At 73.5% G+C, this 449,251-nt stretch carries 440 protein-coding genes, 6 tRNA genes, 6 pseudogenes and 2 riboswitches (2 of these 454 cut by a window edge); of the genes and pseudogenes, 265 read left to right on the top strand and 187 right to left on the bottom strand.

What is annotated here, in order from left to right; genetic code table 11:
• From H1D33_RS23230 to H1D33_RS23215, 4 genes are all read right to left on the bottom strand, one after another.
• Positions 1-155 carry the 5' end (the start) of a BUD32 family EKC/KEOPS complex subunit gene (locus H1D33_RS23230; RefSeq protein ID WP_246411915.1) on the bottom strand. Its footprint begins 496 nt before the window's first position, so only the first 155 of its 651 coding nucleotides appear in the window; its start codon is at positions 153-155; its stop codon lies off the left edge, out of view.
• Positions 156-256: 101 nt separating this feature from the next.
• Positions 257-988 carry an NUDIX hydrolase gene (locus H1D33_RS23225; RefSeq protein ID WP_181571143.1) on the bottom strand — a complete coding sequence of 244 codons (732 nt, stop codon included), beginning with the start codon at positions 986-988 and terminating at the stop codon, positions 257-259.
• 84 nt (positions 989-1,072) lie between these two features.
• A complete protein-coding gene (locus H1D33_RS23220) occupies positions 1,073-1,945 on the bottom strand; it encodes a MaoC/PaaZ C-terminal domain-containing protein (protein WP_307755432.1) in 873 nt (290 codons plus the stop codon).
• A gap of 386 nt (positions 1,946-2,331) precedes the next feature.
• The gene (locus H1D33_RS23215; RefSeq protein WP_181571144.1) at positions 2,332-3,687 is read right to left on the bottom strand and encodes a 3-oxoacyl-ACP reductase; all 1,356 of its coding nucleotides are present in this window, start codon (positions 3,685-3,687) and stop codon (positions 2,332-2,334) included.
• Positions 3,688-3,741: 54 nt separating this feature from the next.
• On the opposite strand from H1D33_RS23215, the gene H1D33_RS23210 reads away from it, so the two are divergent.
• Positions 3,742-5,034, top strand: a complete 1,293-nt coding sequence (locus H1D33_RS23210) for an acetyl-CoA C-acetyltransferase (protein WP_181571145.1) — start codon at positions 3,742-3,744, stop codon at positions 5,032-5,034.
• 54 nt (positions 5,035-5,088) lie between these two features.
• Here the strand turns inward: H1D33_RS23210 and H1D33_RS23205 are convergent, their stop codons facing one another.
• Entirely contained in the window at positions 5,089-7,149 is a 2,061-nt protein-coding gene (locus tag H1D33_RS23205) for a PKD domain-containing protein (protein WP_181571146.1), read from the bottom strand.
• 453 nt (positions 7,150-7,602) lie between these two features.
• On the opposite strand from H1D33_RS23205, the gene H1D33_RS23200 reads away from it, so the two are divergent.
• From H1D33_RS23200 to purB, 5 genes and pseudogenes are all read left to right on the top strand, one after another.
• Positions 7,603-8,412, top strand: coding sequence for a TNT domain-containing protein (locus H1D33_RS23200; protein WP_181571147.1), 810 nt, complete (start codon positions 7,603-7,605; stop codon positions 8,410-8,412).
• 18 nt (positions 8,413-8,430) lie between these two features.
• The gene (locus tag H1D33_RS23195; protein ID WP_181571148.1) at positions 8,431-8,676 is read left to right on the top strand and encodes a hypothetical protein; all 246 of its coding nucleotides are present in this window, start codon (positions 8,431-8,433) and stop codon (positions 8,674-8,676) included.
• 98 nt (positions 8,677-8,774) lie between these two features.
• The gene (locus tag H1D33_RS23190; protein ID WP_181571149.1) at positions 8,775-9,287 is read left to right on the top strand and encodes a SigE family RNA polymerase sigma factor; all 513 of its coding nucleotides are present in this window, start codon (positions 8,775-8,777) and stop codon (positions 9,285-9,287) included.
• Between the two features lie 2 nt (positions 9,288-9,289).
• Complete coding sequence (locus H1D33_RS23185; RefSeq protein ID WP_181571150.1) at positions 9,290-10,036, top strand: hypothetical protein; 747 nt, start codon at positions 9,290-9,292, stop codon at positions 10,034-10,036.
• Positions 10,037-10,123: 87 nt separating this feature from the next.
• Positions 10,124-11,539: pseudogene (gene purB / locus H1D33_RS23180) on the top strand (adenylosuccinate lyase); the annotation flags it as partial.
• 113 nt (positions 11,540-11,652) lie between these two features.
• Here purB and H1D33_RS23175 read toward each other — a convergent pair.
• Both H1D33_RS23175 and H1D33_RS23170 read right to left on the bottom strand, forming a co-directional pair.
• Positions 11,653-12,246, bottom strand: a pseudogene (locus H1D33_RS23175) (YbjQ family protein).
• On the bottom strand, positions 12,243-12,926 hold the full coding sequence (locus H1D33_RS23170) for a S1 family peptidase (RefSeq protein ID WP_181571151.1): 684 nt from the start codon (positions 12,924-12,926) through the stop codon (positions 12,243-12,245). The pseudogene H1D33_RS23175 and the gene H1D33_RS23170 overlap by 4 nt, the downstream one beginning before the upstream one ends.
• Positions 12,927-13,394: 468 nt before the next feature.
• On the opposite strand from H1D33_RS23170, the gene purS reads away from it, so the two are divergent.
• The 4 genes from purS to H1D33_RS23150 all read left to right on the top strand — a co-directional run bounded on the left by purS (position 13,395) and on the right by H1D33_RS23150 (position 17,991).
• The gene (gene purS / locus H1D33_RS23165; protein ID WP_181571152.1) at positions 13,395-13,655 is read left to right on the top strand and encodes a phosphoribosylformylglycinamidine synthase subunit PurS; all 261 of its coding nucleotides are present in this window, start codon (positions 13,395-13,397) and stop codon (positions 13,653-13,655) included.
• The gene (gene purQ / locus H1D33_RS23160; protein ID WP_181571153.1) at positions 13,652-14,335 is read left to right on the top strand and encodes a phosphoribosylformylglycinamidine synthase subunit PurQ; all 684 of its coding nucleotides are present in this window, start codon (positions 13,652-13,654) and stop codon (positions 14,333-14,335) included. Before purS ends, purQ begins: the two co-directional genes overlap by 4 nt.
• 64 nt (positions 14,336-14,399) lie before the next feature.
• A complete protein-coding gene (gene purL / locus H1D33_RS23155; RefSeq protein ID WP_414685435.1) occupies positions 14,400-17,231 on the top strand; it encodes a phosphoribosylformylglycinamidine synthase subunit PurL in 2,832 nt (943 codons plus the stop codon).
• A 10-nt stretch (positions 17,232-17,241) separates the two neighbouring features.
• Positions 17,242-17,991: a 2-phosphosulfolactate phosphatase gene (locus tag H1D33_RS23150; RefSeq protein WP_181571154.1), complete on the top strand. Its 750-nt coding sequence runs from the start codon at positions 17,242-17,244 to the stop codon at positions 17,989-17,991.
• A gap of 267 nt (positions 17,992-18,258) precedes the next feature.
• Here H1D33_RS23150 and H1D33_RS23145 read toward each other — a convergent pair whose 3' ends face one another.
• A complete protein-coding gene (locus H1D33_RS23145; RefSeq protein ID WP_181571155.1) occupies positions 18,259-20,511 on the bottom strand; it encodes a carboxypeptidase-like regulatory domain-containing protein in 2,253 nt (750 codons plus the stop codon).
• A gap of 190 nt (positions 20,512-20,701) precedes the next feature.
• On the opposite strand from H1D33_RS23145, the gene H1D33_RS23140 reads away from it, so the two are divergent.
• The 5 genes from H1D33_RS23140 (at position 20,702) to amcA (ending at position 25,331) form a co-directional block, all read left to right on the top strand.
• Positions 20,702-21,025: a sterol carrier family protein gene (locus tag H1D33_RS23140; protein WP_181571156.1), complete on the top strand. Its 324-nt coding sequence runs from the start codon at positions 20,702-20,704 to the stop codon at positions 21,023-21,025.
• A 168-nt stretch (positions 21,026-21,193) separates the two neighbouring features.
• Entirely contained in the window at positions 21,194-22,711 is a 1,518-nt protein-coding gene (purF, locus tag H1D33_RS23135; protein WP_181571157.1) for an amidophosphoribosyltransferase, read from the top strand.
• Positions 22,712-22,767: 56 nt separating this feature from the next.
• Positions 22,768-23,922, top strand: coding sequence for a phosphoribosylformylglycinamidine cyclo-ligase (purM, locus tag H1D33_RS23130; protein ID WP_181571158.1), 1,155 nt, complete (start codon positions 22,768-22,770; stop codon positions 23,920-23,922).
• 124 nt (positions 23,923-24,046) lie between these two features.
• Positions 24,047-25,138 (top strand): cyclophane-forming radical SAM peptide maturase AmcB, encoded by a 1,092-nt coding sequence (amcB, locus tag H1D33_RS23125; protein WP_181572619.1) that lies wholly within the window; start codon positions 24,047-24,049, stop codon positions 25,136-25,138.
• Positions 25,119-25,331 carry a multiple cyclophane-containing RiPP AmcA gene (amcA, locus tag H1D33_RS23120; protein ID WP_181571159.1) on the top strand — a complete coding sequence of 71 codons (213 nt, stop codon included), beginning with the start codon at positions 25,119-25,121 and terminating at the stop codon, positions 25,329-25,331. The genes amcB and amcA overlap by 20 nt, the downstream gene beginning before the upstream one ends.
• A 149-nt stretch (positions 25,332-25,480) precedes the next feature.
• On the opposite strand, the gene H1D33_RS23115 is transcribed toward amcA, so the two are convergent.
• Both H1D33_RS23115 and H1D33_RS23110 read right to left on the bottom strand, forming a co-directional pair.
• Complete coding sequence (locus H1D33_RS23115) at positions 25,481-25,693, bottom strand: DUF3073 domain-containing protein (protein WP_091062223.1); 213 nt, start codon at positions 25,691-25,693, stop codon at positions 25,481-25,483.
• Between the two features lie 321 nt (positions 25,694-26,014).
• Positions 26,015-27,097 (bottom strand): Glu/Leu/Phe/Val family dehydrogenase, encoded by a 1,083-nt coding sequence (locus tag H1D33_RS23110; RefSeq protein WP_181571160.1) that lies wholly within the window; start codon positions 27,095-27,097, stop codon positions 26,015-26,017.
• Between the two features lie 176 nt (positions 27,098-27,273).
• On the opposite strand from H1D33_RS23110, the gene H1D33_RS23105 reads away from it, so the two are divergent.
• The gene (locus H1D33_RS23105) at positions 27,274-28,113 is read left to right on the top strand and encodes a DUF8083 family protein (protein WP_181571161.1); all 840 of its coding nucleotides are present in this window, start codon (positions 27,274-27,276) and stop codon (positions 28,111-28,113) included.
• Positions 28,114-28,369: 256 nt separating this feature from the next.
• On the top strand, positions 28,370-28,579 hold the full coding sequence (locus H1D33_RS23100) for a BldC family transcriptional regulator (protein WP_007073996.1): 210 nt from the start codon (positions 28,370-28,372) through the stop codon (positions 28,577-28,579).
• A gap of 57 nt (positions 28,580-28,636) precedes the next feature.
• Here the strand turns inward: H1D33_RS23100 and H1D33_RS23095 are convergent, their stop codons facing one another.
• Positions 28,637-29,035 (bottom strand): PPOX class F420-dependent oxidoreductase, encoded by a 399-nt coding sequence (locus tag H1D33_RS23095; protein WP_181571162.1) that lies wholly within the window; start codon positions 29,033-29,035, stop codon positions 28,637-28,639.
• Positions 29,036-29,088: 53 nt separating this feature from the next.
• Here H1D33_RS23095 and H1D33_RS23090 point away from each other — a divergent pair, with 53 nt between their 5' ends.
• The gene (locus H1D33_RS23090) at positions 29,089-29,868 is read left to right on the top strand and encodes a class I SAM-dependent methyltransferase (protein WP_181571163.1); all 780 of its coding nucleotides are present in this window, start codon (positions 29,089-29,091) and stop codon (positions 29,866-29,868) included.
• A gap of 51 nt (positions 29,869-29,919) precedes the next feature.
• On the opposite strand, the gene H1D33_RS23085 is transcribed toward H1D33_RS23090, so the two are convergent.
• Positions 29,920-30,207, bottom strand: coding sequence for a hypothetical protein (locus H1D33_RS23085; protein WP_181571164.1), 288 nt, complete (start codon positions 30,205-30,207; stop codon positions 29,920-29,922).
• Between the two features lie 164 nt (positions 30,208-30,371).
• On the opposite strand from H1D33_RS23085, the gene H1D33_RS23080 reads away from it, so the two are divergent.
• Positions 30,372-31,229: a 3-hydroxyacyl-CoA dehydrogenase family protein gene (locus H1D33_RS23080; RefSeq protein ID WP_181571165.1), complete on the top strand. Its 858-nt coding sequence runs from the start codon at positions 30,372-30,374 to the stop codon at positions 31,227-31,229.
• Positions 31,226-31,969: an enoyl-CoA hydratase/isomerase family protein gene (locus H1D33_RS23075; protein WP_181571166.1), complete on the top strand. Its 744-nt coding sequence runs from the start codon at positions 31,226-31,228 to the stop codon at positions 31,967-31,969. The genes H1D33_RS23080 and H1D33_RS23075 overlap by 4 nt, the downstream gene beginning before the upstream one ends.
• 57 nt (positions 31,970-32,026) lie before the next feature.
• On the opposite strand, the gene H1D33_RS23070 is transcribed toward H1D33_RS23075, so the two are convergent.
• Positions 32,027-33,361: an ABC transporter substrate-binding protein gene (locus tag H1D33_RS23070; protein ID WP_181571167.1), complete on the bottom strand. Its 1,335-nt coding sequence runs from the start codon at positions 33,359-33,361 to the stop codon at positions 32,027-32,029.
• A 166-nt stretch (positions 33,362-33,527) separates the two neighbouring features.
• Between H1D33_RS23070 and H1D33_RS23065 the strand changes: the two genes are divergently transcribed.
• Positions 33,528-33,917: a hypothetical protein gene (locus tag H1D33_RS23065; RefSeq protein ID WP_091062238.1), complete on the top strand. Its 390-nt coding sequence runs from the start codon at positions 33,528-33,530 to the stop codon at positions 33,915-33,917.
• A gap of 35 nt (positions 33,918-33,952) precedes the next feature.
• Positions 33,953-34,657: a DUF2786 domain-containing protein gene (locus H1D33_RS23060; protein WP_181571168.1), complete on the top strand. Its 705-nt coding sequence runs from the start codon at positions 33,953-33,955 to the stop codon at positions 34,655-34,657.
• A 29-nt stretch (positions 34,658-34,686) separates the two neighbouring features.
• Here H1D33_RS23060 and H1D33_RS23055 read toward each other — a convergent pair whose 3' ends face one another.
• Positions 34,687-35,202, bottom strand: coding sequence for an SRPBCC family protein (locus H1D33_RS23055; RefSeq protein WP_181571169.1), 516 nt, complete (start codon positions 35,200-35,202; stop codon positions 34,687-34,689).
• A 186-nt stretch (positions 35,203-35,388) separates the two neighbouring features.
• On the opposite strand from H1D33_RS23055, the gene H1D33_RS23050 reads away from it, so the two are divergent.
• Positions 35,389-36,447, top strand: coding sequence for a hypothetical protein (locus tag H1D33_RS23050; RefSeq protein WP_181571170.1), 1,059 nt, complete (start codon positions 35,389-35,391; stop codon positions 36,445-36,447).
• 137 nt (positions 36,448-36,584) lie between these two features.
• Here H1D33_RS23050 and H1D33_RS23045 read toward each other — a convergent pair whose 3' ends face one another.
• The 3 genes from H1D33_RS23045 to H1D33_RS23035 are packed head-to-tail and all read right to left on the bottom strand — an operon-like array spanning position 36,585 to position 38,112.
• Positions 36,585-37,028 carry an arsenate reductase ArsC gene (locus tag H1D33_RS23045; protein ID WP_307755239.1) on the bottom strand — a complete coding sequence of 148 codons (444 nt, stop codon included), beginning with the start codon at positions 37,026-37,028 and terminating at the stop codon, positions 36,585-36,587.
• Positions 37,025-37,762 carry an aquaporin gene (locus tag H1D33_RS23040; RefSeq protein WP_181571172.1) on the bottom strand — a complete coding sequence of 246 codons (738 nt, stop codon included), beginning with the start codon at positions 37,760-37,762 and terminating at the stop codon, positions 37,025-37,027. The genes H1D33_RS23045 and H1D33_RS23040 overlap by 4 nt, the downstream gene beginning before the upstream one ends.
• Complete coding sequence (locus H1D33_RS23035; RefSeq protein WP_181571173.1) at positions 37,759-38,112, bottom strand: ArsR/SmtB family transcription factor; 354 nt, start codon at positions 38,110-38,112, stop codon at positions 37,759-37,761. The genes H1D33_RS23040 and H1D33_RS23035 overlap by 4 nt, the downstream gene beginning before the upstream one ends.
• Before the next feature lie 76 nt (positions 38,113-38,188).
• Here H1D33_RS23035 and H1D33_RS23030 point away from each other — a divergent pair, with 76 nt between their 5' ends.
• Positions 38,189-38,596 carry an ArsI/CadI family heavy metal resistance metalloenzyme gene (locus H1D33_RS23030; RefSeq protein WP_181571174.1) on the top strand — a complete coding sequence of 136 codons (408 nt, stop codon included), beginning with the start codon at positions 38,189-38,191 and terminating at the stop codon, positions 38,594-38,596.
• A gap of 69 nt (positions 38,597-38,665) precedes the next feature.
• Here H1D33_RS23030 and H1D33_RS23025 read toward each other — a convergent pair.
• The 8 genes from H1D33_RS23025 to H1D33_RS22990 all read right to left on the bottom strand — a co-directional run bounded on the left by H1D33_RS23025 (position 38,666) and on the right by H1D33_RS22990 (position 44,229).
• Positions 38,666-38,739: transfer RNA gene (locus H1D33_RS23025), tRNA-Phe, on the bottom strand.
• A gap of 77 nt (positions 38,740-38,816) precedes the next feature.
• Positions 38,817-38,890, bottom strand: a tRNA-Asp gene (locus H1D33_RS23020).
• Positions 38,891-38,923: 33 nt separating this feature from the next.
• Positions 38,924-38,996: transfer RNA gene (locus H1D33_RS23015), tRNA-Glu, on the bottom strand.
• Positions 38,997-39,139: 143 nt separating this feature from the next.
• Positions 39,140-39,931 (bottom strand): polysaccharide deacetylase family protein, encoded by a 792-nt coding sequence (locus H1D33_RS23010; protein WP_181571175.1) that lies wholly within the window; start codon positions 39,929-39,931, stop codon positions 39,140-39,142.
• Positions 39,932-40,009: 78 nt separating this feature from the next.
• On the bottom strand, positions 40,010-40,957 hold the full coding sequence (locus H1D33_RS23005) for a MerR family transcriptional regulator (protein WP_181571176.1): 948 nt from the start codon (positions 40,955-40,957) through the stop codon (positions 40,010-40,012).
• On the bottom strand, positions 40,947-41,567 hold the full coding sequence (idi, locus tag H1D33_RS23000; RefSeq protein WP_181571177.1) for an isopentenyl-diphosphate Delta-isomerase: 621 nt from the start codon (positions 41,565-41,567) through the stop codon (positions 40,947-40,949). Before idi ends, H1D33_RS23005 begins: the two co-directional genes overlap by 11 nt.
• Positions 41,564-43,045: a phytoene desaturase family protein gene (gene crtI / locus H1D33_RS22995; RefSeq protein WP_181571178.1), complete on the bottom strand. Its 1,482-nt coding sequence runs from the start codon at positions 43,043-43,045 to the stop codon at positions 41,564-41,566. Before crtI ends, idi begins: the two co-directional genes overlap by 4 nt.
• Positions 43,046-43,074: 29 nt before the next feature.
• Positions 43,075-44,229 carry a polyprenyl synthetase family protein gene (locus H1D33_RS22990; RefSeq protein WP_181571179.1) on the bottom strand — a complete coding sequence of 385 codons (1,155 nt, stop codon included), beginning with the start codon at positions 44,227-44,229 and terminating at the stop codon, positions 43,075-43,077.
• A 66-nt stretch (positions 44,230-44,295) separates the two neighbouring features.
• Between H1D33_RS22990 and H1D33_RS22985 the strand changes: the two genes are divergently transcribed.
• Together H1D33_RS22985 and H1D33_RS22980 are read left to right on the top strand one after the other, a co-directional pair.
• Entirely contained in the window at positions 44,296-45,222 is a 927-nt protein-coding gene (locus tag H1D33_RS22985; RefSeq protein ID WP_181571180.1) for a phytoene/squalene synthase family protein, read from the top strand.
• A complete protein-coding gene (locus H1D33_RS22980) occupies positions 45,219-46,541 on the top strand; it encodes a cryptochrome/photolyase family protein (protein ID WP_181571181.1) in 1,323 nt (440 codons plus the stop codon). The genes H1D33_RS22985 and H1D33_RS22980 overlap by 4 nt, the downstream gene beginning before the upstream one ends.
• A 288-nt stretch (positions 46,542-46,829) precedes the next feature.
• On the opposite strand, the gene H1D33_RS22975 is transcribed toward H1D33_RS22980, so the two are convergent.
• Positions 46,830-46,982, bottom strand: a complete 153-nt coding sequence (locus H1D33_RS22975; RefSeq protein ID WP_246411917.1) for a hypothetical protein — start codon at positions 46,980-46,982, stop codon at positions 46,830-46,832.
• Positions 46,983-47,074: 92 nt separating this feature from the next.
• Between H1D33_RS22975 and H1D33_RS22970 the strand changes: the two genes are divergently transcribed.
• The gene (locus H1D33_RS22970) at positions 47,075-48,559 is read left to right on the top strand and encodes a dihydrolipoyl dehydrogenase family protein (protein ID WP_181571182.1); all 1,485 of its coding nucleotides are present in this window, start codon (positions 47,075-47,077) and stop codon (positions 48,557-48,559) included.
• A gap of 4 nt (positions 48,560-48,563) precedes the next feature.
• Here the strand turns inward: H1D33_RS22970 and H1D33_RS22965 are convergent, their stop codons facing one another.
• The 3 genes from H1D33_RS22965 to H1D33_RS22955 are packed head-to-tail and all read right to left on the bottom strand — an operon-like array spanning position 48,564 to position 50,012.
• Positions 48,564-49,328 carry a crotonase/enoyl-CoA hydratase family protein gene (locus tag H1D33_RS22965; protein ID WP_181571183.1) on the bottom strand — a complete coding sequence of 255 codons (765 nt, stop codon included), beginning with the start codon at positions 49,326-49,328 and terminating at the stop codon, positions 48,564-48,566.
• A 52-nt stretch (positions 49,329-49,380) separates the two neighbouring features.
• Entirely contained in the window at positions 49,381-49,806 is a 426-nt protein-coding gene (locus tag H1D33_RS22960) for a PIN domain nuclease (protein ID WP_181571184.1), read from the bottom strand.
• A complete protein-coding gene (locus tag H1D33_RS22955) occupies positions 49,803-50,012 on the bottom strand; it encodes a type II toxin-antitoxin system VapB family antitoxin (RefSeq protein WP_181571185.1) in 210 nt (69 codons plus the stop codon). The genes H1D33_RS22960 and H1D33_RS22955 overlap by 4 nt, the downstream gene beginning before the upstream one ends.
• A 110-nt stretch (positions 50,013-50,122) precedes the next feature.
• Between H1D33_RS22955 and H1D33_RS22950 the strand changes: the two genes are divergently transcribed.
• Entirely contained in the window at positions 50,123-50,974 is an 852-nt protein-coding gene (locus H1D33_RS22950; protein WP_181571186.1) for a Rieske (2Fe-2S) protein, read from the top strand.
• Positions 50,975-50,986: 12 nt separating this feature from the next.
• Here H1D33_RS22950 and H1D33_RS22945 read toward each other — a convergent pair whose 3' ends face one another.
• The 12 genes from H1D33_RS22945 to H1D33_RS22890 form a co-directional block, all read right to left on the bottom strand.
• Positions 50,987-52,003, bottom strand: a complete 1,017-nt coding sequence (locus H1D33_RS22945; RefSeq protein ID WP_181571187.1) for a LysM peptidoglycan-binding domain-containing protein — start codon at positions 52,001-52,003, stop codon at positions 50,987-50,989.
• Positions 52,004-52,017: 14 nt separating this feature from the next.
• Positions 52,018-52,452: a hypothetical protein gene (locus H1D33_RS22940; protein WP_181571188.1), complete on the bottom strand. Its 435-nt coding sequence runs from the start codon at positions 52,450-52,452 to the stop codon at positions 52,018-52,020.
• The gene (locus tag H1D33_RS22935) at positions 52,449-52,910 is read right to left on the bottom strand and encodes a TadE/TadG family type IV pilus assembly protein (protein WP_181571189.1); all 462 of its coding nucleotides are present in this window, start codon (positions 52,908-52,910) and stop codon (positions 52,449-52,451) included. The genes H1D33_RS22940 and H1D33_RS22935 overlap by 4 nt, the downstream gene beginning before the upstream one ends.
• A 5-nt stretch (positions 52,911-52,915) precedes the next feature.
• Positions 52,916-53,404, bottom strand: a complete 489-nt coding sequence (locus H1D33_RS22930) for a TadE family protein (RefSeq protein WP_181571190.1) — start codon at positions 53,402-53,404, stop codon at positions 52,916-52,918.
• Positions 53,404-53,607 carry a hypothetical protein gene (locus tag H1D33_RS22925; RefSeq protein WP_181571191.1) on the bottom strand — a complete coding sequence of 68 codons (204 nt, stop codon included), beginning with the start codon at positions 53,605-53,607 and terminating at the stop codon, positions 53,404-53,406. The genes H1D33_RS22930 and H1D33_RS22925 overlap by 1 nt, the downstream gene beginning before the upstream one ends.
• A 26-nt stretch (positions 53,608-53,633) precedes the next feature.
• Positions 53,634-54,494, bottom strand: coding sequence for a type II secretion system F family protein (locus tag H1D33_RS22920; protein WP_414685553.1), 861 nt, complete (start codon positions 54,492-54,494; stop codon positions 53,634-53,636).
• Between the two features lie 2 nt (positions 54,495-54,496).
• The gene (locus H1D33_RS22915) at positions 54,497-55,453 is read right to left on the bottom strand and encodes a type II secretion system F family protein (protein WP_414685552.1); all 957 of its coding nucleotides are present in this window, start codon (positions 55,451-55,453) and stop codon (positions 54,497-54,499) included.
• Positions 55,396-56,940: a TadA family conjugal transfer-associated ATPase gene (locus tag H1D33_RS22910; RefSeq protein WP_181571194.1), complete on the bottom strand. Its 1,545-nt coding sequence runs from the start codon at positions 56,938-56,940 to the stop codon at positions 55,396-55,398. The genes H1D33_RS22915 and H1D33_RS22910 overlap by 58 nt, the downstream gene beginning before the upstream one ends.
• Positions 56,930-57,772 carry a CpaE/TadZ family protein gene (locus H1D33_RS22905; RefSeq protein ID WP_181571195.1) on the bottom strand — a complete coding sequence of 281 codons (843 nt, stop codon included), beginning with the start codon at positions 57,770-57,772 and terminating at the stop codon, positions 56,930-56,932. The genes H1D33_RS22910 and H1D33_RS22905 overlap by 11 nt, the downstream gene beginning before the upstream one ends.
• Positions 57,772-58,437, bottom strand: coding sequence for an SAF domain-containing protein (locus tag H1D33_RS22900; protein WP_181571196.1), 666 nt, complete (start codon positions 58,435-58,437; stop codon positions 57,772-57,774). The genes H1D33_RS22905 and H1D33_RS22900 overlap by 1 nt, the downstream gene beginning before the upstream one ends.
• Positions 58,434-59,288: a hypothetical protein gene (locus tag H1D33_RS22895; RefSeq protein WP_246412150.1), complete on the bottom strand. Its 855-nt coding sequence runs from the start codon at positions 59,286-59,288 to the stop codon at positions 58,434-58,436. Before H1D33_RS22895 ends, H1D33_RS22900 begins: the two co-directional genes overlap by 4 nt.
• Before the next feature lie 89 nt (positions 59,289-59,377).
• Positions 59,378-59,944 carry a hypothetical protein gene (locus H1D33_RS22890; RefSeq protein ID WP_181571198.1) on the bottom strand — a complete coding sequence of 189 codons (567 nt, stop codon included), beginning with the start codon at positions 59,942-59,944 and terminating at the stop codon, positions 59,378-59,380.
• Between the two features lie 581 nt (positions 59,945-60,525).
• Between H1D33_RS22890 and H1D33_RS22885 the strand changes: the two genes are divergently transcribed.
• On the top strand, positions 60,526-61,296 hold the full coding sequence (locus H1D33_RS22885) for a prepilin peptidase (RefSeq protein WP_246411919.1): 771 nt from the start codon (positions 60,526-60,528) through the stop codon (positions 61,294-61,296).
• 105 nt (positions 61,297-61,401) lie between these two features.
• Positions 61,402-62,175, top strand: coding sequence for an SAM-dependent methyltransferase (locus H1D33_RS22880; protein ID WP_181571200.1), 774 nt, complete (start codon positions 61,402-61,404; stop codon positions 62,173-62,175).
• A 10-nt stretch (positions 62,176-62,185) separates the two neighbouring features.
• Here the strand turns inward: H1D33_RS22880 and H1D33_RS22875 are convergent, their stop codons facing one another.
• Positions 62,186-62,479, bottom strand: coding sequence for a hypothetical protein (locus H1D33_RS22875; protein ID WP_181571201.1), 294 nt, complete (start codon positions 62,477-62,479; stop codon positions 62,186-62,188).
• Complete coding sequence (locus H1D33_RS22870) at positions 62,476-63,375, bottom strand: RNA polymerase sigma-70 factor (RefSeq protein WP_181571202.1); 900 nt, start codon at positions 63,373-63,375, stop codon at positions 62,476-62,478. The genes H1D33_RS22875 and H1D33_RS22870 overlap by 4 nt, the downstream gene beginning before the upstream one ends.
• A gap of 168 nt (positions 63,376-63,543) precedes the next feature.
• Between H1D33_RS22870 and H1D33_RS22865 the strand changes: the two genes are divergently transcribed.
• Complete coding sequence (locus tag H1D33_RS22865) at positions 63,544-64,029, top strand: carboxymuconolactone decarboxylase family protein (RefSeq protein ID WP_181571203.1); 486 nt, start codon at positions 63,544-63,546, stop codon at positions 64,027-64,029.
• A gap of 39 nt (positions 64,030-64,068) precedes the next feature.
• Here H1D33_RS22865 and H1D33_RS22860 read toward each other — a convergent pair whose 3' ends face one another.
• On the bottom strand, positions 64,069-67,317 hold the full coding sequence (locus H1D33_RS22860; RefSeq protein ID WP_181571204.1) for a helicase HerA domain-containing protein: 3,249 nt from the start codon (positions 67,315-67,317) through the stop codon (positions 64,069-64,071).
• Complete coding sequence (locus H1D33_RS22855) at positions 67,314-67,970, bottom strand: hypothetical protein (protein WP_181571205.1); 657 nt, start codon at positions 67,968-67,970, stop codon at positions 67,314-67,316. The genes H1D33_RS22860 and H1D33_RS22855 overlap by 4 nt, the downstream gene beginning before the upstream one ends.
• Here H1D33_RS22855 and H1D33_RS22850 point away from each other — a divergent pair.
• The 3 genes from H1D33_RS22850 (at position 67,969) to H1D33_RS22840 (ending at position 72,794) form a co-directional block, all read left to right on the top strand.
• Positions 67,969-68,229: a hypothetical protein gene (locus tag H1D33_RS22850; RefSeq protein ID WP_181571206.1), complete on the top strand. Its 261-nt coding sequence runs from the start codon at positions 67,969-67,971 to the stop codon at positions 68,227-68,229. The genes H1D33_RS22855 and H1D33_RS22850 overlap by 2 nt on opposite strands.
• 116 nt (positions 68,230-68,345) lie before the next feature.
• Positions 68,346-68,675, top strand: a complete 330-nt coding sequence (locus tag H1D33_RS22845; protein WP_181571207.1) for a CU044_2847 family protein — start codon at positions 68,346-68,348, stop codon at positions 68,673-68,675.
• Positions 68,676-68,690: 15 nt separating this feature from the next.
• A complete protein-coding gene (locus H1D33_RS22840) occupies positions 68,691-72,794 on the top strand; it encodes a trypsin-like peptidase domain-containing protein (protein WP_181571208.1) in 4,104 nt (1,367 codons plus the stop codon).
• A gap of 2 nt (positions 72,795-72,796) precedes the next feature.
• Here H1D33_RS22840 and H1D33_RS22835 read toward each other — a convergent pair whose 3' ends face one another.
• Positions 72,797-73,888, bottom strand: coding sequence for an epoxide hydrolase family protein (locus tag H1D33_RS22835; RefSeq protein WP_181571209.1), 1,092 nt, complete (start codon positions 73,886-73,888; stop codon positions 72,797-72,799).
• Positions 73,889-73,979: 91 nt separating this feature from the next.
• Between H1D33_RS22835 and H1D33_RS22830 the strand changes: the two genes are divergently transcribed.
• The 6 genes from H1D33_RS22830 to H1D33_RS22805 all read left to right on the top strand — a co-directional run bounded on the left by H1D33_RS22830 (position 73,980) and on the right by H1D33_RS22805 (position 77,417).
• Positions 73,980-74,441, top strand: coding sequence for a MarR family winged helix-turn-helix transcriptional regulator (locus H1D33_RS22830; RefSeq protein ID WP_181571210.1), 462 nt, complete (start codon positions 73,980-73,982; stop codon positions 74,439-74,441).
• Positions 74,442-74,534: 93 nt separating this feature from the next.
• Complete coding sequence (locus H1D33_RS22825; RefSeq protein ID WP_181571211.1) at positions 74,535-74,975, top strand: YbaB/EbfC family nucleoid-associated protein; 441 nt, start codon at positions 74,535-74,537, stop codon at positions 74,973-74,975.
• A gap of 5 nt (positions 74,976-74,980) precedes the next feature.
• Positions 74,981-75,310 carry a type VII secretion target gene (locus tag H1D33_RS22820; RefSeq protein ID WP_181571212.1) on the top strand — a complete coding sequence of 110 codons (330 nt, stop codon included), beginning with the start codon at positions 74,981-74,983 and terminating at the stop codon, positions 75,308-75,310.
• A complete protein-coding gene (locus tag H1D33_RS22815) occupies positions 75,307-76,008 on the top strand; it encodes a WXG100 family type VII secretion target (protein WP_181571213.1) in 702 nt (233 codons plus the stop codon). Before H1D33_RS22820 ends, H1D33_RS22815 begins: the two co-directional genes overlap by 4 nt.
• A gap of 6 nt (positions 76,009-76,014) precedes the next feature.
• A complete protein-coding gene (locus H1D33_RS22810; RefSeq protein ID WP_181571214.1) occupies positions 76,015-76,719 on the top strand; it encodes a hypothetical protein in 705 nt (234 codons plus the stop codon).
• Positions 76,716-77,417: a pentapeptide repeat-containing protein gene (locus H1D33_RS22805; RefSeq protein ID WP_181571215.1), complete on the top strand. Its 702-nt coding sequence runs from the start codon at positions 76,716-76,718 to the stop codon at positions 77,415-77,417. The genes H1D33_RS22810 and H1D33_RS22805 overlap by 4 nt, the downstream gene beginning before the upstream one ends.
• On the opposite strand, the gene H1D33_RS22800 is transcribed toward H1D33_RS22805, so the two are convergent.
• Positions 77,399-78,316: an NADP-dependent oxidoreductase gene (locus H1D33_RS22800; RefSeq protein WP_181571216.1), complete on the bottom strand. Its 918-nt coding sequence runs from the start codon at positions 78,314-78,316 to the stop codon at positions 77,399-77,401. The two genes, H1D33_RS22805 and H1D33_RS22800, sit on opposite strands and share 19 nt — an antisense overlap.
• Positions 78,317-78,431: 115 nt before the next feature.
• Between H1D33_RS22800 and H1D33_RS22795 the strand changes: the two genes are divergently transcribed.
• Both H1D33_RS22795 and H1D33_RS22790 read left to right on the top strand, forming a co-directional pair.
• Positions 78,432-78,854 carry a winged helix-turn-helix transcriptional regulator gene (locus H1D33_RS22795; RefSeq protein ID WP_181571217.1) on the top strand — a complete coding sequence of 141 codons (423 nt, stop codon included), beginning with the start codon at positions 78,432-78,434 and terminating at the stop codon, positions 78,852-78,854.
• Positions 78,855-79,011: 157 nt separating this feature from the next.
• On the top strand, positions 79,012-80,484 hold the full coding sequence (locus H1D33_RS22790; protein ID WP_181571218.1) for an endo-1,4-beta-xylanase: 1,473 nt from the start codon (positions 79,012-79,014) through the stop codon (positions 80,482-80,484).
• A gap of 103 nt (positions 80,485-80,587) precedes the next feature.
• Here the strand turns inward: H1D33_RS22790 and H1D33_RS22785 are convergent, their stop codons facing one another.
• From H1D33_RS22785 to H1D33_RS22770, 4 genes are all read right to left on the bottom strand, one after another.
• Positions 80,588-82,171, bottom strand: coding sequence for an Ig-like domain repeat protein (locus tag H1D33_RS22785; RefSeq protein ID WP_181571219.1), 1,584 nt, complete (start codon positions 82,169-82,171; stop codon positions 80,588-80,590).
• A gap of 293 nt (positions 82,172-82,464) precedes the next feature.
• Complete coding sequence (locus H1D33_RS22780) at positions 82,465-82,722, bottom strand: Txe/YoeB family addiction module toxin (RefSeq protein ID WP_181571220.1); 258 nt, start codon at positions 82,720-82,722, stop codon at positions 82,465-82,467.
• Complete coding sequence (locus H1D33_RS22775; RefSeq protein WP_181571221.1) at positions 82,719-82,994, bottom strand: type II toxin-antitoxin system Phd/YefM family antitoxin; 276 nt, start codon at positions 82,992-82,994, stop codon at positions 82,719-82,721. Before H1D33_RS22775 ends, H1D33_RS22780 begins: the two co-directional genes overlap by 4 nt.
• Before the next feature lie 82 nt (positions 82,995-83,076).
• Positions 83,077-83,148 (bottom strand) — tRNA-Lys (locus H1D33_RS22770).
• Positions 83,149-83,341: 193 nt separating this feature from the next.
• Between H1D33_RS22770 and H1D33_RS22765 the strand changes: the two genes are divergently transcribed.
• Genes H1D33_RS22765 through H1D33_RS22730 form a run of 8 tightly spaced genes read left to right on the top strand, consistent with a single transcriptional unit; the run spans position 83,342 to position 92,504 of the window.
• Positions 83,342-84,415, top strand: coding sequence for a LacI family DNA-binding transcriptional regulator (locus H1D33_RS22765; RefSeq protein ID WP_181571222.1), 1,074 nt, complete (start codon positions 83,342-83,344; stop codon positions 84,413-84,415).
• On the top strand, positions 84,412-85,704 hold the full coding sequence (locus tag H1D33_RS22760) for an extracellular solute-binding protein (RefSeq protein WP_181571223.1): 1,293 nt from the start codon (positions 84,412-84,414) through the stop codon (positions 85,702-85,704). Before H1D33_RS22765 ends, H1D33_RS22760 begins: the two co-directional genes overlap by 4 nt.
• On the top strand, positions 85,704-86,657 hold the full coding sequence (locus H1D33_RS22755) for a carbohydrate ABC transporter permease (RefSeq protein ID WP_181571224.1): 954 nt from the start codon (positions 85,704-85,706) through the stop codon (positions 86,655-86,657). Before H1D33_RS22760 ends, H1D33_RS22755 begins: the two co-directional genes overlap by 1 nt.
• Position 86,658: 1 nt before the next feature.
• Positions 86,659-87,504, top strand: coding sequence for a carbohydrate ABC transporter permease (locus tag H1D33_RS22750; protein WP_220138745.1), 846 nt, complete (start codon positions 86,659-86,661; stop codon positions 87,502-87,504).
• A gap of 1 nt (position 87,505) precedes the next feature.
• Entirely contained in the window at positions 87,506-88,576 is a 1,071-nt protein-coding gene (locus H1D33_RS22745) for a glycoside hydrolase family 130 protein (protein ID WP_181571225.1), read from the top strand.
• 18 nt (positions 88,577-88,594) lie between these two features.
• Positions 88,595-90,619, top strand: a complete 2,025-nt coding sequence (locus H1D33_RS22740) for a hypothetical protein (RefSeq protein WP_181571226.1) — start codon at positions 88,595-88,597, stop codon at positions 90,617-90,619.
• A 47-nt stretch (positions 90,620-90,666) separates the two neighbouring features.
• On the top strand, positions 90,667-91,845 hold the full coding sequence (locus H1D33_RS22735) for a sensor histidine kinase (RefSeq protein ID WP_181571227.1): 1,179 nt from the start codon (positions 90,667-90,669) through the stop codon (positions 91,843-91,845).
• A complete protein-coding gene (locus H1D33_RS22730) occupies positions 91,842-92,504 on the top strand; it encodes a response regulator transcription factor (RefSeq protein WP_181571228.1) in 663 nt (220 codons plus the stop codon). The genes H1D33_RS22735 and H1D33_RS22730 overlap by 4 nt, the downstream gene beginning before the upstream one ends.
• 11 nt (positions 92,505-92,515) lie before the next feature.
• Here the strand turns inward: H1D33_RS22730 and H1D33_RS22725 are convergent, their stop codons facing one another.
• Positions 92,516-92,872, bottom strand: coding sequence for a DUF6223 family protein (locus H1D33_RS22725; protein WP_181571229.1), 357 nt, complete (start codon positions 92,870-92,872; stop codon positions 92,516-92,518).
• A 168-nt stretch (positions 92,873-93,040) separates the two neighbouring features.
• On the opposite strand from H1D33_RS22725, the gene H1D33_RS22720 reads away from it, so the two are divergent.
• On the top strand, positions 93,041-94,123 hold the full coding sequence (locus H1D33_RS22720) for an NAD-dependent epimerase/dehydratase family protein (protein ID WP_181571230.1): 1,083 nt from the start codon (positions 93,041-93,043) through the stop codon (positions 94,121-94,123).
• A 53-nt stretch (positions 94,124-94,176) separates the two neighbouring features.
• Here the strand turns inward: H1D33_RS22720 and H1D33_RS22715 are convergent, their stop codons facing one another.
• From H1D33_RS22715 to H1D33_RS22695, 5 genes are all read right to left on the bottom strand, one after another.
• Entirely contained in the window at positions 94,177-95,355 is a 1,179-nt protein-coding gene (locus tag H1D33_RS22715) for a hypothetical protein (protein ID WP_181572621.1), read from the bottom strand.
• 88 nt (positions 95,356-95,443) lie between these two features.
• A complete protein-coding gene (locus H1D33_RS22710) occupies positions 95,444-96,193 on the bottom strand; it encodes a ZIP family metal transporter (RefSeq protein WP_181571231.1) in 750 nt (249 codons plus the stop codon).
• A gap of 38 nt (positions 96,194-96,231) precedes the next feature.
• The gene (locus tag H1D33_RS22705; RefSeq protein WP_181571232.1) at positions 96,232-97,431 is read right to left on the bottom strand and encodes a GNAT family N-acetyltransferase; all 1,200 of its coding nucleotides are present in this window, start codon (positions 97,429-97,431) and stop codon (positions 96,232-96,234) included.
• A 52-nt stretch (positions 97,432-97,483) separates the two neighbouring features.
• Positions 97,484-98,203: a PP2C family protein-serine/threonine phosphatase gene (locus H1D33_RS22700; RefSeq protein WP_181571233.1), complete on the bottom strand. Its 720-nt coding sequence runs from the start codon at positions 98,201-98,203 to the stop codon at positions 97,484-97,486.
• A 93-nt stretch (positions 98,204-98,296) separates the two neighbouring features.
• Positions 98,297-98,824 carry a helix-turn-helix domain-containing protein gene (locus H1D33_RS22695; RefSeq protein WP_181571234.1) on the bottom strand — a complete coding sequence of 176 codons (528 nt, stop codon included), beginning with the start codon at positions 98,822-98,824 and terminating at the stop codon, positions 98,297-98,299.
• 55 nt (positions 98,825-98,879) lie between these two features.
• Between H1D33_RS22695 and H1D33_RS22690 the strand changes: the two genes are divergently transcribed.
• Entirely contained in the window at positions 98,880-100,115 is a 1,236-nt protein-coding gene (locus H1D33_RS22690) for a benzoate/H(+) symporter BenE family transporter (RefSeq protein ID WP_181571235.1), read from the top strand.
• Between the two features lie 49 nt (positions 100,116-100,164).
• On the opposite strand, the gene H1D33_RS22685 is transcribed toward H1D33_RS22690, so the two are convergent.
• The 4 genes from H1D33_RS22685 to H1D33_RS22670 all read right to left on the bottom strand — a co-directional run bounded on the left by H1D33_RS22685 (position 100,165) and on the right by H1D33_RS22670 (position 102,070).
• Positions 100,165-100,530, bottom strand: a complete 366-nt coding sequence (locus H1D33_RS22685; protein ID WP_181571236.1) for a hypothetical protein — start codon at positions 100,528-100,530, stop codon at positions 100,165-100,167.
• Between the two features lie 29 nt (positions 100,531-100,559).
• On the bottom strand, positions 100,560-100,808 hold the full coding sequence (locus H1D33_RS22680; protein WP_181571237.1) for a hypothetical protein: 249 nt from the start codon (positions 100,806-100,808) through the stop codon (positions 100,560-100,562).
• 77 nt (positions 100,809-100,885) lie between these two features.
• A complete protein-coding gene (gene mscL / locus H1D33_RS22675) occupies positions 100,886-101,356 on the bottom strand; it encodes a large conductance mechanosensitive channel protein MscL (RefSeq protein ID WP_181571238.1) in 471 nt (156 codons plus the stop codon).
• A gap of 39 nt (positions 101,357-101,395) precedes the next feature.
• A complete protein-coding gene (locus H1D33_RS22670) occupies positions 101,396-102,070 on the bottom strand; it encodes a FadR/GntR family transcriptional regulator (protein WP_414685551.1) in 675 nt (224 codons plus the stop codon).
• A 199-nt stretch (positions 102,071-102,269) separates the two neighbouring features.
• On the opposite strand from H1D33_RS22670, the gene H1D33_RS22665 reads away from it, so the two are divergent.
• Complete coding sequence (locus H1D33_RS22665) at positions 102,270-103,436, top strand: MFS transporter (protein ID WP_246412154.1); 1,167 nt, start codon at positions 102,270-102,272, stop codon at positions 103,434-103,436.
• Positions 103,437-103,446: 10 nt separating this feature from the next.
• On the opposite strand, the gene H1D33_RS22660 is transcribed toward H1D33_RS22665, so the two are convergent.
• Positions 103,447-103,803 (bottom strand): STAS domain-containing protein, encoded by a 357-nt coding sequence (locus tag H1D33_RS22660; RefSeq protein WP_067310147.1) that lies wholly within the window; start codon positions 103,801-103,803, stop codon positions 103,447-103,449.
• A gap of 159 nt (positions 103,804-103,962) precedes the next feature.
• Between H1D33_RS22660 and H1D33_RS22655 the strand changes: the two genes are divergently transcribed.
• The 6 genes from H1D33_RS22655 to H1D33_RS22630 are packed head-to-tail and all read left to right on the top strand — an operon-like array spanning position 103,963 to position 109,546.
• On the top strand, positions 103,963-104,823 hold the full coding sequence (locus H1D33_RS22655; protein WP_181571240.1) for an STAS domain-containing protein: 861 nt from the start codon (positions 103,963-103,965) through the stop codon (positions 104,821-104,823).
• A complete protein-coding gene (locus H1D33_RS22650) occupies positions 104,823-105,236 on the top strand; it encodes an STAS domain-containing protein (protein ID WP_181571241.1) in 414 nt (137 codons plus the stop codon). The genes H1D33_RS22655 and H1D33_RS22650 overlap by 1 nt, the downstream gene beginning before the upstream one ends.
• Positions 105,233-105,652, top strand: a complete 420-nt coding sequence (locus H1D33_RS22645; RefSeq protein WP_181571242.1) for an ATP-binding protein — start codon at positions 105,233-105,235, stop codon at positions 105,650-105,652. The genes H1D33_RS22650 and H1D33_RS22645 overlap by 4 nt, the downstream gene beginning before the upstream one ends.
• Positions 105,649-106,662 carry a SpoIIE family protein phosphatase gene (locus H1D33_RS22640; RefSeq protein ID WP_181572623.1) on the top strand — a complete coding sequence of 338 codons (1,014 nt, stop codon included), beginning with the start codon at positions 105,649-105,651 and terminating at the stop codon, positions 106,660-106,662. Before H1D33_RS22645 ends, H1D33_RS22640 begins: the two co-directional genes overlap by 4 nt.
• Positions 106,659-108,005 (top strand): sensor histidine kinase, encoded by a 1,347-nt coding sequence (locus H1D33_RS22635; RefSeq protein ID WP_181571243.1) that lies wholly within the window; start codon positions 106,659-106,661, stop codon positions 108,003-108,005. Before H1D33_RS22640 ends, H1D33_RS22635 begins: the two co-directional genes overlap by 4 nt.
• A 2-nt stretch (positions 108,006-108,007) precedes the next feature.
• Positions 108,008-109,546 (top strand): SpoIIE family protein phosphatase, encoded by a 1,539-nt coding sequence (locus tag H1D33_RS22630; protein WP_181571244.1) that lies wholly within the window; start codon positions 108,008-108,010, stop codon positions 109,544-109,546.
• Positions 109,547-109,894: 348 nt separating this feature from the next.
• On the opposite strand, the gene H1D33_RS22625 is transcribed toward H1D33_RS22630, so the two are convergent.
• The gene (locus H1D33_RS22625; protein ID WP_181571245.1) at positions 109,895-110,710 is read right to left on the bottom strand and encodes a helix-turn-helix domain-containing protein; all 816 of its coding nucleotides are present in this window, start codon (positions 110,708-110,710) and stop codon (positions 109,895-109,897) included.
• 31 nt (positions 110,711-110,741) lie between these two features.
• On the opposite strand from H1D33_RS22625, the gene H1D33_RS22620 reads away from it, so the two are divergent.
• Genes H1D33_RS22620 through H1D33_RS22600 form a run of 5 tightly spaced genes read left to right on the top strand, consistent with a single transcriptional unit; the run spans position 110,742 to position 115,067 of the window.
• Positions 110,742-111,308: a TIGR03086 family metal-binding protein gene (locus tag H1D33_RS22620; RefSeq protein ID WP_181571246.1), complete on the top strand. Its 567-nt coding sequence runs from the start codon at positions 110,742-110,744 to the stop codon at positions 111,306-111,308.
• Between the two features lie 42 nt (positions 111,309-111,350).
• Positions 111,351-111,887, top strand: a complete 537-nt coding sequence (locus H1D33_RS22615) for a PadR family transcriptional regulator (RefSeq protein ID WP_181571247.1) — start codon at positions 111,351-111,353, stop codon at positions 111,885-111,887.
• Positions 111,884-112,585: an ABC transporter ATP-binding protein gene (locus H1D33_RS22610; RefSeq protein WP_181571248.1), complete on the top strand. Its 702-nt coding sequence runs from the start codon at positions 111,884-111,886 to the stop codon at positions 112,583-112,585. The genes H1D33_RS22615 and H1D33_RS22610 overlap by 4 nt, the downstream gene beginning before the upstream one ends.
• Complete coding sequence (locus tag H1D33_RS22605) at positions 112,582-114,084, top strand: FtsX-like permease family protein (protein ID WP_181571249.1); 1,503 nt, start codon at positions 112,582-112,584, stop codon at positions 114,082-114,084. Before H1D33_RS22610 ends, H1D33_RS22605 begins: the two co-directional genes overlap by 4 nt.
• Positions 114,085-114,122: 38 nt before the next feature.
• A complete protein-coding gene (locus H1D33_RS22600) occupies positions 114,123-115,067 on the top strand; it encodes a threonine ammonia-lyase (RefSeq protein ID WP_181571250.1) in 945 nt (314 codons plus the stop codon).
• Positions 115,068-115,119: 52 nt separating this feature from the next.
• On the opposite strand, the gene H1D33_RS22595 is transcribed toward H1D33_RS22600, so the two are convergent.
• Positions 115,120-117,213 (bottom strand): S9 family peptidase, encoded by a 2,094-nt coding sequence (locus tag H1D33_RS22595; protein WP_181571251.1) that lies wholly within the window; start codon positions 117,211-117,213, stop codon positions 115,120-115,122.
• 100 nt (positions 117,214-117,313) lie between these two features.
• Between H1D33_RS22595 and H1D33_RS22590 the strand changes: the two genes are divergently transcribed.
• Positions 117,314-118,900 carry an FAD-binding oxidoreductase gene (locus tag H1D33_RS22590; RefSeq protein ID WP_246411923.1) on the top strand — a complete coding sequence of 529 codons (1,587 nt, stop codon included), beginning with the start codon at positions 117,314-117,316 and terminating at the stop codon, positions 118,898-118,900.
• 121 nt (positions 118,901-119,021) lie between these two features.
• Here the strand turns inward: H1D33_RS22590 and H1D33_RS22585 are convergent, their stop codons facing one another.
• Positions 119,022-121,070, bottom strand: a complete 2,049-nt coding sequence (locus H1D33_RS22585) for a SpoIIE family protein phosphatase (protein ID WP_181571253.1) — start codon at positions 121,068-121,070, stop codon at positions 119,022-119,024.
• Positions 121,071-121,251: 181 nt separating this feature from the next.
• Here H1D33_RS22585 and H1D33_RS22580 point away from each other — a divergent pair, with 181 nt between their 5' ends.
• Positions 121,252-125,616, top strand: a complete 4,365-nt coding sequence (locus H1D33_RS22580; RefSeq protein ID WP_181571254.1) for a HAMP domain-containing protein — start codon at positions 121,252-121,254, stop codon at positions 125,614-125,616.
• A complete protein-coding gene (locus H1D33_RS22575) occupies positions 125,613-126,170 on the top strand; it encodes a response regulator (RefSeq protein WP_181571255.1) in 558 nt (185 codons plus the stop codon). The genes H1D33_RS22580 and H1D33_RS22575 overlap by 4 nt, the downstream gene beginning before the upstream one ends.
• 3 nt (positions 126,171-126,173) lie before the next feature.
• Here the strand turns inward: H1D33_RS22575 and H1D33_RS22570 are convergent, their stop codons facing one another.
• Positions 126,174-126,698: a GbsR/MarR family transcriptional regulator gene (locus H1D33_RS22570; RefSeq protein ID WP_246411925.1), complete on the bottom strand. Its 525-nt coding sequence runs from the start codon at positions 126,696-126,698 to the stop codon at positions 126,174-126,176.
• Positions 126,699-126,764: 66 nt separating this feature from the next.
• Between H1D33_RS22570 and H1D33_RS22565 the strand changes: the two genes are divergently transcribed.
• Both H1D33_RS22565 and H1D33_RS22560 read left to right on the top strand, forming a co-directional pair.
• Complete coding sequence (locus tag H1D33_RS22565) at positions 126,765-127,667, top strand: ABC transporter ATP-binding protein (RefSeq protein WP_181571256.1); 903 nt, start codon at positions 126,765-126,767, stop codon at positions 127,665-127,667.
• A complete protein-coding gene (locus H1D33_RS22560; protein ID WP_181571257.1) occupies positions 127,664-129,256 on the top strand; it encodes an ABC transporter permease in 1,593 nt (530 codons plus the stop codon). The genes H1D33_RS22565 and H1D33_RS22560 overlap by 4 nt, the downstream gene beginning before the upstream one ends.
• 110 nt (positions 129,257-129,366) lie before the next feature.
• Here H1D33_RS22560 and H1D33_RS22555 read toward each other — a convergent pair whose 3' ends face one another.
• Complete coding sequence (locus H1D33_RS22555; RefSeq protein WP_181571258.1) at positions 129,367-129,684, bottom strand: STAS domain-containing protein; 318 nt, start codon at positions 129,682-129,684, stop codon at positions 129,367-129,369.
• A 148-nt stretch (positions 129,685-129,832) separates the two neighbouring features.
• Here H1D33_RS22555 and hemL point away from each other — a divergent pair, with 148 nt between their 5' ends.
• From hemL to ccsB, 6 genes are read left to right on the top strand one after another with little or no spacing between them, the layout of a single operon-like run.
• Positions 129,833-131,170 carry a glutamate-1-semialdehyde 2,1-aminomutase gene (gene hemL, locus H1D33_RS22550; RefSeq protein ID WP_181571259.1) on the top strand — a complete coding sequence of 446 codons (1,338 nt, stop codon included), beginning with the start codon at positions 129,833-129,835 and terminating at the stop codon, positions 131,168-131,170.
• A 2-nt stretch (positions 131,171-131,172) separates the two neighbouring features.
• On the top strand, positions 131,173-131,820 hold the full coding sequence (locus H1D33_RS22545) for a histidine phosphatase family protein (RefSeq protein WP_181571260.1): 648 nt from the start codon (positions 131,173-131,175) through the stop codon (positions 131,818-131,820).
• On the top strand, positions 131,820-132,398 hold the full coding sequence (locus H1D33_RS22540) for a TlpA family protein disulfide reductase (protein WP_181571261.1): 579 nt from the start codon (positions 131,820-131,822) through the stop codon (positions 132,396-132,398). Before H1D33_RS22545 ends, H1D33_RS22540 begins: the two co-directional genes overlap by 1 nt.
• Positions 132,398-133,252, top strand: coding sequence for a cytochrome c biogenesis CcdA family protein (locus H1D33_RS22535; RefSeq protein ID WP_181571262.1), 855 nt, complete (start codon positions 132,398-132,400; stop codon positions 133,250-133,252). Before H1D33_RS22540 ends, H1D33_RS22535 begins: the two co-directional genes overlap by 1 nt.
• Positions 133,252-134,871 carry a cytochrome c biogenesis protein ResB gene (gene resB, locus H1D33_RS22530; protein WP_181571263.1) on the top strand — a complete coding sequence of 540 codons (1,620 nt, stop codon included), beginning with the start codon at positions 133,252-133,254 and terminating at the stop codon, positions 134,869-134,871. The genes H1D33_RS22535 and resB overlap by 1 nt, the downstream gene beginning before the upstream one ends.
• On the top strand, positions 134,871-135,845 hold the full coding sequence (gene ccsB, locus H1D33_RS22525) for a c-type cytochrome biogenesis protein CcsB (protein ID WP_181571264.1): 975 nt from the start codon (positions 134,871-134,873) through the stop codon (positions 135,843-135,845). The genes resB and ccsB overlap by 1 nt, the downstream gene beginning before the upstream one ends.
• Before the next feature lie 48 nt (positions 135,846-135,893).
• Here ccsB and H1D33_RS22520 read toward each other — a convergent pair whose 3' ends face one another.
• The gene (locus tag H1D33_RS22520; protein WP_181571265.1) at positions 135,894-137,255 is read right to left on the bottom strand and encodes a CBM96 family carbohydrate-binding protein; all 1,362 of its coding nucleotides are present in this window, start codon (positions 137,253-137,255) and stop codon (positions 135,894-135,896) included.
• A 156-nt stretch (positions 137,256-137,411) separates the two neighbouring features.
• Positions 137,412-137,627 carry a hypothetical protein gene (locus tag H1D33_RS22515; protein WP_246411927.1) on the bottom strand — a complete coding sequence of 72 codons (216 nt, stop codon included), beginning with the start codon at positions 137,625-137,627 and terminating at the stop codon, positions 137,412-137,414.
• Positions 137,628-137,694: 67 nt separating this feature from the next.
• Here H1D33_RS22515 and H1D33_RS22510 point away from each other — a divergent pair, with 67 nt between their 5' ends.
• Positions 137,695-138,906 (top strand): pectate lyase, encoded by a 1,212-nt coding sequence (locus tag H1D33_RS22510; protein ID WP_181571266.1) that lies wholly within the window; start codon positions 137,695-137,697, stop codon positions 138,904-138,906.
• A 57-nt stretch (positions 138,907-138,963) separates the two neighbouring features.
• Here H1D33_RS22510 and H1D33_RS22505 read toward each other — a convergent pair whose 3' ends face one another.
• The gene (locus H1D33_RS22505) at positions 138,964-139,434 is read right to left on the bottom strand and encodes a MarR family winged helix-turn-helix transcriptional regulator (protein ID WP_181571267.1); all 471 of its coding nucleotides are present in this window, start codon (positions 139,432-139,434) and stop codon (positions 138,964-138,966) included.
• A gap of 63 nt (positions 139,435-139,497) precedes the next feature.
• On the opposite strand from H1D33_RS22505, the gene H1D33_RS22500 reads away from it, so the two are divergent.
• Positions 139,498-140,052, top strand: a complete 555-nt coding sequence (locus H1D33_RS22500) for a carboxymuconolactone decarboxylase family protein (protein ID WP_181571268.1) — start codon at positions 139,498-139,500, stop codon at positions 140,050-140,052.
• Positions 140,053-140,060: 8 nt separating this feature from the next.
• Here the strand turns inward: H1D33_RS22500 and H1D33_RS22495 are convergent, their stop codons facing one another.
• The gene (locus tag H1D33_RS22495; protein WP_181571269.1) at positions 140,061-140,930 is read right to left on the bottom strand and encodes an alpha/beta fold hydrolase; all 870 of its coding nucleotides are present in this window, start codon (positions 140,928-140,930) and stop codon (positions 140,061-140,063) included.
• Between the two features lie 109 nt (positions 140,931-141,039).
• On the opposite strand from H1D33_RS22495, the gene H1D33_RS22490 reads away from it, so the two are divergent.
• Complete coding sequence (locus H1D33_RS22490) at positions 141,040-142,497, top strand: menaquinone biosynthesis decarboxylase (protein ID WP_181571270.1); 1,458 nt, start codon at positions 141,040-141,042, stop codon at positions 142,495-142,497.
• Complete coding sequence (mqnP, locus tag H1D33_RS22485; protein ID WP_181571271.1) at positions 142,494-143,396, top strand: menaquinone biosynthesis prenyltransferase MqnP; 903 nt, start codon at positions 142,494-142,496, stop codon at positions 143,394-143,396. Before H1D33_RS22490 ends, mqnP begins: the two co-directional genes overlap by 4 nt.
• Positions 143,397-143,432: 36 nt before the next feature.
• Here the strand turns inward: mqnP and H1D33_RS22480 are convergent, their stop codons facing one another.
• Complete coding sequence (locus tag H1D33_RS22480) at positions 143,433-144,398, bottom strand: terpene synthase family protein (RefSeq protein WP_181571272.1); 966 nt, start codon at positions 144,396-144,398, stop codon at positions 143,433-143,435.
• Between the two features lie 102 nt (positions 144,399-144,500).
• Between H1D33_RS22480 and H1D33_RS22475 the strand changes: the two genes are divergently transcribed.
• Positions 144,501-145,145: a UbiX family flavin prenyltransferase gene (locus tag H1D33_RS22475; protein ID WP_181571273.1), complete on the top strand. Its 645-nt coding sequence runs from the start codon at positions 144,501-144,503 to the stop codon at positions 145,143-145,145.
• 62 nt (positions 145,146-145,207) lie between these two features.
• On the opposite strand, the gene H1D33_RS22470 is transcribed toward H1D33_RS22475, so the two are convergent.
• Positions 145,208-145,474 (bottom strand): BldC family transcriptional regulator, encoded by a 267-nt coding sequence (locus tag H1D33_RS22470; protein ID WP_013473529.1) that lies wholly within the window; start codon positions 145,472-145,474, stop codon positions 145,208-145,210.
• 269 nt (positions 145,475-145,743) lie between these two features.
• On the opposite strand from H1D33_RS22470, the gene H1D33_RS22465 reads away from it, so the two are divergent.
• The 3 genes from H1D33_RS22465 to cds1 are packed head-to-tail and all read left to right on the top strand — an operon-like array spanning position 145,744 to position 148,186.
• Positions 145,744-146,202, top strand: coding sequence for an Lrp/AsnC family transcriptional regulator (locus H1D33_RS22465; RefSeq protein ID WP_181571274.1), 459 nt, complete (start codon positions 145,744-145,746; stop codon positions 146,200-146,202).
• A gap of 39 nt (positions 146,203-146,241) precedes the next feature.
• Positions 146,242-147,084, top strand: coding sequence for an SDR family NAD(P)-dependent oxidoreductase (locus H1D33_RS22460; protein WP_181571275.1), 843 nt, complete (start codon positions 146,242-146,244; stop codon positions 147,082-147,084).
• Between the two features lie 10 nt (positions 147,085-147,094).
• Positions 147,095-148,186 carry an L-cysteine desulfhydrase Cds1 gene (cds1, locus tag H1D33_RS22455; protein ID WP_181571276.1) on the top strand — a complete coding sequence of 364 codons (1,092 nt, stop codon included), beginning with the start codon at positions 147,095-147,097 and terminating at the stop codon, positions 148,184-148,186.
• Positions 148,187-148,190: 4 nt separating this feature from the next.
• Here the strand turns inward: cds1 and H1D33_RS22450 are convergent, their stop codons facing one another.
• From H1D33_RS22450 to H1D33_RS22435, 4 genes are all read right to left on the bottom strand, one after another.
• Positions 148,191-148,811, bottom strand: coding sequence for a putative glycolipid-binding domain-containing protein (locus H1D33_RS22450; RefSeq protein WP_181571277.1), 621 nt, complete (start codon positions 148,809-148,811; stop codon positions 148,191-148,193).
• Positions 148,812-148,909: 98 nt separating this feature from the next.
• Positions 148,910-150,952: a DEAD/DEAH box helicase gene (locus tag H1D33_RS22445; protein ID WP_181571278.1), complete on the bottom strand. Its 2,043-nt coding sequence runs from the start codon at positions 150,950-150,952 to the stop codon at positions 148,910-148,912.
• 189 nt (positions 150,953-151,141) lie between these two features.
• Positions 151,142-153,028: a hypothetical protein gene (locus tag H1D33_RS22440; protein WP_181571279.1), complete on the bottom strand. Its 1,887-nt coding sequence runs from the start codon at positions 153,026-153,028 to the stop codon at positions 151,142-151,144.
• A gap of 109 nt (positions 153,029-153,137) precedes the next feature.
• Positions 153,138-154,730, bottom strand: coding sequence for a C40 family peptidase (locus H1D33_RS22435; RefSeq protein WP_181571280.1), 1,593 nt, complete (start codon positions 154,728-154,730; stop codon positions 153,138-153,140).
• A 230-nt stretch (positions 154,731-154,960) separates the two neighbouring features.
• On the opposite strand from H1D33_RS22435, the gene mqnE reads away from it, so the two are divergent.
• From mqnE to H1D33_RS22415, 4 genes are read left to right on the top strand one after another with little or no spacing between them, the layout of a single operon-like run.
• Positions 154,961-156,130 carry an aminofutalosine synthase MqnE gene (mqnE, locus tag H1D33_RS22430; RefSeq protein ID WP_181571281.1) on the top strand — a complete coding sequence of 390 codons (1,170 nt, stop codon included), beginning with the start codon at positions 154,961-154,963 and terminating at the stop codon, positions 156,128-156,130.
• A gap of 8 nt (positions 156,131-156,138) precedes the next feature.
• The gene (locus H1D33_RS22425) at positions 156,139-156,567 is read left to right on the top strand and encodes a hypothetical protein (RefSeq protein ID WP_181571282.1); all 429 of its coding nucleotides are present in this window, start codon (positions 156,139-156,141) and stop codon (positions 156,565-156,567) included.
• A 26-nt stretch (positions 156,568-156,593) separates the two neighbouring features.
• Positions 156,594-156,869 (top strand): DUF4229 domain-containing protein, encoded by a 276-nt coding sequence (locus tag H1D33_RS22420; RefSeq protein ID WP_181571283.1) that lies wholly within the window; start codon positions 156,594-156,596, stop codon positions 156,867-156,869.
• A gap of 45 nt (positions 156,870-156,914) precedes the next feature.
• Positions 156,915-157,391, top strand: coding sequence for a hypothetical protein (locus H1D33_RS22415; RefSeq protein ID WP_181571284.1), 477 nt, complete (start codon positions 156,915-156,917; stop codon positions 157,389-157,391).
• A 16-nt stretch (positions 157,392-157,407) separates the two neighbouring features.
• Here the strand turns inward: H1D33_RS22415 and H1D33_RS22410 are convergent, their stop codons facing one another.
• The gene (locus H1D33_RS22410) at positions 157,408-158,733 is read right to left on the bottom strand and encodes a C39 family peptidase (protein ID WP_181571285.1); all 1,326 of its coding nucleotides are present in this window, start codon (positions 158,731-158,733) and stop codon (positions 157,408-157,410) included.
• A gap of 206 nt (positions 158,734-158,939) precedes the next feature.
• On the opposite strand from H1D33_RS22410, the pseudogene H1D33_RS22405 reads away from it, so the two are divergent.
• The 4 genes and pseudogenes from H1D33_RS22405 to H1D33_RS22390 form a co-directional block, all read left to right on the top strand.
• Positions 158,940-160,250 (top strand): annotated as a pseudogene (locus H1D33_RS22405) (M14 family metallopeptidase); the annotation flags it as partial.
• A 119-nt stretch (positions 160,251-160,369) separates the two neighbouring features.
• Positions 160,370-160,463: riboswitch (cobalamin riboswitch) on the top strand.
• A 106-nt stretch (positions 160,464-160,569) separates the two neighbouring features.
• Entirely contained in the window at positions 160,570-161,502 is a 933-nt protein-coding gene (locus H1D33_RS22400) for an ABC transporter substrate-binding protein (protein ID WP_181571287.1), read from the top strand.
• Between the two features lie 68 nt (positions 161,503-161,570).
• Positions 161,571-162,659 carry a FecCD family ABC transporter permease gene (locus tag H1D33_RS22395; RefSeq protein WP_181572626.1) on the top strand — a complete coding sequence of 363 codons (1,089 nt, stop codon included), beginning with the start codon at positions 161,571-161,573 and terminating at the stop codon, positions 162,657-162,659.
• A 114-nt stretch (positions 162,660-162,773) separates the two neighbouring features.
• Complete coding sequence (locus H1D33_RS22390) at positions 162,774-163,550, top strand: ABC transporter ATP-binding protein (protein ID WP_181571288.1); 777 nt, start codon at positions 162,774-162,776, stop codon at positions 163,548-163,550.
• A gap of 63 nt (positions 163,551-163,613) precedes the next feature.
• Here H1D33_RS22390 and H1D33_RS22385 read toward each other — a convergent pair whose 3' ends face one another.
• The 3 genes from H1D33_RS22385 to H1D33_RS22375 all read right to left on the bottom strand — a co-directional run bounded on the left by H1D33_RS22385 (position 163,614) and on the right by H1D33_RS22375 (position 166,101).
• Entirely contained in the window at positions 163,614-164,372 is a 759-nt protein-coding gene (locus H1D33_RS22385; protein WP_181571289.1) for a VOC family protein, read from the bottom strand.
• 94 nt (positions 164,373-164,466) lie between these two features.
• Positions 164,467-165,204 carry an ABC transporter permease gene (locus H1D33_RS22380; protein ID WP_181571290.1) on the bottom strand — a complete coding sequence of 246 codons (738 nt, stop codon included), beginning with the start codon at positions 165,202-165,204 and terminating at the stop codon, positions 164,467-164,469.
• Positions 165,205-165,213: 9 nt separating this feature from the next.
• Positions 165,214-166,101, bottom strand: a complete 888-nt coding sequence (locus H1D33_RS22375; RefSeq protein WP_181571291.1) for an ABC transporter ATP-binding protein — start codon at positions 166,099-166,101, stop codon at positions 165,214-165,216.
• A 149-nt stretch (positions 166,102-166,250) separates the two neighbouring features.
• Between H1D33_RS22375 and H1D33_RS22370 the strand changes: the two genes are divergently transcribed.
• Genes H1D33_RS22370 through H1D33_RS22355 form a run of 4 tightly spaced genes read left to right on the top strand, consistent with a single transcriptional unit; the run spans position 166,251 to position 168,474 of the window.
• Positions 166,251-166,571, top strand: a complete 321-nt coding sequence (locus H1D33_RS22370; RefSeq protein ID WP_181571292.1) for a type VII secretion target — start codon at positions 166,251-166,253, stop codon at positions 166,569-166,571.
• Positions 166,572-166,580: 9 nt separating this feature from the next.
• On the top strand, positions 166,581-167,507 hold the full coding sequence (locus tag H1D33_RS22365; protein WP_181571293.1) for a WXG100 family type VII secretion target: 927 nt from the start codon (positions 166,581-166,583) through the stop codon (positions 167,505-167,507).
• A gap of 9 nt (positions 167,508-167,516) precedes the next feature.
• Positions 167,517-167,870 (top strand): YbaB/EbfC family nucleoid-associated protein, encoded by a 354-nt coding sequence (locus tag H1D33_RS22360; protein WP_091062885.1) that lies wholly within the window; start codon positions 167,517-167,519, stop codon positions 167,868-167,870.
• Between the two features lie 4 nt (positions 167,871-167,874).
• Positions 167,875-168,474 (top strand): hypothetical protein, encoded by a 600-nt coding sequence (locus H1D33_RS22355; protein ID WP_181571294.1) that lies wholly within the window; start codon positions 167,875-167,877, stop codon positions 168,472-168,474.
• An 11-nt stretch (positions 168,475-168,485) separates the two neighbouring features.
• Here H1D33_RS22355 and H1D33_RS22350 read toward each other — a convergent pair whose 3' ends face one another.
• Positions 168,486-170,558 carry a HelD family protein gene (locus tag H1D33_RS22350; protein ID WP_181571295.1) on the bottom strand — a complete coding sequence of 691 codons (2,073 nt, stop codon included), beginning with the start codon at positions 170,556-170,558 and terminating at the stop codon, positions 168,486-168,488.
• A gap of 207 nt (positions 170,559-170,765) precedes the next feature.
• Between H1D33_RS22350 and H1D33_RS22345 the strand changes: the two genes are divergently transcribed.
• The 3 genes from H1D33_RS22345 to H1D33_RS22335 all read left to right on the top strand — a co-directional run bounded on the left by H1D33_RS22345 (position 170,766) and on the right by H1D33_RS22335 (position 173,614).
• Positions 170,766-171,347, top strand: coding sequence for an ArsR/SmtB family transcription factor (locus H1D33_RS22345; protein ID WP_181571296.1), 582 nt, complete (start codon positions 170,766-170,768; stop codon positions 171,345-171,347).
• Between the two features lie 45 nt (positions 171,348-171,392).
• Complete coding sequence (locus tag H1D33_RS22340; RefSeq protein ID WP_181571297.1) at positions 171,393-172,640, top strand: MFS transporter; 1,248 nt, start codon at positions 171,393-171,395, stop codon at positions 172,638-172,640.
• 122 nt (positions 172,641-172,762) lie between these two features.
• Positions 172,763-173,614, top strand: coding sequence for a menaquinone biosynthetic enzyme MqnA/MqnD family protein (locus H1D33_RS22335; RefSeq protein WP_181571298.1), 852 nt, complete (start codon positions 172,763-172,765; stop codon positions 173,612-173,614).
• Positions 173,615-173,630: 16 nt separating this feature from the next.
• Here the strand turns inward: H1D33_RS22335 and H1D33_RS22330 are convergent, their stop codons facing one another.
• Together H1D33_RS22330 and H1D33_RS22325 are read right to left on the bottom strand one after the other, a co-directional pair.
• Positions 173,631-174,560 (bottom strand): serine hydrolase, encoded by a 930-nt coding sequence (locus H1D33_RS22330; protein WP_181571299.1) that lies wholly within the window; start codon positions 174,558-174,560, stop codon positions 173,631-173,633.
• Entirely contained in the window at positions 174,560-175,552 is a 993-nt protein-coding gene (locus H1D33_RS22325; RefSeq protein ID WP_181571300.1) for a hypothetical protein, read from the bottom strand. The genes H1D33_RS22330 and H1D33_RS22325 overlap by 1 nt, the downstream gene beginning before the upstream one ends.
• A gap of 371 nt (positions 175,553-175,923) precedes the next feature.
• Between H1D33_RS22325 and paaA the strand changes: the two genes are divergently transcribed.
• The 28 genes from paaA to H1D33_RS22185 all read left to right on the top strand — a co-directional run bounded on the left by paaA (position 175,924) and on the right by H1D33_RS22185 (position 204,484).
• Positions 175,924-176,991 (top strand): 1,2-phenylacetyl-CoA epoxidase subunit PaaA, encoded by a 1,068-nt coding sequence (gene paaA / locus H1D33_RS22320; protein ID WP_181571301.1) that lies wholly within the window; start codon positions 175,924-175,926, stop codon positions 176,989-176,991.
• Positions 176,988-177,275 carry a 1,2-phenylacetyl-CoA epoxidase subunit PaaB gene (paaB, locus tag H1D33_RS22315; RefSeq protein ID WP_181571302.1) on the top strand — a complete coding sequence of 96 codons (288 nt, stop codon included), beginning with the start codon at positions 176,988-176,990 and terminating at the stop codon, positions 177,273-177,275. The genes paaA and paaB overlap by 4 nt, the downstream gene beginning before the upstream one ends.
• Positions 177,272-177,997, top strand: coding sequence for a 1,2-phenylacetyl-CoA epoxidase subunit PaaC (gene paaC / locus H1D33_RS22310; protein ID WP_181571303.1), 726 nt, complete (start codon positions 177,272-177,274; stop codon positions 177,995-177,997). Before paaB ends, paaC begins: the two co-directional genes overlap by 4 nt.
• Before the next feature lie 5 nt (positions 177,998-178,002).
• A complete protein-coding gene (gene paaD, locus H1D33_RS22305; protein WP_307755238.1) occupies positions 178,003-178,479 on the top strand; it encodes a 1,2-phenylacetyl-CoA epoxidase subunit PaaD in 477 nt (158 codons plus the stop codon).
• A complete protein-coding gene (gene paaE / locus H1D33_RS22300; protein WP_181571305.1) occupies positions 178,476-179,603 on the top strand; it encodes a 1,2-phenylacetyl-CoA epoxidase subunit PaaE in 1,128 nt (375 codons plus the stop codon). Before paaD ends, paaE begins: the two co-directional genes overlap by 4 nt.
• Before the next feature lie 32 nt (positions 179,604-179,635).
• Entirely contained in the window at positions 179,636-179,914 is a 279-nt protein-coding gene (locus tag H1D33_RS22295; RefSeq protein WP_181571306.1) for a type II toxin-antitoxin system Phd/YefM family antitoxin, read from the top strand.
• Positions 179,911-180,321: a PIN domain-containing protein gene (locus tag H1D33_RS22290; RefSeq protein WP_181571307.1), complete on the top strand. Its 411-nt coding sequence runs from the start codon at positions 179,911-179,913 to the stop codon at positions 180,319-180,321. Before H1D33_RS22295 ends, H1D33_RS22290 begins: the two co-directional genes overlap by 4 nt.
• A gap of 77 nt (positions 180,322-180,398) precedes the next feature.
• Entirely contained in the window at positions 180,399-181,589 is a 1,191-nt protein-coding gene (mqnC, locus tag H1D33_RS22285; protein ID WP_091062863.1) for a cyclic dehypoxanthinyl futalosine synthase, read from the top strand.
• Between the two features lie 280 nt (positions 181,590-181,869).
• Positions 181,870-183,042, top strand: coding sequence for a hypothetical protein (locus tag H1D33_RS22280; RefSeq protein ID WP_181571308.1), 1,173 nt, complete (start codon positions 181,870-181,872; stop codon positions 183,040-183,042).
• A 201-nt stretch (positions 183,043-183,243) separates the two neighbouring features.
• Positions 183,244-184,497 carry a COG1361 family protein gene (locus H1D33_RS22275; protein ID WP_181571309.1) on the top strand — a complete coding sequence of 418 codons (1,254 nt, stop codon included), beginning with the start codon at positions 183,244-183,246 and terminating at the stop codon, positions 184,495-184,497.
• A 91-nt stretch (positions 184,498-184,588) separates the two neighbouring features.
• On the top strand, positions 184,589-185,302 hold the full coding sequence (locus tag H1D33_RS22270; protein ID WP_181571310.1) for a demethylmenaquinone methyltransferase: 714 nt from the start codon (positions 184,589-184,591) through the stop codon (positions 185,300-185,302).
• Between the two features lie 65 nt (positions 185,303-185,367).
• Positions 185,368-185,586: a hypothetical protein gene (locus H1D33_RS22265; protein WP_181571311.1), complete on the top strand. Its 219-nt coding sequence runs from the start codon at positions 185,368-185,370 to the stop codon at positions 185,584-185,586.
• A gap of 134 nt (positions 185,587-185,720) precedes the next feature.
• Positions 185,721-186,995 (top strand): geranylgeranyl reductase family protein, encoded by a 1,275-nt coding sequence (locus H1D33_RS22260; protein WP_181571312.1) that lies wholly within the window; start codon positions 185,721-185,723, stop codon positions 186,993-186,995.
• Between the two features lie 133 nt (positions 186,996-187,128).
• Positions 187,129-187,494, top strand: coding sequence for an NADH-quinone oxidoreductase subunit A (locus tag H1D33_RS22255; RefSeq protein WP_089154551.1), 366 nt, complete (start codon positions 187,129-187,131; stop codon positions 187,492-187,494).
• 11 nt (positions 187,495-187,505) lie between these two features.
• Positions 187,506-188,183 (top strand): NuoB/complex I 20 kDa subunit family protein, encoded by a 678-nt coding sequence (locus H1D33_RS22250; RefSeq protein ID WP_091062855.1) that lies wholly within the window; start codon positions 187,506-187,508, stop codon positions 188,181-188,183.
• On the top strand, positions 188,180-188,917 hold the full coding sequence (locus H1D33_RS22245) for an NADH-quinone oxidoreductase subunit C (RefSeq protein WP_181571313.1): 738 nt from the start codon (positions 188,180-188,182) through the stop codon (positions 188,915-188,917). Before H1D33_RS22250 ends, H1D33_RS22245 begins: the two co-directional genes overlap by 4 nt.
• Complete coding sequence (locus tag H1D33_RS22240; RefSeq protein ID WP_181571314.1) at positions 188,914-190,239, top strand: NADH-quinone oxidoreductase subunit D; 1,326 nt, start codon at positions 188,914-188,916, stop codon at positions 190,237-190,239. The genes H1D33_RS22245 and H1D33_RS22240 overlap by 4 nt, the downstream gene beginning before the upstream one ends.
• Positions 190,236-191,417 (top strand): NADH-quinone oxidoreductase subunit NuoE, encoded by a 1,182-nt coding sequence (gene nuoE / locus H1D33_RS22235; RefSeq protein ID WP_181571315.1) that lies wholly within the window; start codon positions 190,236-190,238, stop codon positions 191,415-191,417. The genes H1D33_RS22240 and nuoE overlap by 4 nt, the downstream gene beginning before the upstream one ends.
• Complete coding sequence (gene nuoF, locus H1D33_RS22230; RefSeq protein ID WP_181571316.1) at positions 191,414-192,730, top strand: NADH-quinone oxidoreductase subunit NuoF; 1,317 nt, start codon at positions 191,414-191,416, stop codon at positions 192,728-192,730. Before nuoE ends, nuoF begins: the two co-directional genes overlap by 4 nt.
• Positions 192,730-195,213, top strand: a complete 2,484-nt coding sequence (locus tag H1D33_RS22225; RefSeq protein WP_181571317.1) for an NADH-quinone oxidoreductase subunit G — start codon at positions 192,730-192,732, stop codon at positions 195,211-195,213. The genes nuoF and H1D33_RS22225 overlap by 1 nt, the downstream gene beginning before the upstream one ends.
• Positions 195,210-196,565 carry an NADH-quinone oxidoreductase subunit NuoH gene (gene nuoH / locus H1D33_RS22220; RefSeq protein ID WP_181571318.1) on the top strand — a complete coding sequence of 452 codons (1,356 nt, stop codon included), beginning with the start codon at positions 195,210-195,212 and terminating at the stop codon, positions 196,563-196,565. Before H1D33_RS22225 ends, nuoH begins: the two co-directional genes overlap by 4 nt.
• 1 nt (position 196,566) lies before the next feature.
• Positions 196,567-197,205, top strand: a complete 639-nt coding sequence (nuoI, locus tag H1D33_RS22215; protein WP_181571319.1) for an NADH-quinone oxidoreductase subunit NuoI — start codon at positions 196,567-196,569, stop codon at positions 197,203-197,205.
• The gene (locus H1D33_RS22210) at positions 197,202-197,972 is read left to right on the top strand and encodes an NADH-quinone oxidoreductase subunit J (protein ID WP_181571320.1); all 771 of its coding nucleotides are present in this window, start codon (positions 197,202-197,204) and stop codon (positions 197,970-197,972) included. The genes nuoI and H1D33_RS22210 overlap by 4 nt, the downstream gene beginning before the upstream one ends.
• Positions 197,969-198,268: an NADH-quinone oxidoreductase subunit NuoK gene (gene nuoK / locus H1D33_RS22205; RefSeq protein WP_089154544.1), complete on the top strand. Its 300-nt coding sequence runs from the start codon at positions 197,969-197,971 to the stop codon at positions 198,266-198,268. Before H1D33_RS22210 ends, nuoK begins: the two co-directional genes overlap by 4 nt.
• A gap of 10 nt (positions 198,269-198,278) precedes the next feature.
• Positions 198,279-200,207, top strand: a complete 1,929-nt coding sequence (gene nuoL / locus H1D33_RS22200) for an NADH-quinone oxidoreductase subunit L (RefSeq protein ID WP_181571321.1) — start codon at positions 198,279-198,281, stop codon at positions 200,205-200,207.
• 64 nt (positions 200,208-200,271) lie between these two features.
• Positions 200,272-201,804: an NADH-quinone oxidoreductase subunit M gene (locus tag H1D33_RS22195; protein ID WP_181571322.1), complete on the top strand. Its 1,533-nt coding sequence runs from the start codon at positions 200,272-200,274 to the stop codon at positions 201,802-201,804.
• A complete protein-coding gene (gene nuoN / locus H1D33_RS22190; protein WP_181571323.1) occupies positions 201,801-203,354 on the top strand; it encodes an NADH-quinone oxidoreductase subunit NuoN in 1,554 nt (517 codons plus the stop codon). The genes H1D33_RS22195 and nuoN overlap by 4 nt, the downstream gene beginning before the upstream one ends.
• An 89-nt stretch (positions 203,355-203,443) precedes the next feature.
• A complete protein-coding gene (locus H1D33_RS22185) occupies positions 203,444-204,484 on the top strand; it encodes a polyprenyl synthetase family protein (RefSeq protein ID WP_181571324.1) in 1,041 nt (346 codons plus the stop codon).
• Here H1D33_RS22185 and H1D33_RS22180 read toward each other — a convergent pair.
• Positions 204,460-205,659 (bottom strand): MFS transporter, encoded by a 1,200-nt coding sequence (locus H1D33_RS22180; RefSeq protein WP_181571325.1) that lies wholly within the window; start codon positions 205,657-205,659, stop codon positions 204,460-204,462. The genes H1D33_RS22185 and H1D33_RS22180 overlap by 25 nt on opposite strands.
• 153 nt (positions 205,660-205,812) lie before the next feature.
• Between H1D33_RS22180 and H1D33_RS22175 the strand changes: the two genes are divergently transcribed.
• A complete protein-coding gene (locus H1D33_RS22175) occupies positions 205,813-206,595 on the top strand; it encodes an IclR family transcriptional regulator (protein WP_181571326.1) in 783 nt (260 codons plus the stop codon).
• Positions 206,596-206,666: 71 nt separating this feature from the next.
• Here H1D33_RS22175 and H1D33_RS22170 read toward each other — a convergent pair whose 3' ends face one another.
• Positions 206,667-208,784, bottom strand: coding sequence for a PhoX family protein (locus H1D33_RS22170; protein ID WP_181571327.1), 2,118 nt, complete (start codon positions 208,782-208,784; stop codon positions 206,667-206,669).
• 169 nt (positions 208,785-208,953) lie between these two features.
• Here H1D33_RS22170 and H1D33_RS22165 point away from each other — a divergent pair, with 169 nt between their 5' ends.
• Both H1D33_RS22165 and H1D33_RS22160 read left to right on the top strand, forming a co-directional pair.
• Positions 208,954-209,544 carry a sigma-70 family RNA polymerase sigma factor gene (locus H1D33_RS22165; protein WP_307755237.1) on the top strand — a complete coding sequence of 197 codons (591 nt, stop codon included), beginning with the start codon at positions 208,954-208,956 and terminating at the stop codon, positions 209,542-209,544.
• Positions 209,541-210,230, top strand: a complete 690-nt coding sequence (locus H1D33_RS22160) for an anti-sigma factor family protein (RefSeq protein ID WP_181571328.1) — start codon at positions 209,541-209,543, stop codon at positions 210,228-210,230. Before H1D33_RS22165 ends, H1D33_RS22160 begins: the two co-directional genes overlap by 4 nt.
• On the opposite strand, the gene rarD is transcribed toward H1D33_RS22160, so the two are convergent.
• The 4 genes from rarD to eccE all read right to left on the bottom strand — a co-directional run bounded on the left by rarD (position 210,227) and on the right by eccE (position 214,080).
• Complete coding sequence (rarD, locus tag H1D33_RS22155) at positions 210,227-211,264, bottom strand: EamA family transporter RarD (RefSeq protein ID WP_307755236.1); 1,038 nt, start codon at positions 211,262-211,264, stop codon at positions 210,227-210,229. The two genes, H1D33_RS22160 and rarD, sit on opposite strands and share 4 nt — an antisense overlap.
• Positions 211,261-211,749, bottom strand: coding sequence for a GNAT family N-acetyltransferase (locus H1D33_RS22150; RefSeq protein WP_181571329.1), 489 nt, complete (start codon positions 211,747-211,749; stop codon positions 211,261-211,263). Before H1D33_RS22150 ends, rarD begins: the two co-directional genes overlap by 4 nt.
• A 97-nt stretch (positions 211,750-211,846) precedes the next feature.
• A complete protein-coding gene (locus H1D33_RS22145; RefSeq protein WP_181571330.1) occupies positions 211,847-212,233 on the bottom strand; it encodes a phage holin family protein in 387 nt (128 codons plus the stop codon).
• A gap of 50 nt (positions 212,234-212,283) precedes the next feature.
• Positions 212,284-214,080 (bottom strand): type VII secretion protein EccE, encoded by a 1,797-nt coding sequence (gene eccE, locus H1D33_RS22140; RefSeq protein ID WP_246411929.1) that lies wholly within the window; start codon positions 214,078-214,080, stop codon positions 212,284-212,286.
• A 242-nt stretch (positions 214,081-214,322) separates the two neighbouring features.
• On the opposite strand from eccE, the gene H1D33_RS22135 reads away from it, so the two are divergent.
• A complete protein-coding gene (locus H1D33_RS22135; RefSeq protein ID WP_181571332.1) occupies positions 214,323-214,640 on the top strand; it encodes a WXG100 family type VII secretion target in 318 nt (105 codons plus the stop codon).
• A gap of 21 nt (positions 214,641-214,661) precedes the next feature.
• Entirely contained in the window at positions 214,662-214,955 is a 294-nt protein-coding gene (locus H1D33_RS22130) for a WXG100 family type VII secretion target (RefSeq protein WP_181571333.1), read from the top strand.
• A gap of 43 nt (positions 214,956-214,998) precedes the next feature.
• On the opposite strand, the gene mycP (H1D33_RS22125) is transcribed toward H1D33_RS22130, so the two are convergent.
• Positions 214,999-216,204 carry a type VII secretion-associated serine protease mycosin gene (gene mycP, locus H1D33_RS22125; RefSeq protein ID WP_181571334.1) on the bottom strand — a complete coding sequence of 402 codons (1,206 nt, stop codon included), beginning with the start codon at positions 216,202-216,204 and terminating at the stop codon, positions 214,999-215,001.
• A 152-nt stretch (positions 216,205-216,356) separates the two neighbouring features.
• Between mycP (H1D33_RS22125) and H1D33_RS22120 the strand changes: the two genes are divergently transcribed.
• Complete coding sequence (locus H1D33_RS22120; RefSeq protein WP_246411932.1) at positions 216,357-219,701, top strand: SseB family protein; 3,345 nt, start codon at positions 216,357-216,359, stop codon at positions 219,699-219,701.
• Entirely contained in the window at positions 219,698-220,063 is a 366-nt protein-coding gene (locus H1D33_RS22115; RefSeq protein WP_181571335.1) for a hypothetical protein, read from the top strand. The genes H1D33_RS22120 and H1D33_RS22115 overlap by 4 nt, the downstream gene beginning before the upstream one ends.
• Before the next feature lies 1 nt (position 220,064).
• Here the strand turns inward: H1D33_RS22115 and H1D33_RS22110 are convergent, their stop codons facing one another.
• The 7 genes from H1D33_RS22110 to acs form a co-directional block, all read right to left on the bottom strand.
• Entirely contained in the window at positions 220,065-220,997 is a 933-nt protein-coding gene (locus H1D33_RS22110; RefSeq protein ID WP_181571336.1) for an alpha/beta fold hydrolase, read from the bottom strand.
• A 137-nt stretch (positions 220,998-221,134) separates the two neighbouring features.
• A complete protein-coding gene (locus H1D33_RS22105; protein ID WP_181571337.1) occupies positions 221,135-222,469 on the bottom strand; it encodes a vanadium-dependent haloperoxidase in 1,335 nt (444 codons plus the stop codon).
• A 132-nt stretch (positions 222,470-222,601) separates the two neighbouring features.
• A complete protein-coding gene (locus H1D33_RS22100; RefSeq protein ID WP_181571338.1) occupies positions 222,602-223,456 on the bottom strand; it encodes a helix-turn-helix transcriptional regulator in 855 nt (284 codons plus the stop codon).
• Between the two features lie 151 nt (positions 223,457-223,607).
• Complete coding sequence (locus tag H1D33_RS22095) at positions 223,608-224,015, bottom strand: hypothetical protein (protein ID WP_246411934.1); 408 nt, start codon at positions 224,013-224,015, stop codon at positions 223,608-223,610.
• Positions 224,016-224,200: 185 nt separating this feature from the next.
• Entirely contained in the window at positions 224,201-226,663 is a 2,463-nt protein-coding gene (locus H1D33_RS22090) for an immune inhibitor A domain-containing protein (RefSeq protein WP_181572629.1), read from the bottom strand.
• A gap of 347 nt (positions 226,664-227,010) precedes the next feature.
• Positions 227,011-229,803 carry an immune inhibitor A domain-containing protein gene (locus tag H1D33_RS22085; protein WP_181571339.1) on the bottom strand — a complete coding sequence of 931 codons (2,793 nt, stop codon included), beginning with the start codon at positions 229,801-229,803 and terminating at the stop codon, positions 227,011-227,013.
• A gap of 207 nt (positions 229,804-230,010) precedes the next feature.
• On the bottom strand, positions 230,011-231,999 hold the full coding sequence (acs, locus tag H1D33_RS22080) for an acetate--CoA ligase (protein ID WP_181571340.1): 1,989 nt from the start codon (positions 231,997-231,999) through the stop codon (positions 230,011-230,013).
• Between the two features lie 196 nt (positions 232,000-232,195).
• On the opposite strand from acs, the gene H1D33_RS22075 reads away from it, so the two are divergent.
• Positions 232,196-232,942, top strand: a complete 747-nt coding sequence (locus tag H1D33_RS22075) for a Fic family protein (protein ID WP_181571341.1) — start codon at positions 232,196-232,198, stop codon at positions 232,940-232,942.
• A gap of 6 nt (positions 232,943-232,948) precedes the next feature.
• On the opposite strand, the gene H1D33_RS22070 is transcribed toward H1D33_RS22075, so the two are convergent.
• The 4 genes from H1D33_RS22070 to H1D33_RS22055 all read right to left on the bottom strand — a co-directional run bounded on the left by H1D33_RS22070 (position 232,949) and on the right by H1D33_RS22055 (position 236,681).
• The gene (locus H1D33_RS22070; RefSeq protein WP_181571342.1) at positions 232,949-233,581 is read right to left on the bottom strand and encodes a TetR/AcrR family transcriptional regulator; all 633 of its coding nucleotides are present in this window, start codon (positions 233,579-233,581) and stop codon (positions 232,949-232,951) included.
• Positions 233,476-234,840 carry a methyltransferase family protein gene (locus H1D33_RS22065; RefSeq protein WP_181571343.1) on the bottom strand — a complete coding sequence of 455 codons (1,365 nt, stop codon included), beginning with the start codon at positions 234,838-234,840 and terminating at the stop codon, positions 233,476-233,478. Before H1D33_RS22065 ends, H1D33_RS22070 begins: the two co-directional genes overlap by 106 nt.
• On the bottom strand, positions 234,837-235,733 hold the full coding sequence (locus tag H1D33_RS22060) for a hypothetical protein (protein ID WP_181571344.1): 897 nt from the start codon (positions 235,731-235,733) through the stop codon (positions 234,837-234,839). The genes H1D33_RS22065 and H1D33_RS22060 overlap by 4 nt, the downstream gene beginning before the upstream one ends.
• A 141-nt stretch (positions 235,734-235,874) precedes the next feature.
• Entirely contained in the window at positions 235,875-236,681 is an 807-nt protein-coding gene (locus H1D33_RS22055) for an HAD family hydrolase (protein ID WP_181571345.1), read from the bottom strand.
• A 345-nt stretch (positions 236,682-237,026) separates the two neighbouring features.
• On the opposite strand from H1D33_RS22055, the gene H1D33_RS22050 reads away from it, so the two are divergent.
• Complete coding sequence (locus tag H1D33_RS22050) at positions 237,027-237,347, top strand: CPCC family cysteine-rich protein (protein ID WP_181571346.1); 321 nt, start codon at positions 237,027-237,029, stop codon at positions 237,345-237,347.
• Between the two features lie 78 nt (positions 237,348-237,425).
• Here H1D33_RS22050 and H1D33_RS22045 read toward each other — a convergent pair whose 3' ends face one another.
• Positions 237,426-238,115 (bottom strand): VHL beta domain-containing protein, encoded by a 690-nt coding sequence (locus tag H1D33_RS22045; protein ID WP_181571347.1) that lies wholly within the window; start codon positions 238,113-238,115, stop codon positions 237,426-237,428.
• Between the two features lie 252 nt (positions 238,116-238,367).
• Here H1D33_RS22045 and ssd point away from each other — a divergent pair, with 252 nt between their 5' ends.
• The 7 genes from ssd (at position 238,368) to H1D33_RS22010 (ending at position 243,491) form a co-directional block, all read left to right on the top strand.
• Entirely contained in the window at positions 238,368-239,471 is a 1,104-nt protein-coding gene (gene ssd, locus H1D33_RS22040) for a septum site-determining protein Ssd (protein ID WP_181571348.1), read from the top strand.
• A complete protein-coding gene (locus H1D33_RS22035) occupies positions 239,468-240,673 on the top strand; it encodes a TadA family conjugal transfer-associated ATPase (protein ID WP_181571349.1) in 1,206 nt (401 codons plus the stop codon). The genes ssd and H1D33_RS22035 overlap by 4 nt, the downstream gene beginning before the upstream one ends.
• Entirely contained in the window at positions 240,670-241,731 is a 1,062-nt protein-coding gene (locus H1D33_RS30345) for a type II secretion system F family protein (protein ID WP_414685434.1), read from the top strand. The genes H1D33_RS22035 and H1D33_RS30345 overlap by 4 nt, the downstream gene beginning before the upstream one ends.
• Before the next feature lie 152 nt (positions 241,732-241,883).
• Positions 241,884-242,459: a type II secretion system F family protein gene (locus tag H1D33_RS22025; protein WP_246412159.1), complete on the top strand. Its 576-nt coding sequence runs from the start codon at positions 241,884-241,886 to the stop codon at positions 242,457-242,459.
• Between the two features lie 23 nt (positions 242,460-242,482).
• Positions 242,483-242,650 carry a DUF4244 domain-containing protein gene (locus tag H1D33_RS22020; protein WP_181571351.1) on the top strand — a complete coding sequence of 56 codons (168 nt, stop codon included), beginning with the start codon at positions 242,483-242,485 and terminating at the stop codon, positions 242,648-242,650.
• Positions 242,651-242,712: 62 nt separating this feature from the next.
• Positions 242,713-243,096 (top strand): TadE family type IV pilus minor pilin, encoded by a 384-nt coding sequence (locus H1D33_RS22015; RefSeq protein WP_181572631.1) that lies wholly within the window; start codon positions 242,713-242,715, stop codon positions 243,094-243,096.
• Positions 243,093-243,491: an Rv3654c family TadE-like protein gene (locus tag H1D33_RS22010; RefSeq protein WP_181571352.1), complete on the top strand. Its 399-nt coding sequence runs from the start codon at positions 243,093-243,095 to the stop codon at positions 243,489-243,491. The genes H1D33_RS22015 and H1D33_RS22010 overlap by 4 nt, the downstream gene beginning before the upstream one ends.
• Positions 243,492-243,596: 105 nt before the next feature.
• Here the strand turns inward: H1D33_RS22010 and H1D33_RS22005 are convergent, their stop codons facing one another.
• From H1D33_RS22005 to H1D33_RS21995, 3 genes are all read right to left on the bottom strand, one after another.
• Positions 243,597-244,175, bottom strand: coding sequence for an LURP-one-related family protein (locus H1D33_RS22005; RefSeq protein ID WP_181571353.1), 579 nt, complete (start codon positions 244,173-244,175; stop codon positions 243,597-243,599).
• A 270-nt stretch (positions 244,176-244,445) separates the two neighbouring features.
• The gene (locus H1D33_RS22000; RefSeq protein ID WP_089154522.1) at positions 244,446-244,652 is read right to left on the bottom strand and encodes a hypothetical protein; all 207 of its coding nucleotides are present in this window, start codon (positions 244,650-244,652) and stop codon (positions 244,446-244,448) included.
• Between the two features lie 244 nt (positions 244,653-244,896).
• A complete protein-coding gene (locus H1D33_RS21995; protein WP_181571354.1) occupies positions 244,897-247,428 on the bottom strand; it encodes a DEAD/DEAH box helicase in 2,532 nt (843 codons plus the stop codon).
• 133 nt (positions 247,429-247,561) lie between these two features.
• Here H1D33_RS21995 and H1D33_RS21990 point away from each other — a divergent pair, with 133 nt between their 5' ends.
• From H1D33_RS21990 to H1D33_RS21960, 7 genes and pseudogenes are all read left to right on the top strand, one after another.
• Positions 247,562-247,912 (top strand): STAS domain-containing protein, encoded by a 351-nt coding sequence (locus H1D33_RS21990; RefSeq protein WP_091062772.1) that lies wholly within the window; start codon positions 247,562-247,564, stop codon positions 247,910-247,912.
• Positions 247,912-248,349: an ATP-binding protein gene (locus tag H1D33_RS21985; RefSeq protein WP_181571355.1), complete on the top strand. Its 438-nt coding sequence runs from the start codon at positions 247,912-247,914 to the stop codon at positions 248,347-248,349. Before H1D33_RS21990 ends, H1D33_RS21985 begins: the two co-directional genes overlap by 1 nt.
• A 291-nt stretch (positions 248,350-248,640) precedes the next feature.
• The gene (locus H1D33_RS21980) at positions 248,641-250,989 is read left to right on the top strand and encodes a sodium-translocating pyrophosphatase (RefSeq protein WP_181571356.1); all 2,349 of its coding nucleotides are present in this window, start codon (positions 248,641-248,643) and stop codon (positions 250,987-250,989) included.
• 97 nt (positions 250,990-251,086) lie between these two features.
• Positions 251,087-251,626 carry a hypothetical protein gene (locus tag H1D33_RS21975; RefSeq protein ID WP_181571357.1) on the top strand — a complete coding sequence of 180 codons (540 nt, stop codon included), beginning with the start codon at positions 251,087-251,089 and terminating at the stop codon, positions 251,624-251,626.
• On the top strand, positions 251,617-252,216 hold the full coding sequence (locus H1D33_RS21970) for a hypothetical protein (protein WP_181571358.1): 600 nt from the start codon (positions 251,617-251,619) through the stop codon (positions 252,214-252,216). Before H1D33_RS21975 ends, H1D33_RS21970 begins: the two co-directional genes overlap by 10 nt.
• A gap of 313 nt (positions 252,217-252,529) precedes the next feature.
• A pseudogene (gene topA / locus H1D33_RS21965) lies at positions 252,530-255,351 on the top strand (type I DNA topoisomerase).
• Positions 255,352-255,453: 102 nt separating this feature from the next.
• Entirely contained in the window at positions 255,454-256,407 is a 954-nt protein-coding gene (locus tag H1D33_RS21960; protein ID WP_246411938.1) for a DUF559 domain-containing protein, read from the top strand.
• A gap of 65 nt (positions 256,408-256,472) precedes the next feature.
• Here H1D33_RS21960 and H1D33_RS21955 read toward each other — a convergent pair whose 3' ends face one another.
• The gene (locus H1D33_RS21955; RefSeq protein WP_181571360.1) at positions 256,473-257,780 is read right to left on the bottom strand and encodes a D-arabinono-1,4-lactone oxidase; all 1,308 of its coding nucleotides are present in this window, start codon (positions 257,778-257,780) and stop codon (positions 256,473-256,475) included.
• Positions 257,781-258,008: 228 nt separating this feature from the next.
• On the opposite strand from H1D33_RS21955, the gene H1D33_RS21950 reads away from it, so the two are divergent.
• Positions 258,009-258,584 (top strand): TetR/AcrR family transcriptional regulator, encoded by a 576-nt coding sequence (locus H1D33_RS21950; protein ID WP_181572633.1) that lies wholly within the window; start codon positions 258,009-258,011, stop codon positions 258,582-258,584.
• Positions 258,585-258,638: 54 nt separating this feature from the next.
• Here the strand turns inward: H1D33_RS21950 and H1D33_RS21945 are convergent, their stop codons facing one another.
• The gene (locus H1D33_RS21945) at positions 258,639-259,847 is read right to left on the bottom strand and encodes an amino acid deaminase/aldolase (RefSeq protein ID WP_181571361.1); all 1,209 of its coding nucleotides are present in this window, start codon (positions 259,845-259,847) and stop codon (positions 258,639-258,641) included.
• Between the two features lie 217 nt (positions 259,848-260,064).
• Here H1D33_RS21945 and tmk point away from each other — a divergent pair, with 217 nt between their 5' ends.
• From tmk to H1D33_RS21915, 6 genes are all read left to right on the top strand, one after another.
• A complete protein-coding gene (gene tmk / locus H1D33_RS21940) occupies positions 260,065-262,221 on the top strand; it encodes a dTMP kinase (RefSeq protein WP_307755235.1) in 2,157 nt (718 codons plus the stop codon).
• A complete protein-coding gene (locus H1D33_RS21935; RefSeq protein WP_181571362.1) occupies positions 262,218-263,552 on the top strand; it encodes a DNA polymerase III subunit delta' in 1,335 nt (444 codons plus the stop codon). The genes tmk and H1D33_RS21935 overlap by 4 nt, the downstream gene beginning before the upstream one ends.
• Positions 263,553-263,704: 152 nt before the next feature.
• Positions 263,705-264,034 (top strand): YbaB/EbfC family nucleoid-associated protein, encoded by a 330-nt coding sequence (locus tag H1D33_RS21930; RefSeq protein WP_181571363.1) that lies wholly within the window; start codon positions 263,705-263,707, stop codon positions 264,032-264,034.
• Position 264,035: 1 nt separating this feature from the next.
• A complete protein-coding gene (locus H1D33_RS21925; RefSeq protein ID WP_181571364.1) occupies positions 264,036-264,341 on the top strand; it encodes a hypothetical protein in 306 nt (101 codons plus the stop codon).
• Complete coding sequence (locus H1D33_RS21920; protein WP_181571365.1) at positions 264,341-265,009, top strand: hypothetical protein; 669 nt, start codon at positions 264,341-264,343, stop codon at positions 265,007-265,009. Before H1D33_RS21925 ends, H1D33_RS21920 begins: the two co-directional genes overlap by 1 nt.
• A 261-nt stretch (positions 265,010-265,270) precedes the next feature.
• A complete protein-coding gene (locus tag H1D33_RS21915) occupies positions 265,271-266,113 on the top strand; it encodes a PSP1 domain-containing protein (protein ID WP_181571366.1) in 843 nt (280 codons plus the stop codon).
• An 87-nt stretch (positions 266,114-266,200) separates the two neighbouring features.
• Here H1D33_RS21915 and H1D33_RS21910 read toward each other — a convergent pair whose 3' ends face one another.
• A complete protein-coding gene (locus tag H1D33_RS21910; protein ID WP_414685433.1) occupies positions 266,201-268,054 on the bottom strand; it encodes a metallophosphoesterase family protein in 1,854 nt (617 codons plus the stop codon).
• 12 nt (positions 268,055-268,066) lie between these two features.
• On the opposite strand from H1D33_RS21910, the gene H1D33_RS21905 reads away from it, so the two are divergent.
• From H1D33_RS21905 to H1D33_RS21890, 4 genes are all read left to right on the top strand, one after another.
• A tRNA-Thr gene (locus H1D33_RS21905) sits at positions 268,067-268,140 on the top strand.
• A gap of 153 nt (positions 268,141-268,293) precedes the next feature.
• On the top strand, positions 268,294-268,944 hold the full coding sequence (locus H1D33_RS21900; protein WP_181571367.1) for a Type 1 glutamine amidotransferase-like domain-containing protein: 651 nt from the start codon (positions 268,294-268,296) through the stop codon (positions 268,942-268,944).
• A 123-nt stretch (positions 268,945-269,067) separates the two neighbouring features.
• The gene (locus H1D33_RS21895; RefSeq protein ID WP_181571368.1) at positions 269,068-269,466 is read left to right on the top strand and encodes a VOC family protein; all 399 of its coding nucleotides are present in this window, start codon (positions 269,068-269,070) and stop codon (positions 269,464-269,466) included.
• A 69-nt stretch (positions 269,467-269,535) separates the two neighbouring features.
• A complete protein-coding gene (locus tag H1D33_RS21890) occupies positions 269,536-270,183 on the top strand; it encodes a hypothetical protein (protein WP_181571369.1) in 648 nt (215 codons plus the stop codon).
• A 257-nt stretch (positions 270,184-270,440) separates the two neighbouring features.
• Here the strand turns inward: H1D33_RS21890 and H1D33_RS21885 are convergent.
• Positions 270,441-270,887, bottom strand: a pseudogene (locus tag H1D33_RS21885) (SRPBCC family protein); the annotation flags it as partial.
• A 140-nt stretch (positions 270,888-271,027) separates the two neighbouring features.
• Between H1D33_RS21885 and H1D33_RS21880 the strand changes: the two are divergent.
• Positions 271,028-273,178: an acyltransferase family protein gene (locus tag H1D33_RS21880; RefSeq protein ID WP_181571371.1), complete on the top strand. Its 2,151-nt coding sequence runs from the start codon at positions 271,028-271,030 to the stop codon at positions 273,176-273,178.
• A gap of 4 nt (positions 273,179-273,182) precedes the next feature.
• Here the strand turns inward: H1D33_RS21880 and H1D33_RS21875 are convergent, their stop codons facing one another.
• Entirely contained in the window at positions 273,183-273,803 is a 621-nt protein-coding gene (locus tag H1D33_RS21875) for a pyridoxamine 5'-phosphate oxidase family protein (RefSeq protein WP_181571372.1), read from the bottom strand.
• A gap of 165 nt (positions 273,804-273,968) precedes the next feature.
• Between H1D33_RS21875 and H1D33_RS21870 the strand changes: the two genes are divergently transcribed.
• From H1D33_RS21870 to H1D33_RS21860, 3 genes are read left to right on the top strand one after another with little or no spacing between them, the layout of a single operon-like run.
• On the top strand, positions 273,969-274,469 hold the full coding sequence (locus H1D33_RS21870) for a DUF2231 domain-containing protein (RefSeq protein ID WP_181571373.1): 501 nt from the start codon (positions 273,969-273,971) through the stop codon (positions 274,467-274,469).
• Positions 274,466-274,975: an Hsp20/alpha crystallin family protein gene (locus tag H1D33_RS21865; RefSeq protein WP_181571374.1), complete on the top strand. Its 510-nt coding sequence runs from the start codon at positions 274,466-274,468 to the stop codon at positions 274,973-274,975. Before H1D33_RS21870 ends, H1D33_RS21865 begins: the two co-directional genes overlap by 4 nt.
• A 16-nt stretch (positions 274,976-274,991) precedes the next feature.
• Positions 274,992-276,158 (top strand): glycosyltransferase family 9 protein, encoded by a 1,167-nt coding sequence (locus tag H1D33_RS21860; protein WP_181572635.1) that lies wholly within the window; start codon positions 274,992-274,994, stop codon positions 276,156-276,158.
• Here H1D33_RS21860 and H1D33_RS21855 read toward each other — a convergent pair.
• Together H1D33_RS21855 and rfaE2 are read right to left on the bottom strand one after the other, a co-directional pair.
• Positions 276,133-277,005: a glycosyltransferase family 2 protein gene (locus tag H1D33_RS21855; protein WP_181571375.1), complete on the bottom strand. Its 873-nt coding sequence runs from the start codon at positions 277,003-277,005 to the stop codon at positions 276,133-276,135. The two genes, H1D33_RS21860 and H1D33_RS21855, sit on opposite strands and share 26 nt — an antisense overlap.
• A complete protein-coding gene (gene rfaE2, locus H1D33_RS21850; protein WP_181571376.1) occupies positions 277,002-278,882 on the bottom strand; it encodes a D-glycero-beta-D-manno-heptose 1-phosphate adenylyltransferase in 1,881 nt (626 codons plus the stop codon). Before rfaE2 ends, H1D33_RS21855 begins: the two co-directional genes overlap by 4 nt.
• Positions 278,883-279,020: 138 nt before the next feature.
• On the opposite strand from rfaE2, the gene H1D33_RS21845 reads away from it, so the two are divergent.
• Both H1D33_RS21845 and H1D33_RS21840 read left to right on the top strand, forming a co-directional pair.
• Positions 279,021-279,578 (top strand): type 1 glutamine amidotransferase domain-containing protein, encoded by a 558-nt coding sequence (locus tag H1D33_RS21845; RefSeq protein WP_181571377.1) that lies wholly within the window; start codon positions 279,021-279,023, stop codon positions 279,576-279,578.
• A 54-nt stretch (positions 279,579-279,632) separates the two neighbouring features.
• Positions 279,633-281,306, top strand: coding sequence for an MDR family MFS transporter (locus H1D33_RS21840; protein WP_181571378.1), 1,674 nt, complete (start codon positions 279,633-279,635; stop codon positions 281,304-281,306).
• Positions 281,307-281,341: 35 nt separating this feature from the next.
• On the opposite strand, the gene H1D33_RS21835 is transcribed toward H1D33_RS21840, so the two are convergent.
• A complete protein-coding gene (locus H1D33_RS21835; RefSeq protein WP_181571379.1) occupies positions 281,342-281,833 on the bottom strand; it encodes an NUDIX domain-containing protein in 492 nt (163 codons plus the stop codon).
• A gap of 84 nt (positions 281,834-281,917) precedes the next feature.
• Here H1D33_RS21835 and H1D33_RS21830 point away from each other — a divergent pair, with 84 nt between their 5' ends.
• On the top strand, positions 281,918-283,567 hold the full coding sequence (locus tag H1D33_RS21830) for a fatty acid--CoA ligase (protein ID WP_246411941.1): 1,650 nt from the start codon (positions 281,918-281,920) through the stop codon (positions 283,565-283,567).
• A gap of 175 nt (positions 283,568-283,742) precedes the next feature.
• On the opposite strand, the gene H1D33_RS21825 is transcribed toward H1D33_RS21830, so the two are convergent.
• The 6 genes from H1D33_RS21825 to ku all read right to left on the bottom strand — a co-directional run bounded on the left by H1D33_RS21825 (position 283,743) and on the right by ku (position 289,092).
• Entirely contained in the window at positions 283,743-284,756 is a 1,014-nt protein-coding gene (locus H1D33_RS21825) for an NADPH:quinone reductase (protein WP_181571380.1), read from the bottom strand.
• Between the two features lie 112 nt (positions 284,757-284,868).
• The gene (locus H1D33_RS21820) at positions 284,869-285,525 is read right to left on the bottom strand and encodes an HAD family hydrolase (RefSeq protein WP_181571381.1); all 657 of its coding nucleotides are present in this window, start codon (positions 285,523-285,525) and stop codon (positions 284,869-284,871) included.
• A gap of 31 nt (positions 285,526-285,556) precedes the next feature.
• Positions 285,557-286,405: an SCO6745 family protein gene (locus H1D33_RS21815; RefSeq protein WP_181572637.1), complete on the bottom strand. Its 849-nt coding sequence runs from the start codon at positions 286,403-286,405 to the stop codon at positions 285,557-285,559.
• 175 nt (positions 286,406-286,580) lie between these two features.
• Complete coding sequence (locus H1D33_RS21810) at positions 286,581-287,276, bottom strand: FKBP-type peptidyl-prolyl cis-trans isomerase (protein WP_414685550.1); 696 nt, start codon at positions 287,274-287,276, stop codon at positions 286,581-286,583.
• A gap of 86 nt (positions 287,277-287,362) precedes the next feature.
• Entirely contained in the window at positions 287,363-288,013 is a 651-nt protein-coding gene (locus H1D33_RS21805; protein ID WP_181571383.1) for a DUF4241 domain-containing protein, read from the bottom strand.
• Between the two features lie 134 nt (positions 288,014-288,147).
• Complete coding sequence (gene ku / locus H1D33_RS21800; RefSeq protein WP_181571384.1) at positions 288,148-289,092, bottom strand: non-homologous end joining protein Ku; 945 nt, start codon at positions 289,090-289,092, stop codon at positions 288,148-288,150.
• Between the two features lie 87 nt (positions 289,093-289,179).
• Between ku and ligD (H1D33_RS21795) the strand changes: the two genes are divergently transcribed.
• Both ligD (H1D33_RS21795) and ligD (H1D33_RS21790) read left to right on the top strand, forming a co-directional pair.
• Positions 289,180-290,118 (top strand): non-homologous end-joining DNA ligase, encoded by a 939-nt coding sequence (ligD, locus tag H1D33_RS21795; protein WP_181571385.1) that lies wholly within the window; start codon positions 289,180-289,182, stop codon positions 290,116-290,118.
• On the top strand, positions 290,108-291,019 hold the full coding sequence (gene ligD / locus H1D33_RS21790; protein ID WP_181571386.1) for a non-homologous end-joining DNA ligase: 912 nt from the start codon (positions 290,108-290,110) through the stop codon (positions 291,017-291,019). Before ligD (H1D33_RS21795) ends, ligD (H1D33_RS21790) begins: the two co-directional genes overlap by 11 nt.
• Here the strand turns inward: ligD (H1D33_RS21790) and H1D33_RS21785 are convergent.
• Positions 290,949-292,031 (bottom strand): hypothetical protein, encoded by a 1,083-nt coding sequence (locus tag H1D33_RS21785; RefSeq protein WP_181571387.1) that lies wholly within the window; start codon positions 292,029-292,031, stop codon positions 290,949-290,951. The genes ligD (H1D33_RS21790) and H1D33_RS21785 overlap by 71 nt on opposite strands.
• 101 nt (positions 292,032-292,132) lie before the next feature.
• On the bottom strand, positions 292,133-292,507 hold the full coding sequence (locus H1D33_RS21780; RefSeq protein WP_181571388.1) for a DUF4267 domain-containing protein: 375 nt from the start codon (positions 292,505-292,507) through the stop codon (positions 292,133-292,135).
• Positions 292,508-292,595: 88 nt separating this feature from the next.
• Between H1D33_RS21780 and H1D33_RS21775 the strand changes: the two genes are divergently transcribed.
• The 7 genes from H1D33_RS21775 to H1D33_RS21745 all read left to right on the top strand — a co-directional run bounded on the left by H1D33_RS21775 (position 292,596) and on the right by H1D33_RS21745 (position 298,472).
• A complete protein-coding gene (locus H1D33_RS21775) occupies positions 292,596-293,174 on the top strand; it encodes a TetR/AcrR family transcriptional regulator (RefSeq protein ID WP_181571389.1) in 579 nt (192 codons plus the stop codon).
• A 27-nt stretch (positions 293,175-293,201) separates the two neighbouring features.
• On the top strand, positions 293,202-293,939 hold the full coding sequence (locus H1D33_RS21770; protein WP_181571390.1) for a TIGR03089 family protein: 738 nt from the start codon (positions 293,202-293,204) through the stop codon (positions 293,937-293,939).
• A gap of 55 nt (positions 293,940-293,994) precedes the next feature.
• Positions 293,995-295,077 carry a hypothetical protein gene (locus H1D33_RS21765; RefSeq protein WP_181571391.1) on the top strand — a complete coding sequence of 361 codons (1,083 nt, stop codon included), beginning with the start codon at positions 293,995-293,997 and terminating at the stop codon, positions 295,075-295,077.
• A gap of 20 nt (positions 295,078-295,097) precedes the next feature.
• Positions 295,098-295,502, top strand: coding sequence for a YbaB/EbfC family nucleoid-associated protein (locus H1D33_RS21760; RefSeq protein ID WP_181571392.1), 405 nt, complete (start codon positions 295,098-295,100; stop codon positions 295,500-295,502).
• Positions 295,499-296,137, top strand: coding sequence for a hypothetical protein (locus H1D33_RS21755; protein WP_181571393.1), 639 nt, complete (start codon positions 295,499-295,501; stop codon positions 296,135-296,137). The genes H1D33_RS21760 and H1D33_RS21755 overlap by 4 nt, the downstream gene beginning before the upstream one ends.
• A gap of 63 nt (positions 296,138-296,200) precedes the next feature.
• The gene (locus H1D33_RS21750; RefSeq protein ID WP_181571394.1) at positions 296,201-297,049 is read left to right on the top strand and encodes a GNAT family N-acetyltransferase; all 849 of its coding nucleotides are present in this window, start codon (positions 296,201-296,203) and stop codon (positions 297,047-297,049) included.
• 475 nt (positions 297,050-297,524) lie between these two features.
• The gene (locus tag H1D33_RS21745; protein WP_181571395.1) at positions 297,525-298,472 is read left to right on the top strand and encodes a zinc metalloprotease; all 948 of its coding nucleotides are present in this window, start codon (positions 297,525-297,527) and stop codon (positions 298,470-298,472) included.
• A gap of 52 nt (positions 298,473-298,524) precedes the next feature.
• Here H1D33_RS21745 and H1D33_RS21740 read toward each other — a convergent pair whose 3' ends face one another.
• Positions 298,525-300,204, bottom strand: a complete 1,680-nt coding sequence (locus H1D33_RS21740) for a DNA repair helicase XPB (protein ID WP_181571396.1) — start codon at positions 300,202-300,204, stop codon at positions 298,525-298,527.
• A gap of 172 nt (positions 300,205-300,376) precedes the next feature.
• Between H1D33_RS21740 and H1D33_RS21735 the strand changes: the two genes are divergently transcribed.
• Both H1D33_RS21735 and H1D33_RS21730 read left to right on the top strand, forming a co-directional pair.
• Entirely contained in the window at positions 300,377-301,258 is an 882-nt protein-coding gene (locus H1D33_RS21735) for a L,D-transpeptidase family protein (protein WP_181571397.1), read from the top strand.
• A 134-nt stretch (positions 301,259-301,392) separates the two neighbouring features.
• Positions 301,393-301,629, top strand: a complete 237-nt coding sequence (locus tag H1D33_RS21730) for a hypothetical protein (RefSeq protein WP_181571398.1) — start codon at positions 301,393-301,395, stop codon at positions 301,627-301,629.
• Positions 301,630-301,632: 3 nt separating this feature from the next.
• Here the strand turns inward: H1D33_RS21730 and H1D33_RS21725 are convergent, their stop codons facing one another.
• Positions 301,633-304,098: a helicase-associated domain-containing protein gene (locus tag H1D33_RS21725; protein ID WP_181571399.1), complete on the bottom strand. Its 2,466-nt coding sequence runs from the start codon at positions 304,096-304,098 to the stop codon at positions 301,633-301,635.
• Positions 304,099-304,135: 37 nt separating this feature from the next.
• Here H1D33_RS21725 and H1D33_RS21720 point away from each other — a divergent pair, with 37 nt between their 5' ends.
• Both H1D33_RS21720 and H1D33_RS21715 read left to right on the top strand, forming a co-directional pair.
• Positions 304,136-304,759, top strand: a complete 624-nt coding sequence (locus H1D33_RS21720; RefSeq protein ID WP_181571400.1) for an HAD family hydrolase — start codon at positions 304,136-304,138, stop codon at positions 304,757-304,759.
• A gap of 28 nt (positions 304,760-304,787) precedes the next feature.
• Complete coding sequence (locus H1D33_RS21715; RefSeq protein WP_073826071.1) at positions 304,788-305,174, top strand: cold-shock protein; 387 nt, start codon at positions 304,788-304,790, stop codon at positions 305,172-305,174.
• On the opposite strand, the gene H1D33_RS21710 is transcribed toward H1D33_RS21715, so the two are convergent.
• Entirely contained in the window at positions 305,135-305,965 is an 831-nt protein-coding gene (locus H1D33_RS21710; protein WP_181571401.1) for a 1,4-dihydroxy-6-naphtoate synthase, read from the bottom strand. The genes H1D33_RS21715 and H1D33_RS21710 overlap by 40 nt on opposite strands.
• 443 nt (positions 305,966-306,408) lie before the next feature.
• On the opposite strand from H1D33_RS21710, the gene H1D33_RS21705 reads away from it, so the two are divergent.
• On the top strand, positions 306,409-307,026 hold the full coding sequence (locus tag H1D33_RS21705; protein ID WP_246411943.1) for a helix-turn-helix domain-containing protein: 618 nt from the start codon (positions 306,409-306,411) through the stop codon (positions 307,024-307,026).
• 87 nt (positions 307,027-307,113) lie between these two features.
• On the opposite strand, the gene H1D33_RS21700 is transcribed toward H1D33_RS21705, so the two are convergent.
• Both H1D33_RS21700 and H1D33_RS21695 read right to left on the bottom strand, forming a co-directional pair.
• Positions 307,114-307,764 carry a futalosine hydrolase gene (locus H1D33_RS21700; RefSeq protein WP_181571403.1) on the bottom strand — a complete coding sequence of 217 codons (651 nt, stop codon included), beginning with the start codon at positions 307,762-307,764 and terminating at the stop codon, positions 307,114-307,116.
• The gene (locus tag H1D33_RS21695; protein ID WP_181571404.1) at positions 307,761-309,437 is read right to left on the bottom strand and encodes an MFS transporter; all 1,677 of its coding nucleotides are present in this window, start codon (positions 309,435-309,437) and stop codon (positions 307,761-307,763) included. The genes H1D33_RS21700 and H1D33_RS21695 overlap by 4 nt, the downstream gene beginning before the upstream one ends.
• Before the next feature lie 65 nt (positions 309,438-309,502).
• Between H1D33_RS21695 and H1D33_RS21690 the strand changes: the two genes are divergently transcribed.
• Entirely contained in the window at positions 309,503-310,342 is an 840-nt protein-coding gene (locus tag H1D33_RS21690) for a DUF3027 domain-containing protein (RefSeq protein ID WP_181571405.1), read from the top strand.
• Positions 310,343-310,346: 4 nt separating this feature from the next.
• Here the strand turns inward: H1D33_RS21690 and H1D33_RS21685 are convergent, their stop codons facing one another.
• A complete protein-coding gene (locus H1D33_RS21685; RefSeq protein ID WP_414685549.1) occupies positions 310,347-310,562 on the bottom strand; it encodes a DUF2530 domain-containing protein in 216 nt (71 codons plus the stop codon).
• Positions 310,563-310,700: 138 nt separating this feature from the next.
• Between H1D33_RS21685 and H1D33_RS21680 the strand changes: the two genes are divergently transcribed.
• The 5 genes from H1D33_RS21680 (at position 310,701) to thpR (ending at position 315,229) form a co-directional block, all read left to right on the top strand.
• A complete protein-coding gene (locus tag H1D33_RS21680; protein ID WP_414685431.1) occupies positions 310,701-312,182 on the top strand; it encodes an NCS2 family permease in 1,482 nt (493 codons plus the stop codon).
• Positions 312,183-312,243: 61 nt separating this feature from the next.
• Positions 312,244-312,693 (top strand): MarR family winged helix-turn-helix transcriptional regulator, encoded by a 450-nt coding sequence (locus H1D33_RS21675; protein WP_181571408.1) that lies wholly within the window; start codon positions 312,244-312,246, stop codon positions 312,691-312,693.
• Positions 312,694-312,761: 68 nt separating this feature from the next.
• Entirely contained in the window at positions 312,762-314,048 is a 1,287-nt protein-coding gene (locus tag H1D33_RS21670) for an MFS transporter (RefSeq protein WP_181571409.1), read from the top strand.
• Between the two features lie 112 nt (positions 314,049-314,160).
• Positions 314,161-314,670, top strand: a complete 510-nt coding sequence (locus H1D33_RS21665; protein WP_181571410.1) for a hypothetical protein — start codon at positions 314,161-314,163, stop codon at positions 314,668-314,670.
• Between the two features lie 4 nt (positions 314,671-314,674).
• Positions 314,675-315,229 carry an RNA 2',3'-cyclic phosphodiesterase gene (gene thpR, locus H1D33_RS21660; RefSeq protein ID WP_181571411.1) on the top strand — a complete coding sequence of 185 codons (555 nt, stop codon included), beginning with the start codon at positions 314,675-314,677 and terminating at the stop codon, positions 315,227-315,229.
• A 61-nt stretch (positions 315,230-315,290) separates the two neighbouring features.
• Here thpR and H1D33_RS21655 read toward each other — a convergent pair whose 3' ends face one another.
• The 4 genes from H1D33_RS21655 to H1D33_RS21640 form a co-directional block, all read right to left on the bottom strand.
• Positions 315,291-316,277 (bottom strand): aldo/keto reductase, encoded by a 987-nt coding sequence (locus tag H1D33_RS21655; protein WP_181571412.1) that lies wholly within the window; start codon positions 316,275-316,277, stop codon positions 315,291-315,293.
• A gap of 72 nt (positions 316,278-316,349) precedes the next feature.
• Entirely contained in the window at positions 316,350-317,438 is a 1,089-nt protein-coding gene (gene sepH, locus H1D33_RS21650) for a septation protein SepH (RefSeq protein WP_181571413.1), read from the bottom strand.
• Between the two features lie 191 nt (positions 317,439-317,629).
• Entirely contained in the window at positions 317,630-318,757 is a 1,128-nt protein-coding gene (serC, locus tag H1D33_RS21645) for a phosphoserine transaminase (RefSeq protein ID WP_181571414.1), read from the bottom strand.
• A gap of 261 nt (positions 318,758-319,018) precedes the next feature.
• Positions 319,019-320,125 (bottom strand): citrate synthase 2, encoded by a 1,107-nt coding sequence (locus H1D33_RS21640; protein WP_181571415.1) that lies wholly within the window; start codon positions 320,123-320,125, stop codon positions 319,019-319,021.
• A gap of 273 nt (positions 320,126-320,398) precedes the next feature.
• Between H1D33_RS21640 and pdxH the strand changes: the two genes are divergently transcribed.
• The 7 genes from pdxH (at position 320,399) to H1D33_RS21605 (ending at position 326,283) form a co-directional block, all read left to right on the top strand.
• A complete protein-coding gene (gene pdxH, locus H1D33_RS21635) occupies positions 320,399-321,028 on the top strand; it encodes a pyridoxamine 5'-phosphate oxidase (RefSeq protein WP_181572638.1) in 630 nt (209 codons plus the stop codon).
• A complete protein-coding gene (locus H1D33_RS21630; protein WP_181571416.1) occupies positions 321,025-322,317 on the top strand; it encodes an MFS transporter in 1,293 nt (430 codons plus the stop codon). Before pdxH ends, H1D33_RS21630 begins: the two co-directional genes overlap by 4 nt.
• A 15-nt stretch (positions 322,318-322,332) precedes the next feature.
• A complete protein-coding gene (locus tag H1D33_RS21625) occupies positions 322,333-323,259 on the top strand; it encodes an aldose 1-epimerase family protein (protein ID WP_181571417.1) in 927 nt (308 codons plus the stop codon).
• A 2-nt stretch (positions 323,260-323,261) separates the two neighbouring features.
• Positions 323,262-323,864 carry a nitroreductase family protein gene (locus H1D33_RS21620; protein WP_181571418.1) on the top strand — a complete coding sequence of 201 codons (603 nt, stop codon included), beginning with the start codon at positions 323,262-323,264 and terminating at the stop codon, positions 323,862-323,864.
• A gap of 54 nt (positions 323,865-323,918) precedes the next feature.
• On the top strand, positions 323,919-324,224 hold the full coding sequence (locus H1D33_RS21615; RefSeq protein WP_181571419.1) for a type II toxin-antitoxin system VapB family antitoxin: 306 nt from the start codon (positions 323,919-323,921) through the stop codon (positions 324,222-324,224).
• Positions 324,225-324,255: 31 nt separating this feature from the next.
• Positions 324,256-325,416, top strand: coding sequence for an acyl-CoA dehydrogenase family protein (locus H1D33_RS21610; protein ID WP_181571420.1), 1,161 nt, complete (start codon positions 324,256-324,258; stop codon positions 325,414-325,416).
• A 99-nt stretch (positions 325,417-325,515) separates the two neighbouring features.
• Positions 325,516-326,283, top strand: coding sequence for a DUF4230 domain-containing protein (locus tag H1D33_RS21605; RefSeq protein ID WP_181571421.1), 768 nt, complete (start codon positions 325,516-325,518; stop codon positions 326,281-326,283).
• 53 nt (positions 326,284-326,336) lie between these two features.
• On the opposite strand, the gene H1D33_RS21600 is transcribed toward H1D33_RS21605, so the two are convergent.
• The gene (locus H1D33_RS21600; RefSeq protein WP_181571422.1) at positions 326,337-326,540 is read right to left on the bottom strand and encodes a PspC domain-containing protein; all 204 of its coding nucleotides are present in this window, start codon (positions 326,538-326,540) and stop codon (positions 326,337-326,339) included.
• Between the two features lie 875 nt (positions 326,541-327,415).
• Here H1D33_RS21600 and H1D33_RS21595 point away from each other — a divergent pair.
• The 6 genes from H1D33_RS21595 to H1D33_RS21570 all read left to right on the top strand — a co-directional run bounded on the left by H1D33_RS21595 (position 327,416) and on the right by H1D33_RS21570 (position 336,025).
• Positions 327,416-328,786, top strand: a complete 1,371-nt coding sequence (locus tag H1D33_RS21595) for an L-serine ammonia-lyase (RefSeq protein WP_181571423.1) — start codon at positions 327,416-327,418, stop codon at positions 328,784-328,786.
• Positions 328,787-328,851: 65 nt separating this feature from the next.
• Positions 328,852-329,679, top strand: coding sequence for an ABC transporter permease (locus tag H1D33_RS21590; protein WP_181571424.1), 828 nt, complete (start codon positions 328,852-328,854; stop codon positions 329,677-329,679).
• On the top strand, positions 329,680-330,423 hold the full coding sequence (locus H1D33_RS21585; RefSeq protein WP_181571425.1) for an ABC transporter ATP-binding protein: 744 nt from the start codon (positions 329,680-329,682) through the stop codon (positions 330,421-330,423).
• The gene (locus tag H1D33_RS21580; protein WP_181571426.1) at positions 330,420-332,345 is read left to right on the top strand and encodes a DUF5941 domain-containing protein; all 1,926 of its coding nucleotides are present in this window, start codon (positions 330,420-330,422) and stop codon (positions 332,343-332,345) included. Before H1D33_RS21585 ends, H1D33_RS21580 begins: the two co-directional genes overlap by 4 nt.
• Before the next feature lie 16 nt (positions 332,346-332,361).
• Complete coding sequence (locus H1D33_RS21575; RefSeq protein ID WP_181571427.1) at positions 332,362-334,545, top strand: bifunctional glycosyltransferase/CDP-glycerol:glycerophosphate glycerophosphotransferase; 2,184 nt, start codon at positions 332,362-332,364, stop codon at positions 334,543-334,545.
• A 157-nt stretch (positions 334,546-334,702) separates the two neighbouring features.
• Positions 334,703-336,025 carry an ABC transporter ATP-binding protein gene (locus tag H1D33_RS21570; protein ID WP_181571428.1) on the top strand — a complete coding sequence of 441 codons (1,323 nt, stop codon included), beginning with the start codon at positions 334,703-334,705 and terminating at the stop codon, positions 336,023-336,025.
• 47 nt (positions 336,026-336,072) lie between these two features.
• Here the strand turns inward: H1D33_RS21570 and H1D33_RS21565 are convergent, their stop codons facing one another.
• Entirely contained in the window at positions 336,073-336,402 is a 330-nt protein-coding gene (locus tag H1D33_RS21565; protein ID WP_181571429.1) for a hypothetical protein, read from the bottom strand.
• A 158-nt stretch (positions 336,403-336,560) separates the two neighbouring features.
• On the opposite strand from H1D33_RS21565, the gene H1D33_RS21560 reads away from it, so the two are divergent.
• On the top strand, positions 336,561-337,361 hold the full coding sequence (locus H1D33_RS21560; protein WP_181571430.1) for a helix-turn-helix domain-containing protein: 801 nt from the start codon (positions 336,561-336,563) through the stop codon (positions 337,359-337,361).
• A complete protein-coding gene (locus H1D33_RS21555; RefSeq protein ID WP_181571431.1) occupies positions 337,352-337,540 on the top strand; it encodes a DUF397 domain-containing protein in 189 nt (62 codons plus the stop codon). Before H1D33_RS21560 ends, H1D33_RS21555 begins: the two co-directional genes overlap by 10 nt.
• A gap of 258 nt (positions 337,541-337,798) precedes the next feature.
• Here the strand turns inward: H1D33_RS21555 and H1D33_RS21550 are convergent, their stop codons facing one another.
• A complete protein-coding gene (locus tag H1D33_RS21550; RefSeq protein ID WP_181571432.1) occupies positions 337,799-338,128 on the bottom strand; it encodes a hypothetical protein in 330 nt (109 codons plus the stop codon).
• An 84-nt stretch (positions 338,129-338,212) separates the two neighbouring features.
• Positions 338,213-338,737 carry a hypothetical protein gene (locus tag H1D33_RS21545; protein WP_181571433.1) on the bottom strand — a complete coding sequence of 175 codons (525 nt, stop codon included), beginning with the start codon at positions 338,735-338,737 and terminating at the stop codon, positions 338,213-338,215.
• A gap of 80 nt (positions 338,738-338,817) precedes the next feature.
• Here H1D33_RS21545 and H1D33_RS21540 point away from each other — a divergent pair, with 80 nt between their 5' ends.
• From H1D33_RS21540 to H1D33_RS21530, 3 genes are read left to right on the top strand one after another with little or no spacing between them, the layout of a single operon-like run.
• Entirely contained in the window at positions 338,818-339,285 is a 468-nt protein-coding gene (locus tag H1D33_RS21540) for a DUF4442 domain-containing protein (RefSeq protein ID WP_181571434.1), read from the top strand.
• Positions 339,286-339,332: 47 nt separating this feature from the next.
• Positions 339,333-340,085 carry an HAD family hydrolase gene (locus H1D33_RS21535; RefSeq protein WP_181571435.1) on the top strand — a complete coding sequence of 251 codons (753 nt, stop codon included), beginning with the start codon at positions 339,333-339,335 and terminating at the stop codon, positions 340,083-340,085.
• On the top strand, positions 340,082-342,454 hold the full coding sequence (locus H1D33_RS21530; protein ID WP_181571436.1) for a glycoside hydrolase family 65 protein: 2,373 nt from the start codon (positions 340,082-340,084) through the stop codon (positions 342,452-342,454). Before H1D33_RS21535 ends, H1D33_RS21530 begins: the two co-directional genes overlap by 4 nt.
• Before the next feature lie 48 nt (positions 342,455-342,502).
• On the opposite strand, the gene H1D33_RS21525 is transcribed toward H1D33_RS21530, so the two are convergent.
• From H1D33_RS21525 to H1D33_RS21515, 3 genes are all read right to left on the bottom strand, one after another.
• Positions 342,503-342,682, bottom strand: coding sequence for a hypothetical protein (locus H1D33_RS21525; RefSeq protein WP_181571437.1), 180 nt, complete (start codon positions 342,680-342,682; stop codon positions 342,503-342,505).
• A 64-nt stretch (positions 342,683-342,746) separates the two neighbouring features.
• The gene (gene trxA / locus H1D33_RS21520; protein ID WP_281370421.1) at positions 342,747-343,094 is read right to left on the bottom strand and encodes a thioredoxin; all 348 of its coding nucleotides are present in this window, start codon (positions 343,092-343,094) and stop codon (positions 342,747-342,749) included.
• The gene (locus H1D33_RS21515) at positions 343,064-343,456 is read right to left on the bottom strand and encodes a MerR family transcriptional regulator (protein ID WP_181571438.1); all 393 of its coding nucleotides are present in this window, start codon (positions 343,454-343,456) and stop codon (positions 343,064-343,066) included. The genes trxA and H1D33_RS21515 overlap by 31 nt, the downstream gene beginning before the upstream one ends.
• A gap of 226 nt (positions 343,457-343,682) precedes the next feature.
• Between H1D33_RS21515 and H1D33_RS21510 the strand changes: the two genes are divergently transcribed.
• Positions 343,683-344,336, top strand: coding sequence for a dienelactone hydrolase family protein (locus tag H1D33_RS21510; RefSeq protein WP_307755233.1), 654 nt, complete (start codon positions 343,683-343,685; stop codon positions 344,334-344,336).
• An 11-nt stretch (positions 344,337-344,347) separates the two neighbouring features.
• Here the strand turns inward: H1D33_RS21510 and H1D33_RS21505 are convergent, their stop codons facing one another.
• Entirely contained in the window at positions 344,348-345,577 is a 1,230-nt protein-coding gene (locus H1D33_RS21505; RefSeq protein ID WP_246411946.1) for an AI-2E family transporter, read from the bottom strand.
• 129 nt (positions 345,578-345,706) lie between these two features.
• On the opposite strand from H1D33_RS21505, the gene H1D33_RS21500 reads away from it, so the two are divergent.
• The gene (locus H1D33_RS21500) at positions 345,707-345,889 is read left to right on the top strand and encodes an antitoxin (RefSeq protein ID WP_181571440.1); all 183 of its coding nucleotides are present in this window, start codon (positions 345,707-345,709) and stop codon (positions 345,887-345,889) included.
• Positions 345,890-345,942: 53 nt separating this feature from the next.
• Here H1D33_RS21500 and H1D33_RS21495 read toward each other — a convergent pair whose 3' ends face one another.
• From H1D33_RS21495 to H1D33_RS21475, 5 genes are all read right to left on the bottom strand, one after another.
• Positions 345,943-346,560 (bottom strand): C39 family peptidase, encoded by a 618-nt coding sequence (locus tag H1D33_RS21495; RefSeq protein WP_181571441.1) that lies wholly within the window; start codon positions 346,558-346,560, stop codon positions 345,943-345,945.
• Positions 346,561-346,703: 143 nt separating this feature from the next.
• Positions 346,704-347,117, bottom strand: coding sequence for a pyridoxamine 5'-phosphate oxidase family protein (locus H1D33_RS21490; RefSeq protein ID WP_181571442.1), 414 nt, complete (start codon positions 347,115-347,117; stop codon positions 346,704-346,706).
• A 44-nt stretch (positions 347,118-347,161) separates the two neighbouring features.
• Positions 347,162-347,506, bottom strand: a complete 345-nt coding sequence (locus tag H1D33_RS21485; protein WP_181571443.1) for a YkvA family protein — start codon at positions 347,504-347,506, stop codon at positions 347,162-347,164.
• A 40-nt stretch (positions 347,507-347,546) separates the two neighbouring features.
• The gene (locus H1D33_RS21480; RefSeq protein WP_181571444.1) at positions 347,547-348,371 is read right to left on the bottom strand and encodes a hypothetical protein; all 825 of its coding nucleotides are present in this window, start codon (positions 348,369-348,371) and stop codon (positions 347,547-347,549) included.
• Between the two features lie 139 nt (positions 348,372-348,510).
• The gene (locus H1D33_RS21475; protein WP_181571445.1) at positions 348,511-348,921 is read right to left on the bottom strand and encodes a hypothetical protein; all 411 of its coding nucleotides are present in this window, start codon (positions 348,919-348,921) and stop codon (positions 348,511-348,513) included.
• A 205-nt stretch (positions 348,922-349,126) separates the two neighbouring features.
• Between H1D33_RS21475 and H1D33_RS21470 the strand changes: the two genes are divergently transcribed.
• Positions 349,127-349,729 carry a lipocalin family protein gene (locus H1D33_RS21470; protein WP_181571446.1) on the top strand — a complete coding sequence of 201 codons (603 nt, stop codon included), beginning with the start codon at positions 349,127-349,129 and terminating at the stop codon, positions 349,727-349,729.
• Positions 349,730-349,796: 67 nt separating this feature from the next.
• Here the strand turns inward: H1D33_RS21470 and H1D33_RS21465 are convergent, their stop codons facing one another.
• The 3 genes from H1D33_RS21465 to eccB all read right to left on the bottom strand — a co-directional run bounded on the left by H1D33_RS21465 (position 349,797) and on the right by eccB (position 353,031).
• The gene (locus H1D33_RS21465; RefSeq protein WP_181571447.1) at positions 349,797-351,080 is read right to left on the bottom strand and encodes a WXG100 family type VII secretion target; all 1,284 of its coding nucleotides are present in this window, start codon (positions 351,078-351,080) and stop codon (positions 349,797-349,799) included.
• Positions 351,073-351,444 (bottom strand): hypothetical protein, encoded by a 372-nt coding sequence (locus tag H1D33_RS21460; RefSeq protein WP_181571448.1) that lies wholly within the window; start codon positions 351,442-351,444, stop codon positions 351,073-351,075. Before H1D33_RS21460 ends, H1D33_RS21465 begins: the two co-directional genes overlap by 8 nt.
• A 117-nt stretch (positions 351,445-351,561) precedes the next feature.
• Complete coding sequence (eccB, locus tag H1D33_RS21455) at positions 351,562-353,031, bottom strand: type VII secretion protein EccB (protein ID WP_181571449.1); 1,470 nt, start codon at positions 353,029-353,031, stop codon at positions 351,562-351,564.
• Between the two features lie 161 nt (positions 353,032-353,192).
• Here eccB and H1D33_RS21450 point away from each other — a divergent pair, with 161 nt between their 5' ends.
• On the top strand, positions 353,193-354,368 hold the full coding sequence (locus H1D33_RS21450) for a type VII secretion protein EccE (RefSeq protein ID WP_181571450.1): 1,176 nt from the start codon (positions 353,193-353,195) through the stop codon (positions 354,366-354,368).
• Here H1D33_RS21450 and eccD read toward each other — a convergent pair.
• Positions 354,352-355,749, bottom strand: a complete 1,398-nt coding sequence (gene eccD, locus H1D33_RS21445; RefSeq protein WP_181571451.1) for a type VII secretion integral membrane protein EccD — start codon at positions 355,747-355,749, stop codon at positions 354,352-354,354. The genes H1D33_RS21450 and eccD overlap by 17 nt on opposite strands.
• A gap of 155 nt (positions 355,750-355,904) precedes the next feature.
• On the opposite strand from eccD, the gene eccCa reads away from it, so the two are divergent.
• The 3 genes from eccCa (at position 355,905) to H1D33_RS21430 (ending at position 360,692) form a co-directional block, all read left to right on the top strand.
• Positions 355,905-359,870 carry a type VII secretion protein EccCa gene (gene eccCa / locus H1D33_RS21440; RefSeq protein WP_181571452.1) on the top strand — a complete coding sequence of 1,322 codons (3,966 nt, stop codon included), beginning with the start codon at positions 355,905-355,907 and terminating at the stop codon, positions 359,868-359,870.
• 203 nt (positions 359,871-360,073) lie between these two features.
• Positions 360,074-360,382, top strand: coding sequence for a WXG100 family type VII secretion target (locus tag H1D33_RS21435; protein ID WP_181571453.1), 309 nt, complete (start codon positions 360,074-360,076; stop codon positions 360,380-360,382).
• A gap of 28 nt (positions 360,383-360,410) precedes the next feature.
• Positions 360,411-360,692: a WXG100 family type VII secretion target gene (locus tag H1D33_RS21430; RefSeq protein WP_013283773.1), complete on the top strand. Its 282-nt coding sequence runs from the start codon at positions 360,411-360,413 to the stop codon at positions 360,690-360,692.
• A 94-nt stretch (positions 360,693-360,786) separates the two neighbouring features.
• On the opposite strand, the gene mycP (H1D33_RS21425) is transcribed toward H1D33_RS21430, so the two are convergent.
• Together mycP (H1D33_RS21425) and H1D33_RS21420 are read right to left on the bottom strand one after the other, a co-directional pair.
• Complete coding sequence (mycP, locus tag H1D33_RS21425; protein WP_246411948.1) at positions 360,787-362,025, bottom strand: type VII secretion-associated serine protease mycosin; 1,239 nt, start codon at positions 362,023-362,025, stop codon at positions 360,787-360,789.
• A gap of 59 nt (positions 362,026-362,084) precedes the next feature.
• Positions 362,085-362,426 (bottom strand): helix-turn-helix transcriptional regulator, encoded by a 342-nt coding sequence (locus H1D33_RS21420; RefSeq protein ID WP_181571454.1) that lies wholly within the window; start codon positions 362,424-362,426, stop codon positions 362,085-362,087.
• 171 nt (positions 362,427-362,597) lie between these two features.
• Between H1D33_RS21420 and H1D33_RS21415 the strand changes: the two genes are divergently transcribed.
• Positions 362,598-363,251 carry a carbonic anhydrase gene (locus H1D33_RS21415; RefSeq protein WP_181571455.1) on the top strand — a complete coding sequence of 218 codons (654 nt, stop codon included), beginning with the start codon at positions 362,598-362,600 and terminating at the stop codon, positions 363,249-363,251.
• A 63-nt stretch (positions 363,252-363,314) separates the two neighbouring features.
• Here the strand turns inward: H1D33_RS21415 and H1D33_RS21410 are convergent, their stop codons facing one another.
• From H1D33_RS21410 to H1D33_RS21395, 4 genes are all read right to left on the bottom strand, one after another.
• On the bottom strand, positions 363,315-364,340 hold the full coding sequence (locus H1D33_RS21410) for a coiled-coil domain-containing protein (RefSeq protein ID WP_181571456.1): 1,026 nt from the start codon (positions 364,338-364,340) through the stop codon (positions 363,315-363,317).
• A 4-nt stretch (positions 364,341-364,344) separates the two neighbouring features.
• Positions 364,345-364,475: riboswitch (cyclic di-AMP (ydaO/yuaA leader) on the bottom strand.
• Positions 364,476-364,629: 154 nt separating this feature from the next.
• Complete coding sequence (locus tag H1D33_RS21405; protein ID WP_181571457.1) at positions 364,630-365,898, bottom strand: YibE/F family protein; 1,269 nt, start codon at positions 365,896-365,898, stop codon at positions 364,630-364,632.
• Positions 365,899-366,058: 160 nt separating this feature from the next.
• Complete coding sequence (locus H1D33_RS21400) at positions 366,059-366,238, bottom strand: SHOCT domain-containing protein (protein ID WP_246411950.1); 180 nt, start codon at positions 366,236-366,238, stop codon at positions 366,059-366,061.
• A 154-nt stretch (positions 366,239-366,392) separates the two neighbouring features.
• Entirely contained in the window at positions 366,393-366,692 is a 300-nt protein-coding gene (locus H1D33_RS21395; protein ID WP_091062541.1) for a metal-sensitive transcriptional regulator, read from the bottom strand.
• Positions 366,693-366,771: 79 nt separating this feature from the next.
• On the opposite strand from H1D33_RS21395, the gene H1D33_RS21390 reads away from it, so the two are divergent.
• The 4 genes from H1D33_RS21390 (at position 366,772) to H1D33_RS21375 (ending at position 370,498) form a co-directional block, all read left to right on the top strand.
• On the top strand, positions 366,772-366,978 hold the full coding sequence (locus tag H1D33_RS21390; RefSeq protein WP_181571459.1) for a heavy-metal-associated domain-containing protein: 207 nt from the start codon (positions 366,772-366,774) through the stop codon (positions 366,976-366,978).
• Positions 366,979-367,012: 34 nt separating this feature from the next.
• Positions 367,013-367,984 carry a hypothetical protein gene (locus tag H1D33_RS21385; protein WP_181571460.1) on the top strand — a complete coding sequence of 324 codons (972 nt, stop codon included), beginning with the start codon at positions 367,013-367,015 and terminating at the stop codon, positions 367,982-367,984.
• Between the two features lie 15 nt (positions 367,985-367,999).
• Entirely contained in the window at positions 368,000-370,255 is a 2,256-nt protein-coding gene (locus H1D33_RS21380) for a heavy metal translocating P-type ATPase (protein ID WP_181571461.1), read from the top strand.
• A gap of 69 nt (positions 370,256-370,324) precedes the next feature.
• The gene (locus tag H1D33_RS21375) at positions 370,325-370,498 is read left to right on the top strand and encodes a CsbD family protein (RefSeq protein WP_013283784.1); all 174 of its coding nucleotides are present in this window, start codon (positions 370,325-370,327) and stop codon (positions 370,496-370,498) included.
• Positions 370,499-370,549: 51 nt separating this feature from the next.
• Here H1D33_RS21375 and H1D33_RS21370 read toward each other — a convergent pair whose 3' ends face one another.
• From H1D33_RS21370 to H1D33_RS21360, 3 genes are all read right to left on the bottom strand, one after another.
• Positions 370,550-371,788 carry an RNA polymerase sigma factor gene (locus H1D33_RS21370; RefSeq protein ID WP_181571462.1) on the bottom strand — a complete coding sequence of 413 codons (1,239 nt, stop codon included), beginning with the start codon at positions 371,786-371,788 and terminating at the stop codon, positions 370,550-370,552.
• Positions 371,785-372,144, bottom strand: a complete 360-nt coding sequence (locus H1D33_RS21365; protein WP_246412164.1) for a YciI family protein — start codon at positions 372,142-372,144, stop codon at positions 371,785-371,787. The genes H1D33_RS21370 and H1D33_RS21365 overlap by 4 nt, the downstream gene beginning before the upstream one ends.
• Before the next feature lie 648 nt (positions 372,145-372,792).
• The gene (locus H1D33_RS21360) at positions 372,793-373,983 is read right to left on the bottom strand and encodes a DUF2786 domain-containing protein (RefSeq protein ID WP_307755232.1); all 1,191 of its coding nucleotides are present in this window, start codon (positions 373,981-373,983) and stop codon (positions 372,793-372,795) included.
• Between the two features lie 222 nt (positions 373,984-374,205).
• Here H1D33_RS21360 and H1D33_RS21355 point away from each other — a divergent pair, with 222 nt between their 5' ends.
• The 5 genes from H1D33_RS21355 to H1D33_RS21335 all read left to right on the top strand — a co-directional run bounded on the left by H1D33_RS21355 (position 374,206) and on the right by H1D33_RS21335 (position 378,468).
• Entirely contained in the window at positions 374,206-374,967 is a 762-nt protein-coding gene (locus tag H1D33_RS21355) for a DUF3152 domain-containing protein (protein ID WP_281370424.1), read from the top strand.
• A gap of 31 nt (positions 374,968-374,998) precedes the next feature.
• Positions 374,999-375,661 (top strand): response regulator transcription factor, encoded by a 663-nt coding sequence (locus H1D33_RS21350; protein ID WP_246411954.1) that lies wholly within the window; start codon positions 374,999-375,001, stop codon positions 375,659-375,661.
• A gap of 2 nt (positions 375,662-375,663) precedes the next feature.
• Complete coding sequence (locus tag H1D33_RS21345) at positions 375,664-376,854, top strand: sensor histidine kinase (RefSeq protein WP_181571465.1); 1,191 nt, start codon at positions 375,664-375,666, stop codon at positions 376,852-376,854.
• A 98-nt stretch (positions 376,855-376,952) separates the two neighbouring features.
• Complete coding sequence (locus tag H1D33_RS21340) at positions 376,953-377,444, top strand: DUF2231 domain-containing protein (RefSeq protein WP_246411956.1); 492 nt, start codon at positions 376,953-376,955, stop codon at positions 377,442-377,444.
• Positions 377,445-377,490: 46 nt separating this feature from the next.
• The gene (locus H1D33_RS21335) at positions 377,491-378,468 is read left to right on the top strand and encodes an aldo/keto reductase (protein ID WP_181571466.1); all 978 of its coding nucleotides are present in this window, start codon (positions 377,491-377,493) and stop codon (positions 378,466-378,468) included.
• A gap of 3 nt (positions 378,469-378,471) precedes the next feature.
• Here H1D33_RS21335 and H1D33_RS21330 read toward each other — a convergent pair whose 3' ends face one another.
• Entirely contained in the window at positions 378,472-378,897 is a 426-nt protein-coding gene (locus H1D33_RS21330; RefSeq protein ID WP_181571467.1) for an ATP-binding protein, read from the bottom strand.
• Positions 378,898-379,057: 160 nt separating this feature from the next.
• Between H1D33_RS21330 and H1D33_RS21325 the strand changes: the two genes are divergently transcribed.
• Positions 379,058-380,092, top strand: a complete 1,035-nt coding sequence (locus H1D33_RS21325) for an extracellular catalytic domain type 2 short-chain-length polyhydroxyalkanoate depolymerase (protein WP_181571468.1) — start codon at positions 379,058-379,060, stop codon at positions 380,090-380,092.
• A 67-nt stretch (positions 380,093-380,159) separates the two neighbouring features.
• Positions 380,160-380,378 carry a hypothetical protein gene (locus H1D33_RS21320; protein WP_181571469.1) on the top strand — a complete coding sequence of 73 codons (219 nt, stop codon included), beginning with the start codon at positions 380,160-380,162 and terminating at the stop codon, positions 380,376-380,378.
• A gap of 14 nt (positions 380,379-380,392) precedes the next feature.
• Here H1D33_RS21320 and H1D33_RS21315 read toward each other — a convergent pair whose 3' ends face one another.
• On the bottom strand, positions 380,393-381,103 hold the full coding sequence (locus tag H1D33_RS21315; protein WP_181571470.1) for a GAF and ANTAR domain-containing protein: 711 nt from the start codon (positions 381,101-381,103) through the stop codon (positions 380,393-380,395).
• A 171-nt stretch (positions 381,104-381,274) separates the two neighbouring features.
• A complete protein-coding gene (locus H1D33_RS21310; protein ID WP_181571471.1) occupies positions 381,275-381,721 on the bottom strand; it encodes an STAS domain-containing protein in 447 nt (148 codons plus the stop codon).
• A 210-nt stretch (positions 381,722-381,931) separates the two neighbouring features.
• Here H1D33_RS21310 and H1D33_RS21305 point away from each other — a divergent pair, with 210 nt between their 5' ends.
• The 9 genes from H1D33_RS21305 to H1D33_RS21265 all read left to right on the top strand — a co-directional run bounded on the left by H1D33_RS21305 (position 381,932) and on the right by H1D33_RS21265 (position 393,339).
• Positions 381,932-382,636, top strand: coding sequence for a GAF and ANTAR domain-containing protein (locus H1D33_RS21305; protein ID WP_181571472.1), 705 nt, complete (start codon positions 381,932-381,934; stop codon positions 382,634-382,636).
• A 44-nt stretch (positions 382,637-382,680) separates the two neighbouring features.
• Complete coding sequence (locus H1D33_RS21300; RefSeq protein WP_181571473.1) at positions 382,681-383,829, top strand: FUSC family protein; 1,149 nt, start codon at positions 382,681-382,683, stop codon at positions 383,827-383,829.
• Between the two features lie 217 nt (positions 383,830-384,046).
• Positions 384,047-384,136: a K(+)-transporting ATPase subunit F gene (gene kdpF, locus H1D33_RS21295; protein ID WP_036343797.1), complete on the top strand. Its 90-nt coding sequence runs from the start codon at positions 384,047-384,049 to the stop codon at positions 384,134-384,136.
• Positions 384,136-385,791 carry a potassium-transporting ATPase subunit KdpA gene (gene kdpA, locus H1D33_RS21290; RefSeq protein WP_181571474.1) on the top strand — a complete coding sequence of 552 codons (1,656 nt, stop codon included), beginning with the start codon at positions 384,136-384,138 and terminating at the stop codon, positions 385,789-385,791. Before kdpF ends, kdpA begins: the two co-directional genes overlap by 1 nt.
• A gap of 20 nt (positions 385,792-385,811) precedes the next feature.
• Entirely contained in the window at positions 385,812-387,974 is a 2,163-nt protein-coding gene (gene kdpB / locus H1D33_RS21285) for a potassium-transporting ATPase subunit KdpB (protein ID WP_181571475.1), read from the top strand.
• Positions 387,974-388,855 carry a potassium-transporting ATPase subunit C gene (locus H1D33_RS21280; protein WP_181571476.1) on the top strand — a complete coding sequence of 294 codons (882 nt, stop codon included), beginning with the start codon at positions 387,974-387,976 and terminating at the stop codon, positions 388,853-388,855. The genes kdpB and H1D33_RS21280 overlap by 1 nt, the downstream gene beginning before the upstream one ends.
• Positions 388,856-388,938: 83 nt before the next feature.
• The gene (locus H1D33_RS21275; protein WP_181571477.1) at positions 388,939-391,485 is read left to right on the top strand and encodes a sensor histidine kinase; all 2,547 of its coding nucleotides are present in this window, start codon (positions 388,939-388,941) and stop codon (positions 391,483-391,485) included.
• Positions 391,482-392,162 carry a response regulator gene (locus tag H1D33_RS21270; RefSeq protein ID WP_181571478.1) on the top strand — a complete coding sequence of 227 codons (681 nt, stop codon included), beginning with the start codon at positions 391,482-391,484 and terminating at the stop codon, positions 392,160-392,162. Before H1D33_RS21275 ends, H1D33_RS21270 begins: the two co-directional genes overlap by 4 nt.
• A 58-nt stretch (positions 392,163-392,220) precedes the next feature.
• Positions 392,221-393,339 carry a magnesium and cobalt transport protein CorA gene (locus H1D33_RS21265; protein ID WP_181571479.1) on the top strand — a complete coding sequence of 373 codons (1,119 nt, stop codon included), beginning with the start codon at positions 392,221-392,223 and terminating at the stop codon, positions 393,337-393,339.
• Here the strand turns inward: H1D33_RS21265 and H1D33_RS21260 are convergent.
• Positions 393,317-394,504: an MFS transporter gene (locus tag H1D33_RS21260; RefSeq protein ID WP_181571480.1), complete on the bottom strand. Its 1,188-nt coding sequence runs from the start codon at positions 394,502-394,504 to the stop codon at positions 393,317-393,319. The genes H1D33_RS21265 and H1D33_RS21260 overlap by 23 nt on opposite strands.
• Positions 394,505-394,679: 175 nt before the next feature.
• Between H1D33_RS21260 and H1D33_RS21255 the strand changes: the two genes are divergently transcribed.
• Together H1D33_RS21255 and H1D33_RS21250 are read left to right on the top strand one after the other, a co-directional pair.
• Complete coding sequence (locus tag H1D33_RS21255; protein WP_181571481.1) at positions 394,680-395,615, top strand: ion transporter; 936 nt, start codon at positions 394,680-394,682, stop codon at positions 395,613-395,615.
• A gap of 94 nt (positions 395,616-395,709) precedes the next feature.
• Positions 395,710-395,979, top strand: a complete 270-nt coding sequence (locus H1D33_RS21250; RefSeq protein ID WP_181572644.1) for a GlsB/YeaQ/YmgE family stress response membrane protein — start codon at positions 395,710-395,712, stop codon at positions 395,977-395,979.
• 62 nt (positions 395,980-396,041) lie between these two features.
• On the opposite strand, the gene H1D33_RS21245 is transcribed toward H1D33_RS21250, so the two are convergent.
• Complete coding sequence (locus H1D33_RS21245; RefSeq protein WP_181571482.1) at positions 396,042-397,619, bottom strand: DUF4139 domain-containing protein; 1,578 nt, start codon at positions 397,617-397,619, stop codon at positions 396,042-396,044.
• A gap of 113 nt (positions 397,620-397,732) precedes the next feature.
• Here H1D33_RS21245 and H1D33_RS21240 point away from each other — a divergent pair.
• Positions 397,733-399,126 (top strand): annotated as a pseudogene (locus H1D33_RS21240) (glycoside hydrolase family 6 protein).
• Positions 399,127-399,192: 66 nt separating this feature from the next.
• Here the strand turns inward: H1D33_RS21240 and H1D33_RS21235 are convergent.
• Entirely contained in the window at positions 399,193-399,963 is a 771-nt protein-coding gene (locus H1D33_RS21235) for a L,D-transpeptidase family protein (protein ID WP_181571483.1), read from the bottom strand.
• A 201-nt stretch (positions 399,964-400,164) separates the two neighbouring features.
• Between H1D33_RS21235 and H1D33_RS21230 the strand changes: the two genes are divergently transcribed.
• Complete coding sequence (locus tag H1D33_RS21230; RefSeq protein ID WP_181571484.1) at positions 400,165-401,577, top strand: lasso peptide biosynthesis B2 protein; 1,413 nt, start codon at positions 400,165-400,167, stop codon at positions 401,575-401,577.
• Between the two features lie 75 nt (positions 401,578-401,652).
• Positions 401,653-401,799 carry a hypothetical protein gene (locus H1D33_RS21225; RefSeq protein WP_181571485.1) on the top strand — a complete coding sequence of 49 codons (147 nt, stop codon included), beginning with the start codon at positions 401,653-401,655 and terminating at the stop codon, positions 401,797-401,799.
• 16 nt (positions 401,800-401,815) lie between these two features.
• On the opposite strand, the gene H1D33_RS21220 is transcribed toward H1D33_RS21225, so the two are convergent.
• The gene (locus H1D33_RS21220) at positions 401,816-402,760 is read right to left on the bottom strand and encodes an alpha/beta hydrolase family protein (RefSeq protein ID WP_246411958.1); all 945 of its coding nucleotides are present in this window, start codon (positions 402,758-402,760) and stop codon (positions 401,816-401,818) included.
• A 64-nt stretch (positions 402,761-402,824) separates the two neighbouring features.
• Here H1D33_RS21220 and H1D33_RS21215 point away from each other — a divergent pair, with 64 nt between their 5' ends.
• From H1D33_RS21215 to H1D33_RS21185, 7 genes are all read left to right on the top strand, one after another.
• A complete protein-coding gene (locus tag H1D33_RS21215) occupies positions 402,825-403,394 on the top strand; it encodes a TetR/AcrR family transcriptional regulator (RefSeq protein WP_246411960.1) in 570 nt (189 codons plus the stop codon).
• Positions 403,395-403,419: 25 nt separating this feature from the next.
• On the top strand, positions 403,420-404,010 hold the full coding sequence (locus H1D33_RS21210; RefSeq protein WP_307755231.1) for a SigE family RNA polymerase sigma factor: 591 nt from the start codon (positions 403,420-403,422) through the stop codon (positions 404,008-404,010).
• Positions 403,997-405,229: a hypothetical protein gene (locus H1D33_RS21205; protein WP_181571488.1), complete on the top strand. Its 1,233-nt coding sequence runs from the start codon at positions 403,997-403,999 to the stop codon at positions 405,227-405,229. Before H1D33_RS21210 ends, H1D33_RS21205 begins: the two co-directional genes overlap by 14 nt.
• A 167-nt stretch (positions 405,230-405,396) precedes the next feature.
• Positions 405,397-406,572 (top strand): sensor histidine kinase, encoded by a 1,176-nt coding sequence (locus H1D33_RS21200; RefSeq protein ID WP_181571489.1) that lies wholly within the window; start codon positions 405,397-405,399, stop codon positions 406,570-406,572.
• Positions 406,569-407,276: a response regulator transcription factor gene (locus tag H1D33_RS21195; protein ID WP_281370426.1), complete on the top strand. Its 708-nt coding sequence runs from the start codon at positions 406,569-406,571 to the stop codon at positions 407,274-407,276. The genes H1D33_RS21200 and H1D33_RS21195 overlap by 4 nt, the downstream gene beginning before the upstream one ends.
• Before the next feature lie 109 nt (positions 407,277-407,385).
• Positions 407,386-408,960, top strand: a complete 1,575-nt coding sequence (locus H1D33_RS21190) for an alpha/beta hydrolase (RefSeq protein WP_220138746.1) — start codon at positions 407,386-407,388, stop codon at positions 408,958-408,960.
• 246 nt (positions 408,961-409,206) lie between these two features.
• Positions 409,207-410,910: a tetratricopeptide repeat protein gene (locus tag H1D33_RS21185; RefSeq protein WP_181571491.1), complete on the top strand. Its 1,704-nt coding sequence runs from the start codon at positions 409,207-409,209 to the stop codon at positions 410,908-410,910.
• 166 nt (positions 410,911-411,076) lie between these two features.
• On the opposite strand, the gene H1D33_RS21180 is transcribed toward H1D33_RS21185, so the two are convergent.
• The gene (locus H1D33_RS21180) at positions 411,077-413,158 is read right to left on the bottom strand and encodes a heavy metal translocating P-type ATPase (RefSeq protein ID WP_181571492.1); all 2,082 of its coding nucleotides are present in this window, start codon (positions 413,156-413,158) and stop codon (positions 411,077-411,079) included.
• A gap of 426 nt (positions 413,159-413,584) precedes the next feature.
• On the opposite strand from H1D33_RS21180, the gene H1D33_RS21175 reads away from it, so the two are divergent.
• Positions 413,585-413,657, top strand: a tRNA-Arg gene (locus tag H1D33_RS21175).
• Positions 413,658-413,741: 84 nt separating this feature from the next.
• On the opposite strand, the gene H1D33_RS21170 is transcribed toward H1D33_RS21175, so the two are convergent.
• Complete coding sequence (locus H1D33_RS21170; RefSeq protein ID WP_181571493.1) at positions 413,742-414,986, bottom strand: WD40/YVTN/BNR-like repeat-containing protein; 1,245 nt, start codon at positions 414,984-414,986, stop codon at positions 413,742-413,744.
• Positions 414,973-415,494, bottom strand: a complete 522-nt coding sequence (locus H1D33_RS21165; RefSeq protein ID WP_246411964.1) for a sigma-70 family RNA polymerase sigma factor — start codon at positions 415,492-415,494, stop codon at positions 414,973-414,975. Before H1D33_RS21165 ends, H1D33_RS21170 begins: the two co-directional genes overlap by 14 nt.
• Positions 415,495-415,659: 165 nt before the next feature.
• On the opposite strand from H1D33_RS21165, the gene H1D33_RS21160 reads away from it, so the two are divergent.
• Positions 415,660-416,283: a hypothetical protein gene (locus tag H1D33_RS21160; protein WP_181571495.1), complete on the top strand. Its 624-nt coding sequence runs from the start codon at positions 415,660-415,662 to the stop codon at positions 416,281-416,283.
• Positions 416,284-416,324: 41 nt separating this feature from the next.
• On the opposite strand, the gene H1D33_RS21155 is transcribed toward H1D33_RS21160, so the two are convergent.
• Genes H1D33_RS21155 through H1D33_RS21145 form a run of 3 tightly spaced genes read right to left on the bottom strand, consistent with a single transcriptional unit; the run spans position 416,325 to position 417,738 of the window.
• Positions 416,325-416,522: a VOC family protein gene (locus tag H1D33_RS21155; RefSeq protein WP_181571496.1), complete on the bottom strand. Its 198-nt coding sequence runs from the start codon at positions 416,520-416,522 to the stop codon at positions 416,325-416,327.
• Positions 416,455-416,994, bottom strand: coding sequence for an AAA family ATPase (locus H1D33_RS21150; RefSeq protein WP_181571497.1), 540 nt, complete (start codon positions 416,992-416,994; stop codon positions 416,455-416,457). The genes H1D33_RS21155 and H1D33_RS21150 overlap by 68 nt, the downstream gene beginning before the upstream one ends.
• 9 nt (positions 416,995-417,003) lie before the next feature.
• The gene (locus H1D33_RS21145) at positions 417,004-417,738 is read right to left on the bottom strand and encodes a class I SAM-dependent methyltransferase (protein ID WP_181571498.1); all 735 of its coding nucleotides are present in this window, start codon (positions 417,736-417,738) and stop codon (positions 417,004-417,006) included.
• A 173-nt stretch (positions 417,739-417,911) separates the two neighbouring features.
• Between H1D33_RS21145 and H1D33_RS21140 the strand changes: the two genes are divergently transcribed.
• Entirely contained in the window at positions 417,912-418,688 is a 777-nt protein-coding gene (locus tag H1D33_RS21140; RefSeq protein ID WP_181571499.1) for an HAD-IIB family hydrolase, read from the top strand.
• Between the two features lie 61 nt (positions 418,689-418,749).
• On the opposite strand, the gene H1D33_RS21135 is transcribed toward H1D33_RS21140, so the two are convergent.
• On the bottom strand, positions 418,750-419,595 hold the full coding sequence (locus H1D33_RS21135; RefSeq protein ID WP_181571500.1) for an SDR family oxidoreductase: 846 nt from the start codon (positions 419,593-419,595) through the stop codon (positions 418,750-418,752).
• Positions 419,596-419,757: 162 nt separating this feature from the next.
• Between H1D33_RS21135 and H1D33_RS21130 the strand changes: the two genes are divergently transcribed.
• Positions 419,758-421,542, top strand: a complete 1,785-nt coding sequence (locus H1D33_RS21130) for an adenylyl cyclase (RefSeq protein ID WP_181571501.1) — start codon at positions 419,758-419,760, stop codon at positions 421,540-421,542.
• A 48-nt stretch (positions 421,543-421,590) separates the two neighbouring features.
• On the opposite strand, the gene H1D33_RS21125 is transcribed toward H1D33_RS21130, so the two are convergent.
• The 3 genes from H1D33_RS21125 to H1D33_RS21115 form a co-directional block, all read right to left on the bottom strand.
• On the bottom strand, positions 421,591-422,181 hold the full coding sequence (locus H1D33_RS21125; RefSeq protein ID WP_181571502.1) for an ATP-dependent Clp protease proteolytic subunit: 591 nt from the start codon (positions 422,179-422,181) through the stop codon (positions 421,591-421,593).
• Positions 422,182-422,330: 149 nt separating this feature from the next.
• Positions 422,331-422,957, bottom strand: a complete 627-nt coding sequence (locus H1D33_RS21120) for a helix-turn-helix domain-containing protein (RefSeq protein WP_181571503.1) — start codon at positions 422,955-422,957, stop codon at positions 422,331-422,333.
• Positions 422,958-423,063: 106 nt separating this feature from the next.
• Positions 423,064-423,999: a hypothetical protein gene (locus H1D33_RS21115; protein ID WP_181571504.1), complete on the bottom strand. Its 936-nt coding sequence runs from the start codon at positions 423,997-423,999 to the stop codon at positions 423,064-423,066.
• On the opposite strand from H1D33_RS21115, the gene H1D33_RS21110 reads away from it, so the two are divergent.
• Together H1D33_RS21110 and H1D33_RS21105 are read left to right on the top strand one after the other, a co-directional pair.
• A complete protein-coding gene (locus tag H1D33_RS21110; RefSeq protein WP_307755230.1) occupies positions 423,986-424,348 on the top strand; it encodes a hypothetical protein in 363 nt (120 codons plus the stop codon). The genes H1D33_RS21115 and H1D33_RS21110 overlap by 14 nt on opposite strands.
• A 145-nt stretch (positions 424,349-424,493) precedes the next feature.
• A complete protein-coding gene (locus tag H1D33_RS21105; RefSeq protein WP_181571506.1) occupies positions 424,494-425,507 on the top strand; it encodes a potassium channel family protein in 1,014 nt (337 codons plus the stop codon).
• A gap of 48 nt (positions 425,508-425,555) precedes the next feature.
• On the opposite strand, the gene H1D33_RS21100 is transcribed toward H1D33_RS21105, so the two are convergent.
• Entirely contained in the window at positions 425,556-426,023 is a 468-nt protein-coding gene (locus H1D33_RS21100) for a MarR family winged helix-turn-helix transcriptional regulator (RefSeq protein WP_181571507.1), read from the bottom strand.
• A gap of 83 nt (positions 426,024-426,106) precedes the next feature.
• Here H1D33_RS21100 and H1D33_RS21095 point away from each other — a divergent pair, with 83 nt between their 5' ends.
• Positions 426,107-426,754: an FMN-dependent NADH-azoreductase gene (locus tag H1D33_RS21095; protein ID WP_181571508.1), complete on the top strand. Its 648-nt coding sequence runs from the start codon at positions 426,107-426,109 to the stop codon at positions 426,752-426,754.
• A 66-nt stretch (positions 426,755-426,820) separates the two neighbouring features.
• Here the strand turns inward: H1D33_RS21095 and H1D33_RS21090 are convergent, their stop codons facing one another.
• From H1D33_RS21090 to H1D33_RS21080, 3 genes are all read right to left on the bottom strand, one after another.
• The gene (locus tag H1D33_RS21090) at positions 426,821-427,855 is read right to left on the bottom strand and encodes a 2-oxoacid:ferredoxin oxidoreductase subunit beta (protein WP_181571509.1); all 1,035 of its coding nucleotides are present in this window, start codon (positions 427,853-427,855) and stop codon (positions 426,821-426,823) included.
• Positions 427,848-429,695 carry a 2-oxoacid:acceptor oxidoreductase subunit alpha gene (locus H1D33_RS21085; RefSeq protein WP_181571510.1) on the bottom strand — a complete coding sequence of 616 codons (1,848 nt, stop codon included), beginning with the start codon at positions 429,693-429,695 and terminating at the stop codon, positions 427,848-427,850. The genes H1D33_RS21090 and H1D33_RS21085 overlap by 8 nt, the downstream gene beginning before the upstream one ends.
• 199 nt (positions 429,696-429,894) lie before the next feature.
• On the bottom strand, positions 429,895-431,319 hold the full coding sequence (locus H1D33_RS21080) for a hypothetical protein (RefSeq protein WP_181571511.1): 1,425 nt from the start codon (positions 431,317-431,319) through the stop codon (positions 429,895-429,897).
• A 128-nt stretch (positions 431,320-431,447) separates the two neighbouring features.
• On the opposite strand from H1D33_RS21080, the gene H1D33_RS21075 reads away from it, so the two are divergent.
• Entirely contained in the window at positions 431,448-431,825 is a 378-nt protein-coding gene (locus H1D33_RS21075; protein ID WP_181571512.1) for an NADH-quinone oxidoreductase subunit A, read from the top strand.
• A 3-nt stretch (positions 431,826-431,828) separates the two neighbouring features.
• Here the strand turns inward: H1D33_RS21075 and folP are convergent, their stop codons facing one another.
• Positions 431,829-432,698, bottom strand: coding sequence for a dihydropteroate synthase (gene folP / locus H1D33_RS21070; RefSeq protein ID WP_181571513.1), 870 nt, complete (start codon positions 432,696-432,698; stop codon positions 431,829-431,831).
• 486 nt (positions 432,699-433,184) lie between these two features.
• Between folP and H1D33_RS30415 the strand changes: the two genes are divergently transcribed.
• The 4 genes from H1D33_RS30415 to H1D33_RS21050 all read left to right on the top strand — a co-directional run bounded on the left by H1D33_RS30415 (position 433,185) and on the right by H1D33_RS21050 (position 435,823).
• Positions 433,185-433,988 carry a DivIVA domain-containing protein gene (locus tag H1D33_RS30415; protein ID WP_181571514.1) on the top strand — a complete coding sequence of 268 codons (804 nt, stop codon included), beginning with the start codon at positions 433,185-433,187 and terminating at the stop codon, positions 433,986-433,988.
• Positions 433,985-434,482 (top strand): SRPBCC family protein, encoded by a 498-nt coding sequence (locus H1D33_RS21060; protein WP_181571515.1) that lies wholly within the window; start codon positions 433,985-433,987, stop codon positions 434,480-434,482. Before H1D33_RS30415 ends, H1D33_RS21060 begins: the two co-directional genes overlap by 4 nt.
• A gap of 107 nt (positions 434,483-434,589) precedes the next feature.
• Positions 434,590-435,174, top strand: coding sequence for a DNA-3-methyladenine glycosylase I (locus H1D33_RS21055; RefSeq protein ID WP_181571516.1), 585 nt, complete (start codon positions 434,590-434,592; stop codon positions 435,172-435,174).
• Between the two features lie 25 nt (positions 435,175-435,199).
• Positions 435,200-435,823 (top strand): hypothetical protein, encoded by a 624-nt coding sequence (locus H1D33_RS21050; protein ID WP_181571517.1) that lies wholly within the window; start codon positions 435,200-435,202, stop codon positions 435,821-435,823.
• A gap of 18 nt (positions 435,824-435,841) precedes the next feature.
• On the opposite strand, the gene H1D33_RS21045 is transcribed toward H1D33_RS21050, so the two are convergent.
• Together H1D33_RS21045 and H1D33_RS21040 are read right to left on the bottom strand one after the other, a co-directional pair.
• Positions 435,842-436,633, bottom strand: a complete 792-nt coding sequence (locus tag H1D33_RS21045; RefSeq protein WP_181571518.1) for an enoyl-CoA hydratase/isomerase family protein — start codon at positions 436,631-436,633, stop codon at positions 435,842-435,844.
• Positions 436,634-436,637: 4 nt separating this feature from the next.
• Entirely contained in the window at positions 436,638-437,456 is an 819-nt protein-coding gene (locus H1D33_RS21040; RefSeq protein WP_181571519.1) for a PaaX family transcriptional regulator, read from the bottom strand.
• 190 nt (positions 437,457-437,646) lie between these two features.
• On the opposite strand from H1D33_RS21040, the gene H1D33_RS21035 reads away from it, so the two are divergent.
• Both H1D33_RS21035 and H1D33_RS21030 read left to right on the top strand, forming a co-directional pair.
• Positions 437,647-437,814 (top strand): DUF3117 domain-containing protein, encoded by a 168-nt coding sequence (locus tag H1D33_RS21035; RefSeq protein ID WP_013283866.1) that lies wholly within the window; start codon positions 437,647-437,649, stop codon positions 437,812-437,814.
• Positions 437,815-437,958: 144 nt separating this feature from the next.
• Positions 437,959-439,416 carry a leucyl aminopeptidase family protein gene (locus H1D33_RS21030; RefSeq protein ID WP_181571520.1) on the top strand — a complete coding sequence of 486 codons (1,458 nt, stop codon included), beginning with the start codon at positions 437,959-437,961 and terminating at the stop codon, positions 439,414-439,416.
• A 10-nt stretch (positions 439,417-439,426) separates the two neighbouring features.
• On the opposite strand, the gene H1D33_RS21025 is transcribed toward H1D33_RS21030, so the two are convergent.
• Positions 439,427-440,071, bottom strand: coding sequence for an O-methyltransferase (locus tag H1D33_RS21025; protein WP_175441281.1), 645 nt, complete (start codon positions 440,069-440,071; stop codon positions 439,427-439,429).
• Positions 440,072-440,303: 232 nt separating this feature from the next.
• Here H1D33_RS21025 and H1D33_RS21020 point away from each other — a divergent pair, with 232 nt between their 5' ends.
• Both H1D33_RS21020 and H1D33_RS21015 read left to right on the top strand, forming a co-directional pair.
• The gene (locus H1D33_RS21020) at positions 440,304-441,596 is read left to right on the top strand and encodes a S1C family serine protease (RefSeq protein ID WP_181571521.1); all 1,293 of its coding nucleotides are present in this window, start codon (positions 440,304-440,306) and stop codon (positions 441,594-441,596) included.
• A 72-nt stretch (positions 441,597-441,668) separates the two neighbouring features.
• Positions 441,669-442,094 carry a twin-arginine translocase TatA/TatE family subunit gene (locus H1D33_RS21015; protein ID WP_307755229.1) on the top strand — a complete coding sequence of 142 codons (426 nt, stop codon included), beginning with the start codon at positions 441,669-441,671 and terminating at the stop codon, positions 442,092-442,094.
• Between the two features lie 76 nt (positions 442,095-442,170).
• Here the strand turns inward: H1D33_RS21015 and H1D33_RS21010 are convergent, their stop codons facing one another.
• Genes H1D33_RS21010 through H1D33_RS21000 form a run of 3 tightly spaced genes read right to left on the bottom strand, consistent with a single transcriptional unit; the run spans position 442,171 to position 445,211 of the window.
• A complete protein-coding gene (locus tag H1D33_RS21010; RefSeq protein ID WP_181571522.1) occupies positions 442,171-443,316 on the bottom strand; it encodes a P-loop NTPase in 1,146 nt (381 codons plus the stop codon).
• 10 nt (positions 443,317-443,326) lie between these two features.
• Positions 443,327-443,938 (bottom strand): DUF1003 domain-containing protein, encoded by a 612-nt coding sequence (locus tag H1D33_RS21005; protein ID WP_181571523.1) that lies wholly within the window; start codon positions 443,936-443,938, stop codon positions 443,327-443,329.
• Positions 443,931-445,211, bottom strand: a complete 1,281-nt coding sequence (locus H1D33_RS21000; RefSeq protein WP_181571524.1) for a magnesium transporter MgtE N-terminal domain-containing protein — start codon at positions 445,209-445,211, stop codon at positions 443,931-443,933. Before H1D33_RS21000 ends, H1D33_RS21005 begins: the two co-directional genes overlap by 8 nt.
• A 33-nt stretch (positions 445,212-445,244) precedes the next feature.
• Here H1D33_RS21000 and H1D33_RS20995 point away from each other — a divergent pair, with 33 nt between their 5' ends.
• Entirely contained in the window at positions 445,245-446,114 is an 870-nt protein-coding gene (locus H1D33_RS20995; protein WP_181571525.1) for a PhzF family phenazine biosynthesis protein, read from the top strand.
• Between the two features lie 377 nt (positions 446,115-446,491).
• Positions 446,492-447,025 (top strand): hypothetical protein, encoded by a 534-nt coding sequence (locus H1D33_RS20990; RefSeq protein WP_181571526.1) that lies wholly within the window; start codon positions 446,492-446,494, stop codon positions 447,023-447,025.
• 45 nt (positions 447,026-447,070) lie between these two features.
• Here H1D33_RS20990 and H1D33_RS20985 read toward each other — a convergent pair whose 3' ends face one another.
• A complete protein-coding gene (locus tag H1D33_RS20985) occupies positions 447,071-448,027 on the bottom strand; it encodes a DMT family transporter (protein WP_181571527.1) in 957 nt (318 codons plus the stop codon).
• Between the two features lie 106 nt (positions 448,028-448,133).
• Between H1D33_RS20985 and H1D33_RS20980 the strand changes: the two genes are divergently transcribed.
• Together H1D33_RS20980 and H1D33_RS20975 are read left to right on the top strand one after the other, a co-directional pair.
• Positions 448,134-448,829: an HAD family hydrolase gene (locus H1D33_RS20980; protein WP_181571528.1), complete on the top strand. Its 696-nt coding sequence runs from the start codon at positions 448,134-448,136 to the stop codon at positions 448,827-448,829.
• Between the two features lie 67 nt (positions 448,830-448,896).
• Positions 448,897-449,251, top strand: partial view of an APC family permease gene (locus H1D33_RS20975; protein WP_246411966.1) — the 5' end (the start) only. It continues 1,799 nt past the right edge of the window; 355 of the gene's 2,154 nt are visible here — the first part of the coding sequence; its start codon is at positions 448,897-448,899; its stop codon lies beyond the right edge, outside the window.

The following is a 449,251-nucleotide window of genomic DNA, read 5'->3' as shown; positions in this document are numbered from 1 at the left end:
AGCCCGGGTACGGTCTCCAGCACGTTGACCAGCAGTTGCGCACCGGTCGCCGGGTCACGCACCGGGTAGGACTCGACCAGCCGAGGCACGTACGCCAGGTGGCGCGGATCCCCGCGCTCCGCGATCCGCCGGAGAGCCCGCGCCTCTCGCCCCATCAGGTCGTTGTCGCTCGGGTGCCGCGGCGCCTTGAGCTGCCGGTGATAAGCGGGGCCCCCGCCTCTACCGGAAGCGTTAAGCGGGGGCCCCTCCTTAACCCTCATGACCGCAGCAGGGCGGGGTGGAGGAGGCGGGCGGTGCCGGGGCGGTAGAGCCTGGCGCGCGGGCCGCCCCGGGGGCCGCCGCGTTCGGTGCTGGCGCCGGTGCTCTCCACGAAGCCGGGCACGGAGAGCACCTTGCGGTGGAAGTTGCCGGCGTGCAGCGGTTCGCCCCAGACCGTCTCGTAGACGGCGCGCAGCTCGGTGACGGTGAACTCGGGGGCGAGGAACCGGGTGGCCAGCGGCGTGTACTCCAATTTGGAGCGGGCCCGCTCCAGCCCGTCGTCGATGATCCGGCCGTGGTCGAAGGCGAGCTGCCGGTTGGGCAGCGCGGTGACCGGCAGCCAGATCGCGTCGGCGGCGTCGGTGTCGGCGACCGGGTCGGGCAGGTCGGGGGCGAACGCCAGGTGGGCGATGGACACCACCCGCATGCGGGGGTCCCGGTCGGGGGCGCCGTAGCTGCCGAGCTGTTCGAGGTGCACCCGGTCCAGCCGCTCGCCGCCGAGCCCGGTCTCCTCGGCCAGCTCGCGTCGGGCGCCGGCCAGCAGGTCCTCGTCCGGGCGGATGAAGCCGCCGGGCAGCGCCCAGTGCCCCTCGTACGGCGGCGCGCCGCGACGGATCAGCAGCAGGTGCAGTGCGCCCTCGCGGATGGTCAGCGCCACCACGTCGACGGTGACGGCGACCGCCGGGTAGTCCCGGGGGTCGTATCCGGCGAGGAAGTCCTGCTCGTTCACGGCACCAATCCTCTCATCTTGAGAACAACTCAATCTGAGAACAACTTAGCGCACGAAAGCGGGGACGCCAAGCCCCCACTTTCCTCAGCGGATGGTGCCGACCAGATGCGGCCTGCCGTCCCGGCCGCCGTGCAGCGCGAAGTCCCAGCCGTCGCCCGAGGTCACGGCGCTGAAGGACACCGTGGACGGCAACGACACCGGCAGCTTGAACGCCACGTCCACGGTGTACGCGTCCGGCAGCCGGCTCTCCAGCGCGGCCAGGCAGCGGGCCTTGCTCCACATGCCGTGCGCGATCGGGCGCGGGAAGCCGAACAGCCGCGCGCCCAGCTTGGAGGTGTGGATCGGGTTGTGGTCGCCGGAGACGCGCGCGTAGTCCGTACCGACGCGCGGCGTCACCCGCCACCGGGCGGAAGCCGCAGGCGGCGCGGGCCGGTCACCCCGGTCGCGCCCCGCGCCGCCGCCCGCCGCGCGCTCCTTCCCGAGGTACGTCGACACGCCCCGCCACACCTCCTCGCCGCCGACCGAGCCGACCAGCACCACGTCGAGCTGCCGACCCCGGTCGTGCGGGCGCAGGTTCTCCGCGTACGTGCGGAAGTCCACGCTCTCGCCGACCTGGACCGGCCGGTGCACGGTGATCCGGTTGGCCACGTGCACCACGCCGGTGAGCGGGATGGGGAAGTCGGCGGCGGTCATCAGCCGCAGCGACAGCGGGAACCCGAGCACGTGCAGGTAGGTCGCCGGCAGCCGGTCGGCCAGCCGGAACCCGCAGACCCGGTCGTAGTCGGCCAGGTGCGCCGGCTCCACCGTCACTCCCGCGACGCCCAGCTCCACGGCGGGCAGCTCCCGCCCCCGCCCCCGTCCGGTCCCCGGCAGCGCCCCCACCAGCGCCCGCCGGTAGAGCGCCCCCGCCGCCGGCAGCCGCCCCAACTCGACACGCGCGCGCCCGTCCACCCCCACACCGCGTCGATCATGAGGTTGGCGGTCTTGTGGATCTCCAGAAGTGCCGTCAACTTCATGATCGACGGAACGGGGTGGGGTCGGCGCGGCCGCCGCCGCGGCGTGGGTCAGGTTCTGGGTGCGGTCGTCGGCTGGGCCGGACCGGTCCGGGCCTAGCCGGTCGGCCGCCGCGGTCAGGTTCTGGGTGCGGTCGTCCACCGGGGCGGACGGGTGTCGGCCGAGTTCGTCGGCCAGCGCGGTCAGGTCCTGGGTCGCCTCGACCGGCGGCGTGCCGCGCGCGGCCAGCGCCGCCCGGGCCGAGGTGAGGTCCTGGGTGGGGCCCTCGATCAGGTCGTGCACCGACAGCTCCTCGGCCGGCTCCTCCGGCCGCTGCTTGCGCCGCGCCATCACGCCCCCAGCAGGCTCTGGCCGCAGACCCGGACCACGTTGCCGCTGACCGCGCCGGACGCCGGCCAGGAGAGCCAGCCGATCGTCTCGGCCACGTCCACCGGCAGGCCGCCCTGGGCCATGCTGTTCATCCGCCGGCCCGCCTCGCGCAGCGTCAGCGGGATGCGCGCGGTCAGCCGGGTCTCGATGAAGCCGGGCGCGACCGCGTTCAGGCTGATCCCGCGCTCGCGCAGCACCGGGGACAGCGAGTCGACCAGGCCGATCACGCCGGCCTTGCTGGTCGCGTAGTTGGTCTGCCCCCGGTTGCCGGCGATCCCGGCGATCGAGGAGACCGAGACGATCCGCCCGCCGGCCGGGATCAGGTCGCGTTCCAGCAGCACGTCGTTGATCCGTTCCTGGCTGGACAGGTTGACGTCGATCACCGAGTCCCACCGGTCGGCGTCCATCCGGCCGAGCGTCTTGTCCCGGGTGATGCCGGCGTTGTGCACCACCACGTCGACCCGGCCGTGCCGGGACGCCAGGTGCTCGGCGAGCCGGGTCGGCGCGTCCGGCGCGGTCAGGTCGAGCTGCACCGCGCTGCCGCCGATCTCGTTGGCCACCGTTGCCAGCTCGTCGCCGGCCGCCGGGATGTCCAGCGCCACCACCTGGGCGCCGTCGCGGGCCAGCACCTTGGCCAGCGCCGCGCCGATGCCGCGGGCCGCGCCGGTCACCAGCACCACCTGGCCGTCCAGCGGGCGGTCCCAGTCGGCCGGCGCGACGGCGGTGCCGGCGCCGACCCGAACGACCTGGCCCGAGACGTACGCGGAGCGGCCGGAGAGCAGGAAGCGCAGGGTGGACTCCAGGCTCACCGGGGTGCCGGCGTCCCCGTCCCGGGTGACGTACACGAGTTGGGCGGTGACGCCCCGGCCGAACTCCTTGCCGATGCTGCGGGTCAGCCCTTCCAGGGCGCGCTGGGCGGTCGCCTCCCGGGGCGAGCCGCACTCGACCGGCGGCGTGCCCAGCACGATCACCCGGCCGCTGGGCAGCAACGAACGGGCCTGCGGGTGGAAGAAGTCGTAGAGCTGGCGCAGCCCGGTCGAGTCGGCGACGCCGCTGGCGTCGTACACCAGGGCCGCGAAGCGGCTGTCGCCGGTCGCGGTCGCCGGATCGGCCAGCTCGACCCCGGCGGCGGTCAGGATCTTGCCGGCCGGCTCGGCCAGCCGGCCGCCGGACGACGCGCCGAGCAGGACCGGCCCGGGGACGAGCGGGTCGCCCGGCGTGTGCCGGCGCAGTCGGGGCGGGTCGGGCAGGCCAAGGCGCTTGACCAGCGCGCGACCGGCCCCCGTCTGGACGAAGCTCGCGTACCTGTCGGTCATAGGCGTAGCCTACTGGCGAGTAGGGTTCGGGCAACAGCTACCAGGAGGCTGATCGTGCAGAGTGTCCGGCGGGTCGCGGTCATCGGCGGCAACCGCATCCCCTTCGCCCGGTCCAACTCGCGCTACGCGCACGCGTCCAACGCGGACATGCTCGGCGCGGCGCTCGACGGGCTGGTCGCCCGGTTCGGGCTGGCCGGCCAGCGGGTCGGCGAGGTGGTGGCCGGCGCAGTGCTCAAGCACTCGCGCGACTTCAACCTCACCCGCGAGGTGGTGCTCGGCTCCCGACTCGACCCGCACACCCCGGCGTACGACATCCAGCAGGCCTGCGGCACCGGGCTGGAGGCCGCCATCCTGGTCGCCAACAAGATCGCCCTCGGGCAGATCGAGGTGGGCATCGCCGGTGGCGTGGACACCACCTCGGACGCGCCGCTGGCCGTCAACGAGGACATGCGTCGCACGCTGATCCAGCTCAACTCCGCCCGGACCCTCGGCGCACGACTCAAGGTGGCGGCGAAGCTGCGCCCGCTCCAGCCGTTCAAGCCGGAGATCCCGCGCAACGCCGAGCCGCGCACCGGGCTGTCGATGGGCGACCACGCGGCGGTGACCGCGCTGCGCTGGAACGTCGACCGGGCGGCCCAGGACGAGTTGGCGCTCCGCTCGCACCAGCGGCTCGCCGCCGCGTACGACAAGGGGTTCTTCGACGACCTGATGACCCCCTACCTCGGGCTGACCCGCGACCAGAACCTCCGGCCGGACACCTCGCCGGAGAAGCTCGGCTCGCTGAAGCCGGTCTTCGGCACGAAGGGGCCGGACGCCGAGCGGGCCACCATGACCGCCGGCAACTCCTCGCCGCTCACCGACGGCGCGTCGACCGTGCTGCTCGCCTCCGAGGAGTGGGCCCGGGAGCACAGCCTGCCGGTGCTGGCCTGGTTCTCCTGGTCCGAGACGGCCGCCGTCGACTTCGTGCACGGTGACGAGGGGCTGTTGATGGCACCCGCCTACGCGGTACCCCGGATGCTGGCCCGGGCCGGGCTCAAGCTCCAGGACTTCGACTTCTACGAGATCCACGAGGCGTTCGCCTCGCAGGTGCTGGCCACGCTGGCGGCCTGGGAGTCGCCGGAGTTCTGCGCGGAGCGGCTGGGCCTGGACGCGCCGCTCGGGTCGATCGACCGGGGCAAGCTCAACGTCAACGGCTCGTCCCTGGCCGCCGGGCACCCGTTCGCGGCCACCGGCGGCCGGATCGTCGCCACCCTGGCCAAGCTGCTCGACGCGAAGGGGAGCGGGCGCGGCCTGATCTCCATCTGCGCGGCCGGCGGTCAGGGTGTGACCGCGATCCTGGAACGCTGAACGGCGACGCCCGCCCGGCTCGGGCCGGGCGGGCGTCGTGCGTCGGGAACCGGGTCAGCCGGCCAGGGTGAACTTCTCCCAGAGGCCGATCGTGGCGCGGTTCGCGATGAGCGGGTTGGTGCCGACGTTGTCGGCGCTGACGTAGCGGCTGTTGATCGTCGCCTTGAGGCTGGTGGTGCCGTCGGCGTTGCGGGTCACGGTGAACTTTTCCCACGCCCCGGCGCTGGTGCGGTTGGCGATCAGCGGGTTGAGCCCGACGTTGTCCGCGCACACGAAGCGGTTGTTGGCGTGCGCGAAGACGCCCACCTGACCCGAGCCGAGGTCGGCCAGGTCGAACGTCTCCCACGGGCCGGCGGTGGCCCGGTTGGCGATCAGCGGCTTCGCTCCGGCGCTCTCCGCGCTGACGTACCTGCCGTTGACGGTGGCCTTGAGGGTGCGGTTCGCGTCGGCCACGTTGACCCGGTAGAACTTTTCGGCGTTGGTGATGCCGGGAGCGATGGCGGTCAGTTCGACGGTCGACGACACGCCGACGTAGCGGCTGTTGACGGTCGCCTTCAGGCTGATCGTGCCGTCGGTGTTGCGGAGCAGGACGAACGTCTCGTTCGGCCCGACCGCAGTGCTGACCGCCAGAACCGTCGCGCTGACCGAGAGGTAACGGTTGGTGGCCCGGGACAGCAGGGCGACCTGGCCGTTCCCCGCGTCCGCCAGATCGAACTGTCCGTCGGCGCCCAGCGCGGGCTGGTCCGCCTGCGCGCTCGCGCCGGCCTGTGCCGCAGACGTATAGCGCAGGTTCTGCAGCGCCAGCAGACCGACCGTGCCGGTACGCGGCAGCACGCCGACGGGCCTGACCACGGTTGCCACCCGCTGATCGCTGCCGGACACCTTGATCGTCACCTCGTAGTTGCCTGCCCGCGCATAGGTGTGTGAGGCGACCGGCTTGGCCTGGGTCACCACCGTGCCGTCGCCGAAGTCGAACACGTAGGTGGTGAGCGGAACGAAACCGGGCGTTGACGCCGACGCGTCCAGCGTGACCGATGAGGCGCCCAGGTCCAGCGCGATGTCGAGCGCGGCGGTCGGCGAGCCGAGGGTTTCGAAGGCACCACGGTCGGCGTAGGTGACCGGGCCGGCGCCGGTGTTCGGCACAGCCGGGTTGTCCGCCCGGCCGGCCCCGATGCGGTCGGTGGTCAGATAGCCGGGTGCCGCGGAGTTGGCGGAGTCCTCGCGGTCGCGGTAGTCAGACACCTCCTTGTCGTGCTTGGCCTGGCCTGAGGTGTCGCGGAACGCGACCAGCATCATCCCGAGCCCGTTCCAGGAGTAGAACGCCGGATCGTAGAGGTGCATGGTGTTGTTGTAGTCGACCGTCACCCGTTTGCCGGAGTCGTCGAAAAGGGCGATCTCTGCGCCCCAGCCGTCGGTCTTGTCGCAGTAGCTGTTTCGGTTCGACCCGTTGGTCATCAGCATGTTGTTCTGGATCGAGGTGCCGGTCGACGCGCCGTCGACGCGGATCCCGTCGCGGCAGCGGCTCTGCACGGTGTTGTTGGTGATCGCGGTGCGGAGCGCGCCGTGGTTGTGGATGCCGAAGCCGCCACCCGCGGTCATCTGGGTGTTCACCACGACCGTATCGGCCGCTTCCGGGCCGAGGGCGACACCGGCGCCGCTGAAGCCGTTGACGACGTTGTTCACCAGCCTGTTGCCCGGCCCGTCCACGCGGATCCCGACACTGTTCTCGTGGCGGCCGTAGACCGGTGGGCTGGACACGATCACCGAGCGGACCTCGACGTCGGTCGTCGCGTCATCGAGGATCAATCCGTCCACCACCGCGGCGCCACTGGCCCGGAATCCGGTCAGGGTCGACCGGGTGACACCGGCGAGCCGCGCGAGCGGGGCCGTTGACGCATCGGACATGCTGAAGACACCGCCCTGCACGGTGATGCCGGCGGCATCGCGCAGATCGACAGCGGGCAGGTCGGCGAGCTTCATGACCCAGAGGTCCTGCAACACGATGTCGTGCTGACCGTCGATGACGACGCCGGCCGTCGGCCCGCTGATGGCGGCGGCGCTGTCGGCGGTGTTGCGGATGGTGATCGGCTGGTCGGGGGTGCCGGAACGGGCCACCGTCACCCGCTCGGCGTAGGTGCCCGCGCCGATGTCGACGGTCTGCCCGGCCTCCACCCGCGCCACCGCGGGACCGATCGAACAGAACGGCTCGGCCGACGTGCCGGGCCCGGTGTCGGAGCACGCGGTCGCGGCTTGGCGGACGTAGAGGGTGGTGGCGTCCGCGGCCCGGGCGGGTGCGGCGGGCATCAGCAACGAGCCGCCGGCGAGCGCCGTCACGGCGAGCCCGGCGAGGGTGGGTCTGCGCATCTGGAATCCCCGGAGAGAGTGATCGGCCCGGATCGGGCCGGCACGATCATCGCCCGGCCGAAGAGGTTCCACCGTCCCTGCAGGCGCATCGGACGCAGCGGCGGATAGCCCGTTTAGGTGGCGTAACCAGACAAAACCTCAGGTTAATGGCGAAAAGATCTCAGTATGGCGGTGACCGATCCATGCCATAACAGGAGGTTCACGGTGAGAACTCGCCGTTGGTTGTTGGCCGCCCTCTCCGGCGCGGCCCTGACGCTGGCACCCGGCCCGGCGCTGTCCGCCCTCGGGCCCTCGGCCGCGTTCGCGCAGGGCGCGGCGGTGGTCGACGAGCGGTCGGCCGGCCCGCAGCCCGCACCGGTCAGCCCCAGCCTCTGCACGCCGGGGCTGCCGCCGACCGCCCCGCAGACCACCCAGTTCTACGACAACAACCGGCTGCTGGGCCCGCTCACCCTGCCCACCGCCTCGCCGGTCGGGCCGCTGCTCGCCGGCTACCAGCGGCTCGGCGCGCAGACCGAGACCGAATGGCTGAAGAACTGGACCAGCGGCCCGACCACCCTGCTCTTCCCGCCGGAGGACGGCTTCGTCCTGGACCCGCACGGCGCGCCGGTCAAGACCCGGCAGGTCCTGCTGCCGGGCTACCGGATCGACCGGTTCGGCAACCCGACCGGCGCCTTCCTGTCGCCGATCGGCACCCCGTTCAGCTCGCGCGCGCTGGCGCCGCAGAGCCTGAACACCCCGCCGACGCCGCCGGCCACCACGCCGCTCGCCCCGCTGGCCAACTACCACACGTACTGTGTGGTCAAGCCGTTCCCGGTGGACTCCGGGCCGATCGCACCCTGGTTCGCCCAGCCCGGCATGGGCACCCAGTTCGAGCTGAACCAGGCCTACTTCCCGCAGGCCTCGGACCCGGTGAACGTGCAGTGGCTGCTCGACCACGGGTTCCTCGTGGAGGAATACCTGGACGGCCTCTGCACCGACCCGACCGGGTGGGCGCAGTCGTCGCAGATCTGCTGAGCCGATCGGGGGTCGGGCGTGGACCGGTACGAGTTGCGGGCCGCGCTGCTGGCCGCGGGGGTGTCACCCGACGCCTTCCAGTTGGCGGACGCGCACGAGTACCAACCGGTCCCGCCCGACTTCTGGTTCCTCCGGCCCGCTGGCGGCGGCTGGGAGATCGGCCCCTACGAGCGCGGCCGATACCGGCTGTGGCGGCGGTACGCCACCGAGGCGGAGGCGGCCGACGCGCTGTTCCACATCCTGGCCGAGCACCCGGCGCCGTGAACGCGCCGACGATGGCTGGGACATCGCCGTGAGGCGAGCAACCCGACCGGGGCCCGGTTACGTCCCCTGGGCATGACGCGAGGGAACGGCGAGCGCCGGTGAGCAGGGCGGACGAGGACGAGTTCCGGGCGTACGTGTCCACCCGGCTGGATCCGCTGCGACGGACGGCGTACCTGCTCTGCCGGGACTGGCACACGGCGGACGACCTGGTGTCGATCACGCTGAGCAAGCTGTACCGCAACTGGCGGCGCGCGCTCGGCGCGGACAACCTCGACGCGTACGTCCGGGGAATGCTCACCAACGCCTGGCTGGACGAGCGGCGCCGGCCGTGGCGGCGCGAGCGCAGCACCGGCGAGGTGCCGGACCGGGCGGACCTGGCGGTCGGGGAGCCGGCGGTCGGTGAGCGGGAGATGCTGCTGGAGCTGCTGGGCCGGCTCACGCCGAGACGGCGGGCGGTCGTGGTGCTCCGCTTCTACTGCGACCTGTCGGTCGAGGAGACCGCGCAGATTCTGGGTGTCAGCACCGGGACCGTGAAGAGTCAGTCCGCCCGTGCGCTGGAGACGCTGCGGCTGCTCGCCTCGCACCATTCGGCACTGGACAGCGGGAGGTAGAGATGACGTACCGGCAGATCTTCGACGAGGCGATCGGCGACGCGCCGCCGACGGCAGTGGACGTGGACACCCTGATGGCGCGGGAGGGCCGTCGACGGTGGCGCGTGGGGGCGTACGCCTCGACGACCGCGGTGCTGGCGCTGGCGCTCGGCGTCGGGGTGGCCGTGCGGCCGAGCGGGTCCGACGTCCCGGCGCCCGCCTACTCGGCCGCGTCCGCCGCCGCCCGGACCCAGCCGGAGCGGCTACGCGAGGCGATGCTGGCCGCGCTCGACCGGGAGGCCCCCGACCTGCGGTGGGTGCGGGGTGCCGGGCCGGTCACCGACATGAGGACCTGGGACGGCCCGGTCACCGACGCCCCGCAGTTCGCGGTGAGCAGGTTCGAGTGGATCTCCATGACCGGTTGGTTCGGCGTGGGTGTCGCGGCGCGCGGCGACGTCCGGTCATACCTGGCCGCCTACGTGGGCAGGGTACGTCCCGGCCAGACGGCGGGCCCGGACGAGTGCACCCCCGGCATGGTCAAGTGCCGATCCTTCACCGGCCCGAGGGGAGAACAGGTGGTGGCCTTCGACGTGGAGGGCGTGCGCCGGGCCGGATCGGCGCCCGAGCGGATCGTCAGCCGGTTCGTGATGGTCAAGCGGGCCGACGGCACCCGGGTGACCGTGCAGACGCACTCGTCCAGCGACCGGCACCTGCTGACGGCCGAGGAGATGGCCGGGGTCGCGCTGGACCCGGCGATCCGGCTGGGCTGACGGTGTTCCCGGTCCGGCCCTCCCATGGGCCGGACCGGGCGCCGGCGTCGCCGAGGCGTGCGCGGACGTCATGAAAGACTGAGGTACGTGACGACGATCCCGAACGTGCTCGCCAACCGGTACGCCTCGCCCGAGCTGGTCGCCCTCTGGTCACCGGAGGAGAAGGTCCGGATGGAGCGCCGACTCTGGCTGGCCGTGCTCCGGGCCCAGCGCGACCTCGGTGTGCCGGTGCCGGACGGGGTGGTCGAGGCGTACGAGCGGGTGGTCGACGACGTCGACCTGGCCTCGATCGCGGCCCGGGAGCGGGTCACCCGGCACGACGTGAAGGCCCGGATCGAGGAGTTCAGCGCGCTCGCCGGGCACGAGCACGTGCACAAGGGGATGACCTCCCGCGACCTGACCGAGAACGTCGAGCAGCTCCAGGTCCGGGCGTCGCTGGAGCTGATCCGGGACCGGGTGGTCGCCACGCTGGCCCGGCTGGGCTGGCACGCGGGCGAATACTCCGCGCTGGTGATGACCGGTCGGTCGCACAACGTGGCCGCGCAGGCCACCACGCTGGGCAAGCGCTTCGCGTCGGCCGCGGAGGAGCTGCTGATCGCGTACGAGCGGCTGGAGGACCTGATCGGCCGCTACCCGCTGCGCGGGATCAAGGGGCCGGTGGGCACCGCCGCCGACCAGCTCGACCTCTTCGACGGCGACGCCGGCAAGGTGGCCGAGCTGGAGCGCCGGGTGGCCGGGCACCTGGGGTTCGCCCGGGTGCTGGACAGCGTCGGGCAGGTCTACCCGCGTTCGCTGGACTTCGACGTGCTCTCCGCGCTGGCCCAGGTGGCCGCCGCGCCGTCGTCGCTGGCCACCACGATCCGGCTGATGGTCGGTCAGGAGCTGGTCACCGAGGGCTTCAAGCCGGGGCAGGTCGGGTCCAGCGCGATGCCGCACAAGATGAACACCCGGTCCTCGGAGCGGGTGAACGGCTTCGCGGTGATCATCCGGGGTTACCTGTCGATGGTCGGCGAGCTGGCCGGCGACCAGTGGAACGAGGGTGACGTCTCCTGCTCGGTGGTGCGCCGGGTGGCGCTGCCGGACGCGTTCTTCGCCGCCGACGGCCTGTTCCAGACGTTCCTCACCGTGCTGGACGAGTTCGGCCCGTACCCGGCGGTGATCAACCGGGAGCTGGAGCGCTTCCTGCCGTTCCTGGCCACCACGAAGATCCTGGTCGCCGCCGTCCGCCGGGGCGTGGGCCGGGAGGTGGCGCACGAGGTGATCAAGGAGCACGCGGTCGCGGTGGCGCTGGCCATGCGGGAGAAGGGCGCGGCCGAGAACGACCTGTTCGACCGCCTCGCCGCCGACGGCCGCCTGAACCTGACCCGCCCCGAGATCGACGCCCTCGTCGCCGACCGCAACACCTTCACCGGCGCCGCCGACGACCAGGTCAACCGGTTGACCGCAAGAATCACCAGAATCGTGGAAACCCACCCCGAGGCCGCCACCTACTCCCCACCCCCATCCTCTGACCCCGAGCCCTTCTTCGTCGATCATGAAGTTGGCGGCATATTCGATCTCCATTGGTGCCGCTAACTTCATGATCAACAGCGAGGGCGGCGGGGCGGGTGAGGGGGTCAGGGGCCGGTGGGGGTTTCGGCCGCCGAACTCAGGTTGGGGGCGCTGGCCGGTTCGGCGATGCCGCCGGGGGCGGTGGCGATCTCCGGGTCGTGGGCGGTCTCGGCGGCGATCATCGGCTGGTCCGGCGGCATCACGTCGGGCGTCTTCGGCGCGACGATCACCGCGGTGCCGTAGGCGCAGATCTCCATCCACATCTCGCCGCAGTCGCGGCTGTCGAAGCGCATACCGATCACCGCGTTCGCGCCGAGCCGCTGCGCCTCCTCACCCAGGCGGGCGACCGAGTCGGTACGCCACCGGGTGAGGTTGTCCGGCGCCATCGGGTCGTAGGCGCCACCGCGCAGGTTCTTGACCCCCTCGCGGTACGGGTTGCGGGTCCTCGCCATCGAGGAGACCACTTCGCCGAGGATCTGGCGGATCTCGTAGCCGGGCAGTTGATCCGTCGTCACGACCAGCACGGTTCCGATGCTGTCAGTCACCGGCGGAGGTGGTTCGGGTGCCGTGTGCAGCTGATCGGATGCTGCGAAACTGCGCGGCGCGGACGGCCGGGCGACTCCCGACCCATCCGCGCCGCACCCGGTGGAAAGCGTCAGACACCGGCCACCGAGGTGATCCAGGACCGGTTGTACGCGACGCTGCCGTAGTTCTGGATGCTGGACCCGTCGGCCGTGGAGGCCACGCCGACCTGCTGGCCGTTGTAGAACTCCGGGCCGCCCGAGTCGCCGCGCCAGGCGTTGCCGGTGACCCGGGTGCTCCGGATCGCCTGGCCGCCGTACGCGTCGGTGGCGCTGGTGCTGGTCACCCGGACGTTGGCGGTCTTGAGCTGGGGCGACGCGCCGCAGCCGCTGTAGCAGGTCATGCCCCAGCCGTAGATCGAGTTGGTGGAGCCGACCGGCGGGTTGCTGCTGGCCAGCGACACGGCGGAGGCGCTGACCGTGCTGGAGAGCCGGAGCAGGGCCAGGTCGTTGCGGGTGTAGGAGGCGCTCACCGTGCGGGTGACCCCGCCCGAGGCGTAGTAGACGCTGCCGACCCGTACCGACATGGTGCCGCTGACGCAGTGCCGGGCGGTGAGCACCCACTGGGACGCGATCACGCTGCCGGAGCAGGTGAACGAGCCGTTGCTGAAGACGGCCGCGGCCCACGGCGCGGACGAGACGGTGCCGCCGCCGATGATCGGCTGCGGGCCGGCCGGTGCGGCGCCGGCGCCGGTTGCGGTGGCCAGCACGCCGGCCAGCGTGGTGGTCAGCACGGCGAGCAGGGAACGGAGGCGCATGGTCGGGGCTCCTTCTGCGCGGACACCCGGGGTCACCGGGTGGATCAGGACCCGCCGGGCGGGGTGAACCAGCGGGGGACGTCGATCACTAACATCGATGTCTGACGATGCATGCTACGGGCGTGGCGGGTCGCGTCACAAGATGTCAATCGAGATGCATCGATCATGTGAGGTGCGCCGCGCGGCGTGGCGGGGCGCTGTCGGAAACCGGTCGCGCCGCCCCGCCCGACAGGGCAAAATGCCTGGTGAGACCCGTTGCGGGCGATAGGTGGCCGGCTCGGCGCGCAACGTTTACGTATCGACGCCGCAACGAACGCGCAACGGTCACGGACACGCGCCGCAGCCGCCGCGGATGATCGCCCGAACCGGACCGGCCGGTGCGGGCGGGACGGTATCTGCCAGGTAGGCTGGCTGCGCTCGGCCGTTTGTGGGCCGGCACCCAACTGCGTACACAGTCAGGAGTGCCCAGTGCCTCGCGTCGTCGTCGACGTCATGCTCAAGCCCGAGATCCTCGATCCGCAGGGCCAGGCCGTCGCAAACGCGCTGCCCCGGCTCGGCGTCAGTGACGTCGCCTCGGTCCGGATCGGCAGGCGGATCGAGATCGAGTTCACCGGCGAACCGGACCTCGACCGGGCCCGCGAGATCGCCGACAAGCTGCTCGCCAACCCGGTCATCGAGGACTTCACCGTCCGCGTGGTCACCGACGAGACCGCGGGCGCGCCGTCGTGACCGCCCGGGTCGGTGTGGTGACCTTCCCCGGCTCGCTCGACGACGGGGACGCGGCCCGGGCCGTGCGCATCGCCGGCGCCGAGCCGGTCCGGCTCTGGCACGGCGACCCGGACCTGCACGGGGTGGACGCCGTCGTCCTGCCCGGTGGTTTCTCCTACGGCGACTACCTGCGCTGCGGCGCCATCGCCCGGTTCGCCCCGGTGATGGAGACGGTCGTCGAGGCCGCCCGCGGCGGCCTGCCGGTGCTGGGCATCTGCAACGGCTTCCAGATCCTCTGCGAGGCCCACCTGTTGCCCGGGGCGCTCACCCGCAACCAGCACCTGCACTTCCGCAACCGCGACCAGGTCCTGCGGATCGAGGCCACCGGCACCGCCTGGACCAACGCGTTCCAGCCGGGCCAGGAGGTGCTCGTCCCGGTCAAGAACGGCGAGGGCTGCTACGTCGCCGACCCGGCCACGCTGGACCGGCTGGAGGGCGAGGGTCGCGTCGTCGCCCGCTACCTGGGCGGCAACCCCAACGGTTCGCAGCGTGACATCGCCGCGATCACCAACGAGGCCGGCAACGTCGTCGGCATCATGCCGCATCCCGAGCACGCGGTGGAGGCGCTCACCGGCCCCTCCCTGGACGGCCTCGGCTTCTTCACCTCGGTGCTCAAGCACCTGGTGGGAGCGCCGGCGTGATCGTGGCCGGGACCATCGGTCGGCTCACCCGCCGCGCCGGCGGCGAGCGCAGCAAGGAGACGTCATGACCACCCATCCGGAGCCGGCCCTGCGCCAGGCGCAGAGCGTGGTGCCGCAGACCGGCCCGACCGACGACTGGGCGCTGGGCGTGGACACCGTGCAGCGCGCCGGTGGCTCGCCGGAGGAACTCCAGCCGTACGCCGAGCTGGGCCTCCGCGACGACGAGTACGACCGGATCCGGCACATCCTCGGCCGCCGGCCCACCCAGGCCGAGCTGGCCATGTATTCGATCATGTGGAGCGAGCACTGCTCCTACAAGTCGAGCAAGGTGCACCTGCGCCAGTTCGGCGAGAAGGCCCCGCCGAGCGACCGGCTGCTCGCCGGCATCGGGGAGAACGCCGGCGTGGTCCGGGTCTCCGACGAGCTGGCCGTGACCTTCAAGGTCGAGTCGCACAACCACCCGAGCTTCGTCGAGCCGTACCAGGGCGCGGCGACCGGCGTCGGCGGCATCGTCCGCGACATCCTCGCCATGGGCGCCCGCCCGGTGGCCGTGATGGACCCGCTGCGTTTCGGCGCGGCCGACCACCCGGACACCGCGCGCGTGCTGCCCGGCGTGGTGGCCGGCGTCGGCGGCTACGGCAACTGCCTCGGCCTGCCCAACATCGGCGGCGAGGTGGTCTTCGACCCCTGCTACCAGGGCAACCCGCTGGTCAACGCGCTCTGCCTCGGCGTGCTGCCGGTCGACCGGCTGCAGAAGAAGGACGCCACCGGCCCCGGCAACGTCGTGGTGCTGATGGGCGCCAAGACCGGCCGCGACGGCATCGGCGGCGTGTCCGTGCTGGCCAGCGCCACCTTCGACGAGGGCAGCGAGCAGCGCCGCCCGTCCGTGCAGGTGGGCGACCCGTTCATGGAGAAGCTGCTCATCGAGGCGTGCCTGGAGCTGTACGACGCCGAACTGGTCGTCGGCATCCAGGACCTCGGCGGTGCCGGCCTGACCTGCGCGCTGACCGAGACCGCCGCCTCCGCCGGCACCGGCATGCGGGTCTGGCTGGAGCGGGTCCCGCTGCGCGAGCCCTCGATGGAGCCGCACGAGATCCTGGCCAGCGAGTCCCAGGAGCGGATGCTGCTGGTCGTCACGCCGGAGAAGCTGGAGGCGGTGCTCAAGACCGCCGAGAAGTGGGGCGTCTGGGCCACCGCCATCGGCGAGGTCACCGCGCCCTCGCCGGACGGCCGTCCGGGCCGCCTGGTCATCACCTGGCGCGACCAGCTCGTGGTCGACGTGCCCCCGGGCTCGCTGGTGGACGACGGCCCGGTCTACGCCCGCCCGATGCGGGAGCCGGCCGACCTGATCCTGCTCCAGGCCGACCGGGCCGAGACGCTGCCCCGGCCGAGCACCCCGGACGCGCTCCGGGAGACCGTGCTCCGCATGATCGCCTCGCCGAACCTGGCCGACAAGACCTGGGTGACCGAGCAGTACGACCGGTACGTGCTGGGCAACACCGTGCTCGCCCAGCCGGAGGACTCCGGCGTGATCCGGATCGACGAGCGGAGCGGCCTGGGCGTCGCCCTCTCCGTCGACGGCAACGGCCGGTACGCCCGCCTCGACCCGTACCACGGGACGAAGCTGGCGCTCGCCGAGGCGTACCGGAACGTGGCCGTGACCGGCGCGAAGCCGATCGCGGTGACCAACTGCCTGAACTTCGGCTCGCCGGAGGACCCGGGCGTCATGTGGCAGTTCGCCGAGGCCGTTCGCGGCCTGGCCGACGGCTGCCTGGAGCTGGGGATCCCGGTCACCGGCGGCAACGTCAGCTTCTACAACCAGACCGGCGCCGCGGCCATCCACCCCACCCCGGTGGTCGGCGTGCTGGGCGTGCTCGACGACGTCGCCCAGCGGGTGCCGATGGGCTTCGAGCCGCGGCCGGCCGGCGACCACGACCAGCTCTTCCTGCTGGGCGAGACGCACGTCGAGCTGTCCGGTTCCGAGTGGGCCTGGGTGACCCACGAGCACCTCGGCGGCATCCCGCCGCAGGTCGACCTGGCCCGGGAGCGGCAGCTCGGCGAGCTGCTGGCCGAGGCGGCCCGGGTCGGGCACGTCAGCTCGGCGCACGACCTCTCCGACGGCGGCCTGGCGCAGAGCCTGGTCGAGTCCACCCTGCGTCGTGGCGTCGGCGCGCAGATCGCGCTGCCGGAGCACTTCGCCGAGGGCTCGATGCCGTTCGTCTTCCTGTTCAGCGAGTCGGCCGGCCGGGTGCTGGTGTCGGTGCCGCGCGGGCACGAGAAGGCGTTCACCGCCCTCTGCGGCGAGCACGGCGTGCCGTGGGAGTTCATCGGCGTCACCGACCCGACCGGCGGCGCGCTGGAGGTGCGCGGCCAGTTCCGGATCGGCCTGGACGAGCTGCGCGAGGCGCACGGCGCGACCCTGCCGCGCCTCTTCGGCCAGGCCGAGGCGCCGCAGGTGGAAGTGGCGGCGACCCGTACCGGCACCAGCACCGTGCTCCCGGCCAACGCCGAGCAGCCGGTCGGCGTGGAGCCGGCCCAGGTCGACGCGGAGCCGATCGCCAAGGCCGCCGAGGCCGAGACGCCCGGCGACCGGGTGCGGCCCGACGCCGAGCCCGCTCCGGCCCGCTCCGCCGCGACGACCGAGGACGGGTCCGCCGAGCCGACCCGGGCGACCGGGCGCACGGATGCGGCTCGGGGCGCGGCCGGGGCCGAGGCCGAGCCCACCGGCCCGGCTTCGGGCGGGTCGGCGAGCACGCCGGCCGGACCGGCCCCGGCGCGGGCCGAGGTGACCCCCACCGAGAGCCCGAGCGACCCGGCCGAGGCGGCGACCGCCCCGGACGACACCCGGACGGCTTCCGGTGAGCCCGACCAGCGCCCCGCACCGGATCAGCGCTGAGGCTCTGGCCTTGGCCGTCTTCGCCCAACCCGGCGCCGGCGCCCGCTTCGACTGGGGGCTGACCGGGGCGGCGGAACTCGGCCGGGTCTGCGCCGCCCTCGTGGTGGTGGACGTGTTGTCGTTCACCACCGCCGTGGAGGTCGCGGTCAGCCGGGGCTCACGGGTGCACCCGTTCCCGTGGGGTGAGCAGGCCGCCGAGTACGCCCGCCGGGTGGGCGCCGTCGCCGCCGTCGGCCGCCGGCAGACGACCCCGGAGCATCCGTGGTCGCTCTCCCCGGCGGCGCTGCGGACCGCGCCGGTGGTCGCCGACCTGGTGCTGCCGTCGCCCAATGGCTCCGCGATCAGCGCCGCGGCGAGCGCCACCGGCATCCCGGTGGTCGCGGCGTGCCTGCGCAACGCGCGCGCCGTCGGGCGATGGCTCCGCCACCAGGGGTACGGCACGACCGACGCCCCGGTGGGTGTGGTGGCCGCCGGGGAGCGTTGGCCCGACGGGTCGCTGCGCCCCTGCGTCGAGGACCAGCTCGGGGCGGCCTGCGTGCTGGACGCGCTGGCCGGGGTGCCCGGTGGGCTCTCGGTGGAGTCGGCGATGGCGTTGGCCGCGCTGGCCAGCACGCCGGACGTGCCGGCGGCGGTCCGGGGCTGCGTCTCCGGCCGGGAACTGACCGAGGGCGGCTTCGCCGACGACGTCGCGATCGCCGTCGAGGTAGGCACCTCCGACGTCGTCCCCGTCCTCCGCCAGGGCTACTTCACCGCCGCCTGAGGTCCGGCCACCAGCCTCAGCGTCGATCTTGGACTTGTGGCACCTCCGATAGCGGCACAAAGCCGACATGTGCTGGCACCACAACTCCAAGATCCACGCTGAGCGCCCGGCCCCGCCTTGCTCGCTTCGCACGGCACTCTGACCCCGGCCTGGGAAGACGCACCGAGGTTCATGGTCCTGGTCAGGCAGCCCGCTTCCGCCGACCTGGTCACCTGACGACGGTGGCCGCCCGCGTCCTGCGGGCGGCCACCGTCTCAGAGATGAACCTCAGTCGTCCAGCCAGTCGAGGCGCCGGCCGCTCCGGTCGGGCTGGCCGTCCGGACGGGCCCGACCGGCGGCCTGCGCCGGGTCGTTGTGGTAGCCGCCCTGGTTGTCGTAGCCACCGCCGCGCTGCTGCGGCGGCTCCTGGCCGTAGCCGCCCTGCTCGCCGTAGCCGCCCTGCGGCGACTGGCCGTAGCCGTCACCGTAGCCGCCGCGCTGGTCGTAGCCGCCCTGCTGGCCGCCGTCGTAGCCGCCCTGCTGGCCGTAGCCGCCCTGGCCGCCGTCGTAACCGCCCTGCTGCCGGCCGTCGTAGCCGCCCGCCGGGTTGGCGTCGTAGCCGCCGGCGGGCGCGTCGCCGTAGCCGCCCTGCTGCCGGGTGCCGTCGTAGCCGCCGGTCGGGTTGGCGTCGTAGCCGCCCGCCGGGGCGTTGTCGTAACCACCGCCGGGCCGGTTGCCGCCGTAGCCGGGGGCGTCGCCGTAGCCGCCGGCCGGGGCGTCGCCGTAGGCCGCACCCCGGGTGGCGTCGTACCCACCCGTCGCGTTGGCGTCGTAGCCGCCGGTCGGCGCGTCGCTGTAGCCGCCCTGCTGCCGGCCGCCGTCGTAGCCACCGGCGGCGTTGTCGTACCCGCCGGACGCGGCGCCGTAGCCGTAACCGGCGCCCTGCTCCGCGCCCCGCCCGTACTGCCCGGAGGCGGACTGGTCGTAACCCTGCCCCTGCTCGGGCTGGTAGGTGCTGGTCGGGTACGGGTCGGCCGCCGGCGCGTACTGGGTGCTGTCACCGGTGTAGCGGCCGGTGGGCTCGTCGAAGCGCTCGTTGCCGTAGCCACCGCCCTGCGCCGGCGGGTAGCCGGGCGCCCCGGCGGCACCGGCCGCGCCCGCTGCTCCGGCCGCGTAGTCCGGGCTGCCGTAGCCGGCGCCGGAGGACGGGCCGTTGCCGTAGCCGCTGCCCGAGGAAGGCGCGTTGCCGTAGCCGGCGTTGCCGCCGTAGCCGCCCTGACCGGGCGCGTCGTCGCCGTAGCCGTAACCGGCCTGGCCCGCGCCGACGCCGTACCCGGTGCCGGGCGGCGCGCCGTACGGGTCCGGCGGGACGTCGTCCACGACCGGGCGTTGCAGCATGGTGGGCGCGTCGCTGAGCGCGGCGCCACCGACCATGGTCGGCGCCGGGCTGGCGCCCATGCCGTTGACCACCCGGGTCTGGTCGTCCGCGCCCCGGTAGGCGCCCCGGGCCGCGGGGATCGCGCCGGCCGCTGCGGCCCCACCCGGGCCAGCCGGTCCGACCGGCCCGCCCGGGCCGTCGCCGTCGGCGTCCTCGTTCTTGCGGCGCATGTAGAGCAGCACGATGGTGCCCACGCCGACGGCGACGAAGAGGCCGCCGAGCAGGATGAGCAGCCACGAGCTGGAGTCGCCGGAGTCGTCGTTCGCGGCCGGCTGCTGCGCGGCCGGTGCGTCGGAGGTGGCCGCGTCGGTCGCCTCGTCCTCGGTCACTTCCTCGGACGGCGGGGCGGACTCGCTTGCCGACGGCGTCGCGCTCGGGCTCGCCGACGCCTTGACCGCCACGCTGATCCGCAGCCCGGTGACGGACTGACCCGCGTTCGCGTTGATCGACTTGGTGCCGGGGTCGGCGCCCTGGGTGGTGGCGCCGAGGTCGAGCCGGCCCGGCGCGATCGGGTTGTCGGCGGAGCCGCTGAAGCTGAAGTTGCCGCTGCCGTTCGCGTTCGTCCGGCGCTCCTTGCCGGCGCTGTCGCGCAGCATGACCAGCGCGCCGGAGATCGGCTCGCCGTCGGAGTTGACCACCTTGCCGGAGACCGTCTTGACGGTCTGCGGCTGCTGCGGCGGCGGCGCGGCCTTGCTCTTGACCGTCAGGTTGAAGTTTCCCGTCGCCGGGTCCGACTGGTCGGGCTGCACCTGCACGGTCACCGAGCCGTTGGCGTCCTGCGCGTTGTCGTTGGCGCGGATCGTCAGAAGCTGGGTCTTCGGCCTCGGGTTGCCGGGCGGGAAGTTGAGTTGGCCGCACCCGGAGACGCAGCTGACGCCGGGCGGCAGGCCGGTGAGGCCGATCTGGGCGTTCTGGTCGCCGTCGCTCGGGGTGACCTGGACGCTGACGGTGGTGTCGCTGCCGGCGTTGACCGTGACCGATCCGGGCGAGACGCTGACGCTGGCCGCGAGGGCGGGTGTGGCGGGGACGGTGAGCAGCGCGCCGAAGACCAGCGCCACGACCACACCGGCCCGATGCTTCCAGGCACGTCGGTGTGTTGACACGTCCACCGCCTTCCGGGTCTGATCTCCCCGCCGGCCGGTCCGGCCGGGTCGATCACTCACGGTACGAATTACGCCGTCGGCAACTATGCCTTGTCTGACCGGATCATCTCTACCCAGGGCCGGCGTCGGGCGGCCTTCTGCCGGGTCGTATCGTCCCGTCGTGTCCTCTCCGCGCGCTTATTCCGACTCGGTGCTCGCCGCACTCGCGGCGCTGGACGAGGGGCGTACGCCCGAACGGCCGGTGTTGCGGGAGGCGGTCCGGACGCTCTTGGCCGCCCTGGCGGAGCGCGCCCCCGGCCGATCGGTGGAGGTGCGGGTCCCACCCTACGGCGCGGTGCAGTGCGTGACCGGGCCGCGACACACCCGCGGCACCCCGCCGAACGTGGTCGAGATGGATCCGGCCACCTGGCTGGCGCTCGCCACCGGGCGCCTCGGATGGGCGGAGGTGGTCACCGAGGGTCGCGTGCGGGTCTCCGGAAACCGGGCCGACCTTTCCGCGTACCTCCCGATTTAGTCGGTCGGCGGAACCGGCCCGCGTCACGTTCGGCGGACATGTCGTGACTGTCGGTGGCGACGTCTGTTCGCGTACACTGGTGGCCGACGACGGTCCCGGCCCACGGTGCGGAGCTGCCCCCCGACTCCGCCAGGCCAGTCCAGACCCCCCAGCACGAGGGAGCGGCAGGTGCCCCGAGGCGATGGCCGGCTGAGCCACGACCTTGACCCCCAACGACCCGGCCCCCAGGACGCGTGCGGCGTCTTCGGCGTCTGGGCGCCCGGGGAAGAGGTAGCCAATCTGACCTATTTCGGGCTCTACGCCCTGCAGCACCGAGGTCAGGAGGCCGCCGGCATCGCGGTCAGCGACGGCTCCGGCGTGGTGGTCTACAAGGACCTCGGCCTGGTCGCCCAGGTGTTCGACGAGCCGACGCTGGCCAGCCTGCGCGGGCACGTCGCGATCGGGCACGCGCGCTACTCGACCACCGGCGGTTCGACCTGGGAGAACGCCCAGCCGACGATCCGGGCCACCACCGCCGGCACGACGATCGCGCTGGCCCACAACGGCAACCTGGTCAACACCGCGGACCTCCAGCGCGAGGTGTCCGCCCGGGGGATGGACTCCGACGGGTCGAGCAACGACACGTCGCTGGTCACCATGCTGCTGGCCAGCCGGCCCGACCTGTCGGTCGAGGCGGCCGCGCTGGAGGTGCTGCCGCAGTTGCGCGGCGCGTTCAGCTTCGTCTTCATGGACGAGTCGACGCTCTACGCGGCCCGCGACCCGCACGGGGTGCGCCCGCTGGTCCTCGGCCGGCTGGAGCGCGGCTGGGTGGTGGCGAGCGAGACCGCCGCGCTGGACATCGTCGGCGCGAGCGTGGTCCGCGAGGTCGAGCCGGGCGAGCTGATCGCGATCGACGAGGGCGGGCTGCGGTCCAGCCGGTTCGCCGCGCCGGAGCCCAAGGGCTGCCTCTTCGAATACGTCTACATCGCCCGGCCGGACGCCACCATCGCCGGCCGGAACGTGCACGCCGCCCGGGTGGAGATCGGCCGCCGCCTCGCCAAGGAGCACCCGGTCGAGGCCGACCTGGTGATCCCGGTGCCGGAGTCGGGCACGCCGGCGGCGATCGGCTACGCCGAGGAGTCCGGCATCACCTACGGCCAGGGCCTGATGAAGAACCCGTACGTCGGGCGCACGTTCATCCAGCCCTCGCAGACGCTGCGCGCGCTCGGCGTCCGGTTGAAGCTGAACCCGCTGCGGCAGAACGTCCGCGGCAAGCGGCTGGTGGTGGTGGACGACTCGATCGTCCGGGGCACCACCCAGCGGGCCATCGTCCGGCTGCTGCGGGAGGCGGGCGCGTTGGAGGTGCACGTCCGGATCTCCTCGCCGCCGGTGAGTTGGCCCTGTTTCTACGGCATCGACTTCGCCACCCGGGCCGAACTGCTGGCCAACGGGCTGGACAACGAGGGCATCCGGCGGTCGATCGGCGCCGACACGCTGGGCTACGTATCGCTGCCCGGTCTCATCGCGGCGACCGAGCAGCCGAAGACCCGGCTCTGCCGGGCGTGCTTCGATGGGGAGTACCCGATCGAACTGCCGGCCGGGAACCTGATCGGCAAGCACGTGCTCGAGGGAGTGGGCCGCCGGGTCGTCGCCGAGGCGGCCGAGCCCACCAACCCGCTCGTCGCCACACCGACCCATCACCCGTAGCACCACCGACGCGGGTCCGGCCGCTCCGGCCCCGCGGAACCACAAAGGGGAGAACCGTGACGCACGTGTCCGAGCGCAGCGGCGCAGGATCCAGCCCGACGGGCGCCGGCGGCGACCGCCAGCCCTGGTCGGCGGGGTCCGGCCGGACGCAGCGCAAACGCTCGGTCTCGTACGCCGACGCCGGGGTGTCGATCGAGGCGGGCGACCGCGCGGTTGAGCTGCTCAAGTCCAAGGTCAAGCAGACCCGGCGCCCGGAGGTCATGGGCGACCTGGGCGGCTTCGCCGGCCTGTTCCGGCTGGACACCAAGAAATACAAGAACCCGATCCTGGCCTCGTCCACCGACGGCGTGGGCACCAAGCTGGTGATCGCCCAGCAGCTCGACATCCACGACACGGTCGGCATCGACCTGGTCGCCATGGTCGTCGACGACCTGGTCGCCTGCGGCGCCGAGCCGCTGTTCCTGCTCGACTACATCGCCACCGGCGAGGTCGTGCCGGACCGGGTCGCCGAGATCGGCGCCGGCATCGCCGACGGCTGCCGGTACGCCGGCTGCGCGCTGCTGGGCGGCGAGACCGCCGAGCACCCCGGTGTGCTGCGCCCGGACGAGTACGACATCTCCGCCACCGGCGTGGGCGTGGTGGAGGAGAGCGAGATCCTCCGCCCGGAGCGCGTCGAGGTGGGCGACGTGGTGATCGCCATGCGCTCCTCCGGCCTGCACTCCAACGGCTACTCCCTGGTCCGGCACGTGCTGCTCGGCGCGGGCCGGATGCGGCTGGACGTGGTGATCGACGACTTCGGTCGCCAGCGCACGCTGGGCGAGGAGCTGCTCACCCCGACCAAGATCTATGCGCAGGACTGCCTCAAGCTGATCGCCGAGGCGGAGGTGCGGGCGCTGGCCCACGTGACCGGCGGCGGCATCCCGGGCAACCTGGTCCGGGTCCTGCCCGAGAACGTCGACGCGGTGGTCAACCGGTCCACCTGGAAGCCGCAGCCGATCTTCGACCTGATCCAGTCCAAGGGCCGGATCGAGGACCCGGAGATGGAGTCGACGTTCAACATGGGCGTCGGCATGTTCGCCATCGTCGCCGCCGAGGACGCCGACCGCGCGCTGGCCACCCTGACCGGCCGGGGTGTCGACGCCTGGCAGGCCGGCGAGATCATCGAGGGTTCCGGCAACGTGCAGATGGTCGGCCAGCACACCCGCGGATGATCACCCTGCGTTGATCATCCGGGCACCTGATCGGGGGTTCACCCGAGTGGCCGCCTCCGCCTAGCCTGAAGGTTCGGTTTTTTCAGGCGGGGGAGGGTCGATGGCTGCGCGCACGCCTGGCGGAATGCGGGGCATCGCCGCCGTCCCCTCGTACGTGGTGATGCAGCCGACCACGCTGTGCAACCTCGACTGCGCCTACTGCTACCTGCCGCTGCGCGCGGCGGACCGGCGGATGCCGGTGGCTGTGGCCGAGGCGGTGGCGGCGTCGGTGAACCCCTGGGCGGCCCAGGACCGGTGCTCGGTGGTCTGGCACGGTGGTGAGCCGCTCGCGGCCGGCCGGGAGCACCTGGCCGCCCTGCTGGCCCCGTTCGGGCCGGAGGTCGAGCACCACGTGCAGACCAACGCGACGCTGATCGACGACGCCTGGTGCGCGTTCTTCGCCGAGCACCGGGTGCGGGTCAGTGTGAGCGTGGACGGCCCGCGGGCGCGTAACGCCGAGCGGGTCACCCGGGGCGGCCGACCGGCGTACGACCGGATCGTGGCCGGGGTGGCGGCGCTGCGCCGGCACGGGCTGCCGTTCTCGGCCCTCGCGGTCGTCTCCCGGCCCGAGCCGGGCCTGGCGGCCGAGTTGTACGACTACTTCCTCGACCTGGGGTGCGAGGTGCTGGGCGTCAACATCGAGGAGACCGAGGGGGTCAACACCCGGACGAACGCGCGGGACGCGGCGGCGGTGACCGGCTTCTGGGCCGAGCTGGTCGGGGCGTGGCGCCGGGATCCCCGGATCCACCTGCGTGAGGTGGAGTGGTCGCTGCGGTACGCCGGCGCGGTGCTGGCCGGTTCCGCCGACGACGTGCTGCCCCGCCGGCTCGACCCGATCCCGACGGTCGGCCACGACGGCTCGGTGGTGGTGCTCTCGCCCGAGCTGGCCGGCTTCACCGACCCCCGCTACGGCGACTTCGGCAGCGGGAACGTGCTGGACACCCCGCTGCGGGAGATCCTCGCCGACGCCGGGCGGACGCCCTGGGTGGGTGAGTTCCTCGCCGGTGTGGAGGCGTGTCGGGCGTCCTGCGCCTACTTCGGCTTCTGTGGCGGCGGCCATGCCGCGAACCGCTACTTCGAGCAGGGGCGGTTCGACGGTACGGAGACCGAACACTGCCGCAACAGCAAGATCCGCCTATTGGAGGGAGTGTTGGCGCATGCCCGAGATCATCAGTGAGACCGACCGGGACGTGGTCACCGACCGGGTGCGGGATGCCGCTGCGGGGTTGTCCGCGCTGCTCCGCGAGGCCGAGGCGGCGCGCCTGCTGCGGGCGGAGGTGTCGGGGTCCGACGGCGCCCACGCGGTGTGCGCGTGGAACCACTTCGAGAACATCCCGACGTTCTACAACTGGAACAACCGGCCGCGCTGAGGCGACGGCGCCGCGATCAGGGGACCTGCCAGCGCGGCCGGGGAGGCACCCGGTGCGGCAGGTCCCTGATCGTCGGTCGCACGCCGGCTCCGGGGTGAGCACATGCGTGAGCACGCGGGCGTTGCCGCGTGCTCAGATGTGACCGGAGGTCAGCGGGTCGGACGGGCCCAGGGGTCCGGGTCGTCGTCCGCGTGGTCCTCGTCATCGTCGTCGACAAAGTTCTTGTCGTCGTCGAAGTTGTGCTCAGACTTTCCACTACCCGCCAACTCACGCTGCAAGGCGGTTAGGTCGGTGTTCGGGGAGTGGTACTTCAACTCCCGGGCCACCTTCGTCTGCTTGGCCTTAGCACGGCCGCGCCCCATGGCTCGACCCCCTCGCACAGAATGCGGGGCAGCCCGAAGGCGGGCCCCGATGACGTCAGGCATCTCTCGTGGCTCTTACGGTACATGGGGATGCCACCGTTCGGCACCTCGGGTCGCCGTCGACCGGCCTCGCGCGTCGTAGTGTTGCGACCGTCACACAGTGTACCGGGTAAGGAGCGCTGACCGGGACCGGCCGTGACAGTGGGCGGTACTGCCCGAAAATAACCGCAGATCGGCACGAAGCGACCAAGAACCAGCTTAACGCCCCGGTCGCCCCCGCGCGGCCCGGGGGCGGAGCCGGTGGCCCGCCCCCGGGAGCCGTCAGCGCAGGTGGATGGCGCGCAGCCGGCCGACGTCGGCCATCCGGCGCTCGGCGAGCCGGTCCGCCGCGACCGCCGGCGGGACGCCCTCGTCGTCGGCGAGGCGCAGGATCTCCCGGGTGGTGTCGAAGATCCGGGTGGCGCGCAGCTTGGCCCGCTCGAAGTTGAAGCCCTCGATCTCGTCGGCCACCTGGATCACGCCACCGGCGTTCACCACGTAGTCCGGGGTGTAGAGGATGCCCCGGTCGGCGAGGACCTTCTCGATGCCGGCGTGGGCGAGCTGGTTGTTCGCCGCCCCGGTGACCACCTTGGCCCGCAGCACCGGCACGGTGTCGTCGTTCAGCGCGCCGCCCAGCGCGCACGGGGCGTACACGTCGATGTCGGACGCGACCAGCGCCGCGGTGTCGTGGACGAGGGTGACCTGCGGGTGGGTGGCGCGCACCCACTCCTGGGCGCGCGGGTTGACGTCGGTCGCCACCACCTCGGCGCCGTCGGAGATCAGGTGCGTGGTCAGGTACTTGCCGACCTTGCCCAGGCCGGCCACGCCGACCCGCCGGCCGGCGAGCGTGGGGCTGCCCCACACGTGCTCGGCGGCGGCCCGCATGCCCTGGAACACGCCCCAGGCGGTGAGGATCGAGGAGTCGCCGGCGCCGCCGTGCTCCACGCTGCGACCGGTCACGTAGCGGGTCTCGCGGGCGATCACGTCCATGTCGGCGACGTAGGTGCCGACGTCGCAGGCGGTGTAGTAGCGGCCGTTGAGCGACTCCACGAAGCGGCCGTACGCGCGCAGCAGGGCTTCGCTCTTGAGCTGGTCCGGGTCACCCCAGATGACCGCCTTGCCGCCACCGAGGTCCAGGTTGGCCAGGGCGTTCTTGTAGGCCATGCCACGGGAGAGGTCGAGCACGTCGGCGAGGGCGTCGGCCTCGCTGGCGTACGGGTAGAACCGGGTGCCGCCGAGGGCGGGGCCCAGCGCGGTGGAGTAGATCCCGATGATCGCCTTCAGGCCGGACTGCTTGTCCTGGCAGAACACGACCTGTTCATGACCCGTGGCTCCCGGGTCGTCGGTGCTGGCGAATACGCCCATGGCTGACTCCTGTGTCGGTGTGCGCCCTTGTGGGGCGCGGAACCTTCGGTGGCACGCCGGCGGGATGCTGCCGGTGTCGTTGAGCCTAATATCGGCCGGAACCGTACTGTCGCCCACGTCACGCCGCCGGTGTGACGGCGGCGACGGGCGGTCCCGTCTCGTGGGAGGATCGCGCCGTGCCGTCGCTCTTCGCTTCATACCTGCGCGTGTACGAGCCGCTGACCGCCTTCGACCGGGACCGGCAGTCGTACTGGCGCCGGTACGTCAGCGAGGGTCGGGCGATAGCCCCGCTGGAGGGGCCGGGCCGGCAACGGACCTCGGTGATCGAGGCGTTGGGCGCGGGCTGGACCCGGCTGCCCGACCTGCCCGACGAGGCGTACGTCCTGGAGGCCGACGACACGCTGCTGGTCTGCCCCTGGAACCTGCGGATCCGGGTCGCCGAGGCGGCGCTGAGCGCCCGCGACGGTGTGCCCTCGGTGCTGGCCGACGCGTTCGTGCCGCCGGTCCTGGCCGGGCAGGCGAAGGCCGTGGTGGAGGACTGGCGCAGCGGGGCGCGGGTGCTGGAGCACGGGGTGCCGCGGGTGCACGAGCAGGTCGCCACCTGGGGGGTGCCGCTGCGCTGGTTCGTGCTCTTCGAGGCCGGGGAGCGCCACCTGGTCACCGACCCGGAGCGGCGGGCGCTGCGCTACCGCACCGAGATCTCCAAGGCGCGTCGCCGCTCGTCGCGGGCGCTGTCGGTGCTGCGCAAGTCGGTCGGCGAGGCGCCGATCACCGAGGCGGTCGAGGAGGCCGCCCGCTGGCTGGAGGAGTTCCATCCCCGGTCGGTGGTGGAGCTGGACTACGGCGGGCTGGTGCGGCTGCTGCCGGACGAGACGCTGGTCGAGGACGACTCGACCGAGCTGGTCGCGACCGGGCTGGCCGGGTTGGCGCGGGGCGAGGCCGAGGAGGCTTCGGCGGCGTACGACAAGCTGGTCGCCCGCTGGCGCGCGGTGCAGCTTCTGGAGCGCTGCAACTGACGCCCGGTTCGTCCCTGTTCGGGGTAAGGGATGCGAGACTGTCTCGTAGTTGACGCATCACGAACCGTGATCATGAGTCCGAATAAGGTAGTTTCTGCGGCATAAAAGTCGTAAAAATCGGGCATGGTTCATCCGTCCGTCTAGGGACCTTCAGCCGTTCGGCCCATGTCGGACATCGGGGACTAGCCGGACCATGGGAGACGCGTCGGCCGGCGGGACCCCGGCCGATGTCTATACATGTGGAGGAGTGACCCCGATGGCATCGCGAACGCACGAACCAGAGCCGCTACTCACACCGGCCGAGGTGGCGTCGATGTTCCGAGTCGACCCGAAGACGGTGACCCGGTGGGCCAAGGCTGGCAAGCTCAGCGCCATCCGGACCCTGGGCGGCCACCGCCGCTACCGCGAGTCTGAAGTTCGGGCCCTGCTGCAGGGGCAGATCCCCCAGCAGCGTCAGGGGGACTGACGAGCCGGAGTTTTTCCAGCTTTCGATGAAGGGCGGTCGGCCGACGGGCCACCGCCCTCAATCGTGTCCGGAGGTCGTGCCGTCCAGCACGATCCGCAGCCCCACCGTGCCGCTCTCCCCCCGGCGCAGCCGGCTGCCCAGCAGGCTGAGCCGGCCGATCAGCCGATACTTCCGCTTCAGCAGCTCCCGCACCCGGCGGGAGTTCTCCGGGTCGTCGATCGTGGCGTGACCGGGCACCGCCGCCCCGTGCGGCCGGCCGCGCACGTCGCACGGCGCCACCGTGACCCGGCCGTCGCGCCGGATCCGCTTCACCTTGCCGGAGTCGGACACCGTCCACACCGCCAGCGCGTCACCGTCGCGCACCGCCCACACCGGCGTCGGCACCGCCCGACCGTCCTTGCGGAACGTGGTGAGCAGGACGTACTTCTCCGCCGCGAGGCGATCCAGGTCGGTCACGCCGCCCAGGATACGGCCGCGACCGCGCCCGCGAGCCCGGATAGCGTGCTCCCATGACCAGCGAGCCCACGATCGGCGACGTGTTCGGCGAGATGATCCGCGACGCGTACGCGGTGGCCACCGGCATCGGGCCCCGGCCGATGGCCGGCGGGCGACTGCCCCGCCCGGTCATCGAGATCATCGAGCGGGACGACGGGCTGGTCAACGGCGCGCCCGCCGATCACTACCTGGACCCGCCCGAGCGGTGGCAGCCGCACGACCACCGGGCGGTGGACCGGGTCCACGGGCACGTGCTGGACGTCGGCGTCGGCGCCGGCCGGATCGCGTTGCGCCTGCAGGAACGCGGCGTGCCGGTGACCGGCCTGGACACCTCACTCGGCGCGCTGCGGGTCAGCCGCCACCGGGGCGTACGCGAGCTGGTGCACGCCACCGTCGACGAGCACGTCGCCGACGGCCGGCGCTACGACACGTTCCTGCTGCTCGGCAACAACCTGGGCCTGTTCGAGGGGCGGGAGCGCGCCCCGGAGCTGCTGGCCGCGCTCGCCGCGCTGGCCCGGCCCGGCGCGCGGGTGATCGCGCACGGCACCGACCCGTACGGCACCACCGACCCGGTGCACACCGCCTACCACGAGGCGAACCGGCGGCGGGGCCGGCTGGGCGGGCAACTGCGGCTGCGGCTGCGTTACCGGCTGCTCGGCACCGAGTGGTTCGACTACCTGGTGTGCTCGCCCGACGAGTTCGCCGAGCTGGTCCACGGCTCGCCGTGGCGACTGGCCGACGTGGACACCACCGACCACCCGTATTACCTCGCCACGCTCGAGCTGAGGCGTTAGGAAGGGGCCCCTCCTATCGCGTAGGCGATAAGAAGGGCCCCCTCCTTCGGTTCAGACCTGGACGGTGGGCGTCGTCTCCGCCGGGGGCAGACCGCCGTCGCCGTCGACCACCTCGTCCGGCGTGCCGTCCTCGTCGATGTCGACCATGGTGATGTCCACCTTGCCGTCGCCGTCGGTGTCGAACTGGAACAGGTCGGCCTTGCCGTCGCCGTCGGTGTCCACCACCCACACGTCGGTCTTGCCGTCGTTGTTGGTGTCCGCCCGAAGCAGGTCCACCCGCTCGTCACCGCGCGTCTCGACCGTCTCGGTGCCCTGCGCGCTCTCCGGTGCCTGGCTCATCTCGTTCCTTCCTTCGGCGTTGACGGCGGTCTTTACCCCGTCCGGCCGGCCCCCACGCATGCCCGGCGGCCCCGCCCTGCATAGGGTCGCATCCAGGATCGAGCGAGCGGCCGGCCCGGCGCGGCGGAGACCCCGCGCGCCACCGCCGCGACGAGGGGACAGCGATGAGTGGTCGTTTTGTGGTCGTCGGGGCCGGCACCATGGGCCTCGGCATCGCGTACGTGGCGGCCGGCGCCGGGTACGCGGTCGAGCTGGTCGAGGTCGACCCGGAGCGGGGGGCCGACGCCGTGCGGCGCCTCGGCGAGCTGTGGGACCGCGCGGTGGGGCGGGGCAAGCTGACCGCGGAGGCGGCCACCGCCAACCGGGTCCGGGTGACGCTGCGGACCGGCCTGGCCGAGGTGGCCGAGGGGCCGGACGTGATCGTGGAGGCGGTGCCCGAGCGGCTCGACCTCAAGCGGGCCGTGCTCCGGGAGGCCGAGGGCCGCCGCCCGGCGCTGCTCGGCAGCAACACGTCGAGCATCCCGATCTCCGAGCTGGCCGACGGGCTGGCCCGTCCGGCGGACTTCCTCGGGCTGCACTTCTTCAACCCGGTCTGGGCGATGGCGCTGCTCGAGGTCGTGGTCGGCCCGGCCACCGCGCCGGCCACCACCGAGGCGGCCGTCGCGCTCGCCACCCGGCTGGGCAAGGACCCCGTCGTGGTACGCGACATGCCCGGCTTCGCCACCTCCCGCCTCGGCGTCACGCTCGGCCTGGAGGCGATCCGGATGGTGGCCGACGGGGTGGCCGCCCCGGCCGACATCGACAAGGCGATGGTGCTCGGCTACCGGCACCCGGTCGGCCCGCTCGAGCTGACCGACCTGGTCGGACTGGACGTCCGGCTCGACATCGCGCGCACCCTCCAGGCCGCGTACGGGGACCGGTTCGCGCCACCGCCGCTGCTGGAGGAGATGGTGGCCGCCGGGAGGCTGGGCAAGAAGTCCGGGCAGGGTTTCTACACCTGGGAAGGCGGCACGAAGAAGTGAGCGGGCTGCGGATCGAGGAGCTGCCGGACCGGCTCGTGGTCATCCTGGACCGGCCGGAGAAGCGCAACGCGATCGACGCCGACCTGGTCGGCGAACTGCACGCCGTCTGCGCCGAACTGGAGGCACGGCCCCGGCTGATGCTGCTCACCGGCGGCGCGGCGGGCATCTTCGCCGGCGGCGCCGACATCGCCCAGTTGCGCGAACGTGGCCGGCTGGACGCGCTGGCCGCCATCAACCAGGGCGTCTTCGCCCGGATCCGGGCGCTGCCGCTGCCCACCGTGGCGGCGGTCGACGGCCCGGCGCTGGGCGGCGGCGCCGAGCTGGCGTACGCCTGCGACCTCCGGGTGTGCACGGACCGGGCGGTCTTCGGCCAGCCCGAGGTGCGGTTGGGTATCCTGGCCGGCGCCGGTGCGACCTACCGGCTGCCGGCGTTGATCGGCGAGGCCCGGGCCAAGGAACTGCTCTTCACCGGCCGCCGGGTCGACGCGGACGAGGCGCTGCGGATCGGCCTGGTGAACCGGGTGGTCGCCGAGCCGGCCGAGTTGCTGCCCACCGCACACGGCCTGCTGGACGAGATGGCCAAGGGCTCGTCGCTGGCGCTGCGGCTGACCAAGCTGGCGGTGGACGCGCCGCCGGCCGCGCACCCGCAGCTCGACCTGCTGAGCCAGGCCGTGCTCTTCGAGGACGAGGAGAAGCACCGGCGGATGACCGAGTTCCTCGAACGGCGCCGGTCGCGCTGAGCCACGACGGCGAGGGCCGCACCGGATCCCCCGGTGCGGCCCTCGATGCCTGGCGGCTCAGTCCCTGATCTGCACTCCGGCGTCGGCCAGCGCGGTGATCGCCCGCGCCGACTCACCGAAGCCGATCACCAGCACCGCCTCCGGGCCGAAGCCCTTGATCTCCTGGGCGATGCCGCCGAAGTCCACGGGCGTCTTCGGGTCGGCCGGCGGGGTGTAGGTCAGCAGCTTGAGCCGGTCCGCGCCGACCCCGGCCTTCTCCAGCTCGGCCCGGACGTTCTCCTGCAGGCCCTCGCCGTACGAGTCCTTGCGGGCCAGGATCACGATCTTGCGCGGACCGTCCCGCAGCATCACGTCGGCCAGCGCGCGGCCCTGGAGGCTGTCCGGTGGCGCGGTACGGAAGTAGAGCCCCTTGTCGTCCACGGTGCTCAGCCCGGCGTCGGTGTTCGACGGGGAGAAGAGGATCCGCCCGGCGGCGACCACGTCCGGCAGCACGGCCCGCGAGATGCCCGACGCGCCGGCCCCGATGATGACCGGGACACCCTGGCCGACGTGCGAGGCCACCGTCGCCTTCGCCACGGCCGGGTTGGTGCCGTCGTCGCCCTCGATCCACTTCACCGGCTCGCCGAGGACCCCGCCGGCGGCGTTGATCTCGTTGACCGCGAGCGTCACCGCGGCGGCCATCGGCGGGTACGCCAACGCCAGGTCACCGGTCTTCGGCAGCAGGCCGCCGAGGACCAGCGGCGCGTCCTTGACCTTCCCCCGCGGCTTGCGGCCACGCGGCGGCGTCTTGCTGCTCGCACCCGACTCGTCGCCGGCGCCGACGAACTCGGTCTTCCCGTCGTCGAGCTGCTGGTTGTCGAAGTGCAACGTGCCGTAGCTCGCGGTGGCCGGCTCGCCGGTGTCGGTGAACCCGGCCCGGGTCAGCGACACGCCCCGGTACTCCAGGTCCTGGCCGGCGCGGGCGAGCTGAAGGCAGACCGCCACCTCGTCGCAGCGCTGGCCGCCGGTGGTCACCCCGACGATCTGCTCGGCGATCGCGCGCGGCGCGGTCGTCCCGGCGAGCTGCGCGGCCAGTGAGCTGATCACCACCGCGTCGTACGACTCGGCGGCGTAGAGGAAGTCGTTCAACTTCGGATCTACGTTGCGTAGCCGTTCCTTGAAGCTCTCCGGCAGCGGCGTGAGCGGGGTGGTGCCCTTCATGCCGTTGACGAGAGTCGCCCGGTCCTTGAGCTCCGCGGCGAAGGAGTTCTGCATATTGCCGTCGGTGCCGTAGAGGCGGACCTGGGTGGTGCCCGCGTCCTTCGGCTCGTCGCTCCCGCAGGCGCTGGTGGCGAGCAGGAGCGCCGCGCAGGCCGTGGACAGGGCCGCGCGCGACGTGCGATTTCCAAGCATGGTCGTCCTTCCTCCGGCGAAGGTCCGCTGCGCACATTAGCGTGCCCGCGCGGCACGCGGGACTGTGGACCTCGCTCCGTCGGGACGCCGACTGCCGGTATCACGCTGGGTGATCGTCGGCCCGGTTCCGGGTCACCGCTTGACCTTCGCCGCTACTGTTCCGCAGGTGACCGACGACGCAGAGCAGACGCTCGACGACGCGACCGCCGTGCTCCGGTCGGCGCTGGCCGGCGACGGCGCCGGTGTCGTCGGTGCCTTCGACGCGGTCGTGGACCGGTCGGGTCTGGCCGGGGCGTACGGGGTGGCCTGGTGCCTGGCCGCCACCATGCTCGGCGACGACGCGCCGGCGGGCGCCGCCGCGCTCGACTTCCCCGGCATCGACCAGGCCGACTACGACACCCGGTGGGTGGCCCGCTTCGTCAGCGCGTACGCCAACGACGACGCCGACACCGGCGAGGCGCTGTTCGGCGCCGCGGCCGCCGACGGGTTGCTGCCCGACTGCCTGCTCACGCTCGCCGGCTCGACCATCGCCACCCTGCGCAGCCGGGAGGGCTGACACCCGCGCCCACGGCGTTGTGATACCCCTGACGGATGTCCGAGGCGATGCTCAGCAAGGTGCGCAAGCTGCTCGCCCAGGCCGAGGACCCGGCCTGCACACCCGCCGAGTCGGCCACCTTCATGGCCAAGGCCACCGAGCTGATCGCCCGCTACGGCGTCGACCGGGCGCTGCTCGCCGCCCGCGAACCGGCCGCCGACCCGGTGGGCGACCGGGTGGTCGAGGTGATCGCCCCGTACGCCCGGGACAAGGCCGGCCTGCTCGCCGCCGTCGCCGACCCACTGCGCTGCCGCTGCGTACGCCGCCGGGAGGGCAGCGGCCTCACGATGCACCTGTTCGGCTTCGCCAGCGACCTGGAACGCGTCGAGCTGCTGTTCACCTCGCTGCTGGTGCAGGCCGCGCACGGGCTGGCCGGGGCCGCCGTACCGGTGGGGGCGCATCCGGCCGCGTTCCGGCGTACCTGGCTGGCCGGCTTCGCCCAGGTGGTCGCCGAGCGGCTGCGCGCGGCCGAGGCCGGCGCGGTCGCCGAGGCCGGCGTGCCCTCGGTGGCGCTGGTGCTGGCCGACCGCTCCGACCGCGTCCAGCGCCGGCTCGCCGAGGTGTACCCGCGACTGCGTACCGCCCCGCGCCGCCGGCTCGCCGGTGGCGGCTTCGGCTCGGGCGCCGCCGCCGGGCGCCGTGCCGACCTGGGCGACACCGGACTGACCGGTACGAGCGCGAGCCGGGGCATCGCCGACTGACCCGGCGCGGTCCGGCTCGGGCGGCGCGGTCAGTCGGCGGTGCGGGTGACCGTCGCCAGGTAGCGGCAGAGCAGTTCGTGCCAGCCGGCGGTGAGCGCCTCGCGGTAGCCCTCGGCGGCCGTGCCGTGCCGGTCGAAGTAGCGGTGCTCGACCTCCACCCGGGTCGTCCCCGGACCTTCGGGGTGGAAGAGCACCTCCACCTCGCTGGCCCGCGCCGGATCCGGCACCGGCACCCGGTCCGGACCGATCTGCCAGGTGAAGACGAGACGCCGGGGCGGATCCCAGATCAGCACGCGGCCCCAGTCGTTGCGGAAGCCGTACGGGCCGATCTCGTAGAGCATGCCGCCGGCGCGCGGCTCGATGCCGAGGCCGGCCAGCGCCTCCGGGCCGGACCAGGTGTATTCGCGGACCCACCAGTCGGCCAGCGCACCGGTGAAGACCGTGTACGCCCGCTCGCCGGACGCCGGGACGAGGAGGCTGCTGCGGAGGGAGAAACGGTCGGACTCCTGCCGGACCTCATCCTGATCGGCCATCTCCTGTCCCATAAGCCCGGACCATACCGGCTGATGTCTCGCTGTGCAGCTTTCGTTTCGCCCGCTTCCGGACATCGGGAACCCCGGATCCCGACAGTCCCACCAGCCACCACCGGTGGACGCCCGGAACCGGCGGATGCGGTACCGGAAAGCGGGTAACCGCCGCTGATCCGGACCGGTCGACGGGGGAGCGGAAGCATGGGTGACAGTGAGGCCAGCGACGATCGGGTCACCGCGCGGGGCGCGGCCGAACGGGAGCCGGATGTCCTGCTCGACGTGCCGGAGCTGTCGGTCGACGAGATCCGGCTGGCGGTCGACGGGCTCGACGCCGACCTGTCGCTGCGCGCCCGGCTGGCCAACCTGCTCCAGCTCGACGCCGGCGTCCGGGTGCACCTGGAGGGCGTCGAGCTGGACATCACCGGGGTACGGGCCGAGGCGCTGCTGAAGGTACGGCTGGAGAAGCTGGTGCAGATCCTGGACCGGGCCCTGACCACCATCGACCGCAATCCCGAGCTGATCGACGCGCTGGCCCGGTCGGTCGGGGTGACGGTGGACGACGTGCACCGGGTGGCCGGTCAGGTCGCGGGTCAGGTCACCGAGCCGGTGGTGGACCGGACCGGACGTCAGGCGGTCGAGGTCGGTGAGGCGGTCGACCGGGCCGTACCGACGGTGGTCGGCCGGGTCGAGCATCCCGCACCCACCGGGACGGGCCCGCGCGGGTCGTCCGGTGCGGAGCCGTCGACCGAGGCCGTTCGCAGCCCCCGGCCGGGCGATGACCCCGGTTCTTACGGTCGCTCCGGCCCCAGCTCCGGCTCTGGCGACGCTGCCGGTTCGGGCGGCGATGTTGGTCCGGGCGATGGCCCTCGGGCGGCGGGAGGCGCTGGCCCCGGGTCGGGCGGTGGTGTCGGTCCTGGAGACGGCCCCGGGGCAGCGGGTGGCGCCGGCTCGGGAGTAGGCGGTGGTGCCGGTTCGGGCAGCAGCCCCAGCCCCAGCTCCGGTGGCGGTGTCGGTTCGGGCGCCGGCCCCGGGGTGGGTGGTGGCCCCGCGTCAGGTAACTCCGCCTCGGACCGTGACGCTGGTTCTGGCGGTGGTGAGGGCTCGGGAGGCGACGCCAGGTCCGGCGGGACCGTGGAGTCCTCCGGGGCGGCGCAGTTGGCCGGGCAGGCCGGGCAGACCCTGCGGCAGGCCGGCCGGAGCGTCTGGGAGGCGATCCAGAGCGGCATGAGCCAGCACCGTCAACAACGTCCGGGACGGTGACCACCGCGCACCGGACGCGCCGCCGAAATCTTGGAAGGAAACGGCCCCCCGAAGGGCGCTCCCGCACCAAGATCTCAGCCCCTCCCGGTTGATCATGAAGTTGACTGCCTTGTGGATCTTCTCAACTGCCGCCAACTTCATGATCGACGCCAGTGAGGGGGCGGGGGCGGGTCAGGGGCGGGGGTAGGGGTCAGGGTGGGGAGGAGGGTTGCTACGTGCTGTCGGATCTCGTCGCGCACCTGTCGGACCACGTCGAGGGGCTGGCCGGCGGGGTCGGTGAGCTGCCAGTCCTCGTACCGTTTTCCGGGGAAGACCGGGCAGGCGTCGCCGCAACCCATGGTGACGATGACGTCGCTGGCCTCGGCCGCGTCCCAGGTGAGCCGCGCGGGCACCTGGCCGGTGAGGTCGATGCCGACCTCCCGCATGGCCGCCACCGCGACCGGGTTGATCTTCTCGGCGGGTTCGCTGCCGGCCGAGCGGACCTCGACTCGGTCGCCGGCGAGGTGGCGGAGCCACGCGGCGGCCATCTGGGAGCGGCCGGCGTTGTGGACGCAGACGAACAGGACGCTGGGCTTGCTCATCGAGCTTCGGTCTCCCGGGTGAGGTGCGGCACGACCACGTCGTCGGCCGTGTCGGCGGCGCGCGGGTACCAGGCGGCGAGGGCGGCGACGGCGACCAGGCCGCCGACGAGTTGGGCGGCGACGAAACCGGGCACCGAGGTCGGGGCGATGCCGGCGAACGTGTCGGTGAACGCCCGGCCGACGGTGACGGCGGGGTTGGCGAACGAGGTCGACGAGGTGAACCAGTAGGCGGCCCCGATCCAGGCGCCGACGGCGGCCGGGGCGGCGGAGGTGCGGCCGGAGCGGGCCAGGGCGAAGACCAGGACGACCAGGCCGGCGGTGGCGACCACCTCGGCCAACCACAGGTGGCCGCCACCGCGCCCGGTGCGTGACCAGGTGACGGCCGGCAGGTCGAACATCAGGTGGGCGAGGACCGCGCCGGCGACCGCGCCGGTGATCTGGGCTACGACGTACGCGGCCAGCGCACGCGTGCCGAGCCCGGTGCCGGCGCGGCGGCCGAGCCACCAGTCGACGGCGGAGACGACCGGGTTGAAGTGGGCGCCGGACACCGGGCCGAAGATCAGGATCAGCGCGCCCAGCGCGAGCGCGGTGGCGATCGCGTTCTCCAGGAGTTGGAGGCCGACGTCGGTCGGGGAGAGCGTGGTGGCGGCGACGCCGGAACCGATCACGGCGGCGACGAGCAGTGCGGTGCCGGTGAACTCGGCGGTGGCCCGCCGGGGCAGGGCGAGGGTCACGAGTCGCCGATCGTCAGCAGGTCGCCGAGCCGGCGGAACGCCTCGGGCCGGACCCGGTACCAGACCCAGGTGCCGCGCCGCTCCGAGTCGACCAGGCCGGCCTCCCGCAGCACCTTGAGGTGGTGGGAGACGGTCGGGCCGGACAGGTCGAACGCCGGGGTCAGGTCGCAGACGCAGATCTCCGGCACCGAGGCGATCATCGACATCATCCGCAGCCGGACCGGGTCGCCGAGGGCCTTGAACATCGGCGCCACCGCGACGGCCTGGTCCGCGTCCAGCGGGCGGGCGGCGATCGGTGGGCAGCAGGCCACCGCGCGGAGGTCCACCACCGGCAGCGTTTGTTTCGACATCGCTCTAGGTTGACAGATTTCAAAACAGGGTGCAACGTGGGTCCTGCTTCGAAAAGCATCTAGACAAGGAGACGACATGTCCCGCGTCCAACTCGCCCTGCGCGTGTCCGACCTCGAAGGCTCCGTGGCCTTCTACGCCAAGCTGTTCGGCGTCGAACCGGCCAAGCGCCGCCCCGGCTACGCCAACTTCGCGGTGGAGAACCCGCCGCTGAAGCTCGTACTCCTCGAAGGGGAGGCCGGCCGGCCCACGGTGATGGACCACCTCGGGGTCGAGGTGGCCAGCACCGACGAGGTCACCGCCGCCACCGGGCGCCTCACCGACGCCGGCCTGATCACGCTGGAGGAGAACGACACCGAGTGCTGCTACGCGCTCCAGGACAAGGTCTGGGTGCGCGGGCCGGGCGACGAGCCGTGGGAGGTCTACACGGTGAAGGCCGACTCGCCGCAGCGGGAGAAGGCGGCGGAAGGCGCCTGCTGCTCCTGAGGCCGATACAGCAAGATCCCCACCGGCGGTTGGCTGGTGGGGATCTCTGTAGCCCGGCGAAAGGCTATGTGGCCAGGGGCGGGGTCGAACCGCCGACCTTCCGATTTTCAGTCGGACGCTCGTACCAACTGAGCTACCTGGCCGTGGTGTTCGGCACATGCTACCGCACGGGCCGATACGCAGAACGCCGCGCATGGTGTGTGCGCGGCGTCAGCGCTTGCGGTCCTGACGGGACTTGAACCCGCGACCTCCGCCTTGACAGGGCGGCGAGCACTCCAACTGCTCCACAGGACCTGGCTGGTGTTGCAACCGGCGTGAGCCGGATCGTGCCCCCAACGGGATTCGAACCCGTGCTACCGCCTTGAAAGGGCGACGTCCTGGGCCGCTAGACGATGAGGGCGGCCCCGCCATCATTGCACACTCGCAACTTCAAGCGGACTTGCTCCCATCCGGCCCCGCCGGAGGCATGAGAAGCATATGCCATGCCTCCTCGGACGGCCAAACCGGTATGGCAGCAAGCACATCGCGGCGTGAAACCGCAGGTCAGCGCAGCCGGATGATGCCGTACCGTCGCTTCAGGTCCGGGATCAGGCGGCGGCAGGCGGCCATCGTCTGGGTCCGGTCGCCGCCTGCGTCGTGCATCAGGATGACCGACCCGTGGTGGCTGGCCGACTCCACCCGCTTGATGATCTTCTTGGCGGGCGGGTGGTCCCAGTCCTGCGGGTCCACGCTCCAGTGCAGCGGACGCAGCCCCAGTTGCTTGGCGACGGTGAGTTCCTCGGCGGTCCACCGGCCGCCGGGCTGGCGGAACCAGGTGATCGGCGCGTTCGGCGCGGCGGCGTGGATGGCCCGGTTCGTCCGTTCCAGGTCGGCCCGGATCTCGGCGAGCGGGCGCCGGCCGAGGTCCACGTCGTGCCGCCAGCTGTGGTTGCAGAGCTGGTGGCCCTCGCGGACGATCTGCGCCACCAGTTCCGGATGGCGCTTGGCCTGCTTACCGACCAGGCAGAACGTCGCGGTGACGTGTGCGGCCCGGAGCTGGGCCAGGATCTGCGGGGTGTAGCGCGGATCCGGCCCGTCGTCGAAGGTGAGCGCCACCCCCGGGCTCCCGCTGCGCCGGTGCAGCCCGGCCGGGAGCTTCTTGGGCAGCGGACGCAGCTTCGGCTTCGGTGGTGGGGCGGTGTGGGTCGGCTTCGGTTTCGGGCTGGCGGACGGCGTCGGGGCGGCCGAGACCGACGGCTGGGCGGCAGCCTTCTCCGGGGTCTTACCCGGGCCGCCGCAGCCGGTGACGAGGAGCACCAGCCCGAGGGCGAACACCAACACGGTGCGTGGACGCATCTGTCGCTCCCGGAGGGGGTCGGGTCAGACGGACTTTCCGACCGTAGTGGACGACACCCCCGGAGCGGGAGAGGGGCCTCAACCCGCGGTCGACTGATCCAGCGAGTCCCGTACGGCGACGGCGAGCGACAACGCCTCGGCCAGGTCGACCGGTCGGACCACCCCGGCCGGCAACGAGTCGGCCCGCCAACCGGGCCCGGCGGCCAGCACCAGCAGCGGCCGGCGCGGCGCGGCCAGCAGCGCGACGAGCTGCTGCGGGTCGGCGGTGGCGCGGGTGTGCGACCAGAGCACCACGGCCGCCGGCCCGGTGCGGTTGACCGCCTCGACGAGGGCGGCCACCGGCACCCGGGCGCCGAGCATGCGATAGCTCACCCCGGCCTCGGCCAGCGCGGCGGCCAACGCCTCCAGCGGCAGCGAGTGCTGCTCCTCGTCGGCACAGGAGAGCAGGATCCGGGGCGACCCGACGCTGGGATGCGCCCGGGCCACCGAGGCGAACGCCTCGGACACGCACCGGGACATCAGGTGCTCCACCTCGATCAGGCCGGCGGTGGCGGCGTGCCGTTCCCCGATGCCGGCGAGCACCGGCCGGAGCAACCCCTCCCAGGTCGTCACCACCCCGTCGGCGGCCAGCGCGTCGGCGATCGTGCGCCCGATCGTCACCGAGTCCAGGCGCATGGCGGCCCGGGCGAGGCCGCGCGCGACCGGCCCGGCCCGGCCGACCGGAATGGTGGCGCCACCGCCGTCGCGGACCGTGGACACGCCGGCCTTCAGGCCGAGCCGCTCCGGCGTCAGCACGGCCGGAGCCTGCCGGGCCCAACGGGCCGCCTCGGCGGGCGCGATCCCCTCCGCGGTGAGCCGCCGCATGATCTCCAGGCGGGCGAGGTCGGTCGGCGTGTAGCGCCGGTGGTGGCCCGGTACGTGTTCGCTGGGGCCGAGACCGTAACGCTGATGCCAGGTTCGCAGCGTGGTGACCGCCACACCCAGTCGGCGCGCGACGGCCCCCGCGCTCAGTGCCTCATCGGCCACCCGACCGCTCCGGTGCCTCGGTGGCCGGCGCGCCGGTCCGGAACGGTCCGGCCGGCGCGCCCGACCGGGGCGGCTCGGCCGGATGCAGCAGCCGGTTGACCACGCCACCCAGCCAGGGGGCGTACGCGCGGGGGTCGGCGTCGAGGTCGGTCGACACCGTCTCCGGGTCGACCCAGCGCAGCTCGGCCACTTCGTCCGGATCGGGCCGGGTGGGCAGGTCGGCCGGGACGTCGCCGCGCAGCACGTGGTCGTACTCGAACTCGACCCGCCCGGTGGCCGGGTCCTCGGCGTAGTAGAGGTAGACCCCCAGCTCGGTGAGGTCGACCGGGCCGACGCCGAGTTCCTCGGCGAGCCGGCGGTTGGCGGCCTCGGCCAGCGACTGGCCGGGCAGCGGGTGCCCGCAGCAGGAGTTGGCCCAGCGCAGCGGGAACCGGGTCTTCACCGCGGCCCGCCGTTGCAGCAGGACCCGCCCGGCGGGGTCGACCAGCAGCACCGAGAAGGCCCGGTGCAGCCGGCCGGGCGGCTCGTGGGCGGTGGCCACGGTGGTCTCGCCCACCACCCGGCCGTCGTCGTCCACCAGCTCGACGAGGTGGTCCTCCCGCGCGCTCACGAGCTTTCCCCGGTGATCCGGGAGGCGGCCAGCTTGCCGCTGATCAGCACCATCGGCACGCCCACGCCGGGTTGGGTGCCGGAGCCGACGAAGACCACGTTGTCGAGCGTCCGGTGCAGGTTCGACGGGCGGAACGGGCCGGTCTGGAAGAGGCTGTGCGCGGCCGCGAACGGGGTGCCGGCGGCCATGCCCTGCGCGGCCCAGTCGGCCGGGGTGATCGCGCGCAGCACCTCGACGCCGTCGCGGAAACCGACGTAGCCGCGCTCCTCAAGCGTGCCCATGAGCTGGTCGGTGTAGCGCTCGGTGAGGTCGCCGGACCAGTCGAACGGCGCCCGGTCGAGGTTCGGCACCGGGGCCAGCACGTAGTAGGTGTGCTTACCGGACGGCGCCACCGACGGGTCGGTGCGGCTCGGGTTCGTCACCAGCAGCGACGGGTCGGTCATCAGCTCGCCTCGCCGGATCACCTCGTCGAACGTGCCCTTCCAGGCCCGTCCGAAGTGGATGTTGTGGTGGGCGATCTTGCCATAGCCCTGCGTCGAGCCGACGTGCAGCACCACGCAGGACGGCGAGTAGGTCAGCTTGCGCTGCCGGCTCTCCGGGAGCAGCTCCTGGTAGGCGACCGGCAGGTCGGGGTTGAGCACCACCACGTCGGCGGGGACGAACTCGCCGTCCGCGGTGACCACCCCGGTGGCGCGGCCGTGCGCGGTCTCCACCCGGGTCACCGTGGTGCCGTAGCGGATCTGCACGCCGTGCTTCTCCGCCGCGCCGGCCATGCCGCGGGAGACCGCGTGGATGCCGCCGCGCGGGAAGCTCACGCCGGCCACCGAGTCGAGGTACGCGATGACCGTGTAGATGGCGAGCGCGTCGTGCGGCGACAGGCCCGCGTACATCGCCTGGAAGGAGAAGATCCGCTGGGTACGCGGATCGCGGAAGAACTGGTTGATCTTCGTCTGGAGTCGCCGGAAGGCGCCGTTGGCGAACAGCTTCAGCAGGTTGCCGGTGAGCAGGTCGGTCGGCGCGTCCAGGTTGCGCTCGATGAAGTCGGCCCGCTCCCACTTCCACAGGTTGCGGGCGTAGTCGACGAAGCGCAGGTAGCCGTCCGCCTCGCGGGGACCGCAGACCCGGGCGATCTCGGCGGCCATCCGGGTGGTGTCGGTGATGACGTCGAGCGTCGACCCGTCCGGGTAGTAGGCCCGGTAGGCCGGGTCGAGCGGCGTCAGGTCGAGCCAGTCGGTGAGCTCCTCGCCGACCGCGCCGAGCGCCTCGGCGATCAGGTCGGGCATGGTGAGGACGGTCGGGCCGGTGTCGAACTCGTACCCGTCGACGCTCAGCCGGCCGGCGCGCCCGCCCGGCACCGGCTCGCGTTCCAGCACGGTCACCTGCCGGCCGCTGCCCGCCAGGTGCAGCGCGCAGGCCAGCCCACCCAGCCCGGCGCCGACCACGACCACCCGGTCGGTCCGTCCGTTGACGGTACGCATTCCGGCTCCCTTGTTCACGAGGTTGCTCATCAGGACCGTCGCGCGGTCGCGGCGGTGGCGAGGCCGGTCAGCGCGGTGCGCGCCGTCTCGTCGATCGGTGCGGTGTCGAGCGCGGTCAGCGCCTCGGTCACCCGTTCGGCGATCATCCGTTCCACCTGGCCGGTGGCTCCGGTCTCCCGCACCAGGTCGGCCAGCCGGGCCAGCTCGCCCGCGCCGGTGACCGAGCCGGCCCGCTCCAGCGCGCGGCGCTGGGCCGGATCGGCGAGCTGCCGGGCCAGCATCAGCAGCGCAGTCGGCTTGCCGGTGCGCAGGTCGTCGCCGGCCGGCTTGCCGGTGGTCACCGGGTCGCCGTAGACGCCGAGCAGGTCGTCGCGGAGCTGGAACGCCTCGCCGACGGCCAGCCCGTAGCGCGTGTACGCGGCGATCAGCGGGCCGTCCGGGTCGACGCCGCCCAGGCAGGCGCCGAAGAGCAGCGGTCGCTGGACGGTGTAGCTGGCGGTCTTGTAGCGGGCCACCCGCAACGCCCGGTCGACGGACCAGTTGGCCGCGTCGTTCTCGCCGAGCACGTCCAGGAACTGCCCGGCGACCGTCTCCACCCGCATCTGGTCGTAGCAGCGACGCACGTCGAGCAGCCGGTCGGCCGGCACGGCGGTGTGTGCCATCAGCCGGTCGGCCCAGACCATGCAGAGGTCGCCGATGAGCACGGCGACCGCCTCGCCGTAGCGGTCGGGGTCGCCGACGTGCCCGGCGGCCCGGTGCCGCGCGGCGGCGGCGCGGTGCGCGGTGGGTCGGCCGCGCCGGGTGTCGGAGGCGTCCATGACGTCGTCGTGCACCAGCGCGAACGTGTGCAGCAGCTCCAGCGCGGCGAGGGCCGGCAGCACCGCGGGCAGCGGCCCGTCGCCGCCGACCACACCCCGCCAGCCCCAGTAGGCGAACGTGGAGCGCATCCGCTTGCCGCCGGCCAGCACCGAGTCGCGGGCCGTCGCGGCGAAACCACCCATCGCTGCGTCGATCTCGGTGAGCGAGTCGACCTCGGCGGCCAGGAACGCGGCGAGCGTGTCGTCGACGCCGGTGATCAGGTCTTTCGTGAACGCGGCCAGCACGCCGTTGACCGGATCGTCCGTCGCTCCCGGCTGTGCCGGCGCGACGCGGAGCGCATTACCCGCAACTGCGTCGTTGGCCATGTGAGGGAGCGTACCCTAGGGTTACGAGTTGCGTCGATTGCTGCGTCGAAAACCCGAGGAGGGCCGGTGGACACGGATCTCACCGCTGCCTATGACCGTTGCCGCGAGCTGCACCGGCGTCACGGCCGTACCTACTATCTCGCCACCCGGCTGCTCCCCGCCTGGAAACGACGACACGTGCACGCCCTGTACGGATTCACCAGGTACGCGGACGAGATCGTCGACCGCACCGAGGACCTGCCGCCCGCCGAGCGCGCCGCCCGGCTGCGCGAGTGGTCCGACCGGTTCGTCGCCGGCCTGCACGGTGCGTCGGTCGACGACCCGCTGCTGCCCGCCGTGCTGCACACCATCGCCGTGTTCGACCTCGACCGCGACGACTTCGCGTCGTTCCTGCGCAGCATGGCGATGGACCTCACGGTCATGTCGTACCCGACCTACGACGACCTCCTCGACTACATGGAGGGCTCGGCCGCCGTCATCGGCACCATGATGCTGCCGATCCTGGGCAGCACCGACCCGGCCGCCGCCCGCGAACCGGCCCGCCAGCTCGGCTTCGCGTTCCAGCTCACCAACTTCATCCGGGACGTCGCCGAGGACCTCGACCGGGGCCGCACCTACCTGCCCGACGAGGACCTCGCCAAGTTCGGCGTCACCCGCGACGACCTGCTCGCCGCCAAGGCCGCCGGGCGCACCACGCCGGCGATCCGCGAGCTGATCGAGTACGAGGTGACCCGTGCCCAGGCGCACTACCTCGCCGCCGCCCCCGGCATCCCGCTGCTCAACCCCGCCTCGCAGGCGTGCATGCGAACCGCGTACGCGCTCTACGGCGGGATCCTCGACGAGGTGGCCGGGCAGGGCTTCGACGTCTTCGTCCGGCGGGCCCTGGTGCCGCAACGGCGACGGATGTCGGTGGCCGCGCGGGCGCTGCTCACCCCGACCGGCACGCCGGTGCAGGTGCCCGGCCCGGCGCTCACCCCGGCCCCGGCCGGATGACCGAGCGGACGGCGGTCGTGCTGTTCACCCGCGACCTGCGGGTGCACGACCACCCGGCGCTGGCCGCGGCCGCCTCGGCGTTCGACCGGGTGGTGCCGCTCTACGTGCTCGACCCGACGCTGCAGAAGCTCTCCCCGAACCGCACCCGGTTCCTGCACCAGAGCCTGGCCGAGCTGCGCGAGGCGCTCCGCAGGCGCGGCGGCGACCTGGTCGTCCGGCGCGGCGACCCGGTGGCCGAGACGGTGAAACTGGCCCGCAAGGTGGGCGCCGAGGGCGTCGGGCTCTCCGCCGACGTCAGCCGCCACGCGCACCGCCGGGAACGCCGCCTGCGTACCGAGTGCGAGCGGCACCGGATGTTCCTGCGGCTCTTCCCCGGGCTGACCATCGTCGACCCGGGCGCGCTGCGGCCGACCGGCGGCGACCACTACCGGGTGTTCAGTCCCTACTTCCGGGCCTGGCAGGGCGTGGAGCTGCGCGAGGAGTTGGCCGCGCCGAAGCGGATCCGGCTGCCCGACGGCGTCGACCCGGGACGGCTGCCGGAACCGCCGAAGGGCGACAGCCCGGACGCCGCCGAGGGCGGCGAGAGCGTCGCCCAGCGCCGGCTCAAGGCCTGGCTGCCCACGCTCGACCGGTACGACGACATCCACGACGACATGGCCGGCGACGACACCTCCCGGCTCAGCCCGTACCTCAGGTGGGGTTGCCTCTCGCCGCTCGCGGTGGCGAACCGGGCCGGCGACCGCGACGGGCCGTTCGTCCGGCAGCTCTGCTGGCGCGACTTCTACCACCAGGTCGTCGCAGGTTTCCCCGACCTGAGCACGACGGCCTACCGGCGCGGTGCCCGGGAGGACTGGCGGGACGACCCGCACGCGCTGGCCGCCTGGACCGAGGGGCGCACCGGGATGCCGATCGTGGACGCCGGCATGCGTCAACTGCGCGCCGAGGGCTGGATGCACAACCGGGCCCGGCTGATCACCGCCGGCTACCTCACCAAGCACCTCGGGCTGGACTGGCGGCCCGGGATGGAGGTGTTCTTCCGCTGGCTGCTCGACGGCGACCGGGTCAACAACTCGGGCAACTGGCAGTGGGTGGCCGGCACCGGCAACGACAGCCGCCCCTACCGGGGCTTCAACCCGGTCCGCCAGGCCGAACGGTACGACCCGGACGGCGCGTACGTGCGGAGGTGGGTGCCCGAACTGGAGTCGGTGGCGGGCAAGGCGATGCACCAGCCGTGGCGGCTGCCCGACGAGACGCGGCGCGCGCTCGACTACCCGCCGCCGCTGGACGTGCCCGGCAGCGACCCGCTCTGGATGCGCTGACCCGAACCGGCGCGCTCGTCGGTCACTTTCCGTGACGGGCCGGGCCGGCGGGGACTTTGCCTGCACCTGCCTTTGCTCTGCAGCCATATCCGCATCGGTTGCGGAAAGTGACCGGCCGGTCGTCGGTGCCGTTTGATGCGATCAAGCGAAGCCCCTGATCAACGCAGTGCTGCGCGGGTGGCTGCAGAGCAAAGGCAGATCGGCGTTGACTGGCGTCCCGCTCGGTTTGACAACTCTCCGTTACAACGGGCTCGTCACAGGTTGTGTCGTGACCGGCCAGCCCGGCCGTCACGTACGCGAAGGCGCCAAGCACCGCGCGTGCGGTCCCAGCTCCACCACCGGCACGCCGTCGAGCCGGACGGACAGCGCCGCGCCGGTCTCCCGGCCGGTGGCGAACAGGTCGTGGAAGGCGTCCCGGACCGGGGCGAAGCGCGCGGGCATCCGGTCACGGTAGGCCGTCGCGGTCATTACCGGCGGAGGAATTCCGGCCGGGTCCGGTGGCCCGGCCTGCGGCGGTGCGGAATGCTGGCGGGATGGCAGAGCCGGAAGTGGTGGACGTGGTCGTGGTCGGGCTGGGCGTCGGCGGCGAGGAGGTGGCCGGGCGGCTCGCCGAGGCCGGCCTCAGCGTGGTCGGCATCGAACGTGACCTGGTCGGCGGCGAGTGCCCCTACTGGGGGTGCGTGCCGAGCAAGATGATGATCCGGGCGGCCAACGCGCTGGCCGAGGCGCACCGGGTGAACGAGCTGGCCGGCTCCGCCGAGGTGCGGCCCGACTGGGCACCGTTGGCGAAGCGCATCCGGGAGGAGGCCACCGACACCTGGGACGACAAGGCCGCGGTGGACCGGTTCACCGGCAAGGGCGGCCGGTTCGTCCGGGGCAGCGGCCGGCTCGACGGCCCGAACCGGGTCCGCGTCGGCGACCAGGTCTTCGAGGCCCGTTTCGGGGTGGTCCTCGGCACCGGCACCCGCCCCTCGATCCCACCGATCGACGGGCTCGCCGACACGCCCTACTGGACCAACCACCAGGCCATCGAGGTCGAGGAGCTGCCCGCGACGCTGCTGGTGCTCGGCGGCGGCGCGATCGGGCTGGAACTGGCCCAGGTCTTCGCCCGCTTCGGCGTCCGGGTCACCGTGGTCGAGGCGGCCGACCGGGTGCTCGCCGTCGAGGAGCCGGAGGCGTCCGCGCTCGCCGCCGAGGCGCTGCGCGCCGACGGGGTGGAGATCCGCACCGGGGTCAAGGCCGGCCGGGTCAGCCACGACGGCACCGAGTTCACCGTGCACGCCGACGGCGCCGCGTTCACCGGCGAGAAGCTGCTGGTGGTGACCGGGCGCCGGGCGCACCTGGAGGAGTTGGGCCTGGACACGGTCGGCGTGGACGCCGGCCAGCGCTACCTGGCGGTGAACGACCGGATGCACGTCACCGACGGCATCTGGGCGGTCGGTGACCTCACCGGCGAGGGCGCGTTCACCCACATCGCCATGTACCAGGCCGGCATCGTGGTGGCCGACGTGCTCGACCACATGCGGCGGACCAGGGGCGGCCCGGACGCCAGCGGCACCGCCAGCGTGGTCGGCGGCGCGGCCGGGGTGGTCAGCGCGGTCGGCGGCGCGATGAGCGCGGGCGGCTCGACGGTCGCGCCGGGCAGCGTCCCGGTCGCCGACTACCGGGCGTTGCCCCGGGTCACGTTCACCGACCCCGAGGTGGGCGCGGTCGGCCTGACCGAGCAGCAGGCCCGCGACCGGGGCATCAACGTCCAGGTCGGCCACACCGACCTGACCTCGTCCACCCGGGGTTGGATCCACAAGACCGGCAACGCCGGCTTCATCAAGCTGATCGCCGACGCCGACCAGGGTGTGCTGGTGGGCGCGACCTCGGCCGGGCCGGCCGGCGGCGAGGTGCTCTCCGCGCTGGTGGTGGCCGTGCACGCGGCGGTGCCGATCAGCCAGCTCCGGCACATGATCTACGCGTACCCGACGTTCCACCGGGCCGTCGAGGACGCGCTGCGCAACCTGAGGTGACGCCTCAGCCGGCCGGCGCGCCGTGCCGGCCGGCGCCGGCGGCGAACCGGCCGGCACCGCGCACCCCGTCCACCGCCAGCGACTCCATGCCGTAGGCCAACTCCACGGCGAGCGCCTCCGGCTCCGGCCGGCCGGAACCGGCCAGCAGCGCCGCGCGGTCGTTGCGCAGGCAGGTCTGCGGATGCCGGGCGACCTCGGCCGCCAGCCGCTCGGCCTCCGCCCGGGCCGCACCCGGCGCGACCAGCCGATTCACCAACCCCATCCGGTACGCCTCGTCGGCCGGCACCGCCCGCCCGGTGAGGATCAGGTCCATCGCCCGGCTCTCCCCGATCAGCCGGGGCAGCCGCACCGTCCCGCCGTCGATCAGCGGCACCCCCCACCGCCGGCAGAACACCCCGAGCGTCGCGTCCGACTCGGCGACCCGCAGGTCACACCAGAGCGCCAGCTCCAGGCCGCCGGCCACCGCGTACCCGGAGATCGCGGCGATCACCGGCTTGGACAGCGCCATCCGGGTGGGACCCATCGGGCCGTCGCCCTCGGCCTCGACCCGGTTGCCGCGCGGGGTGCCGATCGCCGTCAGGTCGGCGCCGGCGCAGAACGTGCCGCCCGCACCCCAGAGCACCGCGACCGCCGCGTCCGGGTCGGCGTCGAACGCGCGGAACGCGTCGGCAAGCGCGCGGGCGGTCGGCCCGTCCACCGCGTTGCGGGCCTCCGGCCGGTCCAGGATCACCGTGGTCACGGCACCGGCGTGCTCGACGCGTACCCCCATGGGGCTCAGCATGCCCGCGCCGGCGCCCGACGCGCCAGCGCGTGCGGCTTTGCTACTTGACGGCGCCGGGTGGCGCCAGCCAACGCATCGGCTGACCGGTGGCCGCGCCGACCTGATCGAAGTCCCGGTCGTAGTGCAGCAACGAGAGTCCGTGATATTCGGCGGTGGCGGCGATGAGGAGATCCACCGCACCAGCCGACCGGTGGGTTCCTCGGGCGGTCAGCTCGAGCTGCGTCTCGGCGGCGCGCTCGTAGATTCGATCCGGCATCGCCACCCACCCGAAGACAGTGCGGAGCTGCTCCTCAAGCCGCCCGCGATCGGCGACGGACCTGGCGGTGTAGAGGAATTCCAGTTCGACGAGGGGACACACGGCAACCAGCCCGGCGGTCACCGTCTGCTCCCATCGATCCAGCACATCCGGGTCGCGGAGAAGCCGGACGAGAGCGCTGGTGTCGATCAGATAGTCAGCCAGCTTCACGAGCGGTAGTTGCCCTTGTCGAGCAGGTCGTCGAAGTCGCCGGCCCGCCCGCGCCCGGCCAGCTCGGCCAGGGCCCGGGCACGGCGTAGGCGTGCCGCGCCCTCGCGGAGAGCGACGTTGACCGTGTCCTTCTTGGTCTTGGTCCCGAACGCCTGGGCCGCGTCCGCCAACGCCTCGTCATCGACATCGACCAGGATCTTGGTCATTCTCGCCCCCTATATACGACAGGCGGTTGAAGTATATCCGACGGCCGTGCGGTGCGAGGGTTTTGCGGGGCGTCCGGTTTGGGGGCTCTGCTGCCGGGAAGTCGGAAGAGGTGCGCCGACTACTGACGAAGCTCGAACAGGCATCCGGTCTCGACCGGGTGGGTGACCGGCTGCAACGTGCCGTCGAGGGCACGCTCAGCTCGCAACGGGTCCGGGACGCGCTGCACGGCGTCTGGCTGGGTCACCCCCTGCACCCGGCGATGGTGCAGGTCCCGGTCGGCGCGTGGATCTCCGCGGCCGTGGTGGACCTGCTGCCCGGCCAGCGCCGGGCCGCCACCGCACTGGTCGGGCTCGGCACCGTCAGCGCGTTGCCGGCGGCGGTCGCCGGGTGGAACGACTGGGCGGCCCTCTCCCGCGACCAGCGCCGGGTGGGCCTGGTGCACGCCGGGGCCAACATCGTCGGCCTGACGCTCTACGCCGGCTCGCTCGCGGCCCGGCTCAACGGACGGCACGGGCTCGGCCGGGCGCTGGCCTACCTCGGGCTCTCCGCCGCGAGCGGCGGGGCCTACCTGGGCGGGCACCTCGCCTACAAGCAGGGGGCGCAGGTCAGCCAGAGCATCTCCGACCTGCACCTGATCGGCGACGGCTGGCACCCGCTGGGCGACCTGAGCGACCTGCCGCAGCGGAAGCTGGTCACCCGGAAGATCGACGACGTGTCGGTCGTCCTCTACCGGGACGGCGACGACGTGACCGTGATGCCGGAGCGCTGCCCCCACCAGAGCGGACCGCTCGGCGAGGGCGAGGTGCGGCAGATCGACGGCCACGCCTGCGTGGTGTGCCCGTGGCACGGCAGCGCGTTCCGCCTCGACGATGGCCGGGTGGCGCACGGCCCGGCCGCCAACGACCAAGTCGTGCTCCCCACCCGGGTGGTCTCCGGCCGGGTCGAGGCCCGGCTGCCCTGACCTCGGCCCGCCTCAGTCGCGGCGGTGCCGGCCGTTGCCCGGCACCCGGGCCGCCACCGGCCGCCGCCGCAGGCCGAGGACGGCGCCGATCTGCGCGCCCACGATGCTCGCCACCGCCAGCACCGCCGAGATGGCCAGCGGGCGGTTGATGCCCTCCTCGGCGGTGGCCCGCGACGCGCCGGCCGCCATGGCCGGCTGCTGCCCGTCCGGCGCCTCCACGGTGGGGGTGGCGTCCCGGGCCGGCGAGTCCGGCGCGGGCTTCGGCTTGGGCTTCGCCGCCGACGGCGCGGGCTTCGGGGCGGGCTTCGCCGGCGCCGGCTTCGCCGCCGTCACCACCAGCCGGCCCGCCGCGTGCCGCCGGGCGCCGTCGTCCACCGCGCCGCCGGGCAGCTCGATCAACTGGCCGGGCCGGATCCGGTCCGGGTCGTGCAGGCGGTTCAGCCGGGCCAGCTCCCGGTAACGGTCGAAGTCGTCCAGGTAACGGTCGGCCACCTCGCCCAGGTAGTCGCCCTTCGCCACCCGGTACACGGCCGGGCCGGCGGCGTCCGGGGCGGGTGTGGCGACCCGCGGCGCGGTGTACGCGGTGGTGACCGCCGGCGCGGCGAGCGCCGGCTGCGGGGCGGTCAGCGCGGCGGCACTGGCCGCGGCCGGGCTCGCGGCCAGGATCAGCGCCACCGAACCGACGAGCGCGGCGGCGGCCCGCTGCTGGCGGTGCATGCCGGGCAGCTTCGGCGCGGGCCGGCGCAACGCCGACGCGAGCAACTCCACCACCACCGAGAACGCGAACGTGGCCCAGCCGAACCAGCCCACCACCGCCAGCGCCCGCAGGAAGAGCTGCCCGTCGTCGCGGCTGGTCAGCGTCGTGCCCAGCTCGGCCAGCGTGGGCAGGTGGTCGGGCAGCGGGTTGCCGGCGAAGGCCAGCAGTGCGACCGGACCACCGGCCAGCACCCCGACCAGCACGACGAGGGCGCCGAGCCCGGTGAGGACCTGACCGGCGCGGCGGGCGGCGGAACGTCCTGGTGCACCCATGGCGGCCTTCCTTCCTACGGTGGTGGCGCGGTGAGCGCCCGAGCGGTGGCCTCACCGGTGACGGTGGCGGTCTTCTGCGCGCCGAACAGACCGAGCAGGTCCCGGCGGTAGGTGATCCGCACGCGTACCCGGATCTGGGTCTCGGTGCCGACCACGGGGAAGTCGACGTCGTGGCCGCCGACCCCACCGGCGGCGTCGAGGTAGCCGGCGACGGCCGCGCGGGCGGCGTCCTGGTCGATCCGTTTCGGGCCGCCCTCGATGGCGCTCGCCCGGTCGATCATCTGGCCGCCGCTGCGGGCCGCCTCGGCGGCCAGGTTGTCGGCGCGTTGCAGCGTGCGCAACTGCCCGGCGCCGTCGTAGGCGAGGCTGACGATGCCGAGCACGCCGGTCATCGCCACCGCCAGGAAGAGACTCACCCGGCCGCTCTCCGCGCCGCGTCGCCCGGTCATCCGCGGCTCCGGTAGGTGTCCAGCGGCGAGGTGAACCGCGCCGAGACGGTCTTGCCGCCCGGCACCCCGGGCAGCCCCGGCGCGCGCAGGTCGTCGAAGGAGACCGTGCAGGTCACGGTGACCGTCACGGTCGCCGGCACGCCCGGGTCGCTGCGGTACGCGGCGGCGAAGGTGGCCGGATTCCCGCCCACCGACCCGGACAGGTCCAGGCTCGGCGGGGCGGTGCAGCGCAGGCCCGACCAGCTGAGCTGGTCGCGGGCCGCCTTCTCGGCCGCCTGCTCGCCCTCGCGGGCCGTCCGGGCGATCGAGGCGGCACGGGCGGCGTCGTGCGCGGCCGACTCCACCGCCTCGTCGGCGACGGCCGTCCGGCCGGCCACCCCGGCGAGCACCATCAACGCGATGAAGGCGGGGGCGAGCACCGCCACCTCGATCGAGACGGAACCCCGGTCCCGTGCCACCGGCCTCACCCCGTCGTCCAGCGTTCGGCGGGGCCGTGCGCGGTCTGCACGACCTCGAAGTCGACGCCGGGGATGACCGACAGGGAGCGACCGCGCACCGTGCAGGTGACGTCGGTGGCGGTCTCCACACAGGTCGGTCCGGTGCGGTCCCAGCCGACCAGCCAGTCACCGGACCGGCGCAGGAAGCTCGTCGCCCGGTCCCGGCCGGCGTCGGGCCCGGCGTCGAACGTGCGTTGCGCGTTCACCCCGGTCTGCGCCGCGTTCAGCGCGGTGGACCGGGCCACGAACCAGACGCCGACCTGGATCGAGCCGAAGAGCAGCACCAGGATCACCGGCATCATCACGGCCAGCTCGACCGGGTTGGCGCCCCGTTCGCGCCCGCCCGCGTCGAGGCGGGCGCGCAGGGTGGCGGTGATCCGCCCCGGACCGCGCGGACCGGCGCGCCGGCCGGCGGGCGCCGGCCGGCTCCGGAGCGTACGGGCGGGGCGGGGCATCACTTCGGCTGCGTGTTGTTCGGGATGGCCTCCATCCAGTTGTTCGCCCGGGCCAGGGCGAGCCCGGTGACCGCCATGGCCACCGCGACCAGGCCGAAGATGATCACCGCGGTCGGCACCGGGCTGTCGCCGCGCTCGCCGTCACGGCGCAGCTCGGCGAGGCGGTTGCTCACCGCCGCGTACAGGTAGGTGTAGAGGTACATGGTCGTCTCCTTCTCGGGGGTGGGTGTCACAGACGGGCGATGAACGGATAGACGGCGAAGCCGAGCAGGACGAAGACCAGCAGTGAGCCGGGAATGTCCAACTTGCTGGTCACCCCCTCGGCGCGGGCCAGGTTGTCGGTGCGGATCTGGTCGCGCAGCGAGTCGGCGCGGGACCGCAACGTCTCGTGCACCTGGGCGCCCTCGCTGCCGGAGGAGCGCATGATGGCGCCCACGTCGCCCAGCTCCGGGATGCCGATCCGGTCGGCCAGCTCCTGCAACTCGTCCCAGGGCGAGTGCATCTGGAGCTGGGCGAGCCGCAACGCCTCCCGGATCCGGTCGAAGACCCAGCCGTCGCAGACCGTCGCCGCGCGTTCCAGCGACTGCACCGGGCCGTGTGCGGCGGAGAGTTGCAACGCCACCAGGTCGAGATAGGTGCAGACGGCCGCCCGGAACTCGTCCCGGGCCGCGTCCGCCTTGGCCAGCACCGAGCGGTGCGCCACCAGGCCGGCGACCAGTGCCAGACCCAGGCTGGCCAGCACCGGTACGGCCACCGGCATGGCCACTCCGCCGACGAAGAGCACGGCCGAGGCGACCGCCGGGGTGGCGAAGCCGATCAACGCGGAGAGCAGCACGGACAGGGCGTACTGCTCGGGGGTGCGGTCGAGCAGGGCGAGTTGCCGGGTCGGCGGGCGCAGCCAGCGGGCGAAGCCGCCGAGCCAGTCCGGCCCGGCGCCGGCCACCGGGGCCTGGCCGGGCGGCTGGTGCAGCCGGCGCAGCGCCGGCCCGAGCGCCGGGGTGGCCGGCAGCGCCTCCCGGACCACGAGGAAGAGACCGAGCCCGACGGCGGATCCGCCCAGCACGGCGATGACGAGCTGCCAGTTGATGATCATCAGGCGATCGCCTCCTGCAGGTCGGGCGCCGGCAGGAAGCGCGCCGGGCGCGGCGGCTGGCTCATCGACCGCACCCAGACCAGCAGCCCGACGAACGCCGCGCCGAGCACCGCCATCACGAGCTGCCCGGTCACCGTCCCGTACGGACGGATGTAGTCGCTGTTCACCAGCCCGTACGCCAGCGTCGCCAGCGTCATGCCGGTGAGGAAGCGGACCGCGAAGCGCGGCTGGGTCCGCTTCGCCTCGACCTCACGCCGCGTCGTCACCTCGGCCGAGGCGGCCGAGGCGATCGAGCCGAGCACGTCGCCGAGGCGCTCACCCCGGTCGGTGAGGTGCAGGATCAGCGCGGCGACCACCTGGTCGGCGACCGGGTCGGCGATCTCGTCGGCGAACGCGAGCAGCGCCGACTTGGCCAGCCAGCCGGCCTGGAGGCGGGCGGCGAGCGTGCGTACCTCCTCCTGGATCTCCTCCGGCGCGGTGGCGATGGTGCCGACGATGGCCTGCTGGAGCCCCTGCCCGGTGGCGGAGATGTCCTTGAGCCGCCGGGTCCACTCGCCGACCGCCTCGACCCGGGCGATGGCCCGCTGCTCGGCCCGGCCGACCGCGAACAGCCACGGCACCCCGGGCACCGCGAGCGCCACCAGCAGGCCCACCACCGGCAGCCCGGTGAGCAGGAACGCCAGCGCCCCGACGACCACCGCGCCGCCGAGCAGGATCCGGTGCCGCCGCTGGTCGGCCTGCCCGGCCCCGGAGCCGGTCCAGAGCCGGCCCAGGCCCGGCCCGGCGCCACCCGGCGTCGACCTCGGCGGGCGGCGCGTGCCGACCAGCGCGACCACGGCCAGCACCAGCCCGGCCACGCAGGCCGCGCCGGAGACCAGGGCGATCAGCTCGATCTGCGTCATGCCCGGCCCCCGTCCGGCCGCCGCCCCAGCCGGGTGTGCCGGGGACGCCGCCAGGCGCCCATGCCGGCCTCCACGAACCGGGTCAGCAACCGGGCGTCGTAGCCGACCCGCAGCAACTGGTCGCGGATCCGCTCGGGCAGGTGGCGGGGGACCGCCCGGCCGTCCGGCCCCGGCCCGAAGACCGTGGTGGTGGTGATCCGGTTGCCCTCGCCGACGCCGATGACCTCCTCGACGTGCGAGACGAAACGGTGCTTGCGGCCGCCGATCGCGGTCTCGTCCTCGACCGTGACGTAGACGATCAGGTCGAGCGCGTTGCCGGCCATCCGCCGCGCCTGGTCGACGGTCATCTCCCGGCCGTGGGAGAGCGCCAGCTCGATGATCCGTTCGCTCACCCCCGCCGGGGTGCGGGCGTGGATGGTGCACATCGACCCGCGGCTGGTGGTCATCGCCTGGAGCATCGGCACGATCTCCCGGGACCGCACCTCGCCGACGATGATCCGCAGCACGCCCATCCGCAGCGACACCGGGATCAGGTCGGCGATGCTCACCTCGCCGGCGGGTCGACCGTCCGCGCCGCGCTCGCCGTGCCCCTCCCGGGACTCGAAGCTCATCACCGCCCGGTGCTTGTGCCCGCGCCGGGCCGGCAGCAGTTCCCGGCTCTCCTCCAGCAGCACGTACGGCTCGTCGGCCGGGATGTCGTCCATCAGCGCCCGGATGACCGTGGTCTTCCCGGCCCCGGCCAGCCCGGCGACCATGATGTTCAGCCCGGCCCGCATGGACGCGCGGAGGAAGTCGCGCAGCAGCGGGTCGATCATCTCGTCCAGGTCGGGCCGGCCGCCGGCGATGTCCTCCAGGCTCACGTCGAGCGTGTTGTGCTTGCGGATCACCGCGTAGGGGCGGTGGCTGACCAGGAAGACCGCGGCGAGCCGGCTGCCGTCGGGCAGTTGCAGGTCGAGCGTGGGCTTGCTGGTGGAGAGCGACCGCTCGGTGGCGCCGGCCCGGCGGGCGGCGGCCTGGAGGATCTCCACCAGCTCGTCGTCGGTCTCGGCGATCGGCTCGGCCCAGTCGACACCGCCGCCGTGGCGGGTGATGCGGACCTGGTCGCAGCCGAGGATGTGCACCTCCTCGATGGTCCCGTCGACCAGCAGCGTCTGGAGCCGCCCCAACCCGACCAGCTCGGCGGTCACCTGGTCGAGCAGCAGCCGTTCCTCGTCGGCGGCCATCGGCCGCCCGCCCCGGCGCACCGAGTCGGCGTAGGCGGAGACCACCGCGACGGCCAGTCGGGCCCGCTCGACCTCCTCGGCGTCGGCGTCGAACTCCCGCCCGCGCTGCCAGTGGGTGAGCCGTTCACTCAGCTCCCGGCGCAGCTCGCGGACCACCGCGAAGTCGACGCGGGGGCGCGGTGGCGCCGGCGGCGGCGCGGCGGGCAGCGCCGGGCCGGCGACGTGGTGCCGCCCGTTCGGCGGGGCCAGCGGCGGGACGGTGGAGACGACGCCGGGCTGCGGGGCGCGCGGGTCGTGCGAGACCGGCTCAAACCGCACCGGACACCCCCGGCGCGGTCGGCACGATTGGCGCGCTCGCCGGGCGGGCGGGGGTCGCCCCGGGCCAGGCCAGCCGGGCCCGCCGCCGGTCCAGCAACGCCCGGACCGGCACCTCCAGTGCGCCGGCCGCGCGCATGAGCGGCCGGTTGGCGCGCACGGTGCCGCCGTGGGCGAGCACCTCTGCGGTACGCGGATCGTGCGGCAGCCGGGCGATCACCGGCAGCCGCAGCACCTTGCTGATCTCGCTGGTGCCGTGCCCGTCGCCGACCACCAGCAGGCGCAGGTTGCCCGGGGGGACACGGTGTTCGGTGAGGTCGCGTTCGACGGCCCGGACCGTGGCTCTTGTGGCGGAGAGATCGGGCAGGTGCGCGCGGGTGACCAGCAGCACCACCGCGGCGGCCCGCAGCAGCGGCCACGGTGGACCGCCCACCGCCAGCCGGCCGCAGTCGACCAGCACGTCGTACGGGGGCACGCCCCGTTCCAGGCCGGTGAAGTAGTCGGCGAACCGCTGCCAGAGCGGCACCAGGCTGCCGGCCTGGGCCGGGTCGACCACGCCGGGCAGCAGCAGCCGTTCGCGGCGCGGCGCGTCCAGGTCGACCAGTTGCGACCAGAACGTGCTCTCCAGGCTGCCGTCGCGCAGCTCGCCGACGGCCAGCTCACCGATGCCGCGCGGGCCGTCGAGCGCCCCGCCCAGGTAGCCGGCGAGGATCGAGCCGCCCGCCGGGTCGCACTCGGCCAGCACGAGCCGGCGGTGCCAGCTCAGCGCCGCGGCCAGCGCGGTGGTGGTGACGCCCGGCGAGCCCTTCGCCGAGACCAGGGCGATGATCGCCATCAGGCCGCCTCGGTGAGCACGAGCGCGATCCGGTCGTCGGCGGCCAGCACCACCACCGCCGGCACGTCCCGGACGGCCAGCGCCAGGTAGACCACCACGTCGTCGTTCTCCGGCACGGTGGTGTCGATCACGGTGGCCTCGAACCGGGTGCCGCCGCCACGCGTCGCCTCGGCGCCGCTGGCGCCGCTGTCCGGCGTGCTGACCAGCAGCACCTTGTCGCCGGGGTGCAACTTGCGGGCCGGCACCCGGGCGGTCTCCAGCCCCAGCGCGATCTGCTGCTGGCCGGGGCCGAGCAGCGGGGCGTCGGTGAGCTGGGCCGGGGTGAGCAGCGTGCCCGGGGTGAGCCGGACGGCGGCGCGCAGGCCGAGCAGGTCCTTTATCCGAGCGGCCGGAACCGGCCGCAGTTCGCGCCCGCCGGAGACGCGCACCGGCACCAGGTCGTCGGCGGTGATCTGCTGGCCCACCTCGACCGGCCGGGCCACCGCGAGGTAGCTGCCGGTGGAGCGCACCGAGGTGACCGCGAACGCCGCGCCGAGCCCGCCGAGCGCGATCAGCAGGATCGCGAGGCCGAGCAGGCCGGGCCGGATCCGCCGCTGCCGGACCACCTTGGGCGGCGCGACCGGCGCCTCCACCGGGGTCCCGTTCCGGGCTGCCACCACACTCATCGGGTCACCACCTGAAGCTCGTTGATCTGCACCGGGACGACGCCGCTGACCCGGCTCTGGGCGATCACGCCGCTCTCCCCGCCGCTGGACGTCCACTCGACGGTCCAGAACGTGGTGGCGTGGACCTGGTAGGTGCCCGCCGTGGCGTAGCCGTGCGGGAGGCCGCAGTCCGGCGAGGGAGAGCCGGCGTGCGGGCCGTCGGCCTGGTAGGGGGTGCCCGGCCCGGTGCACGTGACGTCGACGCCGGGGGCCATGTGCCAGACGATCCGGGTCACCTTGGCGGTGATGTCGACGGTCAGCCCGCGGTCGGAGGCCGAGGCGGACAGCGGCCCGAAGTAGGAGGCGCCGGGGCTGGCCCACATCCAGACCGGCAGGCCGACCAGGCCGGCGCCCTTGCTGCGTCGGGGCGCGACCGCGGCGCGGGGGCGCAGCAGCGAGATCGAGGCGAGCGCACGCCGGGCCAGCTCCTCCGGGTCGGGCGGGGTGCCGTAGCCGGGCGGCGGGTCGGCCCGCAGCTCCTGACGCATGCTGCCCAGGTCGCCGCCGTTGCAGGTGAGCTGGTACCACTGCTGCCCGGGCGGCGCCTCCCCCTGGGGTTCGGCGAGCTTGTAGTAGCAGCCGTCGCCGTTGTTGAACCAGCCGAGGTCCGGGTCGTAGCAGGGGATGACGCGGCCGTTCCACTGGCACTTCGCGGTGCCGCCGCCGTTGCCGCCCCCGCCGTCTCCGCCTCCGCCCGGCCCGCCGGGATCCCCGGGGACGGGCGGGTCGTCGTCCCAGACGTCGCAGTCGGTCTGCCCCGGCGGGCAGGAGCCGCCCGGGTCGGCGGCGCGTGCCGGCGCGCCGGTCAGCATGAGCAGTGCCGCCACGCCGGCGGCGAACCACCGCCGGTGGGACGTCCCGGCCCGGGTCCGCTGGGCCGGGACGCCCTCTCCTCCCCAGGTCAGCACGGCTGGTCCTGGTGCGCCGTGCCGGTGTTGACCAGCCATCGGCCGTCCGGGTAACGCGCTGCGGTCGCGGTGGCGAGGTAGCGCCCGCCCCCGGTGCCCGGCACGGTCTTGCGGTCCTTGGCGTAGACCAGCCGGTAGCCGCGCGCGTCCAGGCAGTCCTGGATCTCCACGGTGGGCGGGTCGGCGGCCAGGTCGACCGAGACGACGGTCGGGTCGGAGACCAGTTTTCCGGTACGCATCGCGCCGTGCTCCTTCGCGTCACGAATTGCCACCCGTACCCGGGTCAGCAGCGGATCGGCCAGAAAACGGTCCAGTGCGGGATGGCCGGGATCGCTGCGCGCGCTCGCCGCCCGGGAGGCATCGAGATATCCGGAATAGGCGGCGAGTGCCGCCTTTTCGGCGGCGCGCTCGTCGGCGGTGGAATGGGTGGCGGGTGCGGCGGCGCCGCCGGCCAGCGGGCCGACGGCCGCCTCGGGCCCGCTGCCGCAGCCGGCCGTGCCGGCCACCAGTGCAAGGCTGAGCAGGCAGATTTCCCATCGGCGGGATTGCCATACGCGCAAAGCCGAGCCCTCCTCGGTGCCGGCCCGGTGCGGTCGCGTGGGTCCGCTCCGGGCATGCGGAAGCGCGCCCGGATCTGTCCGACCGGGCCTCGACGGCCACCGCTTGCATTTACCTATGCTGATCTTTGTCGAATGTGGAGCTGATGTCCTCGGTCGGCCTCCGACGCCAATTGATCGGGGGTTGCGTCGTACCCAAGGGGCGAGCATAGGCTGACGTCCGCCGATGCAACAGAGGCAATTCACGTGAACACGGTGAGTGAAGAGGGGTGGTGGGGGCAGGTGAGCGTGCGGACGGTGCCGAGCGGTTCGACCGCGACCGACCCGGTGGCAGGCGTGCGCCCACCCGCACCGGTCCACCCGCCGTCGGCGACCCGTCCCCACGCCGCCGCTATGGGTGGGGACCACCCGGGTCGTCCGATCCGTCCCACCGGCCGGCCGCGCCCCGCGCACCCTGCCCGCGTCGGCCGCCCCGGCACCCCGCCGGACGCCTCTTTCCGCGCCATCCGTCACACGACGATTGGAGATCTGTCACTCTGCGTGCTCCGATGTGGAGGTCGCGACTACCGGACGGGGGAGCCGGCGTGACCACCGAACGGGCCCGGGACCTCGCCCCGCTGGCGGTCACCCGTCGCCCGGTCGTCCGGCTGCTGGCCACCCTCGCGGTCGTGCCGCCGGTCCGACTGGCGGTGGCCCGCTACGCCGTACCCTCGGACTGCCCCGACCGGACCGGGTGCGACGCCTGCGGCGCCCCGATCGGGCTGGACCGGCCACTGCCGGCGCTCGGCCCGGCGGCCCGCTGCCCGGGCTGCCGTGCGCGCGTCGGCGCGCCACCCGCGGTGGCGGAGGTGGCGCTGCTGGTCGCGGTGGCCGTCCTGATGCTGGCCGGGGGGCCGCTCGGCGTGCGCCTGGCGCTGGCCTGGTGGCTCGCCTGTGCGGTGCCGATGGCCCTGGTGGACGCTGCCGCGCACCGGCTGCCCGACCGGCTGACCTGGCCGGCCGCGGGGGGCACCGGGGCGCTGCTCGGGGTGGCCGCGCTGGCCGGTCCCGGCCCGGCGCCCTGGCTGCGGGCGGTCGCGGCCGGGCTGGCCCTCGCCGCCGGTTTCGCGACCACCACGCTGCTGCTCGGCCGGCGCGGGTTCGGCCTCGGCGACGCCAAACTGGCCCTGGGCGCGGGTGCGCTGCTCGGCTGGCACGGCTGGCCGGTGCTGGTGGCCGGGCTGGTGCTCGCGGTCACCCTCGCCGCGCTGGCCGGGCTGGCGCTGCTCGCCCTCCGGCGACTGCGCTGGTCCAGCCACCTGCCGTTCGGCCCGTTCCTCATCCTCGGCACCGCCGCCACCCTCGTGCTCGTGTAAGGCGGGGCCCCCGGTTAACGCCTCCGGTATAGGCGGGGCCCCCGGTTAACAACCGCCGCCACGGCGGGTCAGCGGGGCGTGGCCCAGGGTGCTAGAACTCAGGGCGTGACGGACGCTGAGACGCGACCCAACGTCGCCCGGATGTACGACTACTACCTGGGCGGCTGCCACAACTTCGCCGCCGACCGGGCCGCCGCCGAGGAGATCCTGAAGATCTTCCCGGACACCGGGGTGGCCGCCCAGACCAACCGCGCCTTCCTGCGCCGCGCCGTGCGCTGGGCGGCCGAGCGGGGCGTACGCCAGTTCCTCGACGTCGGCGCCGGGCTGCCCACCCAGGGCAACGTGCACGAGGTGGTCCGCGCGGTGAACCCCGACGCCCGGGTGGTCTACGTCGACCACGACGAGGTGGCCGTCGCGTACGCCCGGCGGCTGCTGCCCGCCGACGGCCGCACCGTGGTCATCGAGGGTGACCTGCGACGGCCCGACGGGTGGCTGGCCGACCCGGCGCTGCGAGACACCATCGACCTGGCCGAGCCGGTGGCGCTGCTGCTGGTCGCGGTGCTGCACTTCGTGCCCGACGCGGACGACCCGTGGGCGGCGGTGGCCCGGTTGCGCGACGCCACCGCCCCGGGCAGCCTGCTCGCGCTCTCCCACCTGACCCTGGACGGCGCGCCGCCGCTGCCCGCGCGGGCCGGCACCGAGGTCTACCGGCGCAGCAGCGCGCCGCTGGTGCCCCGCACCCACGCCGACGTGTCCCGCTTCCTCGACGGCTACGACCTGGTCGAGCCCGGTCTGGTCCGGCTGGCCGACTGGCGGCCCGACGGCGAGCCACGGGCGGCGGTGTCGCACGGCTACGGCGGGGTGGGCGTGCGCCGCTGAGTGGCCGCGCTCACTCCAGGCCGCGGTGGGCGGCCCAGAGCGCGCCGGCCCGGTCGGCCGCCGCCGCCACCAGCGCGGCCAGCTCCGGCCGGTCGGGCACCCGGAACGACACGTACGCGCCGCGGCCACCCGCCGTGGGCCGGCCGTACGCCTTCGCGGCGAGCGAGCCGTCCGGCAACAACCGGATGTTGAGCGTGGTCAGGGTGAACTCCTCGCCGCGCCGGGTGTCGGTCCAGCGCAACGCCTCCGGCACGGTCACGTTGACGGCGAGGGCGGTGACGTCGGGCGAGGCGTCGCTGCTCATCCCGGCATCGTCGCACGGCGGCTCAGCGTCGTCTCCCGGTCCATCCGGGACAGCTTCTCCGGGTTGCGCACCGCGTACAGGCCGCTGATCCGGCCGCCGTCGAGCCGCACCGCCACCACCGTGTCCAGCTCGCCGTCGAGCCGCACGACCAACGCCGGGTAGCCGTTGACCTGCGCCGGCTCCATCGACGCCGCGCGGGCGACGCGGCCCCACCCGCCGGCCAGCAGGCGGGCCACCTTATCCGCGCCGGCGACCGGACGCGGGATCGCCTGCTTGATCCCGCCGCCGTCGCCGACCAGCACCACGTCCTCGGCGAGCACGGCGACCAGCGACCGGAGGTCGCCGGTCTCCACCGCCCGCCGGAAGGCGCCGAGCACGTCGCGGGTCTCGGCCGCCGAGACGGTACGGCGGGGCCGGCGCGCCGCCACGTGGGCGCGGGCCCGGTGCGCGATCTGGCGTACCGCGGCCGGGCTCTTGTCGACCGTCTCGGCGATCTCGTCGTAGTCGACGTCGAACACCTCGCGCAGCACGAACACGGCCCGCTCGGTCGGCGCGAGCGTCTCCAGCACCAGCAGCATGGCCATCGAGGCGCTGTCGGCCAGCGCCACGTCGTCGGCCACGTCGGGCGCGGTGAGCAGCGGCTCGGGCAGCCACGACCCGACGTACGATTCCTTGCGCCGGCCGAGGGTGCGCAGCCGGGTCAGCGCCTGCCGGGTGGTGATCCGCACCAGGTAGGCGCGCCGGTCCCGGACCTCGTCGAGGTCGACGCCGGCCCAGCGCAGCCAGGTCTCCTGGAGCACGTCCTCGGCGTCGGCGGCCGAGCCGAGCATCTCGTACGCGACCGTGAAGAGCAGGTTCCGGTGGGCGACGAACTCCTCGGTGGCCCGGTCCGCCATGACGTGCTCCCTGTCCGCTCGGCTGCGCGTTCCCCACCAGACGCCGGCGACCGGCGCGGCGTGACACCTCGCCGCTGTGGCGGTCGTCACCGGGCCACGGTGTCACGCCGGCGTCGCCGCCGGCATCTCGTGTTCGTCCGAACGCCACGCCACGGAGAGGGCGGAACCATGGAGACCCGAATCAACCTGTTCGACAACCCGATCTCCGCCAAGTTCCTCAAGCGGTTCGCCAACGCCGGTCTGGCGATCCAGCAGTCGCCGCTGTCGCACACCGTGCAGGAGTTGGTGTCGCTGCGGGCCAGTCAGATCAACGGCTGCGGCTGGTGCATCGACATGCACACCAAGGAGGCGGCGGCGGCCGGGGAGAGCGCGGTGCGGCTGCACCTGGTCGCGGCGTGGCGCGAGTCGAGCGTCTTCACCGAGGCGGAGCGCGCCGCGCTGGCGTTCGCCGAGGAGGGCACCCGGCTCGCCGACGCGTACCAGGGGGTGTCCGACGAGACGTGGGCCCAGGTGCGCAAGCACTACGACGAGGACCAGCTCGCGGCGCTGGTCTGCCTGGTCGGGCTGATCAACGCGGCGAACCGGGTCGCGGTGATCGCGCACCAGCAGGGCGGCTCGTACGAGGCGGGGATGTTCGCCGCGGCGGCGCATTGACGGCCCGGGCGCCGGCCCGGGTGCACTCCGGGCCGGTGCTCAACCGGCCGGCGGGGCCGCCCGCCGGACGATCTCCTCCACGGTCAGCGGGCTCCGCGGATGGTGGGTGAGGCACATCGGCGCCTGCATCCTGGTGAACCGGGCACCCTCTACGGCGGCGTAGAACTGGCCGGTCCGCAGCTTGCCGATGTCGGGGACGTCGGTTCCCTTCGCCCGGGCCACGTCCCGGGCGGCCTCGATCTGCACCGGCACGGTGAGCAGGCCGAAGAACTGTGTGGCGGCGTTGCCGGGGATCTGGTTGTGCAACGCCTTCGGCGCCTGGGTGGCGAAGACGAGCCCCAGCCCGTACTTGCGGGCCTGTGAGGTCAGCGCGAGGGTGCTCTGGGTGCAGGCCGTCACGGCGCCGGACGGTGCCAGCGTCTGCGCCTCGTCCATGACGAAGAGCCCGCCGAGGGGCCGGTCCCCGGCCGGGTGGCGCTTGATCCAGGTGAAGAGCGCGAGCTGCAACTGGTTGACGAAGCTCTGCCGCTGGTGCTCCTCGGCCAGGCCGGCGAGATTGATCACCGAGACCCGGGCGCGGCGGCCGGGAGGCGGGGTGAGCAGTTCGCCCGGGTCGACCGGTGTGCCGGCACCGCCCAGGAGCGGATCGTTGATCAGGGCGGCCTTGAGGAGTTGCGCCATGCCCGTCGCCAGCTTGGGTGCGCTGTCGAGCTGGCTCACCCCGTCCGGAAGGTCGTTGAGGACGTCGGTGAACGCGCGTAGGTCGTTGGCACCGGTGCGGGCGTAGCCGATCAGCGCCTCGCGCAGCACGGCCCGGCCGAGCCGGGCCTTGTCGGTGCCGCCGTCGACCCGGGCGTGCGGGGCGAGCGTGGCGACGGCGGCGTTCACGGCCGAGGTGAATCCGTCCGGGTCGTCGAGCACGTCGGCGAAGACCGGCAGCGGCTGGAACACCAACGGCCGGCCGGCCTGCCGTCCCGGCGTCCAGATCACCACGTCGGTGCCGGCCAGGTATTCCGCCGCCCGCCGGGGGTCGTCGGTGTCCCAGCCCGGCGGTGGCGCGGGCCAGGCCTCGCCGAGCCGGGCCAGGTCGTTGTTGGGGTCGAGCACGATGGCCGACACGCCGCGCAGGGCACACTCCTCGACCAGGCGGCGGATCAGGACGGTCTTGCCGGAACCGGAGCCGGCGAAGATGACGGTGTGCCGGCGCAGCGCTTCGAGGTCGATCCCGACCGGGTCGGCACGCCCGGTGACCGTGCCGATGTCCATCCGCTGCGGGTCGATGCCGGCCACCGGCGGCGGGGGAGCGATCGTCGGTGGCTCCGGGACGGGCCCGGCGGAGCGCGGTGCCGTGGTCTCCGGCGGGGGCGTTCCGGCCGCCCCGGGGGGCGGGTCCGCCGGCCGTTCCTCGGCCCGGGTGGCTGCCGTCCCGGCCCGCCGGTCACCCAGCGCCTCCCGCAGGCAGGCGATGTCGGAGGCCGGCCGGCGGTCGGCGAACCAGGGCCGCAGCGTCTCCCGCCCGTAGTCCTGGATGAGTTGCTCCAACGCGACCATCCGGGCGACGTCCGGCCCGTCCAGGCGGAGCGTGCGGCCGCCGGCCCGCTCGAACGCGTCCAGCACCTCCCGGGTACGGGCGCCGGCCGACCACTTGGGACTGCGCAGCAGGAAGAGTTTCCGCTTGGCGACCCCCTCGGTGAGCCCGGCGGCCGTGATGGCGTTGCGGATCCGGTTGAGCGCGGCGATGTGGTGCGGTGCGGAGATGGCCCGGAACGACCAGTGCTCCTCGTCCTCGCTGTCCTCGCTCAGGCTGTGCCGCAGCCGGGCGTGCAACGCCGGTTTGGTCCCGGCGGGGATCGGGTCGAGGCTGAACGCGTCGACGGCCGCCCCCTGCGCCGCGATCCACGCGGTCAGGCCGGCTTCGAGCAGGCGCGGGACGCGGGCGTCCTCGGACTCGGGTGATCCGGCGGAGGTGGTGTCGGCGGCGGCGACCAGCTCGGCGTACCGGGGGTCGATCTTGTTGAATCCGCTCGTCCGGCTCTCCGGCGGCGGTTCGGGGACGGGGGTCGGCACGATTCCGTCGGCGTGCCGATCGCCGGTGGCGTGCAGCAGGTGCCGCAGTTCCCGCGCCTCGCCGTCGGCCAGGCAGCCCCGTACGTGCGCGTCGATCCGTCGCAGCAGCTCCCGGGGGGTGAAGCCGACGACCTCGGCGAACGCGTCCGGGTGGACCGGCCAGGTGGGATGCGGCGGCGTGAACCCGATGCTCTCGAAGAGCACCGCGAACCGCTTCTCGACCAGCTCGCGGCCGACCTCGACGGTGGGGATCTCCTTGAGCGGGGCGGCCTCCCGGAACCGGTCCTGGACGGTGTCCGTCGCCTGTTGCTGGATGCTGCGCCAGGTCTGCGGCAGGCACGACACGACGGACAACGTCCGGCGGGTGGTCTCGCGCAGCGCCATCAGGCCGCTGGCGACCTGTTCGAGCAGCAGCGAGGTCTGCCAGTCCGCCTCGCCCCGTGCCTCCTGGTTGGTCGCCTTCACGGACTGGGCGATCATCAGGTCGATCTGGTCCACCGCGATCACGGTGGGGCCGACGACGGCGAGCAGCCGGGAGATGTCCCGGACGACCTCCTGCGGCGCACGCCGGCTGCGCCGCAGTCCCCATCCGGCCCGCTGCCCGGGCTCCTCCTCGTCCATCGAGGAGAGGAAGTCGTAGCCGATGTCCTGCACGGCGGACTGCTCGGCCGCGTAGAGCACCAGGGCGCGCGCGGTGTCCTGGCACTCCGTGCCGATCCGCCGGTCCTTCTTGCGGACCAGGTCGACGAAAGCGTCAAGCGTGGACCGGCTGAGTTCGGTCTCGCCGGCGACCGCGCGCCGTACCGTCCGGGGCGCGCCCACCTCGTCGGCCAGGCGGCGCAGGAACGTCCGTAGCTGGGTCGTCTCGTCCGACGTCGGCCGGACCAGGCCCTCCAGGATCGAGATCGCGGTGCGTTGCCAGAACGTCCGGGCCTCCAGCAGTTCGACCAGGAAGAAGAACCCGCCCCGGCGCTGCACCTGCTGGCGGACGGTGCCGATGAGGTGGGTCTTGCCGGTGCCGCGCTGCCCGAGGATGGCCACCCCGACCGGGCTGGAGTCGGTGCTGGCCTGAGCCTCCGCGAAGCTGTCCAGCACCGTCGTCACGACGTCGTGGTGCAGGCCCGCCACGTGGAAAGGTGTGGGTTTCCAGACGTCGTCGGGGGTGGGTGCCCAGTTGAACCTCAGCGCCGCGAGGGCACGGCGTTGCTCGTCACCGATCATGACGAGATGGCGATCAGATGCTTGTCCTGGTTGCCGATGGTCACCGCCGCGGCCCGCTCCTGCGGCTTGAGCACCTTCTGGTTGGACTCGGGCACGAGGTGGACGCCGCGCTCCTGGTTGAGCGCGACGAGCGCGGCGTCGAAGTCGGGGCGGGACAGGTCGGTGAGGGCGTCGCGGAGGTCGGCGAGCATCACGTAGTCACCGGGGCGGGCGGCCATCTCGTGGTACGCCTGCCGGATCAGCGTGACCGCGTCGCCGGCCCGGGCCGGCGACGACTCCACCGGTGGCGCGACGACCTCGCCCCGGTTGATCTGCATCCGGAACAGGTCGTCGGCGCGGGTCCCGGAGTGGTCGATCAGCCGGCGCAGGAAGTCGAGCGCGACGTAGAGGGTTCCGCCCGCGGTGCCGGCGCCCTTCGGTGGCTCCGCGCCCAGCTCCTCGGTGGCCCGATCCCAACCCTTGTCGGTGAGCGACAACGTGATCGGCTTCTCGGTGACCTCGATCAGGCCGGCTGACTGGAGCCGGCGTCGGTGATCCGCTTTCAGGCCGATTCCCGCGACATTGGTGAAGTAGGTCTGCGGCAAAGGCGCCGCCTTCATCATCAGCGTGAGAAGAATGCACCGGTCGACGAGGGTCAGTTCCTTTTCCGGCATGCGGATGCTCCTCTACGGCACGAGCGCTCACCGCGTCGACGGTGTGATCGAAGGCTCGGAAGGGGTGGCCATGATCGAGGCGGACGACGGGGCGCCCCCGCCGCACGGGCCGATTCTGCCGACGGTGTCCGACTCGCGCAAGGTCACCGATCTCGCTGACGAAAGCCGACAGGGCAGCACAGTGGATCTTCAGCGATCCTGCGTGGACGGCCTGACTGAAACACCTGTTCGGCTGCCGGGGCGAGGTCCGCCGGCCTGACCATTGCCAAGCGACAAGGACAGCGGGCAGCATGGCAGACCGGTGAGTGGGCCGGGAGTTCCGCTCCGCCACGACCCCTCCCGCCTGTTCCCGGAAATACGTCACGGAGGTGACCGGTGCAGTCCGAGGTGGTCCGCTACCAGGTCGACGACGAAACGGTAGCCCTGATCGAGGTCGAGCCCACGCCCGGTTTCCAACCCGCCGGTTTCGGTGACGTCGCCGGCTGGGTGCGCGAATCCGCGGCACCGGCGGTGGCTGCCGCCCGGGAATTGCTGGAACAGGTCAAGACCGTCTCTCCCGACGCGGTGGAGGTGCGCTTCGGGATCAAGGCCACCGGCACGGCGAGCTGGGTGGTGGCGAAGGCGACCGGGGAGGCGAACTTCGAGGTCACCCTCGCCTGGCAGCCGGACGGCGCCACCGATCGCGGTGCCGGGTCACGGCGCTGACGGACGGGTCGGCCCGTGACAACGGCCCCGGACGGCAGCCCGTGGGCGGTGGCCCTGCACCGTGCGGCCAACCCGCACACGGCGGTCGGCACCGGCATCGTCATCGCCGCCAACCTGGTGCTCACCTGTCACCACGTGGCGTGCACCGCCGACGGCGCCCTGCACCCCGATCTCTCGGTCGCCTTCCCGCTCGCGCCCAAGGTCGCCTACTTCGACCGACGCAAGGTCCGGCGGTGCCGACACGACGGCATGCGGGAGGCGCACGTCGATTTGGTCGTGCTCGAACTCGCCGAGCCGGTTCCGGCGACCGTCACCCCGGCGCGGCTGCGCTGCCTGGCCGCCAAGCCGCTGCTCGACCGCCCGTTCTGGGCGTACGGCTTCCCGCCCGCGGTGGTCGGTGGCCTCCAGGCGACCGGTTCCGTCGTGGAGGCCGGCGGCTACGGCCACGTCACCGTCGACAGCGGCACCGGCGGGCCACTCAGCAAGGGGTTCAGCGGGGGTGCCCTGTGGTCCCCGGAGTACCAGGCGGTGGTCGGCGTCGTCGTCACCGCCGACGGCAAGGGCAAGGGCCAGGCGGTGACCCTGCACCACGCCGACGAACAGGTGCCGGCGATGACGTTGGGCGCGTTGTCGGCCTGGCGGGTCGAGGACGCCGACGACGCCGCGCTCTCGGCCTGGGGGTGGACGCTGAGCACCGACGGCGAGGCCGGCCGGCACTGGTTGCCCCGGGCGCGGGGCGTCGCCGTCGACACCGAGGGCGGCGCGCGGTTCCGGGGGCGTACCGCCGCGCTCCGGCGCGTCGTCGACTTCGTCGACGGCCCGGCGCCCGCCACCCGGCCGCTGATCGTCACCGGGTCACCGGGCGTCGGCAAGTCGGCCGCGCTGGGCCGCGTGGTGACCACGGCCGACCAGCAGATCCGGGACGGCCTGCCGGACGACGACACCGCCGTGCGGGCCACCGCCGGCTCGGTCTCCTGCGCGGTGCACGTCAAGGGCAAGACCGCGCTCGAGGTGGCGATCGAGATCGCCCGGGCCGTCGCCGTCGACCTGCCCGGCGCGCCGGGCGACCTGATGCCGGCGGTGCGTGACCGGCTGGCGCGTCGTCCGGCCCGCTTCGCGCTGGTCATCGACGCGCTGGACGAGGCGGCCGACCCCGGCCAGGCGCGACAGGTCGTCGACGACGTCCTGCTGCCGCTGGCCCGCGAGTGCGGCCGGTACGGCCTCCGGGTCGTCGTCGGCACCCGGCGCGGTGACGACCGGGGTGACCTGATCGCCTGCTTCGGTGAGGCGGTCGAGCTGGTGGACCTGGACACGCCGGAATACTTCGCCGAGGCCGATCTGGTCAACTACGCCCTGGCGACCCTGCGGCTGCTCGGCGCGGAACGGCCGGGCAACCCCTACACCGACCCGGCGACGGCGGCCCCGCTGGCCCGCCGTATCGCCGCGCTGGCGAAGGGAAACTTCCTGGTGGCCGGTCTCGTCGCCCGGGCGCACGCGTTACGCGACATCGAGCCGGTCGACCCGGCGTCGGTGTCGTTCACCGCGACCGTGGCCCACGCGCTCGACTCCTACCTGGCCGGGCTGCCGGCCGCCGGGTCGGCGTCCGCCCGGCTGGCCCTCACCGCCCTGGCGTACGCCGAGACGCCGGGCCTGCCGCTGTCACTCTGGCGGATCGCGGTGACCGCGCTGGGCGGCACGGTCACCGAGGAGGAGCTTCTCGGGTTCGCCCGTACCTCGGCGGCGAACTTCCTGGTGGAGACCGGCGGCGGTAGCCGGCCCGCGTACCGCCTGTTCCACCAGGCGCTCAACGACGCGTTGCTGGCCGGGGCGTCCCGCCGGGACGACCAGCGACGGCTGGTCGCCGCCTGGACCGGGTTGGCGGCCGAGGTCGGCTGGGCCTCGGTGCCCGACTACCTGCGGCGCTCCCTGCCCCAGCACGCCTGGCGGGCCGGGCTCGTGGAACGGCTGCTGGCCGACGAGGACTATCTCCTGCACGCACACCTGGAGCGGTTGCTCTCGGTCGTCGACACCGAGCGACCGCTGGCGCCGCTCTCCCGATCCCGGGTGCGGCTGCTGCACCGCACGCCGCTGGCGGTCGCGGCGGCGCCGGCCGAGCGGGCCGCCCTGTTCTCGGTGGTCGACCGGCTCGACGGGCTGGGCAGCGGGATCCGGGCCGACGGCGCGCCGTATCGGGCTCGCTGGGCGTACACCCCGCCCCGGCAGGAACGCAGCGTGCTGGACGGGCACTCGCAGGCCGTCTACGACGTGGCGGCCGTCGAGCTGGACGATCGGCGGCTGCTCGCCTCCGCCGGTGACGACGGCACGGTCCGGCTCTGGGATCCGCTGACCAACCAGTCCGAGGCGGTCTTCACCTGTCACGGCGACACGATCCGAGGGCTGTGCGCCGTCCGCACCGGGGCGGGCGAGACGCTGATCGCCACCGCCAGCCACGACGGGACGGTGGGCCTGTGGGATCCGCGGTCGGGCCAGCGCCGGCACGAGCTGCGCGGGCACGACGACTGGGTCCGCAACATCTGCGTCATCCCGCTGCCGGGCGGCGACCTGCTCGCCTCGGCCGGTGACGACCGGACGGTCCGGGTGTGGGACCCGGTGACCGGGGCGCAGCGGTGCGCGCTGACCGGGCACTCCGGATGGGTGACCGCCGTGACGTACGTCCCGGCGGGCGGGCGGCACCTGCTCGCCTCCACCGGCTTCGACGGCGTGGTCCGGGTCTGGGAGCCGACCGTCGACACGCGGCCGAGACTCGTCCTCACCGGCCACGTCGGCTGGGTGACCACCCTCTACGCGGTCCGGTCGCCGGGCGGCACGCTGCTCGCCTCGGCCGGCTACGACGGCACGGTCCGGCTCTGGGATCCGGAGACCGGCGACTGCGTCCACGTCCTGGAGACCGAGGGACCCGTCACCGACCTGTGCACCGTCGAGGTCGACGAGGGCTGTCTGCTCGTGTCGACCGGCGAGGACGGGCTGATCCGGGTGTGGGACGTGCCGACCTGGACCAGCCGGCCGAGCCTGCGGGGACATGCGAGCTGGATCCGCGCGGTGTGCGAGCTGCGGACCGCGAAGGACCGGATGTTGGCGACGGCGGGTGACGACGGCACGGTCCGGTTGTGGGACCCGGCCGGCGGCCGGCCGGACACGGTCGCCGAGCGGGACCGGCTCGGCCCGGTGCACAGCCTCTGCACGGTTCCCGACGAGCGCCCCGGTCTCGTCGCCTCCGGTGGCGCCGACGGCCGGGTGTGGCTCTGGGACGCCGCCACCGGCGAGCGGCTGCGGGAGATCCCGACACCCGGCGGGCCGGTCAACGCGATGTGCGCGGTCGCCGACGTCGAGGAGCCGCTGCTCGTCACCGCGCAGGACGACAACACGGTCGGGTCGTGGAGCGTGCGGCACGGCGAGCTGGCGGGGTCGATGACCGAGCACCACGCCCCGGTCGCGGCGGTCTGCCCGATCGTCATCGACGGCGAGACGCTGATCGCGTCGGCCGGCGACGACCAGGCCATCCGGGTGTGGCATCCGCAGACCGGGGCCGTGCGGACGGTCCTGCTGGGGCACGTCACCCGGGCCTGGGTGACCGCCCTCGCGACGGTCCGGTGGCCCGGTGTGGAGGCGCTCGCCTCGGCGGACAAGAGCGGCACCGTGATGCTGTGGGCCGGCCGGGACACCCCGGTCTGGACGCAACAGGGCCACCAGGACGCGGTCACCGCGCTCTGCGGGCTGATCGTGGCCGGTCGGCGGATGCTGGCGTCGGCCAGCGCGGACCACACGATCCGCCTGTGGGACGCGGAGTGGGGCCAGCCGGCGGGCGGGTTCACCGGTCACACCGCGGCCGTGACCGGCCTGAGCCTGGTGCGCGTCGGCGGGCGGGACCTGCTCGCCTCGACCAGCCGGGACCGGACGGTACGGATCTGGGACCCGTCCACCGGCCGGGCGGTGCACACCATTCCCGTCTACCACCCGGCGCTCACCTGCTGCGCGGTGGACGGCACGCTGCTCGTCGGCCTGGACCAGGGTCTGCTGGCGTTGGAGATCGACGGCGGGCGGGACGTGCCGCCCGAGGCCGCCGCCCGGCTGGTCGGCCGGGTCGCGGTGCGCTGCTGACGTCATCCGAGGTCCTGGAAGAACGCGCGGACGTCCGCGGCGAACAGGTCGGGCACCTCCAGCGCGGCGAAGTGGCCGCCCCGGTCGAACTCGCTCCAGTGCCGGATCGGGTACGCCCGTTCGGCGAGCGCGCGGACCGGCCGGGTGATGTCGTGGGCGAAGACGGCGACGCCGACCGGCGGCGGGCAGGGCGGCGGTGGCCCGCCGGCCGCGTTCTCCTTGATGAACCGGGCCGCGGACGCGGTGGTGCGGGTGAGCCAGTAGAGCGAGACGTCGGTGAGGACACGGTCGACGGCGATGGTGGACGCCGGGTCGGCCCATTCGGCGAACTTCTCGGCGATCCAGGCGAGCTGGCCGGCGGGCGAGTCGTTCAGCGCGTACGAGACGGTCTGCGGGCGGGCGGCGTAGAGGATCTGGTGCGGGTGGCGTTGCGCCATGAGCTGCCGGATCCGGGCCAGCCGGGCCCGGTCCGGCTCGGACAGCTCGGCCTCGCCGGTCCAGTCGGGCGGTGGGGGCGTGGGCAGGTAGTTGAGGTGTACGCCGACGACGTGCTCGGGGTCGACGCCGCCCAGCCGGGTGGAGATCACCGAGCCCCAGTCGCCGCCCTGCGCGCCGTAGCGCTGGTAGCCGAGCCGGCGCATCAGTTCGGCCCAGGCGCGGGCGACGCGGTCGACGTTCCAGCCGCGTTCCCGGGTGGGGCCGGAGAAGCCGAATCCGGGTATCGACGGGACGACCAGGTGGAACCGTTCGGACAGTGGTTCGAGCACGTCGAGGAACTCGACGACCGAGCCGGGCCAGCCGTGGGTGAGGAGCAGCGGCAGCGCGTCCGGGTCGGTGGCGCGGACGTGCAGGAAGTGGATGTTCTGCCCGTCGATCTCGGTGGTGAACTGCGGGTACCTGTTGAGTTCCGCCTCGTGCGCGCGCCAGTCGTAGCCGGTGCGCCAGTGCTCGGCCAGCTCGCGTACCCGCTCCAGTGGGATGCCGTGGTCCCAGCCGGCGTCGGGTAGTTCGTCGGGCCAGCGGGTGCGGGCCAGCCGGTCGGCCAGGTCGTCGAGGTCGGCCTGCGGAACGTGGATCCGGAACGGTGTGATCACGACTCAACCTTTCGTTGGTGCCCCTAACGTTTGCCGCACCAACGTAAGGCCGATTCGTTGGTCGTACCAATGGATTTGTTAGGCTGGTCACGTGGAGACCTCGGACCAGGACGCCGTGCCCGCCCGCCTGGCCGCGCTGCCGAGCTGGCTGCTCACCCAGACCGCCGTCCGGGCCGGCCGGCTGGTGAGCGACGGACTCGCCGCGGTCGACGCCCGCGGCTACCACTTCCGGCTGCTGGCGACGCTCGACGAGTTCGGGCCCGCCAGTCAGGCGGCGCTCGCGAGGCGCAGCGGCATCCACACCAGCGACGTGGTGGCGGCGCTCAACGAACTCGCCGAGCGTGACCTCGTGGAGCGCGCCCCGGACCCGGCCGACCGCCGGCGCAACGTCATCACCGTCACACCGACCGGGCGCCGGCGGCTCCGGCGGCTGGAGAAGCAGCTCGCCGCCGTGCAGGACGAGCTGCTCGCACCGCTGTCGCCGGGCGAACGCGAGCAGCTCACCGGCCTGCTGAGCCGGGTGCTCACCCACCACACCCGACGGTCCGGCTGACTGTCGGGCTCCGTACGGGCCGTAGTCACCCGCATGGATGCGGTGTTAGCCTCCTCCCGCCAGGCGTGATCATGGGAAGGTATCGGGGGACACATGGGGGTCGGCTTCGCGAACCCGGGTGGCCTGCTGGATCCGGACGGCGCCGTCGAACGACTGGCGGCCTGGAAGGGGCGCATCGACCAGCTCGCGGCCGACACCAAGGCGATGAGCGACCGGCTCCAGGAGCTGCGGGTCACGGCCGCCGACGGCAACGGCGTGTGCGAGGTGACCGTCGACTCCGGTGGGGCGCTGTGCGACCTCCGGTTGGGCCCACGCAGCCAGCGGCTCGCACCGGACGTGGTGGCCCGGACCGTCATGGACACCATCCGCGAGGCGAAGCGGCAGCTCGCCGACCGGTCGCAGGACATCATCGCCGACACGGTGGGCACCGACTCGGCCGCCGGCCGGGCCATCGCCGAGCGGGTCGGTCAGCGGCTGCGCGACCCCGACCCGGCGACCGACGGCGGCGCCGACGACCAGTCCGGCCGGTGGTGAGCGGGATGTCCGGTGGGTTCGCGGTCGACGCCGACCAGATCCGCGCGCACTCCCGCAACGTCGACGCCGTGCGGGCCCGCTTCGACGCGGTGAAGACCGCCAGCGCGCACATCGCCCGGGACGACTCCGCGTACGGGCTGCTGTGCAGTTGGCTGCCGGCGATCCTGGAGGGCCGGCACCAGCGGCAGGACGAGCTGATCGCGTACGTGGAGGAGAACCTGTCGTTGGTCGTCGCCGGGCTGCGGACCACCGCCGACAACTACGACAGCGCCGACGCGGACGCCGACGCCGTGGTCCGCAAGGCGGGTGGCGGGTTGACGGGGGCGACGCCGTGAGCGACACGTCGCTGGTCGCCGACGTCGTCTCCACCCGCAAGCCGTGGACCGGCGCGGCCCTGGCCGACAGTTGCCAGGGGCTGGTCGACGCCATCCACAGCCAGGGCTGGGTCGACGACCTGATCGCCGGCGCGGCGTTCGGCGTCGAGGTCGCCGCGACCGTGATGGACCCGCTGAGCGCGTTGCTGGCCAACGGGCTGGGCTGGGCGATGGAATACTTCGAGCCGCTGCGGCAGGTCCTCGACGAGCTGACCGGCATGCCGGACGTCGTCGCCTCGCACGCCGCCACCTGGGACAACATGGCCGCCGCACTCCAGGGCATGGCGACCGACCTGAAGTCCTTCGTGGACGGCGACACCCCGCACTGGCAGGGGCGGGCCGCCGACGCCTACCACAACCTGATGGAACACAACGTGGAGGCGATCAACGGGCTCGGCGGCGTGTCCGCCGCCATGGCCGCCGCCACCCAGGCCGCCGGCAACCTGGTGATGTTCACCCGCGACATCGTCCGGGACCTCATCGCCGACCTGGTGGCCCGCGTGATCGTGTGGGCCGTCGAGGCCATCTTCGTGGTCACCATCCCGGTGATCGCGTCGCAGATCGCCGCCGCGGTCGTGAAGTGGGCCGGCCGCATCCTGACCTACGTCATGGCGCTGATCAGCAGCCTGACCAACCTCTCCGCACTCCTGGACGGCTAGCCGCGCATGGCGAGACCCAAGACCCCCCACGGAGACGGCCCGGACGCACCCCGCCCGCACGGCGACGGTGACGGCGAGGGCGACGGCACCGGCGCCTCACCCGGGCGGCGGCGCGGCACCGAGGTCCCGGAGAACGTCGGCCGGGCGCAGGACACCATCGCCGACGAGGCACGCCAGGGTCGCCCGGGCGGTGACCAGGGTGGTTCCCCGGGACGGCCCGGCGGCGACGGCGGATCCCAGACGCCCAGGCCCGGCACCCCCGAGTACGACGCCCGGGTGCAGGAACTCGCCGCCGACCCCGCCCACAACGGGAAGGTGAGCGCCAAGTCGCGCCGCGAGGCGGAGGTCGGGCTGGAAGCCGAGGCACAGGGCAAGATCCCGGGCCCGATCCGGCGGGCCGAGTTGGACAACTCCGATCCCGCCTTCCAGCGGGACCAGGGCGAGTTCGTCGACGCCAACGGCGACTACTGGGACGTCAAGAGCCCGGTCGACACGTTCCCGGCTGGCCGGCAGGCCGGCCAGCCGATGCCCGAGGGCACGCGGGGACGCTACGACGGCAACGAGACCGAGCAGAAGCTGTCCGACGAGGTGGCCGGCGGTCAACGTGTCATCATCGACAGCAAGAACCTGTCCCCGGGCTCCCTGGCCGACCTGAAGAGACGGGTATCCGGTAATCCGGACCTGGACGGCAAGGTGGTGTTCCTCGAATGAGCAGCAGGTACAAGCAGGGCAGCGCCGACGTGACCCGGTGGCCGGACAGCCCCGAGGCCCGGGAGGCGCTCCAGGAGTGGTTCGCCGCCCTCGCCGCGGACCCCACGGCCTACCTGTCGGGCGACTTCCTGGACTTCCGTGGTGCCGACCTGAGCACCATCGACCTGACCGACGCCTACCTGGTCGGCGCCGGCCTGACCGGCGTACGGCTGGAGGACGCCAACCTCGGCGGTGCCAACCTCGGCAACGCGGAGCTGGCCGACGCCGATCTCAGCTTCGCCGACCTGACCAAGGCGGAACTGGTCGGCTGCGCCGCGCCGAACGTCCGGCTCCGGGCGGCGCGGCTGTTCGCGGCGGTGCTCGACGACGCCGTCCTGACCGGCGCCGACCTCGGTCACGCGATCCTCAACTCGGCCAAGCTCTACCGGACCGACCTGCGCGGAGCCAACCTGGAGCTCGCCAGCCTGCGGTGGGCCACGCTGGGCGGCGCGACCATGCCCACGGTGTTGACCGGCGCGGCGATGGCCGGGTGCGAGTTCGAGGGCGCGAAGGGGGCGGTGATCGGCCCGGTCCTGGTCGACGAGGACCGCAGCCGGTCGCTCGACGGCACCGACCTGGAGGCGTGGTTCACCGAGCGGGGCGCGGAGCACATCCAGGTGCTCCCGGCCGCGGGCAGCGGTCAGGGCCGGAGCACGTAGCGGCCGCGTACCCCGCCTTTGGCCGCCGCCCGGTGGGCGTCCGCCGCCCGGTCCAGCGGCAGCACCGCGTGCACCCGGGTCGGCAGCTCGCCGGTCGCGGCGCGGGTGAGCAGGTCGGCCAGTCGGCGGCCGTCGGCGTGCGTGTCCACGGCCGCGACGGTGACGCCGCGATCCGCGGCCGGCCGGGCGTTCGGCCGGACCCCGACGTACGCCCCGCCGTCCCGGACCAGCGCGAACGCCTGCTCCTGGAGGTTGGCGGCGTCGGCCACCGCGTCCCAGCCCGGCTCGGCCGCCGTGGTGAAGCCGGCGCCGAGGCTCCGCACGAAATCCTCGTCCGCCGCGCGGGCCAGGCCGGTGACCCGCCAGCCCCGCTCCGGCGCCAGCGAGAGGAGGTACGCCCCGACCGCGCCGGCCGCGCCGGTCACCAGCAGCCGGTCGGCGCCGGCCGGCGCGTCTCCGAGCAGGTCGACGACCTGCGCCGCGGCCAGCCCGTTGAGCGGCACCGTCGCCGCCGCGACCAGGTCCAACCCGTCCGGTACGACGGCCAGGTCGGCGGCCGGCAGGACGAGCTGCTCGGCGTACGTGCCGAAGTCGCGGTCGAACCCGATCAGCACACCGGCGACCGGAGTGCCGACGGCCAGGTCGACGCCGGGACCGGCGGCCTCGACCGTGCCGGCGAAGTCCCAACCGAGCCCGGTGTGGTGCGGCTGCCGGATCAGCCCCAGGCTGTGGAAGTAGCCGCCGGCGACCGCGAGGTCGACGGGGTTGACCCCTGCGCCGGCGATCCGCACCCGGACCTCGCCGGGGCCGGGCTCGCGCAGCGGGACGTCGACGATCTCGATGGCGCCGGGGCCGTCCGGGGTGCGGACGACGGCGGTCCGGAAGGTACGCGTACCCATGGCTGTTGCTCCTTGTCTCGACCGATCTCCGACTCCACGATGGAGGGGTAACTCCCCATCGGGAAGTAGGCACTTCCAGGTGCGTAGGGCACCCGGCGGTAGGAAGGAACGGCCAATGGCCACGCGAACCGCGAGCGAGAAGCGGGCCCGGGCGAGGGCGGAGTACGACGCGTTCCTGGCCGCCTGCCCGAGCCGGCAACTGCTCGACCGGATCTCCGACAAGTGGGTGGCGCTGATCCTGGCCGCGCTCGGTCGCGACGGCCCGAACGGCGACGCCGGTCCGCAGGTGATGCGCTACTCGGAGTTGTCCCGCCGGCTCGCCGGCGTCAGTCAGAAGATGCTCACCCAGACGCTGCGCGCTCTGGAGCGCGACGGCCTGGTGGTCCGCACCGTGACACCGACCGTGCCGGTGACCGTCACCTACGAACTGACCGACCTCGGCCTGTCGCTGCACACCCTGACGCGTGGCATCAAGGACTGGGCCGAGGCGCACATGGACGAGGTGTACGCCAACCGCGAGCGGTACGACGACCGCTGAAATTTTCGGCACCCTACCGGAAGCGCTTCCTGCCCGTAGGAGCCGTCATCGACGTTGACCGATGACGGCTGCCCGAGTATGTTCCACCCGAGTTACCGGTAGGTTTCCGAAAGTTTCAGGACCGGTGACGGGGAACTCCGAGATGCAGAGGAGTGTCATGGAACGTCCACTGAGGCGGCACCGCCACCGCGTACTGCTGGCCGCTGCCGCCGGGTCGCTGGCCTTGGCCGGCGCCGCGCTGTTCGTGCCCGGACCGGCCCAGGCGGCCACCACCCTGGGCGCCGCGGCGGCGCAGTCGGGTCGCTACTTCGGCACCGCGATCGCGGCGAGCCGCCTGAACGACTCCACCTACAGCACCATCGCGGCGCGTGAGTTCAACATGATCACGGCCGAGAACGAGATGAAGCCGGACGCCACGGAGCCGAACCAGAACCAGTTCAACTTCTCCGCCGGTGACCAGATCTACAACTGGGCGACCCAGCGTGGCCTGAAGGTCCGGGGACACACCCTGGCCTGGCACGCGCAGCAGCCCGGCTGGATGCAGAACATGGGCGGCAGCACGCTGCGCAACGCGATGATCAACCACATCAACGGCGTGATGGCCCACTACAAGGGCAAGCTCGCCGCGTGGGACGTGGTGAACGAGGCGTTCAACGAGGACGGCAGTCGTCGTAACTCGAACCTGCAGGGCACCGGGAACGACTGGATCGAGGTGGCGTTCCGCACCGCGCGGGCGGCGGATCCGTCGGTGAAGCTCTGCTACAACGACTACAACATCGAGAACTGGTCGTACGGCAAGACGCAGGGTGTCTACCGGATGATCCAGGACTTCAAGTCGCGGGGCGTGCCGATCGACTGCGTCGGTCTGCAGACCCACTTCACCGGCGGCAGCTCGCTGCCGAGCAACTTCCAGACCACGCTGTCCAGCTTCGCCGCTCTCGGCGTCGACGTGGCGCTGACCGAGGTCGACGTCACCAACTCGTCCACCAGCCAGTACCAGGGCCTGACCCAGGCGTGCCTGAACGTGCCGCGCTGCATCGGCATCACCGTCTGGGGTGTCCGCGACAGCGACTCGTGGCGCTCCAACGAGAGCCCGCTGCTGTTCGACGGCGGCGGCAACAAGAAGGCCGCGTACACCTCGGTCCTCAACGCCCTCAACGCCGCCGGCCCGGCACCCACCGGCACCCCGACGGCGTCGCCGACCGCCACCCCGACCTCCGGGCCGACCACGCCGCCGCCGTCCGGCGGCGCCAGCCGCATCGTCGGCAGCCAGTCGGGCCGATGCGTGGACGTGCCCAACTCGTCGCAGACCAACGGCACCCGGGTGCAGCTCTACGACTGCCACGGGCAGACCAACCAGCAGTGGACCTACACCTCAAGCAAGCAACTGACGGTGTACGGCGGCGCCCGCTGCCTCGACGCCGCCGGCTCCGGCAACGGCGCGGCGGTGCAGATCTACAGCTGCAACGGGCAGAGCAACCAGCAATGGAACGTCAACTCCAACGGCACCGTCACCGGCGTCCAGTCCGGTCGCTGCCTCGACGTCTGGGGCACCGGCAACGGCCAGCAGATCCAGCTCTACGACTGCAACGGCCAGGCCAACCAGCAGTTCCGGCTCGTCGCCAACTGACGACCGCGTGGCGGCGACACTAGGCGCTGGAGTTCACTCCAGCGCCTAGTGTCGAGCCCGCCGACGAGCGGTCCGGCCCGGCCGGGGTGGGCCGGGCCGGACGTCAGTCGGCGACCACGGTCAGGACCAGCGGACCGGTCGGGATCGGGTTGCCGGCGTTGTTCGGGTAACTCCAGCTGCTGCTGTTCCCGGCCTCGTCGGTCAGCGAGAAGCCGATCGTGTAGCGCCCGGGCGCCAGCCGCCCGGTCGACACGGCCAGGTGGAAGACCCCGGTGCCGTCGTCGCTCTGACCGCCGTACATGCCGCCCCGCGAGACACCCTCGCTGTCGTAGATCGTCGCGCTGTAGCCCGAGATCGGGGCGAAGTCGTCGACCTCGACCGTGACGTCGAAGCCGAGCCCCCACGCGTCCTCGGTCTCCTGGGACGTCCAGGTTTCCTTGGACAGCTTCGCCGACAGCACCACCGGGGTCTTCTCGTCCGGCACGCGGGCGACGGTGAGCCCGAGGTCGGAAGCGCCGTACGTGGTGCCGTAGAGCGCGATGTTGCCCGCCCCGTCGGTCAGCTTGACCCCGTTGATCTCGCAGGAACTCACCCAGCTCGACTGCAGCACGATCTCCACCGAGATCGAGCCGTCCGCGCGCACCACGGGCGTGTGCGACGGCTGCGAGCACCGGGACAGATCGAGGTCGACCGAGGCCAGGCCCCGGACCGCGCCGTGCGGCGTGAACGTCAGCGCCGTCGACGCCGGCTTGCGCCAGTTGTTGACCTGCGACTCGGTGAGCGCGAAGTCCGTCGCGCTGACCACGTCGTTGCGGGTCACCTGGACCGGCGCCGGCCCCTCGGGCGAGGTGATCGTCCGGGTGTTGCCCCAGAGGTCGGTCAGGTCGACCCGCGCCACCCGCCAGGTGCCGGACGCCGAGCCGGCCGGCACGGCGATCGGGACCGTGCACCCCACCCAGGTCGGGTCGTATGACACGTCGCCGTTGCACGACCACTGCGAACCGCTCTGGACGAGCTGGAAGGTGGAACTCAACCGCACGCCACCCGGCCCGGCGAGGGTGAGCTTCCCCCGCTTGAAGCCGCTCTCGTCGGTGAGCTGCGTCCGGTAGCGCAACGTCACCCCGGAACCGTCGTCGTAGACCTCGCGCGGCTGGCCGAAGTCGAGGTAGAGCTGCTCGGCGACCGGCCCCTCGGTGTCGACGAGCTGGGTCACGGCGAGCGCCGCCGGACCCGGGTCACGCACCGTCCGGGCGTGGGCGACGTCGTCGGCGATGGTCACCTTGGTGACCCGCCAGACCGTCTCCGCCGCCGAGGAATAGCGCGGCACGACGAAGTCGAAGCTGTAGGTGGACTCCTGCGCCGTCCCCGAGCCATGGACCTCGGCGCCCCAGTCCAGGTCGTAGCTGACCGTCCGTGGCTGGCCGACCTGCTGGTCGCCGGCGAACTGGCGCAGCTCGACCGCACCGTTGATCTTCCGGGCCTTGGTGGCCCGGTCGGTGATCGTCCAGGTCAGAGCGACACTGGCGTAGTCCTGCGTGACGTCGACCTGGGTGCGGTCGAAGGCGATCGACGTGACCTCCAGAACCGGCGTGGCCGCGGTGGCGGCGCCGGCCGGAGCCGTGATCGACAGAGCGACCGCGGCGGTGGCCACGGTCGTGACAAGCGCGCGAAGGCGCCAAGGCTTCATTTGCACTCCCCGTGCATCAAGGCCCCTCGATAGGGGTCGTGCGCTGAGATTAAGGCACGGGCGCGACAGATTTTCGCCCGGTTCCCCGCCGTGACAGGCGATGCGGCCGATATTCCGGCCGCCTGGTCAGGCCCCGCGGATCCCGAGGGCGCCGGCGAGCCGGACCACCGTCGCCGGAGCATCCGGATACCGGGCGAGGTGGCTCACCAGGTCGCGGGCGACAGGTCGATGGCGTACCTCGGCCGGCGGTCCTGGTCAGGCTTCTGTCCCGATGCCGCCGGCCTATGTTTTCGCTACCGGTCGCCGTAGTGGTAGCGGCAGGCGATGATCTCGACGTCTTCCTTGGAGATCCGATACACCAGCCGGTGTTCACGGTCGATCCGTCGGGACCAGAAGCCGGACAGCTCTCCCCGGAGAGGCTCTGGCTTGCCGATGCCCTCGTATCCGTTGCGCATCACGTCCGCGATCAGGTCATTGATGCGCCTGACCAGCTTTCGGTCCGTGTGGCTAAGGTACTGGCTCCACGCTGTCGCAGTGAAGACCAGCCTCACGCGACGTCCCGGACGGTGGTCGGGTCGATCAGGTCCCGCTCGGCCGCATCACCCTTCTCCAACTCCGCCATCGACCGGCGTAGCGCGCCGGCGTTGCTCGGGTTGCGCAGAAGGTATTCGGTTTCCTTCATCGACTCGTACTCCGCAAGCGGCACGATCACCACGGGCTCGTGGCCGGATCGGGTCACCACCACTTCCTCGGCGTCGTTGATGACGCTGTCGAGTTCGGCGGCCAGGTTCTGCCGTAGCTGGGTGAAGTTCACGGTCCGCATGATCACCTCCATGGCAAGTACAGAAAAGTGTACCTCAGGAGGGTTGTGCCACGCGGCGCGAAGTCGTTGACCTGCGGAGGAGTGGGCCGCCAGGGACTCGAACCCTGAACCTATGGATTAAAAGTCCACAGCTCTGCCATTGAGCTAGCGGCCCGCCCGCCCAGGCTACCGGAACCTCCCCACGCGGGGCTTCCGGCTTCCACCGCCGCCGGCCCCGACCCACCCGCCCGACGCGTTGACCTGCCGCCGGACCGTCGCGCATCCATCGACTGCTTCCTGTTGTGGAGTCGGTGGAACGGGTCTAACCTCCGTTGCTTAAACCGGTTTAGTAACGCGAGGAGGCGCCGGTGACCCGGCCAGGTCGACCGACGATCCGTGACGTCGCCCAGGCGGCCGGCGTCTCGAAGGGTCTGGTGTCCTTCGCGCTCAACGGCCGGCCGGGGGTGGCCGACGAGACGCGGGAACGGATCCTCACCGCCGCCCGCGCGCTGGGCTGGGAGCCGAGCCACCGGGCCCGTGCCCTGTCCGCCTCGCGGGCCTTCGCGGTCGGTCTGGTGATCGCCCGCCCGCCCGAGTTGCTCGGCGCGGACCCGTTCTTCCCCGCCTTCATCGCCGGCGTGGAGCGGACCCTGTCCGACCGGGGTCAGGCACTGGTCCTCCAGGTGGTGCCGGAGGAGACCGAGGAGGCGGGCTACCGACGGCTGGCCGCCGACGGCCGGGTGGACGGGGTCTTCCTGCTCGACCTGCGGGTGGACGACCCACGGCTCGCCCTGCTGGAAAAGCTCGGGCTGCCGGCGGTGACGATCGCCAGGCCGATGACGCCCAGCCGCTGGCCGGCGTTGCTGATCGACGACCGGCCGGGCATCGCCGCGGCGGTGGCCCACCTGGTCGAGCTGGGGCACCGCCGGATCGCGCACGTCGCCGGGCCGGACCACTTCCTGCACGGGCGGGTCCGCAGGCTGGCCTGGGAGCGGGCGCTGGCGGACGCCGATCTGCCCGCCGACCTGTGCGTGACGTCGGACTTCTCGGCGGCCGGTGGCGCGCAGGCCACCCGTGCGTTGCTCGACCGGGCCGAGCCGCCGACCGCGATCGTGTACGCCAACGACCTGATGGCCATCGCCGGGCTCGCGGTGGCCCGGGAACTCGGTGTCGACGTGCCGGGGCGGCTGTCGGTGACCGGGTTCGACGACGCCGAGCTGGCCGGCTACGTCAGTCCACCGCTGACCACCGTGCGCACCGACCCGTTCGAGTGGGGTCGGGCGGCCGCGCACGCCCTGCTCCACCTCATCGACGGCGAGTCCGTGGCCGACGTGCCCACGCCGCCCGCGCCGCTCGTCGTCCGCGCCTCCACCGCACCACCACCGGCACCACCCGCCCAGCGGCGTCGTCCGCCCGCACCGTCCCGATCGGAGCAGACATGAAACGTACTCTCCCGGCCCTGCTGCTGACCGCCGCGCTCGCCGTCACCGCGGGCTGCGACGGCAGCGGCGGTGGTGGCGGCGACGCCGCCGAGGCCAACGCCGCCCGTGGGCCGATCGACGTCTGGCTCTCCAACAACCAGGAGGAACTGGCCTGGGGCAAGGCGATGGTCGAGGCGTGGAACGCGCAGCACGCCGACCAGAAGATCAACGCCCAGGAGATCCCGGCGGGCACCAGCTCGGAAGAGGTGATCGGGGCCGCCATCACCGCCGGCAACGCGCCCTGCCTGATCTTCAACACCGCGCCGGCGGCCGTGCCGCAGTTCCAGAAGCAGGGCGGCCTGGTCGCCCTGGACTCGTTCGACGGCGGCGCCGCCTACATCGCCGAGCGCACCGGCCAGACGGCGGACCAGTACAAGTCGCCGGACGGCAAGTTCTACCAGCTCCCCTGGAAGTCCAACCCGGTGATGATCTTCTACAACAAGGAGATCTTCGCCAAGGCCGGCCTCGACCCGGAGCGGCCCCCGCTGGCGACGTACGACCAGTTTCTCGCCGCCGCTCGGAAGATCAAGTCTTCGGGCGCCGCCCAGGCCGCCATCTACCCGGCGCCGACCAGCGAGTTCTTCCAGTCCTGGTTCGACTTCTACCCGCTGTTCGCCGCCGAGACCGGCGGCAAGCAACTGGTCGAGGGGGGCAAGGCCCAGTTCGACTCGCCGGAGGGCCAGCGGGTCGCGGAGTTCTGGAAGACGCTCTACACCGAGGGGCTCGCCCCGAAGGAGAAGTACAACGGCGACTCGTTCGCCGACGGCAAGGCCGCCATGGCCATCGTCGGCCCGTGGGCGATCTCGGTGTACGGCAACAAGGTGAAGTGGGGCGCGGTGCCGGTGCCGACCTCCACCGGCAAGCCGGCCGACCAGATCCGCACGTTCAGCGACGCGAAGAACGTCGCGATGTACTCCGCCTGCAAGAACCGCGCCACCGCCTGGGACGTGATGCGCTTCGCCACCAGCAAGGAGCAGGACGGCGCGCTGCTGGCCAAGACCGGCCAGATGCCGCTGCGCACCGACCTGGCGACCGCCTACCCCGACTACTTCGCCAAGAACCCGGCCTACCAGGCGTTCGCCGACCAGGCGGCCCGGACGGTCGAGGTGCCGAACGTGCCGAACTCGGTGGCCGTCTGGCAGGCGTTCCGCGACGCGTACTCCGAGTCGGTGATCTTCGGTAAGAAGCCGGTGCCCGACGCCCTCGGCGCCGCCGCGGACAAGGTCGACCAGCTCGCCGCCGGCTCCTGATGTCCACCGCCGACACGGTGGCGGCCCCGACCACCGGGGCCGCCACCCGAGGCCCGCGACCGGCGGGCCGGGGCCGGGTGGCGGCCGTGCTGGGCCGCCACCCGGTGGGCATGGTGCTGGCCGCGCCGTACGCCGTGTTCATCGCCGTGGTGTTCGCCTACCCGCTGGGCTTCGCGGTCTGGATGAGCTTCCACGACTACTTCTTCGCCGCGCCCGGCGCGGCGGTGGACCGGCCGTTCGTGGGGCTGGACAACTACCGCGCGGTGCTCGCCGACCCCGGAGTCCGCCAGTCGTTCCGCAACATCGGGGTCTTCCTGGTCATCAACGTGCCGCTGACCACGGTGCTGGCCCTGCTGCTGGCGGTCGCGCTGAACCGGGTGGTGCACGCCCGGACCTTCCTGCGGGTCGCGTTCTACGTGCCGTACGTGACCGCGAGCGTGGCGGTGGTCGGCGTGTGGCTGTTCCTGTTCAACGCCGACGGCCTGGTCAACTCCGTGCTCGGCCCGCTGGCGCCCGACCCGTCCTGGCTGGTGAACGCCGGCCTGGCGATGCCGGTGATCGCGGTGTTCGTGGTCTGGAAGCAGCTCGGCTTCTTCATCCTGCTCTACCTGGCCGCGCTGCAGAACGTGCCGAAGGAGCTGTACGAGTCGGCGTCGGTCGACGGCGCGGGCTGGTGGCGCCGGTTCCGGTCGGTGACCGTGCCGGCGGTACGCCCGGCGACCGCCCTGGTGGTCATCCTGGCCACCATCACCGGCGCCAACCTGTTCACCGAGCCCTACCTGCTCACCGGCGGGGGCGGCCCGAACGGGGCGTCCGCCTCGCCGGTGCTGGTGATGTACCAGCGCGGCATCCAGCAGGGCCAGCCGGACGTGGCCGCCGCCATCGGCGTGCTGCTGGTGCTCGGGGTGCTGCTCATCTCGTTGGTCAACCGCCGGCTGATCGAGAGGGACTGACGTGACACCGACCTCCACCTCCAGGTGGCCGGGGCTGCTCCGCTACGCGGTGCTGTTCGCCGGCGCCCTGCTGTTCCTCTTTCCCTTCTACTACATGCTGATCGGCAGCCTCCAGTCCGAACCGGACACCTCGGTAGCCGGGGCGTTTCCGACCGGCGGCCTCACCCTGGACAACTACCGGGACATCAACTCCCGGGTCGACCTGCTCGGCTCGCTGGTCAACTCCGGGATCTTCACCGGCGGGGTCATCCTCGGCACGGTGGTCTTCGGGGTGCTCGCCGGCTACGCGCTGGCCCGGCTGCGCTTCCGCGGCCGGGGCACGCTGTTCGCCCTGGTGCTGCTGGTCCAGGTGATCCCCTTCCAGCTCCTGCTGATCCCGCTCTACGTGCTGATCGTGCGCGGGTACGGGCTGGCCGACTCGTACCTCGGGATGATCCTGCCGTTCGCCATCAACACCACGGCGGTCTTCGTCTTCCGGCAGTTCTTCCTGCAACTGCCGGACGACCTGTTCGCCGCCGCCCGGATCGACGGCGCCGGGGAACTGCGGGTGCTCTGGTCGGTGGCGTTGCCCCTGGTCCGCCCGGCGCTGCTGACCGCGGTGCTGCTCACCTTCATCGGCCCGTGGAACGAGTTCCTCTGGCCGTTCCTGATCACCAAGCAGGCGGACATGCAGCCGCTGGCGGTCTCCCTGGCCAACTACATCAGCAACGTGGCGGCTCGCGCCGCCAACCCGTACGGGGCCGTGCTGGCCGGGGCCTGTGTGCTGGCCGCGCCGGCCGTCGGCCTCTTCGTGGCCTTCCAACGACACTTCATCTCCACCGACATCGGTTCCGGTGTGAAAGGTTGACATGCCTGTATCGACCACTGTCCCGTACACGCTGACCCGGCTGGGCGTGCTGATGGCGCCCGACCCGGCCGAACCCTTCGAGGCCGCCGGGGTGCTCAACCCGGCGAGCGGGCGCACCCCGGACGGCCGGCTGCACCTGCTGCCCCGGCTGGTCGCCGACGGCAACGTGTCCCGGGTGGGGCTCGCCGAGGTCGAGCTGCGCGACGGCGTACCGGTCGGGGTGCGCCGGCACGGCGTCGTGCTGGCTCCGGACGAGGGCTGGGAGCGCGGCCTCAACAACGCCGGGGTGGAGGACCCGCGCACCACCTGGGTCCCGGGTCTCGGCCGGCACCTGATGACCTACGTGGCGTACGGTCCGCTCGGCCCCCGCCTCGCGCTGGCCGTCTCCACCGACCTGCGCTCCTGGCGGCGGCTCGGGCCGGTGCAGTTCGCCTACCAGCCCGACCTGGACACCGACCTCAACCTGTTCCCCAACAAGGACGCGGTGTTCTTCCCCGAGCCGGTGCCCGGCCCGGACGGCCGGCCCTGCTACGCCATGCTGCACCGGCCGATGTGGGACCTGGGCTGGTTCCGCCCCGGCGAGGGCGTGCACCTGCCGGCCGGCACCACCGACGAACGGCCCGGCATCTGGATCTCGTACGTGCCGGCGGACGAGGTGCACGCCGACATCACCGCGCTGGCCCGCCCCCGGGACCACCGAGTCGTGGCGCTGTCCGAGTTCCCCTACGAGGAGTTGAAGATCGGCGCCGGCCCGCCGCCGCTGCGGGTGCCCGAGGGCTGGCTGCTCATCCACCACGGCGTGACCGGATACGCCCCCAGCGGCTGGGACCCCACCACCCAACGCGTCGAGTACGCCGCCGGGGCGATGCTGCTGGACCCGGCCGACCCGGCCCGCGTGCTGGCCCGCACCGCCGAGCCCGTCCTCGCGCCCGACACCGAGGACGAGAAGGCCGGCACCGTGCCCAACGTCGTCTTCCCCACCGCGATCGAGGAGGTCGACGGCGTGCGCTTCGTGTTCTACGGGATGGCGGACACCAAGATCGGCGTCGCCCGGCTCGACCACACCCCCTGAGCCACCGAGGAGACCACCATGAGACGTCGATCGCTCCTGCTGGGTGGCGGTCTCGCGCTGACCGCACCCCTGCTGGCGCCGGCCGCCGCCGAGGCCGCCACCGGCACGGCCGCGCTGACGAACCTGTCCCACCTGACCTTCCTGGTCGACTCGGTCACGCCACCCGAGCAGGCCGGACACACCACCTACCGGCTCGCCGACACGCCGGCGGTCGGGGTGCTGTGGACCTACGCCGAGCCGAACCCGGACGGCACCTTCCGTCGGGTCGGCGGCGGGGCGTACGACCCGGAGACCGACACCTGGGGCCAGGGCGCCTTCAACGCCGACGACATCGCCCGCGCCGCCGTGGTCTACCTGCGGCACTGGCGGGCCACCGGTGCCACCACCAGCCGGGACGCCTCGTACGCGCTGCTGCGCGGGTTGACCTACCTGCAGACCGCCACCGGGCCGAACGCCGGCAACGTGGTGCTCTGGATGCAGCCGGACGGCACGCTCAACCCGAGCGCCGAGCCGGTCGAACTGCCCGACCCGTCCGACAGCGGCCCGTCGTACTGGCTGGCCCGCACGATCTGGGCGCTGGGCGAGGGGTACGCCGCCTGGCGTACCGCCGACCCCGGGTTCGCGTCGTTCCTGCGGGACCGGCTCGACCTCGCCGTGCGGGCGGTGGAGCGTCAGGTGCTCGTCCGGTACGGCAGGTGGCAGGTCGTCGACGGCGACCGTACGCCCGGATGGCTGATCGCGGAAGGCGCGGACGCCACCGCGGAGGCCGTGCTGGGGCTGGCCGCGTACGTGCGGGCGGGTGGTGGCGCCCGGGCCCGGCGGGCGCTGGGCCGGCTCGCCGAGGGCATCGCCGCCCTCTCCGACGGAAGCGTCCGGGAGTGGCCGTTCGACGCGGTACGCCCCTGGGCGCTGTCCCGGTCGGTGTGGCACGCCTGGGGCTCCCAGATGCCGGCCGCGCTCGCCCAGGCCGCCCGGGTGCTCGGCGACCGGCGGCTGCTGTCGCCGGCGGTGGCCGACTCGGCGGTCTTCACGCCGTGGCTGCTCACCTCCGGCGGCCCGGACAACGGACGCCAGCCGACCCCGACGGACCGGTCGCAGATCTCCTACGGCGTGGACTCGCGGGTGCAGTCGCTGCTCGCCGTCGCCGAGGCCACCGGGCGCGCCGGGTTCCGGCAGCTCGCCGGGATGACCGCGGCCTGGTACTTCGGCGCCAACGCGGCCGGGGTGCCCGGGTACGACCCGGCGACCGGGCGCACCGTCGACGGCATCGCCGGTGACGGCACGGTCAACCGCAACGCCGGCGCGGAGTCGACCATCCACGGCCTGCTCAGCATGCTGGCGCTGGACGCCCACCCGGACGTGGCCGCGCTGGCCCGGCAGGGCCGGATCGTGGCGCGGGTCGGCAACACCGTGGTGGAGGCCGAACAGGCCACGCTGACCGGCGGCGCGAGCGTGGTCACCCCCGACTCGGCGTGGACCGGCGAGTCCGCGTTCAGCGGCGGATACGCCCTGCTGCCGGCCGGCGCCACCGCCCGCTGGCAGTTGCCGGCGGCGGACCAGCCCCGACTGGTGCTCCCGGTGGTCGAGTTGCGGCCGGACAGCCCGGCCGTCACCCGGTGGACCGCGTCGGCTGCCGGCCGGGAGCGGCCCGTGGGCGTCGTCCGGCACGGGCGGGTCGGCGCGCAGGGGACGTCCCCGGCACCCGGCGCGCTGCTCCCGGTCACCCCGAGCGGCCCGGCGGAGGCGCCGGCCGACGCCACCGACCTGGTCGCCGTCTCGACCGGCGGCGACGCCGTGGTCGACGCGGTCCTGCTCGAACCGCTGGTCTCCCGGTACGTGATCAGCGGCGCCGGGTCGACGACGGCGCTGCTGCGCAGTGCCGCCCGCACACCCCGGTCGGTCACGGTGACCGTGCCCGGCTCGGGGACGGCGATCGTCGAGACGTACGACGCGCGGGGCGTGCGACGTGTCCGGGCGCAGGCCCGGGGCGGCACGGTGCCGGCGGTGGTGCTGCCGGGCGGCTTCACGGTCGTCCGGCGGTGACGGGCGCGGCCCGGGTGCCCCTGTGCCCGGGCCGCTACGCTTCGGGCATGTCGAGCTGGCGGCGCGACCGGTTGGCGACGACGGCCCTGGTGCCGGCGGTCGGCCTGGTGGCGCTGGTCGGCCTGCTGGTGCAGGCGGACGGCGTCGACACCGCCGCCGAACTGGCGGCCCTGCTGGTCGTGCTGGTGTCGACCGCCGCGCTGTACGCCCGCCGGCGTTACCCGGTCGCGGTGGGGCTGGTGGCGCTGGCGGCGGTCAGCGCGTACGGGGTGCTGCTGCACCGGCCCGGCCCGATCATGCTGGTGTTCGTGGTGGCGCTCTACACGGTGGTCGACGAGGGGCGCCTCGCGGTCGCGGTGGGGCTCGGAACCGCCTCGGTGGTCTCGTTCGCGGTCGCCGACGGCTTCACCCGGACCGGCGCCGGCGGGAACGGCGCGACGCTGCTGCACGCCGGGTGGCTGGTCGCGGTGATCGTCGGGGTGACCCGGAACCGGCGGGCCTACCTGGCCGAGGTGCGGGCCCGGGTGCTCGTCGCCGAGCTCGGGCGGGAGGAGGAGGCCCGGCGTCGGGCCACCGAGGAGCGGCTGCGCATCGCCCGGGAGGTGCACGACCTGCTCGGCCACCACCTGTCGTCGATCAACGTGCAGGCGAGCGCCGCGCTGCACCGGCCGGACCCGGAGCGGTCGACGGCGGCGCTCACCGCGATCAAGCAGACGAGCCGGGAGACGCTGCGGGAGCTGCGGGCGACGCTCGGCGTGCTGCGCCGGGAGGGCGAGGCGCCGACCGCGCCCGCGGCGGGGTTGGACCGCCTCGGCGAGCTGGTCGAGTCGGCGGGGCGGGGCGGCGTGCGGATCCGCACCGAGCTGGCCGCGACCGGGCCGCTGCCGCCGGAGGTGGACCTGGCGGCGTACCGGATCGTCCAGGAGGCCCTCACGAACGTCTCGCGGCACGCGGCCGCGACCACCGCGGTCGTCCGGGTCCGGCCGGACCGCGACGGCCTGCTGCTGGTGGAGGTGGCGGACGACGGCGTCGGCGAATCGGGTCCGCCCGGGAACGGGATCCTCGGCATGGGGGAGCGGGCCCGCGCGCTGGGCGGCTCGTTCACCGCCGGGCCCGGGCCGGACGGCGGGTTCCTGGTCCGCGCCCACCTGCCGGTGCGGCCCGACCCGCTGCCGGCCGGCGTGCCCGTGCCGGGCCCACGACCGGAGCCGGGGGCGGCGTCGTGATCCGGGTGCTGGTCGCCGACGACCAGACGCTGGTACGCGCCGGCTTCCGCTCCATTCTCGACGGCGAGGACGGCATCGAGGTGGTCGGTGAGGCCGCCGACGGCGACGAGGCGGTGCGGCTGGCCCGGCGGCTGCGGCCGGACGTCGTCCTGATGGACGTCCGGATGCCGCGGATGGACGGCCTGGCGGCCACCCGGGAGATCGTCGCCCACGACGACGCCCGGGTGGTCATCCTGACCACCTTCGACCTCGACGACTACGTCTACGGCGCGTTGCGGGCCGGCGCGAGCGGCTTCCTGGTCAAGGACACCGAGCCGGCGGAGCTGATCCACGGGGTGCGGGTGGTGGCGCGGGGCGACGCGCTCATCGCGCCGGCCATCACCCGCCGGCTGATCGCCGAGTTCGCCGCCCGGGTCCGGCAGCCGGAGCCGGGGCCCCGGCTGCGCGGGCTCACCGACCGGGAGCGGGAGGTGCTCGCGCTGGTGGCCGCGGGCCTGTCCAACGACGAGATCGCGGCCCGGCTGGTGCTCAGCCCGGCCACCGCGAAGACGCACGTCAGCCGGATCATGACCAAGACGGGGGTGCGGGACCGCGCCCAGTTGGTGATCCTCGCGTACGAGTCGGGGCTCACCGTGCCGGGCTGGCTCACGTCCTCGTAGAGCGGCGTCGGTCAGGCGGTGCGGCGGGCGCGGGCCAGCGCCAGCCCGCCCAGGCCGACGCCGACGAGCCCCAGCACCACGCCCACGATCGCCCCCGCCCGACCCTGACCGGTGCCGAAACCGCCGGTGGTCGTGGCCAGGTGCACCGCGCTGAGGACCAGGCCGACCAGCCCGGTCGCCACGGCGAGCAGCGCGCGGCGGCCTCCTGCGCCGGCCCGGCGGACCGCCAGCCCGCCGATCACCACACCGGCGAGGCTCACCAGGGCGAACGCGGTGGCGCCGAACCGTCCGGAGCCGCCGATCCCACCGGCGGCGAGCGGAACGTGCGGGTCGGCCAGGGTGGCGGCGAGCAGGTTGTTGATCAACATCGGGACTCCCTCGGGTGCGCGTGCGGCGGTTACCGGCGGCAGCGTATGGAGCGGACCCGCCGCGGCGCGTCGTGCCGGAGTTGGCGGTCGGGTTACCACCGGGGGTGTACGCGCGCGGATTCCGTACTCCCGAGGTTGCTGCCCCGTTCAGCGGGTACCGCACCAGCCATGCGCATCGTGATCGTGGGGGCCACCGGCAACGTGGGGACCGCCGTACTCCGTCGGCTGCGGCAGGAGTCGGGGGCGGAACTGGTCGGGGTGGCCCGTCGGCTGCCCGGGCCGGACGCCGGCGAACCGTACGACGACGTCCGGTGGCACTCCTGCGACATCGGCGCGCCCGGCGCGGCCGACGAGCTGGTGCGGATCTTCGCCGGGGCGCGGGCGGTGGTGCACCTGGCCTGGCAGATCCAGCCCAGCCACGACCGGCGCACGCTCCACCGGACCAACGTCGGCGGCAGCCGCGCGGTCGTCGAGGCCACCGTCCGGGCCGGCGTTCCCGCCCTGGTGTACGCGTCGTCGGTCGGCACCTACGCGCCCGGCCCGAAGGACCGCCCGGTCAGCGAGAACTGGCCGGCGACCGGGGTGGAGACGTCCTCGTACAGCCGGGACAAGGCGGAGGTGGAGGCGCTGCTCGACGGCGTCCAGCGGGAGCACCCGGAGCTGCGGATCGTCCGGCTGCGGCCGGGGCTGATCTTCCAACGCGACGCCGGTACGGAGATCAGCCGCTACTTCCTCGGCCCGCTGGCGCCGGTGCGGCTGCTGCGTTACGGCCGGATCCCGCTGGTGCCGTCGCACCGGCGGCTGCGGATGCAGGCGGTGCACGCCGACGACGTGGCCGACGCGTACGCCCGGGCGGTCCTGGGCGACGCGCGCGGCGCGTTCAACGTGGCGACCGACCCGGTGCTGACGCCGGAGCTGGTGGCGCGGCACTTCCACGGCTGGACCGTGCCGGTGGCGGTGCCGGTGCTGCGAGGCGCGGCGGCGGTGACCTGGCGGGCGCGCCTGCAACCGGTGGACACCGGCTGGGTCGACCTGGCGTTGAACGTCCCGCTGATGTCGACCTCCCGCGCCGAGACGGAACTCGGCTGGGCGCCCCGCGTCGACACGGTGGCCGCGCTGAAGGATCTGATCGCCGGCATGTCCACGAGGGCGGGAACGAACTCCCCGCCCCTGTCGGCCGATCCCACCCTCCCCGGCCGCCCGGCGGCTCTGACCAGGGGCCGCCTCCCCGGCCACCCCAACCCGTACTGAGGGTGTGAGAGGGGGCCCCTTCTCTACCGGAGGCGTTAAGCGGGGCCCCCGCCTTACGGGGTGACCGACGGGGGGCGGGCGCCGAGGAAGAAGATGCCGGGGAAGCCCTTCGTCTCGAAGCCCTTGCTCGGGTTCCGCCGCAGGGTCGAGCCGGAGATCGTCATGGTGCCGGTACGGTTGTTGCTCACGAAGAAGACCGCGCCGCCGCCCTCCTTGGCGCGGTTGTCCTCGATGATCGTCCCGGCGATCCTCACCGTGAACTCGTTGCCGTCGCAGTAGATCGCGCCGCCGCTGCCGCCACCGGGCGTGCCGCCCCGGGCCGGGTTCGCACCGGAGCCGACCGCCTGGTTGTCGCGGAAGACGCTGTTCAGCACCGTCCACGAGACGCCGATGCTGCTGAGCGCCGCGCCGTTGGCGCACACCCCGCCGGTGAACGTGCTGCCCACCACGTACACCGGCTTGTTGTCGAACTGGCTCAGCACCCGAAGCGCCGCGCCGCCCAGGTCCGGACCGGTGCGGTCACAGCGGTTGTCGACGAATCGCGAGTTGACCACCTTGACCCGCCCGCCGCGCACGAAGATCGCGCCACCCCCGCCGCCCTCGGTCCGCTCACCCGTCGAGTTGCCGTCGGTGAACGTCAGGTTCTGCACGGTGAGCTGCGGGTGGTCCTGGTTCTGGCAGTGCGAGGTGGTGAAGCCCTGCGCCTGGTCGCAGGTGTTCATGTAGAGGATCCGGCGGGCGCCCCCGCCGCTGAGCGTCACCCTGCCGCCGCCGTCCAGCACGATGCGCGGGCCGTGCGAGTTCACCACCTTGGCGGTGGCCTTCATGGTGATGGTCACCGGCGCCGGACCGCAGTCGAAGGTGATGATCCCGCCGGCCGCCACCGCCTTCACCACCGCCGCCGAGGTGCAGCTCGCCGGCGTGCCGGTGCCTACCGTACGGGTCGGGCGGGAGGTGTCCACCGCGCGCGCCTCGGCCGGCACGGTGGCCCGCCCGGCGGGGTTGCCGGCGCGCAACGCGGCCGGGGCGGCGCTGGGGCTCGGCTTGGCGCTGCCGAAGCCGGCGCGGGCGCTCGGCGAGGCGGCCGGGGCGTCCGCCGCCGGGGCGGACGCGGTGCCGGCCGGCGTGCCGGTGGCGGCGGCCGGGGCGGGCCGATCGGACGGGTCGCCGCCGCAGCCGGGCAACGTGGCGGTGGCCAGGGCGAGGGCGAGCAGGCAGACAGCGGACTTCACGCGCACCCGCCGATGCTAGGAGGACGGGCCGCCCCGGCACGAGTCGACGGGCGATCCTTAACCCGCCGCTAAGCCACCCGCCAGGCGGTCACATGTGCGAGAGGGCGAACGCGACCAGGAAGCCGAGCACGGTGATCAGGCCGACCAGCAGGTGCGCGTCCTCGAACGCCTCCGGAACCATGGTGTCGGTGATCATCGCCAGGATCGCGCCACCGGCGAGCGCGGTGATGGTGGCCAGCACCTCCGGCGGGGCGCCGCCGAGCAGCGTGTACCCGGCCAGCGACGCGGCGCCGGAGATCAACGCGATGGCGATCCAGAGCCCGAAGACGTAGCGCCGGGTCCGCCCGGCCTGCCGCATGCCGGCCGCGCTGGACAACCCCTCCGGCACGTTGCTGAGGAACACCGCGATCACCGTGACGAAACTGACCGGGCCGCCGGCCAGCAGGCTCGTGCCGATCACCACCGATTCGGGTACGCCGTCGAGCAGCGCGCCGACCGCGATCGCGTTGCCCGAGCCGGGCTGCTCCTGCTCGGAGGGCTGCTCGTCGCCGGAGCGCTTGCGATGCCGCGCCCCGTGCCGGGCCAGCAGCACGTTCGCCCCGGTGTACGCGAGCGCGCCGGCCGCCGCGCCGATCGCCACCGGCAGCAGGCCGCCCTGCTCGTGCGCCTCGTCGATCAGCTCGAACGAGACGGCGGAGAGCAGCACGCCCGCCCCGAACGCCATCACCGACGCGGTGGCCCGGCGCGGCACCCGCACGAAGAACCCGACGGCCGCCCCGATCAACAGGGCGGACCCGGCGAGCAGACCCCAGAATCCCGCTTCCAACCATCCCGGCACCCGCAGGAACCTACCCCGCGCGGGCGCCGGCAACCCGGTCAGAAATCGGCGAACAGGTAGGGCAGTTCCCGGGGGAAGAGTCGGCGCAGCTCGGTGGCCGCCTCCACCGGCACCTCGCCCAGCCCGCGCACGGCCACCTCGACCGGGTCGAGCACCCCGTACGCCAGGGCGGAGAGCCCGGCGGCGGTGAGCCGCGCGCACGGCAGGCGGCCCTCGGCGGCGCCGTCGACCGGCAGCACCGCAAGCTTGCCGGTGGTGCCGTCGAGCAGGTGCCGGCCGGCGAGCCAGCGGTCGCCGACCAGCTCGACGAGCACCCGGCCCACCCCGACCGGCTGGTCGGCGAGCGCCTCCAGGCTGAGCAGCCGGGCCATCGGCGCGGCGGAGTCGGGCCGGTGCACCCGCGCCTCGGTGTGCACCTCGACGTCGGTGAGCCACAGCTCGGGCAGTTCCCCGGGGACCAGCTCGACGCTGATCCTGCGCACCTGGTCGACGTGCCGGGCGAAGAACTGGAGCAGCGACGCCCGGGCGTAAGCGTCGTCGAAGAGCAGGTCGTCGGCGATCAACGTGCCGGCGTGGTCGTCGATCCGGTAGGTGACCGCGCCGACCGTCTCGCCGCCGCGCACCACGCTGACCAGCCAGCGGTCGTCCCGCTCGCGCAGCCCGACCGCGCGGAAGTCGGGGAAGACCGCGAAGCCGTGCCGCTCGCGCAGGCACCGGTCGGTGTAGTCGCGCCACCGCGGGTAGCCCGCCCCGATCCGCTCCCACACCAGCTCGTCGGGCAGCTCGGCGCGCAGCAGCGGCGCCAGGTCCGCCGGCGCGAACACAGCGGTACGCCGCCGGGGCAGCCCGACGTAGCCGAAGCGCTCGTAGAACGAGGCGCGGAACGGGTACAGCGCGCTGAGCTGGTGGCCCTCGTCCCGCATCCCGTCGAGGAGCCGGTGCATGAGCGTCCGTACGTGCCCGCGCCGACGGGCCAGCGGATGGGTGGCCACCCCGGCGACTCCGGCCATCGGCAGCACCGCGCCACGCAGGTTCTGCCGCATCGGGATCGCCGACGCCGCCGCCGTGGTGACGCCGTCCTCCTCGACCACGAGCGTCGTGTTCCCCGCGTTGTACGGCAGGTAGGCCCGGAACTCGTCGGTCCGGACCGCCGTCATCGGCGACGCCTCGAACGCGTACGCCTGGAGGGGAAAGCTCGTGGTCAGGCGGTCCTCGGCGGCCAGCCGGCGAATGTGCATCCGTTCATCCCAACGTGCCCGGGCTGGCGTCGCAACCCGAATGGGGCCGGGATCAGGCCTCGGCGACGTCGGAGATGACCACGGTGACGTTGTCCGGCGCGCCGGCCTGGTGGGCCAGCTTCACGAGCTGCTCGCCACACTGCTGACGGTCGCCGTAGGTGGCCAGCGCGGCGGCGATCGCGGCGTCCTCCACGTAGTCGGAGAGGCCGTCGCTGCACAGCAGCAGCCGGTCGCCGGGGAAGACGGTGAGCGCGCCGACCGCCGGGGGCGCGTCCGAGCCCTGCACCGCGCGGGTGACCAGCGAGCGCTGCGGGTGGTGGCGGGCCTGGTCGCGGGAGAGCGCGCCCTGGTCGACGAGCGCCTGCACGAACGTGTCGTCGCGGGTGAGCTGGGTCAGCTCGTGGTCGCGCAGCAGGTAGCACCGGGAGTCGCCGACCTGGGCGAGGACCAGCCGGTCGCCGGCCAGCAGGGCGGCGGTCAGCGTCGTACCCATGCCGTCGCGCGCCGGGTCCACCGTGATGGCCGCGCGGATGCGCTGGTTCGCGGTGCTGACCACGGCGCGCAGCGCGTCGGCCGCCTCGTCGGCGCCGGTGGGCGGGGTCAGCTCGTCCAGGATCCGGATGACGATCTCGCTGGCCACCTCGCCGGCCGGCAGGCCGCCCATGCCGTCGGCCACCGCCACCAGGCGGTCACCGGCGAGGGCGGAGTCCTCGTTGTTGGTCCGGACGAGGCCGACGTCGTTGAGGATCGCCGAGCGGAGGATGAGCGTCATGGGGTCAAGCTTGCCAAGAACAGTGCCCCCGCGTCTCTACGCGTTGCCGGGTCGGCGGAAAGAAATGTCATCCGTTTGCATCCTGGGTATGTGTCAATTGTCCTTACCGGACGGTCGCGGATAGCGCAGCAGCAGGCTGGCCCGGACCTGCTCGTCGCCCACTGCGGCGTAGCTGTGCGGCACGTCGGAGGTCCACCGCAGGTACTCGCCCGGCCCGGCGGTGCGCGGGGCGTCCACCGGGCCGGCGCGCAGCACGCCGGAGAACACCGTCACGTGTTCGGTCACGCCGGCCTGGTGGGCGGGGGAGAGCTGGGCCGGCCCGGGGCTGACCCGCATCCGGTACAGCTCGTAGGTGGCGTCGCGGTCGTGGAACACCTCCAGCAGCGTGGCGCCCACCGCGACCCCGCGTACGGTCGGCGTCTCCTCGGGCGCGGACAGCACGGCGGTCAGCGGCACGCCGAGCTGCGCGGTGATCGCGTACAGCGTCTCCAGGGTGGGGTTGCGGACGCCGTTCTCCAGGCCGGAGAGCGTGGCCTTGCCGACGCCGGCCAGCCGGGCCAGTTCGGAGAGGGAGATCCCCCGGTCCATCCGGAGGGCGCGGATCCGCGGGCCGACGTCCATGGGGCTATCGTGCTACATCATGTCGTTCCGTAAACGGAACACCGGAGGGGGAAGCGTGGCCGGTCGACTCCAACCCGTCCTGGCCGGCGTGGTGACCGCCCTGGTCGGCTTCGCCAGCTCGTTCACCGTCGTCCTGGCCGGGCTGCGCGCGGTCGGCGCCGACCCGGCCCAGGCCGCCTCCGGCCTGCTCGCGCTCTGCGTGGCCAGCGGCGCCTGCGCGGTCTGGCTCGGCCTGCGGCACCGGCTGCCGCTCGCCATCGCCTGGTCCACGCCCGGCGCGGCGCTGCTCGTGGCCACCGGGCCGGTCCCCGGCGGCTGGCCCGCCGCGGTGGGCGCCTTCCTGCTCACCGGCCTGCTGATCGTCGCGGCCGGGCTGATTCCCGCGCTCGGGCGCGCGGTCGCCGCCATCCCCGCCCCGATCGCCGCCGCCATGCTCGCCGGGGTGCTGCTGCCGCTCTGCACCGCACCGGTACGCGCCCTGGTGGAGGTGCCCCGACTGGCCGGCCCGGTGGTGCTCGTCTGGCTGCTGCTGCACCGGTTCGCCCGCCGCTGGGCGGTGCCCGGCGCGCTCGCCGTGGCCGTGGTGGCGATCGCGCTCACCACCACCGGCCCGGCCCGGCTGGACGCCGCCCCGGTCGTCGCGCTGACCGCGCCGGCCTGGACGCTGCCCGCGATCGTCGGGCTCGCGCTGCCGCTGTTCCTGGTCACCATGGCCGCGCAGAACGTGCCCGGCACCGCCGTGCTCGCCGGCTTCGGCTACCGCGCCCCGCTCGGCTCCGCGCTGCGGGTCACCGGGCTCGCCACCGTGCTCGGCGCGACGGCCGGTGGGCACGCGGTGAACCTGGCCGCGATCACCGCCGCGCTCGCCGCCGGCCCCGACGCCCACCCCGACCCGGACCGGCGCTGGATCGCCTCGGTCACCGCCGGCATCGGACTGGCCCTGCTCGGCCTCGGCGCCGGCGTGGCCACCGCGCTGGTGCTGCTCTCCCCGCCGGTGCTGGTCGAGGCGGTCGCCGGGCTGGCCCTGCTCGCCGCGCTGGCCGGCGCGGTGTCGGCGGCGGTCGCCGAACCGTACGCCCGGGAGGCCGCCGTGGTCACGCTGGTGGTCACCGCGTCCGGGGTCAGCCTGCTCGGAATCGGCGGCGCGTTCTGGGGCCTGGTCGCCGGCTGCCTGATGCTCCTGCTCTTCCGCCGCCGGGCCACCCCGACCCCCGCTTCCCCGGAGCCGGTCGATCCGGACGGCCGGCCCACGGTGGACGCGGACCTGGCGGGCACCCACCGGCCGTCCTGACGGCTTTCCGCCCGGTTTCGGCGTGGACCGCTCGAACGTCGGCCGGTGGTCACTCCTCGGCGGGGAGCTCCGCGACGGGGACGGTGAGGCGGACCGCGCCGTCGGTCACGGCCGCGATCCGGTCGGCCAGCACGTAGACCGCGCCGGTGTCGGCCAGTTCGGTGCGGACCTTGAGGTAGCCCTCGCGCAGCAGCCGGGCGGCCAGGTCGGCCGGCACGTCCGGCTCCTCGGCGGCGGCCGACTCGATCAGCTCGTCGAGGCTGCTGCCCGGGTCCACCGGGGCGGGGGCCTCCACGGTCACCGCGGCCGGGTCGCCGCGCTGGACGAGATCGACGGTGCCGATCTCGACGTCGGTGGAGTCGACCACCCGCATGCCGGTGGTGATCCGGGAGACGGTGTCCTGCTGCTGGCTCATGTCGGAGCGGTTCCCGTGGCGCGCGGGCGCTAAACGGAGGGGGCCCAGCCGCCCGGCGGGCGCGGTGACAACTCGCGCCAGGTGTCCGCCCCGTCGAGCAGCGACCGGACCGTCTCCTCGGCCTCCTCGACGCTGGCGTGCTCGTAGAAGCGGGAGACCCCCTCGGCGCCGCCGGCGCGCTGCTCCACGTGCCAGCGGTCGCCGTCCACCCGGAGGAAGACGTCCCGCCGGGCGAGCCGCCCCCATTTCCCGTTCCACCAGTGCCTACGCTGCTCCATGGCCGGACTCTATCGAACATGTGTTCGATTCTCGTCGGCCCCCGCGAAATCTCCGCGGGGGCCGATGAGCTATGGCGTCAGCGCGGGGCCGGCGGCTCCTGCCGGCGACCCAGCACGTCGTCCAGCGCGCCGCGCTGGGCGGGCGTGCCCTGCCCGCCGGCGAGCAGCGCGTCCCGGATCTCGGTGAGCAGCTTGACCTCCTCGCTGGGCGCGGAGGGCGGCGGCTCCTCGCCGCGCTTGCGCCGCTCGGCGAGCCGGTTCATCGGGTAGACGACCAGGAAGTAGAGCGCCGCCGCGGTGAGTGCGAACGTGATCACCGCGTTGACGAACGCCACCCAGTCGAACGCGACGCCCCGGAACATGGGCGTCGAGCCGGTGAGCCCGTTCTTGTTGCCGGTGATCAACACGATGACCACCCGCACCAGCGGTTCCAGGAACGACTTGGTCAGCTGCGTGACCACGCCGGTGAACGCGGCGCCGATGACGACACCGACCGCCAGGTCGACGACGTTGCCGCGCATGATGAAGTCTTTGAAGCCCTTGAGCATCCGCTCTCCCGTGCTGTCCGAATCTCCGTCGGGGACAACCTATGCCCCGTGCGGCCCTTCGAGAAAAGCACCGGCCTCGATCGCTGCCCGCTCCGGATCGCCGGCCCGGATCGCCTCCACGAGTCGACCGTGGTCGACGTACCGCTCGTCGGTCAGCGCCGTGCCCATGGCCTGGGCGACGGTGCTGCGCAGCGCGGCGCCGACCGAGGCGTACAGCTCGGCGAGCATGGCGTTGTGCGCGGCGGCCACCACCACCGTGTGCAGCGCGGCGTCCGCCTCCACGAACTCGTCCACCCGGCCGGAACGCCAGGCGGCCTCCCGGGTGGCGAGCGCGCCGTCGAGCGCCGCCAGATCCTCCGGGGTACGCCGCAGCGCGGCCAGCCGGGCGGCCTCCACCTCGAACGCGCGCCGGACCTCGATCACCTCGGCCATCCGGTCGTCGGTGAGCCGGCGGGCCACCACCGGGGCCAGCTCGTCGGTCGACACCACGTAGGTGCCGGAGCCCTGCCGGCACTCCAGCACGCCGGCGTGCACCAGGGCGCGGACCGCCTCGCGGACCGTGTTGCGCCCCACGCCGAGCGCGGCGACCAGTTGCGGCTCGGTGGGGATGCGCCCGCCGACCGGCCACTCGCCGCCCAGGATGCGGGCCCGGAGCTGCTCGATGGTCTGGCGCACCCGGTGGCCGCGCGGCGGCACGGCGACGGAATCCACCACGGGTGTCACCGGTTACACCTGCTGCCGAAATTCATCCCATGATTGTAGGTTCGAGGTCATGACCCCGCCACCCCCGCCCACCGCGACCGCGCCCACCGCCGACGTCACACCCGGCCCCGCGCCCGCGGCCGGCCCCGACCCGTCGGCCGGCCCGGCGGCGCTCACCCCGGCGCGGGGCGGCCTGCTGGTGCTGGTCGGCATGCTGCTGGTCGCGCTGAACCTGCGGGCCGCGGTCACCAGCCTGGGCGCGCTGCTCGACGAGATCCGCGTCGGGCTGGGCCTCTCCGGCGCGATGGCCGGCGTGGTCACCACGCTGCCCACCGTCGCGTTCGCCGGACTGGGCGCGCTCACCCCGTGGCTGGTCCGCCGCTGGGCCGCCCCCCGGGTGCTGGTACTGGCCATGATCGCGCTCACCGTCGGGCAGGTGCTGCGCGCGGTCACCGACTCGGTGGCCGTCTTCGTGCTCACCAGCGCGCTCGCGCTGGCCGGCATCGCGGTGGCGAACATCCTGCTGCCGATGCTGGTCAAGCAGCACTTCCCGCACCGCACCGGGCTGGTCACCGGCGCGTACACGATGGCCCTGACGGTGGGCACGACGGTGGCCGCCGCGTCCGCCGTGCCGGTGGCCCACGCCTTCGGCTCCTGGCGGGCCGGGCTCGGCGTCTGGGCCGGGCTGGCCGCGCTGGCCGTCATCCCGTGGGTGCCGCTGGCGCTGCGGGCGCGCGCCGCCCGGCGGGCCGCCGACCAGGCCGCCACCCCGGCGGCGGCGCTCGCCACCCCGGCGCGGGTACGGCCGGGCCGGACCCGCCTCGGCTGGGCCATGGCGGTCTACTTCGGGGCGCAGTCGCTCAGCGGCTACGCGATCATGGGCTGGCTGGCCCAACTCTTCCGGGACGCCGGCTACCGGCCCGAGGCGGCCGGCCTGCTGCTGGCCGGCGTGACCGCGCTGGGCGTGCCGGTGGCGCTGATGATGCCGACGCTGGCCGGACGGCTGGCCACGCTGCGCCCGCTGGTGCTGTCGCTGACCGTGTTCTCCGCCGCCGCGTACCTCGGTCTGGCGCTCGCGCCGCGCGGCCTGGCACCGCTGTGGGTGCTGCTGCTCGCGCTCGGCCAGGGGGCGTTCCCGCTCATCCTGACCACCATCGGGCTGCGCGCCCGCACCGCCGAGGGCACGGTGGCGCTCTCCGCGTTCGCGCAGAGCACCGGGTACGTCATCGCCGCGCTCGGCCCGCTGCTGGTCGGCATCCTCTACGGCGCGACCGGTGGCTGGACCGCGCCGATCGGCTTCCTGCTGCTGGCGCTGGCCGTGCAGACGACCGCGGGCATGGTGATCGCTCGTCCCCGCTACATCGAGGACGAGCGCTGAGCGGGGAGCGTCAGGAGGAGGCCGGGGTGGGGTCGCCCGCGACGGCCTCGTCGACCGTCGGATAGGTGTGCAGCACCTCGACCAGGCCACTGACCTCGAGGATGCGCAGCACACCGCGCTGCGGGGCGGCCAACCGGACCACGCCGCCGGCCTCGTCGCAGCTGTTCTTGGCGCGGACGAACACCGACAGCCCGGTCGAGTCGCAGAACGACACCTCGGCCAGGTCGAACACGAGGCGGCTGCGCCCCTTGTCCAGCAGGTCCGTGATCTGGTCCTGGAGCTGCGGTGCGGTGGCCATGTCCAGCTCGCCCGCGACCGACACCACGACCACGTCGCCGCGCTGTTCCGTGTGCACCGTCAGGGACATTCGTCGACCTCCTGTGTTCGGAGGAACGGTATCCCACGATGGGCGCGCCGCGCAGAACGGGAGCCGGCACAGGTGCTGTCGATCATTTCTTTGTCCCGTGGCAAGTAGTGCGACGGACCCCGGTGATAGAGTCCGCCCGTCCAGATCTGGGAGGTCAACGTGGCATTGAGCGCGGAACAGGGTGGGCGGCTCGCCGAACTGCTGAGTCGGCACGCGGACCGGTTGACCAACCGCTGGATCGAAATCGTCGCCAGTTCGTTGCGCGGCCGGCTGAGCCGGGCCGAACTGGCCCGCCAGGTGCAGGAGTTGCACCGCGCCGTGGTCGACGCCGCCCGGCAGGGTCTCGGTGACCTGGCCGACGAGCACGGCGGCGAGCTGCGGGCGGTGCTCGCGGAGGTCTCCACCACCCGCGCCCGGCAGGGATTCAGCGCCACCGAGACCGCGATCAGCGTGTTCGCGATCAAGGACGCCGTGCTGGAGCTGATGGAGGAGGACCAGGGCGAGGCCACCCTGCGCGACTTCGTCGCCTTCTCCGCGCTGGTCGACCAGATGGGGCTCTTCACCTTCGAGACGTTCGTCCGGGCCCGGGAGAGCCTGATCGCCGACCAGGCGGAGCAGTTGCTGGAGCTGTCCACGCCGGTGGTCAAGCTCTGGGAGGGCGTGGTCGCCGTCCCGCTGGTCGGGACGCTCGACTCGGCCCGCGCCCAGGTGGTGATGGAGCGGCTGCTGCAGACGCTCGTCGACACCGGCTCGCCGTACGCGATCATCGACATCACCGGCGTGCCGGCGGTGGACACCCAGGTCGCCCAGCACATCCTCAAGACCGTGGTGGCCGCCCGGCTGATGGGCGCCGACTGCATCATCTCCGGCATCCGGCCCCAGATCGCCCAGACGATCGTCGCCCTCGGCATCGAGTTCGGCGACATCGCGACCAAGGCGAGCCTGGCCGACGCGCTGCGCCACGTGCTGCGCCTGACCGGCGTCGAGACCGCCTCCCGCCGCACGCGCCGGGAGGCGTGATGGAGCGGGTGCCGATTCTCAAGATCGGCGACATCCTGCTGGTCTCCATCCAGGTCGACATGTCCGACCAGACGGCGGTCCAGCTCCAGGAGGACCTGGCCGAGCGGATCGTCGCCACCGGGTGCCACGGCGTCATCATCGACATCACGGCGCTGGACATCGTCGACTCCTTCGTCGGCCGGATGCTCTCCACCATCGCGTCGATCTCGAAGGTGCTCGACGCCGAGACGGTGGTGGTCGGGATGCGTCCCGCCGTCGCCATCACCCTGGTCGAGCTGGGGCTCTCGCTCAACGGCATCCGCACCGCGCTCAACGTCGAGCGGGGCATGGAACTGATCGCGGCGTCCCGCGCCGACGACGGGGACGTGACGCTCGGCGACGACGAGGACGCCGACGCGACGGCGACGCCATGACCACCGGCCTCGACCTGGGGACGCCGGCGACGCAGGCGATCCGTAGCGACGAGGACGTGGTGCGGGTCCGGCAGTTGGTGCGTACCACCGCGGTCGCGGCCCGACTGTCCCTGGTCGACCAGACCAAGCTGGTCACCGCCGCCAGCGAGCTGGCCCGCAACACCCTGATCTACGGCGGCGGGGGCAGCGCCGAGGTCACCACCGTCTCCGACGGCCGCCGCCGCGGCGTCCGCATCGTCTTCGCCGACCAGGGGCCGGGCATCCCCGACCTCGACCTGGCCCTCACCGACGGCTACACCACCGGCGGCGGGCTGGGCCTCGGGCTCAGCGGCGCCCGCCGGCTCGTCGACGAGTTCGACATCCGGACCGCTGTCGGCGAGGGCACGACGATCACCGTCACCAAGTGGTCGCGATGATCGCCGACGTGGTCCCCGACCACGGCGTGTGGTTCCGCGTCGACAACGGCGCGACCGCGGGCGGCGTACGCCGGGTGGCCGAGCGCCTCGGACGGCAGCTCGAACTGAGCCCGCCGCGCGTCGCGGACCTGGCCATCGTCACCGCCGAGATCACCAGCAACCTGGTCAAGCACGCCCGCGAGGGCGCCCTGCTGCTGCGTCCGGCCCGGCGCGACGGGCGGGCCGGGGTGGAGCTGGTGGCCATCGACTCCGGCCCCGGCATGGCCGACCTCACGCTCTCCTCGGCCGACGGGCACTCCACGTCCGGCACGCTCGGCATCGGCCTCGGCGCGATCACCCGGCAGGCGAGCCGGTTCGACGGCTACTCGGTGCCCGGCCGGGGCACGGTCCTGACCGTCCAGGTGTGGGACGGGCCGCCGCCGGCGCCGGACTGGGCCGGCGGGCTGGCCCGGCCGATCACCGGCGAGCAGGACAGCGGCGACGGCTACGCGGTGCGGATCGTCGACGGGCGCCGCCAGGTGCTGGTCTGTGACGGGCTGGGGCACGGGCCGCTGGCCGCCGCCGCCACCGGCGCGGCGGTCGCCGCGTTCCGCTCGGCGCCGGCCGGCCCGCCGGACGTCGTGGTGCGGCACCTGCACGCCGCCATCTCGCACACGCGCGGCGCGGCGCTCGCGGTGGCCGAGCCGGACTCCGCGACCGGGCAACTGCGCTTCGCCGGCCTGGGCAACATCGCCGCCATGATCGTGGCCGCCGGCGAGCGGCGGCGCGGCCTGGTCTCGCTGCCCGGCATCGCCGGGCACCAGCGTCCGACCATCCGCGGGTACGACTACCCGTTCCCGCCCGGCGCGACGCTGGTGATGCACAGCGACGGCGTGGTGGACCGCTGGAACCTGGACGACTATCCCGGGCTGGCCGGCCGCCCACCGCTGCTGACCGCCGCGACGCTGCTGCGCGACGCCGGGGTCCGCCGTGACGACGCGTGTGTCCTGGTCGCCCAGGTGGCCCCATGAGTGAGCGGCTGCTGCACCTGGCGCTCCGGGTCGAGCAGGACATCTTCCTGGTCCGCCAGCGGGGCCGGGAGGTCGCCGCGGCGGTCGGGCTGGAGCACCAGGACCAGGTCCGGATCGCCACCGCGCTCAGCGAGGTGGCCCGGGAGCTGCTGCGCGGGGTCGAGGGGGCGGACGTCACGTTCGCCGTCGACCGGGAGGTCGCCGGCCGCGCCCGGCTCCGGGTGGACCTGTCGCCGGTGCGTCCGCTGCCCGGCGGCCGGTACGAGCCGCAGTCCGGCGCGGTCGCACGTCTGGTGGACTCGTTGCAGGTGATCACGGTCGAGGGCGATACCGTCGTGAGGATGTCCCGACGAATACCGGACCACGCCGAGGAGCTGACACCGGAACGCGCCGGCCGGCTCCGCGACGAGCTGGCCGAGCGTGCTCCGGGTTCCGCGCTGGACGAGTTGGCCGCGCAGAACGCCCAGCTCATCGCCGCGCTCGACGAGGTGCGTTCCCAGCGGGACGAGCTGGCGGTGCTCAACTCCGAGCTGGCGGAGACCAACCGGGGCGTGATGGCGCTCTACAACCAGCTCACCGAGGAGTTGGAGGAGACCAACCGCGGCGTGGTGGCGCTCTACGCCGAGCTGGACGAGAAGTCGGCCCAGTTGCGGGCCGCCAGCGAGTCGAAGAGCCGGTTCCTGGCCAACGTCAGTCACGAGCTGCGCGCCCCGGTCACCGCGATCATCGGGCTGGGGCGGCTGCTGGCCGACTCCGCGTCCGATCCGCTCACCGGCGAGCAGGCCCGCCAGGTGGGGCTGATCCGGTCGTCCGCCGGTGACCTGCTGGCCCTGGTGAACGAGCTGCTCGACCTGGCGAAGGCCGAGTCGGGGCGGATCGAGCCGGACTGGTCCGAGGTCGACCTGCGCGCGGTGTTCGGGCAACTGCGCGGCACGCTGCGGGCGTTGGCCACCCGGCCGGAGGTGGAACTGGTGGTCGAGGAGCCGCCCGCGCCGGCCACGGTCCGCTCGGACGAGGTGCTGCTCGCCCAGGTGCTGCGCAACCTGCTGCACAACGGCCTGAAGTTCACCGAGCGGGGCGAGGTGCGGTTGCGTGCCGAGCGCTGCGGCGAGATGTGGTCGCTCGCGGTCACCGACACCGGGGTCGGCATCCCGCCGGAGCTGCACGAGCGGATCTTCGAGGAGTTCTACCAGGTGCCCGGCACGACCCGGGTCGGCGGCACCGGTCTCGGCCTGCCGTACGCGCGTCGGCTGGTCACCCTGCTCGGCGGGACGCTGGAGCTGACCAGCGAACGGGGTCGGGGCAGCACGTTCACCGTGGTCCTACCCGTGGGCGGAGCGTGACGGTGGAGGGCGGGCCGGCGACGGTGCTGGTGGTCGACGACAGCGGGCCGAAGCGCTACCTGCTGGTGAACTGGCTCAGCCGGGCCGGCTTCACGACCGTCGAGGCCGAGAACGGCACGGAGGCGCTGGAGCGGGTGGCCCGGGAGCCGGTCGACCTGGTGGTGCTCGACGTGCGGCTGCCGGACATGAGCGGCTTCGAGGTGTGCGAGCGGATCAAGGAGGCGCACCCGTCCACCCCGGTCATTCACGTCTCCGCGCACGCGGTGGACGTGGTGGACCGGGCGCAGGGGCTCACCCGGGGCGCGGACGCCTACCTGACCGAGCCGATCGAGCCGGAGGAGCTGGTCGCCACCGCGCACGCGGTGCTGCGCTACTACCGGGCCCGTCGGCGGGCCGAGCAGCTCGCCGAGCGGTTGGCCGCGCTCGCCGACGCCACCGTGGACATGCACGCGGCGCCGAACTTCGTCCGGCTGCTGGAGGCGGCCGCGTCCGGCGCGGCGCGGATCTTCCGCTCGCCGGCGGCGGTGGTGGCCGAGACGTTCGACGGGGACTGCCTGGCCGGGGTGGCGGTCGACCCGCACACGCCGGCCACGATCGTGCCGTGGGTGGTGGACGACACCGGCGTGCCGATCGGCACCCGGGTGTGGGTGGACCAGCCGGGCAACTGGCCGTTGACCGAGTGGCCGGCCGACGACACGGTGACCGTGGCCGCCTCCCGGCTGCGCGAGGACCGGGCCCCGCTCTACGTGGTGGTGCCCACGTCGACCCAGACCGTACGGACGCCGGTGCTGGTGCAGCTCGCCCAGGCGGTCGCGTCGGCGGTGGAGGCGCAGCGCTCGTTCGACGAGGAGCACCGGATCGCGGTGACGCTCCAGCGCAGCCTGCTGCCCCGGCGGCTGCCCGAGGTGGTCGGCCTGGACCTGGCCGTCCGCTACGAGCCGGCGAGCGCGCAGACCGAGGTGGGCGGGGACTTCTACGAGCTGGTGATGCTCGACGGGCACCTGCTGGTGGCGATCGGCGACGTGGCCGGGCACTCGCTGCACGCCGCCACGGTGATGGCCGAGCTGCGGCACGCGGTGCGGGCGTACGCGGTCGAGGGGCACCAGCCGGGCGTGATCCTGGACCGGGTCAACGAGCTGATGCGGGCGCTGCTGCCGACCGAACTGGCCACCATCTGCGTGCTGCTGCTGCACCCGGGCACCGGGCTGATCCGGCTGGCCAGCGCCGGGCACCTGCCGGCGTTGCTGAACCGCGACGGGCGGGTCGAGTTCGTGGCGCAGACCGCGCCGCTGCTCGGTGTGCGCGCGCCGCGCCCGCCCGATCTGGAGTTTGTGCTGCCGGCCGGGGCCACGCTGGTGCTCTACACCGACGGCCTGATCGAGCGGCGGGACGCCACCATCGACGACGGCATGGCCGCGCTCGGCGTGGTGGCCACCCGGGTGGACGACGACCTCGACCAGTTCTGCCAGCGGCTGCTGATCGAGCTGGCCCCGCCGGAGATCCACGACGACGTCGCCGTGGTTGCCGTCCGTCGCCGCTGACGGTCACCCTTCGTATTCATCGGCATTGTCACTCGGCGTGTCCGGCCGGCTCGGCCGGCGGCGTGACCCCGTCGCCGCCTTTGCTCTGCAGCCATCGGTGCAGCACCGCCCTGAGCAGCGGCGGCCGGCGCGAGGGCGCGGCGACGGTCCGGCCGCTGCCGTCACCCTGCGTGCGTGCTGCGCCCGTGGCTGCAGAGCAAAGGCGGCGCGGGCTGATCCCGGCAGCCTCGGCTGCTGTTACGCAGCGCAACCGCGCCGGCCGCCCGCAGCGCCGCCGTCCGCCCGTCCGCCCGCAGCGCCGCCGTCCGCCGGCCGCCGACGAGCGCGCCGGCCGCCCCGTCCGGCGGGTCAGGCGCCGCCCGCGGCACCCAGCGAGCGGGCGTACGCGGCGGGCGGGACGCCGGTGACGGCGGTGAACTCGCGGACCAGGTGCGCCTGGTCGGCGTACCCCAGATCGGCGGCGACCCGCGACCAGTCCAGCGGTCCGGCGGCGGCCTGCTCGATCGCCTCCTGGAGCCGGTACCGGCGGATCACCCACTTCGGACCGACGCCGACGTGGTCGAGGAAGAGTCGCTGGAGCCGGCGGGTGGAGACGCCGTGCCGACCGGCGAGGTCGGCCACCCGCAGCACGCTCCGGTCGACGCGGATCTCCTCGACCAGCGCGACGGCCTCGGCGGCGGCCGGGTCGGGCGCCGGACCCCAACCGGACAGCAGGGCGTCCAGCCGGCGGCACCGCTCGTCGTCGGCGCCCGGGCAGATCGGCCCGCCGCCGGCCGGCAGCCCGACGTCGGCCACGAGCGGGATGCGGCGGCCGGTCAGCTCGGCGACCGGGCGGCGCCAGAACGGGCGGAAGCCGCCGGGGCGGAACTGCACGCCGGTGACCCGCCCGGCGCCGTGCAGCGTGACGGCGAACAGGCCGGTGTCGACGCCGGCCACCAGGCCGTGCTCGGCGGCGCCGTCCTGCGCCTGGAACACCACGTTGACCGACGGATGCGGCACGATCCGCTGGTCGAACGGTTCGGTCAGGTCCCAGTCGATCAGCCAGTAGTGCTCGACCCAGGGGCGCAACGCCGGGTCGGGCAGCCGGCGCCGGAACCGGACCTGCCGCAGCAGCCGACCGGGATCGAGGATCCCCCGGCTGTCCCCCCGCGGTTCGTGTCGCATTTCTTCAAGACCACCCTCATACGCTGGCCCGATGAGCACGAAGACTAGTGAACTGCTGGCCGTCGCCGCGCCGCGCACGGCGGCGGTGGTGCGCGGTGTCGCCGACGACCAGCTCGACCGGCCCACCCCGTGCCCCGAATATCCGGTACGCGATCTGCTCAACCACCTGTTCGAGGTGGCGGTCAACTTCCAGGCGATGGCCCGGCGGGAGGAGGTCGACTGGTCGGGTGGCACCGACCACCTGACCGAGGGCTGGCGGGACCGGTTCGCCACGGAGACGGAGCGGCTGGTCGAGGCCTGGTCGGACCCGGACGCGCTGGAGGGCGCCTCGCCGGGCATGGGGCTGCCACAGGAGACGGTCGGGCTGATGGCCCTGATCGACCTCACCGTGCACGGCTGGGACCTGGCCCGCGCCACCGGCCAGGAGCTGGTGGTGGACCCCTCGGTGGTGGCGGCCGGGCACGAGTTCATGGACCGGATGGGCGACACCGGGCAGCGGATGGGCGCGTTCGGCGCGCCGGTGCCGGTGGACGCCGATCCCGCCTCGCTGGCGACGTTGCTCGGCCGGACCGGGCGCGATCCGGCGTGGACCCGCTGACCCGCCCTTGACACCACTATTCGCTCAGCGAATAGTGGGTCCGTGTCCACCCAGCACGTTCTGCTCGGGCTGCTCGCCGGCGGGCCGCGTCACGGCTACGAGCTGAAGCGCGCCCACGACGAGCGGCTGCCCCGGGCCCGGCCGCTCGCCTTCGGGCAGGTCTACGCGACGCTGGCCCGGCTGCACCGCGACGGCCTGGTCACCCCGGCCGGCGCCACCCGCGAGGGCGGGCCGGACCGCACCGCCTACACGCTCACCGACGACGGGCGGGCCGCGCTCGACGCGTGGCTGGCCACCGTCGAGCCACCGATGCCGTACGTGGCCAGCACGCTCTTCGCCAAGGTGGTGGTCGCGCTGCTGGTGGCCGACGCGGACCAGGCCCGCGCCTACCTGGTCGCCCAGCGCCGGGCGCACAACGACCGGCTGCGCGAGCTGACCGCGGTCAAGACCGCCCCCGACGCCCACCTCGACGAGGTGGTCGCCGCCGACTTCGCCATCGCCCACCTCGACGCGGACCTGCGGTGGTTGCACACCACCCTCGACCGGGTCGCCGACTGGCACCGGGAGGTGCACCCGTGACGTTCCTCGAGGCGCGCGGCGTGGTTCGGGCGTACGGCCCGACACCGGCGCTGCGCGGCGTGACGCTCGACGTGACCGAGGGGGAGGTCCTCGCCGTCACCGGCCCGAGCGGCTGCGGCAAGTCCACCCTGCTGCACTGCCTCGCCGGCATCCTGCGACCCGACGCGGGCCAGGTCACCTGGCGCGGCGAGCGGATCGACACGTGGTCGGAGGCGGCCCGCTCGCGGCTGCGCCGCACCGACTTCGGGGTGCTGTTCCAGTTCGGCCAGCTCGTCGCCGAGCTGACCGCGGCGGAGAACGTCGCCCTTCCGCTGCTTCTCGCCGGCACGGGGCGGCGAGAGGCGCGGACGGCGGCGCTCACCTGGCTGGAGCGGCTCGGCGTGGCCGAGGTCGCCGACGTCCGGCCCGGCGAGATGTCCGGCGGGCAGCAGCAGCGCTGCGCGCTGTCCCGGGCGCTGGTCACCGAGCCGCGGGTGCTCTTCGCCGACGAGCCCACCGGCGCGCTCGACACGCTCGCCGGCGAGCAGGTGCTCACCCACCTGGTCCGGCTGGCCCGGGAACAGCGCACCACCGTCGTGCTCGTCACGCACGAGCCGCGGATCGCCGCGTACGCCGACCGGGAGGTGAGCCTGCGCGACGGGATGGTCGACCACACCGGGCTGGGCCTCGACCCGGTGCTGCCGGGCGGGTCGCGGTGAGACCGGGCACGCTGCTGCGGCTCGCGCTGGCCGGCACCCGCACCGACGGCGCGCGGGTGGCGCTCACCGCGCTGAGCGCCGCGCTGGCGACCCTCGCCGGGCTGGCCGCGCTGACCGTGCTGGCGGTGGCCCGGCCGACCGGTGACGACGGCGTCAACTCCGAGCAGTACACCAACGCGCTGCTGCGCGAGCCCGGCCTGCGTCCCGGCGTGGCGTTCGCGTTGCTGCTGCTCTGCGTACCGGTGCTCGGGCTGGCCGGGCAGTGCGCCCGCCTCGGCGCGCCGGGGCGCGACCGGCGGCTGGCCGCGCTCCGGCTGGCCGGGGCCACCCCCGGGCAGGTCACCCGGCTCGCGGTCGCCGAGACCGGGGTGGCGAGCCTGCTCGGCACGCTCGCCGGCTTGGCCGTGTTCGAGGTCGGCCGCCGGCTGCTGCACCGGCCCGACGCCGCCGGGCGGCTGCCGCTGCCCACCGACGTGCACCCGGCCCCGGCCGCCGTGGCCGCCGTCGTGCTCGGACTGCCGCTGGTCGCCGCGCTGGCCGGCGCGCTGCTGCTGCGCCGGGTCACCACCACCCCGTTCGGCGTCGTGCGCCGGGTCCGCACCCGGGCGCCCTGGCCGTGGCCGGGCGTGCTCATCCTGGTCGCACTGGCACTCTTCGCCGCGATCCGACCCGTCGGCCTGTGGTACGAGCGGCGCGGCGCGGTGATGCCCGACTCGGTCGTGCCGCTGCTGGTGCTCCTGGGCGGACTGACCGCCATGATCGGCGTGGTGTCCGGCACCGGTTGGATCTCGTACACCACCGGGCGACTGCTGCACCGCCACGGGCGCGGTGCGGCCGCGCTGCTCGCCGCGCGCCGGCTCACCGCCGACCCGTGGGCCGGCAGTCGCACGTTCGCCGCGCTGCTGGCCGCGCTGATCTTCGGCGCCGGGGCCGCCGCCCTGCGGGCCGACTTCCAGGCCGAGGTCGAGCTGGCTCGCCGCACCGGCGGCGGCCTGTCCGACCCGGACTTCTACCTCGGCGCGATGGACCTCGTCGACCTGGCCGTCGGCGTGGCCGTGGCGATCGCCGCCGGCGGACTGCTGGTCGCCGTGGTCGAGGGCGTGACCAGCCGACGCCGGGCGTACGCGGCGCAGGTGGCGACCGGGGTGCCCCGGTCCACCATCGGCCGCTCGCTGCTCTGGGCGTCGATCGCCCCGGCCGTGCCCGCGATCGCGCTCGCGTTGACCGTCGGCTACCTGCTGATCGCCGGCCCGATGCCCGCGCCCAGCGGCGGCGGCTTCGAGCAGACCGCCTGCGACCCGGGCTGGCAGGCGTGCGGTTCGGACGGCGGCGCGACGCGTACCCGATGGGTGCCGAAGGTGACCGTGACGCCGGACGTACCGTGGGAGCAACTGGCCTGGTTCGCGGCGGGTGGGCTGGCGGCGGTGCTGCTCACCGCGGTGGCCGGCCTGGTGCTGCTGCGCTCGGCCACCTCGGTGGAGGAGCTGCGCGCCACCTGAGCCGGCCGGTCACTCCAGAGACGGGGCAGGATGGTGCGATGGAGCTGATCTCGATCGCCGACGTCCGGGCCGCCGCCGACGACGTGGCGGGCACCGTGCTGCGCACCCCGCTGCTGCCCGCCGCCTGGGACGACGAGCTGTGGCTCAAGCCGGAGAGCCTGCAACCGGTGGGGTCGTTCAAGCTGCGCGGCGCCACCCACGCGGTGGCCCGGCTCGACCCGGCGGTGCGGTCCCGAGGGGTGGTCACCCACTCCTCGGGCAACCACGGCCAGGCGCTGGCGTACGCGGCCCGCGCGTTCGCGGTGCCCTGCACGGTGGTGGTGCCCGAGGGGGCGCCGGCGGTCAAGGTGGACCGGATGCGGGCGCTCGGCGCGGACGTGCGGCCGGTGCCGCCGGCCCGCCGGCTCGCCGAGGCGGAACGGATCGTGGCGGAGACCGGCGGGGCGCTGGTGCCGCCGTTCGACCATCCCGCGGTCATCGCCGGGCAGGGCACCGTCGGGTTGGAGATCGTCACCGACCTGCCCGACGTGGACGTGGTCCTGGTGCCGATCGGCGGCGGTGGGCTCGGTTCCGGCGTCGCCACGGCGGTCAGGGCGCTGCGCCCGTCGGCCGCCGTGATCGGTGTGGAGCCGGCGCTGGCCGCCGACGCCCAGGAGTCGCTCGCCGCCGGCGAGGTGGTCGTCTGGGACGTCGAGCGGACCTACCGGACCTGCGCCGACGGGCTGCGCACCAACCTGTCCGCGCGGACGCTGGCACACCTGCGGGCGCGCCTCGACGGCATCGTCACGGTGACCGAGGACGAGATCATGGCGGCGGCCGGCCGGCTGATGCGGGACGCGCGGCTGGTGGCCGAGCCGAGCGGCGCGGTCGCCACGGCCGCCCGGCTGTTCCACCGCGACGAGTTGCCGGCCGGGCGGACGGTCGCGGTGGTCACCGGCGGCAACGCCGACCCGGCGGTGCTCGCCGCGGCCCTCAGCGTGTAAGGAGGGGCCCCTTTTTAACAGACGTCTGTTAAAAAGGGGCCCCTCCTTACCGTCAGGCGCGGCCGAGGCGGTCCAGCGTCCAGGCGTTGACGAACGCCTCCTCGCGCCAGGCGTCGTACCGGCCGCTGGGCCCGCCGTGGCCGGCGCCCATCTCGGTCTTGAGCAGGTAGTCGCCCTGCGGGGCGAGCGCGCGCAGCCGGGCGATCCACTTGGCCGGCTCGTGGTAGAGCACCCGGGTGTCGTTGAGGCTGGTCACCGCGAGGACGGCCGGGTAGTCGGCGGCGGTCACATTCTCGTACGGGGTGTACGACTTCATGTACGCGTAGACCTCGGGGTCGTCCAGCGGGTTGCCCCACTCCTCCCACTCGGTGACCGTCAACGGGAGCGACGGGTCGAGGATCGAGGTGAGCGCGTCCACGAACGGCACCTGCGCGACGATCCCGGCGAACGCGTCCGGCGCGAGGTTGGCCACCGCGCCCATCAGCAGCCCGCCGGCCGACGCGCCCCGGGCGACCAGCCGGTCGCTCGCCGTCCAGCCGGCCTTGACCAGGTGCCGGGCACAGGCCACGAAGTCGGTGAACGTGTTCTTCTTGGCCAGCAGCTTGCCCTCGTCGTACCAGCGGCGGCCCAGCTCGCCGCCGCCGCGGATGTGCGCGACGGCGAAGATGACGCCGCGGTCGAGCAGGCTCAGCCGGGCGATCGAGAACCACGGGTCCATGCTGGCCTCGTACGACCCGTAGCCGTAGATGACGGCGGGCGCGGAGCCGTCACGCGGGGTGTCCCGGCGGCAGACCAGGGAGATCGGCACCCGGGTGCCGTCGTCGGCGAGCGCCCAGTCCCGGTGCTGCTCGTAGTCGGCCGGGTCGTACTCCCGCCCGTCCGGGCCGGGCCGCACCGGCTTCTGCCGCAGCAGCGCCAGCTCGCGGCTGGTCAGGTCGTAGTCGTAGACCGAGTCGGGGGTGACCAGCGAGGTGTAGCGCAGCCGGACCGTGCCGGTGCGGTATTCCGGGTTGGCGTCCAGCCCGACGCTGTAGATCGGCTCCGGGAAGTCGATGTCCCAACTGTCGTCGCTGCCGACCGGCAGCACCCGCAGCCCGGTCAGCCCGTTGCTCCGCAGCGACACCACCAGGTGGTTCTCGAACGCGTCGACCGCCTCCAGGCGGGTGCCCGGGGTGTGCGGGATCAGCGGCGTCCAGTCGCCCGGCGCGTCCGCCGAGGTGTACGCGAGCGCGAAGTCCTCCGCGCCGTCGTTGTGCAGGATCAGGAAGCGGTGGCCGTGGTGTTCGACCGCGTACTCGACGCCCTGCCGGCGCGGGGCGACGATCGCCGGCTCCCCGGTCGGGTTGGCCGCCGGGATCACCCGGACCTCGCTGGTGATCTTGCTGTGGATGTCGACGATCACGAAGCGCTCGGAGCGGGTCAGCTCGACGCCCACCCAGAACCGCTCGTCGTCCTCCTGGTGGACCACCACGTCCTCGCCCGACGTGGTGCCGATCGTGTGTCGCCACACCCGGTTCGGCCGCCAGGCGTCGTCCACGGTGACGTAGAACAGCGTGGAGGCGTCACTGGACCACGCGGTGCCGTAGAACGTGTCGGGCACCTCGTCGGGCAGCAGCTCGCCGGTGCTCAGATCCTTGATCCGCAGGGTGAACCGCTCGTCGCCGGAGAAGTCGGTGGAGTAGGCCAGCCAGCGCCCGTCCGGGCTGACGTCGAACGCGCCGAGTGAGAAGAAGTCGTGCCCCTCGGCGAGCTGGTTGCCGTCGAGCAGCACCTCCTCGCCGTCGAGCGGGGCGCCGTCCGCGCTGACCGGGGGCCTGGTCTCGCCGGGGCGGACGGCGCGCCGGCAGTGCACGCCGTACTGCTGCCCCTCGACCGTGCGGGTGTAGTACCAGTGGCCGTCCTTGCGGGTCGGCACCGACAGGTCGGTCTCCTGGGTGCGCCGGCGGGTCTCCTCGAACAACTCGGCCCGCAGCCCGGCCAGGTGCGCGGTGCGCGCCTCGGTGTAGGAGTTCTCGGCCTCCAGGTAGGCGATCGTCTCCGGGTCGTCCTTGGTGGCGAGCCAGGCGTACTCGTCGACGACGGTGTCGCCGTGGTGGGTCCGCTCGGCCGGAACGCGCTTCGCCGTGGGCTGTGGGGTCGTGGTCACGGCGCCACGTTACCGGTCGTCCGGCCGCCGCCGGGCGTCCGCGCCGCGCGAATCCCGCGACTCGCCGCCAGCATTTTCGAACATGTGTACGATGACCGCCATGGCGGCTGCAGCGCGTTCCACCGACCGACCCGGAGCCCTCGACATCACCCGCAGGCTGACCGAGATCTGCGGTCCGCCGTTCGCCCGGTTCGCCGGCCCGGCCGACGAGGTGGCCGGGCGCACCGCCCGCTGGGTGGCCGTGCCGGGTGGCCCGCACGCCGCCGCCGAGGTGCTGCGGCTCGCCGCCGCGCACGACCTGACCGTGGTGCCGCGCGGCGCCGGCACGAAGATCGACTGGGGTGCGGCACCGGCCCAGGTCGACATCATGCTCGACACCGGCCGGCTGGCCGGCGTCTGGCACGAGCCGCACGCCGCCCCGGTGGCCGAGATCGGCGCCGGCACGCCGCTGCGCGCGGTCCAGGCCACCCTTGGCCGCACCGGCCGGCGGCTGCCGGTCGACGTGCCCTCGCCGGGCGCGACGCTGGGCGGGGTGCTCGCCGCCGACGAGGCCGGTCCGCTGCGCCACCGGCACGGCACCCCGTGCGCCCAGTTGGTCGGCGTGCGCTACCTCGACGCCGACGGCGAGCTGATCAGCGTCGGCGAGTCCGGCACCGCCCGGTTCGGGGCGGCGGCCCCGTCCGGTGGTTCCGGTGGCGGCCGGCGGGCCGGCGACCCGGCTTCCGACGACGGATCCGCGGTCGGTTGGGGCCGCGCCGGCGGGCTCGTCGTCGGCGGCCAGGGCACCGCCGGCTCGGCCGGGCCGGACGGCCTCCTCACCGCCGGGCCGGACGGCCTCTTCGCCGCCGGGCCGGTCGGCGGCGGCGACGCGGTGCTGGGGCGCGGCGAGCTGCCGGGGTTGGACGTGGCCCGGCTGCTCTGCGGCTCGCAGGGTGGGCTGGGCGTGCTGGTCTCGGCGACCATGCGGGTGCATGCCGTGCCGGCGAGCCGGGTCTGGGTCTCCCGCCCGGTCTGGACCCCGCTGGAGGTGCACGACCTGATCCGCGCGGTGCTCGCCGCCGAGGTCGCCCCGGCCGCCGTCGAGCTGGACCTGCCGGTGCCGGTGCCGCTGCCTCGCCGCCGGATCCCGGCGAGCCATCCCTCGGTGGCCGGCCGCCCCGACCACCCGGCGGTGACCGGGCGGCCGGCGGCGGGCAGCCTGGTGGTGCTGCTGGAGGGCGGCCCGTCCGACGTGGTCGAGCGGGCCGAGCGGTTGATCGGCGTGCTCGGCGCCGAGGCCGTGGTCAACCACCACGCGCCCGAGTGGTGGGGCCGCTACCCGTTCGCCCCCGGTGACACCGCGCTGCGCATCGAGGTGCCGGCCGGCGACCTGCACGCCGCGGTCTACGCGCTGCGCGACGCCGCCGGCGCCCCGGTGCCGGTGCGCGGCTCGGCCGGCGTCGGCACCGCTTACGCAGCCCTGCCCGGCGCACTGTCACCCGAGCGGGTGGCGTCGATCCTGACCGCGGTCCGTGGCGTGCTGATCGCCCGGCAGGGCCGGTGCGTGGTGATCTCGGCGCCCGCGCCGGTGCGCCGCGTCGTCGACCTGTGGGGCGAGTTGCCCGCCCTGCCCCGGCTGCGCAGCGCCAAGGCCCACCTGGATCCGCACCACCGCCTGGCCCCCGGCCGCCTCCCCGGCGGCCTCTGACCCACCCCGGCCCACCAGGGATGCCGGATTCAGGCGGCGATCATGAGGTTGGCGGGAACGAAAGGGACGAAATGCGCCGTCAACTTCATGATCGCCGTCAAAGGGGGGAGGGGGCGTCGCGTCAGAGCGTGTCGTTGCGGAGGACCAGGACGGCGATGTCGTCGCGCGGTGGCTCGGCCGAGAACGCGATGGTGGCGGCGCGCAGGCGCGCGGCGACCACGTCGGCCGAGTAGCCGGCCAGCGGGGCCGCCGACTCGCGCAGCCGCTCGGTGCCGAACAGCTCCCGGCCGCGCCGCCGCTCGGTCACGCCGTCGGTGTAGAAGATCAGCGCGTCGCCCGGCTTCAGCGCCAGCTCGGCCGTCGGGGTGGTGATGGTGTCGAGCAGGCCGAGCGCGGTGCCGCCGGTGCCGACGAACGTCGCGCCGCCACCACCGTGCAGCAGCACCGGGCGGTCGTGGCCGGCGAGGTGCAGGGCGACGTCGAGCTGGTCGCCGTCGCCGGGCCCGACCGCGGCCAGCGCCAGCGTGCAGTAACGCCCGCCGCCGCGCTCGACCAGCGTCTCGTTCAACCGGCCGAGCACCTCGGGCAGCGGCTTGCCGTCGCCCACCAGCACCCGGATCACGTCCCGGACCAGGCCGGTCACGGCCGCCGCCTGCACGCCCTTGCCGGAGACGTCGCCGACCACCACAAGCCAGCGGCCGTCCGTCAGCGGGACCACGTCGTAGAAGTCGCCGCCGACCTCGGCGTCGTCGCCGGTCGGGACGTACTCGGCGGCGAGGCCGATGCCCTCGACCACCGGGAGCACCGGCGGCAGCAGCGACTGCTGGAGGGTCTGCGCGACCCGGCGGCGTTCGGCGTGGATGCGGGCGTTCTCGATGGCGAGCGCCGCCCGCCGGGCCACGTCCTCCAGGACCGCGACCTCGTCCGGGTCGTGCCGGTGCCGCTGGTGCCGGCCCACGGCCAGGGTGCCGAGCCGCTGGCCGCGGGCGATCAGCGGCACGGCGAAGCCCTCCATCGGACCGCCCAGCGGCACCTGGGTCAGGCTGCGGGACGCCTCGCGCAGCCGGGACTGGATCGAGTCCGGGCCGGTCTCGGCGAGGAACCGGTGCAGGTGCGGGAGCATCGCCTCGTCGGCGTGGCTGGACGCGGCGAGGCGCAGCCGCCCCCACTCGTCGGTGGTGTGCACCGCGCACCACTGGCCCAGTCGGGGCACCACGAGCTGCGGGATGAGCGCCATCGTCAGCTCGACGTCGAGCGACTGGGCGAGCAGCTCGCTCGCCTCGGCGAGGAAGGTCAGCCAGGTGGAGCGGCGTACGTCGGCGCGGCGCAGCCGGTCGTTCTCCAGGTGCAGCGAGAGTCGCTCGGCGGCGAGCACGGCGAGCGGCCGGGCGTACGCCGAGGGCGCCGCGTCCAGCTCCAGCTCGCCGGCGTACGGGCGGTGCACGGCGAGCGGGACGCGCAGCAGCTCGTTGTCGTCCCGGGGTGGCCGGCCGTGCCGGGCGAAGACCTGGGTGCCCAGCCCGTCACCACGGTCCAGCCGGACCGTGCCGCCGGCGGCGCCCACCATCTCGGCCACCCGGGTCAGCAGCCCGGCGGCGAACTCGGGCAGCGGGTCGTCGGCGTACGCATCGGGGGTGGTCTGCATCAGTTCGCTCATCGCGGCGGCGCTCGGCGTGCCCTCGTCGGCCGGTGACACCGGTGGGCCGGACGGCCGGGCGGACCCGCGCAGGCCGGGACGGTCCAGGCGGAACCAGACACCCTTGCCGGTGGGCAGGTAGGTGGTGCCCCACCGGCTGGCGAAGTGGTCGACCAGCAGCAGGCCACGCCCGCGCGAGGCCACCTCGGTGATGTCGGAGGTGGTGTTGCGCACTCCGACGACGAGTTCGTCGACCGGGCCGGAGGCGAAGTCGGTGACGGTGACGGTGAACCCGGCCGGGTCGGCCTCGACCTCAATGTCCAGTTCGGTCTGCGCGTGCTCGACCGCGTTGGTGGTCAGCTCGGTGGTGAGCAGCAGCGCCTCGTTGAGCAGTTCGGGCAGGCCGGCTTCGAGGAGCATGGCGCGCACCAGCGCCCGGGCCGCGGCCGGGGTGCGCCGGTCGGCGGGAAGGCGGACTCGCCGGACGTGCTCGTCCGCGCGACCGCTGTGGGCCGGCTCCACCTCCGCTGACACCTTCGTATCCTCCACCTCCGCCACCCCGGGTGCCAAGCGCCCCGGCGAGAACCGGCGAACCGGGTGGATACCGCGCGTGACGCGCCTGCGGCCGTCGGTGACCTCGACGAATCGCGCGGCAGAATGGTGGGATGGCCGCGTGTCGGCACGAGCCGGTGGGCCCCGAGCTGAGCGAGGAATGATGACCACGGCGAAACAGTCGGTGACCGCGGATCCGTCCGCGTCCGACCACGAGGTGCTCCTCGGCGAGCTGGTCGAGGCGCTGCAGCGGGTGGCCCGTGGCGACCTCCGGGTGCGCCTGCCCCGACGGGCGGGTTTCTCCGGCGAGGTGGCCGACGCCTTCAACGACGTGGTGTCGCTGCAGGAGCGGCAGCACCTGGACCTGCGCCGGATCAGCCGGATCGTCGGCCGGGACGGCCGGCTCACCGAGCGGCTCGACGACGAGGGGCTGGAGGGCTCCTGGGCGGAGGGGCAGCGGGCGGTCAACTCGCTGATCGACGACCTGGGCCGCCCGACCACCGAGATCGCCCGGGTCATCGTGGCGGTGGCCGACGGCGACCTGTCCCAGCACATGGCGCTGGAGATCGACGGGCGCCCGCTGCGCGGCGAGTACCTGCGCATCGGCCGGACCGTGAACACCATGGTCGACCAGCTCTCGTCGTTCGCCGACGAGGTGACCCGGGTGGCCCGTGAGGTGGGCACCGAGGGCAAGCTGGGCGGCCAGGCCGACGTGCGGGGCGCGGCCGGCACGTGGAAGGACCTCACCGACTCGGTGAACACCATGGCGTCGAACCTGACCGGCCAGGTGCGGTCGATCTCCCAGGTGGCGACCGCGGTGGCGAAGGGCGACCTGTCGCAGAAGATCACCGTCGGCGCGCGCGGCGAGGTGGCCGAGCTGGCCGACACGATGAACTCCCTCACCGACACGCTGCGCCTCTTCGCCGAGCAGGTGACGCGGGTGGCCCGTGAGGTGGGCACCGAGGGCAAGCTGGGCGGTCAGGCGCAGGTGCCGGGCGTGGCCGGCACCTGGAAGGACCTGACCGACAACGTCAACTCGATGGCGTCGAACCTGACCAGCCAGGTCCGCAACATCGCCCAGGTGTCCACCGCGGTCGCGAAGGGCGACCTGTCGCAGAAGATCACGGTGGCCGCCCAGGGCGAGATCCTGGAGCTGAAGGACACCGTCAACACGATGGTGGACCAGCTCTCGTCGTTCGCCGACGAGGTGACCCGGGTGGCCCGTGAGGTGGGCATCGAGGGGAAGCTGGGTGGTCAGGCGCAGGTGCGTGGCGTCTCCGGCACCTGGCGCGACCTCACCGAGAACGTCAACCAGCTCGCCGGCAACCTGACCAGCCAGGTCCGTAACATCTCGCAGGTCTCCACCGCGGTGGCGAAGGGCGACCTCGGTCAGAAGATCACCGTCGACGCGCAGGGCGAGATCCTGGAGCTGAAGAACACCGTCAACACGATGGTCGACCAGCTCTCCTCGTTCGCCGACGAGGTGACCCGGGTGGCGCGCGAGGTGGGCACCGAGGGCAAGCTCGGTGGTCAGGCCCAGGTCAAGGGCGTCTCGGGTACGTGGCGGGACCTGACCGACAACGTGAACTCGATGGCGTCGAACCTGACCAGCCAGGTCCGCAACATCGCGTCGGTCACCACGGCGGTGGCGAAGGGCGACCTGTCGCAGAAGATCACCGTGGACGCCCGGGGCGAGATCCTGGAGCTGAAGTCGACGGTGAACACGATGGTGGACCAGCTCTCGTCGTTCGCCGACGAGGTGACCCGGGTGGCCCGTGAGGTGGGCACCGAGGGCAAGCTGGGCGGCCAGGCGCAGGTGCGCGGCGTGGCCGGCACCTGGCGGGACCTGACCGACAACGTGAACTCGATGGCGTCGAACCTGACCGCCCAGGTGCGGAACATCGCCCAGGTGTCCACCGCGGTCGCCAAGGGCGACCTGTCGCAGAAGATCACGGTGGACGCGCAGGGCGAGATCCTGGAGCTGAAGTCGACGGTGAACACGATGGTGGACCAGCTCTCGTCGTTCGCCGACGAGGTGACCCGGGTCGCCCGTGAGGTGGGCACCGAGGGCAAGCTCGGTGGTCAGGCCCAGGTCAAGGGCGTCTCGGGTACGTGGCGGGACCTGACCGACAACGTGAACTCGATGGGGTCGAGCCTGACCGCCCAGGTCCGCAACATCGCGTCGGTGACCACGGCGGTGGCGCGGGGCGACCTGTCGCAGAAGATCACGGTGGACGCGCAGGGCGAGATCCTGGAGCTGAAGTCGACGGTCAACACGATGGTGGACCAGCTCTCGTCGTTCGCCGACGAGGTGACCCGGGTCGCCCGTGAGGTGGGCTCCGAGGGCAAGCTGGGCGGCCAGGCGCAGGTGAAGGGCGTCTCCGGCACCTGGCGCGACCTCACCGAGAACGTCAACCAGCTCGCCTCGACGCTGACCACCCAGTTGCGCGCGATCGCGCAGGTCTCCACCTCGGTGACCCGGGGCGACCTGACCCAGCGGATCAACGTCAAGGCGCAGGGCGAGGTCGCCGAGCTGAAGGACAACATCAACCAGATGATCGTCACCCTGCGGGAGACGACCAAGAAGAACGCCGAGCAGGGCTGGCTCGACTCCAACCTGGCCCGCATCGGCGGCCTGCTCCAGGGCCAGCGGGACCTGGGCGAGGTCTGCCGCATGATCATGATGGAGGTGACCCCGCTGGTCGACGCGCAGCTCGGCGCGTTCTTCCTGGCGGACAGCTCCGAGGGCAGCATGCGGCTGCGGCTCACCGCCTCCTACGGGTACGTGGCCCGCGGGCACGACGTCACGTTCGGCCCCGGCGAGGGGCTGGTCGGGCAGGCCGCGTTGTCCCGCCGCACGATCCGGGTCAAGGCGCAGCCGGACGGGCGGCTGGTGGTCCGCTCCGGGCTGGCCGACACGCCGCCGGCCGACCTGGTGGTGCTCCCCGTGCTGTTCGAGGGGGAGCTGCTCGGCGTGATCGAGTTCGCCGGCGTGACCACCTTCTCCGAGCTGCACCTGGCGTTCCTGGAGCGGCTGGTGCTCACCATCGGCGTCGCGGTCAACACCATCCAGGCCAACCGGCGTACGGAGGAGTTGCTGGCGCAGTCGCAGCGGTTGGCGCACGAGATGCAGGACCAGTCGGCGGAGTTGCAGCGCACCAACGCCGAGTTGGAGGACAAGGCGAAGCTGCTGTCGGAGCAGAAGGCCAACATCGAGACGCAGAACCGGGAGATCGAGCTGGCCCGGCTCGGCCTGGAGGAGAAGGCGCAGCAGCTCACCCGGGCGTCGGCGTACAAGTCGGAGTTCCTGGCGAACATGAGCCACGAGCTGCGTACGCCGCTGAACTCGCTGCTCCTGCTGGCGCGGCTGCTCGCCGAGAACCCGGAGCGCAACCTGAGCGCGAAGCAGATCGAGTTCGCCCGGACCATCCACGGCGCCGGGTCGGACCTGCTCCGGCTGATCGACGACATCCTCGACCTGTCCAAGATCGAGGCGGGTCGGATGGACGTGGAGCCGACCGAGGTCCACTTCTCCGAGATCCGTGGCTACGTCGAGCAGGCGTTCGCGCCGCAGGCCGAGGAGAAGGGCCTGGACTTCCAGGTCCGGGTGAGCCGGGAGCTGCCGCCGGCCCTGGTCACCGACGCCCAGCGGTTGCAGCAGATCCTGCGCAACCTGCTCTCCAACGCGGTGAAGTTCACCGACAACGGCGCGGTGACGCTGCGCATCGGGCCGGCCGCCGAGAACGCGGTCTTCGACGTGCCGGCGCTGACCAACGCGCAGCGGGTGATCGCGTTCACCGTGATCGACACCGGGATCGGCGTCTCGGACGACAAGCTGTCGCTGATCTTCGAGGCGTTCCAGCAGGCCGACGGCACCACCAGCCGGCGCTACGGCGGCACCGGCCTGGGCCTGTCCATCAGTCGGGACCTGGCCCGCCTGCTCGGCGGCACGATCACCGTGTCGTCCGCGCCCGGGCAGGGTTCGACGTTCACTCTCTTCGTACCCGATGTGTTGGCGCCGGACGCGGTGGTGGCGCCGGCGCCACCGTCGCCGAGTCGCGCGGGCCTGCCGTCGTCGCTGCTCATGCCGATGGAGCTGCCGCAGCCGCAGGAGACGCCGGCCACCCGCCGGCTGGACGGGGTGACCGTCCTGATCATCGACGACGACGTCCGGAACGTGTTCGCGCTGACCTCCGCGTTGGAGTTGCACGGGATGACCGTGCTGTACTCGGACAACGGGGTGGACGGCGTGCGTCAGCTCGCCGAGCACCCGGAGGTGGACATCGTCCTGATGGACGCCATGATGCCGGACCAGGACGGGTACGAGACGACCGCGCAGATCCGCCGCAACCACCGCTTCGCGGACCTGCCGATCGTGTTCCTGACCGCCAAGGCGATGCCCGGCGACCGGGAGTCGGCGCTCGCGGCCGGCGGCAGCGACTACATCACCAAGCCGGTGGACCTGGACGAGCTGATCGGGTTGATGGCGACCTGGATCGGCCGCAGCAGAGGCGAGGAGAGCGCGTGACGCAGACGGCCAAGGCCCTGCTCGTGGACGACCGGCGGGAGAACCTGATGGCGCTGGAGGCGATCCTCCAGGGTCTCCCGGTGCAGTCGGTCGCGGTGGAGAGCGGCGAGGCCGCGCTCAAGCAGTTGCTGGTGGACGACTTCGCGGTGATCCTGCTCGACGCCCAGATGCCGGACATGGACGGCTTCGAGACCGCCACTCACATCAAGCGGCGGGAGCGGACCCGGCACATCCCGATCATCTTCCTCACCGCGGCGGACAAGGACGCCCAGCTCGCGCTGCGCGGCTACCAGGTCGGTGCGGTCGACTACCTGACCAAGCCGTTCGACCCGTGGGTGCTGCGGGCGAAGGTGACGGTCTTCGTCGAGCTGTGGGTGAAGACCCGGCAGCTCGCCGCCCAGTCGGACGTGGTGCGGGAGCGGGACGTGCAGTGGCGGCGCCTGGCCGAGGCGGTGGACTCCGCGACCGCGATGCTGCGCGGCGACGACGACCCGGCGACCCGGGAGCGGGCGGCTGACCTGTTGGAGCAGGCCCGCTGGGGCAACACCCGCTGAGGGTCAGCCGGCGGCCGGGCCGCCGTGCCCGGTCGCCGCGCGTCGGGCCCGCCAGCGGTCGCCGAGCGACTCCACCTCCTCCTGTACGAAGAGGAAGAAGTCCCGCATCTCGGCGACCCGTTCGCCGGCCGGGGTGCTCCGGCCACGCAGCGCGTCGACGCCGCCGCCGGCGATGTCGATGAAGTTCTTGTAGAGGTTGGTCTTGGTGATGGTGGCCTCGTACCACGGGTTGTCCGGCATCCGGTAGCGGTCGCGGCGGGAACCCTTGACCGGTTCGCGGATCAGCATCGCGAACTGCGTCAGGTAGCGGACCGCACCGGACACGGCGGCGGCGCTGACGCCCAGCCGCTCGCCGATCTCGCTCGCGGTGAGCGGGTCGTCCGCGCTCATCACCGCGAACAGGACCCGGGCGGCCATCCGGGGGAAGCCCACGTCGGCGAAGGCCATCGCCATCCGCTCGACGAAGAGGTGGACCTCCTCCTCGTCGGGTTGCGGCGGCTGGCTCACGGTCGTCTCCTCGCTGCTCATCCCCGCGATCGTCTCTCACATCTCACTGTCTTCACAAGTTTATGAAATGAGCGTAGCTTCCGAAGTATGGAAACCACCATTGAGGTGGCCGGTCTGGTGAAGACCTTCGGCCACACCCGAGCGCTCGACGGGCTCGACCTCACCGTCCGCACCGGCGAGGTGCACGGCTTCCTGGGCCCCAACGGCTCCGGCAAGTCCACCACCATCCGGGTGCTGCTCGGCCTGCTGCGGGCGGACGCGGGGGCCGTCCGACTGCTCGGCGGCGACCCCTGGCGGGACGCCGTCGCACTGCACCGCCGGCTCGCGTACGTGCCCGGCGACGTCACGCTCTGGCCCCACCTCAGCGGCGGCGAGGTGATCGACCTGCTCGGCCGGCTGCGCGGCGGGCTCGACCCGAAGCGCCGCGCCGAACTGCTGGACTCGTTCGAGCTGGACCCGCGCAAGAAGGGCCGCACCTACTCCAAGGGCAACCGGCAGAAGGTCGGCCTGGTGGCCGCGCTCGCCTCCGACGTCGAGCTGCTCATCCTCGACGAGCCGACCTCCGGGCTCGACCCGCTGATGGAGGAGGTCTTCCAGCACTGGGTCCGCCGGGCCCGCCAGGACGGCCGCACCGTGCTGCTCTCCAGCCACATCCTGGCCGAGGTGGAGGCGCTCTGCGACCGGGTGACGATCATCCGGGCCGGCCGGGCGGTCGAGTCCGGCACCCTCGGCGACCTGCGCCACCTGCACCGCACCGCGATCGACGCCGAGATCACCGCGCCGCTCGACGGGCTGGCCGACCTGCCCGGCGTGCACGACCTGCGGATCGACGGGCACCGGGTCCGCTTCGACGTGGACACCGCCGCGCTCGACGCCGCGCTGCGTCGCCTCACCGAGCTGGGCGTCCGCAGCCTGGTCAGCACGCCGCCCACGCTGGAGGAGCTGTTCCTGCGGCACTACGAGGCGGTTCCCGAGGGGGCGAACCCGTGAACGCGCTCACCGGGACCCGGCACCTGGTCCGGCTGATCCTGCGCCGCGACCGTGTCCTCCTGCCCCTCTGGGTGCTCGTCCTCGCCGTGCTGCCGGTGTCGTACGCGGCCAGCTTCTTCGAGCTGTTCCCGACCGCCGCCGAGCGGGCCGCCTACACCGAGGGGACCGCCCGCAACCCGTCGATCGTCGCGCTGCTGGGCCCGGTCTACGGCGACAGCGTCGGCGCGCTGACCGCCCAGCGCAGCGGCTTCCTGCTGGTGATCGTGGCGCTGGCCAGCCTGCTCACGGTGATCCGGCACACCCGCACCGAGGAGGAGGCCGGCCGGCGGGAACTGCTCGGCGGCAGCGTGCTCGGCCGGTACGCCGGGCTGACCGCCGCGCTGCTCGTCACGTACGCGGCCGACGTGCTGCTCGGCCTCGTCACCGCGGCCGGCCTGCACGCCACCGGCCTGTCGGCCACCGGCTCGTACGCGTACGGGCTCGCCGCGGCGCTGACCGGGATCGCCTTCGCCACGCTCGGCGGGCTGGCCGCCCAGCTCACCGAGACCGCCGGCGGGGCGCGGGGGATCGGCATCGCCGGTCTCGGCGCGGCGTTCGGGCTGCGCCTGGTCGGCGACACCGCCGGCAACGACTGGCCGAGCTGGCTCTCCCCGCTGGGCTGGGCGGCCCGGGTCCGACCGTACGAGGGGGAGCGGTGGTGGGTGCTGCTGCTACCGCTGGCCGCGACCGTGTTGCTCGCGGCGCTGGCGTACCCGGTCTCGGTCCGCCGGGACCTGGGCGCGGGCGTGCTGCCGCCCCGGCTCGGCCCGACCACCGCCGGCGGCGCCCTGTCCGGGCCGTTCGGCCTTGCCTGGCGGCTGCACCGGGCGCAGCTCGTCTGGTGGTCGGTCGGGTTCGGCCTGCTCGGGCTGATCCTCGGCGGCGCGGCCGAGGCCGCCGGTCGCTCGGTGGAGGGGAACGCGCAGTTGGAGCAGATCATGGCCCGGATCGGCGGGGCCTCCGGGTTGGCCGACGCCTACCTGGGCGCGACGCTGAGCCTGGCCGGGCTGGCCGCGGCCGGGTACGGCATCCAGGCCGCGCTGCGGATGCGCGCCGAGGAGTCCGCCGGCCGGGCCGAGCCGGTGCTGGCCACCGGCACGCGCCGGTCCACCTGGCTGCTCTCGCACGTGGCCTTCGCGCTGCTCGGCCCGGTCGTGGTGCTCGCCGTGACCGGTCTGGCCACCGGCCTGACCTACGGGTTGAGCGTGGGCGACGTGCCCCGGCAGGTGGGCCGGATGGTCGGTGCGGGCCTGGCGCAGGTGCCGGCCGCCTGGGTGCTGGCCGGGCTCGCCGTGCTGCTGCACGGCCTGCTGCCCCGGCTGGCGTCGGCCGCGTGGGCGGTGCTGGCGGTCTGCGTGCTGCTCGGTCAGCTCGGCGCGGTGCTGGAGCTGAACCAGTGGCTGCTGGACCTGTCCCCGTTCACGCACACCCCGCAGGTCCTGCGCCCCACCTGGGCAGCCACCCCGCTGTTCCTCCTGACCGCCCTGGCCGCCGCCCTGGCCGCCACCGGCCTGCTCACCTTCCGCCGCCGCGACCTCCCCGTCCTCTAACCCGCCTGACCTCGCCGATCTTGCACTTTCTGCCCCGACAGAAGGGATAAGCGACGCATATCCAGGGCCGAAAGTGCAAGATCGCGGGGAGGGAGGAGGGAGGGGAGGGGTTAGCGGATCATCAGGGCGCTGCGGAGGCCGGTGATGTCCAGGACGCGGAGCAGGAAGTCGCCGACGTTGCTCAGCATCAGCACGCACTGCATGTGGCTGGCCTTGCGGCTGAGCACCACGAGGGTGCCGAGACCCTGGGAGTCGCAGAAGGTGACGCCGCCCAGATCGAGCACCATGCGGGGCGGCGGATCCGCCAGCACCTCGTTGACCACCGTCGAGAGCTGGGCGGCCGTGAGCATGTCGATCTCACCGGCCAGGCGAAGCACAGCTTCGTCACCCGTCCGGTGCACGGTGATGGACAGCTCGGCACGATCCACCCGGTCAGCCTATCGCGATCTCGACGAACGGGCCTGTCGAGCGGGCCGTGGCCGGGGCGCCCGCGGGCCCGACGAGTGGTGAGCCCGGTAACCCTCGTCGCGGGGTGGCTGCCGGCACGCCGGCCGGCGCTGACACAATGGCGGCATCGTGACCGAGACCCTTTCCGCCGGATCCGGCCGCTACCCGGCCGACGCTCCGGCCTCCGAGGCCCTGTTCGACCGCGCCAAGGCACTCGTGCCCGGCGGGGTGAACTCCCCCGTGCGCGCGTTCCGTGCCGTCGGCGGCACGCCGCGCTTCATGGTCCGGGGCGAAGGTCCCTGGCTCTTCGACGCCGACGGCCGCCGCTACGTCGACCTGGTCTGCTCCTGGGGCCCGCTGATCCTCGGCCACGCCCACCCGGCCGTGGTGGAGGCGCTGCGCGAGGCCGCCGCGCTCGGCACCAGCTTCGGCACGCCCACCCCGGGCGAGGTCGATCTGGCCGAGGAGATCGTCGCGCGGACGCCGGTGGAGCAGGTACGCCTGGTCAACTCCGGCACCGAGGCGACCATGTCGGCGATCCGGCTGGCCCGCGGCTTCACCGGCCGCGCCAAGATCATCAAGTTCGCCGGCTGCTACCACGGCCACTCGGATGCGCTGCTCGCCGCCGCCGGCTCCGGTGTGGCCACCTTCGGCCTGCCCGACTCGCCCGGCGTGACCGGCGCGGCGGCCGGCGACACGATCGTGCTGCCCTACAACGACCTGCGGGCCGTGGAGGAGGCGTTCGCCGCCGAGGGGCCGAACCTCGCAGCGATCATCACCGAGGCGGCGGCCGGCAACATGGGCGTGATCGCCCCCCGGGACGGCTTCAACGCCGACCTGGCCCGGATCGCGCACGCGCACGGCGCGCTGCTGATCGTCGACGAGGTGATGACCGGGTTCCGGGTCTCCCGCGCCGGCTGGCACGGCCTCGACCCCTCCGACGCCGACCTGTGGACGTACGGGAAGGTCATGGGTGGTGGGCTGCCCGCCGCGGCGTTCGGCGGGCGCGCGGAGATCATGGCGAAGCTGGCCCCGGCCGGCCCGGTCTACCAGGCCGGCACGCTCTCCGGTAACCCGCTGGCCTGCGCGGCCGGGCTGGCCACGCTGAAGCTGGCCGACGACGCGCTCTACCGGCGCCTGGACGAGACGGCCGCCGCGCTGGGCAAGCTCGTCACCGAGGAGCTGTCCACGGCCGGCGTGCCGCACCGCCTCTCCACCGCCGGCAGCATGTTCTCGGTCTTCTTCACCGACGCCGAGGTGCGCGACTACGACAGCGCCCGCACCCAGCAGGTGCCGGCGTTCAAGGCGTTCTTCCACGCGATGCTCGCCGCCGGCGTCTACCTGCCGCCGAGCGCGTTCGAGTCGTGGTTCGTCTCGGCGGCGATCGACGACGCCGCGTGGGAGCAGATAGCCGCCGCCCTGCCGGTGGCGGCGCGGGCGGCGGCAGCGGCCGGACACGGGGGGTAACTATGGCGGAGACGGTGGTCCACGTGCTGCGGCACGGCGAGGTGCACAACCCGGACGGCATCCTCTACGGCCGCCTACCCGGTTTCCGCCTCTCCGAGCTGGGCGTGCAGATGGCCAAGGCGGCCGCCCAGGCGCTCGCCGAGCGCACCGTCGTGCACGTGGTGGCCAGCCCGCTGGAACGCGCCCAGCAAACCGCCGAACCGATCGCGGCGCAGTTCGGTCTCTCCGTCGGCGTCGACGAGCGGCTGATCGAGAGCGCGAACTGGTTCGAGGGCAAGAAGGTCTCGCCGGGCGACGGCTCGTTCCGTGACCCGCGCAACTGGTGGGTGCTGCGCGACCCGGTCACCCCGTCCTGGGGCGAGGCCTACCAGGTGATCGCGGAGCGGATGTTCGCCGCGCTGCACGCCGCCCGGGTCGCCGCCGAGGGGCGCGAGGCGGTGCTCGTGTCGCACCAGCTCCCGATCTGGACGCTGCGCCGGCACGTCGAGCGCAAGCGGCTCTGGCACGACCCGCGCCGCCGCCAGTGCGGCCTGGCCAGCCTCACCTCGTTCCACTTCGACGGTGCCAAGATCGCCGGCATCGGCTACTCCGAGCCGGCCGCCCACCTGATCGCGATCTCGCCGACCGCCCGGACGGCCAAGGGGGCCTGATGCTCACCCGGAGGCTCGCCGCCGCCCTGCTCGTCGCCGTCACCGCCGGTACGGCGCTGGTCGGCTGCACCTCCGGCAGCGACGAGAGCCGGTGCGCCGCCGACGGCCTCACCGTGACCTGCGCCCCGGACCAGCGGTCGAAGACGCCGAAGGTGAGCGGTGAGCTGCTCGGCGGCGGCAACTACGACATCGCCCGCGACCGCGGCCAGGTCGTCGTGGTCAACTTCTGGGGTTCCTGGTGCGCGCCCTGCCGGGCCGAGGCGGACGACCTGGAGGACACCTACCAGGCCACCAAGGGCGACGGCGTGACCTTCCTCGGCATCAACGTGCAGGACAGCAAGGACAAGGCGGCCGCGTTCGAGGCGAGCTACGGGGTCACCTACCCGAGCCTGTTCGACCCGGCCAGCCGGCAGGCGCTCAACTTCGACATCCCGCCGAACTCCACCCCCGCGACCGTGGTGCTCGACCGGGACGGCCGGGTCGCGGTGGTGATCCGCCGCGCGGTGACCCAGGACGAGCTGCGGCCGATCGTGGCGAAGATCGCCGCCGAGAAGCCGGCGCCGAACGGCTCCCGCTGATGGGTGAGACGTTCGCCCGACTCGCCTCGTCCGGGCCGTTGCTGTTCGCGGTGGGCGCGGCGGCGCTGGCCGGGCTGGTGAGCTTCCTCTCCCCGTGCGTGCTGCCGCTGATGCCCGGCTACCTGTCCTACGTGACCGGCCTGGCCGGCGCCGACCTGGAGGGTGCAAGGAGGGGCCCCCGCTTAACGCCTCCGGTCGAGGCGGGGCCCCCGCTTAACAAGGCAGGCGGCGTGAGCGTGGCGGAGCGGGTGGCGCCGGTGCGGAGCGCCGCCGCCGTGAAGGGGCGGGTGCTGGCCGGCACGCTGCTGTTCATCGCCGGCTTCACCGCCGTGTTCGTGTCCACCGCGATCCTCTTCTCCAGCGTCGGGCGGCTCTTCTTCCGGTACGAGCGCACGCTGGAGATCGTCATCGGTGTGCTGGTGGTGGTGCTCGGCCTCGGTTACCTCGGCGTCGTCCCCGGGATGCAGCGCGAGTTCCGCATCCGGTGGCTGCCGTCGGCCGGCCTGCTCGGCGCGCCGGTGCTCGGCGCGGTCTTCGCACTGAGTTGGCTGCCCTGCACCGGGCCGACGCTCGGCGCGGTGCTCGGCCTGGCCGCCACCGAGGGCAGCGCCGGCCGGGCCGTGGTGCTCGCCGTGGCGTACTGCCTCGGGCTGGGGCTACCCTTCGTCGTCTTCGGGCTGGGCTTCCAGCGCCTGCTCGGGGTGTTCCGCGCCGTCCGGCGCAACAGCCGCTGGGTCACCCGCGTCGGCGGCGCCCTGCTGATCCTGATCGGCCTGGCGCTGGTCACCGGCGGCTGGCAGAACGTGGTGATCTGGTTGCAGACGCACGTGGGCGTGGGCGAGGTGAGCATCTGATGACGACCGTGGACGACCGGCCGACCACCCCGCCGGCCGAGGCCCCCCGGCGCCGGGTCAACCCGGTGCTGGCCCTGCTGCGCAACTCGTGGCGGCAGCTCACCAGCATGCGTACCGCGCTGGTCCTGCTGTTCCTGCTCGCGGTCGCCGCGATCCCCGGCTCGGTGCTGCCCCAGCGCGGGGTCAACCCGGAGAAGGTCGACCAGTGGTTCGTCGACCACCCGGACCTGGCACCCCGGCTGGACCAGATCGGCGCGTTCGCGGTCTTCGGCTCGGTCTGGTTCTCCGCGATCTACCTGCTGCTGTTCACCTCGCTGATCGGCTGCATCCTGCCCCGTACCCGCGACCACGTCCGGGCGCTGCGGATGCGGCCGCCGGCCGCGCCGAAGCGGCTGGACCGGCTGCCCCAGCACGCCACGCTGGAGGCGCCGGCCGCCGCCGACCCGGAGGCGATCGCCGAGGTGCTGCGCCGTCGCCGGTGGCGGGTCACCGTCCGGGGCAACGAGGTCTCCGCCGAGAAGGGCTACCTCAAGGAGACCGGCAACCTGCTGTTCCACACGTCGCTGATCGCCGTCCTGCTCGGCGTCGCGGCCGGATCCTGGTACGGCTGGCACGGCAACCGCATCCTGGTCGCCGGCGCGGACAACGCGTTCTGCAACACCCGCCAGCAGTACGCCGAGGCGTCGCTCGGCCCGCGGGTGGACAGCGCCGACCTGCCGCCGTTCTGCCTGACGCTGACGACGTTCGAGGCCGACTACCTCGACTCGGGCCAGGCGTCCCGTTTCTGGGCCACGGTCGACGTGGACTCGCCGGGCGGCGCGTCCCGGACCGCCGGCTTCTCGGTCAACTCGCCGCTGCGGCTCGACGGTGCCAACGTCTACCTGCTCGGCAACGGCTACGCGCCGGTCCTGAAGTACACCGACCGGTACGGCAAGAGTCAGACCAGCGACGACCCGTTCCTGCGTACCGGTGACCCGAACGCGACCGAGGAGGGCGTGGCCCTCTTCCCGGATGCGAACGTCGACCCGAAGACCGGCAAGCGGGCCCCGGACCAGCAGGTCGCCTTCGACGGGCTCTACCTGCCCACGGTCGGGGACCAGCCGCCGTACGTCGCGTCGCAGTTCCCGGCCGAGCGGAACCCGGCGCTGAACCTGACCGCCTACCGGGGCAACCTCGGGCTGGACGCCGGCATCCCCGGCTCGGTCTACCAGCTCGACCAGCGGCAGGTCGACAACGGCAAGCTCAAGCAGGTCGGCACGAAGCTGCTCCGGCCCGGCGAGACGTGGACCCTGGACGACGGCAGCACGCTGGAGTTCGTCGGCACCCGGCCGTACGTCACGCTCGCGGTGCGGCACGCGCCCGGGCAGACGCTGCTGCTGGTGGCCAGCGGCACGCTGCTGCTGGGCCTGATGGGTTCGCTGTTCGCCCGCCGTCGCCGGGTCTGGTTCCGGGTTTCGCCCCCCGAGGGTGGATCTCCGACGAGCGGTAGTAGCTTGGTGGAGGCCGGTGGGCTGCCGCGCACCGAGCACCCAGGGTTCGCCGACGAGTTCGCGCAGCTCGTCGCCGCGGTGAGCGGCGACGCGCCGGACCGGAAGCGGGCGCGAGAAGGAGACGAGTGATGTCCGCACTCTCCGACCAGTTGGTCACGTTCGCGATCCTGGCGTACCTGGTCGCGATGATCAGCCACGCCGTGGAGTTCGCGCTGGGCAACGCGCGCAAGGTGGTCGCGGCCGCCCCGGCGCGGGAGCTGGTCGGCGCGGGCGTCGGCGGCGCGGGCGGCACGCTCGACGAGCCGGCCGCCCCGGCCGCGCCGCCGCGCCCGGACCGGTCCGCCGAGCGGGCCGCGACGGCCGGGCGGATCGCCGCCTGGCTCACCGTGCTGGGCGCCGCGCTGCACCTGGGCGCGGTGGTCACCCGGGGCATCGCCGCGGAGCGGATGCCCTGGGGCAACATGTACGAGTTCGTGTTGACGGTCACCTGGATCGGGGTGGCCGCGTGGCTGGTGGTGCTCTGGAAGCAGCCGTCGCTGCGCCGGCTCGGCCTGTTCCTGACCCTGGTGATGGTGCTGCTGCTCGCGTTCGCCGAGCTGAAGCTCTATGTGCAGGTCGTGCCGCTGATGCCGGCGCTGCAGTCGTACTGGTTCATCATCCACGTGTCGACGATCATCTTCTCCTCGGGCATCTTCCTGCTGGGCGTGGTGCCCGCCGCCGCCTACCTGATGCGGGCCGGCTGGGAGCAGGGGCGACGCAGCTTCCCGTACACCCTGGCCCGCCGGCTGCCGGCGGCGGCCGGGCTGGAGCGGTTGACCTTCACGCTGCACGCCTTCGCGTTCCCGATCTTCACGTTCGCGGTTATCGCCGGGGCGATCTGGGCGGAGGCCGCCTGGGGTCGCGCCTGGGGCTGGGACCCGAAGGAGACCTGGGCGTTCATCTCCTGGGTGGTCTACGCGGGCTACCTGCACGCCCGGGCCACGCCGAGCGTGAAGCGCAACGTGGCCACCTGGATCGCGGTGGTGGGCTTCCTGACCGTGCTGATGAACCTGTTCGGCGTCAACTTCTTCTTCACCGGCCTGCACTCGTACGCCGGGGTCTGAGCCGGCCCCGGCCGGCGGAACGGGTTCCGCCGGCCGGTCCTTCGCCGGTCAGTGGCAGGTGCCCATGCCGGAGTCGGTGAACGTCTTGCCGGCCACCGGGAGGAACTGCCAGGAGTAGGCGTTCGTGGAGAGCGTCAGCTTGAGCACGCCGAACGTGGTGCCGTTCTTGACCTGGCTGTTGGCGGCGGGTTCGGGGAACGACGCCTGGAGCGGGCGACCGCCGGTGCCCACCACGAACTCGCGGATGCCCCGGTCCGGCTCGGCGACGCCGGACGGGCTCTGCGGGGCGAACCGCTCGTACTGGTGGTTGTGGCCGTTGATGACGATCTCCGCGCCGGCGTCGTAGAGCGCCTGGAACAGCGGCCGGACCGCGGCGGACTCCCGGCCGCCGGAGCTGAACAGCGGGTGGTGGTACTGCGCCAGGGTGCAGCGGTTCGGGTGCGCCGCGAGGTCGGCGCGTAGCCACTTCTCCTGCGCCGAGCCGGCCTGGCAGCCGCCGACGCGGGAGCAGTTGGTGTTCAGCACCACGATGTGCCAGCCGGCCTTGTCGAACGAGTAGTAGCCCTTCCCTGGCGGCAGCACCGGACCGAAGTAGTCGAAGGTGGGCTTGGCGCCGGACGTGAGGTAGTCGTGGTTGCCGAGGATCGGCTTGGTGCGGTTCTTGAACTGGCCCCAGGTCGGGTCGTAGCAGTTGGCGAGTTGCGCGGCCGTACCGCTGTCGGTCAGGTCGCCGCCGGCCATCACGGTGCCGGGCTCGCGGGCGATGATCTGCGCGGTCTGCGTGGCGCCGGTGGTGCTGCACGCGGAGATGTCACCGCCGTTGAGGAGCACGTTGTCCCCGGTCGGCGGGGGACCGGTGGTGATGATGAGCATCGGCGCGTGGGTGCCGGACTCCCGGCTGTCGTAGAAGGCGCCGTCCGGGTTGGTGGAGGAGAGCGAGAACGCGACGAGTCCGTTGCCGGTGACCGCGTCGGTGACGTCCAGCTCGTACCAGGTGTTGGCGCGCACGGTGGCGAGCGAGGCGAGCGGCGCGCCGACGGGCGCCGGCCGGTTGGCGTACGTCAGGGTGCTCTCCGACCAGCCGGTGCCGGCCTCCTGTGCGGTGCCGCCGTTCGGGCTGGGGGCGTTGGCGGTGTTCCGCACGTGCAGCCGCAAACGGGCGGTGGAGACCGGGTCGACCAGCCGGCTGACGGTGAACTGGAGGTAGGAGATCCGGGTCGGGGCGGCGCCGACCGCGAGCGAGTTGGTGCTGTTGAAGTTCGCGTTCGGGCTCGACGAGCTGACGTAGCTGTCCTGGCTGGCGGCGAACGGGAAGGTGGTGGTGGCCGCCGACGCCGGTGGCGTGGCGGTGAGCAGCGCCGCGGTGAGCGTCAGGGCGGTCAGCCCGGCGTGGAGAGCGTGCCGTCTCATGGGTTCTCCGTTCCGGCGGCCTCGCGCGTGCCGTCCGGGCAGACCGTGCCGCCTCGTTGCGGAAGCCCAGTGCACGCAACGGAGCGTGACTGAATCGTCACGCGAGCGCCGTGGTCGCGTGACGGTGTCCGCCGGGAGTGGTCGCGCCCGGTCGGCTCAGCCCGTGGTGGTTCCGGTCAGCACCTCGTCCACGCGCCTGGTGATCTGGTAGGCCACCTCGGGCAGGTCGGCCAGGTCGAGGCGGTCGGCCCGCAGTGCGAACTGGGCGTGCAGCTCGCGGGCCACCGCGTCGCGGATCTTCCTCTGGAGCGGGCTGAGGCCGTCGGGGTCGCCCACCACGTACGCGTCGTCCATGTGTCCTTGCCGTTTCATCGACGTGTGTCTATGGTTAACTGAAAGCGCTTTCTCACAGATCGTACGCATCGAAAGGTGAAACCGGATGAGACGTAAAGTCGCCACGCGCTGGCTGACCGGCGGTGCCGCTGCGGTCGCGGGTGCCGTCGTCGCGCTGGCGTTGCACGTTCCCAGCGCCTCGGCCGCCACGAACCTCAGCCTCGGTGCCGGCGCCGACGGCTCCAGCAAGGCCAGTGGCACCAGCTACGGCAACGTCATCGACGGCAACGCCGGCACCTACTGGTCGCCGAGTGGCTCGACCGGCACGATCTCGGTCAAGTGGGGCAGCGCCACCACGGTGTCCTCGGCCGTCATCGTGCCCGCCTCGGGCGGCGGCTCGATCAGCGGCTGGCAGCTCAAGAACCACGACACGGGCGCCGTCCTGGCCAGCGGCGGCAGCGCCCCGAGCACCATCAACTTCTCCTCGACGTCGCTGAAGAAGATCTCCCTCGTCATCACCAGCGCGTCCGGCACCCCGCGGATCGCCGAGTTCGAGACGTACGCCAGCGGCGGGTCGACCCCGACCAGCGGCCCGACCGGTGGCCCCACCGGCGGTCCGACGTCCGGCCCGACCGGCAACCCGGGCACGCCGACCGGTGCGTGGCCGTCGTCGACCGGCTCGGTGAGCATCTCGAGCACGGTCAACGTCTCCGGCACCTTCGACGGCGGGATGAAGACCTACTGCTGCATGGGTGACGGTGGGCAGGGCGAGTCGCAGGACCCGATGTTCAAGATCGCCAACGGCGGCACCCTGCAGAACGTCATCCTCGGTTCGCCCGCAGGTGACGGCGTGCACTGCGAGGGCACCTGCACGATCCGCAACGTGTGGTGGAACGACATCGGTGAGGACGCCGCCACCTTCAAGCAGACCAACGGCGGCACGTCCTACGTCATCGGTGGCGGCGCGCGCAGCGGCAGCGACAAGACCTTCCAGCACAACGGCAACGGCACGGTCAACATCTCCGGCTTCTATCTCAAGGGGACCGGCAAGCTGTACCGCGCCTGCGGCAACTGCTCCACCTCGTACACCCGTCACGTGCGTATCGACAACGTCCTCGTCGACGACATCGACATGCTCGCCGGCATCAACAGCAACTGGAACGACACCGCGACGATCACTCGTGTGGTCGTGATCGGCTCGGCCACCATCTGCGGCAAGTACAAGGGTGTGGCCAAGGGCAGCGAACCCAGCTACCTCGGTGAGGGCTGGAACGACGCCAACTGCAAGGTCAACCGAAGCGACGTCATCTTCCGGTAGTTGTGTTCACCGAAGGGGCACCCACCGCTCGGTGGGTGCCCCTTCGGCGGCTGAGGTTCACCCGCCGAACCAACCGGGGACGTCGAGGCGGAACACGTCGGCGGGGACCATCCGGCGCAGGTCGTCCTCGATCGCGGCGACCCGGTCCGCGCCGAGCGTGGCCGCCCAGCGATCGCGCAGCGCGTCGAACACGACCGCGGAGCGGTGCAGCCCGTCGTGGCCACGGGCGGTCATCCGGACCAGCTTGCGGCGCGCGTCGGCCGGGTCGTCCACCCGTTCCAGGTAGCCGAGCGCGACCAGCCGGTCCACCGTCTTCCCGGCGGCCTGCTTGGAGACGCCGAGGCGTTGCCCGAGGTCGGAGGCGGTGGTGCCGGCGGGGCCGACGGCCTGGAGGACGAAGCCGTGCGCCGGGCGCAGCTCGGTGTGCCCGTGCCGGGCCAGTTCGGCGTGCAGGTCGTCGATGAGCGTGCGGAAGCCGGCGAGCAGCAGCAGCGGCAGCGCGAAGCCGGGGCGGTCAGGCGTTGCCATCTTCGACAACCACGTTTACTATTTGGTCAACCACGTTGACTATCTTACGAGAGGGGACGCGAGATGTCCCGCTTCACCGCGTACGACACCGAGACCGCACCCGCCGCCGCCCGTCCGGTGATGGCCGGTGTCCGCCGCACGCTGGGCCACCTGCCGGCCGCCGTCGGTCTGATGGCCGGCTCGCCCGAACTGCTCAAGGGCTTCCTCGCCGCCAACGCGGCGTTCGAGGCCACCGACCTCGACCCGGTCGCCCGCGAGGTGGTCGTGCTGACCGTCGCCACCCGCAACCGGTGCCACCTCTGCGTCGCCATGCACACCGCGACGCTCACCCGGCACGGCGCCGAGCCCGCGCTGATCGACGCGCTGCGGGCCGGCGAGGCGCTGCCCGAGCCCCGCCTGGAGGCGCTGCGCCGGTTCACCGTCGCCGTGCTCGACCACCGGGGCGCGGTGGGCGACCCCGCGCTGGACGCCTTCCTCGCCGCCGGCTGGCAGCCACGGCACGCGCTCGACGTCGTGCTCGGCGTCGGCACGTACACCATCTCGACGTTCGCGAACCGGCTCACCGCCGCGCCGGTCGACGAACCCCTCCAGCAGTACGCCTGGACGCCGGCCGCCTGAGCCGGGCCTCACCGCAGGAACGGCAGCAGGAGGGCGGCGAGCTTCGCCGGCTGCTCCTCGAAGAGCCAGTGGCCGCAGTCCTCGACCACCGCGCCGGTGACCTGGTCGGCATAGCGGCGGACCTGCTCGGCCACCTGCCCGCCCAGGCTGGCCTGCGCGCCGATGGCGAGCACCGGCATCGGCAGCTTCGTGCCCCGGTACGCCGTGTTGTCCGCGACGTCCTGGCCGAACGCCCGGAAATAGCCGAAGCTGGCCCGCAGGTGCGCCTCGTCGCGCAGGTGTCCCGCGTACTCCTCGATGTCGTCCGGGCCCAGGCTGCCCTTGATCGCCATGATCGAGTCGGTGAACCGGTCGACCCAGACCGCCTCCCGGCCGGCGACGAGTTGCTCGGGCAGGCCGTTGGCGAGGTTGAAGAAGCCGAAGTTCCACACCGCCGGGCCGGCTTCGGTCAACGCGGGGATCGTGTAGATGCTCTCGTCCGGGATCGGCGCCTCGCTCAGCACCAGCCGGGCGACGGAGTCGGGGTGGGCGGCCGCGTAGGCGTACGCGACCATGGTGCCGAGGTCGTGGCCGACCAGCCGGATCTCCTCGGCCAGGCCGAGGTCGGTGAGCAGCCGGTGCAGGTCGGCGGCGACCGTCCTCTTGTCGTACCCGCCGGGTGGGGCGTCGCTGGCCCCGAAGCCGCGCAGGTCCGGGGCGATCACCTCGTACGACCTGGCCAGCTCCGGCAGCAGGTGCCGCCACATGCGCCAGCACTGGGGGTAGCCGTGCAGCAGCACCAGCGTGGGCCCCCGGCCGCCCCGGACGTAGTTCCAGGCCACCTCGCCGACCTGTGCCCGCTGCTCGGTGAACCCCGCTGGCACCCGTTCGCCGCCCATGCCGCCGACTACCCGACCGCCGGGATGTTAAGCGGGGGCCCCGCCTCTACCGAATGCGTTAAGAAGGGGCCCCTCCTTACACCCCAGCGGGGTGGGGGAGGATGGGGTGATGCGTGGGTTCCCGTACAACGACCTCAAGGACTTCCTCGCGGCCCTGGAGCGCGCGGGCGAACTGCGCCGGGTGAGCGTCCCGGTCGACCCGACGCTGGAGATGAGCGAGGTGGTCACCCGCACCGTCCGTGCCTCGGGGCCGGCCCTGCTCTTCGAACGGCCCACCCGGGGCGAGATGCCGGTCGCGGTCAACCTGTTCGGCACCGAGAAGCGGATGGCGATGGCGCTCGGCGTCGAGCGGCTGGACGAGATCGGCGAGCGGATCGGCGAGATGCTCAAGCCGGAGCTGCCGCAGGGCTTCGCCGGCATGATGGGCGGGCTCGGCAAGGTGATGCAGCTCAAGTCCATGCCGCCGAAGAAGGTGAAGACCGCCCCCTGCCAGCAGGTGGTCTACCGGGGCGACGACGTCGACCTCAACCGGCTGCCCGGGTTGCAGGTCTGGCCGGGCGACGGCGGCATCTTCCACAACTTCGGGCTGACCCACACCAAGCACCCGGAGACCGGCAAGCGCAACCTCGGCCTCTACCGGCTCCAGCAGCACGGCCGGAACACGCTCGGCATGCACTGGCAGATCCACAAGAACTCCACCGCGCACCACGCGGTCGCCGAGCGGCTCGGCCAGCGGCTGCCGGTGGCGGTCGCCATCGGCGCCGACCCGGCGGTCGCCTACGCGGCCAGCGCGCCGCTCCCCGCCGACATCGACGAATACCTGTTCGCCGGGTTCCTGCGCGGCGAGCGGGTGGAGATGGTCGACTGCCTGACCGTCCCGTTGCAGGTGCCGGCGCACGCGCAGATCGTGCTGGAGGGCTACCTGGAGCCGGGCGAGCGGCTGCCCGAGGGCCCGTTCGGCGACCACACCGGCTTCTACACGCCGGTCGAGCCGTTCCCGGTGCTGCACATCGAGGCCATGACCATGCAGCGCGACCCGGTCTACCACTCGATCGTCACGTCCCAGCCGCCGCAGGAGGACCACGGCCTCGGCAAGGCCACCGAGCGGATCTTCGCCCCGCTGCTGCGCTTCCTGATCCCGGACATCGTCGACTACGACCTCCCGGCCGCCGGCGTCTTCCACAACTGCGCGATCGTGTCGATCCGCAAGCGCTATCCGAAGCACGCGCAGAAGGTGATGAACGCGATCTGGGGCGCGCACATGATGTCGCTGACCAAGCTGATCGTGATCGTCGACGAGGACTGCGACGTGCACGACTACAACGAGGTCGCGTTCCGCGCCTTCGGCAACGTCGACTACGCCCGCGACCTGCTCCTCACCGAGGGGCCGGTGGACCACCTCGACCACGCGTCCTACCAGCAGTTCTGGGGCGGCAAGGCGGGCGTCGACGCGACCCGCAAGCTGCCCGAGGAGGGCTACTCCCGGGGCTGGCCGGAGGAGATGCGGATGTCCCCCGAGGTGGTCTCCCTGGTCGACAAGCGCTGGCAGGAGTACGGGATCCGATGACCGCCGTCGCGGAGCGACCCGGACGGGTCACGTCCTTCCTCAAGCTGGTCGCGATCGAGCACTCGGTGTTCGCGCTGCCGTTCGCGTACCTGTCCGCGCTGACCGCCATGCAGGTGACCGGCGGGCGGGTGCGCTGGCTCGACCTGCTGCTGATCACCGTGGCGATGGTCGGCGCGCGGACGTTCGCGATGGCCGCCAACCGGATCCTCGACCGTCGGATCGACGCCCGGAATCCGCGTACCGCCAACCGGGAACTCGTCACCGGGGCGGTGAGCGTGCGTACGGCCTGGACCGGCGCGGCCGTCGCGCTGGTGGTCTTCCTGGCCGCCGCCGCCCTGCTCAACCCGCTCTGCCTGGCGCTCGCCCCGCTGGCCGTGGTGCCGCTGGTGGTCTATCCGTACGGCAAGCGGTTCACCGACTGGCCGCACGCCATCCTCGCGGTCGCCCAGGCGGTCGGGCCGGTCGGCGCCTGGCTGGCGGTCACCGGCACGCTCGCCGGCTCCGGCCCGGCGTGGCTGCTCGGCGCCGCGGTCGGCCTGTGGATCGGCGGGTTCGACCTGATCTACGCCTGCCAGGACTCGGAGATCGACCGCGAGATCGGGGTGCGCAGCGTCCCGGCCCGCTACGGCCGGCGGTTCGCACTGCACGCCTCCACGGTCGCGCACGTGGTGACGTTCGCGCTGTTCATCTGGTTCGGCGCGCTCGTCGGCTTCGGCTGGCTCTGGTGGATCGGGCTGGCGTTCACCGCGGTCGCCTTCGGCTACCAGCACCTGGTGGTCAGCCCCACCGACCTGAGCAAGGTCAACCGGGCGTTCTTCACCGCCAACGGCTTCGTCGGCATCGTGCTGTTCGTCTTCGCGCTGCTCGACCTGGTGCTCCGGCTCGACCTGCGGCCCTGACCCGACCGGGGCCCGGCCGGGTCGGCCGCCCGCCGGTCAGGGCGTCGCGGCGGCCGGGTAGCGGGCGCTCTCCAGCGTCCAGTCGACCGTGCCGCGCACCGCGGCGGCCACCCCGTCGAGGTGGGCGATGACCGCCTCGTCCAGCGCCGGGCCGAACGACGGCACCGCCGCGCGCAACGCCATGAAGCGACTCATCTCCGCCCGCCAGTGCTCGGCCACCAGGTCCACCGCGACCGGCAGCGGCACACCCCGCTCACCGGCCACCGCGAGCACCAGGTTGTGCCCGCCACCGGTCGCCAGGTCGCGCTCCAGCGAGGCGACGTCGTTGAACCAGGAGAGCAGGTCGTTGCCGAGGTCGGCGTGGCGGCGCAGCGCCGGGTGGTGGTAGACCGCGTCGGGCAGCGGCCGGCCGGCGGCGAACTCGATCAGCGGATACGACACGTACGCCGCCGAGGTGGCCCGACGCAACCGCACGTACTCGGCCACGCCGGGGGGTCGGCCGGCCGAGGTGGCGGCCGACTCCCGGGACACGCCGTCGAGGTGGTCGGCCACCGCGTCGGCGAAGCGCAGCCGCCAGCGGGCCGGCATCCGGCGACGCGGCTCCCGCCACGCCTGCACCAGCAGCCGGCGCAGCGGGCCGGAGAAGCCGGGATGGCGGGCCCGGGGACCGTCACGCAGCAGCGCGAGCGTGCCGTCGCGCAGCGCCCGGATCTGCGCCGGGGTCATCCGGTCGCTGCCGTCGCAGGCGTCGTCGACCAGGAAGAACCAGGTGAACAGCGCGGTCAGCACCCGCAGGTCGGGCTCCGAGGCGTCCGGGTAGAGCCGTCCCGCGTACCTGGCGAAGCCGGCCCGGGCCAGCCGGCGGCGGGTGCCCGGGTCCAGTGGCAGGCCGAGCCGGTCGAGCCGGCCGACCAGCCAGACCTGCACGTCGTCGGCGTACGGGGAGAGCCGGGGCGGGACGGGGCAGTCGGAGCGCAGCGCGCGCAGCACCGCAGCCGTCATGACCGGGGCCCTTCCGTGGAGGGGGATCGCCGGACAGAAGAATCCCATGTCGCGGGAAGCCCCGTCGACCCGTCGGACATTTGGCCTGGCAGGCTTGACGGCATGCGCGAACCATGGGTGGTCGGCGTCTCCGGCGCCTCCGGGACCCCGTACGCGGCGGCGGTCGTCCGCGGCCTGCTCGACGCCGGCCAGGCGGTGGACCTGATCGTCTCCCGAGCCGCCCGGCTCACCGTCCTCGACGAGACCGGCCGGTCCTTCCGGGACGCGCACTGGGCCGAGGACCTCGCCGCCTGGCTCGACCGGGACCTCGCCGACGCGGACCTGCGGCACTGGCCCGCCGGCGACCTGGCGGCCGGACCGAGCAGCGGCTCCTACCGGGTACGCGGCATGGCGGTCGTGCCGGCCAGCACCGCGGCCTGCGCCGGCATCGCCATCGGGCTCTCCAAGGACCTGCTGCAACGGGCCGCCGAGGTGAACCTCAAGGAGCGCCGGCCGGTCGTGGTGGTGCCCCGGGAGACCCCGGTGACCCGTAGCCACCTGGAGCACCTCATCGCGTTGCTCGACGCCGGCGCGGTGGTGCTGCCGGCCAGCCCGGGCTTCTACGGCGCCGGGGCGACGGCCTCCGCCGCGCAGTTGGTCGACTTCGTGGCCGGCAAGGTGCTCGACGCGCTCGGCGTCGAGCACACGCTGTTCCGGCGCTGGTCCGGTGAGCTGGCCGCGGGCCGCCGGGAGGCCGACCCGGCCTGACCGTGGGCCATCGACCGGCTGGGGCGCGGCCCGACCCCCCGGTCGGACCGCGCCCCACTCGCTCAGTACATGCCGGCGTTCGCCGGGCCGGGGCCGGTCGAGGCGGTCGGGCCCATGTTGCGCGCCTTGCCCATGTCTTCCGCCTCGTCCAGCATGCCCTCCCCCTCCAGCAGGGCCCGCACCTCGGATTCCCGAAACCGGCGATGCCCGCCTGGAGTCCGGATGCTGCCGATCCGGCCGGCCGCTGCCCATCTGGTCACGGTCTTCGGGTCAACCCGAAACAGCGCAGCGACCTCACCCGGTGTCAGCAGGCGATCTCCAGTGTCCACAGCCCCCTCCTCGCGTCGACGAAGCCCCCGGCTGAACACACTGCCCCCGGCCGGTGCGAGCCCAGAGCCGTCATGAGGGACGTATGGCAATTACAGCACCAGCGACCGGGCGTGTCCGCCAAACGCGAAAAACGCACACAGTGAGAAAGTTAGTAAATGGTACCGGCGGAGAACGTCCGTGACCGCGCGTTTGTGAATGGCGACGTCACGTCACGTTCAACGGGTGCCGACCACGTCGGGTCAGGCCCAAAACGATAGGGTCACTCTCCGTGGACACGATCGACCTGAGCCTCGTGGAGCTGCTGCGCGGAAACGCCCGCCTGTCGTACGCCGAGCTGGCCCGGCAGGTCGGCCTCTCCGCGCCCGCCGTGCACGAGCGGGTCGGCAAGCTGGAGTCCGGCGGCGTGATCCGCGCCTACCGGGCCGAGGTCGAGCCGGAGGCCGTCGGGCTCGGCGTCACCGCGCTGATCGGCATCGTGGAGAACTCCGACGCGGACACCGACGACGTGCTGGAGGCGTTCCGCCAGATCCCCGAGATCGAATCCTGCTACTTCATGGCCGGAGTCGAATCGTTCCTGCTCAAGGCGCGGGTGGGCACCATCGCCGAGCTGGAACAGTTGATCGTGCGGTTGAACCGCACCCCGGGCGTCGCCTCCACCCGCACCGGCATCGCCCTGTCGACCAAGTGGGAGAACCGCCCCCAGCCGCTCGAACCCCCGACCGCCTGAGACTGGCCCCACCGCCGTGCCGGCGGTTAGCGTGCGCCGATGACGACCACGACACCCGGTGCCGCCGTGGTGACCGGAGCGGCCGGCGGGCTGGGCCGCGCGCTCGCCGCCGCGCTGCACGCCGACGGCTGGCGGGTGCTGCTAACCGACGTCGACGCCGCGGCGGCGGCCGACGCCGCCGGGCCGCTGGGCGGCTGGTCCCGACCCCTGGACGTCCGCGACGAGGCGGCCTGCGCCGCGGTGGCCGCCGAGGCGGCTGGCGCGCCGGGCGGGCTCGGGCTCTGGGTGAACAACGCCGGCATCCTGGTCACCGGTCCCTCCTGGGCGCACGACGCGCCGACCCGACGCCGGGTGGTGGAGGTCAACGCGCTCGGCGCGATGAACGGCACGCTGGCCGCCGTGGCGGTGATGCGCGACCAGGGCCACGGGCACGTGCTCAACGTCGTCTCGCTGGCCGGGCTGATCGCGGCGCCCGGCGAGACCGTCTACGCGGCCAGCAAGCACGCGCTGCTGGCGTTCAGCCTCGGCACGCTGAGCGACCTGCGGATGGCCGGCGTCCGGGGCGTACACGTGTCGTGCCTGTGCCCGGACGGGATCTGGACGCCGATGCTGCACGACAAGCTCGACGACCCCGGCGCGCTGGCCTCCTTCACCGGGGCGCTGCTCACGCCCGAGCGGGTCGCCGCCCGGGCGGTACGCCTGGCCCGCCGCCCCCGCCCGGTGGTCAGCCTGCCGCGCTGGCGCGGCGCGCAGGTGCGGCTGCTCGACGCGTACCCCCGGCTCGCCCTGGCCCTGACCCCGGTGGTGCGGGCCGCCGGCCGGGCCGGGCAGCGCCGGCAGGCGCGCCGGGTCCGGCCGGAGGCGAGCCCGCCTCGCTTGTAACGTTGCCGGCGTGACTCATCTCGACAGGTGTGACGAGGCCGGCCGGCGCTGGCTGACCGAGGCGATCGCCACGGTCGAGGCGGACGCCAACCGTTCCGCCGACACCCACCTGCTGCCGTTCCCGCTGCCCCGGGAGTGGGGGATCGACCTCTACCTCAAGGACGAGTCGGTGCACCCGACCGGCTCGCTCAAGCACCGGCTGGCCCGGTCGCTGTTCCTCTACGGCCTGTGCAACGGCTGGATCGGCCGGGACACCACGGTCGTCGAGGCGTCGTCCGGGTCGACCGCGGTCTCCGAGGCCTACTTCGCCCGGATGCTCGGGCTGCCGTTCATCGCGGTCATGCCCGCCTCCACCTCGCCGGAGAAGATCGCCCAGATCGAGTTCCAGGGCGGGCGCTGCCACCTGGTCGCGGACCCGGCCAAGGTGGTGATCGAGGCGCGCTGGCTGGCCGAGGACACCGGCGGGCACTACATGGACCAGTTCACCTACGCCGAGCGGGCCACCGACTGGCGGGGCAACAACAACATCGCCGAGTCGATCTACGCCCAGCTCGCGCTGGAGCGGCACCCGGTGCCGGCCTGGATCGTGGTGGGCGCCGGCACCGGCGGCACCAGCGCCACCATCGGCCGGTACGCCCGCTACCGCCGGCTGCCCACCAAGCTGTGCGTGGTGGACCCGGAGAACTCCGCGTTCTACCCGGCCTGGCAGGCCGGCGACTGGTCGGTCCGCACCGACCGCGGCTCCCGCATCGAGGGCATCGGCCGGCCCGGCGTCGAGCCGTCCTTCCTGCCCAGCGTGGTGGACCGGATGGTGCAGGTGCCGGACGCCGCCTCGCTGGCCGCGATGCGGGCCGGCTCGGCCGTGCTCGGCCGCCGGGTCGGCGGCTCCACCGGCACCAACCTCTGGGGCGCGTTCGGCCTGATCGCGGAGATGATCGCGGACGGCCGGACCGGCTCGGTGGTCACGCTGATCTGCGACCCGGGCGACCGCTACGCCGACACCTACTACTCCGACGAGTGGGTGGCCGCGCAGGGCCTCGACCTCGGACCGCACCTCGCCGCCGTCGACCGGTTCCTGACCGACGGCACCTGGCCGGCCTGAGCGGTCAGCGGTCCCCGACCCGCTCGGCGAGCCCCGGATAGCGCACCACGAACCCATCCGGGTCGACCTCCAGGTCGGCGGTGAAGGTGCCGCTGGCGAAGCGGACCCGGGCCGGGCCGAGCGACGTGTAGACCTGCTCGGCCGGCACCACGGCCAGACCCGGCAGCAGCACCCAGGCGACCGTCACGCTGGTGGCCAGGTCGGCGGGGAGCCGACCCAGCCCGATCCGGCGGATCGGCAGCGTGTTCGTCAGCGGGGAACCGCCCAGGTCGACGTCGAGCACCTCGGCCAGCCGGCCCGGGTCGTCCGTGCCCGGCAGGCCCGCCGGTGGGTGCCCGGCCGCGCGCAACGCCGCGTCCAGGTCGCCCTCCTCACCGGTACGCACCCGCCACCCGTCCCGACCCCGCTCCAGCCGTACGCTCCGCGCCCAGCCGGCGCCGTCCGCCTCGACCTCCAGCCGGTTGGTCGACCAGTCCCGTGCGATCGTCAGGCGGTACCGGCAGGTGTAGGGGATCGGGTCGACCGCCAGCGCCACGCCGTGCGCGGTCAGCCCCTCGCGGTCGTCGAGCACCACGTGCTCGGAGCCGGCGGTGTCGGTCCTGGTCCAGAAGAGCGACTTCGGCATGGACCGGACGTTACGCGAGCCGGCGGCCACCGGCAGCGGATGCGCGAACGCCGCCGCCGAGCGGGTGCTCGACGGCGGCGTCCAGGTGGTCTCGCGAATCAGTGGGTACGCGCCGGCGGGCGCCCGCCGAAGCCACGCCGGTCGTCGCGCGGCCGGTCGTCCCGCCCCCGGCCCTCGGAGCGGAACCCGCCCCGCCGGTCGGCCTGGCCGTCGCGGTCGCCGAACCGGCGCTCGCCCTGGCCGTCGCGGCTGCCGAACCGGCGCTCGCCCTGGCCGTCGCGGTCGCCGAAGCGGCGCTCGCCCTGCGGGCGGTCCTCGTGCCGTCGCTCGCCGAAGCCGCGACCACCGGTCGGCCGGTCGTAGCCGCGCTCGCCCGCCGGTCGGTCGCCACCGGGCCGGCCCTGCTCCGCGCGCTCGCCGAAGCGGCGCTCCCCGGCCGGACGGCCGCCGAACCGGTCACCGCGGTCGTCGAACCGACGCTCACCGAAGCGCCGGTCGTCCCGGCCCTCGGGCCGGTCGAAGCGCCGATCGCCACCGAACCGGTCACCGTGACCGCGCTCGCCGGTGGGCCGGTCGCCGTAGCGACGCTCGCCGCGCTCGCCCGCCGGACGGCCGGTGTAGCCGCCGCGCTCACCCGCCGGCCGGTCGCCGTAGCCACCGCGCTCGCCCGCCGGACGGTAGCCGCGCTCGCCGGTCGGCCGGTCGCCGTAGCCGCCCCGCTCGCCCGCCGGGCGGTCCCGGAAGCCGCGCTCGCCGGCGGGCCGGTCCCGGAAGCCGCCGCGCTCGCCCGCCGGCCGGTCGCGGAAGCTCCGCTCGCCGCGGCCGTCGAAGCTCCGGCCGCCCCGGTCGAAGCCGCGCCCGTCCCGGTCGCCGAAGCGGCGAGGGCCACCGCGACGCGGCTCCGGCTCCTCGCGCACCGGCACGCCACTCGGCTCGCGGGCGCCGGTCAGCTCGGCCAGCGCCTCGTCGCCGGCGCGGACCCGCGCCTGGGACGGCTCGACGCCCGCCTTCTCCAGCATGGCCAGCGTGGTCCGCCGCTGCTTCGGCAGGACCAGGGTCGCCACCGCGCCGGACTCGCCGGCCCGGGCGGTGCGGCCGGCCCGGTGCAGGTAGTCCTTCGGGTCCTTCGGCGGGTCCACGTGCAGCACCAGCGAGACCCCGTCGACGTGGATGCCGCGGGCGGCCACGTCGGTGGCGACCAGCACGCTCGTCCGGCCCTCGCGGAACTCGGCAAGCGTCCGGGTGCGCATCCGCTGGGTCTTGCCGCCGTGCAGGCCGCCGGCCCGCACGCCGACCGCGCTGAGCTGCTCGACCAGCCGGTCGACGCCGAGCTGCGTACGGGCGAAGACCATGGTGCGGCCGTCCCGGGCGGCGATGGACGCGGTGACCGCGAACTTGTCGTGCGGCGGGATCAGCAGCAGGTGGTGGTCCATGGTGGACACGGCGGCCGTCGCCGGCGCGGTCGAGTGGGTGACCGGGTCGGTCATGAACCGCTTGACCAGCGCGTCGACGTCGTTGTCCAGGGTGGCCGAGAAGAGCAGCCGCTGGGCGTCCGCGGGCGTCTTCGCGAGCAGTTCGGTGACCTCGGGCAGGAAGCCCATGTCGGCCATCTGGTCCGCCTCGTCCAGCACCGTGATCTCGACGTCGTCGAGCCGGCAGACACCGCGCGTGATCAGGTCGCCGAGCCGTCCCGGCGTGGCCACGACGATCTCCACGCCCCGGCGCAGCGCGTCGATCTGCCGGTCGTAGGGCACGCCGCCGACCGCGGTCTTCAGGAAGATGCCGATCGACTTGCCCAGCGGCACCAGCGCGTCGTTGACCTGCATGGCCAGCTCACGCGTGGGGACCAGGATCAGGGCGCGGGGGTGCAGCGGCCGGGCCCGGTTGCGCTCGGCGAGCCGGCCGAGCACCGCCAGGCCGAAGGCGAGCGTCTTGCCCGAGCCGGTCTGGCCCCGGCCGAGCACGTCACGGCCGGCGAGCGCGTCCGGCAGGGTGGCCCGCTGGATCTCGAACGGGGTGGTGATGCCCTGTCGGGCGAGCGCCTCGACCAGCGGCCCGGGCAGGCCGAGCGAGGCGAAGTCGGTGGTGTCGGTGGTCGGGTCGACGGACGGGGACGTGCCGGAGTCAGCGAAGGTGGTCAAGAAATGCCTTTCGAGCGGGGCGCATCTTCGCGTTGGCCCGCCACGGCTCCGTTACCGCCGCCGAATCGCCCGCAAGATCGCCCATGGGCGCGCAGTCGCCGCGCGCCGGGTCAGTGATCCCGACAAGTGTACGGCGATCCGCCGACACGGCCACCGCACCGCGCGGCCGTAGTGGGCGGACTCACCCCGTCAGGGGGCCGGCATCGCGCCGGTCAGCCCGCTCAACGCGTCGTTGGCCAGGAAGACCACGAACAGACTGATGGCGATCAGCACCGTGAGCGCCACCGCGAGCACGACGATGACCTTGGCGTTGCTGGTCCGGGTCGTCGGGGCGTCCTCGGACCAGCCCTGCGCCAGGATGTGGCCGGTCAACGAACCGGAGTTCTCCAACGGGCTACCCTGCGGGAACGAGACGGTGTTGAAGCCCGGGCCCTCGGTGCCGCCGTACGCGGTTCCGGCCAGGTCCTGACCGCCCGACTGCGGACGTACCGGACGGGTGGCCTCGACGTTGCGGGCCGGAGCGGCCGGCGGCGGCCAGGTCGGCAGCGCCGGGCCGGGCACCACCGGCGGCGGGGGCGTGGCGGTCGGCGGAGGCGACGCGTACGTGCCCGCCCAGGCCGGCGGCGTCCCGGCGGCCCCGGCCATCGCCGGCGGCGGCGGGAACGGCGGCGCGGGCATCGGACCCGGCGGCGACGGCGGCGGAGGCACCAGCGGTCCCGGTGGCGGCGTGGGAGGCCCGGGCACCGGTGGGATCGGCCCGTTCGGGTCCGGTCCCGGACCCGGATTCGGCCCGGGCACCGGAGACGGCGTGGGCACCGGCGGGCCGGGCATCGGAGGCGTCGGGCGGAGCGGTGGCTCCGGCTCGGGAACGGGCGGCGCGGGCGGCGTCGGGCCCGGAACCGGGGTCGGTGCCGGCTCGGGTTCGGGGCCGTGCGGCGTCGGCGGCTGCGCCGGCTCCGGTGGCTGGGCCGGCTCCGGCGGCTCCGGGCTGACCGGGCCGGCCCGGTAGACCTTCGCGGCGGCGGGAGCGGCCGCCACCGAGGCCGCGACCTCGTCGGCGGTCACCCGGCTCAGGCCCGGCACCGACGCGCTGGCCCGGGCGGCCGGCGGTTCGGTACGCGGAGCGACAGCGGCCCGCCCGGCGGCCACCCGTTCGCCGGAGCGGTGCGGTGGAGCACCGCCCGCCGGGGCATCGTCCGACTGCCGTGGCGCGGGCACCTGGGCGGCCCCGGAGATCCTCGGCGCCACCGAGGAGCCGCCGGTCGCGCCCGGGTGGGCGTCGTCGCGGGCGGAGACCGGGTGGTCGGTGGCGTCGACGCCGGTCGGGTCCGGGCCGGTCGGCTCCGAGAGGGCCGGATTCGTGCCGGCCGGATTCGGGCCGGCTGGGCTCGCGTCGACCGGGTCCGGGTCGGTCGAGTTCGCGCCGGCGGAGCTTGCGTCGGCTGGGCTCGTGCCGGTCAGGTTCGCGTCGGCGGAGCTTGCGTCGGCCGGGCTGACGTCGGCCGAGGGCGTATCGGCCCGGCCTGCGTCGGTTGCGCTGGGGTCAGCGGCATTCGTACCGGCTGGGCCGGGATCGGCCGGGGCCGGCATCGGCGGGCCGGCGCTGGAGCCGGGACGGGGTGCCGCGAGGCTGCCGGCCGGCGCGGAGCCGAGCGGCGTGGGGTCGGGCGTCGGACGCTCGGCATCGTCGAGACGGGGTGCCGCGAGGCTGCCGGCCGGCGCGGAGCCGAGCGGCGTGCGCTCGGGGGCCGCACGGTCGGCATCGTCGGCCGAAGCCGAAGCCGGCCGCTCGGCGGCGGCGAAGGCGGACCAGCTCGTCGGCGGGACGGTCGCGCCGGGACGGCGACGGTCGAGCGGTGGCGCGGCCTCCGCCGGAGCGCCCGCCCGATAGGTGGTGGCGCTGGCCGGCGGCCCGGGACGTTCGTCACCAGGCGGTGGCGGCACGGCCGCACCGGCCACGCTCACCCGGGCCCGTGCCACGGCCACCGGCGCCGCCGGGCGCTCGTCGGCGTCAGCGGCAGGGTCGGGCGTCGATCCCGGGTGGACCGCTTCCGCCGGAACCTCGTGCTCGCCCATCTCGCCCTCCGCACCCACGCTCGCCCCCGGCCGTGGCGCCGGCCGGAAGTGCCTGGATCTCACCGTGCCACATTCCGGCCCGGGAACACAGTCGGAGCGGGCGGTTGGGTCAGCCGGCGCTGGTCGGGCTCGCGGACTCGCTGCCCGCCGCGCTCTCGGTGGGCTTCGCCGCGCTGCTCGACGGCGCGGCGGCGCTCTCGGTCGGCGCCGCCGAGGTCGTGCTCGGCTCGGCACTGGGGGTGCGGCTCGGGGTCGGGCTCGGCGAGTCGGACGGGCTCGGCGTCGTGGGCGGCGTGGTGCTCGTCGACGGGGTGGGCGTCGGGCTGGACTTGGTCGGCTTCGGAGTCGGCTTCGGCGTACCCGTGGGCTTGGGCGTGCCGGTCTTCGTCGGCTTCGGGGTCGGCTTCGGCTTCGGCGGGTTGGTCGGCACGGTCGGGGCCGGCACCGGCGTGGCCGGGGCGGGGACGGCGCCGACCACCCGGGTCGCCGCGTAGAGCCGGGACCAGCGGACGACGGAGATCTTCACCACGTCGCCGGTCCGGGGCGCCTCGACCATCTTGCCGTTGCCGATGTACATCGCCACGTGGTGGATGCTCGTCCAGCTACTGCTGGAGGCGAAGAACAGCAGGTCGCCCGGGAGCAGCGCGTTCGGGCTGACGGTGCGGGAGCGGGTCGCGAAGTACTGGTCCCGGGAGACGCGCGGCAGGCCCCGGTAGCCGGCCGCCTGGTACGAGGCGAGCATCAGGCCCGAGCAGTCGAACCGGTCCGGCCCCTCGGCGGCCCAGAGGTAGGGGTCGCCGAGCTGGGCGAGGGCGTAGCGCACGGCGTCGAACGCCCGGGGGTCGGCGACCAGGCCGTTGATGCTCTGGTTGACGACGTACGGGTTGCCGCGCTGCTGCTCGGCGGCGTCCTCCCGGCGCTCGATCTCGAGCAGCTTGGTGGCGTTGTCCCGGCGCAGCTTGAGCAGCGCCGCCTCCTGCTTGTGCAGGTCCGTCTCGACCCGGGTGAACGCCGCGGTCTTCTCGGTGACCCGCCGCTGGACCGAGGCGTGCGCCTCGCGGGCGACCCGCTCGGCGTCGGTGGCGCGCAGCAGCTCACCGGTCACCGACGTGCTGGCGCCCTCGGCCTTGTCGCCCCGGGTGATCCGCTGGAGGTCGCTGAACTGGCGCAGGCTGGCGCCGAACTCGCCGGGCGGCAGCGCGGCGTCGGCCTTGACCGCGTTGGCGGCGGCGCTCTTGGCGTTCTCCTGGGCGCGGGCGAGTGCGGCCTGTGCCTCGGTGAGTCGACCGAGGGCCGCGGTCAGCTCGGTCTGGGCCGCGTCACGCTCGCCCTTGACCCGCAGCAGTTCCTCGCCGAGTTGGGCGACCCGGGCGTCGACCTGGTTGATCTGCGCGATCAGCGGGCCGTCGGCCGGGTTGGTGACGCCGGTCGTCGCGCCCGGCACACCGCCCGGCACCGTGCCGCCGGGAATCGTCGCGCCGGGGACGGCGCCCGCCGTGGTGGGCAGTTGGAGGCTGCCGGCGACCTGCGGCCGGGAGCCGGCGCTGGGGACGGTGTCGGGCAGCGGATCGGCCCAGGCGGGCGTGGCGAGCGCCGCGGCCGCGACCGCCCCGAGCAGGGCGGACCAGAGCGTTGGGCGCAGCACCGGTGAGATGACCGGTGGCCGGCTCCATCGCCGTCGGGCCTTGGTGCTGTCGACCATTCCGCTCCCCGTCCGGTCTGGTGCGCGCCACGCGTCGTGGGCGTGATGAGACAGGACGGCACTGGTGTGTGTTCCGCCCCACTCTTGTCTTACCTCACCGCCGCAGCGATGTCGATGTGCGGAGGGTGACGGGCGGTGAACTGGGTCGCTGTGGTCGACCGCGTCGGCGGTCCGTTCGACCCGCGACGTACGCTCGATCGGGACCCCAGGTGGAAGGACGTGGCTCTCGGATGGACGCCGGACTCAAGCGCGAGCTCGAAGCGAAGGTCTACGCGGGGGAACGGCTCACCCGCGAGGACGGCATCGCGCTCTATGCGAGCGACGACCTGACCTGGCTGGGCCGGCTGGCCCACCACAGGCGTACCGAACTGAACGGCGACCGGGTGATGTTCAACGTCAACCGGCACCTCAACCTGACGAACGTCTGTTCCGCCTCGTGCGCGTACTGCTCGTTCCAGCGCAAGCCGGGCGAGAAGGACGCCTACACGATGCGGATCGACGAGGCGGTCCGCAAGGCCAAGGAGATGGAGGACGAGCAGCTCACCGAGCTGCACATCGTCAACGGCCTGCACCCGACGCTGCCCTGGCGCTACTACCCCAAGGTGCTGCGCGAGCTGAAGGCCGCGCTGCCGAAGGTCAACCTCAAGGCGTTCACCGCGACCGAGGTGCAGTGGTTCGAGAAGATCAGCGGGCTCACCGCCGACGCGATCCTCGACGAGCTGATGGACGCCGGGCTGGAGTCGCTGACCGGCGGCGGCGCGGAGATCTTCGACTGGGAGGTCCGGCAGCACATCGTCGACCACGCCTGCCACTGGGAGGACTGGTCGCGGATCCACCGGCTGGCCCACTCGAAGGGCATGAAGACGCCGTCGACGATGCTCTACGGGCACATCGAGGAGCCCCGGCACCGGGTGGACCACGTGCTGCGGCTCCGCGAGCTGCAGGACGAGACCGGTGGCTTCCAGGTCTTCATCCCGCTGCGCTACCAGCACGACTTCGTCGACTCGGCGGACGGCAAGGTCCGTAACCGGATCCAGGCCAGCACCACGATGGCGTCGCCGGCCGAGTCGCTCAAGACGTTCGCGGTCTCCCGGCTGCTGTTCGACAACGTCCCGCACGTGAAGTGCTTCTGGGTCATGCACGGGCTCTCGGTGGCCCAGCTCTCGCTCAACTTCGGCGTGGACGACCTGGACGGCTCGGTCGTGGAATACAAGATCACCCACGACGCCGACTCGTACGGCACGCCGAACACCATGCACCGGGACGACCTGCTCCACCTGATCTGGGACGCGGGCTTCCGCCCGGTGGAGCGGAACACCCGCTACGAGACCGTCCGCGAGTACGACGCCGCCCCGTCGATGGCCGACCGCCGCTCCGAGCCGCAGCAGGTCTGGGCCTGAGCACGGCGATGGGCACCGAGGAGCAGCAGCGCGCCTTCCCCCGGCGGGACGCCGAGGGGCGCATCCTCACCCTGGGTGACCTGCTCGGTGTGACGCTGGCCGGGCTGGTGATCGGGGTGCTGGCGCTGCTGCTCTTCGAGTGGGCGTTCGCCGCCGTGGGCGCCGGCGGGTTCGGGCGGACCAACGGCTGGCTGGCGGTGATCCTGCCGCTCTGGCTGTTCTGGGACGACTTCCGGGCCTGGGAGTTCGGCGCCGCCCGGGTGCTGGCCGCGCTGGTCGGCCTCGGGGTCGGCGTCCTCGCCGGGCTGCTGGTGGCCGGGCTGGCCGCGGGGCTGCCGGCGCTGTTCACCGGCGCGCTGGCCGCGGCGGTGTTCACCGTGGTCTACGCGGTGATCTGGTTTCATGGCGTGCACTGGCTGGCCCGGCGGACGGGCTGAGGCGCGGAGAGAGTGGGAATTCGGGCATGAGCGCGGCGGTCAAGTACACGCTGGGCCGGGTCGGGCTGTTCGTCGGTGTGCTGGCGGCCCTCTGGTTCGTCGAGATGAACATGTTCCTGCGGCTGATGCTGGCGCTGGTCTCCTCCGCCGCGCTGTCGTTCTTCCTGCTGCGGGGCTGGCGGGACGAGATGGCCGGCGAGATGGCCGAGGCGGCCGAGCGGCGTCGCGCCGAGAAGGACCGGCTGCGCTCCGCCCTGGCCGGCGACGACGGGGCCACCGAGGACGGCGAGCGCCGGGGCTGACCGGCACCCACCGGTGCGTGGCGGCGGCTCCGTACGATGACGATCATGCGAGCACGAGCCGACAGGTGGTTGGAGCGCGCCGTCTGGGTCGTCCTGCCGGTGGTCGCACTCGTCTGTCTGGGCGGCGGCGGCCGCGTCTCCTGGCTGGCCTGGCAGGCGCACGTCGGAGCGGGCACGCCGGGCACCTACACGTCGGTCAGCGAGGAGTGCCGCAAGAGGGTCTGCACGTCCACCGGTGACTTCGTGGCGTCCGACGGCGGCGCGCGGAGGACGGACGTCGGTCTCAAGGGCGGGCCGAGACGGATGCCTCCGGGTGCCACCGCGCCAGCCCGCGACGTCGGCGCTCGGAGCGACGTGTACGGCACCGCAAGTGGCGGTGTCGGGCTGGTCTCCGTCGCCTTCATGCTGATCGGTGCGGCCGCGGCGGTGGCGTGGGCGGTCATGCTCGTTCGCGCGTTCCGCCGCCGGCGCACCGGCCCACCGGGTGGTGAGAAGGGGCCCCTTCTCTACGCCAGGCGTTAAGAAGGGGCCCCTCCTTTCAGCTCAGCGTGGGCCACCGCCGGTCGAGCGGCTTGATCAGGTACGCGATGCCGCCGGAGCCGGAGGCCACCGTCCCGTTGGCCCGGTACCGCTTGGTGCGCAGCCAGATCTGCTCGAACTGCTCGCGCTTGTAGACGTTGCGGACCGCGTCGTTCGACGACGAGGCCGGGTCGTTGACGATCACGTCGCCGTCGGCGGTGAAGCCGACGATCACGAACAGGTGCCCCGAGGTGCCGTAGTTGGCGCCGTCCAGCTCGCTGGCGAGGAACGACTGCGAGGTGACCACCGGGATGCCGGCGGCGATGAACCGCTCCGCCTCGTCCAGCGAGTGCAGCCGGGTGACCCGCGCCTCCAGGCCGGGGAAGCCGGCCGCGTACGCGGTGTTGAACGGCCAGTTGCCGGCGCCCTCGTACTCGTAGTCGTAGGTCATCCGGGCGGCGTGGTCGACGGTCGGGTCGGCGTAGGAGGGGTCGACCCAGGCGGTGTCCTCGGCCGAGGGCTTGCGGCCCCAGTACTCGACCACCATCTCGGTGGAGGTGGGCGAGCACCAGGCCTCGCCGCCGCCGTCGTACTCCGGGTACTCGCCGATGTGGACGTTCTGCGAGTAGCGGGGCACGGCCAGTTCGGTGCCCCAGGCGATGCCGCCCCGGCTGGGCGTGACGGTGAACCGGTCCGGCACGTTCGAGGCCATCGCGCCGAGCATCCGCACCTGCGGCGCGGCGGCCTGGCCGGGCGCGCGGTAGAGCGTCAGCCGGAGCTGGTACGACCGCAGCAGCACCCCGGCCGCGGCGTCGTCGATGGAGAACGTGTCGGTCCAGATGCTCGACCAGGGGTCGCCCTGGCCGTCCAGGGTGGACCGCTTGATGTCCTGGTCACCGGAGGCCCAGCGGCCCATGACGTACCACGGGGTGTGCTTCCCGGTGGTGTAGGTGCCGTTCAGCTCGATCTGGATCCAGGTGCCGGCCGGGGTGCTGGCGTTCCACGACGCGACCAGTTCGGTGGCGTCGAAGCCGATCCGCCGCTCGGGCGAGGTCCACGTGGCGTACTCCCAGGTGCGGGTGGTGCCGGTGTGCTCGTCGGTGAACTCGGTGGTGCCGGCGGGGCGGCCGATGGTCAGCGCGGGGTGCCGGCCCGGCACGGCGCGGGTGCCCTGGTGCGTGCCGCCGCGCCAGTCGGGGTAGCGGGAGAACTCCTGGAAGGTGATCTGTTCGTCGTGGGTGACGCCCGGGCGTGGGGCGTGTGCCTGGGCGGGGGCGGTGGTGCCGAGGAGGGTGAGCGCGGTCAGACCGGCGAGGGCGACCGTACGCAGGGGTCTTCCGAACATGGCAGCTCCACGGGGAGACGGCGTCGTTGCCGTTCACTGTCGCGCTTGGCGTGAAGTTTCGCCAGATGTTCAAGCATGGAAAATTATTGCCGGCGTGAGGATCCGGTCGGGATGGACCCAGAGAGAGATGAATGTTGATATGACCATGTGACTCCTGGTGAAGTGTGCGGACAACGGGATCTCCCCGTACCCCGAGGAGGTTTTCCATGGCCTTCCGCTCGCTCCCGCCCCGCCGCCGGCTGGCGCTCGTCGCCGCCGTCGGCCTGACCCTCGTCGTCACCGCCGCCGCCCCGGCCGCCGCCCGCCCCGCCCCGGACCGGGCCGGTGAACCGGCCGCCGTCGCCTACCGGGTGCTCGGCCCGCGAACCGTCGCCGACCGCACCGCCGTCGCCCGCACCGGCGCCGCCGTCGACTACTCCGAACACGGTGTGTTGCACGTCACGGCGACCTCCGCCGAGGCCGCCGCGATCACCCGGCTCGGCTTCCGGCTGGAGAAGGACGTCGCCCCGGCGCCCGCCGGCGGCGCGACCACCTACGCCTTCCCGCCCGCCGACTCGAACTACCACGACTACGCCGAGCTGACCACGGTGGTGAACAAGGTGGTCGCCGACCACCCGACGATCGCCCGCAAACTCAGCATCGGCACGTCCTACCAGGGCCGGGACCTGATGGCGGTGAAGATCTCCGACAACGTCGCCACCGACGAGAACGAGCCGGAGATCCTGTTCAACGCCCAGCAGCACGCCCGCGAGCACCTGACCGTCGAGATGGCGATCTACCTGCTCAACCTGTTCACCGACAACTACGGCAGCGACTCCCGGATCACCAACATCGTCAACTCCCGGGAGATCTGGATCGTGCCGACCGTCAACCCGGACGGCAGCGAGTACGACATCGCCACCGGCTCCTACCGCTCCTGGCGGAAGAACCGGCAGCCCAACAGCGGCTCCACGTACGTCGGCACCGACCTGAACCGCAACTGGGGCTACCAGTGGGGCTGCTGCGGCGGCTCGTCCAGCTCCAAGTCGTCGGACACCTACCGCGGCCCGTCCGCGTTCTCCGCCCCGGAGACCGCCGCGCTGCGCAACTTCGTCAACGGCCGGGTCGTCGGCGGGGTGCAGCAGATCAAGGCGAACATCGACTTCCACACCTATTCCCAGTTGGTGCTCTGGCCGTACGGCTACACGTACAGCAACACCGCCACCGGGATGACCACCGACCAGTACAACACCTTCGCCACCATCGGCCAGCAGATGGCGGCGAGCAACGGCTACACCCCGGAGCAGTCCAGCGACCTGTACATCGCCGACGGCACCAGCATCGACTGGATGTGGGGCGCCCACAAGATCTGGGCGTACACCTTCGAGATGTACCCCGGCTCGGCCTCCGGCGGCGGGTTCTACCCGCCCGACGAGGTGATCCCGGCGCAGACCTCGCGCAACCGGGACGCCGTGCTGACGCTGTCCGAGTACGCCGACTGCCCGTACCGGGCGATCGGCAAGCAGAGCCAGTACTGCTGACCTCACCACGAAGGTGGGGACCCCGGTCCCACCCCCACCGGGGTCCCCACCACCCTCCCGTCCCGGCGATCTCCGCTGGTCGTGCGCTACCGTGACACCGACCGTGCCACAGCGAAGCCGGTGTGAAACCGGCGCTGTCCCGCAACTGTGATGCCCCGTACGCGCGGCGTCGGCCTCCCGCCGGCGCCGACGGACGTGGGACGAGCCAGGTCGCCTGCGGCCCGGTCGCGACATGCGCTCTCGAGGAAGGGCGCCTCGCGGACGGGCCTTCCTCCTGTCGGCGAAGCACCACGCTCCTCGACCGACAGGAGGACCGATGACCCGACGTACCCCTCGACTCTTCGCCGCCGCGCTCGCGGCCGGCGTGCTGCTTCTCGGCGGCTGCGCCGAGAAGACCTCGAACGACACCCCCGCCGCCGGCGCCTCCGGCGGCGCCTTCCCGGTCAGCGTCGGCAACCTGACGCTGGACAAGCGCCCCGAGAAGATCGTCTCGCTCTCGCCGACCTCGACCGAGATGCTGTTCGCCGTCGGCGCGGGCAAGCAGGTCACCGCCGTCGACGACCAGTCGAACTACCCGGCGGACGCGCCCAAGAGCGACCTCTCCGGCTACCAGCCGAACGCCGAGGCGATCGCCGCGAAGAGCCCCGACCTGGTGGTGATCGCCAATGACACCAACAAGATCGCCAGCCAGCTCGTCGCGCTGAAGATCCCGGTCCTGCTCGCCCCGGCCGCGGCCACCCTCGACGACACCTACCGGCAGCTCACCGACCTGGGCAAGCTCACCGGCCACCCGGCCGAGGCGGACGCCGTGGTGCGGAAGATGAAGTACGACATCACGGCCCTCACCAAGGACCTGCCCAAGCGCGCCGACAAGCTGACCTACTACCACGAGCTGGGCCCGGAGCTGTACAGCGCGACCAGCAAGACCTTCATCGGCACCATCTACGGCCTCGCCGGCCTGGAGAACATCGCCGACCCGGCCGACGCCGGCGGCAAGAGCGGCGGCTACCCGCAGCTCTCCCAGGAGGTCATCGTCAAGGCCAACCCCGACTTCGTCTTCCTGGCCGACACCAAGTGCTGCCAGCAGAGCGCGGACACGGTCAAGGCGCGCAGCGGCTGGGCCGGCGTCACCGCCGTCAAGAACAACCAGGTCGTGGCGCTGGACGACGACATCGCCTCGCGCTGGGGCCCCCGCGTGGTCGACCTGCTCAAGGTGATCGTCGACGCCACCGCCAAGGTCCCGGCCTGACCGTGGCCGTACGACCGGTGGACCCCGTGCCGGCCGGGACGCCCGACGCGTCCCGGCCGGCCGGCCGGCTGCCCCACCCCCGGCGGGGCGCCGCCCGCGCCGACGCCCCGGCCCGCCCCGCGCGGCTGCGGAAACGCTGGCTGCTCGCCGGCCTGGCGGCGGTGCTCGTCGCGCTGGTGGCCGGCGTCTCCTTCGGCCCGGTCAGCCTGCCGCCCGGCAGCGTCGCCGCCGAACTGCTCAACCTGCTGCCCGGGGTGCACCTGGACAGCGGGCTCACCGAGCGGGAGATCGCCATCGTCACCGAGCTGCGCCTGCCCCGGGTGGTGCTCGGCCTGCTCGTCGGCGCGCTGCTCGCCCTGGCCGGCGGCTGCTACCAGGGCGTGTTCCGCAACCCGCTGGCCGACCCGTACCTGCTCGGGGTGGCCGCCGGCGCCGGGTTCGCGGTCACCGTGGCGATCGTGCTCGGCGCCGGGGCCGGCGGGGCGCTGACCGGACTGCCGGTCACCATCCCGCTCGCCGCGTTCGTCGGCTCGCTCGGCGCGGTCGTGCTGACCTACCTGCTCGGCGTCGCCGGCGGGCGGGACCGCTCCCCGGCCGCGCTGATCCTGGCCGGGGTGGCGGTCTCGGCGTTCTTCTCCGCCGGGCAGACCTACCTGCTGCAACAGCACTCCGACACCATCCAGCAGGTCTACTCCTGGCTGCTCGGCCGGCTGGCCACCGCCGGCTGGCACGACGTGCTGCTGGTCCTGCCCTACTTCGTGCTCACCAGCGTGGTGGTGCTGCTGCACCGGCGCGAGCTGGACGTGCTCTCCGTCGGCGACGACGAGGCCACCAGCCTCGGGCTGCACCCGCAGCGTTCCCGCTACCTGCTGATCGTCGCCGCCTCGCTCGGCACCGCCGCCGCCGTCTCCGCCTCCGGCCTGATCGGCTTCGTCGGCATCATCGTGCCGCACACCGTCCGGCTGCTGGCCGGCGCCAGCCACCGGGTGATCCTGCCGCTGTCCATGCTCTTCGGCGGCGCGTTCCTGGCGTTGACCGACGTGGTGGCCCGCACCGCCGCCGCCCCGGCCGAGATCCCGATCGGCGTGGTCACCGCGGTGCTCGGCGGCCCGTTCTTCGTGCTGGTCCTGCGTACCGCCCGGGGGTTGCGCGCGTGAGCGCGAGGAGTGAGCCGGGGTTGCGAGCCCCGCAGTCGCACGCCGGAGGAGCAGCGTGAGCGCGAGGAGTGAGCCGGGGTTGCGAGCCCCGCAGTCGCACGCCGGAGGAGCAACGTGAGCGCCGCCGTCGAGGTGCGGGGCCTGCGGGTGGAGCTGGGTGGCACGCCAGTCCTGGCCGGGGTGGACCTGGCCGTCGCGGTGGGCGAGTGGGTCACCGTCATCGGCCCCAACGGCGCCGGCAAGTCGACCCTGCTGCGCGCCGTCGGCGGCCTGCTGCCCGCGCCGGACGCCGTCTCCCTCTTCGGTACGCCGATCCACGCGCTCCGCCGCCGCGACCGGGCCCGGGTGGTGGCCACCGTGGCGCAGTCGCCGGTGGTGCCGGCCGGCATGGCCGTCTTCGACTACGTCCTGCTGGGGCGCACCCCGTACATGCCGCCGCTGGGTCGGGAGTCCGCCGCCGACGTGGCCGCCGTGCACGAGGTGCTGGACCGACTCGACCTGGGCGGGTTCGGCCGCCGCGAACTGGCCACCCTCTCCGGCGGGGAACGGCAGCGGGTGTTCCTGGCCCGGGCGTTGGCCCAGGGCGCCACCCTGCTGCTGCTCGACGAGCCGACCAGCGCGCTGGACATCGGGCACCAGCAGGAGGTGCTGGAACTGGTCGACCAGCTCCGCCGCGAGCACGACCTGACCGTGCTCGCCACCATGCACGACCTCTCCGTCGCCGGCGAGTACGCCGACCGCCTGGTGCTGCTCGCCGACGGCCGGGTGGCCGCCGCCGGCCCGCCCGACGAGGTGCTCACCGAGGAGCTGCTGGCCCGCCACTACCGCGCCCACGTCCGGGTGATCCCCGGCCCGCACGGCCCGCACGTGGTCCCGCTCCGCCGCCGCTAGAAGGTGTTAGGAAGGGGCCCCGCCTCTACCGAATGCGTTAAGCGGGGGCCCCTCCTTACACCGTCAGCGGAGGGTGGATACGGAGAACAGCGCGCCCTGAGGGTCGCGCAGCGCGGCGGACCGCCCGGCCGGGTTGTCCCGGGGCGGCACCAGGATGGTCCCGCCCAGCTCGGCCGCCCGCGCCGCGGTGGCGTCGGTGTCCTCCACCGCGAAGTAGACCGTCCAGTACGCCGGCAGGTCGGTCGGCAGCGGCTCGGCCCGCGGCAGCATGCCGGCGACGATACGGGCCCCGCAGCGCCACCCGACGTAGGGGATCGACCCGTCCGGCCGGTCCTCGGCGTGCCAGCCGAAGACCAGCGCGTAGAACTCCCGGGCCCCGTCCGGGTCGGGGGTGACCAGCTCGTTCCAGCACATCGCGCCGGGCGCGTTGAACAGTTCCGCGCCGCGCATCGCCATCGGCTGCCACACGCTGAACACCGCGCCGGCCGGGTCGGCGAGCACCGCCATCCGGCCCTGCCCGCTGACGTCGAACGGCGACACCAGCACCTGCCCGCCGGCCGCCTCCACGCGGGTGGCGACCAGGTCGGCGTCGTCGGTCGCCACGTAGGTCGACCAGATCGGCACCTGGTCGGGGGTGGCCGGCGGGCCCGCCCCGGCGACGGCCCGGCCGTCCTTGTAGAAGACGGTGTAGCCGCCGGCGTCCGGCACGGTGGAGACCCGCCCGGTCCAGCCGAACAGCTCCGGATAGAACCGTTTCGCGTCCTCCAGGCCGGGGGTGGCCAGGTCGGTCCAGCAGGGTGTGCCGGGCTCGACGCCGTTCACGGTGACCCCTCTCGCCGGGAGCGGCCCCGCTGGCCCGCCCTGCCGGCATCGTGGCACCGCCGGGTCGGCCACCGGGCCGGAACCGGACAAAAGGTCAGGTGAAGCGGCGTCCCTCGTCCCGCCGGTAGGCCCAGCCGGCGACCCCGGCGAGCACCAGCACCCAGACCACCAGCATCACCAGCGCCTTCGGGTCGGGATCCCAGTCGGCGACCGCCGCCCACATCAGCTCCACGGCACCCCGGGTCGGCAGGTAGGGCGCGACGGCCTTGACGAAGCCGGGCGCGTCGTCCGGCGCGGAGAGCAGGCCGCCGCCGAACGCCAGCGGGAAGAAGAGCACCTGCGCCACCACGATCGCCGCCTTGCTCGGCAGCGAATAGCCGATCGCCAGGCCGAGCAGGGTGAACGGCACCGAGATCACGGCGACCGCGGCCAGCCCGAGCAGGAACTGCGCCGCGGTCACCCGGGCCTCGGTGGCCACCGCGGCGATCACCACCACCGGCACCATCGAGAGGTACGTCAGGACCAGGCCGGCCAGGATCCGCCCGGTCAGCCGGGGCGCCGGCCCGGCCGGCAGGGTCCGGGTGTACGGGTTCCAGGGCTGGTCGCGATCCTCGGCGACGCCCACGCCGTACTGGAAGATGTTGGCGCTCATGGTCGCGAAGGTGACCATGGCGGCGGTGGCGTAGGTGGCCCCGGTGGGGTCGTCACCGGCGAACGGCACCACGAAGAAGAGCATCGACGCGGCGGGGAAGAACGCGCTGCCGACCACCGCCACGGGGATCCGGACGATCTCCAGGAGCTGGTAGCGGGCGTGGACGAGGGCGAGCGGCACGGCGTTCTCCTAGACGGGGGTGGGCGCGGGCCGGTCGTCGGCCGTGATGGCGAGGAACGCCTCCTCCAGCGAGGTGGGGCGCACCTCCAGGTCGCGGAACGTCACCCCGGCGGTGACCAGGTCCCGGACGAGCTGGTCGGCGTCGGTGGTGAGCAGGTGCACCCGCCCGTCCGCGCGTTCGGTGGCGACCACCCCGGGCAGCGCCGGCAGGTCCTCGGCGACCAGGCTGACCCGGCGCACGCCGACGATGCCGCGGATCGCCGCCACCGAGTCGTCGGCGAGCACCCGACCGTGGCCGATCACCACCACCCGCTGGGCCAGCGCCTCCACCTCCTCCAGGTAGTGGCTGCTCAGCAGCACCGTGCCGCCGTCGGCGTGGAAGCCGCGGATCGACTCCCACAGCACGTGCCGCGCCTCCACGTCGAGCCCGGTGGTGGGTTCGTCGAGCAGCACCAGCCGGGGCCGGCCGACGAACGCCAGCGCGACCGCGAGCCGGCGGCGTTGCCCGCCGGAGAGGCCGCCGGTCTGCCGGCGGACCTGGTCGGCGAGGCCGAACCGGTCGAGCAGCTCGCCCCGGGGCACCGGGTCGGGGTAGTGCGCGGAGACGAAGTCGACCACCTCGCCGACACGCAGCGTGCCGGGCAGCCCGGTCTCCTGCGGGGTCACCCCGAGCTGCCGCCGGCTCGCCGGGTCACGCGGGTCGCCGCCCAGCAGCTCGACCCGGCCGGCGGTGGGCCGGCGCAACCCGACCAGCAGATTGATCAGCGTGCTCTTGCCGGCGCCGTTCGGGCCGAGCAGGCCGACCAGCTCGCCGGCCCGGACGGTCAGGTCGACCCGGTCCAGCGCCAGCACCTCGCCGTAGCGGCGGCTGACCTGTTCGGCGCGGGCCAGGATCATGCGGGGCTCCTCGGGCGGGAAGGGCGTGCCTCCCCTGTCTACCGTGCCGTCGCCAGTCGCACCGCCCCCTGTCGGGGTGCGTGCATCACCTAGTCTGTGGACGCCGTCGACGACGGCGGTAGTTTCCGACCGGACACTGGGGAGGGTCCGTGACCAGTCCGAGCAGGAATCTCGACGTCCAGCCGGAGGCGTTGGCGGCGTTCGCCGCCGCCTCCCGGGACCGGGCCACCCGGTTCCGTGAGCTGCACCGGGTGTTCCGCGACGGGCACGTGGCCCGACACTCCTTCGGCGTGATGCCCGCGTCGTTCAGCCTGGCCGCCGCGTACGCGGAACAGTTCGAGGCCTGTCTGCAGGGGCTGGAGGAGGGTGCCGAGGTGATGGCCGACATCGCCGAGGGGATGACGGACACCGCCGACGCCTACACCGGCACCGACGTGGCCACCACCGACATGTTCACGCCGGGCGTCTGAGGGGGCGGAATGAGCACCGAGGCGCTCCAGCGCAACAAGACCTACTTCGAGCAGATCGTGTCGGGCACGCCCGACCCGTTCAAGCCGCTCTCCAACGCGGTGCTGTGGCCGTTCGAGCAGTTGCTGGAACTGGTCGCGGGTGAGCCGGACGACCTGATGCAGGCCGCCCAACTGGCGCTGACGACCGGCGAGGCGGTCCGGCAGATCGCCGGTGACCAGGTCGCCGACCGGGCCCGGCTGCGCGGTGCGTGGGACGGGGACGCGGCGGAGAAGTTCCACGCCTCGATGGAGTCCGTCGAGGAGGCGATCGAGGAGCTGGCCAAGGGGCTGGACGGCACCAAGGAGGTGCTTGTCGACGCGGCGAACGCGGCGGTCGACGCGTTCAACCTGCTGGTCGAGCTGATCCTGGAGTTCCTGCTCTGGTTCCTCACCGAGGTGATCATCGCTGCGGTGGCGGCCGCGCTCAGCGCCGGCGTGACCCTGGCGGCCACCGTGGTGCGGGTGCTGGCCCGGCTGGCCACCACGGTCGGCCGCATGGTCAAGATCGTGGCGCGGTTCGCGGAGATCCTCACCAAGCTGGTCACCAAGCTGGAGAAGGTCGCCGAGCTGCTCACCCGCTACCGCAAGCTGGTGATGGAGCTGCGCAAGGCCAAGAAGGCGTACAAGGCCTGGAACAAGTCCGGTTACTCGAAGGAGGCGTTCGCGTTCAAGATGAAACGGACCGCGATCCTGTTCCCCGGCAAGTTCGCCATCAACCAGGCGTCCCCGGTGAACATCCCGGGCATCGGCGGGGCACTGCTGGACACCGGCGTCGGCCTGCACGACGTCTCCGACGGCCACAAGGACCGCAACTACCTGGTCGACGGCACCTACCGCGAGGATCTCGGCCCCTACACCAGGGGTGTGCAGAACGTGTTCGACTCGATCGTGAACTGAGAGGCAGCCATGACGTTCCCGGCCCTGGACCGGATCGAGGCGCTGGCCCGCAACCTGGACGGGTGGCAGCGTGAGCTCGGCGCGCGGATGGCCGAGCTGGAGCAGAGCAGCGCCGAGGGCGCGAGCGACTCCGGCCTGGTCACGGTCGTCGCCGCCGCCGACGGCAAGATCCTCTCCACCGAGATCAACGCGCGGGCCATGCGGTTCGACTCCTACACCCTGGCGGAGGAGTTCACCGCCGCGGCGAACCGGGCGCAGGAGGCCGCCGCCGCCCGGGTGCGCGAGATCGTCGGCGAGGTGATGGGCAACGCCCCGGCCGCGGAGCGCCGCGCCGACGACGGCTACGGCCACGACCGATACTGAGCCGATGGACGAGACCAGATACCGCGAGGCGATCGGCCGGCTCGTCGAGCCGGGTGAGCGGGTGCTGGCCCAGGCCAAGGCCGACGTCGGCGGCGGTCTCACCCCGCCACCGCCGCCCGAGCCGGCGCCGACCGCCGGGCCGGGCCGGCGGACCGTCGGCTCGGTGCTGCTGAACGTGCTGCTGCCGCTGGCCACCTGGGAGCGGGGCGACCGTCTCGTCGACCTGGTCGGCTGGGGGATCGCCGGTCGCGGCGCGCCCGGCTCGGCCGCGTCCCGGCTGCACCGGGCGGTCAGTGCGTCCGGGCCGGACGTCCAGGTGCGGGAGACCCTGCTCGCGGTCACCGACCGGCGGTTGCTGGTCTGTCGCACCGGCGGCGTGAAGCTGCTGGGTGGGCGCGACGCCGAGGAGCGGGCGCTCGCCGAGACCGAGGTGGTCTGGGCCGTCGCGCGTGCCGAGGTGGCGTCCGCGCGGGTCGGCTGGCATCGGCTCAACCCGAAGCGCCTCCGCCTCACGTTCACCGACGGCTCGTGGCTCGCCTTCACCGTGCCGATCGCCGAGTCGGGCGCGCCGCTGCGCGCCGTCGCCACCGCGCTCACGGCCTGAGCCGCGGCCGGTCAGGCGACCAGCGGCCCGGGCAGCGGCTCGCGGTGCAGCACCGCCAGCCGGGAGACCGCGCGGGTCAGCACCACGTACAGGCGGTGCAGGCCACGCGGCTCGGCAGCCACGATCGCGGCCGGCTCGACGACCACCACGTGGTCGTACTCCAGGCCCTTGACCAGCGTCGCCGGCACCACGGTGACGCGCGCCGCGGCCTCGACGTCGTCGACGGTCGCGGTGGCCACGCCCGCGTCGGCGAGCGCCGCGCGGAGCCGGTCCACCGCGTCGTCGGCCGCGATCACCCCGACCGAGCCGTCGTGGGCCAGCGCCGCCCGCACCTCGGCCACCGTCGCGGCCGTCAGGTCCTCGGCGGTACGCACGTCGAGCGCCCCGTCGTGGCGCAGCGACCGGGCCGCGGGTACGTCGACGGCGAGCGCGGGCAGCAGCCGGTTCGCGAACGCCACCACGACGGCCGGCACCCGGAAACCGACGCTCAGCGGCACCACCGCCGCGTCCGGCTTGCCCAGGTGCCTGAGCGACTCGCGCCAGTCGGTCGCCGCCCAGGGCGCGGTGCCCTGGGCCAGGTCGCCGAGGAGCGTGATCGAGCCGTGTTCGCTGCGGCGGGCGATGGCCCGGCACTGCATGGGGGACAGGTCCTGCGCCTCGTCGACCACCACGTGACCGAAGCCGCCGGGCCGTTCCAGCAGCCCGGCGGCCTCGTCGATGAGCACGGCGTCCGCGGCGGTCCAGCGGGTCGCCTTCGGGGTGCGCCCGACCCTGCCGGCGCGGAACAGCTCCTGCTCCTCGGCGGTGAGCAGCCCGTCGGCGGCGCTGGCGAGCGCGTCGGCGTCGGTGCGCAGGCGGTGCACCAGGCCGTCCGGGGTGAGCGCGGGCCACACCGCGTCGAGCAGGTCGGCGACGGGCTTGATCCGGCTCATCCGGCGCAGCCAGGCGTCGGACGGCGACTCGGCGCGGCGGGCCTCGGCCTGGCGTTGCAGCAGCCCCACCACCCGGGCGCGGACGCGCTCCCGGCCGGTGGCGTACGGCAGGCCCTCCGCGCGGGTCTCGGCGACCACCCGGTGCAGCGGGTCGAGGCCGATCCGCCAGCGGAACGAGCCGTCCGAGACCATGATCGGCTCGGTGGGCGTACCGATGTGGGCGTCGACGGCGCGGCGCAGCACCTCGGCCATCCGGACGTCGTGCTTGAGCGCGGCGGCGGCCGGCTCGTCGACCGCGCGGAGCGGCACCCGGGCGACCAGGTCCTCCACGGTCGCCTGCGCCACCTCGACCTCGCCGAGCGCGGGCAGCACCGCCGCGATGTACGACAGGAACGCGCGGTTCGGCCCGACGATCAGCACCCCGGACCGGCGCAGCCGCTCCCGGTGCAGGTAGAGCAGGTACGCGGCGCGGTGCAGCCCGACCGCCGTCTTGCCGGTGCCCGGGGCGCCCTGGACGCAGATCGAGTCGGCCAGGTCGGCCCGGACCAGCTCGTCCTGCTCGGGCTGGATGGTGGCGACGATGTCCCGCATCGGGCCGACGCGGGGGCGCTCGATCTCGGCGGTGAGGATCCGGCTGGCGGTGCCGAGTTCCTCGCCCCGGTCGAGGTGCTCGTCCTCGAAGCTGGTGAGCACGCCGGCGCTGAACCCGAACCGGCGGCGCACCGCGACGCCCTGCGGGTCGCGGGCACTGGCGCGGTAGAACGAGCGGGAGACCGGTGCGCGCCAGTCCAGCACCAGCGGCTCGCCCAGGTCGTCGGTGACGTGCCGCCGCCCGACGTGGTAGTCGCGCCCGGCGTGGTCCGGGTCCTCGTCCCCGCAGTGCGGGCTGTCGGCGTTCCCGCCGAAGTCGAGCCGGCCGAAGAAGAGCGGGGTGGTCGGGTCGTCGGCCAGCTCCTTGACCCGCCGGGCCATGTGCCGGCCGAGCTGTTCGGCGGTGTACGCGTCGCCGGCCACCTTGTCGCCGGTGGCGAAGAGCGACTCGGCGCGTTCCCGCATCCGGCTCAGCGCGGCGCGGGAGGTGTCCAGATGGGCGCGCTCGGCGACGAGTTCGGCGTCCAGGACGGTGGCGTCTTCCAGTTCTGTTGCGGGCACTGTGAACTCCCAGGGCTCAACATGATGCTCGCTCGCGTGTCCGGGGCGGATGGCCTGCTCCCGGCGCGGGGACGTCCGCTGCGGTGCATGCTCACCGCGGCCGTCGGGCGGTCATCCACTATACGGAACCGCTCCGCGCCGACGCGCCCCCTTTACGTCGTGACCCGGGGCGCTGCCTGCCGCACGTCGGCGCGGGATCATGGGGGCATGACCGAGGCGCGTCCGGAACAGCACCGGGTGACCATCAGCGACCCGCAGGTGATGCGGGCGCTCGCCCATCCCGCCCGTATGGCGATCATGGAACATCTCAGCGCGGCGGAGGGCGGCGCGACCGCCACCGAGTGCGCCCGGATCGCCGGTCTCTCGCCGAGCGCCACCAGCTACCACCTGCGCGAGTTGGCGAAGTTCGGCCTGGTGCGGGAGGCGGCCGGCCGGGGTGACGCGCGGGAGCGGGTGTGGGAGGCGGTGAACCCGTCGTACTCCGTCGAGGTGGGGCGGGACGCCGACCCGGAGACGCACGCCGCCGAGGCGGCCCTGGTGGAGGCCCACCTGGTGCGGGACGCGCAGCGGGTCCGGGAGTGGATGCGCCGGGCGCCGGACGAGTCGCGCGAGTGGTACGAGGCGACCTGGTTCAGCGACAGCGTGCTGCTGCTGACCGCCGAGGAGTTGGCCGAGCTGAACGAGGCGGTCCGGGCGCTGACGTCGCCGTACCGGCAGCGGAACCGGACCGACCCGCCGGCGGGCGCCCGGAAGGTGGCGGTGCAGTACCGGGCGATGCCCATCGACTGACCCGTGGGGTTGCGCCAGCCAGTTGTGAAGGATTATTTTCGAAGTATGTCCTTCACAACTGGTTCATCGCGCTGGTCGGACGTGTGGATCGCCGCCACCGCCCGGGGCGTCTCCAGCTGCGGTGACTTCCTCGCGGCCACCGCGTTGACGCTCGCGCTCCAGTCCGCCGGCGCGGGCGGCCTCGCCGTCTCCGTGCTGCTGCTCGCCGCGACGCTGCCGCTCGTCGCGCTCGCCCCGCTGACCGGTCGACTCGCCGACCGGGTGGACAGCCGGGTCCTGCTGGTCGCCGCCGGCCTGGTCCAGGCCGCGATCTGCGTGGCGCTGGCGTACGCGACGGCTCCGGCCCTGGTCGTCGCGCTGGTGGCGCTGCTGGCGACCGGGCTGGCCGTCACCCAGCCGGTGCTCGCCGCGCTGGTGCCGGTGATGGTCCGGGCCGAGGACCTGCCCCGGGCCGGCGCGCTCAACCAGACCGCCGGGACTCTGGGCGCGCTCGCCGGCCCCGCGCTCGCCGGGCTGCTCGTCGGGCAGTTCGGCACCCGGGTGCCGCTGCTCGTCGACGCGGTCAGCTACCTCGCGCTGGTCGTGGCCGCGCTGCTCATCCGTACCCGACGGGGTGGCCGCGCCACGGCGGCGGCCGGCACCACGTCGACCACGCCGGCCTGGCGGCTGCGGCGCGACCCGCTGCTGGTGGTCCTCGTCGGCAGCGTGGCCGCGGTGGTCGGCGCGGTCGGGGCGATCAACGTGATCGAGGTCTTCTTCATCCGGGAGACCCTGGACAGCTCCACCACCGTCTACGGCCTGGTCACCGGCTCCTGGACGCTCGGCATCGTGCTCGGCGCCTGGCTGTTCGCCCGGGTCGCCCGCCGGCTCGCGGACGACGGCGCGCTGCTCGGCGCCGGGCTGGTCCTGCTCGGCGGCTGCTGCCTGGCGGTGCTCGCGTCGGCGGCGGTGCCGTCGGCGTGGATCCTGGTGCCGATCTGGTTGCTGGGGGGCGTGGCCAACGGCGGCGAGAACGTGTTCGGCAACCTGCTGCTGGCCAGGCGGGTGCCGGAACTGGCCCGGGGTCGCGCGTTCGCGGTCTTCGGCGCGGCGGTGCAGGGCGGCGGGATGGCCGGCTACCTGGTCGGCGGCCTGCTGATGGAGGTGGCCGAGCCCCGGCCGCTGGTCGCCGGCTGCGGGGTGGCCGGCCTGCTGGTCGTGGTGGCGCTCGCCTGGCCGGTCCGCCGCGCGGTACGCGCCGAGCGCGCCGCCGTCCCCGCCGCCGCGCCGCCCCCGGTGGGAGTGGCCGGTTAAGAAGGGGCCCCTCCTCTACCGGAGGCGTTAAGAAGGGGCCCCGCCTTTCACCGGGGTGCGGGGTGGACCACTCCGGGGCTCCCGGCGGGGCGGGGAGCCACCCGCGGGGATACGGTCGGGTCATGGCCGACCGCATCGCCCGCCCCCGGGTGGGGCACATCCAGTTCCTCAACTGCCTGCCCATCTACTGGGGGCTGATGCGGTCCGGCGCGCTGCTCGACGTCGACCTGCACAAGGACTCGCCGGACAAGCTGAGCGCCGACCTGGTCCGCGGCGACCTCGACATCGGCCCGATCACGCTCGTGGAGTTCCTGAAGCACGCCGACGAGCTGCTGCTCCTGCCGGACCTGGCGGTCGGCAGCGACGGCCCGGTGCTCTCGGTCAACATGGTCTCCACCCGGCCGCTGGCCGAGCTGGACGGCGCCCGGGTGGCGCTGGGCTCCACCTCGCGCACCGGAGTGCTGCTCGCCCAGGTGCTGCTCGCCGAGCGGTACGGGGTGCGGCCGGAATACTTCCGCTGCCCGCCGGACCTGACCCAGATGCTGCTGGAGGCCGAGGCGGGGGTGCTGATCGGCGACGTGGCGCTGCGTGCGCTCTACGAGGCGCCCGGCAAGGGCCTCGCGGTGACCGACCTCGGGCAGGCCTGGCACGAGTGGACCGGGCTGCCGATGGTGTTCGCGGTCTGGGCGGTCCGTCGCGACTTCGCCGCCGCCCACCCGGGCCTGGTCAAGGAGGTGCACGAGGCGTTCCTGCGCTCGCGTGACCTGTGCCTGGCCGAGCTGGACCAGGTGGCCGAGGCGGCGGCCCGCTGGGAGCCGTTCGACGCGGCCACCCTGGCGACCTACTTCCGCACGCTCGACTTCTCGCTGGGCGAGCGGCAGGTGGCCGGGCTGCGCGAGTTCGCCCGCCGGGCCGCCGCCTACGGCGAGGTGCCCGCGTTGCCGTCGGGCGGACCGGAGTTCTTCCAGGGCTGAGCGCGCCGGCCGGGGATCAGGTCGGCTCGCGCAGCAGCGCCTCGGTGATCTGCTCGCAGGCCTTCATGCCGTAGTCCCACCCGCCGACGCTGAACGGGCTCTTGACCATCACGCCCATCGTCCAGGTGTCGCCGATGGCCAGGCAGTTGACGTGGTATTCCTGTTCCTTCTGCCGGTCGATCCAGCCGTTCTTGATGGCGATCTTCTTCTGCTGGGCGGCCGGGAACGCCTTGCGGATGCCGAAGTCGCCGTCGCCGCGGACCAGCCGCATCTCGTTGAGCAGCCACTTCGTCCACTTCGGCCCGGCGGCCCGCCCGTCGTCGATGCAGACGCCGAGCCGGGCGGTGTCACGGGGGGACAGCAGCGTGCGGCTCCAGCCGCCGTCGGCGGCGACCTTGCTGTCGGTCAGCTTGCAGATCGAGATCAGTCGCTTGATCGAGGCGGCGCTGCCCACGCTCTCGTAGAACTCCTGGGCCCGGGTGTTGTCGCTGTCGCGGATGATCCGGGTGGCGTCGGCGAGCTTCGCGTCGCTCGGCGTCTTGCCGTCCTCGGCGCTGCGCCGCAGGTAGTCGGCCACCACCCAGGACTTGATCAGGGACGCGGTGGTGCTGGTCTCGGCCATGTTCTTCGAGCCGATGATCTTCCCGGTGCGCTTGTCCAGCACGGACCAGGCGTACCAGCCCTTGAGGTCGAGGTCGTCGAGATCCTTGGCCTCGAACGGCAGCGGCTCCAGCGAGCGGGCCGGCGCCGGTCGGGCGTCGCGGCCGGTGGGCTTCGCGGTGGACCGCTCACCGGTCGCCTCGGGGCGGGACGCGGCGGTGTGCTGCGAGGGCGATCCGGGGACCAGCCGCAGCGAGAGGATCAGCAGTCCGACCAGGGCCACGGCCACGGCGGTGAACGCCAGCGGGCGGTGATGGCTGCCGGGCCGACGCCGGGCGCCGGCCATCAGAGCTTCCCGACCGGCTGCTGCGGCACCTTGAGGGCGGCGCCGGGCTGCGGGGTGACGAGCTGCGTGGCGACGCTGGCGCAGACCTTCGACCCGTAGGACAGGCCGGCGCTGCCGGGGTAGCGCATCATCACCGCGAGGCTCCACTTGTCGGTGACGGCGAGGCAGTTGACGTGCCAGTTGCCGTCGTACACGAGTTGGGTCCAGCCGTTCTTGATGCTCACCGGGCCCTGGGACCTGATCGAGGCGGGCAGGCCGTCGACGATGCCCCACTTGCCGCCGCCGGACTTCGCCTGCTGGCTCTTGATGCTGCCCCGGACGTTGGCCATCTCGTCGAGGACCCACTTCGTCCACTTCGGCCCGGCGGCCTTGCCGTCGGCGATGCAGTCGCCGAGCCGGACCGCGTCCCGGGGGGACATCTGGGTGAAGCTCCACCAGCCCAGGTACGCGGGCACGGTGCCGGCCTTCGTGTCGGTGAGGCCGCAGATCTTGACGGCGCGCTGGAGCACCGGGTTCAGCTTGTTGCCCGGGAGCGGCTTGTAGGACCCGCCAGCCTCGCGGTAGACCCGGTTGGCGCCGTCGTCGTTGCTGTCCCGGATGGCCACGCTCGCCGCCTTCTTCAACGCGGCGGTCGGCTCCTCGTCGCCGAGCTGGCGCAGGTAGTCCGAGACGATCCAGGTCTTGAGCATCGACTCGGTGGAGCTGGTCTGGCTCATGTTCTTCGCGCCGGTGACGGCGCCGGTCTTCCGGTCCATCAGGGCCCAGGAGAAGAACTGGCCCTTGAAGTTCACCGAGACCGGGGCGTCGGCGAGCGTCGGGGGTGGCGGCGCGGTGGGGCTGGGCGCCGGCACCTGCTCGGCGCCGGCACCGACGCCGCCGAGGGTGCTCAGGCCGTCTCCGCCGGAGAGCTTCGCGTACGCGGCGGGCACCAGCAAGCCGCCGCCGACGAGGACCGCCACGACGGCGAGCACCATGGTCACGCGAGGTCGCATGAGTGGGTGAACTCCAGATGTCTGGCCGGGGGGACCGGCGCTTGCGCATGTGTTCGGCCCGATCGCCACAAGGCCGGGGGACGGTGGCCTGAGCGGTGGCGATCAACGGCAGCCGATCGGTGTGCCGGGGGAAGTCTACTTCCGGACCGGCCAACCGCCAGATCCCGACACCCGGCGACTCGCCGGGTGGGCGGGATATTGAGCGGATATGCGGGCCTTGGGAGGTTTTCTGGCCGGCAAGTGGTCGACGTCACACGCGTTTGCCCAGGTCAGAGGCGACCACGGTGAGCGTTGGCCCGATCACCGAAGGTCGTACCGGAATCCTGTTACACCCTCTGGTGTCATCCGGCGCGAGCTGTAACACTGGCTTCATGTATGGCAATGACTTCGCCCCGCCCGAGGACGCTCCGGGCGGCGGCCTGCTCGGCGAGGTGGAAGCCGCGGAGGCGGCGCTGCGCGAGGCGGCGGCGCGGGCCCGGCGGGGCGGTCCGGCGCCGGACGAGGACGCCGAGGCCTACTTCGCCGACGTGATCGACGCCGACCAGAAGATCGAACCCCGGGACTGGATGCCGGAGGCGTACCGGAAGACGCTGATCCGGCAGATCGCCCAGCACGCCCACTCCGAGATCATCGGCATGCAGCCGGAGGGCAACTGGATCAGCCGGGCGCCCTCCCTCAAGCGCAAGGCCATCCTGCTGGCCAAGGTGCAGGACGAGGCCGGTCACGGGCTCTACCTCTACGCGGCGGCCGAGACGCTCGGCATCAGCCGCGACGAGCTGGTCGAGCTGCTGCTGAACGGCCGGCAGAAGTACAGCTCGATCTTCAACTACCCGACCCTGACCTGGGCCGACGTGGGCGCGATCGGCTGGCTGGTGGACGGCGCGGCGATCGTCAACCAGGTGCCGCTGTGCCGCTGCTCCTACGGCCCGTACGCGCGGGCGATGATCCGGGTCTGCAAGGAGGAGTCGTTCCACCAGCGCCAGGGCTACGAGATCCTGCACACGCTGGCCCACGGCACCGAGGCGCAGAAGGCGATGGCCCAGGACGCGGTCAACCGCTGGTGGTATCCGTCGCTGGCCATGTTCGGCCCGCCGGACGGCGACTCCACACACAGCGCGCAGTCGATGGCCTGGAAGATCAAGCGCTTCTCCAACGACGAGCTGCGCCAGCGGTTCGTCGACATGTGCGTCGGCCAGGCGGAGGTGCTCGGCCTGACCATCCCCGACCCGGACCTGCGCTTCAACGAGGAGCGTCAGGCGTACGACTACACCCAGCCCGACTACGACGAGCTGATGCGGGTGATCAAGGGCAACGGGCCGTGCAACCGGGAGCGGATGGCGCACCGGCAGCGGGCCCACGCCGACGGCGCATGGGTACGGGAGGCCGCTACGGCGTACGCCGCCAAGCGGGCGGAGCAGAAGGAAGCGGTGGCGGCATGAGTAGTCAGTCCTCACCCCTGTGGGAGGTCTTCGTGCGGGCCCGGCGCGGCCTGTCGCACACCCACGTCGGCAGCCTGCACGCGCCCGACGCCGAGCTGGCGCTGCGCAACGCGCGCGACCTCTACACCCGTCGCCAGGAGGGCGTCTCCATCTGGGTGGTGCCGGCGAGCGCGATCACCGCGTCCAGCCCGGACGAGAAGGACGCCTTCTTCGACCCGGCGGCCGACAAGGTCTACCGCCACCCGACGTTCTACGAGGTCCCGGACGGGGTGTCGCACCTGTGACGACGGTCTTCGACTTCACGCTCGGCCTCGGCGACGACGCGCTGATCGCGGCGCAGCGGCTCGGCGAGTGGACCACCCGCGCGCCGGAGATGGAGGAGGACATCGCGCTGGCCAACATCGCCCTCGACCAGCTCGGCGCAGCCCGGCTCCTGCTCACGTACGCGGGTGAGCTGGAGGGCGCGGGCCGGGACGAGGACGCGCTGGCCTACCTGCGCGGCGACCGGGAGTTCCGCAACTGCCTGCTGGTCGAGCTGCCCAACGGCGACTTCGCGGTGACCGTGGCGAAGCTGTTCTTCCTGGCCGCCTGGCAACTGCCGCTCTACACCGCGCTGGCCGGCTGCGCCGATGAGCGGCTGGCCGCCATCGGCGCGAAGGCGCGCAAGGAGTCGGCGTACCACCTGGACCACGCCTCGCTCTGGATGAAGCGCCTCGGCGACGGCACCGACGAGTCGCACCGCCGCGCGCAGGACGCGGTCGACCAGGTCTGGCCGTACGTCCACGAGCTGTTCGTCCCGGCCCCGGGGGCGCCCGTCGACCCGGCCACCCTGCGGGCCGACGTCGACGCCACCGTGGCCGCGGTGCTGGACGAGGCGACGCTGACCCGCCCGGAGACGAGCTGGGCGCCGGGCGGCGGCCGGGACGGCGTGCACACCGAGCACCTCTCCTACCTGCTGGCCGAGATGCAGGTGCTGCACCGTGCCCACCCGGGGGCGAGATGGTGACCACGGTGACCGACCCGAGGACGGCCGTAGCGGCGGTGGTGGACCCGGAGCTCCGGGTGATCACCATCGACGAGCTGGGCATCCTGCGCGAGGTCGAGCGGGAGCCGGACACCGGCCGGGTGGTCGTGACCATCACCCCCACCTACACCGGCTGCCCGGCGATGGACGTGATCCGCGCGGACATCCGCCGCGCGCTCGCCGCCGCCGGGCACCCGGACGCCGAGGTCCGCACGGTCTACCACCCGGCCTGGAGCACCGACTGGATCTCCGACACGGGCCGGGCCAAGCTGGCCGCCGCCGGCATCGCGCCGCCCGTCCCGCGCGGCGACGACACGGTGGTCCCGCTGACCCTGGCGGTCCGCTGCCCGCGCTGCGGGTCGCCGGAGACCACGCAGGTCAGCCGGTTCGGCTCCACCGCCTGCAAGGCGCTGTGGCGCTGCCGTTCCTGCTCCGAACCCTTCGACCACCTGAAGGCGCTGTGACTGTCACCATCACCCGTCCGGTGCGCCGCCGGCCGGTCTTCCACCCGCTGCCCGTCGCCGCCGTCGACCGGCTCACCGACGACTCGGTGTCGATCACCTTCGCGGTGCCCGAGGAGTTGCGGGAGACGTTCGCGTTCCGGGCCGGGCAGCACCTCACGGTCCGCCGTCCGGCGGTCGCGGACGACCCGGAGGCCGACGAGGCGCGGCGCTCGTACTCGATCAGCTCCACGCCTGACGAGCTGGCCCGGCACGGCCGGTTGCGGATCGGGGTGCGCGAGGTTCCGGGCGGCGCGTTCTCCGCGTACGCCTGCGGCGCGCTGCGTGGCGGCGACACCGTCGAGGTGCTGCCGCCGCTGGGGCACTTCACGTCCGCGTTCGCCCCGGACCGGGTCCGCCGGTACGGCGCGGTGGTCGCCGGCTCCGGCATCACGCCGGTGCTCGGCCTGGCCGCGACCGCGCTGGCCGTCGAGCCGGCCAGCACGTTCACCCTGGTGTACGGCAACCGCACGGCGAACACGGTGATGTTCGCCGAGGAGTTGGCCGACCTGAAGGACCGCTATCCGACCCGGCTGCACCTGGTGCACGTGCTCTCCCGCGAGATGGGCGAGTCACCGCTGCTCTCCGGGCGGATCGACGCGGACCGGCTGACCCGGCTGCTCGACACCGTGGTGCCGGGCGACGAGATCGAGGAGTGGTTCCTCTGCGGCCCGTACGGCATGGTGGAGGACGCCAAGGCGGTGCTGGCCGCGCGCGGTCTGCCCGACAAGGCGGTGCACACCGAACTGTTCCACGTGGACTCCGCGGCGGAGCCGGCGCGCCGCCCGGTCGAGCGGACCGGTGACGGGTCCGGCACCGAGGTGACGCTCGTGCTGGACGGGCGTTCGTCGAGTTTCACCATGGGCCGGGACGAGCGGGTGCTGGACGCGGCGCTGCGGGTGCGGAGCGAGCTGCCGTACGCCTGCAAGGGCGGGGTCTGCTCGACCTGCCGGGCCCGGGTGGTGGAGGGCGAGGTGACGATGGCCCGCAACTACGCGCTGGAGCCGGACGAGGTGGCCGCCGGATACGTGCTGACCTGCCAGTCCAGCCCGATCACCGACAGGCTGACGGTCGACTACGACGCGTGACATGTAGAACGCGACGTTCTACACTTGGTCGCATGGAGCGGATCGCTGTTCGGGAGCTGAACCAACACACCAGCCGGGTGTTGGCCCGGGTGCGCGCGGGCGAGACGGTCGAGGTGACCGACCGGGGGGAGCCGATCGCCCGTCTCGTCCCGGTGCTGGCCGGCGACGCCCTGCTCGGACGACTGGTGGCCGAAGGCCGGGCGACGGCACCGACCGCGGCCGGGCCGGTGCCGATGCCGCCGGTGCTCGGCGATCCCACGGTGGACGTCGCGGCGGCCCTGGTCGAGGCGCGTGACGAGGAGCGCTGGTGATCTACCTCGACTCGGCGGCGGTCATCAAGATGCTCCGGCGGGAGGAGGAGACCCCAGAACTGCTTGGCTGGTTGAACGACCGTGCCGGCACGGCCCTGGTCTCGTCGGTCCTGGTCGAGGTGGAGGTGCCGCGAGCGCTGCGCCGCGCTGCGCCGCAGGCGCTGGTCGGTGTCCCGTCGGTGTTGGGCCGCCTCTACCGGGTGGAGATCGACGCCGCGGTCCGGGCAACTGCGGGCGCCTATCCGGAGCCGATGCTGCGCAGTCTCGACGCGATCCACCTCGCCACCGCGGAGATCCTGGCCCGCCAGGCGGCCACCGAGTTCGTGGCCTTCCTGACCTACGACCGGCGGCTGCTGGAGGCGGCCAAGGCGGTGGGGTTGCCGGTGGCGAGCCCCGGGATGGCCTGACCCGGCGACTGGGGTTCTCGTCACCTGGCCGAGGAGGGGCGTGTCCGCCGTCGAGGGCGCGACGTAGGCTCGGGGACGTGACGGTGAGCCGGGAGATCGACGACATCCTGCAGCGTGGCGCGGACGGCGGGCGGATCACGCCCGAGGAGGCCCTGCTGCTCTACACCGAGGCGCCCTTCCACGCGTTGGGCGAGGCGGCCGACGCGGTCCGGCGGCGCCGCTACCCGGACAACATCGTTACGTACCTGATCGACCGCAACATCAACTACACGAACGTCTGCGTGACGGCGTGCAAGTTCTGCGCGTTCTACCGGGCCCCCAAGCACGCCGAGGGCTGGACCCACCCGACCGAGGAGATCCTGCGCCGTTGCGGCGAGGCGGTCGAGCTGGGCGCCACCCAGGTGATGCTCCAGGGCGGGCACCACCCGGACTACGGCGTCGACTACTACGAGGAGCTGTTCTCCTCGGTCAAGCAGGCCTACCCGCAGCTCGCCATCCACTCGATCGGCCCGAGCGAGATCCTGCACATGGCGAAGGTCTCCGGCGTGAGCCTCGACGAGGCCATCGCCCGGATCAAGGCCGCCGGCCTGGACTCGATCGCCGGCGCCGGGGCCGAGATGCTGCCGGACCGGCCGCGCAAGGCCATCGCACCGCTGAAGGAGTCCGGCGCGCGCTGGCTCGAGGTGATGGAGTTGGCGCACCGGCAGGGCCTGGAGTCGACCGCGACCATGATGATGGGCACCGGCGAGACCAACGCGGAGCGGATCGAGCACCTGCGGATGATCCGGGACGTGCAGGACCGCACCGGCGGCTTCCGGGCCTTCATCCCGTGGACCTACCAGCCGGAGAACAACCACCTGAAGGGCCGCACCCAGGCCACCGCGCTGGAATACCTGCGCCTGATCGCGGTGGCCCGGCTCTTCTTCGAGACGGTGCCGCACCTGCAGGCGTCCTGGCTGACCACGGGCAAGGACGTCGGGCAGCTCGCCCTGCACATGGGCGTGGACGACCTCGGCTCGATCATGCTGGAGGAGAACGTCATCTCCTCGGCCGGCGCCCGGCACCGGTCCAACCTGCACGAGCTGATCGGCATGATCCGCTCGGCGGACCGGATCCCGGCCCAGCGGGACACGCTCTACCACCGGCTCGCGGTGCACCACACGCCCGCCGACGACCCGAGCGACGACCGGGTGGTCTCGCACTTCTCGTCGATCGCCCTGCCGGGCGGCGGCGCCGGCCGGTCGCTGCCGTTGGTCGAGGTGAACTGACCGCTCGCGTGGGTGCCCGCACGGTCGGTGACGGCCGGCGCGCGTCGGCGTTCGGTCGAACGGCCGATGGTTGCTGAGCGAAAGGGTGCTTCCGGCAGGCTGGTCGTCCGGCCGCCGGTCGGGGCGCAGGGGAGCAAGAGCGATCAATTCGGACCGCCATTAAGCGATCCTTAGGTGTGCAGGTCGTGAACGTCCGTCGAGCGGGATGGCGGGGAAGATCGCAGACCGCTAATGTCCCCGCCCGTACCCTTTCCTGCACCCCACGGGGGGATCCACTTCCATGCTTATCCGTAGTCGCGTGCTCGCCGGTGCCACCGGCGTCCTCGCCGCCGGCCTCTTCGCCGCGCCGGCGATGGCCGAGCCGGCCTCGGCCGACCTGGCCATCGAGGCCACCGGCACCACGATCGCCGTGGGCGCGCCGGGCAAGACCGCGAGCGTCTCCCTGCTCAACAAGAGCAAGGTGGACGCCAAGGGCATCCTGGTCGGCCTGGACATCAGCAAGCTCGACACCAGCAAGGTGGACATTGACGAGTCCGGCTGCAACAAGCGCGAGGACGGCATCATCCTCTGCGGCATCCAGGGCGACACCCTGAAGGCCGGCGCGGACGTCGACTGGGGTTTCCCGCTGAAGCGCAAGGGCGCCGGGGTCGGCGACGCCGGCGAGATCAGCGCCATCATCCTGCACGACGGCCCGGACCCGGACGAGTCCAACAACGAGGTGACCGTCAAGGTCAACGTCGAGGGCACCGGCCCGGACCTGACCGTGGTCGCGTCCGACGTGGACAAGGCCGTCAAGGTCGAGGGCAACAAGATCTCCGTGGTGGGTGACCTGCACGCCGGTGAGACCGCCCAGCTCATCTACAGCACCTGGAACCAGGGCGACGCCACCGCGGCCGGCCTGAAGATCTCGGTCAAGCTGCCCAAGGGCGTCACGTTCGCCGAGGCCGAGGAGGGCTGCGTGGACGACGCCGCCAAGTCCTCCCGGGTCTGCACCTACGCGAGCCTGGACCTGATCCCGGAGTCGAAGGACAAGCCGGGTGACGAGCCGATCGCCGGTCTCCGCGCCTACCACCTGCTCACCGTCGGCAAGGACGTCAAGGCCGGCAGCCTGAGCGGCGGCAAGGTCACCGTCGAGGCGCTGGGCACCCAGTCGCTCACCGCCCGCGCCGCCGGCCGCAGCGCCCTCCCGGCGAACGCCGAGGCCGCCGCGCCCGTCGAGGTCGACGCCACCGACAACACCGACGCGTACGCTGTCGTGGTCGCCGCCGCCGCCGGCGGTTCCGGTGGCGGCGAGGGTGACGACGACGGTGGCCTGCCGGTCACCGGCCCGCAGGCCGGCCTGCTCGGCGGCGTCGGCGTCGCCGTGCTGGCCGCCGGTGGCGCGCTGTTCATGGCCGCCCGCCGTCGTCGCGTGGTCCTGGTGACCCCGGGCGACGAGAAGTCGGCCGTCTGACGCCTGTCGTCCTCCATCGGCCCATGAGGGCCGTTCACATAATGCACCGCGGCAGGGGCGGGATGGGTGACCATCCCGCCCCTGCTGTTCGTCGAGGTAGATGGGATTTCCATCGGCGCAGCGCTGGCGCCGCGCCGCGTCGCTCCGGTACCGTCCGTTCGTTCCGTGCCTGATCGGCACGTCCCTACCCCCGGGGGAACCATGACCTTCCGTTACCGATCCACACTGGCGCGTGCCGGCGTGGTGGCCCTGCTCTCCACCGCCGGCCTCGGCGCGGTCGGCGGCCCGGCGTACGCCGCCGGCGACGCCGACCTCCAGCTCATCCCGCTCAGCTACCAGCTCGCCAAGGGCGTCGACGAGGCCAAGGCCAAGCCGTTCAAGTTCCAGGTGAACAACGCCACCGGCACGGTCGACGCCAAGGACGTCCGCGTCACCGTGGAGACGAAGGGCCTCAAGTCCGGCAAGGTGGGGGTGCTCGTCCCGGACGGCTGCAAGGTCTCCGGCACCGCCTTCTCCTGCCTGCTCGGCGACCTGGCCGCCGGCACCACCGAGGACTTCGGCATCCCGCTCTTCTCCACCGGGGGCAGGGGCGCGGCCGGCACGCTCACGGTCTCCATCAGCGCGGCCAACGGCGACGGGATCCTGGACACCGTCGACCACGACGTCACCGTCACCGCGCCCGGCTACGACCTCACCACCTGGGTGCAGGACGTCCACGCCGACGTGCAGGTCGACGGCGACGAGACCGGCGAGGTGAACCTCCGTCCGGTGCGGCCGGGCGAGACCGCGCCGCTGGACTGGGCCGTCTTCAACGACGGCAGCAAGAAGGCCACCGGCGTCGCGTACGGGATCACGCTGCCGGCCGGCGTCACCTTCGCCGAGCTGCCCGAGGGCTGCGAGGCGCAGGAGCTGGGCGGCACCGCGCAGGCGTACTGCGTGGACCGGGGCGTGGTGCTCAAGCCCGGCCAGTACTACGCCGCCCCGGTGCGGGTGAAGGTCGGCGCGGACGTGACCGAGAAGCTGCTCCGTCCCGGCTTCGTCTGGGCCGAGGGCCTGGAGCGCGCCGCCGGTGAGCCCGAGGAGGCACCGCGCGTCGCCAGCTCGGCCCAGCGTCGTACCTTCTCCGAGGTCGACGACGGCGACAACACCGCCCAGTTCGACGTCTTCGTCGACCCGAGCGCGGAGCCGACCCCGAACCCGACGCCCACCCCGACCGCCACGCCGACGGCCGAGCCGACCCCGAGCGGCAGCGCGACCGCGGTGCCGACCCCGACCGCGGGCGGTGGCAGCGGCGGTGGCTCCGGCGACGGCGGCCTGCCGGTGACCGGCATGCAGGTGGGCCTGATCGGCGGCATCGGCGCGGTCGTGCTCGCCGCCGGCGCGGCGCTGCTGATGCTGTCCCGGCGCCGCAAGGTGGTCCTGGTCGCGCCGAGCGACGAGCGCACCGAGGACTGAGCCGGTCGCACCGGACACGGCCGGGGGGCGAGGTGGGCGACCACCTCGCCCCCGCGCCGTACCCGGGGTGGGTTGCTGGCAGAGTGGAGGGGTGAACAGTCGTTCCCCGCAGGGCGGGCGCGCCAGCCTGGAGAAGCAGCCGCACGAGGTCGCCGCCATGTTCGACGGCGTGGCGGCCCGTTACGACCTGACCAACACCGTGCTCTCCTTCGGGCAGGACCGGTCCTGGCGGCGGGCCACCCGGGCGGCGCTCGGGCTGCGTCCCGGCGAGCGGGTGCTCGACGTCGGCGCCGGCACCGGCGTCTCCACCGAGGAACTGGCCCACTCCGGCGCGTACGCGGTCGGCGCCGACCTGTCGCTGGGCATGCTGCACGCCGGCAAGCGCACCCGTCCGGCGGTGCCGCTGCTGGCCGGGGACGCGTTGCGGCTGCCGTTCGCCGACGCCAGCTTCGACGCGGTGACCATCTCCTTCGCGCTGCGCAACGTGAACGACACCGACGCGGCCCTGCGCGAGCTGGCCCGGGTCACCCGGCCGGGCGGGCGGCTGGTGGTGTGCGAGTTCAGCACCCCGGTCAACCCGGCGTTCCGGACGGTCTACCTGTCGTACCTGATGCGGTCGCTGCCGGCGGTGGCGCGGGCGGTGTCGAGCAACCCGGACGCCTACGTCTACCTCGCCGAGTCGATCCGGGCGTGGCCGGATCAGGCGGCGCTGGCCGCCCGGGTCGGCGCGGCCGGCTGGGGCCGGGTGGGGTGGCGCAACCTGACCGGCGGCGTGGTCGCGCTGCACCGCGCGGTCCGGAACTGATCGCCGCTTCGCGCCATTTCGTGAATGTCGGACTTCGGGCTGGTTCGCGCCGTAGGCTCGCGCCCATGACCGGATCCGACCAGGCCGCCACCGACGACGACGCCGCCGAGCTGATCGCGCAGCTCAGGGAGTTGGCCGGCGCGGATCCGGCGGAGGTCCGCCAGGTGGTCGCCGAGGTGCTGGCGGCATTGGACCGCGCGGCCGGCGGTGCGCTGCGCGACCACCTGCCCGAGACGATCCGGCTCGACGCCGGCCTCGGACCGGCCGCGCCGGCCCGCCCGTGACCGATCTCCACACTCTTACCGGCCGGTTTCCGAGAAGTTAGGCCCCCCTGGGCGCATACAGGTGTAACGCCGGTCATAGACTCCAACCCGATCGGCTTGTGAAGCATTTCACGAGCATGCGGGAGGAGGCGCGGATGACCGCGGTGGAGAACGACGCCGACGTCATCGTCGTGGGCGCCGGTCCCGGAGGATCGGCCACGGCACACCACCTGGCGCGGCACGGCGTACGCGTGCTGCTGCTGGAGAAGACGGAGTTTCCCCGGGAGAAGGTCTGCGGCGACGGGCTCACGCCCCGGGCCGTGCGGCAGCTCATCCGGATGGGCGTGGACACCTCGCCCGAGGCCGGCTGGCTGCACAACAAGGGCCTGCGGGTGATCGGCGGCGGCGTCCGCCTGGAGCTGGACTGGCCCGACCTGGCCAGCTTCCCCAACTACGGCCTGGTCCGGACCCGGCTCGACTTCGACGACCTGCTCGCCCGCCAGGCGGTCGCCGCCGGTGCGGAGCTGCGGACCAGCGTCAACGTCCTGGCCCCGGTGCTCGACGCGGACGACCGGGTGATCGGCGTGCAGGCCGAGGTCGGCCCGGACAAGGAGCCGGCCACCTTCCACGCGCCGCTGGTGGTCGCCGCGGACGGCGTCTCCGGCCGCTTCCCGCTCGCGCTCGGCATGGCCAAGCGGGAGGACCGGCCGATCGGCGTGGCGGTCCGCCGCTACTACCGCTCGCCCGCCAAGCACGACGACGACTACCTGGAGTCCTGGCTGGAGCTGCGGGCCAAGGGCAACGACGCGCTGCTGCCCGGCTACGGCTGGATCTTCGGGCTCGGCGACGGCCGGGTGAACGTCGGCCTCGGCGTGCTCAACTCCTCCTCGGCCTTCGGTAAGACGAACTACCGCAGGCTGCTCACCGACTGGCTGGCCAACACCCCGGAGGACTGGGGGATGACCGACGAGGCCAACGCGGAGGGTCCGATCCTCGGCGCCGCCCTGCCGATGGGCTTCAACCGGGTCCCGCACTACAGCCGGGGCGTGCTGCTCGTCGGCGACTCCGGCGGCATGGTGAACCCGTTCAACGGCGAGGGCATCGCGTACGCGATGGAGTCCGGCGAACTGGCCGCGGAGATCGCGGTGCAGGCGCTCGCCCGCCCGGCCGGCGCCGAGCGGGAACGCGCGTTGATGGCCTACCCGCAGGAGCTGAAGGCCCGCTTCGGCGGCTACTACCGGCTCGGCGGGATCTTCGTGAAGCTGATCGGCCGCCCCGAGGTGATGCGGATGGCCACCAAGCACGGCATGCCGCACCCGATGTTGATGCGCTTCGTGCTCAAGCTGCTGGCGAACCTCACCGACCCGCGCGGCGGGGACGCCATGGACCGGGTCATCAACGCCATGACGAGGGTGGCGCCGGCCGTGTAGGAACCACCGGCCCGGGGTCGACCGACCACGGGCCGGACAGAGATCGACCCCCGCCGACCGAGGTCGTCAGGGACGTGAATAGTGTGATTTTGGCCAACCACCGAGGTCAGGGAAGGACGAGCAGGGGACAACGATGACGCTCTCTCCTTATGCACCCATCATCGGGCTGTTCGCCCTCGCCGCGGGGTTCGCACTGTTCTCCGTGGCCGCCGCCCGATTCGCCGGCCCCCGGCGACTGAACAAGGCCAAGCTCGAGGCGTACGAGTGTGGCATCGAGCCGAGCCCGCAGCCGGTCGGCGGCGGCCGGTTCCCGATCAAGTTCTACCTGACGGCGATGCTCTTCATCGTCTTCGACATCGAGATCATCTTCCTCTACCCCTGGGCGGTCTCCTTCGACGCCCTGCCGATCTTCGGCTTCGTGGAGATGGTCATGTTCATCGTCGCGGTCTTCGTCGCCTACGCCTACGTCTGGCGGCGCGGCGGCCTGGACTGGGACTGAGGAGGTAGCAGATGGGCATCGAGGAGAAGCTTCCCTCCGGCGTCCTGCTCACCAGCGTCGAGAAGCTGGTCAACTGGTCGCGGAAGTCGTCCGTCTGGGGCGCCACGTTCGGCCTGGCCTGCTGCGCCATCGAGATGATGGCCGCGGGTGGCCCGCACTACGACATGGGCCGGTGGGGCATGGAGGTCTTCCGCGCCTCGCCCCGGCAGGCGGACCTGATGATCGTGGCCGGCCGGGTCAGCCAGAAGATGGCCCCGGTCCTGCGGCAGATCTACGACCAGATGGCCGAGCCCCGCTGGGTCATCTCGATGGGCGTCTGCGCCAGCAGCGGCGGCATGTTCAACAACTACGCCATCGTGCAGGGCGTCGACCACGTCGTCCCGGTCGACATGTACCTCCCCGGCTGCCCACCCCGGCCGGAGATGCTCATCGACGCGGTGCTCAAGCTCCGCGAGAAGATCATGTACGAGCCGCTGGGCCCGAACGGCCGCAAGATGCTCGAGGCCCGCAAGGAGCGCGGTGACGTGCCGGTCGTGCCGTACGGCTCGATGCCGTCGTCGTACCGCAACGACAAGGCCCGGCGCGCCGAGTGGACGAAGGCCGTCCGCGAGGGGCGCGAGGAGCAGTTGCGGATCGAGAACTGGATGAAGGCGCAGAACCACCTCCAGACGCAGGGGGGCCCGAAATGACCTCGCCGAACGACCGGACCAACGACGGCGGGGTGCCGGTGCCCACGACTCCCGTCGGCGCCAGCGGCACCGCGCCGGCCGAGTACCCGCCGGCCGGCCCCGCCGGTCGGGGCATGTTCGGCAACCAGGGCACCGGCGACGTGTCCGGCTACGGCGGCCTGGTCCGCCCGCGCAAGCCGATCGAGGAGGCCACCCGGCCGTACGGGAGCTACTTCGACGAGGTGCGTGACGCGCTGGAGGAGGCGTACCCGCAGTTCGGTGACGCGATCGAGAAGGTCGTGGTCGACCGGGGCGAGCTGACCCTGCACGTGCGGCCGGAGCGCATCGCCGAGGTCTGCCAGGTGATGCGCGACGACCTGTCGCTGCGCTTCGAGCTGTGCTCCTCGGTGTCCGGGGTGGACTACCTGGGCGCCGACGAGCGCCGGCTGCACGTGGTCTACCAGCTCACCTCGATGACCTACCGGCGGGTGGTCCGGCTGGAGGCCGCGGTCTCCGCCGAGGACCCGCACCTGCCGAGCGTCACCGCCGTCTACCCGACCGCCGACTGGCAGGAGCGGGAGACGTACGACATGTTCGGCATCGTCTTCGACGGCCACCCCGCCCTGACCCGGATCCTCATGCCGGACGACTGGGAGGGGCACCCGCAGCGCAAGGACTACCCGCTCGGCGGCGTACCCGTCGAGTACAAGGGTGCGGAAATTCCCCCGCCGGACCGTAGGAGGTCCTACCAGTGACCACGTCCAACTACGCGACCGAGCGCGAGACCACCGAGGGCAAGGTCTTCACCGTCACCGGTGGGGACTGGGACCAGGTCGTCTCCGGCACCGACCCGATCAACGACGAGCGCATCGTCGTCAACATGGGTCCGCAGCACCCGTCCACGCACGGCGTGCTGCGGCTGATCCTGGAGCTGGAGGGCGAGACGGTCCGCGAGGCCCGCTCGGTCGTCGGCTACCTGCACACCGGCATCGAGAAGAACCTGGAATACCGCAACTGGGTCCAGGGCTCGACGTTCGTGACCCGGATGGACTACCTCTCGCCGATCTTCAACGAGACGGCGTACGCGCTCGCGGTGGAGAAGCTGCTCGGCGTCACCGACGACGTCACCGAGCGGGCCACCACCATCCGGGTGCTGATGATGGAGCTGAACCGGATCTCCTCGCACCTGGTCTGGCTGGCCACCACCGGCATGGAGCTGGGCGCGATCAACATGATGTTGTACGGCTTCCGCGAGCGGGAGTACATCCTCGACATCTTCGAGACCATCACCGGCCTGCGGATGAACCACGCGTACGTCCGGCCGGGCGGGGTGGCACAGGACGTGCCGGACGACGCGATCCGCAAGATCCGCGACTTCCTGGTGCTGATGCCGAAGAAGCTCAAGGAGTACGAGAACCTGCTCTCCGGGCAGCCGATCTGGATCGAACGCACCCAGAACGTCGCGGTGCTCGACACCACCGCCTGTGTGGCGCTGGGCATCACCGGTCCGGTGCTCCGCTCGGCGGGGCTCGCCTGGGACCTGCGCAAGACCATGCCGTACTGCGGCTACGAGACGTACGAGTTCGACGTGCCGACCCACACCGACGGTGACGTGTGGGGCCGCTACCTGGTCCGGCTGGCGGAGATCCGCGAGTCGCTGAAGCTGGTCGAGCAGGCGCTCGACCGGTTGAAGCCGGGCCCGGTGATGGTCGCCGACAAGAAGATCGCCTGGCCGGCGCAGCTCGCCATCGGCGTCGACGGCATGGGCAACTCGCTGGAGCACGTCGCCAAGATCATGGGTCAGTCGATGGAGTCGCTGATCCACCACTTCAAGCTCGTCACCGAGGGCTTCCGGGTCCCGCCGGGCCAGGTGTACGTCGGCATCGAGTCGCCCCGCGGCGAGCTGGGCGTGCACGCGGTGTCCGACGGCGGCACCCGGCCCTACCGGGTGCACTACCGGGAGCCGAGCTTCGTCAACCTCCAGGCCCTGCCGGCCATGGCCGAGGGTGGCCTGATCGCCGACGTGATCGCCGGCGGCGCCTCGCTGGACCCCGTGATGGGTGGTTGTGACCGATGAGTACGACGTTTACCGAAGAGACCCGGCTGCGGGCGCGCGAGATCATCGCCCGCTACCCGGCGGACCGGTCCCGCTCGGCCCTGCTGCCGCTGCTGCACCTGGTCCAGTCCGAGGAGGGCTACGTCTCCCCGGCCGGCGTCGAGTTCTGCGCCGAGGTGCTGGGGCTGAACAAGGCCCAGGTCGGCGCCGTCGCCACCTTCTACACCATGTACAAGCGCAAGCCGACCGGTGACTACCTGGTCAGCGTCTGCACCAACACGATGTGCGACGTGCTGGGCGGGCAGACGGTCTACGACACGCTCGCCGAGCACCTGGGCGTCGGGCACGAGGAGACCACCGCCGACGGGAAGATCACCCTGGAGCACGCCGAGTGCCTGGCAGCGTGCGACTACGGCCCGGTGATGACCGTCAACTACGACTTCTTCGACAACGTCGAGCCGCAGGGCGCGCTCGGCGTGGTGCAGGAGTTGCAGGCCGGCGGCCGGCCGATGCCAACCCGGGGCGCCAGGCTCTGCACGCTCAAGGAGATGGCGGTCCAGCTCGCCGGTTTCGCCGACGAGCGGGACGGCGCGGTGGCCGACGGCGGGCCGGGCGAGCCGAGCCTGCGCGGCCTGCGCCTGGCCGAGCAGCACGGCATCTCGGTGCCGGGCTACGACCCGAAGACGCCGATCCGCAGCAAGGCCGAGGCCGACCGGGCCGCCGCCGAGGCGAAGGCGAAGGCCGAGGCCGAGAAGCCCGCCCCGGCACCGGAGAAGGCGCCCGAGCCGGCGAAGGCCGACGCCACGGGCACTCCGGCCAAGGCCGACACCGCCGGGAACGCGGGCGCGGCCGAGCCGGCGACGCCCGCGGCGGCCGGCGGCAGCACCGCGCCGGACGTGAAGGCGCCGGACGACAAGTCGCCGCAGGTGCGTACCGCGGAGACCCGGCAGCCGGACGCGAAGACCCCGGTGGCGGACGCGCCCGGCACCAAGCTGCCGGTGGACGGCCCGGCCCCGGCGCCCCGCGACGCGCGGGCGGCGGAGGCGGCCGGCGCGGCGGCGAACCCGCCGGCCGGCGACGGCAAGCCCGCCGGCGACGCGGCCGACGCGCAGGAGCGCAACCTCAAGGAGGCCGAGGCCGGTACGGACGCCGACGGCGCCGACCCGGCGGACGCGAACGGAACGGGGGCCCGGAAGTGACCACGCCTCGGCCGGAGACGCTGGCCAAGCTCACGCCGGTGCTCACCAAGCGCTGGCTGTCGCCGGACGCCTGGCGACTCGGCACCTACGAGAAGCTGGACGGCTACGCCGCCCTGCGCAAGGCGCTCAAGGCGCACCCGGACGACCTGATCCAGCTCATCAAGGACTCCGGGCTGCGCGGCCGGGGCGGCGCGGGCTTCCCGACCGGTCTCAAGTGGGGCTTCATCCCGCAGGGTGACGGCAAGCCGCACTACCTGGTGGTGAACGCCGACGAGGGCGAGCCGGGCACCTGCAAGGACCTGCCGCTGATGACCCACGACCCGCACTCGCTGGTCGAGGGCGTGATCATCGCGTCGTACGCGATCCGGGCCAGCCGGGCCTACATCTACATCCGCGGCGAGGCCGTGCACGCCGCCCGCCGGCTGCGCAGCGCGGTCGACGAGGCGTACGCCAAGGGCTACCTGGGCCGGAACATCCTCGGCTCGAAGTTCGACCTGGACCTGGTGGTGCACTCCGGCGCCGGGGCGTACATCTGCGGTGAGGAGACCGCGCTGCTGGACTCGCTGGAGGGCTTCCGGGGTCAGCCCCGGCTGCGCCCGCCGTTCCCGGCGACCCACGGCCTGTACGCCAGCCCGACCGTGGTCAACAACGTCGGCACCATCGCCAGCGTGCCGCCGATCGTGCTGGGCGGCGCGGACTGGTGGAAGACCATGGGCACGGAGAAGTCCTCCGGGCCGATGATCTACTCGCTCTCCGGCCGGATCGCCCACCCCGGCCAGTACGAGGCCTCGATGGGCATCACGCTGCGCGAGCTGATCGAGCTGGCCGGCGGAATGAAGCCCGGGCACGAGCTGAAGTTCTGGACCCCGGGCGGCTCCTCGACGCCGCTGCTCACCGCCGAGCACCTGGACGTGCCGCTGGACTTCGAGGGGGTGGCGGCGGCCGGCTCGATCCTGGGCACCACGGCCACCCAGATCTTCTCCGACCAGGACTGCCCGGTCTACGCGACCTACCGGTGGCTGGAGTTCTACCACCACGAGTCGTGCGGCAAGTGCACCCCGTGCCGGGAGGGCAACTACTGGATGGTCCGGGTCTACCGGCGCATCCTCGCCGGCCAGGGCACCCACGAGGACCTCGACACCCTGCTCGACACCTGCGACAACATCCTCGGCCGCTCGTTCTGCGGCCTGGGTGACGGTGCGACCAGCTCGGTGACCTCCTCGCTGAAGTACTTCAAGCAGGACTACCTCGACTACATCGAGGGACGTACCGCGCCGAAGCTGTCGGACAAGTCTCTGGTGGGAGCCCACTAATGACCGACGTAGCCAAGCAGACCGAGACCGTCACGCTGACCATCGACGGCGTCGAGGTCACCGCGCCGAAGGGCACCCTGCTGATCCGGGTGGCCGAGCAGATGGGCACCGAGATCCCGCGCTTCTGCGACCACCCGCTGCTGGCCCCGGCCGGCGCCTGCCGGCAGTGCCTGGTGGAGGTGGAGGGCCAGCGCAAGCCGGTCGCCTCCTGCACCCAGACCGTCGCCGACGGCATGGTGGTGCGGACCCAGCTCACCTCGCCGGTCGCCAAGAAGGCCCAGGAGGGGGTGATGGAGCTGCTGCTCCTCAACCACCCCCTGGACTGCCCGATGTGCGACAAGGGCGGCGAGTGCCCGCTGCAGAACCAGGCGATGTCCACCGGCCGCACGGACTCCCGGTTCCACGAGCACAAGCGGGAGTACCCGAAGCCGCTGCCGATCAGCACCCAGGTGCTGCTCGACCGCGAGCGCTGCGTGCTCTGCCAGCGGTGCACCCGGTTCTCCGAGGAGATCGCCGGCGACAAGTTCATCGACCTGATGGGACGCTCCTCGCACGAGGAGATCAACATCTACCGGGACGACGCGTACGGCGAGGAGGGCGACGAGGGGGATGTCCCCTTCAACTCCTACTTCTCCGGCAACACCGTGCAGATCTGCCCGGTCGGCGCGCTCACCGGCGCGCAGTACCGCTTCCGCTCCCGCCCGTTCGACCTGGTCTCCTCGCCCAGCGTCTGCGAGCACTGCTCGGCCGGGTGCGCGCAGCGCACCGACTGGCGGCGGGGCAAGGTGCTGCGCCGGTTGGCCGGCGACGACCCGGCGGTGAACGAGGAGTGGAACTGCGACAAGGGCCGCTGGGGCTTCCAGTACGCTCGCGCGTTCGACCGCCTCACCACCCCGCTGGTGCGCGACGAGAAGACCGGTGAGCTGCGCGAGGCGTCCTGGAGCGAGGCGTTCACCCGGGCCGCCGAGGGGCTGCGCGCGGCCCGCGACGCCGGCACCGGCACCGGCGTGCTGACCGGCGGCCGGCTCACCGTCGAGGACGCCTACGCGTACGCGAAGTTCGCCCGGGTCGCGCTGCACACCAACGACATCGACTTCCGGGCCCGCCCGGTCTCCCGTGAGGAGGCCGACTTCCTGGCCAGCAACGTCGCCGGGGTCACCGACGTGACCTACGCGGACGTGGAGAACGCGCCCGCGGTGGTGCTGGTCGGCCTGGAGCCGGAGGAGGAGTGCCCGATCCTCTTCCTGCGGCTGCGCAAGGCGTACCTGAAGAAGAAGCTCACGGTGTACGCGCTCGCGCCGTTCGCGACCCGCGGCCTGGAGAAGCTCGGGGCCAAGCTGGCCCGGGTGGTGCCGGGCGAGGAGGCCAGCGTGCTGGCCGAGCACGCCACCGTGGCCGAGGCGCTGGGGCAGCCCGGCGCGATCCTGATCGTCGGCGAGCGGCTGGGCGCGGTGCCCGGCGGCCTCTCCGCCGCGGCGGACGTGGCCCGGCGTACCGGCGCCCGGCTGGCCTGGGTGCCACGGCGCGCGGGTGACCGCGGCGCGGTCGACGCGGGCTGCCTGCCCAACCTGCTGCCCGGCGGCCGGGTGGTCACCGAACCGGCCGCTCGCGCGGAGCTGGGCGAGGCGTGGGACCTGCCGGCCGGGGTGATCCCCAGCCAGGCCGGCCGCGACACCGACGGCATTCTCGCCGCGGCCGCCGACGGTACGCTCGGCGCGCTGGTGGTGGCCGGCGTCGACCCGGCCGACCTGGCCGACCCGCGCCGGGCCGAGGAAGCCCTGGACGCGGTGCCGTTCCTGGTCAGCCTGGAACTGCGGATGAGCGCGGTGGCCCGTCGGGCGGACGTGGTCTTCCCGGTCGCCCCGGCGGTCGAGAAGGCCGGCAGCTTCCTCGACTGGGAGGGCCGGCTGCGCACCTTCGAGCGGGTGCTCGACACCGGCGCGATGACCGACGGCCGGGTGCTCGACGCGATCGCCGCGCAGTTCGACGTGCGACTCGGCGTCGGTGACGTGCTGAGCGTGCGCCGCGAGCTGGGCGCGCTGCCGCGTACCCGGACGTCCCGGCCGTCCGCGCCCTCGGTCGAGCCGGCCACCGTGCCGCAGCCCGGACCGGGCGAGGCCGTGCTGTCGACCTGGCACCAGCTCGTCGACCTGGGCAGCCTCACCGACGGCGACGAGCACCTCGCCGGCACCGCCCGCCCGCCGGTGGTCCGGCTGGGCAAGGGCACCGCCGAGGCGCTCGGCGTGGCCGACGGCGACCCGGTCACGGTCGGCACCGACCGCGGCGCGGTCACGCTGCCGGCGGCGATCAGCGAGATGCCGGACGGCGTCGTCTGGCTGCCGACCAACTCACCCGGCTCGACCGTGCGACGCAGCCTCGGCGCGACGTCCGGTCACGTCGTCAAGGTGACCGCGGCGCCTGTCGCCGCGGACGCCGCCGCGCGCCCGGGTCCGCTCCTCAACGCAGGGGGTGTCTCCGAGTGAATACCGTCGTCCTCGCGGCGCAGGACCCGACGCTCGCCGACTTCGGCAAGGACCCGTGGTGGCTGGTCCTCGGGAAGATCGTCTTCGCGTTCGCGTTCGGTCTGCTGGCCACGCTGCTCGGCGTCTGGTTCGAGCGGCGGGTGGTCGGCCGGATGGCGGTCCGGCCCGGCCCGAACCAGGTCGGCCCGTTCGGCCTGCTGCAGACGCTCGCCGACGGCCTGAAGATGGCGTTCAAGGAGGACATCCTCCCGCGCGCCGCCGACAAGGTGGTCTTCTTCTTCGCACCGACCATCTCGGTGATCTCCGCGGTCACCGCGCTGTCGGTGATCCCGTTCGGCCCGAGCGTGAGCATCTTCGGCCACTGGACGCCGCTCCAGGTCACCGACGTGCCGGTGGCGGTGCTGGTGATCCTGGCCTGCTCCTCGATGGGCGTCTACGGCATCGTGCTCGGCGGCTGGGCCTCCGGCTCCACCTACCCGCTGCTCGGCGGCCTGCGCTCCAGCGCCCAGATGATCTCCTACGAGGTCGCCATGGGGCTGAGCATCGTGGCCGTCTTCATGACCGCCGGCACGATGTCGACCAGCGGGATCGTCGCCGCGCAGGGCGACGCCACCCGGCTGAGCATCGGCGGGTTCGAGCTGCCCACCCCGGGCTGGTACGCGATCCTGCTGCTGCCCAGCTTCATCATCTTCTTCATCGCCATGGTCGGTGAGACCAACCGGGCGCCCTTCGACCTGCCGGAGGCGGAGTCGGAGCTGGTCGCGGGCTTCATGACGGAGTACAGCTCGCTGAAGTTCGCGCTCTTCATGCTCTCCGAGTACGTCGCCATGGTGAGCATGTCCGCGGTCACCACGACGCTGTTCCTCGGCGGCTGGCGGGCCCCCTGGCCGATCACGCTGTGGTCGGGCGCCAACGATGGTTGGTGGCCGATGCTGTGGTTCTTCGGCAAGGTGATCCTGCTGGTCTTCGTGTTCGTCTGGCTCCGCGGCACGCTGCCCCGGCTCCGGTACGACCAGTTCATGCGCTTCGGCTGGAAGGTGCTGCTGCCGATCAACCTGGTCTGGATCCTGGTGCTCGCCGGGCTCCGCTCGATCGAGGACTGGCAGACCAAGGACCGGCTTCTCGTCACCGCCATCGGCGCGGGCGTGCTGCTGCTGGCCACGCTCTTCTGGCCGAGCCGCAAGAAGCAGCCGAAGCCGTCGCCGCAGGAGCAGGCGGACAGCCGCCCGTACGGCAGCTTCCCGCTGCCACCGATGGATCTTCAGGTTCCGCCGAGCCCGCGTACCAAGCGCGTGGTCGCCGAGCGGGAGCCGGCCAACGTCGTCGCCGGCTCCGAGTCCAGGGAGGTGTGACGTGGGCGCGATCACCGGAACGTTCAAGGGCTTCGGGGTCACCTTCTCGCACATGTTCAAGAAGGTCGTCACCACCGACTACCCGTTCAAGCCGCCGGTCTCGGCGCCGCGCTACCACGGGCGGCACATCCTCAACCGGCACCCGGACGGGCTGGAGAAGTGCATCGGCTGCGAGCTGTGCGCCTGGGCCTGCCCGGCCGACGCGATCTACGTGGAGGGTGGCGACAACACCGAGGAGCAGCGTTTCTCCCCGGGTGAGCGGTACGCCAGCAACTACCAGATCAACTACGCCCGGTGCATCTTCTGCGGGCTCTGCATCGAGGCCTGCCCGACCCGGTCGCTCACCATGAGCAACGAGTACGAACTGGCCCGGGACAACCGGCAGGACCTGATCTTCACGAAGGAGCAGTTGCTCGCGCCGCTGCTCGAGGGCATGGAGCAGCCGCCGCACCCGATGCGGCTCGGTGACAGCGAGAAGGACTACTACGTCGGCGCGCTCACCAACCCGGGCACCTCGGCCGGCGCCGAGCAGTCGCCGGCGGGCGGCCGGTATCCGGTGGAGGAGCACCCCGGCGTGACCTTCCCCGGCGCCGAGCAGGCCGCGCAGCGGTCCGAGGCGGGCAAGGGAGCAGGGGTATGACCACGCAGACTGTGCTCGCCGCGGCGGGCGAGGTGTCCGGGGGCGAGGAGGTCACCTTCTGGATCCTCGCCCCGCTGGCCCTGATCGGGGCGCTCGGCATGGTGTGGGCCCGCAACGCGGTGCACTCCGCGCTCTGGCTGGTGCTGACCATGCTCTGCCTGGGCGTGTTCTACGTGCTCCAGGCCGGGCCGTTCATCGGCATGGTGCAGATCATCGTCTACACCGGCGCGATCATGATGCTCTTCCTGTTCGTGCTGATGCTCGTCGGCCGGGACGCGTCCGACTCGCTGATCGAGACGTTGCGCGGCCAGCGGGTCGCCGCGGTGGTGCTCGGGCTCGGCTTCGCCGGCCTGGTCGGCACCGGGCTCTACCGGGCGCTCAAGGGCGTCCAGGCGGTCGGGCTCGACCAGGCCAACGCCGAGGGCAACGTGCAGGGCATCGCCCGGCTGCTCTTCACCAAGTACGTCTTCGCCTTCGAGCTGACCTCGGCGCTGCTGATCACGGCCGCGGTGGGCGCGATGGTGCTGGCGCACGTGGAGCGGCGCAAGGAGGACCGGATGGACCAGGTCGCCACCATGAAGGCGCGGTTCCGGCCCGGCAACTACCCCGGCCCGAAGCCGGGCCCGGGCGTCTTCGCCACCTCCTCCTCGGTGGCCACGCCGGCCCGCCTGCCGGACGGCCGGCTGACCGACCGCGGCATCCCGGAGATCATGCCGGTGCGCGAGATGACGTCGGAGGAGACCGCACTGAAGGGGACCGACAAATGACCCCGGACTACTACCTGATCCTCGCGGCGGTGCTGTTCACCATCGGCGCCGTGGGCGTGCTGGTCCGGCGCAACGCGATCGTGCTGTTCATGTGCGTCGAGCTGATGCTCAACGCGGCCAACCTGACCCTGGTCACGTTCAGCCGGATCAACGGTGACCTGAACGGCCAGATCATGGCGTTCTTCGTGATGGTGGTCGCGGCGGCCGAGGTCGTGGTCGGGCTCGCGATCATCATGGCGATCTTCCGGACCCGGCGCTCGGCCAGCGTCGACGACGCCAACCTGCTGAAGTACTGAGGGGCCAGTCGTGGAACAGACTGTGGAATTCGCTACGGCGGATGGGCTGCTGGGCAGCGTCTGGCTGCTGGTGGCGATCCCGCTGGTCAGCGCGGCGATCCTGCTGCTGCTCGGCAGGCGGGCCGACCGCTGGGGCCACTGGCTGGGCGTGGCCGCCATCGGCGCCTCGTTCGTGCTCGGGCTGACCTACTTCTTCCAGCTCCGTAGCCTGGAGAACAAGCAGGTCCAGTCGAGCCTCTGGCAGTTCATCACGGTCGGCGACCTGAAGGTGGACTTCGGTCTGCTCTTCGACCCGCTGGCCGCGGTGTTCGTCCTGCTGATCACCGGGGTGGGCTTCCTGATCCACCTCTACGCCGTGGAGTACATGGCGCACGACGAGGGCCGGCGACGGTTCTTCGGGTACTTCAACCTGTTCGTCGCCGCGATGCTGCTGCTGGTGCTCGGCAACAACTACGTGATGCTCTACTTCGGCTGGGAGGGCGTCGGCCTGGCGTCGTACCTGCTGATCTCCTTCTGGTACGGCCGGCCCAGCGCGGCCACCGCCGGCAAGAAGGCGTTCCTGATGAACCGGGTCGGCGACGCCGGCCTGGCCATCGGCATCTTCGTCCTCTTCGCCCAGCTCGGCACCACCCAGTACGACGAGGTGTTCAACGGGGTCGGCTCGATGACCTCGACCACGGTGCTGGTGCTCGGCCTGCTGCTGCTGCTCGGCGCGGCCGGCAAGTCCGGCCAGTTCCCGCTCCAGGCGTGGCTGCCGGACGCGATGGAGGGCCCGACCCCGGTCTCCGCGCTGATCCACGCCGCCACCATGGTCACCGCGGGCGTCTACCTGATCGCCCGCTCCAACCCGATCTTCTCGGCGAACGAGACGCTCCAGCTCGTGGTGGTCAGCGTCGGTGCGCTCACGCTGCTGCTGGGCTGTGTCATCGGCGCCGCGAAGGACGACATCAAGCGGGTGCTGGCCTGGTCCACGGTCAGCCAGATCGGCTACATGTTCCTCGGCGTCGGCCTGGGCGGCGGCGCGTACGCGCTGGCCATCATCCACCTGCTGGCGCACGGCTTCTTCAAGGCCAACATGTTCCTCGGCGCCGGCTCGGTCATGCACGGCATGAAGGACCAGGTGGACATCCGCCGCTTCGGCGGGCTGTCGAAGTACATGAAGATCACCTGGCTCACCTTCATGATGGGCTGGCTGGCCATCATCGGCATCCCGCCGCTCTCCGGCTACTTCTCCAAGGAGCCGATCATCGCGTCCGCGTTCGAGCGGGAGGGCTGGACGGCCTGGCTGTTCGGCATGGCCGCGCTCCTCGGCGCCGGGCTCACCGCGTTCTACATGACCCGGCTCTTCGTGCTCACCTTCCACGGCCCGAAGCGGTGGACCGAGGACATCGAGCACCCGCACGAGTCGCCGAAGCTCATGACGATCCCGCTGATCCTGCTCGCCGCCGGCTCGGTGGTGGCCGGTGGCCTGATGACGCTGAACGACAGCGTGGTGTCCTGGCTGACCCCGGTGCTCGGCGAGGAGGCCGGTGGCGAGGCGCACGGCGTGCTCTCGCACACCGTGATCACCATCCTCTCCATCCTGATCACCGTGCTCGGCGCCGGGCTGGCCTGGTTCCTGTTCCGCAACGGCACGGCCACCGAGCCGCAGCCGGCCGGCGTGGTGGTCACCGCCGCCCGCCGCAACCTCTACACGGACGCCTTCAACGAGGCGGTCTTCGAGAAGCCGGGCATCTTCCTCACCCGGGCGCTGGTGTTCCTCGACAACCGGGGCGTCGATGGGCTGGTCAACGGCCTCGCCGCCGCGGTGGGCGGTGGCTCGGGCCGGCTCCGGCGGCTGCAGACCGGCTTCGTGCGGTCGTACGCGACCTCGATCCTGACCGGCGCGCTGCTCGTGGTGGCGGCGTTCCTGGCGGTGCAGGCGGGGTGGCTGGCGTGATCGACCTCAACGCGGCCGCCCCCGCCGGCGGGCCACGCAGTCACGACGGAGGTAAGGCCGAATAATGTCCAACTTCCCGTTCCTCTCGGTGCTGACCGTGGCGCCGCTGGTCGGTGCCCTGGTGGTGGCGCTGCTGCCACGCAGCCGGCCGGACCTGGCCAAGCTGGTGGCGTTCGGCTGGTCGCTGCTGGTGCTGGTGCTCTCGGTGGTGATGTGGTTCGCCTTCTCCGCCGGCGGCGACCGGTTCCAGTTCCGCGAGTCGTACCCGTGGATCCCGAACTGGGGCGTGCGGTTCACCTTCGAGGTGGACGGCATCGCGCTGGTCATGCTGATGCTGATCGCGATCCTGGTGCCGCTGGTCATCCTGGCGTCCTGGCACGACGCCGAGTCGTCCAAGCGCTCGGTGCCGGTCTACTTCGCGCTGCTGCTCGTCCTCGAATGCACGATGATCGGCGTCTTCGCCGCCGCCGACGTGTTCCTGTTCTACGTGTTCTTCGAGGTCATGCTGGTGCCGATGTACTTCCTGATCGGCAGCTACGGCGGCCACCAGCGGCAGTACGCGGCGGTGAAGTTCTTCCTCTACTCGCTGGTCGGCGGCCTGTTCATGCTGGCCGCGGTGATCGGCCTCTGGGTGGTCGGCGGCAAGACCTTCGACTGGCAGGCGTTGAGCCAGGCGGAGTTCGCCACCAACACCGCCCGCTGGCTGTTCCTCGGCTTCTTCCTCGCCTTCGCGATCAAGGCGCCGTTCTTCCCGTTCCACACCTGGCTGCCGGACGCCGGTGGCGCCGCGCCGGCCGGTGCGGCGGCGCTGCTGGTCGGCGTGCTGGACAAGGTCGGCACGTTCGGCATCCTGCGCTACTGCCTGCCGCTGTTCCCGGAGGCGTCGCGCTGGTTCGCGCCGTGGGCGCTGGCGCTCGGCGTGATCGGCATCATCTACGCCGCGCTGCTGGCGGTCGGGCAGAACGACCTGAAGCGGCTGGTGTCGTACACCTCGATCGCGCACTTCGGGTTCATCGGGGTGGGCATCTTCGCCTTCACCACCCAGGCCGGCACCGGCGCGGTGCTCTACATGCTCAACCACGGTCTCGCCACCGGCCTGCTGTTCCTGGTGGTCGGCATGCTGATCGCCCGGCGCGGTTCGGCGCTGATCAGCGACTTCGGCGGCGCGGGCAAGCTGGTCCCGGTGCTGGCCGGGGTGCTCTTCTTCGCCGGTCTGGCCTCGCTGGCGCTGCCCGGCACGGCGCCGTTCGTGTCCGAGTTCCTGGTGCTGATCGGCACGTTCACCGTCAACAAGCCGGTCGCGGTGATCGCCACGCTCGGCATCATCCTGGCGGCGGCCTACGTGCTGTGGATGGTGCAGCGCACCACCCAGGGCACGCTGAACCCGGCGCTGACCGAGGTCGAGGGCATGCGACGGGACCTCAGCCTGCGCGAGAAGGTGGTCGTCGCGCCGCTGATCGCGCTGATCGTGCTGCTCGGCTTCTATCCGAAGCCGGTCACCGATGTCATCAACCCCGCCGTCCAGGCGACCATGCAGGACGTCGGCAAGTCCGACCCCGCCCCTGAGGTCGGAAGCGTCCAGGAGGCCGCGAAGTGAGTGAACTGAAGCTGCCGTCGATCGACTACGCGGCGCTCGCTCCGATCCTGATCATGCTGGGCGCCGCCCTGCTGGGCGTCCTGGTCGAGGCGTTCGTGCCGCGCCGCCTGCGCAACGCGGTGCAGCTCGGGCTCGCCCTGGTGGCGGTGCTCGCCGCGATCACCATGGTGATCCTCAAGTCCGAGAGTCGGGTGATCACCGCGGGCGGCGCGCTCGCGGTGGACGGGCCGACGCTCTTCCTCCAGGGCGCGATCCTGGTCCTGGCCGTGATGGCGCTGCTGCTCGTCGGTGAGCGCACGGTGGAGCGGGGCGGCGCCTTCGTGGCGCACGCCGCGGTCACCGCCGAGTCGCCGGAGGACCGCAAGCAGGCCGAGGGTGTCGGCGGGGCCACCGAGGTCTACCCGCTGATGTCGTTCGCGATCGGCGGCATGCTGATCTTCGTGGCGGCGAACGACCTGCTGACCATGTTCATCTCGCTCGAGGTGTTCTCGCTGCCGCTCTACCTGCTCTGCGCGCTGGCCCGCCGCCGGCGGCTGCTGAGCCAGGAGGCGGCGATGAAGTACTTCCTGCTCGGCGCGTACGCCTCGGCGTTCTTCCTGTTCGGCGTGGCCCTGATCTACGGCTTCACCTCGGGCATCCCGGGCCGGGGCGCGGGCGTCGACTTCGCCACCGTGCACGCCGCGGTCGGCGAGTCCTCGTCCAGCCAGGTGCTGCTCTTCGCCGGCATGGCGCTGCTCGCCATCGGCCTGCTCTTCAAGGCCGCCGCCGCCCCGTTCCACGTCTGGACGCCTGATGTCTACCAGGGCGCGCCGACGCCGGTGACCGGCTTCATGGCCGCCTGCACCAAGGTCGCCGCGTTCGGTGCGCTGCTGCGCGTGTTCCACGTCGCGTTCGCCGGCGCCTCCTGGGACTTCACCCCGGTGATCGGCGCGGTGGCGGTGCTGACCATGCTGGTCGGCGCGGTGCTGGCGGTCACCCAGACGGACATCAAGCGGCTGCTGGCGTACTCGTCGATCGCGAACGCCGGCTACCTGCTGGTGGGTGTGCTGGCGCCGAGCAAGGAGGGGCTGTCCGGCACGATGTTCTACCTCGCCGCGTACGGCTTCTCGGTGCTCGCCGCGTTCGCCGTGGTGACGCTGGTGCGCGACGCGGACGGGGAGGCCACCCACCTGTCCCGCTGGGCCGGGCTGGGCCGCCGCTCGCCGTTCTTCGCGGCGATCTTCACGTTCATCCTGCTGGCGTTCGCCGGCATCCCGCTCACCAGCGGCTTCACCAGCAAGTTCGCGGTCTTCGGCCCGGCGCTGGAGGCGAACCAGGCCTGGCTGGTGATCGCCGGTGTGCTGACCAGCATGGTGCTGGCGTTCCCGTACCTGCGGGTCGTGGTGATGATGTGGCTCTCCGAGCCGGGTGAGGCCACCCCGACGGTGACCGTGCCGGGGGCGCTCACCTCGGCGGCCCTGGTCATCGGCGTGCTCGCCACGCTGGTCCTCGGCGTGGTCCCCGGGCCCCTGCTCGACCTGACCACCGGTGCCGCCGAATTCGTGCGATGACAGAGGTGGTCACACCGGGGGCCGGCACGCCGTGGCGTGCCGGCCCCCGGTCCGTATCCCCCTCACCGAGCAGGTCGAACGGGTGTGGCATGGTTGAAGACGTGGTGAATCCGGCTGGCGAGCGTTCAGGTCAGTTCGGCGCGCTCGGCCTGCACCTCGCCGACCCGCGCGTCGAGGCCTCCGTGCTGGGCGTGCTCGACCGGGTCGAGGCGGAGCTGCGCGCGAGCGTGATCAGCGCCGACCCGCTGGTCACCGAGGCCGCCCGGCACCTGATGGAGGCCGGCGGCAAGCGGTTCCGCCCGCTGCTGGTGGCGCTGGGCGCCCAGTTCGGCGATCCGGACGCCGCCCAGGTGGTGCCGGCGGCCGTGGTGATGGAGCTCACCCACCTGGCGACGCTCTACCACGACGACGTGATGGACGAGGCGGCCGTGCGGCGGGGTGCCCCGAGCGCCAACTCCCGCTGGGCCAACTCGGTGGCCATCCTGGTCGGCGACTTCCTCTTCGCCCGGGCCGCGGACATCGCGGCCGACCTGGGCCCCGAAGCGGTCCGGCTGCAGGCGCGCACGTTCGCCCGTTTGGTGCACGGCCAGATCGCCGAGACGGTCGGCCCGCGCGACACCGACCCGGTCGCGCACTATCTGCACGTCATCGCCGAGAAGACCGGTTCGCTGATCGCGACCTCGGCCCGCTTCGGCGGCATGTTCGGCGGCGCGTCCGCCGCGCACATCGAGGCCCTGGCCGGGTACGGCGAGGTCATCGGCGTCGCCTTCCAGCTCTCCGACGACCTGCTGGACATCGCCAGCGAGTCGGTGCAGTCGGGCAAGACGCCCGGCACCGACCTGCGGGAGGGCGTGCCCACCCTGCCGGTGCTCTACGCGCTGGCCGGCGACGACGCGGACGCCGCCAGCGTGCGACTGCGGGAGATCCTGGCCACCGGCCCGCTGGTCGACGACGCCCTGCACGCCGAGGCGCTCACCCTGCTGCGCGAGTCCCCGGCGCTCAAGCGGGCCCGGGAGACGGTGCGCAGTTATGCCGAGGAGGCCCGCGCCCGCCTGGCCCCGCTGCCTGAGGGCCCGGCGCGTCGCGCGCTGGAGTCCCTCTGCGACTACATCGCCGACCGCACGAGCTGACCTCCGGAGAGCCGGCGGGCGCCGAGGAGCATGAGCAGGGCGGCGAGGAGCATGGCCAGGGCGGCGGTCAGCCACATCACCGGGTAACCGGCGGCGCCGGCCAGCGCGCCGAGGCCGAGCGGGCCGAGGCAGCCGCCGGCGTACACCCCGGTCTGGGTGATGGAGGTGGCGGCGGCCGGCGCCTGCGGGTGGAGCCGGACCACCGCGAAGTTCAGCAGCCCGGGCCAGGACCAGCCGAGCCCGAAGCCGAGCACCACGCCCACGACCAGCGGCGCCGGGCCGGCCACGGCGAGCAGGAGCAGGCCCACCGAGCCCGCCAGCAGCAGCCCGGCGACGACGCCGACGTGTCCGCCCGCCCGGCGGTCGGCCAACCAGCCGACGCCCACCCGGGCCACCACGCACACCGCGCTGCCCAGGGTCAGGGTGAGACCGGCCAGGGCGGGTGGGAGCCCCCGGCCGGCGGACGAGTCGACCAGGAACGTGGCCAGCGCGTTCGCCGCGCCGGCCGCCAGCGTGGCGGCCAGCCCGACCACGACCAGCGCGCCCGTGCCGCCGCCGCGGCCGGCGGAGCGCGTCCCGGTCCGCCGGTCGCGGCCGGCCCGGGGTACGGCCGCGAGCGCGGCCAGCGCGGCGCCGGCGGCCGCCACGAACGCCCAGCGCCAGCCGGCGGTCAGCGCGACGGTCGGCACCGCCGCGCCGGCCAGCAGCGTGGAGACCGGGATGGCGGCCTGCTTCACGCCGAAGGAGAGCCCCTGCCGGTGGGCGGGCACGTGCTCGGCGAGCGCGGCGTTGCTGGCGAGCTGGCCGAGGGCGTTGGCGGCGGCACTGAGCGCCAGCAGCGCGACCAGCGCCGGGTAGGACCGGGCCAGCCCGGCCACGGCCAGCAGCGAGCCGGCCGAGAGCCCGATGGCCACCCGGGCGACCGGGGCCGGACCGTACCGCTCGACCAGGGCGCCGGAGGGCACCGACGCGAGCGCGCTGATCCCGAAGTAGACGGAGACGGCCAGGCCCAGCCCGGTCGGGCTGAAGCCCAACTCGTCACCGAGCTGGACGGCGAGGCCGCCGACCAGGAAGACCGGCAGGACGCAGGCGATCGTGGTGACGGTGGCGCCCGCGCCCACCCGGACCGCCCGTCCGGCCACCGGCGGGCCGGTCCGTGAAATTGTTTCGGTCATCGTCGGCCAACCTACGCCGCCCGCGTTTTTGCTGCTGATCGTGTCTGTCGGTGCACCGTCTGTGTCCGCCGATCTGGCATCCTCGACCCGAACAGGCATTTCGCACTCGGCCTGTTTTTCATATGGTGTAAGTCCCCGGCGGCGGAGGTGGTTGTGCGCGACCCCCTGGCGGAACCTTCGGACCTGATCCGCAGCGTCTCCCGCGCGCTTCGAGTGCTCGAATCGGTCGGCCGTGCGCCGAGGGGCCTCACCGTGAAACAGATCGCCCGCCGCTGCGAGCTGACCGTCGCCACCACCTACCACCTGGTGCGCACGCTGGCGTACGAGGGCTACGTGATCCGGCGCGAGGACGGGACGTACATCGTCGGGTTGGAGATCGCGGACCGTTACCGGGAGCTGGTCACCGCGTTCCGCGGGCCGCCGCCGGTCGGTGAGGCCCTGCGCCGGGCCGCGGCCGACACCGGCTGGAGCCACTACCTGGGACGTTTCGTCGGCGGGCAGGTGGCGGTGACCGCGTGCGCCGAGGGGCCCCGCTCGCCCTACATGGAGGACCTGGTGCCCGGCTTCGACGAGGGCGCGCACGCCACCGCGCTCGGCAAGAGCCTGCTCGCCACGCTCACCGCCGAGCAGCGCTTCCGCTACCTGCGCGAGTACGGCATGCGTCCGTTCACCACCGCCACCCTCACCACGGTCGAGGCGTTCGAGGCCGACCTGGCCGCCGGTGACCGGCGCGGCATGCAGTTGGAGCTGGGCCAGTTCCGGCAGGGCGTGGCCTGCGCCGCCGTGCTCGTCGCCCCGGACAAGGACATCGAGCGGCGGGTGGTGCTGGCCTGCGCGCTGCCGGCAAGCGAGATGATGACCTCCGCGCGGGTGGTCCGGGCCAAGCTGCTCACCGCCGCGCGGGCGATCGCCGACGGGATCGCCACCGAGAACTGAGCGGGCCACCACCCCGGTCGGGATGGTGGCCCGTCAGCGGGCGGTCCAGCGCCGGACCGCCCCGGGGAGGGTCAGCTACCGATCGCGCCGCCGTCCAGGCGCCAGGTGACCACCACGCCGGGCTTGGCGAAGTCGCCGTCCGGCCAGGTGGAGGCCGGGTTCTCCACCGACGCGCCGGAGATCTCACCCGGGTGCTGCACGGCCACGAAGACCGACCGGTTGTCCTTGGTGATGAACGGGCCGCAGGTCTCCGCGCCCAGCGGCACGGTGAGGAACTGCTTCAGGTGCCCCCGCTCCGGGCCCTCGACGGCAGTGGCGAAGAGGCCGTCGTTGCTGCCCAGCGCGTTGCCGTCGGTCGAGATCCAAAGGTTGCCGGTGGCGTCGAACGCGACGTTGTCCGGGCACGAGATCGGGGAGACCCTGGTCTTGTCGTAGCCGGCGAACCAGGTCGACGCGTCGGCCGGGTCGCCGCAGACGATCGGCAGCGACCAGGCGAAGGTCTCGGCCGTGTTGTCGCCCCGGTCCTCGACCAGCTCCAGGATCTGGCCGTGCTTGTTGGCGTTGCGCGGGTTCGCCTCGTCGGCCGGCGCCTTGCCGGCCTTGCCCCGGTCGGTGTTGTTGGTCAGCGCCACGTAGACCTTGCCGGTGAGCAGGCTCGGCTCGACGTCCTCGGGACGGTCCATCTTGGTCGCGCCGACCTTGTCGCCGGCCAGTCGGGTGAAGGTGAGCACGTCGGAGGCGGTCATCCCGTCGACGTACGAGCGGTTGCCGCTGACCAGCCTGATCCACCGGCCCCGGCCGCCGAAACCCCCGTCGGTGGGCAGCGCGCCGGTGCCGTCGATCTCGCCGGCCGGGCTGTCGCCCTCGATCCGGGCCACGTACAGCGTGCCGGACTCCAGCAGCGTCAGGTTGTGCTTGCGGGCCACCCAGGAGTTGCCCGGCATGAACTTCTTGTCCGAGACGAACTTGTAGAGGTAGTCGAAGCGCTCGTCGTCGCCCATGTACGCGACCACGTGACCACTGCGCGCCACGATGACGTTCGCGCCCTCGTGCTTCACCCGGCCCAGCGCGGTGTGCTTGCGCGGCCGGGACTCCGGGTCGAACGGGTCGATCTCGACGACCCAGCCGAACCGGTGCGCCTCGTTCGGGTGCTTCGCCAGGTCGAAGCGCTCGTCGGCGCGGTCCCACCTGCGGCTGCCGCTCGGGTAACGCACGTCGGTCGGGATGCCGTAGCGGGCCAGCTTCGGCTTCAGCTCCGCCGGCGCGCCGTCGCCGCCGACGAAGTACTGGTTGAAGTTCTCCTCGCCGGAGAGCACGGTGCCCCACGGGGTGACCCCGCCGGCGCAGTTGTTCAGCGTGCCGACGACGGTCCGGCCCTTCGGGTCGGCGGCGGTCCGGAGCCAGGCCGAACCGGCGGCCGGCCCGGTCAGCTCGAACTTCGTGGCCAGCGCGGTGACCCGGCGGTTGTACTCGCGCCGGCCGCGCCGTACCGGCCGCCACTGGCCGGTGTCCGCCACCCGCTCCAGCTCGACCACGGACATGCCGTGCGCGGCCATCGCCACCCGCACCTGCTCCACGGTCAACGCGTCCTGACCGGTGAAGCCGGGGAACATCAGGTCCTCGTTGGTGTACTCGTGGTTCACCACGAGCAGCGCGCGCCTGCGGTCGATCGGCAGCACGCCGACGAAGTCGTTGTTGTAGCCGAACTGCTCGGCCTGGGCGGCGGCGCTCTGGCGGCGTACGTCGAACGCGGGTGCGCCCGGCACCACCTCGTTGCCCCACTTGATGACGACGGCGTGGTCGTAGCCGTTCGGCACGACCAGCGTGTCCAGCTTGTTCGGCGGGATCGGCGTGAACGTCAGCGCCCCGCTTCCCGGGCGGCCGGCGGCGGCCGGGTCCGGGCCGGGCGCGGCCGGCGTGGCGGGCGCGGCGGCGGCCGGTGCGGCGCCGGCCAGCGCACCGGCGGCGGCGCCGCCGAAGCCGAGCACCAGCGCGCCGACCGCGCCGGCCCGGACCACGCCGCGCCGGGAGACCTCGGCGTCGACCAGGTCCCCGAAGTACGGGTTGTCGGAGCGGTTGGGCACCGGGTGGTCGCAGGCGTTGCCGCACCGGTACAGGCAGGTCATCGCGTCACGGCTGCCGTGGCGGGTGCCGCCCAGCAGCGGAAGCAGGCGAGGACGGTCGCTCATGAGGTGGAGCCTCCTGATCGGACTGGAGAAGGCGCGCCGGGCGGTCAGCCCTTGCGCGTACCCGCCGGACGGTGCCAGGGCGCGGTGAGCGTCGGTCGGCCCGGATGTGAACCGGGCGTGAACAGCTCCGGCCTGACCTGCGGCTGAACCGTTCGGCGTCACGGCACGTATGGAAGGGCGAACGCAACGCCCGGACGGGCGGACGCATCGCCGGTCTCCCCGCCGCCGGAAGCGAGGTACCGCCATCAGTGACCACGACGCCCAACTGCTGCGCGCGCTGCACGACGAGCACGCCGACGCGCTGTTCGCGCACGCGCTGAGGCTCGTCAACGGCGACCGGCCACGGGCCGAGGACCTGGTCCAGGAGACGCTGCTGCGCGCCTGGCGGCACCCGGAGTCGCTGGACCCGCGTCGGGGCTCGGTGCGCGCCTGGCTCTTCACCACCGCCCGGAACCTGGCCATCGACGCGTGGCGTCGCCGGTCGGCCCGGGTCGGCGAGGTCTACACCGACGAACTGCCGGAAACCGCCGAGACGGTCGACGAGACGGAGCGCGCGGTGGAGGCGTGGACGGTGGCCGAGGCGCTCAACCGGCTGAGCCCGACCCACCGCGAGGTGCTGGTCGAGTGCTTCTACCAGGGGCGTTCGGTGGCGGAGGCGGCCGCCCGGTTGGGCGTGCCGGCGGGCACGGTGAAGTCGCGCACCCACTACGCGCTGCGCTCGCTGCGGTTGGTGCTGGCCGAGATGGGGGTGACCGGATGACCCGCTGCGAGTTCGCGCACGACGACGGGGCGTACGTGCTGGGCGCCCTCGCCCCGGCCGACCGGGCCGCCTACGAGCGGCACCTGGCCGGCTGCGCGCAGTGCCGGGAGGCGGTGGCCGAGATCGCCGTGCTGCCCGGTCTGCTGGGCCGGCTCGACCCGGCCGGGCTGGAGCAGTTCCTGGAGGTCGGCCCGGAGGCATCCCGGGTGCCCGGACTGCTCGACGCCGCCCGGGAGCGACGGCGCCGCGACCGGTCGCGCTCCCGCCGGCGGTACGCGCTGACCGCGCTCGCCGCCGCCGTGCTCGCGGTGCTGGCCGGGGTCGGGGTGACCGTGGTCCGGCCGCCGGCCGAGCCGGCCACCCGGCCGGTGGCGCTCACCTCGATGCGGCCGGTCGCCGGCACCGCCCCGGTGCACGCCGAGGTGGGGTTGACCGAGACGCCGTGGGGCACCGAGGTGACCATGCACTGCGGCTACGACAGGCGGGCCGGGCACCGCGAGGCGTACACGTTCCGGCTGGTGGCCCACGGCCCGGACGGCGCGATCGAGCAGATCGGCTCCTGGCTGGCCGCCCCCGGCGACGACCTGCGCTTCTCCGGCGTCACCCGCTTCACCAGGGGCGAACTGGTCCGCCTGGAACTCCGCCGCGCCCCCGACACCCCCATCCTCACCTACGACCTCCGCTAACCCTCACCCTCACCCCCACCCCTCACCCCCACCCCTCGCTTCCGCGATCTTGCACTTGCGGCCCTCGTTACGGGCGGTTCGCCCTTTCTGTCGGGGCAGTAAGTGCAAGATCGGCGAGGGTGGGGGCGGGGGCGGGGGCGGGGTGGGGTGGGGTGGGGGCGGCGGCGGGAGTGGTGGAGGGCGTCGGTGGTGAAGACCACGAGGGCCAGCCAGACCAGGGCGAAGCCGGCCAGCCGGGCCGGGGGCATCGGCTCGTGGAAGATCAGCACGCCGCAACCGAGCTGGAGGATCGGGGCCAGGTACTGCAGCATGCCGACGGTGGACAGCGGCAGCCGGTTCGCCGCACCGGCGAAGAGCAGCAGCGGGATCGCGGTGGCGGCCCCGGCCAGCACCAGCAACGCGGTGTGTCCCGCCGAGACGTGCCCGAACGTCGAGTCGCCCCGCGCCGACAGCCAGGCCAGGTACGCCAGGGCCGGCAGCGCCAGCACCGCCGACTCGACGAAGAGCCCCTCCACGGCGGGCAGGCCGAGCCGCTTCTTGACCAGGCCGTAGCCGGCGAAGCTGAACGCGAGCGTCAGCGCCAGCCACGGCAGTCGCCCGTAGTCGACGGTGAGCACCGCCACCGCGAGCGCGCCGACGCCGAGCGCGCCCCACTGCGCCGGGCGCAGCCGCTCCCGCAGCGCCACCACGCCGAACAGCACTGAGACCAGCGGGTTGATGAAGTAGCCGAGCGCGGTCTCCACCACCCGGTCGGAGTTCACACCATAGATGTAGGTGCCCCAGTTGACCGCGATCAGCGCGGCGGCGAGCGTGATGCCGGCCAGCACCCGGGGCCGCTGGGCCAGCGTCCGCAGGAAGCCGATGTGGCGCATCGCGGCCAGCAGCAGCGCCACGAACGCCACCGACCAGACGATCCGGTGCGCGAGGATCTCCACCGGCCCGGCCGGGCGGAGCAGCTTCAGGTAGATCGGGAAGAAACCCCAGAGCAGGTACGCGCCGATGCCGTACAGGTAGCCGAGGCGGAGCTGGTTCACCGCTCCACCGTAAGTGGTGAATCCGGCTCTTGGTCCTTTCCGGTGACCGGCGTCACGCGCTCGTCCAGCTCCATGAACCGATTCGCCGCGACCGGCTGGAAGCCGAGCTTCGCGTACACCCCGTGGGCGTCCAGCGTCGCCAGCAGGATCCGGCGTACGCCCAGCTCGGCCAGGTGCTCGCGGACGCCCCCGGCCAGCCACGTGCCCAGCCCGCGACCCCGCTCGGCCCGGTCCACGTAGACGTCGCACAACCAGGCGAACGTGGCCCGGTCGGTCACCACCCGGGCGACCGCCACCTGCCGCAGGTCGCCCGGCCGGTAGACGCCGAAGCCGATCGAGCCGGCGAAGGCGCGCTCGACCGTCGGCCGGTCCCGCCCGAGCGCCCAGTAGGCGTCGGTGGCGAGCCAGGCGTGCACCCGCTCCAGGTCGAGCCGGTCCGGGTCGGTGCTGAGCTGGTAGCCGTCGGCGCGGGTCACGGTGAACACCCGGCCGAGGGTAGTGCGGCACCCGGGTCGTACGCCGGTCGGTTTCCCGCTGGCCGGACGGCCGGTCGCCGGACGGGCGGCGACCGGCCGGGACCGGTCAGTCGCGGTCGAGGACGGCGCCGAGGATCCAGGTGACGATGCCGACGAAGAGCGCGCCCAGCACCGCGGCCGGCCAGAACCCGTCCACGTGGAAGGGCAGTCCGGCCTCGCCGGCGATCCAACTGGTGAGCAGGAAGAGCAGACCGTTGACCACCAGCGCGATCAGGCCGAGGGTGAGCAGGTAGAAGCCGCAGCCCACGGTCTTGATGATCGGCTGGAGGACCGCGTTCACCACGCCGAAGATCACCGCGACGAGCAGCAGCGTGGTCACCGTCTCGGTGACCGACCCGGAGTGCAGGGAGATGCCCGGAATGAGCAGCGTGGCGAGCCAGAAGGCCACCGCCGTCGTGACCACCCGGATCAGAAGACCCTTCAGAAAATCCATGGCCGGGATCGTGCCACGCCGGTTCCGCCCGCGGAACCCGTGCCGACGGCTCAGCGCCGGGTCGGGCGACCGACCAGTTGCGACTCGACCGGCGTGGGCGAGAGCAGCGCCCACCGCAGCGCCCGCCGGTTGACCACCGCCACCATGTCGTCGCGGATCCGGGTGAGCCAGTCGGCGGAGGCGCCGAGACCGAGCGCCGTGCCGGCCAGCGCCGCCTCGGCCGGGTCGAGCGGTTGCAGGACGGCCAGGTCGGCGCGGGCCAGCGCCGGTGCGTCCGCCGGGGTCAGCTCGTCGCGGACCACCAGCACGGACTGCCAGGCCGTCGTCGGACCGGCCTCCGGCGGCACCGGGCCGGCGTCGACCACCAGCAGCAGCGGCCGCAACGGCGAACCGGGTGGGCCGCCGACCGGCCGCCCGGGCGGGACCAGCGGCACCGGCGCCCCGACCCCCCGGACGAACGCCTCCCAGGCCCTCGGCCGGGCGGTCTGTACCGCCACCCGCGCGCCGAGCGCCAACGCCCGCAGCACGATCAGTTGCGCGGCCGGCACCCCGCCGACCAGCAGCACCCGGGTGGTCGCCGGCCGGAACAGCCGGACCGTGAGCGGGCCGCCACGCCGGTTGGCGCCCACCATCAGCCCGGACCCGCCGACCGGCAGGTCCGGCGCGGTCGGCGGGGAGCCGGCCGGAGGCGCGCCCGCCCCGGTCGCCGCCAGCGGCAGGGTGGCGGCCAGCCCGGTCAGGTGCTCGCCGTCGAGGCGGCGCAGCTCCACTCCCGCGTCGGCGGCCACCCGGCCCAGCGCCCGCTCGGCCGCGGCCAGCTCCGCCGCGCTCCCGGCGGCCACCCGGACGGTCAGCTCGGCCGGGGCCGGCGCGGCGCCGACGCGGGGTCCGACGACGAGCGCGACGGTGCTGGCGGTGGCCGGCACCGCCAGCAACCGGGGCACCAGCGAGCGAACGGCCTCACCCCGAGGGTCCGGCCAGCGGCGCAGCCGCCAGGTGGCCTGCGGCAACCCGCCCACGGTGAGCATCGACCAGGTCTCCCGCGCCGGCGCGCCGGCGTCGTGGTGCGCCAGCTCGGCGATCACCCGCAGCGCCGCCGGCACGCCCAGCGGGCGGCCGGTGAGCGGGCCGAGCCGGCGGACGATCCGCCGGACCGTGCCGGCGAGCGCCCGCAGCAGCTCGTCGTCCGGCCAACCGTCGGCCCGTACCGCCCGGACCGCCAGCACCACCCGGGCGCGCCCGGCCAGCCGCCCGTCGGTGAGTTGGCGGTAGGACGTGCCGGCCGGGCCGCCGGCGACGGCCGGCACGGGCGCCGGGGATGCCGAGAAGAGCAGTTGGAGCCGGACCGGAGGGCTCTCCGGGCCGGCCGGGGGAAGCAGGTCGTGCGGCGCCGGCAGAGCCTGCGGGTGGTCGCCGAGCAGATCGTCCGGATCGCCGATCTCCAGCAGCGCGGTCAGCCCGGCCTCGTCGTGCAGCACGGCGGCCGGGCCACCGGCCAGCTCCGCGGCGTGCACCACCGTGCCCGGCCCGACCAGCTCCAGCAGCGCCGCCGGATCGGCCGCCGCGGGGAGGGTGCGGCGACGACTGAGGTACGCCACGGCGACGGTCAGCCACTCGTGCCACCAGCGGCCCCGGAACCGGACCCACGCGGCGGGCAGCAGCAGCGCCGCGGTCAGCAGCGCGACCGCGGTGGGCACGACACCACGCCCCGCGGCGGCCACGAGCACGGCGGCCGCGACCTGCGTGGTCACCACCTGGCCGGCGCGCACCGCGGTGGCCGGTCGTCGCCTCCACTGTGGTGCCGACGCGGTCGCGGAGGTGGGCCGGTCGGTCGTGGTCGCGGTCACCACACCTCCTCGTCCGGCCCGCCGGGTGACGCCGCCGTGGCTCATCGTAGTGGCGTCGTTGTCCACAGGGGAGCCCCGGGGGGTAGCAGAACCGGACTGGGACGGCTACCGTCAGCGACGAAAATCGTCACGCGTGCGCCCGCCGTCCCCTCCCCTCCGGCGGCCGCGAGCGCCGCGCCGACGAGTCCACGGTGGTCACATCGGTGACCAGCCACGACCGAGGAGACGAGGTGACGTCCGGGATGTCCCAGACCCAGGCAGAAGCCGCGGTGATGCAGCAGACCGCCGCGAAGTTCGAGCAGGTCGACCAGTCGCTGCAAACCATGCTGAGCGGCCTGATGGCCGAGCTGGAGGTGCTGCAGCAGGCCTGGCGGGGCGCCGGTGGGCGCTCGTTCACGCAGGTCAAGCAGCAGTGGGCGCAGGACCAGGCGACCCTTCAGCGGGCGCTGCGCGAGACCGCCACCGCGATCCGCAGCGCCGGCCGGCACTACGACGTCTCCGACACCGAGGCCGCCGGCCGGGTGTCGGGCACCAACCGCGGCATCCAGCTGCCGCTCTAGAGCATCGGAAGGGACGGGACCATGGAGCACGGTGTGCTGGTCGTCAACTTCGCCGCCCTGCAACAGGCCGGCGCGGACATCCAACGGGCGCTGACCACCCTCGAGAGCCAACTCGCGCAGCTCGAACGCGACGCCGCACCGCTGGTGGCGAGCTGGAACGGCGAGGCGCGTGAGGCGTACGAGCAGCGGCAGTCCCGGTGGCGGGCCGCCTCCCAGGACATGCAGGCGATGCTGCGCGACATCAAGCTCGCCGTGGAGGACTCCGCGGCCGACTACCTCGACACCGAGAAGCGCAACGCCAACCTGTTCCACTGATCCGGGCGCGGCCCGGGTGCCCCACCCGGGCCGCCTCCGCCGGTCAGGCCGGGCCGGCCGGCCGCCAACGCCGACGTGCTCCCCGGGGCAGCACCACGGCCAGCAGCGCCACCAGCACCGCCACGCCACCTGTCACGCCGGCCACCAGCAGTGCCCGGTCCCGGGCCGTGTCGCGGCGGGACTGGCGGGTCACCGCGGCCGGGTCCGGCCGGTCGGCGGGCAGCGCGGCTCCGCCCCGGGGGCGGGCGTCCACCCCGCCGGGCGCCTCGATCACCGCGCGGTACGGGTTGAGCACCCCCGCGCCGTAGCCCTCGCCCCGCCCCGGCGCCGGGTCGGTCGCGGCCAGGATCCGGGCGTCGACCTCGGCCGCGCTCAGCCCTGGGCGATACTGCCGCAGCAGCGCCGCGGTGGCGGCCACGAACGGCGTGGCATAGCTGGTCCCCTCCGCCCGGTGGTGGCCCTGTCCGGGTGCGGCCATCAGCACCTCGCCGCCCGGCGCGACCAGGTCGACGTACGCGCCGGTCTGGGAGAAGGCGGCGCGCGAGCCGTCCGAGCCGATCGCACCCACCCCGAGCACCCCGTCGTAGGCCGCCGGGTAGGGCCGGGGATCGCCGTTGTCGTGCAGGTTGCCGGCGGCGGCCACCACCACCACGTCCCGCCGCACCGCGTACGCCACCGCGGCGCGTACGGCCGGGTCGTCCGCGTAGAGCACGACGGACAGGTTGAGCACGTCCGCGTCGTGGTCCACCGCCCAGCGGACGGCCCGGGCGAAGCCGGCCGCGTCGACCGTGCGTCCCGACTCCCGCCCCTCGACCACCTGCTGCTCGCTCACCCGGACCGGCAGGATGCGCGCGCCCGGCGCGAGCCCGCGGAACGCGACGCCCGGTCGTGGCGTGGCGACGATGATGCTCGCCACCCCGGTGCCGTGGCCGGCGCAGTCCCGGGTGCCGTCCCCGCCCGGGTCGAGGAAGTCCGCGCCCGCCAGCACCCGGCCGGCGAGTTGCGGGTGGGACCGGTCCACCCCCGAGTCGACCACCGCCACCACCACGCCGGCGCCGGTCGCGAGCGGGGCGAGCCGCTCCGGCGCGTACCGTTGCTGGGGCCATGGTTGCTCGGCCACCGGACGGGCCGGCGCGGGCGGCGCGGCGCAGCCGGACGGCGCGCGGGCCGCCGCCGGAGCGGCGGGCAGGCCGGTGGCGAGGAGGGTCGCCAGGGTGGCCAGGGCCGGACGCGCGAGGTGCCGAGCCATCGACGACCTCCGTAACGTGTCGACTCCGGAACGGGATGTTAGCGCCTCGCCGACGCCACGGTCGTCCGTCGATGGCCAGGCATTGTGATGTGGTTACCACCTTGTAGGTTGTAGGCGATGCCTGTGGCCTGTTCACGGAAGGAGAGGTGGCCGTGACCGGATGGGAGCCGGCCACCGAGGCCGAGGTGGCGATGCGGGACGCGCTGCACGCGCAGGACCAGCAACGATACTTCCGGGTGCTGACCCACGTCGATCTTGTGCTGCCGGTCGCCGGTGGCTCGACCGCCGGTTGGGGCACCTGGACCTCCGGTGGTCGGACGCACGTGCTGGCGTTCACCTCCGTCGCCGCGCTTCGCGCCAGCCTGGGGGAGAACGCCGGCGCCACGCGTCGCCTGTCGTACCCGGATCTGGCCGCCGGCTGGCCCAACCAGGAGTGGTGGCTGGCGGTCAACCCGGGCCTGCCGGTCGAGGGCTACCTGCCCGCCTGGTACGTCGCCCAGCTCGCCCGGGGTGACGTCCGGCTGCCCGGCCGGACCATGGGCGCGCGAGCCCGTCTGGAGCGGGTGGAGAGCGCCACCCGGGCCGCCCGCAACGGCGTCACCGGATCCGCCCGCGAGGATCCGCTCGTCCCGGCTCCCGCCGCCTCCGCGCCTCCGGTCCCGCCCGAGCCGATCGGCCGGGTGGCGGAGCCCGAGGAGCCGGCCACCGTGCCGATGCGGACCGTTCCGGTCCTGGGGCGCCGTGTCCCGGCCGCCTCGTCCCGCCGCCGCGAGCCGGCCACCGGTGACCGCGGCCGGGTCGCGCCCGGCGACGGCGCCGCCCCGGACGCGCTCGACGGCTGGCTCACCGACCTGCGTCGCCGGCCGGACGAGCCGGACCCGTTCGCGGCCGGCCGCACCGCACCGGCCGAGGAGGCGCCGGTGCCGCCGGCGCCACCACCGGCCCGGTCCTTCTTCGAGCCGACCTCCGGACGGTCCAGCCGACGGTCCTCGCCGCTGGACGCGCCCCGGCGCTCCGGCGACCGGGCGACCCCGCCGTCCCGGTTCGCCGGCGGCCAGCCGTTCCCACGGCGCCGGCCGCTCAACGAGCCGGTACGCGAGGACCCGACCCGGGCGTTCCAGGTGGGCGCGGACGAGCCGCCGCCGCCCCGGCCGGTCGAGGCGGCCACACCGTTCCAGCCGGCCCGCCCACCCGAGGACGTCACCCGCACGCTGCCCCGCCGGCACGCCGGCCCGGCCGTGCCCACGTCGGACGAGACGGCGCCGGCCGCCCCGGACCGGGACACCCCCGGCTGGCCCGTCCCGGACGCGCCGGTGGAGGCGGAGGAACTGCCGCCGTCGATGGCCGAGCCGGTGTCCGCCCCGCCCGCGCCGCGTCGTGACTTCACGCCGATCGTCATCGAGGGCATCGTCGTCGAGGCCCGCGACCTGACCGAGCCGGTGCCGGCCTGGTCGCCACCGGCCGCGGACGAGTACGCCGCCCCGACGCTCGCGGACCCGCCGGCCGACCCGACCGTGCCGGACGAGGAGGCGACGGCCCCGCTCCCGCCGATGGCCGGGCCCGACGACCTGACCGTGCCACTCGCCCGGTCGGCCGCGTCCTCCGGCGAGCCGACGACGTCACTGTTCGCGCCGCGTTCTCCGGAGGAGGCGGCATCCCCCGCCGAGCCGACCACATCGCTGTTCGCGCCGGTCTCGTCGGAGGAGCCGACCTCGTCGTTCTTCGCGCCGGCGCCGGCGGAGTCGACCACGGCGCTGTCCGCGCCAACGTCGTCGGCGTCGGAGCGCGGTGGGTCGCTGTTCGACCCGGCCGCGTCCGTGGAGCCGCCCCCGTCGTCGTTCGCGTCCGCGCCGGAGCCGACCACGTCGTTGTTCGCGCCGGTGTCGCCGGAGGAGCCGGCCACCGTGTCGTTCACGTCGGCACCGGCTGCGTCGGAGGAGTCGACCACGGCGCTGTTCGCGTCGACGTCGTCGGCGTCGGAGCGGGGTGGGTCCCTGTTCGACCCGGCTGCGTCCGTGGGACCGACGACGGCGTTTGCCCCGGCGGCTTCGGTCGAGCCGACCACGTCGCTGTTCACCCCGGCGTCGTCGGAGGAGTCGACGACGGCGTTTGCCCCGGCGGCTTCGGTCGAGCCGGCCACGTCGTTGTTCGCGCCGGTGTCGCCGGAGGAGTCGGCCACCGTGTCGTTCGCGTCGGCGCCGGCGGCGTCGGAGGAGTCGACCACGGCGCTGTTCGGCCCGACGTCGTCGGTGGAGCCGACGACGGCGTTCGCCCCGGCGGCCTCGGCCGAGCCGACCACGTCGCGGTACGCGCCGGAGGAGCCGACGACCGCGCTGTTCACGCCGGTGCCGCCCGAGGAGCCCACCACGGCGCTGTTCGACTCGGCGTGGTCGGGAGAGCCTGCGGGGTCGGGCGAGCCGGCGGGGTCGGACCAGGCCGGGGAGACGGCGTACCGGCCCGGCGACGTCGAGCGGACCGGGGCCGAGCCGGCCACCGGAGGCACCGCGACCCCGGCGGACGATCCGGACTTCGAGCCGGCCAACGAGGTCGAGGAGGAGTTGCTGGCCGCTCTCGGCAGCGGGAACGCGGACGGCTTCCTCACCACCCTGCTGCTGGCCCGGGTGCTGCTGCCGGTCGCGTTCGACTCGGCGCCGGGCAGCCGCCCCGGTGACAAGGGTTTCTCCTGGCGCACCGAGACGGTCGACGGGGTGCGGTACGTGGTGGTCTACACGTCGCCGGAGCGGCTCGCCGAGCATGCCGACGGCCCGGTCGACACGATGCGGGTCAAGTTCGTCCAGCTCATCCGCCGGTGGCCGGACGAGAACTGGTCGTTCCTGGTGAACCCGGGCAGCCCGGTCGGTGCGGCGTACCCGGGGGAGCAGGTTCTCGCGCTGGCCAACTGGGCCGCCGAGGTGGGGCTCGGCGACGACCCGGAGACCGAGCCGGAGCCGGCCGCCTCCACGCCGGCCCCGAAGGCCCAGCCCCGGACGGACGCCCCGGCGACGCCGCCGAGCCGGCCGGTGACGATGCAGAAGGCGATCGCGGCGAGTCAGCTCGCCTACTACCTGGAGCGGGGCTACGACCGGGTCTCCGGGTTCGTGCACCGGGCCGGCGAGCTGGCCCACCTGCGTACCCCGGCGGAGTTGTTCGACGCCCTCGGCCTCGGCCATCCCGGTTCCCCGTTCTCCCCCGACGACGAGGAGTTCTACCTGCTGCGCTGGCCGGCCTACCGGCCGAGCCTCTACCGGATCCCGTACGGCGGGCAGAACGAGGCCGCGATGCGCGCGATGGAGGGTTGGGTGATCGAGCGGCCCCCGTTCCGCGGCAACGGCTTCGCGCCGGGGGAGAGCAGCGACGTGGTCGCCGAGTTCAAGGTGGACAGTGCGCGGCTGCCGCACGGCGCCGAGCTGTGGCGGGTCGGGGCGGACGGCGACGCCCGGCTGGTCGCGGTCCTGGACACCGACGCGCTGCTCTGGCGGAAGGCGGACGAGGCGTGACCCGCGACGGCTACGTGGCCCGCTGGCACGGCCGGGAGTACCAGGCCAGCCCGGACGGCGACGACGTCCGCCTCTACCAGCCGGAACCGGACGAGGGCTTCACCGAGGTACGCCCCGGCCGGTACGTCCGGGTGGTGCCGGCGGTCGAGGTGGACGACCTGGCGTACGTGCGGACCACCTGCACCTGGCAGGGGCAGCCGTTCATCGTGCTGGCCGAGCACGAGGGCTGGTTGCGGGTGGAGTACACCGGCGGGCGCTGGCCGGTGGCGGAGGCGATGGGGCTGGAGGCGTTCGACTTCGGCGTCTACCAGGGTTGGGCGCCCGCCACCGAGGTGGCCGGGTTGGGCGAGCAGCGGGTCTGAGTCAGGACTTCGCCCACCGCAGGATCTCGCCGAGCACCAGGTCGCGTGCCTCCACGTGCGGGAAGTGGCCGACCCCGTCGAGCAGCCGCCACTCGTACGGCGCGCTGACGTAGCGGCCGGAGCCCTGGGCGGTGCGGGGGAGCGACGCCTCATCCAGCGCGCCGTGCAGTTGCAGCGTCGGCGTGACCAGCGGCTTCTGCATCAGCTTCACGAACCGGTAGCCGTGCAGCCGCAGCACCGACCGGAACGCCCAGCGGTAGCCCTCCAGCGCGCAGAACGCGGCCTGCGGGATCTGCATCGCCACCCGGCAGCACCGGGCGTAGTCGGCGAAGTCCGGCCCGTCGACCCAGCGCGGCCCGCCCCACCGGCGCAGCATCTCCTCCACCTCGGCGGCGCCGTCCCGGGTCAGCATGTGCTCGTAGCGGGGGAGCTGGAACTTCAACGTCGCGGTGGCCGAGGCGAACTGGCCGCGCGGGTCGGCGACGATCGCGGTACGCAGCCGGAGCGGGTGCGGCGCGCCGAGCACCACGAGCCGGCGGACCAGCGTGGGGTGGAACGAAGCGGCGGTCCAGCCGATGAGGCCACCGGCGCCGGTGCCGACCACCGTGGCCGAGCGTTCACCGAGCGCCCGGATCAGGCCGGCCACGTCGGCGGCGAGCGTGTAGCCGTCGTACCCCCGGGGTGGCTTGTCGCTCGCGCCGTAACCGCGCAGGTCGACGGCGACCGCGCGGAAGCCGGCGTCGGCGAGCGCGGGGAGCATCTCGTGCCAGGCGTACCAGTATTCCGGGAAGCCGTGCAGGAGGAGCACCATCGGGCCGGTGCCCGCCTCGACGACGTGGAACCGGCTGCCGTTGGCGCCGACGAACCGGTGCGTCCACGGCCCTTCGGGCATCACGCAGGACTCGTCGGCGGCCCCGCCGCGCTGGTCGGTCATGGGGCTCAGCCTAGGGCCGGCGGTTCTCCGCCGGCCCCGCAGGTGCTCAGGATCAGGGATTTCTCCGGGATGCGCCGGGCTGCTCGGGACGCGAGCGCGGGGCCGGCGACGGCGTCGCCGGCCCCGCGTCGTGACGGTCAGCGGAGGTAGTTGCTGAACACCCGGTTGGCCACCGCGTCGCCGGTCGCCAGGCCGGCGTCGGCGTCCCACCGGTAGTGCACGCCCAGCCAGAGCCGGCTGAGGGCGTTCTCGTTGGCGGCGGCGGAGAAGGAGGTGAAGGTGCGCTGCACCCCGGACGCCTTGGGGTCCTCGGTGGTGGCGGTGAAGGTGACCGCGTCGGTGCCGTAGAACCGCTTCATGACGCCTGCCCAGGCCCCGGCGAAGGTGGCGTGACCGGAGATGTACGCCGGGAAGTTGGGCGAGAAGTGGGTGCCGTCGGCGGCCGTGGAGAGCGGCTCCCACGCCTTGTTGGGCGTGGTGGCGGCGTTGCCGTCGCTCTGCGGCTCCTCGATCGCGGTGTCCGGGCGCCACAGGTCGATGGTGGTCTCGTACTTGGCGTCCCAGGCCGCGATCGAGGCGTCCGCCATGGCCATGGCGACCAGGGCGAAGAGTCGGCTCGTCGCGGCGGTGCCCTTGGCCTTGGCGATGATCTGGGTGTGCTCGAAGAGCTGGCCCGGGGGCTTGTAGGTGCCGTTGAGGTCGTTGGCCCAGAAGAAGGCCGCCTGGGTCTGGTCGGCGGTGCGGAGCGTGCTGGTGGACCCGCCGTAGTTCCGCACCTCGTTGACCTGGGTCGCGTACGTGGAACTGGTCAGCATCGAGGTGATGGTGGTGAAGCCGCCGGGGAGCGAGGGGCGGAACTGCGAGGAGGAGGTCAGCGCGAACGGCGTGACCCGGCCCCAGTTCGGGCTGGCCGCGACCGTGCCGGCCTCGGTGGGCCGCCACTGCCCGGCGGCGATGGTCGGGGTGTACGCGGTGTTGTTCCCGGAGCCGTCGTTCGCCCGGGCGTTGATCATGTTCTGTGCGGTGCCGTCGCCGACGCTCGTGCTCCATCCCTCGGGGCCCGGCTCGCCGATCGGCGGGAAGACGCGGGCGCCCTGGTAGTCGGCGGTGAAGTCGCGGGTCGGGAAGACCGCCCGCAGCACCTTGACGGCGGCCGCGTCGACGTTCATGTCGAGGTCGTAGCTCCAGTTCGGGAGCCGGCTCACCTTGCCCAGGTAGGCGCTCTGGGTGCCGGACAGCGAGGCGGTGGCGTCCCACATCGCGAGGTGCATCATCGCCCCGGCCCGGGCCAGGACGGTCGGCGGGCCGCCCACGGCCCGGTAGGTCTTGAGCAGGACGTCGTTCCAGTAGATCGTGTGGTCGAAGCCGGGTGACACGGCAGCGGCCGGGGACTGCACGGCGACCAGCCCACCGATCGCGGTGACGGCGGTGAGCGCGATTGCGGCAAGTCGCCGCAGGGGTGTCCTTCGCAAGGTGATCCTTCCCCGTTCCGGGTCCCTCTGTAGAGGGTGTGCCGGTGGAAGTTCCATCGACATGCACCGATCATGTCGTCGGCTCGCGCGGCGCGGCAGGGCGGAGTGGCCCGCGGTCCGCAAGTTGCAAGATCAGATCCAGCCGCGGCGGACCGCCGCGATGCCGAGGGTCATCCGGTTGACCGCGCCGAGCTGCTCCTCGAGCATCTCGAAGTGCCGCCGCACCCACCGGGTGCTGCGGCCCAGGCTGCGGGCGATCGACTCGTCCTTGGCGCCCACCGCGGCCAGCCGGAGGATCTCAAGCTGCACCTCGGACGGCTGGTCGGCGTCCGGCGGGGCGTCCAGCGCCGTCCGACCGGGGTCGACCGGGAGCGCCCGGACCCAGGCCCCGTCGAAGTGCTGGCGCGCCAACTCCACCAGCTCGGCGCGGCGGAGCAGCAGACCGACCGGACCCGCCGGCTGCCGCAGCGAGAGCAGCGCGACCCCGTCGGCGAGCTGCATCGTGGTGACCAGGAGGGGCAGCACCCGGAAGCGGTGACCGGAGCGGCCCGCCCGGGTCACCGCGTCCCGGTAGTCCGCCGCCTCCAGCCGCGTACGCGCCGCGACGCCCCGGTGCCCGGCGTCGCCCGGCGCGGGCATCGGATGCTCCGGCGCGGCGCCGCCGGACGGCTCGCCGTGCAGGAGCCGGCAACCTGCCGCCTCCCGCTCGCAGAGCCGGCCCGAGAGCCGACGGAACTCCGGGTCGTCCGCCACCACGTCGATGCCCGGCTCACTGGGCTGTGCCCCCTCGCCGAGCCGACTGATCCACCACTGCAACTCGCTGCTCGCCTCGGCGAGGTGGCTCTGCGCCCGGTGCAGATCGTGTTGGCTGGTGGAGATCGAACGGCGCAGCTCGTCGAGAACGGACGCGTGCCGGTCGCTGACCGCTCTCGCGGTGGGACGGAAAGTCTCTCGATGGACGTCGTCGGACAGCAGCTCTCCAGACATGGTGCCCCCCGTTGCCACGCGGCTGCCCGGGAGCCATGGCGGTCGCCCGACCCGACCGGCAGCCACGCAGTGACGATCGTCGTTGCTTCCGCAGGTCGGGTCAATCGTCCGTACCTCCCTTGACCGGAGGACGGACGTGTGCTGTCGGGAGTCAGTCGGTCACGATCCGCATCGGCACGCCGGGGCCGCAGTCGACGGCGGAGTCACCGGGGGCCAGGCGCAGCGAGACGAACGCGCCTTCGCGCAGCTCGCCGGCGTCCGGGCCGTGCAGCGCGTACTCCCGGCCGTTCTCGTCCACCAGGCCGTAGCAGGGACCGGTGCCACCCCGGGTGATCCAGCCGGCCACCACGCCGGCCGGACGGGCGTCGGTGGGCTTCTTCGGCGGCCCGGCAGGCCGGCGCGGGATCGGCGGCCGGGTGGCGGAGAGCGGGGTGGGGCGACCGGCCGGTGCGGCCGGTGAGCCGGAGGCCGCCGGCCCGGGCGATGCGGGCGTGGACGCGGCCGGGCCCGACGGCGCGGGCGTGGACGCGGCGGGGGACACCTGCTCGTCTCGGGGCATCGGGTCTCCGGTTGAGGCGCAGCCCGCGAGCGCGGCGACGAGAGTCGTCGCCAGGGCGGTCCGTAGGGCGGTGCGAGGGGTCACGAGGGTCCGACGCGGGGCGGCGCCCGCTGGTTCCCCCGGAACGGGGCGAGGCCCGGGCGGTGGAACCGCCCGGGCCTCGCTGTGGTGCGACGATCCGTGGATCAGGAGATGCGGATCTTCATCGAGGTGCCGTTCTGCTCGACCACGCGGATCTTGACCCCGTTGTTCGGGACCTTGACACCGTGGTTCGGCAGCTCGGCGAACCAGTACTGCTTGCTGTCGTCGAACACCGGAGCAGCGGCCTGACCGCGGATGTACTGCGGCTGGCTGTTGATGTGCAGGGTGAACGAGTCGGCCTTCTTCAGGCTGAACGGCGCGTCGTAGACCTGGACGCGGGCCCGCCAGGGCTGCCCGGTCAGGTTGTAGAGCGGCCGCGGACGCGAGTCGATGTACAGGTTCCGACCCTCACCCGGGTGACCACCCGGGTTGGTCGCCGACGCCGGAGCGGTGTTGTTGTCCGCCCAACGCAGGTTCCAGTACGAGATCAGCAGACCCTCCTGGTACGCGTAGTGGTCCACGTAGTCCGGGCGGGTGTTCGCGTAGCCGAAGAAGTACGGGCCGGTCTTCAGGTACTTGTCGTACGAGACGTAGGACCGGTTGCCCGCGATGTAGTAGTTGTCGAACTTGCGGGTGTAGGTCTCCTCGACGATGCCGAAGCCACCCGCCAGGGTCCAGCCGTTGGTGCCGGCCTCGGCGCCGTCGGCGAGAACGGTCTGACCGTCGGCGGTCACGGTGATGGCGTCACCGTAGAAGCCGCCGGAGGACACACCGCCGTCCGTCTGGTAGCGCAGCCGGAACTGCACGACCTTGCCGGCCGCCGCGTCCATCGGGATGTTGACGTCGACCCAGTTGCCCCTGCTGCTGCCGTCGAGGGCGAAGCGGCCGGGGGAGATCTCCTTCAGCGGCCGACCGTCGACGGTGCCGGGCAGGCTCACCCAGCTGCTACCGCCGTCGAGCGACGCCTCGAAGAACATGTAGTCGAAGCCGGTCTCGATGTTGTACCGGCCCTTCATGGTGAGAGCGGCCGTCGACTTCCCGGTGAAGTCCAGGGTCCGGGTCATCGAGCTGTTCAGGTCGTCCGCGTTACCGGAGAAGTACTGCTTCGTACCCTCGAACGGCTTGCCGTTCTGGAACGTGTACTCCCGCTGCGGCAGCACCACGACGGCAGCCTGCGCCTTGGACGAGTTGTACTCCTGCGGCCCCAGGTTCAGGGTGCGCTTCTGACCGGCGACGACCGTCTCGTAGTCGAGCCAGCCGAGCTGGAGCTTGTTCCACGCGCCCAGGTCACCACCGCGGTCACCGATGCCGGCGTCGTTCTTGGCGCCGAGCCGGCTCTGGGCCATCAGGGTCCAGTGCTCGTTGTTGTTGTCGGCGCTGGTGCCCACGTTGTAGTCGTCCGGCAGACCGAGGTCGTGACCGTACTCGTGGTAGAAGACGCTCCGGCCACCGTTCTCCGGCTGGATCGTGTAGTCGCCGATCCAGACGCCGGTGTTGCCGATCTGCGTGCCACCGGCCGGGAAGTCGGCCGGACCGGTGTTGCCCTGGTCGCTGGCGTACGCGTACCAGCGGTGGCTCCAGATGGCGTCCTCACCCTGGATCGGGTCACCGTCGGCCTGGTCGCCGCCGGCGTGGACGATCTGGAAGTGGTCGATGTAGCCGTCGGGCTCGTTGAAGTTGCCGTCGCCGTCGTAGTCGTAACGGTCGTACTCGTCCATCGACTTGACGTCCGCGGCGATCTGCGCGTCCGTCCGGCCCTGCTTCTTCTGGTCGGCGACCCACTGGTTCGCGGCGTCCCGGACCAGGTCCCAGGTGTTGCTGCAGACATTGCTGTCGCAGACCGCCGGGTCGCCGGTCGGGTCGTCGTCGGCCTTCGGGTCGTCGGAGCGCCCGTACCGGGCCTCGTTGTACTTGACCTTGACCCAGTTGGTGACCTCGCCCTCGACGCTGTACCGACCCGAGGACTGGGCCTCGTAGTACTGCTTCAGCGACTCGTCACCCGGCTTGGTGCCGAAGTACAGCTGCCGGTAGTGCTCGGCGCTGTAGTCCGGCTGCCAGACCGTGGAGTTGTCCACCGCCCGGTTGGGCTGGGGGATCTGGTTGACGCGCGGCCCGTCGAACTTGGTCGGACCCGCGGTGTTCGGGTCGGTGTCCTTGTCCGGGAAATCCGGGTGCCGCTCGTCGCCGAACTCCGCGAGGATGACGAAGATCTTGTCGGTCCGCTCGCGGGAGAGCTCGACGTACTGGTCCTTGGTCGGACCCTTGCCGGCCTTGGTGCTCCGGGCGGCCTTGCCCGCCGAGGCACCCTCGGCAGCCGTCTCGCCAACCTTGACGACCGTGCTGCCGTTGATCTTCTGGGCCTTCGCCCTGCCGGACAGAACCTCGCTGAGGCCTTCCTGGCGCAGCGCGCGCCGCTTGTCCTCGAGCGGGTTGGGCAGGTCGTGTTCAGCCTGCGCAGGCTCGGCCACCGACGGAGCGGTGGTCGGCAGCTTCGGCGTCGGCGCGGCACTGGCGGACGTACCTGCCATCAGCCCCGTCGCGGTCAGCGAAAGCCCGAGCAGACCCACTGCGACTTTGCGCACGTGGTACCTCCGGTGTGAGGGAACCGGCCCTTGGGGGTACGGGCCGGTGGAACGTCCCACAAGTGGGACCCTTGGTGAACATAGACACTGCCGGGACCGGTGGGAAGATGCGCGCGTCGATTTGTGGCAACTTTTTGTTGGCGGCGTCTTTCCCCGTCACACCCCGGCCGATCGGCGGGGCGCTGACCAGCGCCGATGTCCGTTCGGCCGATTCCAACGACACCTGTGGATATGCGGAAGGGTCGGGAGCGATGCCGCTCCCGACCCTTCCCTTCATCCGGACCGTTCAGCCCATTTTTCCGGGCATTCCGGTTCCGGTTTAGCGTTGTTGATCAGTTCTTCGGCGGGACCACGAACACCGTGGCGTACGCGTTGTCCTTCGCCGCCTTCAGGATGACGATCGAGGTGCCGTACGCGACACCCGCGTCCCGCGGGTTGCCGGTGCCCAGCACGATCGCGCCGCCACCCAACTCGGTGCCGTACCAGTCGGTCGCCGGGCTGCCGTCCGGGTTCACCACCCGGGTGGTGTACTTCTGGTTGCCCTTCGACGGGACGACCACCGAGGCGTCGTTGTCCCGCGCGTACGCGGCGCCGTCGCGGATCTCGATGCCCGGGTACCAGCCCTTGGCGTCGGTGAAGGCCCGCACCGGCGCCTGGGCGCCGAACTTCGTGCAGTACTCGCTGTACGGCTCGTCCGACGCCTCCAGGCACTCCTTGAACGGGTACGTCTTCGTCAACCCGAACGCGGCGTTGGACGACTGCGGGCGGCTGGGCAGGTTCTTCAGCACCGACGGGTCCTTCGCCGCCGCCTCGCCCGTGCGGCGCAGCGGGTCGTTGTGCGAGTCGACGATCAGCAGCCCGCCCTTGGCGCCGTAGCTGGGCAGCGCGGTCATCTGCCCGGTGACGTGGTTGACGTCGCCGAGCTCGGTGTCCCGGTACCACACCAGCATGCCCGGCGCGTTGTAGGAGATCCGGTCGACCTTCCACGCCTCGTGCGAGTAGACGGTGTCGTAGGTGTACTTCAGGCCCTTGTCGAAGCCGTCGAAGTTGCGCCACTCGGCCAGGTAGTAGTGCGACTTGACCTGGGTGCCCGAGTCGGTGTGCCAGCCGGCGCCGCTGGTGTCGGTGAACGTGCCGCCGGTCTGGGTCCAGCCGGCCGCCCCGCCCTCGACGTCGTCGCTCCACGTGGTGGCGCCGCCGCCGGTCACCGAGAAGTCGTCGGCGAACCAGCCGCGCTCCTGGAACGCCTCGTCGGTGGCGTACCGCAGCCGCACCTGCACGGTCTGCCCGGCGTACGGCGACAGGTCCACGTAGTCGTGGCGCCAGCCGTCGGTGCTGCCGGTCAGGCCGTACTTCTTGTTGCCGAAGTCGACCATCCGCCCGTTCGGGTCGGCGTAGCCGTCGTCGGTGGAGACCAGCGCGCCGGACTCGTCGTACACCTTGCGCTCGGTCCAGGTGGCGCCGCCGTCGGTGGAGACCTCGACGAAGCCGTAGTCCCAGTCCTCCTCGATGACGTAGTCGTTCCACATCCAGAACTTCGCGTCGGCGGCGTTCGGGACGGTCACCGTGCGGCTCAGCTTGACGTCCGCCCACGCCTGGTCGGCGCCGGAGTACCACATGTTCGCGCCGCTGTGCGGCTCGGCCAGCGTGATCACCTTGTCCGGCAGGTCGATCTTGATGCCGTCCTCGGTGCCGACCGGCGTACGCGAGGTCTGCCCGAGCTTGACCAGCTTGGCCCGGTCACCCGGCCCGAAGGTCTTCGGCTCGGCCCAGCCGAGCACCCACTTGTCCCAGAGGCCCATGTGGGTGGGGAGCGCCTGGAAGATCTCGCCGGAGTGCGAGCCGGACGCCATCAGGTCCCAGAAGTCCACGTCGGAGTCGGCGTTGCCCGAGGTGTCGTAGAGGTCCGGCAGGCCGAGGTCGTGCCCGAACTCGTGGGCGAAGACGCCGACGCCGGCGTCCTCCGGCTGCACGATGTAGTTCGACACCTTCAGGTTGGTGCCGGGGATCGTGTAGCCGCCGGCCACGGTGGACGAGTGCGCCCAGACCGAGTAGACGCCGACGTCGCCGCCACCGCGGGACTTGCCCTGGTTGGCGTGCACCAGCACCAGGTGGTCGATCACGCCGTCCGGCTCGTGGAAGTTGCCGTCGCCGTCGCGGTCGCTCTGGTCCTCGATGTCGTAGTCGGCCCACGGGAAGCTCGGGTCGGCGGCGGCCAGCGCGTCGATCGCGTCGGTGGCGAGCCGGCCCGCGCCCTGCGGGTTGTCCGGGTGGCCGTTCATCGACTGCTCACGCCCGGCGACCCAGTTGCCGTTCTCGTCCTGGAAGCAGCGCGACGCCGCGTACCAGCCCTCCGAGTGCGGGACCGTGATCCACGGGCTGGCCTGCCCGTCCACGGTGTACGCGCCCTTGGACATCTCCAGGTACATGTTGTGCATGGTCCGCCCGGCCAGGCTGATGCCCGGCTTGCCGTCCGGCCCCTTGAGGTCCTTGCGGACCCGCTCCGTGATGCCCTTCTTGGTGTAGAGCATCTTGTCGTAGTGGGCCGGGGAGAAGTCCGGCACCCACATCGAGTTGTTGTCCTTGTGCGGCAGGGTGGCCGGGTTCGGGATGGTGTTGTGCCGCGGCCCGTTCTGCACCGTGCCGGGAACGCAGGTGCGGTCCTCGAAGACCGTCTTCGGGACCATCACGTTGGTGAAGTCGTCGTTGGCCTTGTCGTTGAACTCGACCAGCAGCGTCAGCAGCTTGGCGGTCTGGGTGCTCTTGGCCTTCTTGATCTTTCGCGGGCTCTGCCCGGTCCGGATCGACTTGGCCTCCAGCTTGGCCAGCTCACGCGCCGTGGCCGGGTTGCCGCCGGCGTACTTGCGGTCGTAGGCGCGGGCCTCGTCGGCCGGGGAGGAGAAGACCCCGTCCCTACCCTTGGTCTCCTTGCCGCCGGTGTCCGGCTGCACCTCGGGCTCGGCGTAGTTGATGTAGTACTCGTCCGCCGCGATGGTCGCCGGTGCGGGCCGGGACGGCTGGGCCGCCGCGCTGCCCGTCGCGGTCAGCGACGTGGCCGCGAGGGCGATGGCGGGCAGCGCGACGAGTAGTCGTCTGCCCGCCTTGGACTGCGAAATGGGGAGCATGCCACTCCGATCGTCGGGAATGGTGAGGGACCGGTCGACTCAGTGACACCTGTCGAAATCCGCCGGTTGCGGCTGAAGGTAGTCGACTCGGCGCGCCATCGACAGGGGTGAACAGGCCAGTGCGCCTCGGCCGATCGACCGGCATGATCTTCGCGTACGACGAGGGGGCGGGCCGCCGCGCGACCCGCCCCCCGGTTACCGCCCTGGTCAGTCCTCGTCGGACCGGCCCCCGCCCATCCCGGAGGAGATCAGGTCCATCACCGAGGAGTCCTGGAGCGTGGTCACGTCCCCGAGCGACCGGTTCTCCGCCACGTCCCGCAGCAGTCGTCGCATGATCTTGCCGGAGCGGGTCTTCGGCAGCTCCGGCACCAGCATGATCTGCCGCGGCTTGGCGATCGGGCCGAGCGTCTTCGCCACGTGGTTGCGCAGCTCGGCGATGAGCTGCTCGCCCGCGTCGCCGGAGATCTCCGCGCTGCCGCGCGGGATGGCGAACGCCACGATCGCCTGCCCGGTCGTCGGGTCGGTCGCGCCCACCACCGCCGCCTCCGCCACCGACGGGTGGCTGACCAGCGCCGACTCGACCTCCGTGGTGGAGATGTTGTGCCCGGACACCAGCATCACGTCGTCGACCCGGCCGAGCAGCCAGATGTGCCCGTCGTCGTCCTTCTTGGCGCCGTCGCCGGCGAAGTAGACCCACTTGTCGCCGGCGTTCGCGCCCGCGCCGAACCGCGACCAGTAGGTCTCCAGGAACCGGCTGTCGTCGCCCCAGATGGTGCGCAGCATCGACGGCCACGGCTCGGTCAGCACCAGGTAGCCACCGCCGCCGTTCGGCACCGACTCGCCCTGGTCGTCGACCACGTCGGCGGCGATGCCGGGCAACGGCGCCATCGCCGAACCGGGCTTCGCCTCGGTCACGCCCGGCAACGGCGAGATCATCATCGCCCCGGTCTCGGTCTGCCACCAGGTGTCGACCACCGGCAGCTCACCCCGGCCCACGTACTGCCGGTACCAGATCCACGCCTCCGGGTTGATCGGCTCGCCGACGCTGCCGAGCAGGCGCAGCGACGACAGGTCGTAGCCGGCCGGGACGTCCTCACCCCACTTCATCATGGTGCGGATCAGCGTCGGCGCGGTGTAGAGGATGCTGACCTTGTACTTGTCGACGATCTCCCAGAACCGGCCCTTGTGCGGCGTGTCCGGGGTGCCCTCGTACATGATCTGGGTGGCGCCGTTGGAGAGCGGGCCGTAGACGATGTAGGAGTGGCCGGTCACCCAGCCGATGTCGGCCGTGCACCAGTAGACGTCGGTCTCCGGCTTCAGGTCGAAGACCGCGTGCGTGGTGTACGACGCCTGTGTCAGGTAGCCGCCGGTGGTGTGCAGGATGCCCTTCGGCCGGGCGGTGGTGCCGCTGGTGTAGAGGATGAACAGCGGGTGCTCGGCGTCGAACGGCTGCGCCTCGTGCTCCGGCGAGGCGTTCTCCACCGCCTCGTGCCACCAGTGGTCCTTCGCCGACCAGCCGACCTCCTCGCCGGTGCGGCGCACCACCAGCACGTGCTCCACCGACGGGCAGTTCGCCACCGCCTCGTCCACGGTCGGCTTCAGCGCCGACGGCTTGCCCCGGCGGAACCCGCCGTCCGCGGTGATCACCACCTTGGCGCTGGCGTCCTGGATCCGGTTGGTCAACGCGTCGGCGGAGAAGCCGCCGAACACCACGCTGTGGGTGGCGCCGATCCGGGCGCAGGCGAGCATCGCCACCGCCGCCTCCGGGATCATCGGCAGGTAGATCGCCACCCGGTCGCCGGCGGTCACGCCCAGCTCGGTCAACGCGTTCGCCGCCTGGCAGGTGAGCCGGTGCAGGTCGGCGTAGGTGACCGTGCGGGTGTCGCCCGGCTCGCCCTCCCAGTGGATCGCCACCTTGTCGCCGTGGCCCGCCTCCACGTGCCGGTCCACGCAGTTGTACGCCACGTTGAGCCGGCCACCGGTGAACCACTTCGCGAACGGGGCGTTCGACCAGTCGAGCACCTGCTCCCACGGCTGCGCCCAGGTCAGCCGGCCGGCCTGGCGCTCCCAGAAGGCGAGCCGGTCACCGGCCGCCTCGTCGTACGCCGCCGCGGTCACGTTGGCGTTGGCGGCGAGTTCGGCCGGTGGCGGGAACTGGCGCGTCTCGTTCAGCAGATTGGCCAATGCCTCGCTCATACGGTGACTCCTTCGTCGCGTGACCTGCGTCTCCCTACTCCGGGGAAGGTTAGTCCCGCCGTACCGCGCCCGCGACCGCCCGCCCCGCTCCGCGCGCTCAGCGGCTCCCCCTCCGCGCTGAGGTGTAAGGCGGGGGCCCCGGTTAACGCCTCCGGTAGAGGAAGGGGCCCCGCTTAACACCCCGTACCTTGTCAGGGTGACCACTGATCCGCTGGCCCCGCTGCTCGCGCTCGCCGACGTCGCGCCCGCCGTCGAGCGCGCCCGCGACCGGGTCGACCAGGCCCACCGGCACCGGGCGCTGCGCCGCCAGGGCGGGCCGCTCGCCGCCGAGATCAGCCTCCGCTCCGCGGTCGCCAGCGCGGCGCTGGAGGGCCGCGACCACGACCGCGAGGAGGTACGCGCCGGCACCGTCACCGACCCGGTGCTCCAGGGCGCGCTGCGGGTGGCCGGCGCGCTGCCCGGACTCAGCGACCTCTGGCCGAAGGCCCCCCGGCAGGTGCTCGCCCGGCTGCACGTGCTCGCCGCCCGCGACGTGGTGACCGAGGCGGAACTCGGCCGCCCGGTCACCGACCCGGTGGTGGCCGCCCGGCTCGACGCCCTGTCCGACCTGGTGGCCGGCGGCACGAAGGTGCCACCGCTGGTGCTCGCCGCCGTGGTGCACGGCGAACTGCTCAACCTCCGCCCGTTCCCCGGCCCCTCCGGCGTGGTGGCCCGGGCCGCCGCGCGGCTGGTGCTGATCTCCACCGGCTTCGACCCCCGCGGGCTGGTCGCCGTGGACGTCGGGCACCGGGAGCGGGAACCGGAGTACGTCGGCGCGGCCGGCGCGTTCGCCACCGGCACCCCCGACGGACTGCGGTCCTGGCTGCGCCACTACCTGAGCGCGGTGGAGGTCGGCGCGGACCAGATCACGATCATCGGCGACGACCTGCTCGCCGCCTCCTGAACCGGCTCAGTCCCGCCGGACCGCCCGGTTGACCTTCGCCTGGAGCGCCCGCCGGGCCAGCGGCCCCAGGTCGTCGACGATCTCGATCAGCACCGCGAGCTGGTCGAGCGCCGCCAGGGCCCGATCGGCGGCCACCCGGTCGACGCCGTCGTACAGCTCCAGGCCGACGAACGCGGCCGACACGGCCCGGGCCAGGCCGGGAACGTCCGCGATCTCGGCGAACGGGGAGCCGGCGAGCAGCCGGCGCAGGACCGCTTCGATCTCGTCCACCCAGAGTTGGAGGGCACCGGCGGTCGGCGCGGCCAGCCGCTCGTCGGTCTGCGCGCCGGCGAGCATCTGCGCGAGGAACGAGACGTTGCCCAACTCGCGCTCGCGCTCGTGCAGGGAGCGCCCGACGGCGAGCAGCTCCCGCAGCGAGCCGACCCCGGACAGGGCGACCGACCAGTGCGCCACCCGGTCGGCGGTGCTGGCCCGGCAGGCCGCGGTCAGCAGGTCGTCCACGCTGCCGAAGTGGTAGAAGACCAGCGCCTGGTTCACTCCGGCCGAGGCCGCGATGGTCCGCGCCGAGATGCCGGCGATGCCGTGCTGACGGATTGCCGCGATCGCCCCGTCGAGGAGGCGCTGCTTGGTGTCGGACATGGCTCTCCTCGGGGCTTCACCGGATGCGGCGGTGCGATCATCGCATCGGTGGTCAGTTGGGCCAGCCAGGTCACGCCGGGCAACCGCAGGGTCCACCCGACCAGGGCCCAGCCCAGGTGGAGATGTTCGAGCGCGCGGGCGACGGCGGCCACCCCCCGTTCCTCGTGACCGTCGCCGCCCGCGTAGCCGGCCCGCCACAGGACTCCGGGGTGCTCCCGGGCAGGTCGGACGATCAGCCCTACCGGGTCGCGCCGGGCGAGAAACCGCCACGTCGCCCCGCACGGCCCGCAGTCGTCGTCGAGCCAGAGCACCGCGGGTCGCTCCGGCGCGTACGGCCGCCAGCGCGGCCACCAGGTCCGGACCTGCCGCCGGTAGTCGTGCCAGGAGTCGCCGTGGCGGGTGTGGAGGTCGTGCCGCTCGTGCGGCCCGGCGACCGCCGTGGAGAAAGCCACCGCCGCGCCCGCCGTCAGCAGCAGGGTGCCGCTTCCGGTCAGCACCCCGAGGAACAGCGTCAGGGCCACCCCGCCCAACTGCATGGGGTTGGCCAGGTAGGCGTACGGACCGGTGGTGACGAGGCGGCCGGGCGGATCCCACGGGTACGGGGTGCCGCCGCCCCGGACCACGAACTCCCGCACGGCGATGAGCGCGGGCGTCGCCACCAAAAGAGCGACCTGCGCGACCAGCACCGCCGCGGACGGGGGCAGCGCGGTCAGCCGGGTCCACGAACCGTCCCCCACCTCGAAGGCCACCGACGGCAGGAACCAGAGCAGCACGGCGGCGAAGAGGGCGACCTGGAGCAGCGCGCGGGCCGGTAGGTGACGCCGGTCGGCGCAGAACCGGCCGAGCATCTGCGCCGGCAGGGCCACCGCGACCAGGCCGAGCAGCTCACCGACCAGCCAGTGCGGGCCGAGCCGCACCAGCGGGTGCAGCGCGGGCATCGCCACCGCGTCGAGCCAGAGCAGCAGGCCCAACGCCAGCGGCAGCGGCAACGCCCGGCGGAGCAGCACCGGGAGCGGGCCCCACAGGGCCGCCCAGCCGATCCAGAGGTCGATTGGCATGCCTCGGTAGGTGCCCCGCACCGGGGCGAAGCCGTACCAGGCGGTCGAGCGCGCCACCTCGTTGAGCGCGGCGATGCCGACCATGGCGGCCAGGAAGGCCAGCAGCGCCGCCGCACGCACGTTCCGGTCCCGCTCGTGCCGGCCGGTGACGATCACCGCCGCGAGGGGTACGGCCAGCGCGAGGTAGCGGGCCGCCGTCATCGCAGCCTCGTCATGTCGAGCAGGTGCCCGACCCCCTCAGCGAGGAGGAACTGCTGGAGGGGTCCGAAGTACCAGGACGGATCGAGGCCCCGCCGGTAGTCGACGACGATCCGGACCTCGGTGTGCCCGGGGTCGATCGACCGCCACCGGAGGTCGGCGTGCCGCCAGGTGAACCAGCGGGCGGTGATCGAGGTGTCCTGGACGAACCGGAAGGCGACGTGCCGCGCCTCGCTGGACTCGACCTCGGCGACCAGGTGACCGCCGGGTCCGTGCGCGCTGCCGTGGTAGCCGAACATCCAGCGGTCGCCGGCGTTGAGCCCGTCACCGCTGATCCGGTCGGGCGCCGGAACGCCGAGGGCTCGCAGGGGAAGCGCGCGCACCGGCGTCGGGCGAGGGCCGGCGGCCAGTCGGGCGGCCACCTGGTCGGCCGGGAGCGCCACCACGCGCACCACCTCGACCCGCTGCTCGGGGGAGACCCGTGGTGCCAGCGAGGTGCCTTCCAGCCCCGGCAGGAGGAGCAGTGGCACGGCCACGATCGCGTAGGTCCGCGACGACTTCGCCAGCGCGTGCACCAGCGCGGTGACACCGTGGGCCACCGCGTAGACCAGCGGTGCGGCCAACGCGACGCAGACGGCGCCCTCGTGCAGCGCCACCGCCGCGAGCAGCAGGACGATGGTGGTGACGGTGAAGACCCGGCCGTGCGTCGACCGGCCCGGGGTGAGGGCCAGCGTTGCCGCCAACAGGACGGGCAGCGCCACGAAGAGCAGCGCGCTGTCGCCCTGTCCGGCCCGCACCGTCAACACGAAGACGACCACACCGAAGGTGGCGATCAGCCCCGCCAGGATCCAGTTGGCACGGCTGCGCCGGGGTGGCTGTTCGTCCTGCTCGTCCATGTCGTTCTCCCCGTTTTGAGCGATCGCTTAACGGGGAGCGTAGGTGCTTTTGAGCGTTCGCTCAATAGCGTTGTCGTGGGACGTCGACGCGATCACGCGGAGGTGACAGGCGATGCGGACGAGATCCGGCCGGGTGGCCGGTCAGGCGGTCGGCGCGGCGGCGCGGGTGCGCCGGTGCCGGCCGTACCAGGCGATGCCGATGGCCACGCCGACACCCACGCCGAGCGCCGCCGCCGCGACCGGCACCGCCGGCCGCTCCCGCAGCCGGCGGCCCAGCGGGATCGGGTGCCGGAACTCCAGCACCGGCCAGGAGTTCTCCGCCGCCAGCTTGCGCAGCGCCCGGTCCGGGTTGACCACGCTCGGGTGCCCCACGCACTCCAGCAACGGCCGATCACTGTACGAATCGGAGTACGCGTACGAGTCGGCCAGGTCGTAGTCGCGCTCGCCGGCCAGCTCGCCCACCGCGTCGACCTTGCTCGGACCGGCCGCGTAGAACTCGACCTCGCCGCTGTAGCGGCCCTCGACGACCCCCATCCGGGTGGCGATCACGTCGGTCACCCCGAGCAGCTCGCCGATCGGGCGGACCATCTCCTCGCCCGAGGCGGACACCAGCACCACGTCCCGCCCGGCGGCCTGGTGCTCCTCGATGAGCGCGGCCGCCTCGGCGTACACATAGGGGTTGATCAGCTCATGCAGCGTCTCCGCGACGATCTGGCGGACCTGTTCCACCGGCCAGCCCTTGCAGAGCGTGGCCAGATAGTCCCGGGTCCGGGCCATGGTCTGCTCGTCGGTGCCGCCCAGCCGGAACATCAGCTGCGCGTACGCCGACTTGACCACGTCACGCCGAGTGATCAGCCCGTCCCGGTAGAACGGCCGACCGAACGCCAGGGCGCTCGACTTGGCGATGACGGTCTTGTCGAGATCGAAGAAAGCGGCACTACGGCCCACGGCGCGAAAGTCTAGCCGGACGGGACGCCCGCGACCGCCCACCCCGGGGCCGGGTGGGCAAGGTGTACCCGGCGGAGTGACGGTGGTCACATCTCTGTGCGAGAAATTAGCTTTGCGTGGAGTGAACACCACTCGACGTATAAGGGTCGGCTGCGGCATGCTTGTCCTCGCGACAGGAGTTCGCGTCCGGTCGCCCGCACACCCTCGGCGGTTGCACCCCCCGTGACCGCTGAGTCGGTTCGGCTCGACCCCCCCGGAGCCGAACCACCCGACGACCCCCGTCTCCCCCCGACGGGGGTCGTCCCTTTGTGGCTCCCCCTCCGCGCGGGTGGAAGGCTGGGCGCCGTGAGGTGGGATGACGCGGCGCAGTTCGTCAACGTGAACCGCGGGCCGGACGGTGGCCCGTACGCCTGCCCGTGCTGCGGCTTCCTCACGCTGGGCGAGCGGGGCGGCTACGAGATCTGCGACGTCTGTTTCTGGGAGGACGACGGTCAGGACGAGCACGACGCCGGCCGGGTACGCGGCGGCCCGAACCGGAATGTGAGCCTGCTCGAAGCCCGCCGCAACTTCACCGCCTGCGGGGCGGCCGATCCGAGGGACCTGCGACACGTGCGGCCACCCCTGCCCGAGGAACATCCGTCCGGCGATCAGGGTCGCACCTCGTGAATCGCGCTGCCCGTGATTACCGCTGAGCGTGGCCGTGGCGCTACACCCCGAGGACGAAAGCATCCATAGTGGACCGGATCAGCGGATGACCGCCCGCAGCGTCTGCGGCGCGGGCTCGAAGCAGACGAGCGCCTGGTCCCGCTCGTCGGTCACCACCCACGGGTGGCCCAGGAACGTCTGCTGACGGTAGGCCTGCCCCGGTTGCAGCACCGCGTACCGCTGGCGCTGGCCGCCGTAGTCGAGCCAGTGGACGACGACGGGCGCCGACCGGGCGTTGACGAAGTCGACGAACGTCTCCGGGCCGCCGCTGCGCGAGCGCAGCGTCGACTCCCGGGACGCCGGGAGCGGGGTGAGCTCACCCGGCCGGGGCGCGGGCGGCTTCGCGCTGCTGGCCGAGGGCCTCGGCGCGGGCGGCCGGGCGGTCGGGCTGGTCCGGTGCGGCGCGGGCCGGCGGGTCGGCGACGCGGCGCGGGTGGAGAGCGACACCGGCGCCGGGGAGTACGACCCGGTCGGCAGGTCCGCGGCCGGCGTGGAGTCTGTCGGGGAGGCCAGGATCGCCTCGCTGCCGATGGGCGGTGGCAGGTCGGGTCGGCGCGGCATGGCGAAGAAGCTGAGCGTGCCGACCAGCACGACGACCACGACCCCGATCGCCACCGAGGCGAGCGTGGCCGGTGACGGGTCGCGGAGCCAGGCGTCGCCGTTCGGAGGCGCGGGACGGGCGTGGCGGCGGGCGGGTGGGGTTCCGGCGCCCTGCGGTGGATCGGTCATGGCCTCGATTCCGCGAGCCGGTGCCGTCCGTGCTGCGGCAAGGGATCCGATTATGCGGGACGGACAATCCCCTTAGTCAATGGCTGGCGGTCTGTCCGTACCGACCCGGTGGCATAGCAGATCCACTCGTCGACCGAGGTCTGTCCACATCGCGCCGTTGTCCACAGAAGGGCCTTCGGCGTGCCCCGTCCGGCTCGGCCGATTGGGCAGGCTACTGCGCGGCACGTCCGAGTCCGACCGATGGAGGCCGCCATGCTGCCCCGTACCCCGCTCCCGCCGTACCGTCGACTGCCCCTGCTGGTCACCGCGGACGGCGACCTGCTCGACGAGCTGCTGCGGCTCGCCGCGGCCGGCGGCACCGAGGTCGAGCTGGCGGCCGATCCGGCCGCCGCCCGCGCCCGGTGGGCGCCGGCGCCGCTGGTGCTGGTCGGCGCCGACCAGGCGGCGGCCTGCCTGCGGGCCCGCCTGCCACGACGTCCACGCACGGTCCTGGTCGGTCGCGCCGACCAGCTCGATCCGGGTACGGAGCTGGCCGAGCTGATCGGCGCCGAGCACGTCGCGACCCTGCCGGCGGCGGAGCCCTGGCTGGTCGACCGCTTCGCCGAGTGCCTGGTCGGGCCGGCGGGCGCGAGCCCGGCGCGGGTCGTGGCCCTGCTCGGCGGGCGCGGTGGCGCCGGGGCCAGCGTGCTCGCCGGCGGGCTCGCCGTCAGCGCGGCCCGGGCCCGGCTGCGCACGCTCCTGGTCGACGCCGATCCGCTCGGCGGCGGGCTGGACCTGGTGCTCGGTTGGGAGCAGCTCGACGGGCTGCGCTGGCCCGAGCTGGCCGGCGCCGACGGGCGGGTGGACCCGCCGGCGCTGGTCCGTGCCCTGCCCAGCCGGGGCGACCTGGTGGTGCTCTCGTGGGACCGCGGCGACCTGCGGCACCTCCCGGCGGAGGCGATGGCCGCCACGGTCGACGCCGGCCGGCGCGGGCGGGACCTGGTGGTGCTCGACCTGCCCCGGCATCTCGACGACGCGGCGGTGATCGCCCTCCAGGCCGCCGACCGGGCACTCCTCGTGGTGCCCGCGGAGCTGCGGGCCACCGCCGCAGCGGCCCGGGTGGCCGCCGTCGTGGCCCCGCACTGCGCCGACCTGTCGGTGATCGTGCGGGGCCCGGCGCCGGGTCGGCTCCGGGCGGCCGAGGTGTCCCGCGCGCTCGGCCTCCCGCTCGCCGGCACGCTCCGGCCCGAGCCCGGCCTGTGCCGAGGGCTGGAACGCGGCGAGGCGCCGGGCGCCACCGGCAAGGGCCCGCTCGCCGTGCTCTGCCAGCGTCTCGTCGACGAGCTGACCGGTCGGCCCGCGGCGGGTGCGGCGTGACCGGGCCGGCCGATCCGGAGGAACTCGCCGCCCGCGTCCGGCACCGGTTCGCCGCCGAGGCCACGCCGGTCACGTCCGCCGCGGTCGTCTCCGCGGTACGCGCCGAGCCGGCCGCCGGTGTGCTCGGCGACACCACCCTGCTGCGGCTCGCCGGGCGGGTGCACGACGACCTCGTCGGCGCCGGCCCGCTCGCGCCGTTCCTGGCCGATCCGCAGGTCACCGACGTGCTGGTGAACGGGGTCCGGGTCTGGGTCGACCGGGGACGTGGGCTGCAGCAGGTGCCCGTGCCGCTCGGCACGGTCGACGACGTGCGTCGGTTGGCGCAGCGGCTGACCGCGGCCGCCGGTCGCCGGCTCGACGACGCCTCGCCGTACGCCGACGCGCGGCTGCCCGACGGCACCCGGCTGCACGCCGTGCTGCCGCCGGTGGCGACCGACGGCCCCTACCTGTCGCTGCGCACCTTCCGGCAACGACCGTTCACGCTGGACGAGCTGGTCGAGCACGGCACCGTGCCCCGGCCGGTCGCCCCGCTGCTCGACGCGGTGGTGGCTGCCCGGCTGGCCTACCTGGTGACCGGTGGCACCGGATCGGGCAAGACCACCCTGCTCAACACGCTGCTCGGGCTGGTGCCCGGCAACGAGCGGATCGTCCTGGTGGAGGATGCCGCCGAGCTACGTCCGGTGCACCCGCACGTGATCGGGTTGCAGGCCCGCACCGCGAACGTCGAGGGCGCCGGCACGGTCGGGCTCGGCGACCTGGTCCGGCAGGCGCTCCGGATGCGACCGGACCGGCTGGTGGTGGGCGAGTGCCGGGGCGCCGAGGTGGTCGACCTGCTGGCCGCGCTGAACACCGGTCACGACGGTGGCGCCGGGACGCTGCACGCCAACGCCCCGACGGACGTGCCGGCCCGGCTGGAGGCGCTCGGGATGCTCGGCGGGCTGCCCCGGGTCGCGCTGCACGCCCAGGTCGCCGCCGCGTTGCAGGTGGTCCTCCAACTCCGCCGGACCGGCGCGGGGCGGGTGCTCGACTCGATCGGCCTGCTCCTGCCGGAGGGGCCCGACCGGGTGGTGACCGTGGTGCCGGCCTGGATCCGCGGCCGCGGCCTCGGCCTGGCCGCCCGGTCGCTCGGCAACCTGCTGCGGGAGCGCGGTGTGCCCGTACCGCCGATCCTCAGGGCGGTCTGGCCCGGCGGTTCGTCGTGACCGGGCAGCTCTGGCTGGTGGTCGTGCTCCTGTCCGGTGCCGCCGTGGCGGTCGCCTGGCCGGCACGCGGCGGTCGGGTCCGGCGGCGGGCGGTCCTCGACGCGGGAGCCGTGTCCGGAGGCTCCGGTCCGACCGGCAGCCGGAGAGCTGCCGGCACCCGAGGGACGGGGCACCAGGCGTCGGTCGGATTCGGACGACCGCCCGGCCGGCTCGACCGGTCGCGCCGACCGGGCGCCGGCCCGGTCCGTGCACGACGCCGGACCGGTCTCGGCGGCCAGCTTTCCGGCCTCGACGCTCCCTGGCCCGATCCCGCCGGTCACCGGACCGGGTCTGCCGGTCGCCAGCCCGATCTCGACGCTCACCTGCCCGGCTCCGCCGGTCACCAGCCTGGTCTCGACGGCCACCGTTCCGGCCGGTGGTTCGACGGTGGCGGCCGACCCCTCGCCGGTGGGCGACGACTCCGGGCGGCGGTGCCCGCCCGGCGTGCGGTGCCGGCGGCGGCGGTGCTCGGCGGGATGGTCGGCGTGCTTCTCGGCGGCCCGGTGGCCGCGCTGGTGCTGGCGGCCTACGGCGCCCTCGCGGCCCGCGCGGCGTTGCGCCGACGGGCGCACCGGGCGGCCGATCTGGCCCATCGCCGTGAGCTCGACCGGCTCGGCGCCGCTGCCGCCGACCTGCGCGCCGGCCTGCCCACCGGCGCGGTGCTCGACGAGGGCACCGGGCGGATCGCCCGGCTGTGCCGGGCGGCGGTGTGCCTGGCCGACCGGACCGGGGCGCCGCTGGCCGACCTGCTGGAGCGGATCGAGGCCGATGCCCGCGCCGCCGACCGGGGCCTGGCGGCGGCCGCCGCCCAGGCCGCCGGTGCCCGGGCGACCGCCTGGCTCCTCGCCGCCCTGCCGCTCGGCGGGATCGGTCTCGGCTACGCCATCGGCGTCGACCCGGTGGCTGTGCTCCTGCACACGCCGGTCGGTGGTGGGAGCGCCGTCGCCGCAGTCGTTCTGCAGATCGGCGGACTGCTCTGGGCGGAACGGCTCGGCGTCGGGCCCGGGCGGGCCGCCTGATGTCCCGTCAGGTGGTGGCCGCGGCCTGTCTCGGCGGCGCCGCGTCGCTCCTGGTGGTGGCCGCGCCGGCCGTCCGTCCGGCCGGGCGGCTACGCCGGCTCGCAGCCGCCCCTCGGCCGGCCCGACCGGCGTGGTGGCCGGACCGGATCCGGATGGGCGCCGGGTTGGCCGCGCTGGCCGTGGCGGTGGTCGTCGGCGGCTGGGCCGGCCTGTTCGTCGGTCCGCTGGCCGGCCTCGCCGCCGACCGCCTGCTCCGCCGGATCGAACCCCGCGAGGTGCGGGAGCGGCGTCTGCGCGAGACCGCCGACCTGCCACTCGCCGCCGATCTGCTGGCCGCGGCGCTCCGGGCCGGCGCTCCGGTGGACCGCTCGGCGCTCGCGGTGGCGGAGGCGCTCGGCGGTCCGCTCGCGGACCGGCTCGGCCGGGTGGGCCGCACGTTGAACCTGGGCGGTACGCCGACGGAGGCCTGGGCCCACCTGCGAACCGTGCCCGGGGCGGGAAGCCTGGTCGACGCCGCGATCCGCTCCTCGAACAGCGGTGCCGCGCTGGCCGGCGCGCTCACCCGGCTCGCCGACGACCTGCGGGCCGAACGCTCGACCTCGGCCGAGGCGTCCGCCCGGCGCGCCGGGGTGCTCATCGTGCTGCCGCTCGGGCTGTGCTTCCTGCCCGCCTTCATTCTCGCCGGTCTGGTGCCGGTGATCGTCGCCGTCCTCGGCGACGTGCTGTGAACCATCGAGAAGGGACGTACGACATGCGCAAGCTCCTCACCCGCCTGCGGGGTGACGCCGGCATGAACACGGCCGAGTACGCCGTGGGCACCCTCGCCGCGGTCACCTTCGCCGGAATCCTGCTGAAGGTGCTCACCTCCGGGAACGTGCAGTCCGCCCTGACCGCCGTGATCGACCGGGCCCTGAAGTGACCGGGCGCCGGTGGGCCGGCCGGCGGCTCGGCGTCCCGACGGTCCCGGCGTCCGGCACGACGATGCGGCGCGGCGTCGCCCGGCGTCGACCGTGGGGTCCCCGGGAGCGGGGATCGTTCACCGCCGAGTTGGCGGCCGGCCTGCCGGCGCTGATGCTCCTCCTCTTCGCCGGACTCACCTCGGTCGACGCGGTGACCACCCGGGTGGGCTGTGTGGACGCGGCCCGGGAGGCCGCACTCGCCGCGGCCCGGGGCGAACCAGGCGTCGCCGCCGGCACTCGTCACGCGCCTGCCGGCGCGGAGGTGACGGTGACCGTGACCGGGGACCTGGTGACCGCCACCGTCCGGGCACCGGTCCGGGCGCTCGGCGCGCGGCTGCCCCGATTTTCCGTGTCGGGCGTCGCGGTGGCCGCCGTGGAACCCGGCGCGCCCGGGCCGGTGCCGTGACCGCCGGAGGGTCGGCCCGCCGACCGATCGTGGACGTGGCGGCGGCCGACCGGGGTGGGGCGACCGTGTGCCTGCTCGCGCTCGGCCTGGTGTTCGTGCTGGCTGGGCTGTTCGGCGCCGGGCTCGGGGCCGCCCGGTGCGCCCGCCATCAGGCCCGGATCGCGGCCGACTTCGGCGCGCTCGCGGGTGCGAGCCGGGCGCTCGACGGGGCGGACGCCGCGTGTGGGCGGGCCGCGGCGCTGGTGACGGCCAACGGCGGCCGGCTGACCGGCTGCCGAACCGACGGTCTCGACCTGGTCGTGACCGCGCAGGTACGGGTCGTGCCGCTACCCGGGCTGGCGCGCGTGGCCACCGCGACAGCACGGGCCGGCCCGGCCCGGATCGGCGACCTCTGAGGCAGAGCCGGAAGACCGCCCGGCCTGGCCGGTAGGGCGCAGGACGAGGCCGGGCAGCCGGCCGGCGGAGCCCGTCGTGGCGGGTTCGCCGGCCGACGTCCGGGGTCAGCGGGACTGGAGGGCGTCCAGGCCAACCGCCATGGCGATGACCAGTCGGCGGTCGATGTGCGGGTGCTGGATGTCCACGACGTACCGGTCGCGCAGGCCCCACTTCTTGTCGACGGAGAACACCGGCTGGCCTCCGGCCAGGAAGTCGAAGTGGTAGGGCAGCCAGGAGAGCGAGTCGACGAAACGGCGCAGCAGTGCCACCGGCAGGCTGCGCTCCTGCCCGGTCGCCGGCGGCAGGCCGGGCTGCTCGACATGCCAGGTCGACCGCAGCAGCGACTGGGCGAAGTCCTTGCGGAACAGGCCGATCGGGTTGCCGGCGTGGTCGGTCACGTCGTACGTGGCGCCGAGGTCGAGGCGCTGGCGTGCCTTGAAGCCGAGAAGGGGGTACTGCTTGGTGTCATCGGTGTAGATGGTGACCTGCTCCTTGAAGGCGAGCCGCTTCTGCTGCGCGAACGCGAGCAGCCCGCCCTCGGAGCCGTCCGGTGCCACGGCGTGCACCTCGTACTGGTTGACCATCATCCGGATTCGCTGGCGGACGATGAACCGGTGCTGCGCCTGCAGGCTGTCGAGCGACATCTGATCTCCTTCGAGGGGTCGCCGGAGTGTCGCACAGCACCGCCACCAGCGCGCACCCGCAGAACGCCGCCCCCGCCCCCGCCGCCGTCCCGTCGGCTGGATCGACCCGGGTCGGCCGGGGTGGCCGCTCGACCGACCCGGGTCGGCCGGGTGGCGTCGTCGGTCGACGCCCGTCATCTCGGCGAGCCGGCGAGGACCGGTCGACCGCACCTCGGCGAGATGCCGGCGGCCCGTGCCACCTCGACCAGCCGGTACGACACCGCATGCGGTTCAGCGGCCGCCGTCGACCGTGGCCTTCATCGCCCAGGTGTTGAGCACCTGGTGGATGCCCCGCAGGCGTTCGTTGATCTGTTCCAGCCGCTCCGCCTGCGCCAGGTTCGCCAGCGCGGTACCCAGCGCGATCTGCTGGTCGGGGGTGAGGCTTTCCTGGTCGATGGTGTAGAGCAGCTCGACGGTCTCGGCGATCGTGTCGGCCACGGTGGCACCTCCGGCGGACGGGTGTCGGTCACGTCTGCGCTACCGAAACAATGCATGGAAGCGCTCCCATACATCAATGCCCCAACGCCGCCGACCTCATGCCCCCGTCCCACCCACCAGACCACTCCTCCACCACCCACCCCGTCGATCTTGCACTTTGTGCCCAGGCATATCGGTGCCAAAAGGACGAAGTGTGGGCCGAAACTGCAAGATCGACGGGGTGGGTGGGGGTGGGGGAGACGGGTCAGTCCGTCGTGTTGCGGCCGGCTGCGGATCGGCGGGTCGCCCGGTCGTCCTGCCGTGGCAGCATCCCGCCTTGCCCCGACCCGTCGTCAGCCGCGGCGTCACCTGACGAGCCACCGCCCGCCGGGCCGACGTCCGCCGGACGGACGTCCGGGCCGACGTCTGTCGGGACGGCGGATGTCGCGCCGTGCGTAGTCGCGCCGGACGCGGCGGCGGCCAGGTTGGTGAGGACCACGTCGAGGACCTTGACGGCTTCCGGCTTGGCCAGCGGGTTGTTGCCGTTTCCGCACTTCGGGGACTGGACGCAGGACGGGCACCCGGTCTCGCACCCGCACTCCACGATCGCGTCGCGGGTGGCGCGCAGCCAGGCGGCGGCCGTCCGGTACGCCCGCTCGGCGAACCCCGCCCCGCCCGGATGGCCGTCGTAGACGAAGACGGTCGGCGCGTCGGTGTCCGGGTGCATCGCGGTGGACAGCCCGCCGATGTCCCACCTGTCGCACGTCGCCATCAGCGGCAGCAGGCCGATCGCGGCGTGCTCGGCGGCGTGCAGCGCCCCCGGCACGTCCGCCGCCTCCACGCCGGCGCGCGCCAACGACCCGGGGGAGAGCGTGAACCAGACCGCGACGGTGCGCAGCTCGCGGGCCGGCAGGTCCAGCGGGCGGGTGTCGATGACCTCGCCGGTGGCGATGCGACGCCGCTGGTACGACACCACCTGGCTGGTCACGTCCACCTCGCCGAGGAAGAGCCCGACCGGGCCGGCGTCGGTGTACGAGCGGACGGAGACCACGGAGAGCGAGGTGACGTCGCGGGCGTGGGTGGACCAGTCCGGCTCCTCGGCGTGCACCAGCGCGCACCCGTCGGCGAGGTCGAGCGAGTCGACCACGTACGAGACGCCCTGGTGCAGGTAGACCGCGCCGGTGTGCAGCAGGAAGTGCGCGGAGCCGCCGTCGACGGTGCCGAGCAGCCGGCCGGTGGACTCCTCCACCACGCAGAGCGGCGCGCCGCCCTCGCCGCGCAGGTCGACCTCGGGGCGTTCCCGGTGCCGCCAGTACCAGCCGGTGGGCCGCTGCCGCAGCGCGCCGGCCTCGACCAGCGAGTCCACCGCCTCCTTCGCGCCCTCGCCGAAGAGGTCCAGGTCGGCGGGGGTGAGCGGGGCCTCGTGCGCGGCGCAGGCGAGTTGCGGCGCGAGCACGTAGGGGTTCGCCGGGTCGAGCACGGTGGCCTCGACCGGGCGCCCGAACAGCGCCTCCGGGTGGTGCACCAGGTAGGTGTCGAGCGGGTCGTCCCGGGCCACCAGCACCGCGAGGGCCTCGCCGCCGCTGCGGCCGGCCCGCCCGGCCTGCTGCCAGAGCGACGCCCGGGTGCCCGGCCAGCCGCAGATCATCACCGCGTCCAGCCCGACCAGGTCGACGCCCAGCTCCAGCGCGTTGGTGGAGGCCAGGCCGAGCAGGTCGCCGTGCAGCAGCGCCCGTTCCAGCTCGCGGCGTTCCTCGCGCAGGTAGCCGGCGCGGTAGGCGGCCACCCGGTCGCCCAGCCCGGGCACCGCCTCGTCGAGCGTCCGCCGCGCGGTTGCGGCCACCACCTCGGCGCCCTTGCGGGACCTGACGAACGCGAGCGTGCGGACCCCCTCGACCACGCTGTCGGCGAGCAGGTCGGCGGTCTCCCGCAGCGCGGACCGCCGGACCGACACCAGGTCGGCGAGTTCCACGTCCGAGGAGGGAGGCGGCAGCAGCGGCGGCTCCCAGAGTGCGAACGTCACCCCGCCGCGCGGCGACGTGTCCTCGGTGACGGCGGTGACGGGCAGGCCGGTGAGCCGCCCGGCCGCCGTCGCCGGGTCACCCGACGTGGCGCTGGCCAGCAAGAACACGGGGGTACGCCCGAAGCGGGCGCACTGCCGGCGCAGCCGCCGCAGCACGTGCGCGACGTGTGAGCCGAACACGCCCCGGTAGGTGTGGCACTCGTCGACGACCACGTACGCGAGCCGGCGCAGGAAGCCGGACCAGTGCGCGTGCCCGGGCAGGATGCCGTGGTGCAGCATGTCCGGGTTGGTCAGCACGAACCGGGCGTGCCGGCGGATCCACTCCCGTTCGGCGCGCGGCGTGTCCCCGTCGTAGGTGGCCGGGCGTACCCCGTCGAGGTCCAGGCCGGCGACGGCGCGGAGCTGGTCGGCGGCGAGCGCCTTGGTCGGGGCCAGGTAGAGCACCGTGGCGCGGGGGTCGTCGAGCAGGGTGCTCAGCGCCGGGAGCTGGTACGCCAGCGACTTGCCGGACGCCGTGCCGGTGGCCACGACGACGTGCTGTCCCGCGTACGCCAGCTCGGCGGCCTCGGCCTGGTGCCGCCACGGGGCGACGACGCCGCGTCGCGCGAACGCCGCCCGCAGGTCCTCCGGCGCCCAGCCGGGCCACGGTGCGGGCTCGCCGACGCGGGCCGGCACCCGTTCGACGTGGGTGACCGGGTCGCCGGCGTGGCGCAGCCGCAACCGCCGCAGCAGCTCGCCCGGCGCGTGCCTCGGGCCGGGCCTGTCGTCGGTCACGTCCTGCACTCTCGCACTGGTGTTCGGAATTGGGAACCGCAGGGTGGGGGTATGGGGAGGGGCAGGCCGGTGACCCGAGGCGGTCGCGCGGGGGATGGTTAGATGCCCAGGAGAGTTTACCGAGGAGGGGCCGATGGAGCTGTCACTGGCGACCCACGCCGTGGGGGAGCACACGGTGCTCGAGGTCGGCGGTGAGGTGGATGTCTACACCGCCCCCCGGCTGCGGGAACGGCTCATCGAGCTGATCGACGGCGGGGCCCGCCACGTGGTGGTGGACCTGGGTCGGGTGGACTTCCTCGACTCCACCGGGCTCGGCGTGCTGGTCGGCGCGCTCAAGCGGCTCCGGTCGGCCGGTGGCTCTTTCGCCCTGGTCTGCGACAAGGAGCCGCTGCTCAAGATCTTCCGGATCACCGCCCTGGACCAGGTCTTCCCGTTGCACCCGACGGTCGACGCGGCCATCGCCGCCGACTCCACCGGCGCGTGATGGCCACCGTCAAGCTCTCCTTCTCGCCGGCCCCGGTCCACGTCCGCACCGCCCGTCTGGTCGGTGTCGCGGTGGCCCGCCGGGCCGGCGTGCGTGAGGATCTGCTCGACGAGGTGCGCCTGGCCATCGGTGAGGCGTGCACCCGGGCGGTCGCCCTGCACCGGCAGTACGGGCTGGCGGAACCGGTGTACGTGGAGATGTCCGACGGCGGCTCGTACACGGTGCGGGTGGTGGACCGGGCCCCGATCGAGGCGGGCCTCGGGTTGGCCGCGCTCGGCCCGGACGAGCTGGCCAAGGAGTCGCTCAGCGAGGACGCGCTCACCACCGGCGTGGGCTTCGCCCTGCTCGCCGGTTTCGTGGAGGACCTCCAGGTCCGTCCGGTCGACGAGGGTGTCGGCACCGAGGTCCGGATGGCCTGGCCGGCCGGCCGCGCCTGACCCGTTCCGTCCGCAGGCCGCGTTCCCCGACGGGGAGCGCGGCCTCGTCGTGTTGACCGCCCTATATATCAGATTTCCTCGCATAACACAGTTACGAAGATCATCGAGAGTGGGTGCCCCCTCGGTGTGACCCTCACCACGCGGGAGGGCTACAGTACCCGGGTTGTCAGCAAGTGATCGCTGCCCGCAGCCAGCGGGAACGGGTGGATGGCGCGCGCTGGCGAGTTCGCATCCAGGCGTCGGACCGTGCGTCTCCACGAGCCGACGCGTGTTCGGTACAGGAGGACACAGATGTCCGGGACCTTGGCCGCCGACGGCGGCGCACTGTCCCTTACCGGAGCCAACGTGACGTACGTCGTCATCGCCGCGGTCATCGCGCTGGTGGCGCTCGTCTTCGCCGCCGCCTTGACCAAGGCGGTACTGGCAGCCGGTACGGGAACCACCAACATGCAGGAGATCTCCGGGGCGGTGCAGGAGGGCGCCTCCGCGTACCTGCTGCGGCAGTTCCGCACCCTGGCGATCTTCGTGGTGATCGCCGTCGTACTGCTGTTCCTGCTGCCGGTGCACGACACCGACGGCAACCAGACGCTGGTGAAGATCGGCCGCTCGGCGTTCTTCGTGGTGGGTGCGCTGTTCAGCGCGTTCATCGGCGGCGCCGGCATGTGGCTGGCCACCCGCGCCAACCTGCGGGTCGCCGCCGCCGCGCGCGAGCGCGAAGGCGGTCGCGAGGGCGCCATGAAGATCGCCTTCCGCACCGGTGGCGTGGTCGGCTTCCTCACCGTCGGCCTCGGCCTGTTCGGCGCGGCGCTGGTCGTCATCCTGTTCAAGGGTGACGCCCCGACCGTGCTGGAGGGCTTCGGCTTCGGCGCCGCGCTGCTCGCCATGTTCATGCGGGTCGGTGGCGGCATCTTCACCAAGGCCGCCGACGTCGGCGCCGACCTGGTCGGCAAGGTCGAGCAGGGCATCCCGGAGGACGACCCGCGCAACGCCGCGACCATCGCCGACAACGTCGGCGACAACGTGGGTGACTGCGCCGGCATGGCCGCCGACCTCTTCGAGTCGTACGCGGTCACGCTGGTCGCCGCGCTGATCCTGGGCCGGGCCGCGTTCGGCGAGGACGGCCTGGTCTTCCCGCTGATCATCTCCACCATCGGCGTGCTGGTCGCGATCGTCGGCGTGTTCATCACCCGGCTGCGCACCAGCGACCGCAACGGCCTCACCGCGATCAACCGGGCCTTCTACATCTCCGCGGTGATCTCCGCGGTGCTGGTGGCGGTCGCCGCGTTCGCCTACCTGCCGGCCACCTTCGGTGAGCTGGAGGGCGGGCTGACCGACGTGGACCGCAACCCGCGACTGGTGGCCATCGGCGCGGTCGTGATCGGCATCGTGCTGGCCGCCGCGATCCAGGCGCTCACCGGCTACTTCACCGAGACCAACAAGCGTCCGGTGCAGGACATCGGCAAGAGCTCGCAGACCGGCGCCGCCACCGTCATCCTCGCCGGCATCAGCGTCGGCCTGGAGTCGGCGGTCTACTCGGCGCTGCTGATCGGCGCCGGCGTGTTCGGCGCGTTCCTGCTCGGCGGCAGCTCGATCACGCTGTCGCTGTTCGCGGTCGCGCTGGCCGGCACCGGCCTGCTCACCACCGTCGGCGTCATCGTCGCGATGGACACGTTCGGCCCGATCTCCGACAACGCGCAGGGCGTCGCGGAGATGTCCGGCGACATCGACGAGCACGGCGCGCGGACGCTGACCGAGCTGGACGCGGTCGGCAACACCACCAAGGCGATCACCAAGGGCATCGCGATCGCCACCGCGGTGCTGGCCGCGACCGCGCTGTTCGGCTCGTACACCGACACGCTCCGCTCGTCGTACGCCGACGCCGGCGTGGGCGACGTCGGCACCGAGATCCTCAACGCGCTGAACGTGGCGAACCCGCGCAACCTGGTCGGCCTGATCATCGGCGCCGCGGTGGTCTTCCTCTTCTCCGGCCTGGCCATCAACGCGGTGTCCCGCTCGGCCGGCGCCGTGGTGATGGAGGTACGCCGGCAGTTCCGCGAGCTGCCCGGCATCATGGACCGCACCCAGCGGCCCGAGTACGGCAAGGTCGTGGACATCTGCACCCGGGACGCGCAGCGCGAGCTGATGACCCCCGGCCTGCTGGCCATCCTGGCCCCGATCGCGGTCGGCTTCGGCCTCGGCCCGGGCGCGCTCGCCTCCTACCTGGCCGGCGCGATCGGCGCGGGCACGCTGATGGCGGTGTTCCTGGCCAACTCCGGCGGCGCCTGGGACAACGCCAAGAAGCTGGTCGAGGACGGCGCGTACGGCGGCAAGGGCTCCGAGTCGCACTCCGCCACGGTCATCGGCGACACCGTCGGCGACCCGTTCAAGGACACCGCCGGCCCGGCGATCAACCCGCTGATCAAGGTGATGAACCTGGTCTCGCTGCTGATCGCCCCGGCCGTGGTGGCCTGGAGCGTGGGCGACGACCGGAACACCCCGCTGCGGATCACCATCGCCGTGGTGGCCGCGCTGATCATCGTGGCGGCGGTGGTGTTCAGCAAGCGCAAGGGCGTGGCGATGGACGACTCCGACCACGGTGCCGGCACCCCGGACCAGCACCCGGAGGCGGTCAACGCCTGATCTCCACCGGACGGTTCCCGGTCGGCCCCCGGCCGGCCGGGAACCGCGCCAAACCTGACCGGTGGCAGTTCCACCCGGAGGTCGTACGCTGCATCGCATGCGTACGCGCCGGGCGGCAACCGCCGGAAAGCTCACGGTGGTCCTGGCCACGCTCGTGCTCGTCGTCGCCGGCTGCGGCGGCCCCAGCCCGCGGGCCTGGGCCGCCTCGGTCTGCCAGGCGCTCGGCCCGTGGCGCGCGGAGATCTCCAAGCTGACCAGCAGCACCCAGCAGCAGATGACCGCGCAGACCACGCCGACGCAGGCCAAGGAGAACCTGGTGCGGCTCTTCGCCGGGGCCGAGCAGGCCAGCGAGACGGCCCGGCGCAAGGTCGAGGAGGCGGGCGTGCCCGAGGTCGAGCGCGGCACCGAGGTCTCGGCCGGGTTCCAGGGCTCGCTGGGCAAGATGCGCGACGCCTACGGCCGGGCCCGGACCACCATCGACGGGCTCGACACCGCCCAGGCCGGCCCGTTCTACGACGGCGTGCGCGCCGCCGTGGACACGCTGAACAAGGAGTACGACGCGAGCGCGCTGGACACCAGCAAGCTCAACTCACCCGAACTCAAAGAGGCCTTCGACGAGGTCCCGGAGTGTCGCTGACGCCACCCTCCCCGCACCCGGCCCGCCAGCCCTCGCTGTTCTCCACCGAGGCGGCCGATCCCGCGCTGGCGGACCTCGCCGGCCTGCTCGCCGGGCCGGCGGAGGTGGTGCGGATGGGCGGCACCGCGCGGCTCTCCGTGGTGGTGGACGCGGCCTGGCGGGTGCACGTGCTGGTGGCCGAGCTGCGCGCCCGGGGGGTGCCGGCGAGCTGGGAGCCGACCGAGGACGGCCGGCACCGGGTCCGCACCGCGTACGCGACCACGCTGGCCCCGCTCGCCCGGGCCTGGCTGCGGGGCACGGCGAAGCGGCCACCGGCCCGGTTCCACCTCGACGGGCGGCGGCTGCGGCTCTGGGTCGCCGCCGCCGGGGCCACCGAGCCGGCCGGGTTCCGGTTGGGGCTCGGCCCGGCCGACGAGCCCACCTGGCCGGCGGTGCGCGCCGCGCTGGCCGCGGTGGGGCTGCCGGCCGCGTTCGTCGAGCCGGACGGGGGCGGGCCGGCGTACCGGATCGGTGGGCGGCGGGTGCGCCGGCTCGCCGAACTGGTGGGGGAACGGCCCCCGGCCGCGCCGGCCGGCGACTGGCCGGGCTGACCCGCCGCGCAATCCCGCCGGCTGTCCGATCACGGACACCCGCTCCGGCGGTTCCGCGCAGGAAAACGACCGGGGTGACCTCCGCCGGGCGGTGTGTGATCGTCACAGTGACCCGCTCGGCGCCCTACCCACGGTGTACGGTGGCGCCGTCCGGCTGGGTTCGGCCGGCGGTCGCCACGGAGCGACCCGTTTGCCGCCCACGAAACCCGGAACGTGGACGGCGCGTTACGTTGGACGTCCGGGCCACCGGTGGTCCGGGCGGTGCAACACGGCCCGAAGCGGGCATGGCGTAGGAGTGAGGTCGGAGAGAGACGTGCCGAGCAACGCTGGAACCACCCGTCTGGTCATCGTCGAGTCACCGGCGAAGGCCAAGACGATCTCGGGCTACCTCGGCCCGGGGTACGTCGTGGAGGCCAGCTTCGGCCACGTCCGGGACCTGCCCCGCAACGCCGCCGACGTCCCGGCGAAGTACAAGGGTGAGCCGTGGGCGCGGCTCGGCGTCGACGTCGACAACGGCTTCCACGCGCTCTACGTGGTCTCCGCGGACCGCCGCCAGCAGATCAGCAAGCTGGTGAAGCTGGCCAAGGAGGTCGACGAGATCTTCCTGGCCACGGACGAGGACCGCGAGGGCGAGGCGATCGCCTGGCACCTGGTGGAGACGCTCAAGCCCAAGGTGCCGGTCAAGCGGATGGTCTTCCACGAGATCACCAAGCCGGCCATCCAGGCCGCGGTGGCGAACCCCCGGGAGATCGACCGCGACCTGGTCGACGCCCAGGAGGCCCGGCGCATCCTCGACCGGCTCTACGGCTACGAGGTCTCCCCGGTGCTGTGGAAGAAGGTCATGCCGAAGCTCTCGGCGGGCCGGGTGCAGTCCGTGGCGACCCGGATCGTGGTCGAGCGGGAGCGCCAGCGGATGGCGTTCCGCACCGCCGAATACTGGGACATCCTGGCCACCCTGGCGGTGGCGAAGTCGGGCGAGGGCCCGCGCACGTTCAACGCCACGCTCGTCGCGCTGAACGGCGACCGGATCGCCACCGGCAAGGACTTCGAGCCGACCACCGGCCGGGTGCGCGCCGGCGCCGGCGTGGTGCACCTCGACGAGGGCGGGGCCCGGGGGCTGGCCGCCCGCCTGGCGGACCGGCCGTTCACGGTCACCCGGGTCGAGGAGAAGCCCTACCGCCGCCGCCCGTACGCGCCGTTCATCACCTCCACGCTCCAGCAGGAGGCGGCCCGCAAGCTGCGGTTCTCGTCCCAGCAGACGATGCGCACCGCGCAGCGGCTCTACGAGAACGGCTACATCACCTACATGCGTACCGACTCGGTGAACCTGTCGGAGACCGCGATCACCGCGGCCCGCCGGCAGATCGTCGAGCTGTACGGCGAGCGCAGCGTGCCGCCGGAGCCGCGCCGCTACACCGGCAAGGTGAAGAACGCGCAGGAGGCGCACGAGGCGATCCGCCCGGCGGGGGACAACTTCCGCACCCCGGGCGACGTGGCCAAGGAGTTGTCCGGCGAGGAGTTCAAGCTCTACGAGCTGATCTGGCGGCGCACCATCGCCTCGCAGATGACCGACGCGGTCGGCTCCAGCGTGTCGGTGCGGATCCGGGCCGTCTCGTCGGCGCAGGAGGAGGCCGACTTCGGCGCCACCGGCAAGACCATCACCGACCCGGGCTTCCTGCGCGCGTACGTCGAGTCGAGCGACGACGAGAACGCCGAGGCCGAGGATGCCGAGCGGCGGCTGCCCACGCTGGTCAAGGACCAGCCGCTGACCGCCGACGAGCTGGCCGCGCAGGGCCACCACACCCAGCCGCCGTCGCGCTACACCGAGGCGTCGCTGGTCAAGGCGCTGGAGGAGCTGGGCATCGGCCGCCCCTCCACGTACGCGTCGATCATGCAGACCATCCAGGACCGCGGATACGTCGTCAAGCGCGGCCAGGCGATGATCCCGACGTTCCTGGCGTTCGCGGTGATCGGATTGATGGAGCGGCACTACCCGCGCCTGATCGACTACGACTTCACCGCCAGCATGGAGAACGAGCTGGACGAGATCGCCGGCGGTGACCACGCCGCGGTCGACTTCCTCACCTCCTTCTACTTCGGCAGCGCCAACGGCGCCGGCGACCAGGCCATCGCGCACGCCGGCGGGCTGAAGAAGCTGGTCACCGAGAACCTCAGCGAGATCGACGCGCGCAGCGTCAACTCCATCCCGCTGCACACCGACGACGAGGGGCGCGAGGTCGTCGTCCGGGTCGGCCGCTACGGGCCCTACCTCCAGCGGGCGGTTCCGGGCTCGGGCTCGGGCTCGGGCTCGGGCTCGGGCTCGGGGAGGGTGACGGCGAGGAGGGCGGCTCGCAGGGGGACCGGGCGCCGATCCCGGAGGGCCTGGCCCCGGACGAGCTGACCCCGGAGAAGGTGCAGGAGCTGTTCCTCGGCGGCGGAGGTGAGCGCAAGCTCGGCGACGACCCGTCGACCGGCGAGCCGATCCTGCTCAAGTCCGGCCGCTTCGGCCCGTACGTGGCCAGCGGCGAGCGCAAGTCGTCGCTGCTGCGTTCGCAGTCGCCCGACGACCTCACCCTGGAGCAGGCGCTGCGGCTGCTCAGCCTGCCCCGCCTGGTGGGCGTGGCGCCGGACGGCGTCGAGGTCTTCGCCAACAACGGCCGCTACGGCCCGTACGTCAAGCGCGGTGACGAGTTCCGCTCGCTGGACTCGGAAGACAAGATGTTCACCGTCACGCTGGACGAGGCGTTGGCGCTGCTGGCCGCCCCGAAGACGCGCCAGCGCCGGGCCGCCGCGCCGCCGCTGCGGGAGATGGGCGTCGACCCGCTCACCGAGAAGCCGCTGGTGATCAAGGACGGGCGCTTCGGCCCGTACGTCACGGACGGGGAGACCAACGCGTCGCTGCGGCGCGCCCAGACGCCGGAGGCGCTGACGCTGGAGGAGGCGTCCGAGATGCTCGCCGAGAAGCGGGCGAAGGGTCCGGCCCCGAAGAAGAAGGCCACCAAGAAGGCCGCCCCCGCCAAGAAGACCACCGCAGCGAAGAAGACCACGACCGCCAAGAAGACGACGACCGCCAAGAAGGCGACGGCCGCGAAGAAGGCGGCCCCCCGAAAGGCGACGTCAACCCCGAAGGAGTGATCTTGGAAGAAGAGGGCCCTCATGGGGGCCGTTTCCTTCCAAGATCTCGCCGTTGTCCACAGGGGCGGCGGTGGACGGGGGTTGGCAGGCAATGTCGGGCGGGTGGCGGGTTCCTGGGCGGAGATGCGGCGGGCGCTCCCGTCGGACGACGCGGACGAGTTGACCTGGTTGCTCTTCCGCCAGGAGGACGTGCTCAGCATTCATCAGGCGCTCGTCCACCTCAGTCGTAAGGCGATCCGGCACCGGTTGGCGACGGGCCGCTGGCGCCAGGCCCACCGCGCGGTTCTCGTCGCCCACAACGGCCCGATCGGTTCGTCTGAGCGCCGCTGGATCGCGGTGCTGGCCGCCGGCCCCGCCGCGCTGATCGGTGGCCTCACGGCAGCCCAGGCCGGCGGGTTGCAGGGGTTCCCAGGCCGGGTCGTGCACCTGCTCCTGCCGGCCACGGTTCGTCGCGCTCCCCTCCCGGCCGGTGTGCTGGCGCACCGGACGACCCATCTGCCGGATCGGGACGTGGTGCCGGTTGGGCAGCCGCCACGCACTTCGATGGCCCGGTCGGTGGTCGACGCGGCCCAGTGGGCGCCTTCCGACGCCCAGGCCCGGGCCATCGTGGCGGCCGCCTTCCAGCAGCGTCTCACCGCCGACGCCGAGCTGCGCGAGGTGCTCACCCGGATGCCGCGGACCCGTCGCCGTCGGCTGATCCTGTCCACCGCCCTCGACGCCGCCGGTGGCGCGCACTCCCTCGGTGAGCTGGACCTGCTCGCGCTGGTGCGGCGCGCCGGTCTGCCCGAGCCGACCCGCCAGGTCGTCCGGCGCGACTCGGCCGGCCGGCGGCGCTACCTCGACGCCTACTTCGAACAGTGGCGGGTGCACGTCGAGGTGGACGGCGGTCAGCATCTCGACCCCGCGCACGCCTGGGCGGACATGCGCCGGCAGAACGACCTGTGGGTGGAAGGTGACCGTGTCCTCCGGTTCCCCGCCTGGGCGCTGCGCGCCGACCCGGAGACGGTGCTCGCCCAACTGCGCGCCGCCCTCCGCGCCGCCGGCTGGCCGGGATGAGGATCCTCAGCAGATCTTGGAAGCGGGCGGCCCTCAGGAGGGCCACCATCTTCCAAGATCTCGCCTCAGGGGCCGAGGATCTGTCGTAGGTACGGGTTTTCGAAGAGGTTCTGGGGGTCCAGGCGGGTGCGCAGGGCCTGGAAGTCGGCGAACTTCGGGTAGGCGGATGCCAGCGACTCGGCGTCGCGCCAGTGCAGCTTGCCCCAGTGCGGCCGGCCGCCCAGCTCGGTCGCCACCTTCTCGAACGCCCTGAAGTACGGCTCGTACGGCATGCCGACGTACTGGTGGACGGCGATGTAGGCGGAGTCGCGCCCGGAGGAGTGGGAGAGCCAGATGTCGTCGGCGGCGGTGAACCGCACCTCGACCGGGAACAGCACCTTGAACGGCATCCGGTCGACGATCCGGCGCAGTGCGGTGAGCGCCTCGGTCAGCGCCTCGCGCGGCAGGCCGTACTCCATCTCCACGAAGCGGACCCGGCGCGGGGTGCAGAAGACCCGGTCGGAGCGGCCGGTGTAGGTGCGTTCGGTGAGCGCGCGGGCGGAGACGGCGCTGATCCGGGGGGCCAGGGCGGGCGCGGCGCGGCCGAGGCAGCAGGCCCCGGCGAAGACGGTGTTGGACAGGAACTCGTCGTCCAGCCAGCCGCGCCAGCGGGGCAGCGGCCGGTCGTCGGCGGGTACCCGGTCGTTGGTCTTGACCTGCACCCGGTCGGTGTAGGGGAACCAGTAGAACTCGGCATGGTCGTGCGGCTCGTAGAGACCGGGCAGGTCGGCGAGCACGTCGGAGAGCGCGGCCGGCCGCTCGTGGGCGCGCAGCACGAACGCGTCCACGCAGCGCAGCGTGACCTCGACCAGCACGCCGATAGCGCCGAGCCCGACCCGGGCCGCGTCGAACACGTCGGGGTGCTCGTCGGCGGAGCAGCGCAGCACCTCGCCGGTGCCGGTGACCAGCGTCAGCCCGGTCACGAACGTGGAGAGGCAGCCGAGTTTCGCGCCGGTGCCGTGGGTGCCGGTGGAGAGCGCGCCGGCGATGGTCTGCGCGTCGATGTCGCCGAGGTTGGGCATCGCCAGCCCGTGACCGGCGAGGAGATCGTTGAGCGTGTGCAGCGTCATCCCGGCCGGTACGGTGACCAGGCGGCGTGTCACGTCGACGGTGACGTCGGTCTCCAGCTCGGCGAGGTCGAGCCGGTGGCCGTCGGCGACGGCGGTGGCGGTGAAGGAGTGGCCGCTGCCGACGGCCCGGATGCTCCGGCCGGCGTCGGCGGCCCGCCGGACCGCCCCGGCGACGTCCGCGACGCTACGGGGGCGCTCGGTGACCAGCGCCGTGCTGTGTTGGTTGCCGGCCCAGTTGGACCAGGCGGCGGGGGGACCGGCCATGGCGAACACTCCTCGACATGAATATGAACTGAATTCATATCAGGAACGTTGTGCCTGGTAAATACCGCAATCGAGCCCGGCTCGTTGTACCGGTAGTCACGGACTCGTGACGTGCAGATATGTTCATCCGTCGAAGGGGGGTGGCGCCGAGTGTCCACACCAGCCGCCACGACCGGGCCGCTGCGTCGGGTACCGGTGCAGGGTCGAAGTGTCGCGCGCGTCCAGCGGATGCTGGACGCCTGCGCCGAGCTCGTCGACGAGGTGGGGTACGAGGGCTTGACCACGACCCTGCTCGCCGAGCGTGCCGAGGTGGCGATCGGGTCCGTCTACCAGTTCTTTCCGGACAAGCGGGCGATCGTGCAGGCACTGACCCTGCGCACCATGGAGTCCTACCTCCAGCGGCTCGACGAACGTTTCGCCTCGGACGACCTGACCCACTGGTGGGACGGGGTCGACGCGGCGATCGACGAGTACATCTCGATGCACCGCACGGTCCCCGGTTTCCGTACCCTGCACTTCGGCGACGTGGTCGACCTGCACCTGCTGGACGACCAGCGGGACAACAACGGCGTGATCGCCGAGCAGCTCGCCCGCGTACTCACCGAGCGGTTCGGCCTGGCCGGGGTGCCCGACCTGCGGTTCCACCTGGAGGTCGCGGTCGAGGCCGCGGACGCCCTGATCAAGTTGGCGTTCCGCCGCCGCGCGGACGGCGACGAGCGGGTGCTGGTCGAGGCGAAGGCGCTGATCCGGGAATACCTGCACCGGCAGGTCAACGCCCCGGTCGAGGCCGTGCGCCAGGGTTGAGCGGCACGTCGGGCGGCGGGTTCTGAGAGTGCGCCAGGACCCGCCGTCGTCACGTCAGAGGAACGCCCGGCCCTCGCCCCGGTAGGTGGGCACGGTCGCCACCACGGCGTCGCCCTCGACCAGGTGGACCTCGTTGACGTGCTCGCACACCTCGCCGGCCTTGGCGTGGCGGAACCACACCCGGTCGCCGACCCGCAACGCGTCCGCCGCGTCGCCGGCGAGCGGCGTCTGGACCTCGCCCGCGCCCTCCGCGCCGAGCAGCTTCAGCCCGGCCGGCAGCCACGGCTGGGGCAGCCGGCTCGCCGCCGGCGGGCCGGAGGCGATCCAGCCGCCGCCGAGCACGGTGGCCAGCCCGGGTGCCGGCCGGCGGACCACCGAGCAGGCGAAGAACGCCGCCGGGGTCGGCCGCCAGGCACGGTACGCGTCGAACAGCGTCGGCCCGTAGAGCCCGGAGCCGGCGGTGACCTCGGTGACCGCCGGGTCGGCGCTGGTGGCGGCCACGCTGCCGGTGCCGCCGCCGTTGACGAACTCCAGGTCGGCGTGCTCGCGGACGGCGGCGACCGCGGCCGACCGGCGGGCTAGCAGTTCCCGGTACGACCCGCGCTGGGCGACCCGGATCGCGGAGCCGGTCAGCGCCTGCCCGGGCGGCGCGTCGCCGAGCCCGGCGATCTGCGCCTCGTACGACATCAGGCCGACCAGCCGGAAGCCCGGCCGGCCGGCGACGGCGGCGGCGAGCGCGCCGGCCGCCCGGGCGCTGTGCACCGGCGAGCGGCGCACGCCGACGTGCACCCGACCCCGCAGCGGTCGCCAGGAGGCGTCCAGGTCGAGGCAGATCCGCAGCGCGGGCCGGTGCTGTGGCCGGCACACCCGGTCGATCAGGTCGAGCTGCCCGGCGTCGTCGACCATCAGGGTGACCGCCTCGGCGGCGGTCGGGTCTCCGGCCAGGTCGGCGAGCGCCCCCCGGTGCGCGGTCGGATAGGCGACCAGCACGTCGTCGGCGACACCGCCCCGGGCCAGCCAGAGCGCCTCGGGCAGGGTGAAGGCCATCACGCCGTGCCAGCCGGCCCGCTTGAGCGCCCGGGTGAGCAGCTCGCGGACCCGCACCGACTTGCTGGCCACCCGCAGCGGCTTGCCGCCGGCCCGTCCGGCCAGCGCGTCGGCGTTGGCGTCGAACGCCTGGAGGTCGACCACCGCGTACGGCGGGTCGAGGTGGGCGGTCGCCCGGTCGAGACGATCGCGAAGTTCGGCACGGTCGATGGGCACGTCTGCACGCTAACTGTCTGGACGCCAATGCGAAATACCCTCGCGTCTGTCCGGGCTGCGGGCGGTGGCCCCGGCGGCCTAGGCTCGGCGAGCAGGTGAATGTCGCGGCAGGCGGTGCCCTCCGCGCGACTAGAGTGTTCCACCGGGGATGCCCAGACCTGGGCCGGCACGTGGAGGTACGGCCATCGAAAGCCAGAAGAACGGCGAGTCGTCCGGCGTGTCGTCGCCCGGCACACAGACCGACCGGTCCGGCTTCGCCGCGATCCGCTCGGTGCTGCGCATCCGGCCGTTCCGCCGGCTGTGGATCGTGCTCAGCGCGGCCTCCTTCGGCGACTGGCTCGGCCTGCTCGCCACCGCGCTGTTCGCCGCCTCCCAGGTGTCCGGCAGCACCGCCCAGGGCGCGGCCTTCGGCGGCGTGACCGCGATCCGGCTGCTGCCCGCGCTGGTGCTCGGCCCGATCGCGGGCGTCTTCGCCGACCGGTTCGACCGCCGGTGGACGATGGTCATCTGCGACCTGCTGCGTTTCGTGCTCTTCGCCTCGATCCCGCTCTACGCGCTCACCGGCGCGGCGGGCGGCCTGGTGGTCGGCTGGGCGCTGATCGCCACCTTCCTGATCGAGTCGATCACGTTGCTGTGGATCCCGGCCAAGGAGGCGGCGGTCCCCAACCTGATCCCGCGCACCCGGCTGGAGGCGGCCAACCAGCTCACCCTGATCACCACGTACGGCCTGACCCCGGTGGCCGCCGCCGTCGCGCTGGCGGTGCTGACCCGTGGCCTGCCCGGCGCGGTCGGCGGCAACCTGCCCGACTGGGCCCAGCCGGCCCAGCTCGCGCTCTGGTTCAACGCCTTCTCCCGGCTGGCCACCGCGCTCGTGGTGGCGTTCGGGATCAAGGAGATCAGCGAGGCCCAGCGCGGCGAGGCGGAGCGCACCGAGCAGAGCATGTTCCGCCAGTTCTCCGAGGGCTGGAGGTTCATCGGCCAGACGCCGCTGGTCCGCGGCCTGGTGCTCGGCATCTTCGGCGCGTTCGCCGGCGGCGGCATCGTGGTCGGCACGGGCAAGTTCTTCGCCAACTCGCTCGGCGCCGGTGACGCCGCCTTCTCGCTGCTCTTCGGCGCGATCTTCGTGGGCCTGGCGCTCGGCATCGGGCTCGGCCCGATGATCGTGCGGGACATGTCCCGCCGCCGCTGGTTCGGCATGAGCATCGTGCTGGCCAGCGCATCGGTGCTGGTGCTCGCGTTCGCCATCCACCTGTCCATGGCCATCGTCGGCGCGATCCTGGTCGGGGCCGGCGCCGGCATGGCGTTCCTGGCCGGCACCACGCTGCTCGGCGGCGAGGTCGCCGACGAGGTGCGCGGCCGGGTCTTCGCGGTGGTGCAGATCGGCACCCGGCTCGTGCTGATCCTGGCCATCGCGCTGAGCAGCCTCCTGGTCGGCGTCGGTGGCTCCCGCCAGCTCGCCATCGCCGACCTGGGCATCTCCATCTCCTCGACCCGCCTGCTGCTCCTCGCCGCCGGCGCGGCCGGCATCTTCGCCGGGATCAGCGCGTTCGGCCAGATGGACGACAAGAAGGGCGTGCCGGTCCTCGCCGACCTCTGGGGCTCGATCCGGGGCCGCCCGCTCATGCCGGCCGAGCCGTTCGTCTCCTCCGGCCTGTTCGTGGTCTTCGAGGGCGGCGAGGGCGCCGGCAAGTCCACCCAGCTCGCCGCGCTCGCCGAGCGCCTGCGTGGCGGCGGTCGGGAGGTCGTGGTCACCCGCGAGCCGGGCGCCACCGGGGTCGGCGAGCGGATCCGCTCGCTGGTGCTGGGCACCGCCCACGACGACGCGCCGTCGCCGCGCGCCGAGGCGCTGCTGTACGCCGCCGACCGCGCCCACCACGTGGCCACCGTGGTCCGCCCGGCGCTGGTCCGCGGCGCGGTGGTGATCAGCGACCGCTACGTCGACTCGTCCCTGGCCTACCAGGGTGCCGGCCGGACACTGCCGGTCGACGAGGTCTCCTGGCTCTCCTCCTGGGCCACCGGCGGGCTCAAGCCCGACCTGGTGGTCCTGCTCGACGTCGACCCGCACACCGGGCTGGGCCGGGTGGCGGCCCGCAGCGCGGACGCCGACCGGCTGGAGGCCGAGTCGGTGGCGTTCCACGAGCGGGTCCGCTACGCCTTCCTCGACCTGGCCGCCGGCGACCCGAAGCGCTACCTGGTCCTCGACGCGTCGCGCCCGGTCGAGGAGATCGCCGACGCGGTCGCGCGCCGGGTGGACGAATTCCTCGTCGACCCGGCCGGGATCGTGCACCCGCGCCCAGCCCAGGGGCCGGACACCTCGGTCCAGCCCGAGTTATCCGACGCGGAGCTGGTGGCGATGGAGCACCGCCGAAGATGACGGACGTCTTCGGCGACCTGGTCGGGCAGGACGAGGCGGTGGCGACGCTGCGGCGGGCCGCCGCGTCCGCCGCCGCGCTGCTGCGGGCCGGCGCGCCGGTCGCGACGCCCGCCGGCGGCGGGGACACCGACGGGTACGACGACCTCGACGCGCTGGCCGAACAGTTCGACCGGCCCGGCGACCCGGGCGGACCCGGCTCGGGCACGTCCGGCGACCTCGGCGAGCCGGCCGCTGCCGCGGAACCGGGCGCCGGGATGACGCACGCGTGGATCTTCACCGGGCCGCCCGGCTCCGGCCGCTCGGTGGCCGCCCGCGCGTTCGCCGCCGCGTTGCAGTGCGTGCACGGCACCGGCTGCGGTCGCTGCCCCGGCTGCCACACCACGCTGGCCGGCACCCACGCCGACGTGCGGCTCGTGGTGCCCGAGGGGCTCTCCATCGGCGTCGGCGAGATGCGCGCGCTGGTGCTGCGCGCGGCGAGCACGCCGTCCGGCGGCCGGTGGCAGGTCGTGATCATCGAGGACGCCGACCGGCTCACCGAGGCCGCCGGCAACGCGCTGCTCAAGGCCGTCGAGGAGCCGCCCCCGCGTACGGTCTTTCTGCTCTGCGCCCCGTCCACCCACCCGGACGACGTCTCGGTGACCATCCGGTCGCGGTGCCGGGTCGTACCGCTGCGCCAGCCGTCGGCCGGCGCGGTGGCCGAGGTGCTGGCGCGCCGGGACGGCATCGCCCCCGACGTGGCGCAGTGGGCCGCCGCGGCCGCCCAGGGGCACGTGGGCCGGGCCCGGCGGCTGGCCCGGGACCCGGAGGCCCGGCAGCGTCGGGAGGCGGTGCTCGCCGTGCCGCGCCGGCTCACCGGTGTGGGCGCGGCGTTCGACGCCGCCTCGGCGTTGATCGAGGCCGCCGAGGCGGAGGCCGCCGCCTCGGTCGCGGAGGCCGACGAGACGGAGCGGGCGGCGTTGCAGACCGCGCTCGGCGCGGGCGGCACCGGCCGGGGCGCGGCCGGTGCCATGCGGGGCGCCGCCGGCCAGCTCAAGGAGCTGGAGAAGCGGCAGAAGTCGCGGGCCACCCGGGCCCAGCGGGACTCGCTCGACCGGGCGCTCGTGGATCTGGCCGGCTTCTACCGGGACGCGCTCACCATGGCGCTGCGGGCGCCCGTCGACCCGGTGCACACCGACACCGCGACGACGGCCGCGGCCGGCGCGCGGAAGTGGGATGCCGAGGGCTCGCTGCGCCGCCTGGAGGCGGTGCTGGAGTGCCGGGCGGCGATCGAGGCGAACGTCAAGCCCCGGATCGCGGTCGAGGCGATGATGCTCTCCCTCTGGCGGGGCTGAACCCGCTGTCCGCACGCTGTCCACAGGGCATCGACACGCGCGATTGACGTGCGGTACGGTCCGGTGATGCCGTGGTGACCGAGGCGGCACGCTCAGTGATGGCGGCGTCGGGGTGGGGCCGGCGGTGCCGACCGGCCGGGAGGAGTGCGCCGATGGCGCGGGGGGAGATCGACGAGGCCTGGATCGAGGAGGCGGTGCGGCGTTACCGCCGCATCGAGACCCTGCAGGCCGAGTTCGACCAGGCGGTCGCCACGGTGGAGGTCACCGTCCGCTCACCCGACGGGCTGGTCGAGGTGGTGGTCACCGCCGGCGGGCGGATCACCGACGTCCGCTTCCTCGGCCCGCTGCACCAGCGCCACCCGCGCGACGTGGCCAACTCGGTGCAGGCCGCGGTGACCGCCGCCGCCGACGCCGCCCAGTGGGCCCGGGAGAAGCTGCACAACGAGACCTTCGCGGCCTACCGGCCGCTGGCGGGAGCCTGAGATGGAATCGCTGCGCGCGCTGGCCGACCGCCTCGACGACGCCGGCGCCACGCTCGCCACGCTGGCCCGCACGGTGACCGCCACCGACCCGCCGCACCCGGCGTTCGGCGCCCACGCCACCGGCCGGCCCGGCGAGGTGGGGCGGGCCCTGCACCGGCAGTGGATGGCGGCCACCGCCGACCGGGCGCGCGAGGCGCAGGCCGCCGCCAACCGGCTGGCCGCCGCCGCGGCGGCGCTGCGCAGCGCCGCCGAACGCTACGCGGCGGCCGACGAGGCGGTCTCGCGCCGGTTCGCCCGGGAGGCCTGATGGACGCGCTGGACCGCCTCGCCGAGCCGGGCCTCGACCTGCTCACCCGGGTCGACACGCTGCTCGCCGCCGGCGCTCCCGAGGGGCACCGGCTCTGGCCGCTGCTGCGCCGGATGCAGGTGCTCCCCGGCGCGGCCGTGCGCGAGTTCCTCGACCTGCACCCCGCGCCGCTGACCGGCGCCGGTCACGCCGTGCGCCGGCTGGTCCGGGGCTACGACGACGCCGGTGCCGTCCTCGCCGACCAGGTCGCCTGGTCCGGGTCGGCCGCCGCGGCCTACGACGACGCCCGCGCCGCCCTGCTCCGGCACCTCGACGAGGGGCCGGAGAGCCTGGTCGGCCGGCTGGAGTCGACCGCCGGCTACGCGGACGCGCTGGCCGGCTGGGTGGAGAGCAGCCGGGCCGCGCTGGCCCGGGTGCTCGCCGAGGTGCTCGGCTCGGCCGAGGCGGTCACCGTGCACGCCGCCGCCCGACCCGGGGCCGAGGCCGGCCCGGCCGGTGCCGCGGCGGCGGCGGAGATCGCCACCCGGGTGCTGAGTGTGCTCGGGGTGGCCTACGACGGAGCCGAGACGTTGCTGCGCCAGTGGGGGCCGAGCCTGGCGGAGACGACCTGGCGGGACCGCGCCGTCTCCGCGCCGCGCTACGGCGGCACCACCCGGATCGGCTACTGACGGTCCACGGCGTCGCACGCCGATCCGGCCGTGGCCGGGCACCGGCGTGCGACGCCGTGGCCTTCCCCTGCACCCCCCGCAGGTATGCCTTCACTCAACGCGGTCGGCAGGCGTTTGTCCCGGCGCCGGCCCAGGTTTCAACCGTCCGGGCGAGGCGTGGGGGTCGCTTCGGCCGGGTCGACCGGGATGGATCGCTGCGCGGTGTGACCGGACGGCGACCGGTGAGCCGACCGGCGGCGCGGGTCCGCGTAGGGTGGGCGCATGGGCATGCTCTGCGCGGTCAGCTTCAACCGGTACGGGCGCCTCTACTACCTCGACCCGGGTGAGTTGCGCCCGCAGGTGGGCGACCGGGTGCTGGTGCCCACCGACGACGGGCCGGAGGTGGCCGAGTGCGTCTGGGCCGCGCAGTGGGTCAGCGAGGACACCGACGGTTTCCCGAAGCTGGCCGGGCCGGCCGGCGACGACGACCTGCGCCGGGACGAGGTGCTGCGCCGGCGCAAGGCCGACGCCAAGGTGGCCGCCAAGCGGCTGATCCGCGAGCACGGCCTGCCGATGAAGGTGGTCGCCGTCGACCACGTCCTCGGCACGCCGGAGACCGGCAGCGACCGCACCACGATCTACTTCACCGCGCCGCACCGGGTGGACTTCCGGTCCCTCGTGCGCGACCTGGGGGCGACCCTGCACTGCCGGGTCGAGCTGCGGCAGCTCTCGGCCCGCGACTCGGCGCGGGTGCAGGGCGGCATCGGCTCCTGCGGTCGCGACCTGTGCTGCGCCACCTTCCTCACCGACTTCGAGCCGGTGACCATCCGGATGGCGAAGGACCAGGACCTGCCGCTCAACCCGCTGCGCATCTCCGGCGCCTGCGGGCGGCTGATGTGCTGCCTGAAATACGAACACCCGCTCTACCAGCGGTTCCAGGAGTCGGCCCCGGCGGTCGGCGCCCGCGTCGACACGCCCCGGGGCGAGGGCAAGGTGGTCGGCCACAGCGTCCCGCGCGACGCCGTCACGGTCCGCCTCGACGCCGACGGCTCCCGCTGCCAGTGCAGCCGCGCCTCCGTCTGCGCCCCCCGCCAGTCCCACGACCAGCACTACAACCCCTCCTGACCCCCCTCCGCGCGTTGATCATGAAGTTAGCGGCGAAGTCGATCTCCATTCGGACTGCTAACTTCATGATCAACGAGTGGGTGGCGGTCAGCGGAGGGTGATCGGGGGTTCGGCCAGGCGGGGGTCAGGGGTCTTCGGGGTCAGCCAGGAGGCGGTGGGGGAGTCGTCGGAGTTCAGGCGCCAGGCGTGGGAGACCTCGTCCAGGGCGATCGGGTAGATCGTCAGGGTGCCGTCCGGGTCGAACCGGAACCGGAGGAACGCCTTCGAGTCCTCGATGCCCTGCGCGGCGAACAGCTCGTTCAGGTTCACCCCGAACGCGCCCGCCACCAGCAGGTAGAGCGCCACCAACTGGCTGGCGACCAGCCCGCTGACCGGGCCGTAGAGCACCACCGCCGCGACCGCCGGCAACGGCCACGGCCACTCGTAGAACGGCAGGTGCAGCCAGAGCCAGGTGCCACCGGCGGCCAGCGCCACGTGCGCCACCCCGTGCGCCACCCCGAGGATCCAGTGCCGGGCGTGCCGCTTGCCGCCCGCGTTGGGGGGCTTGGCGAAGAACGCCGCCCCCAGCAGCGTCACCACCAGCATCGCCACCAGCGGAACGCTGAACAGCCGCTGCGCGGTGGAGTCCGCCCGCTGCGCCGCCACCCCGGCCATGGCCAGCATCAGCAACGTGTGCAGGGTGCCGAGCAGCGTGGTGAAACCCGGGTTGCGGAACGGCAGCCGGCCGAAGATGCCCCAGCCGTACCGGCGGGAGCGCGCCTTCTCCGGATAGCGGGCGGCCAGCTCGTACTCGCGGGTGCGGCTGGCGCGCCGGGTCAGCGTGTCCCGCGGCGGCACCTCCAGCTTCTCCGGCAGCTTGTGCGTCGGATACAGGTAGGCGCCACCGCCGCCGCACGTGACGAGCTGCCGCTCCGGGCCCGCGTACCGGGCGTAGTGGTGCAGGTCGCCGGAGACCAGCAGCCGGACCTGCGCGCCGGTGGGCGCCACGATGGTACGGATGAAGTAGTCGACCGAGTCGTACGCGTTGGGGTGGTCGGCGGCCTTGACCCACGTCGGCGCCGGCACCGCCACGATCACCCGGGAGCGCGGGGTGAGCTTGCGGGCCACCTCGTCGAAGTAGGTGAGCTGCGGATCGTCCAGGTACGACCCGGACTGGTCGTCGAGGCCCAGCAGCCACCAGCCGGCCGGCAGCTCGATCGCGAAGTACGAGCGGGACTGGCCGGTGCCCCAGCCGCCGAAGTGCCGGTCCCGCGACCGGACGAACAGGCGCAGGAACGCGGTCAGGCCGTCGTACCAGTCGTGGTTTCCCGGCACCGCGAAGAGCGTCGGACGCTCCGGCGGGGCGACCGGCAGCGCCGCCTGGTACGGGCCCTTGCTCCGGTCCTCGTACGCCTCGTAGCCGGCCGACGGGTAGACCTGGTCGCCGCCCATCACCAGCGTCTGCGCCCGGGGCAGCCGGTGCCCGTCGACGGTCAGCTCCGGCTGGGCGAGCAGGTAGGCGATCGAGTAGGTGGCGTCGAAGCCGTCGCCCAGGTCGGCCACGTAGTCCAACCAGAGCCCGCCGTCCGGCCCGACCTGCCGGAACGTGTCGTCGCCGAAGGCGTTCTGTAGTTCGCGCTTGTCCAGGTACGCCCCGAACAGCATGGCCAGCAGCGTCCGCAGGCCGGTGCTGATCAGCAGCAGCGGCGCGAGCCAGGGGACCGGCCGGCGCGGGGTGAAACCCAACTCCAACGGGTCGAGGCTGTGCGGCCGGCGGGTGGCCCGCTCGCCCGGTCGCGTCTCGGGGTCCGGCTGGCGCGGCGGTACGTGATCGTCGCTCACCCGCCGCAGGGTAGTCCGCGCCGGCCGGGAAATCTCTCCCGAGCCGAGCGGGATGAGACCCGATGTCCGGTTCCGGACGAGGGGGATCCCGTTCGGCGCCCGGCCGAGCGTGCCGTACACTTGACGATCGTTGCCGCCTTAGCTCAGTCGGCTAGAGCGACGCACTCGTAATGCGTAGGTCGACGGTTCGATTCCGTCAGGCGGCTCGGCACCGAAGCCCAGGTCATCGACCTGGGCTTCGTTCTTTTCCCACGGTCGACGGCGATGAGTTCCGGTTCGGCGCCCGGTCTGTAGTTCCGTGCACCCGCTCTCCCGACCACCGGGGTGAGCGTCATGACCGCTACGTACCGGAGGCAGGCGTGAAGCTTCTTCTCACATCCGCGGGCGTCCAGAACCCGAGCATCCGCGACGCGCTGGTCGACCTGCTGGGCAAGCCGATCGCCGAATCCCACGCCCTCTGCATCCCCACGGCGTGCCACCCCATGGGCGGACCGGCCTCGGCCTGGCGCTTCGTCAGCGGTCAGACGCCGCTGCCCATGACCGGGCTGGGCTGGAAGTCGCTGGGCGTCCTCGAACTGACCGCGCTGCCCAGCGTCGGCGCGGAGCGGTGGGTCCCCTGGGTCCGGGAGGCCGACGTCCTGCTCGTGGCCGGCGGCGACGCCACGTACCTGGCGTACTGGATGCGGCGGTCCGGGCTGGCGGACCTCCTGCCGTCGCTGCGGGACACCGTCTGGGTGGGGTTGAGCGGCGGGAGCATGGCGCTGACCCCGCGGATCGGCGCGGACTTCGTCGGGTGGCAGTCCGCGCCGGACGACCGCACGCTGGGGCTCGTCGACTTCTCGATCTTCCCGCACCTGGGTATGGAGCCGGACAACACCATGGCCGGCGCGGAGCGGTGGGCGGCCGAGATCGGGGGTCCGGCGTACGCCATCGACGACCAGACGGCCATCACGGTGACCGACGGCGCCGTCGAGGTCGTCTCCGAGGGGCAGTGGAAGCGGTTCGCCTAGGAGCCGGGGCAACCGGTTGGCGGGTCGGCTTCGCGCCGGGCCCCGGTCGACCGATGAGTTCGGGCCGGTCACGCGGTCCATCCCGGTGACAATTGATTTCCGCACTGACCTGGAGTTGCCGCCATGGCCGATCCCACCGTGACCGTCAGCCTGCCGATCGCCGACCGCGTGACGTCACACCGCTTCTACGGGGAGGTCTTCGGCTGGGCGGCGTTCGGGGAGCGGGCGCCGGACGGGGTTCCCGAGCCGCTCCAGTTCGCGGTGAACGACGGCCTGCGGCTGATGCTGGTGCCGAGCGGCGGCTTCGGTTGGGTGATCGGTGACCACGAGGTCGCCGAGCGGGGACACAGCGAGTGCGTGCTGAGCTGGGTCGCCGGGGATCCCGCCGAGGTGCGGCGGCTCGTCGAGCGGGCCCGGGTCGCGGGCGCCCGCGTGGTGACGCCGCCGGCCGAGCAGCCGTGGGGCTACACGGCGACGTTCGCCGACCCGGACGGCCACCTGTTGATGGTGACGGCGTCCTGAGCCGGCCTGCGGCCCGGTGTGCGGTGGTGACCCGCCCCCGACCGTCGCAGGTGCCCTAGCATGCGGTGGATGACCGGGGATGCGGGTGCGTGGCCGGAGACCCCCGATCCGACCCGGCGGGTCGACTCGTCCGGTCGGGGGGACCGGGTCGGGCTGCCCGTCCCCGTCGACGCGGCCTGCGTCCTGCTCGCGGTGCTCGTGCTCCTCGGTTCGTGGGGCGGCATGGTGCTGGTGGTCGCCGACCAGGTCGTCCCGACGTGGTTGGTGAGCGGTGCCCTGCTGCTCGCACCGCTGGTGATCACACCGTTCTGGCACCTCGTCGACAGGTGGGCGCGCGTGCCGGACGACGTGGGTCGGAGCACCCGGACGCGCCGGGCGCTCGTGCTGCTCACCGTCGTCGCCTGGGCGGGCACCGGACTCGGCCTTTTGGGCGATCTTCCCGCCACGTACCGCGTGCTGGAGCCGGGTGGGCCGGACGGCTGCCGGGCGGTCGCGCGGCAGCGGTCGTTCCTCTTCGCCGGCAGTGGTCAGGTGTACGCCGTCCCGGCCAGCGGGATCGGATGGCAGGTGAGTTCGTGGACCGCCGACGACGGCGGCAAACCGATCACCGACCACGCGTACAAGCTGAGGTGGAGCGACGACGGCGGCCTCCTGCTCCTGCGCGGCTCCGGCGGTCAGCCGGTCTGGCCCGGTATGCACGAGGTCGACTGCCGCTGACTGCTCGCGGGGGCCGCCGCGGCTGCCGACTTCCACGACGCGAAGCGACGAAGGGGGCCCGGCGGGCGCGACCGCATCGGTCGGCCCGCCGGGCCCACTCCGGCAGGGAGGCAGGTCTAGCGGGGCGGGACGGTGCCCGTCGGCGCGTACTCGGGTTCGGTCTCCGGGGGCGGCTCCTCGTCGGTCTCCGCGCGGTGCCGGGCCGCCGGGTCCGGCAGGTCGGCCCCTGCGGACGGGTCGGGGATGCCGCCGGGCGCGATCGTGCCCCGCCAGCCGCCGGACTCCACCTGCCGGCCCTCGATGAAGTCCTTGAACCGTTCCAGATCCGACTCGGCCTGGCGGTCCACCAGGTTCAGTTTCTCGCCGGCCTGCTCGACCAGGCCCTCCGGCTCGTACTCCAGCAGGAGCTGGACCTGGGTGCGGTGGGCGTCGATCGGCGCGAAGCGGACCATGCCGGCGTTGGGGGTGCCGGCGGTGGCGGCCCACGCGACGGTGCGGTCCGGCACCTGCTCGACGATGGTGGCGTCCCACTCGCGCTGCACGCCGGCTATCTCGGCCACCCAGTGCATCCGCCGGTCGTCGAGCTGGCGCACCTCCCGCACGCCGCCCATGAACCGCGGAAAGTCCTCGAACTGTGTCCACTGGTTGTAGGCGGTGCTGACCGGCACGTCGACGTCGATGGACTTCTCGACCTTCCTGGTCATGACCACTCCTTGTCGTCCCGTCATCTGCACCGGAACCGGTACCCCGCCGGCAGCGGCCTAACCGGGCCGTCCGGCATTGCCCACGTCCGGGGGAGCCGCTATCGTTCCCTGGCCAGACGCCCCAGAGTTCGAGGATCGCGGTGACTTCCCCGGAGTTGACGAACCAGGTTTCCCGGGACGGTGCCCGCACCGAGGAGGCGACCGGGCGCGGCCCGAGCCGGTTCCGGGGCGACGTGGCCGGGCTGCGCGCCGTGGCCGTCGGGGTGGTGCTGCTCTACCACGCCGGGCTGTCGTTCCTGCCCGGCGGTTTCGTCGGGGTCGACGTCTTCTTCGTGATCTCCGGCTTCCTCATCACCGGGCAGCTCATCTCCGAGATCGAGCGGACCGGGCGCGTCTCCCTGATCGGTTTCTACGCCCGCCGGGCCAAGCGGATCCTGCCCGCCGCGACGGTGGTGCTCGCGGCGACCGCGGTGGCGGTCCGGCTCTTCGTGCCCCGCGGCGACTGGCAGGCCATCGGCGGCGACATCGCCGCCGCGGCGGTCTACGTGGTGAACTGGCGGTTCGCCGACCGGGCCGTCGACTACCTCGCCGCCGACAACGCGGTGGAATCACCGGTGCAGCACTTCTGGTCGCTCGCCGTCGAGGAGCAGTTCTACCTGGTCTGGCCGTTGCTGATCGTCCTGGCGATCCTGGCGGCGCGGGCGCTGCGGCGCTCCGACGTGCGGCCGGTGCTGTGGATCGGTCTGGCGGTGCTGGCCGTGCCGTCGTTCGTCTGGTCGATCCTGGAGACGGCGAACTCGCCGGCCCGCGCGTTCTTCGTCTCGACGACGCGGTTGTGGGAACTCGCCGTGGGCGCCGGCGTCGCGCTGATCGCGGCCCGGGCGGCCCGGATGCCACGCGCGGTGGCCGTCGCCCTGGGGTGGCTCGGCCTCGCCGCGATCCTGGCGGCGTCGCTGCTGGTGAGCGGCAAGACGGCCTGGCCCGGGTACGCTGCCGCGCTGCCCACGCTCGGTGCCGCCGCGGTGATCGCGGCCGGCCCGGCGGCGGGATCGCGGGGGCCGGTGCTGGTGCTCGGCACGCTGCCGTTCCGCTGGGTCGGTGACCTGTCCTACTCGCTCTACCTGTGGCACTGGCCGATGCTCGTGGTGGCCGCCGCCCACTGGGGGAAGCTGTCGACGGTCGAGGGCCTGGCGGTGGCGCTCGCCTCGGTGGTGCCCGCCTGGCTCACCTTCCGGCTGGTGGAGAACCCGCTGCGCTACTCGCGGAAGATCGCCACGTCGCCGCGGCTCGCGTTGAGCCTCGGCGGCAACTTCACCCTGGCCGGGATCTGCGCCGGCCTGGCCCTGGTCCTGCTCGGCGCGTGGGCGGCCGCCGCGGTCCCCACCAAGAGCCGGTACGCGCCGGGCGCGGCGCTGCTGTCGACCAGGGCCGGCACCGCTCCGATCGGCCCGGTGCCGGAGCGGTTCGACGTGATCACGCCGGATCCGCTGCAGATCCGGCAGGGGTTCCTGGACGTGCCGGTCACGAAACGGGACAACTGTTTCCAGCAGGTCGAGGGCGCCGAGGTGCGGTGGTGCACGTACGGCAACCCGGATGGCGCGACCACTGTCGCCCTGGTCGGCGACTCGAAGATGGACCAGTGGCTGCCGGCGTTCCAGGTGCTCGCCGAGCAGAACGACTGGAAGCTGGTGATCGCCGCCAAGGCGGGGTGCGCGTTCACCAGCGCCAAGGTGCTCAAGGGTGACAAGTCCGGCAATCCCTACACCGACTGCATCGAGTGGAACCGGGCGCTGCTCAGCCGGCTCATGCAGGAGCGTCCCGACTACGTGGTCACCTCCCAGTCGGCGCCGACCGCGCTGAACCGGACGGGCCGGGGCGTCTCGGTCGACGCGATGGTCGCGGGCGTGCGGTCCTCCTGGAAGAAGCTCGACTCGGTGGGCTCGCAGGTCGTCGTCATGGCCAACAACCCGCTTCCCCCCGGCGCGCCGGTGGCGTGCGCCGACGAGAACCGGAAGCGCCTGTCCGTCTGCGCGTTCGACCGCCGGCTCCACGACCAAGACCAGGCCTACCGGATGCAGCGGCGGGCGGTGACCGGGGTGCCCGAGGTCAAGATGATCGACCTGTTCGACGCCATCTGCCCGACCGACAGGTGCCCGGTCGTGTTCGGCAACGTGCTGATCTACCGGGGCGGTTCACACATCGGCGCCGCCTACGTGAAGACCACCGCCCCGCACCTCGCCCGGGCCCTGTCCGACGTGGGGGTGCCGGCGGTCTACGCGCCGGCGAAGTGACCGCTCAGACGTAGAGCTTCTTGGCGTAGTCGGGGCCGTAGTGCCGTTCCAGGTCGGCGAGGCTCTCCGCCGGGGCCTCCACCTCCTTGATCAGCCGGGGCCGCGGCGGCAGCGCGTCCGGCTGCCAGGTCTCCGGCTGCCACAGCTCGGAGCGGAGGAACGCCTTCGCGCAGTGGTAGAAGATCTGCTCGACGGCCACCTCGACGGCGAGCACCGGACGGTGGCCCTTGACCTCCATGGCGGCGAACCAGGGCGCGTCGCGGAGCAGCCGGGCCCGGCCGTTGATCCGCAGCGTGTCGGTGCGGCCGGGGATCAGGAAGATCAGGCCGACGTGCGGGTTGGCCAGGATGTTGCGGTAGCCGTCGGCGCGCCGGTTGCCGGGCCGTTCCGGGATGGCGATGGTGGTGTCGTCCAGCACCAGCGTGAAGCCGGGCGGGTCGCCCTTCGGCGAGACGTCGCAGCGGCCGTCCGCGTCGGCGGTGGCGACCAGGCAGAACGGCGAGGCGGCCAGCCACTCCCGGTCCCGCTGGTGCAGCGTGCGGCGTTCCTTGGCCAGCGCCCGGCCGGTCGGCGCGCCCAGCAGGTCGCGTAGTTCCTCCGGGCTGGTGATCTCGTGTGTCGTCACGTCTGCCTCCCCCGTCCGTTGACCTTGACGACGGTTCCGGCCCGCGACGGCTCCGGATCCGTCATGGTCAGTGTAGGAGAGCGCCGGTCGTCGGGTTTGCCCGCGATGACGGCGGGTGGGGACCGGATCGCGGCGCGTGTCCGGACACGACGGTTGGAGGCGGAGATGGAGAGCCGACTCAAGGTGCTCGGCCATCCCGTGCACCCGATGCTGGTGATGTTCCCGGTGGCGCTGCTGGTCACCGCGGTGATCTTCGACCTGGTCGACACCGTCGGCGGGCCGGACTTCCTCGGCGAGGTCGCCTACTGGAACATCACCATCGGCCTGATCGGCGGTCTGCTGGCCGCCGCGGCCGGCGCGTTCGACCTGCTCGCCCTGCCGGCCGGCACCCGGGCCAAACGGGTCGGGCTCCTCCACGCCGCCGCGAACATCGCGGTGATCCTGCTCTTCGCCGCCGTCTGGGTGGTGCGGCTCAACGCCGAGTCGCGCGCCGCCGGCGGCGCCCTGATCGCCATCGAGGTGGTCGCCGTGGCGATCCTCGGGATCAGCGCCTGGCTCGGCGGCGAGCTGGTGGACCGGCTCGGCGTCGGCGTCGACCCGGAACACGACCTCGACGCCCCCAGCTCACTGCGACCCCGCTCGGCGCGGATCGGCGGCGCGCGATGACGGACCCGAAGGGCTGGCGGGGCCGCCAGCAGGGCTGGGACCCGATGGGCGAGCTGCAGTCGCTGCGCTCCGAGCTGAGCCGCCTGGTCGGCGGCCGCTCCGGCACCCCCGACGTGGAGGTGTCCGAGGTCGCCGACGGCTGGGAGGTGCTGGTCCGGCTGCCGGGCGTGGCACCCGAGGAGGTGGCCGTCGAGCTGGACGACCGGGAGCTGTGCGTACGGGCCCGGTCGGAGGCCGAGGTCAACGCCGACCACGGCATCCCCGGCGGGTTCACCACCCGGGGCTTCGAGTACCGCGTCGACCTGCCGTCGCGCGTCGACCCCGAGCGGATCGACGCGGTGATGGACCACGGCCTGCTCCGGGTGCGGTTGCCCCGGGCGGTCCGGCCCGCGCCGCGCACCATCACCGTCGGCCGCACCGGCCCGCGCGCCACCAACGGTCGTACGCCGAGCCAGGCCGACCCGGCCGCGGACCGGGAGCTGCACCACCCGGACACCCGTCCCTAGGGCCGCCGTGACGATTGTGTCCGACGACCCCGGCTCGGCGCGTCCGTCGCCGCGCGGCGCCCCGGAGGCGTCGTCGGCGCTCGGCCCGACCGGTGAGCGCGTCGCGGACGTCGAGCGGATCGCCGTGCTGCGGGCCAACGCGCTCGGCGACTTCATCTTCGTGCTGCCCGCGCTGGAGGCGCTGCGGGCCGCGTACCCGAAGGCGGAGATCGTGCTGCTCGGCGCGCCGTGGCACGCGGCGCTCTGGCGCGACCGGCCCGGCCCGGTGGACCGGGTGCTGGTGGTGCCGCCGGGCCCCGGCATCCGCGAACCCGGCCCGGACGAGTCGCCGGGCGACCCGGCCGACTTCCTGGCCGCCGCCCGCGCCGAACGGTTCGACCTGGCGGTGCAGGTGCACGGCGGCGGCGCCAACTCCAACCCGTTCGTCACCGGCCTCGGCGCGCGGGTCACCGCCGGGCTGCGGGCCGAGGACGCGCCGCCGCTGGACCGCTGGCTGCGCTACGTCTACTACCAGCACGAGGTGATCCGCTACCTGGAGGTGGTCGCCCTGGTCGGTGCGCCGGCCACCACGATCACCCCGGCGTTGGCGGTGACCGACGCCGACCGGGTCGAGGCCGCCGCGGTGCTCGGCGCGTCCACCCGGCCCCGGGTGGCGCTGCACCCGGGCGCCACCGACACCCGGCGGCGCTGGCCCGCGGAGAGCTTCGCCGAGGTCGCCCGCGCGCTCGTCGCCGACGGGTACGAGGTGCTGGTCACCGGCACGCCGGTGGAGCGGGAGACGGTCGACGCGGTGGTCGCGGCGGCCGGCGTGCCGGTCCGCCCGCAGGTCGGCACGTTGGGTCTCGGCGCGCTCGCCGCCGCCTACGCGGACTGCGCGCTGGTGATCTCCAACGACACCGGGCCACTGCACCTGGCCGCCGCGGTCGGCGCGCCCACGGTGGGGATCTTCTGGGTCGGCAACCTGATCAACGGGGCGTCACCGCTGCGCGGCCGGCACCGGCCGATCGCGGCCTGGACCACCCGGTGCCCGGTCTGCGGGGTCGACTGCACGCCCGGGATCTACCCGCACCGGCCGGGCGACGGCAACTGCCCGCACCGGGTGTCGTTCGTGGCCGACGTGCCCGCCGTCGAGGTGGTGGAGGCGGCCCGCGAGCTGCTCACACCTCCGCGTTCGACTCGCTGAGCACGACCTCCCACGCCTCCACGTCCCGCTCGGTGACCGTGGTCGGCGACTCCAGGTGGTAGGCCCCGCTGGGCAGCACGCCGGCGCCGCCGTGGCGCTCCAGCACGGCGAGCTGGGCGGCCACGTCCTCGCCCTGGTGCCGCTCGGGCAGCCGCTCCCAGAAGTCGAAGCCGCCGGCGTCGACCAGCTTCGCCCGGTCGTAGAGCACGCATCCGCCGATCCAGGACACCTTGTACGCCCGCCACGCGCCGGCCGGCAGGCCCAGCTTCTCGGTGACGTGCAGCAGGTTCGCCGCCGGGTGGATCGCCGCCCGGTGCCACTCCGGCGTGCCCGGGCGGATCCGCTCCGGCTCCGGGCGGCCCGGCCACTCCTCGTAGTGCCGGTGGGTGTCCGGGCGCACGTCGTCGGTGTAGGAGAGCCCGTGCACCGCGTTGCCGACGAACCCGCAGCCCAGCTCGTCGAGCGCGCCGACCAGCCGGGACAGGCTGCCCGGCTCCAGCCACACGTCGTCGTCGAGGCAGAGCACGGCGTCGGCCGCCGACTGCCCCAGCAGGTAGGACCGGTGCTCGGCCAGCCCGCGCCGGGGCAGCCGCCGGGTCAGCAGCACCGGGTGTCCCCGGTGGCGCAGCGCCCGGACCATGGTGGCGGCCGCCGGGTGCGTGTACGCCGGCTCGCCGTCGGACTGGTCGCTGACCACCACCCCGAAGCCGGGTACGCCCTCCTGGGCGGCCAGCCCGGACAGGGTGACCGCCAGCTCGGCCGGCCGGTTGCGGGTGGGGATCAGCACGTCGACGCGCCGGGGGCGGCGGAACTGCTCGGACGTGCCGGGATCGAGCGGTCGGGTCACGCGGGCCTGCTCTCGGTGACCGACTGGGCGCGGATCCGGTCGATGATCGCCGAGGTGGAGCGGTCCGGCACGTAGCCGAGCGTGCGGACCTGCCCGCCGAGGCGGCGTACCAGCGGCGCCTCCGGCACCATCTCCGGCGGATAGTCGCCGCCCTTGACGTAGACGTCCGGGCGGACCGCCTCGATCAGCCGGGCCGGCGAGTCCTCCTCGAAGATCACCACGTGGTCCACGCAGGCCAGCGCCGCCAGCAGGGCGGTGCGGTCCTCGACCGGGTTGACCGGCCGGTCCGCGCCCTTGAGCCGGCGGACGCTGCCGTCCGAGTTGACCGCCACGATCAGCAGGTCGCCGAGCGCGCGGGCCTGGGTCAGGTAGCGGACGTGCCCGGGATGCAGCACGTCGAAGCAGCCGTTGGTGAACACCACCGACCGGCCCGCCGCGCGGTGCTCGGCGACCAGCGCGGTCAGCTCGTCCGCGCCGACCAGGGCCGGGTGCCCGGCCTCGTCGCCACCGGCGCCCAACGCGGCGAGCAGATCCTCGCGCCGGCAGACGCAGGTGCCGGTGTCGGCGACGGTGATGGTGGCGGCGAGCTGGGCGAGCTGCGCGGCGGTGGGCAGGTTCGCCTCGGCGGCGAGCGCCAGCGTCATGGCCGCCAGGTACGCGTCCCCGGCCCCGACGGCGTGACTGGCCGGGACCGGGGTGCTGTGGCTGCGCCGGGGCGAGCCGTCGGCGCCGCCGACCACCGCGCCCTCGGTGTCCAGCGTCACCGCCACCACGTCCGCGCCGGTGTGCGCCCGCAGCTCGGACAGGCGCGACTCGGCCAGCACGGCCCGGTCCACGCCCTCGCCGGCCGTCGCGCTCACGGTCACCCCGGTGCCGGTGACGCTCAGCCCGTTCCCGGTCAGCGCCACCCGTTCCTCGCCCGGTGTCGGCTCGCCGGTCGGCCCGGACGTCGTGGAGGGCCGGTCGGCCCCGCCGGTGGGCGCCCCGGACGCCGGATGCGGGCTGCCCGCGGCCCGCCCGCCGGCCGGGTCGTCGGTCGCTCGCATCGGGTCGCCGGTCGGCCGATCGCCGGCCCCGCCGGGCGCGGTGCCGACCACCAGCTCGGACGGGCCGTCGGCCCCCGCCGGATGGTCCAGGTGCAGGTCGCCGCCGCCACGGACGGCACCGCGCTCGGTTTGGGCGAAACCGGCGGCGGCGCGGGCCAGCAACCGGGTCGCCTCGGCGAAACTCGGGGTCACCACGGTCGGGTTGAGGCCACGCCAGTCGGCCAGGTCGTGCGCGTCCAGCGCCACCGTGCCGTACCGGTCGCGGTTGGCGACCAGCCAGGCGCGTACCGCCGAGGGCAGCGCGCCCAGGCCGTAGTCGCAGACCACGAGCGTGACCGGCGCCCCGGCGGCCACCGCCCGCAGCTCCTCGGTGGCGCAGTGCAGCGCGGTCAGCAGGCGGGCCACCCCGTCGGAGTCCAGCGGATCGTCCGGGCCGCCGGAGTCCTCCCGGAGCAGGATCTGGTTGCCGGCGAGCATCCGCCGCTTGACCGGGGTGGGCCGGCCGGGCTGGCTCGCCGTGCGGTCCCAGACCGCCGCCCGGTCCAGGCAGTCGTGCAGCTCGTCACCGGCGACGTCGGCGCCGACCGGGGCGACCAGCGCGGCCCGGCCGCCGAGCGCGGCGATGTTGACCGCGGTGTTCGCGGCACCGCCGGCGGCGGAGATCCGGCGACGCAGGGTGAGGACCGGTGCCGGCGCCTCCCGGCAGAGCCGCTCCGACTCGGCGAACCGCCACTCGTCCAGCATGGCGTCGCCGACGACAAGCACGGGACGTTCCTGCCAGCTCGCCACCACGGTGGCCAGCCGGCGCTCTTCCGCCGCTGCTCCTGCCATGCCCCTCCGGGTCCCCCGGCGCCGACCGACCAAACCTGGTCGCGAGGCGGCCCGGTGGGACGGGAGCCACCCGTCACGTCCGGTTTCGGGGCATCCGCCGGGGGAACCGTGCAGACATCCCCGGAGAGGAGAAGCAGCATGGCAGCGACACTTCAGGGCAAGCGGATCGCCTTCCTGGCCGCCGACGGCGTCGAGGAGGTCGAGTACACCAAGCCTCGCGAGGCGGTGGAGAACGCCGGTGCCCAGGTGGAGCTGGTCTCCATCGAGTCCGGCTCGATCCAGGCGTTCAACCACCTGGACCACGGCAAGCAGTACCCGGTCGACGTCACCACCAAGGAGGCGGACGCCGGGGCGTACGACGGGCTGGTGCTGCCCGGCGGCGTGGCGAACCCGGACTTCCTGCGGGCCGACCCGGACGCGGTCCGGTTCGTGAAGTCGTTCTTCGACGCGGGCAAGCCGGTCGGGGTGATCTGCCACGGCCCGTGGACGCTGGTCGAGGCGGACGTGGTGCGTGGCCGCACGATCACCTCCTGGCCGAGCCTGCGCACCGACCTCACCAACGCCGGCGCGAACTGGGTGGACCAGGAGGTCGTCACCGACAACGGGCTGGTCAGCAGCCGCAAGCCGGACGACCTGCCGGCGTTCTGCGCCAAGATCGTCGAGGAGTTCGCCGAGGGGCGGCACACCGCACGCTGAAAACTCGACGTCCCACCGGGGGCATGATCCGCCCCCGGTGGGATAGGAAGCGGGATGACCGCCCAGGCCGCCCGTCCCGCCCTGCCCGCCCGTCAGATCCGCCTGCTGATGTTCGGTCTGATGACCGGCATGCTGCTGGCCGCGCTCGACCAGACCATCGTCGGCACCGCGCTGCCCACCATCGTCGGTGAGCTGGGCGGGATCGACCACTACTCGTGGGTGGTCACCGCCTACCTGCTGGCCTCGACCGCCTCCACGCCGCTCTACGGCAAGATGGCCGACCTGTACGGGCGCCGGCCGGTCTTCCTCTTCTCGATCGGCGCGTTCCTGCTCGGCTCGCTGCTGGCCGGGCTGTCGCAGGACATGACCCAGTTGATCATCACCCGGGGCGTGCAGGGCCTCGGCGCGGGTGGCCTGATGACGCTGGCCTTCACCATCATCTCGGACGTGGTGCCGCCCCGGGAGCGGGGCCGCTACCAGGGCCTGTTCGGTGCCGTGTTCGGCCTGTCGTCGGTGGCCGGGCCGCTGGTCGGCGGCTACTTCGCGGAGACGAACTGGCGCTGGATCTTCTACATCAACGTGCCGCTGGCGATCCTCGCCATCGTGGTCTGCTGGCACGTCATGCGGCTGGTGCCGTTCCAGCGCCGCGAGCACACCGTGGACTGGATCGGGGCGGCGCTGCTGGTGGCCGGCGTGAGCTGCCTGCTGCTGGCGCTGAGCTGGGGCGGCACCTCGTACGCCTGGGGCTCCGCGGTGATCGTCGGGCTGTTCGTGGCCGGCGCGGTGCTGGGCGTGGCGTTCCTGCTCCAGGAGGCCCGCACCCGGGAGCCGATCCTGCCGCTGCGGCTGTTCCGCAGCCGCACGTTCGCGCTGGCCAACTCCGCCGGCTTCGTGCTCGGCCTGGTGATGTTCGGGTCGATCATCTTCATCCCGCTCTACCTGCAGATCGTCAAGGGCGCCTCGCCCACCCGAAGCGGCCTGCTGATGCTGCCGATGATGGCCGGCATCATCGTCACGTCGATCCTGACCGGCCGGGCGATGAGCCGGATCGGCCGGTACAAGTGGTTCCCGGTCGCCGGCTCGGCGGTGCTGGTGGCCGGCATGCTGCTGTTCCGCCAGCTCCAGGTGGCGACGTCGCTCTGGATCGCGTTCGGCTACATGGTGGTGATCGGCGTCGGGCTGGGCCTGTGCATGCAGTCGCTGATCCTGGCGGTGCAGAACGCGGTGGACGTCCGCGACCTCGGCGCGGGCACCTCCTCGGCCACGTTCTTCCGCTCGCTGGGCGGCTCGTTCGGGGTGGCGATCCTGGGCGCGGTGCTGTCCACCCGGCTCAGTTCCGCGCTGGCGGACCGGCTGCCCGGCGCGCTCGCCCAGCTTCCGCCGCAGCAGCGGGCGGCGGTGGCGGCCGGCGGCACCGAGAACATCTCGATCAACGATCCGGCGACCATCCTCGCCCTGCCCGGGCCGGTACGCGCCGCGATCCAGTCCTCGTTCGTCGAGGCGCTGCACCTGGTCTTCCTGACCACCGGGTTGGTCGCGGTGCTGGCGGTGCTGGTCACCCTGCTCATGCCGAACCAGCAGTTGCGCGGGGCCGGCCCGCAGGGCGCCACCGGCGGGGCCGACCCGCTGGGCGGGAAGGCCGCCGCGCCGGGCGGCAAGCCGCTGCCGAAGGAGTCGAAGGAGGAGGCCGCCGCCGAGATGGAGGCGAAGTCGCAGACGATGCTCTGAGCCGGCCCGCTCGGGATGCCGCCGGCAGCGCCGGCCTACTTCAGGATGAGGCGGTTGGTCTGCTCGAAGACGTCCAGGTCGGCGAGCGTCTCGTGGACGCTGGACGAGAGCGGGGCGGGGAACTCCTCCGGGTGGAAGAAACCCGCGTCGGTGGTCTCGTCGGTGAACCGGGACAGCTCGCCGTCCCACTCGTCGACCCGGAACGCGGTGGTGAAGACCTGGTAGGTGTGCCCGTACATGTTGGTGTGGGTGCGGTCCGGGCCGGTGTAGAGCGCGAATGCGCTGACCCGCAGCGCGCGCAGGCCGGTCTCCTCGCGGACCTCGCGGACCGCGCAGTCGGCGATCGACTCGCCCAGCTCCATGGCGCCGGCCGGGAGCGCCCACTGGCCGTTGTCGGAGCGCTGGATCAGCAGCACCCGGGCGGCGTTGTCGCGCACCACGGCGCGGGCGCCGACGAACATCAGGGTGCGGTCGCCGGCCAGCGCGCGGAGCTGGCCGACGTACGAGTCTGCCCACGAGATGCTCACCCGGACAATCTACGCAGCATTGCCGGGCGTCTCGGCCGTTCCGGGGGTTCCGCTGGTGTGAACGGCGACACTACGTTGTTACCCATGCGTAGCACGATGATGGACGCCCCCCTTCAGATCTCCCGGATCCTCGAACACGGCGCCACCGTGCACGGCGCGGCGGAGGTGGTCACCTGGACCGGTGCCGAACCCCGCCGGATGACGTACGCGGAGGTGGGCCGCGCCGCCGCCCGGCTGGCGCACGCGCTGCGCGACGAGTGCGGCGTGACCGGTGACGAGCGGGTCGCCACCTTCATGTGGAACAACAACGAGCACCTGGTGGCCTACTTCGCCGTGCCGAGCATGGGCGCGGTGCTGCACACGCTCAACCTCCGGCTCTTCCCCGACCAGGTCGCCTACATCGCCAACCACGCCGAGGACCGGGTGGTGCTCGTCGACACCACGCTCATCCCGCTGCTCGCGCGCGTGATCGGCGAGCTGGCCACGGTGCGCCACGTGGTCGTGGTGGGCGGCGGCGACCCGGCCCCGCTGGTGGCCGCCGCCGGTGACCGGATCACCGTGCACCACTGGGACGCGCTGCTGGCCGACCGGCCGGACGTCTTCGACTGGCCGGAGGTGGACGAGCGGGACGCGGCGGCGCTCTGCTACACGTCCGGGACCACCGGCAACCCGAAGGGCGTGGCCTACTCGCACCGCTCGATCTACCTGCACTCGCTCCAGGTGTGCATGCCGGAGGGCTTCGGCCTCGGCCCGAAGGACCGGGAGCTGGCCATCGTGCCGATGTTCCACGCCATGTCCTGGGGCCTGCCCTACGCGGCGTTCCTCTCCGGCGCGTCGCTGATCATGCCGGACCGCTTCCTCCAGGCCGAGCCGATCGCCGCGATGATCGCCGCCGAGCGGCCCACCCTGGCCGGCGCGGTGCCGACCATCTGGACCGACCTGCTGGCCTACCTGGACAGCCACGACGTGGACACCTCCTCGCTGACCGAGGTGATCGTGGGCGGCTCGGCCTGCCCGCCGGCGCTGATGCACGCGTTCCACGACCGGCACGGCATCGAGGTCATCCACGCCTGGGGGATGACCGAGATGTCCCCGCTGGGCTCGGTGTCGCGTGCGCCGGCCGGCGCCACCGGCGACGACGCCTGGCGCTACCGCTACACCCAGGGCCGCGTGCCGGCCGGGGTGGCCGCGCGGATCGTCGGCCCGCTGGGTGAGCCGCTGCCCGCCGACGGCACGTCCGTGGGGGAGCTGGAGGTCCGTGGGCCGTGGGTCACCGCCCGGTACGTCGGGGACGACGTTCCGGACGCCGAGAAGTTCCGGGACGGCTGGCTGCGGACCGGGGACGTCGGCACGCTCTCCCCGGACGGCTACATCACGCTGACCGACCGCGCCAAGGACGTGATCAAGTCGGGCGGGGAGTGGATCTCCTCGGTCGAGCTGGAGAACGCCCTGATGGCCCATCCGGCGGTGCTGGAGGCGTGCGTGGTGGGCGTGCCGGACGAGCGCTGGGACGAGCGACCGCTGGCCACCGTGGTGGTCCGCGAGGGCGCCTCGGTCACCGCCGAGGAGCTGCGGGACTTCCTGGCCGGCTCGGTGGCACGCTGGCAGGTGCCGGAGCGCTGGGCGTTCATCGACGCGGTGCCGAAGACGAGCGTCGGCAAGTTCGACAAGAAGGTGGTGCGCTCGCGGTACGCCGACGGCGGGCTTGAGGTGCGGGAACTGACCGCGCCGTAACACTTTCCGGCGTACCGTCGCCTACACGGGTAGGAACACGATCCAACGGACATTCCTCCCCAGAGGGCGGCCCCGGCGTTCGCACCGCGCCGGGGCCGCCCGTCCGTTACGGGGTGACCCGCACCGTCATTGTCGCGAAACTTGTTCGCCTCTGTCCTGATGTCGGGGAAATCACCTACTCGTCGGCGGTGGTGACCAGCACCTTGCCCACCGCGCCGTCCCGTACCGCCTGCTGCGCCGCCGCGGTCTCGGCCAGCGGGTGCCGGTGCAGCGGCAGGCCGGCCTCCTCGCCCACCCGGATCGCGCCCTGCGCCACCGCCGCCGCGACGTCGGTGACCGCCTGCGCCTTGGCCACCTTCGGCGCGGTGTAGACCAGCACGAACTGCCAACGCGCGTTCGGACCCATCAGCGGCCGGATCGGCAGGGTCACCTCGTCGCCGCCGTCGTCGGCGTAGACGCAGACCGCGCCACCGGTACGCAGGATCCGCACGTCGGCGGCGGCGTTGCGGGCGGCGGACACCTCCACGATCGTGTGCACCCCGTCCGGCGCGACCTTGCGGACCTCCTCCACCACGTCCTGCTCGCGGTAGTTGATCACGAAGTCGGCTCCGGCGGCGGCGGCGAGCTGCGCCTTCTCCGGCGTGCTCACCGTGGTGATCACGCAGGCGTCGGCCCAGCGGGCGAGCTGGATCGCCGCGTTGCCCACCGCGCCCGCACCGCCCTGCACCAGCACCACGTGGTCGCTCAACGCGCCGGCGTGCAGCTTGTCCGGCATGAACTCGCCGGCGGTCAGGCACCGGTGCGCGGTCATGAACGGGATGCCCAGCGCCGCGCCCAGGTCGAACGAGGCCGAGCCCAGCGACACCGCGTGCCGCACCGGGACCACGGTGTACTCCGCGGCGGTGCCCCACGGGCGCTGCCAGGCCGCCTCCCACACCCAGACCCGCTCGCCGATCATGGTCTGGTCGACGCCCTCACCGACCGCCTCGACCACCCCGGCGCCGTCCTGGTGCGGGATCTGCCAGCCGGCCGGCAGCGGCCACGCCTCGCGGGCCTTCCAGTCCGTCGGGTTCACCCCCGAGACGGCCATCCGCACCAGCACCTCGCCGGGACCGGGCTCCGGCTCCGGCCGCTCCACCAACTGGAGCACCGAGGCGTCCCCGCTGCGCTCGTACACGATCGCCTTCATCGCCGTCCCTCCGCTCGTCGTGGAATGCGCTACCCGAACCCCGCGCGAACATGCCGCGCCGCGGTAAGGCGGGGCCCCCGCTTAACGCCTCCGGTAGAGGAAGGGGCCCCGCCTAACGCCCCAACCCCGCCAGCAGCTCCGGGGTGAGCGCGTCGATCGAGGGGAGCAGCACGGCTGCGAGCGCCTCGGCGTCCGGATCCAACGGGTACGAACCGTGCGGCACCGCCACCACCCGGCACCCGGCGGCCGCCGCCGAGCGGACCCCGTTCGACGAGTCCTCCACCGCCACGCACCGGGCCGAGTCGACGCCCAGCCGGGCCGCCACCGCCAGCCACACGTCCGGCGCCGGCTTGCCCCGGGCCGTCTCCTCGGTCGACAGCGTCGCCCCGAACGCGTCGGCCAGGCCGGTCGCGTCCAGCGCCGCCGCGATCAGCCGGGTCGGCGACGAGCTGGCCAGCCCCAGCGGCCACCGCGCGGCCACCCCGCGCACCACCGTGTCGGCCCGGTCGATCAGGGGTACGCGCTGCGCGTAGCGCCGGACCATCTCGGCCACCACGTCGGAGGCGACCTGCTCGGCCGACCGGTCGACGCCCAGCTCGCCGCTCAGGTAGCCGGCCCACTCGCCGGTGCTCATGCCCATCAGCCGGCGCTGCGTGTCGGGCTGCCAGGTGCCCCCGTGCGCGGCCACGTACGCCCGCCGGACCTCCTCCCAGACCGGCTCCGAGTCCACGATCACGCCGTCCAGGTCGAAGAGCACCGCGTCCACCATGCCGCCATCCTGCCCCAACCGGTGGCCCGGTTCAGCGCGGCAGCGTCGCCGGGGTCGACTGCTGCGCCGGCAGGCCGATCGGGGCCTTCGGCGGGATGATCGTGCGGCACCGGGTCGCGATCGGTTCGAGCAGGTCCCGCAGCCGCGCCGTACGCTCCGCGCCCAGCGCCCGCCACGGACCGGACGCGGCCCGGTCGGTGGCCTCCTCGACCGCCCGGAACGCGGCGGTGGAGTGCGCGGTCGGGCCGTGGTCGTCGGTCAGCCAGCCCCGCTCCACCAGCCGCTCCTCGGCGGCGGACCACTCCTCGTCGGTCCAGCCCCGGGCCGGCTGGTGGAACTCGCGGAACTGGTCGACCCGGCACCGCCAGGCCACCACCTCCACCGGGTCCAGCCCGGTGCCGACGAGCGCGGCGACGTGCCCGTCACCCCGGTGCTCGCGCAGCGTGGCGGCGGCCTGCCAGAGCCGGGCCAGCGGGTATTCGCCGCGGGGCAGGGCGGCGTTGACGGCACCGAGCACCCGCCCGGCGGTGTCCACCCGCCCGGCCGCCTCCTCGAGCAGGTCGGCGACCTCGACGAGGTGCGACTCGGGCAGCTCGTAGGTGAACTCGGCGAGCGCCTGCACCGCGCCGGTGAGCCGGGCGCGCAACGCCTCCTCCGGGGAGGCCAGCCGCCACACCGACGGCAACGCCCGGGCCACCATGCCCGGCGCGAAGCTGAAGAACGCCGCGGTCACCGTCGGCGCGTCGACCGCACCGAGCGGCGCGGCCCGGCCGGCGAAGTAGCCGCGCCAGTAGCCGCGCAGCCCGACCGCCTCGAACGCGGCCCGGGCCCGCGGATGGAAGTAGGTGACCGCGTGGACCGGCTCGAAGAGCGTCCACATCTGCCGGGTCACCCCGGGGTCGTCCAGCGCCGCCACGTGCACCTCCGCGTCGGTGAGAAGTCACCGTACGCGGCGAACCGCGCACGGTGACCCCGAACCTACTGGCGGTGCGCACCGGCAGGGAAGGCCGCTGTGGCCTACCGCACCGATCCGGTCGGTCCGCCCCCGCCGGCGCTCACTGCGCGGCGAGCACGTCCACCACGAAGCGCAGCGGCCCGGCCGGACGGCCGCCCTCGGCCTTGTCGCCGTACGCCAGCGCGGCCGGCAGGTCGAGCTGCACGCGGCTGCCCACCGGCACCCCGACCAGACCCTGGTCCCAGCCCTTGATGACCTGGCCCACGCCGATCGGGAAGGTGGCGGGCTGGCCGTTGTCCCAGGACGCGTCGAACTGCTTGCCGTCCTTGTAGAAGACGCCCACGTAGTTCGTGGTGATGGTCTGCCCGGCCTTCACCGCCGGGCCGGTGCCCTTGACCAGGGTGGTGACGGTCAGCTTCTTCAGCTCGCCGGTACCGGCCGTGACGGTCGGCTTGGTCTTCAGCGCCGGGTCGATGTTCGCGGGCAGCTCCGCGGCGGGCGGCGCGGTCGGCTCGACCGGAGCGCTGGGGCTGGCCGAGGTGGCGGTGGAGGTCGACTTGTCGTCGTCCCCACTGTTCAGCCAGACGAGGCCGCCGACCAGGGCCACCACGGCGAGGACACCGGCCGCCGCGCCCAGCATCGACTGCCGGCGCCGGCGCGCCTCGGCGGCCTTCTTCTCCGCCAACTGGGCGGCCAGTCGCCGCCCTGCCTTGGTGGCCGGGGCGGCCTGGTCCTCCGACCGGTTCTCCACACGCTCGCTCACGTCGACTCCCTGCAGGTGGGTGGATGCGCGCAAACGGTACCCGCCCACACCCCCACCGTGATGAAAGGCGGGGGCCCTTCTTAACGCATTCGGTATAGGCGGGGCCCCCGGTTAACAGGTCAGCCTTCCGCGGGCACCACCATGAAATCGGTGACGAACCTCGCGACCCGGTCGTCCGCGCCGCGGCCCACCCAGGTGCCGTAGCAGCCGTCCCCCCAACCCGACCAGACGGTCAGCACGTTCGCGCCGGTCACCTCGTCCACGACCACGTCGACCAGGCCGGGCACCGGACCACTGGCGGCGTGGCCGTCCTCGGCGAGGAAGACCTCCTCGATCCGGTCCTCGTCCCAGTCCTCGACCACGGCGAGCGCGTCGCGGTCGGCGAGCGTGCCGGTGCCGGCGTCCACGCCGTACCCGAAGAAGTCGTCCGGGCCCAGCTCGGCGACGTCCTGGCCGTCCACGACGGCCATCTCCCACCGCGAGACCGGCTCGTCGCGGACGACGACCTCCAGCGCCGCGACCCGCCGGTCGGTCTCGACGCCGTCGCGGCGGACCGACGACACCCAGGCACGCGCCGGGTAGCGACCGGGTGCGACCGAGACGGTGTACGGGTCGCTCTCCGGGCAGACCAGCGGATCGCATCCCACCAGGCGGCCGGTCGGCAGCACCACCTCGCCGGCCGGATGTGCCTCGATCAGGTGTACGGCGGTTTCGTCCTCGAACCGGGCGCCGGGGGTGAGCAGCCGCGCGAAGTCTGGGGTGTAGGGCACGGGAAGGGTCCTCTCGCTGACCGACGGTCGGCGGAGCGTACCGGCGGTCGCGGACATCTTGTCCACGGGCCGCGGGTGTTAAGAAGGGGCCCCGCCTCTACCGGAAGCGTTAAGAGGGGGCCCCTCCTTACATCTCAGGCGGGTTTCTTTTTCGCGGGGGCCTTCTTGGGCGCCGTCTTCTTGGCGGGGGTCTTCTTCGCGGGGGTCTTCTTGGCGGTGGTCTTTTTGGCGGGGGTCTTCTTCGCGGAGCGGGCCGACGAGATCGGCGTCGGCTCGGCCCCGCCGCCGGACGGCGCCTCGCCCCGGGCCGCGCGGGCCCGCTCGACCGACGCCTTCAGCGCGGCCATCAGGTCCACCGCGGCGGCCGGCGCGGCCTCTTCCTCCTCCGGCTGCACCACCTCGCGGCCCTCGACCTTCGCGTCGATGACCTCCTGCAACGCGGCCCGGTAGTCGTCGGTGAACGCGTCCGGCTCGAACTCGCCGGCCATCGAGTCGATCAGCGAGCTGGCCATCGCCAGCTCCGGCGGGCGGACCTTCAGGTCCTCGTCGAGGAAGCCGAAGTCGGGCCGGCGGATCTCGTCCGGCCAGAGCATCGTGTTGAGCAGCAGCACGCCCTCGCGGACCCGCAGGGTGGCCAACTGCTCCCGCTGGCGCAGCGCCACCTTGACGATCGCCACCCGCTCCGAGTCGCTCAGCGCGTCGCGCAGCAGCACGTACGGCTTGGTGGCGGTGCCCTCCGGTTCGAGGAAGTAGGCCTTGTTGTAGAGGATCGGGTCGACCTGCTCGGCCGGCACGAACTCCAGCACGTCGATCGCGTGCGAGGTGCTCAACGGCAGGTCGGCGAAGTCCTCGTCGGTGAGGATGACCATCTCGCCGCCGCCGACGTCGTAGCCCTTGGCGATGTCGTCGTAGGTGACCTCCTCGCCGCAGACCGAGCAGGTGCGCTTGTAGCGGATGCGGCCGCCGTCCTCGCGGTGCACCTGGTGGAACCGGATGTCCTTCTCCTCGGTGGCCGAGTAGACCTTCACCCCGATCGACACCAGGCCGAACGACACCGCCCCCTTCCAGATGGCCCGCATCCCCGTGCTCCTCTCCCCGGCTGAACACCAGAATCGCAAACGATCGAACGGGACGCACGCCCTTCGGCGTGCAACTACAGTCAGGAGGTGCCCGGCGCGCCGCTGAAGCCGATGCTCGCGATGACCGGGCAGCTCCCGGCCGGTGCCGCGTGGGCGTACGAGTTCAAGTGGGACGGCATCCGCGCGCTCGCCGATCTCTCCCACGGCAGCCGGCACTTCTACGCCCGGTCCGGGGTCGAGGTGACCACCGCGTACCCGGAGCTGCTCAACCTGGCCGAGCAGGTCGACGACGCGCTGCTCGACGGCGAGGTGGTGCTCTTCACCGACGGGCAGCCCTCGTTCACCGCGCTGGCCGAGCGGATGCACGTGCGCAACCCGGCCAAGGCGGCCCGGCTGGCGGCGACCGCCCCCGTCACGTACATGATCTTCGACCTGTTGCGGCTCGACGGCGTGGACCTGACCGCCCGGCCGTGGCGGGAGCGGCGGGCGGCGCTGGAGTCGCTCGGGCTCGGGGCCGCCCGGTGGGCGGTGCCGCCGGTCTTCACCGACGGGCCGGCCACCTGGGCGGCGGCCGGCGAGCACGGGCTGGAGGGGGTGATGGCCAAGCGGGCCGACTCGGTCTACCGGCCCGGGGTGCGCTCGCCGGACTGGGTGAAGGTGAAGCTGGAGGTCACCGGCGACTTCGTGGTCGGCGGCTGGCGGCCCGGCGCGCGGCGGATCGGCGGGCTGCTGGTCGGCGTGCCGGGGCCGGACGGGCGGCTGGTCTACCGGGGGCGGGTCGGCGGCGGGATCGGCGCGGCGATCGAGCGGGACCTGCTGCGCGAGCTGGAGCCGCTGCGCGCCGACGCCTCGCCGTTCGCCGCGGGGGTGCCGCGCGAGGATGCCCGGGGCGCGATCTGGGTATCACCCCGGGTGGTGGTGGAGGTCAGGTACGGCCAGCGCACCCCGGACGGCCGGCTGCGCTTCCCGCGGATCCTGCGCCTGCGCCCGGACAAGCCGCCCGAGGAGGTCTCCGATGCCGGCTGACCGGTTGAAGGTCGAGGTCGAGGGGCGTTCGCTGGAGTTGTCCAACCTGGACAAGGTGCTCTTCCCGCGGGCCGGCTTCACCAAGGGTGAGGTGATCGACTACTACACCCGGATCGCGCCGGTGCTGCTGCCGCACCTGGCCGACCGCGCGCTGACCCGGATCCGCTTTCCCAACGGTGTCGACGGCGGCTCGTTCTTCGAGAAGAACGCACCCGCCGCGACCCCCGGTTGGGTACGCACCGAGAACCTGCCGGCCCCCGGCTCCAGCAAGGGGCGGGAGACCATCGACTACGTGGTCTGCGACGAGCTGCCCACGCTGGTCTGGCTGGCCAACCTGGCCGCGCTGGAGCTGCACACGCCGCAGTGGAAGATCGGCGCGCACCCGGACGTGATGGTGGTCGACCTGGATCCGGGCGCGCCGGCGGCGTTGAGGCAGTGCTGCCAGGTGGCGCTGCTGATGCGCGACCGGCTGGCCGACGACGGGATCGACGCCTACCCGAAGACGTCCGGGAAGAAGGGCATGCAGCTCTGCTGCCCGATCGCCGGCACGCAGGACGCCGAGGTCGTCTCCGACTACGCCCGGCGGATCGCCCGGGAGTTGGAGCAGGCGCACCCGAAACTGATCGTGTCGAAGATGGCGAAGAACCTGCGCCCGGGCAAGGTCTTCATCGACTGGAGCCAGAACAACGCGGCGAAGACGACGGTGGCGCCCTACTCGCTGCGCGCCCAGCCGGTGCCGGCCGTGTCCACGCCGCTGACCTGGGACGAGGTCGAGGCGGGCGCGGCCGGCAAGCGCCCGTCGACCCGCCCCTGGACGGCGACCGAGGTGCTCAGGCGGGTGGCGAAGCAGGGTGACCTGCTGGCGCCGCTGCTCGACGGCGGTCCCGAGCTGCCCGCCTGACCCGCCACCACGCGCCACCGAGCAGGAGCACCACGATCACGCTGACCGCCACGTCGCCCACCAGGTCCGCGGTCGGGCTCGACGGGGAGTAGGTCGGCACGTCGTACGCGCCGGCGGCGGCGGCGAGCACGCTGGCCGAGCCGGCGGCGAGCACGTGCCGCTGTCCCCAGCCGGCCCGCCGGGACCAGCGGGTGAGCAGGACGGCCGTGCTCGCGGCGAGGACGAGCGCGAGCCCGACTCCCGGCCAGCCCGGCACGGTGCCGGCCCCCACGTAGGCGACCAGCACGACCAGCACCGGCCAGAGCGGCCAGGGCGCTCTCCGGGCCACCGCCGGGCCGGCCGCGTCCCGGCCGGCCGCATCCGGGTCGGCGGATCGGCCGGCGGGTCGCCGGGCGCGCCACAGCGCGGCGGTGACCAGGGTCAGCACCACCCCCACGGCGAACCCGAGCTGCGCCGGCGAGGCCAGGAAGCCCTTGCGGCCGCCGTCGTCGGCGAAGACCAGCAGGCTGCCGCCGAGCCAGAGCAGCGCGGCCACGGCCAGCCCCGGACGGCCCAGCCAGGGCCGCGTCCGGCGGCCCGTGCCGAGGTACGACTCGACGAGCGCGATCGACGCGCAGACGGTCAATGCCACGTGGTTGCCCACGTAGTCGACCGCCTGCCGGGCGCTGAACCCGAGACCGGGCACCAGCGTCGCCTCGGCGGCGGCGCGGGTGCCGGCGAACTGGGTGTCGTCCAGGTAGGCGGGGTTGAACAGCGACTGGTCGACCAGGCCGGCCTGGACCACGCCGAAGGCGGCGGCGAGCAGGACGATCCCCGGCCAGCCCAGCCCGAGGCGTCGGGCGGTCTCCCGGATCAGCAGCGCGGCCCCGCCGTACATCGGGGCGAGCAGGAGCACGAGGAACGGCATTCCGGCGAGCGTGAAGCCGCCCCAGACGCACTCCGCGGTCCACGGCGCGAGCAGCAGCAACGCGACCGCCGGGAGGAGCCGGCGGCGTATCGGTTCGGTCGTCATGCCCGCACCGTGCCGTAGCCGCCCGGCCCGTCGATACGGCCATCGGCCGGCCGGGTCGGCGACCAAAGTCGACGGTCGCGGACCCGGCCGGCGGCGCGGCCCTAGAGGGCGAACAGCAGGGCGGCGTCGAGGAGGACGACCAGCGCGGTGGCGAAGTGGATGCCGAAGGCGGTGGCCCGGGTGCCGCCGTGCCGGAGCACGATGACGGTGTCGGCCAGCGGGGCCACCGCGACGACGAGCATGAACCAGGCGACCGCGTCGGCGCTGGTGAAGGCGATCAGGGCGAGGCCGACCAGCCCGTAGGTGAAGTCGCGGACGCCCTTGATCGTCAGATAGGCGGGGTCTCCGCCGTGTTCCGCCGCCGGCACGCCGTAGCCGGCGGCCGAGGCGCGTGGCGCCACCAGGAAGCGGACGCCGATGAAGGCGATGAACAGGCTGAGGACGATGGCGAGTCCGTAGGCGAGGGGGCTGAGCATGACCGACTCCAAATGCTAGCGCTGCTAGATGTGAAAGCGACGCTAGCAGAGCATCGGCAGGATGGCTAGCGGTGCTAGGATCACGGTCATGTCGATTCAGGCGCGTCGGGAACGGGAGCGGGCGGAACGCGAGCGGGCGATCATCGCCGCCGCCCGCGATCTGGCCGAGTCGGAGGGCTGGGACGCGGTCACCACCCGCCGACTCGCCGCCGAGATCGAGTACAGCCAGCCAGTCCTCTACAGCCACTTCAAGGGCAAGGACGCGATCATGGCGGCGGTCGCCGTGGAGGGCTCCGGCGACCTCGCCACCGACCTCGCCGCCGCCCGGGCCGCCGCGGCCGACCCGCGGCAGGCGGTGGCCGGCATCGCCACGGCGTACGCGGCGTTCGCCGCCCGCCGGCCCGCGCTCTACGACGCGATCTTCACGCTTCCGGTCGCCCTCTCCTTCGCCAGCCAGGACACCCCGGTCGAGCTGGCCCGCGCCTTCGCCGAACTGGCCGAGACACTGCGCCCGTTCGCCGGCGACGACGACCTGGAGACGTTCACCGAGACGTTCTGGAGCGGGCTGCACGGCCTGGTCACGCTGATGCGCGACGGCCGGCTGCGGCAGGCCGAACACGACCGCCGAGTGGCCCTCCTGGTCGACCGGTTCACCCGGCTAGGGTGAGCTGACCGCCAGACAGGAGCGCACCCGATGGCAGCATCCGGAACCGTGGCCGCGACCACCGACGCGCCGCTGTTCAGCTACCGCGACGACGCGACAGGTGAACGCACCGACCTGGACGCGGCCCAGCTCGGGGCCTGGACGGCCCGCACCGCCGGCCTGCTCCGCGACGGCTGCGGGCTGCGCCCCGGTGACCGGGTGGCCGTGCTGCTGCCGCCGCACTGGCGCACCGCGGCGGTGCTGCTCGGGGCCTGGTCGGTCGGGCTGAGCGTCTCCTTCCGACCCCGGGCCCTGGCCGGCCTGCCGGTGCTGGAGCCGGGCGCGGACCGGCCGTACGACGCGGTGTTCGTGACCCCGGCGCGCCTCGACGACTGGCTGGAGGACGTGCCCGACGGCACCCACCGCTACCTCGTCGGCACCGCGCCCGGCCCGCTCGGCGAGGTGCCGCCGGGCTGGCTGGACTGGTCGGCCGAGGTGCCGCGGCACCCCGCCGACCCGCCGGACTACACCGCCGTGGACCCGGCCGACCCGGCCACCCCGGACGGCACCAGCTTCGGCGCGTGGCGGCGGCTCGCGGCGGAGATCGCCACGCAGCTCGACCTGCGCGCCGGCGACCGGCTGCTGGTCGACGCGGTCGAGCACGAGCAGCCCCTGAAGTGGCTGCTGGCCCCGCTCGCCGCCGGTGCCACGGTCGTCGTCCACGCCCACCTCGACCGGACGCGGCTGGACGCCCACCTCGCCGCCGACCGGGCCACCCGCCTCCTCTGAGCCGGCCGTTCCCGGGATCGTCGGGGGCACCGCGGGGCGTGATGGTTCGCCTACGATGCCCGGGGAGCCGCACCGGGAGGGCAGCATGGCCGACTTCACCGTGGACCCGGACGACGTCCGCATCCATGGCCGGACGCTGGGCGGCACCGTCGCCGAGGACTACGCGCAGCAGGCGCAGGAGATCGCCCGGGACAGCGTCATCGACCCGCCCGGATTCGGCATCGCCCTGTCGCCGGTCGAGGCGCTCTACATCCAGCGCGTCGAGTTCCTGGTCGGCGACGTGCGCGGCGCGGCCGACGTGTGCCGGCAGATCGGCGCGAAACTCGGCCAGGTCGCCGACCAGTACCAACGCGCCGAGGACCTGCACGTCGGCGGGTTCGGCGGCACACCGGTGCCGACCGGTGGGTTCGGCGACGCGTACGGCCGCACCGGGGTGGCGCAACTCGTCACCGACCCGGGCACGCTCGGCGCCGCCGCCACCGTCGGCGCCTCGATCACGCTGGCCGAGATCGGCGGGATCCTGGGCGGCATGGCGGCCTGCGCCGCGCTCTGCCCCACCTTCGTCATCGGTCTGGCCGGCGCCGCGCTCTTCGTGGCCAACCCGGTCGGCATCGCGCAGGCCGGCGCCGACCTGATGCGCCACGGCGACCAGCTCCAGAAGGCGTTGAACGCCAACTTCGACAAGATCTGCTCGGCGGCCACCGGCACCTGGAAGGGCGAGGGCAAGGACAGCTTCGTCATCATGGCCACCAAGCTCAAGGCGCACCTGGACGAGCTCGGCGCGTACATCCGGACGCTCGGTGAGGCGCTGCACTCCCTGGAGATCGCCCTCGGCGGCCTGTGGATCGCCCTGGGCGCGATGACCGTGCCGTTCCTGACCTGGCTGATCGCCATGCGCGCCGCTGAGCTGGTGCCCGGCGCCGCCGTCGTCCTCGAACCCGTCATCGAGGCCACCGGCGCGGTCGTGGCCGGCTCGGTCACCACCATGGTGGCGGCGGTGAGCGCGCTGGGTGGGCTGGCCCTGGCGCTCATCAACGGTCTCGCCAAGGACTTCCTCAAGCTGATGACGCTGCCGGACGACGGCGCGGCCGGCACCCCCGACCTGACCGAGTTCCGCGTCGGCGAGAACTTCGCCTGAGCCGCGGGAGAGGAGACGCCGTGATCGACCCGGACGCCCGACGCCGCATCGAGGGCATGGCCGAGCAGGCCAACCAGTTCGCCGCCACCCTCACCGACCTGACCGGCGAGGGCAGCGACGACGCGGGACTGGTGCGGGCGACGTGCGCCGCCAGCGGTCGCCTCGTCGACATCGAGCTGGCCGCGGAGACCCGCCGGATGCAGACGTACGAGCTGCGCGAGGCGATCCTCGCCGCCACCGGCCGGGCCGCCGACTCGGCCGCCGCCGAGCTGGCCGAGGTGGTGGCGCAGATGACCGGCAGCGCCGACGTGTACGGCAGCGACGCCGTCCGCCAAGCCCGCGAACAGGTGGCCCGGTACCAGCGACTCGTCGACGCGCAGCGGGCCAAGCTCGAACAGCTGCACGGCGACCTCGGCCGGTCATGAGCCCGGCGACCGCGGAACTGCGCCTGCGCCGGCCGCTGCTGCGGGTGCTCGGCGCGCTGCGACCGGTCCGCGCCGGCTACCGGATGAGCCCGGCGACCGTGTTCGTGCTGCTCGCCTTCGCCGCCGTCGCGTTCGTGCTGCTCGTCGTCGCCGGCGCGCCGCTGGCCCGGCACGGCTCGGCACTGCCGTACGTCCTCGCGTTCCTGGTGGCGGCGGTGATCGCGCTGCCGTACCCGGTCCTGACCGTCGCCGCCGGCACCTGGTACGGCTACGGCGCCGGACACCCGATGCTCTCGGTCGGCGACGGGGAGGTCCGGGGTCGACTGCGCGGCGTGTGGGCCGACGAACTCGGTGCCGCCGACCCGGCCGATCCGTCCTGGTGGGACGTGCGGCTGCCGATCGGCGCGCTCACCGGCGTGCGGGTGGAACGCGACCGGCCCGGGGCCCCGGTCCTCGTCCTCGACCTGCCGTCCGATGCGGCGGCGGCACTGCTCGCCGGCGGGGACACCGGCAGGCTGGCTCGACACTGGAACGAGCGGGTGGGCAGTCCGGCGGCCTGGCAGGTCGGCATCTACGCCGGCCGGCTCCGCCGCGAACGGCAGCTCCGCGCCCTGCTCGCGGCGCTCGAGGTGTAAGGCGGGGGCCCCGCTTAACGCTTTCGGTATAGGCGGGGCCCCCTTTTAACACTCAGGAGAACAGTGGACGGGTTGATCTGGCGGGAGCTGGGTGAGGTGGACCTGCCGGCGCTGGGCGGGCTGGCCGAGGCGGCCCTCGCCGTGGACGGCGGGCTGCCGCTGCTCACCACCCCGGCGCTGCTGCGGGCGCGACTGCTCCAGCCGCGTACCGTCGGGGCCTGGCACGGCGGTGACCTGGTCGCGGCCGTGAGCGTCGGCGCGGAGCGGGCCCCGGCCACCGCCACCGGGCTGGTGCATCCGGCCTGGCGCGGGCGGGGGATCGGCGCCGGGCTGCTGGACCGGGCCGAGTCGGCGGCGGCCGGCGCGGACCTGCTGCTCACCACCGAGACGTGGACCGCCGGTGCGGAGGCGCTGTTCACCGCGCGCGGATACACCCGGACGTTCCTGGAATGGGTGCTGCGGCACGACCTCGACGCGCTGCCCGAGGTGGCCGCGCCGGACGGCGTCACCGTGACGGCGGCCACGCTCGGGCCGGAGCTGTTCGACGCCTACCGCGCCTCGTTCGCGGACCGGCCCGGGTTCGTCGAGCCGGCAGCGGACGAGTGGCTGGGCGACCTGCGCGACGACGAGGACTACCGGCCGGAGCTGTCGCTGATCGCGCACGGGCCGGACGGCGACACCGCCGGATTCGTCACCGTGCTCGGCGACTGGATCGACCAGGTCGGCGTGGTGCCCGGCTGGCGCGGCCGGCGGGTCGGCGCGTACCTGGTGACGCGCGTGCTGCGCGGGCTCGCCGAGGCGGGCGCGGACGCCGCGTGGCTCTGCGTCAACGACGACAACCCGGCAGCGCGGCTGTACCGCCGGCTCGGGTTCCGCGACGCCGGCCGTCGCGCCCGCTACCTGCGCCACTGACCGGCGGCCGTCCGACCGAGGCCGCCTACAAAACTTGACGACATGGATGGGTCAGCGGCGTCGGAGCCAGGGCGCGTCACCCCGCCCGCTTCCACCCGGGCGCTGAGCTGGGCCAGCACCCGGGCGGCGGTGCGCGCGAAAATTGGCGCCCGCGGTGCAGGAAGGTATCGCCGATCGTGCGAGATCTTGGTACGAATCGGCCCCTCGGCGGGCCATTTCGTACCAAGATCTACGCGGTGTCCATGAGGTGGGACGCCGATCTCTCTTGGTGGATGGCTACGCCCGCGCGGCGAGTCGTGTCTGCCATCAGCTCCAAAGGGAACGGGTGCGGCATCATCCCGGGTGCCGGCGCCCGGCGTCGGGGGGTGTTGTGAACGCCGCTGACGTGGTCTTATGTCGGGACGACGACGTCATCGACCCGCAGCTTTGACAACCCCGCGTCGGTATTCCTCCATGCCTCTCGAAAGGTGCAGCGATGCACAGGAAACCGACCATCCACCTGGCAGTGCTCGCCGCTGCCGCCGCCACGTTCCTCACCGCCGGCGGCGGACCGGCCACCGCCTCCGCCGCCCCGACGACGGCGGCGACCTGCGCGCCGGGCGCCGACACGCACAGCGCCGCCCGGGTCAGCGCGGGCGCCACCGCCCAGGAACCGGAGCTCTACTCCAAGAACGAGGCGAACGCCTACGGCGTGATCAAGGACTCCCCGCGCCTGGCCAACGGCAGCGTCACCGTGCCGACGGTCTTCCACATGGTCTCCGACCACGAGCTGAGCGCGGCCGAGAAGGCCCGGTGGAACACGCTGATCGCGGCGCAGATGACCGTGCTCAACGACTCGTACGCCGGCCGGACCGCGGCCGACGCCTCGGACACGCCGTTCCGGTTCTCGCTCGTCGACACCACCTGGACCGTGAACAGCGCCTGGTACACGGTGGTGCCGGGCAAGAACGAGCGGGACATGAAGAAGGCGCTCTACACCGGTGACTCCCGCACGCTCAACGTCTACGCGGCGAACATCGGCGGCGGGCTGCTCGGCTGGGCGTACTTCCCGAAGGGCTACAACAACGGCCGCGACTACATCGACGGCGTGGTGATGCTCGACGAGTCGATGCCCGGCGGCACGGCCGGCAAGTACGCGCTCGGCGACACGCTCACCCACGAGGTGGGGCACTGGCTGATGCTGGAGCACACGTTCGCGCACGGATGCTCCGCCTCCGGCGACTTCGTCGCCGACACGCCGCGTGAGGCGGCGCCGCAGTTCAACTGCCCGGTCGGCGCGGACACCTGCACCGCACCCGGGCTCGACCCGATCCACAACTTCATGGACTACACGCAGGACTCCTGCATGAACATGTTCACCCCGGGTCAGGCCGACCGGATGAGCGACGCCTGGGTCGCGTTCCGCGCCAGCGGCAAGGGCTGACCGAGAGGCCGGGCGGGTCGCACGACAGCGGCCCGCCCGGCGTCCGCGCCGGTCAGTCGACGCTCGGCAGCGAAGGGCCGAGGACGTCGTCGGCGTCCACGATGGTGTACGCGTACCCCTGCTCGGCGAGGAAACGCTGCCGGTGCGCGGCGTACTCGGTGTCGATCGTGTCCCGGGACACCACCGTGTAGAAGTGCGCCTGCCGGCCGTCGGCCTTCGGCCGGAGCACCCGGCCCAGCCGCTGCGCCTCCTCCTGCCGCGAGCCGAACGTGCCGGACACCTGGATCGCCACCGCCGCCTCCGGCAGGTCGATCGAGAAGTTCCCCACCTTCGAGATCACCAGCGTGCGGATCTCGCCGGAGCGGAACGCGTCGAACAGCCGCTCCCGCTCCTTGTTCGTGGTGGAACCCTGCACGATCGGAGCGTCCAGGTATTCGCCGAGCTGGTGCAACTGGTCGAGGAAGCCACCGATGACGAGGACCTGCTCGGCAGGGTGGCGTTCCACCAGCGCGCGGACCACCGGCAGCTTGGTGCGGGCGGTCGCCGCCATCCGGTAGCGCTCCTCCGCCTCCGCCGTCGCGTACGCCAGTCGCTCCGCGTCGGTCAGCGTCACCCGTACCTCGGTGCACTCGGCCGGGGCGATCCAGCCCTGCTGCTCGATGTCCTTCCACGGCGCGTCGTACCGCTTCGGGCCGATCAGGCTGAACACGTCGCCCTCGCGGCCGTCCTCGCGTACCAGCGTCGCGGTGAGGCCGAGCCGGCGGCGGGCCTGGAGGTCCGCCGTGAAGCGGAAGATCGGCGCGGGCAGCAGGTGCACCTCGTCGTAGACGACCAGGCCCCAGTCGCGGGCGCCGAACAGGTCCAGGTGGGTGAACGCGCCGCCGCGCCGCGAGGTGAGCACCTGGTACGTGGCGATGGTGACCGGGCGGATCTCCTTGCGCTCGCCCGAGTACTCGCCGATCTCCTCCTCGGTCAGCGACGTGCGGGCGATCAGCTCCCGCTTCCACTGCCGGCCGGCGACCGTGTTCGTCACCAGGATCAGCGTGGTCGCCTTCGCCTCCGCCATCGCCGCGGCGCCGACCAGCGTCTTTCCGGCGCCGCAGGGCAGCACCACCACGCCGGACCCGCCGGCCCAGAACGCCTCCACCGCCTCCCGCTGGTACGACCGCAGTGTCCACGGCTTGCCGCCGTCCGCACCGGACTCGGCCAGCTCGATCGGGTGTGCCTCGCCGTCCACGTAGCCGGCCAGGTCCTCCGCCGGCCAGCCCAGCTTCAGCAGCGCCTGCTTGAGCCGGCCCCGCTCGGACGGGTGCACCGCGATCGTGTCGTCGTCGAGTTTCGCGCCGAGCATGCCGGCGAGCTTCTTGCTCTTCGCCACCTCGATCAGCACCACCCGGTCCAGGGCGCGCAGCACCAGCCCGTGCGCCGGGTCGTTGGCGAGCTGGAGGCGGCCGTACCGGTCCATCGTCTCGGCCACGTCCACCAGCAGGCCGTGCGGCACCGGGTAGCGCGAATACTTGATCAGGGAGTCGACCACGCCCTCGGCGTCGTGCCCGGCGGCCCGCGCGTTCCACAGGCCCAGCGGGGTGAGCCGGTAGGTGTGCACGTGCTCGGGCGAGCGCTCCAGCTCGGCGAAGGGCGCGATGGCCATCCGGCACGCCTGCGCGTCGGGGTGGTCGATCTCCAGCAGCAGCGTCTTGTCCGACTGCACGATCAGTGGTCCACCGCTCACGCCAGCGTCCTCTCGTATCGCCCGGAATCTCTGCCCGCACCACATCTGACCTGCCGAAGGCGGACCATCCAGTGTTACACGCCGGGGACGGTCCGAAAAAAGTCTCGCTGGACAGGCAACGTCATACTCACCCCACACGTCTAGCAAGCGGGACAACTGACCAGGAGGGCCCATGAAGCGTGTCCGGTTCTTCGCCCGGGTCGCCGGCCTGGCGGTCGTCGTGCTGGTCGGCGTCGGCGCGTGCGCGCTCGATCCGCAGACGGAGGGCGCCGGGGGCACCACCCCCGCGCCGGTCGGGCTGACGGAGGGAGCATCGGGGGCGAGCGCGCCGCCCACGTCCGAGCGGCCGGCGACGTCCCCGTCGGCGCAGCCGAGCCGGACGGCCACGCCGAAACCCTCCCGGTCGCCGTCGGCGACCACCTCACCGAAACCCCGGGCCACGCCGAAGCCGAGCCGGTCCGCCGGGTGCCCGCAGGGGGAGCACCAGCGGGCCGTGGAGAGCTACCTGAGTCGGCTGGGCGGTTTCGGGACGCTGAGCGTGGACGGTGCGCAGTCCGCCGCCGACTGCGCCGCGATCAAGAAATTCCAGACCCGGTACGGCATCAGCCCGGCCTCCGGGCGCGCCGGCCCCACCACGTACGACGTGGCGAAGCGGCTGGCCGGCACCGACGTGTCGCGCTGCCGGGCCGGTTCCCGCCTCACCTTCTGCGTCGACCTGACCCGGCAGACCGTGTGGGCGATGCGCGGCGGCAAGGTGGTGCTCGGCCCGACGGTCACCCGCACCGGCATGTCCGGGTACGCCACCCCGGCCGGCACCTACTCCGTCGGCGGCCGGAACCTGCGCGAGTGGTCCAACCCGTACGAGGTGTGGTTGCCCTACTGGCAGCAGTTCAACGGCGGGATCGGCTTCCACGAGACCACCACCTACCTGCACAACGGCGCGATCGGCTCGCACGGCTGCGTCAACCTGCTGCACCGCGACGCGGTGCGCCTCTGGGAGCTGGGCTCGATCGGCACCCGCGTCGTGGTGATCGGCCGCCGCCCGGGCACCTGAGCCGGCCCCGGCCCCACCGCCCCCGCCGGTGCCCGTGACCGGACCGTCCGGATCAGGGTTTTAACCCCTGTCCGCGCGGTTCGGTCGGTGCCACTCTGGAAGCCGGGTCCACCACGGGGCGGGGAGGGGCTGGCATGACCGTCGATCAGGACGTGCTTCCCGAGGACGAGCGTACGCAGCAGCACCAGGTCTCCACGGCGGCGATGGTCGGCTACGCGGTCGCCGCCGTGGGCGTGTTCGGTTGGTTCCTGTTCGGGCTGCTGGTGCAGCGTCAGGGCTTCGTCGACTCGGTCGGCGAGTCCGCCGGCGCGGCGTTCGCGCTGCTGCTGGCCGTCTCGGTGATCGGCACGCTGCGGCGCAACGGGGAATGACGGTCACTCCTCCAGCACGGCCGCCGTGATCCGGTGCAGCGCGAAGGTGTGCAGCATCTCGGTGCGGTCGTCCTCGGCGCGCAGGTAGCCCGCGCCGATCGAGACCGGCCGGACCAGTCGGGACGCGGTCGCCCCGTGCGCGTCGACGTAGCCCACCCAGACCAGCGCCTTGTCGCGTACCGCCTGCTGGAGCACGGCCAGCGCGTCGCCGTGCCCGCTCACCGGCGTCGGGCCGGTGGTCGCCGACCCGCCGCGGACCACCGCCGGGGCCCGCCGCGCCGCCCGGGCCGCCGCGTCGCCCCGGCGGATCTGCTCCACCACGCCGAGCAGGCGGGGCATCGGCAGCCTCGGGGTGGCCAGCGGGTCCACCACGCGGCCGGTGACCGGCGTCCGGGCCGGCGCGCGCCGGGTCTTCGGCCGGGCCAGCACCGTCGCGCCGCTGGCGTCCTCGGGGACCGGCGCGTAGCCGGCGTCGCGCAACGCGAGCAGCATCCGGTTGACCTGGTACGGGGTGACCAGCACCGTCGGGGCCAGCCGGCGGAACGCCAGCGACTCCAGCCGCCGGTCCGCCTGCACCTCGGTGAGCAGCGCCTCGTCGTCGCTGCGCACGTAGCCGCCGGCCGAGCCGACCCGCAGCCCGCCGTGCTTGCGGGCCACGTCGTCCACCAGGTAGCTCAGCCCTTGCGGCACCGGGGTCCGGGACCGGCGGCGGAACAACGCGTGCAGGTCGTCGGCGGTGTAGCCGGCGTCCAGGGCCCGCCGGATGCTCGCCGTGGTGACCCGGTGCACGCTCGCCCCGCCCGCCGACTCGTGCTCGGCCACCACGTCCAGCTCGGCGGCGAGCGCCGGGTCGGGCGGGCCGGGCACCACCACGCTCAGGTCGGCCTGCACGAGCACGTGGTCGACCGGGGCGGGGAGCAGCCCGTCGAGCGCGCGTACCGCGGTGGACGGGTCACCCGACTCGGCGTCGGAGCGCAACCCGAGCGGGTCGTCGCCCCGCTCGTCGGCGTCGGTCAGCTCGGCCAGCAGCAGCCGCCCGTACGAGGTGAGCGCGCCCAGCCCGGTCACGCCCAGCCGGGCCGCCTCGGCCAGCACCTCGCGGTGCGCCGTCTCCCGCCCCCGGGCCCGTCGCGGGGCCCGCCAGTCCAGCAGCTCCAACACCTCGTCGGGGGTCGGCGCGGTGCCCTGCGGCAGGTCGGCCAGCACGGCGAGGACCGCCCGGCGGGCGGTGGGCGCGCCCGCGCGTTCCGCCTCGGGCGAGAGCACCGAGATTGGCCGGTCCCGGTCGTCCCGCTGGCCGACCAGGCCCACCTGGCGGGGCATCGCCAGCCACGCCCGGGCGAGCTGCTCCCAGCGTTGGGCCAGCGACGCCGCGCGCCACACCTCGTACCCGCCGGTGGGCAGGATCTGCTGGTCGCCGCCGTAGCGGGTGGTGGCCGCCCCGGTCAGCTCCAGCTCCCCGGTCAGCCCCGCCGCGTACGCCACCTCGAAGATCAGCGCGGTGGTCGGCTCGTCCAGGCCCAGACCGCGGGCGAGCCGGCGCAGGTCCCGCACCCCGACGCCGCCGGACCGCAGCAGCGGCGCCGGTTCGAGGACCAGCGCCTCCAGCAGCGCCTCGGTGTAGCGGACCACCTCCATGGTCTGCCCGGCGCCGGCCGAGTCGACGGCCTTGACCTCGCGGGGCGGGCCGGACACCACCGGCGGGCCGGTGTGCAGCGGGCCGAGCGGTCCGGCGTCGCGGCGCAGCACCAGCCCCACCTCGCGGGGCAGTTCGACCGTGCCGTGCGGGCCGCCGGACATCCGCACCAGCAGGTGGTGCTCGACCAGCCAGCGGATCGGGGAGCCGGTGGGCGCGCCGCCGTTGACCAGGTCGGGCGGGAGCACGTCCTCGGCGCCGGTGGCGGGCGCCTCCAGCGCGCCCGGCGCGACCGTGCCGACCGGCGGCCCGGCGGCGAGCCGGTCCAGGACCGCCCGGGCCGAGGGCGGCGCGGCGAGCAGCGTCCGCCGCAGCTTCGCCGGGTCCGCGCAGAGGGCCGCCGCGAGGGCGTCCAGCTCGGCCGCCGGTCGGCCCAGCCCCGCCGGGTACGGGGAGACCTCGTCGACGCCGCCCACGACGTGCAGGTCGTGCTCGGCGCCGTACAGCAGGAACCGGGCCCGGAGCCGGTCGATCGCGGCGCGGACCGCGGTCGGGGCGGGCGGGTGCGGCCCGGCGGTGGCCATGGCGAGGATCTGGTCGGTTGAGGTGGCGCCCTCGGGGCCGCGGGTGAGCCGGGCGGCGTCGAGGACCTGCAGGGTGAACTGGTCCAGCCCGTCGAGCGCCCGGGCCACGGAGACCCGGGACTGGGCGCGCAGGGCGAGGGCGGACACATCGGCCGGCACCGGCACGACGAGGTCCGGCCGCAGTTGGAGCAGGGCGGCCAGCGAGTCGTCGGGGAGGGCCCGCAGGTGGTCGGCGAGTGAGGTGGTCATCGTCGTACCACGCTAGCCCGCTGGGTAGGTTCTCGGCATGTCTCCGCTGATGGTCGGCTTCGACCTCGACATGACCCTGGTCGACTCCCGCCCCGGCATCGCGGCCGCCTACCGGGCGTTGACCGAGCGTACGGGCGTGCCGGTGGACGCGGACCTGGCCGTGTCCCGGCTGGGCCCGCCGCTGCGTACCGAGCTGGCGCACTGGTTCCCGCCGGAACGGATCGAGGAGGCGGTGACGCTCTACCGGGAGCTGTATCCGGCGTACGCGATCACCCCGACGGTGCCGATGCCGGGCGCGGAGGCCGCGGTGCGTGCGGTGCACGAGCGCGGTGGGCGGGTGATGGTGGTGACCTCCAAGATCGGGCGGTTGGCGAAGCTGCACCTGGACCACCTGGGGTTGGCGGTCGACGAGTTGGCCGGGGACCTGTTCGCCGAAGAGAAGGCGACCGCGCTGCGGGCGCACGGCGCGACGCTCTACGTGGGCGACCACGTGGCCGACATGGCCGCGGCGCGGGCGGCCGGAATCCCGGGCGTGGGAGTGGCGACCGGCCCGTGTCCGGCGGCGGAGTTGAGCGCGGCCGGCGCGTATCAGGTACTTAATGATCTTGTCGAATTCCCACGGGCGGTCGACCGGATCATCGGGCTAGCCTTGGAGGGGTAGACGGTTCGAGTGGAGCGGGGTTCGACAGGTGCCGACGGGTCGAGTGAAGTGGTACGACGCGGCCAAGGGATACGGGTTCGTCACCAGTGACGAGGGTGGCGACGTGTTCCTGCCCAAGGGCGCGCTACCGGCGGGTGTCGCCGACCTCAAGGGTGGCCAGCGGGTCGATTTCAGCGTGGTGGACAGCCGGCGGGGCGCCCAGGCCATGGGGGTCAAGCTGCTGGAGGCACCGCCGTCCGTGGCGGAGCTGCGTCGCCGGCCGGCCGAGGAACTGCACGGCCTGGTCGAAGACATGATCAAGGTGCTGGAGGCGAAGGTGCAGCCGGACCTGCGCCGGGGTCGCTTCCCGGACCGCAAGGCCGCGCAGAAGATCGCTCAGCTGGTCCACGCGGTGGCGCGCGAGCTGGAGGTCTGAGGGACGAGCCCGGCGTCGGCGGCCCGGCCCAGCAGCGCCTCCACGGCGGCGAAGCCGGCCTCACCCAGGTCGGCGGTGAACTCGTTGACGTAGAGGCCGATGTGCCGGTCCACCACGTCGGGCTCCATCTCCTGCGCGTGCGCGAGGACGTACCCGCGGCTCGCCTCCGGGTCGGCCCAGGCCTGCCGCACCGACTCGCGGATCCACCCGGCGGCCTCGACCGGGTCGACCGTGCCGCGGCGGGCCAGGATCGCGCCGAGCGGGATCGGCAACCCGGTGTCGCCCTCCCACCACTCGCCCAGGTCGACCAGGGCGGTCAGCCCGTGCCGGGGGTAGGTGAAGCGGGCCTCGTGGATCACCAGGCCGGCGTCGTACCAGCCGGCCGCCACCCCCGGCATGATCTCGTGGAACGGCACCACCTCGATCCGCGCCGGTGCCTGGTCCGCGGCCCAGAGCCGGAACAGCAGGTACGCCGTGGTCCGCTCGCCCGGCACCGCCACGGTCGCGCCGGACAGGTCGACCCGGTCGCCCCGGGTCAGCACCAGCGGGCCGCAGCCCCGGCCCAGCGCACCCCCGCAGGGCAGCAGGTGGTAGTCGTCGAGCAGCCACGGCAGCGCCGCGTAGCTGACCTTCACCAGGTCGAACGCGCCCCGCTCGGCGGCGGTGTTGGTGACGTCCACGTCCGCGTAGGTCACCTCGACGGCCGGCGCCCCGGGCACCCGCCCGTGCACCAGCGCGTCGAAGACGAACGTGTCGTTCGGACAGGGGGAAATCGCCAGGGAGAGCGCCACGCCTCCACCGTAACGCCGCCCGCCGCGCCACCCGCCACCCCGGCTGCCGAGGTGTGAGCTGTCACCGGTCGGCGTCGCCGCCCTGATCCCCGCACGCTGCCAGGCCGGCGCGAAGGTCGGCGCCGAGTGCCTTTCGAGCTGACATCAGAAACGACTCAGCCTGCCCGCCTCGGTCCGCCGTCCACCCGGCTCTACCGTCGCGTCTGCCGACCGACCCGGTTCGTCCGCCGCTCGGTCGGCCGGACTCGGGTTCGGAGATCCGCCCGCTCGCCCCTCTCGGAGGCGGGAGATCCGCCCGATCGTGGCGACATCACCACCGACTCAGCTCCAAAGGCACTCGACTGTCCACACCCGGTCCCGCGACGACGTCGATGTCCACAGGGTTATCCACAGGTAGGCGGGATCTGTTGAGGAACGCGCCCCAGCACCGTGACCATGGGGTGGTGGCTGACGCGACATCACCGATCGATCCGGAGCTCGACCTGGGCGACCTGCTGCGGCGACTGCGGCGGCGTGCTGATCTGAGCCAGCGCGAGCTGGCGGAGCGGGCGGGTCTCGCCCAGTCCGCAGTGGCGCGGATCGAGTCCGGTCGGGCGACGGATCCGCGCTACCGCACCGTCGAGCGGCTGGTGCGGGCAGCTGGCGCCGGGATTCGCGTCAAGGTGGAGCCCGTACCCGACACGCGGGCGACGGCGCCGACCGAGCCGATGCCAGAGTCGATGCCAAGGCCGATGCCAAGGCCGGAGCCAGGCGCGGTGCCCCATGACGACATGCGCGACCAGGCGGGCCGCCGCTACCCGGCCCACCTCGACGTCTGGGAGGTGCGCGAGCCCCGGGACTGGCCGGGTGCGTGGTGGGCCGAGTGGTACACGTTGCCGCCGCGGTCGTGGCCGTTGCCCGTGCCGCCCGCGAGCTACCGCCTGAACCGGGATAGCCGGGACGAGCGCCGGGAACGTGCGCGGGCCCGGAGGTCGGTGATCGTGCGGCGGGTGACCGGTCCGACCGTGCCGGCCACGGCGCGATCGCCGCGAGCCGTGGCCCGGTCTGCGTCCGGGCGCTGACCCGGTCGCCGGGAATCGACTTCCTGCGCGCGTGCGGGTTCGGCGTCGAGCTGAGCCGGCCGGCGGCGATGCGGTTCGACCAGACGGTCAGCGGAGCGCGGCAGCGGCGGTGGTGAGCGCGGCGAACGCCTCGCGCATGCGCCACGCGTCGCGGTCGCGCGGGCCGATCGGGTTGGAGACGGTACGCAGCTCGGCGAAGGGCACGTCGGCCTGGGCGGCGGCGACGGCCACGCCGTACCCCTCCATGGCCTCGGCCACGGCGTCCGGGTGCCGGTCGGCGAGGGCGGCGGTGCTCGCGGCGGTGCCGGTCACCGTGCTGACCGTCAGCACCGTGCCGACGGTGGCCGCCGGCAGGGCGGCGCGCAGGGCGACCAGCAGGGTCGGGTCGGCGGGCACGCGGCGGCCGACGCCCAGCAGCTCGGGGGCCATGCCCAACTCCTCGACCGGGACGAAGCCGGCCGGCGACTCGGCGCCGACGTCGGCGGCGACGCTGTGGTCGGCCAGCACCGTGCCACCCACCGCGACCCGGCCGACGAAGCCGCCGGCGATGCCGGCGCTGACCACCGCCCGGTAGGGCCGGCCGGCCGCCTCGGCCAGCGCCAGCAGCCGGGCCGTGGCGGCGGCCGCGACGGCCGGGCCGACGCCGACCGGTCGTACCGTCACGGTCGGGTCGGTGAGGCCGGCCCGGACCGCCTCGGCCTCGGCGGGCACCGCCGTGACCACCAGCAGACCGCTCACGCCACCGGCCCCCGGGGGTCGCGCCGGTTCTCGTCCTCGGCCGTGCCGGGGCCGCCGACCGACGAGGAGGGACGGTAGATGTGGAAGCCGGGCGGTGCGAGGTCGTCGTCGTTCGGCGCCGGCCTGTCGACGCGTTGCGGCGCCGGTGAGGTGGGCGCCGGGTCGTCGAACGAGGTGACCGGCGGCTCCGGGAACGAGGTCGCCGCCGGCTCCCGCGCGGGGCCCGCCGGGTCGCGGGTCAGCTCGTCGTCGCCCACGGGGTGGCCGCTGGTCAGCTCGTCGTCGCCCACGGGGCGGCCGATCAACTGCTCGCCGCGCAGGCGGCTGGCGACCAGGACCCCGCGCAGGGCCACCAGCGCGGCCACGCCGGCGGCCACCGCCACCCCGATCAGGCCGGTGAACGGCACCAGCCCGAGCCCGCCGCCGGCCACGAACGCGAGCATCAGGGCGGTCTCCGAGTGCGCGAAGGAACTGGCCCGCAGCCGCTCCGGGATCCGCTCCTGGATCGAGGCGTCCACCGCCAGCTTGGCGATCCCGCTCATCAGCGCGGCCACCAGGCAGAGCAGCGCCACCATGGGCAGCGAGAACTTGATCGCGGCGAGCAGCGCCACGCCGGCCACGATGATCGTGCCGCTGGACTGGATCGCGGTCGGCCGGTGGATCCGCAGCCGGGTGCCGAGCGCGGTGGCCAGGAACGTGCCCACCGCCAGCGCGCCGCCGACCAGGCCCAGCGCGGCCTGGGCGCTCAGCTCGCGGCCGAAGAAGTCGGTGGTCAGGTCGCCGGCCTTGATGGCGAAGGCGAGGAAGAGCAGCAGGAAGCCGTAGAGCCCGCGCAGCGCCGCGGCGCCGATCAGCGTGGCGATCACCAGGCGACCGGCGGGACGGCCCCGGCCCAGCGGGCGCTCGCCGTCGCGGCGGCGCATCGCGCGCAGCGGGTGCGGCATCCGCTCCGGCGGCTCCGAGTCGGCCTTCGGCGGCAACCGGAGCGCGATCACCATGCCGAGCAGGAAGATCACCGAGGCGACCCGGAGCGGCCACTGCGGCCCGAGCCAGAACGCGGCGAGCCCGATCGGGGCGACCAGCGCCCCGGCCACCGTGCCGTAGACGCTGGCCCGCGCGCCGACCTGGGACAACCCGAGCCCGTCGGGGAGCAGCCTCGGCACCGCCGCGGACCGGGCCACCCCGTAGGCGCGGGAGAGCGCGAGCACCCCGAACGCCGCCGGATAGAGCCCGAGCCCGCCCATGTAGTCGGAGATCAGCCAGGCCAGGAACGCCCGGCCGAGCATGGTGGTGGCCAGGGCGTACCGGCGGCCGTGGCGGAAGTGGTCGAGCAGCGGGCCGACCACCGGGGCGAGCATGGCGAACGGAACCATGGTCACCAGCAGGTAGAGCGCCACCTTGTTGCGGGCCTCACCCAGCGGGACGTCGAAGAAGATCGTCCCGGCCAGGCCGATGGCGATCAGCGTGTCCCCGGCGCAGGAGAGCGCGTGCAGGTCGAACAGGCGGACCATGCCCACCTCGTTGCCGGCGCTGCGGGCCCGGGCGGTGCCGGCCCGGCGGGTCATCCAGCGCCCGCCGTGCAGCGACCCCCGCAGCAGCAGCCGGGTGGCGCGGATTCCGGTGCCGACGGTCCGCCCGAGGAAGGAGCGGCCGGAGCGGGAGGACAGCGCCATGTGTCCCATCCTCACCCATCCGCTCCCCGCGCGCCGCATCACCCGGAGAGAACCCGCCGACGGGCATGGGGAACAATGGAATGGTGACCAGGCCCGTATCCGCCCGCGCTCCCCGGCTCGACCAGGTCTGCGCCGCCGCCGTCGAGGTGGCCCGCGACGCCATCACCGAGGTGGAGCCGACCGACGTCGGCGACCATCTCCAGGCCGTCGCCGAGGGCGACCGGGTCGTCACCCACTACTTCGAGTGCCGGATGGCCGGCTACCGCGGCTGGCGCTGGGCCGTCACGGTGACCCGGGTGGCCCGCAGCAAGCACGTCACGATCTGCGAGACCGTCCTGCTGCCCGGCCCGGACGCGCTGCTCGCCCCCGGCTGGGTGCCCTGGCAGGAGCGGCTGCAGCCCGGCGACCTCGGTCCCGGTGACCTGCTGACCACCTCGGCGGACGACGAGCGGCTCGCCCCGGGCTACCTGCTCTCCGACGATCCGGCCGTCGAGGAGACCGCCTGGGAGCTGGGCCTCGGCCGGGCCCGGGTGCTGTCCCGGGAGGGACGCGCCGACACCGCCCAGCGCTGGTACGACGGCGACCACGGTCCGGACGCCGCCATCTCGACCGCCGCGCCGGCCGCCGCCCGCTGCGGGAGCTGCGGGTTCTACCTGCCGCTGGCCGGCTCGCTGCGGCAGTCCTTCGGGGCGTGCGGAAACTTCTTCGCCCCCGACGACGGCCGAGTGGTGAGCGCCGACCACGGCTGCGGCGCGCACTCGGAGACGCTCGTCAGTGCGGTCGAGACGCCCGTCGACGAACTGCCCACGGTCTACGACGACAGCGCAGTCGAGGCGATGTCGGTCAGCCGCGCGCCGGGTTCGGTGGAGTCGACCGAGCCGGCGGAGCCGTACGGCCACTCCTGACCGGTCAGGGCTGACGCGGGGCGGCCGCCCGGCGGCGGCGCCGGTTGGCGTCGTGCCGCATCATCGTGGCCAGGCCGGGAAAGCCCCACAGAAAACCGGCGAGGCAGGTCCAGAGCCAGTTCTGGTGGCCGTGCGCGGTGAGCCAGTCGCGGAAGAAGACCAGCAGCACCAGGCCGGCCACCGCCCAGGCGATCAGCCCGGCGACGGCGAACGGCACCATCGGCGGGTCGAGCGGCTCGGGCCGCGGCTGTTGCTCCTGGGGCACCGGACCAGCGTACGTGATCGTCCTTCCCTGTCCGCCGGGTGATCTGGCACGATGCGCGCGACGAGACCGGTCGATCAACCAGATGAGGACCCGATGTCCATTGCCCCGCCGGCGGACCACGGCACACCGCCCGATCCCGCGCACCCGCGCAACGCGTTCGACCGCTACTTCGAGATCTCCGCCCGCAGGTCGACGACCGGACGGGAGATCCGCGGCGGCTTCGCCACGTTCTTCACGATGGCGTACATCGTGGTGTTGAACCCGCTGATCCTCGGCGGTGCGGAGGACGCGGACGGCCGTACCCTGGCCATCCCGGCGCTGGCCGCGGCGACCGCGCTGGTCGCGGGCCTGATGACCATCCTGATGGGGGTGGTGGCCCGGTTCCCGATCGCGCTGGCCGCCGGGCTGGGCGTGAACGCGCTCGTCGCGTTCGAGATCGCGCCGCAGATGACCTGGGCGGACGCGATGGGCCTGGTGGTGATCGAGGGTGTGCTGATCGGCATCCTGGTGCTCACCGGCCTGCGGACCGCGGTGTTCCGTTCGGTGCCGACGCAGCTCAAGACCGCGATCGGCGTCGGCATCGGGCTGTTCCTGACCATCATCGGCCTGGTCGACGCCGGGTTCGTCCGGCGGGTGCCGGACGCGGCGAACTCCACCGTGCCGGTCGGGCTGGGCATCAACGGCAAGATCGTCAGTTGGCCGATGCTGGTGTTCGTGGTGGGCCTGCTGGTCACCGTGGTGCTGGTGGTACGCCGGGTCCGCGGCGCGATCCTGATCGGCATCCTGGCCTCCACCGTGCTGGCCGTGGTGGTCGAGGCGATCGGCAACATCGGCCCGTCGTTCGTCGACGGGAAGCCGAACCCGAAGGGCTGGGCGCTCAACGTGCCCGAGTTGCCGAAGCAGGTGGTGGACCTGCCGGACCTGTCGCTGCTGGGCAACTTCAACGTGCTGGACTCGTGGACCCGGGTGGGCTGGCTGGTCCCGCTGATGTTCGTCTTCACGCTGCTGATCACGGACTTCTTCGACACCATGGGCACGATGGTCGCGATCGGCCAGGAGGGGGACATGCTCGACGAGCAGGGCACCCCGCCGCGGGCCAAGGAGATCCTGCTGGTCGACTCGATCGCCGCCGCCGCGGGTGGCGCGGCGTCGGTGTCGAGCAACACGTCGTACATCGAGAGTGCGGCCGGTGTCGGTGAGGGTGCCCGGACCGGGGTGGCCAACCTGGTCACCGGCGTGTTGTTCCTGCTGGCCATGTTCCTGGCGCCGCTGTCGGCGATCGTGCCGTTCGAGGCCGCGTCGACCGCGCTGGTGGTGGTCGGCTTCCTGATGATGACGGCGGTCCGGACCATCGACTGGACCGACTACGAGATCGCGATCCCGGCGTTCCTCACCATCGTGCTGATGCCGTTCACCTACTCGATCTCGAACGGCATCGGGGCGGGCGTGATCAGCTACGTGCTGGTGAAGCTGGCGAAGGGCAAGGCCAGGGAGGTCCACCCCCTGCTGTACGGCGTGGCCGCGCTCTTCGTCCTCTACTTCCTGCGCGGGCCGATCGAGTCCGTGCTGCTCTGACGCTGGTGAGCCTGGTCATAACGCATGTCGTTAGCCAGGCTCATTAGTTAGGCTAACTAGTGTGACGGAGCGGACGGTGACGGCGAAACGCGTGCCACCGGCGCAGTTGGCCCCCCAACTGCGAGATGCGATCACCCGGCTCAACCGGCGGGTCCGACAGGCCCGACCGGTCGGCGACCTCACGGTCACCCAGCTGTCGGCGCTCACCAGCCTCAACCTGGCGGGCGCCCTCACGCCACGGGAACTGGCCGACGTGGAACGGGTGCAGCCACCGACGATGACCAAGATCGTCGCGAAGTTGGAGGAGCGCGGCCTCGTGCAGCGCACCCCCCACCCGACCGACGGACGGCAGGTCATCCTGGCGGCGACCGAAGGGGGACGGGCCGTGCTCGAGCAGTTCGAGCGGGCCCGAAACGAATGGCTGGCCAGCCGGCTGGCCGCGCTCACCGAAGAGGAACGCGACACGCTGCGGCGGGCCGCGGACATCCTCCAGGGGATCGCACGCGCCTGACCCGGGTCGCGCGGTCCGCTTCGTCCGTTGTGGATGAGGCGTACCCGACCCGAGGAGGCGCACCTAGAGTGCAGGCCAAGCTGAGCACGATGTTCCAGTCCCTACGAGTCCGCAACTATCGACTCTTCGCCACCGGACAGCTGATCAAACTGATCGGCGTCTGGATGATGTTCATCGCCCAGGACTGGCTCGTCCTCGAGCTCAGCGACAACTCCGCGACCGCCCTCGGCGTGGTCACCGCGTTGCAGTTCACCCCCGTACTCCTGCTCACGCTGCTCTCCGGCCGCCTCGCCGACCGGTACGACAAGCGGATGCTGCTCTTCGTCGCCAACGCGTTCTGGACCGTCCTGGCGCTCGGCATGAGCCTGCTCGTCGTCACCGGCGTGGTGCAGCTCTGGCACGTCTTCGCATTCGCCGCCCTGCTCGGCGTCGCCAACGCGGTGGAGACCCCGGTGCGACAGGCGTTCGTCTCCGAGCTGGTCGGCGTACCGCTGCTGCCGAACGCGCTCTCGCTCAACGCGGCGGTGTTCAACTCCGCCCGGATCGTCGGCCCCGCCGTCGCCGGCCTCGCCATCGCCGCGTTCGACGTCGGCCCGGTCTTCATGTTCACCGCGCTCAGCTCGGTCGCCCCGCTGGTCAACGTGGTGCGGATGCGCCCGGCCGAACTGCACCGCAAGGACCTGCCGCCGGCCGGCGAACGCGACCAGGCCCGGGTGGTGGACGGCCTGCGCTACGTCGCCCGCCGCCCCGACCTGCTGCTGCCCATGGTCGTCATGTCGGTGATCGGGATGAGCCTGTTCAACTTCCAGCTCACCCTCGCCGCGCTGGCCAAGACCGTGTTCCAGACCGGCGCCGCCTCGTTCGGACTGTTCAGCACCGCGCTGGCGGTCGGCGCGCTGGTCGGCGCGCTCGCCGGGACCGGCCGGCGCAGCCGGCCCTCGGTGTGGCTGGTGCTCGGCGCCGCGATCGGCTGCGCCAGCTTCGGCACGCTGGTCGGGCTCGCGCCCGCGTACTGGCTGGTGGCGACGCTGCTGCTGCCCACCGGGTTCTTCATGGTCTTCTTCGCCCAGGCCGCCAACCAGCGGGTGCAGCTCGGCGTCGACGCGTCCTTCCGGGGACGGGTGATGGCGCTTTGGGTGCTGGTGTTCCTGGGGACGAACCCGGTCGGTGCGCCGATCATCGGGTGGGTCGCCGAGCGGTACGGCGCCGGCGCGAGCATCTGGATCGGTGGCCTGATCTCGCTGGCCGCCGCGCTGCTGGCGCTCACCTGGCAACTGCGCCGCTCCGGCGCGCGGCTGCGGATGCGGGTGCTGCCGATGCCCCGCTTCTACGTGGTGTCCGCCTCGCACGAGTGAAAGGCGGGGGCCCCGGTTAACGCATTCCGCATAGCCGGGGGCCCCGCTTAACACCCGGGTCTGTTTTGGCAAACGGGTGGCGGGTGGGTGCGGCAGGGCTTAGCTTCGATGTGTGGGACTGGGGCAGGGGCTGCTGCTGGCGCTGGCGATCCTCGCCGTCTGCTGCCTGCCCGCCCTCTTCGCGCTGGTCTTCTGCGCCGACGAGATCATCGACCGCGTCGCCTGCGGCTGGGCCGAGTGGCGGGAACGCCGCCGCGAGCGCCGCACCATCGCCCGGCTCGACCGGGCCATCGAGGCCGAGGCGCTGACCCGCGACATCGACCTCACCCAGTTCGAGCGGGAGGGCCGCCGCCCGCTGGAGCAACTCGCCACCGACCTGCGCCGGCTCGGCGGCCACCGGCTGGCTGCCGCCGACCGCTCGGTGGTGTGGCACGGCGCGGTCATCGAGGCGTACGACGAGCGGCTGCGCGCCGCCTGCCACGCCCTCGGCATCGCCGAGCACCTGGCCGAGCTGGACGGCGTCGACCGGGAGATCGAACGGGTACGCGTCGAAGGGCTGCTGCACGCCGCCGGGCTGACCCTGCCGGCCGCCCGGGCGGCGCACCACCAGCGGCACCGCTGACCGGGTGCCGCTCTTCGCGGCGGTCTACCCGCCCGCGGCGGCGGTCGCCGATCTGGTGGCGCGGGTCGCCGAGCTACGGATCGACGCGCGGCTGGCCGATCCGGCCCACCTCCACCTCACGCTGGCCTTCCTCGGCGAGGTGCCGGATGACCGGCTGGTCGAGGTGGAGGGCGCGCTGGGGCTGGCCGCGGAGTCCTTCCGGGACGGCCGGGGCAGCTCGCCGCGGCTGCGACTCGGTGGCGGGGGCAGCTTCGGCCAGGGGCGGTCCACGGTGCTGTGGGTGGACGTCGGGGGTGAGCCGGACGCGCTGGGCACGCTCGCCCGGCTGGTACGCGACGGGTTGCGCCGGGCCGAGCTGCCGCACGACGACAAGCCGTTCCGGGCCCACCTGACCATCGCGCGTCCCGGCGATCGCGTCGACCCCGCCGATGTGCGGGCCGACCGGGAGGCGTTGCACGGGTACGCCGGCCCGGACTGGTCGGCCGACGAGCTGGTGCTGGTCCGCAGCCACCTCGGCCGCCCGGCGCGCTACACCCGCCTCGCCGCCTGGCCGCTCTGACGCCTGTTAACCGGGGCCCCCTCCTATGCGGAATGCGTTAAGCGGGGGCCCCTCCTTACACCTACCAGGCCCAGGCCTCGGGGCCGGGGCCGCCGTTGCCGATCGGGGGGAACAACTCGTCGAGGCGGGTCAGGGTGGCCTCGTCCAGGTCGACGTCGAGCGCGCCCAGGTTGCGGTCGAGCTGGTCCATGGTGCGTGGGCCGACGATCGGGGCGGTCACGCCCGGCCGGGAGAGCAGCCAGGCCAGCGCCACGTCGGCCGGATCCTGCCCCAGGTCGGCGCAGAGCTTCTCGTACGCCTCGATCGTGGTGCGGTGCTCGGCCAGCGCGTCGGCCGAGCGGCCGGACGTGCCGCGGGCCGCGCTGCCGTCGGCCATCTTCCGGATGATCCCGGAGAGCAGCCCGCCGTGCAGCGGCGACCAGGGGATGATGCCCAGCCCGTAGTGCTGCGCGGCCGGAATCACCTCCAGCTCCACGTGCCGGGTGAGCAGGTTGTAGATGGACTGCTCGGAGACGAGGCCGAGGAAGTTGCGCCGGCCGGCCGCCGCCTGCGCCTGGGCGATGTGCCAGCCGGCGAAGTTGGACGACCCGACGTAGAGCACCTTGCCCTGCGCGACGAGCGTCTCCATCGCCTGCCAGATCTCCTCCCACGGCGTGGTTCGGGAGACGTGGTGCATCTGGTAGAGGTCGATGGTGTCGGTCTGCAGGCGGCGCAGCGAGTCCTCGCAGGCCCGGATGATGTGCCGTGCGCTCAGGCCCTGGTCGTTGGGCCACTCGCTCATCTTGCCGTACACCTTGGTGGCCAGCACGACCTTGTCGCGGCGCCCGCCGCCCTGGGCGAACCAGCGGCCGACGATCTGCTCGGTGACGCCCTCGCCGAGCTTCCAGCCGTAGACGTTCGCGGTGTCGAAGAAGTTGATCCCGTGTTCCAGCGCCCGGTCCATGATGGCGAAGCTGTCCGGCTCGTCCGTCTGCGGCCCGAAGTTCATCGTGCCGAGGCAGAGCCGGCTCACCGAAAGGCCGGTGCGTCCCAGGTTCGTGTACTCCATGGGTCCACCCTGGCACGCGGGCACTTCGAGTGCCTCACGCTTCACGCGTGCGTGCCAGGGCGGACCGGAGGGTCAGGAGGACTCGCGGGCCGCCGGGCCGCTGCCGAAGAGGACGTCGTCCCAGCTCGGCAGCCGCTTGCGCGGCTTGCCGCCGGCCTCGCCCGACTCGGCGCCCGCACCGCCGGACGCCGGCGGGTTGCCGGTGCGCCGGGGCCGCAGCACAGCCAGCGAGGGTACGGCCGGGATCTCCTTCGGCGCGTCCGAGTCGTCGTCGAACGCCGAGCCCTGGCCGCCGCCGAGCAGCGCGGCGGCGCCCCCGGCGACCGCCCGCTGCCGGGGCGCGTCCGAACCGGCCAGCGCGGCCGGGGAACGGGTGTCGAGGCCGCGCCCGGACGTGCCGCCGAGCGGACGGTCCAGCGAGGCGAGCAGCGCGTCCCGGCCGGCGCGGATCGGGTCCCGCCCCGGGCGGGCCTGCTCCACCCCGGACGGCAGGCCGTGGCCGCCCCGGCTCGGCTCGCCGCGCGACGGGCCGGGCAGCGCGTGGCCGCCCCGCTCCGGCGCCGGCTCCTGGCCGAGGATCGGCGTGGGACGCTCGGCGCACAGGTATTGCGCCATGTCGTCGTGCGCGACCACGTTCTGCCGGGACTTGTCGAGATCCCACACGGCCTGCGCGGTGGCCTTGCCGGACGGCCAGGTCGCGATGATCCGCCAGGTGCCGTCGTCGCGGCGGTAGGCGTCCCAGGAGATCTTCTCGGTGTCGATGCCGTGCTGGGCCAGCCGACCGTTGACCACCTCGGCCAGCGGGGTCGGCTTCTCGGCACCCTTGAGCCGGGTGCGACGGGCGTGCTGGGCCAGCATGGCCCGCTCCTGGAGCACCGGGCCGGCATAGCGCAGGACCCGGTCGACCGGGACACCGGCGATGCGGGCGACGTCCTCCGCGGACTCGCCGGAACGGATCCGGGCCTGGATGTCGCGCGGGGACAGCGACGGCGTGGGATCGGTGGAGGCGGGCACCACCGCGAGCGGGGTCGCACCCGGCTCGGCGTGCAGCACCGAAGCCACGCGCTCGTCGATGGGCAGCGCGAGCAGGCGGCCCACCTCGTCGGTGAGCACCAGGGCCTGGCCGTCCTCGGAGAGAGCGACGAAGCGTACTGGGCGCATCGGCTTGCCTCCGTCCCGCTTCGCTGGCCGTCACACGCCACGAGCCGGCCACCCGTGCGTCTCGAACCACCGTACGCTCACTTTCCCAGCGGTGGGGAGAGCGACACCCCGGCATGTCGCGACTGAGCTGCGGCGATGGTCACGGTGGGTGGTCGCCGGAGCCCCGGCGACCACCCAGCGTCACGACGTGATCAGAGTCGCTCGACCACGTGGTCGATGCACGCGGTGAGCGCCTCGACGTCGGCCGGCTCGACGGCCGGGAAGAGCGCCACCCGGAGCTGGTTGCGCCCCAGCTTGCGGTAGGGCTCGGTGTCCACGATGCCGTTGGCGCGCAGCACCTTGGCGATCGCGGTCGCGTCCACCCCGTCGGCGAAGTCGACGGTGGCGACCACGTTGGAGCGCAGCGCCGGGTCCGACACGAACGGGTCGGCGAACGGCGAGCGCTCGGCCCAGCCGTACACGGCGGCGGCGCTCTCGGCGGTGCGCTTGGCCGCCCAGGCCAGCCCGCCCTGGGCGTTCATCCAGTCGGTCTGCTCGGCGGCCAGGAAGATGGTGGCCAGCGCCGGCGTGTTGTAGGTCTGCTCCAGCCGCGAGTTGTCGATCGCGGTGACCAGGTCGAGGAACGCGGGGATGTAGCGACCCGACTCCTTGACCTCGGTGGCCCGGGCCAGCGCGGCCGGCGACATCAGGGCCAGCCAGAGCCCGCCGTCGGAGCCGAAGCACTTCTGCGGGGCGAAGTAGTAGACGTCGGTCTCGGCGACGTCGACGTCCAGCCCGCCGGCGCCGGAGGTGGCGTCGACCAGCAGCAGCGAGCCCTCGTCGGCGCCCGGCACCCGGCTGATCGGCACCGCCACGCCGGTGGAGGTCTCGTTGTGCGGGGTGGCGTAGACGTCCACGCCGGCCTCGGCGACCAGGGACGGCGCGCTGCCCGCCTCGGACTTGCGGACGGTCGGCTCGCCCAGGAACGGGGCATCCTTGACCGACTTGGCGAACTTCGCGCCGAACTCGCCGAAGCTGGCGAACTGGGCCCGGTCGCGGATCAGGCCGAACGTGGCGACCTCCCAGAACGCGGTGGTGCCGCCGTTGCCGATCACCACCTCGTAGCCCTCCGGGAGGGCGAAGAACTCGGCGAGGCCGCGGCGCAGCCGGGCGACCTGGTCGCGGACCGTCTTCTGCCGGTGCGACGTGCCCAGGTAGCTGGTGGCGACGTCGGCGAGCGCGGAGACCGCCGCCGGACGGACCTTGGACGGGCCGCAGCCGAAACGGCCGTCGGCGGGCTTGAGGTCGTCGGGAATCCGGATGGTCGGTGCGTCAGCCACGGTTGTCTCGATCCTTCCGCATGGGCGAGGGCGGGCCCTTTTCCTGCGGGCGCGGACCGTCGACCGGCTCGTGCGCCGGGCGCACGGGACGGCCGGGATCCGAACCCGGCCGGCAGCGCTGCCGGCCCCCATCCTCGCACCCACCCGGCCTCACCCACCCGCTGGTCCCACGCCCGCCGCTGAGGCGTACGCCACAGAGCGGGTGTTAAAAGGGGCCCCCGCCTATGCAGAATGCGTTAAGCGGGGGCCCCTCCTTACACCTCAGACGCCGTGCGGGATGGCGTCCCAGCCCTCGACCTGCTGCGGCTTGCGGGTGCCCGGGCCGACGTAGGTGGCGGACGGCCGGACCAGCCGCTGGAGCTTCTTCTGCTCCAGGATGTGCGCGGACCAGCCGCCCATCCGGGCGCAGGTGAACATCGAGGTGAACATGTGCGCCGGCACCTCGGCGAAGTCCAGCACCACGGCCGACCAGAACTCGACGTTGGTGGCGAGCACGCGGTCCGGGCGGCGGGCCTGCAGCTCGGCCAGGGCGGCCTTCTCCAGCGCCTCGGCGACCTCGAAGCGCGGCGCGCCCAGCTCCTTGGCGGTGCGCCGGAGCACGCGGGCGCGCGGGTCCTCGGCCCGGTAGACCCGGTGCCCGAAGCCCATCAGCCGCTCGCCCCGGTCGAGCACGCCCTTGACGTAGCCCTCGGCGTCGCCGCTGCGCTCGACCGCCTCCAGCATGGTGAGCACCCGCGACGGCGCGCCGCCGTGCAGCGGGCCGGAGAGGGCGCCGATGCCGGAGGAGATGCAGGCCGCGGCGTCCGCGCCGGTGGAGGCGACGATCCGGGCGGTGAACGTGGAGGCGTTCAGGCCGTGCTCGGCGGCCGAGATGAAGTACGCGTCGACGGCCTTGACGTGCCGCGGGTCGGGCTCACCGCGCCAGCGCTTCATGAACCGCTCGACGATGGTCTCCGCCTTGTCGATCTCCTTCTGCGGCACCGCCGGCAGGCCCAGCCCGCGCGCCGACTGGGCGACGAAGGAGAGCGCGGTCACCGACACCCGGGCCAGGTCCTCGCGGGCCTGCTCGTCGGAGATGTCCAGGAGCTGGTCGAGACCCCAGTAGGGGGCCAGCATGGCGACCGCGGACTGCACGTCGACGCGGATGTCACCGGAGTGCACCGGCACCGGGAACGGCTCGGCCGGCGGCAGGCCCGGGCCGAACCGGCCGTCGACCAGCAGCGCCCAGACGTTGCCGAAGGAGACCTGGCCGATCAGATCCTCGATGTCCACGCCCCGGTAGCGCAGCGAACCGCCCGCGCGGTCGGGTTCGGCGATCTGGGTCTCGAAGGCTACGACGCCCTCCAGGCCCGGCTTGAAATCGGACATGTCGTCTCCTGGCTTCCGGCTCGGTGCGCCCGGTGGGACCGATCCGGCCCCGCAGCTCAGGCGACCATCAGGGATGTGGTTCGTGACATCTTGCCCGGTGAGTAACCACGTGCGCGACCCGCAGCCACTGTGCGCCACGCGACATCCCCGCCGGTGGACGCCGGTGTGGCAGGGAGAAGACTGGGTAGCGAGGCCTGGCCAGCGTCGGGGGACGCCGGCAAGCCCGGGAGAGGAACGGCGAGAGTGACAGGCGACACACCCGCCCCGGCCGGCATGCGTAACGAGTACGCGGCCGACCTGGGCCTGACCGAAGCGGACCTGGCACCGGACTGGCACAGCCAGTTCGCCCGCTGGTTCGCCGACGCGGTGGCCCACCCGCTGCCCGAGCCGAACGCGATGGTGGTCGGCACCGCCGACGCCCGGGGCCGGCCCAGCGGCCGCACCGTGCTGCTCAAGGGCTTCGACGCGGACGGCTTCGTCTTCTACACCAACCACCTGTCGCGCAAGGGCGCCGAGCTGACCGCCAACCCGTGGGCCAGCCTGGTCTTCCCGTGGTTCCCGATGCAGCGGCAGGTGACCGTCGCCGGCCGGGTGGAGCAGGTCACCCGGGCGGAGACCGAGGCATACTTCGCGGTCCGGCCGCGCGGCTCCCAGCTCGGGGCGTGGGCCAGCACCCAGTCCGCGGTGGTGCCGGACCGGGCCGCGCTGGACGCGGAGTACCGGGCGGCGACCGAGCGGTTCGCCGGCGTCGAGGAGGTGCCCGCGCCGCCGCACTGGGGCGGGTTCCGGGTGCGCCCGGAGACGGTGGAGTTCTGGCAGGGCCGGGCCGGCCGGCTGCACGACCGGCTGCGGTTCCGGCTGGCGGACGGCGGCGGCTGGGCCGTCGAGCGGCTCGCGCCGTGACGCAGGTCAAGCAGGCCCGGCCGGGCGGACCGCGCCGCTGGGCGATCGACCTGCGCCCGCTTGGCGTGCCCGCGTACCGGCGGGTGTGGCTCGGCAACGCGGTGGCGATGTTCGGCTTCCAGTTCACCGCCGTGGCGGTGCCGGTGGAGATGTTCGACCTCACCGGCGGCTCGTTCTGGGTGGGGCTGCTCGGCGTCGCCGGGTTCGTGCCGCTGCTGATCTTCGGGCTGTGGGGCGGCGCGGTCGCCGACGCCCGGGACCGGCGTCGGGTGCTGCTCGCCGCCGGCACGCTGCTCTGGGCCGCGACGCTCGGGCTGCTGGTGCAGTCGCTGGTCGGGGCGCGCAGCCCGGTGCTGCTCCTGCTGCTGGTGGGCGTGCAGGCGGTGGCGTTCGCGATCACCTCGCCGGCCCGCAGCGCGATCCTGCCCCGGCTGGTGCCGGCCGACCTGGTGCCGGCGGCCACCACGCTGAACTACACCACGTTCACCGCCGCGGCCGTCGCCGGCCCGCTGGCCGCCGGGCTGATCTTCGCCACCTGGCGCGTCGGCACCGCGCTGCCCGTCGCGTACGGGCTGGACGCGCTGCTGTTCACCGTCTCGCTCTGGGCGACGCTGCGGCTGCCGGCGATGCCACCCGAGCCGGACCCGGGCGGCGGCGTCCGCAAGGCCGGGCTGGGCAGCATCGTCGACGGCTTCCGCTATCTGGCCACCACGCCGGTGCTGCTGCTCTCCTTCGCCATCGACCTGATCGCGATGATCCTGGCCATGCCGCGGGCGCTCTTCCCGGAGCTGGCGCAGGAGCGCTTCGGCGGCGGCGCGGCGGTCGGCTGGCTCTACAGCTCCATCGCCATCGGCGCGATGCTGGGCGGGCTCACCTCCGGCTGGATCGGCCGGGTCCGCCGGCAGGGTCTGGCGCTGGCCGTGGCGGTGGTCGGTTGGGGCGTGGCGATCGCGCTCGCCGGGCTGGCCGGCCAACTCTGGCTGGCGGTGCTGCTGCTCGGCGTGGCCGGCGCCGCCGACCTGGTCAGCGCCACCCTGCGGCAGTCGATGCTGCTGGTCTACGCGCCGGACCGGATGCGCGGCCGGCTCCAGGGCGTGAACACGGTGGTGGTGGCCGGCGGCCCGCGCCTGGGTGACCTGCGGGCCGGTGCGACGGCCGCCGGGTTCGGCACCGGTGTCGCCATGGTGGGCGGTGGCATCGCCGCCGCCGTGCTGGCGACCCTGCTGGTGGTGGCGTTCCCCGCGCTGATCCGCTATCGCGCCACCAGCCCCGCCGAAGACCGTCGGTGACGGTAGGGTCGCCGAATGGGGAAAGACGTGCGGGCGCCCTCGGGTGCACAGTGGACCATCTCCGCCGACGGCCACGAGGCCGTCGTGGTGCAGGTCGGTGGTGGGCTGCGGGCCTACCGGCACGACGGCGTGGACTACCTCGACGGGTACGCCGAGGACGAGCTGAGCCCCGGCTCGGCCGGGCACGTGCTGGCGCCCTGGCCGAATCGGATCCGCGACGGCCGGTACACGTTCGGCGACCGCTCGTTCCAGCTCGACCTGACCGAGCCGGAGCGGCACAACGCCCTGCACGGCCTGGTCAACTGGGTCCGGTGGGAGCTGGTCGAGCAGTCGCCGGACAGCGTGACGATCGGCTACGACCTGCCGCCCACCCCCGGCTACCCGTGGGCGTTGCGGCTGCGCGGCCGGTGGAGCGTCGGCCCGGACGGCCTGCGCGCCGAGCACGAGGTGACCAACCTGGCCGCCGAGCCGGCGCCGTTCGGCTTCTCCGTGCACCCCTACTTCCAGTTGCCCAAGGTGGCGGTGGACGACCTGCTGCTGGGCGTGCCGGGGCGCAACCGGGTGCTGACGGACGGCCGGCTGCTGCCGGTGGCGGCCACCGACGTGACCGGCACCGAGTACGACTTCACCTCGCCCCGCCCGATCGGCGACCTGGTGCTCGACCTGGCCTTCGGCGACGTGCGGCGGGACGCCGACGGCGGCTCGGCGGTGACGCTCGGCGCGCCGGACGGCGGGTCCGGGCTGCGGATCTGGGCCGACCGCGAGTTCGGCTGGTGGCAGGTGTTCACCGGGGACACCCTCGGCGGGGAGCGGCACCGCCGCTCGGTCGCGGTGGAGCCGATGACCTGCCCGCCGGACGCGTTCCGCTCCGGCAAGGACCTGATCACGCTCGACCCGGGGCAGACCTGGCGCGGCGCCTGGGGCGTCCGGCCGGAGGTCTGAGCGTGGAGTTCGCCGACGTCGTCCGGCGCCGCCGGATGGTCCGCAACTACGACCCGGACCGTCCGGTGCCGCCGGAGACGGTGGACCGGTTGCTCGACCACGCGGTCCGGGCCCCCTCGGCGGGGTTCGCGCAGGGCTGGGGCTTCCTGGTGCTGGAGGAGCCGGCCGACCGCGAACGGTTCTGGGCCGCGACCACGCCCGAGGGCGGCGGCCGGGAGCGTTGGCTTGCCGGGATGCGCCGGGCCCCGCTGATCGTGGTGCCGCACGCCAACCGGGACGCCTACCTGGACCGTTACGCCGAGCCGGACAAAGGTTGGGCGGACCGCGCCGAGGAGCGCTGGCCGGTGCCCTACTGGTACGTGGACACCGGCTTCGCCGCGCTGCTGATGCTGCTCACCGCCGTGGACGAGGGGCTGGGCGCCTGCTTCTTCGGCATCCCGCCGCAGCGGACCGACGCGTACCGGGAGGCGTTCGGGGTGCCGCCGGCACTCCAGCCGATCGGTGCCGTCACCATCGGTTACCGCGCCGTCGACCACAGGTCACCGTCGCTGCGCCGGGGGCGGCGTCCGGTGGATGATGTGGTGCGGCGGGGGCGGTGGAGCTGAGCCGCTAGGCTGGCACCCACATCGTCAGCCGGGCCTGGGGGAGGAGAACGCGCCGTGATCTTCAGGGCGGTCCGGGACGGGCGTCCCTACCCGGAGCACAACTTCACGCTGAAGCAGTGGGCCGAGATCCCACCGCGTCCACTGCGGCTGGCCGAGCTCATCACCACCAAGCGGGAGCTGGCGCTGGACAAGCTGCTCGCGGAGGACTCCACCTTCTACGGCGACCTCTTCCCGCACGTGGTGCAGTGGAACGGCGGCCTCTACCTGGAGGACGGCCTGCACCGGGCGCTGCGCGCCGCCCTGCAGCAGCGCAACCAGATCCACGCCCGGGTGCTGGTGCTCGGCGAACAGGGCGAGTGACGCCTTCCTGAGTCTTGGTTAAGGTGACGCCATGACTCCTCTCGACCTGCTCGACCTCGACGCGTCGCTGAGCGAGGAGGAGCGCCAGATCCGCGCCGTCGTGCGCCAGCTCGTCACCGACCGGGTCCGCCCGCACGTCGCCGGCTGGTACGAGGACGGCGAGGTGCCGGCCCGGGAACTGGCCCGCGAGTTCGGCAAGCTGGGCCTGCTCGGCATGCACCTGACCGGCTACGGCTGCGCCGGCGCGTCCGCCGTCGCGTACGGGCTGGCCTGCCTGGAGCTGGAGGCCGGCGACTCCGGCGTCCGCTCGCTCGTCTCGGTGCAGGGCTCGCTGGCCATGTACGCGATCTGGCGCTTCGGCAGCGAGGAGCAGAAGCAGCGCTGGTTGCCGGCGATGGCGACCGGCGAGGCGATCGGCTGCTTCGGGCTGACCGAGCCGGACCACGGCTCCGACCCGGCGTCGATGGCCACCCGGGCCCGCCGCGACGGCGACGACTGGATCCTCGACGGCGCCAAGATGTGGATCACCAACGCGCCGATCGCCGACGTCGCCGTCGTCTGGGCCCGCACCGACGAAGGGGTGCGGGGTTTCGCCGTACCCATGGACACGCCGGGTGTGACGGCCCGGGAGATCCGGCGCAAGATGTCGCTGCGCGCGTCGCTGACCGGCGAGATCGCGCTCGACGGCGTCCGGCTGCCGGCGGACGCCCAGCTTCCCGAGGCGGCGGGGCTGAAGGCGCCGCTGAGCTGCCTGACCGAGGCCCGGCACGGCATCGTCTGGGGCGCGCTCGGCGCGGCCCGCGACTGCCTGGAGACCGCCCTGGAGTACGCGACCACGCGCACCCAGTTCGGCCGGCCGCTCGCCGGTTTCCAGCTCACCCAGGCGAAGCTCGCCGACATGGCGGTGGAGTGGAACAAGGGGCTGCTGCTGGCGCTGCACCTGGGCCGGCTCGCCGACGCCGGGACGCTGCGCCCCGAGCAGGTGAGCGTGGGCAAGCTGAACAACGTGCGGGAGGCGCTGGCCATCGCCCGGCAGTGCCGCACCATCCTCGGCGCGAACGGCGTCTCCGGTGACTACCCGGTGATGCGGCACGCCAACAATCTGGAGAGCGTGCTCACCTACGAGGGCACCTCGGAAATCCACCAGCTCGTCATCGGGCAGCGACTGACCGGGCTCTCCGCGTTCGCCTGACCTGGGCTTTCACCCGATCATGGCACTCGGCGAGCGAGTGTCGCACGGTGCCCGTACCGTCATTGTCAGTCGATGTGTCGGACGAGGACGGTGAGGGCGATGGCCCGCGACGGTGACACCCAGCAGCCCACCAGGGAGTTCCCGGAATACCCGACCAGCGAGTCCCTGCACGACCGGGCGGACTACCGGCACGACCCGGAGCCCGGTGTTCCCGCGCCGGCCGGCGGCGGGCCGGGCCGCGGTCTGCTCTGGGTGCTCGGCGCCGCCGCGCTGGTGGTGGTGGCGCTGCTCGGCGTGCAGGCGACCGGCCTGCTGCCCGACTTCCGCAACCCGTTCGCCAAGGAGCAGACCGACCGCAGCCAGCCGCCGCTGCTCCAGTCGATCCGCGACCTGAGCCGCTACGTCGCGGCGGAGGGCAACTTCCAGGTGGTGGTCGACGTGCAGAAGGACCGGCGCAACGTGCCCGACTTCCTGCTCAACGAGCGCACGCTCTTCGTCGGCGCCGGCCGGGTCGAGGCGTACGTGGACTTCGCCAAGATCGGTGACGGGGCGGTGGTGGTCTCCGACGACGGCAAGTCCGCCGAGATCAAGCTGCCCGCGCCGCAGCTCGGCGAGACCGATCTGAACATGGACAAGAGCTACGTCTTCGCCGAGGAGCGGGGCCTGATCAACCGGCTCAACGACCTGGTGGCCGGCGACCCCAACCGGCAGCAGCAGATCTACAAGCTGGCCGAGGACCGGATCACCGCCGCGGCCCGGGACAGCGGGCTCACCGCCCGCGCCCAGGAGAACACCCGCAAGATGCTGGAGGGGCTGCTGCGCTCCCTCGGCTACCAGAAGGTGACCGTCACCTACACGGCCCCGTGACCTCGCCCGGCGCGCCCGCCCTCGTCAGGGGCGGGCGCGCCGTCGGGTGCGGGTCAGCGGGTGGCGAGGTAGCGGTCCTCGTTCGGCATCAGCACCCACAGGATCAGGTAGACGATCACCTGGGTGCCGGGCAGCAGCAGCGACAGCAGGAACAGCAGCCGGACCATGCCGGCGGACATGCCGAACCGCTTGGCGAGGCCGGCGCAGACACCGGCGAGCATGCGCCCCTCACGGGGCCGGACCAGTTTGCGACTCATCGTCGTCTCCCACTTCTGCGGCGATCCGCCGCGCTGATTCCACGGTAGGCAGGGGTGCGCGCCGCGCCCTCGGCCCCGAGGAGGATCGGCGACCCGGGCACCCGTAGGTGCTTACCCCGGAGCACCCACACCGACGCATCCACCGACATTCGCCGATGCCTCGACGAGCGGTCTGCTGTTCCCCCCGCCGTCCGTCGGCGCGCTCCGGTCTCCGTGACACCCTTCCTTGCGCCTCGCCCGTACCCGCCCCGCACCTGCTGCCACCCGGCCCTCACTTCCGCCCCGCTCGAGTTTCGACCCCGCCCGGCTCGGCGCACTGCGCTCGGCGCGGCACGTTCGGCTCGGCGCGATCGGCTCGCCAGTCCCGTCGATCTTGGAGTTGTGGCGCCATGGTATGTCGGCTTTAACTCCTTATCAGAGGTGCCACAACTCCAAGATCGACGCGGGTGGGGGCGGTGAGTCCGAATACCGCGTGGTGGAGGCGGTGGGATCGGGGTGGGCGGGGGTGTTTGGGATGGACGTTCCAGTTGGTGAGATACGGAGAGATCTTGGAAGGAAAGTGCCCCTGGAGGGGCCGTTTACTACCAAGATCTCGTGAGCTGTGAGCTGTGAGCTGTGAGCTGTGAGCTGTGAGCTGTGAGCTGGGCGAGGCGTTGGGCGGTGAGCGGGTGCGAGGCGTGGGCGGTGGACGGGGGCGGTGGGGACAGGTGAGCGGGGGCGTGAGGCGGGGTGAGGGCGGGTATTGAGCTGGGCGGGTAGGCTCGCCGGTCGGCGCCTCCACCCTTGGCGCCGGCCGTTCCAACCCTGGACAGGGAGCGCGGCATCGCACCGGTTCGGAACCGCACAACGGGGACGACGGCGAGGAAAGTGCAGCCATGATCAGTGTTTTCGACCTCTTCAGCGTCGGTATCGGGCCGTCCAGCTCGCACACCGTCGGGCCGATGCGGGCCGCCCGTACGTTCGTGGGTGGCCTGAAGGCCGACGGGCAGCTCGCCGACGTGGCCCGGGTGCAGGCGGAGCTGTTCGGCTCGCTGGGCGCCACCGGGCACGGCCACGGCAGCGACCGCGCGGTGCTGCTGGGGCTGGAGGGCGAGGCCCCGGAGACGGTCGACACCGACGGCGTCGGGCCACGGGTGGCGCGGATCCGGGACGAGCGGCGGCTGCGCCTGCTCGGCAGCCAGGAGGTCGACTTCGACCCGGACCGGGACCTGGTGCTGCACCGTCGACGCTCGTTGCCGTACCACCCGAACGGGATGACGTTCGCGGCGTTCGACGCGGCCGGGAACGAGGTGCGGTCCCGCACCTACTACTCGGTCGGCGGCGGGTTCGTGGTGGACGAGGCGGCCGCCGGGGCGGATCGGATCAAACCGGACGCCACCCGGGTCCGGTACCCGTTCCTCACCGGCGCGGAGCTGCTGAAGGTCACCACCGGGACCGGCCTGTCGATCAGCGAGGTGATGCTCGCCAACGAGCTGTCCTGGCGCAGCGAGGCGGACGTCCGCGCGGGGCTGCTGCACATCTGGCAGGTGATGCGGGAGTGCGTGGAGAACGGCTGCACCCACGACGGCGTACTGCCGGGTGGGTTGAAGGTCCGTCGCCGCGCGGCCGAGCTGCGGCGCGGCCTGGAGGCGGAGAACGGCGCGGACGACCCGCTGCGCGCGATGGACTGGGTGACGCTGTTCGCGCTCGCGGTGAACGAGGAGAACGCGGCCGGCGGCCGGGTGGTCACCGCGCCGACGAACGGCGCCGCCGGGATCATCCCGGCCGTGCTGCACTACTACACGCGGTTCGTGCCGGGCGCCTCCGACGAGGGGGTGGTCCGGTTCCTGCTGGCCGCCGGCGCGATCGGGGTGCTGTTCAAGGAGAACGCGTCGATCTCCGGGGCCGAGGTCGGCTGCCAGGGCGAGGTCGGTTCGGCGTGCTCGATGGCGGCGGCCGGGCTGGCGGAGGCGCTGGGCGGCACGCCGGAGCAGGTGGAGAACGCCGCCGAGATCGGCATGGAGCACAACCTGGGGCTCACCTGCGACCCGGTGGGCGGGCTGGTGCAGATCCCGTGCATCGAGCGCAACGCGGTGGCCAGCATCAAGGCGATCACCGCGGCCCGGCTGGCGTTGCGTGGCGACGGGGTGCACCACGTGTCGCTGGACAAGGTCATCAAGACCATGCGGGAGACCGGCGCGGACATGAAGGTCAAGTACAAGGAGACGGCGCGGGGCGGGCTCGCGGTCAACGTCATCGAGTGCTGACCCCGTTGGGGTGATCCGGCGCGGACCGTCGCCGCGCCGGCCGGGGGGAGCGCGACGATGAGGCGGTGACGTCCGGCGTCGCGGCGCTCTGGTCGGCCCGCACCTCGCTGCGGATCCTGGTCCGGCGGGATCTCGCGGTGAAGTACCAGCAGTCGGTGCTGGGCTACCTCTGGTCGCTCATCGAACCCCTCGGCATGGGCCTGATCTACTGGTTCGTCTTCGGGGTGCTCTACTCCGGGGCGACCCGGCGGCACCTGGGCGAGGCGGCCGGCTCGTACCCGCTGTTCCTGATCACCGGAATCTTCGCGTGGATGTGGGCCAGTTCGGCGTTGACCGAGGCGGCCGGCGCGCTCACCGGGCAGGCCCGGCTGATCACCACGATGAACCTGCCCCGGCCGATCTTCCCGATCGGCCGGGTCGCCGGCCGCTTCGCCGAGTACCTGGCCGGCCTGCCGATCCTGATCGCCATCGCGGCGCTCTACGCGAGCCACGGGAAGATCCACCCGGGGTGGAGCCTGCTCGCCCTGCCGCTGGCCGTGACCGTGCAGTTCGTGCTGCTGGTGGGCCTGGCGCTGCTGCTGTCGGCGGGCAACGTGCTGATGCGCGACATCGAGCGGATCATGCGACTGGCGATCCGGCTGCTGTTCTACGCCACCCCGATCATCTATCCGTTCAACCTGGTGCGGGACTCCGGCATGCCGGGCTGGCTCAAGGTCGCGTACGAGCTGAACCCGCTGGTGGGGATCTTCCAACTGCATCACGCGGTCTGGTATCCGGACGAGTTCCCGGACGCGCGGCTGCTCACCGTCACCGTGGGAGGCAGCCTGCTGGTGTTGGCGCTCGGTTGGTGGTCGTTCCACCGCCTCGAACCGGCCGTGCTGAAGGAACTCTGAGTGGCGCCGATCATCGAGGCGGACGGGCTGGGCATCCGGTTCGTCCGGAACCGGCGTCGGCAGCTCCGGCTGCGGGAGCTGATCGTGCACCGGGGCGCGCGCGACCCGGACGCCGGTCGGTTCTGGCCGCTGCGGGACCTGTCGTTCCGGATCGAACCGGGCGAGACGGTGGGCGTGGTGGGGCGCAACGGCACCGGCAAGAGCACGCTGCTGCGGTTGATCGCCGGTGTGCTCATCCCGGACGAGGGCGCGATCCGGGTGCACGGGCGGGTGGCGCCGCTGCTGGAGCTGTCCGCCGGGTTCTCCGGCGACCTGACCGGCCGGGAGAACCTCTACCTTGTCGGCGGGCTGCACGGGCTCTCCTCGGACTACCTGCGCCGGCACTTCGACGAGATCGTCTCGTTCGCAGGTGAGCAGGTGGAACGCGCCATCGACACGTCGGTGCGGCACTACTCGTCGGGGATGAAGGTGCGGCTGGGTTTCGCGGTGATCGCGCACCTGCCGCACCCGGTGTTGTTGGTGGACGAGGTGACCGCGGTCGGGGACGCGGAGTTCCGCGCGAAGTGCTATGCGACCATCGAGCGACTTCTCGCGGAAGGGCGCACGCTGGTGCTGGTGTCACACAACGACAAGGACCTCACGAGGTTCTGCCGTCGGGGGCTCTACCTCGACGCCGGACGGTTGACCGTCGACGGGACGATCGACGAGGCACTGCGGGCCTACGCCGACGCGGCGCAGCGGTGACGCTCGCGATCGTGCTCGCCGCCGGGCCGGCGGCGGGCGGAGCCACCGAGGGCGGGGAAGCGCTCGGAGACCGACTGGCCGCGCAGTGGCGCCGGGCCGGGGCGGACGACGTGCGCGTCGCCGCCGACCTGGCCGAGCTGGCCGACCTGGTGGCCGGCGCGACCGGCCCGGTTCTGGTCAGCGGCGTCGACCTGGTGGCGCACACGGCCGTACTCCGGCATCTCGCGACCAGCCCGGTCGGGCCGACGGTGGCGCTGGTGCTCACCGATCCGCCGGCCGCCGGGCAGGCGACGGTGCGGGAGGAGCGCGGCCAGGTGGTCGCGGTCGGCGACGACGCGGACGCGACGGGCGTGTTCGGTGGCGCGCTGCGGGTCGGCGCGGCCGACCTGCCGGCCCTCGCCGACGCCGCCCGCGCGGCCGCGGCCGGTGGGCCGCTGGGCGCGGTGGACCGGCTGGTGGCCGCACTCGCCGCCCGGGGGCCGCTGATCTTCGCCCACCGGGTACGCCTGCTGGTCGCGCACCGGGTCGGCGACGCGGCCGGGCGGGTCGCCGCCGAGGCGGCGGTGGCGGCGGTCGACGAGGACCGGGCCGAGCTGCGGCTGTCGGTGAAGGAGCGCGACGACTTCTTCACCACGTTCTTCGTCAGCACCTGGTCCCCGCACGTCGCGAAGGCCGCCGCCCGGATCGGGTTGGGCCCGAGCGGGGTGACGCTCTTCTCGGTGCTGTTCGCGGTGGCGGCGGCGGTGCTGTTCGGCGTCGGCGGCCGGCCCGCGCTGGTGGCCGGCGGCGTGCTGCTCTACCTGGGGTTCGTGCTCGACTGCGTGGACGGGCAACTGGCCCGCTACACCAGGCACTTCAGCGCCTGGGGTGGCTGGCTGGACACGATGGCGGACCGGTTCAAGGAGTACGTGGTCTACGCCGGGCTCGGCTTCGGGGCGACGCACGCCGGGTTCCGCTACGGCTGGGCGCTGGCGCTGGCCGCGATGACGTTGCAGACCGTGCGGCACATGACCGACACCTGGTACGGCGCGCTGCACGACGAGGCCGCGCGCCGGCCGAAGGTGGTGACCGGCGACGCGGGCGGGTTGGGCGGCAAGCTGAACGCCGCGTCGACGCGGGTGCAGGCGGACACCGGCTCGGTGTCGTACTGGCTGAAGCGGACCGTGGTGTTCCCGATCGGCGAGCGGTGGGCGTTGATCGCGGTGGCCGCCGCGCTGTTCGGGCCGCTGGTGGCGCTCTGCGCGGTGCTGGTGTGGGGCACGTTGGCGTTCGCGTACACCGGGGCGTTGCGGACGCTGCGGGCGCGCTGGATGAAGGTGCCGGTGTTGACCACGGTCGACGCCGGCCTGCACCGTGACGACGGCCCGTTGACCCGGACGTTGCCGACGACGCGCCGGCCGCTGGTGACGGCGCTGGTGGGTGCGGTCGCGGCGGCGGCGCTGCTGGTCTGGGCGCTGTGGGCGGTGCACGACGGGCGCGACCTGCCGAGCTGGGGCGTGATCGTCGCGATGGTGCTGCTGCTGGGCGCGGCGCAGGGTTCGCGGGCGCCGCACGCCGGGGCGTTGGACTGGCTGGTGCCGGCCGCGCTGCGGGCCGCCGAGTATCTGTTCGCCATCGCGGTCGGGGTGGCCGGGCGGGCGCCGGCCTGGCTGATCTTCGCGTACGTGCTGGTGCTCACGCTGCACCACTACGACCTGACCGCCCGGTTGGAGAAGCGGCAGTCGGCTCCGCCGCTGCACGGCGCCACGCTGGGCTGGGAGGGGCGCTCCCTGCTGCTGGCAATCGGACTGGTCGCCGGAATTGTGAGTATCACTCTGGCTACAATCGGTGCGTACCTTTTGGTGGTTTTCGTCGCGAGCGTGGTCCTCGCCTGGGTGGTCCTGCCGGCCCGCGCCCGTGGGGGTGCCACCTCGCCGGGCTGACGGAGGGCGGGCCGGGATGACGCTGATCAGTTTCGTCGTGCCGGCCTACCGGGTGCAGGGCTACCTGCGGGAATGCCTGGACTCGATCCTCGACCAGCCGTTCGCCGACGTCGAGGTGATCGGGGTGGACGACGCCTCGCCCGACGGCAGCGGCGAGATCCTGGCCGAGTACGCGGCACGCGACCCCCGGGTCCGCCCGGTCCGCCTCACCGAGAACGTCGGGCTCGGTCCGGCCCGCAACATCGGGCTGGACCGGGCCGTCGGCGAGTACGTGTGGTTCGTCGACGGCGACGACTGGCTGGTGCCCGGCTGCCTGCCGCACGTCGCCGACCGGCTCCGGGACACCCGCCCCGACGTGCTGATCGTGGACCACGTGCGGGCGCACTGGAACAACGTCGGCACCCGCAGCGCGATGCGCGACGTATTCCCCGACCCGCCCGGCCCGGAGACGTTCACGGTGCGGGACCGGCCGGAGGTGCTGAAGCTGCTGCACACCGCCTGGAACCGGCTGATCCGCCGGGAGTTCCTGGTCGAGCGCGGGCTCCGCTTCGCGCCGGGCTGGTACGAGGACGTCTCGTTCAGCTATCCGGCGCTGATGGCGGCCGACCGGATCGGCGTGCTCGACCGGGTGTGCCTCAACTACCGGCAGCGCCGCACCGGGGCGATCACCCGGACCCGGGGCGACCGGCACTTCGAGGTCTTCGCCCAGTGGCACCGGGTGTTCCGGCTGATGGACCGGTGGGGGACGGACGGGCTGCGACCGGCGGTCTTCGAGCGGATGGTCTGGCACCACCTGACCGTGCTCGGCAACGGCGAGCGGATCGCGCCGGAGCTGCGGGCGCCGTTCTTCGCCCAGATGCACGCCGACTACGTGCACTTCCTGCCGCCCGGCGGCTATCCGGTCCCGCCCGGCGCGGAGGGGGTGAAGCACCGGCTGGTGGCCGCCGGCCGGTGGCGGACGTTCAGCGCTTTGCGCGAGGTCCACCGGGTGCGCGACGCGGCCCGGGGGACGGCCGGGCGGGCCCGGCGGCGGGTGGCGCCGGCGCTGCGGCGGACCGCCCGGCGGGCCCGGGACACCGCGCTGTCCGAGTACTACCGGGCCGAGCTGCGTCGGCCGATCGACCCGACGCTGGCGGTCTACGCGGCCTACTGGTACCGGGGCTACTCCTGCAACCCGGCGGCGATCTACGAGGCCGCGCGCCGGCTCGCCCCGCAGGTGCGCGGCGTCTGGATCGTCCGGCGCGACCGGGTGGCCACGCTGCCGCCGGGCGTGGAGTACGTCGTCGCCGGCACCCGCGAGTACCACCGGGTGCTGGCCCGGGCGCACTGGCTGGTCAACAACGTGAACTTCCCGGACTTCGTGCACAAGCGCCCCGGCTCGGTGCACGTGCAGACCCACCACGGGACGCCGGTGAAGGTGATGGGCCTCGACCAGCAGCGCTACCCGGTGGGCGCGATGGGGATGAACTTCGCCGGGCTGCTGCGCCGGGTGGACCGCTGGGACTACAGCGTCACCTCGAACAGCTTCTCCACCCAGATGTGGGAGCGGGCGTACCCGGCCGACTACACCACGCTGGAGGTCGGCTACCCGCGCAACGACCGGCTGGCGCGGGCCACCGCCGACGAGGGCCGCCAGGTCCGCGCCGCGCTGGGCATCGGACCCGACGAGTACGTGGTGCTCTACGCGCCGACGCACCGGGAGCACCTGCCCGGCTGGCGGCCCCCGTTCGACCCGGACCGGATGCGCGACGTGCTGGGCGCGAACGGGCGGCTGCTGATGCGCAGCCACTACTTCCACGACCGGGAGCGGCAGCCGCGCGGGCCGGCGGCGGGCGGTGTGCTGGACGTCAGCGCGTACGACCGGGTGGAGGATCTCTACCTGGCCGCGGACGTGCTGGTCACCGACTATTCCTCGGCGATGTTCGACTACGCCGTGCTGGACCGGCCGATCGTGGTCTACGCGCCGGACTGGGACGCCTACCGGGTGGCCCGGGGCGTCTACCTCGACCTGTTGGCGGAGCCGCCGGGCGCGGTCGCGGTGGACCTCCCGGGCCTGCTCGACCTGTTCCGCTCCGGCGCGGTGGCCGGCGAGGCGGCCGATCGGGCGCGGGCCGTGTTCCGGGCCCGCTTCTGCGCGCTCGACGACGGGCTCGCCGCCGAGCGGGTGGTGCGCCGGGTGTTCCTCGGCGAAACACCCTGAAAGTGGTTACTGGTTGGTCACTTAACCGTGCAGCCCGGCGAATACCGCTTAATAGGACTGTCACGAGCCGAACATGGCACGTTTACCCGATGTGCGAATCGAATGATCCTGGTCACAGTCATTCCCGGGTTCGGGCGAGCGACTGGGGGAGGTGACGGTGACCACCGTCGCGCTCAAGGATGTCACCAAGGTGTTCCAGGACGGAACGATCGCGGTCGACACCATCAATCTGGACGTCAACGACGGCGAGTTCATGGTCCTGCTGGGCCCCTCGGGCTGCGGCAAGTCGACCGTGCTGCGGATGGTGGCGGGGCTGGAGGATCCGACCTCCGGCGCGGTCATGCTCGGCGGTGAGCTGGCGAACGACCTGCCGCCGCGGGACCGGAAGATCGCCATGGTCTTCCAGGACTTCGCGCTCTATCCGCACATGACCGTCGGCGACAACATCGGCTTCCCGCTACGGCTGTCCGGCATCGAGCCCGGGCCGCGCGGCGAGCGCATCCAGGACGTGGCGGGCGCGCTCGGCATCGGCGACGTGCTCGCGCGCAAGCCCAGCCAGCTCTCCGGCGGCCAGCGGCAGCGGGTGGCGATGGGCCGGGCGATAGTCCGCCGGCCCGGCCTTTTCCTGATGGACGAGCCGCTCTCCAACCTGGACAGCGGCCTGCGCGCCGAGCTGCGGGCGGAGATCTCCGCGCTCACGCGGGAGCTGGGCGTCACCACCATCTACGTCACCCACGACCAGGCCGAGGCGCTGACCATGGCCGACCGGGTGGCCATCATGCGCAAGGGCGTGCTCCAGGACGTGGGCACCCCCACCCAGGTGTACGGGCGACCGGCGACCCTCTACGTCGCCGCGTTCCTGGGCAGCCCCCGGATGAACCTGCTGGAGGCGTCGGTCTACGTCCACCTCGACCGCTACGTCGCGTTGAACCTCGGTGAGCAGGCGCTCTACCTGCCGTGGGACGACATCCGCAGCCGCGCGGTGGCGCACTACCACGGCGAGCGGATCGTGGTCGGGCTGCGCGCCGAGGCGCTCACCCCGGTCGCCCCGGACACCGCCGGCGACGTGCTGCACGGCCGGATCCGCTACCTGGAGCACCACGGCCACGAGTCGCTGGCCTTCCTCGACATCGGCGCCACCGCGATCGTGGTCGACGAGATGGGCACCCCGGTCGAGCGGACCGCCCCCGGCCAGCGCAGCCTGCGCCGCTTCGGCCAGGTGGTGCAGCGGCTCACCGGCCGTTCCGGCTCGCCCGAGGTGGCCGCCGCGCCGTCGTCGAACGGCAACGGCGGCAGCGGCAACCGCACCAGCGTGCTGCCCGACCCGGGCCGGCACCACCGCCGCCCGGCCGAGCTGGCGGTACGGCTGGCGCCCTACCCGCAGGTGTCGTCCGGGCACCCGCTGGCGGTGCAGGTGCGGATGGACGCGCTGCACTTCTTCGACGAGCGCGGCGACCGCATCGACGTCGGCTGGAGATGAAAGGCGGGGGCCCCGCTTAACGTTTTCTGCATAGGCGGGGGCCCCGCTTAACATTCCTCGCCCGGTGAGACCGGCGGGCGGCGGTACGGGCCCCACGCGACGAAGCGGGTGAACATGTCGGTGGGGGAGGGCGCGCCGGCCGGGTTCAGGCGGTAGAGGTCCCGCGTCGCCTCGTAGAGCAGCCCGCACAGGTAGATGGACAGGCTGACCGGGTTGTCCTCGTACTCGTTGCGGAGCAGCAGGCGGGCGGTCGAGCACGGCCACGGCTGGCCGCACGACCGGCAGCACCACATCGGACGCAGCGGCGTGTGCGGCGCGGCGTGACCGGGGTACGGCCGGGGGCGGTCCGCCGCCGGCCCGTCCGGCGGTTGGCTCATCACGGGTGCTCCTGTCGTTGGCGGGTTACGGACGAATCCGGCTTCACTGCGTGACAGTGTCGTCACCGCGTGGCTAGGGTCGGAAGGCGTTCCGCCCCCACCGTCCGGGCCGTCCGACCGGCCGACTTCCGTGTGCAGCCGTGTGCAGAGGTGTGCAGATGATCCGTGTGCCGTTGTGGGAACTCTTCGCCGGTGAGCTGCGGCGACTCCGCACCGAGGCCGGGCTGACCCAGGAGGCGCTTGCCGAGCGGGTGAGCTATTCGGCCTCGCTGGTGGCGGCCGTGGAGCAGTGCCGCCGCGCGCCGCGCGCCGAGTTCACCGAGCGCTGCGACGAGGTGTTGCACGGCGGCGGCCTGCTGATCCGCATCCGGGACGCGCTGGTGCAGGAGGCGCTGATGCCGTGGTTCCGCGAGTGGGTGGGCATCGAGCAGGAGGCGACCGCGCTGCGCAGCTTCGAGCCGTTGGTGGTCCCCGGCCTGTTGCAGACCGAGGAGTACGTCCGCGCGCTGCACGAGGGCGCGAGCCCGCTCGTCGGCGAGGCACTGGAGCAGCAGGTGGCCGCCCGAGTGGCACGGCAGGCGGTGCTGGACCGGCCCGCGCCGCCGCAGTTCGTGGCGGTGCTCGACCACTCCGTGCTGAGCCGCCCGGTCGGCGGGTCGAAAGTGATGCGGGAGCAGTTGGCGCACCTGGTCGAGGTGGGGCGGCGGCCTCGGGTGCACCTGCACCTGGTGCCCGAGACGGTCGGTGCCTACCCAGGGCTCAACGGCGCGTTCGTGCTCGCGACCCCGGCCGACGGGGATGACGTCGGCTACCTGGATAACCAGTTGCACGGGTCCATCGTGGAGCGGACCGTGGACATAAACTCGCTGCGGCAGACCTGGGAGTCCGTCCGCGCGGAGGCGATGCCGCACGGGGCGACCCTGGCGGCGATCTCGGAGGCGGCGAAACGATGGAGCTGACCGGCGCGACCTGGCGTAAGAGCACCCGCAGCAGCGGCAACTCCGGCAACTGCGTCGAGGTGGCGGACAACCTGCCCGGCGTGGTCGGGGTCCGCGACAGCAAGGACCGGCAGGGGCCGGCGCTGACGTTCACGCCGGCGAGCTGGGCGGCGTTCGTCGCCCACGCCAAGCGCTCCTGACCACCGGATCACCGGTCGAGGCGGCAACTCGCGTCCGGGCCGCTCCGCACACGCATGACCGGCCGGGTCACCCGTTCACCGGTCTGTCGTCGGCGGAGCTGGGTCCTTGAGCCAGGATCGACGGCGTGTCGCGCGGCCAGAAGGCCTCAGCTTTCCGCGGTATACCCCAGAGGCATGATTATGACCGGAAGGTATAACGCTGAAAAGTGATCCCTTCGCCGGCAGGTGCCACGCCGGGTCGCCCCCTCGCGCCGGACGTCAGCAGGAGCCCACCCGGTCGACGGGCGTGATCAGGCTCGCGCTCACCGCCATCGCCAGCACGGAGGCCGCGAGCCACGGCCAGGGGTTCCGGGACCGGCTCCGTCCGCCTGTCAGGGCGAGGGCGAGGGACAGCACCGCCGCCAGAAGCATCGCCACGAGCAGCCAGAAGGTGAGGATCCTCGCCTGTTGGAAGTGATCGACCGACTCGTTCGGGCAGGGCGCCGTCGGCGCGGCGAACGGCAGGAAACCGGCGCAGGCGAAGAGGACGAGCAGTGCCGACAGCACGGTGACCAGAACCGTCGCCGCCCCGGCCGTACGGGATCGCATCAACCGAAGCGTAGGGATCGGAGATCTCCGCTGTGACACGGCCACGCAACGGCCTGGCGCCGGCGCCTCCGGCCCCGGCCCGGGTCACGCGCCGCGGCGCAGCTCGCGCAGCACGCCGTGCCGGCGCAGCGCCCAGGCGAGGCGTCGGGCGCTCGGATGCCGCACGAACAGCACCACCGCGCGACGGATCATGCCGAACCGGTTCTCGCTCATCTGGTCGTCGACCGCCCGCCAGATCAACTCGCGCACGTCAGTGCTGTCGAGCGCCGTCCGCACCTCACGGCGTACCTCCGGGTCCTCGCTCGCCGAGGTGATCGCGGCGGCCCGACCCGGCCGGTCCGCGAGTGGTTCCACCGCCGCCGCGACGAGTGGCCGGCGTACCGCGTCCCGTTCCAGCAGCAGCAACACGGCCTCCCGGATCTCGACCGTGTCCAGGCCGGACCGCAGCAGACCCATCAGGCTGCGCTCGACCTCGCGCTCGTGATCCGGGTCGGCCAGCGTGGCCAGAAGCACCGTTATCTCGTCGAGGTCGATCAGTTGTCGTAGACCGTCGCGGAACTCCGGCGACTCCCACGCAACCCGCAGACCGGTGACGAGATTGCGGTTCATGAGCCGTCCGCTACCCGGAAGCGGCGGCCGGCGAAACCCGACCGCTTGCCGAGGAAGTTACCGGCGAGTAGCGTTCGGGCATGTCCATCGACTCTCGGCAGGTGGCGGCCGGTCTCCTCGAAGCGGTGCCGTTCGCCCGTACCCTCGGCATCGAGATCCTTGAGGTCGCGCCCGAGGCCGACGGCGGCGTCCGGGCCGTGGTCCGGCTCCCCGACGACCCGGCGCACCACAACCACGTGGGCGGCCCGCACGCCGGGGCCATGTTCACGTTGGGTGAGACCGCCTCCGGCGCAGTGGTGCTGGCCGCGTTCGGGCAGGTGCTCGACCGGGCCGTACCGCTGGCCGTGACCGCGACCATCGGCTACCGCAAGGTGGCGATGGGGTCGGTGCTGGCCACCGCGCGGCTCGGCCGCCCGCCGGCCGACGTGCTGGCCGAACTGGACGCCGGGCAGCGGCCCGAGTTCCCGGTCGAGGTGGAGATCGGCACCGAGGACGGCACCGTCACGTCGACACTCACCGTCACCTGGACGCTGCGCCCGAACCGCTGACACCCGAATCGGGTTTGCCCGGTGACCCGCCTGGATAGATTCAGGCAATGCTGGGCCTACCCGCGCACGTGACCGCGTGTCTCTTCGATCTGGACGGCGTGCTCACGCAGACCGCCAAGGTGCACAACGCGGCCTGGGCGGAGACGTTCGACGCGTTCCTGCGACGCCGGTCGGCCGAGACCGGCGAGCCGTTCCGCCCGTTCGACCCCGGACCCGACTACAACCGGTACGTGGACGGAAAACCACGCGCCGACGGGGTGCGGTCGTTCCTCGCCTCGCGCGGCATCACCCTGCCCGAGGGCACCCCCGACGACCCGCCGGACGCGGACACCGTCAACGGCGTCGGCAACCGCAAGAACGTCGTCCTGCTCCAGCGGATCGCGCACGACGGGGTCGAGGTCTACGACGGCTCGGTGCGCTACCTGGAGGCGGCGACCCGGGCCGGGCTGCGCCGGGCGGTGGTCTCGGCCAGCGCCAACTGCGAGGCCGTGGTGCACGCCGCCGGGCTGGACCGCTGGCTGGAGGCACGCGTCGACGGCGTGGTCGCCCGCCAGCGCGGGTTGCAGGGCAAGCCGCACCCGGACACGTTCCTGGAAGGCGCCCGGATGCTCGGCGTCGAACCGGCGAACGCCGCCGTCTTCGAGGACGCGCTGGCCGGGGTGGCCGCCGGGAAGGCCGGCGGCTTCGGTTACGTGATCGGCGTCGACCGGGTCGGCCAGGCCGACGAGCTGCGCGCGCACGGCGCCGACGTGGTGGTCACCGACCTGGACGAGCTGCTGACCACGGAGCCGGCCGCATGATCCGGGAACGGTCCTACCCGGTCGAGCCGTGGCACGTCCGCGAGGTGCGACTGGACATGGACGTGCTGGCCCAGTCCGAGTCGGTCTTCGCGCTCTCCAACGGCCACATCGGGCTGCGCGGCAACCTCGACGAGGGCGAGCCGCACGGCCTGCCCGGCACCTACCTGAACTCGTTCTACGAGCTGCGCCCGCTGCCGTACGCGGAAGCCGGCTTCGGCTTCCCCGAGTCCGGGCAGACCATCGTCAACGTCACCAACGGCAAGCTGATCCGGCTGCTCGTGGACGACGAGCCGCTCGACGTCCGCTACGGCGAACTGCTCGACCACGAGCGGGTCCTCGACCTGCGCGCCGGCACGCTCCAGCGGGAGGTGCACTGGCGTTCCCCGGCCGGCCGCGAGGTCAAGGTGCGCAGCACCCGGCTGGTGTCGTTCACCCACCGGTCGGTCGCGATGATCAACTATGAGGTGGAGGCCGTTGACGGCCCGCTGCGGTTGATCCTCCAGTCCGAGCTGGTGGCGAACGAGTCCCTGCCGCCGCAGAGCCGCGACCCCCGGGTCGCCGCCGTCCTCGAATCGCCGTTGCAGGCCGAGGAGGAGCTGACCACCGACGACGGCGGCCTGCTCATCCACCGCACCAAGGTCAGCGGCCTGCGGGTCGCCGCCGCGATGGGCCACGACGTGCACGGCCCGGAACGCACCACCATCGAATCCGAGGGCTACCAGGACTGGGTCCGCACCACCATCGGCTGCGTGCTCAAGCCGGGCGAGAAGCTGCGCGTGGTCAAGTACCTGACGTACGGCTGGTCCAGCCGCCGGTCGCTGCCGGCGCTGCGCGACCAGGTCGGCGCCGCGTTGTCCTCCGCCCGCCTCGACGGCTGGGACGGGATGCGGCGCGCGCAGCGCGAATACCTGGACACGTTCTGGGACGCCGCCGACGTGCGCGTCGAGGGCGACCCGGAGGTGCAGCAGGCCGTCCGGTTCGGCCTCTACCACGTGCTCCAGGCCGGCGCCCGCGCGGAACGGCGGCCCATCTCCGCCAAGGGCCTCACCGGACCCGGGTACGACGGCCACGCGTTCTGGGACACCGAGATGTTCGTGCTGCCGGTGCTCACCTACACCCAGCCCAGCGCGGTGCGCGACGCGTTGCAGTGGCGCTACGACACCATGGCCCAGGCGCAGGAACGGGCCCGCACCCTCAACCTGCAGGGCGCCGCGTTCCCGTGGCGCACCATCGAAGGACCCGAGTCGTCGGCGTACTGGCCGGCCGGGACCGCCGCGTTCCACATCGCCGCCGACGTCGCCGACGCGCTGCGCCGCTACGTGCTGGTCACCGGCGACGAGGCGCTGGAGCGGGAGATCGGGCTGGAGCTGCTGGTCGAGACCGCCCGGCTGTGGCGCTCCCTCGGCCACCACGACCGCGCCGGCCGATTCCACATCGACGGGGTCACCGGCCCCGACGAATACACCGCGGTGAAGAACGACAACGTCTACACCAACCTGATGGCGCAGCGGAACCTGCTCACCGCCGCCGACTGCGCGATGCGCTACCGCGACCAGGCGCTCGACCTCGGCGTCACCGAGGAGGAGGCCGCCGCCTGGCGGGACGCCGCGCAGGACATGCACGTCCCGTACGACTCCGAGATCGACGTGCACGAGCAGGTGGAGGGCTTCACCCGGTTGCAGGAGTGGGACTTCGAGCACACGCCGGCGGAGAAGTATCCGCTGCTGCTGCACTACCCGTACTTCGACCTGTATCGCAAGCAGGTGGTCAAGCAGGCCGACCTGGTGCTGGCCATGCACTGGCGCGGGGACGCGTTCAGCGCCGCCGAGAAGCTGCGCAACTTCACCTACTACGAGCGCCGCACCGTCCGCGACTCGTCGCTGAGCGCCTGCACCCAGGCCGTCCTCGCGGCCGAGGTGGGCTTCCCCGAGCTGGCCCACCGCTATCTGCGCGAGGCCGCGCTGATGGACCTGCACGACCTCAACGAGAACACCCGCGACGGCGTGCACATGGCGTCGCTGGCCGGCGCGTGGATCGCGCTCGTCGCCGGCTTCGGCGGGCTGCGCGACCACGACGGCACGCTGTCCTTCGCGCCCCGGCTCTCCAGCCGGCTCAGCCGCCTGGAGTTCTCGTTGCAGTGGCGGTCGATGCGGCTGCGCGTCGACGTCCGGCCGCACCAGACGACGTACTCGCTGCGCAACGGCGGGCCGGACACGGTGCTGGACCTGCTGCACCACGGCGAGCCGCTGCGGGTCACCTGCGAGCGGCCGGTCACCGTGCCGGTGCCGCAGGCGCACGCACCCGGGCCGCAGCCCGAGCAGCCGCCCGGCCGGGCACCGCTCATGCACCTGCCGGAGCAGGCCGGCTGAGGCCGGGCGGCCCCGCCCCGGAGGGCGGGACCGCGCGGTCCGCGTACCTCAGAACTGGGGTCCGTTGGACGGGCGTCCGCCCGCGTCGCGCGGCGCGACCGCCCGCGGGTCCTCGGGGGTACGCGCCGACGCCGCCTGGTCGGCCCAGTCCGGCGAGCGCTCCAACTCCCGTTCGCGCCGTTCCTGGTCGGTGGGTTCCTGCTCCCGGGTCCTGTCCTTCTTCGCCATCTTCGGATCCTCGCGATCGGTCGGGTTCCGCGGTCACCCCGCGCGTTCCCGCCCGAGGTGGGGGTCAACCGTCCAGGTGGGCGGCGAAGCTCTGCCGCAGGTGGTTCTTCGGCCGGGAGCCGACGATCGACGCGACCACCTCGCCGGCGCGGAACACGAGCAGCGTCGGCGCGGACATGACCTGGTGGGCGCGGGTGGTCGCCGGGTTCTCGTCGGTGTTCAGCGCGACGAAACGGATCGCGTCGCCGAACTCCTCGGCCAGCTCGGTCAGGTGCTTCGACACCACCCGGCAGGGCGGGCACCACTCGGCCCAGAAGTCGACCACGACCGGGCGGTCGGCGGCCAGCACCTCGGCCGGGAAGGTGGCGTCGGTGACCGGGCTCAGCGTGCCGGTCCGCGTGTCCTGAGGCATGTTTCCTCCCGTTGGGCGATCGCGTGGGCGAGTTGGTCGTGCAGCCGGCGGCGGACCGAGCCGAGCCGGTCGAGGTAGTCGTCCACCTCGGCGAGCTTGCGCCGCAGCACCGCCACCGAGTCGGGGCAGACGTCCCCGGAGTCGTGCCCGGCGCGCAGGCAGGCGACGAACGGGCGGATGTCGTCCAGCCCGAAACCGATCGCCAGCAGCGAGCGGATCTCGTGCACGACGCGGAGTTCCGCCTCGTCGTAGACCCGGTAGCCGTTGGCGGTCCGGCCCGGCCGGACCAGCCCGTGTGTCTCGTAGTAGCGCAGCGTCCGGGTGCTCGTGCCGGCCCGCCGCGCCAACTCCCCGATCCGCATCTGGCCTCCCGCCCCGTCCCGCCTGACGCTAAACCTTGCCACCGACGTCAACGCAACCCCGCGCCCGCGCGCCCTCCCGCGCCTTCCCGCGCCCTCCCGCGCCTTCCCGCGCCTTCCCGTGCCTTCCCGCGTCGATCATGAAGTTGGCCGGCTGGGGAGCGCTCTCCCGGCCGTCAACTTCATGATCGGCGGGGTGGGGGTATGGAGGGTGGGGAGGTGAGGGGTTGTGCGTGAGGTTTCGGTGCCGGTGGTGGAGGGCGGGCTGGTCGGGGACGTGGTCGTGCCGTCGGGTGCGGTCGGGGTGGTGCTGTTCGCACACGGGAGCGGCAGCTCGCGGCACAGCCCACGCAACGTGGCCGTGGCGCGGGCGCTGGGCGCGCGCGGGCTGGGGACCGTGCTCGTCGACCTGCTGACCGCGGACGAGGACGCGCGCGACGAGATGACCGCCGAGCTGCGCTTCGACATCGGGATGCTGGCCGAGCGGCTGGCCGGCATCGTCGACTGGATGGGCGCCGACCCGGAGTTGGGACGGTTGCCGATCGGCCTGTTCGGCGCCAGCACCGGCGCGGCCGCCGCGCTGGTCGCCGCCGCGGCCCGGCCCGAGCGGGTGGGCGCGGTGGTGTCCCGGGGCGGGCGTCCGGACCTGGCCGGCAGCTCACTGACGGCGGTACGCGCACCGACGCTGCTGCTCGTCGGCGGCCTGGACGAGCAGGTGATCACGCTGAACGAGCAGGCCGCCGACGCGCTGGGCGAGGTGGCGGAACTGCGGATCGTGCCCGGCGCCACCCACCTGTTCGAGGAGCCCGGCACGCTGGAGCAGGTGGCCGACCAGGCCGGCGCCTGGTTCGTCACCCACCTGCGCCAGCCGCACCCGGCCTGACCTCGGCCGGCTCAGGCGGCCTCGGCGGCGGAGGCGGTCCGGTGTCGCTGCACGGTGTCCAGCACCCGCCAGAGCACCGCGGCGATCGGCACCGAGACGAACGCGCCGGCGACCCCGGCCACCAGCGTGCCGGCGGTGACCACCACCAGGATGACCGCCGGGTGGAGCTGGACCTGGCGGCGCATCACCAGCGGCTCCAACAGGTTGCCCTCGATCTGCTGCACGGCGATCACCGCGGCCAGCGTGAGCAGGGCGGTGGTGGGGCCGTTCGCGGCCAGCGCGACGAGCACCGCGACCGCGCCGGCGACGGTGGCGCCGATGATCGGCACGAACCCGCCGAGAAACGTGATCAGGGCGAGCGGCAGGGCCAGCGGGACGCGCAGCACGACCAGCGCCAACCCGATGCCGATGGCGTCGATCGCCGCGATGATCATCGTGCCCCGGCTGTACGCGTCGAGCGTCCGCCAGCCGGCCCGGCCCGCCGCGGCGGTCACGTCGCGACGCGGCCCGGTCAGCCGCCGCAGCACCCAGTGCCACATCGACCGGCCGTCCTTGAGCAGGAAGAAGAGGAGCACCAGGCCGAGCAGGAGCGCACCGGCCACCTCGGCGACCTTCTGCGCGCCGGCGACCGGGTCGGGCGCGCTGCCGCTGACCCCCTGGCGGATCTGCTCCACCAGCTTGTCGAGCTGCTGGTCGGTCACCGGCAGGGTGGAGGTGACGAAGTCGCGGCTGCGTTGCAGGCCCTCGTCGAGCTGCTGGCTCAACTCGCCGAACTGGCTCGCGGTGAGGTTCCAGACCAGGACGCCGGCGCCGACCAGGACACCGAGCAACAGCAGGACGGTGAGCAGCGCGGCGAGCGCGGCCGGCACCCGGAGCCGGCGCAGCCGCACCAGCACCGGGTCGAGCAGCGCGGTGAGGAACAGCGTGCCGGCCAGCGCCACGGCCAGCGGCGCCAGGAGCACCGCGACCTGCCCGAGCAGCCACAGCCCGGCGGCCACCACCAGCAGGCACGCGCTCCAGGTGACCGCCGTCCGCACCGGCCAGGGCAGCCCCGCCCAGGTCTGTCGCGGCCCGGGGTGGGCCACCGTGCCGGTCCGCGCCTCCGGCAGCGCGCCGTCCGGCCGCGCCTCGCCGGGCCTCGTGCCGGCGGGCCCTGCCTCGGTGGGCCGTGCGTCGTCCGGCCGCGCCGGATCGCGCCGGTCCGGGTCAACTCGGGCCGGGTCGGGCCTGCCAGCGTCCACGTCGCCTCCTCGATCGTGGCCGTTGGTACCCGACACGGGGGAATCCGACACCCGGGCCGTCATCGCCCGCCCGGTGTTTGCGCCCCCGGCCGCAGGGAAGACTTTCAACGTACCGAAGGGAGATGCGACATGAGTGACTTCATGGACAAGGCCAAGGACTTCGCCGACAAGCACGACGAGCAGGTCGACAAGGGCCTGGACAAGGCCGGCGACATGGCCGACCAGCGCACCGGCGGCAAGTACGACCAGCAGATCGACAAGGGCGTCGACATGGCGCAGCAACGCACCGGTCAGGGCGACACCGCCCGCTGAGCACCCCTTCGGATCCCGGGCCGCCGCCGAGGTGGCCCGGGATCCGTCGTCGGTCAGGAGCTGTAGCCGCGACCGGCGATCCAGTTGGCCAGCTCGGTCACGCTCATCCAGTACGTCGGCTCGTCCGGCCGGGCCGGGTCGGCGATCAGCACCCGGTTCCCGTCGTCCTGGTATCGCACCACGGTCAGGTAGTGGCCGGGGTAGTAGTGCTCGACCCCGTCGACGTCCCGGGCGCCACCCAGGATGTTCGCCACCACCGGCCGGTCGGCGTCCACAGCGGCCCGGACGTCCGCCCGCAGCCGCTCCACCTGCTCGCGGGTCGCCACGTCGTCGCGGATCTCGGTGGTCCGGTACTTGCCGCCGGTGTACTCGTTGAGCACCCGGGTGACGTCGACGGCCGAGTCGGTGCCGCTCTCGGTGGTGCCCAACTTGGCGGCCAGCTCGTCCTGGCTGACGTCCTTGCCCTCGGCCGAGAGCGCGATCCGGGTCGAGGCCGGTCCGCAGTAGAAGAAGTTCGGCTGGGCCTGGTACTCGTAGTCGGCGCTGCGCTCACCCTTGCCCTTGACCGGGGTCGGTGCGGCGTGGGCGGCCACGGCCGGCCCGGCGACGGTGCTGCCGGCGGCGGCCAGACCGGCGACGGAGAGCAGGCACCTACGGATGATCGGGTTCATGCTGGGCTCCATTCGGGGGTCGACGCTCCATGGGGAGACGCGGCACCTTCAGTGGCGCTCGGCGTTCTCCGGAGTGCAACCGCCCTGCTGGTGGAGCCATTCCGGTGGTGAGCGGCCCCACCCGCGGGAACCGGACAGACGGCTCAGTCGGGGAGACTGCCCAACAGGCGGCTCACCGTGATCTCCAGGACCACCCGCTCCGGATTCGGGCGCGGCGGGCGGTAACGGGCGGTGTACCGCCGCTCGGCCTCGGCCACCGACTCCGGGTCGCGGCGCACCACCGCCCGACCCTCCACGGTCAGCCACCAGCGGCCGTCGACCTGACACACCGCGACCGGCGTGCCCGCCGACCCGGCGGCGGCCACGTGCCGGGCCTTCGCCGACCCACCCGAGGTGATCACGCGGGCCAGCCCGGCGTCCGGGTCGAAGGTCACCCCGACCGGCACCACGTGCGGGGTGCCGTCGGCACGCAACGTGGTCAGCGTGGCCAGGTGCCGGTCGGCGAAGAAACGGGCCACCCGCCCGTCGTGCGGGTCCAACCGGTGATCGCCGGGCATGCCGTCTCCTCGCTCGCCGCGTGGCCTGTCGCGCTGATGATCCGTCATCGACGCGGCGCGCCACCCGGCGGGGCGGCGGGCAGCGAGTCGGCCGGGGCGTCCCGGGTGAGGCGTTGCGCCGCCCGGTGCTTGGCGGCCAGCCGGCCCAGGTAGAACAGCGCACCCGCCAGCACGCCCATGTCGTCCAGGTAGATGGGGTCGGGCAGCAGGTCCACCGGGAGGATCGTGTAGATCAACGCGCCGTAGAACGCGACCTTGCCGCCGGCGCCGAGCGCGCCGAGCATCCGCCGGGTGCGGACCACCCGGATCGCGAGCAGCACCGCCCCGACCAGCGTCGCCACCGCGACGACGGCGGCGAGGCCGACCAGCAACCAGGATTCACGGGACACGGCACCACGCTAGCCGAGCCCGGCCATCGCCGCCGGACGATCAGTAGGCCACCACGGCGGCCCGGCCCCGGGCCACCGGCGCCAGCTCGCGGGTGATCTCACCGGTCGGCAGCTCCCGGGTGCTGTCCGGGCCGGTGAAGCCCACGATGGAGAGAGCCGCCTGCGGCTCGGCCACCGGGTGCAGCGCCGCGAACGCCTCCTCGCGCAGGCTCCGCGCCGCAGCAGCAGCCGTCTCGGCGACCCGCCACGCGGCCTGCTCCCGCTCCGACGCGGCGTGCTGGCGGGCGCGCAGATTGTCGCGCACCAGCCGGCGCAGCAGCAGCTCCTGCTCCACCGGGTGCCGGCTCGGGTCCCAGCCGCGCCCACCGAGGATGTCGCTGAGCTGCTGCACGGTGATCTCCTTGCGCCACTGGGCGTCCAGCGCCGCCCGGTGCAGCCAGCGCTCCCGGTCCACGTACTCGGCCGGGGTCCGGGCCGTGCGGGGCAGCGGCAACGCCGCCGCGGCGGCCAGCCGCCGGACGTCCTCCTCCGCCGCCTGGCAGACGCGCCACGCCTCCTCGGCCTCGTCCTGGGCGGCGAGCCACTCGGTCCGGCTCCGCTCGGCGGTCACGGCCGCGCGGGACGCCGCCACGGCGACCTCGTCCGCGTACCGGCTGCGCTCGCGGGCCTGCTCGCGCGACTGCTCGGCCAGGTCGATGCTGCTCGGCCGCGCGGCATCGCTGATCCGTTCGCCGAACACCGACCGGAACCGGGTCGGGCGGACGATCAGCGCGGCGACCGCGACCGCCGCCAGGGCGAGCAGGGCCAGCCAGATCACGGCGGCGGCGGGCACGTCCGGCAGGACGGTGGAGAAGACGGTCTGCATCTGCGGCACCTCACGGTGGAACGAGAGTCGAGCAACGATGGGGCCCGGGCGTCGGGCGGTGTGCGCGGCAGGGCGCGACGGGATGCGCGGCGGGCGGCGACGGGAAGGTCGCGCCGGGGCGTACCGGAAAGGTGGCCCGTCAGGCGCGCGGCGGCCCGCGACGGGCGATGGCCGCCCGGCCCGGGTCGGTGACCGCCCGCTCGGCGGCCGGAACCGACGCGACGTGGGTGTCGCCGGTCGGGTCGGCGACGGCCGGGCCGCCGGTGACCGGCTGGGCGGCGAGGGCGGTGGTCGGCGCGGCGACGGCCGTGCCCACGGTGAGGACCGCCCGGGCCGGCTCGGCGTGCGTGCCGCCGATCGTCGTCGGGGACGCCGAGCCGATGTCGACGGTCGCGACCGCCACGGCGGGGCGGGTCGTCGCGGTGGCGTCGGCGGACGGGGCGGCCAGGCCCTGCAGGCCGGCGACCAGCGCGAGGGTGGCCACGGCGGTGCGGGCGATCCGACGCAGCATCGCCGTCCAGGTGGACGAGGCGAACGCTACGGGCAGCACCACATCAACCTATCGGTCAGCGGCCGATCCCGCAGCTCGACGATCTTGCCGGTTACGTGAGCCGCCCCACGGATCGTTGTGGACGGACCTTGTCTTCGCTCCCGGGGACGTCGACGGATGCATCGACGGCGATGAGATTGTCGACAGTTTCCGGCGGCGCCGGCCGGGCACTGCTGCGGTCGACCCCCGAGCACGAGGAGAAGCCATGGGAGCACGCCGCACCGCCACCGCGCTGGTCGCCGCGCTGACCGCCGCCACCGTCCTGGGCGCCACCCCGGCCCACGCCGCGACCACCGCGGTCGACACCGGGCCGCTGCGCCCGGTCGCCGACGTCGACGTCGACCGGTACGCCGGCGACTGGTACCAGGTGGCGGCGATCCCGCAGTGGTTCGAGATCCAGTGCTTCAAGAACGTCAAGGCCCGGTACGACGTCCAGCCCGACGGCACCGTCGGCGTCCGCAACACCTGCCGGACGATCATCGGCACCACCAGCACGGTGACCGGGCGGGCCCGCAGCGAGAACCCGCCCGCCGACTCGGCGCTGACCGTCTCGTTCGTCAACCTCGGTGGTCGGTGGATCTACCTCGGTGGCCCGAACTACGTGGTCATCGGGCTGGACCCGGACTACCGGTGGGCGGTCGTCGGCGACCCGGACCGCAGCAGCGGCTTCGTGCTCTCCCGCGAGGCGGCACTGGACCCGACGCAGCTCGCCGACGTCAAGGCGACGCTCACCGACAACGGCTACGACCTCTGCGACTTCCGCACCACCCGGCAGGACGGCGGCGCCCGGGCCGGCGCGTTCTGCTGACCGGCCCCCGACGACGAGCACGGCGCGGCACCCGCGATGGGATGCCGCGCCGTGCCCGTCGACCGGGTCAGTTGCCGCCGAGCACCGGCGGTGGGGCGGCCCGACCGTCGCCCCAGACCATCTCGTCCTCGGTGAGCCAGGTCAGCCGGCCCTCCGACTCGTCGTCGTCGGAGGTGCCACGCCCGCCCAGCACGCCGTTGCGGCCGGCCATCGCGGGGCGCCCGGTGGCGCCGGCGCGGCCGGTCGACCTGCCCTCCGCCCCGATGGTCACGCCACGGCCGGACGTCAGCCGCCCGGTGCCGGCCGCCGACCGGCTCTCCGCGCCGGGCACACCACCGATCCGGGCCGAGGACGCCGCGTTGGGGCCGGTGCCGGCGAGGGAGCCGGTGCTGAGCACGCCGGGACCGCCGAACAGGCCGCCGCCGCCCCCACCGGCCGTCAGGGTCGACGGGTTGCCGCCGCCCGGACCGAAGCCCGCGCCGCCACCGACCGTCGGGACGCCTGTGGTGTTGGGCAGCGGGCCGGCGCCGGCCAGCGAGGTGCCGGTCGGGTCGACCGTGCCGCCGGTGGTGACCGAGCCCGGGGCGCCCGCGCCGGGCTGGCCGCCCGGAGTGCCGCTGCCCGGCCCGCCGTCGCCCGGCGTGCCGCTGGTCGGGGCCGTGTGGTGCACGCCCGACGTGGTCGCGGTGCCGCTCGCCCCGGGACCGAAGCTGCCCAGGCCCGGGCCGGACGACGGCGTCTTGACCGACGGGCCGTCGTGCAGCGTCGGGCCGCTGCGGTCGTTGTGGCCGGGCAGCTCGCTCTCGGGTGGCTCCGGCACGACGATCCGGCCGTACGCCGAGAAGTCGTAACCCTCGGCCAGCTTCGCCACCACCTGCACCATCCGCTGGTGCGCCTTCTCCTGCTCGGCCTCGTCCTGCTGGTGGCCGATGATGCCGCCGATCACCGCACCCGGCGCGCCGCCGAGCAGGAAGCCCTTGCCGGCGCCGGAGAGCAGCTTGTCGTTGTCGTCGGTCTTCTCCGGGCTCTCCGCCGTGGTCTGGGCGGCGCGCAGGTCGCCGGCCATCATGTCGAGCGCCTGCCGGATGCCGGTCATGCCCTCGGCCAGGTTGCCGGCGTAGCCGGAGACCATGGTGAGCCGGCGCTGGAACTCGCGCGCGGCGTCACCGGTCCAGGTCTTCGTCAGCCCGTCCAGGTCGGTGGCGAGGTCGCGGGTGAGGTCGTCCAGCGTGCTCTTGAGCGAGGTCCACTGGGCGCTCAGGCCCTCGATCTGCTTCGGGTCGCCGGCGTTGACGCCCTGGAAGAGCTCCTCGTGGCTGACGTGCTGGTAGCGCTGGGTGTATTCAGACACGGGGATCCTCCTTCGGCTGCTTCATCGCCTCGTTCAGCCCGGAGAGGGCGGCCGCGATGTCGGCCGCCGCGGCGGCGTTGCGGGCCTCGGCGGTCTTGTAGTTCGTCATGATCGTGTGAGTCGCCTCGCGGGCGGCCAGGACCGCCCGGCGCAGCCGGTCGACGTGGTCGACGTAGCTCTGGTGGATCTCGGAGTAGCGACGCGAGTTGTCGGTCGCGTCGGTGAACGTGCCGAGCGCGGGAGGTCGGCACTGCATCTCGGTGTTGAGCTTGCGCAGCACCGACTCCGCCTCGTGCAGACGCCGCTCAAGCCGCCTGTGGAAGTCCTCCAAGGACAGTACGTCCACTGTCGTGCGCCCGGTCATGGCTGAATCCCCGTTGTCATCGTCGAGAGCCGTTGGAGCCATGCTCAGGTTAGTCGAATCGCGCCAGCCCGGGCGACCCGTGACCACGCCGCTCCACTTCGGAGTCGCCGCCCGCGGTCAGCCGCCCTGGACCTGGGCCGCCGCGCCGCCGGCCGAGGGTGAGGCGGTGCCCGCCGGCGCGGCCCCCGCGTCGAAGTAGGCCAGCGCGTCGCCCCGGTCCAGGGTCGGCCCGGTCGGCACCAGCGCCAGCAGCGAGGCGGGCACCGCCACCGGCGTGACGTCGCCGTAGCCGAGCGCGCCGCGGGCGTCGCCGCCGTCGGTGCCGAGCGGATAGCGGATCCCCTGCGCGGTGATCAGGTAGACCGTGGCGCCGGCCGCCGGCTTGCCGCTCTCCCCGGCGGTGGCCTGCACCAGCACGCCCTTGCCGCCGGGCAGCAACACGCTCTCGGCGGTGCGGACCGCGTCCCGGTCGCCCTGCCGCGCCGGCACCGCGGTCGACGCGGTCAGCTCCGCCGGCGGCGAGTCGAAGACCTCCAGCGTGGTGGTCGGCGGCTCACCGGCCGGACCGGACCGGTAGGTGGCGCACAGCACGGTGCGCCCGATCCGCACCTCGTGCAGCGTGGGCATCCGGGCCGGCAGCCCCTCCGGCTCCAGCCGCTGGTCGGTGTAAAGCCGGCCGGCCTCGTCCGGGGAGATGTCGATCGCCTCCCCGCCGCCGCCGAGCAGCAGCAGCGCGGTCACCTCACGGACCGTGGCCAGACCCTGCCGGGTGAGGACGTAGTGCTGGCCGGCGGCCTGGTAGACCTGCCCGATCCGGGCCGGCCGGTCGGCCACGGTGAGCCCGCTCGGGCGGCCGTCGGACTCGATCGTGGGCTTGCGCAGCACCGGGCCCACCGGCACCGCGTTGAGCAACTGCTGCCCGACGGCGAGGTTTGTCGCGCCGGTCATCCGCAACGCGGCCAGCGCCTGCTCGTCACCGGCGATGCGCAGCCGGGAACCGCCGGTGAGCAGGAAGCGGGCGTCGTTGGTGCGGACCAGCACGGCCTGGTCGGTGAGCGGCGTGCCGCCGGCCGGCGGCCGGTCGATCAGCAGCCGGGTGGTCGAGCGCTGCGGGTCGTTGGGGTCCGGCACGTCGCAGACCGACCAGGGGAGCCCGACCAGCGACCTGCGGTCCGGCAGGTCGTCCGGCGCGCCCACGATGCCGACCATCCGGCCGCGTGGCCGGTCCTTGATCGACGCCTGGGACATGGTGCGCACCTCGGCACCGGCGTCGTTGACCACGAGCCGCGCCGAGGCGTAGTTGAGCGTCGGGTGCAGCACCTGGTCGTCGCCGAAGTAGTAGGTGGCGCCGGTCTCCCGCTCGATCACCACCGTGTTCGCGGCCAGCGGGGCGGAGTTGCTGGTGAGCTGCCCGTACGCGCCGACGCCGCCGAGCACCACGGCCGCCGCGATGACGCTGCCGAACACCGCCATGCCGAGGCGGCGCATCGGCAGGTCGTTGGTCTCCGGATCGCCGGCGAGCAGCGCGGAGACGATGCGGCGGGTGACGAAGCGGTACGCCTGCACCTGATCGCGGCGGGTCCGCATGACTAACCTCCGGCAGGGGTGGGTCCGCGACGATCAGGTCCGAACAGCGTCGCGGGCTTCCCTACGATAAGGGGCCGTCGGGGGTGCGCCGGACCCCGTCCACCTCGCGACGACGCACCCCGCCGGCGGATGCCCAGGATGTCCAGAAGGGACGCTCACCGATGACGCAGCTCCAGGCGCCACCCGGTCGTACGGCCACCGCCCCCGCCGCCGTGCCGGCGGACCGGCCGGTCACCCCGGCCGACAAGCGCCGGCGGGGGCGGCTCGGCCCGGTCGTCGTCGGCCAGCTCGTCGTGGTCGAGTGCGCCGCGCTCGCCGTCTGGTTCGCCACCGCCGGCCCGGTCTGGCTGCTCGCCGGCGTCGGGGCGACGGCGCTGCTGACCGTGGTGGCCGCGTTCGCCCGGCGGGGCGGCCGCTGGTGGTACGAGGACCTGATGCTGCGCCGTCGGCTGCGTCGGCGCCGCGAGCGGGCCCGGGGCGCGGTGCCCGGTGGTGACCCCCGGCTGGCCGCGCTCGCCCCGGAGCTGACCGTGGTGGAGCTGACCGAGCGCGGGACCCGGCTCGGCATCGGCCAGGACGACCGCGGCTGGTTCGCCGCGGTGGCGCTGACCGGCCGCCCGGGAGCACCCGCCGGGTCGATCGAGGCGGCGACCGTCGACCGGGCGCTCGCGGTGCTCGCCGACTTCGCCGGCCCGGTCACCCAGACCCAGGTCGTCTCGCACACCCTGGTCTGGTACCCCGCGCCGGGCGCGCCGCCCGCGGCGCACCGCACGGTGTGGGTGGCGCTGCGCCTGTCGGTGGGCGACGCCCGCACCGAGACGGTGACCCGCGGCGGCGGGCTGCGCGGCGTGCACCGGACGGTGGCGGCCGGGGTGGGCCGGCTCGGCAAGGCGCTCAACGCGGCCGGGCTCGCCCACCGGGTGCTCGGCCGCGACGAGCTGCACGCGGCGGTGGTCTCCGGCGCCGGGCTGGACCTGGCCCCGGAGTCACCGGCGGAGACCTGGACCAGCCTGCGCGGCGGCGGCTGGACGCAGCGCTGCCTGGCGTTGCGGCTGCGCCCCAACGGCTCGCTGGGCGCGCTGGTGGACGCCGTCACCTCCACCTCCGCGCCGTCGCACACGGTCGCCGCCGTGGTGCTCCCCGGCGGCCGGCGGATCCCGCCGCTGCTGCGGGTGGCGGCCATGGACGGGCACGCCGAGGCGCTGGTGAAGGTCGTCCGGGAGACGGCCCGACGGGCCGGTGTGCCGGCCCGCCCGCTGGACGGCCAGCATGGCCCCGGCGTCTACGCGACCGCGCCGGTCGGCACCGCGATGGGCACCGTCACGGTCGAAGGTTGACGATCCAGCCGTACATGCCGCAGACCCAGACGGCCAGCGGCACCAGGGCGATGATCAGCAGGATCTCGACGATGTCCAGGGTGCGGCCCCAGACCGGGGAGATCCGCTTGCCGGCCACGGTCAGCCCGTAGACCAGGCTGATCATCGCCACCACGGTCAGGCCGCCCAGGATCAGCCCCAGCCGGACCGGCAGCGAGCCGGCGTCGAAGACCGCCCACGCGGTCAGCCCGAGGCCGGCGGTGCCGGCGAGCAGCACCGGGGTGCGCTGGCCCCGGCCGAGGAACGGGCGGGCCCGCAGCAACGACAGCAGGGCCAGCACCAGGCAGAGCAGGATCGCCGGCAGCCGGCCGTCGGCGGCGAGCACCACCTCGCCGCAGAGCACCAGCAGGGAGACGGTCCAGAGCAGACCGGTGAGGTACGCGTCGGCGCGCTCGCTGTTGCGCAGCACCGACGGCCCGTCCACCGACTCGGTGTCCGTCTTCAGGTCCTCCGGGCCGGTCGGGATCGACGGCACCGGCAGCCGGGCGAGGCGGTAGGCGAGCATCGGCAGCGCCGGGAGCGCGCCGAACGCCACCGCGGCCACCACCGCCGCCGACGCGGCCGCGTCGATGTCGAACGCCAGGCTGAGCACCGCGCCGAAGCCGACCGCCGCGCCCACCCCGACGGCGCCGAGGAAGAGCGGCAACCGGTCCCCGACGGCGAGCGCGGCGAGCGCGGCGAAGAGCACCACCGCGGTGCCGGCGAGCAGCACGTGCGGGCTGGCCAGCCCGTCGAGCGGCCGGTCACCGGCGAGCACCAGCAGGCCGCCGACCGCCGCGTAGCCGACCCCGACCAGGGCCAGCACCGCGCCGGTGCGGCTGTCGCCGGCCGCCCGGGACAGCACCGCGGCGCCGACCAGCAGGGCGACCGCGACCACCAGGGCGGCCACCGCGCCGGGCAGGTGCGGCGGGCCGGCGAACAGCGTCGCGACCGCGCCGGCGGCCAGCGCCGAGGAGGCGAGCAGCACCGCGTACGCCCGGGTGGTGCCCACCTGCCAGGCGCCGGCCCGCTGGGTGGTGGAGGTGGCCACGGCGTCGACCACGTCGTCGAAGACGATCTCGGGGGCGGTGGCGGCGCGGGGGTTGAAGTAGAGCACCTCGCCGTCGCGGACGCCGAGCTGCGCGGCGGTGCGCCCGCCGTCGAGCGGCTGCCCGCCCAGCCGGGACAGGCTCCACCCGCCGTGCCGCACACCCTCGTCGGCGAGATCCTCGCCGGCGTAGCGCAGCAGCGTGGGCAGCAGGTCGGCCAACGGCACGTCGGCCGGCAGCGCCAGATCCATCCTGGTGCGCGGCGCCACGATGGTGATCCGGCTCAGCCCGCCGGTCGCCGTCTTCGTCGCCACAGTGGCCTCCTCGTGCTCGCCTACGATCCACCCGGCCGTCGGCGTCGCCCCCACGGGTCCACGACGCCTCCGGGAGATTACCTACGATGGCGGTCGCACAGGTTGCCCACCCGACGCTCGCCGCCGGTGGCAGACCTTCTGGGGAGGGGAGAGCCGTGAGTACGGTGGTGTTCCGCCGACTGCCGCGTCAACCGGGGCCGGCGCTGCCACGCGGCGAGGTGCTGCTGGAGTCCCCGCCCGAGCTGCCGGAGCCGCAGGCCAAGGGCATGGGGCAGGTGCTGATGATCCTGCCGATGCTGTGCGGCGTCGGCGCGATGGCCTTCCTCTACGCCGGCCGGGGCGGCGGCATGATGACCTACGTGGCCGGTGGCCTGTTCGGCGTGTCGATGCTGGGCATGGCGCTCGGCACGCTCGGCAACGGCGGCAACGACAAGGCCGAGCTGAACGCCCAGCGGCGCGACTACATGCGCTACCTGGCGCAGATGCGCAAGCGCACCCGGCGGGCGGCCGAGCAGCAGCGCGCCGCGATGACCTGGCGGCACCCGGAGCCGGACGCGCTCTGGTCGATCGCCGCCTCGCGCCGGCTGTGGGAGCGGCGGATCACCGAGGACGACTTCGGCGAGGTGCGGATCGCGCTCGGTCCGCAGCGGCTGGCGGTGGAGATCGTGCCGCCGGAGACCAAGCCGGTGGAGGACCTGGAGCCGATGAGCGCGATCGCGCTGCGCCGGTTCGTCCGGGCCCACTCCAGCGTGCCGGAGCTGCCGACCGCGCTGTCGCTGCGCGCGTTCAGCCGGATCGCGCTGCGCGGCGACCGGGACGCGGTGCTCGACCTGGCCCGGGCCGCGCTGGGCCAGTTGGTCACGTTCCACGCGCCGGAGGACCTGCTGGTGGTCGTGGTGGCCGCGCCGGACCGGCAGCCGGCCTGGGACTGGGTCAAGTGGCTGCCGCACGCCCAGCACCCGGGGCGTACGGACGCGGCCGGCGCCCGCCGGATGGTCTTCGCCGGGCTGAGCGAGGCGGAGTCGGCGCTCGCCAACGAGCTGGGCGGGCGTCCCCGGTTCGCCCCCGAGGCGAAGCCGCTCACCACCGCGCCGCACGTGGTGGTGGTGCTCGACGGCGGCGAGGTCTCGGCGACCTGCGCGCTGACCGGGCCGGGGCTGCTCGGCGCGACCGTGGTGGACCTGTCCGGCGCGGTGCCGCGCGACGCCGGCCGCTGGCTGCTCTGCCTGGACACCGGTGACGGCAGCGGGCTCGACCTGGTGCGGGGCGCCACGTCGTCGCGGCTGGGCCGGCCGGACCGGTTGACCCTGACCGCGGCCGAGGGGCTGGCCCGGCAGATCGCCCCGTTCCGGCTCTCCCAGCAGCAGGGCGCCAGCACCGACGAGCCGCTGGCCCGCAGCATGGAGCTGCCCGACCTGCTCGGCGTCGGCGACGCGGCCACCGTGGACACCCGGCAGACGTGGCGCCCGCGCAGCCAGCGGGACCGGCTGCGCATCCCGCTCGGCCTGGGGCCGGACGGCAACGTGGTCGAGCTGGACTTCAAGGAGTCCGCGCACGAGGGCATGGGCCCGCACGGCCTGGTCATCGGCGCGACCGGCTCCGGCAAGAGCGAGCTGCTGCGGACCGTGGTCGGCGCGCTGGCCGTGACGCACTCCTCGGAGGAGCTGAACTTCGTCCTGGTCGACTTCAAGGGCGGCGCGACGTTCGCCTCGCTGGACGCGTTGCCGCACACCAGCGCGGTGATCACCAACCTGTCGGACGAGCTGCCGCTGGTCGACCGGATGCGTGACGCGCTGGCCGGCGAGATGAACCGCCGGCAGGAGGTGCTGCGGGCGGCCGGCAACTACGTCTCCCGTTACGACTACGAGAAGGCGCGGGCGGCCGGCGAGCCGCTGGAGCCGATGCCGAGCCTGCTCATCATCTGTGACGAGTTCTCCGAGCTGCTGGCCGCCAAGCCGGACTTCATCGACCTGTTCGTGATGATCGGCCGGCTCGGCCGGTCGCTCGGCGTGCACCTGCTGCTCGCCTCGCAGCGCCTGGAGGAGGGCAAGCTGCGCGGGCTGGACACCCACCTGTCGTACCGGATCGGCCTGCGCACCTTCTCGGCGGTGGAGAGCCGGATCGTGCTCGGCGTGCCGGACGCGTACGAGTTGCCCAGCGCGCCGGGTCACGGCTACCTGAAGACCGACACGGCCACCATGCTGCGGTTCCGCGCCGCCTACGTGTCCGGCCCGTACCGGGCGCCGGGGCAGGTGCAGCGCTCCACCCGGGCGCAGGTGCAGCGCCGGATCGTGCCGTACGGCATCGACTACGTGCCGGTGCCGGCACTGCCCACCTCGGCGGAGGCCACGCCGGAGCCGGAGCAGGCCGGCGACGGCAAGGCGGTGTCCATGCTGGACGTGCTGATCGGGCAGCTCAAGGGCCGGGGCCGGCCGGCGCACCAGGTCTGGCTGCCGCCGCTGGCCGAGCCGTCCGGGCTGGCCGAGCTGCTGCCGCCGTTGAGCGTGCACCCGACGTTCGGCCTGACCACGGCCGACTGGCCGGGCCGGGGCCGGCTGGCGGTCCCGGTGGGCATCGTGGACCGGCCGTACGAGCAGCGGCGTGACCCGATGATGGTCGACCTCGCCGGGGCCGGCGGCAACGTGGTGATCGTGGGCGCCTCGCTGAGCGGCAAGAGCACCATGCTGCGCTCGATGCTGGCCTCGCTGGCGCTCACCCACACCCCACGCGAGGTGCAGTTCTTCTGCCTCGACTTCGGTGGTGGCGCGCTGCGCAGCCTGGACGGGCTGCCGCACACCTCCGGGGTGGCCGGCCGGCGGGACGTCGAGGCGGTCCGGCGGACCGTGGCCGAGGTGGTCGCCGTGATCGACGAGCGGGAGACCCGGTTCACCCAGCACGGCATCGACTCGGTGGCCAGCTACCGGCGGCGGCGGGCGGCCGGGGAGTTCGCCGACGACCCGTTCGGTGACGTCTTCCTGGTGGTGGACGGCTGGAACACGCTGCGCCAGGAGTACGAGGAGCTGGAGCAGACCATCACCAACCTGGCCAACCGGGGCCTGGGTTTCGGTGTGCACGTGGTGATCACGGCGGTCCGCTGGGCGGAGATCCGGATCAACATGCGGGACCTGCTCGGCACCAAGCTGGAGCTGCGGCTCGGCGACCCGTCCGAGTCGGAGATCGACCGGCGGGCCGCGCAGAACGTGCCGGTCGGCGCGCCCGGCCGCGGCCTGACCCGCGACAAGCTGCACTTCCTGACCGCGATCTCGCGGATCGACGGCAAGCGCGACGTCGAGGACCTGACCGAGGCGTCGATCGCGCTGGCCGGGCACCTGGCGACGAACTGGCCGGGCCGGCCGGCGCCGAAGGTCCGGCTGCTGCCGCGCAGGCTCACCGCCGGCGAGTTGGCCCGGGTGGTCGACCGGGCCGCGCCGGGCATCCCGGTCGGGGTGAACGAGTCGGCGCTCGCCCCGGTCTACCTGGACCTGGCGAGCGAGCCGCACCTGACCGTCTTCGGCGACGCCGAGTGCGGCAAGACCAACCTGTTGCGGCTGATCGCCCGGGGGATCGCCGAGCGCTACACGCCGGCCCAGGCGCGGCTGGTCATCGCCGACTACCGTCGCGGCCTGCTGGGCGCGGTCGAGGGCGACCACCTGCTCGACTACGCGCCGTCCAACCAGGTGTTTAGCCAGGGCCTCGGGTCGATCCGCAGCGCCCTGCAGAACCGCCTGCCGGGCCCGGACGTGACCACCGCGCAACTGCGGGACCGGAGCTGGTGGAAGGGGCCGGAGCTCTACATCCTGGTGGACGACTACGACCTGGTGGCCTCCGGCGGCAACAACCCGCTCAGCGCGTTGCACGAGCTGCTGCCGCAGGCGCGGGACATCGGCCTGCACCTGATCGTCACGCGGCGGGTGGGTGGCGTGGCCCGGGCGCTCTACGAGCCGGTGCTGCAACGCCTGCGCGAGCTGGACTCGCCGGGCCTGCTGATGTCCGGCAGCCGCGAGGAGGGCGCGGTCTTCGGCAACCTGCGGCCCAGCCCGCAGCCACCGGGTCGGGGCACGCTGGTCCGGCGCCGCGACGGCCAGCAGTTGATCCAGACCGCGTGGACCGAGCCGGCCTGATCCGACCCGACCGTCCACCTCGTACGGTCCGGGCCGGATCGCGTTGGCCTGTCGGAATTCGACGATGGGACGGCAGGGCTGCGCGGGTTGGACGTCGTCCGCTACGGTTCGGATGAAGTGTCCGTCGGTGGGGTGTGTTTCGCCTGCCGCGGGGGAGGGGCGCGGCGGATCCGCCGCCACAAGATGACGGAAGGGTGTGAAGCATGGCGTTCGAGGTCACTGCAGCAAGTCTGCACACCGCCGCGAGTGACGTGCGGTCCACGCGCAGCGATGTCGACGGCGAGCTCAAGAAGCTGTGGAACGTGGTCGACGACCTGGCCATGGCCTGGAAGGGTCAGGCCTCCACGGGCTTCCAGAGCCTGATGACGCGCTGGAACGAGGACACGACCAAGCTGCTGACCGCGATGGACAACATCGCGGACCTGCTCGACAAGTCCGGCACGACTCACCAGGTCAACGACGAAGAGCAGCAGCAGATGCTGGACAAGTTCCACGCTGCGCTCAACCCGTGATCCGCGTAGACAGGCAGAGGAGGAATCGATGAGCATCAAGGTTGACTACGCTGTCCTCGAGAGCAGCAACCAGCAGATGCAGGCCATCTCGCGGACCATCGACGAGAAGCTGGACACGCTGCGGGCCATGCTGACGAAGCTGGAGTGGGAGGGCCAGGACCGGGCCGCCTACCAGCAGCACCAGGCCCAGTGGGACGCCGCCGTCCGGGACATCAACAAGGTCCTGAACGAGATCGGCGGCGCGGTGGGCATCGCCCGCGAGAACTACATGACCACGGAGATGAGCAACTCCAAGGTCTGGGGCAACTGACCCTCGACCGGTCCACCGCGGCCCCGCTCCGGTTCACCCCGGGCGGGGCCGCGGTGTGTCTCGGCGGGGTCTCGGGCCCGCCCGGGCGGGCCGGTCAGGCGTCCTGCGGCACGTCGCGCCGGCCGGGCCGCCAGCCACGCCGCCGCCCGCGCACCAGGATCGGCCGCAGCGTCAGCAGGACGCCGGCCAGCACCGCGCCGACGACGGCGACCCAGATCGCGACCGTGCGCTGCCAGGCCAGCGGGTCGGCGTGCGGCGCGGGGGCCGGCATCGCGCCCAGCGGCGGGTCGGTGCGCGTGCCCAGCAGGCCGGTCACCGCCCGGTAGGGGTTGACCATCCCGTAGCCGACCTGGGCGTTGTGCCCGTCGGGCGGGTTGTCGGCGGTGCGGGTCAGCCGGTAGGCCACCTCCTGCGGGCTGATGTCCGGGTGGGCGGCCCGCACCAGCGCGGCGGCGCCGGAGACGTACGCGGTGGCGAAGCTGGTCCCGCCCTGCGGCTCGGCGCGGTAGCCGGAGCCCTGCGGCGCGGGACCGACGATGTTCAGGCCCGGCCCGGCGATGTCCACGTAGTCCGCGCTGACCGAGCTGCCGACGTGACCGCCCTGCTCGTCGATCCCGGCGACCGCGACGACCCCCGGATAGGCCGCCGGGTAGCCCGGCCGGTCCTCCCGGTTCTCCTGCCGGTTGCCGGCGGAGGCGACCAGCACCACGTCCTTGCCGAGCGCGTAGTCGACCGCCGACTTCAGCGCCGGGTCGTCCAGCGTGACCAGGGACAGGTTGATCACGTCGGCGTCGTGGTCGACCGCCCAGCGGATGGCCCGCCCGATCTCGCCCGGCACGTCCGGGTCGAAGTTCTCCTTGTTCTCGGCGAGCACCCGCAGCGGCAGGATCCGGGCTTCCGGGGCGATGCCCGTGTATGGCGTGCCGCTGCCCTCCCGGCCGGCGATGATGCCCGCCACCATGGTGCCGTGGCCGACCAGGTCGCACTGCCCCTTGAGGTGGACGAGCTGGTTGAAGTCCTCGCCGGGCAGCACCCGGCCGCGCAGCAGCGGGTGGCTCGGCGAGACGCCGGAGTCGATGACCGCGACCGTGACGCCCGCGCCCTTGCCGACCCGCCAGGCGGCGGCCGGGTCGAGCCGGCTCAGCGCCCAGGGCATCTCGGTGGGGGCCGGGCCGCCGGTGGGCCCGCAGGCCGGCGCGGCCTGGGCGGGCGCGGGGGCCGTCAGCACGCCGCCGAGCAGCGCGGTCACCGCCGCTCCGGAGAGGACGGACCGGATCCGGTGTGCGGTGGGGAGGCGCCCCGTCGTCCCGTTCGGCCGCAAGCTGTCGCGCACGTGCTGAGATTACCGTCGCGGCCGGCGGCGTGCGGGCACGGGCGGGCCCGGGGCGGCGGTCACGGCTCGGTGCCGGGATCCGCGACCGACTCGACGGCGAAGAGGTCGAGCAGCGCGCCCACCTGCTGGTCGGCCTCGGCCGGGTGCCGGAAGCGGCCGCTGGGGTTGATCGTGTATTCGTTGCGGCGGCCCACCCGGGTGCGGTGCAGGTAGCCGCCGCTCTCCAGGTCGGCCACGATGGCCTGGGCCGCCCGCTCGGTGACGCCCACCTCGTCGGCCACGTCCCGCAGGCGCGCGGTGGGGTTGCGCGCGATGGCCAGCAGGACGTGCCCGTGGTTGGTGAGGAAGGTCCAGTTGCGGCGGCTACCGTCCTCGGATGGTGTGGTCGCCATGGTGGTCATCGTATGGCTTCGGCGGTCCGGACCCCGACCCGGCGCGACGTCGAACGCTGACGTATGAAATGCGGATCACGAAATCTTGACGTGCTGTCGGTCGCGTGTGACGGTGGGTCGCGAGGCCGACACCGCCGCCGGCCGGCCTGGTCGTGCCCTGTGAGGACGAGGTGAACAGCGATGATCCCGACCACCCCCGACGAGGCACTCGCCGAGCTGCGGGCCGGTAACCAGCGGTTCGTCACCGGTGTGCCGCAGCACCCGAATCAGGACGCCGGTCGTCGGGCGGCGGTCGCCGACGGCCAGCACCCGTTCGCGGTGATCGTCGGCTGCTCCGACTCCCGCCTCGCCGCCGAGATCATCTTCGACCAGGGTCTCGGTGACCTCTTCGTGGTGCGCACCGCCGGCCACACCGCCGGCCCCGAGGTGCTCGGCAGCGTCGAGTACGCGGTTACCGTCCTCGGCACGCCGCTCGTGGTGGTGCTCGGCCACGACTCGTGCGGCGCGGTCCAGGCGGCCCGCGAGGCGGTCCGCACCGGCTCCGCCCCGGCCGGGCACCTGGGCGCGGTGGTGGACGCCGTGTCGCCCAGCCTGCTGCGTGCCGCCCGGGAGGGGGTCGAGGACCTCGACGGCATCGTCGACGTCCACATCGCGCAGATCGTGGAGACGCTGCTGGCCCGCTCGACCGTGCTCGCCGAGCGGGTGGCCGGTGGCGCGTGCACGGTGGTCGGCATGTCGTACCGGCTCAGCGGCGGCGAGGTGCGGACGGTGGCGCAGTCCCCGGACCCGCTGCCCGCCCCGGCCGCGCCGGTGGACCCGGCGCTCGCCGGCTGAGTCGCACCCGGACACACGGAAGGGGCCGCCCGAGGGCGGCCCCTTCCGTGTGTGCCTGTCGCGTCAGAGCAGCGACATGTGCACGTGGTCGGTGTGGTTGGAGGGTCCGCTGTAGGAACTCCAGCCGGTGGCCGGGAACCAGATCTGCCGGTTCCAGATCACGTAGTAGATGCCCAGCCGGTCCGCGTTGCGGATGAGGAAGGCGGCGACCTCGTTGCCGTACCTGCGGGTGTCGTTGTTGTGCCACGGCGAGAAGCCGCTGTTCTGCAGGGACCAGTCGCAGGCCTTGCCCTTGGGGTGCTCCCACGGGCCGCCCGGCCGGTAACAACCCACGAAGCGGTTGAAGCCGGCGCGCTTGACCTCCTTGTACGCGTGCAGCGTGCGCGGCGTGACGCAGCCGGAGGTGGTCGGGTCGTTCTCGCTGCACGACTCGGACTTCCAGCCGCCGTCGGCGGTCCGGCCGGGGCCGATCTTGGCGACCGGCGAGGTGGCCGAGACCAGGCCGCCGGTGAAGCCCAGGCCGCCGACCAGCTTCAGCGCCTTCTGCGCCTCGGTCCGCTCGCGGGCCATCGCGTTGGTCTGCTTCTCCTGCTCGCGCACCTCGGCGTCGGCGGCGATCTTGGCCTGCTCGGCGCGGTTCCTGGCGTCGTTGACGGCGGCGAGCCGCTGCGCGTTGAAGAGGTTGAGCTCGTCCAGGGCGCTGGCGCGTTCCACGAACGAGTCGGGCGACCGGCTCTCCAGCAGCATCGCCATCGCGCCCATCCGGCCGGTCCGGTAGGACTGCGCGGCGATCTGGTTGACCTGCGGGCTGAGCGCCGCCAGCTCGGCCTCGGCCGCGGCCTTCTCGGCGGCCAGCCGCTTCTGGCGCTGCTGCGACGTGGTGAGCTTCGACTTGGCCTGCAGGTAGTTCCGGTTGGCGGAGTCGATCGCCTCGGTGATGAGCGGCGGCTCGTCGTCCTCCGCGTGCCCGGAGGGCTTGGGGGCGGCGGCGTGCGGGGCGGCCGTCGCCGAGGTCGGCCCGACCAGCACGGCGAGCGCGGCGAGCACGGCCACCACGGGTGTCGACCAGCGGCGCAGGGGTGCCGTCACAGTGTTCCCTTCCGTCGACCGCCGACCGGGTTAGCTGACGGGTTCGGGACGGAAGTGGCCCCTACCGCTCGCGCGGATTCACCCCATGTACCTGGTTCCCCGGTTCGCCCGGAGGCGATTGGGCGGCGGCACCGCAGGCGCCGGTGCGCGCCTTCGGCGGTGACCGGGGGCGAGGTTACCCGAGATCCCGACCGGGGATCTACGTCCGGAAGCCGACCAATCGCGAGAATTCGACATTGCCCAGCGTGAGCCGCATCGCGTTTGACGTCGGCCGTCACGCTGCGGAGTGTCACCATGCGGCCTCCGTACTCCTCGGGCCGCCGGGTCGTCCTCCGCCGAGCGCCTCCATCGCCGCGTCCCGATCCGGCGGCGGCCGGCCGGGGTCCGCCTCGCGGCGCCCGGCGGTGGTGACGACCGCGGCCAGCGCCGTGGTCAGCGGTACGGCGGCGATCAGGCCGAGCGTGGCGACCGCGCTACGGACGATCTCCTGGGCGAGGAACTCGCTGGTGAGGATCTGGCTCACCGGGCGGGAGTCGGCGACCAGCAGGAGCAGCAGCGGCAGCGAGGCGCCCGCGTACGCCAGCACGATGGTGTTCACGGTGGACGCGATGTGCGCCCGGCCGACCCGGGTGGCCGCCCGGTAGAGCTGCCGCCGGGACAGCCCCGGGTTGGCGCGGGCCAGCTCGGTGACGGTCGCCGACTGGGTGACCGTGACGTCGTCCAGCACGCCCAGCGAGCCGATGATGATGCCGGCCAGCAGCAGCCCGTGCAGGTCCACGTCGCCCTGGAACATGGAGAGCGTGGTGGCGTCCTCGCTGCCGAAGCCGGTCAGGTGGGTGGCGCCGGTGGCGAGCGTGCCGAGCACGCCGGTGACCACCAGGCTGCCGAGCGTGCCGAGCACCGCCACCGAGGTCTGCGCGCTGATCCCGTGGGTCAGGTAGAGCACCACGAACATGATGAGCGCGGCGCCGACGATCGCGACCGGCAGCGGGGAGCGGCCGGCGCCGATCCCGGGCAGCACGAAGCCGAGCAGGATGGCGAAGCTGGCCACCAGCCCGCCGAGCGCGGCCAGCCCACGCCAGCGGCCGAACGCCACGATCGCGGCGGCGAAGAGCGCCACCAGCCAGACCAGCGGCGTGCCGCGCTGGTGCTCGGCGATGTTGTAGGCCTTCACCGTCGGGTCGGCCGGGTCGGTCAGCTCGACCAGGATCACCTCGTCGCCGACCTCGACCCGGGGCGCGCCGGGCCCGGCGGGGATCGGCGTCTCGACCTGCCGGCCCGCGTCCGGGCCCTGCTCGGCGGCGACGGTCACGGTGCCGCACGGGCCGCCGGCGCCGGTCGGCGCCTCCGGGGTCGGCGGGCAGGGCTCGGTCACCACCCGGGTCACCGTCCCCTGGTGGCGCGGCACGTTCTCGCCGCCCGCCGGTTCCGGCCCCGAGCGGGGCCAGAGCGCCAGCGCCGCGATGACGGTGAGCGCGAAGAGCGGCACCACGGTCGCGACGAGCAGCCGGCGGACACGCGGCGGCGCGGGGGCGGGGCGGCTGTGGTCGGCGCCCACGGCGTCTCCCAACTGTTCGCGGCGCGACCCGGTCACCGGGCCGGTCGGTCACCGGCCGGCGCGGACGCGTGCGGACCACGCCCGGTCGTCGCCGGGCCATGGTAGCCAGGACCGGTCGGGCCGCCCGGGAGGTCACCGCCGGCCGTCGGCCGGCCGGCGGTCAGCTCAGGCCGGCGCGCCGCCGCCGGTAGTCGTCCTCGTCGATCTCGCCGCGTGCGTAGCGCTCGTCGAGGATGCGCCGGGCCGTGCCCGGCGTCGCGGCGCCCGCACCGGGCAGCCGGACCACCAGCCAGAACAGCCCCGCCAGCGCCGCGAGCGCGAGCAGGGACCAGAGCCACATCCAGCCCATCATCGGGCCCGACCACATCATCGCGCCGCCCTCCGTCCGTCCGGCGGATCGGCCTGACGCCGACCTGCCGTCACCTCGACGGTACGTCCGCGAGCGGCCGGGGGAGCCGGGCCGTGCGACCCGTTCCCGGGGCCGGAGGTCCTGCTCAGCCGCGCTTCATCAGGCGGCCGACGGCGGCCATCATCTCGGTCGCCATCTCGTCGGCCCGGCCCTCGGCGGCGCCCTCGTGCATGCAGTGCCGGGCGTGGCCGTCGAGCAGGCCCAGGGCGACCTTGTCCAGCGCGGCCTGGATGGCCGAGATCTGGGTCAGCACGTCGATGCAGTACCGGTCGTCCTCGACCATCTTCTCGATGCCGCGGACCTGGCCCTCGACGCGACGGAGCCGGGCGAGGAGCTGGTCCTTGCTGGCGGTGTAGCCCCGGGTCGGGGTGGACGGCGTGGTCATGCGTCGAGGATAGCGTACCCCTCGGGGGTATGCTAACGTTCCCGTTGTACCCCCAGGGGGTATCCGAATGGAGGGCGAGATGGACACCACCTACCAGGTGAACGGCATGACCTGCGGCCACTGCGTCAACGCCGTCAGCACCGAGCTGACCGCGCTGCCGGGCGTCACCGACGTCCAGGTCGACCTGGCCACCGGCCGAGTCACCGTCACCAGTCAGGGCCCGCTGGACGACGCCGCGGTACGCGCGGCCGTGGACGAGGCCGGCTACGACCTCGCCGAGGCGTGACGGGCCCGACGATCCGTCAACCGGAGGAGGCACCATGAACACGGCGACGAAGCTGAGCGGCTTCGCCCTCGGCCTCGCGGCGGTGTTCGGCGGGGCGTTCGGGATCGGCCACCTGGCCGGTCCCGTCGCCCCGGCCACCGAGACCAGCCACGACACCACCGACACCGACCACGGGGCCGACGCCGGCCACGGCGACGCGGGCCCGGCCGACGCCGCGCACCTGCCCGGCGGGCTGCTCGTCTCCGACCGCGGCCACACGTTCCAGCCGGTCACCGCCCCGGCCGGCGAGTTCGCGTTCCGGATCACCGGCCCGGACGGCCGACCGGTCACCCGCTACGAGGTGGCCCACGACAAGCGCATGCACCTGATCGTCGCCCGGCGCGACCTGTCCGGATTCCGCCACGTGCACCCGGAACTGGCCGAGGACGGCACCTGGCGGGTCGCCTCACCGCTCGCCGGGCCCGGCGTGTGGCGGGCGTTCGCCGACTTCACCCCCACCGGCGGGGAGGCGCTGACCCTCGGCGTCGACGTCACCGTCCCCGGCCCGCTGGCCGCCCGGCCGCTGCCAGCGCCGGCCACCAGCACCACGGTCGACGGCTACACCGTCACGCTCGGCGGCACGCCGGAGCCGGGCCGCACCAGCCGGCTCACCCTCACCGTCAGCCGGGACGGTCGCCCGGTCACCGACCTCCAGCCCTACCTCGGGGCGTACGGGCACCTGGTGGCGCTGCGCCAGGGCGACCTGGCCTACCTGCACGTGCACCCGGAGGGGGAACCCGGTGACGGGCGGACACCCGCCGGGCCGGCGGTCACGTTCGCGGCCGAGGTGCCCTCGGCCGGGGCGTACCGTCTCTACCTGGACTTCCGGCACGGCGACACGGTGCACACCGCCGAGTTCACCGTCCTGGCCGGCGACCCGACCACGCCCGCGCCCACCGCGCCGGCGACCACCACCGCACCGATCCCGGACGCCGGACACGGCACCCCGGGGCACGGGCACAACTGACCGGGAGGTGCCGCGATGACCACCACGGGAAAGGCGCTGCCCACCGCGCCGAACCTGATCGAACTCAAGATCGGCGGCATGACCTGCGCGTCCTGCGCGGCCCGGATCGAGAAGAAGCTCAACCGGATGGACGGCGTCGAGGCCACGGTGAACTACGCCACCGAGAAGGCCACCGTCCGGTACGCCGACCAGGTCGCGCCGGACGACCTGATCGCCACCGTGGAGAAGACCGGCTACTCGGCCGTGGTGCCGCCCCCGCCCGCCCGGGCCGAGGCGACCACCGCCGCCGAGCCGGTGGACGAACTGCGCGGCGCGCGTACCCGGCTCCGGGTCTCCGCCGTGCTGACCCTGCCGGTGATCGTGCTGGCCATGGTGCCGGCCTGGCAGTTCGACCACTGGCAGTGGGCCTCGCTCACCCTGGCCGCCCCGGTGGTGGTCTGGGGCGGCCTGCCGTTCCACCGGGCCGCGCTGGTCAACCTGCGGCACGGCGCGGCGACCATGGACACCCTGGTCTCGCTCGGCACGCTTGCCGCGTTCGGCTGGTCGCTCTGGGCGCTGTTCCTCGGCGACGCCGGGATGCCCGGTATGACGCACCCGTTCCGGTTCGACATCACCCGCGGCGACGGGGCCGGCAACATCTACCTGGAGGCCGCCGCCGGCGTGACGGTCTTCATCCTGGCCGGGCGCTACTTCGAGGCCCGCGCCAAGCGCACCGCCGGCTCCGCCCTGCGCGCCCTGCTCGAACTGGGCGCGAAGGACGTGGCGGTGCGGCGCGGCGGGCAGGAGGTCCGGATCCCGGTCGACCAGCTCGCGGTCGGCGACCGGTTCGTGGTCCGACCGGGCGAGAAGATCGCCACCGACGGGGTGGTCGAGGAGGGCACCTCGGCGGTCGACGCCAGCATGCTCACCGGCGAGTCGGTGCCGGTCGAGGTGGGGCCGGGCGACGCCGTGGTGGGCGCCACCGTCAACGCCGGCGGCCGGCTGCTGGTCCGGGCCACCCGGATCGGCGGCGACACCCAGCTCGTTCAGATGGCGCGGCTGGTGGAGCAGGCGCAGACCGGCAAGGCGGCGGTGCAACGGCTCGCCGACCGGATCTCCGGCGTCTTCGTGCCGATCGTGATCGCGCTGGCCGCCGGCACGCTGGGCTGGTGGCTCGGCACCGGCGCCGGGCCGACCGCCGCGTTCACCGCCGCCGTGGCCGTCCTGATCATCGCCTGCCCGTGCGCGCTGGGCCTGGCCACGCCGACCGCGCTGCTGGTCGGCACCGGACGCGGCGCGCAGCTCGGCGTGCTGATCAAGGGGCCGGAGGTGCTGGAGTCCACCCGCCGGGTCGACACCGTGGTGCTGGACAAGACCGGCACCGTCACCACCGGCCGGATGGCGCTGGCCGAGGTGCTGCCCGCGACCGGCGAGGACGCCGGCGACCTGCTCCGGCTGGCCGGTGCGCTGGAGGCGGCCTCCGAGCACCCGATCGCGCGGGCGGTGGCCGAGGCGGCGACCGGGGCCGGCCCGCTGCCGGCGGTCACCGACTTCGCCAACACCGAAGGGCTGGGCGTGACCGGCGCGGTCGACGGCCGGAGCGTGGTGGTCGGGCGGCTCCGGCTGCTGCGGGAGCGCGGTCTCGACGTACCCGAGGAGGTCGCGCGGGCCGCGACCGGCGCGGAGGCGGCCGGCCGGACGGCGGTGCTGGCCGGCTGGGACGGGCGGGCCCGCGGCGTGCTCGCGGTGGCCGACGCGGTGAAGCCGACCAGCCGCGCGGCGGTCGACCGGCTGCGCGGCCTGGGGTTGACACCGGTGCTGCTCACCGGCGACAACACCACCGTCGCGAAGGCGGTGGCCGCCGAAGTGGGCATCGACGAGGTGATCGCCGAGGTGCTGCCGGCCGACAAGGTGGCGGTGGTCGAGCGGCTCCAGCGCGAGGGTCGGGTGGTGGCCATGGTCGGCGACGGGGTCAACGACGCCGCCGCGCTGGCCCGCGCCGACCTCGGGCTGGCCATGGGCACCGGCACCGACGTGGCGATCGAGGCCGCCGACCTGACCCTGGTCCGGGGCGACCTGCTGGCCGCGGCGGACGCCATCCGGCTGTCCCGGCGCACCCTGGCGATCATCAAGGGCAACCTGTTCTGGGCGTTCGCCTACAACGTGGCCGCGCTGCCGCTGGCCGCCGCCGGGCTGCTCAACCCGATGCTCGCCGGCGCGGCGATGGCCTTCTCGTCGGTCTTCGTGGTGGCGAACAGCCTCCGGTTGCGGCGGTTTCGCCCGATCGGGTGAGGTGGGATTGGGCCGCCGACCGCCGGGGTAACCAGTTGTCGTCACGCAACTGCTGAGGTGGAGGTTCCCATGGGTCTCGACGACAAGATCGACAACGCTTCCCAGGACACCGCGGGCAAGGTCAAGGAGGGCGTGGGCCGGGCGACCGACAACGAGCGCCTCGAGGCCGAGGGCCGCAACGACCAGGCCGGCGCCAAGCTCAAGCAGGCCGGCGAGAAGATCAAGGACGCCTTCAAGAGCTGACGTACGCCCCGCACGACCACCGGGCCGGCCTTCGGGCCGGCCCGGCGTGCGTCAACAGACCAGGCGCGCGGCGCGTACCTCCAGGTAACGCCGCTCGGGCAGGCTGGTGGTGGCCCGCGCGGCGGCCAGGTAGGCGGCCCGGGCGTCCGCCCGGTCGCCGGTCAGTTCGAGCAGGTGCGCGCGGACCGCGGCCAGCCGGTGGTGGCCGGCCGTCCGGTCGTCCTCGCCGAGCGGCGCGAGCAGCGCCAGACCGGCCCGGGGGCCGTCCACCATGGCCACCGCGACCGCCTGGTTGAGCGTCACCATCGGGTTCGGCGCGATCCGGGCCAGCACCCGGTAGAGCGCGACGATCTGCGGCCAGTCGGTGGTCGCCGCCGTCGGCGCCTCCGCGTGCACCGCCGCGATGGCCGCCTGCACCTGGTACGGGCCCGGTGCCGACCAGGTCAACGCCTCGGTCACCAACGCGATCCCCTCGGCCACCGCGACCCGGTCCCAGCGGGTGCGGTCCTGCTCGGCCAGCGGCACCAGCTCCCCGTCCGGGCCGGTCCGGGCCGCCCGGTGCGCGTCGGTGAGCAGCATCAGCGCCAGCAGCCCGGCCACCTCGCCGTCGGTGGGCAGCAACCGGTGCAGCTCCCGGGCCAGCCGGATCGCCTCCCCGGTCAGCTCCACCCGGTGCAGCTCGTCCCCGCTCGACGCGGTGTAGCCCTCGTTGAAGATCAGGTAGAGCACGCGCAGCACCGCGCCCAGCCGCTCGTCCCGGTCGGCCGCCGAAGGCAGCGTGAAGCGCGCGCCGGCCGCCTCGATCCGCTGCTTGGCGCGGCGGATCCGCTGGCTCATGGTGGCCTCCGGCACCAGGTACGCGCGGGCGATCTCGGCGGTGCTCAACCCGCCCACCGCCCGCAGCGTGAGCGCCACCTGGGCGCTGACCGGCAGCGTCGGATGACAGCAGAGGAACAGCAGCTTCAGCGTGTCGTCCCCGCTCGGCGGCTCCTCGTCGGCGGGCGGCGCGACCGCCGCGTACGCCGGCTGCCGGACCGCCACCGCGACCTCGCGCTCCCGGCGGGCGTGCTCGCTGCGCCACTCGTCGGTGAGCCGGCGGGTCGCCACGGTGACCAGCCACGCGCGGGGATGTTCCGGCACGCCCTGCCCCGGCCACTGGGTGGCGGCGGCCAGCAACGCCTCCTGGACCGCGTCCTCGCAGGCGAAGAACTGGCCGTGCCGGCGCACGAGCACGCCGAGGACCTGCGGCGCGAGCGTCCGCAGCAGGTCCTCGAACGCCCGGGACGTCACATCTCCGTCCCGGCCTGCTCCATCACCGCGCGCACCTCCAGCACGCCGAAGCCGTGCCGCACGTCCGGCCAGCGCGCGGCGATCTCGGCGGCCCGCTCCGGGGTCTCGCAGTCGACCGTCAGGTAGCCGGCGAACTGCTCCTTGCTCTCCACGAACGGCCCGTCGGTGATCTCGGTGCCGCCGGCCGCCGGCCGGACCGTACGGGTCTGCGACGGGTGGGCCAGCGCCTCCCCGCCGACCAGCTCGCCGGACTCGGTCAGCTCCTTCATGATGACGTCGACCTCACCGAAGATCGCGTTGCGCTCGGCCTCGGTCAGCTCGTCGGCGAAGCCGGGCCGGTTCCAGATCAGCAGCATGTACTTCACGGTCACTCCTCGGGTCGGGGCCACCGTCGGTGGCGCCTCGCAGACGGGTCGGAGCCGGCCGCCCCGATCCGACACGTCGAGCCGACTTTCTATTCGGGCTCGGCCACGAAGACGACGCGCAGGTAGTGCGGCGGTCTGGTGGGCATGATCGGCTCTCCTGGACTTCAGAGGAGATCATGCTTCCAGCCCGTCCCTGATCAGGACAAGTGCAGCCCGGCAAGGTGGAGACTCCGCTACTCGCCTCGCTCACTGACCCAGCGGTCGGTTACGCAGCGCGTTCGGCTGGGGTGGGTGCGGAGAGTAATGGCATTGCCCGGGAGTGGCTGGCGCATCTCGGTGCCTTTGCTCTGCAGCCACATCCGCATCACGCGGTTTACCTGCTGTTCCGTCAGGGGCACCGATGTCGGCGACAACCCGGTTCGGTCGCGTTCCGTAACCGCTGCGCGGATGGCTGCAGAGCAAAGGCGCCGAGGGGTCACCTCCACCCCGGACATCGCCATCACGCCTGGTAACCAGCTCGCGCGCGCCGGACACGAGCCCAGACCCCCCGCACCGCGGCGATCATGAAGTTGGCGGTATGCGATGTCCGCTTCGTCGCCGGCCAACTTCATGATCGACGCAGGACGAGCCGGGCCGAGTTCAGCGGGCTCCGCGCAGGGGGCGGGGTGGCTGGGTGGGGGCGGTGAGGGAGGCTCGGTCGGCGGCGGTGGTGCCGGATGACCAGCCCTCGCTGTCGCGCACCTGGAGGCGGTGCCGTGTGGTGCCGGGGAAGAGCTGCTCGGTGCGTTCCCGGACGGCGTCCGTGCGGGCCGCCAGCACCGGAAGCAACCGGTCGTCGGTGTGCTCCTCGGCCGCCGCCGCGCTGGCCGCCCGCAGCCGCTCGCCGATCCGCAGCGCGAACGCGTTGAGGAACGACTCGTCGTAGCCCTTGGTGCGCCGCCCGCTGCCCTTGCCGCGCCCGGCCCGCCCGCGCAGCATCGCGGCGGTGGCCTGCACCAGCAGCGACGTGTGCAGCAGCTCCACCGCGGCCAGGTCGGCGGGGAAGCCGAGCACGGTGGCGAAGCCCAGGTCGTCGGACCAGACCGACTCGCACCGGTTCGCGCCCGCCACCTCCTGGATCAGCAGCGCCTTCGCCGCCGCGTACGGGGCGTCGGTGCCCAGGCGCATCCCGCTCGGCCGGTCGGGGCGGGCGGCGGTGGCGTCGAGCAGCGCCGTGTCGATGCTGTGCCGGGCCATCAGCTCCTGCGCCTTGGCGGTGAACGCCTCCGCCTCGGCCGGGAACGCGGTCGACTCCGCCTTCGCCAGCAGCGCGCGTACCCGGTCGAGCATCCGGGAGCCGGTGGCCGGGACGGCGGCGAGCGGGACGGCGGCGGCGCCGGGCGGCGGCCGGAGCAGCGCGATCGGCGGCAGCCCCTCGATCAGGACGAGCGCGTCGACCGCGTCGCGCAGCGCGGTGATCCGGTCGCCGTCGGCGCGGCGGTCCAGCCAGCCGGCGTCGGCGTCCCAGCGCGCGCCCAGGTCGGTGAGCTGCTCGTCGAACCAGGTCGGGACCGGGTCGGGCAGCGCGCGTCGCTGGGCGGCCAGCGCGTCGCGCAGCAGCCGGGCGCCGCGCGGGGTGAGCCGCCGGGTGGCGAGCCGGTCCAGGTCGACCGGTTGCCACCCGCGCGGCCAGAGCCGGCCCAGCGTCCGGCACAGGCGGGTGAGTAGCGCCGCGTCCACCGCCGGGCCGTCGCCGACCACCAGCCGGTCGAGGGCGCGCTCGGCGGCGCGTACGTCGGCGCCGCGCGCCGCCACGAGGGCGGCGTCGAGCAGCGGCTCGGCTGAGGACACGGGTGGCTCTCCCTGGACTCCGACAGGCGGCAGGTCGCCCACCCCGTACCCGACGGTACCCGGCCCGCGGGTTCAACCGACCGGCCCCGGCGTCCGTACTCTCCTGCGGGAGCACGGGCGGGGCGACGGACGGAGAGCGACGTGGGCGGGCGGGACCGGGGCGTGCATCGGCGGCGACGGAGGTCGCGGGCCGGGGTCCGCGCGCTGGTGGCGGTGCTCGTCGTGACCGGCCTCACGGCCGGCGGTGGGTACGTGGTGCGCCGCCACCCGGACCTGCTGGCCTCGGCCCGGGTGGAGCGGACCGTGCCGGCGGCGGTGCCGTCCGCGCGCCCGGCGGCGACGGCCGCCCCGACACCGGTCCCGGTGGCCGGCCGGGTGCCGCCCGGCATCAGCTACCCGGCCCGGGGCGGGGGCGGTTTCCGGACCGCCGACACGGTCGGCGCGGTGGCCGGACGCTCCGGCGAGCTGCTGCGGTACCGGGTCGCGGTGGAGGACGGCATTCGCAACCTGGACGTCGAGCGCTTCGCCCGGGAGGTCGCGGCGACGCTCGCCGACCGGCGGGGGTGGACCGGCGACGGCCGGTGGCGGCTGCAACGGGTGGGCCGGGACGGCCCGGCCGACTTCACCGTGCTGCTGACCACGCCGGTGACCCGGGGCGAGCTGTGCGACGACCCGAGCGACCGCTACACCTCCTGCCGCAACGGCGACCGGGTCGTGATCAACATGGCCCGCTGGGTCTACGGGGTGCCGCACGTGCCCGACCTGGACCTCTACCGGCAGTACCTGCTCAACCACGAGGTGGGCCACCGGCTGGGCCGGGGCCACGAGCGCTGCCCCCGGTCCGGTGGCCCGGCCCCGGTGATGGTGCAGCAGACGCTCGGCCTGCACGGCTGCGCGCCGAACGCCTGGCCGCTGGTCGGCGGCGAGCCACTGGCCGGCCCGTCCGGCCAGTACGACGACCCGATCCCGGCCGGGGACCACTGAGCCGCCGGGCCGGCGGATAGATACTGGGCCGGTGGAGAACCGCCCCCGCCTGCTGCTCGTCGAGGACGACCGCGCCCTGTCCGGTCTCCTCGCCGACCTGCTCGCCGACGAGGGGTACGAGGTCGAGGTGGCCGGCGACGGGCACCTCGGCCTGCACCGCGCGCTGACCCGGGACTACCAGGTGATGGTGGTCGACCGGGGGCTGCCCGCGCTGGACGGCCTGGAGCTGGTCGCCCGGGCGCGGGCGCACGGCGTCACCTGCCCGGTGCTGCTGCTCACCGCCCGCGGCGCGGTGGCGGACCGGGTGGCGGGGCTGGACGCCGGGGCGGAGGACTACCTGGTCAAGCCGTTCGAGGTGGCGGAGCTGACGGCCCGGCTCCGGGCGTTGCGCCGCCGGCACCCGGACGCGGCGGGCTGGTTGCCGCTGGGCCGTCGCCGGCTCGACGTGGGCAACCGCCGGGTGGTCGACGGCACCGAGGAGATCCCGCTCTCCGCCCGCGAGTTCGCCGTGCTGCACGCGCTCGCCGGCCGGCCCCGCAAGGTCTTCACCCGGGCCGAGCTGCTGAGCACGGCGTTCGACCGGGCCGACGCGCCGGGCACGGTCGACGCCTGCGTCCACCACCTGCGCCGCAAGCTCGGCCGGGACGCGGTCCGCACGGTGCACGGGCTGGGCTACCGGCTCGGGGCCGGCTGAGCGTGGACGAGGCGAGGCTCACCCGCGCCCGGCGGCGCAGCGTGGCGCAGACCGCCGGCGCGATCGGGCTGGTCCTGCTGCTGGTGGGCGCGCTGATGTACGCGCTGACCAGCCGGCAGGAGTCGCGGGCGCTGGACGGCGAGCTGAGCCGGGTGCTGGCCGCGGCCGAGGACGTGGACGACCCACCACCGGGTCAGTTCCTGGCCCGGCTGCGCCCCGGCGACCCGGTCGTCGAGGTGACCCCTGGTGCGTCGCCGGAGCTGACCCGGGTGCTCGACCGGGCGGTACGCCGCACCCCGGGCCGCCGCGACGCGACGGCCGGCGAGGACCGGCCGGTCCGGCTGGCGGTGGAGCAGCGGCCGGACGGCACCCGCTGGGCGGTCGCCGCCGACCTGGCCCCGCTGCACCGGCGGCAGGGCCAGCTCGGTCTGGCGCTGCTCGTCGCCGAGCTGGCCGGGCTGGCCGGCGCGCTGGTCACGGCGACGCTGCTGGCCCGGCGGGCGGTCGCCCCGCTGGCCACCGCGCTGGGCATGCAGCGCCGGTTCGTGGCGGACGCCTCGCACGAGCTGCGGGCCCCGCTGACCGTGCTGCACACCCGGGCGCAACTGCTGGCCCGGCGTGCCCGAGAGCAGCCGGCGGACCGGCTGGCCGGGCAGCTCGACCAGCTCGTCGCGGACACCCGGGCGCTCGGCGAGGTGGTCGAGGACCTGCTGGTGTCGGCCGCCGCCGAGCACCAGCCGCTGCCGGACACCGAGGTGGACCTGGCCGAGGTGGCCGGCGAGGTGGTGGCGAGCATGTCCGCGTACGCCGCCGAGCGGCAGGTCGAGCTGCGGTGGGTGACCGGTGGTCCGGCGCCGGTCCGGGGCGCCCGGGCGGCCCTGCGCCGGGCGTTGACGGCGCTGGTGGACAACGCGGTCGGGCACGTGCCGGCGGGCGGCCACGTCACCGTCACCGTGGCCCGCCGGGACGGGCGGGTGGCCGCCGAGGTCGCCGACGACGGGGTCGGTCTGGACCCGGCGGAGGCGGACCGGCTCTTCGCCCGGTTCGCGCACGGCACGTCCGGGGCGGGCCGCCGGTTCGGCCTCGGTCTCGCCCTGGTGCAGCACGTGGCGGGGGCGCACCGGGGCGCCGTCGAGGTGACCGGCGCGCCGGGGCGCGGCGCCACCTTCACCCTGCTGCTGCCGTCCGCCTGAGGGGACCGGCGCACCTCGGGCGCGGTCGGGCGCAAGAACTTCGCAAGAAACGCGGGGCACTGTGGGGCCGGACCGGACCCGACGCCGAGGAGATCGACGTGCCTGACTCCGTGAACGGATTGCCGCTGCACCCGCTGGTGGTGCACGCCGTGGTGGTGCTGCTGCCGCTGGCCGCGCTGGGCGTGGTGGCGCTGGCCGTGCGACCCGTGTGGCGGGGGCGCTTCGGCTGGCTGGTGGTGCTGGTCGCCGCGCTGGCCACCGCCGCGATCCCGCTCGCCACCGAGAGCGGGGAGAGCCTGGAGCACCGGGTCGGCGACCCGGGCCGGCACGCCGAGCTGGGCGACCAGTTGATCTGGTTCGCGCTGCCGCTGCTCGTCGTCGCGGTCGCGCTGGTCTGGCTGCACCGGCGCGCGGAGCGGCCGGCCGGCGACGGGACCCGGTCCGGGCCGGGCGCGCTGGGCGTGGTGGTGGCCGTGTTCGCGGTGGTGGTGGCCGCGGCGAACCTGGTGCAGGTCTACCGGGTGGGCGACTCCGGCGCGAAGGCGGTCTGGGGCGACGTCCCGGCGGCCACCGCGGAGCACGGCGACTGACCCCGCCGGGACTGCGGCTCCCGCCGACCGGTGGTGAGATGGACGCATGGACTACGTGACGTTCGGTTTCACCGGTCTTCAGGTGTCCCGGCTCTGCCTGGGTTGCATGAGCTACGGCGAGCCGGGGCGGGGCACGCACCCCTGGTCGCTGCCGGAGGACGCCGCCCGCCCCTTCATCCGGCAGGCGCTGGAGCTGGGGGTGAACTTCTTCGACACCGCAAACGTCTACTCCGACGGCACCAGCGAGGAGATCGTCGGCCGGGCGCTGAAGGACTTCGCCGACCGCGACGACGTGGTGATCGCGACCAAGGTGCACGGCCGGATGGGCGCGGGCCCGAACCGGGGCGGCCTGTCCCGCAAGCACATCATGAGTGAGATCGACGCGAGCCTGCGCCGGCTCGGCACCGACTACGTCGACCTCTACCAGATCCACCGTCTCGACCCGGTCACCCCGATCGAGGAGACCATGGAGGCGCTGCACGACCTGGTCCGGGCCGGCAAGGTCCGCTACCTCGGCGCCTCGTCGATGTACGCGTGGCAGTTCGCCAAGGCGCTCTGGGTCGCCGAGCGACACGGCTGGACCCGGTTCGCCTCCATGCAGAACCACTACAACCTGCTCTACCGGGAGGAGGAGCGGGAGATGCTGCCGCTCTGCCTCGACCAGGGCGTCGCGGTGATCCCGTGGAGCCCGCTGGCCCGGGGCCTGCTGACCCGGGATCCGGGGGAGCGGACCGCGCGGACGGACAGCGACGAGTTCGGCCGCACGCTCTACGCGCGGACCGAGGAGCACGACCGGGCGGTGGTCGACGCGGTGGGCCGGGTGGCCGGGCAGCGGGGCGTGCCGCGCGCGCAGGTGGCGCTGGCCTGGGTGGCGCGCCACCCGGCGGTGACCGCGCCGATCGTCGGCGCGACGAAGCCGCACCACCTGACCGACGCGGTCGCCGGGCTGGAGCTGGAGTTGACCGACGCCGAGGTGGCGGAGCTGGAGGCGCCGTACGTTCCGCACCCGGTGTCCGGTTTCTGAGGCCTACCGGGAGAACGCCGCCCAGATGTGCTTGGTGGTCTCGGTCGCGTACCAGCCGACGTCAAGCGAGATCGACTGGGCCAGGAACAGGCCGCGTCCGCCCGATTCCATCGGGCGGACGTCGGTCAGCTCCGGCACCGAGCTGACGTCGTGGTCGGCCACGTCGAGCAGGAACCGGTCGTCGGTGGCCAGCAGCGTGACGATGGTGGGCGGGCGACCGTGCCGCAGCGCGTTGCTGGACAGCTCGGTGGCGACCAGCAGCACCATGTGCGGCACCTCGTCCAGGTCCTCGCCCTGCACCAGCCCGTGCCGGTTCAGCGCGTCGCGCAGCGAGGCCCGCACGTCACGCAGCTCCTCGGGAGTGTCGAGCACCCACCGCTCCAGCTCGGTGGCCTGTGGCGGTGGCGGCGAGGTGCGCAACTGTCCCATGATCTGCCTTTACCCTCCGTAGCGATCGGCTAAGCCCGGTGGGTGGGCCACACCGCGGTGACCGGTGACGTGTCGACCGCACGGATATCTGCTGTGGTCGATGTCACGCTACGGTGCCGGCACGCCGGCCGTCCCGCCGGCGCTCCGACGGGAGAACGCCATGACCACACCGTGGAAAGCCGTCACCGCCCTCGCCGCCGCGTTCCTGCTGATCCTGCCCGGCGGGGTCGCCGCCCGGGCCGCGAGCACGCCCGCCACCAAGCCGCCGGTCGCCGGCACGCTGCGTGCGTACCCGGTCTCCGCCGTCTACGTCGCCGGGGTCTCCTCCGGCGGCTACCTGGCCACCCAGCTCCAGGTCGCCTACTCGTCCCGGATCCGGGGCGCGGCGATCTTCGCGGCCGGGCCGTACTACTGCGCGCAGAACAGCGTCCCGCAGGCGCTCTACGGCTGCGGCGACAACATCTACCCCACCTACCTGGGCAACCTGGAGGCGTACACCCGCACCTGGGCCGGGTACGGCTGGATCGACGGCACCGGCAACCTCTCCGGCCAGCCGGTCTACGTCTACCACGGCAACAACGACGCGACGGTGAAGAAATCGGTCACCGACGACCTGGTGCGGTACTACCAGGACTTCGGCGCGCGGGTCCGCTACGACTCCGGCAGCGCGGCCGGACACTCGTGGGTCACCCCCTACGGCACGGTCGGCTGCACCGCCACCGCCTCGCCGTACCTCGCCGACTGCGGCACCGACCCGCAGGGCGCGTTCCTCGGGCACCTGCTCGGCCCGGTCGCCGCGCCGAACACCGGCCCGCTGACCGGCACCCTGATCCGATTCAGCCAGGACAGCTTCGCGGTCAACGGCTGGGCCAACGGGCTGAGCATGGACGCCAACGGCTTCGCGTACGTGCCGAGCGCCTGCGCAGCCGGCACCACCTGCCGGCTGCTGGTCGCCCTGCACGGCTGCGCCCAGGGGTACGCGAAGGTCGGCACCGCGTTCGTCGACCGGGCCAACCTCAACCAGTACGCCGACACCAACCGGCTGATCGTGCTCTATCCGCAGGCCACCGCCAGCGGGGTCAACCCGAACGGCTGCTGGGACTGGTGGGGCTACCTCGGCTTCACCAACTATCCGATCAAGGGCGGCGCCCAGGTCGAGACCATCATGAACATGGTCCGCCGGCTGGACGGCTGACCCCGTGGGGGCCCGGCCCGACCTGCGGGTCTGGGCCGGACCGGGTCGCCTGGGGTACGGTCACCGCATGGTCGTGGAGGAACACTGGTGGAACGGCGTCAGCATCCCTCGCGGGCGCCGCGACGTCTACATCTGCACCGACGGGCAGCAGTGGCAGGTTCAGGCCCAGATCGGCGGCGCCGCCGGCCGGTCCAAGGTCCAGCAGTGCCCGAGCCGCGTCTCGGCGAGCATCCTCGCCGGCGCCTGGCGGTCGAGCGGCACCGGCTGGCGGGAGATGCCCCGCTGAACCCGGCCCGGCGGTCACTCCCGACCGCCGCTCACGGCGCGGTCGACGAGTGACTCGGCGACCTCCCGCAACTTCCGGTTGGAGTCCTGCGACACCCGGGCGAGGATGGTGAACGCCTCCTCGGCCGAGCAGCGGCGCTGGCCCATGATGATGCCTTTGGCCTGCTCGATCACCGCCCGGCTCTGCATCGCCTCCTGCATCTGCTGCGCCAGCGTGGCGGTGCTCTCGTAGAGGTGGACGTTGGCCAGCGCGATGGCGCCGTAGCCGGCCAGGGTCTGCGCGAGTTCGACCTGGGCGTCGAGGGCCCGCGGCTCGGCGGCATAGATGTTGAGCGCGCCGACCATCGCCTCCTGGATGGGCAGCCCGATCGACAGGGAACTGGCCGCGCCCGCCTTATGGGCCCGGGTGGCCCACTCCGGCCAGCGGCTCTCCGCCGACATGTCCGGCACCAGCATGGCGGTGCCGGTGGTCGCGGCGTCCAGGCACGGGCCGCGGCCCTGCTCGTACTGCCACTCGTCGAGGGTCAGGGCCAGGTCGCCGGTGTGCGCGGCGGTGTGCGCCTCGGCGCCCTGGACCAGGGTGACCGAGACCTCGGCGGCGCCGCGGATCGTGTCCTTGGCGACCTGCGCGATGGTCGACAACACCACGTCGAGGTCGACCTCGTCGTACTTGATCCGGCCGAGTCTGATCAAGGCTGCGGCGAGGTCGGGGTGGGCCTGCGGCATGAGCTGTGACGTCCTTGTGCGAAGCGCCGTCGCCCCAGGGGGGTGGGACGGCGGGTGGCGGGGGACGGCCCGCGGTCGCGGACCGCTGTCCGATCCGACGGATCGGGACACGCGCCGCTTCTTGACGCTCGTTCGTGACGTCCCGGACGGGACGTCAGTTACGGAACAACTCTACGACCCGGCGGGGGACCGGACGACTCGACGTGCCGTCACCCGGTCGACCGCGGGAACCGATGTCCGTTCGACGACCTCGAACCCGGAGAACGTGCCGGTCACGCCGAGGACGCGGCGGACCACCGGGGACGGATAGCAGAGGGTCAACCGTCCACCCCGCTCGGCCATCAGGTTCCGGATCCGCATCAGCGCGTCGATGCCGTGCGCGCCGAAGAACGTGACCTTCGAGAGGTCCACCGCCACCAGCGGCCCCTGGACGGCGACGTTCTCCAGCAGCTCCACCAGCAGGTGGGCGTTGCTGAGGTCGACCTCGCCGGCGACCGAGACCCTGGTCACGTCGCCCCGGACCGCACAGCTCAGCGACATGATCGGCTCGTCCGGCCGGAACGACCCGGACGCGGTCGGCACGTGATGACGGCCGAAGCCCGGCAACTCCCCCGACATGGCACCTCCCACCCGATGATTCGGCGGACGCTCAGCGGCCGGGAACGAGGCTGGCCGGGAGCGGGTGGTGGGCACATGTCTTGACCCGTGCCTCGACAGTACGTCGCTCCGATCGTCGTCGCACCTCGCGTTCCCGTGCCCCCGGTCCCACCGGTGGGTAGGTTGGGCGGTGCCCGACCGTCCCGACCACCGGCCGGCGAAGGAGCGCTGATGGCAGCCCCGAGCACGGACCCGGGTGAGGCGCTCGCCGAGCTGAGCCGGATCCGGCTCGACGAGACGAGCCTGGAGGACGTCCTGCGGCGTGTCGCCGAGCTGGCGAACCGGACCGTTCCGGGCAGCGCGCACGTGACCGTCACGCTCGCCCGGGACGGTCACAACTCCAGCGCCGCGTGCACCAGCGACCTGGCCCGGGAACTCGACGAGCGACAGTACCGGCACGAGCGCGGTCCCTGCCTGGACGCCGCGGCGAGCGCGGCCAGCATCTCGCTGCCGGACACGGCGGTGGAGGAGCGCTGGCCGGAGTGGGCCGCGCACGCTCGGGCGGCGGGGGTCGGCAGCGCCCTGTCGATCGGGCTGCCGATCCAGGAGGCGGTCACCGGCGCGCTCAACCTGTACGGCATGTCCGCGCACGCGTTCGACACCGAGGCCGTCCGGGCGGCGGAGAACTTCGCCGCGTACGCCGCCGTCGCGCTGGCCAACGCGCACCTCTACGACAACGCCGCCACGGTGGCCCGGCAGATGCAGGAGGCGATGCGCAGCCGGGCGGTGATCGAGCAGGCCAAGGGCATCGTCATGGGTGAGCGGCGGTGCTCGGCCGACGAGGCGTTCGCGTTGCTGTCGAAGCTCTCCCAGGACACCAACTGCAAGGTCCGCGAGGTGGCCGAGACCCTGGTCGCCAACGCCGCCACCCGCTGACCCCGGCGCGGGATTGACCCGCCGGGAAGCGGGTACGCGCGGCCGTGGCCGGTGCGGGGACGGGCGGACGGGGCTTCGCCGACCGATGGCGTGCCGCGCCGGCACTGCTGGCCGACCGGTTCCGGCGGGCCCGTGCGGGCGCCGGGCTGGCCGCCCAGGCGGGACTCGCCGCGGGCCTGTCGTGGTGGGTCGCGGACTCATTGTTGGACATCGCCCAACCGGTCTTCGCGCCCATCTCGGCGGTGGTGGCGCTCGCCGCCTCGGTGGGCCAACGCCTGCGCCGTACGGTGGAACTGATCATCGGGGTGGCGGTGGGCATCCTGATCGGCGACCTGCTGATCCGCCTGGTCGGGGCCGGTGCCTGGCAGCTCGGTCTGATCGTGACGCTGGCGGTCGTGGTGGCGGCGGCCGTCGGCCGCAGTCCGGCGCTCGTGGTGCAGGCCGGCGCGACGGCCGTGCTGATCGGCACGCTGACGCCGTCGGTGCCGAACCTCGAGGTGCCCCGGGTGCTGGACGCGCTGGTCGGCGGCGGGGCCGCGCTGCTGGTCACCGCCGTGCTGCTGCCGCTGAATCCGCTGCGGATCGTCAACCGGGCGGCCGGTCCGGCGCTGGACCTGCTCGCCGAGCAGTTGGACCGCACCGCCGAGGCGCTGCGCGAGCGGGACGCCGAGGCGGCCCGGGTGGCCCGCGACCGGCTGCGCGACAACAAGGCGGAGATGGGCGCGTTCGGCGAGGCGGCGCAGGGTGCCCGGGAGGCCGCCACGCTCTCCCCGGTCTACTGGACCGCCCGGGAGGGGCCGCTCGGCCGGTACGCCAGGTCCGTGGAGCCGGTGGACCGGGCGATGCGCAACAGCGGCACGCTGATCCGGCGGGCGGTCACCCTGCTCGCCGACGGGGAGCGGGTGCCGGACGCCATGCCGGCCGCGGTGTCGGCGCTGGCCGAGGCGGCCCGGAAGCTGCGCAGGGAGTTCGCCCGCGGCGCGGCCGAGCCCAAGCACTGCCGCGAGGCCGCCCTGCGGGCCGTCGCCGAGGCCGGCCACGCCTACCGGGCCGGGGTGGACTTCTCCGGCGCGGTCGTGGTGGCCCAGGTGCGCACCACGGCCAGCGACCTGCTGGTCGCCACCGACGTGGACCAGGACGAGGCGAACCGGTTGGTCCGCTCGGCCTTCGGCCCGCTCGACCCCTCGGCGTGAAAGGCGCGTCAAGAAACCGCGGCCCGGCGTGATGGTCGCGTTATAGCCCCTGTCGGTGGGCCCGACCTGGCGTTGTGATTGCCCGGCGCGACCGGAAGGCGGTCGCGGGGACATATTTCCGCTAGGAGAGGTCAGCCGTGTCTGACGTGCTGTTCGTGATGCTGACGGTGGGGCTGTTCGCGGCTCTCGCCCTCGTGGTGAGGGGTGTGGAGAAGCTGTGAGCGCCGTCAACGCCGTCGGCCTGGTGCTGGCGATCGGGCTGGGCGTGTTCCTGGTCGTCGCCCTGCTGTTCCCGGAGCGCTTCTGATGAGCGCGACCACAGCCGGGGTGCTGTTCGTGCTGTCGCTGGTGGTGGCGCTGGCGGCCGTCCACCGGCCGTTCGGCGACCACATGTACCGCGTCGTCACCGGCACCCGGTCCGCCCGCGTCGAGCGGGGCGTATACCGACTGGTCGGGGTCAACCCGGCCGCCGAGCAGACCTGGGGCGCGTACGTCCGCAGCGTGCTCGCCTTCTCGGCCGTCTCGCTGCTGTTCCTCTACGCGTTGCAGCGCCTGCAGAACCACCTGTGGCTCTCGCTGGGCCGCGACCCGGTGGTGCCGCACGGCGCGTGGAACACGGCCGTGTCGTTCGTGACCAACACGAACTGGCAGTGGTACTCGGGTGAGTCGACCATGGGCCACCTGGTGCAGATGGCCGGCCTGGCGGTGCAGAACTTCGTCTCCGCCGCGGTCGGCATCGCCGTCGCGGTGGCCCTGGTGCGCGGCTTCGCCCGCAGCCGCACCGGCGAGCTGGGCAACTTCTGGGTCGACCTGGTCCGCGTCACGCTGCGGATCCTGCTGCCGATCGCGGTGCTCGGCGCGTTCGTCCTGATGCTCGGCGGGGTGGTGCAGAACCTGTCCGGCGGCACCGACGTGACCACCCTGACCGGCGGCGGCCAGACGATCACCGGCGGACCGGTGGCCGGCCAGGAGGTGATCAAGGAGCTGGGCACGAACGGCGGCGGCTTCTACAACGCCAACAGCGCCCACCCGTTCGAGAACCCGACCGCCTGGACGAACTGGCTGGAGATCTTCCTGATCCTGGTGATCCCGTTCAGCCTGCCCCGGGTCTTCGGCCGGATGGTCGGGCAGAACCGGCAGGGCCACGCGATCACCGCCGTGATGGCGATCCTCGCGCTGGCCAGCATCACCCTGACCAACGTCTTCGAGCTGGCCGGGCACGGCACGGTGCCGCAGGCCGTCGGCGCGGCGCTGGAGGGCAAGGAGGTGCGGTTCGACGTGTCGAACTCGGCCACCTTCGCGGCGGCCACCACGCTCACCTCGACCGGCGCGGTCAACTCGTTCCACGACTCGTACACCGCGCTGGGCGGGATGATGACGCTGGGCAACATGATGCTCGGCGAGGTCGCGCCGGGCGGCGTCGGCGCCGGCCTGTACGGGCTGCTGATCCTCGCCGTGATCACGGTCTTCGTCGCCGGCCTGATGGTCGGCCGCACGCCGGAGTACCTGGGTAAGAAGATCGGGTCGCGCGAGATCAAGTTCGCCTCGGCGTACTTTCTGGTCACGCCCGCGCTGGTGCTCACCGGCACCGCCGCCGCGTTCGCCACCGGCAACGCCTCGACCGCGCTCAACGTCGGCCCGCACGGGCTCTCCGAGGTGCTCTACGCGTTCACCTCGGCGAGCAACAACAACGGTTCGGCGTTCGCCGGCATCACCGTGAACACGCCCTGGTGGAACATCGCCCTGGGGCTGTGCATGCTGCTCGGCCGGTTCCTGCCGATCATCTTCGTGCTCGCGCTGGCCGGCTCGCTGGCCCGCCAGCAACCCACGCCCGCGTCCGAGGGCACCCTGCCGACCCACCGGCCGCTCTTCGTCGGCATGGTCGTCGGCGTCACGGTGGTCCTCGTCGCGCTCACCTTCCTGCCCGCCCTCGCGCTCGGCCCGCTGGCCGAAGGGCTGTGACCACCATGAGAGACAAGGACATGACGGCACCTCTGCACCCCGCCGGAGCGCCGGCGGCCCCCGGCGGCCGGGTCGGCGGCGGGCTGCTCGACCCGCGCCAACTGGTCGCGTCGCTGCCCGACGCGCTGCGCAAGCTGGACCCGCGCACGCTGTGGCGCAACCCGGTGATGCTGATCGTGGAGATCGGCGCGCTGTTCACCACCGTCCTGGCGGTGGCCGACCCGTCCGTCTTCGCCTGGGCGATCACGGTCTGGCTGTGGCTGACCGTGGTCTTCGCCAACCTGGCCGAGGCGGTCGCCGAGGGGCGCGGCAAGGCACAGGCCGCCACGCTGCGGCGGGCCAAGCAGGACACCATCGCCACCCGCCTGCTCGGCTGGACGCCGGGCGCGGCGGCCAACGCCTACCGCGACGAGGCGGTGCCCGCGCCGCAACTGCGGCAGGGCGACGTCGTGCTGGTCGAGGCCGGGCAGATCATCCCCGGTGACGGCGACGTCGTCGAGGGCATCGCCAGCGTCGACGAGTCCGCCATCACCGGCGAGTCCGCCCCGGTCATCCGGGAGTCCGGCGGCGACCGCAGCGCGGTCACCGGCGGGACCCGGGTGCTCTCCGACCGGATCGTCGTCCGGATCACGCAGAAGCCGGGCGAGAGCTTCATCGACCGGATGATCGCGCTGGTCGAGGGCGCCGACCGGCAGAAGACGCCGAACGAGATCGCGCTCAACATCCTGCTGGCCGCGCTCACGGTCATCTTCCTGCTCGCGGTGGTCACGCTCCAGCCGATGGCGATCTTCGCCAAGGGCTGGCAGGCCGCCGCGCCGGACACGCAGGCGATCACCGACTCCGGCGTCACCGGCGTCGTGCTGGTCTCGCTGCTGGTCTGCCTGATCCCGACCACCATCGGCGCGCTGCTCTCCGCGATCGGCATCGCCGGCATGGACCGCCTCGTCCAGCGCAACGTGCTGGCCATGAGCGGCCGGGCGGTCGAGGCGGCCGGCGACGTCAACACGCTGCTGCTGGACAAGACCGGCACGATCACCCTGGGCAATCGGCAGGCCGCCGAGTTCCTGCCGGTGGCCGGCGTGGACGCGGCCACCGTCGCGAACGCGGCCCAGCTCGCCAGCCTGGCCGACGAGACGCCCGAGGGGCGCTCGGTGGTGGTGCTGGCCAAGAACGAGTACGGGCTGCGCGAGCGTGAGCCCGGCCTTGTCCCGCACGCCACCTTCGTACCGTTCACCGCGCAGACCCGGATGAGCGGCGTCGACCTCGCCGCCGCCGACGGCGGCGTCCGGCGGATCCGCAAGGGCGCCGCCGCCGCCGTGATGAAGTGGGTACGCGAGCACGGCGGCCACCCGACCGAGCAGGTCGGTGAGCTGGTCGACGCGATCAGCGGCACCGGCGGCACGCCGCTGGTGGTCGCCGAGCACCCCGCCGGCGAGCCGGCCCGGGCGCTGGGCGTCATCCACCTCAAGGACGTGGTCAAGGCCGGCATGCGCGAGCGCTTCGACGAGATGCGCCGGATGGGCATCCGGACCGTGATGATCACCGGGGACAACCCGCTCACCGCGAAGGCCATCGCGGACGAGGCCGGCGTGGACGACTTCCTCGCCGAGGCCACGCCGGAGGACAAGCTCGCCCTGATCAAGAAGGAGCAGGAGGGCGGCCGGCTGGTCGCGATGACCGGCGACGGCACCAATGACGCGCCCGCGCTGGCCCAGGCGGACGTCGGCGTGGCCATGAACACCGGCACGTCGGCCGCGAAGGAGGCCGGCAACATGGTCGACCTCGACTCCGACCCGACCAAGCTGATCGAGATCGTGGAGATCGGCAAGCAGCTCCTGATCACCCGCGGGGCCCTGACGACCTTCTCGATCGCCAACGACATCGCGAAGTACTTCGCGATCATCCCGGCCATGTTCGCCGGCATCTACCCGTCGCTGGACCGGCTCAACGTCATGCGGCTGGCCAGCCCCGAGTCGGCGATCCTCGCCGCGGTCGTGTTCAACGCGATCGTCATCGTCGCGCTCATCCCGCTGGCCCTGCGCGGCGTGCGCTACCGCCCGGCCAGCGCCTCGAAGCTGCTCAGCCGCAACCTGTGGCTCTACGGCCTCGGCGGCATCGTGGTGCCGTTCGTCGGCATCAAGCTCATCGACCTGCTCGTCCAGTTCATTCCGGGGATCTCGTGATGCGCCTTCCCAGTTGGCTCTCCCAGCACCTGGCCGCCCTGCGCGCCGTGCTCGTGTTCACCGTGCTGCTCGGGCTGGCGTACCCGCTCGCCCTGGTCGCCGTCGGCCGGCTCCCCGGCCTCGACGGCCGGGCGGACGGCTCGCTGGTCACCGCCGGCGGCCGGACCGTCGGCAGCTCGCTGATCGGGCAGTCGTTCACCGACGCGGACGGCAACCCCGTCCCGCGTTACTTCCAGTCCCGCCCGTCCGCCGCCGGCGACGGCTACGACCCGACCGCCACCGCGGCGAGCAACCTCGGCCCGGAGAGCGTGGTGGACACGCTCGCCGCCGACCCCGCCGACTCCACGTCGAGCCTGCTCACCCAGGTCTGCGCGCGCAGCCGGGCGGTCGGCGAGCGGGACGGCGTGGACGGGCGGCGGCCCTACTGCACGCCGGACGGGGTCGGCGCGGTGCTGGCCGTGTTCCGCGCCGACGGTCTCACCGGCCGGATCACCCGGGTGGTCAGCGTCAACCAGGTCGCCCCGGCGACGCCGTTCGTCAGCTCGTGGCAGGGCGTGCCGGTCGAGCCGGCCGAGCCGGCCGAGGACTACGTGGCCGCCGGCGGGCTGATCGTCCCGGTCCGGGGGGACGCGCCGGCGGAGCCGGCCGTGCCGGCGGACGCGGTCACCGCCAGCGGCAGCGGCCTCGACCCGCACATCTCCCCGGCGTACGCGGAGATCCAGGTGGCCCGGGTGGCGCGGGAGCGCGGGGCGGACCCGGCGGCGATCCGCCGGCTGGTCGCCGCGCACACCGCTGGGCGGGCGCTCGGCTTCATGGGTGAGCCGGCGGTGAACGTGCTGGAGCTGAACGTGGCGCTGGACCGGGAGTTCCCGGCGCGCTGACGCCGGCGGGTGTTAAGAAGGGGCCCCGCCTATACCGGATGCGTTAAGCGGGGCCCCCTCCTTGTTCCTTGAGAGGATGAGGTGTGGGCAGAGGCGAGCTGCGGATCTACCTGGGCGCGGCCCCCGGCGTCGGCAAGACGTACGCCATGCTCGAAGAGGCCCGACGCCGCGCCGAGCGCGGCACCGACGTGGTCGTCGGGCTGGTCGAGACGCACGGCCGCCGGCACACCGCGGCCATGATCGGCGATCTGGAGCAGGTGCCCCGGCGCACGATCACCTACCGGGGCGTCGACCTCACCGAGATGGACCTGGACGCGGTGCTGGCCCGCCGGCCCGAGGTGGTGGTGGTCGACGAGCTGGCCCACACCAACGTCCCCGGCTCCCGGCACGACAAGCGCTGGCGGGACGTCCAGGAGCTGCTCGACGCCGGGATCAGCGTGCTCTCCACGGTCAACGTGCAGCACCTGGAGTCGCTCAACGACGTGGTCGCGCAGATCACCGGCGCCACCCAGCGGGAGACCGTGCCGGACCAGGTGGTCCGCGCCGCCGAGCAGGTCGAACTGGTGGACATGACGCCGGAGGCGCTGCGCCGCCGGATGGCGCACGGCAACATCTACCGGCCGGACCGGATCGACGCCGCGCTCGGCAACTACTTCCGGGTCGGCAACCTCACCGCGCTGCGCGAACTGGCGCTGCTCTGGCTCGCCGACAAGGTCGACGAGCAGCTCGACGCGTACCGGGCCCAGCAGGGCATCTCGGACACCTGGGAGGCGCGGGAACGGGTCGTCGTCGCGCTCACCGGCGGCCCCGAGGGCGAGACGCTGATCCGCCGGGCGGCCCGGATCGCCGCCCGCAGCAAGGGCGCCGACCTGCTCGCCGTGTACGTGGCCCGCAGCGACGGCCTGGCCGGCGCCGACCCGGCCCAGCTCGCCCGCCAGCGGGTGCTGGTGGAGAGCCTCGGCGGCACGTACCACCAGGTCCTCGGCACCGACATCCCGGCCGCGCTGCTCGACTTCGCCCGCGGCGTCAACGCCACCCAACTCGTGCTCGGCGCCAGCCGCCGGGGCCGGTTCGCGCAGATCTTCGCCCGGGGCGTCGGGGTGACCACCACCGCGCTCTCCGGCCCGATCGACGTGCACCTGGTCACCCACCCGCAAGCGGGACGCGGGCGCCGGGGCGCGGCGGTGCCGGCCGCGCTGTCCCGCCGGCGCCGGCTGCTCGGGTACGCGCTCGCCCTGCTCGGCATGCCGCTGCTCACGCTGCTGCTGCGGACGCTGCCCGACCTCACCCTGACCAACGACATCCTGCTCTTCCTCGCCGGCGTGGTCGGGGTGGCGCTGGTCGGCGGGCTGTGGCCGGCGCTGGTCGCCGCGCTCGGCGGTTCGCTGCTGCTCAACTGGTACTTCACCCCGCCGTTCCGGACGCTGACCATCGCCGAGGCGGACAACCTGCTCGCGCTCGGCGTGTTCGTCGGCGTGGCGGTCGCGGTGAGCGGCGTGGTCGACGTGGCGGCCCGGCGCACCCGGGAGGCGGCGCGCGCGTCCGCCGACGCGCAGACGCTGGCCACCGTGGCCGGCAGCGTGCTGCGCGGCGCGCGTCCGCTGCCGGCGCTGCTGGACCGGCTCCGGGAGACCTTCGGGCTGCGCGCGGTCAGCGTGCTGGAGCTGGCCGCCGAGGCGGAGGGGCGGCCGGGCCGGTCCGCCGAGGAGACCGCCTGGCGGGTGGTGGCCGGCGTCGGCGACCGGCCGCCCGGCAGCCCCAGCGCGGGGGAGACCGTGGTGCCGGTCGACGACCGGCTCAGCGTGGTGCTCGCCGGCCGCCGGCTGGAGGCCGCCGACCGTCGGGTGGTCGAGGCGTTCGCCGCCCAGGCCGCCGTCGCGCTGCGCCAGGAGCGGCTGGCCGAGGAGGCCGCCACCGCCCGCCCGCTCGCCGCCGCCGACCGGATGCGCACCGCGCTGCTCGCCGCCGTCAGCCACGACCTGCGGACGCCGCTGGCGTCGGCCAAGGCCGCGGTGAGCAGCCTGCGCAGCCATGATGTCGAGTTCGACGCCGACGACTCCGACGAGTTGCTGGCCACCGCCGACGAGTCGCTGGACCGCCTGGGCCGGCTGGTGGCGAACCTGCTGGACATGAGCCGCCTGCAGGCCGGCGCGCTGGGCGTCACCGCGACCGCGATCGGGCTGGAGGACGCCGTACCCCGGGCCCTGGACGAGCTGGGCGACGCGGCGGCCGAGGTGACCACGGACATCGCGCCGGACCTGCCGGCGGCGCTGGCCGACCCCGGCCTGCTGGAGCGGGTGCTGGTCAACATCGTCGCCAACGCGCTGCGGCACAGCCCGCCCGGCCGGCCGCCGACGATCACCGGCAGCGCGCACGGCGGCCAGGTCGAGCTACGAGTGATCGACATCGGTCCGGGCATCCCGGAGGACCAGTGGGAACACGTGTTCCTGCCGTTCCAGCGGCTCGGCGACCGGGACAACCAGACCGGAGTGGGGCTCGGGCTGGCACTGTCGCGCGGGCTGGCCGAGGCGATGGGTGGCAGCATCACCCCGGAGACCACGCCCGGCGGCGGTCTCACCATGGTGCTGCGGCTGCCGGCCGCCACCGACACCGGAGGGCCGCAGGAATGACCCGCATCCTGGTCGTCGACGACGAGCCGCAGATCCTGCGCGCCCTGCGGATCAACCTGCGCGCCCGGGGCTACGACGTCGAGGTCGCCGACAGCGGCGCGGGCGCGCTGAAGGCCGCCGCCGGCCACCCGCCGGACCTGGTGGTGCTCGACCTCGGCCTGCCCGACCTGGACGGCACCGAGGTCATCCGGGGGCTGCGCGGCTGGACCACCGTGCCGATCATCGTGCTCTCCGGCCGGGCCGGCAGCGAGGACAAGGTCGCCGCCCTGGACGCCGGCGCCGACGACTACGTGACCAAGCCGTTCGGGGTGGACGAGCTGCTCGCCCGCATCCGCGCGGTGACCCGCCGGCTCGCCCCGGCCACGCCCGCCGTCCCCGCGCTGCGGATCGGCCGCAACACCGTCGACCTGGCCGACCGGACCGTCACCCGGGACGACGGCACGGAGGTCAAGCTCACCCCCACCCAGTGGGCCATGCTGGAGAAACTGCTGCGCAACCCCGGCAAGCTGGTCAGCCAGCGGCAACTGCTGCACGACGTGTGGGGGCCGGGATACGAGCAGGAGACCAACTACCTGCGGCAGTACATGGCCCAGCTCCGGCGCAGGCTGGAGGACGACCCGGCCCGACCCCGGCACCTGATCACCGAGCCCGGCATGGGCTACCGCTACCGCCCCTGACGTTTGCGCCGACCCCGGCGGGGGACTCGGCGAGCCGGCCGGGCAGCGGGGGAGGGGCATGGCGGACGACCGGTTCGCGGCACCGCCGCCGGAGGGCTTCGGCCGGCGGCTGGACGAGCACGCCGTGGACGCCGGCGCGGCGGAGCCGGAACGACCCGCCGGCGTGGTCGACAGCGGCGTCTACGTCGACGGCGTACGACGGGCGTCGCCGATCGGCCTGGCCGACACGTTCCGCTGCCTGCAACAGCTCGACGACGCCATGGCCTGGATCGGGCTGCGCCGGCCCAGCCGGGAGCAGATCGCCTCGCTGGCCGCCGAGTTCCAGCTCCCCGAACTGGCCGTCGAGGACGCGATCAACGCCCACCAGCGCCCGAAGCTGGAACGGTACGACGACACCCTGTTCGTGGTGCTGCGCGCCGCCCGCTACCTCGACGCGCGGGACGCGGTCGAGTTCGCCGAGCTGCACCTCTTCCTCGGCCCCGGGTTCGTGATCACGGTCCGGCACGGCGGCACGCCCGACCTGGCCGCGGTGCGGCGCCGGCTGGAGGCCGAGCCGGGCGTGCTCGCGCTCGGCCCCGAGGCGGTCCTGTACGCGGTGCTCGACCGCGTGGTCGACGGCTACGCCCCGGTGGTCGCCGGCCTGGAGAACGACATCGACGAGATCGAGACCGAGGTGTTCGGCGGCGACCCGAACGCCAGCCGGCGCATCTACGAGCTGAGCCGTGAGGTGATCCAGTTCCAGCGGGCGGCGCGACCGCTGCTGAAGGTCGTCGAGGCGCTCTCCGACGGCTTCGACCGCTACCGCACCGACGAGGAACTGCGCCGCCGGCTGCGGGACGTGGCCGACCACCTCACCCAGGTGGTGGAGCGGGTGGACGGGTTCCGGCACCTGCTGCAGAGCATCCTGACCGTCAACGCCACCCTGGTCTCGCAGGTGCAGAACGAGGAGATGCGCAGCCTCACCGCGGCCAGCTTCGAGCAGAACGAGGAGGTCAAGCGCGTCTCCGCGTGGGCGGCGATCCTGTTCGCGCCCACCCTGATCGGCACCGTCTACGGGATGAACTTCACCCACATGCCGGAGCTGGGCTGGCGCTACGGCTACCTGTTCGCGGTCGCGCTGATGCTCGCCGTCTGCGGCGCGCTCTACCTGCTGTTCAAGCGCCGCGGCTGGCTGTGAGCCCGGGTGCCCGGGTGCGGCCCGGCCGGACCACCGCCCACAGCACCACGGTGCCGAGCAGCGCGGCGGCGGGGGCGACCAGCAGGCCGTACCGGATGCCGGCCGACACCCCGGCGAGCGCGGAACCGGCGGCGCTGCCCACCACGAACGCGGTGCTGACCCAGGCGAACGCCTCGGCCACCGTCCCCGGCTCGGCCAGCCGCTCGGCGGTGAGGAAGACGGCGGTCAGCACCGGCGGCAGCGCCAGCCCGCTCACCGCGAGCAGGCCGGCCATCGGCACCGGCCCGGGCGCCAGCAGCAGCGGCAGGAAACCGGCGGTGAGCGCGGCGGCCAGCACCGGCAGCCGGCCGGGGCCGCCCGGCCGGACCCGGGTCCAGGCCAGGCCGCCGACCAGCGCGCCGGCCGCCTGCGCGGCCAGCAGCCAGCCGCTGAGCCGCCGGTCGCCGGCCGACTCGGCGTAACCGGTCACCGCCACCGCGATGCTGCCGACCGCCGCGCCGACGCCGACCACGCCGAGCATCATCACCGCGAACCGGCGTACCCGCAGCGGCCCGGCCCAGTGCCGCACCGCGGCCACCCCGCGCCAGGCCCGGGCGGCCGGGCTGAGCGCGTACAGCGCGGTACCGGCGAGCTGCGCCACGGCGGCGGCGAGCAGCCCCGCGGACGGCCCGCCGACGGTCACCGCGAGCAGGGTGACCAGCGGCCCCGCCACGAAGATCACTTCTTGCAGTGCGATGTCCAGCGTGTACGCGGTGGGCACCGTGCCCGGCGGCAGCAGGTCCGGCCAGAGCGTGCGCAGGCACGCCTCCAGCGGCGGGGTGCCGAACCCGGCGACCGCCGCGCCGGTGACCGCGCCGGCCAGGTGCCCGCCGGTGAGCGCCACCGCGCCGAAGCCGAGGCCGGAGACGACCGCCGCGGCCCAGAGCACCGGCGGCTGCCGCCAGCGGTCCACCGCCCGGGCCAGCAGCGGCGTGCCGAGCGCCATCCCGGCGGTGTACGCGGCGACCAGCAGGCCGGCGGCGGCCAGGCTGAGCGACTGGCGGGCGAAGAGCAGCAGCGCCAGCGGGCCGCTGGCGGTGGGCAGCCGGCCGATCTGGCTGCCCAGGAGCACCCAGGCGACCTGCGGCGCACGCAGCACCGCCCGGATCGAGCTGTCGACGGACATGGGGGGTCGCTCCCGGAGGTGAGACGTCGGGTGAGAGGCGTGGCACGGAGTGCGCCTCAGGGAGCGAAGTCGGCCCGCTCGTGGTCGTCGCCGTAGAGCGGGAGCGCAGGCGTGATCCAGTGCGCGTACGCGGTCGCCGGAATCACCAGCCGACGGTAACCCATAGGGTGTCGGGATGGTTGACCGGCGAGCTGAGGTGCCGGCCCAGCGGGGGGACCGCCGTCGCGGCGGCGCGCAGCGGGGACTGGCGGGCCGGTGCGCCCGGCTCGTCGCGTCCCGACCGTTCGAGGTCGCGATCGTCGTGCTGATCATGGCCAACGGCGCGGTGCTGGGCATCGAGACGTACCCGCACACCGGCACCACGGCGTCGGTGCTGCGCGGGACCGAGTGGATGTTCCGGGTGGTCTTCGTCGTGGAGATCACCATCCGGGTGCTGGCGTACGGCCGCCGCCCGCAGGACTTCCTCCGGCACGGCTGGAACGTGTTCGACCTGCTGGTGACCGTGGCGATCTTCGTGCCGGGGCTGCACGGCGACTCGGCCGTGCTGCGGTTCGTCCGGGTCGCCCGGGTGCTGCGGCTGGTCCGCTTCTCGCCCGGCCTGCGCACCATCGTCACGGCGCTGTGGCGCAGCCTGCCCGGCGTGGCCGCGTTCCTCGCGCTGGCCGGCGTCACCCTCTACGTCTACGGCATGGCCGGCTGGCTCATCTTCGGCGACCGCTACCCGGAGCAGTACGGCGACATCGGCCGCTCACTGGTGACGCTGTTCGTGCTGCTCTCCCTGGAGACGCTGCCCGACCTGCTGGAGCAGGGCCTCGAGGTGTCGTCCTGGACGCTGCTCTACTACGTCAGCTTCGTGATGATCGCGGTCAACCTGCTGCTGAACATCCTCATCGCGGTCATCGTCAACTCGATGGAGGAGGCGCGCCGGCTGGAGATGACCGAGGGGTTGTCCCCGGACTACGACTCCGACGGCGACGGGGTGCCGGACGAGGTGGACCGGATCGCGATCAGCCAGCGCCTGGACGACCTGCGTACGGTCGTCGCCGAGCTGGAGCGGGAACTGCGTATCGACCGGGAGGACGCGCCCGGCGGCGGCCGGCGGCGGCCATGACAGTTGCGTGAAGAAACGCGCCTCGCGTTTGGGTGGCGGGCGGATCGGGGCACCGAACGGGACGACAGTTCATCGGAAGAACAGGACGGCTCTCGTGGAAGTCACCGGTTTCCTCACCGCCATCATCATCGGTCTCGTCATCGGCGCGCTCGGCCGCCTCGTGGTGCCGGGCAAGCAGAACATCCCGATCTGGCTCACGCTGGTCATCGGTGTGGTCGCCGCGCTCCTGGGCACGCTCGTGGCCGGCCTGTTCGGTGTCGACGACACCGCCGGCATCGACTGGATCGAACTGCTGATCCAGGTCCTCTTCGCCGCTGCCGGCGTCTACATCGCGGCTGGCGCATATGGGCGCCGTCGCCACTGACGCAGGAAAGGAGGGGCCCCTTCTTAACGCATTCCGCATAAGAAGGGGCCCCTCCTAACGCTCTACTCCCGCCAGCCGGTCACCTCGACACCCCTGGCCAGCTCCACCCGGAAGCCCAGCGTGATCTCGCCGCTGTCGCCCGGGGCGAGCGTCAGCCGCCAGGTCACCTCGCCCAGCTCGGTACGCTCCGCCGGCGGCGGCGTCAGCGCCGTCTCCCGGACCACCACCGCCTCGTCGCGGGACACCGGCAACTGGTCGCGTACCTCCACCGTCGCCGGCCGTGGCGTGTGGTTGGCGACCGTGATCCGGTACTCCACCTCCCGCCGCCGGGTCGAGCCGAGCGTGGCCTTCGTCTCGGCGCGCCGGAGCAGCTTCCGCTCCACCCGCAGCCGGTCGTCCACGCCGAGCGCCAGTTCGATCTCCTCGCCCGGTGCCCACACCGGCAACCTCGTCGCCGCCACGAAGTCCGCGCCGTGGAACACCGCCGCCGGACCGGCGAGCAGCGTGTGGTCCGAGGTGTTGCGGACCGTGGCCCGCAGGTGGGCCTCGGCGGCCCGGACCGGCGCGGTCACGTGGTCGAGCCGGGTCGGCAGCTCCAGCACCGCGACCGTGGCCCGGTGCGCGCTGCCGTCGGCGGGCACCGCCACCGGTCGCGCCGGCCGGTAGGTGGCCGCGCTGACCCCCTGCTCGACCTCGGCCACGCTCTCCCGCACCGGGGGCCGGGGCGCCGCGGACCGGGCGAGGCCACCGCCGCCGGCGGGCGCCGCCGGCGGCGGCATCCCGAGCGGCATGTCCGCCGTCGCCGCGCGGGGCGACGGCGGCCGGAACCGGTCGAGATACCAGGTCGCCAGTTCGGGTACGCCGGTCGCCGCCGCCGGCCGCGCGGTGGAGAGCCGCAGGTCGCACTCCGGCCAGTCCTCCCCGGTGCTCTGGCTGACCAGTGCGAACCAGGTGACGGTCATGGTGTCGTCGACCAGCCGCAGGTCGTAGGAGGGCTGCCAGCGCGCGCCGTCCACCAGGTAGGTCAGCTCCAGCTCGACCTCGGCGTCGTCGGACTCGACCGCGACGGTCACCTCGGCGACCAGGTGGTCCGGCTCTCGCTTGCCGCGCGTGGCGTCGAGGTCGCGCTCCACCGCGGCCGTCTCCTCCGCCAGCTCGGTCCGCCGCCGGGCCAGCTCGCGTCGCCGGCCACGGCTGTCGGCGGCCTGGGCGGCGACCGAGTCGGCGAAGGCGGCCACGTCGGCCGGTTGCGCGTCGCCGGCGGCCAGCGCCCGGGCGTACGTGCCGCCGGCGCGCTCGGCCAGCCGGTCGAGGAACTCGCCGCGCCGCTCCTCGATCCCGTCGGCGTCCTCGATCTCGGCCAGCTCCTCGGCCAGCTCGCGTCGTCGTTGCTCCAGGCCGACCACCTGCACGTCGCCGCTGCTCGGCAGGTGTCGGGTGCGCACGTCCACGCCGAGCACGGTGGCCGCGCCCCGGCCGCCGACCCGGATCGAGTCACGGCGCAGGCCGAGCGGGAGCGGCGTGACGCGTACCCGATGTTCGCCGGCGGCGAGCCGGAGGCCGGCGCGGCGGGTGACCCGCGCCCGGTCGGGATAGACGGTGACGCCGACGACGGGTGCCTCGATCTCCGGGGTGTCCACGGCGCAGAGGGTAGTTCAGCCGTGCATCTTGGCAGCGGTGTCCGACTCCGTTACCTTCATGGGAACGCTCCCATAAACTTAGATACATCTATGTAGTCAGGAGGAAACACATCGTGGCTATCCTCTCCCTCCGCCGCCGCAGACCGGCCGCCCTCGGCGCGGCGGCCGTCGCCGGCCTGACCGCCGCCGGCATCGCTCTCAGCGTCGGCGGCGCGTCCGCCGGCACGGTGTCCGGGGCGCTCTACCGCGACCCGAGTTCGGCCGTCGTGCGCTGGGTCGCCGCCAACCCCGGCGACTCGCGGGCCGCCGTCATCCGCGACAAGATCGCGAGCCAGCCGCAGGCCCGCTGGTTCGCCAACTTCAACCCGTCGACCATCCAGTCCGAGGTCTCCGGCTTCGTCGGCGCGGCCAACGCGGCGCAGCAGATCCCGGTCCTGTCGGTCTACGAGATCACCAACCGGGACTGCGGCGGGGCCAGCGCCGGCGGGGCGCCGGACCTCAACCAGTACCAGACCTGGGTGTCCAACTTCGCCCGCGGGCTGGGCAACCAGACCGTCCTGATCATCCTGGAGACCGACTCGCTCGCGCTCCAGACCTGCCTGAGCGGCGCCGAGCTGAGCGCCCGCAACCAGGCGATCTCGACGGCCACCCGGACCATCAAGTCGGGCAACCCCAACGCCAAGGTGTACCTCGACGGCGGCCACTCCACCTGGAACAGCGCGAACGAGACGGCCAACCGGCTCCGGGCCGCCGGGGTGCAGTACGCCGACGGCTTCTTCACCAACGTGTCCAACTTCAACCCCACCTCCGGCGAGGCGAACTTCGGCCGGGCCGTCATCTCCGCCCTCAACGGCATGGGCATCTCGGGCAAGCGGCAGGTCATCGACACCAGCCGCAACGGGGGCGCCAGCGGGGACTGGTGCGCCGACGACAACACCGACCGGCGCATCGGGACGTACCCGACGACCAACACTGGGGACGCCAACATCGACGCGTACCTCTGGGTGAAGCCGCCGGGTGAGGCGGACGGCTGCCGCTACACGGCCGGCTCGTTCCAGCCGGACCTGGCGTTCAGCCTGGCCAACGGCGCGCCCAACCCGCCCACCACCGCCCCGCCGACCACCGCGGCACCGACGACCGCGCCGCCGACCACCGCGCCCCCGACCACGGCCCCGCCGACCACCGCGCCCCCACCACCACGCCGCCGCCGACCGGCAACGGCTGCTCCGCGTCGGTGGTGCTCAACCAGTGGTCCGGTGGCTTCACCGCGAGCGTGACGGTCACCGCCGGCTCGGCGGCCCTCAACGGCTGGACCGTGACCCTCACGCTGCCCGGCGGCGCCGCGATCACCGGCGTCTGGAGCGCCCAGGCCAGCGGCACCAGCGGGACCGTCCGGTTCACCAACGTGAGCTACAACGGCCAGGTCGGCGCCGGGCAGTCGACCAACTTCGGCTTCCAGGGCAACGGCACCGGCCCTGGCGGGACGGCCACCTGCGCCGCCGCCTGACCCCACCCGACACCCGGGGCCCGGCGCGGAGGATCGCTCTCCGCGCCGGGCCCCGGGTCGTGCCGGTCAGTAGCGGCCGAGGCTGTCCAGCGGGCACATCACGATGCGGGGCTGAGCCGCCGGGTCGAGCCAGCGCAGCACGGTGACCAGGTCGGCGTGCGACAGGCTGACGCACCCGGCGGTGGGACCGGAGGGCGTCTTGCTGAACTCGTGCAGGAAGATGCCGCTGCCGGCGTTGGGCACCGGCTTCGGCACGGTCGGCGCCATGTTGTAGGTGATCACGGCGAAGTGCGTGTAGGCGGGCTTCTCCGTCCACAGCGCCTCGCTGTAGCCGCCCGGGCTGGTGGCCTGGTGCTGGAACGTGTTGTAGGCGGACGACGTCGGGTTCTCGTTCCACCAGTCGTTCGTCACGACCCGGTGGTAGGGGTGGCGGACGCCCGGGTCGGCGGCGATGCCGTAGATCGTGGGGCCGAACGCGTAGACACCGGTCGGCGTGGTCGGGACACCCTCGACATGGTTGTCGCTGAAGAACTGCGAGCCGATCCGCGCGGACAGCGCCGCGGACACCGCGGTCCACCGCCCGTCGACCTTGGCGAACGTCTCCAGGGTGGCCTGACTGGTGTTCCAGCTCGCCGCCGTCACGACGACGACCTGCCGGGTGGCCTCCGGCAGCGTGGTGAGGCCGGTGGCCCTGTTGGCCGGCGAATAGGTCCGTGGTCGCGGGCGCGGCGGGTCGGTGCCGATCGGCGAGGAAGCCGCCGCGGCCGGCGCCGCGCCGGCGACGACGGGCGCGGCGAGACCGGCCGCCGCGCCGAGGATCAGTGATCTGCGTCGCATGCGGCCGATCCTGTCACCCCTCCCGCCCCGCCGCTGCCCCGGCGGGGCCCGGTGGCGCCGGCGCGGCCCACGCCTCGCCGGCGACGGCCACCACTTCCTGGGGCCCCGTCGCCCCGCCGCATCCGCGCCCGGCACCGGTCGTTGTCAGGGCGTGAACGGGGGAACCGCGCCGCGACGGTGCGTCGACGGGCGGGGGACGCGATGACCACGATCGCCCGGTCGGTCCGCTGCCTCGCGCTCGACGCCGCCGCCGTGACGCTCTGCGCCGCACTGGCCGACCAGGGGGTCCCGGCCGTCGTGCTGAAGGGGCCGGGGCTGGCCCACCGGCTCGACCTGGTCGGGCGACGGGCCTACGGCGACATCGACCTGCTGGTCGCCCCCGCGTCGTTCGACCGGGCGCAGCGGGTGCTGGCCGGTCTCGGCTGGCGCAGCCCGCTCCCCGACGACCCGACCGCGTACGAGCGGCCCTGGCGCCTGCCGGGCCCCGTCGTCCTCACCGTCGACCTGCACCGCGGCTTCCACGGGGTGGACGACCGGGAGGCCTTCTGGGCCGAGGTGCACGCCTCGGCCGAGCCGCTCCCGCTCAGCGGCGGGACGGTCCCGGTGCCCGGTCCCGCGGCCACCGCCCTGCTGGTCGCGCTGCACGCCGCCGTACCCGGAGACTCCGCCAAGCCGCGCGCGGACCTGGAGCGCGCCCTGGCGGTGTTCCCGGACGAGACCTGGCGGGCGGCGGCCGACCTGGCCGGACGGACCGGCGCCGCGCTGCTGTTCGCGGTCGGCCTGCGGTCGGTGCCGGCCGGCGCCGAGCGGGCGGCGTCGCTGGACCTGATCCGGCCGGCGAGCGCGGCGCTGTGGCTCCGGGCCCGCCAGGGATCCTCCGTCGCGCTGGGCCTCGCGCAGCTCGGCGAACTGCCCACCGCCCGGACCCGGCTGGGATACCTGGCCCGCCGGCTGTACCCGACGGCGGTCGAGATGAGATACACCCTTCCGCTGGCCCGGCGCGGGTGGCACGGGCTGCTGCTGGCCCGGGTCCTGCGGTTCGGCCGGCACGTCGCCCGGGTGCCAGGGGCGGTGCCCGAACTGCGCCGGGCGGTGCGTCGGCTCGCCGAGGAGGCCGCCGCCGACCGGTCGGCCGGCCGACCACCGGTCGTCGGCGTCCCGCCGCGCGGGCTCGACCGGCGGCTGCCGTCGCCGGGCGCGCTGGTCCGGCTGGTCCGGCGGGACGGCCTGCCGGGGCTGGGCACCGCCGTGTGGACGGCCCGCGCCGTGCGACTGCTCCGCCGGCAGCTTCCCCGCCGCAGCCTCGACGCCGTCCGGCTGCCCGCGCCGCCGGCCGCCGCCGGCGGGCACCGGCACGTGGTGCTCGGGGTGCTGCGCCGGACCGGCGCCAACTGCATCGAGCGCTCCCTGGTCCTGCAACGCTGGTACGGCAGCCAGCGGGTCGCCCGGACACTGGTGATCGGCGTGACCACGCCCAGCGAGGGGTTCCGCGCGCACGCCTGGCTCGACGGCGAGACCGACGCCGAGCGGGAGTCCATGGTGGAGCTGACCCGCCGGCCGCCGCCGCCGGAGTGGCTGGCCGGCGACGATCGGGCGTCCTCCCGCATCGGTTGAGGCGAGGGGTTTCCCGGCACCACGGGCGGGGGTAGAGATCGCCTCGCCCGTGGTGCCGATCCCGAGGAGACTGCCATGTCGGTGCAAGCGTTTCTCTACCTGGTCGCGGTCATCCTGCTGGTGCTCGCCGCGCTGCCCATCCCCACCCGGGGCCTCTCGCTCGCGCTGCTCGGGGCGGCGTGTGCCCTGCTGGCCTACGCCTGGCCGGTGATCACCGGCTAGCGCGGCGGCGACGCGCCTACCGGTCGGCGAGGCGGTAGGCGCCGTCGCTGGTCGCGACGCGGTCGCCGAGGGCCTTCCAGGCGACGCCGTCGAGACCGAGGGCGTCGAGCAGGTACGCGGAGACCGCGTCCGCGATGAAGGCGACGCGGGCCGGGTCCTCGTCGGTGGTCTCGGCGACCTTCTCGCCGGCGACCCCGCCGAGGGTGTGTTCCCCGTCCACGACGGTGAGCAGGCTCTTGGGCGCGGGGCTGAGGTGGTAGGCGTCGGTGAACCAGTCCGGCCCCCGGGTGGACATCGCCGACCGGTCCTGGTCGCCGGCCACGACCAGGGCCGGTGTGGTCATGGTGGAGTAGTCCGGCCGCATGAACGGCAGATGCTCGACGGCGAACGGGGTGAGCGTGTCGCCGGTGCCGGTGGCGGCGAGGAGCGCGCCGGCCCGGACCGCGGGGTGGGTGAAGTCCTCGCCCGGCCGGCCGTCGGCGTCGAGGACGCGGGCGCCGAGCAGGGTGCCGACGGTCTGGCCGCCCCAGGAGTGGCCGACGGCGGCGATCCGGTCGTGGTCGACGCTGGCGTGCACCTCGGCGGCTCGGGCCTGGGCCATGATGTCGTCGAGCCGGTCGACGACGGCGTGCAGGTCGGCGATCCGGACCCGCCAGATGGTGCCGAACCGCGGGTCGTCGAACCCGATGCCGTGGCGTCGGGAGTCGAGGTGGGTCGGCTGGACGACGACGAATCCGGCGGCGGCCCACCTGTCGACGAGCGGCTCGTAGCCGTCCATCGACCAGGCGTTGCCGTGCGAGAAGACGATCACCGGCAGGTGGTCGCCGGTCGCCGGGGCGGTGACCTTAACCGACAGGCCGGGGTCGCGCCCGGTGGTGGCCACCGGGACGGGCTTGACCGAGACGATCCGGGGTGCGGTGCGGTGGTCGGTGTGCATGGTGGTGCCTGCCTCTTCTGACATACTTGAACGGAACATCGTTCCGCCAACACTAGCGGAACATTGTTCCGCCAACAAGGAGGAAGCCGTGACCGAGGCCACCGGCGCACGCCAGGCAGGCGTCCGGCGCAACCGCGAGGCGCTGCTCGCCGCCGCCGCGGCGGTGTTCGTGGAGCAGGGCGTCCAGGCGCCGATCCGGGACATCGCCGGGCGCGCGGGCGTGGGCCTGGGCACGGTCTACCGCCACTTCCCGAGCCGGGCCGAGCTGGTCACCGCCGTCTACCGACACCAGATCGAGGAGTGCGTCGCGCTGGCCGCCGCGCTGCGCCGCGAGTCCGTCGCCCCCGTCGAGGCGCTGACGCGCTGGATCGACGCGTTCGTCGAGTTCCTGGTGACCAAGCACGGGCTGGGCGCCGCCCTGCAGTCCGAGGACCCCGGCCTGCACACCCTGCACACGCTGATGCTCGACGAACTCGTGCCCGCGTGCGCCTCGCTGATCGAGGCCGGCGTCGCGGCCGGGGACATCGACCCCGAGGTGACCGCGCACACCCTCATGCGCGCGGTGGGCAACCTGTGCATCCTCGGACCGGGCTACGAGCGCGCGCACGCGCAGGACATGGTGGCCCGCCTGCTCGCCGGGTGCCGCCGCACCCGCTGACGCCCGCCGCCTTTTTCGAAGCGCGGTGCAACTTCCCGGACCGGTGGCTCCGTTCTACCTCCGGCACGAGGAGGCAGGCGACGTGAGAGCCGAAGACGAGCAAGCATTCCGCGAGTTCGTGACGTCACAGATGGCGTCGCTGCGCAAGCTGGCGTACGTGACCTGCGGCGACTGGCACGCGGCGGAGGACGCCGTGGCCAACGCGCTGGTCAAGCTCTATCCCCGCTGGCGGAAGCTGGAACGGCCCGATCTCTACGTGAAGACCATGGTCTACCGGGCCGCGGTCGACGAGACCCGCCGCCCCTGGCGGCGTGAACGGTCGGCCGGTGACGCCATGCCCGACGTCGTGTCGCGGGACCCCGCCGGCACGACCGACGAGCGGATGCGGCTGCGGGTGGCGCTCGACGCCGTACCGGCCCGGCAGCGGGCCGCGGTCGTGCTCCGGCACTACCTGGACCTGAGCCTGGAGGACACCGCCCGCGTCCTCGACTGCACCGTGGGCACCGCCAAGAGCCAGGTCTCCCGTGGGCTGGCGAAACTGCGCGAGTCGCTCGACGGCGAACACCTCAACCTCACCGGGACGTCGATGGAGGAGTGGACCAATGCAGTTGCGTGATCTCGTGGACGCCGTCACGGACGACGAGCCGCCGATGGCGCGTACCGCCGACGACATCGTCGCGGCGGGGCGTCGGGTCGAGCGGCGTCGCCGGGCCGGGTTCGCGTCGGCCGGCGCGGCCGGGCTCGTCGCGATCGCGGTCACCGGTGCGGTCGCGCTGCCCACCCTGGGTGCCGAGCGGAACGCCCCGGCCACACCGGCCCCGGCCGGCGCGCCGGCAACCGCGGCGACCTGGTCGGCCGCCGCGCCGTTCACCTTCACCTTCCAGGGGTACGACGCCGGCACGCTGCACGTGCAGGACCCGATCGTCACCTCCACCGCCTACCAGATCGCCTCCGTCTACTCCGACGGCCACACGTCCAACGACAAGCCCCTGACGGCGGAGGAGGCCGAGGCGCAGGGCGGCCGCGTCGAACAGCGGAAGCGGGCCGGCGGCGGGAAGCCGTCGCTGTGGGCGTACCTGACGGTCTACCGGCCGGGCGCCTTCGACCCGGCCGGGATCGCCGGCGGCCGGAACGTCACCGTGGCCGGGCACCGGGCCGTGCAGGCGACGCTGCCGGTCGGCCTCGACCCGGACAACCCGGTGGACGAGGGCAACAAGCTGCTCGCCTGGGAGTACGCGGACAACGCCTGGGCGGCGGTCACGTCGTTCTCCAGCGACGCGGCCACGCCGAGCTTCCAGGACCTCGGTGGCCTGGTCGGAGGACTGAAGCCCAGCCGCCCGACGCCGGCCCGGGTGCCGTTCACGGTGGGCTACGTGCCGGCCGGCTACCTGCCGCTCCAGACCGGCACGCACGCCATGCCCGGTCTCAGCGGCGTCGCCACCGCCCGCGCCGGCGACTACGGCGGCGCGACCTACACCAGGCCGGCCGCGCCCACCACGGGCCTGACCGCGCCGTACGACGCGGTCGAGGGCGCCGTCACCGACGGGTTCCACATCTTCGTCACGCCCAGCACCAGCGCCAACCAGGCGCCCGAGCCCGGCCGGACGAGGTGCTACGCCGGGTCCGACCGGCGGGCCCGGGACGGCGGTCCCGCGGTCGGCGGCTTCTGCAACGTCTGGAGCGCCGACGGCACGGTCGCCCTCCAGGTCAGCGCCTCCGGCCTGGGCGACAGGCTGCCCCGGGCCGAGCTGGAGAAGGTGGCCCGGGGGATCACCGTCGCCGACGTCGAGGACGAGTCGACCTGGACCGCCGCCGCCGACGCGCTGCGGCCGTAACGACACCAGCCGGCGGCCCCGACCGCCTCGGAGACAGCGGCACCGTGCCCTCGGCGGTGCCGCTGTCTCCGTGCGGGTCGGCCGCGCCGGCGCGGCAGCGGTCAACAGGTCGACGCGGCGGAGGGACACCCAGGTGCTGACTCTCCGCGAGCCCTAGGCTCGACGTGATGAGCCGGGCAACCGAGACCCCACGGCGGACACTCCGGGAGGCGGTGGACGACCGGGTGGTCGACGCCACCCTGATCGTGCTGGCCGGGGTGGTGGGCCTGATCTCGGTGATCTCCCAGGTGACCGACCCGACGCCGGTCGCCGCCTGGCTCCGGTACGCGGACTGGGTCACCGGGCTGCTCGGCTGCCTGGCGCTGTGGTGGCGGCGCCGGTTCCCGTTCGTGCTCGGCGTCGTCCTGTCCGTGGCGAGTTCGTACTCGGAGACGGTCGCCCCGGCCGCGGTCGTCGCGTTGTTTACCGTCGCGGTGCATCGCTCGACCCGGGAGACGGCCGTGGTGTGTGCGGTCAGCCTCGCCGCGCTCGCCGGGTATCAGGTGCAGTGGCCGGAGACGGCGGCGCCGCCGGTGACGGTGTTCACCATCATCGGGTTGGGGAACCTCGCCACCGTGGCGTGGGGGCTGTCCGTACGCAGCCGCCGGGCGCTGGTCGCGGCCCTGCGGGAGCGGGCGGCGGCGGCCGAGGTCGAGGCGCTGCTGCGGACCGAGCATGCGGCCCGGGAGGCCCGGGAGGCGCTCGCGCGGGAGATGCACGACGTCCTCGGACACCGGCTCTCGCTGCTCAGCGTCCACGCGGGCGCCCTCACCTACTCCCGCGACGCGCCGGCTGCGGACCGGGCGCGGGCCGCCGAGGTGGTCCGCGAGAACGCGCACCGCGCCCTGCAGGACCTCCGCGAGGTGATCGGGGTGCTCCGGGCCCCCGTGGGTGAGCTGCCGCTGCCGGGCGTCGGGAACATCCCGGAGCTGATCGACGAGGCCCGTCAGGCCGGGACGCCGGTCGAGCTGCGGGACGAGGCCGGCGTGACGACCGACGACCGGAACCTCCCGGAGACGCAGGGTCGCACGCTCTACCGCCTCGTGCAGGAGGGCCTGACCAACGTCCGCAAGCACGCGCCGGGCACGTCGGTGGTGGTCCGGGTCACCGGACGGCCCGGCGACCAGGTGACCGCCGAGGTGGTGAACGCGCCGCCGGCCGGTCCGCCCGCGCGTACCGATGGTTCCGGGGCGGGTCTGCGCGGGCTCGGGGAGCGCGCCCGGCTCGTCGGCGGGCAGCTCGACCACGGGCCGACCGACTCGGGCGGCTGGCGGGTCCGGCTGCGACTACCCTGGCCGTCGTGACCCGTCTCCCGCCCGCCGACGACACGCCTGCCGGCGACGGGCCGGTCATCGACGTGCTGCTGGCCGACGACGACCCGGTGGTCCGGTTCGGGCTGAAGATGATGCTGGGCGGGGCTCCCGACCTGCGGGTGGTGGCGGAGGCGAGCGACGGCGCGGAAGCGGTGGAGTTGGCCCGGCGCCACCGGCCCGACGTGGTGCTGATGGACATCCGGATGCCCGGCACCGACGGGCTCACCGCCACCGAGACGCTGCGCGGCGGCTCGTCCGGCCCGCAGGTCATCGTGTTCACCACCTTCGACGCCGACGCCCGTGTCCTGCGTGCCCTGCGGGCGGGCGCGGCCGGGTTCCTCCTGAAGGACACCCCGCCCGACGAGCTCGTCGTGGCGATCCGGCACGCGGCGCAGGGTCGTCCCGTGCTCTCGCCGGAGGTGATGCGTCGGCTCATCGCGCGGGTCGCGGACGCCGAGGACGACGGTCGGCAGCAGGCCGCCCGACGTCGCCTCGACGTGCTCGCCGACCGGGAGCGGACGGTGGCGACCGAGATCGGCGCCGGGCGCACCAACGCGGAGATCGCCGCGCGGCACCACCTCGGCCTGACCACGGTCAAGACCCACGTGTCGGCGATCCTCACCAAGCTGGACCTCACCAACCGCGTACAGGTGGCGCTGCTCGTGCAGGAGGCGGGACTCGTCCCCCCGGAGTGACCGCCTGCACTCCTCCTTTGGTCGGCGGATCCGGGGCCTTGGTGGGAGAACGAGGCCGGATGGCCGACCTAGCGTCGATGGCATGCCACATTCCCACCGACATCTCCGCGTGCCACCCCGACCGCTCCGGATCGCCGCGGTGCTGGCCGCCGCCGTGCTGGCCCTTACCGGTTGCACCGGCGGCGTCAGCACGGCGGCGCCGGGCCGCTCCTCGCCGGCCCCGGACCCGGTGCGGTGGAAGGAGTGCGGGCCGGGCCTCGACTGCGCCACCGTCGAGGTGCCCCTGGAGTACGCGGACCCGGACGGCGAGCAGATCACGCTCGCCGTGACCCGGCACCGTGCCACCGATCCGGCGCGACGCATCGGCAGCCTGTTCATCAACCCGGGTGGCCCGGGGGTGTCGGCCACCGAGACTGTCGCGTCCATCGACGCCGCCAACGGCAAGGGCCCCTACTCGCCCGACGTCGTCGCCCGGTTCGACGTCGTCGGCATGGACCCGCGCGGTGTCGGCAGATCCGGCGCCGTGCGCTGCCTCACCGACGAGCAACGCGCCGCGCAGGCGGCCGAGGACCGCGACCCGACCATCCCCGGCGGCAAGCCGTTCGGCAAGCTGCTCACCGACGCCCGCACCTTCGCCAAGGGCTGCCTGGACCACCAGAGCCCCGAGTTCCTGGCGAGCCTGTCCACCGACAACGTGGCCCGTGACCTGGACCGGGTACGCGCCGCGCTCGGCGAGGAGAAGATCACCTTCTACGGCGCCTCCTACGGCACGGTGGTCGGCCCGATGTACGCCACGCTCTTCCCCGACCGCGTACGCCAGATGGTGCTCGACGCCCCGGTCGACACCGACCTGTGGCAGAACGACCCGCTGCGGCTCCTGGACGACGTCGCCCGCTCCAACGAGGAGACGCTCGACGCCTGGTTCGAGACCTGCCGCCGCGAGGGCGTGCAGGTGTGCGCGTTCGGCAACGGCGATCCGAAGGCCGCGCTGGACGCCCTGATCACCAAGCTGGAGGCGAAGCCGCTGCGGGTCCCCCCGGTGGAGGGCCTCACGCCGGGCGGCACCCTCGACGGGGCGATGGCCCTGGAAGCCGTACGGGCCGCCGCCGGCAACCGGGTGCTCTGGCCCACCCTCACCGCGGGCCTGCTCGCCGCGCAGCAGGGCAACGGCACGGCTCTGCACTTCCTGGTCTCACGGATCACGGTCGCGCCGTTCGGTGGGCCGTTCGCGATCCTCCAGGAGCCGCACAACGCCGTCCGGTGCGTCGACTGGCCGGAGCTGGACAAGCTGTCCGCGCACCACGCGGCGGCGAAGAAGATCACCGAGCGCGGGGAACGGCTCGGCAGCCGAGCCGCCTACAGCGCGCTGAACTGTGCGCTGTGGCCCGTCGAGAACAAGGACCGCGTCACCCGGGAGCTCACCGGCGCCGGGGCCCCGCCGATCCTGGTGGTCGGCGGCCGGCTGGACAACGTGTCCCCGTACCACTGGGCGGAGGCCATGGCGAAGCGGCTGGAGAATGCCGTCCTGCTCACCCGCGAGGGCGTCGCGCACACCTCCTACCGCACCAGCGGCCCGTGCGTCGATTCCGCCGTCGACGCCGTGCTGATCGATGGGAAGCTGCCCGCCGACGGCACCACCTGCGAGGCCGTACCCCCGGCCACCACCCGCCCGCCCGCTCGGTAGGCGCGGAGCCGGCGGGACAGCTTCGTCAGGACGAATAATCTTCTTATTTACATCGACCGGCGTTACGCTCTGGGCCAGCCCTGAGGTGGATCACATCGGAGGTTCCCATGAAGAAGATGACCATCCGTCGCACCGGTGCGCTCCGCCTGGTGTCCGGCGCGCGTCGACTGTGGATCGAGTGGTGCTGGTAACTGACCGTCAGGCGGGCGCCCACGGGCGCCCGCCTCTGCGGCGGTGGGCACGGCGGTGACCGGCGGTCCGGAGCGCTACGACTGCCACCGCGACCACGGGCCGTACGCCGGGGTCTCGGCCTTCCTCGGCCGGGTCGCCGCCGACCGGCCCCGCCTGGCGGCCCGGCACACCGTCGAGCTGCGCGCGATCGCCCCCCAGCTCGATCCGGCGGCCCGGCCGGCCGCCGAGGAGGAGCCGATCCGGTTCCACCCCGCCCGCCGGACCGCCTACCTGGCCTACGGCGCGGCGGAACTGGTGGCGGCCTGGGCCGGTACGCTCCGGCGGCCCGTGACCGTCCGGTTCGACCACGTCGCCAGTGCCGACGAGACGACCGCCGAGCTGCTGGACGCGCTGGCCCGCCGGCTCGGATCGACCCCGGTGCGTCTCGACCTACGCGACGACGCGGCCTCCGACCCGGCGCCCGACGAACGCACCCCGCAGGCGTTACGGCGGGCCCTGGGTGACGGCCTGGCCGGCGGCTTCTACCACCACGCGGCCCGGGTCGCCCGGCGCGGGCGGGCGACGGTCACCCCGGACGGCGACCTGCGGCACTGGTGGGCGTTCACCACCGGCCTGGCCACCGCGCTGGCGGCCCTGGACCGGGCCGCCGAGGCGCTCGACCTCTACGACGAGGCGCGGGCCGTCACCGACGATCCGAAGATCACCATGTCGGCCGCGTACGCCACCGCCATGCTGCACGCCCGGCACCTGCCGGCGGCCGACCAGGACCCGGAACAGGCCCGGCTCTGGCTGGAACGGGCGCTGCACCTCGCCGCCGGGCTGGCCGACCCCCGCCAGCGGCTGCTGTCGACGGTCTTCTACGAGCAGGGCCTGGCGCTGCTGGACAGCCGGGCCGGCCGGCCCGACCGCGCGCTGCGGCTCGTCGACGACGGGCTGGCCCGGTTGACGGCCGCGCTCGGCCCCGGCGAGCGCCCGCAGGACCTGGCCCGACTGCGCCACAACCGGGCGCAGGTCCACCTCGCGCTGGGCGACCCGACGCGGGCGCTTGCCGACCTGGACACCGTGATCGCCCACGACCCCGACAACTGCGAGTACTACGTGGACCGCGCTGCGCTGTACCGTGCGGCGGGCCGGACCCGGGACGCGATCAGGGACTACGACGCCGCCATCCGACTGGGACCGCACCTGCCCGAGGCGTACTACAACCGGGCCGTGCTCCAGCAGGAACGGGGCCGCCCCGGTCGAGCGCGCGCCGACCTGGAGCGCGTGCTCGCCATCGACCCCGGCCACCTCGACGCCCGGATCGCCCTGGTCAACCTGCACGTGGAGCGCGGCGCGCTCGACGCCGCCGAGGCCGACGCACGTGCCGGGCTGGCCGGCGCTCCGCAGGACCCCGCACTGCTGTGCACCCTGGGCCTGGTCCGCGCCGAACGCGGCGGACCCGCCGAGGCCGACGAACTGCTCACCCGCGCCCTCAGCGAGGACCCCGACCTGGTGGAAGCGTGGACGAACCGGGCCGCCGTCCGGTTCGAGCGCGGCGACGTGGCCGCCGCGCTCGCCGACCTGGATCGGGCGGTGGCGCTGTCGGCTGCCCCCGTGCCCCGCTACAACCGGGGTACGGCCCTGGCCCGACTGGGCCGGTGGGACGAGGCGGCCCACGACTTCGCCCAGGCGCTCGCCCAGCCCGGCCTGAACCGTGCCCTGCGCCGGGACCTGCGCGCGGAACTTGCCCGTTGCCGCCGCGCGCTGGCCGGCTGACCCGTCCTGGGCTGGAAGAACGGCGGTGCTGGGAACGTAGGTGAACGTGGCCCACTCCCGGCCGTCCCAGGTGAGCACCGAGGTCGCTGGACCAGGCCCCGCCAGCGGGTACGGCTGCGCCTGGTCAACGCCGCCGCCGACCCGCTTTCCGGATCGCGCTCGGCGGTCAGCTCTCCTGCGGACGTAGCCGCACCCGGCGCAGCAGTTGGGCGTTGAGCGCCACCACGATCGTGGACGCCGACATGAGCACCGCCCCGACGGCGGGGCTGAGCGTCACCCCGGCCCAGGCCAGCGCGCCCGCTGCCAGGGGCAGGGCGACAACGTTGTAGCCGGCGGCCCAGGCCAGGTTCTGGATCATCTTGCGGTAGGAGGCCCGGGACAGGGCGATCACCCCGGTCACCGCGCGCGGGTCGGAGGAGGCCAGCACCACCCCGGCGGACTCGATGGCCACGTCCGTGCCGGCGCCGATCGCGATGCCCACGTCCGCGCGTGCCAGCGCCGGGGCGTCGTTCACCCCGTCGCCGACCATGGCCACCCGCAGCCCCCGCCGCTGCAGGTCCGCCACCGCGTCGTCCTTGTCGGCGGGCAGCACCTCCGCGTACACCTCGTCCTCACCGGGCCGGAAGCCGAGGTCGGCGGCGACCGCGTCGGCGACCGGCCGGGCGTCCCCGGTAATCATGACGATCTTGCGGATGCCCTGGGCGCGCAGGTCCGCGATGGCCTGCCGGGCCTCCGGGCGGACCTCGTCGGCCAGCGCGAGGGCGCCGACCACGACGGCCCGGTCGCCGTCGGTCCGCAGCAGGTGCAGCACCGCCGACCCCCGGTCGGCCCATTCCTTGGTACGGGCCGCCAGCCCTTCGGTCGCCGTCGCGTTCAGTTCCCGCAGCAGCGCCGGGCCGCCGACCGCGTACGTGTCGCCGTCGACCTCGGCCTGGACCCCGCGGCCGGTCAGCGACCGGAAGCCGGACGCCCGCCGGGACAACTCCCGCTGCTGCGCGGCGGCGACGATCGCCCGGGCGAGGGGATGCTCGCTGTCGGCCTCGACCGCGGCGGCGACCGCGAGCACCTCGTCGTCGCTGGTGTCACCGCCGCCGACGACGCCGGTCACGACGTGTTCGCCGCGGGTCAGGGTGCCGGTCTTGTCGAACAGCACCGCGTCCACGGTGCGCATCCGCTCCAGGGCGAGCCGGTCCTTGACCAGGATGCCGCCCTTGGCCGCCACCGCGGTGGAGAGGGCGATCACCAACGGGATCGCGAGGCCGAGGGCGTGCGGGCAGGCGATCACCAGCACGGTCACGGTGCGCACCACGGCTTCGTCGAGGTTCCCGAGCACGCTCCAGACAACCAGCGTGACCGCCGCGGTGGCGGTGGCGATGTAGAACAGCCAGGCGGCGAACCGGTCGGCGAGCACCTGCGCTCGCCCACTGGAGCGCTGCGCCTGCGCGACCAGCCGCTGGATCCCGGCGAGCGCGGTGTCCTCGCCGACCGCGTCCACCCGGACCCGGATCGCCGCGTCGGTGGCGACCGTGCCCGCCACCACCCGGTCGCCGATGCGGCGCGCCACCGGCCGGGACTCCCCGGTGATCATCGATTCGTCCAGGTCGGCGCCACCGTCGACGATCTTCCCGTCGGCCGGCACCCGGCCACCCGGACGGACCAGCACCAGGTCACCCACCCGCAGGTCGGCCACCGACACCCGGTGCGGCTGGCCGTCGTCGCCGATGCGGTCGGCGTCGTCGGGCAGCAGGGCGGCGAGCGCCGCGAGCGCGCCGCGGGCCTGACCGATGGCCTTCATCTCCTGCCAGTGACCGAGCAGCATGATGGTGACCAGGGCGGCCAGTTCCCACCAGAAGTCCAGGTCGAAGGCGCCCAGGGCGGTGGCCAGCGACGCCACGTAGGCCACCGTGATCGCCATCGCGATCAGCAGCATCATCCCCGGCGCCCGGTCCCGCATTTCCCTTACCGCGCCCTGCAGGAACGGCCAACCGCCGTAGCCGAACACCACCGTCCCCAGCACCGGCCCCACCAGGCCGATCCCGGGGAAATCGAGCCGGTAGCCGAACCAGTCCATCACCATGTGACTGGTGGCCACGATCGGCACGGTGAGAACCAGGGTCAGCCAGAACTTACGACGGAACGCCTCCGGATCGTGCCCGGCGTGCTTGTCGTGAGCGCCGTGCCCGGACCCGCCGTGCTCTGCGTGGCCGGCAGTCATGTCGGTGTCGTGCTGGTGTGCCTCAGCGGACATCTCGCCACCTCCTCAGCCACCACCTTATACCCCCAGGGGGTATCAGTTGATGTCTCGTGCCTCACTCAGTCGCTGGAGTGAACTCCGGGCGGCCGCCGCCCAGGGCCGCGTTCATCGCCGCCAGTGAAAGCCCCACATCGCGGGCCTACTACGAGAAGAAACGCGCCGAGGGAAAGAACCACCGGCAAGCCATCCTCGCCCTCGCCCGACGACGCGTTGCGCGCCGCAGCCTGAACCAGCACGTTCTCCACCGACGCGAGCCCTCGCGCCGGCCGCTTCACCCTGCCCAACAAGATCACCGGAGTCGCACGGAGACTCCGGGTCTGGTCCTGGGCTGCGACAACGGGGGTCCGCGGGACGTGGGTGAACGTGGGCCACTCCCTGCCACCCCAGGTGAACCCCCAGGTCGCTAGACTGGGCCCTCGCGCCCCCGTAGCTCAGGGGATAGAGCATCGGTTTCCTAAACCGTGTGTCGCAGGTTCGAATCCTGCCGGGGGCACCTCAACGATCAGCCACAACGTCCACTGAGCTGCGGATACACCTCGACTTCGATCGCTCGACCTGCGCAGCCGACGCACCGCGCTCAGTCGGGGAGGGCGAATCGGGTCCAGGAGGCTCCGTCCTGGGTGATCAGGACGTGGTCCGCGCCGAGCGCCGACACGTCGTCGCGGCCGTAGACCCAGGCGTAGCCGGGAGCGACTCCCACCGAGCCGTCGCCGCCGCCGTACTCGCGTTCCTTGGTGAAGTGCCGGCCCCCGTCCCGGCTCACGAGCAGGGCGGAGATCAGGTCGGGCCTCAGGTGGCCAAGCTGGGCGACCAGCAGGGAGCCGTCCGAGCCGATGGTGAAGGGCCTGTTCACCGGCGCCCCTGGCAGGTCGGTGCCGACATCGTTCCAGGTCGCTCCGCCGTCCGTGGTGCGCAGCAACTGGGACGGACCCGTGATTTCCATCGGCTGGGCGCCGGGCGGCGGCGGGGGCTCGATCAGCAGGTACGCCTCCCGCTCGCTGATCCCTGCCACAGCGATGACGTTCGCCCCCTTGGCCGGCCGCCAGATGTTCCAGGTGGCACCCCGGTCGACGCTACGGGCGACCACCATGACGCCGGGGTCACCCGGCCAGTAGGTCACCCAGATCGTCCCGTCCGCACTCGGATAGATGCTGAACGGCGGGTAGGGCGAAGTCGGTACCCCGCTGAGCCGGTACACCGCACCGGTCGCCGGGTCCACGGCGAGCGGCTGGCGGAGTGCCCCGCAGCCCTCCTGGCAGAAGACGGGACGGGCCTTCGCGGGGAACGCGGGCACCGTCACCATTGCCTGCTCCGCGTCCTGCCAGGTCCGGCCGTAGTCGGTGGAGAGGCGGGACCTGTCGCCGTCGCGGACCAGGTAGGAGCGCTCTCCGAGCACGGAGAAGTCCAGGTCGGCATTCTTGTTGCCGGAGCCGTCGACCCGGCAGGTCGTGGCCTGGTACCGGGCCGCGTCCCAGTCGGCCCAGCTCCGCCCGCCGTCCTCGGTGTGCGTGAAGCGCACCGTGCAGCCGAAGTCGACCTGTTCGACGCCGACGCCGGAGTCCGGACCGGTCATGAAGAGCTGGGTGGCGCGGTCCCGTACCTGCGGGAGTGGGGTCGGGTCGGCCCAGCCGACCCCGCGCGTGCCGGCGGCCAGGGGCAGGACCGCCATGCCGGCGAAGACCACCACGAGGGCCAGCGCCACCCCGCCGGTGCGTCGCCGAAGGCGGGCCCGCACCGCGGAACGAAGGTCGTCGAGGGGTGGCTGCCGGACGGCGTCGGCAACGGTGTCGACGTCGAAGCCGGTGAACTCACGATCGGACATCGATCCTCCCGGTGCTCGTGCTGTCGGTGATGTCGGAGTCGGCCAGTAGCGCCGCGAGGGCCTGCCGGCCGCGGGACAGGCGGGACTTGACCGTGCCGGCCGAGACGCCGAGGGTGGCCGCGACCTCAGCCACGGGCAGGTCGACGAGGTAGTGCAGGGCCAGGGCGTGCCGTTGCCCCTCGGGCAGGTCCCGCAGCGCGGCCAGCAGGGCGAGGTGGTCCGGTGAGCGGTCGGCGACGGCCGGCGGCGGGCCGATCCGGCGCAACAGTCCGTCGAGCACCCTGCGCCGGCGGTGCCGGCTGCGGGCCACGTTCACCGCGACCCGGCGCAGCCATGCCTCCGGGTTGTCGAGCCGAGCGAACCGCCGGGGCGCGGCCAGTGCCTTCGTGAAGGCTTCCTGGACCGCCTCCTGCGCCTCGTTCAGGTCCCCGGTCACGGCGTAGAGCTGGACGACCAGCCGCCGGAAGCAGCCCGCGTACAACTCGGAGATCAGATCACCGTCGGACACCGTCACCTCCCTTCTCATCACTTCCACTCACGAGTGGGGAGAAAGGTTCCGCGGGACCGGCCAGAAGTCGTCGGCGACCGGCCGGGTCAGGTACCGGACGGTGCTCTTCCGGCGTCGCCGCCCGGAGCCCATCCTGTCCGGCAGGGATGCCTGGCGGAGGTGGACATGGACGGACTCAACGTCTACCTGGGCCTGGGCATCGTCTTCCTGCTCGCGGCCGCGCTCGGGGAGGTCGAGGCGCTGGGCGTCAGGATTCCCCCGCTGAAGAGTCGGCTGGTGAGGGCGGCGCTCGCCCTGTCGGGTGCGGCGCTCGTGGTCGCCGCGTTCGTCGCACCACTGCCCGGCACCGCGGCCACCGAGCGCAGCGAGCGGCGCGCGGCGTACCAGCGTCAGGTTCTCGCGGCCTGCGACGCCATCGCGAGCACGCGCGCGACCGGGGACAACGCGTTGCGCGTGGACGACCGCGGGAGGATGTCGCGCGATCAGATGGTGTCGATCCTCGGACAGCAGTGGGCGCAGGAGAGCGAGACGATGCGCCGGCTGCTGTCGCGGGAGGTGCCGGAGGGACTGCGTCCGGAGTGGCGCGAGGCCGAGGCGGCGTGGCAGCCGATCACGGTGCGTGGTCCGCGGTACGTCAGCGCCGTCCGCGGGCTGCCCGATGCTTTCACCCAGGAGCAGTTGGAACGGGTGACGGCGGACGTCGCGGCGGCCGGAGGTTATGAGGAGTGGTCCCGTTTCCGCAGCGCGATGTCGGAGCTGGCCGGCGGGACCTGCAAGCTGCCGGCGTGAGGCGGTCCACGGACGAGGGCCCGATGCGGCGATCGGGACCGTCACGAGATCTTGGAGACGATCTCCACGAGGTTGCCGTCCGGGTCGCGGAGCAGCGGGTTGCCGTTGCCGGAGTCGTGCTCCGGGACGCCCTCGGTGGGGGCCCGGAACGTCTCGGTGGAGCCGAGCAGGTCACGGTAGAAGCGGATGCCCGCCTCGATGTCGGCGGTGTGGAGATTGACCAGCGCTGAGTCGAACATCCGTAGAGGCTAGGCGTTCCAGGTGCCCGACGACCGCCTCGACCGGCGCGCAGGCGTCGATCTCCGCGGTGGCGGTCGCCCGCAGCAGTGGCTCGATCTCGGCCAGGTTGCGCAGGATCTCGGCCCGCTCCTCGGCGCGCTTGCCGTACGGGTTGTCGCTGCGGGCGGCGACGCGCGCCAGCAGCACGTCGGCCGGGGCGCTGAGCAGGACGACCTGGTCGAAGCGCGGATAGAGCCGGCCCTGGTTGCTCTTGCAGCCGGCCACGAAGAGGTGCCCGGTGCGGTGCCCGTCCAGCAGCGCGGCGACGGCGTCCTCGTGCCACACCCAGTCGGTCGTGCCGTCGGGCAGCGTCACCCACCGGCTCCAGCGGTCGGTGTCGGTGTCGACGGCGTGGTGGCCGCGCGCGGCCAGGGCCCGCAGCGCGGTCGACTTGCCGGTGCCGGACATCCCGGTGACGAGGACCTTCGCCATCGGGGGAGCCTATTTCAGCCGGTAGACCGACACGTGGGAGCGGGACTCCTCGGTGAACTCGGCGCCGGAGAAGTCGGCGTGCCGGCTCTCCAGGGTGAAGCCGGCCAGCTCGCCCATCAGGTCCAGCTCGGACGGCCAGATGTAGCGGTGCGGAGTGCGGAAGACCTGCGCCTCGCGGCCGTCGCCGAAGCGGAAGTGGTGCGACACCACCTGCTGCCGCAGCACGTCGTAGGTGTCCAGGCCGATGTAGCCGGTCTCGGTGTGCCACACGGTCGCCCGCTGGCCCGGGGGCAGCTTGCGCAGCTCCGGCACCCACAGCTCGATCACGAACCGCCCGCCGGGAGCGAGGTGGCGCGCCGCGTTGCGGAAGCAGGCCACCTGTTCGGCCTGGTCGAGCAGGTTGGCGATGGTGTTGTAGACCAGATAGACCAGGCTGAACTCGCCCGGCACGGTCGCGGCGGCCATGTCGCCGACGACCACCGGGATGGTGGCCGCGTCGGCCTTGGTCCGCAGTCGCTCCAGCATCGGTACGGAGAGTTCGATGCCGCTGACCGGCACCCCGCGTTCGGCGAGCGGCACGGCCACCCGGCCGGTGCCGACGGCGAACTCCAGGGCCGGTCCGTCACCGGCGAGCGCGGCGAGCCGGTCGACGGTGGGGCCGAGCACGTCCGGCGCGAACATCCCGCTCCCGGGCGTGTCGTAGCGGCGGGCCGCCTCGTCGTCCCAGATCTCCTCCTGGCGCATCCGCCCACCATCGGCGTCGCCGCGACGTGTGTCGACCGCTTTTCCGGGCCGCTGATTGCGGTCGGCTTGTTACCCTCCGTCGACAGGCGCAGTTCGCGGGCGCTCAGAGAGGTGCCAGGTCACACCGGTACCCTGCTAGTCCCGGCCGGCCCGCGACGACACATGAGGTATTCGTGAACGATCTTCGAGTGGTGGCGTTCGACCTCGACGACACCCTGGCGATTTCCAAGTCCCAGATCGATCGTCGGATGGCGGACCTGCTCGGCCATCTGCTCACCGAGGTGGACGTCCTGATCATCTCCGGTGGCCGGTTCGAGCAGTTCCAGTCGCAGGTGCTGGCCCATCTCGACCTCACCGGGGAGCAGCGCGACCGGCTGCACCTGATGCCGACCTGCGGCACCCGCTACTACCGCTGGTCGGCCGGCGACTGGCGGCTGGTCTACGCGGAGGACCTGAGCGAGGCCGACAAGGCCCGGGTGGTCACCGCGCTGACCGAGTCGGCGCAGGCGCTCGGGCTGTGGGAGTCCAGGACGTGGGGCGACATCGTCGAGGACCGGGGCAGTCAGATCACGTTCTCCGCGCTGGGGCAGTCGGCCCCGCCGGCCGAGAAGTACGGCTGGGACCCGGACGGCAGCAAGAAGAAGAAGCTGCGCGACGCGGTCGCCGCGAAGCTGCCCGACCTGGAGGTCCGTGGCGGCGGCTCGACCTCGATCGACGTGACCCGCAAGGGCGTGGACAAGGCGTACGGCATGCGGAAGCTGCTGGAGCACCTCGACCTGAAGATCGACAACGTGCTCTTCGTGGGGGACCGGCTCGACGTGGGCGGCAACGACTACCCGGTGAAGGCGATGGGCATCCGCAGCGTCGCGGTGACCCGCTGGGAGGAGACCGCCGACTACGTCGAGACCCTGGTCGACGACCTCGTGAAACAGCGCGCCGAGCGCGCCTGACCGAAACAGCGCGCGGAGCGCGCCTGACCGCCGCTCGGGCGGCCAGGCGCGGCGGATTTCGTCAGAGCGCGGCGCGGATCGCCTCGGCCGGCGTGGTCGGGGTGCGGCCGAGCAGCCGGGCGAGGTCGTCGCCGACCTCCAGCTCACCCCGGGCGAGGCCGAGGTCGCTGTCGGCCAGCACGGCCGCGTATCCCTCGGGCAGGCCGGCGGTGACGAGCACGTCGGCGTAGCGGTCCGCCGGCAGGTCGGTGTAGCCGATCGGCTCGCCGGTCTGCTCGGCGACCTCGGCGGCCAGCTCGGTCAGCGTGAACGGCGCGCCGCCCAGCTCGTACACCCGGTTGGTGTGGCCCTCGCCGGTGAGCACCACGGCGGCGGCCTCGGCGTAGTCCGCGCGGGTGGCGGCGCTGACCCGCCCGTCGCCCGCCGCGCCGGTCACCCCCTGCTTCCGGTACGCGTCGAGCTGGTCGGTGTAGTTCTCCAGATACCAGCTGTTGCGCAGGAACACGTACGGCAGGCCGGCGTCGCGGACGTACCCCTCGGTGTCCCGGTGCTCGGCGGCGAGCCGCATGCCGGCGGTGTCGGCGTGCGCGATGCTGGTGTAGACCACCAGCCCGACGCCGGCCTCGGTGGCGGCGGTGACCACGTTGGCGTGCTGCGGCCGGCGCCGGCCGACCTCGCTGCCGGAGACGAACATCAGCTTGTCGACGCCGGCGAGGGCGGCGCGGAGCGAGTCGGGGTCGTCGTAGTCGGCCCGCCGGGTGACGACGCCCCGGCCGGCGAGTTCGGCGAGCCGGTCGGTGTCCCGGCCGAGCGCCACGATCTCCCCGGCCGGTACGCCGCGGTCGAGCAGCGCGGTGACGATCAGACGGCCGAGTTGGCCGGTGGCCCCGGTGACGGCGATGGACATGCGCGCTCCCTGTGGTTGAGCAATCAACTGTCTCCTGAGGCAACCGGGTCGACGCCGCGTTGCTTCCCGGTTCCGGAACCCGGAAGTCTGGTGGGATCGACGTCGGTGCGGTAGGAACGGCTGAGAGAGCGCTCTCCGTACCCTCACCGAACAGGCAGGCAGATGCGATCACCCGACCCCTCCCGCCGCCGCTTCCTCACGCTCACCGCCTCGGCGGCCTCGCTCACCGCCCTCGGCCTCCCGGCCGCCGCCGCCGCGTCCCCGGCCGCGCGGCCCGCCCGACCCGACCACGAGCCCGACTTCGGTCCGAACGTCTTCGTCTACGACCCGAGCACGCCGGTCGCGGAGATCCAGTCCACCCTGGACCGGATCTTCACCGCCCAGGAGCACAACGAGATGGGCCTCGACCGGTACGCCGTGCTGTTCAAGCCCGGCCGCTACGAGGTCGACGCCCGGCTCGGCTACTACACCAGCGTCGCCGGCCTCGGCGCCCACCCCGACGACGTGGAGATCCACGGCGCGGTCCGGGTGGTCGGCCAACCCGACCCGAACTCGCCGGCCGGCATCTCCGCGCTGACCAACTTCTGGCGCTCGGCGGAGAACCTCGCCGTCACCCCCACCGACTGGTCGAACCAGTGGGCCGTCTCCCAGGCGTCGCCGATGCGCCGGGTGCACGTCAAGGGCATTCTCTGGCTGGAACCCGGCAACGGCGGCTACTCCAGCGGCGGGTTCATCGCCGACTCCAAGGTGGACGGCATCACCATCAACGGCTCCCAGCAGCAGTGGCTCACCCGGGACAGCGAACTCGGCGGGGACTGGACCAACGGGGTGTGGAACCAGGTCTTCTCCGGCGTGATCGGCGCGCCCGCCCAGGGCTTCCCCGACCCGCCGTACACCACGCTGCCAACCAGCCCGGTGGTCCGCGAGAAGCCGTACCTCTTCGTCGACGGCGCGGGCCGCTGGCGGGTCGCGGTGCCGAGGCTGCGCCGCGACACCGCCGGCACCACCTGGGCCGCCGGGACACCCTCGCTGCCGCTGGCCGACTTCTTCGTCGCCCGGCCCACCGACTCGGCCAAGCGGATCAACACCGAACTCGCCCGGGGCCGGCACCTGCTGCTCACCCCCGGCGTCTACCGGCTCGACCGGGCGCTGCGCGTCCGCCGGCCGAACACCGTCGTGCTCGGCCTCGGCATGCCCAGCCTCGTGCCCACCACCGGCGACGCGGCGCTACGGATCGAGGACGTCGACGGGGTACGGATCGCCGGCGTGCTCGTCGACGCCGGTCCGGTCGAGTCCGAGGTGCTGGTCGAGGTCGGCGCGGGACGCTGCCACCGATCGCACGCGACGAACCCGATCTCACTCCAGGACGTCTTCTTCCGCATCGGCGGCCCGTACGCCGGGCGCGCGGTGACCAGCCTGGTGGTGAACAGCCGGCACACGCTGATCGACAACATCTGGGCCTGGCGGGGCGACCACGGCAACCCGGGCACCATCGGCTGGACCGTCAACACCGCCGACACCGGTGTGATCGTCAACGGCGACGACGTGACCGCGTACGGGCTCTTCGTCGAGCACTACCAGCGCTGGCAGACGGTCTGGAACGGCGAGCGCGGGCGGACCGTCTTCTACCAGAGCGAGCTGCCCTACGACCCGCCCAGCCAGGCCGCCTGGCGCAGCCCGACCGGCGACGGCTGGGCCTCCTACAAGGTCGCCCCGCACGTCCGCACCCACGAGGCGTGGGGGCTGGGCGTCTACGCGTACTTCAACCAGGGCGTGGACATCCGCTGCGACCGGGCGATCGAGGCGCCGCGCCGCGCCGGCGTACGGTTCCACGACGCGATCACCGTGTTCCTCAACGGCAGCGGCGGGATCGAGCGCACGATCAACGAGGCCGGCACCCCGGTCGTCGGCTCGTACGGCACCAGCCCGGTGGTCAGTTACCCCTGACCGGAGGCGGCGGCCCGGCCGGCGTGCCACCGGCCGGGCCGCACCCGCTCACGCCGCGAGCTGGTCGACCCGGGAGAGCACCTGGTCGACCAGGCCGTACTCGCGGGCCTCCTCGGCGGTAAACCAGCGGTCCCGGTCCCAGTCACGCTGGATCTCCTCCAGCGTGTGCCCGCTGTGCCGGGCGATCAGCTCCTGCATGGTGCGCTTCACGTGCAGCATGTTCTCGGCCTGGATGGTGATGTCGGCGGCCGTACCACCCATCCCGCCGGAGGGCTGATGCATCATGATCCGTGAGTGCGGGAGCGCGAACCGCTTGCCCGCCGCCCCGGCGCAGAGCAGGAACTGCCCCATCGAGCCGGCCATCCCCAGCGCCAGCGTCGCCACGTCGTTCTTGACGTACCGCATGGTGTCGTAGACGGCCATGCCGGCGCTGACCGAGCCGCCCGGCGAGTTGATGTAGAGGAAGATGTCGCGCTCCGCGTCCTCGGCGGCGAGCAGCAGAAGCTGCGCGCAGATCTGGTTCGCCGAGTCGTCGGTGACCTCGGTGCCGAGGAAGATGATCCGCTCCTTCAGCAGCCGATCGAAGACCCGGTCACCGAAGGCCGGCTGCCCCTCGTCGCGCATCCAGATCGCACCCATGACCGCCCACCTCCGTAACGCCGGCGGGCGGGGGACCGCCCGGCGAGCCGGCGGTCTCCAGCGTCCGCCGGGCGCACCCGCCCGGCCCAGGCTTTCTGCCCCGGGCAGATTCGCCCTCGGCATAAGCGCCGCGACCTGCCGACCCCGGGCTACGCCGCGACCGGGCGCCGTCGGGCCGCCCGGGCCCGGCGCCGGGCCAGCGTCGGTGAGGTACGCGGACGCGGGCGCGCCACCGGCGACGGGATCAACCAGATCCGGGTGCCGGTGCCGATCAGCTCCGGCGTGCCGTGGCCGAGCGTCGGGCCGAGCGGTGCGGGACCCGGGCCCACCGGGCGCAGCCCGCCGCCGAGCAGCGGTGTCGGGCGGACCGGACGGGCATTGGGCGGCGCGGTGAACGGGCGGGCGACGTGCGGCGGGTTCGGGCCGGCCGGGCGTCGGGTGGCGTGCAGCCGGGGCGGGCCGACCCGGAGCTGCGGACCGCCGCGGGCGGCGGGCACCCGGTCGAGCCGGGCCAGCGGAACCCCGGAGCCGACCGGCGTGGGCCGCTCCCGGCGCAGCTCGTCGCGCGCCTCCTCGAGCAGGTCGGCGAGGTGGATGCCGAGCGCCCGGCAGATCGCGGCCAGCACCTCCGAGGAGGCCTCCTTGCGGCCGCGCTCGACCTCGGAGAGGTAGGGCAGGGAGACGCCGGCGGCCAGCGCCACCTCGCGCAGCGTGCGGCCCTGCCGCAGGCGGATCCGCCGCAGCACCCCGCCGATCACCCGTCGCAGCAACGACATGCCGGCCTCCTCGCGGTCGCCGTTCGCCGACGTACCCATCATGCCCCGTCCCGGCCGCGCGGACCGGCCCGGCCGGCCCGCGCGGTGCCGACCGGGCCGATGGCGGTCACCGCCAGACGACGGCGCTGCTGTGCCAGCGCGGCGTGAGGAAGTCCGCCTGACCGATGACCAGACCGGCGTCGTTGACGTTGATCGCCACGCTGCTCACCGCCCCGGCCGGCAGCGGGAGCACCTGCGAGCCGGCCGTCGGCGTCGGCCAGATCATCGCCCGGCCGCCGGCGCCGTCGGTGCCGATCACCAGGCCCGAGTCGTTCACGGCCTGTGCCGTCGGGGAGGTCGAACTGCTGGCCAGCCGGCGCATCGCCGAACCGTCCCAGAAGAACGCGGCGAACCGGCCGTCCGCGGTGTCACTGGTGCCGACCACCTGACCGAGATCGTTGATGCCGTTCGCGACGCTTGTGGGACCGCCCAGGGTGCCGAGCGACCGGAGGACCCCGTCGCGCCAGACGAACGCCTGGTTGACGAACGGAGGATCGGTCCAGTCCTTGAAGCCGTAGGTGCCGGCGACCGTGCCGGCCTCGTTGACCGCGGCGGCGCTCGCGCCCCGGGGCGCGTCGATCGTGATCTCGGTGTTCCCGGTCCGCACGAACGCCCGCCGGCCGGAGAAGCTGTCGGTGACGTGGTAGACGCCGACCACCCGGTCCCCGGCCGTGTCGAACGCGATCGAGAAGATGCCACCCGTCAGCCCGAGATCCTGGATCCGGCCGTTCACCCAGGCGACGGCGTGGCTGCTGCCGTCCGCGGCCTGGGCGGTGCCGACGATGCGGCCCCGCTCGTCGATCGCCTCGGCCTGACTGTTCGGGCCGCCGAGCGTGCCCAGGTCCTCGATCCGGCCGTCCACCCAGCGAACCGCGTGCCAGTAACCGGTGGCCAGCTCCGCCGCCCCGACCGCCACCCCGGCGGCGTTGACGTCGTGCGCCGAGCTGCCCCGGCCCGCCACGAGCGTCGGCAGCACGACAGCGGTCCGCTTGGCCGTCGGCATCGACGACGGCGTGCCCGTCGGCGACGGCGTGCCCGTCGGCGACGGCGTGCCGGTCGGCGTCCGCGTGCCGGTCGGCGTCGGCGTGCCGGTGGGCGTCGGGGACGCGGTGGGGCTCGGTGTCGGCCGTGGGGTGGGCGTCGGCGAGACGGTCGGCCGGGTGGAGACGGTCGGCGACGGGACGGCGGTGGGCTTCGGTCGGGTCGGCCAGGTCGTTCCCGGCCGGTCCCCGGGCCGACCCGCCACCGCGGGCGACGCGCCGACCAGCGCCATCCCGAGGACCACGCTGAGCGTGGTCAGTGCCGCACGTGTACGCATCCGACTCTCCCTCGTCACGATCGGTGGGATCTGAGTCTTGCCCGTCCAGAAGTCGACGGATGTGACGGGATCCTTACCGCTCGTGGGGCGCGAGGGCCGGTCCCGGCCCGCCCGGCCGGCTCGGGGCGTACCCGCTATCTTGAGGGCGTGCAGGCGACGGTGGCGGATCGGGACCGACGGTGATCCATTTTCCCGCGCAGCGGCGTGGGCCGCTGAGCGCGCTGAGCCTGCGCCTGCTCGCCGCCCTGGGGCTGGTCTTCGCCACCGTCTTCGTGGTCTGGCTCGACCGGGACGGCTACCGCGACGTCAACGAGGACGGGCTGACCCTCCTCGACTGCTTCTACTACACGGTGGTCTCGCTCTCCACCACCGGCTACGGCGACATCACCCCGGCCAGCCCCTCGGCGCGCCTGATCAACGTCCTCTTCATCACCCCGGCCCGGGTGCTCTTCCTGATCATCCTGGTCGGCACCACCCTGGAAGTCCTGACCGAGCAGTACCGGACCGGCCGTCGCCTGTCGCGGTGGAGGAGAACCGTGAAGGACCACGTCATCATCTGCGGCTACGGCACCAAGGGCCGCAGCGCGGTCTCCGCGCTGCTGGAGAACGGGGCGGACAAGTCCAAGATCGTCGTGGTCGAGCGGAGCGGCGCGGCCCTGCGGCAGGCCACCTCGAACGGGCTGGTGACGATCGAGGGGTCGGCGACCCGCTCGTCGGTGCTGGAGGAGGCGCACATCCGCACCGCCAAGGCGGTCATCATCGCGACCGACAGCGACGACGCGTCGGTGCTGGTGGCGTTGACCGTCCGGCAGCTCACCGCCGGGCAGGTGCGGATCATCGCGGCGGTCCGGGAGGCGGAGAACGCGCCGCTGCTCAAGCAGAGCGGGGCGCACCACGTGATCGTCTCCTCGGCGACCGCCGGCCGGCTGCTCGGCCTCTCCACCTCGGCCCCGCCGCTGATCGACGTGGTGGAGGACCTGCTCACCCCGGGTCAGGGCATGGCGCTGGCGATGCGCTCGGCCGAGCGCAGCGAGGTGGGCCGCTCGCCGCGTGAGCTGGAGTCGCTGGTCATCGCGCTGGTCCGCCGGGGCAAGGTGGTCACGCTGAACGACCGGGCCGCCGCGACGATCGAGACCGGCGACATGCTGGTCCACGTCCGCGACGACCGGCCGCAGGCGACCACCACCGTCTGACCGGCGGGGCTGCTTCCGCCTCCCTCAGTCGGGCCTCTTCCGCCTCCCTCAGCAGGGGGGCGGGACCGCCTCGGCGCAGGATGGGGCGCAGCCCTGGCTGGCGCGCCGCAGCAGGTCGTAGAGCTGGTCCCGCTCGTCGGGGGAGAGCGCGCCGAGCACGTCGGCCTCGGCGTCGGCGAGCGCGCACTCCGCCTGACCGAGCCGCTTCGTGCCCGCCGCGGTCAGGCTGACCACGTGCCGGCGGCGGTCGGCCGGGGAGCGGCGGCGTTCGACCAGGCCGGCCGCCTCCAGGTCGTTGAGCAGCCCGACCACGTTGGTGCCGTCGATCTGGAGCGTGCCGGCCAGCCCCTGCTGGCTGATGCCGTCCGAGTCGCGCAGCACGGTGAGCGCCACCAGGTGCCGGGGGCGCAGCCCGAGCGGGGTCAGCGCGGACTCCGAGCGCAGCAGCATCCGCCGGGCCAGGTGCTGGAGCAGTGGCCCGGAGCGTCGCTCCGACTCGGCGGGCCCGGCTGACATGTGACCCAGTCTACGCGGCCCGCGGAACATCGCCCTGCTATAAATAGTTGGTGCTGCACGAACCATCTATGGAGGAGTAACCAATGGCACACCTGCTGCACATCGACTCGAGCATCACCGGCGACGCGTCGGTCAGCCGGCGGCTCACCGCCCGCGCGGCCGCCGCCTGGCGCGCCGCCCACCCCGGCGGCACGGTCACCTACCGGGACCTCGGCCAGGACCCGCTGCCGCACCTCGACGCGGCCGGCGGTCTCGCCCGGGCGATCCCGCCCGAGCAGCACACCCCGGCGCAGCGCGCGTCCTGGCACCTGACCGAGGAACTGGTGGCCGAGGTGACGGGCGCCGACACGGTCCTGCTCGGCCTGCCGCTCTACAACTTCGGGCCGCCGAGCAGCGTCAAGGCCTGGGTCGACCACCTCATCGCGCCCGGCCTCGCGCTCGACCCGGAGACCGGCGCCGGACTGCTCGGCGGCCGCGAGTTCGTCGTGTTCGGCACCCGGGGCGGCGGCTACGGCGCCGGCACCCCGCGCGAGGGCTGGGACCACGCCGAGCCCTGGCTGCCGCACGGGCTGTCGCGCACCGGCCTGGAGCCGCGTTTCATCTCCGCCGAGCTGACCCTAGCCCCGGTCAACCCGGCCATGGCCGAGCTGATCCCGCTGCACCAGGCGAGCCTCGCGGCGGCCGAGCGGGCCATCGACGAGCTGTGGGCGCCCGTCGCCGCCGGGGTCTGAGACGCGACAGGGCGGGCCGTTCCGACTGGAACGGCCCGCCCTCGCGTACGCGGAATCAGGCGTGGATCAGAGGATCGTCCAGGTGTCACCGCTGCCGAGCAGCGCCGAGAGCTGCTGCTCCGGGGTCTGGTCGACGCCGGCCCGCGCCGCCGCCACCTGCTCCTGCACCACCGTGTCGTAGGCGGGACGCTCCACCGCGCGGAACACCCCGAGTGGGGTGTTGCGCAGGTCGAGCCCGGGCAGCCGGGACAGCGCGAACGCGTACGCCGGGTCGGCGACCGTCGCGTCGTGCACCACGATCTCCTCCGCCGGGGTGGCCGCGGTCTCCCGGACCTCCAACCCGAAGCCGCCCGGCGGGTGGACCACGCAGAACTGCCCGTCGGCGCCGAACGTGATCGGCTTCCCGTGCTCCAGCCGGATCAGGAAGTCGTCCCGGGTGGCCGGCTCCTTCAACGGCTCGAACGCGCCGTCGTTGAAGATGTTGCAGTTCTGGTAGATCTCCACGAACGCCGAGCCCTTGTGCTCGGCGGCGGCCCGCAACACCGACTGGAGGTGCTTGCGGTCCGAGTCCAGGGTCCGGGCCACGAACGTGGCCTCGGCGCCGAGCGCCAGCGACAGCGGGTTGAACGGGGCGTCCGCCGAGCCGGCCGGCGTCGACTTGGTGATCTTCCCGACCTCGGACGTTGGCGAGTACTGACCCTTGGTCAGCCCGTAGATCCGGTTGTTGAACAGCAGGATCTTCAGGTTGACGTTGCGGCGCAGCGCGTGGATCAGGTGGTTGCCGCCGATCGAGAGCGCGTCGCCGTCACCGGTGACCACCCAGACCGACAGGTCCGGGCGGGACACCGCCAGACCGGTGGCGATCGCCGGCGCGCGGCCGTGGATCGAGTGCATCCCGTACGTGTTCATGTAGTACGGGAAGCGCGACGAGCAGCCGATGCCCGAGATGAAGACGGTGTTCTCCCGGGCGATGTTCAGCTCCGGCATGAAGCCCTGCACGGCCGCCAGGATGGCGTAGTCGCCGCAGCCGGGGCACCAGCGCACCTCCTGGTCGGACTTGAAGTCCTTGGCGGTGAGCTTCAGGGCGACGGGCTCAGACATTCTTCAGGACCTCTTCCAGCATCGTCTCCAGCTCGGCGGCGGTGAACGGCAGGCCGCGGACCTGGTTGTAGCCGATCGCGTCGACCAGGTAGCGCGCCCGGATCACGTGCGCGAGCTGGCCGAGGTTCATCTCCGGGACGACCACCTTGTCGTAGGCGCGCAGCACCTCGCCCAGGTTGGCCGGCATCGGGGCCAGGTGGCGCAGGTGCGCCTGGGCCACCGGCAGCCCGCGCTGGCGCAGCCCCCGGCAGGCGGCGCCGATCGGGCCGTACGTCGAGCCCCAGCCGAGCACCAGCACCCGGGCGTCGCCGTCCGGGTCCTCGACCTCGACGTCCGGCACCGGAATCGTCTCGATCCGGGCCGCCCGGGTGCGGACCATGAAGTCGTGGTTCGTCGGGTCGTACGAGATGTCGCCGGTCTTGTCGGCCTTCTCCAGGCCGCCGATCCGGTGCTCCAGCCCCGGGGTGCCCGGCACCGCCCACGGGCGGGCCAGGGTCTGCGGGTCGCGCAGGTAGGGCAGGAAGGTGGTGCCGTCCTCGCCGTTGGGCCGGGTGGCGAACTCGACCCGCAGGTCGGGCAGGGACTCCACGTCCGGCAGCAGCCACGGTTCGGAGCCGTTCGCCACGTAGTTGTCGGACAGCAGGATGACCGGGGTGCGGTAGGTCAGCGCGATCCGGGCCGCCTCCAGCGCGGCGTGGAAGCAGTCCGACGGCGACTTCGGCGCGATCACCGCGACCGGGGCCTCGCCGTGCCGGCCGTACAGGGCCATGTTCAGGTCGGCCTGCTCGGTCTTGGTGGGCATGCCGGTGGAGGGACCGGCCCGCTGCACGTCCACGATGACCAGCGGCAGCTCCAGCGCCACCGCCAGGGAGATCGTCTCGCTCTTCAGCGCCACGCCCGGACCGCTGGTGGTGGTCACGCCGAGCGCGCCGCCGTACGACGCGCCCAGCGCCGCGCCGACCGCGGCGATCTCGTCCTCGGCCTGCATGGTGACCACGCCGAGCTTCTTGTGCCGGCTCAGCTCGTGCAGGATGTCCGACGCCGGGGTGATCGGGTAGGCGCCGAGGAACACCGGCAGCCCGGACCGGACCCCGGCCGCCACCAGGCCCAGCGACAGGGCCGCGTTGCCGGTGATGTTGCGGTAGGTGCCCGGCAGCATCTTGGCCGGCTTCACCTCGTAGCGCACCGAGAAGTCCTCGGTCGTCTCGCCGAAGTTCCAGCCGGCCCGGAACGCGGCCACGTTCGCCGCCACCAGCTCCGGCCGGGCCGCGAACTTGCGCTCCAGGAACCGCAACGTCGAGGAGTACGGGCGGGAGTACATCCAGCTCAGCAGCCCGAGCGCGAACATGTTCTTGGCCCGCTCGGCATCCTTCTTGGACACCTCGTGCTCGGCCAGCGCGCCGACCGTCATCGAGGTGAGCGCGACCGGGTGCACCGCGTAGCCGGCGAGCGAGTCGTCGTCCAGCGGGCTGCTCGCGTAGCCGACCTTGGCCAGGTTGCGCCGGGTGAACTCGTCGGTGTTGACGATGATGTCCGCGCCGCGCGGCAGGTCGGCCAGGTTGGCCTTGAGCGCGGCCGGGTTCATCGCCACCAGTACGTTCGGCGCGTCGCCGGGCGTCAGGATGTCGTAGTCGGCGAAGTGCACCTGGAAGCTCGACACGCCCGGCAGCGTGCCGGCGGGGGCGCGGATCTCGGCCGGGAAGTTCGGCAACGTCGAGATGTCGTTGCCCAACTGCGCCGTCTCCGAGGTGAACCGGTCGCCGGTGAGCTGCATGCCGTCGCCGGAGTCACCGGCGAACCGGATGACCACCCGGTCCAGTTGACGGATCTGCTTGGTCACTCCCGCACCTCGCTTCGCTGAGCGCCGTCGCCCTCGCCGGCACGGCCCGCTCCGATTCTCACGTCAGAGCCTACGTCGGACGGTTAGGGCCGCCTTGGTGGAGGTCCGACGTGTGAGACTCGATTCGGCCGGTGTATGCCCCACTTTGCGGGCTTTAGTGCCCCGCCCCGTAATCCAGGTCACCCCATTCGGGGAGGCGTCACCGGTCCGCGGTCGGGCCCGGCACGGTGACGTCGCTGCGGCGGCGCAGCGAACGGGTGGCCAACGCCAGCGCGAACACCACGAGCAGACCCGACAGGACGATCAGGGCGATCGCGATGCGCCGCGACGAGGTGTCGCCGTCGTCGGAACGGGCCGACGAGGCCAGCACGCCCTGCGACCCGGTCGGGGCGGGCACCCCGGCCGCCGGGGTGGACCCGGCCGCCGCCGCACTGATCCGGAAGCTCATCTGGACCTGCCGCTCGTGCCCGCTGCGCGGGTCCAGCCGGCCGATCACCGCGCCGGCGAGCGGGGCCATCCGCTGGGCCTCCGCCGACGCGGTCACCGGCAGTCGCAGCGTCACGGTCCGGCCCGCCGGCAGCGGGCCCAGCTCGCACCGGGTCCGGTCCGGGGCCGCCGCGACGCACCCGTCGCCGCTCGCCGTCACCCCGGCGGGAAGGAGCACCTCCACCCGGCCGGTCGCGTCCACCTCGCCGGTGTTGCCCAGCCGTACGGTCAGCGTGCTCGGTGCGCCGCTGATGTCGAAGAGGACCTCGTCGGCGCGCAGCGAGATGCCCGGCACCGGCGGGCCGGGCGGGAACAGCACCGCGAAGCCCTCGTCGTCGTACGCCGCGCCGTCGACCCCGGGCGCGACGGCGGTGACCTGGACCGACCCGCTCAGCGGCATGGCCTTCCAGGCGTCGCCGGCGACCCGGACCCGGATGGTGGCGCTGAACCGGGCGCCCGGCTCGGCGGTCCAACCGCCGCAGCGGTGGTTGCCGGCGGCGGCGGCGACGCAGCCGGGCGTGCCGGCGTCGGTCAGGCCGGCCGGCAGCGTGTAGCCGAGGCGGACCTGCTCCGCCCGCGCGCCGGTGTTGGTCACCGTCACCCGCAGCGTGGTCACCGTGCTGTCGGCGTTCCAGTAGTCCGGCGCCAGCACCACGTCGTCCGTGGAGACCTGCACGCCCAGCGGGCCGCCGGCCGGCTGGGTCCGCGGCGGAGGCGGCGGCTGCGCCGGCGGCATGACCGGCGGCGGCGCGGGTGCGGTGGTGGTCGGCGCGGTGCTGGTCGGTGCCGGCGCGACCGTGGTCGGTGGCGGCGGCGCCGCCGTGGTGGTGGTGGCCGGTGCCGGCGGGGTGGTGGGCGGCGACGCCGCCTCCGTCGTCGGGGCCGTGGTCGGCTCCGGCGCGGTGGTCGTCGCGTCGCCGGTGGGCGTCGGCTCGGTCGGGTCGCCGCCCGGATCGCCGCCGGGGTCGCCCGGCTCGACCAGCCGCACCACCCCGGTCGGGTCGGAGTAGGCCGCCGCGGCCCAGCCCGGTGCCACCGCCACGACGGCTGCGGCCGCGGCGATCAGCGCGGGCGCGAACAGCGCGAGGGTACGGCGGAGCGCGACCCGCGATACGGGTCGAACGCGGGGGCGGGTCATCTGTCCTCCGGGGGACGTGGCAACGAGCTCTCATTATTCGGGGACTGTTGCCATCCGGCACTAGTCCCGCCAGGAAACAACTTCGTAACGTGTCCGAGACGTCTGAACGGGACCGGTACGCTCCGGTCGTGACCGGATATCTCGGCTCGTACGCCACGCTCGGTCTGCTGCTGATCGCCGCCGTGCTCTTCTTCGTAACGGCGTTCTCGGCGAACCGGGTGTTACGTCCCGCCCGTCCGGCCGAGCCCTGGGGCAAGCGGGCCTCGTACGAGTGCGGGCTCGACCCGGTCGGCGGCGACTGGGCCCAGATGCAGATCCGCTACTACGTCTACGCCTACCTCTACGTGCTGTTCGCGGTGGAGGCGGTGTTCCTCTTCCCGTGGGCGCTGGTCTTCGACCGGCCCGGGTTCGGCACGACCACGGTGGTCGAGATGGGCGTCTTCGTGGCGGTCGTCGCGCTGGGCATCCTCTACGCCTGGCGGCGTGGCGTCCTGCGCTGGGCGTGAATCCTAGGCGAGCCCGCGCCGGGTCGCCGCCGGCGGCCGGTCACCCCGGATCGACGCCACCATGTCGAGCACCCGCCGGGTCTCGCGGACCTGGTGGGCGCGGAACACCCGGGCGCCGAGCCAGGCCGACACCGCGGTGGCGGCCAGCGTCCCCTCCAGCCGTTCGGGCACCGGCAGGTCCAGCGTCTCGCCGACGAAATCCTTGTTCGACAGCGCCACCAGCAGCGGCCAGCCGGTGTCGGTCAGCTCGGTCAGCCGCCGGGTGATCTCCAGCGAGTGCCGGGTGTTCTTGCCGAAGTCGTGCGCCGGGTCGATCAGGATGCCGTCGGGGCGCACCCCCAGCCCGACCGCGCGTTCCGCCAGCCCGGTGACCGTGTCGAGCACGTCGGTCACCACGTCGTCGAAGGCCGCCCGGTGCGGCCGGGTACGCGGCGCCAGCCCGCCGGCGTGCGAGCAGACCAGCCCGGCGCCGGTCGCGGCGGCGACCCGGGCCAGCGCCGGATCGGCCCCCGACCAGGTGTCGTTGAGCAGGTCCGCGCCGGCCGCGACCGCCTCCACCGCCACCTCGGCCCGCCAGGTGTCGATCGAGACGACCAGGTCCGGGAAGGCGGCCCGGACCGCGGCGATGGTGTCCACCGTCCGGCGGATCTCCTCGGTCACGTCCACCTCGTCGCCCGGGCCGGCCTTCACCCCGCCGATGTCGACGATCTCCGCGCCCTCGGTCACCGCCCGCTCGACCGCGCGCAGCGCGCTGTCCTCGGCGAACGTGGCGCCCCGGTCGAAGAACGAGTCCGGCGTGCGGTTCACGATCGCCATCACCACCAGCTCACCCGGGGCGAAGGTCCGCCCACCGAGCCGCAACGCCCCGCTCATCCCCGTCTCCTCGTCTCCCCGCCCCGCCCGGACGTTCGTGCCGACCGTCGCGCCGCTGGTCACCGGCGTCGGTCGGACCGCGGCGTGGCTGCCCGCACCCGCCGGCCGGGTCGGATTCGCCGCCCGGTCCCTCGGTTCCCGACCCGCAGCCGAGCCCGACGGTATCCCGCTCCGCCCGCCGCCCGCCCCGGCGTCGCTTCGAGATCTTGGTACCAAACGGCCCCTCGGGGGGCCATTTCGTACCAAGATCTTCGCCGTTCCTGGATTTTGGAAGATCCATCTCACGAGGTTGACGGTGGCGACGGTGACGCCCTCTCGCCTGGCGGGGAGTCGGGCGGAGGCAGGTAGAGGCACGTCGATGCGATGGGCGTCGGAGGGCGGTGACGTCGTCGCGGGGCCACCGATGCCGCCCGTCGGGGCGGCGTTTGAACGACCGGAGGCGGCGGAGGGCTCGCCCGATCCCGGCCCGCATGCCACGATCTCTGCATGGGTCAGTTTCTGCTCCTCTTGGTCGTCGCGCTGACCGTCGCGGCAGTGGTGTTCGGGGTGACGGTGCTGGTCTCCGGGCGGGATCCGGGCCTGGTGCCGGCCGAGCCGGACGGGCGGTCCGTGCCCCTGCCGGGCGCGCGGCCGCTCGACGAGTCGGACGTGACCGACGTCCGGTTCGACACCGCGCTGCGCGGCTACCGGATGGGCCAGGTCGACGCGGCGCTCCGGCGGGCGGCCTACGACATCGGCTACAAGTCCGAGCTGATCGGTGTGCTGGAGGCCGAGAACGTCGCGCTGCGGGAGGGGCGGACCGAGGACGCCGACGCCCTGCGCCGGGCGCGCGAGGAGGCGGTCACGGCCACCCTCGACGCCGACCCGACGAGCGGCGACCCGGTGACCATCGACCTGTCGGCGCCCGACTCGCCGGCCCGCCGGCCCACCCGTGCCAGGTCGAACGAGCGCACCGCCGCCTCCCCGGCCGGCGCGGCGGCGGGTGCCGCCACCGCCTTCGGGGCCGACGAGGCGCCGGCCAGCGGCCCGGCAGCCGAGACCGGCGCCCCGTCGAGGGCCGCCACCGGGTCCGAGGCCGGCACCCCGTCGAGGGCCACCGCGTCCGAGTCGGGCGCGGCGCCGGACACCGCCGGTGGATCCGGGGGCGGAGCCGCCGAGGCGGGCGTGGCGGAGGCGCCGGCCGCCGCCGCGGTCGAGGACACCACCTCCCCGGCGGACGCCGTCGCCACCGGTCCGGGCGGCATCGACGACCGGGAGCGCGGGCCGGCGGTCCGCTCGGAGTCGGCGTGACCGGCGCGGAGGGTTCCGCCGGCTTCGCCGAGGCCGCCCAACCGGGTGCCGCCGAGGTCACCGCCACGGTGATCGTCGACGCGCCGGCCGAGCGGGTGTTCGCCGCGCTGACCGCGTGGGAACGGCAGTCGGACTGGATTCCCTTCACCACGGTCCGGGTGGTCGAGGGCGACGGCGGCGAGGGGAGCCTGATCGAGGCGGTCACCGCGCTCGGCCCGGCCGCGCTGCGCGACGAGATGCGGGTGGTCCGGGTCGACGCGCCGTACGAGGTGGGGGTGGTGCACTGCGGCCGGCTGCTGCGCGGCCCGGGCGTGCTGCGCTGCACCCCGATGGACCGGGGCCGCACCCAGGTGGTCTGGCACGAGTGGTTCCACCTGCCGGGTGGGGCGGCCGGCCGGGTGGCCTGGCCGGTGCTCTGGCCCGGCTCGAAGTTCAGCCTGACCCAGGCGTTGAAGCGGTTCGCCCGCCTGGTCGAGCAGGGCCGCCTGCCCTGAGCTGAGCGCCGAGCCGCGCCGCACCGAGCCGCGGCCAAGCCGCGCCGAGCCGGGCCGCATCGAGCCGGGCCGGGAGCCTGTCGGTGCCCTCACCTACCGTGGACGCCGTGACTGACCTGGTGACCGGCGCGGACGGGCTCGCCCGCTGCGCCTGGGGAGCGAGCACCCCCGACTACGCCGCCTACCACGACGAGGAGTGGGGCCGGCCGCTGCGCGGTGACGACGCGCTCTACGAGCGGCTGACCCTGGAGGCGTTCCAGTCCGGTCTGTCCTGGTTGACCATCCTGCGCAAGCGGCCGGCGTTCCGGCTCGCCTTCGACGGGTTCCGGATCGAGGCGGTGGCCGGCTACGGCGAGGCCGAGGTGGCCCGGCTGATGGCCGACGTCGGGATCGTGCGCAACCGGGCCAAGGTCGAGGCGGCGATCGCCAACGCCCGCGCCGCGCGGGAGCTGCCCGAGGGTCTCTCCGCGCTGCTCTGGTCGTTCGCGCCCCCGCCCCGGCCGGCGCGCCCCGGTTCGTTCGCCGAGGTGCCGGCGATCACCGGGGAGTCCACCGCGATGGCCAAGGCGCTCAAGAAGCGGGGCTTCCGCTTCGTCGGCCCGACCACGGCGTACGCGCTGATGCAGGCCACCGGCATGGTGGACGACCACCTCGCGGACTGCCACGTGAACGGTGACCGGGCCGAGCGGTGACGCGGCGGCGTGATGGGATTGGGGCATGACCGACACCGAGCCGCGGACGAGCGGGACGACCGACGGTGACACCACGCCGGACGCCTGGGCGGTGCTGCTGCCCGACGAGCGCTACCAGGCCGAGCGGCTGGTGCACCACGACGTGCTGGAGTTGACCGGGCTGCCGGCGGCGGCCCGTCCCCGCCCCGGTGACCGGGTGGCGGTGCTGGTCGGTGAGCCGCTGCGGCTGGTGGCGCTGGGCCGGGTCGCCCGGGCCGGGGTGGGGGGCCGGGAGGACCCGGACGATCCGCAGTCCGACGCGACGGCGGGCGCGCTCGTGGTGACGTACACCCGTGGGGCGCTCGACGAGCCGGTGCCGGTCGACGGCCCGGCGCCGGACGGTCCGGTCGTGGCGCTCGAACCGGCCCGCTGGCGGGCGCTGGCCGACCGGCTCGGGCCGCCGCCGGCCCGGCGCACCTGGCTGGTCAGCCTCGACCTGCCGATCGAGGCGGCCTCGCGGGCCGAGGCGGTGCGGATCTTCTGGTCCTACGTGCAGGAGCTGGGCCCGCGTGAGCTGCCGGCGTTCGTCTCGCCGTCCGGCGACGAGCTGGCCATGCAGGCGTTCGTGCTGGGCGTCGAGGCCAACCAGGATCCGGAGGAGGACGACTGACGGCGGCGCCCCACCGGCTCAGCGGCCCTCGAAGACCGGCTTCTGCTTGTTGACGAACGCGATGGTTGCCGCCTTGTGGTCGCTGGTGGCCCCGCAGATCGCCTGGGCCTGCGCCTCGGCGGCCAACGCGTCGGCGAGCGTGCCGGCGTCGGCGATGGAGAGTTGGCGCTTGATCGCCCCGTAGGCGACGGTCGGGCCGGCGGCGAGCCGGGCGGCCAGCTCCTGCGCGGACGGGAGCACCTGCTCGTCGTCGTCCACCAGCTTGGTGAGCAGGCCCAGCCGGCAGGCGTCCTCGGCGCCGACCGGCTCGGCGAGCATCAGCAGCTCGACCGCCTTGGCGTGGCCGACCAGGCGGGGCAGCGTCCAGGAGGCGCCGGTGTCGGCGGCGAGCCCGACGCCGGCGAACGCCATCAGGAACCGGGTCTTCGGGCCGCCGATGCGGAAGTCGGCCAGGAACGCCAGCGACGCGCCGGCGCCGGCGGCCATCCCGCGTACCGCCGCGACGACCGGCTTGGGCAGGTTGGCCAGCCGGGCGGCGATCGGGTTGTAGTGCGCCCGCACCGTGTCGAGCGGCTTGGCGTCGGCCGACTCCAGCGTCCGCACGTGCTCCCGCAGGTCCTGCCCGGCGCTGAACGAGCCGCCCGCGCCGGCCAGCACGACCGCCCGGCAGGAGCGGTCGGTCTCCAGCTCGGCCAGGACGTCCCGGAGCGCCTCCTTGAGCGCCACGTCGAGCGAGTTCATCGCCGTCGGGCGGTTCAGCGTCAGGGTGACGACGGCGTCGGTGCGGTCGACGAGCAGCGGCTCGGTCACGGTTCTAACGACCCTTCTGTCGGGCGAGGCGGTTGCTGGCGTCGAGGCACTGCTCGACGTACCGGTCGGCGGCCGGCCGGAGCCGGGCCGCGTGGCGGTCGAAGAACCCGGCCGCGCTGGTGCCCGGCCAGCGCTCGGGGAGCAGCGCCGGGGGCAGTTGCGGGTCCCGGAAGAGGAAGGTACGCCACGCGTGCACGAGCCGGAACCGGGCCGCGTACGCCTCCTCGTCGCTGCTGCGGACGGTGACGCCGGAGAGCAACGGCTTCTGCTCGGCGACGAAGCGTTCGTAGGCCCGGCCGATCTCGGTCAGGTCCCAGGCCCGGCGGACCACCCCCATCGCGCCGGGGGTGCCGGCCGCGTGCGCGGCGGTGAACCGCTCGAAGCGCACGCCCGCCTCGGCGAGCAGCAGGTCGACGTCCTCGCCGGGGCGGGTGGCCACCCAGGTGCAGTCGTCGAGGGTGCCGTAGCCGAGGAAGGTGAGGTTGGCGGCGAGTCGCTGCCGGTCCCGCCGGGAGGCGGGTGCCGCGAGGACGAGAAGATCGAACCGTCCGTCCCAACTGTGCCGACCGGTCCGGTAGATCCGGGAGGCCGCCTCGTCCAGTCGACGGCCCGCTTTCGGGGTGATCGAATATCCCGGCCCGGAGGCGAGCCGGAGGGGTTCCAGCCAGCCCTGGCGGACCATCCGGGAGACCGCGGTGCGGACCGCCGGTGGAGCTATCCCGAGTGGCGCCAGCAGCTTGACCAGGGCGGCGACCGGTGCACGGCCACCCCGGGCGCGGAGGTGGTCGCCGTACAGGTCGAAGAGTGCCGACCGTGCCTGCATGACCGCACATTGTGACAGGCCTATCCAAGATAAGCTAGATGCTGTTACATCAATGCTGCTTCGGTTTGGGTCCGGCGGTGTTCATCAGGGAAAATCGTCAGTCGACGCCTCCGCGACGTTTGCGGGTGGCGATGGCGAAGTGGCTGTGGGGCAACCCACCGACCCTGGCGTAGGTCTGAGGGGAGACAACATGGCGGCGATGAAGCCGCGGACGGGCGACGGTCCGCTGGAGGTCACCAAGGAGGGTCGGGGCATCGTCATGCGGGTCCCGCTGGAGGGTGGTGGCCGGCTCGTCGTCGAGATGACGCCCGACGAGGCCACCGCGCTGGGTGACGCGCTGAAGGCGGCCGCCGGCTGATTCGGGGAGCGGTCCGCGCGGCGTCCGCCGCGCGGACGGTTCGCCCTACCCTGAGCCACCGGCTTGGCCGGTGGCTCAGGGCCTTCACCGGCCGGCAAGCGGCAATCTGTCCCGCTTAGATCGTTTTCGGAGGTACGGTCCAGCGTGCTGGCCATTCGTCTGGTGAGCGGGCCCACCCGGCCCGACACCCTCGTCCTGCCCGTGCGTCCCGGTGGGCCGGACGCCCCGCCCGTGCTGGCGCCGACCGCCGTCCCGACCGGCGACGACGTGCACGCCGAGGCGACCGCGTTGCTGCCCGCCGCCCGCCTCACCGGCGCGGTCGGCGAGGTGCGCGAGCACCTGCGCCCGGGCGGCGCCCCGAGCCGCCTCTGGCTGCTCGGCGTCGGCGACGGCGACGAGCCGGACTGGCGCTCCGCCGGGGCCGCCCTGGCCCGCGCCGGCAAGGATGAGACGCAGATCACGATCTCGGTTTCCGACGGGGCCGCGGCGCTGCGCGGCCTGGTCGAGGGCCTGCTGCTCGGCTCCTACCGCTTCCGTCTCACCGAGGCCGGCCCGCGCCCCGCGCTGGCCCAGGTCGACCTGCTGGTGGCCGACCCGGAGGCGCTGGCCGACACGCTCGCCGCGGCCCGGACCACCGCCGAGATGACCGCGCTGGCCCGCGACCTCACCAACACCCCGTCCTCGACGAAGCACCCGGAGTGGTTCGCCGACCAGGTGACCGCCGCCGCGTCCGGCCGCCCCGACCTGCACCTGCGCGTGCGCGGCCCCCGGGAGCTGGCGGACGAGGGCTTCGGCGGGATCCTCGCCGTCGGCGGCGGCTCCGCCCGGGGCCCGCGCCTGGTCGAGCTGGACTGGCGGCCGGCCGGCGCGCGTACCCACGTGGTGCTGGTGGGCAAGGGCATCACGTTCGACACCGGCGGCATCTCGATCAAGCCGGTGCCGGCCATGAAGCTGATGCGCAAGGACATGGCCGGGGCCGCCGCCGTGGTCGCCGCGACGCTGGGCGCCGCCGCGCTGCGCCTGCCGGTCCGGGTCACCACGCTGACCCCGCTCGCCGAGAACATGGTCAGCGGCTCGGCGTTCCGCCCCGGCGACGTCATCCGCCACTACGGCGGGCTGACCAGCGAGAGCACCAACTCCGACGCCGAGGGCCGGCTGGTGCTCGCCGACGCGATGGCGTACGCCGTCCGGGAGCTGAAGCCCGACCTGCTGGTCGACCTGGCCACCCTGACCGGGGCGAACGCGGTGGCCCTGGGCAAGCGGCACGCGGCGCTCTACAGCGAGAACGACGACCTGGCGGCCGGGCTGCTGGCCGGGATCACCGCGGCCGGCGAGCGGGCCTGGCGGATGCCGCTGGCCGACGACTACCTGGAATACCTGGCCAGCGACCTCGCCGACCTGCACAGCTCCCCGGCCCGGGGCGCCGGCTCGGTGGTGGCCGCGCTCTTCCTCCGGGAGTTCACCGGCGACCTGCGGGACCGCTGGGCGCACCTGGACATGTCCGCCCCCTCGTGGTCCGACGACGTGCACGGCGAGCTGGTCAAGGGCGCCACCGGCTGGGGCGTGCGCGGATTGCTGCGCTGGCTGGCGACGCTGGGCTGACCGCTCCGGGTCAGCTCTTCACGGCGGCGAGCAGGCCGTGGCCGACCGGCAGCAGCGCGGGCACCCAGTGCTCCGACTCGCGGATCGCCTTGATCGTCTCCCGGACGGTGACCGTCTCCACGTCCCGCGCGGCCGGATCGCCGATCCGGCCGGCGGCCAGCGCGCCGTTGAGCGCGAGCACCCCGCCGGGGCGCAGCAGCCGCAGCGCCGCGTCCACGTACGCCGCGAAGCCGGTCGCCGCCGCGTCCGCGAAGACCAGGTCGTAGACGCCGTCCGCGAGGCGCGGCAGCACGTCGAGGGCCCGGCCGGTGATGATCCGGGTACGCCCCGACGGGAAGCCCGCCTCCTGGAACAGCCGCCGGGCCAGGCGCTGGTATTCGACCTCCACGTCGATCGTGGTGAGCACGCCGTCGGGACGCATGCCGCGCATCAGCCAGACGCCGCTGACCCCGGTGCCGGTGCCGATCTCCACCACCGCCCGGGCGTTGCCGGCGGCGGCGAGCAGCCGCAGCGCGGCGCCGGCGCCCGGCGTCACCGCCTCCACGCCCACCTCGTGGGCGAGCGCGCGGGCCGTGCGCAGCACGATGTCCTCGGTGACGTACGACTCGGCGAACTGCAGCGCCTGGGCCGTCGAACTGCCGTGACCGGCGACCATGGCGATGGGACACCTCCGGGGGCGGGCTGGTGCGAAGGGTCGGTTGGCACTGTGAGCGTAGAGGCGACCCGGTAGCCGCGCAGCCGCGAGTCGGCCGCCGGACGATCACGGGCGGCAACCCCTGACTCCACCCGGGGCATCCGTGCAATCCTGGACGTGTCCCGCGCGCCACGGTCGTCCGGCTCCGCCGGCGCCCGGCGCGGGGCGAGCGGGACGATGTGGGAGGCACGACGTGACCGACGGCTGGGACTGGCGCCGGCCCGGCGGAGCCGGGGCACCGGCGGGAGGGCCGGCCCCCGGGCAGCCGCAACCGGGTGCCGGGGGCTCGACGACGTCGCCCTGGTGGACCGACGCGCTCGCCGATCCGTGGCGGGACCCGTACGCGCCGGCGGCCGTGGTGGTCCCGGCCGCCGCCCCCGACGCGTCGGGCGAGCCGGAGCCGGTCACCGACCCGGACCGGCCGACCCGGCCGGGGCTGCGTCAGGTGGTGCTCATCTCACTGATCACCGCGCTGCTGGCCGGCTCGCTCGGCAGCGCCCTGACCTACGCCGTGCTGCGCGGCGGGGACGTGCCGACGCTCGGCGCGCAGGCCGGGCAGGCCCCGGCGCTGGCCCAGCGCAAGCCCGAGTCGCTGGCCGGGGTCGCCGAGCGGGTGCTGCCCAGCGTGGTCACCATCCGGGTGGCCAGCCTCGGCGGCACCAGCGAGGGCTCCGGCTTCGTGGTGAGCGCCGAGGGGCACATCGTCACCAACGACCACGTCGTCGCGGACGGCCCGGGCAAGGCCACGGTCCTGTTCAACGACGGCAGCACCGCGGCCGGCACGGTGGTCGGGCAGGACCCGGAGTCGGACATCGCGGTGATCAAGGTGAGCCGCAGCGGGCTGACCCCGGTGCAGTTCGGCGACTCGGACGCGCTCGCGGTCGGTGACCCGGTGCTGGCCATGGGTTCGCCGCTGTCGCTGACCAACACGGTCACCGCCGGCATCGTCAGCGCGCTGGACCGCACCATGCAGGCGGGGGAGCCGGGCGGCCCGACCCGCTACTACGCGGCGATCCAGACCGACGCCGCGGTCAACCACGGCAACTCCGGCGGCCCGCTGGTGGACGGGGGCGGCCGGGTGGTCGGCGTGAACTCGACCATCAAGTCGCTGGTGGCCGACGGGCAGGAGGCGGGCAACATCGGGCTCGCCTTCGCCATCCCGATCAACCAGGCGAAGCGGGTCACCGAGGAGATCATCGGCACCGGCAGGGCCCGGCGTACCGTGATCGGCGCCTCGGTGGGCGGCACCGGCGCGACCGGCGGCGGGGTCCGCCTCAACGCGGTCGAGCCGGCCGGCCCGGCGGCGACCGCCGGGATGCGCACCGGGGACGTGGTGCTCCGGCTGGACGGCCATCCGATGACCGACCCGACCGATCTGGTGGCGCTGGTGCGCAAGTACGCGCCGGGTTCGGTGGTGACGGTGGAGTACCGGCGCGGGGCGGCGCGGCAGAACACCTCGGTGACGCTCGCCGCGGACGCGAAGTGAGGACCGGTCACCCCCTCCCCGACGGTCCCCTCACGTGCGTAGGCTTGCCCTGACACGGACGAGGAGGCCGGAGTGTTCGAGAACCTGAACTGGTGGGAGATCGGCGTCCTGCTGCTCCTGGCACTGTTGATCTTCGGGGACCGGCTGCCCAACGTGATCAACGACGGCCTCCGGATGGTCCGCAACCTGCGGAACATGGCGCGGAACGCCACCGGCGACCTGAGCCGCGAGCTGGGCACCGACATCCAGCTGGAGGACCTGCACCCCAAGGCGTTCATCCGCAAGCACCTGCTCAGCGAGGACGACGAGCAGGCGATCCGGAAGCCGCTGCAGAGCATGTACGACAACCTGCGCTCGGACGTCACCGGCGTGCACGACGAGCTGAAGGACGTGGCCAAGGCGGCCGACCTGCGCAACGGCTCCGCCCGCCCGGCGGTGGCGACTCCCGCCGCCCCCACCCCGCCGGCGCCCCGCCCCTCCTACGACGACGCCACCTGACCCACCCCGGCCCCGACGCGGACCGCCCCTCCCCGGCGGACCGGGAAGGGGCGGTGGGGGAGCGGGGAATCGAGGGTCAGCGGCCCGCGGGCTTGAGGCCGAGCGGCTTGCCGAGCAGGGACTCGCGGCGCACCGCGAGCCGGTCGGCCACCTCGAACATGGCCTTGGCGGCCGGCGCGTCCGGCTGGGCCAGCACGATCGGTCGGCCCGCGTCGCCGCCCTCGCGGACCCGGGTGTCCATCGGGATCTGCCCCAGCAGCGGCACCTGCGCGCCGATGGTCCGGGTCAGCGACTCGGCCACCGCCGCGCCGCCGCCGGCCCCGAAGACCTCCATCCGGGTGCCGTCCGGCAGCTCCAGCCAGGACATGTTCTCGATCACGCCGACCACCCGCTGGTGGGTCTGCAGCGAGATGGCGCCGGCCCGCTCGGCCACCTCGGCGGCGGCCGCCTGCGGGGTGGTGACGACCAGGATCTCCGCGTTCGGCAGGAGCTGGGCCACCGAGATCGCGATGTCGCCGGTGCCCGGCGGCAGGTCGAGCAGGAGGACGTCCAGGTCGCCCCAGTAAACGTCGGCGAGGAACTGCTGCAGCGCCCGGTGCAGCATCGGGCCGCGCCAGACGACGGCCGAGTTGCCGGGGGTGAACATGCCGATCGAGATGACCTTCACGCCGTGCGCCTGCGGCGGCATGATCATGTCTTCGACGCGGGTCGGCGCACCGTCCGCGCCGAGCATGCGGGGCACCGAGTGGCCGTAGATGTCGGCGTCCACCACGCCCACCGACAGGCCGCGGGCGGCCAGCGCGGCGGCCAGGTTGACCGTGACGCTGGACTTGCCGACGCCGCCCTTGCCGCTGGCGACCGCGTAGACCCGGGTCCGGGAGCCGGGCTGGGCGAACGGGATCACCGGCTCGGCGGTGCCGCCGCCACGCAGCTTCGACTGCAGCTCCTGGCGCTGCTCCGCGCTCATCACGCCGAAGATGATCTCGACACCGCTCACCCCGGGCACCGCGCCGACGGCGGCGGTGATGTCGGTCCGCAGCTTGTCCTTCAGCGGGCAGCCGGCCACGGTGAGCAGCAGCTCCACCCGGACCACGCCGTCGTCGTCCCGCTCGGCGGAGCGGACCATGCCGAGTTCGGTGATCGGCCGGCGGATCTCCGGGTCGTTGACGGTGGCCAACGCGGCCTGGATCGCGTCGGAGACGGTGCTGACGGGTGCTGACATGCCCGCAATGTTACGTCGGGCTCTCCTGCCGGCCGTCGTGGGCGTAATCACCGTCGAAGTCGTCACGAGGCTCGTCCAGCGGTTCGCCGGCCGGCCGCCGGGGCACCCGTTCCTGCTGCCGCCGTGCCAGCTTGCGCCGCCGCTCGGCCGCCTCGTCCAGTTCCTCGGCCAGCCGGGTCAGCTCGGAGCGGAGGAAGTCACGGGTCGCCACGTCGCCCATCGCGATCCGCAGGGCGGCGATCTCCCGGGCCAGGTACTCCGTGTCGGCCTTCTGCATGGTGGCCCGCCGCCGGTCCTCGTCCAGCGAGACCCGGTCCCGGTCCGCCTGGCGGTTCTGCGCGAGCAGGATCAGCGGGGCCGCGTAGGAGGCCTGCAGGGAGAGCACCAGGGTCAGGAACGTGAACGTGTACGGGTCGAAGCGCAGGTGCGCCGGGGCGAGCGTGTTCCAGAGGAACCAGGCGGCGAGGATCAGCGTCATGTAGACGAGGAAGTTCGCCGTGCCCATGCCCCGGGCGATGCCCTCGGCCCAGCGGCCGAACGAGTCCGCGTCGATCCGGGGCAGGTGCAGGCCCCGGGGGGCGCGCGGCTGGTCCAGCCGCTCGCCGCGTCGCTGCTCAGTCATCGTCCCCGGTCCCGTCGTCGGTGGCGGACGGGGTCGGTGCCGCGTCCCGGTCCCGCCAGTCGCGCGGCAGGGATTGGTCCAGCACGTCGTCCACGGTCACCGCGCCGACCAGCCGGTTGTTCCGGTCCACCACCGGCATGCCCACCATGTCGTAGGTGGCCATCCGACGGGTGATCTCGGTCAGCGAGGTCGAGGTGCGGAGCGGGTCGATGTCGTTGACCACGATCCCGCCGAGCAGGTCGGCCGGGGGTTCGCGGAGCAACCGCTGGAAGTGCACCATACCGAGGTAGCGCCCGGTCGGCGTGGTCAACGGAGCGCGGGCCACGAAGACCTGCGCGGCCACGGCGGGGGAGAGCTGCACCTCACGGATCCGGGCCAGCGCCTCGGCGACGGTGGCGTCCGGCGGCAGGATCACCGGCTCCGAGGTCATCACGCTGCCGGCGGTGCCGGAGGCGTAGCGCAGTAGCTGGCGCACCGGGTCCGCCTCGTCCGGCTCCATCAGGTCGAGCAGCACGTCCTGCTCCGGCGGGGGCAGCTCGTTGAGCAGGTCGGCGGCGTCGTCCGGGTCCATCTCCTCCAGCACGTCGGCGGCGCGTTCCCGGTCCAGCCCGGCCAGGATCTCCACCTGGTCGCGCTCGGGCAGCTCGCTCAGCACGTCGGCCAGGCGCTCGTCGTCCAGGGCGGCGGCCACCTCGTTGCGCCGGGCGTCGGGCAGGTCCTGGAGGGCGTTGGCCAGGTCGGCCGGGCGCATGTCCTCCAGCACTGCGAGCAGGTTCGCCGTACCCCGGTTGTCGCCCACCACGCCGAGGCCGCGGACCCGGTCCCACTCCACCTGGTGCAGGTGGCCGCGGCGGCTGAGCCGGCCGGTCTGCTCACGCACGGCGACCCGGGTCAGTGCCCACTCGCCGCCGCGGCTGCACTCCATGGCCACGTCCACCACCGAGCCGGCCTGCCCGGTGTCGAGCTGCACCCGCCGGTCGAGCAGTTCCTGGAGCACCAGCAGCTCGTTCGGGCGCTTCTCGAAGCGGCGCAGGTTGAGGGTGCCGCTGCCGAGCACCACGGCGTCCGGGTCGATCGAGGTGATCCGGTTGATGGAGAGGAAGATGCGTCGCCGCATCGGCATCTCGGCGACCAGCCCCACGATCTCCGGCGGACGCTGGGTCGGCCGCATCCGGGCGACCGCGTCCCGGACGCGCCCCACCTGGTCGCCGTTCGGGTCGAAGACGGCGACTCCGGCGAGTCGAGCGATGTAGACCCGGTTCGGCGTACTCACGGGCACCAGCCTAAGGGCCTACTCTCTAACAACATGTCGACCTTGGCCTACGAGATCGTGGACGTCTTCACCGACCGCCCGTTCGCCGGCAACCCGTTGGCCGTGGTGTTCGGCGCGGAAGGTCTGGCCACCGAGCAGATGCAGGCGCTCGCGCTGGAGTTCAACCTGTCCGAGACGGTCTTCGTGCTGGCGCCCACGCAGGCCGGCGCGACCTACCGGGCCCGGATCTTCACCCCGACCGACGAGCTGCCGTTCGCCGGCCACCCGAGCGTGGGCGCCGCGGTGACCGCCGGCCGGCGTGGCGTCTTCGGTGTGGGCAGGGTCACCCAGGAGTGCGGCGCCGGCGTGCTGCCGATCGAGGTGACCGAGACCGGGGCGACGCTGACCGGGGGCACGCCGACGCTCGGCCCGGAACTCGACCCGGAGCCGCTGCTGGAGATCGCCGGTCTCACCGCCGCCGACCACGCCGGCCCGCCGCCGCGGGTCGCCGGCTGCGGGCTGGAGTTCCCCTACCTTCCGGTACGCCCCGACGCCGTGCCCCGGGCACGGTTGAACACGGCGGCGGCGGAGCGGTACGGCGTCGAGCACGTCAGCCTCTTCTCCTGGGATCCCGAGTCGCAAACCGCGCACGCCCGCGTCTTCGTGCCCGGCATCGGTGTCCCGGAGGACCCGGCCACCGGTTCGGCCGCCCTGGGCCTGGGCGTCTGGTTGGTGGCCAGCGGCCTGCTGCCGGGCGAGGGCCGCACGCCGTACTCGGTGCGCCAGGGCATCGAGATCAACCGGCCGTCGTCGCTGGCCTGCACCGTGACCGCCTCGGGCGGGACGGCGGTCGGCGCGACCGTGTCCGGCCAGGTGATGCCGGTGGCGCGCGGCGAGATCACCGTCCCACCCTTCATCGGCTGAGTCGTTCCCGCCCCCCGGCGCCGGTCTGTTCCCCGCTGGGGTTCAGCGCTTGTTCTCGCGCCCGGGCGCTGGGCGGGTCACTCGGTTCCAGCGCCTTTAGAGCTGAGTCGTTGGTGATATCAAGCTGTGCGGGCCGGGGCCGGGGCGCAGGCGCTGCACCCCCGGCTGAGTCGTTTTTGATATCAGCTCCAAAGGCACTGAGCGGCGGCGCTCCGCGCGTGACCGATCCGCTGTGTCCACTCGGCGACCGGTGGTCCGACCAGGGCTTTTGCGGCCAAACGCGAGGACCGCGTACACCACGAGGACCGGGGGCGCCGACCGGCTTCGGTGAGGCCGGGCCCGGGGGCGGCCCGGTCGTCGGCCCGGACAGGCGCGGGATGCGGGAGGATGGTCGGGTGAGCGACGAGGTGGACGAGCGGGTGACGCCACCGCTGGTGGACGAGGCGGTGAAGAAGGCCGCGGTGTGCTGGGTCGGCGTCGGCGACGGCCCGGCGTCCGCGTTGTGGTGCCTGCCGTTGGACGGCGCGCTGCTGGTGGTGACCGGGCCCGGTGAGCAGGCCGCGCCCGGGCTGGCCGATGCCGAGGCGGCCGAGGTGACGTTGCGCGGCGACCACGGTGGCCGGATCGTCACCTGGCCGGCGCGGGTGACCCGGCTGCGACCCGGCACCGAGGAGTGGGACACCGCCGCGCCGCTGGTGGCCGCGAAGCGGCTCAACGCCTCCGGTTCGGCCGCCGAGCTGGTGACGCGGTGGGCGGCCGAGGGTTGCGCGGTCAATCGGCTCACCCCGGCGGGCACGGCGCTGACCGGCGGCGACCTGCCGGCCGGGTCGCTGGCCGAGCAGCCGCGGCCGGCGTCGGCGGTCCGGGCCGTCCGCAAGCCGTTCCGGCTGCACCGGGTCCGCCGCCGCTGACGCCCAAGCCGGCCACCCGGCCACCCGGCCCGGCCACCCGGCCGGTCAGTCGGGCGGCGGGGCGGCGTCGGCGGGTACGGCGGCGGGTGCGGCGCGCCGTCCGGCCCGGGCGCCGCCGAGCACGACCACGGCGACGCCGGCCAGCAACAGCGCCAGCCCGGGCAGGGCCAGCGGCCGGGGCAGTTGGCCCAGCCAGGCCCAGCCGATCAGGGCCGCGCCGGGCGCCTCCAGCAGGATCAGCACGCTGACCGTGGTCGCGGAGACCCGGTGCAGGGCGTAGTTGAACATCGAGTGGCCGAGCAGTTGGGCGCCGACCACCAGGCCCACGATGGCCAGCCAGGTCCCGCCGTCCCAGCCGTGCAGGCGCACGCCGCCGAGCAGGCAGACGACGAGCAGGATCGCCGCGCAGACCCCGTAGCAGACGGTGGTGTAGGTGGTGGTGCTGATGCTCGCCCGGGCGCGCTCGCCGAAGGCGGTGTAGACGGCCGCGAACATGCCACCGGCCACGGCCAGCAGGTCACCGGCGAACGCGCGGCCGGAGACGGCGACGTCGGCGCCGGTGGCGAGCGCCGCGCCGAGCACCGCCACCGCGATGCCGGCCCAGGTCACCGCCGGCAGCCGCCGCCCCTGCCAGCGGGCGATCAGCCCCTGCCACACCGGCTGCGTCGCCCCCAGTGCGGTCGCGGCCGCGACCGAGGTGAGCTTCGCGCTCGGCATCCAGGTGGCGAAGTGGGCGGCCAGCGCCACACCGGAGAGTACGCAGAACAGCCCCTCCCGGCGGCCGGCCCCGACGGTGAGCGCGCGGAGTTCGGCCCGCCGACGGGTGACCGCGACCGGGCCGAGCACCGCCGCCGACAGTAGGTTGCGCCAGAACGCGACGGCCAGCGCCGGTGCGGCGGCGAACGCGATCAGCGGGGCGGAGGACGAGACGGCGGCGACGGCCAGCGCGAGCGCGCCGAGGGTCGGCGCGTCGAGCGGCGGGCGGTGTGGAGCGGTGGACACGGGGAGCAATCCTCACACGGAGACCGGCGACACGGAACGTCAGCACTCCGTTACGATCATGCGCGACCCGGCGACCCTCCCCCTCGACGTCCGGAGCATCCCCCCCATGCCCAGGTTCCACGCGGTGCTGTTCGACTTCTTCGGCACGCTGACCCAGAGCGTCCGGCGCGGAGCCGCCCACGACGTCATCGCCGAGCAGCTCGGCTGCTCCACCGAGGCCCTGGTCGACGTGCTCGACGGCAGCTACTACGCGCGCGCCAGCGGGTTCTTCGGTGACGCCGAGTCGACCATGCGCTGGGTCTGCGCCCAGGTCGGCGTGCGCCCCTCCGACGCCGCGGTCCGCGCCGCCGTCGCCTCCCGGCACCGGGCGGTACGCGCCGACACCCGGCTGCGCCCGGAGGCGGTGCCGGTGCTGGCCGCGCTGCGCCGCCGGGGCGTACGGACCGGGCTGGTCAGCGACTGCACGCACGAACTGCCGGCGTTCCTGCCCCAGCTCGCGGTCGCCCCGCTGCTCGACACCCGCGTCTTCTCGGTGCGCCTCGGCCGCTGCAAGCCGGATCCGGCGCTCTACCTGGCCGCCTGCCACCGGCTGGGCCGGGCCCCGGCCGACTGCCTCTACGTCGGCGACGGCGGCAGCCAGGAGCTGACCGGCGCGGAGCGGGTGGGCCTGCGCGCTGTCCGGCTGGCCGCGCCCGACCTCGCCGGCCACATGGTGTTCAACGCCGACCGCGAGTGGGACGGGCCGGTGCTGACCTCGCTCACCGGCGTGCTCGACCTGCTCGACCCGGTCGCCGTCGGGTAGGTGCCGGTCGGCCGAACTGTGGCCGAACCGGTCACCGGCCGCCCCGCCGTGCGCGACAGTGCGGAGGATGGAGCCAGACCGGGACGACGCGGCGGAACAGGGCACCGTCGTCACCCCCTCGGCCGAGTTCCCGCCGCTCGGCGCCGAGGAGCGGGCCGCGCTCGGTCGCCTCGGCGCGCGCTGGCACGGCCCGCGCCGCGCCGACGACCTGCCGGTCGACCCGACGCTGGGCCGGCGCGACCACCGCCCGCGCCCGACCCGGTTCGGTCGGCTCACGCCGATCGACCTGTTCACCGTGGCGGAGCCGGACGAGCTGGTCGCCACCGGTCCGGCGCACCTGCCCGACGACCGGCGCGGCCGGGCGCTCACCCGGCTGCGCCGGAGCCTGGTCGGGCCGCCGCTGGCCAGCAGCTCCGTGCTCT

Origin of the sequence: Micromonospora ferruginea (assembly GCF_013694245.2) — a bacterium.
GTDB classification, from domain to species: Bacteria; Actinomycetota; Actinomycetes; order Mycobacteriales; family Micromonosporaceae; genus Micromonospora; species Micromonospora robiginosa.
Note: the sequence above shows the minus strand (reverse complement) of the source record. Positions and strands in the feature narration are given on the sequence as shown.

Coding starts and splice junctions, on each gene's coding strand:
- H1D33_RS23215 (WP_181571144.1), bottom strand. CDS start 3,687: ATGACCGACAGGTACGCGAGCTTCGTCCAGACGGGGGCCGGTCGCGCG.
- H1D33_RS23185 (WP_181571150.1), top strand. CDS start 9,290: ATGACGTACCGGCAGATCTTCGACGAGGCGATCGGCGACGCGCCGCCG.
- H1D33_RS23170 (WP_181571151.1), bottom strand. CDS start 12,926: ATGCGCCTCCGTTCCCTGCTCGCCGTGCTGACCACCACGCTGGCCGGC.
- purL (WP_414685435.1), top strand. CDS start 14,400: ATGACCACCCATCCGGAGCCGGCCCTGCGCCAGGCGCAGAGCGTGGTG.
- amcB (WP_181572619.1), top strand. CDS start 24,047: ATGCGGGGCATCGCCGCCGTCCCCTCGTACGTGGTGATGCAGCCGACC.
- amcA (WP_181571159.1), top strand. CDS start 25,119: ATGCCCGAGATCATCAGTGAGACCGACCGGGACGTGGTCACCGACCGG.
- H1D33_RS23115 (WP_091062223.1), bottom strand. CDS start 25,693: ATGGGGCGCGGCCGTGCTAAGGCCAAGCAGACGAAGGTGGCCCGGGAG.
- H1D33_RS23110 (WP_181571160.1), bottom strand. CDS start 27,097: ATGGGCGTATTCGCCAGCACCGACGACCCGGGAGCCACGGGTCATGAA.
- H1D33_RS23100 (WP_007073996.1), top strand. CDS start 28,370: ATGGCATCGCGAACGCACGAACCAGAGCCGCTACTCACACCGGCCGAG.
- H1D33_RS23090 (WP_181571163.1), top strand. CDS start 29,089: ATGACCAGCGAGCCCACGATCGGCGACGTGTTCGGCGAGATGATCCGC.
- H1D33_RS23085 (WP_181571164.1), bottom strand. CDS start 30,207: ATGAGCCAGGCACCGGAGAGCGCGCAGGGCACCGAGACGGTCGAGACG.
- H1D33_RS23080 (WP_181571165.1), top strand. CDS start 30,372: ATGAGTGGTCGTTTTGTGGTCGTCGGGGCCGGCACCATGGGCCTCGGC.
- H1D33_RS23070 (WP_181571167.1), bottom strand. CDS start 33,361: ATGCTTGGAAATCGCACGTCGCGCGCGGCCCTGTCCACGGCCTGCGCG.
- H1D33_RS23060 (WP_181571168.1), top strand. CDS start 33,953: ATGTCCGAGGCGATGCTCAGCAAGGTGCGCAAGCTGCTCGCCCAGGCC.
- H1D33_RS23055 (WP_181571169.1), bottom strand. CDS start 35,202: ATGGGACAGGAGATGGCCGATCAGGATGAGGTCCGGCAGGAGTCCGAC.
- H1D33_RS23050 (WP_181571170.1), top strand. CDS start 35,389: ATGGGTGACAGTGAGGCCAGCGACGATCGGGTCACCGCGCGGGGCGCG.
- H1D33_RS23045 (WP_307755239.1), bottom strand. CDS start 37,028: ATGAGCAAGCCCAGCGTCCTGTTCGTCTGCGTCCACAACGCCGGCCGC.
- H1D33_RS23035 (WP_181571173.1), bottom strand. CDS start 38,112: ATGTCGAAACAAACGCTGCCGGTGGTGGACCTCCGCGCGGTGGCCTGC.
- H1D33_RS23030 (WP_181571174.1), top strand. CDS start 38,189: ATGTCCCGCGTCCAACTCGCCCTGCGCGTGTCCGACCTCGAAGGCTCC.
- H1D33_RS23010 (WP_181571175.1), bottom strand. CDS start 39,931: ATGCGTCCACGCACCGTGTTGGTGTTCGCCCTCGGGCTGGTGCTCCTC.
- crtI (WP_181571178.1), bottom strand. CDS start 43,045: ATGCGTACCGTCAACGGACGGACCGACCGGGTGGTCGTGGTCGGCGCC.
- H1D33_RS22990 (WP_181571179.1), bottom strand. CDS start 44,229: ATGGCCAACGACGCAGTTGCGGGTAATGCGCTCCGCGTCGCGCCGGCA.
- H1D33_RS22980 (WP_181571181.1), top strand. CDS start 45,219: ATGACCGAGCGGACGGCGGTCGTGCTGTTCACCCGCGACCTGCGGGTG.
- H1D33_RS22975 (WP_246411917.1), bottom strand. CDS start 46,982: ATGCCCGCGCGCTTCGCCCCGGTCCGGGACGCCTTCCACGACCTGTTC.
- H1D33_RS22970 (WP_181571182.1), top strand. CDS start 47,075: ATGGCAGAGCCGGAAGTGGTGGACGTGGTCGTGGTCGGGCTGGGCGTC.
- H1D33_RS22965 (WP_181571183.1), bottom strand. CDS start 49,328: ATGGGGGTACGCGTCGAGCACGCCGGTGCCGTGACCACGGTGATCCTG.
- H1D33_RS22955 (WP_181571185.1), bottom strand. CDS start 50,012: ATGACCAAGATCCTGGTCGATGTCGATGACGAGGCGTTGGCGGACGCG.
- H1D33_RS22945 (WP_181571187.1), bottom strand. CDS start 52,003: ATGGGTGCACCAGGACGTTCCGCCGCCCGCCGCGCCGGTCAGGTCCTC.
- H1D33_RS22940 (WP_181571188.1), bottom strand. CDS start 52,452: ATGACCGGGCGACGCGGCGCGGAGAGCGGCCGGGTGAGTCTCTTCCTG.
- H1D33_RS22930 (WP_181571190.1), bottom strand. CDS start 53,404: ATGCCCCGCCCCGCCCGTACGCTCCGGAGCCGGCCGGCGCCCGCCGGC.
- H1D33_RS22925 (WP_181571191.1), bottom strand. CDS start 53,607: ATGTACCTCTACACCTACCTGTACGCGGCGGTGAGCAACCGCCTCGCC.
- H1D33_RS22905 (WP_181571195.1), bottom strand. CDS start 57,772: ATGGCGATCATCGCCCTGGTCTCGGCGAAGGGCTCGCCGGGCGTCACC.
- H1D33_RS22900 (WP_181571196.1), bottom strand. CDS start 58,437: ATGAGTGTGGTGGCAGCCCGGAACGGGACCCCGGTGGAGGCGCCGGTC.
- H1D33_RS22895 (WP_246412150.1), bottom strand. CDS start 59,288: ATGCTGACCGGCGCGCCGGCACGCGCCGCCGACCCGGGCGGCTCCTGC.
- H1D33_RS22875 (WP_181571201.1), bottom strand. CDS start 62,479: ATGAGCAGCGACGCCTCGCCCGACGTCACCGCCCTCGCCGTCAACGTG.
- H1D33_RS22870 (WP_181571202.1), bottom strand. CDS start 63,375: ATGGCGGACCGGGCCACCGAGGAGTTCGTCGCCCACCGGAACCTGCTC.
- H1D33_RS22865 (WP_181571203.1), top strand. CDS start 63,544: ATGGAGACCCGAATCAACCTGTTCGACAACCCGATCTCCGCCAAGTTC.
- H1D33_RS22860 (WP_181571204.1), bottom strand. CDS start 67,317: ATGATCGGTGACGAGCAACGCCGTGCCCTCGCGGCGCTGAGGTTCAAC.
- H1D33_RS22850 (WP_181571206.1), top strand. CDS start 67,969: ATGCGGATGCTCCTCTACGGCACGAGCGCTCACCGCGTCGACGGTGTG.
- H1D33_RS22855 (WP_181571205.1), bottom strand. CDS start 67,970: ATGCCGGAAAAGGAACTGACCCTCGTCGACCGGTGCATTCTTCTCACG.
- H1D33_RS22825 (WP_181571211.1), top strand. CDS start 74,535: ATGGGGGTCGGCTTCGCGAACCCGGGTGGCCTGCTGGATCCGGACGGC.
- H1D33_RS22820 (WP_181571212.1), top strand. CDS start 74,981: ATGTCCGGTGGGTTCGCGGTCGACGCCGACCAGATCCGCGCGCACTCC.
- H1D33_RS22810 (WP_181571214.1), top strand. CDS start 76,015: ATGGCGAGACCCAAGACCCCCCACGGAGACGGCCCGGACGCACCCCGC.
- H1D33_RS22805 (WP_181571215.1), top strand. CDS start 76,716: ATGAGCAGCAGGTACAAGCAGGGCAGCGCCGACGTGACCCGGTGGCCG.
- H1D33_RS22800 (WP_181571216.1), bottom strand. CDS start 78,316: ATGGGTACGCGTACCTTCCGGACCGCCGTCGTCCGCACCCCGGACGGC.
- H1D33_RS22795 (WP_181571217.1), top strand. CDS start 78,432: ATGGCCACGCGAACCGCGAGCGAGAAGCGGGCCCGGGCGAGGGCGGAG.
- H1D33_RS22790 (WP_181571218.1), top strand. CDS start 79,012: ATGGAACGTCCACTGAGGCGGCACCGCCACCGCGTACTGCTGGCCGCT.
- H1D33_RS22785 (WP_181571219.1), bottom strand. CDS start 82,171: ATGAAGCCTTGGCGCCTTCGCGCGCTTGTCACGACCGTGGCCACCGCC.
- H1D33_RS22775 (WP_181571221.1), bottom strand. CDS start 82,994: ATGCGGACCGTGAACTTCACCCAGCTACGGCAGAACCTGGCCGCCGAA.
- H1D33_RS22760 (WP_181571223.1), top strand. CDS start 84,412: ATGAAACGTACTCTCCCGGCCCTGCTGCTGACCGCCGCGCTCGCCGTC.
- H1D33_RS22755 (WP_181571224.1), top strand. CDS start 85,704: ATGTCCACCGCCGACACGGTGGCGGCCCCGACCACCGGGGCCGCCACC.
- H1D33_RS22745 (WP_181571225.1), top strand. CDS start 87,506: ATGCCTGTATCGACCACTGTCCCGTACACGCTGACCCGGCTGGGCGTG.
- H1D33_RS22740 (WP_181571226.1), top strand. CDS start 88,595: ATGAGACGTCGATCGCTCCTGCTGGGTGGCGGTCTCGCGCTGACCGCA.
- H1D33_RS22735 (WP_181571227.1), top strand. CDS start 90,667: ATGTCGAGCTGGCGGCGCGACCGGTTGGCGACGACGGCCCTGGTGCCG.
- H1D33_RS22725 (WP_181571229.1), bottom strand. CDS start 92,872: ATGTTGATCAACAACCTGCTCGCCGCCACCCTGGCCGACCCGCACGTT.
- H1D33_RS22720 (WP_181571230.1), top strand. CDS start 93,041: ATGCGCATCGTGATCGTGGGGGCCACCGGCAACGTGGGGACCGCCGTA.
- H1D33_RS22705 (WP_181571232.1), bottom strand. CDS start 97,431: ATGCACATTCGCCGGCTGGCCGCCGAGGACCGCCTGACCACGAGCTTT.
- H1D33_RS22700 (WP_181571233.1), bottom strand. CDS start 98,203: ATGACGCTCATCCTCCGCTCGGCGATCCTCAACGACGTCGGCCTCGTC.
- H1D33_RS22695 (WP_181571234.1), bottom strand. CDS start 98,824: ATGGACGTCGGCCCGCGGATCCGCGCCCTCCGGATGGACCGGGGGATC.
- H1D33_RS22685 (WP_181571236.1), bottom strand. CDS start 100,530: ATGAGCCAGCAGCAGGACACCGTCTCCCGGATCACCACCGGCATGCGG.
- H1D33_RS22680 (WP_181571237.1), bottom strand. CDS start 100,808: ATGGAGCAGCGTAGGCACTGGTGGAACGGGAAATGGGGGCGGCTCGCC.
- mscL (WP_181571238.1), bottom strand. CDS start 101,356: ATGCTCAAGGGCTTCAAAGACTTCATCATGCGCGGCAACGTCGTCGAC.
- H1D33_RS22665 (WP_246412154.1), top strand. CDS start 102,270: ATGCTGCTGGTCGCGCTGAACCTGCGGGCCGCGGTCACCAGCCTGGGC.
- H1D33_RS22660 (WP_067310147.1), bottom strand. CDS start 103,803: ATGTCCCTGACGGTGCACACGGAACAGCGCGGCGACGTGGTCGTGGTG.
- H1D33_RS22650 (WP_181571241.1), top strand. CDS start 104,823: ATGGAGCGGGTGCCGATTCTCAAGATCGGCGACATCCTGCTGGTCTCC.
- H1D33_RS22645 (WP_181571242.1), top strand. CDS start 105,233: ATGACCACCGGCCTCGACCTGGGGACGCCGGCGACGCAGGCGATCCGT.
- H1D33_RS22640 (WP_181572623.1), top strand. CDS start 105,649: ATGATCGCCGACGTGGTCCCCGACCACGGCGTGTGGTTCCGCGTCGAC.
- H1D33_RS22635 (WP_181571243.1), top strand. CDS start 106,659: ATGAGTGAGCGGCTGCTGCACCTGGCGCTCCGGGTCGAGCAGGACATC.
- H1D33_RS22625 (WP_181571245.1), bottom strand. CDS start 110,710: ATGCGACACGAACCGCGGGGGGACAGCCGGGGGATCCTCGATCCCGGT.
- H1D33_RS22620 (WP_181571246.1), top strand. CDS start 110,742: ATGAGCACGAAGACTAGTGAACTGCTGGCCGTCGCCGCGCCGCGCACG.
- H1D33_RS22600 (WP_181571250.1), top strand. CDS start 114,123: ATGGAGCTGATCTCGATCGCCGACGTCCGGGCCGCCGCCGACGACGTG.
- H1D33_RS22590 (WP_246411923.1), top strand. CDS start 117,314: ATGGCGGCTGCAGCGCGTTCCACCGACCGACCCGGAGCCCTCGACATC.
- H1D33_RS22580 (WP_181571254.1), top strand. CDS start 121,252: ATGACCACGGCGAAACAGTCGGTGACCGCGGATCCGTCCGCGTCCGAC.
- H1D33_RS22570 (WP_246411925.1), bottom strand. CDS start 126,698: ATGAGCAGCGAGGAGACGACCGTGAGCCAGCCGCCGCAACCCGACGAG.
- H1D33_RS22565 (WP_181571256.1), top strand. CDS start 126,765: ATGGAAACCACCATTGAGGTGGCCGGTCTGGTGAAGACCTTCGGCCAC.
- H1D33_RS22545 (WP_181571260.1), top strand. CDS start 131,173: ATGGCGGAGACGGTGGTCCACGTGCTGCGGCACGGCGAGGTGCACAAC.
- H1D33_RS22540 (WP_181571261.1), top strand. CDS start 131,820: ATGCTCACCCGGAGGCTCGCCGCCGCCCTGCTCGTCGCCGTCACCGCC.
- H1D33_RS22535 (WP_181571262.1), top strand. CDS start 132,398: ATGGGTGAGACGTTCGCCCGACTCGCCTCGTCCGGGCCGTTGCTGTTC.
- resB (WP_181571263.1), top strand. CDS start 133,252: ATGACGACCGTGGACGACCGGCCGACCACCCCGCCGGCCGAGGCCCCC.
- ccsB (WP_181571264.1), top strand. CDS start 134,871: ATGTCCGCACTCTCCGACCAGTTGGTCACGTTCGCGATCCTGGCGTAC.
- H1D33_RS22520 (WP_181571265.1), bottom strand. CDS start 137,255: ATGAGACGGCACGCTCTCCACGCCGGGCTGACCGCCCTGACGCTCACC.
- H1D33_RS22515 (WP_246411927.1), bottom strand. CDS start 137,627: ATGAAACGGCAAGGACACATGGACGACGCGTACGTGGTGGGCGACCCC.
- H1D33_RS22510 (WP_181571266.1), top strand. CDS start 137,695: ATGAGACGTAAAGTCGCCACGCGCTGGCTGACCGGCGGTGCCGCTGCG.
- H1D33_RS22505 (WP_181571267.1), bottom strand. CDS start 139,434: ATGGCAACGCCTGACCGCCCCGGCTTCGCGCTGCCGCTGCTGCTGCTC.
- H1D33_RS22500 (WP_181571268.1), top strand. CDS start 139,498: ATGTCCCGCTTCACCGCGTACGACACCGAGACCGCACCCGCCGCCGCC.
- H1D33_RS22495 (WP_181571269.1), bottom strand. CDS start 140,930: ATGGGCGGCGAACGGGTGCCAGCGGGGTTCACCGAGCAGCGGGCACAG.
- H1D33_RS22490 (WP_181571270.1), top strand. CDS start 141,040: ATGCGTGGGTTCCCGTACAACGACCTCAAGGACTTCCTCGCGGCCCTG.
- mqnP (WP_181571271.1), top strand. CDS start 142,494: ATGACCGCCGTCGCGGAGCGACCCGGACGGGTCACGTCCTTCCTCAAG.
- H1D33_RS22480 (WP_181571272.1), bottom strand. CDS start 144,398: ATGACGGCTGCGGTGCTGCGCGCGCTGCGCTCCGACTGCCCCGTCCCG.
- H1D33_RS22475 (WP_181571273.1), top strand. CDS start 144,501: ATGCGCGAACCATGGGTGGTCGGCGTCTCCGGCGCCTCCGGGACCCCG.
- H1D33_RS22460 (WP_181571275.1), top strand. CDS start 146,242: ATGACGACCACGACACCCGGTGCCGCCGTGGTGACCGGAGCGGCCGGC.
- H1D33_RS22450 (WP_181571277.1), bottom strand. CDS start 148,811: ATGCCGAAGTCGCTCTTCTGGACCAGGACCGACACCGCCGGCTCCGAG.
- H1D33_RS22440 (WP_181571279.1), bottom strand. CDS start 153,028: ATGGGCGAGCACGAGGTTCCGGCGGAAGCGGTCCACCCGGGATCGACG.
- H1D33_RS22435 (WP_181571280.1), bottom strand. CDS start 154,730: ATGGTCGACAGCACCAAGGCCCGACGGCGATGGAGCCGGCCACCGGTC.
- mqnE (WP_181571281.1), top strand. CDS start 154,961: ATGGACGCCGGACTCAAGCGCGAGCTCGAAGCGAAGGTCTACGCGGGG.
- H1D33_RS22425 (WP_181571282.1), top strand. CDS start 156,139: ATGGGCACCGAGGAGCAGCAGCGCGCCTTCCCCCGGCGGGACGCCGAG.
- H1D33_RS22420 (WP_181571283.1), top strand. CDS start 156,594: ATGAGCGCGGCGGTCAAGTACACGCTGGGCCGGGTCGGGCTGTTCGTC.
- H1D33_RS22415 (WP_181571284.1), top strand. CDS start 156,915: ATGCGAGCACGAGCCGACAGGTGGTTGGAGCGCGCCGTCTGGGTCGTC.
- H1D33_RS22410 (WP_181571285.1), bottom strand. CDS start 158,733: ATGTTCGGAAGACCCCTGCGTACGGTCGCCCTCGCCGGTCTGACCGCG.
- H1D33_RS22400 (WP_181571287.1), top strand. CDS start 160,570: ATGACCCGACGTACCCCTCGACTCTTCGCCGCCGCGCTCGCGGCCGGC.
- H1D33_RS22375 (WP_181571291.1), bottom strand. CDS start 166,101: ATGATCCTGGCCCGCGCCGAACAGGTCAGCCGCCGCTACGGCGAGGTG.
- H1D33_RS22365 (WP_181571293.1), top strand. CDS start 166,581: ATGAGCACCGAGGCGCTCCAGCGCAACAAGACCTACTTCGAGCAGATC.
- H1D33_RS22360 (WP_091062885.1), top strand. CDS start 167,517: ATGACGTTCCCGGCCCTGGACCGGATCGAGGCGCTGGCCCGCAACCTG.
- H1D33_RS22355 (WP_181571294.1), top strand. CDS start 167,875: ATGGACGAGACCAGATACCGCGAGGCGATCGGCCGGCTCGTCGAGCCG.
- H1D33_RS22345 (WP_181571296.1), top strand. CDS start 170,766: ATGACCGAGGCGCGTCCGGAACAGCACCGGGTGACCATCAGCGACCCG.
- H1D33_RS22340 (WP_181571297.1), top strand. CDS start 171,393: ATGTCCTTCACAACTGGTTCATCGCGCTGGTCGGACGTGTGGATCGCC.
- H1D33_RS22335 (WP_181571298.1), top strand. CDS start 172,763: ATGGCCGACCGCATCGCCCGCCCCCGGGTGGGGCACATCCAGTTCCTC.
- H1D33_RS22330 (WP_181571299.1), bottom strand. CDS start 174,560: ATGGCCGGCGCCCGGCGTCGGCCCGGCAGCCATCACCGCCCGCTGGCG.
- H1D33_RS22325 (WP_181571300.1), bottom strand. CDS start 175,552: ATGCGACCTCGCGTGACCATGGTGCTCGCCGTCGTGGCGGTCCTCGTC.
- paaA (WP_181571301.1), top strand. CDS start 175,924: ATGTATGGCAATGACTTCGCCCCGCCCGAGGACGCTCCGGGCGGCGGC.
- paaB (WP_181571302.1), top strand. CDS start 176,988: ATGAGTAGTCAGTCCTCACCCCTGTGGGAGGTCTTCGTGCGGGCCCGG.
- H1D33_RS22295 (WP_181571306.1), top strand. CDS start 179,636: ATGGAGCGGATCGCTGTTCGGGAGCTGAACCAACACACCAGCCGGGTG.
- H1D33_RS22280 (WP_181571308.1), top strand. CDS start 181,870: ATGCTTATCCGTAGTCGCGTGCTCGCCGGTGCCACCGGCGTCCTCGCC.
- H1D33_RS22275 (WP_181571309.1), top strand. CDS start 183,244: ATGACCTTCCGTTACCGATCCACACTGGCGCGTGCCGGCGTGGTGGCC.
- H1D33_RS22265 (WP_181571311.1), top strand. CDS start 185,368: ATGACCGGATCCGACCAGGCCGCCACCGACGACGACGCCGCCGAGCTG.
- H1D33_RS22260 (WP_181571312.1), top strand. CDS start 185,721: ATGACCGCGGTGGAGAACGACGCCGACGTCATCGTCGTGGGCGCCGGT.
- H1D33_RS22255 (WP_089154551.1), top strand. CDS start 187,129: ATGACGCTCTCTCCTTATGCACCCATCATCGGGCTGTTCGCCCTCGCC.
- H1D33_RS22250 (WP_091062855.1), top strand. CDS start 187,506: ATGGGCATCGAGGAGAAGCTTCCCTCCGGCGTCCTGCTCACCAGCGTC.
- H1D33_RS22245 (WP_181571313.1), top strand. CDS start 188,180: ATGACCTCGCCGAACGACCGGACCAACGACGGCGGGGTGCCGGTGCCC.
- nuoE (WP_181571315.1), top strand. CDS start 190,236: ATGAGTACGACGTTTACCGAAGAGACCCGGCTGCGGGCGCGCGAGATC.
- H1D33_RS22225 (WP_181571317.1), top strand. CDS start 192,730: ATGACCGACGTAGCCAAGCAGACCGAGACCGTCACGCTGACCATCGAC.
- H1D33_RS22210 (WP_181571320.1), top strand. CDS start 197,202: ATGACCACGCAGACTGTGCTCGCCGCGGCGGGCGAGGTGTCCGGGGGC.
- nuoK (WP_089154544.1), top strand. CDS start 197,969: ATGACCCCGGACTACTACCTGATCCTCGCGGCGGTGCTGTTCACCATC.
- H1D33_RS22195 (WP_181571322.1), top strand. CDS start 200,272: ATGTCCAACTTCCCGTTCCTCTCGGTGCTGACCGTGGCGCCGCTGGTC.
- H1D33_RS22185 (WP_181571324.1), top strand. CDS start 203,444: ATGGTTGAAGACGTGGTGAATCCGGCTGGCGAGCGTTCAGGTCAGTTC.
- H1D33_RS22180 (WP_181571325.1), bottom strand. CDS start 205,659: ATGACCGAAACAATTTCACGGACCGGCCCGCCGGTGGCCGGACGGGCG.
- H1D33_RS22170 (WP_181571327.1), bottom strand. CDS start 208,784: ATGAGCGACCGTCCTCGCCTGCTTCCGCTGCTGGGCGGCACCCGCCAC.
- H1D33_RS22165 (WP_307755237.1), top strand. CDS start 208,954: ATGGAAGGGCGAACGCAACGCCCGGACGGGCGGACGCATCGCCGGTCT.
- H1D33_RS22160 (WP_181571328.1), top strand. CDS start 209,541: ATGACCCGCTGCGAGTTCGCGCACGACGACGGGGCGTACGTGCTGGGC.
- H1D33_RS22145 (WP_181571330.1), bottom strand. CDS start 212,233: ATGGATTTTCTGAAGGGTCTTCTGATCCGGGTGGTCACGACGGCGGTG.
- H1D33_RS22135 (WP_181571332.1), top strand. CDS start 214,323: ATGTCCCAGACCCAGGCAGAAGCCGCGGTGATGCAGCAGACCGCCGCG.
- H1D33_RS22130 (WP_181571333.1), top strand. CDS start 214,662: ATGGAGCACGGTGTGCTGGTCGTCAACTTCGCCGCCCTGCAACAGGCC.
- mycP (WP_181571334.1), bottom strand. CDS start 216,204: ATGGCTCGGCACCTCGCGCGTCCGGCCCTGGCCACCCTGGCGACCCTC.
- H1D33_RS22110 (WP_181571336.1), bottom strand. CDS start 220,997: ATGACCGACCAGCGCGGCGGGGCCGCCGACGAGTCCTGCGTGATGCCC.
- H1D33_RS22100 (WP_181571338.1), bottom strand. CDS start 223,456: ATGTCTGGAGAGCTGCTGTCCGACGACGTCCATCGAGAGACTTTCCGT.
- H1D33_RS22095 (WP_246411934.1), bottom strand. CDS start 224,015: ATGCCCCGAGACGAGCAGGTGTCCCCCGCCGCGTCCACGCCCGCGCCG.
- H1D33_RS22085 (WP_181571339.1), bottom strand. CDS start 229,803: ATGCTCCCCATTTCGCAGTCCAAGGCGGGCAGACGACTACTCGTCGCG.
- acs (WP_181571340.1), bottom strand. CDS start 231,999: ATGAGCGAGGCATTGGCCAATCTGCTGAACGAGACGCGCCAGTTCCCG.
- H1D33_RS22070 (WP_181571342.1), bottom strand. CDS start 233,581: ATGTCCGACACCAAGCAGCGCCTCCTCGACGGGGCGATCGCGGCAATC.
- H1D33_RS22065 (WP_181571343.1), bottom strand. CDS start 234,840: ATGACGGCGGCCCGCTACCTCGCGCTGGCCGTACCCCTCGCGGCGGTG.
- H1D33_RS22060 (WP_181571344.1), bottom strand. CDS start 235,733: ATGGACGAGCAGGACGAACAGCCACCCCGGCGCAGCCGTGCCAACTGG.
- H1D33_RS22045 (WP_181571347.1), bottom strand. CDS start 238,115: ATGACCGATCCACCGCAGGGCGCCGGAACCCCACCCGCCCGCCGCCAC.
- ssd (WP_181571348.1), top strand. CDS start 238,368: ATGCTGCCCCGTACCCCGCTCCCGCCGTACCGTCGACTGCCCCTGCTG.
- H1D33_RS22025 (WP_246412159.1), top strand. CDS start 241,884: ATGGGCGCCGGGTTGGCCGCGCTGGCCGTGGCGGTGGTCGTCGGCGGC.
- H1D33_RS22020 (WP_181571351.1), top strand. CDS start 242,483: ATGCGCAAGCTCCTCACCCGCCTGCGGGGTGACGCCGGCATGAACACG.
- H1D33_RS22015 (WP_181572631.1), top strand. CDS start 242,713: ATGCGGCGCGGCGTCGCCCGGCGTCGACCGTGGGGTCCCCGGGAGCGG.
- H1D33_RS22005 (WP_181571353.1), bottom strand. CDS start 244,175: ATGTCGCTCGACAGCCTGCAGGCGCAGCACCGGTTCATCGTCCGCCAG.
- H1D33_RS21990 (WP_091062772.1), top strand. CDS start 247,562: ATGGAGCTGTCACTGGCGACCCACGCCGTGGGGGAGCACACGGTGCTC.
- H1D33_RS21985 (WP_181571355.1), top strand. CDS start 247,912: ATGGCCACCGTCAAGCTCTCCTTCTCGCCGGCCCCGGTCCACGTCCGC.
- H1D33_RS21980 (WP_181571356.1), top strand. CDS start 248,641: ATGTCCGGGACCTTGGCCGCCGACGGCGGCGCACTGTCCCTTACCGGA.
- H1D33_RS21975 (WP_181571357.1), top strand. CDS start 251,087: ATGCGTACGCGCCGGGCGGCAACCGCCGGAAAGCTCACGGTGGTCCTG.
- H1D33_RS21955 (WP_181571360.1), bottom strand. CDS start 257,780: ATGGCCGGTCCCCCCGCCGCCTGGTCCAACTGGGCCGGCAACCAACAC.
- H1D33_RS21950 (WP_181572633.1), top strand. CDS start 258,009: ATGCTGGACGCCTGCGCCGAGCTCGTCGACGAGGTGGGGTACGAGGGC.
- H1D33_RS21935 (WP_181571362.1), top strand. CDS start 262,218: ATGACGGACGTCTTCGGCGACCTGGTCGGGCAGGACGAGGCGGTGGCG.
- H1D33_RS21930 (WP_181571363.1), top strand. CDS start 263,705: ATGGCGCGGGGGGAGATCGACGAGGCCTGGATCGAGGAGGCGGTGCGG.
- H1D33_RS21925 (WP_181571364.1), top strand. CDS start 264,036: ATGGAATCGCTGCGCGCGCTGGCCGACCGCCTCGACGACGCCGGCGCC.
- H1D33_RS21920 (WP_181571365.1), top strand. CDS start 264,341: ATGGACGCGCTGGACCGCCTCGCCGAGCCGGGCCTCGACCTGCTCACC.
- H1D33_RS21915 (WP_181571366.1), top strand. CDS start 265,271: ATGGGCATGCTCTGCGCGGTCAGCTTCAACCGGTACGGGCGCCTCTAC.
- H1D33_RS21895 (WP_181571368.1), top strand. CDS start 269,068: ATGGCCGATCCCACCGTGACCGTCAGCCTGCCGATCGCCGACCGCGTG.
- H1D33_RS21890 (WP_181571369.1), top strand. CDS start 269,536: ATGACCGGGGATGCGGGTGCGTGGCCGGAGACCCCCGATCCGACCCGG.
- H1D33_RS21870 (WP_181571373.1), top strand. CDS start 273,969: ATGGAGAGCCGACTCAAGGTGCTCGGCCATCCCGTGCACCCGATGCTG.
- H1D33_RS21865 (WP_181571374.1), top strand. CDS start 274,466: ATGACGGACCCGAAGGGCTGGCGGGGCCGCCAGCAGGGCTGGGACCCG.
- rfaE2 (WP_181571376.1), bottom strand. CDS start 278,882: ATGGCAGGAGCAGCGGCGGAAGAGCGCCGGCTGGCCACCGTGGTGGCG.
- H1D33_RS21845 (WP_181571377.1), top strand. CDS start 279,021: ATGGCAGCGACACTTCAGGGCAAGCGGATCGCCTTCCTGGCCGCCGAC.
- H1D33_RS21840 (WP_181571378.1), top strand. CDS start 279,633: ATGACCGCCCAGGCCGCCCGTCCCGCCCTGCCCGCCCGTCAGATCCGC.
- H1D33_RS21830 (WP_246411941.1), top strand. CDS start 281,918: ATGCGTAGCACGATGATGGACGCCCCCCTTCAGATCTCCCGGATCCTC.
- H1D33_RS21825 (WP_181571380.1), bottom strand. CDS start 284,756: ATGAAGGCGATCGTGTACGAGCGCAGCGGGGACGCCTCGGTGCTCCAG.
- H1D33_RS21820 (WP_181571381.1), bottom strand. CDS start 285,525: ATGGTGGACGCGGTGCTCTTCGACCTGGACGGCGTGATCGTGGACTCG.
- H1D33_RS21815 (WP_181572637.1), bottom strand. CDS start 286,405: ATGTGGACGCTCTTCGAGCCGGTCCACGCGGTCACCTACTTCCATCCG.
- ku (WP_181571384.1), bottom strand. CDS start 289,092: ATGCGGGCCATCTGGAAGGGGGCGGTGTCGTTCGGCCTGGTGTCGATC.
- ligD (WP_181571386.1), top strand. CDS start 290,108: ATGCCGGCTGACCGGTTGAAGGTCGAGGTCGAGGGGCGTTCGCTGGAG.
- H1D33_RS21785 (WP_181571387.1), bottom strand. CDS start 292,031: ATGACGACCGAACCGATACGCCGCCGGCTCCTCCCGGCGGTCGCGTTG.
- H1D33_RS21780 (WP_181571388.1), bottom strand. CDS start 292,507: ATGCTCAGCCCCCTCGCCTACGGACTCGCCATCGTCCTCAGCCTGTTC.
- H1D33_RS21775 (WP_181571389.1), top strand. CDS start 292,596: ATGTCGATTCAGGCGCGTCGGGAACGGGAGCGGGCGGAACGCGAGCGG.
- H1D33_RS21770 (WP_181571390.1), top strand. CDS start 293,202: ATGGCAGCATCCGGAACCGTGGCCGCGACCACCGACGCGCCGCTGTTC.
- H1D33_RS21765 (WP_181571391.1), top strand. CDS start 293,995: ATGCCCGGGGAGCCGCACCGGGAGGGCAGCATGGCCGACTTCACCGTG.
- H1D33_RS21755 (WP_181571393.1), top strand. CDS start 295,499: ATGAGCCCGGCGACCGCGGAACTGCGCCTGCGCCGGCCGCTGCTGCGG.
- H1D33_RS21745 (WP_181571395.1), top strand. CDS start 297,525: ATGCACAGGAAACCGACCATCCACCTGGCAGTGCTCGCCGCTGCCGCC.
- H1D33_RS21735 (WP_181571397.1), top strand. CDS start 300,377: ATGAAGCGTGTCCGGTTCTTCGCCCGGGTCGCCGGCCTGGCGGTCGTC.
- H1D33_RS21730 (WP_181571398.1), top strand. CDS start 301,393: ATGACCGTCGATCAGGACGTGCTTCCCGAGGACGAGCGTACGCAGCAG.
- H1D33_RS21725 (WP_181571399.1), bottom strand. CDS start 304,098: ATGACCACCTCACTCGCCGACCACCTGCGGGCCCTCCCCGACGACTCG.
- H1D33_RS21720 (WP_181571400.1), top strand. CDS start 304,136: ATGTCTCCGCTGATGGTCGGCTTCGACCTCGACATGACCCTGGTCGAC.
- H1D33_RS21695 (WP_181571404.1), bottom strand. CDS start 309,437: ATGGCGCTGTCCTCCCGCTCCGGCCGCTCCTTCCTCGGGCGGACCGTC.
- H1D33_RS21690 (WP_181571405.1), top strand. CDS start 309,503: ATGGGGAACAATGGAATGGTGACCAGGCCCGTATCCGCCCGCGCTCCC.
- H1D33_RS21685 (WP_414685549.1), bottom strand. CDS start 310,562: ATGGTGCCGTTCGCCGTCGCCGGGCTGATCGCCTGGGCGGTGGCCGGC.
- H1D33_RS21680 (WP_414685431.1), top strand. CDS start 310,701: ATGTCCATTGCCCCGCCGGCGGACCACGGCACACCGCCCGATCCCGCG.
- H1D33_RS21655 (WP_181571412.1), bottom strand. CDS start 316,277: ATGGAGTACACGAACCTGGGACGCACCGGCCTTTCGGTGAGCCGGCTC.
- sepH (WP_181571413.1), bottom strand. CDS start 317,438: ATGCGCCCAGTACGCTTCGTCGCTCTCTCCGAGGACGGCCAGGCCCTG.
- H1D33_RS21640 (WP_181571415.1), bottom strand. CDS start 320,125: ATGTCCGATTTCAAGCCGGGCCTGGAGGGCGTCGTAGCCTTCGAGACC.
- pdxH (WP_181572638.1), top strand. CDS start 320,399: ATGCGTAACGAGTACGCGGCCGACCTGGGCCTGACCGAAGCGGACCTG.
- H1D33_RS21625 (WP_181571417.1), top strand. CDS start 322,333: ATGGGGAAAGACGTGCGGGCGCCCTCGGGTGCACAGTGGACCATCTCC.
- H1D33_RS21610 (WP_181571420.1), top strand. CDS start 324,256: ATGACTCCTCTCGACCTGCTCGACCTCGACGCGTCGCTGAGCGAGGAG.
- H1D33_RS21605 (WP_181571421.1), top strand. CDS start 325,516: ATGGCCCGCGACGGTGACACCCAGCAGCCCACCAGGGAGTTCCCGGAA.
- H1D33_RS21600 (WP_181571422.1), bottom strand. CDS start 326,540: ATGAGTCGCAAACTGGTCCGGCCCCGTGAGGGGCGCATGCTCGCCGGT.
- H1D33_RS21595 (WP_181571423.1), top strand. CDS start 327,416: ATGATCAGTGTTTTCGACCTCTTCAGCGTCGGTATCGGGCCGTCCAGC.
- H1D33_RS21575 (WP_181571427.1), top strand. CDS start 332,362: ATGACGCTGATCAGTTTCGTCGTGCCGGCCTACCGGGTGCAGGGCTAC.
- H1D33_RS21565 (WP_181571429.1), bottom strand. CDS start 336,402: ATGAGCCAACCGCCGGACGGGCCGGCGGCGGACCGCCCCCGGCCGTAC.
- H1D33_RS21560 (WP_181571430.1), top strand. CDS start 336,561: ATGATCCGTGTGCCGTTGTGGGAACTCTTCGCCGGTGAGCTGCGGCGA.
- H1D33_RS21555 (WP_181571431.1), top strand. CDS start 337,352: ATGGAGCTGACCGGCGCGACCTGGCGTAAGAGCACCCGCAGCAGCGGC.
- H1D33_RS21550 (WP_181571432.1), bottom strand. CDS start 338,128: ATGCGATCCCGTACGGCCGGGGCGGCGACGGTTCTGGTCACCGTGCTG.
- H1D33_RS21545 (WP_181571433.1), bottom strand. CDS start 338,737: ATGAACCGCAATCTCGTCACCGGTCTGCGGGTTGCGTGGGAGTCGCCG.
- H1D33_RS21540 (WP_181571434.1), top strand. CDS start 338,818: ATGTCCATCGACTCTCGGCAGGTGGCGGCCGGTCTCCTCGAAGCGGTG.
- H1D33_RS21535 (WP_181571435.1), top strand. CDS start 339,333: ATGCTGGGCCTACCCGCGCACGTGACCGCGTGTCTCTTCGATCTGGAC.
- H1D33_RS21530 (WP_181571436.1), top strand. CDS start 340,082: ATGATCCGGGAACGGTCCTACCCGGTCGAGCCGTGGCACGTCCGCGAG.
- H1D33_RS21525 (WP_181571437.1), bottom strand. CDS start 342,682: ATGGCGAAGAAGGACAGGACCCGGGAGCAGGAACCCACCGACCAGGAA.
- trxA (WP_281370421.1), bottom strand. CDS start 343,094: ATGCCTCAGGACACGCGGACCGGCACGCTGAGCCCGGTCACCGACGCC.
- H1D33_RS21515 (WP_181571438.1), bottom strand. CDS start 343,456: ATGCGGATCGGGGAGTTGGCGCGGCGGGCCGGCACGAGCACCCGGACG.
- H1D33_RS21500 (WP_181571440.1), top strand. CDS start 345,707: ATGAGTGACTTCATGGACAAGGCCAAGGACTTCGCCGACAAGCACGAC.
- H1D33_RS21495 (WP_181571441.1), bottom strand. CDS start 346,560: ATGAACCCGATCATCCGTAGGTGCCTGCTCTCCGTCGCCGGTCTGGCC.
- H1D33_RS21490 (WP_181571442.1), bottom strand. CDS start 347,117: ATGCCCGGCGATCACCGGTTGGACCCGCACGACGGGCGGGTGGCCCGT.
- H1D33_RS21480 (WP_181571444.1), bottom strand. CDS start 348,371: ATGCAGACCGTCTTCTCCACCGTCCTGCCGGACGTGCCCGCCGCCGCC.
- H1D33_RS21470 (WP_181571446.1), top strand. CDS start 349,127: ATGGGAGCACGCCGCACCGCCACCGCGCTGGTCGCCGCGCTGACCGCC.
- H1D33_RS21460 (WP_181571448.1), bottom strand. CDS start 351,444: ATGACCGGGCGCACGACAGTGGACGTACTGTCCTTGGAGGACTTCCAC.
- eccB (WP_181571449.1), bottom strand. CDS start 353,031: ATGCGGACCCGCCGCGATCAGGTGCAGGCGTACCGCTTCGTCACCCGC.
- H1D33_RS21450 (WP_181571450.1), top strand. CDS start 353,193: ATGACGCAGCTCCAGGCGCCACCCGGTCGTACGGCCACCGCCCCCGCC.
- H1D33_RS21435 (WP_181571453.1), top strand. CDS start 360,074: ATGGCGTTCGAGGTCACTGCAGCAAGTCTGCACACCGCCGCGAGTGAC.
- H1D33_RS21430 (WP_013283773.1), top strand. CDS start 360,411: ATGAGCATCAAGGTTGACTACGCTGTCCTCGAGAGCAGCAACCAGCAG.
- H1D33_RS21420 (WP_181571454.1), bottom strand. CDS start 362,426: ATGACCACCATGGCGACCACACCATCCGAGGACGGTAGCCGCCGCAAC.
- H1D33_RS21415 (WP_181571455.1), top strand. CDS start 362,598: ATGATCCCGACCACCCCCGACGAGGCACTCGCCGAGCTGCGGGCCGGT.
- H1D33_RS21400 (WP_246411950.1), bottom strand. CDS start 366,238: ATGTGGCTCTGGTCCCTGCTCGCGCTCGCGGCGCTGGCGGGGCTGTTC.
- H1D33_RS21395 (WP_091062541.1), bottom strand. CDS start 366,692: ATGACCACGCCGTCCACCCCGACCCGGGGCTACACCGCCAGCAAGGAC.
- H1D33_RS21390 (WP_181571459.1), top strand. CDS start 366,772: ATGGACACCACCTACCAGGTGAACGGCATGACCTGCGGCCACTGCGTC.
- H1D33_RS21385 (WP_181571460.1), top strand. CDS start 367,013: ATGAACACGGCGACGAAGCTGAGCGGCTTCGCCCTCGGCCTCGCGGCG.
- H1D33_RS21380 (WP_181571461.1), top strand. CDS start 368,000: ATGACCACCACGGGAAAGGCGCTGCCCACCGCGCCGAACCTGATCGAA.
- H1D33_RS21375 (WP_013283784.1), top strand. CDS start 370,325: ATGGGTCTCGACGACAAGATCGACAACGCTTCCCAGGACACCGCGGGC.
- H1D33_RS21365 (WP_246412164.1), bottom strand. CDS start 372,144: ATGCTGCTGATCTGGAACCGGCCCGGCTTCGCCGACGAGCTGACCGAG.
- H1D33_RS21335 (WP_181571466.1), top strand. CDS start 377,491: ATGGACTACGTGACGTTCGGTTTCACCGGTCTTCAGGTGTCCCGGCTC.
- H1D33_RS21330 (WP_181571467.1), bottom strand. CDS start 378,897: ATGGGACAGTTGCGCACCTCGCCGCCACCGCCACAGGCCACCGAGCTG.
- H1D33_RS21325 (WP_181571468.1), top strand. CDS start 379,058: ATGACCACACCGTGGAAAGCCGTCACCGCCCTCGCCGCCGCGTTCCTG.
- H1D33_RS21320 (WP_181571469.1), top strand. CDS start 380,160: ATGGTCGTGGAGGAACACTGGTGGAACGGCGTCAGCATCCCTCGCGGG.
- H1D33_RS21315 (WP_181571470.1), bottom strand. CDS start 381,103: ATGCCGCAGGCCCACCCCGACCTCGCCGCAGCCTTGATCAGACTCGGC.
- H1D33_RS21310 (WP_181571471.1), bottom strand. CDS start 381,721: ATGTCGGGGGAGTTGCCGGGCTTCGGCCGTCATCACGTGCCGACCGCG.
- H1D33_RS21305 (WP_181571472.1), top strand. CDS start 381,932: ATGGCAGCCCCGAGCACGGACCCGGGTGAGGCGCTCGCCGAGCTGAGC.
- kdpA (WP_181571474.1), top strand. CDS start 384,136: ATGAGCGCGACCACAGCCGGGGTGCTGTTCGTGCTGTCGCTGGTGGTG.
- kdpB (WP_181571475.1), top strand. CDS start 385,812: ATGACGGCACCTCTGCACCCCGCCGGAGCGCCGGCGGCCCCCGGCGGC.
- H1D33_RS21280 (WP_181571476.1), top strand. CDS start 387,974: ATGCGCCTTCCCAGTTGGCTCTCCCAGCACCTGGCCGCCCTGCGCGCC.
- H1D33_RS21270 (WP_181571478.1), top strand. CDS start 391,482: ATGACCCGCATCCTGGTCGTCGACGACGAGCCGCAGATCCTGCGCGCC.
- H1D33_RS21265 (WP_181571479.1), top strand. CDS start 392,221: ATGGCGGACGACCGGTTCGCGGCACCGCCGCCGGAGGGCTTCGGCCGG.
- H1D33_RS21260 (WP_181571480.1), bottom strand. CDS start 394,504: ATGTCCGTCGACAGCTCGATCCGGGCGGTGCTGCGTGCGCCGCAGGTC.
- H1D33_RS21255 (WP_181571481.1), top strand. CDS start 394,680: ATGGTTGACCGGCGAGCTGAGGTGCCGGCCCAGCGGGGGGACCGCCGT.
- H1D33_RS21235 (WP_181571483.1), bottom strand. CDS start 399,963: ATGCGACGCAGATCACTGATCCTCGGCGCGGCGGCCGGTCTCGCCGCG.
- H1D33_RS21230 (WP_181571484.1), top strand. CDS start 400,165: ATGACCACGATCGCCCGGTCGGTCCGCTGCCTCGCGCTCGACGCCGCC.
- H1D33_RS21225 (WP_181571485.1), top strand. CDS start 401,653: ATGTCGGTGCAAGCGTTTCTCTACCTGGTCGCGGTCATCCTGCTGGTG.
- H1D33_RS21220 (WP_246411958.1), bottom strand. CDS start 402,760: ATGTCAGAAGAGGCAGGCACCACCATGCACACCGACCACCGCACCGCA.
- H1D33_RS21205 (WP_181571488.1), top strand. CDS start 403,997: ATGCAGTTGCGTGATCTCGTGGACGCCGTCACGGACGACGAGCCGCCG.
- H1D33_RS21200 (WP_181571489.1), top strand. CDS start 405,397: ATGAGCCGGGCAACCGAGACCCCACGGCGGACACTCCGGGAGGCGGTG.
- H1D33_RS21180 (WP_181571492.1), bottom strand. CDS start 413,158: ATGTCCGCTGAGGCACACCAGCACGACACCGACATGACTGCCGGCCAC.
- H1D33_RS21170 (WP_181571493.1), bottom strand. CDS start 414,986: ATGTCCGATCGTGAGTTCACCGGCTTCGACGTCGACACCGTTGCCGAC.
- H1D33_RS21160 (WP_181571495.1), top strand. CDS start 415,660: ATGGACGGACTCAACGTCTACCTGGGCCTGGGCATCGTCTTCCTGCTC.
- H1D33_RS21155 (WP_181571496.1), bottom strand. CDS start 416,522: ATGTTCGACTCAGCGCTGGTCAATCTCCACACCGCCGACATCGAGGCG.
- H1D33_RS21150 (WP_181571497.1), bottom strand. CDS start 416,994: ATGGCGAAGGTCCTCGTCACCGGGATGTCCGGCACCGGCAAGTCGACC.
- H1D33_RS21145 (WP_181571498.1), bottom strand. CDS start 417,738: ATGCGCCAGGAGGAGATCTGGGACGACGAGGCGGCCCGCCGCTACGAC.
- H1D33_RS21135 (WP_181571500.1), bottom strand. CDS start 419,595: ATGTCCATCGCCGTCACCGGGGCCACCGGCCAACTCGGCCGTCTGATC.
- H1D33_RS21130 (WP_181571501.1), top strand. CDS start 419,758: ATGCGATCACCCGACCCCTCCCGCCGCCGCTTCCTCACGCTCACCGCC.
- H1D33_RS21125 (WP_181571502.1), bottom strand. CDS start 422,181: ATGGGTGCGATCTGGATGCGCGACGAGGGGCAGCCGGCCTTCGGTGAC.
- H1D33_RS21120 (WP_181571503.1), bottom strand. CDS start 422,957: ATGTCGTTGCTGCGACGGGTGATCGGCGGGGTGCTGCGGCGGATCCGC.
- H1D33_RS21115 (WP_181571504.1), bottom strand. CDS start 423,999: ATGCCGACGGCCAAGCGGACCGCTGTCGTGCTGCCGACGCTCGTGGCG.
- H1D33_RS21100 (WP_181571507.1), bottom strand. CDS start 426,023: ATGTCAGCCGGGCCCGCCGAGTCGGAGCGACGCTCCGGGCCACTGCTC.
- H1D33_RS21095 (WP_181571508.1), top strand. CDS start 426,107: ATGGCACACCTGCTGCACATCGACTCGAGCATCACCGGCGACGCGTCG.
- H1D33_RS21090 (WP_181571509.1), bottom strand. CDS start 427,855: ATGTCTGAGCCCGTCGCCCTGAAGCTCACCGCCAAGGACTTCAAGTCC.
- H1D33_RS21080 (WP_181571511.1), bottom strand. CDS start 431,319: ATGACCCGCCCCCGCGTTCGACCCGTATCGCGGGTCGCGCTCCGCCGT.
- folP (WP_181571513.1), bottom strand. CDS start 432,698: ATGAGCGGGGCGTTGCGGCTCGGTGGGCGGACCTTCGCCCCGGGTGAG.
- H1D33_RS30415 (WP_181571514.1), top strand. CDS start 433,185: ATGGGTCAGTTTCTGCTCCTCTTGGTCGTCGCGCTGACCGTCGCGGCA.
- H1D33_RS21050 (WP_181571517.1), top strand. CDS start 435,200: ATGACCGACACCGAGCCGCGGACGAGCGGGACGACCGACGGTGACACC.
- H1D33_RS21040 (WP_181571519.1), bottom strand. CDS start 437,456: ATGCAGGCACGGTCGGCACTCTTCGACCTGTACGGCGACCACCTCCGC.
- H1D33_RS21035 (WP_013283866.1), top strand. CDS start 437,647: ATGGCGGCGATGAAGCCGCGGACGGGCGACGGTCCGCTGGAGGTCACC.
- H1D33_RS21025 (WP_175441281.1), bottom strand. CDS start 440,071: ATGGTCGCCGGTCACGGCAGTTCGACGGCCCAGGCGCTGCAGTTCGCC.
- H1D33_RS21010 (WP_181571522.1), bottom strand. CDS start 443,316: ATGTCAGCACCCGTCAGCACCGTCTCCGACGCGATCCAGGCCGCGTTG.
- H1D33_RS21005 (WP_181571523.1), bottom strand. CDS start 443,938: ATGACTGAGCAGCGACGCGGCGAGCGGCTGGACCAGCCGCGCGCCCCC.
- H1D33_RS20995 (WP_181571525.1), top strand. CDS start 445,245: ATGTCGACCTTGGCCTACGAGATCGTGGACGTCTTCACCGACCGCCCG.
- H1D33_RS20990 (WP_181571526.1), top strand. CDS start 446,492: ATGCGGGAGGATGGTCGGGTGAGCGACGAGGTGGACGAGCGGGTGACG.
- H1D33_RS20980 (WP_181571528.1), top strand. CDS start 448,134: ATGCCCAGGTTCCACGCGGTGCTGTTCGACTTCTTCGGCACGCTGACC.